We start from the raw sequence: 344,441 nt of genomic DNA, 5'->3' as shown, positions 1-344,441 counted from the left end.
AAAAAAAAAAAAATAATTAAAAGTCCATTATTTTCAATAATAACAGTAGTTTATAATGGCGATAGATACCTTGAAAAAACAATTAAAAGTGTACTAAACCAGAGCAATCAAAATTTTGAATACATAATTATTGATGGTGGTTCAAAAGACGATTCTCTTAATATAATAAAAAAATATGAAAAAAGAATTGATTACTGGTTAAGCGAAAAAGACAAGGGTATTTATGATGCTTTTAATAAAGGAATGAAAGTAGCTAAAGGCAAATTTATAGGATTCATAAATTCAGATGATATTTATAGAAAAAATGCGTTAAAAATAATTTCAAATTATTATTTAAATAATAAGTATTTTGACTTTATTTTTGGGAGCGTGAAAAAGCATTGGGGTGTATTACATGGATATAGACCACATAAAATAAAATACAGTTGGGGATTTTATAGTAGTCATTCTACTGGATTTTTCATAAAAAGAGATATTGCTGAAAAGGTAGGATTTTACAATACAAAATATAAGTATCATGCAGATTATGATTATTTTTACAGACTAATTGTAAAGAAAAAAAAACAAGGAGTTTCTACAAAAAAAAATGAATTAGTTGGAGTGTTTAGACGGGGTGGTTTTTCAAGTCAAATAAGTTTTTGGAAAAAATTAAATGAAGAAATAAAAATAAGATATGACAACCATCAAAATATATTTTTATTAGCATTAATTTTTTTTAATAAATTTTTTAGAAATCTGGATCAAATTTTTAAAAATAATTAATTTGAAGATTTAGTTTGATTTAATAAAATAATAAATTTATCATTAACTAATGAATATATTAATTACAGGAGTATGTGGTTTCGTAGGCTTTTCTCTTGCTGAAGAATTACTTAAGCTAAATAATAATATTATTGGAGTTGATAATATCAACAACTATTATTCAAAAGTACTTAAAAAAAAAAGATTGAGTATTTTAAAAAAAAAAAAAAATTTTCAATTCATTTTATGTGACATAAATAATCATAAAAAAATAACTAATAAAACAAAAAAAATTAATATTGATATTATCTTTAATTTTGCAGCACAAGCTGGAGTAAGATATGCTGCAAAAAACCCAAAGTCATATTATCATAGCAACGTTGATGGTTTTAAGAATTTAATAAAATTTGTTAAACACAAAAATCCAAAAAAATTTATTTTTGCTTCATCAAGTTCTGTCTATGGAGATGCAAAAAAATATCCTGTAAAAGAAAATAATAGATTAAAGCCTAAAAATTTGTATGCAAAAACAAAAAAATTTAATGAATATTATGCTGAAAAAAAATTTAAAAGCACCAATATTAAAGTTATTGGTTTAAGATTGTTTACTATCTACGGTGAATGGGGAAGACCTGATATGTTAATTTTGAAATTTTTAAAATTAGCAAACCAAAATAAACAATTCGAATTAAATTGTGAAGGAAACATGTATAGAGATTTTACTTATATCAAATCTGCAATTAAAATGATTAAACCTCTTATTAAGTTAAAAATAAAAAAAAGATATCAAATTTTCAATATATGTTCTTCTAAGCCAGTAAAGGTAAATGATATAGTTGAGAGTTTAAAAGAAATTACTAAATTTAAAAAAATCAAAAATATTTCTATGAATAAACATGAGGTGTATAAAACCTATGGTTCAAATCAAAAAATTTTGAGAAAAATTAATCTTAAAAATAGTTTTTTGCCAATAAATAAAGGAGTTAAGAAAACATTTAATTGGTTTTTAAAATATAAAAAAATTATTTAAATTGAATTAATGAAATCTATTTATTATTGGTCTCCATATTTAACTAATGTTGCAACAATTAAAGCAGTAATAAATTCAGCTACAAGTTTAAAAAAATTTTCAAAAAAATTTGATCCTGTGATTATAAACTCATGTGGAGAATTTAACAAATACAAGAAAGAATTAGATAATAAGGGAATTAAGGTTCTAAATTTATTATCTTTTAATGTTCATAAATTTTTACCATCAAAAGGTTTTTTTTTTAGCAGACTTTCTTTTATGTTGATTTTTTTAATTACTTTTTTTCCATTTATGAATTTTATTAAATCAAAAAAACCTGACTATTTAATTTTACATTTAATTACTTCATTACCAATAATTATCTCAAATTTAATAAAAAGTGAGACAAAATATATTTTGAGAATATCTGGTTTACCAAAATATAATTTATTAAGAAAATTTATTTGGAAAAGGTTAGGAAAAAAAATTTTTAAAATTACCTGTCCCACAAATGGTACATTAAATGATTTAAATTTGAATAATTTATTTGAAAAACAAAAGTTAGTTTTATTAAAAGATCCTGTTTTTAGTATTAACGAAACTAATAAAAAAAAAAATGAGATGCTAAATAGTATAGTTAATGTAACAGATTATAATATAATTTGTGTTGGAAGATTAACTAAACAAAAAAATTTTAAATTGATAATTAATTCTTTTGATCAATTTCTCAAATTTAAAGAAAATAGTAAATTAACTATAATTGGCGAGGGAGAAGATAGAATATCTTTACAGAATCTAATTAATAAAAAAAAATTATCACATAAGATTAGATTAGTTGGATTTAAAAAAAATATTTTTAAATATTTTAAAAATTCAGATTTATTTATCTTACCATCTCTTTGGGAAGATCCAGGATGGGTTTTAATAGAAGCAGCAATATCAGATATCTTAATACTCTCTAGTGATTGTAAAAATGGACCTGGGGAATTTATTCAAGATAATGATGGAGGTATTTTGTTTAAAAATAATTCATCTAAAGATTTAATAGATAAATTTAAAGATGTAAGTAATCTAAATAAAAATCAAATATTTATAAAAAAAGTTTTTGCTAAAAAAAAAGCAAGTGAATTTACATTATTTAATCATTATTCTAATTTTGAAAAAATTTTAAATTAGACCTTTAATATCAAAGACATTAAATAACTGATAAAAAAATCTAAATTGAAATATCTTCTTTTATTTATAAAAAAATTATACTTATGCTGTTCTAATCTTCTTTGCCAATATAATCTATTATTAAAGCCAGTATAGTCTTTATCAACAGAGTCACTTAACTCTACCTTGTTTGTAAAATATCTATTAATTTTAATTAATTTTTTTTTATTATTGCAGTAGATTGCGAGCAAAATATCTATTGCTAAGAATTTATATTTTTTGATTTTAATCTCACTAAAAAATTTTAAAAGTAATTCCTTTTTTATAGAGATAGCACTAGTACAAACATTTTTAGGCCAATCATTAATCAGTTTTTTATAAAAGTAATTATTTTTGTGATTTGAATATTTGCTTTTAATCTTTTTATTATCTTTAAAGATAGAATAATTATCTAATATCATTATTTCTTTATGTTCTAAAATTTTACTTATTATTTTAACTTTGTTTTTACCAAATATATCATCTCCATCTAACAAAAATATATTTTTTCCTTTTGAAATTTTTAATGATTGTTTTATTTTAAAAAGTTGATCTTGAACTTTATTCTTTAGTTTTTCTTTTATTTTAAAAAAAAAAACTTTTTTTGATTTGAAATTCCTTCTAATTTTATTTTCATTTTCAAGTTTTGAAAATGCTACAATTATTTCTAAATCTTTATCTGTTTGATTAAGACAAGATTGAATAGTTTTAATTATTGTTTTATCTTTTTTTTCAGCTGTAATTATTACAGTGTTTTTTGTCATGATTTATATAATTTTTTTATTTCTAAATAGTATTTATTTAGATTAAATTTATAATCAAACCTGTCTAAAGCTTTGTAAGATGAATTTGTAATTTTGTTTAAAACTTTTTTATTTTTTGATGAATATTGAACAATTTTTTCTGAAATTTGTTTGTAATTTTCTATTTCACACAAAAAACCATATCTACCATCTTTAAGTATTTCTCTTGGTCCAGTAGGACAGTCTGTTGAAATAATATTTTTTTTTAAGGTTGCTGCTTCTAGTAGTACGTTTGGTAAACCTTCAAATTTAGATGTTAGTAAAAAAAGATCAGCTTTTTTTAAATATGGAAATGGATTTTTTTTAAAATTTAGAATTTTTACAATTTTATTCATTTTATTAATATCTATAAATTTAATTAATTTATTGTAATTTACCCCTCTACCAATAATTAGGAGCCGTATATTAATTTTATCTTTTAATTCATTAACAGATTTTAATAATGTTAAATGATCTTTCTGGTCAGTGAATCTACCTATGTTAATTATTTTGAGATAATTTTTTGAATTATCAAAAAAAGGAAAAAAGATTTTTTTTTTTGAAAGTGTTAAAATTTCATTTTTGTTAAGCGGATTATAAATCATTACTGTATTTAGATTAAAACTCTTTTTAAATTCTTTTTTAAAATCATTACTATTAACTATGATGGTATCGGCTAATCCAAGTAATAATTTAAATAATTTTTTTTTTAAAAAATTTTTTGACCACCCTGATGGTGAAGAATTCGAACGCACAATAATTTTAGTATTAAGTAATTTACAAATTAAAATGCAATAAAGGTTTGCTTGAAAAGAAAGAACAACAATATTTTTATTTTTAATTATTTGTTTTAAAAGTAAATAAAGACAAAATATATATTTAATTTTTCTACCATATTTATTTAAATTAAAATAAGGCGCGATAAACTTAAGTGACTTGAATTTATTTTTAAACTCACGAGATGTTGTTATTAAGCTGACATTATTAAATTTTCTAGATAAAAAATTAGATATTAGAAAAAGATTTTTTTCAACACCCCCACCTTCTATGGAAGGCATAAAAATAATTATCTCTTTGTTCATAAAATTAAAGAAAGTTTATTTTGATTTTATTAAGTTTATTTAATACATAATGATTATATGTTAGTAAGTATAATTATTCCATATTATAAAAACCAGTTTTATATTAAAAAAACAGTTAGCTCTATTTTAAAGCAATCCTATCAAAAATTTGAAATTATTATCGTAAATGATGAGCCGGGAAAATTATCTAAAGATATATTATCTTCTTTAAAAAAAAAAGATAAACGAATTAAAATAATTCATAACTTAAAGAATATTGGAGCAGGAAGATCAAGAAATAAAGCAATTAAATATGCTAAAGGAACATATATTGCTTTTATAGATAGTGATGATCTGTGGAAAAAAAATAAGCTTAAAACTCAGATAAATATAATGAAGAAATTTGATTACAACATATCACACACAGCCTATTATATAATTGATCAAAATGATAACAAGCTAGCATTAAGAAAATCTAAAAATTTAAATTTAAAAAATTTAAAAAACTCATGTGATGTTGGTCTTTCTACCGTTGTAGTGAAAAAAAAAATATTAAAAAAAGACAGGTTATTTTCAAATTTTAAAACCAAAGAGGATTATTTTTTATGGCTAAAAATTGCTCATCATGGGGAAATTTTTTACTATATAAAACATCCTCTTTCTTATTGGAGAAAAACTCACAATTCTTTATCTAGTTCGATAGTTCAAAAGTTAATTGACTCATATAGATTATATTATCATTTTGAGAATAATTTTATAATTTCAATTTATAGAACAGTAATTCTAAGTTTTAATTTTTTAATAAAGAAAAAAAATGACTATAGACTTTTATAAATTTATTCTCTTATTTTTGATAAGTAGTCTAGTTTACTTTTTTAACATAAAATTTTTAAGATCTACCTATCAGAAAACTTATATACATCAAAAATATTCTTCAGATTTTTTGGGTAACCCAATGGGTGGCTATGTGATTTTTTTTTTTATAATACTATTTAAATTATATCTAGATTATTTAGAATTGTTCTTTCTATTTACAATATTTTTTTTAGGTATTCTGTCAGATATCAAGATATTTAACTCTCCGATCAAAAGGCTTTTTTTTCAAATATTTGTAATATTAACTAGTATTTCTTTTTCTGAAATTGGAATTGCTTCAACAAGAATTGATTTTATTGATTATTTATTAATGAATGAAATAATAAATGTTCTTTTTACTACTTTTTGTATCTTAATTGTAATTAATGGTTCAAATTTTATAGATGGTTTAAATGGATTAGTTACCGGCTATTACTTAATAATTATAACTTTACTTTTAAATTATGAATTGAATTTAGATTTATATTTTCAAAGTAATTTATTAGTAAATTTTGTTATTGTTTTGATTATTTTATTATTAGTAAACTTTTTAAACAAGGTTTTTTTAGGAGATAATGGTTCGTATCTAATTGGATTTTTATTTTCAATTTATCTAATTAAAGTTCATCAAGTAAATTCAAGTGTTTCTCCATATTTTATAATTTTATTGTTATGGTACCCATGTTTTGAAAATCTATTTTCTATTATAAGAAAAAAAATAACAAAAGTTTTGGCAACTAATCCTGATAATAGTCACTTGCATCAGTTATTTTTTCAATTTATTTTAAAAAAATGTAAAATAAAAAATAAATTAACTGCAAATAATTTAACCTCATTAATAATTAATACTTATCACTTTTTAATATTTTATGTTGGAATTCAAAGTATTAATCTAACAAATGTGCAATTGTATTTATTAGGAATTAATATAACTGTTTATATTTGTTTATATATATTTCTATATAGATTTAATAAAAATTTAAGTAAATAACTATTTAGTAAAAAATAATTCTATTAATTTTTTCAGAATTAAACTTCCATCTTTAAATGCGTTAACTTTTTTTTTACCAGCAATCCTTTTCCTTTCAAAAGACGGATAGACATCCATTGTAAATTTTTTTCTCTTTACTTTTATGGGTAGCTCTACACAAAATTGGAAATCGGTACTTAATATATTTAATATTTTAGCTTTAGATGTGTCTCCAACAACAAAAGTGTACAAAATATCAGATATTTCTAATTTAAAAAAAATTTTTCCTACAAAAGAAAAAAAATAGTTTCCAATAAGGGTTATAAATGTATCATCTTCACTTCCTGCTTTTTTTTCATATCTTGAAGCAAATATAAAATCTGTTTTGTTTGTATTAATTTTTTTCATAATTTCACTTATCTCATTAGGATTAAAGGATCCATCAGCATTAAAAATACAAAAATATTTTGTCTTACAATTATTTATACCTTCAATTAAAGCATTACCATAGCCAACCCCTTTTTGATAAATCACCTCTATGTTAAAATTTTTAATGGAATTAATTGTCACTAAATCAGTTTCTTTTAATATTACACATATTTTGTAATTAAATTTTTTTAATTCTGTTAAAACACTTGGTAAAGATTCAGATTCAAATTTTGCTGGAATTAATAGCGTTAAGTTTTCCATAATAAATATTTTTGATATTTTGGCTCAAATGTAAAAATTAATATTAATTTTAATATAAATACTATATTTAGTAATTATGTCATTAGATTTATTAATATATTTATTTTTTTATTTTATAATAATAAATTCTACCATCGGTTATGGATATCTAGTTGCTCATTTTACTAAAATTGATTTTAAATTTTTTGATAGCTCATTTTTAGGTTTGTTGGGAATTTTTGTTCTTTTACTTATCTCTTATGTCTCTCATATATTCGTTGCTCATGATTATGTTCATAATTCAATAATTTTAATAATAGGAATTTTATCTTTTATTTATTTTTTTTTTAAAGAAAAAAAAAGGGGTAGTTTAATAAAAATAAATTTATTTTTTTTGTTATTATTTATTTCATTTATTATCTTTAAATCTCATGATGATTTTTCATACTATCATTTTCCATATATTTATTACCTAACACAGACAGAGATTGTACTAGGTATAGGGAATTTTAACCATGGTTTTAGGACACCTTCATCTATTTTTTATTTAAACTCATTATTTTATCTTCCAATAATAAAATATTATTTTTTTCAAATAGGAGCAATTTTGATAATGGGATTTAGTTGTTATCATCTTATTTATTTAATAAAGGAAGGATTAAAACAAAGAAAATATGATAAATTTTTCTTCTTATCTTTATTATTTTTTGTTTTTACACTTGTCTTTTTTTATAGAATAGCTGAACATGGTACAGATAGATCTGCACAAATTCTCATATTTTTATTAATCATTAAATTATTGGTAATAATTAACTTTGATAATGGTATAAAGGAGAATATTGCTAAAATATTAATAATTCTGGGTTTAGTAATTTCTCTAAAATCATTTTATGTACTTTATTTAGCTTTTAGTTTTCCAGTTTTTTATTATTTTATTAAAGATAAAAAATTTATTAATATTCAATTAATATTTAAGAATTATTTTTTTTATTTCTTTTTATTTTTTTTTACCAATATATTATTTGTTAATTTTGCTAATAGTGGATGTTTAATTTATCCTGTTTCTATAACTTGTTTTGATCATTTTAGTTGGTCTATACCTCTTCAAGAAGTTTCAGCTATGAATGATTGGTATGAACAATGGTCAAAAGCTGGTGCAAATCCAAATTTTAGAGTCGAAAATCCTGAAGAATATATCCAGTATTTTAATTGGGTAAATAACTGGTTTGAAGAATATTTTTTTACAAAGGTTTCAGATTTTTTATTTGGAATATTTTTTTTAACATTAATTTTTTTAATACTGTTTAGATCGAAACAAAAAAAACCATTATTCATTTATAAAGGTGAGAAATTTATATATATTATAATATTAATTTTATTTTTTGAGTGGTTTTATAATCATCCTGCTTTAAGGTATGGTGGTTATCAATTATTATGTCTATTACTTTTTTTGCCTGTCTCAAATATTTTAAGTAGAAAAAATGATTTAAAAAATATTTTGTTTAAAACAAATATATTACTGTTAATAGCTTTAACGGTTTTTCTTGGCAGAAATATAGATAGATTAATAAATGAAAATATTAAATATGGATTTAATCCTTTTATCAATCCAGCCTATAGATTAACTGCTAATCATTTTTTAGTTCACAATAAGTTTAGAGAGATAATTGATAATAAATTTTTTTGTAACTCTAGTGAAAATCAATGTGTTAATAACGATGGCGTTGATGTAAAAGAAATATATGGATATAAAATTTTCTACAGAAAAATAAAATAATAGCCTTAAAAATTGATGATTAAATTTCTTACTTTAAAAATTTTAAATATTTTTGATTATTTTTATCAAAAAAAATTGATAAATTTTTTAAAAAAAAAAGGTTTAAATAACCTAAATATACTTTTAGATATCGGAGCTCACGAAGGAGAGTCGATTAAATTATTTACTAATAATTTTAATATTAATGAAATTTACTCATTTGAGCCAAGTCCTATTTCATTTAAAATTTTGATAAGAAATATTACTACAATTGAAGATAAATTTAAAAAAACAAAAATATTTCCAGAAAATATTGCTTTAGGTTCAAAGCATAAAAAAATATTTATGAAACATATTAGTGAGTCCTCTTCTTCAACTATTAGAGAACTAAATACTGACTCAAAATATTTCAAAAAAAAATTTTTTTTTCTTAAAAACTCTAATAGTCAAGATCTATTTAAAAAAATAGAAGTCCAACAAATTTTGTTATCTGATTATATTGAAAAAAATAATATTAAAAGTGTTGATTTCATAAAAATTGATACTGAAGGGTATGAATTAGAAGTTTTAAAAGGTGCTAAAAACATACTATTTAAGACAAAGTATATATTATTTGAACACCACTATGATGACATGATTGTTAAAAATTATTTTTTTTCTGACATACATAAGTTTTTAAAGGATAATAATTTTCAACAAATATATAAATCTAAAATGCCATTTAGAAAAACTTTTGAATATATTTATCAAAATAGGTCATTTAAATTATAACATTTTACAATCATCATCTTTACTACTAGAAACCGAGATATAATTAACTTAAAATAAAGATTATGAAAATTAAAAAAGCACTAATATTTGGAGTTACTGGGCAAGATGGATCATATTTAGCTGAGTTTTTAATTAGTAAGGGCTATATTGTTCATGGTGTAAAGAGAAGATCTTCATCTTTTAATACTGGCAGAATAGATCATATTTATCAAGATCCTCATGTTAAAAACAGAAAATTTATACTTCACTACGGTGATGTGACTGACTCTTTGTCAGTCTCAACTATAATTAAAAATATTGAACCTGATGAAATTTATAATCTAGCAGCACAATCTCATGTTGCTGTTTCATTTGAAGTTCCCGAATATACAGCAAACGCTGATGCGATAGGAGCTTTGAGAATTTTAGAAGCAATAAAATTCCATGGTTTAGAAAAAACTACAAAATTTTATCAAGCAGGAACATCAGAAATGTTTGGAAAAGTTCAGGAAGTTCCTCAGTCAGAAAAAACTCCATTTTATCCAAGAAGTCCATATGGTGTTGCAAAAGTATATGCTCACTGGATAACTATTAATTACAGAGAAGCATATAAAATTTTTGCCTGTAATGGAATATTGTTTAATCATGAAAGCCCTGTAAGAGGTGAAACATTTGTTACAAGAAAAATTGTTATTGCACTTTGTAAGATTAAATTAGGACTTCAAAAAACTTTATATTTAGGAAACCTGAATGCTAAGCGTGATTGGGGTCATGCCAAAGACTACGTGGAAGCAATGTGGAAGATGTTACAAAAAAAAACTCCTTCAGATTATGTTATTGCAACTGGCAATCAATACTCTGTGAAAAAATTTGTTGAATTATCACTTAATGAATTAAAAATAAAATATCAATGGAGAGGAAAGGGAATTAACACAAAATGCTATGATGAAAAAGGAAATTGTATAGTAGCATGCAAAAAAGAATATTTTAGACCTCTTGAGGTTGATACACTTTTAGGTGACTCCAGAAAAGCCAGAAAAGAACTAAATTGGCGACCTAAAACAAATATTAAAACATTAGTTAAAGAAATGATTAATTCAGAATTTCAAAGATTATAAAGTGATCAATAAGTACTCAAGAATTTATATAGCTGGTCACTATGGTTTAGTGGGAAGTGCTATTTTACGCAGACTTAAAAAAGAAGGTTATAAAGATGTTATTTTTAGAACAAGAAAACAACTTGATCTAAAAGATCAAAAAAAAGTATTTAATTTTCTAAAAAAACAGAAACCAGATTTTATTTTTATAGCAGCTGCGAAAGTAGGTGGGATATATTCGAACAATAAATATAAGGCGGAATTCATTTTTGATAATATTTCTATTCAATCTAATTTGATAAATGGAGCGTATCAAAATGGAATAAAAAATTTAATTTTTTTGGGTTCAAGTTGTGTTTATCCCAGAAATTGCAACCAACCAATTAAAGAAAGTTATTTACTATCAGGCGAACTTGAAAAAACTAATGATGCATATGCTGTAGCAAAAATAGCAGGTATAAAAATGTGTGAAAGTTATAATCTTCAATATAATACAAATTATAAGTGTTTAATGCCAACCAACACTTTTGGACCTAACGATAATTATGATTTATTAAATGGTCATTTTTTTCCATCATTAATTAAAAAGATACATCAAGTAAAAATAAATAATAAAAAAGAATTAATTTTATGGGGTAATGGAAAAGCAAAGAGGGAAGTAGTATATGTAGATGATATTGCTGATGCATGTATACATTTTATGAAAAAAAAAATAAAAGAGACAGTAGTAAATATTGGAACTGGCAAAGATTATACAATAAAAGAATATGCAATAAAAATTTTGAGTAAAATTATATCTGATAAAAAAATACGAATTAGATATGATACAAAAAAACCAAATGGAACACCACGAAAAGTTTTAGATATTAGTTTGGCTAAAAAGTATGGATGGTATCCAAAAACAAAACTTACTGATGCTATTTTAAAAACCTATGATCACTTTTTAAAAATAGAAAAATGAAAAAAAAAATTATAGTAATTACTGGTGGTGCAGGATTTGTAGGTTCTAATTTAATAAAATTTTTAGTTAAAAAAACAAATTTTAAAATAATAAGTATAGATAACTATTCATCAGGAACAAAAAAAAATCATATAATGAATTCAAAGGTAAAATATTTAAAATCAAACACAAAAAATATTTCTAAAACTTTAAATCCTTACAAAAATAAAATAAATTCAATTTTTCATTTTGGAGAATTTTCAAGAATATATCAAAGTTTTGTAAATATGGATTTATGTATGGATTCAAATACAATTGGTTCAAATGAAGTTTTTAATTTTTGCTTATCAAATAAGATTAAGTTAATTTATTCAGCTACATCTGCAAGCATAGGAAATAGTGGTCAAGACAAAAATCTATCACCTTATGCATTCACAAAATCAAAAAATCTTGAAATGTTAGAAAATTTAAAAAAATGGTTTAAATTTAAATATGAAGTAGTTTACTTTTATAATGTATATGGACCTAATCAAATTTGCTCAGGAAGCATGGCAACAGTTATAGGAATTTTTGTAAATCAATATTTAAAAGATAAACCATTAACAGTTGTAAAGCCGGGAAGCCAAACTCGTAGGTTCACCCACATAAATGATACGGTTAAAGCATGTTACTATGCATGGAAAAAAAATAAATCTAGACATTATAGCATCTCTAACAAAAAAAGTTATAGTGTCTTACAAGTTGCAAAAATGTTTAATCGTAAAATTAAATTTTTACCAACAAGATTAGGTGAAAGATATGCATCTGCTCTAACCAGCATGAATTTATCTAATAAAGTTTATAAGTTATTTGGTTCAATTCAGCTTAAAGATTATATAAAAGACTTTATTAATAATAGATAATTTTAAGTATTTCCTTGTTTACAATATAAATTTATTAGGTATAACACACACGCCGGTGATTATTGCGTAGGTGTTATACCCGATCCCATACCGAACTCGGAAGTCAAGCCCTACAGCGCCAATGGTACTTTGTCTTAAGGCACGGAAGAGTAGGACATTGCCGGCATTAAAAAATAATTATGAAAATAAAAAGCTCACTTAAATCAATTAAAAAAAGAGACTTAAATTCTAAATTAGTAAGAAGAAGAGGTCGTGTTTACGTAATCAATAAAACTAATCCAAAATTTAAAGCAAGACAGAAGTAATTTTTATGGATAATGAAAACCATAAAAGCACCTGGAACAATTTTACAAAGTTTGTGTTGTGGGGATCTGTCGCGGTTATTGGAGTTTTAGTTTTAATGGCAATATTCTTATTATAAGATCAATGTATGAAAATTGCTTCTATATCAGAAAATCAAAAAGTTGAAAAACGTATTGCAATCACCCCTGAGATTGTAAAAAAATATATATCACTGGGTATTGAAGTTTTTTTACCTGAAAATTATGGAAGTCATTTAGGATTTAAGGATGAAAAATATAAAGAATTTGGAGTATCTATTTCAAAAGATGAAAGTGAAATTATAAAAAACGCAGATGTTATTGTTCAATTGGGTTTATTAGATAATGATAAAATTTCTTTATTAAAAGAAAATCAAACATTTATAGGAGTATTAAATCCATATGATAATAAAGAAAAAATTAACGATTTAGTTGAAAAAAAGATTAATACTTTTTCACTTGAGTTACTTCCAAGAATTACAAGGGCACAGTCTATGGATATACTTTCATCCCAAGCAAACCTAGCTGGATACAAAGCTGTATTAGAGTCCTTTGCTAAATTTGAAAAAGCTATTCCGATGATGATGACTGCAGCAGGAACAATTCCAGCTGCAAAAGTTTTAGTTGTTGGAGCTGGAGTTGCAGGACTTCAAGCTATTGCAACTGCAAAACGAATGGGAGCAATTGTATTTGCTACTGATGTTAGAATGGCGTCAAAAGAACAGGTAGAAAGTCTAGGAGGAAAATTTTTAACTGTTGGAGGTGCAGAAAATTTAGAGACAGAAGGGGGTTATGCAAAGGAAGCATCAGATGAATTTAAAAAAAAACAAGAAGATTTGTTATCAGAGACGTTGAAGAAAATTGATATAGTAATTTGTACAGCCTTAATTCCTGGAAAAAAAGCACCAGTAATTATTAAAGAAGATATGATTAATAATATGACTTCTGGTTCAATTATTTATGATTTAGCTGCTATTCAAGGTGGAAATACAGCCTACACTAAAGTTAATGAGATTGTAGATAAAAATGGAGTTAAAATAATGGGAGAAAGTAATATTTTAAATCAACTTCCTACTTCTGCATCAAATTTATATGCCAAAAATGTATTTAATTTTATCTCAAATTTATATGATCAAGAAAATAAGAAAATAAATATTAATTTAGAAGATGAAATAATTGAAAAAACTTTAATAAAGTAAAATTATGGAAATAGATCCTTTTATATTCAGATTAAGCATTTTTATCCTTTCTATTTTTATTGGATATTATGTAGTTTGGAGTGTAACTCCTTCACTACACACACCTTTAATGTCCGTAACTAATGCAATTTCATCTGTGATTATTGTTGGAGCAATTATTGCAGGTCTAGCAGGTAATTCTGATAATATATTTAATACCTCAAGTATATTTGGGTTTTTGGCAATATCCTTAGCAGCAATTAATATTTTTGGGGGCTTTCTTGTAACCCAAAGAATGCTTGCAATGTACAAAAAAAAGAAAAAGGATAAATAATGTTATCAGCAAATTTATCAGCAATATTTTATTTAATTTCAGGGGTATTATTTATTTTAGCTTTAAGAGGACTTTCATCACCAGAAACTTCAAGACAAGGAAATTTTTTTGGAATTTTGGGAATGATTATTGCAATTACAGTTACTTTTTTATCAATTGGTAATTTTTCAACTGGATTCGTTGTTGTATTAATCTTTCTTTTAATTGGTGGATTAATAGGTGCATTTATTGCCTATAAAATTCCAATGACAGCGATGCCAGAACTGGTTGCTGGTTTTCATAGTCTGGTAGGACTTGCAGCTGTATTTGTTGCAATAGCCGCTTTTTTAAATCCAGATGCTTTCAATTTGGGATCTCCAGGTAAAATTAAACTTGGAAGCTTAATTGAGATGTCGATTGGTGCAGTAGTTGGTGCAATAACTTTTTCAGGATCAATTATTGCTTTTTTAAAACTTCAAGGAATCATGTCTGGATCACCTATAACCTTTAAAGGACAGCATCCACTAAATGCTTTAATTTTAATTTCAATAATTGTTCTGACTTATTTGCTTTGCTCTACACAATCTTCTAATTTATTTTGGATATTGTTAGCTGTATCATTTTTAATTGGATTTTTATTAATAATTCCAATTGGGGGTGCAGATATGCCAGTTGTGATTTCAATGCTAAATTCATATTCTGGTTGGGCTGCTGCAGGAATTGGTTTTACTCTGGAAAATACTGCATTAATAATCACAGGAGCATTAGTTGGATCATCTGGTGCAATTTTATCATATATAATGTGTAAAGGAATGAATAGATCATTCTTTAATGTTATTTTAGGTGGGTTTGGTGCAACTGAACAATCATCATCGTCACAAAGTAAAGAACAAAGACCAGTTAAAAGTGGAAATGCAGATGATGCTGCCTTTTTAATGAAAAATGCATCATCAGTCATCATTGTACCAGGTTATGGTATGGCGGTTGCTCAAGCACAACACGCTTTAAGAGAGATGGTAGATACATTAAAAAAAAATGATATTAAAGTTTCTTATGCAATCCATCCAGTTGCTGGAAGAATGCCTGGTCATATGAATGTGTTGTTAGCTGAAGCGAATGTGCCTTATGATGAAGTTTTTGAATTGGAAGAGATTAATAATGATTTTGCTAATGCAGATGTTGCATTTGTAATAGGCGCGAATGATGTGACAAATCCTGTTGCAAAGACGGATCCTCAAAGCCCAATTTATGGAATGCCAGTTCTCGATGTTGAAAAATGTAAATCAGTTTTATTTGTAAAAAGAAGTCTATCCCCTGGGTATGCTGGGATAGATAATGATCTATTTTATAAAGAAAATACTCTTATGTTGTTTGCAGATGCTAAAAAAATGACTGAAGATATTACTAAAAACTTATAGGAAATTAATTGAAAATTAAAATATTTTGTGACAATGCAGAATTAAATTTAATTAAAAAATTTAATAAAAAAAAGATTGTAAAAGGATTTACTACAAATCCAAGCTTAATGAGAAAAGCTGGAGCAAAAGATTATAAGTCTTATTCAAAAAAAATCCTAAAAATATGTAATAGTAAGCCAGTCTCACTCGAAGTCTTTGCCGATGAGTATGCTGGGATAAAAAATCAAGCAATCCAAATAAATACGTGGGGGAAAAATGTTTATGTAAAGGTGCCAATTACAAATTCAAAAGGTAAGTTTATGGGTAAAATTATTAGAGAATTAAACAACCAAAACATTAAAATGAATATAACAGCAGTATATAGTGCCAAACAAACTCAAAAAATTTTAAACTTAATCAATAAAAAAACAAAAGTAATAATTTCTATATTTGCTGGGAGAGCAGGTGACACAGGTAAAGACCCAGTTCCAGAATTTAAAAAAAGTATTTCTTTAGCTAAAAAATTTAAGAATGTAGAGATACTATGGGCAAGTGTTAGGGAACCTTATAACTATTTACAAGCAAAACAATTGGGTTGTCATATTATTACAGTGCCTCCAGTAACAATTGAAAAAATTGAAAATTTTGGAAAATCATTTGACCAACTTACAAAGGAAACTGTTAAAGCATTCCTAGTTGATAGTAAAAAATCTAATTTTAAAATATAAAAATTTTTTTTTAGATCACCTTATTTTTTTGAATGAAGGATACCATAACAGCATAATTGAGCCAAAAAATACCACCAGTAAACGTAGATAGAAAACTACCAGATGTAAGGATTGGCATTAAAGTTGTAGTAATAAATATTATACTTGATAGTTGGTATAAATTTTTTTCTTTTAAATAATTTTTAATGCCTAAATATAAAGAATAAAACATAAATAATAGAAAAGATACATACCCAAATAACCCTGTTTCTGATAAAAATTCATGGTGAATTTGATGTGGATGAGTTGATTGCCTCATGTTAGTCATTTTATATTCTTTATTTTCGTATTTTTTTTTGGATACTTCGTATCTAAAGTTTTTTATGCCAACACCAAAGTATAAATTATCTTTAAAAATTTTTACCGAAGCATTTCTATGAGCTCCATACTGTGTTTCTTTTAAAAAATTTGAGTAACCATTTAAAGTAAATAAAGGTTTTAATTGATCAACAAATCTGAGTTTATAACTTGGATTAAAATAAATAAAAGTAAATATAAGAGCCAATAATAGTGTTAAACAAGCAAACTTTGCTTTTAAGTTAATCTTAATTGATAATGATACGAACACAATTATTGATATAAATGATTTAATAAAATTAGTTCTTTCACCGATTAAAAAAGAAATTAATAAAGTTCCCAAAATTAAAAATATTAAAATATTATTCTTCGGTTTAAGTTCTAAAAAACAATAGCTTAAGAAAAAAAGAATAAATCCGTGATAAAAGGCACCCACAACCAATTCATCCCCAAAAAAGCTTGCTATTCTCCCTTGCATACCGTGGATATTAGATGAGTTACCAGTCATGTTATGCCCAAATATTAATTCAAAAACAATATCAAAAATAATAATAAGAAATATACAAAACCATGATAAAAAAATATACTTTATATAACTTGTTTTGTAACTCTGAATTAATCTATTGATTTCAAAAACAAAAAATATAACAAGTAATATTTTGACTACTCTAGGAAGCGAATTAATTGGATCTGTGCTAAAAATTACATTTATTATTAATGATGTTAAAAAAAAAATCATTAAATAAAATATTTGATTTTTAAAAATTATTTTATTTTCTTTCAAATTTAAAAAAAAATTTATTGAAAGTAAAAGGATAAAAATGTTAATTAAAAAATTTCCAACAATTAATGATACTGGAAATGTTGAAAGTAAAAAAATACCAAATTGATCCAATAATTTTTTTTTCATTAATACTCTTTTTTTAAGATCATTAATTAATTGGTTGCGGGGGACGGATTTGAACCGCCGACCTTCAGGTTATGAGCCTGACGAGCTACCAGACTGCTCCACCCCGCGATATACTTAAATTCTATTTTTAAGTTTGTTTAATTTCTTAACTCTTTTAATATTTTCCTGAAGAATTCTCTTCTTTTTTTCTGATGGTTTTTCGTATGTATTTTTGAGTTTAATTACTTTAAAAAAACCGTCTCTTTGAAGTTTTCTTTTAAGAACTCTTAAAGCTTGTTCAATATTATTATCTTTAACTTCTATTTTCATATATAATTCTAAAGATGACTGACTACCATCATAAGATTTTAATGTCTATTAAATTTATTCATTGTTTGAAACTTCTTTTGCTTTTTTTGCTTTCTCTTTTTCTCTTTTCTCTCTCTTAATTCTTCTTTCAGCTTTTTCCAATGCTTCAACCAAATCTTTTTGAGCAAACAAGTTAAGGGCAACAGGGTCTTTTGGATTAAGATTGTTATAATTCCAATAGCTTTTATTTCTGATCGAAGTGACAGAATTTGTTGTTATTCCAACTAGTTTTCCAATTTGAGAGTCCTTTAACAAGTTATGCTGCCTAATTAACCATAGTGCTGAGTCTGGTTTATCTTGTCTTTTAGATAAAGGTATATATTTTTTAATTTTTTTTTCATTATTTGATATTTCAATATCAGTGCTTTTAATTAACAATGGCCTATTTTCATCTTTAGATGAAAGTTCAATTTCTTCTCTAGAAAGTTGACCTGAGATTATGGGGTTATAGGCTTTAATGCCTTTAGCAACTTCTCCATCAGCAATACCTTGGATCTCAACTTCGTGTAAGTTACAAAAATTTGCAATTTGTTTGAAAGTGAGAGTTGTATTTTCAACTAGCCAAACAGCAGTAGCCATCGGCATCAGAGGTGCATTTGACATTTAATTTTTTTTATCTGATTTAAAGTTTTGAAATTTTTTATTAAATTTACTTATTCTACCTTTATCCATTAACTTCTGCTTACCACCTGTCCATGCAGAATGAGATTTTGGATCAATTTCTAATTTTAGTAAATCACCCTCGGAGCCCCAAGTCGATTTTGTTTCAAACTGTGTTCCATCAGTCATTTCGACTTTAATTGTATGATAGTTTGGATGAATGTCTTTTTTCATATCGAGACTTATAGCAAAAGAATTTTATAACACAATTAAAAGTTAACTAAATTTTCCAACATTTTGCTATTAATTGCAGCACTTGAAGCCTTAATATCAATCTTATTTACTTCAAATTTATGAATATCGTTTACTATTCCTCCTGCCTCTTTAATCATTATCTCTCCAGCCGCAACATCCCAAAGGTTAATATTGTTATGAAAAAAACCATCAAGCCTACCAGAAGCAACGTAAGCCAAATCTAATGCAGCACACCCGCTATATCTCATATTAAGATCACTAAATTTAACACCTTCATGGTTACTTGAAAATAGACATTCATCAATGGAGTTCTTTTTTGAAACTCTTAGTCTTTGATTATTTAAGAAAGCTCCTTTATCTTTTTCAGCAAAAAACATTTCATCTTTGATTGGGTCAAAAATTAAACCACTTACAATTTCATCCTTGGATTGAAGTGCAATACAAATTGCAAAGTGAGGTATTCCATGCAAAAAGTTTGTTGTTCCATCAATTGGGTCAATAATCCAAATATTTTCTTTATCAATATTTTTAATTATTCCAGTTTCTTCAGTTATAAAAGAGTAGTTTTTCTTAATTTTTGATAATTCTTCAATTAAAATTTTTTCTACATGTTTGTCTGTTTTTGTAACAAAATCAAAGGGTCCTTTTTTGGATACTTGTAATTTTTCAACCTCACCAAAATCTCTGATTACAGATTTAGAAGCTTTTTCTGCAGCTTTGATCATTATATTTAGATTTGCAGATATAGAAATCATTTAAGTTATATCTTTTTTATATATTCGAAACTTCTTGTATCAATAATTACTTCATCGCCTGACTCGATAAAAGGTGGAACTTGAATATTAAATCCATTATCTAGAGTGGCTGGTTTATATGATGATGAAACAGTTTGGCCTTTAAGCGCAACATCTGTTGTTTCGATTTTACATTTGACTTGGTTTGGAAGTTCAATTGAAATTGGGCTATCGTTATAAAAACTTACTGAGACGTCAAGATTTTCAGTCATTAATTTTCCTTTTTCTCCAACAATATCTTTTTTAATTTCAATCTGGTCATATGTTTTAGGATTCATAAAAATATAGTTATTTTCATCTTCATATAGATAGTTAAAATCTGTTTCCTCTAGAGATGCTTTTTCAACAGTTTCACTAGATCTAAATCTCTCATTTAATTTTGTGTTTTTTCCTACACTTTTCATTTCTACTTGAGCGAATGCTCCGCCTTTACCTGGTTTTACATGTTGAGTTTTTAGAACTTGCCATAGATCATTTTTGAATTCTAAAAGCATTCCTACTCTAATTTCTCCTGCATTAATTTTCATTTAAGTTTTTTTATACTTTCTATAGGTTTATATTTTTTATTATTCCAAACGTAGCCTGAAATAGCTAATAAATTTGCATTGTTCAATAACAGTTTTTTATAATTGTTAAAATTTATCCCTCCTATAGCAACTATTGGGGTTTTGGTTAAGTTTTTTACTTTATTTAAAATGTTTGTTGTAGCTTTAAACTTTACTTTTTTTGTTGAAGTAGAAAAAAAAGCACCAAAGGCAATGTAACTAGCTTTATCTTTGATAGCTACTTTTGCTAATTTCACAGAGTTGTGACAAGTAATTCCTATAATTTTATCCCCAACTATTTTTCTTGCTTCTTTTAAACTCATATCTTTTTGCCCTAAATGACAACCGTCAGCATTAAGTTTTTTTGAAAGCAAAGGATCATCATTAACTAAAAATTTTACACCATTTTTTCTGCATATTAGGTGAATTTTTTTTCCAATTATAATTTTTTGTGTAAGTGAATATTTTTTAAGTCTCAGTTGAAAAAGACCAACCTTACCAGTTTCAAATATTTTTTTTAAATCCTTATAGAATTGAGGATATATTTTGTTTGGGGAAATAAGATAAATAAATCTTTTTTTATTTATTCTCAAGTTTGCTTGACCATTTGCCTTGAGCAGCTAGAGTATTCATTCTTGCTCTATGATTAAAAATATTTTGAGTTCCTTCGATGTCTTTAATATTTTTTGACCAGAATTTTAAAGCACTTTGTTGAAGAGCTCTTCCGTATGAATAAGTCATTATAAAATTAGTATCATTATTTTTATTGATTAGATCTAAATTTTCTGTTGCTTCTAACTCTGACTGACCACCAGATAGAAAAGCAATTCCAGGAACTTCATGTGGAACAGATTTTTTAAGGCACACGATTGTTTTGGATGACACTTCTTTGTTAGAGATTTTATTTTTTGATTTGTTTCCTGCAAGGATCATATTTGGTTTTAAAATTATTCCTGTTAAATCAATCTTATGAGCAATTAATTCTTCAAAACATTTTTGAATTACTTCAGAAGTTTTAGTTAAACATTCATCTGCAGAATGTTCACCATCCATTAATACCTCTGGCTCTACGATTGGAACCATCCCACTTTCTTGTACTAGAGCTGAATATCTTGCTAGCGCGTGTGCATTTGAGTTAATTGAAAGTTTACTGGGATATTTTTCTGAAATATTATAAACACCTCTCCACTTGGTAAATCTAGCTCCAAGTTGATAATATCTTTTTAACCTTTCTCTCAGTCCATCTAAACCTTCAGTAATTTTTTCTTCTGATGAATTTGCCAAATCTTTTGCACCAGTGTCTACTTTAATTCCTGGAATAGCTCCTGTTTCTGAGATTATAGAAGGGATTGTTTTTCCATCATTTGATATTTGATTGATTGTTTCGTCATACAAAATAACACCACCAATACAGTCTCTCATACTGTCTGCTGTAAAAAGTGTTTCTCTAAAAAGAAGTCTATTTTCTGGTGATGATTGAATATTTACTTTATCCAATCTTTTAGTCATAGTTCCATTACTTTCGTCTGCAGCAAGTATGCCTTTACCGTTTGAAAGAATTTTTAAAGCAATTTTATTAAGTTCGGACATTTTAATTTAAAACTTTTATACCAGGAAGTTCCTTACCTTCAAGATATTCCAAGAATGCTCCACCAGCAGTTGAAACAAAATTAAAATCTTCTATCGAATTTAAACTATTTAATAATGAAACTGTATCTCCTCCCCCAACAACTGAGTAGATTTTATTAGATTTATTATTTTCAACTATCTTCTTGGCGATTTCAATACTACCGTTAGCAAAGCTTGGATTTTCAAAATATCCTGCGGGCCCATTCCATAAAATTGTATTACTTTCATCAATAATATTGCTAATAACCTTTATAGTTTTTGGACCAATATCTAAAATCATTTCATCTGATGAAACTTCACTCAATTCCTTTATTTGAGGATTTCCATTTAAATCTTTTCCAACAACAATATCTTCAGGGTATGTTATTTTACAATTCATTGTTTTTGAAAGTGAAAAAATTTCTTCAATAATTAACTCAGAGTTTTCTTCTTGTAATGATTTTCCAATATTGTTACCCATATATTTAATTATATTGTTAGCCATTCCACCTACAATTATAATGTTATCAAATTTAGGAATTAAATTTTTAATTATATTTATTTTAGTTGAGACTTTTGAGCCACCAATTATACAGGTTATAGGTTTTTTAATTTCAGAAGTAATTTTTTTTAAAGCATTAACTTCTAAATCAAGTTGTAATCCAGAGTAACAAGGCAAAAAATTTGTTATTTTATCAATTGACGCATGTGATCTGTGAGAACATGAGAACGCATCATTCACATAAATATCAGCTAAGTTAGCAAGCTGTTTTGCAAATTCTTGATTATTTTCTTCTTCCTCAGGATAAAATCTTATATTTTCTAACATGATTATTTTTCCATCATCATTATCAAATAAATCTTTATGAACAATTTCTTTTACATCTTTAGAGATTAATTTTATATTTTGACTTAATTTCATCTCTAAATCTTTACATATTGGTCTAAGTGAAAGATCGTTTATAACTTTTCCTTTAGGTCTTCCTACATGAGAAATAATTATAATTTTTGCATTTTGAGAAATTAGAAAATTTAAAGTAGGTAGAATTTTATCAATCCTCGTTGTGTCAGTTATTTTATCACCAAGTAAAGGAACATTTAAATCTAGTCTTAATAATATTTTTTTATTATTAAGATTATTTTCTTTTTTTATACTTTTCATTAAGAAATGTTATGGACGTATTCTGCTAAGTCACACATTCTATTTGAAAATCCCCATTCATTATCATACCAGGCTGAAATTTTTCCCATATTTTTACCTACTACGCTAGTAAGTGACGAGTCTATAATCGCTGAAGCAGAATTATGATTAAAGTCAATGGACACTAGTTTTTCAGATGTTATTTCTAATACTTTTTTCAACTGATTTTTTGAAACTTCTTTAAAGGCCTCATTGATTTTTTCTTTGTTTATCTCCTTTTTAGTACAAAAAACTAATTCAATAAGAGAAACATTTGGAGTTGGAACTCTCATAGCAACACCTTCTAATTTACCTTTTAATGATGGAATTATTTCCCCTATAGCTTTTGAGGCTCCTGTAGATGTTGGAACAATCGATTGGCTTGCAGATCTTGCTCTCCTTGGGTCTTTGTGAGAATTATCTAAAATTCTTTGATCACTTGTAAAAGCATGAATGGTGGTCATAAAACCTTTTTCGATTTCAAAATTTTTATGAAGTACATTTGCAACTGGTGCTAAACAATTTGTGGTACACGATGCTGAAGAAATTATTAAATCATTTTTTGTTAATTCTTTTTCATTTACACCAAAAACAATGGTTTTGTCTGCATTCTTACATGGGGCAGAAACTATAACTTTTTTTGCACCATTACTGATATGTGCTAATAATTTTTCTTTAGAATTAAATTTTCCAGTACATTCAAAAACGTAATCAACACCAAATTTTTTCCAATTAATATCCTCAATTTTTGACTCTTGAGAGAAAGTAATTTTATTTTTATTTATAATTAAATGATTTTCATCGTAATCAAGATCTGCATTAAATTTTCCATGTACAGAGTCGTGTTTAATTAACGTGCAACTTGCTTCAGAATTAGACCTATTATTTATATGTTTTATTTTGATATCTTTATTTTGACTTTCAATAATTGCTCTTATTACCATCCGACCAATTCTTCCCATACCATTAATTCCAACATTTATAGTCATATTATCCTTCTAACCATTTTTTTTAATTTGTTAGAAATATTTGTAGCTGTCAAACCAAAGTGTTTATAAATTTCTTTATAAGGTGCACTTTTTCCAAATGTATCAATTCCAAAAGATAAGCCATCGTTGCCTACATATTTTTTCCAACAATCTGTTGATGCTGCTTCTATGGAAATTTTTATTTTTGTTTCATTAATTATTTTTTGTTTGTATAAGCTTGATTGTACATCAAAAAGATCTTGGCAAGGCATCGATATTACTTTTGAATATATCTTATCTTTGGCCAATTTATGACAAATCTCGATTGCTAAATTAACTTCAGAACCACTTGCAAGCATTGTTAAATGAATTTTTTTATTTGTTCTCAAAACTTCATATGCACCAAGAGAACATTTATTTATGTTAGATATTTTTTTTCTTATTGGATCAAGATTTTGCCTAGTTAAAGACAAAACACTTGGTGTTTTTGAACTTTTCAACGCATGCTCCCAACATTCTATAGTTTCCATTCTATCTGCTGGTCTAAAAACATTAAGATTTGGAATAGATCTTAAGCCCGACAATTGTTCTATAGGTTGATGAGTTGGACCATCTTCTCCAAGACCAATGGAGTCGTGCGTCATGACATAAATAACTCTTTGCTCCATTAATGCTGACAACCTTATTGAAGGTTTACAATAATCTGAAAATATTAAAAATGTTCCACCATAAGGAATAAAGCTGCTATGTAGTGCAAGCCCGTTCATTATTCCACTCATTGCATGCTCTCTAACACCATAGTGAATGTAATTACCATTAAAATCACCAGGCTTAACTATTTTATGATGTTTGGTTTTAGTGTTATTCGATCCTGCTAAATCTGCAGAGCCTCCAATTAAATTATTACCAACACTAGTTAATGCACTCAAAGTAAGCTCTGAGGATTTTCTTGTGGCTAAACTTTTTAATTCTTTAATTATATTTTTTTTTTCAGTTTTTAAAATTTTTGTAAAATTATTTTTTAGTAAATTATTTATTATTACTTTTTTCTTTTCGTAAATCTTTCTCCAAGCAATCTCAAGCTTCTGACCCTTTTTACCAATTTTTTTCCACTCATTTAAAATTTTATTTGGAATCTCAAAGGGTTTATAGTTCCAATTTAGTGCATTTCTCACAAGTTTAATTTCATCTAAACCTAAAGGACTTCCATGCGATGATGATTTGCCTGATTTATTTGGAGATCCATAACCTATTTTAGTTTTGCAGGAAATAACAGTTGGTTTTTTTGCATTTTGAACTTTTTTTAAAGCCTTAAAAATTTCTTTTTCATTATGACCATCGATAAAAACATATTCCCAGCCATAACTTTCAAATCTTTTCTTAAAATTATCTGATACTGCTAAGTCAGTTGGCCCATCGATAGATATTGAATTGTTATCAAAGAGCATCACCAAATTTTTTAGTTTTAAATGTCCAGCCAAACTCATAGCTTCATGACTTATTCCCTCCATTAAGCAGCCATCCCCAGCAAGAACGTAGGTTTTATGATTTATAATTTCTTTACCGATTTTTTTTTTTAACATTTCTTCAGCAATTGCAAAACCAACTGCGTTTGCAATTCCCTGACCAAGTGGTCCTGTTGTAGTCTCAATGCCAGTTTTAGGATGATATTCTGGATGACCAGCACAAATTGAATTAAGTTGTCTAAACTTTTTTATACTATTGAGTGAAATACTTTTATATCCAGTTAAGTATAGAAGAGAGTAAAGTAACATAGATCCATGACCAGCTGATAAAACAAATCTGTCTCTATTAAGCCAATTTGGATTTTTAGGATTGAATCTTAAAAAACTTTTAAATAAAACTGTTGCAACATCTGCCATACCCATTGGCATACCAGGGTGACCAGAATTTGCCTTTTGCACAGCATCAATTGAAAGAAATCTGATGCAATTTGCCAAATCATTGTGTAGTTTGCTCAAAATTATCCTGACTAGACTAAGAAGAATCTATTTAATAATATAAATATATATATATGAATTCTATAATCGAAAAAGAAAAAAAATTAAACGAAGCTCTTTTAGAGTTAAAAAATTTAGATCTTAGCAGTCCTGATTTAAAAAATAATATTGATAATTTGAATTTTCAAAAAACTCAATTAGAAATTGAAAAAACTCAATTAGAGGACAGATATAAATCTCTTTTAGAGGAACACTCAAATTTAGCAAAAAAACTTCAAGAAATTAAAGATAAAGAAAAGTTAGAAGAAAAAAAACAAGCAGAGTTCTCTGATAAAATTGATGAATTAAATCAGGAAACAGATACTTTATTAGAAGAAATAGATAAATGGCAAATGTAAGTATTAAATTTAATAATAAAGAATTTTTGTTGTCATGTGAGGACGGTCAGGAAGAGCATCTTGAAGAATTACTAATTCATATCAATCAAAAGTTTAATGATTTAAAAAATAATCTAGGAAATTTAGGTGAAAATAAATTGCTCCTAATTACCGCTGTTAAAATTATGGATGAGTATTATGAAACCAAAAAAAAAGTGGATCAAAAGAAAAATGAATTAAAAGATCTTTCAAATAAATTTAGAGAATTAAAATCACTTATTTATGACTATAGAGATAAAAAACACGAAGAGATTAACGAATTGAATACTAATCATTTAAATTTTAAAAACGAAATTGAGGCTAATCAAAAAAAATATGAACAATTAATTGATGAGGCTGCAGATGAGATATCTAATTTTGTTGAGAAAACAAAATTAAAAAATATTTCCCAATAAATTTCTGTGAATAAATCTCAAATAAGAAAAAAAATTTTAAAAATTAGAAAAAATAATTTTAATAAAAATCTTAAAATTAATATAAATAACTTTATTTCTTTTTTAAAATTAAATACTGATAGTACTAATAATCTTGGTGGATATTATCCCTCAAATCATGAAATAGATGATTTAGAAATTTTAGATTTATTAGAAAAAAAAAATTTTGAAATATCATTACCAGTAATAAGAAAAAATAATCAGATGGACTTTTTTAAGTGGTCAAATAATGATCCATTAAAAATAAATAAGTTTGGCATACCTGAACCTATTTCTTCAAAAAAATTTTATCCAGATATTTTACTAGTTCCATTAGTAGGTTATGATAATGATTTAAATAGATTAGGTTATGGTGGAGGTTTTTATGATCGTTACATTGAAAAAATTGAAAAAATTAAAAAAGTTATTAAAATTGGTTTAGCATTTTCATATCAAAAAATTAAGAATATGCCATTTAGTAAATATGATAAAAAATTAGATTTTATAATTACAGAAAAAGAAATTTTAAAATGAGAATATTATTTTTAGGAGATGTTGTTGGAATTGCAGGTTGTTCAAAAATAATGAATAATCTTTTAAGTGAAATTAAATCAAAAAAAATAGATTTTGTAATTGTTAATGGTGAAAATGCAGCTGCTCAAGGTGTGGGCTTAACTAAAGAAATATGCAATGATTTCTTTAATTGTGGAGTTGACGTTATTACTACTGGTAACCATGTGTGGGATCAAAAAGAAATAATGGAATTCATAGACAAAGAGGAAAAATTATTACGTCCGAAAAATCTTTTTGAGCCAGCTCCAGGCAAGGGCTTTAATATTTATGAAACTAAAGACAATATAAAAATTGGAGTGTTAAACTTAATGGGCAATGTCTTTATGAAGAAATGTGATGATGTTTTTGAGGTTTCACATAAATTTATGGAACAGTATAAATTAAAACAAGACTATGATCTGCTAGTAGTCGATTTTCACGGTGAAATAACAAGTGAAAAAAACGCAATTGGACATTTTTTTGATGGTAACGCCTCTTTAGTTGTAGGAACACACACTCATATACCAACTAATGATGCAAGAATATTAAATGGTGGCACGGCATATCAAACAGATGCTGGAATGTGTGGAGATTATAATTCTGTTATTGGTATGAATACTGAAAACTCATTGAATAGATTTTTAAAAAAAAATTCAATTAAACATTTTCCAGCTATTGGAGATGCTACTTTGTGTGGTGTAATTGTTGATTGTAATGTAAAAACTGGATTAGCAAATAATATTGAAAGTTATATTTCTGGAGGTCAGTTAAAAAATACTTAGAAAAAATTATGTCAGGTCATTCAAAGTGGGCAAGTATTAAGCATTCAAAAGGAAAAGCAGATAAACAAAGATCTAAAATTTTCTCAAAATTATCTAAAGAGATAAGTGTAGCAGCAAAACTTGGTGATAAAGATCCAGCAATGAATCCAAGATTAAGGTCTGCAATTCAAGCTGCAAGATCTGCCAATATGCCAAAAGATAATATTGAAAGAGCTATTGACAAATCTTCAGCTGCATCAGGTATTAATTTCGAAAATCTTAGATATGAAGGATTTGGCCCAGATAAAATAGCAGTAATTGTTGAAACTTTAACAGACAATAAAAATAGAACTGCATCAAATATTAGAACTATATTTCAAAAAAGTGGTGGAAGTTTAGGTACACAGGGTTCGGCTTCACATAATTTTAATCAATTAGGTATTATTAAAATTGATAAAAAAGAAATTTCTGATGAAAACATCTTTGAACTTGCGATTGACTCAGGTGCTGATGAATGTATTTCTCATGACGAATTTCATGAAATTCAGTGTCCTATAAGTGATATTTATAATGTGAAGAAAAAGTTAGAAACGGTTGTTGCAAATTTTATTTCAACTGAAATAGAGTGGATTGCATTAAATAATGCCGATGTTGAAAAAGATAAGCAAGAAAGTGTAATAGAATTTTTAGAAACATTAGAAGATGACGATGATGTACAAAATATTTTTTCAAATGCAAATTTTAGTAATAATTAATGCTTATAATTGGAATTGACCCAGGTATTTCAGGTTCAATATGTTTCTTTCAAGATGGAAAAATAATTGATGTGGTAGAAATGCCAACTATGGCCGAAGGTAAAAAAAATAAAAAACAAGTCAATGGTTCTCAAATTTTTAATGAAATATCAGTTAGAATTAAAAAGTTGGATAAAAACGATATGAAAGTAAAAGTAGTTATTGAACAAGTATCAGCGATGCCGGGTCAGGGTGTAACAAGCATGTTTAACTTTGGTCAGTCATTTGGAATTTTAAAGGGGATATGTTCGGCAATGCAATTACCAATGTATTTTGTTAGACCTGCAAAATGGAAAAAATATTTTAATCTTATAAATTCCGAAAAAGATGCAAGTAGAACAAAAGCAATTGAGATTTTCCCATATTTCTCTGCTCATTTATCAAGAAAAAAAGATTCCAATAAAGCTGATGCTATTTTAATAGCAAGTTTTTATTACGAAACTTACAAAATTGAGGAATAGATTAAGAATATAAGACAAATTCATGACACATTTAAGTGTGAAGAGTTAAATATGGAAGCTGATATCGCATCACAAGCAGTTGGATTAGGGACCAATACTGATTTTTCTTTAACTAGCCTATTTTTAAGAGCAGATATAATTGTAAAGTCAGTAATGATTATTTTGATAGTTTGCTCAATTTATTCATGGGCAGTAATTATAGAAAAATTTAGGCTATTTAAAAAAATAAATAAATCATCAGAAGAGTTCGAGGAAAAGTTTTGGAATTCTAAGTCGGCAGAAACATTTTATAATAGTTTGCCGGCCAAAGTTGATGATCCCATGGCGGAAGTATTTCAAGATGCAATGGAAAGTTTATTAAAAAAAAAATCCAAAAATAATTTAACTGAAAGAATGAGCACTTTTTTAGAAGTTGGAATAGAAAAACAGATGTCTAAAATTGACAAAGGTTTTACTTTTTTAGCAACAGTTGGTTCCACAGCACCTTTTATTGGATTATTTGGTACAGTGTGGGGTATAATGAATTCATTTCAATCTATTGCGATTTCAAGAAATACAAGTTTAGCAATCGTAGCCCCAGGAATAGCCGAAGCTTTATTCGCTACGGCATTAGGGTTGTTAGCTGCAATTCCTGCTGTAGTTGCTTATAATAAATTTAATACAGATTCTCAAAAATATTCTCAAAAATTAGAAAATTTTTCAAAAAGATTTTTAACAATAATTTAATGGCATTTAAGTTAAACCGCTCATCAAAAGAACCTATGAGTGAGATCAATGTTACCCCGTTTGTTGATGTAATGTTAGTATTACTTATCATTTTTATGGTTACGGCACCTTTGTTAACTGTTGGAGTACAAGTAGATTTACCAGAGAGTTCAGCGGATTCTCTTCCGGAAGAGTCAGAACCACTCACTTTATCTATTAACTCAAAAGGTGAAATATTTATTCAAGAGTCAAAAGTTGAATTTGATAATATAATTGCAAAAGTTTTGGCAGTTTCAAAAAATAGAACTGACACAAGAATTTATGTTAGAGGTGATAAAACCATTAACTATGGAAGAGTGCTTGAAATAATGGGTCTCTTATCAGGCTCTGGTTTTACTAAAGTTGCACTAATTTCAGAACCATTAAAACAAAGGTAGTTTACGTGAATAGAAGTTTGATTATTTCTTCTGTTTTACATGGTGTTTTAATTTTAATTACAGCTATGAGTTTACCTTTTTTAGCAAAAAAACCACTTGATATTCCACCAATAGTATCGGTTGAACTGATACAGATCACAGAAAAGACAAAGATACCTTTTGCTCCAAAAGCAAAAAAAATAATTGAAAAAAAGAAGAAGAAAAAATTGAAAGAAAAAGAAAAAAAATTAGTATCTGAACAAGCACCCCCAAAAAAAGTTAAAAAAACGAAAACTAAAACGGTTGTTTCATTAGATGAAAAAAAAGAAAAAATTGACAATCAAACTCCAGAAGCAGTCCCATTACCTGATAAAACAGTTAAGAAAATTGAGACAAAAAAAGAAAATAAACAAAACCCAGATAAGTTAGATGAAGAGGTAAAACAAATTTCAGAATTTGAAAAAAAAGAATTTGTTGATTTGGATAATATTGCGAAATTGATTGATAAGGCAAAAGAAGATAACGTAGAAATGATTAAAAAAAATAATGATATTACTCAAGATCAAGATAAAAATATTGTAACTTCAGGACTAACTCTAAGTGAAGAAGACGCTTTAAAAGCTCAAATTTTTGGATGTTGGAGTATTCCTCTTGGGTTACCATATAATGAAGATTTATTGGTAAGAATTAAGCTAATGCTTGAGCCAGATGGTTCGGTGGCAAAAACTGAAATTTTAGATCATGCTAGAATGAACAAACCAGGTCAGGGGTTTTATAAAGTATTAGCCGAAAGTGCATTGAGGGCTGTAAAGTTATGTCAGCCTTTAAGAGTACCAACAACAGGCTATGAAAGATGGAAAGAATTACAATTAAATTTTGATGCAAGAGAGATGTTAGAAGGTTAATATAAAGATATGAAAAAAAATTTTTTAATTTTATTTTTAATATTGTTAATACCAATTAAAGCCTTTGCTTTGATTGAAGTTGATATTACAAGAGGAAATTTAAACCCACTTCCACTAGCAGTTTCACCATTATCAATTAATGATAAATCCAAAAAAAGTTTTGAAAAAATTCTTGAAAAAGAAAATATTGGATCTGAGATTTCTAGTATTGTTGAAAATAATTTAAGAACATCGGGCTTGTTTAATCCATTGAGCAAAGAAGCATTTTTACAAGCACCAGATATTGCAAATTTAAAACCTAGATTTGAAGATTGGAATTTAATTAAAGCTCAAGCACTTATTACTGGCAAAGTAACATATATTGATGAAAAATTAAGAGTTGAGTTTAGGTTGTGGGATGTTTTGGCAGCTAAAGAAATGATGGCGTTAGCATTTACAACAGTGCCAAGTAATTGGAGGAGGGTAGGTCACATTATATCAGATAAAGTTTATGAAAGATTAACAGGAGAAAAAGGATATTTTGATACAAGAATAATTTATGTTGCTGAGGAAGGCCCAAAAACACAAAGAAAAAAAAGATTAGCAATCATGGATCAAGATGGGGCAAATAATAAATTTCTCACACTTGGAAATGAGCTTGTATTAACTCCAAGATTTAATCCAACCAGTCAAATGGTTACATATTTGTCGTACTTTAAAAATTTACCAAGAGTATATCTGTTAGATATTGAAACAGGAACCCAAGAGGTTGTAGGTGATTTTCCTGGGATGACTTTTGCACCAAGATTTTCTCCTGATGGCAAAAAAATAATAATGAGTTTAGCTAAAGATGGAAAATCAGACATATACACGATGGATTTAGAAAATAGGTTAGTTGAAAAAATTACAAATCATCCTTCAATTGACACTTCGCCATCTTATTCTCCAAATGGAAAATTTATTGCTTTTAATTCTGATAGAAGTGGGTACCAGCAAATTTATATTATGAAAAGTGATGGTAGTGACGTTAAGAGAATCTCATTTGGAAATGGTATTTATGGAACACCTGTGTGGTCACCCAGAGGAGATTTAATAGCTTTCACAAAATTGCATAAAGGAAAATTTTATATAGGTGTAATGAGAACTGATGGTAAGGGAGAAAGATTGCTTACTGAAAATTACTACCAAGAAGCACCATCATGGTCTCCAAATGGTAGAGTTTTGATTTTTTATAGAGAAACAAAAACTAACGCAAAAGGTGAAGGATTTTCTGCCAAGCTATGGTCGATAGATTTAACGGGCTATAATGAACGTTTAGTTGAAACTCAGACTGATGCTTCTGACCCATCATGGTCATCTTTATTGAGTAATTAGTTTAAATTACTTGATTTTTTGACTTGAAACCTCTAATTAGTTGTGAAAAAGTATGAAATTGAAATTAGCAGCAAGGAGCAATTTAATGACATTAAGCAAAATTTATAAAAACACACTTTTAATATTGGCAGCCTGCCTAGTATTAACTGCATGTGCAACAAAAAAAGAAGTAGCAACTACTGATGCTATACAAGGTCAGATGCAAGGTGATGTTTACACGGGAACTGACACAGTTGAATATTTAGCCGATGGTGTTCCAGATAGAGTTTTCTTTGCAACAAATGAAACTATATTAACAACCGCTTCAAGAGAGACGTTAAGAGCACAAGCAGCTTGGTTAAGAAAAAACTCAAGCATTAACGTTGTTCTTGAGGGACACGCAGACGAAAGAGGTACTAGGGAGTATAACTTAGCACTTGGAGAAAGAAGAGCTAATTCTGCGAAAGATTATTTGATGACTTATGGAATTTCTTCAGACAGAATTTCAGTATTAAGTTATGGAAAAGAAAGACCTGTTGATGCTGGTTCTAACCCATTAGCTTGGTCAAAAAATAGAAGATCTGTAACTGTTAAAGCAAATTAAAGAATTAAATTTAAAGACCCTAAAGTGTAAAAATTTTAGGGTCTTTTTTTTGCCATTTTTATAACCATAAATCTAAATACTAATGAGATTTACATTAAAACTAATATTATTAATTTTATTTAATTTGAGTTTTTTTCAAAATTCCTTTTCAGATAATCATAATATTTATGAAACTTTAGAAATTATCAAAAATGATCTAAAAACTCTTGAAAGAGCAGTTTATTCAGGCTCTATTGAAGTTAATACATCAACAAGTGAACAGTCAAACATTGAGCTAGATAGTAACTCAGAAGATGTACTTACAAGACATCTATTAAAATTATCTGAAGTTGAAGATCAATTTAGGCAATTAACGAATAAATTTGAAGAGATAAATTTTAAACTTGATAAATTATCAAACAGGTTATCAAAAATTCAAGCAGATAATCAAATAAGATTTCAGGATATCGAGACTGCAATTAGTTCTGGCGATATTACAACAAAATTATCCTCAAAACCCAAAGCAGATTCAAAAAGTGAAATATTACCTGGAAGTTCCCAACCTCAAGATCTTGGCTCTATATCTTACAAAGATACTGAGACATCTGAAACATCACAACAAATTCAATCTGTAGATACTACCGCTACTGTTGTGACTGAAACTTTTCAAGCTGAGGAAAAAATATTACCTCAAGAGTTATCTCCAAAAAAACAATATGAATTTGCAACAAGTTTTTTAAAAGTGGGCGATTATAGTACGGCTGAAAGAGCTTTTAGAGAATTTGTGCTTTCTAATAGTGAACATGAATTAGCTGGTAGTGCTCAGTATTGGTATGCCGAAACATTTAGAATAAGACAACTCTACACTGATGCTGCGTCAGCTTATTTAGAGGGTTATCAAAAATATCCAAAAGGTAATAAGGCTCCTATAAATTTGTTAAAACTTGGTGTATCAATGGTTCAGATTGGAGAAAAAGACCAAGGGTGTAAAATGATAAATGGAGTAGAGTTGCAATATCCTAAGGCAAATCAATCAGTAATTCAAAAAGCAAAATATGAGTCTAAAAAGTTTGAATGTATCAAAGAAGACTCATAAGTTTTTATTAGATAAATTAAAAGATAAACGAACTCTTCAAATTTATAAAAAATTTGAAAGTAATCTTCCTATTAAAAAAAATTTCATTGTAGCTGTTTCTGGTGGTCCGGATAGTCTTGCATTATCTTTTTTGACAAAAATTTATTCAATTAAGAAATCTTTAGATGTAAAATATTTTATTGTCGATCATAGATTAAGAAAAAATTCAACATTAGAAGCCAAATATGTTAAAAAAAAATTAAAAAATTTTTTTATTAAATTAACTATTCTTACCTGGAAGGGAATAAAGCCGAAAAAAAATATTCAATCTATTGCCAGAGAAAAAAGATACAAGCTATTAGCAGATATAGCAAAAAAATATAAAATAAATAATATTTTACTTGGACATCATTTGGATGACTTATTTGAAAATTTTTTTATAAGAATTTTAAGAGGAAGTGGTCTCAAGGGATTAATTTCATTAGATAGAGAGACACATAAAAATCAGGTTAATTTGATTAGACCCTTAATCAAAATAGATAAAAAGGATTTAGTATATATAACTGATTACATTTTTGGATCTTATATTAATGATCCATCAAATGAAAATGATAATTTTAAAAGAGTAAAAATAAGAAATTTTTTAAAGCAATTAAGTTTAGAAGGTCTTGATAGAAAAAAGTTTTTTTTAACAATTAAAAATCTAAAATTTGCCAATGAAAATATTGAATTTTATATTAAAAAAAATTTTGAAGATAACGTAACAAGTTTGAATCAAAAAAATATGGTTATTTTAAAAGAAAATTTTTTTTCTCAATCTGATGAGGTTGTATTTAGATCATTTACTGAAGTATTAAAAATTGTAGGAAAAAAATATTATGCTGTTAGAGGAAAAAAAATTGATAAAGTTATTGACTTAATAAAAGCCAAATCCTCATTTAAAGTTACATTGGGAGGATGTTTAATTAAAAAGGTTAATAAGACCATCATATTGTCAAAAGAGTAATAAAACATAAATATTTAATGATATTTTGTCACTTGTTAATCTTGTAATAATTCTTATCTTAACATCATGAATCTAAAAAATATTGCTATGTGGGGAATTATAGTCTTCTTGACTATTGGCCTATATAACATGTTTAAGAATCCACAACCAAATGTAAGAGGTGGAAATCAAATTATATTTTCAGAATTTTTAACATCAGTTGAAAATGGAGAGGTTTTAAAAGTTGAAATTCAAGGGAACAATATCAAAGGAGTTTTTTCTAATGGCAACTCTTTTTCTACATACTCTCCTAATGACCCTAATTTAATTGAAAAACTATCAGATAAAGGAGTTAGTATTTCTGCAGCACCTTTAGATGAAAAAATGCCTTCACTGTTTGGAGTTCTTTTATCTTGGTTCCCTATGCTTCTATTAATTGCTGTTTGGATTTTCTTTATGAGACAAATGCAAGGTGGAAAAGGTGGTGCGATGGGATTTGGAAAATCTAAAGCCAAAATGATGAATGAACTTAAGGGCAAAGTTACATTTAATGATGTTGCTGGGGTAGAAGAAGCTAAAGAAGAGGTGGAAGAAATTGTAGAATTTTTAAAAGACCCAAAAAAATTTAGTAGACTTGGTGGAAAAATACCAAGAGGAGCATTGCTAGTAGGGCCTCCGGGAACAGGAAAAACTTTATTAGCACGAGCAATTGCCGGAGAAGCCGGAGTTCCATTTTTTACTATTTCAGGTTCAGATTTTGTAGAAATGTTTGTAGGTGTTGGTGCATCAAGAGTAAGAGACATGTTTGAGCAAGGTAAAAAAAATTCACCATGTATTATTTTTATAGATGAAATAGATGCTGTTGGTCGAAGCAGAGGTGCTGGTTTGGGTGGAGGAAATGATGAAAGAGAACAAACATTAAATCAATTATTAGTAGAAATGGATGGGTTTGAAACGAACGAGGGTGTTATTATAATTGCTGCAACTAACAGACCAGATGTTCTTGATCCTGCTCTATTAAGACCTGGTAGGTTTGATAGGCAGGTAGTTGTTTCAAATCCAGATATTATTGGAAGAGAAAAAATCTTAAAAGTTCATGTTAAAAAAATTAAGATGGCACCAGATGTAAATTTAAGAACTATTGCAAGAGGAACGCCTGGTTTTTCTGGAGCTGATTTAGCCAATCTGGTAAATGAGTCAGCTTTATTAGCTGCAAGAAAAAATAAGAGAATTGTAACCTTAATTGAGTTTGAGGAAGCTAAAGATAAGGTAATGATGGGATCTGAAAGACGATCGATGGTGATGACAGAGGATGAAAAAAAATTAACAGCATATCATGAGGGTGGACATGCTTTAGTTTCATTTAATATGCCAAGCTATGATCCAATTCACAAAGCAACTATAATTCCAAGAGGTAGAGCTTTAGGAATGGTTATGAATTTACCTGAAAGAGACAAACATGGATATTCAATAAAATACTTAAAAGCTAGAATGGCTGTGTGCTTTGGAGGTAGAGTTGCAGAGGAATTAATTTTTGGAAAAGATAATATTTCTACAGGAGCAGGAGGCGGTAGCGGATCAGATATTAATCAAGCAACACAACTTGCTAGAGCTATGGTTACAAAATATGGAATGAGTGAAGAAATGGGACCAATTGAATACGGTGAAAACCAAGAAGAAGTATTTTTAGGAAGATCAGTTACACAAACACAATCTGTTTCAGAAGAAGTGGCTCAAAAAATAGATAAAGAAATTAGAAAGTTAGTTGATGAGGGGTATAGCCAGGCTACAAAAATATTAACCGAAAAAATTGATGACCTACATAAAATTGCTAAAGCTCTTATTACTTATGAAACTTTAACAGGTGAAGAGATTGAAAATATAATTAATAAAAATTTATATCCAAAAGATAAAATAGTTGAAAAACCAGAAGAAAATGATGACCAAAACTCTGCGTTAGGTGCAATGGGTTTAAAACCAAAAATAGTTCATTAACAAAAAAAATGAGAAAATATTACACTAGGGCGTGTAATTTCTACTATGGTAATGATTCAAGATTGTTAATCAATAGCAATAGATCAATACCTCTTAATGGTAATAAAAATATTTCATTTGATCATATCGAAATAATATCAAGAACCTCAAAAAAAAAAATTTCAATAAATAAAATTAACAGTCTAACAAAATCATTAAAAGAATTAATTAAAATAGATTTAAAAAAAATAAGATCAAAAAAAAAAAATTTTTCAAATTTAAATTTTTTGAAAATTCCAAATATTATGGGAGTTTTAAATCTTACACCAGATAGTTTCTCTGATGGAGGAAAGTTTAACACAGGTAATAAGGGTCTAAAACATGCTTTAGAAATGTTTAACTCTGGGGCAAATATTATTGATATAGGTGGGGAGTCCACTCGTCCAGGATCAAAAGCGGTAGACAAAAAAACAGAATGGAAAAGAATTGAAAAAATAATTAAATTGCTGAGTAAAAAGATTCCAATTTCATTAGATACCAGAAAGTCTGAAATTATGAAAAAAGGAATTAAGTATGGTGTAAAAATTATTAACGATATCTCTGGATTAGAATATGACTCTGAAACTATTAATGTTCTTAAGAATCATAAAATTCCTTTTGTTATCCAACATTCACAAGGAACACCTGAGAATATGCAAAATAAACCAAAGTATAAGAATGAATTATTAGATATATATGATTTTTTTGAGCAGAAGATAAATTTTTTAAAAAAAATTGGTATTAAACATAACAATATCATCATTGATCCTGGTATAGGTTTTGGAAAAAATTTGAAACATAATATTAATCTAATAAGTAATATTTCTATTTTTCATTCATTGGGTTTTCCTATACTTGTGGGTAATTCAAAAAAAAGATTTATAAAAGAGATAGCAAAAAAAAATGATACCAAGGAAAGAATTGGAGGTACGATAGCATCTTCAATTTATCTAATGATGCAAGGTGTACAAATTTTACGAATTCATGATGTAAATGAATTGCTTCAGGGTATAAAAGTCTTTAAAGAAACAATAAAAGTTTAATGACAAAAAAATATTTTGGAACTGATGGAATAAGAGGTGCAATTAATAGTAAGCATATTAACGGAGATATGTTTTTTAAGTTTGGATTAGCATCAGGAACTTACTTTAAATCCCAAAAAAAAAGAAAACAAATAGCAATTATAGCTAAAGATACTAGATTATCTGGTTATACACTTGAACCTGCGCTTGTTTCAGGATTGGCCTCAGCTGGAATGCATGTTTATACATTTGGGCCTATGCCAACAAATGGTTTGGCCATGTTAACTAAAACAATAAAAGCCAATATGGGTATTATGATTACAGCTTCCCATAATCCTCATAATGATAACGGTTTAAAATTATTTGGTCCAGATGGAATGAAATTATCTGATAAAATTGAAAAAAAAATTGAAAGATTAATAGATAAAAAAATTTCAAAAAATCTTTCTAGTCCTGAAAAGCTAGGAAGAGTAAAAAGATTAGAGAATGGGACAAAAGAATATTTAAAAATATTAAAAAAAAATTTTCCAAAAGAATTTAATTTAAGAGGGCTAAGAATAGTAATCGATTGTGCAAATGGCGCAGGTTATAAAGCTGGACCAGATTTACTGAAGTCTTTAGGAGCCAAAGTGATTGCAATTGGTATAAATCCAAATGGAATAAATATAAATAAAAATTGTGGCTCGACTCATCCTAACAAGATTAAGTTTGCAGTAAAAAAATACAAAGCTCATCTTGGTATTTCTTTAGATGGAGATGCCGATAGAATTATTATGAGTGACGAAATGGGAAATATAATTGATGGAGATCAAATAATTGCAGCAATAGCCACAAGATGGAAAAATAAAAAAATGTTAAGAGGTGGAGTTATTGGAACCTTGATGTCTAATTATGGTTTGGAAAAATTTTTTAAATCAAATAAAATAAAATTTATTAGAGCATATGTTGGAGATAGATATGTAAAAGAACAAATGCAAAAAAATAATTTTAACCTTGGTGGTGAACAATCTGGACATATTATATTAGGTAAATTTGCAACAACAGGAGATGGGTTGTTAGTGGCATTAGAAGTACTATTTGCAATTAGAAAAGGAAAAAAAGCCAGTTCTTTCTTCAATAAGTTTAAAAAAACTCCTCAAATTTTAAAAAATGTCTTTGTTAAAGATAAATCAATAATTAAAAACTCAGATGTAAAAAAGTCTATCAAACAAGCTGAAAAATTAATGAATGGTCATGGAAGAATATTAGTGAGAGCATCAGGTACAGAGTCAAAAATAAGAGTTATGGGTGAAAGTGAAAACAAAAAACTTTTAGAGAAGTGTCTAAATATTATTTTAAATAAAATAAAGTGAAGCCTAATTCTAAAGTATTAATTATTGCAGGATCTGACTCATCAGGTGGGGCTGGAATACAGGCTGATATAAAAACTGTTACTGCACTTGGATCTTATGCAATGACCGCCATCACTGCTGTTACGGCTCAAAATACAACAGGTGTTAAATCAATTTTTCCAATTTCACCAAAAGAAATCTTAAATCAGATCTTTTTTACAGCTAAAGATATTAAGCCTGATGCAATTAAGATTGGTATGTTACATTCTACTAAAGTAATAGAGTCAGTTATTAATTCTCTTAAAAATATTAAAGTTAATAAAATAGTTCTTGATCCAGTAATGGTTGCAAAAGGTGGAACAAAATTAATAGATGATAAGGCAATTAATTTATTAAAAAAAAAATTGATAAAAAGAGTATCATTAATAACTCCAAATATCCCTGAAGCAGAAATATTAACTAATATGAATATAAGATATAAAGAGGATATGATTTTTGCAGCCCATAAATTAATTGAAATTGGAGCAAATAATGTATTAATTAAAGGAGGTCACCTATCTTCAAATACTGTCCAAGATATATTTGTTTCAAAATCTGATATTAAAATTTTTAATAGTAAGAGATACAATACTAAAAATACCCATGGGACAGGTTGTACTTTATCTAGTGCAATCACTACTTTTTTATCATGTGGAAAACCTATAAAGAAATCTTGTGAGCTTGGGATTAAATATGTAAGTTTTGGCATAAAAACTAATCCTAAATACGGTAAAGGTCATGGCCCAATTAATCATCTTCATCCAATTAATATAGAAAGAAAATTCAGGTAATGAAAAATATAGTTGTAGTTGGATCACAGTGGGGAGACGAAGGAAAAGGTAAAATTGTAGACTGGCTTTCAGAGCAAGCAGATGTAGTAATTAGATTTCAGGGAGGTCATAATGCAGGTCACACACTGGTAATTGATGGTGTGACTTATAAATTAAGATTACTGCCATCTGGAATTGTAAGAAAAAATAAAATTTCAATTATTGGAAATGGAGTCGTAGTTGATCCGTGGGCATTACTTGAAGAAATTGAGGAGATAAAATCAAAAGGTGTTGATGTAAATATCAATAATTTTATTATTTCTGAAGCTGCAAACTTAATTTTACCATTTCATAGAGAAATGGATGAAATCAGAGAAGATGCTGCAGGTAAAGGTAAAATTGGAACTACAAGAAGAGGAATTGGCCCAGCATATGAAGATAAAGTTGGAAGAAGGTCTATTAGAGTAATGGATCTTAGGTCTGAAAAAAATTTAGATCAAAGATTAGAGTCAGTCTTAGTTCACCATAATGCAATCAGAAAAGGACTTGGAAAAAAAATTTTTGAAAAAGAACAATTAAAATCAGACTTACTCAAAATTGCCCCTCAAATACTGAAGTTTTCTCAGCCAGTTTGGCTTAAGATCGATGAATTTAAAAAAGAAAAAAAGAAAATTTTATTTGAAGGGGCTCAAGGAATTTTACTTGATGTGGATCATGGTACTTACCCTTTTGTAACATCTTCTAACACGGTTGCATCTAGCGCTGCAACTGGAACAGGATGTGGTCCCAACTCAATTAATTATGTTTTAGGAATTACAAAAGCATATACAACAAGAGTTGGGGAGGGTCCTTTTCCAACTGAATTAACAGATGATGTAGGAGAATTATTAGGTATTCGAGGAAAAGAGTTTGGAACTGTCACAAGTAGAAAAAGAAGATGTGGCTGGTTTGATGGAGTATTGGTTAGACAAACAATAAAAATCTCAGGGATAGATGGTATTGCACTTACTAAACTTGATGTTCTTGATGAATTAGATGAAATTAAAATGTGTGTTGAATATGAGCTTAATGGAAAAAAAATTGATTATTTACCTGCTGCAGTAGAAGATCAATTAAAAATAAAACCAGTCTATAAAACCTATCCTGGATGGAAAACATCTACAAATGGAACTAAAGATATGGACTCTTTACCTGAAAACGCAAAAAAATATATTTATGCAGTAGAAAAGTTTATCGGTGCTAAAGTTTCTAGTGTATCAACTAGCCCCGAGAGAGATGATACTATTTTAGTTGAAAATCCTTTTGATATTTAATTTACTGGTAACAAATTTTTAGATTTTGCCATTAATAGCATTTGCTTTTGTAACTTCTCAAATGCTTTATTTTCAATTTGTCTTACTCTTTCTCTACTAATCTTATGTTTTTTGCTTAAATCTTCTAAAGTTGTTGGATTATCATTTAGTCTTCTGGAGTATAAAATTTCTTTTTCTCTTTCATTTAAGACTTTGATAGAATTTTTTAATAGATCTTTTCTTTGTTCCATTTCTTCTTGGTGTGCAAACTTTAAATCATGATCTAGTTCTTTATCAACTAACCAATCTTGCCATTCATCTCCATCTTCGCCAACTTGAGCATTTAATGAAAACTCTTTACCAGAAAGTCTTCTATTCATTGAAACAACTTCATCTTTACTTACATTTAATTTATTAGCTATTTCATTTACATGTTCATCTCTTAAATCACCCTCAGTTTGAGGGGAGATTTGATTTTTAATTTTTTTAAGATTAAAAAATAATTTTTTTTGAGCTGTTGTGGTTCCTATTTTGACTAAACTCCAAGATCTTAATATATATTCTTGTATAGATGCTTTAATCCACCACATAGCGTATGTAGCTAATCTGAAACCTTTTTCAGGTTCAAATTTTTTAACTGCTTGCATGAGACCAACATTACCCTCAGAAATCATTTCATTTACAGGAAGCCCATACCCTTTATAGCCCATTGCAATTTTAGCAACTAGTCTCAAATGACTTGTTACTAATTTTTCAGCTGCCTTGATATTTCCAGTAGTTTTCCAATTTTTTGCTAACATGTATTCCTCTTCTGCAGCTAACATTGGAAACTTTTTTATTTGTTCTAAATATGCAGAGAGACCACCCTCATTTGAAAGAGCTGGTACATTACTATTAAATGTTGCGTTCATGGCTGTATTTATTTAATTAACTATATTTAATTTTCAATGATTTAATTGCTAGTATTTCTGAGCATTTTTAATAAATTATTTAGTTCTTTTGGCAAATTTGAGGAAAAAATCATTTCCTCATTAGTTTTAGGATGAATAAATCCAAGAGTTTTTGCATGTAAAAATTGTCTATCTAATTTTGAAATAGAGCTTTCTATTCCCATATCAATATTTTTTAATTTTTTATATTTCTTTTTATATTTATCATCTCCAACAATACTATTTCCCAGATAAGTCATATGAACTCGAATTTGATGAGTTCTTCCAGTTTCTAATTTACACTCAACTAAACTTAGTGTTGGAGTTTTATCGTTTTCGAAAATTTCGATGGTCTTATAATTTGTAATTGCCTGCTTACCTTTGGATCGACTAACTTCCATTAATTGTCTATTCTTTGAGCTTCGAGTTATAAAAGTGTCAAGTCTACCAGATGAAGGTCTTAATTTGCCCCAAATTAAAAGTTGATAAACTCTTGTGATTGTATGATCACTAAATTGTTTTGATAAGTTTTCATGCGTTTCATTATTTTTTGCAATAACAAGTAAACCTGAAGTATTCTTATCAATTCTATGTACAATCCCCGGTCTAAGTTCATCCCCAATAGTTGATAGTGAGTTTTCATCGTAATGCATTAAAGCATTAACAATTGTCTTATCATAGTTTCCAGCTCCTGGATGCATAATAATTCCAGCGGGCTTGTTAATTACTAAGAGATCATTATCTTCATGAACTATATTTAATTTAAAGTTGTAGGGTTTTAGGGAAACTTCTTGAGGTTTTGGGATATTAAGACTTAATTTGTCACCAGCTAAAACTTTTTTTGAAGGACTTTTAATGATTTTATCATTTAGTTTAAGTTTTTCTTTAAGGATTAAATTTTTAATTCTAGTTCGGCTAATCTGCTCTTCTCTTTTGTTAATTAAAACATCAACTCTTAGATTATTTTCAATTTCTTCAACTATAAAATTAATGATTTTTTCCATAAAATGTAATATTAATACTATATGCGCTTGTAGCTCAACTGGATAGAGCGCCTGACTTCGGATCAGGAGGTTCTGGGTTCGACTCCTAGCAGGCGCGCCAATTTATTCACCGATATTAATTAAAGTTCCTTTCTCTCTAGCTTTATCAAAAGAATAATAAAATACCGATATTGCAGCAATTAGATATCCACCGTTCAAATAAAGAGCCTGAATGATATTTTCATAATTTACAGATTGATTAACCAAGATATTTCTTGTTTCCTCAAAGATATAAACTAACGGAAGAGCATAAGCTATAGATTGAAATATTTCTGGAAGAGTTTCAACAGGGTAATAGATGCATCCAAAAGGTGCTAGCAAAAACATAGTTGACCATGCAATATTTTCAAAAGATGGACCAAATCTTAAAAGTCCTGCAGAAACGAATAAACCTAAAGTAATACCAAAAACATATAAACTTAAAAAAAGGAATGCCAAAGGTAAACCTAAATCTAACAAAGAAATTCCAAATATAGGAGATGTTAATAATATTGCAGGAACCAATCCAATTAGAGCTCTAATCAAAGCAGTAAAAACAAGTGATACAATAATTTCGCTTATTTTCATTGGAGCAATAAACAAATTAGTAAAATTTCTACTCCAAATCTCCTCTAAAAATAGCATGTTAAACCCAATACTGGTTCTAAATAAAAAATCGTAAAGAATTGCACAAGAAAGTATCACACCTACAGCACCATCATAGTAAGTGCTATGATTTGCAAAAAAATTTGAAATAAAACCCCATAGTGTGATTTGAATAGTTGGCCAGTAAATTAAATCTAAAATTCTTGGAAATGATCTTGTAATTAAATAAAAGTGTCTTAAAAAAAGACCATATATTCTAGTTAAATTCATTTTTATTTCTCACAAGTTCTAAAAAAACTTCCTCTAAATTTTTTCTTCCATACTTTCTTATTAAATAATCATGGGTACCACTATCTACTATTACGCCGCCTTTCATCATTAAAACAGAGCTACATAGTCTCTTAACCTCATCCATATTATGTGAAGCAAGTAATACCGATATTTTATTTTCTTTTTTATAATTTTCTAAAAAAGTTCTAACAAAATCTCCAGTCTCAGGATCTAAAGACGCAGTAGGCTCATCAAGCAAAAGTACAGTGGGATTATTAATTAATGCTTTTGCTAAACTTACTCTATTTTTTTGTCCTGAAGAAAGTTCTCCTGTAACATTATCTAATAGTTTATTTAATCTTAATTTATTCGATAAGTAATCAATTTGATCATTTAAGTTATGCACATTATATAATTTTCCATAGACCATCAAATTTTGTCTGACGGTAAGTTTTTTTGGTAATTCTATGTATGGAGAAATAAAATTCATTTTATGAAGAAGAGAAATTTTGTTTTTTTCAATATCCATTCCATTTATTAATACCTTACCACTAGTTGGTTTTAACAAGCCTAACATCATTCCAATTGTAGTGGTTTTTCCACATCCATTTGGTCCTAACAAGCCAACAATTTCATTTTCGTTAATTTTAAAGCTAATATTATTTACAGCTTTTTTTGACTTATAACTTTTAGATAAATTAATTACTTCAATTGAATTTGACATTTAATATTTCGAGGCTCTGTTCAATCTATCATTTATTGTTTTGCCAATTCCTTTGTTTTTAATTTTTTCAACTGCAATCATTTTATAACCATCTTTTTTAATTTTTCTAAGTAATGAGTATAAATTTTTAGCAGATTTTTGAAGATCATTATTTTTACTTAAATAGTAATAATTTTTAAACTTATCTTTTCTTTTTTTTACTAACACAAAAGCTTCATCTTTTTTTGGTTTTTTAGCATTTATTCTTAATGGAATACCAGGAGAGTAATGTAATGGAAATTGACCAGGTGTAATTTTTTTCTTTGAATTAGTTTTTATTAAAACTTTTTTTTTTAATAATTTTTCTATTTTTGAAACATCTAATCCGCCAAATCTAAGTATTGTTGGTTTTCCTAAAAGATTGATAATTGTTGATTCTAAACCAATCTGACATTTTCCTCCATCTAAGATATATTTAATTTTTGATCCAAACTCTTCAATAACGTCAGTTGCTTTAACAGAGCTTAATCTAGTTGATATGTTTGCACTTGGAGCAGCTAATGGATAGTCTAAACTTTTAAGTAATTTTTTAAATAAAGGATGTTTGGGAAAACGAACAGCAAGGCTATTTTGTTTATTAGTGACAAATTTAGAAATTTTAGAAATTTTTTTTAATTTCAGAATAAATGTAATTGGTCCAGGGGAAAATTTATTATATAGCTTAATAAAATTATCATTAATAACACAATCATTTTTAAGCTTATCAATATCTGAGTAGTGAACAATTAAAGGGTTATTCGTAGGTCTTTTTTTTAATTTAAATATTCTCTTTACAGATACGTCTGAATAAGCATTTCCAGCTAATCCATATACAGTTTCGGTGGGAACGGCTACACAATGATTTTTATCTAAATATTGTTTAGCTTTTTTGATATTTGATTGAATAGATTTCATGTATTAATAATTATTATTATATGAAAGATAAAAATTTACTACCTGATAATAATGATAGTACTATCGAAGAGCTAACAGACCAAGCAAATCAAATAATAGAGTCTTTGGAAAATGAAAAAGATCTAAATAATTCTGTTGAAAGCTATCAACAATTGTTGAAGTTAAATATTATTATTGAAAAAAAATTTAATAAAAGTTTTAGATCTATAGGTGAAGAAACCAATAAAAAAGTTAAAGAAATTATTAAAAAAAAATGAAAAACAAGCTTAATAAGATTGCAAGTGATACAAACATTTTTCTAAAGAAGTTTCTTATCAAGCAAAATAAATCTAAATTACTTCCAGCCATGAAGTATGGCTTATTTCCTGGTGGAAAAAAAATTAGATCTAAAATTTTAATTGATATTGGTTCGTTATTAGTAATAGATTATAAAACATTAATTGCTATTGGTGCCGCTGTAGAATGTATTCATGCTTATTCCCTAATTCATGATGATTTACCATGTATGGATAATGATAAAATTAGAAGAGGAAAACCATCTGCACATATTAAGTTTGGAGAATCTACAGCAGTCCTTGCAGGAAACTCATTACTTACAATGGCATTTGAAATTTTATCAAGTCCTACTATGAAAATAAGTGAAAGAATTAAGATTAATTTAATAAAAAAATTATCTGAATGTTCAGGTCATTTAGGTATAGCAGGTGGTCAATATCTAGATCTCAGTTACGAAAAAAAAAAGATATCTAAAAATAAGATTATAGAAATGGAAATTAAAAAAACAGGGAAATTATTTAGTTTTTGTTGTGCCGCACCTGCAATTATTAATAAAAAAAATGTCAAAGAAATTAAATTTTTTGAAAATATTGGTTCTGATATTGGTTTATTATTTCAAATAGCTGATGATTTAATTGATTTTAAAGGTAGCTCTAAAATAGCTGGAAAAAAAACAGGAAAAGATCAAAAAAAAGGTAAAGCAACATTAATAAGTTTATTAGGTTATATGAATGCAATTCAATATTGTGATAGGATTATCTTAAAAATAAATAAAAATTTAAAAAAATACGGCACAAGTTCTAAATATATAAAAGAAACATTGAATTATATTTTGCATAGAGAGAAGTAGTGAAAAATTATAAATTTTTAGATAATATAAATTTTCCATCTGATTTAAGAAAGCTATCAGAAGATGATTTGCAAAAAGTTTCTGATGAAGTTAGAGAAGAAATGATCAGTGCAGTTTCTGAAACAGGAGGACATTTAGGTGCAGGTTTAGGAGTGGTAGAGCTAACAGTTGCTCTTCATTATGTTTTTGACACACCTAATGATAAATTGATTTGGGATGTGGGACATCAATCTTATCCACATAAAATTTTAACTGGAAGAAAAAATAAGATTAAATCTTTAAGACAAGGAAATGGTTTGTCAGGATTTACAAAAAGATCAGAGAGCGAATATGATCCTTTTGGTGCTGCTCATAGCTCAACATCTATATCTTCAGCACTAGGAATTGCTGAAGCAAATAAATTGGCAAATAAATCTTCTAATGTAATTGCTGTAATCGGTGACGGTGCAATCAGTGCAGGAATGGCTTATGAAGCAATGAATAATGCTGGAGCATCAAAAACAAAAATGATTGTTATTTTGAATGATAACGATATGTCAATTGCAAAACCAGTGGGCGCTATGAGAACTTATCTAGCAAAGTTATTTACGGGAAAAATTTATTTTAGTCTGAGAGAAACTATTAAATTGATAATGTCCTCGTTTTCAAAACGATTTAGTGCAAAAGCTGGTAAAGCTGAAGATTTTCTAAGATCTGCTGTTACAGGAGGCACGTTATTCAATTCATTAGGTTTTTATTATGCAGGTCCAATTGATGGTCATGACTTAGATAGCCTTGTTCCTATTCTTAAAAATGCAAGGGACTCTAAACATGAAGGACCAATTATGATCCATATTAAAACACAAAAAGGGAAAGGCTATTCTTATGCAGAAAAAGCAACTGATCATTACCATGGTGTTTCAAAATTCAATGTGAAAACAGGTGAGCAAGTTAAAAGTGGTAGCAATCTTCCAGCCTATACAAAAGTATTTGCAAATACTTTGGTTAAACATGCTCAAAAAGACAGTAAAATTGTTGGAATTACAGCTGCAATGCCAGGTGGTACAGGTATGGATATTTTTGGAAAAGAATTTCCTAAAAGAATGTTTGATGTTGGTATAGCAGAACAGCATGCTGTTACTTTTGCAGCTGGTCTAGCTACAGAAGGTTATAAACCTTACGCTGCAATTTATTCTACCTTTCTACAAAGAGCTTATGATCAAGTAGTACATGATGTGGCTATTCAAAGTTTACCAGTAAGGTTTGCAATAGATAGAGCAGGTCTAGTAGGTGCAGACGGGTCAACACATGCTGGCTCATTTGATATTACATACTTATCAACTTTGCCTAATTTTATTGTAATGGCAGCAAGCGATGAAGTTGAGTTGGTAAAAATGATTAACACATCTGTGGATATTAACGATAAACCAAGTGCAATCAGATATCCTAGAGGAACAGGAGTGGGTCTCGATCTACCTTCAATTGAGGAAAAGATTGAAATAGGTAAAGGAAGAGTAGTTCAAGAAGGAAATCAAGTTTGTATTTTAAGTTTGGGTACTAGGCTTGAAGAGTGCAAATCAGCAGCTGAGGGATTAAAGAATAAAGGTGTATCAGTAACAATTGTTGATGCTAGATTTGCTAAACCCTTAGACCAAGAACTTATTTTGCAATGTGCCAGACAACACGAAATAATGATCACTATTGAAGAAGGATCAATAGGTGGTTTTGGTTCTCATGTTAAAAATTTATTAGCTGAGAAAGGAATATTTGACAAAGGATTGAAGTTTAGAGCAATGACACTACCCGATACTTTTATCGAACAGGATAATCCTAATAAAATGTATGACGTAGCTGGCTTAAATGCTTCACAAATTTCAAAGAAAGTTTTAGATATTTTGTTTACAAAAGACTCAATCAAGGTAGTTAAAAATTAAAAATAGTTTTAGCTGCACTGAGCTTTGTGCATTAAATAGTGATCTAATAAAACACAATTCATCATAGCTTCACCAACAGGAACAGCTCTTATACCTACACAAGGGTCATGTCTTCCTTTAACAGATATAGTTGTATTTTTCCCAAATTTATTAATTGTTTTTCTCGTTGTTAAAATTGATGATGTAGGTTTAACAGCAAACGAGGCAATAATTTCTTGTCCACTTGATATACCACCCAAGATACCTCCAGCATTATTAGAGTTAAATTTTAACTTTTTACCTTTTTGAGAAATTTCGTCTGAGTTTTGTTCACCACTTAATTGAGCTGAGTTCATACCAGATCCAATGTTTACTCCTTTAACAGCATTAATACTCATTAAACCTGAAGCAATATCAGAGTCTAATTTTGAATATATTGGGGCACCTAATCCAGCAGGTACTCCTCTTGCTCTTAATTCAATTACAGCTCCACAAGAGGAGCCAGATTTTCTAACACTTAATAAATATTTTTCCCAAAGTTTAATCATTGATTTATCTGGACAAAAAAATGGATTTTTTGTGATTATTTTATCGTTCCATTGATTTGTATCACATCCCAATATTCCTAGTTGAGTTACGGCTCCGATAACTTTAAACTTTTTACCTAACTTATTCTGTAGAACTAATTTAGCTATTGCACCTGCTGCAACACGAGCTGCAGTTTCTCTTGCAGAAGATCTTCCTCCACCTCTATAATCTCTAATTCCATATTTTTTAAAATAAGTTAAATCAGCATGTCCTGGTCTAAATTTATCTTTTATATTCCCATAATCTTTAGATCTCATATCTTTGTTGTAAATTATGAGCGATATAGGAGTCCCCGTTGTTTTTCCCTCAAACACACCAGACAGAATTTGAACTTTATCGTCTTCTTTACGTTGAGTTGTAAATTTTGATTGTCCTGGTTTTCTTTTATCCAGTTCTATTTGAATATCTTGTTCTTTAATACTTATGTTAGGTGGGCATCCATCTACCATACAGCCTATTGCAGGTCCGTGAGACTCTCCCCAAGTTGAGAAACGAAATAGCTTTCCAAAAGTATTAAATGACATTATTTATATTGTATAGATTATTTTGTTTAAATTATGAATCAAAAAAACTTACTTGGTCTCAATAAATGTTTCTTAGATCTAGATGATCCTATTGAACTGTTCAAAGTGTGGATAGATGAAGCAAAAAAATCAGAACCCAATGATCCTAATGCTCTATCATTAGCAACATCTAGTGGAAACAACCTGCCATCAGTCAGAATGGTTTTATTAAAAGAGTTTAATCAAAATGGATTTGTATTTTATACTAATTTAAATAGTCAAAAAGGAAATGAGCTTAGAGAAAATCCAAATGCTGCAATGTGTTTTCATTGGAAAAGTCTTTTAAGACAAATAAGAATTAGTGGAACGATAACTCAAGTAGAGGACGATGTAGCTGATCAATATTACAATTCACGAGGCTATGATAGTAGAATTGGAGCTTGGGCGTCAAAACAAAGTAAAGTATTAAAAGATAGAGATGAACTTGAAATCTCAATTAAAGAGTTTAAAAAAAAATTTAATGATGAAAACAATGTGCCTAGACCCAACCATTGGTCTGGTTGGAATTTGTCACCAATCAGAATTGAATTTTGGTTAGATGGAGATAACAGAATTCATGAAAGATTAAATTACACAATTAATAAAAGTGGTAACTGGATAAAATCTTTATTAAGTCCTTAAAAATTTCTGGCTAAACTGAATGAAGTGAGGTTTTTAAGAATTGTTTTTTCTTTTGAGTCTTTAAATACTGTAAGAGAGTTTGAAGCCAAATTGATATAATGTTGAGCTTTTTGATAGCATTCATTTATGATCTCATATTTTTTTATTAAAACAATTATCTTATTAAAGTCATCTTTTTCTCTTGAATCTTTTTTAAAAAATTCTGTTAATAATTTTTTTTCTTCAATATTTATTTTTTGAAATAGTAAAATTATAGGCAAAGTAATCTTACCTTCAAAAAAATCTTGACCTATCTTTTTACCAAATAATTTTAAATCTGAATTATAGTCAAGGGTATCATCAGCAATTTGAAAAGTTAATCCAAGATTTCTTCCATAGAACTCTAGTGCATCTTTTTCTTTAGTTTCAACTTCTGATAAAATTGCACCTACTTTAGTTGCAGCTGCAAAAAGTTCAGCAGTTTTTGCCGATATTATTTTTAGGTAAGTCTCTTCCAGCATATCAACTTCACCTTTATGTTGCAGTTGTAAAACTTCTCCCTGAGCAATTTTTGAAGAAGTTGATGATAATAATTTTAAAACCTCCAAATTACCATCCTCTACCATCATTTCAAAACATCGACTTAATAAATAGTCTCCGATTAGAACAGATGAATGATTGTTCCAAATTTTATTTAATGTATCTTTGCCTCTTCTAACAGTTCCCTCATCAATTACATCATCATGCATTAGTGTAGCACTATGAATTAATTCAATACAAGCTGCTAAATTAATATCTCTTGAACCTTTTGAGTATCCACATAATTTTGCAGATCCAAGAGTTAACAGCGCTCTTAATCTCTTTCCGCCAGTTTGAATATGGTAGTCAGTCATTTTTTGAACTAACTCAACATCACTTACTAATTTAGATTTTATCTTTTCTTCAGTAAGAATTAGCTTATCCTCAACAAAATCCTTAAGTTGAAAGTATGAGTCGTTTATCTGATTTTTAAGCTGAACTACAGTTCCCATAATGATTTTAAATTAATATATTTGAATTATATATATTACTTATCAATTGACGCACCTAATTCTTCATTTATAAGTAATTTATATATTCAATAAATAATTCTATAAGGAATAACAATGTTCTCTTTTTTTAAAAAGAAAAAGACCGTAGCCCATATAAAACTGAATGGAGTGATCGGAAATGCTGGAAAATTTAAACAGGGTATTGACTTTGCTGGTCAAGAAGAACTTATTAAAAAGGCTTTTTCACTAAAAAAAGCCTCTTGTGTAGCTTTAACCATAAACTCACCAGGCGGATCTCCAGTTCAATCACACATGATTTATAATTTTATTAGACAAGAAGCTACAAATAATAAAAAAAAGGTAATTGTATTTGCTGAAGATGTTGCTGCATCTGGTGGATATTTAATTTCATGTGCTGGAGATGAAATTTATGCAAATTCAAGCTCAATAATTGGTTCTATAGGAGTTATATATTCTTCGTTTGGTTTTACAGAATTAATAAAAAAGATAGGGGTTGAAAGAAGGGTGCATACAGCTGGAAAAAACAAAAGTACTTTAGATCCTTTTTTAGAGGAAAAAAATGAGGACATAGAAAGATTAAAAAATATTCAGCTAGATTTACACAAAGATTTTATTGATGTGGTAGAAAAAAGTAGAGGATCTAAGTTAAAAAAATCTGAAATAGAACTTTTTTCTGGAGAGTTTTGGTCAGGTAGTAAAGCTAAAGATTTAGGATTGGTAGATGGAATAGGAGATGCCCATCAAGTTCTAAAAGAAAAATTTGGAAATGATGTTGTTATTAAAAAATTTGAAAAATCTAAAGGTTGGTTAAGTCAAAAACTTTCTTCTTCAAATAATAAAGTAGATCAATTAGCTAATATTTTAGACGAAAGGTCAATCTGGCAAAGATATGGTTTCTAAAATAAAAAAACCAAAACAAAAATTTCAATCATTTCAAGATACAATTCTAAATCTTCAAAAATTTTGGAGTAAAAAGGGATGTATTGTTCTTCAGCCATACGACATGGAGGTTGGTGCTGGAACTTTTCATCCTGCAACCACACTTAGATCACTAGGCCCAAAACATTGGAAAGCTGCTTATGTCCAACCATCAAGAAGACCAACGGATGGAAGATATGGTGATAATCCAAATAGATTACAACATTATTATCAATTTCAAGTTTTAATTAAACCTTCACCAGATAATATAAAAAAACTATATCTCAATAGTTTGTCAGTGATTGGTATTGATCACAATGAACATGATATTAGGTTTGTTGAAGATGATTGGGAAAGTCCAACACTTGGTGCGGCAGGTTTAGGTTGGGAAGTTTGGTGTGATGGTATGGAAATTACACAATTCACTTATTTTCAACAGATGGCAGGGTATGAATGTAAACCTGTTTCAGTAGAAATTACATATGGGTTAGAAAGAATATGCATGTTTACCCAACAACAAAAGAATGTTTATGATTTAATATGGAATAATGAAGAAGTAAAATATCATGACGTTTTTCATCAAGCAGAAAAAGAATTTTCTGCATATAACTTTGAACATGCAAATGTTGAAAGTTTATTAAAAATGTTTGATATGATTGAACAAGAGGCCAAATCTCTTGTAGAAAAAAAAATATCATTACCAGCTTATGACCAATGCTTAAAAGCAAGCCATGTATTTAACATTCTAGACGCTAGAGGAGCAATAAGTGTCGCTCAAAGAGCTGGATATATAGGAAGAATTAGAGATATCACTAAAGCTGCTGCTGGTATTTGGTTAGATAGTCAAAGCTAAATGTCAGAATTTTTTTTAGAATTATTTAGTGAGGAAATTCCATCATCTCTTCAAAAGAGTTTAAGAGAAAACCTGTTAAATAGTTTTATAAAATCATTTAATGAAAAATCTATTTCATTTAAAAAAAACTCATCATTTTCCACACCTAATAGATTAGTTATTTTATTTGAAGGTTTACAAAAAGTAATAACTTTAAAATCAGAAGAAATAAAAGGTCCGAATACACAAGCCTCAGAAGTAGCAATAGAAGGATTTATCAGGTCAAATAAAATTATAAAAAAAGATCTTTTTAAAAAAAAAATAGATAAGGGTGAATTTTATTTTTTTAAAATAAAATCAAAAAAACTTAATACTCAAGATTTATTGGAAGAGTTAGTTCCATCAATATTACAGAAAATTCAATGGAATAAATCTATGAGATGGAGTGATTTTAGTTTAAATTGGGGAAGACCATTGAAATCAATTTTAGCAATATTTGATAAAAAAAAATTAACTTTTAATTTTCATCATTTAACTTCTTCAAACTCAACCTTTATTGATAAAGAATTTGAGGAGAAAAAAAAAATATTTATTAATTTTAAAGATTATAATAATTTTTTTAAAAAATTAAATATAACGATTGATCATCATCAAAGAAAAAATTTTATAGAAAAAAGATTAAATGAAATTTCAAGTAAGAAAAATATAACAATTAAAAACAATCCCAAGTTACTTGATGAAGTCGTTGATTTAACAGACCAACCCAATGTTATTTTGTGTGAATTTGATAGAAAATTTTTAAATATTCCTAAAGAAATTCTAATAATTACCATGCAACACCATCAAAAATACTTCCCAACTTTTGATAAGAAAGGAAATATTACTAATGAATTTTTAGTCGTAACAAACAAGAAAGATATAAATGGACTAATAAAACTTGGAAATGAAAGAGTTGTAGAGGCTAGATTAAACGATGCAGAGTTTTTTTGGAAAAAAGATAAATCTCAAAATTTAGTTAAAAAAGTTTCAATGCTTAAATCTATGAATTATTTCAAAGGACTCGGTACGTATTTTGATAAAGTTCAAAGAATGAGAAAGCTAGGAGGAATGCTTTCTGATGAATTATTAATTAGTAAAGATAAAGTTGAATTATCGGCATCAATTTGTAAAGTTGATTTAGTTTCTGAACTTGTTGGAGAATTTCCCGAACTTCAAGGTATTATGGGAGGTTATTTTGCAGAAGCCCAGGGTTTTGAAAAAGATGTTTGTAAAGCTATTAGCGAACATTATTTACCAGTTGGACTAAATTCAAAAGTGCCTAAAAAGCCATACAGCATAGCCTTATCTTTAGCAGATAAAATAGATACGTTAGTAGGTTTCTTTGGAATAAATCAAAAACCAACAAGTTCAAAAGATCCATTTGCCTTAAGAAGATTGGCTTCAGGAGTAATCAAAACAATAGTTGAAAATAAAAAAGATTTTAAAATAAGAGATCTTATTAGTTATTCAGCTGGATTGTATTTAGATCAAGGTTTTGAATTTGAAAATAAATCACTACAAATAGAACTAGTAAATTTTTTAATGGATAGATTAAAATTTTATATGAAAGAGGAGAAAATTCGTAGTGATATTGTTCTCGCCTCTACAAGCTTCCTTAATTTAGATCAATCGGTAATTATTTTTGGTAAGGCTAAAAGTTTAAATAAGTTTATCGATAAACCAAATGGAATAGATATAGTTTCAAGCTTCAAAAGAGCCTCAAGTATGTTGGAAAGTGAGCTAAGAGATAAAAAATTCGAATTATCAAATACAACTGACCCTGGTATTTTCAAAACTGAGTTTGAAAAAAATTTATATAAAAAAATTAATGAATTAAGAAAATATTTTCAAAATATTAATAAAGACGAGGATTTTGATCTATCAATCAATAATTTAGCAGAGTCTAAAAAAGTAATTTTTGATTTTTTTGATAACGTGATTGTTAATGGGGATGATATCACAATTAAAAAAAACAGACTGGAACTAATCCAAATGTTATGTAAAACATTCGATTATTATGTTAATTTTTCTTCAATCGATTCCAATCAATGAACAAGCTAATTTTAAATTTTAAATCTAAAGATAGTAAAAAAATTAAAGAGCCTAAAAATTTTTTAGGCGGAAAAGGTGCAAATTTATCTGAAATGGGAAAAATGGGTCTTCCAGTTCCACCAGGATTTACAATCTCAACAAAAGTGTGTGAGCTTTTTTATAAAGATAAAAAAAAATTGAATAAAAATTTAGTAGCCCAAATAAAAAAAGAATTAAAAATCATTGAAAAAGATGTAGGTAAAAATTTTGGTGATTTAAAAAATCCATTACTTCTTTCAGTAAGGTCTGGAGCAAGAGTTTCAATGCCCGGCATGATGGACACAATTTTAAACTTAGGTTTAAACGATAAGACCGTTAATGCCCTGGCTTCAAAAACTTCTAATGGAAGATTTGCTAAAGATAGCTATAGAAGATTTATTCAAATGTATGGAAATGTAGTAATGGGAGTTGAAGGTTATCATTTTGAGGAATTAATTGAAAATTATAAGCTTACAAAAGGAGTTCTTTTAGATACAGATCTTGATGAAAATGATTGGGATGGTTTAATAGTTGATTTTAAAAGAACTGTTAAAGAAAAAGCCAAAAAAGATTTTCCCCAAGATGTTTATAAGCAACTATTGGGAGCAATTAATGCAGTATTTTTGTCATGGGAGAGTAACAGAGCAAAAATTTATAGAAAATTAAATCAAATCCCTGCTGAATGGGGCACAGCAGTAAATGTTCAATCAATGGTTTTTGGTAATATGGGTGAAGATTGTGCAACAGGAGTAGTATTTACTAGAAATCCCTCAGATGGATTAAATGAAATTTATGGTGAATATTTAATTAATGCCCAAGGTGAAGATGTAGTAGCTGGAACTAGAACACCACAATACATAACCAAAAAAGCAAGACTACAAGCAAAAGTAAAAGCTCCATCAATGGAAGAAGTTATGCCAAATGTTTATAGGCAACTTCACAAAATTTTAAAAAAATTAGAAATGCATTACAAAGATATGCAGGATGTAGAATTCACAGTAGAAAATAAAAAACTATGGATGCTTCAAACTAGATCTGGAAAAAGAACAGCTAAATCAGCAGTAAAGATTGCAGTTGATATGGTTAAAGAAAAATTAATTTCAAAAAAAGAAGCTGTTTTAAGGATTGATCCTAATTCTTTAGATACTTTGCTTCATCCAACTTTAGATGAAAAAAGTACAATAAATGTAATTGCCAACGGCTTACCAGCTTCTCCAGGCGCTGCAAGCGGAAAAGTTGTTTTTACTTCTGAGGAAGCTGAAAGATTGACAGGAATGATGCAAGATACAATTTTAGTTAGAGTAGAGACTTCACCAGAAGACATTCAAGGAATGCATGCTGCTAAAGGAATTTTGACTGCAAGAGGAGGAATGACAAGCCATGCAGCTGTTGTTGCAAGAGGAATGGGAAGACCATGTGTTTCTGGGTCTAGCGAAATTGATATTAATTATGAAAACAAATCATTCAAAACTTCATCTTTAGAAATTAAAGAAGGTGATGTCATAACGATTGATGGATCAACAGGCAGAATTATATCAGGAAGTGTTGCAACAGTTAAACCAGAGATGTCAGGTGACTTTTCAAAACTAATGTTATGGGCAGATAGTTTTAGAAAATTAAATATTAGAACTAATTCTGAAACACCCAAAGATACTAAAACAGCTAAAGATTTTGGAGCAGAAGGTATTGGTCTTTGTAGAACAGAGCATATGTTTTTTGATGAGGAAAGAATTTTATCAGTTCGTGAAATGATTTTATCGAAAACTAAAGAAGATAGAGCCAAAGCTCTAGACAAACTTTTACCACATCAAAAAAAAGATTTTGTAGAAATTTTTAAAATTATGAGTGGTCTACCAGTTACAGTTAGACTATTAGACCCTCCTCTTCATGAGTTTCTACCAAGAACAAGTAAAGAAATTAATGAAGTTGCAATTACGGTAGGACTTTCAACAAAAGAAATTGAGACCAGAATAGATGAGCTGCATGAACAAAATCCAATGTTGGGACACAGGGGTTGTAGACTTGGAATATCATTTCCGGAGATTTATGAAATGCAATGTAGAGCTATTTTTCAAGCTTTAACAGAACTTAAAAAGAAAAAAATAAAATCAGCTTTTCCAGAGATTATGATTCCTTTAGTTTCTACTGAGGTTGAAATTAAGATAATGAAAGATTTAGTGATAAATATTGCAAGTGAGGTTCAAAAACAGAGTAAAATTAAAATAGAATTTATGGTTGGAACAATGATCGAGCTACCGAGAGCTGCAATAAAAGCAAAAGAAATAGCTAAACATGCAGAATTTTTTAGCTTTGGAACTAATGATTTAACGCAAACAACATTTGGAATTAGCAGAGATGATAGTGGAAAATTTCTAAATGACTATCTTGATAATAAAATATTTTCAATTGACCCATTTGTGTCTATAGATGATGGAGTTGCAGAATTAGTTGAAATTGCTGTTGATAAAGGAAAAAATCAAAATAAAAAATTGAAACTTGGAATATGTGGTGAGCATGGGGGCGATCCAAAAAGTATTGAATTTTGTTCTAAAGTTGGCTTAAACTATGTTTCTTGTTCTCCTTATAGAGTTCCTATTGCAAGATTAGCTGCTGCTCAAGCAGAAATAAAAAAATAAATATATGTTTAGATAATTTATAGGGGCGTTCTGTTGCCAGGTGCCCCAAACCCCGTCTACTTAATTAACAAAGTTAATTAGGCAGCAAGTGCGTAACTTTCGTTAGCAATTATAAATTAGCCCGTTACGGTGGAACAATTCCGAACAAAAGAATAGCCTTTAGTCACCCGTCGAATCTAGTTCACCCCCATAAGTTGTATGGTGGAGGTGGTGGGTACTGCCCCCACGTCCGCAATGGTTATTACGAAATTCGTTTATCGTCATAGTTGGAAATCCAACATTATTAATATAAAAGCATTTAGAAGAGATTCAATAAAAATCATGAAATTAACTAGTGAACAAGCTCAAGAGATTAAAGAACAACAATCTCAACAGAATAAAACAAAAAGAGTTACTGCTCCTGAGCTTGAAGATATTCTTTACGAAGCAATGCCAGCATTAGATCATGGTTTTGTAAGAGTTGTTGATTATATGGGAGATGATACATCGATTGTTCAATCAGCTAGAGTTTCTTATGGTAAAGGAACTAAAAAAGTTTCAACAGATGCCGGCCTTATTAAATATTTAATGAGACATTGGCATAGCACTCCATTTGAAATGTGTGAAATTAAATACCATGTGAAACTTCCAATTTTTATTGCACGACAATGGATTAGACATAGAACAGCTAATGTAAATGAGTACTCAGCGAGATATTCAATTTTAGATAAAGAATTTTATTTACCATCTCAAAATAATTTAGCCGCTCAATCAACAAGCAACAGACAAGGAAGGGGAGATGTTTTAGAAGGAGAACAGGCCAAAGAGGTTTTGGAACTTTTAAAAAATGATGCTGAAAGAACTTATGATAATTACGAGACGATGTTGAATGAAAGATTTGATGGTTCAACTATTGATGAAAATAAAAAAGGGCTTGCCAGGGAACTTGCTAGAATGAATTTAACTTTAAATACTTATACACAGTGGTACTGGAAAACTGATTTATTAAATTTGATGAATTTTTTAAGATTAAGAGCTGACAGTCATGCTCAATATGAAATTAGAGTTTATGCTGACATCATGTTAGATACTTTAAAGAAATGGGTACCAATAACTTATGATGCGTTTATAGATTATAGGGTTGGTGGCACTGAAGTTTCAGCTAAAGGAAAAGTAATTATACAAAAACTTATTAAAGGTGAAAATGTGGATGTAGATAGTTCGGGACTTTCAAAAAGGGAATGGAATGAACTTATGATTGCTTTTGATCTAAAAGATAATTTAATTTAGTTATTATAATATTCAACAAGTATTTTTTTTAATCTTGGGTATAAAAATTCAGATATCTCTTTCGAACCTTTTTTATTTGTATGTACAGTATCAGCAAATGAATTATTCAATGGAGCAGTAATTAACTCATCTAGCTTAATTATATCATAGTCATTATTTTTTGAAAATTTTTTTAATTCTTTGTTTAAAAGATATAATATTTCTTGTCCATTAATATCATATGTTATTTGAGTAATAAAAATTGGCTTAATTTTAAATAAGTTAAGTTGATCTTTTAATTTTTCTAAATTATTTTTATAGTTATCAATAATTTTTTTTTCTTCAATAGTATCTAACTTGAAATTTATTTTTGCAAAATCATAAGAAACAAATTCGTTACTTTTAAGTTTTTTTATCAACTCTTGATCATCAGTAAAATATTTACCTCTATCCCTCTCAGAGAAAAAAAAACTGTCTTTAATGAATTTTATCTTTTCATAAAAGAAGCTTTTTTGAGTGATATTCCAGTAAATTTTCTCAAAAAAATTTAACTCATATTTGAAATCATGCCAACGATCTGGTTTGATACTTCTATCATTAAGTCCAAAATAATATATAATGATGTCTGGTTTGAAATTTGGTATGTTTTGAAACCAAGATCGAAACTCTTGAATATGTCCTTTTAAAGACTTTCCAGATAAGCTTGCATTATAAACTTTTAGATTTATATCATCTTTATTTAAATAATTGTTTATGTTTCCTACGATTGTATCATTGTAATTGAGATACATCTCGTCACCTCCGCTACCACCATTAAAAATAATCTTTATTTTTGAGGCATTATATTTTTCATAAATATTTTTGTCCTCTCTAAAACCATAAAAATCTCTAAGATAAATAGTTTTTTGATCATTATGACTAAAAACAATTTTTTGAATTCTTTTACCTCTTAATTGTGGACCAAAATTATAATCATTAAACCAGTAACCAAAAATAAGATCACTACAAATTATTAAAAAAAGAAAGACAATTAAATTTATTGAAAATAACTTTATAAGTTTAGGCATTTTATCAAATTGTTTTCGTCACTAAATATTTTAAAATTTTATTATCAAAATAATTTGTTTTGATTTATTAAATTAAATTGTATAGAAGTCGAGATCAATTTAATGCTTAATTATTAATAATGAAAGAATTTAAATTACCAACTAATCGTAGTTTTGGTTTTGTTTTTTTTGTAGTTTTTCTTCTGATTGCTTTGTGGCCAACTTTGCAAGGAGAAAATTTACGTCTATGGTCATTATTTATTTCTTTAATATTTTTGATTTTAGGCACCTTTAATTCAAAAATCCTGACTCCATTAAATCTAATATGGATGAAGCTTGGAATACTTTTAGGTAGAATAATTTCACCATTAGTTATGGGTATAATATTTTTTTTGATAGTTACACCTATTGGTTTGTTAATGAGAGCATTAAATAAAGATTTATTAAATTTAAAATTCAGTAAAACAAATTCATATTGGATTGAAAGAGATAAACAAAAAAGTAAAATGAAAAATCAATTTTAAAATGAGTTTTATTAAAGAATTTTGGGAATTTTTAAAAGTAAGAAAAAAATATTGGTTGTTTCCAATAATTATAGTTTTATTCATTTTTGGTGGTTTAATTGTTTTAACTCAAGGTTCAGCTATAGCCCCTTTTATTTATACATTATTTTAGATTAAATGATTTAAAATAAATTTAAATTAGATTTGTGAAAAAAATAATATTAAATTCCGTTTTAGTTTTAACTTCCATTTTAATAACTATAATTTTAGCTGAAGTTTTTCTAATTTTAAAAAATAGATCTATTATTAATTATGATATTGAAATGTGGAAGTATTCAAAACTTCTTAAAGAAAAAGTAGAAAATCCAAAAATTAGTCATATTCATAAAAAAAACACAACAGCTGAACTACAAAAGACAAAAATTAGAATTAATAATTTAGGCATGAGAGGTGATGATGTTAATTTGGAAAATCTAGATATATATAATGATAAAATTATGATACTGGGTAGCTCAATTGCTTTAGGATGGGGTGTTAAACAAGATCAAATTTTCACTGAGATTTTAAAAAAAAAAATTTACAAGGAAAAAAATCAAAAAGTAATTTTTTTTAATACTGGTACTGGTAACTATAACACTCAAAGATATATTAATAATTACTTCGAATATTATTCAGAAATACCTTTAGATAAAATTTTAATATTATTTTTTGTTAATGATACCGAGATACTATCTAATAATGATGGAAACTTTTTTACTCGTAATTTTCATTTAGGTGTTTTAATTTGGAAATATTTTCAGACATTTAATGATAATTTAGTAAAGAAAACGTTAAAAAAATATTATGAAGAAAAGTATAATAAAAACTATTTAGGTTTAAAAATTGCTCTTAAAAATTTACAAAAATTATCTAATAATTGTAGAGATAAAAAATTAGAATGTATAATTGTAATGGTACCAGATATTCATAACCTGGAGAATTATGAACTTAAGTTTATACATGTAAAAATGAAAAAAATATCTGAGGATTTAGGATTTAAGTATTTAGATTTATTGGATGAATTTATTGGAATAGAAAGTAAGTCTATATGGAATAAATATAACGATCCTCATCCTAATGCAAGAGGCCATGAAATAATTGCAAATGGAATCTTTAAAATTTTTTAATGCTATTTTCTTCAATAGAATTTTTCATTTTTTTTTTAGTTTTTTCAATAATTTCCATTAAGATTGATCGTAAATATTTCGGATTTTTAATTTTAATTGGAAGTTATATTTTCTATGCATACAACAATATATTTCATTCTTTTATTTTAATTTATCTTTCATTAGTTACATTAATTCAAAAAAAAAAAAATTATAATATCATTTTAATTTTATTATTAATTTTATTACCTTTAATATTTTATAAATATATAAATTTTTTTTTAAGTATATTGAATGATATATTTAATTTTAAGTTGGAATATTATTATTTAGGAAGCATCCCTTTAGGATTGTCTTTTATAACTTTTACAATTATAGCTTATTTAATTGATATTAGAAAAAATTTTGAGATTCCACATACTAACATTGATTGTTTAAATTATATTTTTTTTTTCCCTCAATTATTAGCAGGTCCAATTTTAAGGCCTAGTGAATTACTTATTCAACTTAAAACAAAATTTAAATTTGATACATCCAAAATAAGTTTGGGGATTGGTATTTTTTCTATTGGTATGATCAAAAAGGTCATTTTTGCAGATACAATTGGCGAGATTGTGGACCCAACTTTTGCTAGTATCGATGCTGCTTCTAGTTTTGACCTTTGGATTGCCTTTTTTCTATTTCCTCAGCAAATTTATTTTGATTTTAGCGGTTATACGCATATGGCAATTGGGTTAGCATATATTTTAAACATTGAACTTCCAGAAAATTTTAACTCACCTTACCTAACCACATCAATTACAAATTTCTGGAAATCTTGGCACATGACGCTATCTAGATGGATTAGAGACTATATTTTCATACCATTAGGAGGATCAAGAGTTAATTTTTCAAGAAACATTTTGAATATTCTTATAGCCATGACATTATCTGGATTATGGCATGGAGCAAATTACACTTTCATAGTTTGGGGCTTTCTTAATGGTTTTATAATCTGTTTAGAGAAATTTTTGAAAATCAGAGATGATACGGTCTATATAAAATATATTTTAATTTTTTTAAATTTATTTTTTATTTTTAACTTATGGGTAATTTTCAGAGCAGAAAGTTTATTTGATATATTTAATTTTTATATCAAGATGTATCAATTCAATCTAATTACAAATTATCTAAATTTTATATTATTAATTGTAGTTTCTTTAATTTTAATTTTTTTTCAAAAGTATGATAAAACTCAGTTTTTCATAAAATTTTTTTCAAAGAATGTAAAAATTAAACTTACAATATCTATTACTCTAGTTTTCTTATGCTTGTTCTTAACTGGTGGTCAATCTCAAAAATTTATTTATTTTGATTTCTAATTTTGTAAAATACTTTATTTTTTTCTTATTTATCTATAAATTATTATAAATTTTGAATTATGTATATTCTAGGAATTTCAGCATTTTATCATGACAGTGCCGCATCTATTCTTAAAGATGGCAAAATAATAGCTGCAGCTCAAGAGGAGAGATTTACAAGAAAAAAACATGACTCGAGTTATCCATTTTATGCAATTGAATTTGTTTTAAATTTTGCAAAAATTAAATTGAGTGAAGTTGACCAAATTATTTTTTTTGAAAAACCTTTTTTAAAATTTGAAAGATTATTAGAAACCTACGTTGCATTTGCTCCAAAAGGATTTACATCTTTTAGCAAAGCTATGCCCATCTGGATTAAAGAGAAACTCTTTCAGAAAAATTATCTATTTAATAAACTTAAAGACCATGATGAAAATTATAAATTAGATCAAAATATTTTGTTTTCAGACCACCATTTAAGTCATGCTTCAAGTGCTTTTTTCCCTTCTCCATTTGAGGAAGCTATTGTTTTAACTGCCGATGGTGTTGGTGAATGGGCCACAACTACAGTTGCAATCGGCAAGGGAAATAGTTTGGAAATTAAAAAAGAAATTCATTTTCCGCATTCATTAGGTCTTCTTTACTCTGCATTTACCTATTTTACAGGATTTAAAGTTAATAGTGGAGAATATAAGCTTATGGGGTTAGCCCCTTATGGTTCACCTATTTATGTGGAAAAAATTAAAAAATTAATTGATATAAAAGATGATGGAACTTTTAGATTAGACCAAAAATATTTTAGTTATTCCACTGGTTTAACTATGACCAATGATAATTTTCATAATTTATTTAGTGCTAAACCTCGTAATCCAGTAAATGAAAAAATAACGAATTTTCATATGAATATTGCTGCCTCAATTCAAAAAGTAACCGAGGAAATAATGATAAAATTAGCAAAAAGTATTCGTAATGATTATGGGATTAAAAATTTGTGTCTAGCAGGTGGTGTGGCTTTAAATTGTGTTGCTAATGGAAAGATCCTTAGAGAAAAAATCTTTGATAATATTTGGATCCAACCAGCTGCAGGTGATGCCGGTGGTTCATTAGGTGCTGCTCTGGCACTATGGTACAATGAATTAAATAATCCAAGAATTGTTAACTCTAACGATGATATGCAAGGCTCATATTTAGGTCCAGAGTTTAACAATAACCAAATTGAAAAATATTTAAATGAAATAGGTGCTAACTATAAATTTTATAACAATGAAGAATTAATATCGAAAACTGCTGATGATCTTTCCAAAGGCATGGCAATAGGTTGGTTTCAAGGAAGAATGGAATTTGGACCAAGAGCACTTGGTGCAAGATCAATACTTGCTGATCCTAGATCATCCTCAATGCAGAAAAATTTAAATTTGAAAGTTAAATATAGAGAAAGTTTTAGACCATTTGCTCCATCTGTTTTAAGAGATGATTTATCTGAATGGTTTAATATTAATAATGATAGTCCTTATATGCTTTTAGTCTCAAATATTAATTCTAGTAAATGTTTATCAATGACTGAGAAACAAAAAAATTTATTTGGTGTAGATAAATTAAATGTAAAAAGATCAGAAATTCCAGCAGTAACACATGTAGATTATTCTGCAAGAATCCAAACTATCAATAAAGATAGAAATGGTAAATATTTTGAATTAATTAAAAAATTTAAGGAAATTACAGGCTGTCCAGTAATAGTAAACACATCGTTTAATATTAGAGGTGAGCCAATAGTTAATACACCAAGAGATGCATTTAACTGTTTCATGGGAACGGAGTTAGACACACTAGTGATTGGAAATTATATTTTAAGGAAGATTGATCAAGACCAATCACTTAAAAAAGATTATAAAAAATCTTTTGAGTTAGATTAAGAAAATAATTTTTCCGAAATTAAAAATAAGCTTTTTTAATTTTTTTTGCTAATTGTAAATATATTTTTGAAATTTCATGTTCTGGATTTTTTTCAACTATAGGTTTTCCAGAATCACCAGATTTTCCTACTTCGGGATTTAATGGTATTTCTCCTAAGTATTCTTTTTTATATTCCTCAGCTGTTTTTTTAACTCCATTATCACCAAATAAATTATATTTTTTTCCATCATCACCTATAAAATGACTCATATTATTAACGAGTCCTAGAATATTTACCCCGAGTTTATCAAACATCTTTATTCCTCTTTTTACATCTAAAAGGGCTACTTCTTGAGGGGTAGATACTATTATTGCTCCATCCATTTTAATTTCTTGTGAAAAAGTTAGTTGAGTATCTCCAGTTCCTGGAGGCATATCAACAATAATAAAATCCAAATCTTTCCAATTTACTTTTTGGGTAAAAGTTTTAATTGCACTTGTCACCATAGGGCCTCGCCATATCATAGGTGTTTGTTGATCTGCTAAAAAACCTATTGACATACATTGAATGTCATACTTTGTAATAGGATCTAATTTTTGACCATCGCTTTTTGGTTTTTCATTAATATCAAACATTTTTGGAATTGATGGACCATAAATATCAGCATCTAGCAAACCAACTTTACAACCAATTTGCTTCAAAGCTAACGCAAGATTCGTTGCAAATGTAGATTTTCCAACTCCTCCCTTTGCACTTGAAATTGCAATAGTAAACTTAGTTCCTAGAATTGGATTTTTTGTGAATTTTCTAGGCTCTAGCTTTTTTTTCATTGCGTCACTAAGTTCTGGTTTTTTATCAGGCATATTTTCATCATTACTTGTTTTTTATAATAAAGACACTATATACTTTGGCATATGTCAGATGATTTCAAAGGTAGAGGTGGAAGTCCATGGGGCTCACCCCCAGGTGGAGGAGGAAATGGTTCCGGAAGAGGACCAACACCACCAGACATAGATGCGATAATTAGAGATATTCAAAACAAAATTAATAAATTTTTACCAGGTGGAAGTAAATCAGGTGGTAAACCAATTGGTTTAATTTTAGTTATTCTACTTTTTGTGTGGTTAGCAAGTGGACTTTATAGAGTACTACCTGATGAACAAGGTGTAGTTATAAGATTTGGTAAATTTATAAAAACAACTCAACCAGGTCTTAATTATCATATTCCTTTCCCAGTAGAGACAGTTGAAACTCCGAAGGTTACTAAAGTTAATAGAATGGATATTGGTTTTAGATCTGAGAGAGACAGTGGTTTTTCTTCAGGTGGTGGAGTTGCAGATGTTCCTCAAGAAAGTTTAATGTTAACAGGTGATGAAAATATTGTGAACATAGACTTTTCAGTATTCTGGGTAATTAAAGATGCGGGAAAATTTTTATTTGAAATTCAAGATCCAGAAGGAACTGTTAAAGCTGCAGCAGAGACAGCTATGAGAGAAGTAATTGCAAAAAGTGATATTCAACCAATTTTAACTGAAGGACGAGCAAAAATTGAAATTGAGACACAAGAAATTATTCAATCAATTTTAGATGAATATAATAGTGGTATTCAAATTACACAGGTACAAACTCAAAAAGCAGATCCACCAGATCAAGTAATTGATGCATTTAGAGATGTACAAGCTGCAAGAGCAGATATGGAAAGATCTAAAAACGAAGCCGAAGCTTATGCCAATGATGTTATCCCGAGAGCAAGAGGGGAAGCGCAAAAAATCTTACAAGCTGCAGAAGCTTATAAAAAACAAGTTGTTGCAAAAGCTGAGGGTGAAGCGAGTAGATTTGTGTCAATCTTTAATGAGTACGATAAAGCAAAAGAAGTTACTCAAGAGAGAATGTATTTAGAAACAATGGAGAAAGTTTTAGCAGATATTGAAAAAGTTATAATAGAGAAAAATGCAGGATCAGGAGTAGTACCTTATCTTCCATTACCAGAATTGAATAAAAAGAAAGCGACTAATTAAATGAAAGCACAAAAAATATTACTTCCCATAGTAGCTGTATTAGGAGCTTTAGTTTTCTTTTCAGTATTTATTGTTAAAGAGGTTAACCAAGCAATAGTTCTTCAATTTGGTGATCCTAAAAAAATAATAATTGAACCAGGTTTAAACTTTAAATTACCTTTTATCCAAAACGTTGTATTTTTAGACAGCAGGATTTTAAATCTAGATACTCCGCCAGCTGAAGTAATTGCTTCTGATCAAAAAAGATTAATCGTAGATGCATTTGCAAGATTTCAAATTGTAGATCCATTAAAATTTTATATTTCAGTTGGAAATGAAAGAGTTGCAAGATCAAGATTGGCAACAATTATAAACTCAAGAATTAGAAATGTTTTAGGGCAACAAGAATTACAAACTTTACTTTCTAAAGATAGATCTAAGCAAATGTCTTTAATCCAAGAAGGAGTGAATACAGAAGCTAAAAAGTTTGGAATTAAAATTGTTGATGTAAGAATTAAAAGAGCAGATCTACCTCAAGCAAACAGTGATGCAATTTATAGAAGAATGCAGACCGAAAGGGAAAGAGAAGCAAAAGAGTTTAGAGCAAAAGGTGCTGAAATGGCAGTAACTATTACCTCAACAGCTGACAAAGAAGTTTCAATAATTTTAGCAGATGCAAATAAAGACTCTGAAATTATGAAAGGGGAAGGAGACGGTGAAAGAAATAAAATTTTCGCTGAAGCCTTTGGTAGAGATCCTGAGTTTTTTGCATTTTATAGAGCAATGCAAGCTTATGAAACTGCTCTAATTGGTGGAGATACATCATTGATATTATCTCCTGATAGTGAATTTTTTAAGTTTTTTGGAAATATAAAACCTAAATCACAATAACCTATTTTTATGAAGGAATTGATCATAGCATTTGGTCTCTTTCTTTTTATAGAAGGAATTTTGTATGCCATATTTCCATCAAAAATGAAAAGTATGTTAAAGAAGTTAGAACTTGTAAATGATAGTCAATTGAGAACAGGTGGACTAATTTTTGCAATTTTAGGATTTGTAATTATTTATTATATTAAGAGCTAGTATGAAAAAAATAAAACTATTATTCTTATCAATATTTTTTTGTTTCAGTTTTTCTGTTTACTCAAATTCACAATCTGTACCAGAGTCTTTTGCTGATTTAGCTGAAAGATTGATGCCTTCTGTGGTAAATATTTCAACTACTCAAACTGTGGTTACAAATAATAACCCATTTCCCTTCACATTCCCACCAGGGTCTCCGTTTGAAGACATGTTTAGAGAGTTTGGAACTCCTCAAGAAAGAAAATCTTCAGCATTAGGATCAGGATTTATAATTGATGAAAAAGGTTTAGTAGTAACTAATAATCATGTTATTCAGGACGCAGAAGATATTCTAGTAATAGTAAATGGAGATCAAGAATTTAAAGCAAAGGTAATTGGAGCAGACCCTTTATCGGATATAGCAGTGCTTCAATTACAAACTGAAGACAAATTTATACCAGTTGCTTTTGGAGACTCGGATAAAGCAAGAATTGGAGATTGGGTTATTGCAATTGGAAATCCATTTGGACTTGGGGGAACAGTCACATCAGGAATTATTTCTGCAAGAAATCGATCAATTGGATTATCTAGATATGAAGATTATATTCAAACTGATGCATCTATAAATTCTGGAAACTCAGGTGGACCCTTATTTGATATGCATGGTAATGTAATAGGAATAAATACTGCAATTTTAGGTAGAAGTGGTTCAGTTGGAATTGGATTTTCCATACCCTCTAATAGTGCAAAACTAGTTATCGATCAGCTTATAGAATTTGGAGAAACTAAAAGAGGATGGCTTGGAGTAAGAATTCAAGATGTTACTCAAGAAATTGCTGATGTAGAAAAATTAGATGAGCCTAGAGGAGCGCTAGTTGCAAGTGTTGCGGAAAACAGTCCATCAGATAAAGGTGGAATAAAAGCAGGAGACATTATTTTAGAGTTTAATGGAGTTAAAATAAATCAAATGAAAGAATTGCCTGCAATTGTTGCTAAAACAAAAGTTGGAACAAGGGTTCAAGTTAAAATTTGGAGGAATAAAAAAGAAATAACCAAAAGTATTCTTTTAGGAAGATTAGAAACTTCAGACGATTTTAAAGTTAGTGAAAAGAAACCTGAAGTTACAAAAGATATAATAATAGAAGACTTAAAAATTACTGTTAGAAATTTAACAAAAGAAGATATTAAAACTAGAAAACTTCCCAATCAAATTTCAGGATTAGTTGTAACAAATATAGGAAATACTAGCCCATTACAAAATTCAATAGAGGTTAATAGTATTATAGTTGAGGCTCAAAAAACAAAAATTAAAAGTGCTGAAGATTTAGAAAAAATTATTAAAGAGGTTTTAAAATCAAATCAAAAAACAATTTTACTAGCAATATACAATAATCAAAATCAAAGAAGATATATAGGTGTTAAGCTAGACTAATCATGGATTTAAAATCCAAGATCATTTTAGTATCAGGACCAACAGCTTCAGGAAAATCAAATTTTTCAGTAAAACTTGCTAAAAAAATTAATGGTGAAATTATTAATGCTGATAGTATGCAGGTTTATAAAGAACTAAAAATTTTATCAGCTCGTCCTAACCCCAAAGATTATCAAAAAATAAAACATCATTTATATGGTTTTCACAATGTGAGAAATAATTTTTCGACAGGAGATTGGTTAAAATTTGCAATAAAAAAAATAAAAGAAGTGACAAAAAGAAAAAAAACTCCAATTTTTGTTGGTGGAACAGGATTATATTTCAAAGCTCTAACTGATGGATTGGTAAGAATTCCTAATATTCCAATTCGATTTAGAAATAAAATAAGAACTTTGCATAAAACACTAGGTCAAAAAAGATTTTATCAAAAACTTATAAGACTTGATCCAAATTCTAAAGAAAAAATAAATCCAACTGACGCTCAAAGATCAATAAGAGCTTTTGAAGTTAAACTATTTACCAAAAAATCACTTCATGAATGGTTTGAAAACACAAAATCGTATTTTGATAAGGATGATTTTTATAAAATCTATATTGATTATCCACGTGTAGAATTAATCCAAAGAATTAACAAAAGAACTGAACAAATGATTAAGATTGGAGCAATTAACGAAGTTAAAAGGTTTCTCAAATTAAAAGTTAAAAAAGACAAAAGCGTCAATAAAGCCATTGGCATCCATGAGATCAAAGAATATCTGGAAAAAAGAAAAGATATAAGCAATGTTATTGAAAAAATATCAATAAAGACTAGACAATATGCAAAAAGACAAAGCACTTGGGCTAGAGGAAACATGATGAGTTGGTTAAAACTGACACCACAGAACTTAAATAATTTTCTAAAAAAAATTAAATAATTCATTCTATAACTTGACCAATCAGTACAACTTCAGCTAGATTGCGAAATGCCAAAATTATATACTGGAGCGGAAATTGTATTTAAGTGCCTTGAAGATAAAAAGGTAAACCATATTTTTGGTTATCCTGGAGGAGCAGTTCTTCCAATTTATGATGAATTAAAAAATCATTCATCGATTAAACATATTTTAGTAAGACACGAGCAAGGAGCAGGTCATGCAGCAGAGGGTTATGCAAGATCTTCAGGTAAGCCGGGTGTTGTTTTAGTTACCTCAGGACCTGGTGCAACAAATGTTGTTACTGCATTAACAGATGCATACATGGACTCAGTACCATTAGTTTGTATTTCAGGACAAGTACCAACACATTTAATTGGAACCGATGCATTTCAGGAATGTGATACAACTGGAATTACTAGGCCGTGTACAAAACATAATTGGTTAGTAAAAAATGTTAATGATCTTCAAAGAATAATGTATGAGGCATTTGAAGTTGCAACCACAGGAAGACCCGGACCAGTACTAGTTGATATTCCAAAAGATGTTCAATTCGCAAAAACAAAATATGTTTCTTTAAAAAAAGATAAGAAAATAGAAGTAAAAAATAAAAATAGATTTAATCAAAAAGATATTGATCAACTAATTGAGTTAATGAATAAAGCATCAAAACCAATTTTTTATACTGGTGGTGGTGTTGTAAATTCTGGACCAAAAGCCAGTGAACTTCTAAGAGAATTAGTTGCATTAACTGGTTTTCCGATTACTTCAACCCTTCAAGGATTAGGCTCATATCCTGGTGATGATAATCAATTTTTAGGCATGCTTGGAATGCATGGAACTTTTGAAGCTAATAATGCAATGCATGATTGTGATTTACTCATTAATATAGGCGCAAGATTTGATGACCGTATTACTGGTAAAATTGATGAGTTCTCCCCCAAATCAAAAAAAGTGCATATTGATATTGATCCATCATCAATTAATAAAATTATAAAAGTAGATTTAGCAATTGTTGGAGACGTAACTGATGTTATTAGATCAACAACTAAAACTTTAAAGAAGAAAAATTTAAATTTAGAAAAATCAAATAAACAAAAAATTTCAAAATGGTGGCAACAAATTCAAAAATGGAAATCTAAACAATCTCTAAACTTTATTAATAGCAATAATATAATTAAACCACAGCATGCAGTTCAAAGACTTTATGAACTAACAAAAAATCAAGATACTTTTATTACAACGGAAGTTGGTCAACACCAAATGTGGGCCGCACAACACTATAAATTTAAAAAACCAAATAGATGGATGACTTCAGGAGGTTTGGGAACTATGGGATATGGTTTACCTGCTGCAATAGGTGTTCAGGTAGCAAATCCGAAGAAGTTGGTTATTGATGTAGCTGGAGAGGCTTCAATTTTAATGACTATGCAAGAAATCTCAACTGCAATTCAATATAACTTACCAATAAAAATTTTTATTTTAAATAATCAATATATGGGAATGGTTAGACAGTGGCAGGAGCTGCTACACGAAAAAAATTATTCTGAGAGTTATTCAGAAGCCTTACCTGATTTTGTAAAATTAGCTGAAGCATACGGATGTGTTGGTATTAGAGCAGAACATCCTGATGAATTAGATAAAAAAATTGAAGAAATGATCAATGTGGATAAACCAGTTATCTTTGATTGTCATGTTGATCAAGCAGAGAATTGTTTTCCAATGATCCCATCTGGGAAACCTCATAATCAAATGTTACTAGGTCCAAAAGACCAAGAAGATAATAAAATTACAGGTAAAGGAAAAGCGTTAGTTTAAATGCCAAAATCTAAATCAGCATACAGCACTCCAACTAAAGTTAGTAAAGTCGAAACTCATATAATTGTTGTTTGGGTAGATAACGAAGCAAGTGTTTTGTCTAGAGTAGTAGGACTTTTTTCTGGAAGAGGATACAATATCGAGTCTCTTGCAGTAGCAGAAGTTGATCAAAAAAATAATCTTTCAAGGATTACAATCGTAACTACAGGAACTCCAGAAGTAATTGAACAAATTGTTTTACAATTAAAAAAATTAGTTCCAGTTCATAAAGTCGGTAACTTTAAAAGAGAAGATAAAAATGTAATTTTTAAAGAAATGGCTTTATTTAAAGTAGTTGGAAATTTAGCTAAAATTAAAAAAGCTTTAAATGCTTGTAAAAATTTCAATCCGGTTATATTAGATCAGACTAACAAATCTGCAGTAATTCAAATTACGGCACTTAGAAGAGAAATAGATAAAATGACAAAAAATTTAAAATCGCACGGTCTTATAAGTGTCTCAAGAACGGGAGCGGTTGCAATGACTAGAGGCGCTAAAATATTTAACTAATTAATTAAGGAGAAAAAAAAATGAAAATGTTTTATGAAAAAGATGCAGACGTTGAGCTGATTAAAGGAAAAAAAATTGCAATTTTTGGTTATGGTAGCCAAGGACATGCTCATGCACTAAACTTAAAAGACAGTGGAGTTAAAGAAATAGTTGTTGCTTTAAGAGAAGGATCATCAAGTGCACCAAAAGCTGAGTCTAAAGGTTTGAAAGTCATGAATTTATCTGATGCTGCTGCTTGGGCAGACGTAGTAATGATTTTAACTCCAGATGAATTGCAAGCTGAAATTTATAAAAATCACATTGAACAAAGAGTTAAAGAAGGAACAAGTATTGCATTTGCTCATGGTTTAAATGTTCACTACGATTTAATTAAAGCAAGAAAAGATTTAGATGTGTTTATGGTGGCTCCAAAAGGACCTGGTCACTTAGTAAGAAGTGAATATGAAAAAGGTGGTGGAGTTCCATGTTTGTTTGCTGTTCATCAAGATGGTTCAGGTAAAGCAAGAGATCTTGCTTTGTCGTATGCGTCTGCAGTAGGTGGTGGAAGATCTGGAATAATTGAAACTACATTTAAGGATGAAGTTGAAACAGATTTATTTGGAGAACAAACTGTCTTATGTGGAGGTTTAGTTGAGTTGATTAAAAATGGTTATGAGACCTTAACTGAAGCTGGCTATGAACCAGAAATGGCATACTTTGAAACTGTGCATGAAGTTAAATTAATTGTTGATTTAATTTATGAAGGCGGAATTGCAAACATGAACTATTCTATTTCTAATACTGCTGAATATGGCGAATATGTTTCAGGACCTAGAATTGTAAATAAAGAAGAAACTAAAAAAAGAATGAAGGAAGTTTTGGCTGACATACAATCAGGAAAATTTACTAAAGAGTGGATGGATGAATGTAAAAATGGTCAAAAGAATTTTCTTGCTACTAGAGCAAAATTAGCTGAGCATTCAGTAGAAAAAGTGGGTGCAGAATTAAGAGCTATGATGCCATGGATCGGTAAGAAAAAATTAGTAGATAGTGATAAAAGTTAATATTTTACTATAAATTTTAACTATAAAAATTTTATTATTTCACCTATACTTTTTTAAATAAATTTAAAAAAGAGGGAAATAATGAAAATCAAGAATTTTATAAGAGTTCTGCTATCTGTAGTTCTAGTATTTGGATTTTCTTCTGCATGGGCCAAGACTATTAAATGGTCAATGCAAGGAGACAGTTTAACACTAGATCCACACGCACAAAACGAAGGTCCAACTACTCAAGTTTCAAGACAAATATATGAAGCTTTAGTTGAAAGAGCTGTAGATATGAAAATTCAGCCAGCTTTAGCTACTGAATGGAAAACAACAGATCCTAACACTTGGGTTTTTAAATTAAGAGAAGATGTAAAGTTTTCTGATGGATCAAAAATGACATCAGAAGATGTTGTTTTTAGTGTCTTAAGAGCTAAACAAAGAACATCTGATTTTAAAGAATACATTAGTACAATTTCAGGAGTTGAAGCTGTAAGTGATTATTCAATTAAAATTACAACCAGTAAGCCAAATCCAATTCTTTTAAACCAACTTTCAAATATTTTTATAATGTCAAAAGCATGGTCTGAAAAGAATTTTGCTATGTCTCCACAAAACTGGGATGCTGGACAAGAAACATTCTCAGCAACTAATGCTTTAGGAACTGGTCCTTTTAAGATTACTTTAAGAGAACCAAACACTAAAACTGTGTTTAAAAGAAATAAACATTGGTGGGGTGAGATGAAAGATAAAAAAGTAACTCAAATTGAATTACTTCCTATTAAAAATGCAGCAACAAGAGTTGCAGCTTTATTATCTGGAGAAATTGATGTTGTTACTGATGCACCTGTTCAAGATTTAGCTCGAATTAGTTCATCATCAGCTCATAAAGTTGAAAGTACTCCGCAAATGCGTACTATTTTCTTAGGAATGGATCAAGCTGTTGATAAATTAAGAACTGGTAATACTGGTGATAACCCATTTAAGAAAAAAGAGGTAAGACAGGCTCTTTATCAAGCAATTGATATAGAAGCGATCAAGAAAAAAGTTATGAGAGGTTTAAGTGAACCAGCAGGAATTATAACTTTTCCTGGTGTAAATGGTTACACAGCAGATCTTGATAAGAGATTACCTTACGACGTTAATGCAGCAAAAAAACTATTAGCGGACGCTGGATATCCAAATGGTTTTGATGTTGAGCTAAGATGCCCAAATGACAGATATGTAAATGATGAAGCAATTTGCACAGCTGTTGTTGGAATGTTTGGTAAAATTGGTGTTAATGTGAACTTGTTTGCGCAAACTAAAAGTAAACACTTCAAAGAGCTAAAAGATAATCAAGGTGATTTTTATATGCTTGGTTGGGGTGTTCCTACTCTAGATAGTCACTATGTATTTCATTATTTATATGAAAGTGGTGCTAGCTGGAACAAAGTTAACTTTAGTAACTCAGAAGTAGATGCTGCTATAAGAGTTATGGAAGGTGAAGTTGATTTAGATAAAAGGAACGCTGCAATAGCAAATGCTTGGAAAATTGTAAAAGATGATATTTCTTATCTTCCATTACATCATCAAGTAATTTCTTGGGCAGCAAAAAATAATGTTAACGTACCTATCAGACCAAATAACGAACCGTTATTCAAGGCTGCTAGCTTTAACTAAATAATATTTTACTAGCCCTTTATAATCATAAAGGGCTAGTATCAAAATAATATCTTCTTAAATTGATAAAATATTTCTTTAAACGTTTGTTTCAATCTGCTTTGGTGATGCTTGTTGTTGCTTTTGTTTCCTTCTCTTTATTCAATTTTGTTGGGGATCCTATTAACAATATGGTTGGTGAAGAAACTTCAGATGAAGAAAGAGCTGAATTAAGAGAAACATTAGGATTAATGGATCCAATTCATGTTCAATTCTCGAGGTTTGTAGTAAATGCGTCTAAAGGGGAATTTGGAATTTCCTATCAATTAAGAAGACCAGTTTCCGAGTTAATAACAGAGAGATTGCCAGCTACAATAGAACTTGTTGTAATTTCTGCATTAATTGCATTAATTTCTGGAACATTATTAGGTGTTTATACCGGAATACATAGGGATGGGTTTTTAAGTGATATGATTTTAGCAATCTCACTACTCGGAGTATCACTTCCTACTTTTGTTATTGGTATATTATTTATCTATTTATTTGCTGTAATTTTGGGAATTTTGCCCTCGTTTGGACGAGGTGAGGTAGTTGATCTTGGTTTTTGGACCACAGGATTTTTAACTATATCAGGATTAAAGGCAATTATACTTCCATCCGTAACACTAAGCCTTTTTCAAATGACGTATATTATTAGGCTTGTAAGAGCAGAGATGATGGAAATTTTACAAACAGATTACATAAAGTTTGCTCGTGCGCGTGGAATTAGTGAAAATAGTATAAAATATAAACATGCATTAAAAAATGGATTAATTCCCGTAATTACTATTGCTGGAATTAACATTGGAACTTTAATTGCATTTTCAATTATAACCGAAACAGTTTTTCAGTGGCCAGGTATGGGGTTTTTATTTATTCAAGCTGTTCAATTTGTTGATATTCCAATTATGTCAGCCTACTTAGTCTTTATTGCTTTTGTTTTTGTAATGATAAATTTTATTGTTGATATTCTCTATTATTTTATAGACCCAAGAATTAGGGTTAAAGGAGATGTTGTAAATGGATAACATTATCAGTACCTGGGATAGAATTAAAGATAGTGATATTTATCATAGCTTTATAAAATCTCCTACAGCAATAGTATCATCTATCATCTTATTCATAATTTTCTTTTGTTCATTTTTTGTAGAATTCGTCACTCCATACAATCCATTTGATCCTTCATCATTATCATTGATGGAAGCTTTTACCCCACCATCATGGACAGAAGATGGACTTGCAAAATTTATTTTAGGCACAGATGGACAAGGTAGAGACATGTTATCAACAATTCTTTATGGCTCTAGAATTTCATTAATAGTAGGCTTTTCAGCAATCATTTTTAGTTTGATACTTGGAGTAGGTTTGGGATTAACTGCAGGTTATTTTGGTGGCAAATATGAAATGATAGTGATGAGATTAACTGATGTTCAACTTACAGTGCCAAGTATTTTAATGGCTCTTTTAGTGGATGGAATTGCAAGAGGATTAATTTCAAGAGAAATGCATGATGAAATGGCTATTTATGTATTAATATTTGCAATAGGAATTTCTGAGTGGCCTCAATTTGCAAGAGTATCAAGGGCAGCCACATTAGTTGAAAAAAATAAAGACTATGTTTCAGCTTCAACAATAATTGGAGTTTCAAATTTAATTATAATGTTCAAGCATATTTTGCCAAATATCTTAAGACCAGTATTAGTCATAGGAACTATTGGTTTAGCTCTTGCAATCATAGCAGAGTCAACTTTAAGTTTTTTAGGCGTAGGTGTACCGCCTACAACTCCGTCTCTAGGAACATTGATTAGATTAGGTAATGATTTTTTATTTTCAGGTGAATGGTGGATTACTTTTTTTCCAGCAATATTTTTAGTAATTTTAGCTTTCTCTATAAATCTTTTAGGAGATTGGATGAGAGACACTTTAAACCCAAGGTTAAAAAAATGAGTTTTTTAAAAATAAAAAATTTAAGCGTTGATTATCCAATGAGAAAAGAAACTATATATGCTGCTAAAGGAGTAAATATTGAGGTAAATAAAGGAGAAATTTTAGGATTAGTTGGAGAGTCTGGATCTGGAAAAAGTACTGTTGGAAATGCAATTATTAATTTAATCGATACGCCTGGTAAAGTTTCAAGTGGGTCAGTAACGCTAGGTGATTTAAATATCCATGAAGATCTAAAAAATAGTTATAAATATAGAGGAAAAAAAATTGGACTTATATTTCAAGATCCACAAACCTCACTTAATCCAATACTTACTGTAGGCGAACAACTAATTGAAACTATTCAAACACACCTTGATTTAACAAATAATGAAGCAAAAAATAAATCAATAGATCTTTTAAAAGAAGTTGGAATTAAAGATGCTGAAAAAAGATTTCACAATTATCCTCATCAGTTTTCAGGAGGCATGAGACAGAGAGTAGTAATATCACTTGCGTTGTGCTGTGAACCAGAACTTTTAATAGCTGATGAGCCAACTACAGCTTTAGATGTTTCAATTCAATCTCAAATTCTTGATTTAATCAAGAGACTTACAAAAGAAAGAAATCTTGCTGTTATTTTAATTACTCATGATATGGGAGTGATTGCAGAGACAGCAGATAGAGTAGCTGTGATGAAAAGTGGAAATCTCATTGAAATTAATGAAACAAAACAAATATTAACAAAGCCCAATGAAACTTACACAAAAAGTTTAATTAGTTCAGTGCCTCCAACTAATAAGAAAATTTCTCGATTTGTAATTATTGATAAAGAAAACAAATATAATCAAAATAATAATTTAAAAATTTTAAATAGATGGAATAAAAAAGAAATTATTGAACAAGATTTAGTTAAGGTTAAAAACTTAAATAAAAGTTTTGATGATAATTTTTTTACTGAAAATTCAAAAAATTCTGTAATGGCGGTAAATGGTGTCTCATTTAAAATAAAAGAGGGAGAGTCTTTTGGGCTGGTAGGAGAAAGTGGAAGTGGAAAATCTACAATTGCAAAAATGATTGTAAATTTATTTAAACCATCCTCTGGAGATATATTCTTTGATAATGTTTGTATTACCAAAATTAAAAATAAGTCAGAAATGATGAAATTTCGTAAACAAATACAAATGATTTTCCAAGATCCATATTCTTCTTTAAATGGAAGATTAAAAGTTAAGGATATTATTTCAGAACCAATTAAACTTCACAATCCTTCAATATCAGCTAATGATTTAAATAATTATATTTATGATCTGATAGAGTCAGTTGAACTGTCACAAAAATCTGCAGATCGATATCCTCATGAATTTTCTGGTGGTCAAAGACAAAGAATTTCTATCGCAAGAGCGATAGCTACACAACCAAGACTTCTAGTTTGTGACGAGCCAACCTCAGCTTTAGATGTTAGTATTCAGGCACAAATTTTAAACTTATTAAAAGATCTTCAGGAGCAATTGAATTTAACAATTCTGTTTATCAGCCATGACCTGCCTGTTGTGAGACAGATGTGTGATAGGATTGGTGTATTAAAAGATGGTAAATTATGTGAGGTTGCAAATACCGAAGATATATTTTTGAAGCCTCAACATGATTACACAAAAAAACTTTTACATTTAATGCCTAAAATTGAGTCTATTTATAATTAATTTTGAAGACCCAAAAATAGATTGGTTTTAAACCTAATTTAACTAATTATTTTGCATTCTCACTTATAGATTGTATTATACTTTTTCAAAAATTTTAAGTTATGGCTGACAAAGATAGAGTCTTTATATTTGATACTACTATGCGTGATGGTGAGCAATCGCCAGGTGCATCTATGAGTTTGGAAGAAAAAATCCAAATCGCAAGAGTATTTGATGAATTGGGCATTGATATTATCGAAGCTGGTTTTCCAATTGCATCTCCTGGAGATTTTGAAGCAGTTTCAGAAGTCAGTAAAATTTTAAAAAATTCTATTCCAGCAGGTCTTTCTAGACATTCAGTGAAAGATATTGATAGAGCTTATGAAGCATTAAAATATGCCCCAAGATTTAGAATTCATACATTTATTTCGACAAGTCCTTTACACATGAAACATAAACTTAATATGTCTCCAGAGGATGTATACGAGTCGATTGGAAAACATGTAGCTTATGCAAGAAAATTTACGGATGATGTAGAATGGTCTTGTGAAGATGGAACAAGAACTGACATGGACTATATGTGTAAGACAGTTGAGCTTGCGATTAAAAGTGGAGCTACTACAATAAATATTCCTGATACTGTTGGATACACAATACCCTCAGAATTTACAAAGATAATAGAAACATTATTAAACAAAGTCCCAAATATTGATAAAGCAATTTTATCTACTCATTGTCACAATGATTTAGGATTAGCAGTCGCAAACTCTTTAGCTGGTGTACAAGCAGGGGCAAGACAAATTGAATGTACAATAAACGGGTTAGGAGAAAGAGCAGGTAATGCAGCATTAGAGGAAGTTGTAATGGCGATTAAGACACGACCAGACTTAATGCCTTATGATACTGGAATTAATACAACATTATTGAATAAAGCATCAAAAATTGTATCAAACGCAACTGGTTTTCCAGTTCAGTACAATAAGGCAATCGTCGGTAAAAACGCTTTTGCTCATGAAGCAGGAATTCACCAAGATGGGATGTTAAAAAATAGACAGACATATGAAATTATGACACCTGAAAGTGTTGGAGTTAAACAAACTTCTTTAGTTATGGGTAAACATTCTGGAAGACATGCTTTTAAAGATAAAATGAATAGTTTGGGTTACCCTGATCTTACAGATGATGTAGTAAGTAATGCATTTGCAAAATTTAAAGTTCTAGCAGATAAGAAAAAGCATGTTTATGATGAAGATATTATTGCATTGGTGGATGATAGTTTAATCACTGATAATAAAGTTAATGCAATTAATTTGAAATCGTTAAAGGTTTTTGCAGGTACAGGTGAGCCTCAAAGAGCAGAGATGACTTTAGATGTTTATGGAGATATGAAACAAGCTTCAGAAACAGGTGATGGGCCGGTTGATGCTATATTCAAATGTATTAAAACTCTTTATCCACACGATGTTAATTTACAACTTTATCAAGTTCACGCTGTAACAGAGGGAACAGATGCGCAAGCAACAGTGAGTGTTAAAATTGAAGAAAAAGGAAAAACAACAGTTGGGCAAGCAGCAGATACTGACACGTTAGTTGCATCAGCAAATGCTTACATAAATGCTTTAAATAAAATGATAATTAAACGAGATAAAACTGCTCCTATAGAGCAAGAAAATCAAAAGATGAGAGGTATATAAAATGGGAATTTTCGATAAATTTAAAAAAATCTGGAGCCAAGATATGGCAATCGACCTTGGAACAGCAAACACACTAGTTGTTTTAAAAGGACAAGGTGTAGTTTTAAACGAACCCTCTGTTGTTGCGATAGTAGATCAAGGTGGAAAAAAAAATGTTTTAGCAGTAGGTGATGAAGCTAAAACTATGCTTGGAAGAACACCAGGAAATATTAGTGCCATCAGACCTTTAAGAGATGGTGTGATTGCTGACTTTATTGTGACTGAAGAAATGATTAAACACTTTATAAAAAAAGTTCATAAAGGAAGCACATTTGCAAATCCTAGGATTTTAATTTGTGTACCAACAGGTTCAACACCTGTAGAGAGAAAAGCAATTCAAGATAGTGCACTAGCAGCAGGTGCAAGAAGAGTTCAATTAATTGAGGAACCTATAGCAGCAGCAATAGGAGCCGGCTTACCAATCTCTGAAGCGACTGGATCAATGATTGTTGATATTGGTGGTGGGACTAGTGAGATTGCTGTGATGTCTTTAGGTGGACTAGTTTATTCTAAATCATTAAGAGTTGCTGGGGATGCAATGGATACTGCAATTGTTAACTATATGCGGAAAGAGTACAATTTACTAATAGGAGACAGCACAGCTGAAAAAATTAAAAAAGAAATGGGTACAGCTATTGCAACAGGAAAAAATACATATCCAGTCAAAGGAAGAGATCTAAGATCAGGCACTCCAAAAGAAGTAAATATTACTGAAGAAGATACTTCAGAAGCATTAAATGACATTATGAGAGAAATGATTAATGCAATTAAACAAGCTTTAGAAAATACTCCACCAGAATTATCTGCTGATCTAGTTGATATGGGATTAACACTAACAGGTGGTGGAGCTTTATTAAAAAATATTGACAAAAGATTTTCGAAAGAAACAGGTTTGCCAGTTCATGTTGCAGAAGATCCATTATCTTGTGTAGCGGTTGGTACTGGAAAAGCTTTAGATCAAGAAGAGACATTTTCTACCATGTTATCTGAATATTAAGACTAATGGCTTCAAGCAGAGATGATTTTGTTATAGCAATACGATCTGCTTTTCTAAAAAAAAGCTACCAACAAAAATTTTCATTACTTACTTTAATTTTTTTATCTTTAGTAATTTTAATTTTAGGTAGTCTAAACTTTAAAACAATTCAATACATAAAGATTGGTATTAATGAAGTAGTATATCGATCTTCGTTTATTGTTTCTGCTCCAGAAAATTATATTAAAAATCTAAATGTAAGAATGAAAGAACATTTTGAGATTTATAATGAATTTAAAAAAAATGAAAATGAATTAAATGAACTAAGAAAAAAAAAATTAGTAAATGATTTTTTAATTTTAGAAAATAAAAAATTACGAGATTTAATTAATGAAAGTTCACAATCTGAGGATATTTACGCAAAAGTATTAATTGATAAAAATAGCCCTTATTTAAAGTCAATTATCTTAAACAAAGGGTCAAAAGATAATGTAAAAATTGGAATGGCAATAGCTGATGATAGTTATCTGGTAGGCAAAATAATAGAGGTAAACTATACCAATTCAAGGGCATTACTTTTGTCTGATCTTAATAGTAAAATTCCAGTATTATTAGAACCATTAGATATTCATGCAGTTTTATCCGGCTCGGGTAAAGATTTTGGTTTAATCGAATATACAAAGGATGAATATAATGAAGAAATTAATGGTAAAGAAATCATAGTCTATACATCTGGTTATGGTGATTTGTTTAAGTCAGGAATGCCTGTTGGTAAAATTACTGAAAACAAAGCAACTGGACAAAATATAGTCAACTTTTTTTCAGATTTTAAACAATTAAATTATATAAAAATAGTTTCCTACAAAACAGGAGTTACTAATTAATGTCTTCTTTAAATAAGAATAATTTTTTAAAATCTTTATTATTCTACTTTCCATCATTTTTTTTGTTTTTATCTGTATTAAATGAAATTGATCTAAACTATTTAGAGATAGAATATTTTTCATTTAATTTTGTTTATACTTTAATATTTTATTGGACTTTGAAAAGCCCACGATACTTAAATTATGGTGCAATTTTTATAGCAGGATTAATTAATGATGTTGTGATTGGGATTCCAATGGGAGTAAGTAGCTTTTGTTATTTACTAATATGTGTTGTTACAGCATATTTAAGAAATATTACTATTACTCCAAATTTCTTAAATGATTGGATATTCTTGTTAATTACAATCTTATTAGTTAACTCAATTCAGGTTATTAGTTTAGATTTAATTTTTTCAATCGAAGTAAGTTATATGAGATATTTTATTAACTCAGGGTTTACATTTATCTTTTACCCAGTTTTTATTTTTTTATTCAATATTTTAGAAAAAAAAATCAAGTTAAAGAAAAATGATTGATCGTAATTTTACAATAAGAAAATCAGATATCATGAATCGCCGAATGTTTATAATTGGTATAGCTAAATTAATAATATTTGGAGGATTAATTACTAGATTATTTTCTTTGCAAATAAATGATAATAAAAAATACTTAACACTTTCAGACAAAAATAGAATAAGAGAGTGGAAATTACCACCCATTAGAGGAAATATAGTTGATTATTTTGGAAATATTATAGCAGGAAATTTAAAAGTATATCAGCTTCATGTTATTCCAGAACAAGTTGAAAATTTTAATTATTTACTTTCAAGATTAAAAACTATTTTAAAACTAAGCAATAAAAGAGTTGAGCAAATAAAAAAAAAGAAGCAACAGTTAAAACCTTGGGAAAGCTTAATTATCTCTGAAAACTTAAGTTGGGATCAATTTTTAGTTATAAATAATTATTTATATGAATTAGTAGGTGTTAAACCTGTCATGACTATTTCAAGAGATTATCCTTTTGATGAAGTTTATACTCACGTACTTGGATATGTTAGCCAACCTAACGAAAATGATCTTTTGTCAAATAATGTCATTAAAGAAAAGTTTGTACCAGGAATTAAAGTTGGCAAATTAGGTTTAGAAAAAACTCTTGAAAACGACTTGATTGGTATAAATGATATTCAAAGATATGAAGTAAATGCATATGGAAAAAGAATTAATCAGCTTGATTATCAAAAAGGAGCACAGGGCTCAAAAATTCGAATAACACTTGATACGGATGTTCAAAAATTATCTGCAGAATTATTGAAAGATAAAGCTGGATCAATAAGTGTAATGGACATTTTTACTGGAGAAATTATTGCAATGTATTCTTCTCCATCGTACAATCCAAATTCCTTTCTTTTTGGTATTAGTCAAGATGAATGGCAATTAATTAGAAATAATCCGTTAAAACCATTAATAAATAAAACACTTTCAGGACTTTATTCTCCAGGATCAACAATAAAACCAATTGTCGCTTTGTCTGCTTTAGAAAATGGAATAATGGATACCAATTTTAAAGTTCAATGTAAGGGTAAAATGGAACTGCATGGCCAAACATTCCACTGCTGGAAAGAAAAAGGACATGGGTGGATGAGTCTGAATAATGCAATGAAACAATCTTGTGATACTTATTTTTATGAAATTGCAAGAAAACTTGGTGTTGATAAATTAAAAGTGACTGCTGAAAAATTTGGATTAGGGAAAAAAGTACTTGGTGAATATTTTGAAAATGAAAAAAATGGTCAATTTCCAGACACTCAATGGAAAATAAACAACCTTGGTAAAGGCTGGGTTCTTGGTGAAACTTTAATAACTGGAATTGGTCAAGGGTATACTCAAACAACTCCAATTCAACTCTGTTTAATGACAGCTCAAATAGCAAATGGAGGTTACAAAATTAAACCTAAAATTTTAACAGATGACAATCGATTAACTTCTGAACAAGTCACTAAAGCTATGGAAAGTAGTAAATTAAACAACTTTTACGAACCATTATTTTTAAATCAAAAAAATATCAAAATTATTCAAGAAGCAATGTTTAGTTCAACTAATGAATTAAGAGGAACTTCATATAAATCACGAATAGATGATCCAAAATATCAATTTGCTGGAAAAACTGGAACTGCTCAGGTTAAGCGTATAAGTAAAAGAGAGAGAGAACTTGATCTAAAAACTTTTCAAATACCTTATAAAGAAAGAGATCATGCTTTATATGTTGCTTTTGGTCCATATATTAATCCGAGATATGCCTTGAGTATTATTGTTGAGCACGGTGGATCAGGAAGTGCTGCTGCTGCACCGATGGCAAAGGAGTTATTTAAGCTTATAATAGATAAACATCAAATTAGGAAACAATCTCCTGATTATAAAGAATTTAATATTTAGATGTTTCAACACACAAGATTAAATTCAGATCTAAGTTTATTTCAAAAAATAAAAAATTTAGATTACATTTTGTTAATTAGTCTTTTTATTTTAGGAATAATAAGTTTTTTTGTAATGTATTCAACAGATGGGGGTGAATTTTTATCACATTCAAAAAATCATCTCTTAAAATTATCTACTTTTTTTATGATGATGTTAATGATTTCTTTTTTTAACATAAAACTTTGGCATTATTTTTCTTATTTTTTTTATTTTTTGATTATTTTATTATTAATTTGGGTATCTATATTTGGAATAAAAGTATCAGGATCACAAAGATGGATAGACCTTTATCTGATTGTTTTGCAACCCTCTGAGCTAATGAAAATTGGAATTATATTGTGTCTTGCAAAGTATTATCATCGAATAAGTATTGAAAAAGTTAATACTTTTTCTAGTATTTTAATTTCTTTAGTTATAATCATCCTACCAATTATTTTAGTTTTAGCACAGCCAGACCTTGGGACTTCAATATTGATTGCTTCAAGTGGACTAATTATATTATGGTTAGGAGGAGTTAAAATTAAATATTTTATTGTTTCTTTTATAACTTTTTTAATTTCTTTGCCTTTTATTATTACTGTATTAGAGCCGTATCAAAAATTAAGAATTTTAACATTTTTAGATCCAGATAGAGATCCTTTAGGTGCTGGCTATCAGATTATTCAATCAAAAATAGCTATAGGATCTGGTGGTTTTTCTGGAAAAGGATTTTTAAATGGAACACAGAGTTATTTAGATTTTCTTCCTGAAAAACATACAGATTTTATTTTTACTTTATTTTCTGAAGAATTTGGTTTTTTAGGATCAATTGGATTAATAATATTATATACGATTATTATACTGAGAGTTATAAGAATAGGAACTATTTGTAGAAGCAGTTTTGCAAGATTATTTTGTTTTGGTTTTGCCTTTGCTCTCTTTATTTATATTACCGTTAATTTATCTATGGTTCTAGGTTTATTACCAATAGTAGGTTCTCCATTGCCAATAATGTCTTACGGTGGATCATCTATGTTAGCAACAATGATTGGTTTTGGTATTGTAATGAGTGCCAAAGTTCATAGTAAGCAGATGATAGCTTAATAATTTTTATTAAAATTATGTATAATTTGTCGCTCTTAAATATTAAATTTTAGTCTGTATAAAACTCTTGTGAATAAAAATTTAAAAATTGGAGTAATTGGTGCTGGAATACAGGGTGTATCTAATGCTTTGTTTTTACAAAAAAAAGGATTTGATGTAACTATTTTTGACCGAGATATACCAGGAAGTCATGTTGCATCTTATGGTAACGCTGGCCATTTTTCTCCTTATGCTTCAGTTCCTCTTAATCGACCCGACGTTTTAGGAGATGTACCCTCAATGCTGATGAGCTCATCAGGACCTTTAGCTTTAAAGTGGAATTATGTACCAAAAATGATTCCGTGGTTTTTAAAATTTATTATGAATTCAACTTCAAAAAAAATGATGCACACTGCAAAAAATATGCATCAAATTTTAGACTTAGCTTTGCCTGCTTATGATGAATTATTCGATGAAATTGATTTAGAGGGTTTGGTTGAAAATAAGGGAATTCTTTATATTTGGAATGATAAAGATTTAAAAAGTAGAGAATTAGAGATTAAGATTAGAGACGAACTAGGTGTTAAGCAACAACTGGTTAATAAAGCAGAAATTCATGATCTTGAACCACATATAAAAAATTTTTATCATGCAGGGGTTTTTTATCCATATGCTAGACATGCAAGAAACCCAAAAAAAATTCTTTTAAAACTTTTTGATCTTTTCATAAAAAAAGGCGGAAAATTTAATAAATTAAATATTAAAGATATAAACTTTGATAATGAGAAACCTGTTTTTAAAACTGAGAATCAAAGTTTTAATTTTGATAAGGCAGTAATAGCCTGTGGGGCATTTTCTAAAAAATTGACAGATAATTTGGATGAGAAAATACCATTAGACACTGAAAGAGGTTATCATGTGCATTTTAAAAATTGTGATCATTTATTATCTAGACCAGTAATATTTTCAAATCGTGGGTTTGGAATAACTCCTATGGAACAAGGCCTAAGAGTAGTAGGCACTGTTGAGTTTGGTGGATTAAATAATCCATTATCTAAATCTAGAATTAAAAATTTGATTGATAATGCAAAATATATGCTTGGAGACTTGCCAGAACACGAAGATGAATGGTTAGGTTTTAGACCATCTTTGCCAGATTTTCTTCCAGTAATGGGACCATCTAAAAATTATAAAAATATTTTTTATTGTTTTGGTCATCACCACCTAGGTTGGACTTTAGGGCCTATTTCAGGAAAGATTGTTTCTGGAATGATTGCCAATGAAAATACCAATTTAGATTTGAAACCCTATAGTTCATTAAGATTTTCCTAAATTTTAAGAGTCTAAAACTACAATTGTTAAATCATCTTTTTGGATATATTTAGAGTTTAATATATTATCGACAATCTCTTGAAGTCTTTCACTATTAGGTTTTTCTTTAAATTTTGTTATATAATTTTGAAATCCAGTTGAGCCAAGTTCTTCACCCTGTGTATTTTTAATTTCAGTAATACCATCAGTAAAAACGTACATGGATGAATTATTAAAACTAATAGTATGCTCTTTATATTCTGTTTTAGGAACTATTCCTAAGGGAGGTCCAGCTTCATTAAAATTTGAAAATTCATTTTGTTGATTTAATATGATTGGGGGTTCATGGCCAGCACTAGATAATGTTAGTTCTTTTAAATTACGATCATAAATTCCAATCAACATTGTCACAAACATCCCTCTAGAAATTGTTTCACAAATTTCATTGTTTAGTTGAGTTAATAAATTAGCTGGTGAAAAATTAGTTTTACTAAGATAACTATATAAACTTGATGCCTTAGACATAAGCAAAGATGATTTAATTCCCTTACCAGATACATCTGCTACACTAAATCCATATTTACCATTACCCAAATCATTAAAATTATAAAAATCTCCTGATACAACTTTTGCAGGAATATTGATACCAGCCAATGGAAAAGGTTCTTTTTTATTTGAAGACAAAAGTGATTTTTGAATTTCTCCTACTATCTCTATTTCTTTTTGAATTTTATTTTGTTCTACCATTTCCTGGGCCATTTTTGCATTTCGAATAGCAAGAGCGGCAGGGGTTGATAATAATTCTAAAAGTTTTCGATCATCTTCAATAAATAGTTTCTCATTTGTTTTTTTATTTAAACAATGAATTACACCAATACAATCGTTAGCTGCAATTAATGGAGAACATAAAACTGAATAAGTCATAAAATTAGTTTTATTATCAAGATCAAAATAAAATTCAGCAATTTCTCTTACATCTTTTCTAACATTTCCAACACGAATACACTTTCTTTGATCAACTGCTTTTCCCATTACTCCATCTTTTAAATTAAGTTGATATTCGTCCAGATGATCTTGATTTAGAGATGCAATACATTCAAATTTATTTGTTTTATTATTTATTAAAAAAATATTAGCTGCTTCAGCATTTAATCTTGTAATAATTATTTTTAAAGCTGTGTTTAAGGTTTCATTTAAATCAAGAGAAATTGCAAACTCTTGATTCATTTTATTCACAATTTGTAGGTCAACATTATCTTGAGCTTCATTTCTCGTTTCTTCAAGAATAGGTTTTTTTGTTTTAAAAAAGAGCATTTTATTAGCTAGTATTTTAACCTTTTTTTGATAAATTTACCAAATATGGAAATCATATTATATTCACCAAATTTTTATGTACATCTTAATGATGCAGTGGTTGTGGTTCATTTGTTGATAAATGGTTTTATTGAATTAGCGGGCCAATTTAAAATATAATTAATATTATTTCTTAAGTGGATTTTATTTTCATCATTTTAATGGGGGGATTGTGGGGTAGTTTTGCTAATGTTTGTATTTATAGGATCCCATTAGACAAAGGAGTGGTTGCAGGTAGATCATACTGTCCTAAATGCAAAAAACAAATTTCTTGGTATGATAATATACCAGTTCTTTCTTATTTATTCATTAAAGGGAGATGTAGAAAATGCAAAAAAAATATATCTAAACAATATCCACTTGTTGAACTTTTAAGTATTTTATCCTTTGGATTAATTTACTTTATTCATGGAATATCTCTTACAACAGTCTTATTTTTAATTTTAGCTTTAGCATTTATAATAATTTTTTTTATAGATTTAAAACATTATATAATTCCAAATAGTTTAACCTTTCCTTTAATGGCATTAGGATTTGTAAAATCATTTGACCCAAATTTAAGTGAATTATTTCCAAATTACATTAACTCTCTAATAGGGGGTATTTTTGGCTATGGGATTATTTGGTTAATTATTTTTTTATATAAGATTTTAAGAAATAAAGAGGGAATGGGGCTTGGAGATGCAAAATTATTAGCTGTAATAGGATTTTGGTTTGGTTGGATTGCATTACCATTTGTAATATTTAGCTCTTCAATAGTGGCATTGCTGGTAGTTTTTCCAAGTTTATTAAATAAAAGTAAAAGATTTTCATCCGAGATTCCATTTGGTCCTTATATTATTATAGGGTGTATTTTGTATATAATCTTTATAGAACAATATAAAAATTTATTATTTGGATGATTGATAAAAAATATATTTATTTTAGTGTAATTTTTTTATTTTTAATAATAATTAAATTTACCAACCCTCCTATTGTTCAAAAAATTTCATTTATTAATTATGATTTTTATCAAAAAGTATTTAATAGAGGTGAAGTACAAGATGTTACTATTGTTGATATTGATGAAAAAAGTATAGCAAAGGTTGGACAATTTCCATGGCGTAGAGATATATATTCTATAATTTTAAAAAATTTAAACCAACACAATCCTAAAGCTATTGCATTTGATATTGTTTTTAGTGAAGAGGATAAACAAAACCCAAAAGATTTATTATTAAAATTACAAAAAGAAAGTAGTCAATTAATAGACATAGAGGTAGCTGATACAAATAAGATTTTTGTAGATAGTATTAAAAGTTCAAAAATTATCTTACCTATATTGGGGGAGCCAAATGATAATTTTGTTAAAAACGACTCTGAACCTAAAGTAAGAATTGTTACTAAGGGAGAAGATCCAAAAAACTTTATATATAAATTTAAAAATAAAATAATTTCTCTTGAAGAAATTAGTAATGCTGCAAGTGGTATTGGTTCAATTTCTTTAATACCTAATATTGATGGCATAATTAGAAATGTGCCTGTACTTTATAATATAGATAATAGAATATGGCCTTCATTAGCTCTTGAAACGGTTCGGGTTGCAACAGACCAAAAAAACTTATTGGTTAAAAGTAATAAAAATGGAATTGAGTTAATTAAGACTAGAAAAAATTCAATTCCAAGTGATCAAAATGCAGTAATTAATATTAAATTTAATAAATTTTCTAAAGAAAATTATGTTTCAGCTATTGATGTTATTAATAACGATTTCGATGAAAAAAGAATTAAAAACAAAATAATTCTTATTGGATCCTCTGCTCAAGCTTTATTTGATATTGTTAAAATTTCAAATGGAAAAACAGTTCCTGGAGTTGAGGTTCATGCTCATATTATTGATAACATTTTAAAGAATGAGAGTATTATTAAGAATATTTATACTCACTTAGCAGAAAATATTATTTTTTTAATACTTGTAATACTTTTGATCCTTATACCTATTAAGATTAAACCAAAATTTAGTATTATATTTTTTGTAGGATCAATTTTTTTAATTAATTTGTCTAGTATCATTATTTATCAATTTAATTTTTATATAGATTTTTTATTTTCAAGTATTGCAGGCACATTAGCTTTTATGACTTCACTTTACTTTAGATATTTAGAGGAAAATTCTATTGCTATTGAAAATGAAAAAAAACAATCAATTTTAAAAAAAGAAAGAGAGATAGCTGGAGAAGTTCAAAAGAAGCTGTTTCCAAATAATAAAAAAATTGAAAAATATATATTTGCACAAAACACACCTGCTAAAGATGTTTCAGGTGATTATTATGATTATTATCAAGTAAACGATAATGAAATTTATTTTATATTAGGGGATGTTACTGGCAAGGGTATTAAAGCAGGAATACTAATGGCAAATGCAGCTGCTGTATTTAGATCTCTAACAAAAATGAATTCATCTGTTGCTAAAACAGCACTTTATATAAACAATCAAGTAAAAGATTCGTCTTATCAAGCAATGTTTATAACAGCAATTCTGGGTAGAATTAATTTAGAAAAAAAAGAAATGGAATTTATCAATATGGGTCATGAACCAATGATGGTTCTTGATCCACAATTTAATTTTGAATATATAAAATCTACTTTACCTCCAATGGGTTTAATGCCAGTTAAAGATGAAAGTTTTTTTAAAACGACAGTGATGGATATCACTAATAAGACTATCTTAATTTACACCGATGGGGTAACGGAAGGCTATATTGACGAAGGTAAAGAGCTTGAAGTTGCTGGACTTGAAAATGAAATTAAAAAGTTAAACTCAACTTCTCCTGAAAAGATTATCAGTCATGCATCCAAAATATTAACTGAAAAAGGTTTTACTTTAAGGGATGATATTACTGCTCTTGGAATAAAAATTTAATATCTAATGACAAAATTATTATTTTTATGTTTAATATTTTCTTTATTAACTGCATTTATAATTATTTATTCATATTCTTTAAATTTTTTTCCAAGTAAATGGAAAAAAAAGATCAAACAGGATTCCTTAGTTGGCCTTGCAATTATCTTTTCATCAATGATAACAGGATTTTTATGGGCTTTTTATTTTTACTTTAAATTATTCTGGTTTTAGACTTAATAGTTTTCTCTCCAGCTATTTCTAAAGCTTTCAATATCAACAGCACCAGAATTAATAGAAACCAAGTCATCTCTTGAACCTTGAAAAGACCCAGCCACTGCTGTTCCAGCTATATTTGCAAATAATTTGTTACCAAATATAACAATTTTTGACAGCACACCTTCTCCAACTAACACACAATCTAAATCAGTATCACTACCAATTCTTTTATTTTGTGGACTACCACATTTTGCGTGATAGTTGCACATATAAGCTAATCCAGTTGTACAGCTATTGACAGATAGAGTTGGTTCAAATACTGGAAATACAACTCTACCACTATGAAGTGTTGGTTCAGCAGTTACTTTTCTAGCATTATCTAAATGAACTACCCAACCTAATTCAGCATCACCAGGGCACAGATCACCATCAACATCAGTAGTAGTATCACTACAATTAGTTAAATCATCAATATCTCCACCATCATTCACATTTCTATAAAATGGAAAATCTATATCTTTTATTCCTAAAAGAACATTGTCCACTATAATAGGTGGAACAGCAGTATCATCATCTTTTGTAGTTAATCTTTCATAATCACCAGTACCAACATACATCCATAAATTGTTTGATCCTTTATTAAATCCCGCATCCATTGAATGATACATATATCTTCCATTTTGTGGTGTAGCACCAACATTAAATAATGTGGTACTATCATACATTTCTATTGGTAGATTTTGATTATCAAAGCTCATATTTGTTAAATTAAATTTAGTAATTTTTCCCTCAAGATCATTTAAGTAAACTAATCCACCGGTGAAATTAGTTGTAACCTCTTCTGAAGTTACAACAACTGGATGAGCGGGCGTAGAATTATGAATAGAATTATCTAGGTCTTCAATTTGTATTTGTTTTTCAATTTTTGCAAACAATTCATCAACTGGATCTTCTTCAAGATTAATAACAAATAAATTTGATCCAATTTCAGGGTTGTTTGCACCAAATCCACCACCTAGTACAGCTGCATAAATATCGTCCTCAATATTATCATCTCCAGCACCGTCATTAGGTATTCTTAATATTCTAGGTGAAGACCATGTTTCACCAAGTCTACTATAGTCATATCCTGGTTCTGATTGCACTCCCAGTAAAGCACTTCCAGCAACAAAACTTATTCGTAAATCTGAAATACTCTTATTTGGATCATCATAAGTAAGAAATGTCATATCATCACCAAAGGTAAACACAATATCTCCAGCACCATCGTAATTTATATTAAAAGCATTGTACTGTACTCCATCCTTCATAACTTTAAAGTCATCTTTGGTCAATCCAGGAACTTTAGGGTTAGTTTGAAGGGTCCAAACATTTGACTCATAACAGTGTTCTGTTGGAGTAGCTTCACAAGTTTGACCACCTACGGGTGGACTAGCATTAGCATTTGATGTTACGGTAATAGATTCTTTTAATTGATTTATTGTATAAGAATGACCAATATATTCAAGCTGATCATGTTCACCAAGGTGATTTATAATATGAACAATCTTTGTGGTAGAGTCATTATAAACTGAAAATAAGTGAAGAGGGCCATCAGGATCTGTTACATCTAAAATAGAAAAACCCTTTCCTCCTCTGCCATAAGGTATCATTAAAATTGTATGCCAAGCCTTAGCAGTACCAAGGGGTGATTTAAAAAACATGTCATGAACAATTGGCGAGCCATCTACACCATAGATTGCATTGGTTCCCCCACCAGCACTTTTGTTTAATGCTTTATCAACCATTGTGGGTATAGTGCCTGCTAATAAAGGAGGAATAAAGCCCCATTCTTCTACACCAGTAACTGCATTAAATGCATGCAGCATACCATCATTACCACCCACATAAACTATCTCTTTTCTATCTTTATTATCTTCTTTAAAAATATCATAATCATTATTAGATCTCCAATAACCTTCTTGGGTTTCATTTGAGAAAGTTTGGTTAGCATTTGGCGGTCCCACTGCTAATAATTCTGAATGGTAAAAGTCTCCTAAATAAATTTTATTAAGTTCGTCGTCTAACCTTGGATCTGTTAAATTGCAATCTGCATTATAATCGAAATAATCTTCTCCTCTTAAAAAATTAATAACTCCTCTAAGGTCATCAGCATTTCCATCTGCAACACCTGCAGTACCTGCACATCTTTGAGTATCATCTGGTGAACCAGATACACTATGATAATCTTGAACTTCAAAATTAAAAATTCTAAAAATACTTGCTATGTCCTCAGCATTGGTATCTACAAAATTATTGTAGTCAGTTTTATAATCAGTATTCGGGATAACAGACCAAATTTTTCTATCAACTGGATTGGGTAATACTTCTTTTGCATCCCAATTACCGGGATCATTCTCAATTAAATTACCATTATCATCTATTGCGGTTCTAATTAATTGTCCACGCCATGATTGGTTTGGTTTATGTTTAAATGATGATTGAAAAAGTGAATTTGTATCTGCGTTTGGGGATATCGACGGAGCAGTAAAAGAAAAATTGGAAGCAACAATTTGCGAAATTTTTGATCTTAATTGAGTTTTTAGAGAACTGGGTGTATTAGCGAGTATTACATCCTCTGTCCCCCCAGCATCAGCAAACTGTTCAAATTCATCTAAGTCGCCGCCACTAATACCGCCACCATATGCAACTATGTGAGTTTTTATATCGTGAGTATTGTTTAAACTTGAAATTATACTTAGAGCATTAGTAATATTGTCTGTAAAAGCTCCATCACCAATAACAACTATGTGAGTATTTTGACAGTCAAGATCTGCATCAACAGGTGATAGTGCTCCTAAGTAATAATCATTAGCAAGATCGGCAAATGATTTAGATACAGTAGAGCCTCCATTTGCATTAATAGTAGGAGCGACCACATTAATTCTTCCAGCTCCTTGTCTATGAACTCTTACTTTTAAAGAATTTTTATCATGATCAGGTATTGGTGAACCAGTAGTAATATCTCCAGTCCATCCAGTAAAACTTGCACCAGACTCAGACCAAACTCCAAAACCAAAATCAACATGAGAAGTTAAAGAAGAGTCAGTTACTATGTCTTGGATTGCCTCTACTGCCCCAGTCATTCTAGTTATAGTTTGCCCACCACCTGACTCTTTTACAAACTGCATATCAAAGTCAATAACGTGCATTGAATGTTTACAGCATCCTCTGCTTACAAAATGAAGTTGATTATTGGCAGTATCAACATCAATCCCATATGGATAATCTACATTAGTTCTATTGGGGCTTGTTGTTGAAGCAACATTACCGCTATAACCAGCACTTGCTTTAACTGTTGATGCCATACCACTTAATGAGGCATTTAAAGTAAATTTATAAAATTCGTCATTATAATCAGGAATATATATTTCGGTGTCACTTCCAGGTTTAAAAATAAATCCATGATTAGTGCTTACTCCAGAAGTACTAATTGAATTGCTTCTTGATGTTTCTGGGCAATTATCACCTTGAATTTGATACCTTTTTAAATTGCCCGATCTATGAAAATATAAATTAGAACCTGAAGAATCTATTGCTAAAGCCTTTGCATTTTTACCATCATCCTCTAAATCTCCACTATAACTACAGCTAATAGATGAAGGTGTTACATTAGATAAGTCAAAAACTAATATCTCGTTACCAGTTGCATATAAAATATCATTTTTTATATCCATTGATATTGGATTATCAATTGCAACTGACCAATCACAAGTAGCAGGCGCACCTGTTAATGTGAGTCTAAAAAGTCTATCTTTAGAGTAATCAAGCACATATAAGAAATTACCATGAACTCTAAGTTCTTTAATATCTCCCATTTCACATGTTCCTGAATTATTAAATGTCCATGCATCATCAACCGACATATCGTCGTACTTCACTCTAACAATTGAAGATGACATACCAACATAAGAGTTTCTGGTTGCACTATCTACAGCTACAGCTTGAGGTTTAGTTATACCGCCAGTACTAACGGTTGAGTTCATGCTACCTGATTTATCTAGTAGTATTAAAACATTAGCCGGAATATCACCAGACCCTGTTCCAGGCGGCAAACCTTTAGCAAATACATTATTGTTAAATATAAAAAATAAAATGAGAATTTTGATTAAGAATAATAATTTCATATAATATTATCTTTTAATTTCACCTTTTTCTATTTTTGAAATAATAAGTTTCATTTTATCTCTAAACTTTTTGTTAGTAATTAAAAGCTCTTCTTCAATTAATTTAAATTGATTTTTTAATCTTGAATAAACAATTATTTTGCCATTTGTTTTCCATGAATTGAAATAATTATAAATTTTAGGGTTTTTACCTGTATCAAAATTGCCATAAGTTTGTTTGACATAATTCATCAATGTTAATTTATTTGAAGCAGAGTTATCTTTATCATTATTTACTGAAACCTTAATACTAGCAAGTTCGTTATCTATAAAAGTATAATTTATATTTAATTCTTCACTTGAAAATTCATTAGGACAAATATCTTTTGATGAAATAAAGTAATTTATTAATTCTTTATTAGTTTGTTCATTATTTTCTGAAGAATTAAAATCTACAAATTTTTTTATTTTAGAAATATTTTGACCAATCTTGATTTTAAAATCACAAGAAGCAAACGAAAAGTTTGAAAAATTTATTACGAAAAAAAAGGTTAATATTAATATTTTATAAATCTTACCATTTTTCATGATGAGGGTAATATAACAACACTTTCAAGGGTAACAACAGTTTGATTTTCAGCATTCTGATCTGGATTATAAATGCCGCAGCCATATATTCTAAAGGCTATTCCATTTCTATTAGAACCTGAGCCACCACTGCCTCTTTTTATACTAGTTCCAGTACCTTTAAATTTTGCAGGTCCCAATCTTGTAATGAAATATTCATAATGAAAATTATTTAAAAAATCCTGATCATTACCTGTTGGAATATTTGATGCCGTTAGAAAAGTACCAAAATTAAAACTTAAACCTTCAGACACTGCGGGTGATGCTGGGACTAAATCAATTACCTCTAGATCAGCTGGCAAATTACGAAAACTATTTATACAAATGTTACCATTTGTTGTAGAGCTCATTTCCCCAGTAAATACTGAGTTTAAGTTATTTGGTAAATTTCTTAATGTTAAGTTTCTCGAAGCCGTATTTGTTCCTGTATCCCATTCTAAAGGACCTCGATATTGATCAAATAAATATTCTTCACCTTCTAGTAAAGCCATTTCTGCCACATAAAAAGTCTGTTGCTCAACATCGACTAGATTATTACTTTTATGATCTTCAGAAGTAATTAAAATTAAAGATCCTCCCATTAAAGACATGGCTAACAATAAAACTAATGACAAAATTAATGCAAAACCTTTTTCTTTTATCTTTCTCATTCTAATCCAATATTTCTAGTGTTAACTGAGAGAACAACGGTCTCTCTTAAAAACAGATCACCAATTATTGTTTCATCATCACTATCAATATCAAAAACAGTACGATCTTCTCCGTCATTAGTAGTTGTATTTTTGTAAAAGTTTTTTCTTGACCTTGTTGTTAGTGCAATTTCTACAGCTCTAATATCATCAACTCTTAATCTGTTTGCATTTCCAGCATCATTTTGAGGAGGAGGATCAATAGCTTCACCATTTACATCTTTAACAATGAAAATTAAATCATCAACATAATCTGTAATGAGTTGTTCAGGATAAGAGTTATTAGTATTTGAAACCCATCCCCCATTTTCTAATTCTTCTTTTTGTTTATAGATCGCATTAGTATTTTCAACAACTCCATTTGGGTTCAACAGTTCTGAAGCTCTACAAAAGTAAGTAACTCTATATCTTGTATACTCTTCATCTCCATTACCATCAAGACTGGCATCTCCATAAACAATTCTAATATGGTCACAATCACTAACGATAGTAGCGTCAGGTCCACCTCTACCTGGTGTAACGTTAATAGGCTCATCGTCGTTCAGTATGTTATCTTCAAAAACTCTAAACCCAGCTTGCCTAATATCTCTCATCATCATACCCATAATATTTCTTCCAGTTTGAGATGCTTTTGCTTTATCTGTAACTTGTGAATAAGAATTATTGATAGCTGTATAAGAAGCATACATAGCTCCCATAATTATTATCGAAATAACGATACCTATTAAAATTTCAATCAATGTAACTCCTGAATGATTTTTTAACTTATTCATTAATGTATTCTAAAATATAAATTTTTAGATTTAGTACCAAAAGTAATTTGAAGTTGACCAAAATACATTTTATTTAAAATATCATTATTTTGATTTGAACACTCTGTATTATCTCTACAAATTGTATATGTGTTTAACCTTTGACTGTTTACAACTGCTGGATTACAGTTTAGACGTCTTTGCGAAAATCTATTATCCCAAATATTTACAATATTTACCTCTGCATTATTTTCTGAGGCAGCAATTCCAGGACCTGCTGCACAACCAACCCCTTCCCAAAAAGCATTTCCTGGTCCTAATCTATTATCAATTAAAGCATCATATAGTTTTTCAGAAGTGGCATTTTCTGAATTTTTATAAGCATTTAAATCTTCTAAAACCATATCAGCTAAATAATTTATTTTTGTTCTTTCACCTGAAACATCGATTGAACTTACCGAATATGTAACCATTTGAAAAATTGCAATAAAACCAACACTAATAATTGCAGTTGCAACCAATGCTTCTAAAAGAGTTGTTCCTCTTTGTTTAATTAACTTTATTGCATTATCCATTCATTACCTGAACTATACTTAAATTTGCTAACATTACCAAATCTTGACCAAACTACCATATAGGCTGGTCTTTGAGGGTTGATATCACAATCATCATCAGAAGAACAAAAAATTAAATAGTTAGCGGTCGTTACATTGTCACTAGTTACAAGATCATCATTATCATTAATATCAGTTGTAACACTATAATTAGAGGCATCTTTAGAAAAACAAATTGCATTTTCATTTTCAAGGTGAACAAATACGTCAAACGTAAGTGTGCTTACAGTTTCATCCCAATAAGTATTGTCAGCTGTATCACAGGTTAAAATTCCTCCACCATTTATCAAAGTGTTAATTGATCTTTTATTTTTCCCTTTAGCTTGAACTCTGACAGTATCATCATTTTGAGGTGTAATTAATATTTGGGTAAATGGATAAACACCTCTTTGAGTTTGAGTATTTAAAGTTGTAATTAAGCTAGCAGTATTTTCACTAGCGTTACGAACTTTTCTATCTACACTCCAAGTTATATAATTTGGAATACCCACAGCTGTTACTGCTCCAATTATAGCTATTACAACTATTAATTCTAATAAAGTAAAACCCTTAGTGTTCAGATTTTGCGTCACCTGGATTTATTTTTCCACTTTGTACTAATGCTTCTATAGATTTATCCATTGTAATCATTCCATCTTTTACAGAGGTTTGCATGACACTAGGTATTTGATGAATCTTTGCTTCACGGATTAGGTTTTGAACAGGTGCTGTACATTTCATAATTTCAAACGCAGCACATCTACCTTGTCCATCTTTTGTTTTTAATAATCTTTGAGTGACTACCATTTTTAATGATGTCGAAATTTGTGCACGAATTTGTTCTTGTTGGTCAGGTGGAAATACATCAATAATTCTATTGATTGTAGCAGGGGCACCACTTGTATGAAGTGTTCCAAATACCAAGTGACCTGTTTCAGCAGCCGTAAGTGCTAAACTAACTGTTTCAAGATCTCTTAACTCTCCAACCAAAATTACATCTGGATCTTCTCTCAATGCAGCTTTTAAAGCATTAGCAAATGATTGTGTTTGTTTACCAACTTCTCTGTGAGAAATAATACTTTTGTCATCTTTGTGAATAAATTCAACTGGGTCTTCAACAGTTAAGATATTGTGAGTTTTAGTTTTATTAATTTCATTTACAATTGCTGCAAGCGTTGTTGATTTACCTGAGCCAGTAGGTCCAGTAACTAAAACTAAACCTTTATGAAAATCTATAATATCATATAAAGAAGGTGGCAAATTAAAATCATCCATACTAGGAATTTTACTTTCAACTCTTCTTAACACTGCAGCAGGACCGTTAATTGTTTTATAAAAATTCGCTCTAAATCTTAGTCCACTTAGCATCACCGCAGAGTCTAATTCGTGAGTTTTTTCAAATCTCTCTAGTTCAACTTCATTACAATTCATAGACAATAAATCCTTTAGATCTTGAGCAGTTACAGGAACCTCATTGACTTTAATTATCTCTCCTGTTTGTCTATAAGCCATAGGCGAACCTGATCTTAGATGAAAATCTGAAATTTTATGATTATTTTTTGCTAGTTCTTCTAATTTTTCAAACATATACTAATTTTATATACTTTATAACTTACAACTCTAGTAATAAATATTAAACAATACTCGGAGCTCACAATGGGTTTATTTTTTAGTGCAGAAAGAGTAGATTCGTGTAAAAGTTGTCTTATATAATAATGAAAAATCCACTATCAAATTTATTTAAAAAAAAAACTTCTGAATCAAGAGCAGAGGCACCTGTTAAAAAATCTAAAATGGATTTTAAAGTTATTTTAGAAAAATTTTTTAAAAAACGACTTGGTAATAAAGCAAAAGGTGAAGATGTTGTTGGCGTAGAGCTAAGTGGAGGTGAAATAAGGTTGGCTCAAATTAGCCAAGGTGGTTCAGGAAAATGGAATTTAAACAATTTTTATGTTCATAAAATTGAAGGTATGCCTCAAGATGGAAATATAACTGAATTTCCAGAAGTTGTATCTGAGCAATTAAAAATAGCGATTGAAAAATCAAAAATTACAACAACTAATGCAGCTGTAGCTATTCCTGTAACCTCAGCAATTATAAGAGTTGTAACAAGCCCCCTCATGACGGATGAAGAATTAGCTACCGCAATTAAATCAGACTCACTTTGGGAAAACCTTGTTCAGTTGACAGATAATTTATCTGATTACTCAATATTTCATCAAGTAGTCAATAGAAATCAGACTGCAAATACTATGGATATTTTATTTGTTGCTTCAAAACTATCTGATGTAAATGCTTATACATCTATAATAGAAAAAGGTGGCTTAAATCCTGTTATAATTGATGTAAAATGTTTCTCATTAAAATCTGCAGTAGATCAAATAAATCAAATTTCATCTGGCTCTGAAGAAGAAAATTTAACAGTTCTATTAGAGTTTGGTTTAGATGAAAATTATGTGATGATACTTTACGATAACAATCCAATTATAACAGACATTTTTATTAGAGGTCAGGATAGAGAAATATTGATGAACTCAGATAACCTAGAAGATATAGATGGGTTAGTAAAAAGATATGTCAATCAAGTTAAACAAGCCATCCAAGATTTTGAAACTAAATATGAAAAAAGAGTTCGAAATATTAGAATAATTTCAAATTTAGATAAAATAGATAGTTATTTAGAAAGTTTTAGAAAAAATTTAGTTAACACTGGTTTTGTATTATTTGATCCAATAAAAGATTTAAATGTTCAATCTCAATTAAAAGAGAGAGTAGAGCAAACAAATAGATCTTATTTCACATCTGTAATTGGATTGGCATTTAGAAAACTAGATGTCTTTGGATATTATAAATTTGTTACTGCAGTAAAAAACATTAACTTACTTCCAAATCGAGACAATATTATTGCAGAGAAAAAAGCAAAATTTTTTTCAAATTTTGCATTTAAAGGAGCAGTCAGTATTATAGCAATAATCTACATTATATTATTTTCGATCTCATTTTGGCAAATTACAGATTTGAATAAAAAAATTGTTAATTATGAGAAAATTGTAAGTGCTCATAAAGCCACCGATAAGGAAAGAAAAAAGTATAAAAGTGAATTGGGAAAAATGACCAAGTCATTAGATCTTAGTAAGTCGATAAAATCAAACAAAGTTATAAGCTTTAGAATTTTATCTCAAGTTGCTTCATCTGTACCTAGAGGTGTAAAATTTACTTCAATTGATTATGACGGTAAAAAAAGATTGATTATTGAAGGTTCATCAGCCAATGATCAAAATATCTTGCAATTAATTAGAAATTTAAATGGTAAAAAACTGATTAAGCAAGCAACACTTGCAACCATGAGCTCATCTAGTTCTGGAAATACATCTGATGGTAAAAATTTAAAAGGATTTAAAATTATTAGTAAAATTAAATAAAAAAAATTATGGATTTAAATAATATAAATTTTGAAGATATCAAAGAAAAATTCTTAAAGCTTGATAGAAAAACATTAATTAAGTTTGGAATTGGCTTTGGCTCTTTGATTGTATTTTTGATAATCTATCTCGCAATATTAAAACCTATTGTAGATGAAAAGAAGAATATTTTAAAGGATCAAACAGTTAAACTAAAAGAAACAAAAAAATTTAAAAATGAAATTAAAAAATTAAAAAAGAAAATTAAAAAAGTCACACCTGATTATAAAAAAAATTCAAGTTTGTTTCACTCCAAAGCTGAAGTTGAAGATCTTTACGATAGCTTGAGTGTATTTGCGACAAATTATAATTTACAAATTACTAAGATTGAAAAAAAACCACCTATACCTATCGGTGGATCAAAAAAGAAAAAAAAGAAGAAAAAGAAGAAAAAAAAATCAGCAAAAGCCTCAAAAGTTTCTTATTTTGAAATACCAGTCTCATATGAAATTTCAGGAAATTTTTTAGATTTCATTAAGTTTAAAAGAGCTATTGCAAAATCAAAAAAAATGTTAAACTTTGATGAGGAGACAATCAAAGTTGACAAAACAAGTGGTAAAATAATTTCCACTGGTCAATTAACTATAGTAGGTTTACCAAATGAATTTGATTAAATTAATTACCATATTTATTTTTCTATTGTTTTCCAATTCTATATCTATTGCTGATAATCACAGTAAAAAAGAGGAATTAAATAAAGAGGTTAAAAAAATAACTGAGCAATTAGACTCGTTAGATGAAGAAATGCCTTTGAATGATCCTTTTGCAGGACAAAGTTCAAGCAACAATCGTAATGCAAATGCTCAAATCTCTGAAGAGGAAATGCAAGATGATATGAGTTTGTATAATTTCAAATTAGTAGGTTTGATAGCTGGAAAATCTAATAGTTATGTTTCTTTGGTAAAATCTGATGGAGAACCTTTTTCTTTAACAATAGGACAATATTTAGGAAAAATAAGATTAGTAGATTTAAGACTGTCTGAAGTTATTTTTAAAAAAGAGGATGGAAAATTTATAATAATTGATTTTAACAACCAAATTAGAGAGACAAATGAATATTAAAAAAATTAATCAATTTTTAGTTTTATTGGCAGTATCTCTGATTTTGAGTGGTTGTGTTGTTAAAGATGGCAAAATAGTCATGAAAAACAAAAAAGAACCCTTTAAACATAATACTCCTTTAATTAAAGTTGATATGAAAACAAAAGGAAAATCAGAAATTCAAAAAACAGTTGAGTTAGGACCAAAACCTGTTGAAGACAATTCTAAAAGAAAACAAAAAAGAAAAAAAATATCCTCTGAAATTCAAAAGAATTATTTATCTATTCCAGATGAATATCCATTACTGAAACAAAATGTTACTTTTAAATTGAAAAACATAGAATTTAAAGAGGCCATGGAGTTAATGGGTAAAATTGGAGAAATTAATATCTTAGTTGGAGAGGAAATTGCAGGAGCAATTTCAGCAGAATTAATTAATGTTCCCTGGGATAAAGCCTTTCAAGCATTGCTTGACATGAAAAATTTTGCTGCAGATATTGATGCTACTGGTAACTTAATAAGAGTACATTTACCAGACACATTGACTAAACAAGAAAGTTATAAATCTACTAGGGCAGATATAATTAAAAAGAAAGTAGAAGCTGAGAATAATAATGATCCAATTTATTCAGAAATTTTTAGACTATATTATATATCACCATCTGAAGCTAACAAAACAATCTCAGCACTATTTTCTGCTGATGGAAAGACATCCGCAATTCAAATAACTGAAGAAGATACTACTAGATCTATAATCGTAAGAGGAAAAGAAAAAGATCTTGATACAGTTAATGAAGTTTTAAAAGAGATTGACGTTAAAACACAACAAGTTCTTATAGAAGCATTTATAGTAGAGGCTAGCTCAGAATTTGAAAAGGCTTTAGGTACTCAATTAGGTGGATATTATTACAGACAAGGGGAAACAATTGGTGGTACTATGGGTACTAGCACTGGAAAAACAAATAATACAATTGCAGCTGCAACAGGTGGACTTGGCACAACTAATGATGCACTCACTAATTTTGGTAATGTTGCTGGAACTAGTGGTATCGGAATTATAAAAAGAACTGGATCAGCAGTAATATCAGCTAATATTCAAGCTCTTGAAAAACAAGGAATTGTAAGACAAGTATCTAACCCAAAAATATTTACTCTAAACAACATGCCTGCAAATGTTATTCAAGGATCTAAAATACCATTTGCGTCAACAGGAGAAAATGGTGGAACAGAGTTTGCAGATGCTACGATGCAATTAAAAGTTACTCCTAGTATTGTAGGTGATGGAAATGTTTTATTAGATATAGATTTAAAAAATGATAGTGCAGGTGTACCAGTTGCAGGAGGTATTCCAATTAACACTATGTCAATAATTACAAAATTATTAGTTGCAGATGGTGATGTAGTAGTTATTGGTGGTATCAAAAAACAAATTGAAAGTAACACCAAAGAACAAACACCTGGTGTGGGTGATGTTCCAGTGATTGGAAATCTATTTAAAGGAAAAGGAGAAAAAGATACTTTAAATGAATTGTTAATTTTTATAGCACCAAGAGTTTTATAATGTTGAAAATAAGTAGAGAGTCAGAAATAAATTTAATTAATATCTTGATAGATCAGGATATTATTTCAGGTAAGGATTTACCTAATATTAAAAAAGCATCAACCGATGGTGAGAAATCCCAAATTGATGCAGTGTTCGAATTAAACTTAACCAATGAAGATGTAATATTAGACCTTTTAGTTAAAGAACAATCTCTGTCTGTGATTGATTTAACAACTGTTGGAATTACAGATGAGATTAAATCCATACTTCCTTCCAACTATGTCAATATGAATTTTATTGCTCCATTTAAATTAGAAAATGACACTCTTCATATAGCTATTTCTGATAGTTCAAAATTAAGCTTAATGAGAAATCTTAAAACAATTACTAAAAAAAATATAGAATTGCATGCTGCAAAAGTATCTGAAATATCTTTATTTATTGAAAACTTACTTAAAGAGGGTGGTGAGACGACAATAAGTTCAATTAAAGAGGCAAATGCAAGTACAGAAAAAACTAAAACATTTGATTATGAAGTTGATGAGCAAGCTGAAGTTTTAGAAGATACTGAAGAAGATATTGAGGCAATTGAGAATGAATCAGAAGTTATTAAGTTTAGTACTGCTGTGGTGGCAGAGGCTATAAAATCTGGAGTATCAGATATTCATATAGAGCCTTATAGATTTAGCTCAAGAGTAAGGTACCGTTTAGATGGAATGCTCAAAGAACAAGAGCATTTTTCAAAATTTTTACACTCAAACTATGGTGCGGTAGTTACTAGATTTAAGATTATGGGTAAATTAGATATTGCTGAAAGAAGATTACCCCAAGATGGTGCCATTCCTTTTAAAATAGACGGAAAAGTAATTGATCTTCGTCTTTCAATTTTACCCACTGCCTCAAATGAAAGAATTGTAATGAGGGTTCTTAACAAAGATGCAGGAGATATAAGTTTGGAGCAATTAAACTTTGAGGAAAATGATTTAAAAAATTTAAGAAAAGCAATTCACTCTACACAAGGTCTGGTTTTGGTAACTGGTCCAACGGGTTCTGGTAAAACAACTACATTATATAGTATTTTAAAAGAGGTATCAAAACCTCACTTAAATATTTTAACAGCAGAAGACCCTGTTGAGTATGAATTAGATGGAGTAGGACAAGTTCAAATTAAAGATGATATTGGATTTGATTTTGGAAGAGCTTTAAGATCATTTTTAAGGCAAGACCCTGAAATAATTCTTGTTGGTGAGATGAGAGATAAAGAGACAGTTGATATTGGTTTAAAAGCTGCATTAACAGGCCACTTGGTATTTAGTACACTTCACACTAATGATGCGCCAAGCACAATTACTAGATTACAAAATATGGGAACACCAGATTATCTTATCAGTGCAGCTGTAACTGTAGTTTTGGCACAAAGATTAGCAAGAAAAAATTGCTCTGGTTGTAGAGAACCAGATCCAGATGTTACTAAAGATGTATTAAAAGAAATGAATTTTACAGAAGAACAAATTTCAACTGCAAAAGTTTCAAGAGGAAAAGGTTGTTCAAAATGTAAAGATAGTGGTTACAAAGGTAGAATGGGTATTTATGAAATCTTAAGTGTGACAAAACCTATCAAAGAGGCAATTCTAAAAAAAGCAACTACTCCAGAACTGAAAGCGATTGCTTTATCAGAAGGATTTAGAACAATGCAAGACATGGGGCGTACTTTAATTTTAAATGGAGATTTAAACTTTAGAGAATTTGATCGTGTTTTATCAATGGAATAGATCATGGATAATTATAAATACAAAGGAATTTCAGCAGGTGCTTATGTTGAAGGAGTGATTGAGGCACTTAGTCAAGAAGAAGCAAATTTTAAATTAAAAGAAAAAAAAATAATAATTACCAATATTTCTAAAGAAAAAGTTAAAAAAAAAGCTAAAGAAAAATCAAAAAAATCTAGCTTCTCTTTTGGTAAGAAAGCAGTAAAGCCTCAAGATGTTGTTATATTTTCTAAACAATTTGCAACCATGGTAAAAGCAGGTTTGCCGATTTTAAATGTATTATCAATGATCCGAGATCAAATTGATCACCCAACTGTTAAAGAAATTGTTGAAGATATTAGAAGAAGTCTTGAAGGTGGTGTTACTCTTTCAAAATGTTTTGAAAAATATCCAAAAATATTTGATAACGTATACATAAATTTAATTAAAGCAGGAGAGGCCAGTGGTAAATTAGATTTATTCTTATTAAAGTTAGTAGACTCTCTTGAAAAAAGGGAAAAAGTTAAGAAAAAAATTAAAGGTGCTCTAACCTATCCTACAGTTATGTTTACGGTTGCAATCACTGTGATGGTTTTTATGTTGATAAAAGTTGTTCCAGTATTTGCTGAGATGTATACAGGAATGGGTGTACCTCTTCCAACACCTACAGCTGTTATTATGAATGCAAGTAATTTTATGAGAGGAACTGGTGGTCTGACTTTAGGAATTGTAGCCATTACTACTTTTATAATATTTAAATACACAACGACAAAAATTAAAAGTATTAGATACAAATGGCACGGTATAGTTTTAAAGTTACCAGTTTTTGGAGAAATGATTTTAAAATCATTACTTGCAAGAATTGCTTTAATAATGGGAAACCTAAGTTCAGCAGGTGTTAATCTTTTAGAGAGTATAGAGATTGCAAAATCAGTAAGTAATAATGATGTAGTTACTCAAGCATTAGAAAATGTTAAAAAAGGTGTTTTTTCAGGCGACACATTAACTAAACTTTTTTTAAAAGAACCAATATTCCCACCAACTTTTGCCCAATTAATTTCTGTTGGAGAGCAAACGGGAAGTCTAGATGAAATGTTTACTTCTGTGTCATCATATTATGAGGAAGAATTTGATACTTCAGTTGATAACATGTCCAGTTTAATTGAGCCAATTATGATTGTGTTTATGGGAGGAATGATTGGAGGTTTAATGATAGCCATGTACGCTCCAATATTTAACGTTGGTGCAATAATGGGTTAAATAATTTTAATAATGTTTTGTTAAAACTAAATTATTATGCCACCCAGTTGCTTCTTTGAATACGACCTCATCCATTATTTGCTGAATAAAATAAGTTCCTAATCCACCAGGTTTAATATCATCTAAACTTCGATGTTTGATATTTTCTTTAATAACAGGTTTACCTTTATCAAAAAATCCAATCTCTAATTTTTTATCTTTAAAAGAAATTTTAATTTGCATTTTATCTTTTGTTTCATGATTATCTTTATAGGCATGTTTAACTATATTCTGCGCAGCCTCTGATATTGCTAAAATTAGCTCATCTTTAGTTTCTTTTAGTATTGGAGATTTACTTATTATATTTCTTGAAAAGTCTCGAACTTCTTTTAAACTTTTTGTGTTTACTGGAAAATCTTTGATTTCAGTAAAATCCATTAAATATTATTCAAGTATTAATATTTGTTCTAACTTTGCCATCATAATGACTTTTAATACTGACTTACTAATCTCTTTAAGCACAACTCTTGTACCTAATTCCATTGCCTTTTGATGACTTTCGATTAAAACCGAAATTCCAGATGAGTCCATATACTCAACATCTTTTAAATTAAGATGAACTTCTTTTTTTTCGTCAATAACTGGCATTATAATCTCTTTTGCCTTTTCTGTGACATCCATGTCAATTTCACCAGTTAAATAAATTGTCGAGATATCTCCATCCCGTGTAATTTTATAAGTCATAATAATTATCCATATTTAATATTTATTATCTAAAATCAAGAATTATTAAAAATAATGCTATTTTTATCAATAATAACCTAATTTTGTTTGTAATTTTTAGTGTAAAAACTATATTGAATATTATTGTATTTAATATTAAAATTTAATTGAACATATCTATTAACTATAGAAGGAAAAATATGAAAAAAAATTATAACAAAGGTTTTACTCTTATTGAGTTATTGGTTGTTGTAGCAATCATTGGAATTTTAGCTGCAGTTGGTGTTACTGCATACTCAGGTTATACGGCTAGTGCTAAAGCGCAAGCAGCAAAAACTAATCATGCAACAATTGCAAAATATATTGCAGCAGAGACTACAAAATGTGAGCTTGGTGAAACCAATGTAATGAATAACAACTTAGCTTGTGACGAAATAGATGATGCTGACGCGGTAGCTACAGCTACAGCGACTGCTCTTGCAGATTTTGCTAACCCATTTAGAACTCAGGCAGTTGCTATAGTAGCTGGTCCTGTAGTAGCTTGTGCAACAGGTACTACTGATGCTGCTTATAGTCTTGGTCGAACGTATCTTGACAATTCAACAGCAGGTGTAATGGAAATGACTACTTGTTGGCAGTTGGATCCAGAAGAAAGTATGGAAAATGAGTTCAGGGTTGACAACCAATAATAAAAAAAAATATTAAATTTTTTAATGACCACTAGAAGCTCTGGTTTTACCTTAATAGAGCTTGTAGTGGTTGTTGCGATAATTGGAATTTTAGCTGCAGTTGCTATAACTGCATATTCAAACTATATAAGTAATGCTAAAATAAAAAATGCCGAAAACACTTTGCTTCAGTTAAGTTTAGCACAAACTGAATTTTTTACTGATAATAGAATTTATAATGTTGATGCAGATGTTAATTGCCCAGCAACCTCTGACACATCAGCACAACTTTCAACTGATCTTGTAGATGATGATATCATTACAGAGACTAATGCAGATGGAGACTTTATACACGATTTTGATTATTGTGCTGATGCAAATGGTACAAATGGTTTTCTGATTACGGCAGATGCTACTACAGAATCAAATATAGTTTGTACTTTAATTATTAATGAAAATGGCGTTATAGATAGATCTGGCTGTCCTCAATAATGAATTTTGAAATTATTAAAAAAATTTTAACTGAAACTTTTCAGGAAAAATTAACACAAAAAAGTAAATCATACATATCCATTAGTCTAGGTTGGATAATTTTTATAGGCTATTTAACTTGGTGGAATGGTCTTAAAAGTATGTCATTAGATAAAAGTTTTAGATGGGATGAATGGTTTTGGTTTGGAATAATTCCAGCAACTGTTCCTTATTTATTCTATTTTATTTGGAAAAAGAAAGATACAGAGGATCATTAAAACTCTTGATAGAGCAATTCTATCTTTAACTTATTAATTTATATCTTTTTGTTTAATATAACGCAACTGTTTGATATTGAAAATTACTCTATTTTAATAAAGAATTATATTCAATGAAGAAACAACCTAATTTTTTAGCATACATTTTTTTGTTGTTAACCGTAACTTTTTGGGCAGGAAATTTTGTAGTTGGAAAATTTGCGAGCATATATGAAGTGCCACCTTTTTCATTAAATTTTTATCGATGGTTCTTTGCATGGCTAATTTTAGCACCATTTACGATACCTGAAATTATTAAAAAAAAAGATTATATAATAAGTAATTATAAACTTTTTATAGTTCTAGGAGTAACGAGTATTACAATATTTAATTCAATTGTTTATTATTCATTGAATTTCACACAGGTAATAAGTGGAGTTTTAATGATTTCAACTATCCCTGTAATGATTATGTTTTTTTCATCAATTTTAAAAATTGAAAAAACAAATATATTTCAAGTAATTGGAGTAATTCTCTCATTTTTAGGTGTTATTATTATTATTACAAAAGCTAATTTTGAAATTTTAAAAAATTTAAATTTTAATAAAGGAGACATTACGATGGTTATTGCGATGTTATCTTGGGCTTTATACTCTACATTATTAAAAAAACAAAAATATGAAATTTCACAACTAAGCTTATTGCAAGTTGTTATGTCTTTTGGTTTGATTTTTTTAATTCCTATTTATTTCATTGAATATCAATTAGGATTTAGAATAACTCTTGAAAAACCATTTATATTAATTTTATCTTATGTGGTTTTGCTTCCAGGTCTTGCTTCTTTTATATTGTGGATTAAGGGAATTTCTATTATTGGAGCAAATCGATCTGGTGTTTTTTTACACTTGATGCCTATAATGAGTGCAATAATGGCAATGATAATTTTTAATGAAAAATTTATGTTTTATCATATGTTGGGCGCTTGTTTTATTATAACAGGAATTTTACTATCGAACAAAAAGGTTTTAAATGCTTAAAGTTGCAATACTAGATGATTATCAAAATGTTTCACAAGAATTTGTGGATCTAAAAAAATTATCAGGAAAGTATGAATTTAAAATTTTTAGTGAGCCCTTTGAAGATGAGGCTGATGTAATTGAACAATTAGCAGATTTTGAAGCTCTTTTAATTATGCGTGAGCGAACTCCAATTACAAAAAATTTAATCGATAATTTAAATAATCTTAAATATATCATTACCAGTGGCTCAAGAAATAAATCAATTGATTTAGAAGCTGCGAAAAAAAGAAAAATTATTGTTTGTGGAACCGAGATTAATTTTAACCCAACTTGTGAATTGACATGGGCTTTAATATTAGGTTTATCCAAAAATTTAAAAACTGAAATTGATAACATGTATCAAGGATACTGGCAGACTACAGTTGGTTTTGAATTAAGAGGAAAAATTATTGGTTTAATTGGCCTTGGTAGAGTGGGTGCACAAGTTGCAAAAATTGCTAATGCTTTTGGAATGCAGGTTATGGCTTGGAGTGAGAATTTAGATTTAGATAAATGTAAAGAATTGAATGTACTTCCATGTAGCAAGGAAGACTTAATAAAAACGTCTGATTATATTTCAATTCATGTTCAAGGGGGTGAGCGTTACAAAGATTGCATAACGATTAAAGAATTTGACCAAATGAAAAAGACAGCTTTTTTAATTAATACATCACGTGGTCCTATAGTTAATGAAGATGATTTAATTATTGCTTTATCAACAAATATTATTATGGGAGCAGGAATTGATGTTTATAATAAAGAACCATTGCCAGAAGGAAATAAATTAAGATTTTTACCTAACGCATTACTTACCCCACACATTGGTTATGTCACTGCAGAAAATTATAGTATTTTTTATACCCAGATGATTGAAGATCTTGAGGCTTGTGTAAATGGTAAGCCTATTCGTGTTATTGAGAAATAATGGAGCTACCTGTAGTTAACCATAAAGATTACGTTGCTAAAATTGGTGATGATCACAAGTTTCCAATTAATAAATTTGGTAAACTAGCTAAATATTTAATTAACCAAAAAGTAGTAAAACAATTTCATAATCCAACAGCTTGTTCGTTTGAAACATTAAGTAGAGCTCATTCAGAAAATTATATTAATCATATAAGGAATAAAACTTTGGATACAAATGGAATTAAAAAGATTGGTTTTCCTCTTGTTGATAGCGTTGTTCAAAGATCTTTGGTTGCAACAGGAGGAACTGTATTAGCATCAAAACTTGCATTAAATTATGGAATTGCTTGCAATACTGCTGGAGGAAGTCATCATGCTAACTATGACGGAGGTGCTGGGTACTGTGTTTTTAATGATGTAGCAGTTGCTGCCCATTATTTATTGGATAGAGGATTTGCAAATAGAATTTTAATTATAGATTTAGATGTTCATCAAGGAAATGGAAATTCAGATATTTTTAAGGATAATAGGCATGTTTTTACTTTCAGTATGCATTCAAAAACTAATTATCCAGCAAAAAAATCATTAAGTGATTTAGATGTGGAGCTTGAAGATAATCTTGAAGATGACGCTTATATTAAGACGCTTAAATTTTATTTAAATGAACTAAATAATGAAAACTTTGATTTTGTCTTTTATATAGCAGGTGTTGATATTCACTTTAATGATCGATTAGGTAAATTAAAAATTTCAGATGAAGGTATAAGATTAAGAGATGAATTAGTAATTGAAAATTTTTCCTCAAAAAGAATACCTATCTGTGGAGTTTTAGGTGGAGGATATAATAAAGATTTTAATAAATTGGTAGAATTACATTCTTTATTACATAAATCATGTTTTAAATTTATTTAGAAAATATCTAAAAATTTATATTTATAAAAAAATATTATTTAATTGGTAACTTTTTAAAAAATATTTGAGTATTATTTACGTTAATAATCTTTAATTTTTGTTTATTTTCTAAAATAAATTTATTGATACTATTTGCAGGAAGATTGCTGTCTTTATTATTTATTATATCTCCATAAAAATAGTCATCACATATAATAATCCCGTTTTCGTTTAAGCAATTCCAAGAATTATTTATGTCTTCATAAACTTGAGGTGCCTCATGCCATCCATCGATATAAATTACATCGTATTTTTCCTTATTATTTAAAAAAAATTCATTAGATGTATTTTTATAAAATAAAAATCTATCTTTAAATTCAACTAAATTTGATTGAAAATTTTTAAAATTTTCTAATTGTTTATCTTTATGTGCATCGTCATTTGAGTCCCAAATATCAACACAAGTTACACTTTTTGTATTAAAATTTTTAAGCACAAACATCGCGCTATTTCCTTCCCAGGAGCCAATTTCTAAGTAAGAGAATTTTTTAAAGTTTTTATTAATAATTAAATCCCAATAATAGGCATTTAATGAGAAGTAATCCGTAGTAGTCTTTTTTGAAATTAAATAATTTTTATGACCTTCTTTTTTTTGTTTTTTTATTTTAGAAATAAAGGGGTGTTTTAATCTATCTAAAACATACAAAAATAAAATTTGTATAATAGCTTTTTTAGAAAACTGATATTTTAACCTATAATAAATATTTTTTGTAAACATCTTATTTTTTATTTTAAATTATATATTTATAATTTATAATTAGTTCTATGGTTAAAAAAGTAAACAATTCCTTATCAGCTGAGCAAAAGCTAGTTTTATTTGAAGAAGGTACTGAGCCACCAAATACAAGTGAACTCAATCATGAGAAAAGAGATGGAAGTTTTCACTGTGCTAATTGTGGAGAAAAATTATTTGACTCAAACACTAAATATGAAAGTGGTTCAGGTTGGCCTTCATTTTATCAATCCCTTCCAGATGTCTTTGAAACCAAAACAGATCATTTATTAGGTTATGCAAGAACAGAGTATCATTGTAAAAAATGTGGTGGTCATCATGGGCACATCTTTGAGGATGGACCCAATCCAACAGGCAAAAGATACTGTAATAATGGTGTTTGTTTAGTGTTTAAACCAAAGTAACAATATAAACCTAAATTGGGTTTTTATTTAGTTTACAATAATCTTAAATCTATTACACAAATTAAATACTCTTTTAAAAAAATTAACTAAAATGAAAAAAATACTTTTCTTACTTTTGATATTTAATATTTTTTATGTAGTTCCAAGCTATTCTGTTGAGAATTATGTAAATGGAAATGAAAATGTAATTTGTGCAACAAATGCTAGTGGAGCAATACTAGTTAAGGAAGAGGCAAGTCCCGACCTTAGTTCTTTTGCGCTAGCAAGTGACCCAGACAATTTTAATCTTTTAGATAAAGGAACAATTAATAATGTAGAAAATGTAGATATGGGGGCTTCTTGCGATATTACGCCTGATAATTATAAAATGACATTTTTTAAATTAGGGTTTTGTACAGAAAATCCCTATATAGAATTTGATGATATTGCAGGCAATACAAAAATGGCAAGTTTAACTTCATGTGTATCTCTATTTGATAAGGGTGATGGTAAAGAAGTTAATTTAAGGCCAGGTGAAGAAGTAGATTTATTAGAAGGTGACATTGTAGTTCCACTTGGTGTCTATCCATATCAATTTGCTATATTAGATAACAGAGTTCATATTAAACATACGCAAGAATTTATAAATACTGATGGTAGTGATGCTGAAATATTGGGCTATAATCCAGATCCAAATGATTTAAATGATACAGAGCATAAGGGAACTGTTTGTTATACCTCTACTAATGACTCTGGTAAAAAATTTGTTTCGGTCCAGTCAAATGAACTTTCAGAAAGTGGGGGTGCTACTACATTGAGAGGTTTTGATCTTCCAACAAGACTAACAGGAATACAACCATCGGCCTTATTTAGATGTAGAGACGCTGTGGGATCTGGCGTAGATGCACTTGATTGGTTTACAACTATACTAAATAGCTTCGGAGCTCCAATGTGTACCTATCAACCAGAAGGCTCTTGCACTAGAGATGAAAGTAAATTTCGAAATGCAGGTAAACAAGATGCTCCATTTCACACCAGCTTTCCAGATATCTCACAATCATATTATTTGCTTAAAGATGATAACACTATCGCAACTGATCCAGACGATGTCACAAGAATATTGTGGATTCAGCATGATCCAAACAATATTGTAAATATTACAGATATTACTACAGGTATAAAAATGAACTTTAAAACTAACAATGCAATGCAAATGCAAATTCATCAAGATGCAAATAACCCTACAGTATTAATGGCAAATCAGATACATGGTGGAACGATTATTGGAAATATTCAAACCAAGACAAAAAGAAGAAGAGGAGCTTGGAGATAATAAGGTTCACCACTATTTTAAGAGTTATCAATCCCTTTCAGATGTCTTTGAAACCAAAACAGATCACTTATTAGGTTATGCAAGAACAGAGTATCATTGCAAAAAATGTGGTGGTCATCATGGTCACATCTTTGAAGATGGTCCCAATCCTACTAGTAAAAGATACTGTAATAATGGTGTTTGTTTAGTGTTTAAACCAAATTAACAATATAAGCCCAAATTGGGTTTTTATTTAGTTTACATCAAAATTTTTTATATTATTCCTTTGATATAAAATTATGAAAAAATTATTTTATATAACCTTTTTTTTGAGCGTTCTTTTATCAAGTAACAATTTTGCTAATGCAAATGATTATAGCATCTGTGCAACAAACGCTGATGGAGCGATTTTAGTTAAAGAAGAAGATGGTGATAACACTTCTTTTGCACTCGCATCAAGTCCTACAGATTTTTCTCATGCAAATTCTAGTGACCCAGACAGGGGAGGTTACTGTGAAGTTACGCCTGATAATTATAAACTTAAGATGTTTAAAATGGGTTTATGTACCGAAGATCCTTATAGAATACCTGATAGTGGTTCCGGTAATACAATTGGTGCTGATTTAACTTCCTGTATAAGCATTTTTGATAATTCGACAGGTAGTGATGTAAATATACAGCCAGGTGTTGAGGTTGATTTATTAACTGGAGGCTTTACAATTCCAATCGGTGTCTACCCGTTTACATTTGCTTTAATTGACAATGTAATTCAGATTAAACATATTCAAGAATATGCAGCAGCAACAGGAGGGGATGCCAATTTCGTCATAAGAGGTTATGATCCAGATAACAATGATGGCTCAACAGGTACGGGTAAAGTTTGTTATACAGGATTAAATAGTGCAGATAAAAAATTTGTTTTTACTACCAACCAAGAACGTCAAAGTGCAGGATTTACAACATTAAGAGGTTATACTCTCCCAACAAATTTTACAGGAAAACAACCTTCAGCAGGATTTCACTGCGGAACAATGAGTGAAGCTATAGCTGAAAACGATTGGGCTATTAGCATAGTAGATAATTTTGGAGATAGGATGGCTATTGGACAGGACGGTGATGGTCTTCCAACCAGTAGAGTTGCTTCTAATTTTAGAAATGCAGCTCGACAAGACAGAGGGTTCCACCTTGATTTTCCAACAATTCGACAAGCGTACTATTTATACAACTCTTCTGACACTCCTGCAACGAGCTCTTCGGCAGTTGAAAAAATTTTATTCATACAAGATGATACTAATAACATTGTAAGTATTACAGAGAATACAATTGGATTTAAATTAAACTTTAAAACTAACAATTCGATTGAAATGGCTGTTTATGAGGAAGCGGGAGCTAATGATCAAGTTTTGCAAGCAACAGCTGTAAATGGAAATACAATTTTTGTTAATGTGCAAACTAAAACAAAAAGAAGAAGAGGAGCTTGGAGATAGATATATTAACCCAGTATTTTAAAGATAATTAATTAAAGTAACAATATAAACTCAAATTGGGTCTTTATTTAGTTTACAATCATCTTAAATCTACTACAAAAGAATGACATACATGAAAAAAATTTTACGTTACTTGATACCAGCAACTCTAAGTTTGTTGATCGCGACCAATGTAGGATCTCAAGATCTTAAATTAAAAGCAACTGATAAACTTTTATCTTTAAAAGATAAAAAAATTAATTCATTAAGTAACCAAATCACAAGTGGAATAAATTCTTATGTAAATAATCTAGGCGGAGTATCTGCTGGAGATAGCTTGGGGGGTCTAAAATACATTGATTTTGACCTAAAACTTCAAGAGTATTACAAGCCAACTTTTAGCATTATGAGCGTTTATGAACTGTTAGAGTTAAATAATGGTGGTACAATTTTTAATCAAACTAGCTTAAACACACACGATAGTGATGAAACGATCAATATTGGTTTAGGAGTTAGAAAACTTTTAAATGATAATAAAGTTATAATTGGTGCGAATACTTTTTATGATCATCAGTTTACTGAAAGTCATAAAAGAGTTGGTTTAGGAGTTGAAGCTATCACAAGCATATTTGATTTAAGAGGAAATTATTACAATGCAATGAGTGGAAGAAAAGTAAATAAAGAAGGAAGTTACACCGAAAGAGCATTGGATGGTTGGGATTTAAGAACTGATTATCATTTACCAATAAAATATGATGTAAACTTATATATGAGTGCTTATAAATTTAAAAATCCAGAAGATCTAAGTACTTTTGAAGATAAAGGTAATAGATATGGAGCTGATGCTAAAATAGGTAATTTTGCAATTGAAGCTGGTTGGGAAAATAATAATCAAAATACTGATAATTATTATGGGAACCTAAAATATTTAATAAACTTTGGAGGAGACAATAACAATGAAGCTCCAAAAAGTGCTACAAGTTTAACAGATGTTAGTGATAAACTTTATCAACCAATAAAACGTGAAAATAAAATTAGAGTTGTTAAAATTGCTGCTTCAGGTGTATCCGTAGGTGGTTTTTAATTTAATTAATTCAATCAATAAAAATATGCTTAGAGTTATATTTTTTATTACTATTTTATTTAGTAGTGTCTTAATTTTTCAAACAGAAAGCTTTGCTGCAGATGATTGTCATACTACAGCAGATGGTAAAGTAATTGTTGAAAATTCTACTGGCTCAGGCACACTTCCAGCAGATGATAAACCATTATCAATTGATGGGGGAACTTCTTTTGTAGCAGACTTTTGTATGGAGTCTCCTTTATTTTATAAAATGGAAGGTTATAAAATTTTTCTTTGTGAAAGTGATCCTTACAGATCGGGCGCATCACCAATATTATCAGTTTGCCCTGCAACAATAATTTCAAGAACAGACAATAATCCAAAGGATATAATTATTCCACTAGGGGAAGAAGTAGATTTGTTAGATGGAGAAGAACTTATACTGCCAGTAGGAACTTATTCACACGCAGTTTTAATTGGTGGAAATCATCTTGCAGTAAAACACAATGTAGAGTTTGTTCGAAACGATGACAACGCCGAAGGGTTTACAATGGACGGCTATAAACCAGGTACCGGTGGACCAAACACTGGTGTAAAATGTTGGACTGTTAAGGATAAAGCAACAACCTATAATAATATTTCTGCAAGTAACCATACTACCGCAAAAGGTGACACAAGAGCATTTACAAGTCCTACCCCTGGAGGAGAGACAACGCTAACTTTAACGTGTGGATCATCTGTGGTAACAACAGAAGGTGATGATCAAGAATATGGTTTTGCTTATGAAATAATTGACTCAATAAGTGATACTTGTGATGCTGAAAACAACTGCGACACTACCTTTGGTGCACACTCTGATTATTTTACTGACCCTAATACTAGTGATGGAACAGAAAGAGCATTTACTCTTATACAAGCTGATGAAACAATTGCTACATCAAGAGCTAATGCAGTAAAAATTGCTTATATCGCAAAGTTACCAACTCCAATAAATATAACAGAAGGAATTACAGGATTTAAAATTTTAATCAGTACTAATTCAACTGTATCTTTAGATGTACATCGAAGTGGAGCAGATCCACAAACCCTAGAAGCAAAAAAAATGGGTGTGGATCCTTTTGGAGTAAAATTTCAAACAAAAACTAAAAGAACAAGAGGGGCTTGGAGATAAGTAACCTTCTTTAAGTATTAATTATTATACAAAAAATAATTGTGTTATTAGATTAAAGTATTAATATTTATAACATTATGAAAAATTTAGCCTACTTTTTATCCATTGGTGGTTTTTAATTGATTAAAAAAATATCACTTTTTATAGTCGTCATTGCATTTAGTGTAATCTTTAACTTGTTGGCACAATCTTCCAGTGAAGCTGCTGCAGTAGGATGCACCAAGAATGCTGATGGAACGGCAATCGTGACAACACCTGGAGTAAAACCATTTACTTTAGCTGGAACATCTACGACAGTAGACCAATGCAGTCAAGAACCAGACCAATATAAGATTAAATTTTATAAGGCTGCTCTATGCTCAGATGATCCTTATAAAGGTAGTGCTGATCCTATTTTTGAAAGTTGTATTGATATTTTGTCATCTGAAAAAGAAGTTATTCTTGAGCCAGGTGTTGATACTAATCTATTAGATGGAGAAGATTTAGTACTTCCTATTGGTAGCTATACTTATTTTACAGTTATTGTTCATAATCATTTAAATCTTAAACATAAACAGCAGTATCTTCTATCGAATGGTAATGCTGCGAATATTTTTGGAAACACCACCGGAAATGGAGCATGGTGCTGGTCAAAAGCGGCAGTAACTACTTATGCAAATAGAATTGCAGACGGTTCGGCTGGTAATTATGCTGCAAGTTATAATACTGCTCATGGTGTAACATTGGTAGCGTCTGGAACTGGTACAACAAATGCACGTTTAGAATGTGGTTCGGATGAACCATCTGCATCAGATATAGGATGGGCAACAGAAATTATAGATGATCTTGCAGATAATCCAGAAGAGGATCCATTTTCGGCAGATACTGGCGGTTATTTTAGCGTAGAGAATGATACTGGAATTACAGGGCTTGAAATGGCTGGAGCCTTACTTAAGACGGACAACACTTCTATTGCAGCAAATGCAAACGAAGCTAGAAGAATTAATGGTACTTTTAAGTATTCATCTCCAATTATAATAAGTGAAAACACAACTAGCTTTAAATTATTTATAACTACATATTCATCCGTTTCAATTGATATGGCAATAGATACTAGTGATAACAATAAAATTTGGGCAGCTAAAATGGGTGCAGATCCATTTACAATTCAAGTTAAGACCAAAACAAAAAGAAGAAGAGGAGCTTGGCGATAACTCCAGAAGCTGTTAAGCTCATTAAAATATATGAGCCAAAATTTCAAAAAATTAATTGTTTTTTTATCATTATCAATTTTTTGTATTAAACCATCAATAGCTGAAATTACATTTCAAGAAATTTTAGAAAACCCAGCAGATTTAAAAATAAACTTAAAATACGCGACCGAGCAAGAGGCTCTAGGTAGATACAAAGCAACGCTTTCAACGTTAGAGAGATTAAGTATGCTTTATCCAGTAAACACAGATATTAAACTTTATTTAATTTCAATTTTATTAAAAATGGATTCTGTTGCAAAGCTACAGTTAATGATCGAAACTATGTTGCAAGATCCAAATACCAGTCAAGAAACAAGAGACTATATTGCAGAAATCTTAAAAACGATAAGACAACAATCAAACCCTAAACCAAAATGGTTTGCTTATTTAGATCTTAATTATTCTCAAACAGATAACTCTAATATTGATGGATATACTAAATCTAATAAATTAATCTCAAAAAATCAGATAGGTCCTTTTCCTAATAACTTACAAAGATATGATAAAACATATGTAAGAGGATCATCATTAACGATTGGAAAAAATATAGATGAAACCTCAGCAATTAGTTTTAATGCTGGTTTAAAAATTAATACACAAAATAAAGGTAAGACGTTTGTGAATGATCTAGCTTCTAGTTCTGTGAGTTATTCAAAAATATTTGGAAAAAATTATTTTATTCCCTATGCGTTTTACTCAAGAACTAACGAAAGATCTGAAGATGACCTTAATAGTAGAGGAATTGGTTTTAATAATACTTATAATATCAATCAAAATAATAGTATTAGTTACAGCTCAAGTTTTATCTCAACAAAATATGATGAAAAAGCGAGTACAAAAGCTGTTTCAGATGACAAAAATAATGATACTTCAACTGGTAGCCTTGGTTACAACTACACATTTTCAGATGTAAATTTAATTAGTACTAAAATCTCTTATACAAGAAAAGACGCAAAGATAGGTTACAATAGCTATGATGGTCCTGGTTTAAATATTGGATATACACGAGTGTTACCTTTTGGAATGTTAAAATTAGACAAAACTTACCAAAAAAATAGCTATAGAGGAAAAAATAAATTAATTCACTCAGTAATCAATCGACAGGACGAAATTGAAACGTCTCAAATTCAATTATCCGGCAGACTATCAAAATTGTTGCCATTTTTAAAAGAATTAGATCCAAATGGTGAGACTTTTTATAGTTTAAAGTATGTAGAAATCGATTCAGAATCGACCTTAATTAATAACTCTGCTATAAGAAAAAATACTAGTTTTAATATAATAAAAAGATTTTCGTTAAATGAATAGAATTAAAATTTTACTTACTTCGTTATTGTTATCTTTGTTCTCTTTTTCGTTAGTAATTGCTAATGAATTTATAGGTGTAGTGGCTGTTGGAGTTGGAAATATTTCTAATCAAAAAAATGAAAAGTTAATAACTGGTTCAAAAATTTATTTTGGAGATACAATTATTGTAAGCAAACAATCTAATGCTCAAATATTACTTTTAGATGAAACAGCTTTAACAATCGGTGAAAAATCAGAGCTAACCATCGATGATTTTGTTTATGATCCTCAAACAAAAGTTGGAAAAATTGTCTCAAACATAAAAGTTGGCACTGTAAGAGTTATTACAGGGGAGATAAGCAAACAAAATCCTGACAATTTAGAGGTAAACATTCCAACAGGCTCAGTTGGTGCAAGAGGAACAGAATTTATTGTAGTAACCGAGTCTGATAAAAAAAGTACTGTAGTCCTTTTAGGCCCAGGTAAAAGAAATACTCTAGGAATGATACCTGGGATCTTAAATGTTTCTGATGGATCTAACACTGTAAATATTTCAACTCCTGGATTTCAATCGGTGGTTTTTGAATGAAAAACTTAAGATATATATTTTTAGTAATAGTTTTTTTATTTTTTAAAACTTCTTTTGCTTTCTCAGATTTAACTGCAAGTGCACCAACTAATATTATTCAATCGATTGCATCTGCTACAAGTTTTTCATCAATTAACGAAAATACAGCTGACAGTGCTGATCAAGTTCAAAATGCTACAAGTGAAGCTATTAATACTGATGAAGTTTTAGAAACCGTTCAACAAGACGCAGAAACATTTGGACAACAGAATGATGGGGAAGCACTCGCTGTATTTTCAGGTGGTGAGACCCAGCTAGTAGTAATTGGTGGTGAAGAAAATGAACTCTTAGGTAAAAAAGACCTAGAGCCTAACTTGGATACTGTTGTTTATGACACAGGTATGATGACCTTAACAAAAGAGGGAGGCAACTATAATAATGATAACACCAATACAATTTTTGATGCAACACCAGGAGCTCAACAAGCACGAATAAAAGTTTATGTTGATTTTAAAAGAAATGTTTTTTTTGGAGAAATTGAGTCAACGGTTACTTTACATAACGGGTCCGGGATGACTACTCTTGCAAAAGGTGGGGCGGCAAATCTTGGTGATACAGAATTCCCTATTGATAAGGAGTTGACCAAAACACTTGTAACCAGCACAGGACAAATTGGTGTTGGTGCAAATGATCCATTTCCATGGTTTGATGAAAGTGGTAGTGGTACAAATGGCAAACATTCTATAACTAGTTTTATTAGAGAGGATGGTCAGCCTGCTGAATTCTGGGATAATTCTGAAAGGTTAGCTATGCAAAAAAATGTTAGCCATGGAACTGGTGGATCAGAAAATGTTCTTATTGAAGCAAGATTTACAACTCCTGGAGAAGGAACTTTAGGAACATCTACTGCATCTTTTGAGGCATCACATGCAGCTCATAATGCCTCAGCTGCTGATTTTATAGATGGAGTTGTTAGATATAGCGCTACAGCAAATACAGTTGCCACAAATTTTACTGGTGATTAATGAAAGTAAAAATATTAACCCAAATCAGGTTTAATTTTGATTTACATCAAAGATTTTTATATTAAATTGAAGATCAATTATAAATTTGGAATATGTTAAAAAAATTTGCCATAGCATTATTAGCTTCTTTATTTGCCTTTAATGCAAATGCGCAAGATTTAAAAAATAAAGCAACTAATAAAATAACTAGTGAATTAAATAAAAGTTTAACTAGTGGTTTAGGAAAAATTTTTCCAACCGCGGAAGTATCATTGAGCTCAGGTAAAACCCAAAAAGTTAAAGGTAATATTTTAGTTGTAATGCCTTTCTCAGATATCGATGATAAAAAAAACGTAACATTTACCCAAGGTAGTATTTATTTTTCTGATAATGACCAAGAAACATTGAATTTGGGTGTTGGTCAAAGAAGATTGCTTGATAATGAAAATTTGATGGTAGGAGCTAATATGTTTTTTGACGAAGAATTTACTTCAAGGCATCGAAGAGCTAGTTTTGGACTTGAGGCAATCACTAGTGTTGGTTCTTTAAGAGCCAATCAATACTATGGTTTGTCTGGCTGGAAAACAGTAAATGATATTCAAGAAAAAGCTTTAGATGGACATGATATGGAGGTTGGAGCGCCTTTGCCATATTTACCTTGGACTAAGGCCTACTACAGAACTTTTGAATGGGAGGGTGCGAGTGGTGTTGGTGATTTAAAAGGTGATGAAATGTCATTAGAAGCAAACTTACCTTTTGGTCTTAATGTCGAAGTTGGAAAAAGAAGTAATGATAATTCAACAAAAGATAGGGAGTTTGTAAGTTTGACCTGGAAATGTTGCTATAAATCAGATCAACAAACTTTTGGTATAAGTGACAAAGCTTACAGTTTAACCTCAGTTGCTGACCAAAGATTTCAAAAAGTTAGAAGACAAAATTTAATAGTAAAACAACAAGATTTGACTTTGTCAGTGATAGGATTTTAAATTATGAAATTTGATACAAATTTAAGATTATTATTTAGTGCATTTTTTTTAGTATTATTAGCATCTTCATTTTATCCAACAAACTCAAACGCTCTAGAGCCATCAGGAACTCAAGATACTCGTGAACCTGCATGTACTTTTGCTTCTCCAGGGGTACTAGCAACACCTGGAACACAAAATTGCGAGCTTCAGCCAGATGAACAAAAGTTAACTTTCTTAAGGATTGATTTGTGTACTGAAAAACCAACTGGACCAACAGTATCTACTACAGTTGACAGATCAAATTGTACAACATTTTTTAGAGATGATGATGGGGCAGAGGTATCAGTAAAACTGGGAGAAGGTACCCCAATTGGTAATTCTGGAAATTATTCAGCTGTTCCGCATGGAACTTATACATATGGTATAGCTACTTTTTCGAGTGTGTTTAAATTTACTTCTAGTGTAACATTCAATGGTGATATGACAGATGAAAGCAACACTGGATCAAATACTTGTGTTACTAGACAAGGTACCTTTTCTCCTCTTTATGGTTATACAGATGGTGCAAGTGCAGCTCAAGCTAATGTTAGCTGTGCTGAAGGCGCAGTAGCGTCAGAAATTTCTGTTGGGATAAATACAATGACAATGGATGGTAATGACGATTGCAATCATTTATTAAATTTTCCTGGCACTAATGGAACAGTTGCAGCATACTTATTAGAATCTGATGACACATTAGTGACGGGTGTTGGCGCAACAGACACAGATCAAATAAAAAATGGTTTGACTGGATGCAAATCTGGAAGTGATAATGGGGTTTCTAAAATTCAAGGTATAATGGAATTAGGACCAATGGTTATTGGACCGAGAACAGCAGGAATAGAAATCAAATACAATAATTCTCGAGGTATGAGATTAAACGATGGTGGTGGTACTAACCGGGTTTATTTCTGGGATATGGCTTTTTTTGATTTTACTATGACTGCTAAAACTGCAAGAGCAAGAGGTTCTTGGAGATAGTATCAAACTATTTTAAAAGTTCTTGTAGTTTATTTTCTTTTTCTAAAGCTCTAGTTTCATCGTAACCACCAATGTGTTGATCATCAAAGAAAATTTGTGGAATGGTTCTTTTACCATTTGCTTTTTTAATCATTTCGTCCATTGCACCATCAACTGTTGAAATATCAATTTCTTTATACTCAACATTGTTTCTAGTTAATAATCTTTTAGCAGCATCACAGTAGTTACAAAGAGGACCTGTATAAATAGTTACTGATTTCATATCTTACAAATAGTCATTCTTTTTAATTTTACTAGTTATTTCTTTTCTAGAGTATTCAAATTTTTTTCTGTGTTTGATGCTTTTTTGATTTACTCTTTTTCTCCATAATCTAAATGAAGTAGGTTTTACAGATCTTCGCATAATCTTAATTACTTCAGATTCAGTTTTGCCTGTTCTTTTTTCTATTTCTTCAAATGTGATCCGATCAGCCCAAGCGGCCCATATAACCCAATCTGGGTCTGTTACCTCTGGCTCGGGATTTTTAACTCTGGTGATAGGGGTGTGACCTTTTTTTTTCATAAATCCTTTATATTTTAAAAAAATGATTAATGCATTTTATTTAGTATATGCTAATATGTATTTTGATAGTCCATCTTAGCCATCTTTAGCTCCCGGTTTTTTTGGACTATCTAACCTAAAATGTTCCCCCTAAACTATTTCCTATTTTTACAGATAATTCTTTTTTTGTTTATTACGCCAGGCACTCCTAGAATTGTAATTATTTCATATTCAATGAATTATGGTGTTCAAAAATGTATTTGGACCGCTTTAGGAGATGTTACTGCAAATATTATTCAAGCAACATTAGTTATTTTTGTAATAGGATCTTTTTTTTCAGAAAATTCTACTCTGCTAAACATATTTAAATGGATTGGTGTAGCTTACATTTTGTATTTAGCTTATGATCTTTATAATTCTACTCCTAAAGACATAAATTCTAAGAATATTGTTTCAAAAAGTTTTTTTTCTTTTTTTAAAGACGGTTTTTTAGTTGCGGGCACAAGTCCAAAAGCTTGGATGTTTTTTCCGTTAATTTTTCCTCAATTTATTGATTTTAATTCAAATTATTTAGTTCAATTTATAATTTTAATTACAACTTATGTTGTTTTAGATTTTCTATCTTTAATTGCTTATGCATTACTTGCACAAAAATTAATTACTTGGATCAAGGCAAATCCAAAAACTATTAATACAATTTCTGCGAGTGTTCTAATTATTATTGCAGGAATAATTGTTATTACACAACAATATTAGGCTTAGTGAGTGGTCTTTATTGCCACTTGCAATAAGTTACGTTTCTTTATTTAATTGAAAAATAATTAATTATTAACAAGAGGAAATAAAATGAAATTAAGTAAAATAATCTTAAGTTTTGTTTCTGCATTAGCAATTTTATTATCTTCATCAGTTACATCTTTTGCAAAAGTTGTAGGTGATAAGATAGTTTTAGGTTCTGCTATTTCATTAACTGGTAAATATTCATCTAATGGTGTTCATACTCAAAACGGTTACAATATGGCTGTTGACAGAATTAACAGCATGGGTGGTGTTAAAGTTGGTGGAAAAACTTATAAGTTTGAAATTATCTATTATGATGATGAGTCAAACCCTAAAAGAGCAGCGCAACTTGCAGAAAGATTAATCAAACAAGATGGTGTTGAATATATGCTTGGCCCATACAGTTCAGGACTAACTAAAGCAATCGCACCTGTTACAGAAAAATACGGTGTACCAATGGTTGAAGCTAATGGAGCTTCAAGATCATTGTTTACAAAAGGTTACAAATATCTTTTTGCAGTACTTGCGCCTGCAAACTTATATCTTGATGTAGCTATAGATTTAGCTGTTGAAAAAAATGGTGGTAAACCAGTATCTGTTGCAATGGCATTTGAACAAGATGCTTTTTCACAAGATGTTAGATTAGGTGTTTTGGAAGCAATCGAAAGAACAGGATCTAAAAAAGTAATAGATGACAAGCTACCTAAAGAACTAAATGATATGGCTGCAACTTTAGCAAAAGTTAAAGCTGTTAAACCAGATGTTCTTGTAGTTTCAGGTCACACTAAAGGTGCTTTAACAGCTGTTAGACAAATTGCTGAAATGAAAGTTGATGTACCAATGCTTGCAATGACACACTGTGATGCTGCGAAATTATCAAAACAACATGGTAAAAATTCACAGTACGCATTATGTGCTTCACAATGGCATAAAACATTAACTTACAAGGATGATTTTTTTAAAGATGGTATGACTTATGATGCTGACTTTAAAAAATTATTTGATTATGCACCACCATATCAAGCAGCTGAGTCTTCAGCAGCTTTATTGGTTTTTAAAGATGCATTTGAAAGAGCAAATTCTTTTGACAAAGTAAAAGTTAGAGACGCTCTTGCTGATACTGATATGCAAACTTTTTATGGAAACATAAAATTTGCAGCTGGCGGTCAGAATGTTGATAAGCCAATGGTGTTATTCCAAGTTATGTGTGATGGGGATAAATGTGAAAACAAAGTTGTAGCTCCTACTAAATGGGCTTCAGCTGAGTTGATACACCCAATTCCTTCTTGGTCTAAAAGATAAATATCTAATATGCAAAATGCTCCCTAGCAATAGGGGGCATTTTTATATAAAAAGTTTTTAAATTTTATTTAGAAAGTTTCAAAAAACTTATGGATCTACTTATATTTCAAGTACCAATATTAATGGTGCAAGCATCATTAGATGGAATATTGCTTGGAATTTTGTTTGCACTTATAGCTTATGGAATGGCTCTTCAATGGGGAGTAATGAATATTATTAATATTGCTCAAGGGGACTTGGTAATTCTAGGTGGTTATATTGCTTATTTTATGTACCTTTCAGGAATTCATCCAGCTTTAGGTGTGATTGTTGCACCAGTGATAATGTATTTTGTAGGGGTAGGTCTTTATAAGTTAGTAATAAATAAAGTTGTAGATAGAGATTTATTCATCTCAATACTCGCTACATTTGGCATAAGTATCCTTTTCATGCAGTTAATGAACTTTGCATTTGGTGCAGATGTTGTTCTTGCTAATTCTGAATTTGGAACAACTATGTTATTTAATAATTCAGTTACACTTCCGAATTCTAAATTATTTTCAGCTATTATAAGTATTATTTTTGCAATAGGGCTTGTTGTTTATATGAAAAAATCAAAGTTAGGTCGAGCAATTAGAGCTACAGCTCAAAATGCAAGAGCAGCAAAAATTTTAGGAGTTGATACTGAAAAAGTCTATGCAGCTACTTTTGGAATTAATGCAGCACTTTGTGGTGTTGCAGGTGCATTGGTTGCTATTACATTCACAATTCATCCTTATATGGGATTGCCATATACAATTAGATCTTTCATGATTGTTATTATTGCAGGATTAGGAAATTTACCAGGCGTTGCAGTTTCAGGGATGGGTTTAGGAGTGTTTGAAGAATTTGCTGATTATATTTTGGGAACAGAGTTTAGAATTGGATCTGTATTCTTATTGTTAGTTTTAATTTTAGTTTATAGAAGATTTAAACTTTCTAAAAAAAGAGAGTATTTAAAGTGAAAAATAATAATATTATTTTATATGCTGCAATATTGATTTTTGGTGTTCTTGCACCATTTATGCTTCCAGCATTTAAGGTTCAGTTATCTATTCTTTGTATATTAATTATTTTATCCTTAACTTGGAATATTCAAGGTGGTGAAATGGGCTATAACTCTTTTGGAAACATTCTTTTTTATGGCCTAGGAATGTATATTTGTGCTTCTGTTCAAGTAGGTATGTTTTTTCCATTAGCAGAGTGGACAGAAAGTGGTGGGGAAAAAACTTTTGTACATTCGCCTAGTCAGTTTTTTCAAGGTATGGCTTTTGGACTTTTAGCTGCAGCAATTGTACCAACAATAGTTGCTGGTTTAATTGGATATGCGATTTTAGGATTAAGAGGACATTATTTCGCAATTTGTACATTAGGTTTAGGTGTAGCTGCTGGTGAAATTTCGGGTGGGATTGAAATTATTGGAGCAGGGCAAGGCTTCACAACTCCTCCATTTCCAGAGACAGGAAACTTAGAATCTAGAGGACAATTTTTTTATTTTTTAAGCTTTTTAGTTCTTGTGTTAACTTTTGTTGCAGTAAAATCAGTTTACTCAACTCGGTTTAAATTAGTTCTTAATGCAATAAGAGACAATGAAGACAAGGCTGAAGCAATGGGTATTCAGACAATGAAATATAAAATTATTGGATGGATGATCTCTGCATTTTTCTGTGGGTTAGCCGGGGGCATCATGGGTGGATTAGTTGGTTATATTGACTCTACTGATGTTGCTTTTGATGGTAGAGAAATGGGTGTGTTCATGGTTTTAATGGCAATACTCGGTGGTAAAGGAACACTATGGGGACCTGTTATTGGTGCAACTTTATTTCATTTATTTAAAGAAGGATTTTGGACTTATTTTTTAGGCTGGCAGTATGTTGCGTTAGGTGTACTGATTGTCGTAATTGTAATTTATTTCCCAGAGGGATTAATGGGATGGCTTAGAGAAAAATACCCAGAGAGATTTGGCGAGGTAGTAGATGAAGCCGATCGTAAAGCACAGGTGGAACTAAAATGAGTATCTTAGAAGTAAACAATGTTAGTAAATCCTTCGGAGGCGTAAAAGCTAACGTTGATATCTCGATGTCAGTTGAAAAAGGAAAAATTGTCGGTTTAATTGGACCAAATGGATCAGGTAAAACAACTTTATTTAACTCAATTGTTGGAACTTATCCCATAGATACTGGATCAATTAAATTTAATGATAAAGAAGTATCTGAATTACCAGTTCCTGTTATAGCAAAACTTGGATTACTTAGAACATTTCAGCAGACAAGAATTTATGGAAAATTAAATTGTATAGACAATATGCTAATTAGCCATAAAGGAAGTGATGAAAGTTTAATTAAAATATTTTCTAAAATTCCTCAAGATTTAACAGATAAAGCAGAAAATTTATTGAGTTTTGTTGGTCTTTATCAAAAAAGAAAATTGAGAGCAGGAGATTTGTCGTTTGGACAACAAAAATTATTAGAACTAGCAATGGCTTTAATGAATGAACCAGAAATGCTTTTATTAGACGAACCTACTGCTGGAATAAATCCAACTTTAATCAATGGAATTATAGATAGATTAATTAAAGTAAATCAAGACTTTGGTATTACACTCTTAGTTATCGAACACAATATGAAGGTAATCATGCAACTAGCTGAAGACATTTTCTGTCTAGCACATGGAAAAATGTTAGCCAATGGATCGCCAGATGAAATTAAAAATGATAAGCGTGTAATAGATGCTTATTTGGGAGCACAATAATGTCAAATCAGTATGAAGTATTAGGGAAAGCACCAACTCCAGATGACTTAAAAAAATTATCTCCAAACGAAATTCATTTAACTATTAAAGGTTTAAATGCTGGTTATGGTAAAATGGAAATTTTGCACAACTTTGATTTATTTGTAAACAAAGCACAATCATTATGTCTAATTGGTCCAAATGGAGCTGGTAAATCTACAATACTTCATTCTATATATGGATTTACAAATATTTTTTCAGGTCAAATAGAAATTGATGAAAAAGAAATTACTAATTTATCTCCAGCTGAGAAATTAAAGTCAGTAGGAATAGCTTATATTCTTCAAGATAATTCTGTATTTCCAGATATGACGGTTGAAGAAAATTTATTAATGGGTGGGTACATCAAGGATAAAACTGATGAGTCCTATGAAGAGGCGGAAAAAATTTTTGAAAAGTATGAAAGATTAAGAAACCGAAGAAATCAACCAGCAAAAGTATTATCTGGAGGTGAGAGAAGATTATTAGAAATATCGAGAGCTCTTGTAATGAAACCGTCAGTGTTGTTAGTTGATGAACCTTCAATTGGTTTAGAGCCAAGATACATTGATATGGTTTTTGAAATTTTAAAAGATCTTCAACAAAATGAAAAAAAAACAATCATTCTTGTAGAACAAAACGCTAAAAAAGGTTTAGAATTTGCTGATATAGGTTATGTTTTAGTTTCGGGCCAAACAGCTATTGCTGGAAAAGGTGAAGAATTATTAAGTAATCCTGATGTTGGTAGATTATTCCTTGGCGGTTAATGATTAATAAAAGGTTTTTCTTTAAAGGATTTAAATCAATTTTAGCTCCTGATAGCCCAGCCATAGCACTTGGTTGTTGTTTTGTAGCGATTGGAGCACTTCTTAAAAACTTAGGATTTAATATTCAAGAAAGCATTTTTTCTACAATGCTTACTTATGCTTTACCAGGTTCTCTTGTAATGGCTGAGTCATTATTAGTTGGAGCATCATTATTAAATATATTTCTAGCTGTTTGGTTCGTTAATGCTCGATTATATCCAATGACTGTTTCTTTGTTTCCATTAATGATGCACAAAAATCAACCAAGGTGGAAATATTATTTCTCATGTCATTTTATTGCAGTGTCCGCATGGCTGATAATGAAAAGTAATTATAAGAATATTGATAAAAAACACAGAATTGATTTTTGGATTGGAATTGGCACCGCAACATGGACTACTGCAGTAATTGGCACATTTATTGGATTTTATGCATCTAATTATTTAGATAAAAATATGATGATGGGTTTAGCAATTTTAAATCCAATTTATTTTTTATGTATGATGGTAGGGGCAATGAAAACCATCCAAATAGGAGCGTCAGTAATATTAGGCTTGTTGTTGGGACCAATATTTTATTTTTTATCTCCAGAATGGTCAATTTTACTTGGTGGACTTGTGGGCGGCACTATTGCCTATTTCATAGGAGAGCTAAATGTCAATTAGTGTAGTTCTTGCAATTTTAGTAACATCATTAGCAACTTTTTCCTCTAGATTTTTAGGAGTAGTTTCCTCAGAAGGAATAAAAGAAACGTCAAAATTATTTAGATGGTTTAATTGTTTAGCTTATTCAACTTTAGCAGCCTTGATTGCTAGAACAATTATTTTTCCAGTTGGAGTGTTATCTGATGCAAGCTACATAAGTAGAGCAACAGTAGTATTATTTTGCTTATTTATATTCTTTGTATCTAAAAGAAATTTTGTTTATCCAACAGTAATTTCTGCTATCATGATGGCATTACTGAGTGAGTACTTATAATGGAAAAAATTGCTGGTCTAACAATTTCAGAGCACGATAAATCAAAAAGAATAATCAATATTAATATTGAAGACGAAATTTTAGATAAATTGATATTTCCTTTTAATAAATTTGATATCACTGCTCTTGAATACAAACCATTTACACGTTTTACTTTAGCTAAAAGTCTAGATGATCTTACTTCTAATAAACTAAGCAAATTAATGACTAAAATAATAAAAGATCGAGAAACAGGCTGCTTTATTATTGGTCCTAAGAATATTAATTCTAAAATTGATCATACTTTTTTAGTTAAATTATCCACTGCTATTGCTCATTTGATTGGAATTCCTAATCATGACTCTATGGCAGGAAAATATTATGCAAGATTTACTGTTAAGCACGAGGATAAAAGTGACTCATATTTAAGAAAAGCTTATACAAATATGGATCTTCATACAGATGGGACATATGTCAAAGAAGTAACAGACTGGTTATTAATGACTAAAATTGATGAACAGAATGTAGAAGGTGGAGAGACTGCAATGTTACATCTTGATGATTGGGAGCACTGTGAAGATTTATATAATGATCCTGTTGGCAAACAGAATTTTATTTGGGGCTCACCAAAAAGTAAAAATATAAATTACAAGGTGGAGCATCCAGTATTTTCTTCTGACGCTGATGACAAACCTACTATTTCTTACATTGATCAATTTCCTGAGCCTAAAAATATGGAACAGGGTAATTTTTTACAAAGATTATCAGATGGTTTAGAGGAAAGCAAAAACAAAGCTATTACTAAATTACCTGTTGGATCTTCAATAATTGCTAACAATTACTTTTGGCTACATGGAAGAAAACCTTTTAAAGAAAATGAAGAATTAAGTAGAGAATTATTGAGGATTAGAGGCTCTTTTTTTATTAATTAATTCAATATAATCAATATAAAGTAACCAAAATTTATGAATTTAGGATTTATAGGTACGGGTAAAATAGCATCATCGGTAATCACTGGTATTTGCACATCTAAAATTTCATTTAACAAAATTATTATTTCACCAAGAAACAAAAGTATTGCTAAGAATTTAAAACAAAAATTTAAAAAAGTAATAATTACTAAAAATAATCAGCAAATAGTTGATAAGTGTGATTGGGTATTTTTATCAGTTACACCCACTGTAGGAGATAAAATAATTAAAGAGTTAAAATTTAAATCAACGCAAACTATAATTAGCTTTATTTCTACAATAACTTTATCTGAATTAAAAAAAGCTATAAAAGTTAAAGCACAAATTGTAAGAGCTATTCCTTTGCCACCAATTTCATTAAAAAAAGGACCGGTACCTATTTGTCCTCCTAATAAAAAAGTTAAAGCATTCTTTGATAAAGTTGGAACAACTATTGAAATAAAAAATGAAAAATCATCTATTAATTTTTGGTCAACATCTGGAATGATGGCACCTTTTTATCAATTGCTAAGTTCAATGACAGACTGGTTAGTTAAGAGAGGTGTTAAAAGAAATAATGCTCAAAAATATATAACTTCTTTATTTTTAGCTTTATCAGAAGATGCAGTTGTTAATTCAAAAAAAGATTTAAAATATTTGGTAAAAGAGTCTCAGACACCTAAGGGGTTAAATGAGCAAGGTGTTAAAGAACTAACAAAAGCTGGTTTTTATAAATCTTTGGAGAAAACTCTTAATAGTATACACAAAAGATTAAATAAATAAAATTTCATGGATCAACAACAGAATATTTTGCAAATTGAAAATCTATCTAAATATTTTGGAGGTTTGGCTGCAGTTTCTGATTGTTCATTAAAAATAAAACAAGGATCTATAACAGGAATTATTGGACCGAATGGTTCGGGCAAAACCACTTTATTTAATTTAATTGCTGGAAATTTAAAATCCTCACAAGGTAAAGTTTTGTTTAATAATGAAGATGTAACGGATGTTCCTTCATATGAATTATTTTCAAAAGGTATTTTAAGAACGTTTCAAATAGCACATGAGTTTACAAATTTATCAGTTTTAGAAAACCTAATGATGGTTCCAGCAAATCAATCAGGTGAAAAATTAATGACTGCTTTACTAAAGCCAAGCTTAGTTAGGACTGAGGAATTAGCTGTAAAACAAAAAGCTCAAGATGTAGTTGATTTCTTAAACCTTACTCACTTATCAAATGAATTAGCTGGAAATTTATCAGGTGGTCAAAAAAAATTATTAGAACTTGGAAGAACTATGATGGTTGATGCTAAATTAGTATTACTTGATGAAGTTGGAGCTGGAGTTAATAGAACACTACTTAAAGAACTTGGAACTGCAATTCTTAAACTTAATAAAGAACAAGGGTATACGTTTTGTATGATCGAACATGATATGGATTTTATTAGTAGATTGTGTGATCCTGTTATTGTCATGGCTGAAGGATCCGTCTTATTCGAAGGTACTGCTGAAGAAGTTAAAAAAGATGAGAAAGTTATAGAAAGCTATTTGGGTAGAGGATCAAAACTTAAGGATGAAAATTAATGGCATTTTTTGAAGGTATAAAAATGACTGGAGGATATGGCAATGGTCCAGATATTATTAATTCTTGTTCAGTTGATGTTAATAGGGGAGAAATAGTTTCAATTCTTGGTCCTAATGGAGCTGGAAAATCAACGGCTATGAAAGCTATGCTTGGTTTGTTAAATTTAAAGTCTGGTTCCGTAGTAATTGATGGAAAAGATATTTCTAAACTTTCTCCACAAGAAAGAGTTAAGGCTGGAATTTCATTTGTACCTCAAACAAAAAATGTTTTTGCTGGAATGACAGTTGAAGAAAATTTAGAAATGGGAGCCTATCTAAGAGACGATAATTTTCAAAATGTTATAGAAGAAATTTATGATCTATTTCCTATATTAAGAGAAAAAAGAAGTCAGTTAGTTGGCGAATTATCAGGTGGTCAAAGACAACAAGTTGCACTTGGAAGAGCATTAATGATTAAACCATCAGTATTAATGTTAGATGAGCCTACTGCTGGAGTTTCTCCAATAGTTATGGATGAATTATTTGATCATATTATTAAAGTAAAAAGAACAGATGTTGCAATTTTAATGGTTGAACAAAATGCCAAACAAGCACTAAATATTTCTGATCGAGGATATGTACTTGTAACTGGAGAAAATAAATATTCAGGAACTGGTCAGGAATTATTAAATGATCCAAGAGTAAGGAGCTCCTTTTTGGGAGGATAGCATGGATTTTATAAACGCAATTATTTTATTATTAAATTATATTTTTGTTCCAGCTCTAACCTATGGTTCACAATTAGCTCTTGGTGCAATTTTTGTTACTTTAATCTATGGAATTTTAAGGTTTGCAAATTTTGCAACTGGAGACATGATGGCATTTGGAACTATGGTAACTATTTTATTCACATGGTATTTTCAATCACTGGGTATTTCTTTAGGTGTTTTACCAACAGCTCTTCTTGCCATACCATTTGCTATAATTTTTATGATTGGCTACATGCTCTTCATAGATAAATTTGTGTTTAGATATTATAGGGTTAACAAAAGTCCACCTGTCCAACTTGCAATGGTTAGCATTGGTGTAATGTTTGTAACTCAAGCAGTAGTAAGGATAATAATTGGTCCATCTGACAGAAGATTTTTTGATGGAGAAAAATTTATTATTAAAGCAGGTGAGTTTAAAGAAATGACAGGACTTAATGAAGGATTAGCAATTAAATCTAGCCAAGTAATAACAATATTTGTAACTCTCATATTGGTCTCCATCTTATTTTGGTTCTTAAACAAAACTAAAACAGGAAAAAGTATGAGAGCGTACTCAGATAATGAGGATCTAGCTTTATTATCAGGAATTGACCCTAAAAGAGTGGTCATGATCACATGGATTATTGCAGGTATTTTGGCAACAATTGGTGGTGCTCTGTATGGTTTAGATAAAAGTTTTAAACCTTTTACATATTTTAACAACATGCTTCCAATTTTTGCTGCTGCAATAGTTGGAGGTATTGGTAACCCTTTTGGAGCATTTTTAGGAGGTTACGTTATAGCTTTTTCAGAGATATTCATAACGTATGCATACAAAAAATTTTTTATGTATATCTTGCCAGAAAGTATGGAACCAGAAACTCTTGTTCAATTACTATCAACTGATTATAAATTCGCTGTGTCGTTCTCCATACTGGTGATTGTTTTGTTGTATAGACCTAATGGCATATTTAAAGGGAAGGTGCTTTGAGAAAAAATCTAAATATAATTGTGGCTTACTCAATAATGATGGGTTTAATTGTATTGGTTGGGATATTTCAATCATGGAATGTCGCTCTTTCAATTTTTAATCTGTGCTTAATTTCTGCAGTAATGACAATGGGAGCGAATGTACAATGGGGTTATGCTGGCTTAATTAATTTTGGTCTTATGGGATATGCAGCCTTAGGTGGACTAGCTGCAGTTTTAATATCAGTTGATCCAGTTCAAGAAGCATGGCGAGCTGGAGGTTTTGATATCTTAATGTGCTTATGGTTAATCATAGTAATGATATTAGCAATTCGCTTTATCCTAAAAAATTTTGATAAATCAAATTTTAGAACTTATGGAATTGCAGCGATTATTATTGCAGGAATTATAATCATTAGAGTAACTGCCGAACCTGGAATTGAAGCAATTGAAGCTGTTAATCCTGCAAAGACAGGATTTCTTGGAGGCTTTGGGTTGCCAATTATGTTTTCATGGATTGTTGGAGCTTTCTTTGCAGGAGGACTTGCATTTGTGGTTGGAAAAGTTGCTCTTGGGTTACGAGCTGACTATTTAGCAATTGCTACATTGCTAATTTCTGAAATTGTCATTGCAATAATCAAACACGAAGATTGGTTATCAAGAGGCGTCAAAAATGTAATTGGATTGGATAGGCCCGTACCTTATGAAGTTAATCTTCAGACTACGGATTGGTTCATAAATTTGGTTGCAAAATTTAATTCAAGTAAATTAGAAATAATTTCTAATGTTACAGATAAACAGGCTGCACTCAATCAGTTAGTTATTGAAGGTTCATCAGTTTTTGTGAAACTTTGTTACTCAGGATTATTTTTAATTGTAGTTATAGCTTTATTAATAGTTACTCAAAAAGCACTTTATTCTCCTTGGGGAAGAATGATGAGAGCAATTAGAGACAATGAAGAAGCTGCAAACGCAATGGGAAAAAATGTTGTTAAACAACATTTGTTAATATTTATTTTAGGTTCAGCAATTGTCGGAATAGCTGGAGCAATGTTGGTGACTCAAGATGGTTTGTTTACACCAGGTAGTTATAGACCCATGAGATATACATTTCTTATTTGGGTAATGGTTATTGTTGGAGGTAGTGGTAACAATTTTGGAGCAATTTTAGGTGGATTTGCAGTATGGTTTTTATGGATTGAGGCTGCACCTATAGCATTATTTTTAATTAATCTTTTCACATCTGGTATGTCAGATACTCACGCACTTAAAATTCATTTAATTGAGAGTGTTCCTTATTTTAGATATTTGATGATGGGTCTTGGTTTGCTATTGATAATGAGATATCGCCCAAAAGGTATACTTCCAGAAAAAATAGAAATAAAGTAATTCTATTATGAAATATATTATACTAGGTGCTGCCATTGCTTGGGCCATGTATATGGCTGACAAATATATGTTTTAGTAATTAAAAATCTTTAATTATTATCGATTATAAAATTTTAAAAAAATAAATGACATTTTTAACTTATTTTGATTTTAGCTTATCTGAGTTTTTACTAATTTTATTTATAGTATTTATTGCATCTATAATTAGAGGATTTAATGGATTTGGATTTTCTGCAACATGTATTTCAGGATTTTCTTTTATACTACCTGCAATTCAAATAGTTCCAATTATATTAATACTAGAAGTTTTTATTAGTATTTTTATGGTTCCATATATATGGAATAAAATAGACTGGAAATTTGTTTACAAACTTTTAATAGGAATGGCTATTGGGTCACCAATTGGATTATTTTTATTAAAATACTTGTCTCCTGAAACTACACATTTGTATGTGTGTTTGATAATTATTTTTTTTTCAATTTTATTGATGAAGGGATATGAAAATAAAAAAATTAATAACAACCAATCAAAAATATTTACTGGTATAATTTCAGGAGCGTTAAATGGATTAACAACACTTGGAGGGATGCCTGTAGCATTATTTTTATTAGTAACTAGTATTCAGCCAGCTGTAATCAGAGGATCATTGGCTGCATTATTTTTTTTAACAGATATCTACGCTTTTATTTTAAGTTATTTTGGAGGAATTGTTGATATGACCACTGTTTATCGAACTCTCCCTCTAATAGTAGTTTTACCTGTAGGCGTTTTTATCGGTAATAAATTTTTTATTAAGAGTAAGGAAAAACTATATAGAAGAGTAGTTTTTTATTTCTTAATAATTATTTCAATTTTCGGTATTTTGAGAATTTTAGGAAGTATTTAATATAAAAAAAACCCCAGTAATTTTCATTACCAGGGTTTTTAATTTGATAATAATTATCTTTGTTTTTTAGTTTTGAATTTTCCGCCTTTTATTTCTTGCTCTAAGAAAGAACCTTCTGCTTCACCAACATTAGTAAAAGTTACTCCAGTTGCACCTTCGTAATTTATTTTTTTACCTTTAGCTAGTAAATCTAATCCTTTTTTAAGCTGACCTGGATAAATTTTAGTCCCAGGAGCGTTAGCTACACCCATTACATTTTTTGCAATTGATGCTCTGTCAGCAGAATTTCCTGCTTGCATTGCTAACACTATTAGCGCTGCTGCATCATAAGACTCACCAGTGTATGGACCAGAAGAGTCTATACCAGCAGCTTTTGCAACATCAGCAAATACTCCTGCACCTTTTCCAGTTGAACCTGGCATAGTACCAAAAGATTTTTTTAAACCTTTAGGGAATGCATCAACAAGTGATTGACCAATCATACCATCTGATAAAACAAACTTATCAAATGCACCTGAATCTAGAGCAGCTTGAATCATTCCTTTACCACCTTGGTCAAGATAACCAATTACAGCCATAGCGTCACCACCAGCAGAAGCTAGTGTTGCAACTTCAGATGAGTAGTCAGCTTTACCATCTTCATGTGCAGTTACAGCTGTAACTTTAATACCATGAGCTTCAGCAGCAGCTTTATAAACATCAGCCAAACCTTTTCCGTAGTCATTATTAGTGTAAGTTATAGCTACACTTTTAACTTTTCTATCTTTAGTTACGTCAGCTAAGATTTGTCCACCTCTAGCATCAGAAGGAGCTGTTCTAAAAAAGAATCCTTTGTCATCTAAAGTTGTTAATCCTGGCGAAGTAGCTGAAGGTGAAATCATTACTACACCATTTGGTACAGCAACGTTTGATGCGATTGCACCAGTTACACCTGAACAGTCAGCACCCATGATAGCTGCTACACCTTGTGAAATAACACCTTCAGCTGCAGCAGTTGCTGCTGCTGAATCAACACAAGTTGAGTCTGCTCTTATTACTTCAATTTTTTTTCCACCTAAAAGTGAACCTGAGTCTGATGCTTCTTTAAAAGCAAGTTCTGCAGATCCAGCCATAGCTGGTGTTAGAGATTCAATAGGACCAGTAAATCCTAAAATAATTCCCATTTTAATCGCATGTCCATCTGCCATTACATTTGTTCCAAAACTTGAAACAAGCATAAATGCAGCAATAAATAGTTTTTTCATTATCTTCCTCTTTAATTGTTAACAATTTATAAAAAGATAATTAAATGATTATTATCTTAACAATTCAATGAAAAATTACTTAGTTTTTTGAAGTAAATATATTGATGTTATTACAATTATTCCCCCAAATACTGTTATTAATGAGGGCACTTCACCAAATACAAAAAAAGTTAATATCAATCCAAAAATGGGAAATAGTGAATAAAAAGGCATTACCATTCCTACTGGATAAAATTTATAAAGATAGAACATCATCATGTGTCCTAAAATTGAAATAATCATTCCAGCATACATAACTGCAAGCCAGCCGCTTGTTTCTACTCTCTTTATTTGTCCAACAATGTTTCCTTCAAATATCTGAGAAAAAATAATTAAAACTAAAAAACCTACCAGCCCCATAAAGGCATTAGTAAATTTTACATCTAAATCTTTTATGTATCTTGAGAAAACTTGAGATAGTCCATAAAAAAAGGCCATTCCAAAAACTAAAAAGGTCCCAACAATTTCATCTAAAATATTTGGATCAAAGGCTATAAATAGTATCCCTAAAAATGATAAAAAAATAAAAACCCATTTTTTTAAACTAATACTCTCTTTTAAAAATAAAGAACTTATTAATATTGCAAATGGTATAGATAATTGTGCACCAATCGTTATAGGAGCTAATAAAGTCACTGCATTGATAGATAAGTATAAAAACATATTTACTCCAGCACCCATACAAAGAGAAAATCCTATCAAAGGTAATATATATTTTTTTTTAGGAATAATTATTTTACAAAATGGTAATAAACATAAAAAAACAAAGCCCATTCTTAATGCGCCAAAGAAAATAGGATTCATTGATGAATTTAATCCAAATTTACCAAGTGGATAAGCACTACCAAGAAAAAACATTACCAAAACAATTAATGCCGTATGTTTTGGAGACAAAATATTACCTAATTGAAAAAGGGTCTAGTGATGGTTCATCAGAAGTATAGAACCAAGTTGTTTTAACTCTTGTATAGTCTTTAATTGAATCGATTCCTGCTTCTTTACCATAACCACTATCCTTAATACCTCCAAAAGGAGCTGATGGAGAAATCAATCTATAAGTGTTTACAAAAGTTATTCCTGCTCTTATTGCTTTAGAAACCCTCATCCCTCGAGACAGATTACTGGTATAAACACCTGAAGATAATCCATATTGATTATCATTCATTTTATCGATTACTTCGTCTTCTGTTTTAAATTTCATAACTGATAAAACAGGCCCAAATAACTCATTTTCTGCAACAGGTAAATTATGATTATCACATTCAATAATTGTTGGAGGAAAATAATATCCTTTGTTAGAAAAAGAGTCTCTTTTTCCACCACATTTAATTTTTCCACCTTGGTCAATTGTATCTTTTATATTTTTTTCTATAGTTTCTAATTGTTTAAAACTACTTAACGGTCCCATTTCAGTTTCTGGATCCATGGGTGTTCCAATTTTAATTTTAGATGCTCGATTAGATAGTTTGTCTAGAAACTCATCGTAAATACCTTCTTGAATATAAAGTCTAGATCCTGCTATACAGCTTTGACCACTTGCACCAAATATTCCAGCAACAATACCATTAATTGCATTTTCTTGCTCAGCATCATTAAAAACTGCTACAGGACTTTTCCCACCTAGTTCTAGACTTACTTCAGATAAATTATCTGCAGAATTTCTAATGATATGTCTTGCAGTTTCCGGACCACCTGTGAAAGCAATTTTTTCAACTAGATCATGTGTTGTAAGTGTTTTTCCACATGGATCACCAAAGCCAGTGATTACATTTACCACTCCTTTAGGAAGGCCAGTTTTTTCTATAAGTTTTGCAAATTCAAACATGACTGCAGGAGCAAGTTCTGAAGATTTAATCACTACAGTATTACCCATTGCTAGAGCAGGAGCCAACTTTGTTGCAGTTAAAAACATTTGTGAATTCCAGGGAATGATTGCTGCAATTACACCAATTGGAATTCTAGTTGTTATTGCTTGAATGTTTGGTTTATCAATTGGAAGTACAGTTCCTTCTACTTTATCTGCAAGGCCTGCATAATAATCATAATAGTCGGCGATATAAATTGCTTGTTTTTTAGTTTCTCTAATAATTTTACCAGTATCAATAGTTTCTATCTCACCTAGCATTTCGGCATTGTCTCTTAATTGTTGCCCAATCATTCTTAAAAATTTTGCTCTTTCTTTAGGAAGTAATTTTGGCCAATCTCCCTCAAATGCTTTTTGCGCAGCATTAACCGCTTTGTTTACATCTTTAGCACTGGCTTCAGGAACAATTGCCCAAGGTTCATTGTTTTCTGGGTTTAAAGTTTCAAAAGTTTTCTTACTTTCCGAGTCAATCCACTCTCCATTAATGAACATCTTATATTGTTTTAGTTTAGTCATTTTTGTCTACGAAATTTTTAATTGCCAAATTTACATCATCTGCACATTCAATACCACAAAGATGTTTACCATCTTTGATTATCTTTAATTCACTATTTTTAATTATATTGTTTAATTGTTGTGACATTTCAATTGTAGAACCAATATCATTTTCTCCAGTCATTACTAAGGTTTTGCAATAGATCTTTTCAAAATCTTCATCATTTTTATGTGTAACAAATAGCTCATAAACCTTTAAAAAATTAGCCATATTATTTCCAGATAAAATTGATCTAATTTTTTCATATGTACCAGGGTTGTTTTCTAAATACTTATCAGTAAACCATCTTTTCAATGCTTGTCTTGAGAGTTTTAATTCTTTTTTAGCTTGATTAAATCTTTCATTAACTATTTTTTGTTGTTGCTCAGATCTTTTATATATTGAGCCTAAAAGAATTAATGATTGTAATCGGTCACTATATCTAGTTGCAAAATTTCTACCTATTAAAGATCCAATTGAAAAACCAACTAAATGAATTTTTTCAATTTTAAGTTCATCAATTAATTCCATAAGTTGTTCTGAAAAATCATCAAAACTTATATTTTGTTTTGTTAAAGGTGATTTTCCATGACCAAGAATATCGTATGAAAGATTAGAGTAATCTTTAAAAAAATCTAATTGAGGTTGCCAAATTTCATAAGTTAAGCCAACCCCATGAATAAAAACTACCGGGATTGATTGCTCTTTTTTATTAAAGACATAGAATGTACCTGACGCAGTATTTCCGGTTACCATCAAATACTACTTGGGTTCGATACCCATTTCTTTCATATCCTGATATCTGTCACCAGTTCTTGCGTGAGCTCTTCCGCTTGAAGCGCCACCAATGGCTATAACAATTTCATCATCGAATGGAGCATCATGTATCGTGAATTCATGAGTTAAATAATAAGGTCGCAATCCCGAATCTGTTTTGTGCATCATTGGTATAGAAATTTTTGATCCAGCTGGTCCTCTAGTATTTGTGAAACTTAAATAAGAAGTTCCGCCAACAGCATCTCTAAATTTATTACCAAATCTTAACGTATGTATAAAAGCCGAGGCATGCTCTATTTCTCCATTTAAACCAACTACACCAGCTTTACCGTACGCTAATATTTTTTCTGGAGATCCAATTTCTTTAATTAGTTCTGGGACCAATAATTCACCAAGCTTTGGTGCTAAATCTAGAATTGTAGGTCTTAAGTCTTCAACAAAACCTTGTCCATGCCATGGATTTTTAAAAACTGCAGCAACCGAGACTAATAAAACTGGTTCCTTAGCCTTTTTACCACCTTCAATAAAAGTTTTATCAACAAATTTTGTAAATTTTCTTAAATTAATATCCATAATTTTTTATTTAGTTACTTGAGCTAATACTAACCAAGCATTTACTCCTTTGCTTGCAATATAATTTGATTTAAAGAATTCAATTATTTTCCAAGAATTCTTATCTTCTAATTCTTTGATCTTTTTGTCAAATCCATATTCTTCATAAATTCCAATATTAATTGTAAAACAAATTAATGATCCAGTTTTACAAATTCTTACCATTTCATCTAATGCAGGGGGGTTCACATGGCCGAAAGTAAAAGTCCCAACACAGGTTATTCCATCATAAACATCATCATTTATATCAACTTTTTTATTAAGATCGATTTTGAATAAATTTTGATAAATATTCTCTGGTACTAAATCTAACATTTTTTGTGAAAAATCTGCTCCATCAAAATTATTAAAACCATTATTCTTGAGCTCAACACCTACTAGACCAGTCCCACAACCAGCATCTAAAATCTTTATATTTTTGTTAGGAATATGTTTTTTAAAAAGATCTACAGTTTCTTGAGGACCAGAATATTTCCAATCAACCATATCTTTGTCATATTTATTTTTAACAGTCCATTCATCATAATAATTTTCAACTTCTTTACCTGCTTTTAATTTGTAAATTGGAATTTTATTACCAATATCTTTTTGTGACATTTATTTTTGCCTATGTTTAAAACTATCTCTTCTAAAACTATATAATGCGCTAGGATCAACATCAACATCAACTACTGCAGGTTTATTACATTTAATTGCTGCTCTAATAGCTTCATTTATTTCAGATATTTTTTTAACCTTAAAACCTTTGGCACCATATAATTCTGCAACTTTATCAAATGAAGGGCTAGTAATATCCGCACCTAAATATCTTTTCCCAAAAAAATCTTTTTGGTAAGCTTTTTCTGCTCCCCAACTTTGATTATTCATTACAATAGTTGTTGTGTTTATTCCATATTCAACTGCAGTACTTAATTCAGATATAGTCATGCCAAAACCACCATCACCCATAAGGCTCACAACAGTTTTTTTGGGTTTTGCAATTTTTACTCCAAGACCACATGCAAAAGAAAAACCAACTAAACCAAAATCTAGTGGTGTAAATAAAGATGGTGGATTATAATATTCTAGAGCATCTGTTGCTTGTAGGCATAATGTTCCTGCATCTAAAGTAATAGCTGTATCTTTTGGTAAAACTTTTCGTAGTTGTTTGAATAAGCCTTTTGGTTGAATAGGAAAATTTTTACCTAAATCATTATTTTCTCTATTCATTAAAAAATCTTTTCTTTCTTTCAAATATAAATTAGTCCAATTTTTAATGTTTAGTTTTAATTTTTGTTTTTTTATTTCATTATATATTTGTTTAGTGGCTGTTGCTGCATCGGCATTAATTCCAACTACTATTGGAAAATATTTTCCAAGCATTTTTTTTTCAATTTCAATTTGAATAATTTTTGCTTTTTTATTTATATTATCATATGAGTAAAAAGTAGAGTTAAAGCCCAATCGAGTTCCAATTGCTAAAATGACATCTGCTTCTTTAACAAGTCTTGATGCAACAGGGTTTCCACGAGGCCCCATTTGCCCTGCATGAAGTTTGTGGTTAAAAGGAATAGCATCTCCATGGCCAGCTGCCGTAACAATTGGTACATTTAACAATTCAGCAAGTTTGATCACTTCTTTATATTTAGCGGTATATTTAATCCCGCCACCAGCAATTATTACAAATTGACTGGCTTGATTTATAATTTTCGTAGTTTTTTTTATTTTTTCATTGTCACCTTTGATACTGCTCCCACTTTCAAAAGAGGGTTTATTTGCATTGATTTTATAAGTATTTTTTGCTGCTAAAATATTTCTTGGGAGATTAACGCAAACTGGACCTCTTCTAGGTTTCATTGCAAGGCTAAAAGCATCACTCATAACATTAGGTATTATTTTTGAATTTTTAACAGTCCAGGTTTTTTTTGTAATTGGAGTGAATAAAGATTGTTGATCAAGCCCCTGAAATGCATCTTCCATTTTATCTTTTGTGGAATAAGACCCAGCAATTGCAATTACAGGTGAAAAAGCAGCTTTTGCCTGAGCAACACCAGTTACTAAATTTGTAGCACCAGGTCCATTTTGTCCAGCTATTATAACACCCGGTTTATTTGAAGCTCTCGCATACCCATCTGCCATATGGGTTCCAGTTCTCTCATCTCTTACTCCAATAAATTTGATTTTTTTTTCATGATAAAGAGCATCAAACATCTCCATTGTAGCAGAGCCAATAAGACCAAAAACATGCTCAACTTTTTCTTTCTTTAATGATTTAACGGCAGCTTCCCCACCAGTAATCTTCCTATGGGTTTTGATCACGAAACTTTTTTGACTTCAGTATCAACATCATCTTTAAAGTGTGGCATTACTTTTTCAGTAAAAAGTTTTATACTTTTCATACAATCTTCATGCTTAATACCTGGAAAATTTGACCAAACTTGTAAATTTTGCAAGTTTAACTCAGATTTTAATTCATGAATTTTATCAATTACATATTCAGGAGTTCCAAAAAGCATATTTCGTTTATGTAAAAAATCGTAGCTAAGTAAATCCAACTTTCCTTTAGTAACTGGTAATTCTTCACCCGGATCCATATGATTTCCTAATCCTCTCCAGTGACAAACCCATCTCATATAATTTACCATATGTTCGCCAGCTTTTTCTTTTGCTTCTTCCATTGTATCAGCAACAAACATATCTCTTACCAGTGAAATTCCTTCACCCATTGGTACATTTCTTTTTTCAGCTTCAGATTTTGAATTTTTGAAAGCTTCAAATTTAATTTTCAACGCTTTAACTGTCGGTATCCACATAATGATATTTAAACCTTGCTGAGCTGCCCATTCAATAGATCGAATCCCATCAACAACTTGATGAATAGGAGGACAAGGTTTTTGATAAGGTTTTGGAAGAACACTGATGTTTTCCATAACATTAGTTTCAAGGTTTACCAAATCTTTATTTGGTGGACTCATATCATGTTGCCATACATAATTAGGTGCTGGATATGTATAAAATTCACCTTTGTGATTAAAAAATTTTTCTTTCCAAGCTTTTTTTAAAATTGTTAAAGTTTCTTCAAATAGTCTGAAGTTTTTAGCCTGATCTTTCATGTCGGCTTCTTTGTTTAAATTTATAGCTTCTCTACCATAAATTCCTCTACCAATTCCGATTTCAACTCTGCCTTTTGATAATTGATCTAATAAAGCAATATCTTCTGCCATTCTTATTGGATTATGAAATGTGATTACATTACAAGCCTGACCAATTCTTATATCTTTAGTTCTAGCTGCTGCATCAACACCCATCATTAAAGGGTTAGTTAACGACTCCATGCCTTCATGATTAAAATGGTGTTCTGTATACCAAATAGAGTCCCACTTATTATGATCACAATACTCAGTGATCTCTCTAGTTTCGTCTAAAAGTTTATCGTATGGTTTGTGATTCCAATTAGTAGTATTACAAAAATATCCAAATTTCATTAAGCCTCCTTTAAATAATTATTTAAAAAAGACGACCTGATCCCGCTTTCGTATTGGAATTAACGACGAGTTATGTATCGCTTTAAATTTTAATATTATTAATCTTATCGCTGATATTCAATAAATTTCTTCAAAGAATTATTCAAAAAAGTTTGAAAAAATATGCCTTTTTTAACACTCTTAGATCCATCCAAAAAAGATGGATGCATTTTAAAATCATAGGAAGGCTCAAAGAAGAAAGGAATAGACATTCTTTTTGTCTTATTCCACAAAACTCTATGATTTGTAGCTTTAAACTTTCCTTTACTTAAGTATTCTAAAGCCAGACCAGTATTTACAATTAGTGCTTTTTTGTTAAATGGCACATCGTACCATTTTTTGTTATTTCTATTTTGAACTTGAAGACCACCTTTTTTATCTTGATAAAGGACTGTAAAAACTCCACTATCAACATGTGTTTCACATCCAAGAGCAACACCATCTTGTTTTGAAATTTCTACAGGTTTTTTTTGATTGGGATAATAATTAAATCTTAAAGTACTAAGAGTTTTTTTTCTTGAAAAAGCATTATTACTGATCTTTAAATCTTTTTTATAAAGCCTAATTATCCCTTTGAACAATATTTCACTTAAAGAAAAAATATCATCATAATAATTTGATAAACTCTTAACAGAATGTTTATTAAAAGATTTGGTCAAATCTAGATATTCAACATATTTAGACTTATATTTTTTTAAATTGTAAGGTTTAATTTGATGATCACCTAGATCCAAACCTTCTTTACCATTAACACTATCTGGAAAATAACCCCTATACATATTCTTATTTTTTTTGTTCCATTTTTTTGGTGCTAGTTTATTTTTATTTGTTTTAGATGAGTTAAAAAATTTATTACCTATTTTACAGACATTATTAATTTCTTTAATATTAATTCCATGTCCAGTAACTTGAAAAAAACCAACATTTATACAAGCCCTTTCAATTTCTTTAATAGTATTTTTTGCTAACAAAGAATTAAAATTTAATTTAAGTAATGATGAAATGTTAATAGTTGGAATATAACTCTTCATTATCTGTTTGGAGAGTCTGTAACAATCATTTGATCTTTTACTTTTTCTCTAAAATAAATATAAATTCCAGCTCCAATTATTATTAAAACACCAATAAAAGTTCTTGTTGTAGGAATATTATTAAACAGAATAAACCCGGTTAAAATTGACCAAATTATTAAAGAATATTCATAAAGTGAAACAACCGAAGGTGAAGCTATACTGTATGCATTTAAAATAAAATAAAATGCAAAAGCGCCAATAAATCCCATTGCCACAATATATGGCCAAGCATAGGATGGATTTGTAAACCATTCTCTAAAAATAAATTGAAAAGTAGGATCATTGAAATTGTTAATTTGTCCCTCACCCGTGTAAATATAAAATAAAATACTGATTAAAAGTGCACCAAAATATAAATGTATCATTTGTGTAAATACATTATCTTTATCTGAAGTAATTTTCGTAATTGTCATTGATATTGAGTAACAAAGTGCACACGCAACAGGAGCTAACTTCATATAATCAAAATTATTAAAATTAGGATTTAAAATTATGTATACCCCAAAAAAACCTATAAAAATTGCTGACCATCTTCTTATCCCTACTTTTTCTTTTAAAAAAATAGTTGCCAAAATTGAAACAAAGAAAGGACTTGAAAAAAACAATGCATTTGCCATTGCAAGAGACATATATGTTAGGGAAATATAAAAAAAACTGAACCCAAAAAAGAAACAAATAACTCTTATAATTGTTAAAAAAGGATAATAAGTTTTTAAACTTATTTCTTGTTTTGAAAATTTCAAATATCCAACTAGCAAAATTAATGCAACAAAGGTTCTACCAAAGTATAATTCGTACAAGGCTGCATCTTCATAAATAAATTTAATTAAAGCATCCTGAATTGAAAATAAAGCCATTCCCATCAAAATAAATAGGATACCTCTAGAGTTATTTTTTGATGTTGTCATGAATTTAAAATAAAATTCGATGCTCTTTCTGCAATCATTAATGTAGGTGCATTAAGATTTCCGCTTGTAATTTCAGGCATGACTGATGCATCAACAACTCTTAAATTTTCTAATCCATAAACTTTTAACTTTTCATCTACGACCGACATATTGTCTGTACCCATTTTTAAAGTGCATGATGGATGATAAGCTGTTTCAGCTTTGGATCTTATATATTCTTCAAATAATTCATCTGTTTGAATATTTTCTCCAGGTCCAGTTTCTTTTCCTGCAAAAGGTTTTAATGAATTTTGACCTAAAATATTTCTTGCTACATGAATACATTCAATTGTTTGTTTAAGATCATCCTCGTGTTCTAAATAATTAAATTGAATTTTTGGATAATCATAAGGGTTAGAACTATTTAAAGTAATATGCCCTCTGCTTTTTGGATGATTAGGACTAGCATGAAGTTGATAACCATGACGGTCAGGATCAACTAACCCATGATCTATTACAAAAGCAGGAAAAAAATGAAATTGTATATTTGGGTATTCTCTTTCAGGAGAAGATTTACAAAAACCACCCGCCTCTAAAAATGAAGTAGAGCAGGGACCAGTTCTAGATAAAAACCATTGAATACCTATTCTCATCATATTTAGCTTGTTTACATAAGAGTACAAAGTATCTGAAGTTTTACATTCTTGCTGAACATATGTTTCTAAATGATCTTGTAAATTTCTACCAACACCTTCTAAATTATGAACTACATCTATCCCTTTATCTTTAAGATGTTCACTTGGTCCAACTCCTGAAAGCATTAGTAGTTGTGGAGAATTTATTGCACCACCACTAAGGATAACCTCTTTATTTGCATAAATTTTTTCAATTTTATTTTTAATTTTTACTTCAATACCAATTGCTTTTTTTCCATCAAAAATAATTTTTTCCACAAAAGCATCAGTAAAAACTTTTAAATTTTTTCTTTTTTTAGCTGGATTTAGATAGTATTTTGATACACTTGCCCTTTCACCTTTGTGGATAGTTACATCATACATTCCAAAACCTTCTTGATCTTTACCATTCATATCATCATTAATTTTATATCCAGCTTCTCCTGCTGAATTGACAAATGCTTTAAATAATGGATTTTTATTTTTAGATTGATTTACTGGGAGAATTCCATTTCCACCACGATATTCGTTTTCACCTTCAGACCAAGTTTCTATTTTTTTAAAGAAAGGTAGGACTTTTTCATAAGACCAGTCTTTTAATCCAAATGAAGCCCATCTTTGATAGTCATTTGGATTACCTCTTACATAAACCATTCCATTGTGAGCAGAGCAACCTCCAATCATTTTTCCTCTTGGACAAAAAAGATTTCTATTATGTAGATGAGGTTCTGGTTCTGAATAATATTTGTAATTATATTTTGGATCATGCATTGTATAAAGAATTGCAAGTGGCATGTTAACTTTCCATATATCACTTGGTTTACCAGCTTCAAAAACTGCTACATCATTTTGACTATTTTCTGATAATCGATTGGCAAGCACACACCCAGCGGAACCAGCTCCAATAATTAGATAATCAAATTTCATATAAGTTTGGACGTTAGCAATTTTTTATAGGCATGAATAGATTTCATTTGAAGGTCAGTTCTTTTTGCTGCCTCATCAAACTTTCTTAGAAGTATTGAAGATTTAAAATATTCCTGAGACTCAAATTTATTACACTCATTGGGATTTAATGCTCCACCTTGTAGTTTTAAGCTTGTTTTGGAAGCTTCTGATAAAAGATCAAAATATTTTTTATCATTGGCTAAATATTGTTTTGCTAAAACATGATATTTTATGGGCTCTAATATCTCTTTTTTAAAAAAATTTTTTAAATACTCATAACCTATATTTTCATGCTGTCCGTCTACATTTAGTTTAACCAACTCATCTGGGTTTTCTAAAATAAAGTGACCATAATCGTGTAATAAACTTGAACAAATTAAATCATCACTACATTTTGCTTTCTCAGCTAGCATTGCTGTTTGTATCATATGTTCTGACATTGTAACTTTTTCGCCAATGTAAAGAGATTTATTATTTATGAAATTTGATATTATTTTATCTACAATTTGCATTTAGACTAATGAGGGTGGTCACCTTCAATTGCAATACGATCCATTATTCTTTCGTAACCCAAACCTCTTCCAGGAAAAAAATCTGCTATTGCGTAATGAATAACACTTCTATTATCCCAGATAGCAACAGTATCTTCAGTCCAGCTAAATCTACATGTCAAATCTAGTCTTGCTTGATGTTCAAATATTTCTTTTAATATTTGATCACTTTCTTCTTTATTCATACCAATAATTTGTTTTGTGTAAGTCCAATTAACATAAAGAATTTTTTTGCCTGTTTCTGGATGAGTTCTAACAATTGGGTGTTCGTTAGAATAAGAGTCGTAGTTTCTTTTTTCATTGCCTTCCATGTACTTGTAATTATCAATAAAAAACTCTGCTCCAAGTGAGCTATGAATAGCTTTTTTATTTTTAATTTTATCTTGAATTTTTGGATCCAATGTTTCCCAAGCTAATTCCATATTAGAAAAACAAGTATCTCCTCCTACTGGAGGAATTTTTAATGATCTCAATATTACAGCTTTAGTTGGCTTAGCATTATAACTCACATCGCTATGCCAATTCTCACCCCATTGATTTTTTTCTTCTTTACCCTTTATAATTCTTACAATTTCTGGATAATTTTCTAAGCCTTTAACATAAGCATGAGTTTCAAGAGGCCCAAATTTTTCTGCAAGAGCTACCTGTTGATCTTTTGTAATTGGTTGCTCTCTAAAAAAAATTACTTTATGTTCTAAAAGTAAATCGTTAACTTTTTTGAAATTTTCATTTGAAACATCAGTTAAATCAATACCTTTGATTTCTGCACCTAAAGCTCCTGACAATAATTTAATTTTCATTATTTTTTTAATTTTCCATTAATTAATAAATCATCATTTTTAAATATTGATTTATTTTCTTCAATAAAATTATCCATAAGTTTGACTTTATCATCTTCAAATTCTGTTACTTTTCTTTTGTCTAAATCGATATATAGCGACAAGGACTCAAGAGTTGCAGATAGTTTTCTAGAATTTTTTTCAATCATTTCCATTTTAAAATGTAGTCTTTTCTTATCATGGTCAAAAAAAGTAAGATTAATTTCCACTTCTTCACCTTGTTTAACTTCATTATTGTAAGTTGTACGAGTTTCCACAACCATAGTGCTACGCTTATTAGTTTTTGCTGAATTCTCTCCCATCTTAAATTTTTCTAGCATGTTTTCCCAAATTTGATCAAAAACCATTACATAATAGGCCATGTTCATGTGGTTGTTGTAGTCCGTCCACTCTTTTTTGATTATTTGATTTGCTATATGTACTGACATTTAGTTTTTATATTCTGGTTCTTCTTTATCTAAAATTAATCTTATTTGTTTAAGATGTAACTGTGCTAAATCAATAGGGTAATTTGCTGTTTCTTGAGCTGTTTTTTCAGCAACTTCATCACTCACTATATTTAATTCTTTATTAGTAGCCAAAGCAGTTAAATAAGTCTCTGCTGCTTTTTCAAAATAATATAAATAATTAAAGCCTTCTGCAATTGTTTCACCAGTTGTGATAATCCCATGATTGGCTAATAAAATGTGTTGCTTGTTTCCTAGTGCGTTAGCCATTTTGATAGACTCGTCTTCAAATCCTAATCCTCCAAACTCATTAAAAACAGAAACTCTATTATAAAATATCATTGTATTTTGATCTATTGGTTTCATGATAGGATCTTTTAAAGTTGATAAAGCTGTTGCATATTTTGAATGCACATGAAAAATGCATTTTGCATGAGGAACTTTTTGATGGATAGTTCCATGAATATTGATTGCGGTAGGATCAATTAAATCAGGTTCATTTTTTAAATCATTAATGTTTTCTTTAGTAACTAAAATTAAATCACTAGCTTTAATTTGGCTAAAATGAATACCAGCTTTATTCACATAAAAATCAGTTGTTGAACCCGGAACACAAGCACTGAAGTGATTTGCTACACCTTCGTGCATATTTAATCTTGCAGTCCATCTAAATGTTGCTGCTAAATCTTTCTGTAATTCTGTTATTTCCATTTTTAATAAATTAAACTATATTTAAATTATAAATTATGAGCAATAAGGTTTTTATATCATGTGCAGTAACTGGTTCGGGTGATACTGCAAGCAAACATCCAGATTTGCCAAAAACCCCAGAACAAATTGCAACAGCATCTATAGAAGCTGCAAAAGCAGGCGCTGCAATAGCACATATTCATGTAAGAGAAGAAGATGGCACTCCAAGCAGAAGATTAGAGCTATATAAAGAAGTTGTTGATAGAATTCGATCAAGCGACACTGATGTAATTTTAAATTTAACAACAGGTATGGGGGGAGATCTTGATATAGGTCAGGGTGATAACCCATTAGATTTTGGACCAATGACTGATATGGCAAATGTCATGGAAAGAATTGCAAACGCAGAGCAATTTCTTCCAGAGATTTGCACACTTGATGCAGGAACTTTAAATTTTGGTGACGGTTCCACTATTACTGTCAATACACCAAACGATCTAAGAAAAGCTGCAAAAAAATTAAAAGAAATTGGTGTTAAACCAGAAATAGAAGCTTTTGATTTGGGCAATATGTGGTTTGGAGCCCAGCTATATAAAGAAGGATTATTAAGTGATCCACCAATGTTTCAGATGTGTTTAGGAATACCTTGGGGAGCGCCTGCAACCACATTAGCAATGCAAGCGATGAAAGATATAATGCCAAAAGAGGGTGTATGGTCTGGCTTTGCAATTTCAAAAAATGAAATGCCCTTTGTTGCTCAAACAGTATTAATGGGAGGAAACCCAAGAGTTGGATTAGAGGATAATTTATATTTGTCAAAAGGTAAGCTCGCCACTAACGCTCAATTAGTTGAAAAAGCATTAAGAATTATTGATGAAATTGGATATGCACCAATGACACCTGCCGAAACTAGAGAAAAACTTAAACTTACAAAGCATAAATAAATCAGATAATCATTACACATATTAGTTTGTTTATTAGCAGTATTTTATTGTAAATCTTAGAATTCTAAAATAGGATTTTTAATGTGAATAACTTTTTGGTGAGCATATGCCTAAAGAAAAAAACTTAGTAAAAATTAAAAAACCAAAAAATCCAAATACTATATTTGGTCTACCAGCTAAATGTTATACTGATCAAAATTTTTGGAAAAAAGAATGTGAAACAGTCTTATCTGACGGATGGTTATTTGTTGGTCTAGCTCATGAACTTAAAAAAGTAGGAGATATAATCCCTCTTTTTATTGCTAGTAAACCTATACTGCTCTTGAGAAATACTAATAATGAAATCAAAGCCTTTCATAATGTATGTAGTCATAGATGTTTAAAACTTGTAGATGAAAAAAAGAATGTTGGAAAAATTATTCGTTGTCCTTATCATGCATGGAGTTATGACCTTGATGGCAAATTAAAAGCAGCCCCACATGTCGGAGGAACTGATCAACATAAGCCTAAGGGTTTTAATTTTTCTAATCACGGATTAAGACCAATTAAAATACATGTTTGGCACGATTGGATATTTATTAATTTTAATAGAAATGCTAAAAAATTTGAAGATTATGCAAAACCACTTATCAAAAAATTTGATGATATTGATTTAACAAAATTAAAATATGCAACAACTTTAGATTTTGGAAAAATAAATACTAATTGGAAATTTTTAATTGAAAATTTTATAGAACCTTATCATGTTCAATTTGTTCATAAAACTACTACTAATCAGCCTTTAAAAGATCATTATACTGTTGTTGATGGTATGTGCTATGGAAGTGGAGTTGATGTTGATGAAGAGGACGTTGATAATAGTGAGTCTTTATCAGTAACATCAAGATATTTATCTCTTTTTCCAAATTTTATAATTGGTACTTACTTTCCAAACCAGATTGGGGTCTATCTTAATATTCCTATAAGCCCAGGTGTAACTTCACAAAAAAGAATAATCTATACTACTGATGGTAAAGATATGAGCGAAAAAGAAATTAACATGGTTAAGAACATATGGTGGAGTGTTCATAAAGAAGATCATGAAATGTGTGAAAGACTTCAAGAAGGTAGATATTCTCCAGCATCATATGAAGGGGGTCTCTTGTCTCCTGTTTGGGAAAAAGGAGTTCAAGCATTTCAAAAACTTATAGTTGATGCTACACTTAAATCTTCAAAATCAATAAAAAGGAAAAAAAATGTCTAAAGAAACTAATCTTGAGGGATATCGTCTCGCTCATACAATGATAAGAGTAAAAGACCTAGAAGCATCTTTTAACTTTTATTGCAAAACTTTAGGAATGAAAGTTCTAAGAAAAACAGATTATCCAGAGGGAAAATTTACAAATGCATTTATAGGTTATGGCCTTGAGACAGAGTCTCCTTGTTTGGAACTAACTTGTAATTGGGATCAAAAAGAAGACTATGACAAGGGAAATGGTTGGGGACACGTTTGTATTGAAACACCTGATGTTTATAAAGCTTGTGAAGATCTTGAAAAATTAGGTATAAATATTACTCGAAAGCCAGGTCCTATGAAGCACGGCACTAGAGTGATAGCATTTTGTGAAGACCCAGATGGATATAAAGTTGAATTAAACGAACCAATAAAAATATAAAACGAAAGGAATTAATAATGTCAAACAAACCTCAATTATATAAGTTTAAAGATATAGAAAATAGACTACACACTTTAGAACCAGGTAAAAGTTATATTAAACCATTTGTCACAAGCAAAGTAAGTAACACAATGTGTGGAGGATTAAATTTTTTAAATAAAGTCTCTGTGCCATGGGATTTAACTTGTGATGAAATTATCTATTGTATGGAAGGAACATTCAGACTTACATGTGATGGGCAATCTTATATTTGTAACCCAGGTGATGTTCTCTATATACCAAAAGATAATCATATAGCTTACGAATGTGATGAAAAATGTGTAATATTTTATGCTGCCTACCCACATGACTGGAAGCAACAAGCAGGTATTACATTTGTTCCTGGAATTGATCCTGAGGATATGCCACAATAATAAAGACTTAAGGAGATTAATATGAGCAAAAATGAAAAAATTTATTATGAAAATTTTAAAGATGCAGTAGATCGTAATAGAAAAAAAATTCCTTCTGTTCATAAAAAATTAAAAAATGCTGGAGTAAAATATGTTTTATCCAGTTGGATTGATCTCCATGGTATTCCAAAATCAAAACCAGTTCCAATGTCTGATTTTGAACCTTTATGTTTAGGAAAAGGGCCACAATTTGCTGTGCACTCAATATCTTTTGTTCCAGAACTTACACCTGCAGATTCCGATCAAGTAATGTTGCCTGATTTAGACTCTGTTTACATTTGTCCTTGGGATACATCGACAGCAATTATTTTTGCAGATCTTTTTTGGGAAGACAAACCTTATAACGTTTGTCCAAGACAAGCTTTAAAACGAAATATGCAAAAAGCTCAAGATGCAGGGTACAAAGGTATGGCTGGTGTAGAACCTGAATTTATTGCTATGAAATATGATGAAGATGGTCAACCTATTAAAGCTATTGATACAGATCCTATAAAAGGAATAAGACCAAGACGCCAAGCTTTTGGTTATGACGTTGAACATTCATTAGATTCAATGCATTTTCTAAAAGAATTAATAGATATCCTTAATGGATTAGGATGGAAACTTCATGATGTGGTGGCTGAAGGGGCATATTCACAATTTGAATTAGATTTTCATTATACAAATCTTTTGGAGATGGCTGATAGATTGGTTTTTCTTCGTATTCTTTTAAAAGAAGTCGCAAAAAAGCATAATATGTTTATTACATTTATGCCTAAGCCTACTATAGGCGATTGGAGATCAGGAGCTCATATAAATTTTTCAATGATTGATAAAAATGGAAAAAATATCTTTGATGGTGGAAATAAATGGTCTAAAGAATCTTTATTTGCTGTTGGAGGACTGATGAAACATGCAGAAGCAATAACTTCAATTACATGTTCAACAGTTAATTCATACAATGGTTTAGTGCCAAGAGTAGGTGGATTTGAAGGAGGTACAGTTACTTGGGCGCCAACAAATATCACTTATGGACATAACAATAGATCTGCCCAATTTAGATTACCACAAAATAGATATTGTATTGAAAATAGAGCTGCAGATATGACAATGAATGTATATTTAGCTTTTTCAATGACACTTTCAGCAGCAGTAGAGGGTATTAAAAAGAAAATTCATCCAGGAAAACCCACAGATCAAGACCTATACAACATGACTGAAAGTGAATTTAAAAAACTTGGAATTAAAAGACTGCCAAGAAATTTACTTATGGCTTTAGAGGCTCTTAAAAATGATAAATTATCTGACGAGGTAATTGGAGCTGTAATGAAGAAATCTTTACTTGCTTATAAAAATGATGAGTGGGAAAGATACCATCAAGCAGTCACAGATTGGGAAGTAAAAGAATATCTAAGACTTTATTAATTCATGTCGAACTATGAGAAGTTTAAATTAGGAAACGTTAAACTTTTATCTGGTAAAATCTTAAAATCAGCTGAACTGGCATATAAAACTTACGGTAAATTAAATAAAAATGGCTCAAACGTTATCATTCTTCCAACTTTTTATACTGGAAGTCATATTAGAAATGAAGGGTTTATAGGAAAAAATAGAGCTATAAATCCAAATAAATATTTTATTGTATCTATCAATATGTTTGGAAATGGTTTTTCATCATCTCCAAATAACTCTACTCAAAATCAATCAGGTTCAAAATTTCCAACATTAACATTATGGGATAATATTTATTGCCAACACAAACTTGTTACAGAAAAACTAAATATAAAAAAGATAGCACTTGTTACAGGTTGGTCAATGGCTGGCTGTCAGGCTTATCAATGGGCAGCACAATATCCGAATATGGTTAAAGCTATTCTTCCCTTTTGTGCTTCATCTAAAACATCAATCCATAACCATGTATTTTTAGAAGGCGTTAAAGCCGCACTCACTGCTGACAAAAATTGGAACAAAGGTAATTATAAAAAACAACCTTCCAAAGGTTTAAAAGCTTTTGGACGTGTTTATGCAGGGTGGGCTTTTTCTCAAAATTTTTATAGAGAAAAATTATATAAAAAACTTGGTTATAAAAATTCAGAAGAATTATTAAAAGATTGGGCAAATGACCATGCTAATAATTGGGACGCAAATAATTTATTATCAAAACTTAAAACATGGCAACTTAACGATATAAGTAAAGGACCAATTTATAATGATAATTATACCAAAGCACTTAAATCAATTAGAGCAAAGACAATTTTGATGCCTTGTAATCAAGATCTTTACTTTAGAACTGAAGATAACAGATATGAAAAAAAATTTATTCCTCATTCATCGTTAAGACCAATTGACTCATCTTTTGGGCACTGTGCTGCAAATCCTGGAAACGATAAAAATTTTGAAAAAAAACTAGATAAAAATATTAAAGAATTATTAAATTGAAATGACAAAAATAAATAAAGTAGCGGTAATTGGAACAGGGGTAATTGGTGCAGGATGGATTATTCGTTGTTTAGCTCACAACAAAATTGTTCATGCTTATGATAAAGATATTAAATTAAAGAAAAGTTTAATTAATGAGATTAAAAGAACTTGGCCATACGTAAAAAAACTTTTTAATAAAAATACTCTCAATTTAAAAAATTTTAAATATTTTACCTCTTTTGATGAAGCATTAAAAGATGCAGACTTAATTCAAGAATGTGCAAGTGAAAATTATGCTTTAAAAACTAAGTTAATGAGTACTATTGGAAAATATGCTAAACCAAACGCAATTATCTCATCAAGTTCCTCAGGACTGCTACCAACAAAAATTTATGCTAAATGCAAAAACCCTGAAAGAGCAATGATTGGACACCCGTTTAATCCAGTTTATTTACTGCCTGCTGTTGAAATTGTTCCAGGAAAAAAAACATCAAAAAAGTTTTTAGAAAAAGCAAAAAAATTTTATAAATCAATATCAATGAACCCAATAATGGTAAAGCATGAGTTGCCTGGTTATTTATCAGATAGATTACAAGAAGCTTTATGGAGAGAAGGTTTACATATTATTAACGAAGGTCACGCAACCACAGAGGAATTAGATAAAGCAATTGAAGATGGACCAGGTTTAAGGTGGTCATTGATGGGAACCTTTCTAACTTTTCATTTAGCTGGAGGAAAAGCTGGCATGAGACATATGTTAGAACAATTTGGACCAGCTTTACAACTTCCATGGACAAAACTTAAGGCTCCAAAGTTATCAAAAAAATTAATTGATAGATTAGTTAAAGGAACTAAAAAACAATCTAAAGGAAAATCAGTTACCAAAATTTCAAATATTAGAGATTCATACTTAGTTGAATTACAAAAGTTAAGAAAGAAATACGAAAAAAAATTAAGATAAATTAATCGTTTCTTTCTGTATGACCATCAACAGAAATCACCTGACCTGATACTTTGCTAGAGTCATCTGAAATTAGAAAAGAACACATCTTTCCAATATCTTCTTCTAAGATCCATTGCTTCATTGAACTCATTGAAATAAAATCTTTCCCAATAGCTTTTGTTGAAACTTTAGTAAATTTAGCTTTATCTTTTATAACTCTTTTCATTCTATCACCCTTAATTGTTCCAGGACATACTGCATTAACTCTAATATTAAATTTACCAAGTTCCATAGCTAGAGTTTTAGTAACACCAATTATTGCCCATTTACTTGCTGCATAAGGTGAACGAAGTGGAAAACCAAGTATACCAGCAGTGGATGAAATATTAATAATTGAACCATTTTTAGATTTTTTTATTAAAGGGATGGCTTTTTTTGTAAAATAGAAGTGACTATTTACATCTACATGCAAAGTATTTTCCCAATCTTTAGATTTTAATTTTTCAAGTGAGCCTGTGGGCCCTGCAATACCGACATTATTAATTAAAGCATCAATTTTTTTTGTTTTCTTTTTTACTTTTTCAAAAAAATCTGAAACCTGATATTCATTTGATGCATCGCAAAGATATGAAAAAAGTCTTTTATTTTTAAGTGGATGCTTATTTAATTTATTGAGTGATTTACTATCTATATCACAAAGATAAACGGTTGCTCCTCTTGAAAGGCATATTTTCGTAGTTGCTAGACCAATTCCAGATGCTCCTGCAGATATGATGACTTTTTTGTTTTTTAATGAATGGTTAACCATTAATTATGATTTTGTTAACGAGGACTGTAATTCTTTATTAGTGATATAGCCTTTAGTGTTTCCACTTTTATCAACTACCTCACAATTGGCATTAGTACAAACTATTTGAGGCAAAAATTCCTCTATAAATTGATCTTCATTTACTTTAACTAGATTTGATTTATCAATACCATTTGTTTCATTAGCATTTGTCATAATAATTTTTGCTTTAATAACTTTTGCTCTATTAACATCTTTTACAAAAGCTTTTACATAATCATCAGCTGGATTCATAATAATATCAACTGGAGTTCCAACTTGAACTAATTTTCCAGCATTTAATATTCCTATGTGATCTCCAAGTCTAAGTGACTCGTCTAAGTCATGAGTAATAAATACAATTGTTTTTTTTAATTCTGACTGAAGATCAATTAATTGTTTCTGCATATCACTTCTAATAAGTGGATCTAATGCACTAAATGCTTCATCCATTAACATGATATCTGAATTAGTAGCTAACGCTCTAGCTAGGCCAACACGTTGCTGCATTCCTCCAGATAATTGATTTGGAAACTGGTTTTCAAAACCATTAAGTCCAACTGCTTCAATTTTTTCCATAGCAACTTTATCTCTTTCCTCTTCAGATTTTCCCTGCATTTCTAAACCATAACCAACATTTTGCATTACCGTTTTATGTGGAAATAAACCAAATCTTTGAAAGACCATGCTCATCTTGTGTCTTCTAAAATCTATTAATTGTTCAGGATTAAAACTCATAACATTTTCACCATCAATTAAAATTTCCCCAGCTGTTGGATCGATCAATCTATTTAAATGTCTTATAAGTGTTGATTTTCCGGAACCTGATAACCCCATACAAACAAAAGTTTCACCTTCTTCAATATTTAAAGAAACATTATCTAGCCCAACAGTATGACCTGTTTGTTCTAGAACTTCATCTTTTGTAGCTCCATCTTGAACCATAGGCATTATGGAATCTGGCTTGTTACCAAAAATTTTATAAATATTATTTATTTCTATTTTTGACATTATTTATTTTCTTTCTTAGTCGGAGCATTTCTCTCTTGAAGAGTTTCTCCGTAAGATTGAGTAATTCTATCCAAAACAATTGCTAATAGCACAATTGCAATTCCCGCCTCTGCAGCTCGACCCACATTTAATTGTTGAAGACCTAATAATACTTCATCTCCCAAACCTCTAGTTCCAATCATTGATGCGATAACAACCATTGATAAAGCCATCATTGTACATTGGTTAATTCCTTGCATTATATTTGGAAGAGCTAATGGGATTTGAACACCCCATAATTTTTGTTTTTTACTTGCACCGAAAGCATCTGCTGCTTCAGTAACTTCACTATCAACCAACCTAATTCCTAAATCAGTTAATCTAACTAAGGGAGGAACAGCGTAAATAAAAGTTGCAATAATTGCAGGTACCGCACCTAAACCAAATAACATAATTCCTGGTATCAAATATACAAAAGCAGGAATGGTCTGCATTAAATCAAGTATAGGAAGAATTTTTTCCCGAACTCTATTTGCTCTAGACATCCAAATTCCAATTGGCACACCTATTACAAGACATAAGAAAATACTAATCAACATTATGGATGTTGTTTCAATTGCTTTGTCCCAAAATCTTGGATGTAAAAAACCTATAAAAAATGTACAAAACCCCACCGCGACTGTGGTTTTAATTTTTTTTCCACTTGCAAAATATGCAAGTATTACCACACCTATAATTACTAAAGGCCAGGGGGCTTGAACTAAAAAATTTTTAAGGCCCATTAACATTGCAAGTAAAACATTGTTTATCGCTTCAAAAATAAAACCATAATTTTCATTTAGAGATTTAAAGGCTTTATTAATCCATGGCATTAAAGGTAGATCAAGCCACTTAGGCCAATCACTTAGCCAAGAGTAGTCATTAAACAATTCCCCAATATTCTCAGGTTTTCTTTTTGATGAACCGTAGCTTGTAATTAATAGCCATATGAAAATTACCAATAAGCCAATATTGAATAAATCTCTTTTATTTTTTAACATAAGGATAATTTTTCTTTAAAGAGAGCCCCGAAGGGCTCTCAAAATTATATTATATTATTGGATTATAAAGCAGCTGTAACTTTTGAAGCTACGTCTGCAGGTACCCAACTTTTCCACATTGCTTGAGTTTTTAAGAACTCTTTAGCTGTTAATTCCATATCACCATCAGACTCGTCTTCGTAGAAGGCTAACATAGTGTTAACTACCGCTGTAGGAATAGTATACTTTTCTAAGAAAGCTGTTTCATCTGGATGAGCTTTTGCCCAATCAGTTAAAACAGACTTTGTTAAAGCCATATCTCTATATTCACATGCACAAGATTTAGTGTATGCATCTGGACCATCAGCTTTGATTTTTTCAACAACTGCAGACATGTTATTCCAGCAATCTGAATCAAATTTAGGTTCTGTTAATCTAACAAGATCAACTTTACCCATTAAACCAGTAGGTGCCCAGTAATATGTAAAGATAGGTTTTTTCTTAGCAAAAGCACCAGCGATAGCAGCATCTAATGCGCCACCAGAACCTGGGTCAAAGTTTGTATAGAAAGCATCTAGACCATACTCTTTTTGTTTTACTAAGTTTACTGTGTAACAAGTCCAACCTGAAATACAGCTAGTCATTCTACCTTTAGAAGGATTTTCTGGATCTTTAAATAGCGCAGCTATTTTAGGATCTTTCATATCCATCACTGACTTTAAATTATATTTATCAGCTGTAGTTTTATCTACGTAGAAAGCTTGCTGAGAGTCTGGAGTGTTCACACCAATATTTTTGATAGTACCAGCTTTTTCATGAGGCTCGTAGTTTGCAATAATATTATCGTACCAAACTTCAGTGATTACATCTAACTGCTTATCATAGTGAGCAGCCATGATAGGAGTTGTGCTTCCTTTAGTTACTGAAACTTCACATCCATATCCTTTTTCAAGAATAAAAGAAGCAATAGCAGTATGAATATTTGCACTACTCCAGTCAAAATCCCCCAGTCTTGCTTTACAGTCACCTGCATTAGCAGTAGTTGCTAATAAAAATGATCCAAAGAAAGCTGCAGAAATTAATTTTTTAAAAAACTTCATTAAATTATCTCCTTAAGGTTAAGTTTTAATATTAATATCTAATAATGAATGAGGATAAAACACAAGAGCTGAATCCTATTTACAACTATAAATTGAATTGAATTTTTAATCATAATATATAATGATTAATTATGATCTCAATTTCAAAATTAGAGAAAAATTCCAATTATTTAAAAATTGTTTGGGATGATGGCGAAGTAAGCAAGTTTAACTATTTATGGTTAAGAGATAATTGTCCATCTGCACACGATAAAGATTCTCGTCATAGAATGTTCAATATTTTGAACATTTCAACAGATATTAATCCAAAAACTTACAATGTTAATAATAATGGAAGCTTAGAAATAGAGTGGAGCGAAGGGAGTCACAAAAGCTCATATGATCCTTCATGGCTAAGAGAAAATTGTTACACGATAAAAAATAAAACCAAATATATTTCACCATATAAACTTTGGGATAATTCATTACAAAATAATTTAAAATCAATCGAAGTAGATTATGACGAAATAATTAATTCAGAAGATGGATTAGTTAAATGGTTGGAGCTTTTACATTATACAGGAATATCAATTGTTAAAAATGCACCAGTAGAAAAAAACTCTGCTTTTAAGATCTTAAATAGAATTAGCCATACAAGAGAAACTTTTTTTAAAACTCCATTTGAAGTAATTAATATTCCAAAACCAAATAATTCAGCCTATACAGCTCATGCTTTGAGAAATCATATGGATCTTCCATGGTTTGAAAATCCTCCAGGTTATCAATTTTTACACTGTCTAATTAACTCTGCTAAGGGTGGAAATTCCTCAGCTGTAGATGCATTTGCTGTTGCAGATTATTTAAGAAAAAATGAAGAAAAGATATTTGATATTTTAGTAAACACACCTCTAAAATTCAGAGACAAAGACTACACCCAAGAAGCTGTTAGAAGTTTTTATGGATCAGCAATTTCACTCACAAAAGATGGTGACTATAATGATATCAGATATAGTATTGCAACTTTAGATGCACTAGATTGTCATCCAGACAAAATGGATTCAGTTTATAAAGCTCTTCATCGATTTGGTAATTTATTGCATGATGAAAAATATCAAATTAATTTTAGGCTAGAGCCAGGTGATATATTTTCCTTTAACAATAGAAGACTTTTGCATGGAAGAACAGAGTTTGATCCAAACTCAGGTCACAGACACTTACAAGGCTATTATATGGATCGAGATGAAATTATTGGACGATTAAGTTATCTAAAAAAATAATTTTATAAATTTTCAAATATTAAATTATTATCTTTCTTAAATTCACTAAATTCAGACTTTGTTCTTATTGTATAATAATATTTTTTAATATTTAAGTTCACTATTTTTTTATTATTAAGATAAAATTTATCTAATATTAAATAATTAATTTTTCTATTTTTTGATTTTTCTATTATTTTTTTTACATTTGTTGGCGGACAAAAAGAAAGACCGACTTTAGTATTTTTATTGATATTTAATAACTTATAAATATTTTCATGCTTAAAAGAAATAAACACGCATTTTGTGAATTTTGATGTTTCTTTTAAAAGCTTTTTTAAAAGAAGCTTTGAAAAAGATGGCTTAATTTCAATAAAAATAGGGTGTTTATTATTTGACGATTTAAGCAAATCTTTAAGTAGCGGTACAGGTTTACTAAGTTTGATGCTTATGTCTTTTATTTTTGAATAATTTAGATTTTTAACACTTAAATTTTTTTTGAAAATTCTCTTTAGTGTAAAATCATGAAAACAGATAAATTCATTATCTTTTGTTGCGTGAATATCTGTTTCAATTCCATAACCTTTTTTAAACGATTGTTTAAATGAGTTTAAAAGATTTTCTTTAAAGTGCTTGTTTACTATTCCTCTATGTATCAAATGCATTTTAATTATTTATTTTAGCAAATGCACAAATTTTATTTTTATCAAGATCTCGAAGGTAACAATAATAATCACCCGATCTAATACCTGGAGCTCCTTCATCTGCTCCACCTAATTTTATTCCAGTATTATAAAATTTATTTACTAAATCCTTGGAATTTACTAAAAAAGAAATCTGGGTACCATTTCCAAAAGTCGCTTTTTCTTTGTTGACAGGATTAGTAACATAGAACTCAACATCATCAGGTTTATCTTTTAATGCATAGCCAGCATATTTTTCATTTGTAACAACTCTTTGTAAGTCAATTGTATTAAGAAGTTTGTCATAAAAATTAATTGCCTTATCAAGATTGTTGGTGCCAACCATTACAAACCCAATCATAAGTTATTTCCAGCCTGTAACAGTTTTAACTTCTAGATATTCTTCAAAACCCCACACACCACCTTCACGTCCATTTCCTGATTGTCTATATCCTCCGAAAGGAGTTCCAGCATCTGCTGGATTTCCATTAATATAAACACAGCCAGATCTTAATTTTTGTGCAACTCGGTGAGCTTTAACTTTGTCTTGTGTTTGTAAGTAATTACCTAAACCATAAGAAGTATCGTTAACTATTTTTACAGCTTCTTCTTCTGAATCAAATGGAATGATTGATAAAACTGGACCAAAAATTTCTTCTTTTGCGATTCTCATTTCATTTGTAACATTGGTAAATATTGTAGGCTTAATAAAGTAACCTTTGTTTAATCCATTAGGTAGCTCAGACCCTCCTGCTGCCAATGTTGCTCCTTCAGAAATTCCACTTTCTATTAAACTTATGATTTTATCATATTGTGTTTTTGAAATTACAGGGCCAATGTGATCTCCCTTTTTTGAAGCTTGATCCACTTCAATTTTATTTGCTTCATCTACTGCATCATTAACTGCTCGTTCATAAATAGATTTTTCAACTAACATTCTAGTTGGAGCATCACAAGATTGACCTGAATTACTCATCACATTTCGAATACCATCTCTAACAGCATCTTTATAACTATCAGCAAAAACTATATTTCCACCTTTGCCACCAAGCTCAAGGCATACTCTTTTAATTGTATCAGCTGCATTTTTTGAAATTAATCTTCCAGCTCGTGTAGATCCTGTAAAAGAAACCATATCTATATCAGGGTGAATTGAAATTTGAGATCCAACACCAACTCCATCTCCATTTACTAAATTAAAGACACCTTTTGGAAAACCTACTTCATCAATCATTTCAGCAAATAACATACCAGAAATAGGTGCTATTTCTGAAGGTTTCAAAATCATGGTGCAACCTGTTGCAATCGCAGGCACTACCTTAAGTGCTATTTGATTAATAGGCCAATTCCATGGAGTAATTAATCCACAAACTCCAATTGGCTCATAATAGATGTGATTATTTGATTTATTATCAAAATGTTCATCAAATTTAAAATCTTTTAATCTTATAATAAAATCCTCTAAATGATCCCGACCAGAAGCTGTTTGAACGTCTGTTGCCCAATCCATAGGTGCACCCATCTCCAAAGAAATAGCCTCAGCCATTTCACTAAATCTTTTTTTGTAAACTGATAATAATTTATTTAGTAAACTTAACCTTTCTTCCTTGCCTGTTTCTTTCCAGGTCTCAAAAGCAGTTTTTGCTGATTTTACTGCTAAATCTGTATCTTCATTTGAGCCTAAAGAAATAACAGCAAAAGGATCTTCATTACATGGATTGATTACTTCTAAATCATTTTTTTTAATTGGATCAACCCATTGACCGTTTATATAAAATTTTCTTTTATCTAACATTTTCTATCTTAACACATTTATTAAATTTCATATCCTTTTTCCTCTGGTTCATTATCAATTAGCTCATCAGGAAAACCATTAGCTCTAAAGTTAATATTGTTTAAATCTTCCATTCTTTTTACAATCATTGATGACCATGCTCTTGATCCGTATTTTTTTTGACCATCTTTAAAAATCTCAACTATTTGTGGTGAAATTTCTAAAGGAGCATTTAATTTTTTTGCAAGATCGTCAAATAAACCTGTATCTTTTAAAACTAAATCCATAGTAAAATTTATATTGTAAGAACCATTTAATATAATTTGGCTTTCTGTTTCGTGAACAAAAGAGTTTCCAGATGAAATAGCAATTCCTTTATAAGCTTTAGCAAGATCTAAATTTGATTTTTTAGCAACTGTCCATGCTTCACCAAGAGCCACTAAATGAACAGATGCTAAGTAATTTGTAATCACTTTTAATACACTTGCAGAACCGAGCTCGCCTGTATGCAATACTTTTCTGCCCATAACTATTAAAGCGGGTAAAATTTTTTCAAATGCTTTTCTTTCTCCACCAACAAATATAGCTATATTGCCTGTTGCTGCTCTATGACAACCACCACTCACAGGCCCATCCATAGGTATAGCTTTCTTTGCAATAACTTTTTCTCCAAGTCTCTTAACTTCATTTTCATCTGTCGTACTCATTTCTAACCAAATTTTGTTTTCTGATAGTCCATTAATAATTCCATCTTCTGATTCCATTACTTTTGCAGATACTTCAGGAGAAGGAAGAGAAGTAATTATCAAATCCACTTGTTCCGCCAATTCTTTTGGAGTATTTGCAACCTTAGCGCCTAAATCCTTTAATGGTTCTGTTAACCTTTTATTTAAATCTCTTACTGTAAGATCAAAGTTATTTCTTAATAAACTACCAGCAAGTTTTCCTCCAACATTGCCTAAACCAATAAATCCTATCTTCATTTTGTTACCTCATCTTTTTTATTTTTTGTAAATACAATTAAAATCACACCAACTATTATTATTGTACCACCTATAAATAATTCTGTAGTTGGTTTTTCACCTAAAAGAAAAATAGCAGCTAGTAAACCTGTTGGGGGTATGCCCATAGTAACAATTGGAAGCACTTTATAAAGTGGGTTGTTTTTTAAAACATAATAGAAACAACCATAAGTAATTGGTTGCATGATATAACCAATATAAATAGCAATGATCCAATGATCAACTTTGGCATTTGTTAAATAATTAATTGTATTTCCGTCAACAATTGCAGATAGTATTACTAAAATTGGTCCAGAGAATAATGCTAACCAAGCAACTAAAGCTAAAGGGTTTATTTCTTTGCTTAAAGGTTTAACCATAACTTGTCCAAGAGCCCATATAGCAGACCCTAAAATTGTAAGACCAATTCCAATAAACTTTCCATCTAAGTTAGGTGATCCAGTTAAAATATAAACACCAACAAACGCGGTTGTAATCCCTATCAAAGCTCTAATAGTTGGTTTTTCTCTGAGCATAAAGTAGGCAAAAATAACTCCAAAAGGAACCTCTGTTTGAACAAGCAGAACAGCTGCAGAAGCATCTATTAAATCTAACCCTGTATACGTAATGCTATATTGCAAAGTATTAGCAATTAATGACACAAAAAATATCTTTTTTAAATATCCTTTTGGAATTGGAAACCACCAAATTAATAATGATGCAGCAAACATAAATCTTATACCCATTAAAAGAATAGGAGGGAAAGACTCAAAAGCTGGTTTAGCTATGACAAAACCAAAGCCTAAAAATATAGGCACTAAGGATGCAATAAAAGTATCTTTTAAATTCATGTCGCTATTTTTAATACTAATGATTATTAAAGAACTTATGATATATTCACTTTTTAAAATATGAATTCAACAAAAATAGATCCTAAATATATTACCAAATCTAATCCAAGAATTGGGCTTATTGCACTGGCTAGCGATTTTATGATTGAAAAAGATTTCATAAACGTAATTAAAGATAGAGAAGTAGATTTTTTTGTAAATCGTATTGAATGCTATAATCCGCTGACAAAAGAAAATTTGATCAAAATGTCAAATAAGGTTACCGAGGTAACAAAAGATATATTGCCAGATCAAGATATTGATTGTGTTGTCTATGGTTGTACATCTGGAACAATAGCTGCAGGCTATGAATCTATTGAGAAAAAAGTAAAAGCTGCAAAACCTATGGCAGAAGTAACAACCCCAAGCACTGCTGCAATCAAGGCGTTAAAGAAATTAAATATAAATAAAATAAGTCTGTTTACACCTTATAGTAAAAAACTTAACGATGAAGTTTTGAACTATTTTAAAGATGAAGGTTTTGAAATTACGTCAAATTCTTACTTTGATATAGAAGCTGATTACGATATTGGAAAAGTTGATCAGAATTATTTATATGATGTTCTATCTGAAACTGATTTAAATGGAGCAGAGGCACTCTTTGTTTCTTGTACTGCTTTACCAGTATTACCAATAATTGATAAATTAGAAAAAAAATTAAACACAACAGTTTTATCTAGCAATCAGACATTAATTTGGGATACTCTTGTAAAAATAAATAAAAATAATTCAATAGAAGGTTTTGGAAAATTGTTTAAAAATTAATTTTATGGATTTTACAAAAGAAGAATATCAGCGAAGGTTAAAAAAAGTTCAAAAAATGATGCAAGAAAAAGGCATCGAATTATTAATTTCACACGATACGAATAATTTAAATTATTTAACCGGATATGATGCTTGGTCTTTTTATTATGCTCAATGCGCTATAGTCCATGTGAATGCTGAAGAGCCCTTGTGCTTTGTAAGAGCTCAAGATTCAGGTGGTGCTTATATTAGAACATATTTAAAAGATGAAAATATTATTGTTTATGATGAAAACTACATCCATACTTGGCCAAAACACCCTTATGATTATTTGGTTCAAGTAATTAAAGAAAAAAAATGGGACAAGCTTTGCGTTGGTGTAGAAATGGATGCACATTATTATACTGCGTTCTGTCATGAAAAAATTAAGCAAGGTCTTCCAAATACTAAAATAATTGATAGTGATAGATTAGTTAATTGGGCAAGATTAGTTAAATCAGATGTAGAGATAAGTTATATGAAGTCGGCTGCATTAATTTCTCAAAAGGCGATGAAAACTGCTATTGATGTTATAAATCCTGGAGTTAGGCAGTGCGATGCAGTAGGAGAAATCCAAAAATCTCTATTTTATGGAACAGAAGAATTTGGAGGTGAGTATGCTAGTATTGCAACTTTACTTCCAACAGGAAAAGGAACTTCAGCTTCACATTTAACTGCAACACAAGATAAATTTGTAGAAGGTGAGGCAACTATTATTGAATTATCTGGAGTTTATAAAAGATATCATGCTCCAATGGCAAGAACAGTATTACTTGGAAAACCCGATCAATTAAAAATTGATACTATGAAGAAAACTATAGAAGCTCTAGAAACTGGAATAAGTGCTGTAAAACCAGGGAATACAGCTGATGATGTCGCTCAGGCTTTTTGGAAAATATTAGATAAATACGGTATCGATAAAAAATCAAGAACTGGTTACTCAATTGGAATTGGATATCCTCCAGATTGGGGAGAACATACTCTTAATATATATAAAGGAGACATGACTGTTTTAGAACCCAATGTTTGTTTTCATATGATTGCAGTGATGCAGTTTGGTGATTGGGGAGTTGAGGCATCCGAGGCCATAAGAGTTACAGAAACTGGCAGTGAATTGTTTTGTAATATGAGTAAGGAATTACATATTAAATAAATAGCTTGATTATCAATCTAACAAATGTTTTAAAGTCGTATGGGTAATGATCACTTTGTAAGATTCGAGAATGTAGACAAGAGTTATGATGGTAAGCAACTTGTTGTTAAAGGTTTAAACTTAGATATCGCTGAAGGTGAGTTTGTTACTATGCTTGGACCCTCTGGTTCTGGAAAAACTACATGCTTGATGATGTTAGCAGGATTTGAAACTCCAACTAACGGTCAAATTTATTTAGATAATAAAGTTATTTCGGATATTCCTCCTCACAAAAGAGGAATTGGTATGGTATTTCAAAATTACGCTTTATTTCCCCATATGACTGTTTATGAAAACTTAGCCTTCCCATTAAGAGTTAGAAAAATTCCAAAAGATGAAGCAGATAAAAAAGTTGATAAAGCATTATCAATGGTATCCCTTCAAGGTTTCGAAGCCAGAATGCCAATGCAGTTATCAGGTGGACAACAACAAAGGGTTGCAGTTGCAAGATCATTGGTGTTTGATCCTCAATTAGTTTTAATGGATGAACCTCTTGGCGCGTTAGATAAAAATTTAAGAGAAAGTATGCAATATGAGATTAAGCATATTCACGAAAGTATTGGTGTAACAGTTGTATATGTAACACATGATCAAACGGAAGCTTTAACGATGTCTAATAGGATTGCTGTTTTTAATGATGGTAAAGTTCAACAGCTTTCAAGTCCTGATGAATTGTATGAAAAACCAGTTAATTCATTTGTTGCAGAGTTCATTGGAGAAAATAATACCTTTGGAGGTGAAGTAACAGATGTGTCTGGGGATAAGTGCAAAGTAAAATTAAATTCTGGAACAGAGATTCTTGCAAACCCAATAGTTATTAAATCAAAAGGCGAAAAAACTACAGTATCTTTAAGACCTGAGAGAGCATTAATTGATCCAGAAACTAAAATGGATAATAATTACAAAGGAAAAATTGAAGAAGTAATCTACCATGGTGACCACACAAGGCTAAGGGTAGATTTATTGGGTAACAAAGATTTTATTCTTAAAGTTCCAAATAGCTCTAATAGAATAGACATTAAAGAGGGTAGAGAGATTAATATTGGTTGGAACAGTGTTGATTGTAGAGCTTTAGATCCAAAATAATTATTATCCACAATTCAAAAATTTCAATTGAATCAATGTTAAATTGACCTGTTGACTTAAGTAGTCAATTTTGTTGTACTTTTACTTTATAAAAAAACGTTAACGTAAATTAGGAGAATAAATGAAAAAATTAAGTAAATTATTACTTGCTCTTTCTTTTGTACTTTCTGTAACAACTTCAGCATTTGCAGTTACTGTAGTGTCTTGGGGTGGAGCTTACACAGAGTCACAAAAATTGGGTTATGGTGATCCTACAGCAGCAAAACTTGGGATACCTGTAAATTGGGTAGACTACACTGGTGGATTATCAGAAATTAAAGCTCAAAAAGAAGCTGGAAAAATAACTTGGGACATAATTGATGTGTACGCAAAAGACACAATCATTGGATGTGACGAAGGTATTTTCCATGAATTCGATTTTGATAAAGACTTCTTGCCTGCTCCAGATGGAACACCTGCAAGTCAAGACTTCTTTACAGGCATGCCTTCAAAATGTGCAGTTGGAAACATTCTGTACTCTTGGAACTTTGCTTATAACGATTCAACAATCGGTGACAAAAAGCCAAAAACAATTAAAGACTTTTTTAATACTAAAAAGTTTCCAGGAAAAAGAGCAATCTATAAAGGTGCAATGTCTAACTTAGAGATCGCATTAGTTGCTGATGGAGTAAAAGCTAGCGGTGGACAAGCTGGTGGTGATTTACTTTACAGAAAAATGGAAGGTGCTGGAATTGATAGAGCTTTAAATAAAATTAAAGCACTATGTACAGATCCAAATGGTGGATGTGTATTCTGGAATGCTGGAGCTCAACCACCAGAACTATTAGCTAACGGTGAGGTAGTAATGGCAACTGGTTGGAACGGTAGATTCTTTAATGCGCAAATGGAAGGAACTCCATTAGTTCAAGTTTGGGATGCACAAATTCTTGACTATGAATATTTTGCATTAGTTAAAGATGGTCCAGGTTATGCAGATGGAAGTGCTTTAAAAGTACTTGCTGAAATGACAAGTACTGAAATGTTAGCTGGAAGTGCCAAGTATATTGCTTACGCTCCTTGGAGAAAATCTTCAATTGCTATAATGGAAGCTGGAGAGCCTTGGTTTAAAGATGGTAAAACTAACATGGTACCACATATGCCAACAAATCCTGCTAACTTGAAAAGCCACATTCTTATGAATCCTGACTACTGGGCAGATAACCAGGACGAGATAAATGAGAAATGGGAAGCAATGAAAGCTGGACTATAATTTAGTTTTATAGAATAGTTTTTTATACTATATTAAAAGGGCAGTTATTTATAACTGCCCTTTTTTATTATGAGTACAGAAAAAATTTTATCATCTGACGGAATTCCTCTTGAGGAAAGTCTTAAAAAGGCTGAACGTAAAAATAAATTAAAAGCAGTTTTACTTGTTGCTCCATTATTTTTATTCATCCTGGTTATCTATATATTTCCAATCGGCGACATGTTGTTTAGAAGTGTTGATGATCGAATGATCACAAAAATGCTCCCTAAAACATTTAAAGCGATGGAGCAATGGGATGGAAAAGATTTACCAGAAGAGCTAGTTTACCAAGGTCTTTATGAAGACCTAACATATTTAAAGAAGAATAAAACTTATGGAAAAATTATAGCTAGATTAAATTATGAAAAATCTGGTTTTAGTAGTTTAATTAAAAAAACGGTCAGAAAAATAAACAAACTTGAAGAGGGGAATTATAAAGAGCAATTTATTAAAATTCACAAAAGATGGGGTCAAAGCGAATATTTAGTTGCTTTAAAAAATACGGCACCCAATTGGTCATATGCAAAATATCTCAAAGGTGTAGATTTAAAATTTGATCAAGATAGGAATATTATTCAGCAAGATGAGGACAGACAGATATATAAAACTCTATGGTTAAGAACGGTCAATGTTGCTTTTTGGGTAACTATTTTTTGCTTTGTTCTTGCTTACCCAATTTCACATTTACTAGCCACACTACCAATGAAATACAGTAATTTACTGATGATTTGCGTGCTACTTCCATTCTGGACATCATTATTAGTTAGAACTTCAAGCTGGATGGTATTGCTCCAACAGCAAGGTCCAATTAATGATTTAATTGTCTGGTTAGGTTTAGCTGCAGACGATAATAGACCAGAATTAATGTATAATGTGATTGGTACTTTTGTAGCAATGACACAAATATTATTGCCATTCATGGTATTACCTCTTTACAGTGTTATGAAAACTATTTCTCCAAGCTTAATGAGAGCTGGAAAATCGTTAGGTGGAACTCCACTTGTATCTTTTGTAAAAATTTACTTTCCATTGACAATCCCAGGAATTGGCGCTGGATGTTTGCTAGTATTTATTTTAGCTATAGGATATTATATTACACCCGCATTAGTTGGTGGAGCAAGTGGATCTTTAATTAGTAATAATATTGCTTATCATATGAAAAGTTCACTAGATTGGGCTTTTGCTTCAGCTCTTGGAACAATGTTATTAGTTGGAGTTTTAACAATTTATTGGATTTATAATAAACTAGTAGGAATAGATAATATTAAATTAGGATAATTATGGCGTTACCAAATCATACACAGTTAAATTATAGAATATGGCACTACACATATTTAACTTTTTGTGGTTTGGTATTTTTCTTTTTAATTGCTCCTTTGTTTGTAATATTGCCACTTTCATTTAATGCAGAGCAATACATCCATTTTTCAGCAAAGATGCTTGCGCTCGACCCAGAAGGTTTCTCTTTAAGATGGTATGAAGACATGATCTACGGTACAAAAAATCCTTGGGGGTTAGCAACTAAAAATAGTTTGATTATTGCTTTCTTTGCAACAATCGGATCCACAATTCTTGGAACAGTGGCTGCCCTAGGTTTAAGTAGTAGGCATATGCCATATAAAGCTGCTTTTATGGCGCTATTAATTTCACCAATGATTGTACCCTTAATTATATCTGGTACAGCAATTTTCTTTTTCATGGCAAAAGTTGGTTTAGCAGCTACACATACAGGAATAGTATTATCTCATATTATTTTAGGAACCCCATTTGTAGTAATTACTGTTACAGCAACATTATCAGGCTTTGACCATAGCGTAACACGTGCTGCTGCAAGTTTAGGTAGTAATCCAGTAAATACATTTATGAAAATAACATTACCATTAATTATGCCTGGTGTTATTTCTGGAGGTTTATTTGCATTTGTTACTTCATTTGATGAGGTTGTAGTTGTACTATTCCTAGCTGGATTAGAAAATACTACTATCCCAATTCAAATGTGGGTTGGACTTAGAGAACAGTTAAGCCCAACTATTATGGCTGTTGCCACATGTTTGATTGTTATGTCTACATTAATATTGGTAACTGCTGAACTTTTAAGAAGAAGATCTGAGAGACTAAGAGGAATTAACCGTTAAACTCTTAAAATTCAATTTTAGTTATATAAATTAATTATTTTTACCAACAAGAGTTTCGTAACTAGTAGATAAATCTTTAATTAAATCACAGACTTCAAAATTATTATCTAGAATATTTCCTACAGGCGTAATTTCTGCTGCAGTACCTGTTATAAAACAACCTTTAAAATTTGAGAGCTCTTTAGGAGAAATTTTTCTTTCATTTATTTTAATATTTTTTGATTTTGCTAAATCAATAACAGTTTTTCTAGTGATACCATCTAAAAATGAGTCTGGTATTGGTGTGTGTAATTCATTATTTTTATCTTTAAAAAAAATATTAGCACTTGTCGCTTCTGCTATATTACCTTCATGATCCAACATTAATGAGTCTGTATAACCATCTTTTTCAGCTTGGTGTTTAGAAAGAGTACAAATCATATATAAACCAGCTGCCTTACTTTCCCAAGGTGATGAATTTTGTGGTGGTCTTTGCCACTTCGAAATATTCAATTTTATACCTTTTAATTTTAATTCAGGATCAAAATATGTTGGCCATTCCCATATCGCTATTGCAACATTAATTTTAGTATTTTGAGCAGAAACACCCATCATTTCACTACCCCTCCAAACAAAAGGTCGTATATACCCATTTTGAATATCTTGGTCAGAGACAAGTTTTTTTGTAGCTTCAATAATTTCATTATATGAATAAGGAATTTTCATATCTAAAATTTTTGCAGAATTAAAAAGCCTATCAGTATGCTCCTCTAACTTAAAAATTTTTGTATTATAAACTCTTAGACCTTCAAAAACTAAACTAGCATAATGCATTCCATGGCTAATTATATGAACCCTAGCATCTTGCCACTCACATAATTCATTATTAAACCAAATTTTTCCAGATCTTTTATCAAAAGGTAATTGTTGCATATGAAAATTTATTCTACAGACTCAATAATTGTTGCAATGCCCATTCCTAGGCCAATACATTGGGTAGCTAATGCGTATTTTTTATTTTCTCTTCTTAATAATTGAGCTGCTTTTCCAGTAATTCTTGCTCCAGTTGCTCCAAGTGGATGACCCAATGCTAAAGCACCACCATCTATGTTAACTTTTTTTTGATCAATTTTTAAATCATTTATGCAAGCTAATGATTGAGATGCAAAAGCTTCATTTAATTCTATAATATCAATATCATTTATTTTTAATTTAGCCCTTTCCAATGCTTTTTGTGAAGCTCCAATTGGTCCTAATCCCATTGTATCAGCTTCACATCCTTGAACAGCAGTAGATTTAATTCTTGCTAAAATTTCTAAATTATTATCTTTAGCATATTCTTCTTCACAAATTAAAGTAGCAGCAGCACCATCTGTAAGAGGTGAGGATGTAGCAGCAGTTACTGTTCCATTTTGATCAAATGCTAATTTTAAACTATCTAATTTCTCTTGATTGCTATTAGGTCTTATATTACTGTCTTGAGAACAATTACCAATAGAGACAATTTCATTATTAAAATTACCCTTTAACTGTGCATCAAATGCTTTCTTATGACTTGATATTGCAAACTCTTGTTGCTCTGTTCTTGAAATAGAATATTGTTTTGCAACATTTTCAGCAGTAGTACCCATTGTGAAATAAACATTTGGATTTTCTTTTTCAGTATAAGGATGTGGCATAGGATCAAAACCAGTAGTTACTCTAGTCATGCTTTCAACACCTCCACAAATAAAAACTTTTCCAGATCCCATTGATATTTTTCCTGCCGCAATATGAATAGCTTCCATAGATGATCCACACCATCTATCAACTGTCATCCCAGAAGTTTTGATATCCATATTAGTTAAAAAAGTTACTAATTTACCAATATTGAAACACTGTTCTCCAGTTTGGAATGCACATCCAATTACAATGTCCTCTATATCGTTTTTATTAACTTTAGTTTTTGAAACAAGATTGTTTACAACTTCAGCAAGCAAATTAACTGGCTTTACATCAATTAATTCTCCTTTTCTTGCCATTGTAAAAGGTGATCTTGAATAACCTGCTATAACTGCTTTAAACATAAGAAATATATAGCTATTTAATCTGGAAATGGCAAAGATGTTATCGTCCCATTTCTTTTTTCTCCATCAAGAGTTTGAACAAATACACTTTCTCCAATATTCCAGTATTCTTTCAAAATCATAGATAAACCAATATTTTTTTTAATTCTAGGAGAAAAAATACCTGAAGTTATTTGTCCAATTTTTTTATTATCTTTTGAGAGTACTTTTAATGGCTGCCCAGTAGCTGGACATGGATCACCATCAAAAATAACTCCCATCATTTTTTGTTTAACACCTTCATTTTTAATTTTTGTTAAAGCTTGTTTTCCAATAAAGTCATGTGATACATCATCTTTACAATATTTTTCTAGATTGCATTCAAGGGGATTATTCTCTCCTGTAAAATCATTACCATAAGACATAAGCCCTCCTTCAATTCTATCAATTAAGTTAGGACAACCTGGTGAAATATTAAATTTTTTACCAGCTTCCCAAATTGTATCCCAAAGTTTTTCACCCATTTCAATTTTATCAAAATAATTATCATGTACTTTAAAATAAATTTCAAAACCATCTTGTTTGCTGTATCCCGATCTTGCAATAACTTGTTTAGTTCCTTCAAAATCAACTATTCGAAAATTGAAAAACTTAATTTTTTTTATTTCATCACCAAATATTGAAACTAGAAGCTCTTCTGATTTTGGTCCCTGAACTGCCAAAGGATAAATATCAGGTTCTTTAATGATTACATCTAAATTTAATCCCAAAGCATATCCTTTAGCCCATAATAAGACATCAGAATCAGCTATTGAGATCCAAAACATATCATCATCTAATTTAAGTAAAACAGGATCATTTATCATACCAGCATTTTCATTTAGCATTGGTATATAAAAACATTTTCCTATCTCCATATTTTTAATTGAACGAGGTGTTAATTTTTGAATCAATGTAGCAGCATCTGGACCACTTACCTGAACTTGTCTTTGACAAGATACATCCCAAATTTGAACTTCTTTACTCAAATGCCAGTAATCTTCTTCAACAGTATTTTTATACCCTTTTGGTAAAAGCATATGATTTACGACTGTAAAATCTGAGACACCATGTTCTTCAACTCGATTTGTATATGGAGTTCTTCTTATTCTTCGAGACATATTTAGTTTTATATTTTGTGACATAAGGAATTAATTATTTAATAATTATTGAGACCACCAAATTGAATAACCGTTTGGCGATATAATTATTGGTAAGTGATATTTTTTTTTTGGATCTTCCATTCTAAATTTTATTATTATTTCAGAAACAATTTTTTTTTTAGAAAAATAATCTGCTGTTTTACAAACCATTTCATAATCACATGCACAGTCATCATTCGAAAGTTCAAAATCTTTTAAAATTCTTCCTCCATCGTCTGTTTCAGTTTCAAAAAATATTTTCTTAATTCCTGAGGAATTAATTTGATTAATTATTACTTTGACTCCGCTAGCATGAGTTCCATCTACTGAGTTAAGTAAGTGTGATGATAAAGTTGCCATATATTTATTCTATTGAAGCTTTGTCTCTTTTGTCACTAACAGCAGCAACTATTGGGCTTATAACACCTTTTGCTTTTACATTGATGCATGCAGTTTTTCCACTTTCTATTGCTCTTTTCAATGCTGGTGCTAATTGTTCTCTTTTTGTAACTAGTTCTCCATGACCTCCAAAACCCTCAAAAATTTTGTGAAAAGGTATATCTCTGAAGTCAGTTGCAAAATGTTTTCCACTTTCAAATAATCTTTCTTGTTGTTGAGAAATGCAATCTAAACCACCATTATTATCAATTACTACTACAATAGGTTTATTTTCTTGAAAAGCAGCCTCTATAGATAATCCTCCAGATAAAAAAGCTCCATCTCCACTAATCAAGATAACATTTGAGTCAGGGTTTATATTTTTTGCAGAAAGTGCAAAGGGAACACCAACACCTAACATACTAAATGTACCAGGATGAAGAATTCCACCTATTTTTTTTCCTTTTGATCCAGCAATATTTATTGCAATTTCAGACCAGAAATGAGTGTTACCTCCATCAATGACTAGCCAATCTTTTTCACCAATTACATCTTGCACATCTAAAGCCAATTGAAGTGGATGCATTTTACCCCCATTAGCTTCAGCTTCTTTTGTCTCTTTACTTAAATCCGCTAAAGTCTTATCGACCCATTCTTGTTTTTTTGTTCTGTTAAGATCAAACCATCCATTACTCAAGTTCCATTTATTATTTGATTTGAGTTTATTTAATGTGTCAAAAAAAACTCCTGGATCACATAATAAATTAATATCAGCAGCTCTATTAAGTTCTATTTCCTCATGAGACCCATTAATACATACAAGTTTTGTTGATTTAGGAAAAAGTGGAGGGTTTCCAAAATTCATTTGATTATCCAATCTAGCTCCGACCATCAATACTAAATCAGATTCGTGCAATGCAAATTTTGAAGGAGGATATTGATGAATATCCGCTAAACCCATATAAGCATTAGCTTCTTCTCCAAGTAATTTTTGATGATAAGGAATATTAAAAATTGGAATCTTTAAATTATTTCCAGCTTCCTCTAATTTCTTTTCAGAACCAGACCACCAAACTCCATGACCACCAATTAAAACTGGTTTTTTTGAATTACATGCTAGTTCTAAGATTTCTGACATTTGCGCTGGATCAGGCCAAGCTTTTACAATTGGTTTTGTTTGATGTGAAAACGGTCTTTCTTCAAGTCCCGCTTCTTCAGAAAAAGATGAAAACATAATATCAACAGGCATACTTAAATGCACTGCACCAGGATATCCATTTGTTGCAATCTTATATGCCTTATCTACAAATTCTCTAATTCTTGTTCCATCAGTTATACTTGCACTATACTTTGTTAAAGGTGCAGCAATTGCAACATCATCAATTTCTTTAAATCCGCCAGATCCTTGTCTTTTTAAACTACTTGAACCAGTTATGAATATTACAGGCGATCTTTCACCCCAAGCCTCCATCATTGATGGCACTGCATTAGCAAACCCTTCGGGACCAACAAGACAAACCGCTGGTTTTCTTGTAATTCTTGTATGACCGTCAGCTATATGACCTGCTACCTGTTCATGAGGACAATTAATTACTTCCATTTGGCACTCCATAAACCCCTCTAAAGCAGGATTACAGAACCCTCCAGACAATGTAAAAACATGTTGAATACCCTTATCTTTTAAAGCTCTAGCGATAAGCGATCCGCCTCTAATTTTTTTTTCTGACATTTTTTTAGTATTTCATATTTTCAATAAATTTTTTAGCAATTATTTCTGATGTCACGTCATTTATATCTGTTAAACCAACTAAACCTAGTGCGGTACTTAATTCATCTTTAATTATATCTAAAATTCTTCTTAACCCTTTTTCACCATCAGCTCCAATACCATACATTAGCGGTCTTCCAAGCATTACATAATCTGCACCTAGTGCTAAAGCTCTTATAATATCGCTTCCACCTCTAACACCACTATCAAATAGTAGAGGAAATTCTTTGCCCAATGCATTTCTTATCAATGGTAATGCTTCAATTGCTGCTGTTGCACTATCTAATTGTCTTCCACCATGGTTGGATACTTGTATCGCATCAACTCCTTCATCCTTAATTTTTAAAGCATCCTCCGGTGACATAACTCCCTTAATTATCAATTTTCCTTTCCAAGCATCCCTTACTCTTTTGAGAGTTACCCAATCTGTAGCTCCTCTGCTTTCACTTCTTACAAATTTATTACCACTCTTTGATGTTTCATAGTTCATGGGTTTTGGAATACCACCTAGTAAAGTTGATAAAGACCAATGAGGATGAGTTGCAAAATCAAAAATTTGTTTAGGACCTATTTTAAAAGGGACAGTAAAACCATTTTTATTATCCTTAGCTCTCCTAAATTGAATTGGAACATCTACAGTTAGTATTGCCACTTTATAACCAGTTTGTTCTGCTCTTTGTAAAAGCTCCATCACAAAATCTTCTTGGAAATTATATAATTGAATCCAAGATCGACCTTCAGATAATTGATACATTTTTTCTAAAGATGTTGAGGAAGCCATAGATACACATGTAGGTACATTATTTACAATACTTTCTTTAGCTAACATTTTATCTGCACCTGCCCAGGTTAGGTTGCACATTCCCATTGGCGAAAAACCAAATGGTTGATCAAATTCAATATCTAAAAATTTTTTTTTTAAATTTCTATTTTCAACATTTCTTAAAACTTTTGGTTCAAGTCTAATTTGATCTAAGGCTGTATTGTTAATTTCACAAAGTTTTTCATCACCTGAAGCTCCATCCACAAAATCAAACATTAATTTTGGCATTCTTTTCTTTGCTAAATTTCTAGCATCATCTAAACTATGAATTTTTTGGCTTGCTGTTATGTTGGTCATATATTCTTTATATATTCTTCTAGATTAACTTTTTTATTTTTATCCAAAAAATAAGCTGTGTGATTTTTTCTTGAAGAATAAACTTCAGATGGTTTTCCGTCAACAAAAACTACTGCCACACCATCATCGATAGCAATACCTTGAGGCAACTTGTTATTTTTAATATCTGATTCAAACTGATTTATTCTTTCAATATTTGATGAATGGGGGGTACAGCTCCCTGAAATCAAATTAATTCCTCGCAAGGGTTTAAATCCTGGGCCAACAGAGTCTGATAATATCCAATCAAACCAACATACTGCACCAGCACTAATGCCAGATAAAATAGTCCCTTTTTCATAAGCATCTTTAAAAATATGTTCTAATTTATTTTTTTTCCAAATCTCCAACATAAAGACAGTATTACCACCTGCTATGTAAACTAAGTCTTTACTCATTAGCCACTCGGAAAATCCATTTATATTAGATGTTAGATTAAAATGTGATAATTCAAATTCAGTATTTTCAAATCTTTTATAAAATAAGCTTATTTTTTTTTCATCATCTTTACTAGCTGTTGCTAAAAAGCCTATTTTATTATTTGTACTTTTTAATTTATCTATCACAAATTGATCTAAACTTAGATCTAACTGATGTGTAAAACCACCACCGCCTATTGCAATTATTTTTTTTTCTATATTGTTCATTTAATTAAATTTAAAATTTAAAATAATATATAATAACAGTTACAAAAAGTTTTTAATGATGAAAACTATATCTAAAGAAATAGCTCCAAAAGGAGAACTACGTGTTGGTTTAAATATGAGTAATTTTTTGCTTGTTAATTCAATAGATAAAAATGGATTACCAGATGGTGTATCCCCAGATATTGGAAAAAAACTTGCTAAAGAACTAAAATTAAATTGTAAATTAGTTCAATTTGATAGGCCAGGGTTATTAGCTGATGCGGTTGATGATGATAAATGGGATATTGGCAATATAGCTTATGAGAAGGAAAGGAGTAAATCTATAGATTTTAGCAATCCATATGTGAATATTGATGCTAATTTTATTTTTAGAAATAAATACAACTTTAAGAGCAATGAAGAGATTAATTCCCCAGGTATTAAGATAGCAGTAGTTGAAAGAAGTGCATATGATTTATGGTTGTCAGATAATTTTAAAAATGCTGAATTAATTAAAGTAAAAACAATAGATAGCTCACATAAATTATTTAGAGAGGGTAATGTAGATGTTCTAGCTGGTTTAAAACCTAAGCTTCTGGAAGAACTTAAAATTAATGATGATTTTAAGATAATATCAAATCCATTTACTTATATAAAACAATCAATTGGTATTAAAAAAGGTAATCCTGAAATATTAGTGTTTTTAAATGATTTTATTTCCAAACTTATTAAAGAGGGTTATGTAGAAAGTTTATTAAAAAAACATAACGTTCAAAACAAATTAAGCATTCCTAAAATTTGTTAATTTTTAATTCCTGACCACGGCTCAGCTTTTGTGGGTATCTTTTTATCTATACCTCTAACTATTTCACCTTTTGGATCATACATGGGTAATCTGCAAAGTTCAGCTTTGTGAATTTTTTCGTCAGTGCACATAACATCAACTACTGTTTCAGGCCCTAAGTCTGATTTATCTAATAACACAATACCAACTCCACAAACTTGGAAAGGAGACCATGTGCTAGAAGTTACTTTTCCAATACATTGATTATTCAACTTAATAGACCTACCTTTTTTTGCTATTCCATCAACTACTCTAATACCCCAACTTCGACATTTTTTATCTGCATTTATCAAAGCTTTTTTACCTATAAAGTTATCTTTTTCTAAATCAACAAAACGACCAAGACCTACAGAAAAAGGATTTGTTTCATTTGAAAAGTCCTGACCTGCAGATAATAACCCTGCTTCAATTCTTCTGCCTCTAAATGAAGGCGTTGCAGTAATAATCATTCCCATTTTTTTTCCTTCTTCAAGAATAAGATCACCTAATTTTTCTATATCATTTTGAGGACGAAAATAAATTTCCCAACCAAGTTCATTTGTAAAACCAGTTCGACTAATTATTACCTTTTCACTAGCCATAGTAATCTCAACCCAGTCAAAATATTTCCATGTATTTGCTATTGGTTCATCAATTAAATGATTAAGAAGCTCCATTGATTTAGGTCCTTGAATTTGACTTACAAATACATTTGGTTCTTTAATTTCAACATCAAGTCCTTCAGAATTTGCTTTATACCATGAGAGCATGTCACCATCTGCTTGAGCAAACCAATAACAATTATCATCAATTCTTAAAAGTAAACCATCAGTAATTATTCCACCATCATGGTAACAGGCAAACTGATAGGAGCATCTTCCCTTTTTAACTTTTGAAATATCTCTTGGGAAAATTCTTTGTAATAATTTAAGAGCATCTGGTCCTGAAATTTCATACGGATGCTCCCCTGTATGTCGAAGAATAATTTCTTGTTTCGTTTTCCAGTATTGCTCATCTGGGGTAGCATTAGATAATTTTTCAGTTGTTAATCGACCAGCATAATGTGAATACTCTGGGTCATAAGGTAGCTCTTGATAAGTCAAAGGATGAATACTCATAGTCCTTGCTAGCTCAACAGGTCTATCGCCTTCCTCTCTTTGAGGCTTGATAGAAAACCTAATATTTCTTAAAGATTTATGCATAGAATTTTTTATTAAATTAAAACTAGATTTTAATCCAGTTATATCATTAATGTGAAAACCTAAAATAGGTACAACCTTTGATTGAATACTTTATTAGTATTGTTCTAAATTTTTTAAGATGTTAGCCTTTCAAAAAAACAAACAGAGGAAATTAATAATGAAAAACTTTTTTAAATTGATATCAATTTCTTTGGTATCTTTATTAGTATTGTTTTCATCTGCAAATGCATCGAGTGGAACTTTTAAAATTTCACATGATCTTGGATTTGGAAAAGATACAAACTTAGACGCAATAACTAAGGGTCGATTATTTCAAGTTGTAATAATGACTCAAAATCGTTTAGTCAGAAAAGATCTTAAAGGGAAAGTATCAGAAGAATTGGCTACAAAATGGTCAGCTAATGCAGATGCAACAGAATGGACTTTTAATCTTCGTAAAGGAGTAAAATTTCATGATGGATCAGATTTTGATGCTGAAGATGTAAAATATTCTTTAATGAGAGTTAAAGATCCAGAAATTGGATCACCTGCAAAGAAAACTTTAAGTGTTGTTACTGATATTGAGGTAATTGACCCACATACAGTAAAAATGAAATTAAGTACTTCTTTTGCAGACTTTCCTCTTAATTTAACTGATTACAGATTAAGAATGATACCTTCAGGATCTGGAGATACTATTGGACAAACTGGAATTGGAACAGGACCTTTTATAGTTGAAAAATTTGATGCAGAAGGAACTACGATTTTAAAAGCTAACCCAAATTATTGGGAAGGTGCACCTGGACTTGCTGAAGTTCAAGTAATAGCGATACCTGACGGAGAGGCTAGAGTTCAAGCTCTATTAACTGGTCAAATTGATATGAATAGATATGTGCAATTTAGCCAGAAAAAAATCTTTGATGGTAATTCTAAGTTCAAAACTGCAGTGATACCAACAGGTAACTGGAGAGGAATGGTTATGAATACTGAACGGGCTCCTTTTAATGATCCAAAAGTTAGAAAAGCTGTTCGTTTAGCTGTTGATAGACAAGAGTTAGTTGATACTGTTATGGGCGGAGAAGCAATTGTATCATGTGATACACCTGTATCACCAGCAGATCAATATCGACTTAAAATGAAATGTCCTCAGAACATCAAAAAAGCTAAGAAACTTTTAAAAGAAGCTGGATATCCTGATGGTATTGAAATGGTAATTCATGTATCTACTAAAGAACCAACATGGCCAACTATAGCTGAAGTAATTCAACAACAAGTTGCTAAAGCTGGAATCAAAGTTGACATTAAAATGACTCCATCAAAAAGTTACTGGAAAGAAACTTGGATGAAAAAAGATGTGGCTATGACACGTTGGAATGAAAGATCTGCAGATAGTGTACTTCATGAAGTTTATCACAGTAGTGCAAAATGGAATGAGTCTTACTATAAAAGTTCTGACTTTGATACAAATCTAGCAAGTGCTAGAGCTGAACTAAACTTTAATAAGAGAAGATCAGCTTATAGAAATGCACAAAAAACTTTATGGGAAGAATCTGGAACTATGATTCCATACCATGTTTCTAAATTAGTTGTTACTAATTCTAGAGTAAAAAACCTTGATGAAGTTGAGGTTTTTTCAGTTCAGTGGCATAAAGTTAAAGTAGATTAATATAAAATAATATTTTACAGGCCTTTAAATAGGCCTGTAAAATTTACTTCATTTATCAGTAATTAATTTTTAATTTAGGCTTATAAACTGAAATATGTTTTTTTTGATTTTTAAAAGATTTGTATTAGGTTTAATTACATTATTTATTGTATCTTTAATTACTTTCATTGGCGTTGAAATTCTTCCTGGAGATGCTTGTACTTCTTATCTAGAGAGAGAAGCTTTTGGCGAAGCTTTAGCTGCGTGTATAAAAAGACTAGGATTAGATGTTCCGGCTCATGAAAGATATATATTATGGGCTTATAATGTTGTTCAGGGAGATTTTGGTTATTCTTTAAGTGGTCAAATGCAAATTAATGAAGTCTTAGGACCAAGAATAAAAAATTCATTGGTTCTTGCTTCTGCAGCAATAATTATTGGTATTCCATTAGCTTTAATATTGGGAATAATCACAGCTCTTTGGAGAGATAGAATGCCAGATATTATAATTTCAACAGTTGCGATATTTTCAATGACTATTCCGGAATTTATAAGCGCTACTTTGCTGATCTTAATAGTAGCAATTTGGTTAGAATGGTTACCTGGTATAGTAATTGTACCAACAGACGTTACTTTTTTTGAATTACTTCCTAACATCATTTTACCAGTGATTGCAATTGCAATGATAATGACCGCTCATATGGCTCGAATGGTTCGCTCAAGTGTTATCCAAGTAATGGCAAGTGATTATATTCAAATGGCAATATTAAAAGGAGTGCCATATTGGAAAATGGTTTTCAAACATGTGCTGCCAAACGCATTATTGCCAGCAATTAATGTTGTTGCTTTAACTATTGCTTGGCTATTAGGTGGGGTAGTTGTAACTGAAGTAGTATTTAATTATCCAGGACTAGGTAGATTAGTAATAGAGTCGATATCTAATAGAGATTTACCAGTCGTTCAAGCTTTAGGTATTATTCTTGCATCTATTTATGTCAGTATAAATTTTATAGCTGATTTATTAACGTTAATGTTAAATCCAAGATTAAAGACATTGCAAACTAGAAAATAAAAATGGAAAACTCTAAAAATATATTTAATGAAAATCCTAAAAGTCCTTTAGCAAAAACTTTAGATGTAATATCTACAATGGCTTCAAAACCGTCTGGATTTATAGGGTTAGCAATTTTGGTTTTTCATATAACTTTAGCTATAACTAGTCCATGGTTTGCACCTTATGATTATAAGGCTATCAATCCTTCATTAATGTTAAATGCACCATCATCAGAATTTTGGTTTGGAACCGATAGTTTAGGTAGAGATGTTTTTACCAGAACAATTTTAGGTGGAAGAACTGCTTTAACCATAACTTTTTTTGGATCAATTATTGCTCTACTGTGGGGAGGTCTTCTAGGAATTTTTTGTGGCTTAGTAGGAGGAAGAATTGATGATATTGTAATGAGAATAGTAGATGCATTTTTATCAATACCTTGGATATTAGCTATGCTTTTAATAGTTTCACTTCTTGGAACAACTACTGAAGTACTAATACCTGCTCTAGGGTTTTTTTATGGAAAAGGAATTGTGCGTGTTGCAAGAGCCGCTACTCACGATGTAATAGCTAAAGACTTTATTGTTTCTGCAAAAGCTAGAGGCCATAGTAATCTTTCAATTATTTGGAATGAAATATTACCAAATGTAAGAGATGCTATTTTAGTTGAAGGAGCAATGAGATGGTCTTGGATGCTTCTTGGATTTAGCTCATTATCTTTTTTAGGATTTGGAGTAAGTCCTCCAACTCCCGACTGGGGATTAATGATATCTAATGCTAGAGGATTAATGTCTTTTGCATGGTGGGCAGTAATAGCACCTATTGTCGGGCTAAGCTCATTGATTATTGGAATAAATTTGACTGCTGATGCTTTTGCTAAGGCTTTAGGAATTGACAGATCAACAAAAGCTCCTTTTTAAAGTATGAAAACTAATATTCAAGAAATTAAAGACTTATCTATTGGTTTTAAAAGTCAAAAAGGCAAACAAATATCAATACTTAGAAATATAACTACTAATATTAGAAAAGGTGAAACTGTAGGTATAGTAGGAGAGTCTGGGTCAGGAAAAAGTACACTTGCGCTTGCGATGATGGGTTATATTAAACATGGCCTTTTTACTACTGGTGGTGAATGTTTATTTAAATCTCAAAATTTACTTAGTCTAAATAATAAGGAATTAGAGGACATAAGAGGCAGAAAAATTGCAATGATCCCACAAAATGCTGGGCAAGCTTTAACTCCAAATCTTAAAATTGGCTATCAAATTGAAGAAGCTCTTAAACTTCATACTGATTATAGCAAAACTGAGAGAGAGCAAAAAATTTCAGAATTATTAAATCAAGTTAGACTTCCTTCTCCAAAAATAATGGCACTTAGATATCCTCATGAACTTTCAGGAGGACAACAACAACGAGTTGCAGTTGCTATGGCTTTAGCTGGTAACCCAGAGCTATTGTTATTAGATGAGCCAACTACTGGATTAGATGTAACAACTCAGGCACATGTTTTAGAACTTTTAAAAGATATAGCAAAAGACACAGGAACATCCATGGTTTATGTAAGTCATGATCTTGGAGCAATAGCTCAAGTTTGTGATAGAGTAATTGTAATGTATGCAGGTGAAATTGTACTTGAAGGACCTGTAAGAAAAATTTTAAAAGAACCTATTCATCCATATACATATGGATTACTAAAATCAATTCCAAAACTTTCTTTAGCAGGTCTTCCTGACTCAATGCCAGGCAGTCAACCACAACCAGGTAATATTGGAAATGGCTGTAGTTTTTATGATAGATGTAATTTTTCAAATGATGAATGTAAAGTTAATGTTCCTAAATTAGAATATTTATCTGAAATGGATACAAGTGTAAGATGTTTTAATCATTCTGAATTAATTACTAAAACTAGTGAACAAAAAACAAAAAATCATTCACAAAAAGAAATAACTATAGATGAAATTTTAGATTTAAAGGACGTTTCTATATCTTATGCAAAACAAGGTATTATAGATCAATTCTTGAATAAAGTGACTGATGCTAATCCAACAGTAAAAGATATAAATATAAATATTAATAAAGGAGAGACCATTGCATTAGTAGGTGAGTCTGGAAGTGGAAAGTCTACAATTTTAAAATCTATTGCTGGGTTATTAAAAACTAAAGATGGGCATATAAAATTTGATAAAGAAAAATTGTTATCTGGCGATCTAAAAAAAAGAAATTCAGAGGATTTAAGATCTATTCAATTAATCTTTCAAAATCCAGACGAGTCATTAAATCCAAATCATACTGTTGAACAAATACTATCCCAGCCTTTAAAACTATATTTTGGTTTGACAGGTAGTAAGCTTAAATCAAGTATTAAAGAATTACTTGAAAAAGTAAGACTTGGTGCTTTTTACATGAGTAGATATCCAAGACAATTATCTGGAGGAGAGAAACAGAGGATAGCTGTTGCAAGAGCTTTTGCAGCAAGACCAGATATTATTTTATGTGATGAAGTAACTTCAGCTTTAGATGTATCAGTACAAGCTGCTGTATTAGATTTATTACATAAATTAAAAGAAGAGTTGGGCACAACTTATGTATTTGTTTCTCATGATCTTGCAGTTGTAAAAGCTATCAGTGATAGAGTAGCTGTTTTATATCAAGGAAGATTATGTGAAATTGGTCCATCAAAAAATGTTTATCAATTTCCTTCTCACCCTTACACAGAAGTTTTAATTGGTGCTGTTTTAGAACCTGACCCAGATATAAAACCCAAGCTAGTCGCAGAAGACATAGTAGAGGAAAAACCTCCTGAAATTGGTTGTTCATTTCAAGGAAGGTGTCCAAGAATTATTGGAGATAAATGCAGAAATGAAACTCCTCCATGGCAATTTGGAGATAATGGAAATGCAATTCGATGCCATATAGATATTGAAGAATTAAAAATTCAGCAAAGTTAATAATGAGACTATTTATTTATTTCAAGTTTGATTTAATTTTAATATAAGAAAAATCTAATTTTATGGATATCAAAAAAGTTGTAGTTATTGGTTCAGGGACAATGGGAAGTGGGATTGCAGCACATTTATGTAATGCAAATGTTCCTGTTACTTTATTAGATCTTACTACAGACATAAGTGAGAAAGCCAGGGAGAGAATTAAAAAATCAAGACCTCCTCTGTTAATTGATAAATCAAAAATTGACAATATTAATGTTGGAAATATCAATGATAACTTTAACGTTGTCAGTGAAGCAGATTGGGTTGTAGAAGCTGTTGTAGAAAGAATTGATATTAAACATAATATTTATGAAAAAATTTTTAGAGAAAGAAAAGCTGGATCTATAATATCATCTAATACATCTTCAATTCCAATTAGCATTCTTTCTGAAAAATTATCTACTGACGATAAAAAAGATTTTTGTATTACTCACTTTTTTAATCCTGTTAGATACATGGATTTGCTTGAAATTGTTAAAAGTGAAAATAATGATTTAGATAAAATTAATTCACTAAAGAAATTCTGTGAAATAAGCTTAGGTAAAGGTGCAATTGTCTGCAATGATACTCCCGGTTTCTTAGGAAACAGAATTGGAGTTTTTGCAATGCAAGTTGCGATGACAGAAGCTTTTAAAATGAAATTATCTATAGAAGAAGCGGATGCTATTTTTGGAAGACCAATGGGTATCCCTAAAACAGGAGTATTTGGATTATACGATTTAATTGGAATAGATTTAATGGCCGATGTTCTTAAAAGTTTTATAAAAGAACTGCATGAGACAGATAAATTTCAAGAAGTTGCTAAAGAAATACCTCTAGTAAAAAAATTAATAGAAACTGGGTATACGGGACGTAAAGGTAAGGGTGGTTTCTATAGAATGAATAAAGTCGATAATAAAAAAATTCTTGAGGCAATTAATTTAGAAACTGGAGAATATTATCCAACACAAAAGATAAACATTAAGTCTGAAAAAGTAGATCTTAAAGCTTTAATTAATAGAAATGATAGATATGGTGAATACGCATGGTCAGTAATTTCAAAAATTATTAATTATGCTTCTTCATTAGTACCGGGAATTACAAATGAATTTAATGATATAGATGAAGCAATGAGACTAGGTTTCAACTGGAGCAAAGGACCATTTGAAATGTTAGAGGAAATTGGTGTTGCTAATTTCTTTAGTAAGTTCAAAAACTTTGAAGGGAATAAATTTTTAGAGAATTTAGCTGAAACCAAAAATGAGAACTTTCATGGTGTAAGACAAAAATATACTGATATAGAAACTTTAGGAAAAGTTAAAAAAACAGCATCAAATATTGATGGTAATAGCTCAGCTTCTATTTATAGATTCAATGATTACAATATTGTTGAATTTACTACTAAAGCAAATGCTCTTGATTATGATTCAATGGATGCTTTAAAAAAAGCCACTGATAAACCTTTGATAATAATTAATGAGAGTATGCAGTTTTCTGCTGGAGTAAATTTAAGTTATACAATGGAATTTGCAAATAAAGGTGACTTTAAGTCTATAGAAAAATTTGTCGGATACTTTCAGGAAACATGCAAACATCTTAAGTATTCTGATCATCCTGTAGTATCTGCACCTTCGGGTTTAACTCTTGGTGGTGGCTTTGAGGTTATGGTGCAAAGTAATTTTGTAGCATCACATACAAACATTGTAGTTGGTTTAGTTGAAACTATTGTTGGATTAATTCCTGCAGGTGGTGGATGTAAGGAAATGCTGGCAAGATGGCTTGATACAGATGAAGCTAGAAATGATCCTCATTATGCACCTCTAAAAGTATTTGATATTATTGGATACGGAAAAACTGCAACTTCCCCAGTTGAAGCTGAGCCCATGAAATATTTAAAACCTGAAGATAAAAAAATAATGAATAGAAATAGTCTTCTAGAAGTATCAAAAGAAATTTTAAACAATAATAAAGATTTTAAAGTTCCTTTAGAGACAGAATTTAAACTTCCTGGAAAAGTGGTTAAAGAAGAGATGAATAAAATTTTAGAAAATCTATACAATGAAAAAGTTATACTTGATCATGGTTTATTAGTAGCTCAAGAGCTAGCCAATGTCTTAAGTGGAGGAGATACTACAATAGATAAGACTTTGTCTGAAGATGATTTATATAAATTAGAATTAGATGCCTTTATGAGATTGATTGAGACTCAGAAAACTCAAGATAGAATTAAACATACACTAGCAACTGGTAAGCCTTTAGTTAATTAATTTTTTTACTTAGCATTCTAACTGTATTTATAAAATCAGGCCTAAGTACATATTCAGATCTACGAGAATATCTAATTTTTTCTAATACCTTAATACCAAAAATTACTTTTCCTATAGGAGTGTATTCACCTTCAAATAATGGTTCATCATCAAGAATTATAAAAAATTGACTATCTTCAGTATCATATTTTAAAGATCTTGCTAAACCAACTGACCCTTTTTTAAAATTAAACTTAGCATCAACTTCTGATTTAATCAGTCCAAGACCAGATTTACCAGTTCCGATCCTTCCATAATCTAATCTATTTTTTTTTCCAAACTCAAGATCTCCAGCTTGTACAAGTTTATCTTTAATTACTCTATGGAAAGCAACATTGTCGTATAATTTTAAATTAATTAATTTTTTAAATCTTTCAACTCCTTTTGGAGAAATTTCAGGATAGAGTTCAATTATTACATTCCCACATTCAGCATTAAGGATGACAATATTATTTGGTTTTTCAAAAATAATTTTTTGTGGGTCAAAATTTTTTACAAATAAACATTTATTTTTTATTATAATAGTAAAAGTTATAGAAAAAATTCCTAGTAGTATTAAAAATATAAAAATTAATTTTTCATGAAATGAGGCTTTAACTTTTTTTATCATGCTTAAAATACAAAAGTACTATCAATTTCATTTAATTTATCTTTTATAAATTTAATCTTTTTATTAAGAATTTTGTCATCTGAAATTTTATAATTTCCAGTTATTAAATGTGAATATACTTCAGCCATATCTTCAGATGGAATTGTCATTGAATATTCAGTAAAAAAACCATTAGTATCTTTATAAGTATTCAAACCTAGTTTTTTTGAACAAGTAGAGCAATCTGCGTATTTAAAACTTGGCTTATTAAATTTTTTCCACTCATCTTCATCAAATAAATCTTTAAACCCTTCACTAATAATATGAAATAATTCGTGGTGAATTACTCTTTCGAAATATTTTTCGTTAAATTTTAAGTCTATAATTAATGTTTTCATTACATGATCTGGAATTCCTGCTGTGTTTATTCCTGAAATAGATAGGTTTTCACACATAACAATATACTTAAGATTAATTTTTTTTAAAAATTCTTTTGAATATTGACTTAAATTTTTAGATATAATTTGATATTTTTTATCGTAAGTTTTTTTGTCTGAGTTAATGCAAGAAATATTTTTCTGAACCCCTAGTCTAAATGGTTTTGTAGCATAAAAATATTTTAGTTTATTGGGTGTCTTTAATTCATATATTTCTAAATTTGGTATTTTAATAAGATTATAAATAGAATTTGAATTAACTGGTGTTATTAAAAAAAATGATATTAAAACTAGCTTAAAAATCTTCATAAACATAATTTAGATGATATTCGATTTAAAAAGAATGTGGTACATTTTGTTTATAAATGAAAAAAGAACGTAATAAAAATCCGATTCAACCTGTTAGTGGAACCAAGGTCCCAAGGTTTGCAGGTCCATCAACATTTGCAAGATTACCAGAGTTAAGAGATGTTGAAAGTTGTGATGTTGCAATTGTAGGAGTTCCATTTGATGCTGGCACGAGTTACAGACCAGGTGCAAGATTTGGCCCACAAAGTATTCGTCAAGCATCTAGACATCTGAGAACCAACTATCATCCTAGTTATGATGTAGAGCCTTTTAAAGTTCAACAAGTAGCAGATGCAGGTGATATTACTTGCAATCCATTTAGTATTGATGAAGCAATAAAGCAAATTGAAGCTGGAGCTACAGATTTACTAAATAAAGTAGGAGGTATTATTAGCTTGGGTGGTGATCACACAATTGCAGTACCATTACTTAGAGCAATAAATAAAAAAAACAAAGGACCAGTCTCATTAGTACATTTCGATGCACATTTAGATACTTGGGATACTTATTTTGGTGCTCCTTATACACATGGAACACCTTTTAGAAGAGCAAGAGAAGAAGGATTGTTTTTAGATGATGCTTCAATGCATGTTGGTATTAGAGGACCACTTTATAGTAGAGATGATATTAAAAATGATGAAAGTTTTGGTTTTAAGATAATTCATTGTGATGAATTTCAAACAGAAGGAACAGATAAAATTGCTCAAAGAATTAAAAAAAGAGTTGGTGATAATCCTTTGTATTTGTCAATAGATATAGATGTACTTGATCCTGCTTTTGCACCAGGAACTGGTACACCTGAAATTGCTGGTATGACTACTAGAGAAATGGTTAATGTTTTAAGAGGTCTTTCAGGATTAAATTTAGTTTCTGCAGATGTGGTTGAAGTTTCACCTGCATACGATCATGCTGAAGTAACCTCTTTAGCTGCTGCAACAATAGTTTACGAATTGACTAATTTATTTGCAAAAACATAAAGAAAGGATAGTTTCAAAACATGTTGGATAAAAAAAATTTTTATATAAATGGGCAGTGGATTAAACCAAATAGCTCTGAGGTAATTAAAGTAATTGATCCTGCAACAGAGGATAATTGTGCAGTTATCACGTTAGGAAATAAAGCTGATGTTGATATGGCAGTTAATGCAGCTAAAGACGCTTATCAGTCTTGGGCCTTTTCATCTAAAGAAGAAAGAATTGGATTGTTAGAAAAACTATATGAAAACTATAAGAAAAGATGGGCAGATATTGCTGAGGCTATAACTCTAGAAATGGGTGCACCTAAAGATTTTGCAACAAAATTACAAGCAGGTACCGGGGCAAGCCATATAAAATCTTTTATAAGATATTTAAAAAATTTTGAATTTGAAAAACCATTGGGTGAACATGCTCCTAACCAAAGACTAATTTATGAGCCAAAAGGTGTTTGTGCTTTAATTACGCCATGGAATTGGCCAATGAATCAAGTTTGTTTAAAAGTAATGCCTGCAATTGCATCAGGATGTACTATGGTTTTAAAACCATCTGAGTTAGCGCCTCTATCTTCAATGATACTTGCTGAAATTATTGATGAAGTAAAATTTCCAAAAGGAGTATTTAATTTAGTTAATGGTGATGGAGCAACAACAGGAGATGCTCTAACAAGTCATCCAGATATCAATATGATTTCTTTTACAGGGTCAACAAGAGCTGGAGCTCTAATTTCGCAAAATGCTGCTAAAGATTTTAAAAGAGTAAGTTTAGAATTAGGTGGCAAAGGAGCAAATATAATTTTTAAAGATGCTGATCCAGAGGCTATTGAAAGAGGTGCTCTTAGATGTTTTAGAAATTCAGGTCAATCCTGTAATGCTCCAACTAGAATGTTGGTAGAAAAATCAATGTATAATGAAGCTATCGAAAGATTAAAAAAATATACTGAGAGTTTTGAAGTTGGTGATCCTAAAAAAGAAGGTGAACATATTGGTCCAGTTATTTCAGAGGCTCAATATTCTAAAATACAAACTTTAATACAAAAAGGTATAGATGAAGGTGCAAAATTAGTTGCTGGAGGAACAGGTAAGCCAGAGGGATTAGATAAAGGTTATTTTGTAAAACCAACAGTATTTGCTGATGTTAATAATAATATGGAAGTAGCAAGAACAGAAATTTTTGGACCAGTTCTATCTGTTATCCCATTTGAAACAGAGGAAGATGCAATTAGAATTGCTAATGATACTGCCTACGGATTGACAAACTATATCCAAACGCAAGATACAGAAAAAGTTCAGAGAGTTGCTAGAAAATTAAGATCTGGAATGGTTGATGTAAATGGAGCAGGAATTGCTGTTGATGCACCTTTTGGTGGTTTTAAACATTCAGGAATAGGTCGTGAAGCAGGAGCTCATGGTCTAGAAGAATTTTTGGAAGTAAAAGCAGTAGGTGGCTGGAGTTAATTTAAAGTAGAATTTTCTTTAATTCCATCTAGAAGTTTTAAACATTTTTTTAATTCATCTAAAACTATAAACTCATCAATTTTATGAGCTTGTTCAATCGATCCAGGACCACAAACAACAGTACTAATTCCAATTTCTTGAAACAAACCTGCTTCTGTTCCAAAAGAAACTACTTGTCTAGAATTGTCACCTGTTAGGCTTGAGATAAATTCACAAGCATCCGATTTATCTTGTCTATCAAATCCAACTATTTCACCAATGATATTTTTTTCAATTGAAGCATTTGGAAAAACTTTTTTCATATCTCTTAGCAATACTTCATTTGCATAATTATCTATTTCTTGATTTAAAAATATTCCATCCTCTTTAACTACAGGTCTTGTTTCCCAATTAATATGACATTTATCAGCTATTACATTGTGAGCAATACCTCCAAATATACCACCAATTGATAGTGTGGAGTGAGGTGGGTCAAAAATAGAGTCTTTTGGTTCTCTTTCCTTAAGTTTTTCTCTCAATTCAATTAATTTATTTACATATTTTGATGCGTATTCAACAGCGCTCACACCTTTGTGGGGTGCAGAACTATGTCCTGCCAAACCTTTAAAATAAGTTGTATATTCGTAACACCCTTTGTGGGCATCAATAATTTTCATATTAGTTGGTTCTCCAACAATACAAATACCATCTTTAATATTTCGTCTTTTCAATTCTTCAATTAATATAGGTGCTCCTATGCATGCTGTTTCTTCATCGAATGTAAAAGAAAAATGAATATCTCTATCTAGATTGGATTTTGAGTAGATAGGTGCATAAGCTAAAGCACATGCAATAAATCCCTTCATATCACAAGACCCTCTTCCAAATAACTTATCTTCCTTAATTGTTGCAATAAATGGATCTGAGCTCCAACCTTTTGAAACTGGAACAACATCAGTATGACCTGATAAAATTATTGGTTTTTTATTACTTGAATTTTTAGTTTTAAGAGTTGCAAATAGATTTACTCTTTTTTTTTCATCATCGTAAGTTCTAAATGAAGTAGCACCTAATTTTTTTAAGATATCGTCACAGTAGTCAATTAAAGCAGTATTATCCTCTCCAGATATAGTTTTAAAACGAATTAAGTCTGTTAAAATTTTAACAGAATTATTAAATAAAAGATCTGAATTATTTTCTGTACTCATATTTTTCATCTACTATATATTAATTATATGAAAGAACAAATTACCTTTGATGATTTTGATAAAGTAGATATTCGAGTTGGAACAGTAATCTCAGTTAAAAAAAATGAAAAAGCTAGAAAACCATCGTTAGTGTTAGAAGTTGATTTTGGTGAGGAAATTGGAATCAAACAATCATCAGCTCAGATTACGCATTATTATACAGAGGAAAACTTGAAGGGCAAACAAGTGATTGGAGTATGCAACTTTGCTGAAAAAAATATTGCTGGTGTAGTTTCACAAGTTTTAATTTTAGGATCAATTGATAAAGAGGGAAAGGTAATATTAGTTCATCCTTCTCAAAAATCTGAAAATGGATTACCAATCGCTTAATAAATGCATCCAGAAATTTTATCTATAACATTATTTGGAATTGTAGCTGCATTCTCTCCAGGCCCAAATAATTTTGTTGCGTTTTATTCTGGTTTCAATTTTGGGATAAAAAGAACACTACCACATATACTTGGTGTTACCTTTGGTTTCCCTTTTCTTTTACTTTGTGTGGCTTTAGGATTTATTAATATATTTAAACTTTATCCATTAATTCAGGTTATATTAAAATATTTAGGAACAATATTTTTAATTTATTTAGCATATAAAATTTCATTTTCAGGATCTCAAGGTCAAGAAAACAATAATAAAAATCCAGTAAGGTTTATAGAGACATTTATTTTTCAATTTTTAAACCCTAAAGCTTTAGTTGCTTCAATAATTGTTGTCTCTACGTACATTAATCCAGGAGAAAATTTTGTAAATTACACGACTCAAATTATTATTTTAGCTTTACTTGTTTCTGTCACTAGCATCACCCTATGGACATTTTTAGGTAAATTTCTTAGGATATTCGCGACAAATCAGAAATTTATTAATTATTTTAATTATGCTATGTCACTGCTTCTTTTATTAAGCATAATAACTTTTTATTTATAACATGACACCAGGAACAAAAAATTCTTATAAATCTTTAGCCAATATTTCTGTTGGTGATAAAAATTATAAATTTTATTCTCTAAAAAATGCTGAACAAAATGGTCTTGATGGTATATCTAAACTACCAAAATCTTTAAAAGTTCTCTTAGAAAATCTACTAAGATATGAAGATGATTTGTCAGTAAATAAAAACCAAATTGAGTCGATCAAAGAGTGGCTAAAATCAAAAAAATCAAATACTGAAATAGCATATCGACCAGCTAGAGTTTTGCTACAAGATTATACTGGTATCCCAGCTGTAGCTGATTTGGCGGCAATGAGAGAAGCTGTAAAAGATAAAAATAAAGACCCGAACACTATTAATCCATTGTCAGCTGTTGATCTTGTAATCGATCACTCTGTACAAGTAGATCAATCTGCTAAATCAGATTCTTTTGAAAATAATGTTGATATAGAATTTGAAAGAAACGGAGAGCGATATTCTTTTTTAAAATGGGGGCAACAAGCATTCAATAATTTTAGAATAGTTCCGCCAGGAACTGGAATTTGTCATCAAGTAAATTTAGAGTATCTATCAAAAGTTGTTTGGTCAGAAGAATTTGAAGGAGATAAATATTTATTTCCAGACACTTTAGTTGGCACTGATAGCCATACTACCATGGTTAATGGTTTATCCGTATTAGGTTGGGGTGTTGGAGGAATAGAAGCTGAAGCAGGTATGTTGGGTCAACCAATTTCAATGTTAATCCCAGAAGTTGTAGGTTTTAAAGTGACAAATAAAATGCCAGAAGGAACAACAGCAACTGATTTAGTTTTAACAGTTGTTAAAATGTTAAGGGATAAAGGTGTAGTTGGAAAATTTGTTGAATTTTATGGTGAAGGTTTAAAAAACTTAACTCTTGCTGATAGAGCAACAATTGCAAATATGGCTCCAGAATATGGTGCTACATGTGGTTTTTTTCCAATTGATGACGAAACTTTAAAATATCTAAAATTCTCTGGAAGAGATCAGCATACAGTTAATGTAGTTGAACATTATGCAAAAGAACAAGGTTTATGGGCAAGTGAAGAAATAGAATTTACAGATACTATCTCTTTAGATATGTCTACGGTGGTTCCAACAATTTCTGGACCTAAAAGACCCCAAGATAAAGTTTTACTAACAGATGCACCAACTTCATTTAAAAAAGTTTTAGAAGATTCAACAAATAAGAAAGATCACTCAGTTTCAAAAGTTTCAAATACAGATTATGAAATTAAAGATGGTTCAATTTTAATCGCAGCAATAACTTCTTGCACCAACACCTCAAATCCAAATGTTTTAATTGGAGCTGGGTTACTTGCAAAAAAAGCTGTTGAATTAGGGTTAGAAGTAAAACCATGGGTTAAAACATCTTTAGCACCAGGTTCTCAAGTAGTAACTGATTACTTGGCAAAAGCTGGATTAAACACTTATCTTGATAAACTAGGTTTTAATCTTGTGGGCTATGGTTGTACTACATGTATTGGAAATTCAGGGCCTTTGCCTGAAAATATAGTAGATGCAATTCAAAAAGAAAATATTTATGCAGTTTCGGTTTTATCTGGAAATAGAAATTTTGAAGGAAGAATATCCCCTCATATTAAAGCAAATTATTTAGCATCTCCTCCATTAGTTGTAGCTTACGCACTAGCTGGACACATGGAGTTTGATTTATATAAAGACGCTCTTGGAAAAGACAAAGATGGAAATGATATTTACTTAAAAGACATTTGGCCATCTAATAAAGAAATAGAAGATACTCTAAAAAAATCTTTAAATGCTGAAATGTTTATTAAAAGATATTCAAATGTTTCAGAGGGACCCAGCCAATGGCAAAAAATTAAAACAGAAGAAAGCAGTATTTATAGTTGGGATGAAGGATCGACATATGTAAAAAAACCTCCTTTCTTTGATAACTTATCAGATGAACCAGAAGGATTTAAAGAAATTAAAGATGCAAGACCTCTATTAATTTTAGGAGACATGGTAACAACAGACCATATTTCACCAGCGGGTAATATCCAAAAAGAAAGTCCAACTGGAGAATATTTTATGGAACACCAAATACTTCCAAAAGATTATAATTCTTACGGATCAAGAAGAGGAAATCATGAAGTAATGATGAGAGGAACTTTTGCAAATATTAGAATTAGAAATGAGATGGCACCTGGAACTGAAGGTGGGTTTACTAAATTATATCCTGAAGAAAAAGTATTACCTGTTTATGATGCTGTTGTAGAATATAAGAAAAGAGGAACTGATTTAGTAGTCATTGGAGGAAAAGAATATGGAACTGGTTCTTCAAGAGATTGGGCAGCCAAAGGAACAAAATTATTAGGTGTTAAAGCAGTTATTGCTGAGAGTTTTGAGCGTATTCATAGATCAAATTTAATAGGCATGGGAATTCTGCCTCTACAATTTACAAATGATGTAAATAGAAAAAACCTTAATTTAATTGGTTCAGAATTAATTAGTGTTCTTGATGTAGAAAAAGGTATTAACCCATCTGATGAGGTCACTATTGAGATAAAATATGCCTCAGGGGATATCAAAAAAGTTAAAACTTTATGCAGAATTGATACTAAAAATGAATTAGAATACTATAAAAATGGAGGCATACTCCAATATGTTTTAAGGAACATGATTTAATTATGGAAGAAGATTTTTCAATCATAAATAGCAATACAAGAAATGAAAAAGTAAGAAATTTTTTTGTTAATAATAAAAATAAGATTATTTCAGTAATAGTAATTTTGATTATTATCTTGGTAGGTTCTTACAGTTTTGATAGTTATAAAACTAATAAGAAAAGAGAAATTTCAAATAAATTTAATTCAACTACATTAACTCATTCAGAAAACACTAAAGAAAAAACAGTACAAAATTTAGTGAAGATTATTAATGTGCAAGACCCAACGTATTCACCATTATCTCTCTATTTTATCATCGATAATGAATTAATTTTAAATAAGAATGAGATTAATAGTTATTTTGATATTTTGATTGAAAAAACAGCACTAGATAAAGAAATAAAAAATTTAGTTATATATAAAAAAGCATTATTTAACGCCGATCAATATCAAGAAAATGATCTATTAAATATTTTAAATCCACTCATTAATTCTAAGAGTGTTTGGAAATCACATGCTTTATATTTAATGGCTGAATTTTTTTATGCAAAAGATCAAAAACAAAAGTCAAAAGAATTTTTCAATCAAATAATAAGTTTAGAAAATCCTAATTCAGATATAATGCTTCAAGCAGAAAAACGATTGAATAGAGATTTGAGTGAATAGATTAATTGTTTTAATAATATCGATATTTTTTTTAACACAATGCTCAGTAAGTGAGAAGTTAAATCCATGGAAAGGTGGAGAAAAGAAAACAGAAAAAGTAAAAAAGATAAAAAAAATATTAACAAATGATAAAAAAATAATTAATGAGTTTAACAAAAATTTAAAATTAGATCTAAAAAATATTAAAACCAACAATAACATTGTAGATAACAGAAATAATTTTGGAATCCAAGATTATGAAGGGTTGATTAATAAAATTGGCAATTATAAATTTGCGAAGCTAGAGAATATTAATCAACTAAACTTTAAACCTATTTTTTTAAAAGATGGACTTGTATTTTTTGATAAAAAAGGAACAATTATTAGATATACTGATAATCAAAAAATACTTTGGAAAAAAAATTTTTATTCTAAAGCAGAAAAAAAATTAAAACCAAAGCTTAATTTTATTATTGATGGTAAAAATTTAGTAATAGCTGATAACATTGCAAAACTTTATTCATTAAATATTGATTCAGGAGAATTAAATTGGTCGCAAAATAGTTCTTACCCGTTTAACTCTGAAATTAAAAAGATTAATAATAAATTTTTTGTAGTAGATTATAAAAACACTTTAAAATGTTATAATTTGAGTGATGGAAAAGAATGTTGGGAGCTAAAAACAGAAGATTCTTTCACAATGGCAAATTCAAAATTTTCGTTAATCATAATTAAAAATGATGTAATATTTAGTAATTCAATAGGAGACATTACTGCTGTTGATATTAATTCTGGCTTAATAAAATGGCAACTTCCTACTCAAAGCAGTAATATTTTAAATGAAACCTATAATTTTAAAATCTCAAAACTAGTTTCTGATGAAAATTCCATATATTTTTCTAATAATAAGAATCAATTTTACTCTATTGATTATAAAACTGGTACTATAAATTGGATTAATGAAATTAATTCAAATCTAACACCTATAATAAATGATAATTTTATTTTTACAGTATCTGATGAAGGTTATTTATATGTGTTGGATAAAATAAAAGGAAATATAATTCGTATTAATTACTTATTTGAGAATTATAAATTAAAGATAAGAAAAAAAATTAAACCAATTGGATTTTCAATTGGAAACACTAATTTGTATCTTACAAATAATGATGGAAAAATGATTATTGTAGATTTAAACTCAGGTAAGGTAATTGATATTCAGAAAATATCAGGAAATTTGGTATCAAAACCATTTATTCATAATCAAAATTTATTTGTCATAAAAAACGGATCTATTGCTCAGTATAACTAAAAATGATCTTGAATTTTTTGGATAAGATCGGAAGAAAAAAAGTTGTTTTAGATAGAGGGCCTTCCCATCCTAGATATAATGAGGCTAAACCTTGGATGAATAGATACTATGTTTTATTTAGATATAGGCCTAAATGGTTTCCTTTTAATATTTTGATCCATGAAATGTTAGCCGATGATCATGGCGAAGGTGTACATAATCACTTATGTCCATATATAACAATAATTTTAAGAGGAGGATATTGGGAGACCACAAAACAAGGTAAATTTTGGAGAAAGCCCGGTTACATAGGGTTTCGATCAGCAAATGCTCATCATAGAGTAGATTTAAAAGAAGGTACAAACCCTATGACAATTTTTATACCAGGACCTTTTGGATTAAGAAAAGGTTCTAGATCTGAATATGGTATAGATTTTAAGACTAAAAAATGAATTTAAAAAAATTATTTCTAAATCATTGTAAAAAAAATAATTTAGAGATTAATCCTAATCAATTAGAGCTAGTAGATCAACTGAATGATTTTTATAATTTAAATTTTAACAAGTCATTTTTAAAAAAAATATTTTCTAATAAAAATACAAAGCCTGGTTTTTATCTACAAGGCGATGTGGGTGTTGGCAAAACTATGATTTTAAATTTCTTCTATGAAAATTTTTATCTACGTAAACAACGAATTCATTTTAATGAATTTATGATTAGTTTTCATGATTTTAAATTTAAAAACAAAGAGAATAAAAAAGAAAATATTATTGATAAATTTGTCAAAAAATTAAAAAAAAATTACGAATTAATTTATTTTGATGAGTTTCAAGTTACCAATATTGTTGATGCGATGATTTTAGGTAACCTATTCAAAAAAATATTTAATGAAAATATAAAAGTTTTATTTTCTTCAAATATAAAAATTAATGATCTTTACAAAGATGGATTACAAAGAGATCAGTTTTTACCATTCGTAAAGATTTTAAAAAATAAGTGTTTTCAGGAAAAACTTATTATTGAAGAAGACTATAGAAAATCTCAAAGTGATAAAAATAAAAGATTTTTTTATCCATTAAATTCAATTACTAATTTTAAAATTAATAAATTTTATCGACAAATAACAAAAGATATTCACAACAAAGAAAAAACTTTGTCTATTAAAGGAAGAAAATTTATTATTAAAAATTATTTTAATGGAACCTTAAGATTTGATTTTAATGATTTGTGTGCAAAAAATATTGGAGCTGAAGATTATATAAAAATTGCAGGTTCAAGTACGTTTATAGTTATCGAAAATATTCCTAATTTTAATAATGAAAATTCAAACCAACAACAAAGATTTACTACTTTAATTGATATTTTATATGAAAAAAAAATACCATTATTGGTATCGTCAAAATCTCAATTAGACTCTATCACTTCCTCAAATAGCTTAAGAGATGTATTTAAGAGAACAATTAGTCGATTGCATGAGTTAACTTCAATAAGTTATAATTTAAGATGAAGCAAGAATTTTACAGCCTTCAAGTTAACACCAATGGTCAGAAATTATATGAATTTACTGATCAAACAATTCAATGGATCAATGAAAACCATTTAATAAACGGTATGCTTAATTTAAGTATTCAGCACACCAGCGCCTCATTAATTGTTCAAGAAAATGCTGATCCAGATGTTCAAAAGGATTTAATTAATTATTTTGATAAATTAGTGCCAATGAATAATAAACTTTATGTTCATACCACGGAAGGTAAAGATGACATGCCCGCTCACATAAAATCTGCATTAACTAACAATCAAATTTCTTTAAGCATTAAAGATAGTAAGCTGCTACTTGGCACTTGGCAGGGTTTGTATTTGTTTGAGCACAGAATAAATCAACAAAATAGAGTTGTTATTCACCACTTTATTGGAGAGTAATTAAAATAGTTTATTTTTTTAAGGTTTTAAAAGCCTCCAAAGCAGAAGCTCTAGCTTTTTCATGGATAACTATTGGTTGAGGATAATCTTTTCCAATTATAGTTTTAATAGACTGTTGGTTTTTCAATTCCATCTCCCAAGGTTTATGGATAAATTTATTGGGGACTTTATTTAATTCCGGAACCCATTTTTTTACATAAAGACCTTCTTTATCAAACTTTTCACCCTGCAAAATTGGATTAAATATTCTAAAATAAGGTGCAGCATCTGCCCCACATCCAGCAACCCACTGCCATTGCGCAACATTATTAGCTTTATTAAAATCTAACAAGCAATTTCTGAAATGTTTTTCACCTTCAGTCCAATTTATTCTTAAATGCTTAACAAGAAAAGATCCAACTACCATTCGAACTCTATTATGCATCCAACCTGTTTCATATAATTCTCTCATACCTGCATCAACTATTGGATATCCTGTCATTCCATTTTTCCATGCCTTAAGATATTTATCATTTTTAACCCAGGGAAATTTATCAAAATCTTTTCTATAATTTCCTTTTAAAAATTCAGGAAAATAATTAATCAAACTATGAGAAAATTCTCTCCATCCAAGTTCATTAATATATTTTCTGTAACCAATCCCTTTAGATTTTATTTCACTACATTTTTTCCAAATACTCGATACATGAATTTGACCATGTTTTATATATGGTGAAAGTTTTGAGGTACCTTCAACAGAAGGAATATCTCTTGTGGTTCCATAATCTTTAATTTTATTTTCTATTAATTCATTAAGAATTTTTTTAGATTCGTTTTCAGATATTTTCCAATATTTATCAAATTTTTTATACCATTCTTTTTTAGGTAAAATATTTTTAGGTTCTATACAATTTTTAAAGAAAGTTTTTGCTTTGGTATTTTTTTTAACAATATAGCTTTTAGCAGGAGGTAAACTTAAATATTTTTGTTCAGCAGTTCTCCAAAATGGAGTAAATACTTTAAAAGGTGTTCCATCATTCTTAGTTACTTCTTGAAATTCATTTAAAATATTTCCTTTAAAGTATTTAAAATTGATCTCATTTTTTAAAAAAATATCTCTAATTTTTTTTCCTTTAGCAATTACATCTGGTTCGTAAACTTTATTCCAATATACTGTAAGATTATCTTTCTTTTTAATTTTAGAGAAAATATCCAACTCATCTCCTTTAACTATTTGGAGATTAATATTATATCTTGATAAGTCTGATTTAAAAACTTCTAATGATTTTGAAACCCACCATTTTTGAGCTTCAGTTTGATTATCAAAATTTTTATTATTATAGATGAATAATGCAATTACGCTTTCATGATTTTGAGTTGCAAAAGATAGTGCTGGATTATTTTCTAATCTAAAATCATCTCTTATCCAAAAAATCCCAGCATCAGACATATGATCAATTTTGGTTAATTAATTTTTGATACATTTCTTTATCAGTGTCGCCCTCACAACCAATAACTAATACATTTGAATTCTGATTGAATTTCAATTTTTGTTTAATATTTTCATCCTCACAACTCGTAATTAAACTAATTACTCCTGGTGCTGAATTTTCTCCAGCTATTATCGGCTCATCACTAAAGCTTGAATTTCCTAATAATTTCATAGTTTTTGCAATATCATCATCGGGTAGACTTATACAATGTTTAACTGAATTTTTTAAAATTTCCCATGGGACTAATGATACTTCTCCACATGACATTCCACCCATTAAACTCTCTCTCTTAATATCTATTTTTTCTATTTTTCCAGTTTTAATACTCTCTAAGACACAAGCCGCACTATCAGGCTCAACCACTAAAGTAACAGGTATATTATCTAAGTATCTTGCTATTCCTGCAACCATTGCTCCAGCCATTCCACCAACACCTGCTTGTAAAATAATATGAGAGATTTTTTCATTAGCAATTTGATCAATAATCTCTTTCATCATTACCGTGTAACCTGCCATAGTGTAAGTCGGAACCTGCAGATAGCCTTTCCAGGCAACGTCTTGAACTATCTGCCAATTATTTTCAGTAGATTGTTTAATACATTCAATTAATGATTTTTCATAATTACCTTTTACTTTAATTACATCTGCACCAAGATCTACCATAGCTTTGCCTCTAGCATCACTTACAAATTCACTGATAAAAATTTTGCATTTAAGACCTAATCTTCTAGCACCCCATGCTACGGATCTCCCATGATTACCAGCTGTTGCAGTTGCAACTACAATATCTTTATTCCCTTTTGTTACTTTTTCAACCGCATAAGCACCACCTAAAGCTTTAAATGATTTTAAATCAAACCTTTTACTTTCATCTTTGTAGTAAATATTATTTAAATTTAATTCTTTGGACAGTTTATTTAAAGAAACTAAGGGAGTAGGGGCATATCCCTCCCATTTTGAAATACTTGAATAAGCATCATCAATCTCTTTTTCAGATAGTGAACTTAGAATGTGTTTTTTATTAAATAAATAATCTTTATTATCTAAAAATTCTGAAAATTTCCATTGATGACCATTAGATAAAATTGTCATTCTAGCAGTCTAGAGTATTATCTTTTTCCCACTTAGTGACTGGTTTTTTCTTATTAAAAGTAGATTTGCTTTTAAAATCTTTTATTTCAGAATTTTTAAGTTTGATGTAGCTTTCAATAACATCTTTTCCAAAAGCATCAGCAAGTGGTTTACTTTTTTGAAGCATTGAAATTGCTTGGCCCACATCATTAGGTAGTTTTTTTAGCTTTGGATATTTTTTATAATCTTTGTACATATTACAATGTAAAGGTTTTCCAGGGTTTAATTTTTTATTAATCCCCTCAAGACCAGCAGCAATTATTCCTGCTTGAAGCAAGTATGGGTTTGCAGACCCATCCATTAACCTTAATTCAAATCTTCCTTGATCTGGAATTCTAATCATGTGCGTTCTGTTATTACCGGTATAAGAAATACTACTTGGTGACCAAGTGGCACCAGATTTTGTTGGTGGTGCATTAATTCTTCTGTAACTATTAATTGTTGGATTAAAAAAAGCTGATAGGGCTTGGGTGTTATTCATCACACCTCCTAAGAAATTATATGCTAACTTACTTAAACCAAGCGTATCTTTTTTATCTAAAAACTTATTATCTTTACCATTCCAAACCGATACGTGTGCATGACAACCATTACCTGTTAGATTATAAAAAGGTTTTGGCATAAAAGTTGCTCTTAAACCATGTTTTTCAGCTAAACTTTTAACCATATATTTAAAGAATACGTGTCTATCTGCTGTAACTAATGAGTCTGTATAATCCCAATTCATTTCAAACTGACCGTTAGCATCTTCATGATCATTTTGATAAGGCTTCCAACCCATAGTAATCATGCAATCACAAATTTCTTTGATTAAATCGTATCTTCTCATTAAGGCTGATTGATCATAACAAGGTTTTGATTGAATATCTCTTTGATCGGCAATTGATGAACCATCTTCTGAAATTAAAAAATACTCACATTCAACTCCAGACTTCATCTGTAATTTTTTTTGAGACATTTTTTTAATTTGTTCTTTAAGCATTACTCTTGGTGAAGCTTTTACAGGTTTGCCATCCATGTATAAATCTGATGCTAACCAACCAATTTCTTTATTCCATGGTAATTGAATTAAACTTTCAGGATCAGGGACTCCAAACATATCACTATCTGCAGGCGTCATGTCTAACCAAGTAGCAAACCCTGCAAACCCCGCTCCATTTCTTTGCATGTCAGTTATAGCTTGAGTAGGAACTAATTTAGATCTTAAAACTCCAAATAAATCTACAAAACTTATTAAAAAATATTTTATTTTTTTTTGTTTAGCAATTTGAGAAAGATTTTTTGGCATAATTAATCCTACTTGTTTAAAAAGTTTTAATCAATTATTTTTTTCCAGGAGTCCAATCTGTACCAGCTAAAGGAACACCTGCCATAGCTGCAGCTTCTACTGTCAAAGCACATAAATCTTCAGGCTCAAGATTATGCAGACTATTTTTTCCACATGCTCTTGCAAGAGTTTGAGCTTCGAGAGTCATTACTTTTAAATAATTAGTTAATTTTTTTCCTGCTTCAACAGGATTTAATCTTTTCATTAATTTGGGGTCTTGAGTTGAAATTCCAGCCGGGTCATTTCCTTCGTGCCAATCATCATAAGCTCCAGCGGTAGTTCCAAGATTATTATAATCTTTTTCCCATTTAGGATCATTATCACCAATCGCGATCATAGCTGCACTGCCAATAGATACCGCATCAGCACCTAAAGCTAAAGCTTTAGCTACATCAGCTCCGTTTCTAATACCTCCAGAAATAACTAGTTGTACTTCACGATGAGAATTTAAATCTTGTAAAGCATTTACAGCCGGTCTAATACAAGCAAGAGTTGGTTGACCAACATTCTCAATAAATACCTCTTGGGTAGCAGCTGTTCCACCTTGCATTCCATCTAGCACAACAACATCTGCTCCTGCTTTAACAGCCAAAGCTGTATCATAATAAGGTCTTGCCCCAGCTATTTTGATAAATATTGGAACTTTCCATTTAGTTATCTCTCTTAATTCTAAAATCTTAATTTTTAAATCATCTGGTCCTGTCCAATCGGGATGTCTACAAGCGGATCTTTGATCAACTCCTTTTGGTAGCGTTCTCATCTTAGCTACACGATCGTTAATTTTTTGACCTAGTAACATTCCACCACCACCAGGTTTTGCGCCTTGGCCAATAACGACTTCAATTGCGTCTGCTTTTCTTAAATCATCAGGATTCATGCCATATCTTGAGGGTAATAGCTGGTAAACCAAATATTTTGATTGACCTCTTTCCTCTGGTGTCATTCCTCCATCTCCAGTAGTTGTGGATGTTCCTGCAGCGCTAGCACCTCTTCCTAATGCTTCTTTAGCAGCACCTGATAAAGCTCCAAAACTCATACCAGCAATTGTAATTGGAATATCTAATTCCAATGGTTTTTTTGCGTATTTAGTCCCAAGTGTAACATTTGTTGTGCATTTCTCACGATATCCTTCCAAAGGATATCTGGACATTGATGCTCCCAAAAATAATAAGTCATCGAAATGTGGAAGTTTTCTTTTTGAACCACCACCTCTTATGTCATAAATTCCTGTCGCTGCAGCTCTTCTTATCTCAGAATTTGTGTATTCATCAAAGGTCCAGGATTGACGGGGGTGAGTTTTATTTTTTTTCATAATTAATAATTCGATAGGTTATCTATTTTAAAGTTATATAATTTTCTTGCCGATCCATATCTTTTAAAACTTTCAGCTTTATAATTTTTTATATTTGCTTCTTTTAAAAGTAAGTTAAGTTTTTTAATATGCTTTTTATCCATTTTTTTTTCAACACAATCTGCACCAAGTGATTTAACTTTCCCCTTTATATATATGTTTGTTTCATACAAGCTATCACCTAATGCCTCACCAGCATCACCGCATACCACCATGTTGCCTGATTGAGACATAAAACCAGACATATGTCCAACAGACCCTTTAACAACAATATCGATCCCTTTCATGGAAATACCACATCTTGAACTTGCATCTCCATCAATTACTAATAGCCCGCCATGAGCGGTAGCACCAGCTGATTGAGAAGCATTTCCTTTAACATGAACTTTACCAGACATCATATTTTCAGCCACTCCAGTGCCTACATTGCCATCAATAACAATGTTTGCTTTTTGATTCATGCCAGCACAGTAATATCCTACATGTCCTTTAATATTAACATTCATTTCTTCGGTTAATCCAGCACAAACTGCGTGATTACCCTCAGGGTTTGTAATTATGAAATTACGATCATTTTGTTTTCGATCTAAGTTTTGTAACTTTTCATTAACATTTCTTAATTTTAATTTTTTAAGATCAAGTTTCATTAATTTCCCCATGAGTAAACTATACCAGGCTCTGGTTCAAAAATTTTAGCACTATTTACATCTGGCAAATGAGCCATTGCTTGAAATTCTGAGGCGATCGCAACATAGTTTTTCGTTTCGGCTATTACAGCAGGCTTACAAGCTATTTCATCTCGAACAACTGCAAATCCTTTTTTAGTTCCAGTAATAAAAGTATAAAAACCATCTAAATCTTTTAAGCCTGAAGTGAGAGTGTCTTTCAATGATTTTTTATTTGATAAACTATTAGATACATAACCTGCTGCAACTTCTGTATCATTTTCGGAGTTAAAAATATTTCCTTTTTTTACAAGATCTCTTCTTAAATTATTATGGTTTGATAAAGAACCATTATGTACTAGGCATTCGTCTTTTCCAGTTGAGTAGGGGTGTGATCCATCAGTTGTAATTGCACTTTCTGTTGCCATTCTTGTATGACCTATTCCATGGGTGCCACTAAATGAGTCTAGTTTAAATTTTTTTACTACATCTTTTGGATTTCCAACTTGTTTAAATATCTCTATAGAATTTCCGTAACCTACTATAGAAACTTCAGGAAAATCCTCATTAATAATTTTAATTATAATATTAGGTTCAATTGAGGTTTTAAGAATTACATGGTCCGCATGTTGACTCAATTCTATTTTTTTAATTTTATTAGAAATATCTTTTTTAAATTTTTTAAAGTTTAGATCATTGATACACAGAGAATATTTTAAAATATCTTTTTTTTCATTTTTGTAAATTGCAAAACCCGCACTATCAGGACCTCTCGACTCCATATTGTTCAGCATGCCTGATAACATTTTACCTAAACTTTTTTCAAACTTTTTTGTTTTAAGATAAATGCCAACAATTCCACACATAAGTTTTTAGTTAAGTTAAATTAATGATAATAAAAAATCTTTATAGTAGATAAGATTAACTACTACAATGATGATAATAGCCGCTATAACTCCATACTTGGCTTTTGGAAAAGCCACCCCTCTCATTTTGGTAGGTCTTAATTCTTCATTTTTTTCTTTGTTATCCATATTTTATAATTTAAAAAAAAAGGGCGCCACAATTAAGTAGCGCCCAAATTTTTATTTTATATTACCAATCGGTAATGTTGCTTTTATGATCATTTGCACTATGTCTTTTCTTAGCTAATCTTGAAAGCTCTTCACTTTCAGATTTGTTAGTAATGACATGCCAACCGATCCAGATCACTATACCAAGAATAACCAGTAAAGTTTCAGTGGATCCAGCTCCCGGATAAACTGCACCAACAACTTCCTTCGCACTTAAATGATCTATCCAGTTTGTAACTGTAGCCATATTTTTCCTCCTTTACCTGGTTGCTGATGAAACTGCTTTTTCATCTTCTTTAGCAGACTCCATCATTTCATAGTCTAATCCAGCTATTTCTACTTCACGTGGGATTCTTAATTTACCCATTCCATGTAGCACTTTAGCTATGATATAGCCTGGTAACATTCCTAGAACACCGAACATTATAACTGCTCCTAAGAATTGCCCCAATGGATTGATTGATGCATAAGTTGAACCGTCCCACATAGCTCCTACACTGTATCCAGATGCAGGATAACCATTTAAAACAAATCCACAAATCACAAGGCCAACAAAACCAGCATAACCATGTACTGCTACTGCACCAACTGCATCATCAATTTTGAACTTTCGTTCAACCCAGTAATGTAGTTTGTAAGCAATCACAACACCGATCATACCAATGATCATTGCTTGAATTGGATGATATAAATCATTTCCAGCTGAAGCGCAGATGACACCTGCTAGTCCACTAGAGTAAGTCCAGAAAGGATCACCTTTGGCGACCACATATCCAGCCAATAATCCACCTGACAATGACATCAGGAAGTTAAAGGTTATACCACTCAGTGTAGTAGGGGTTACATATATGTTTGTAGCTGTCCAGTAAGTGACACCTTCCATTCCATACTCAGGTCCAAGATCAAATATCGGTATATTACATGCCGCATAGAATCCCCAGAAACCAGTATAGATTAAAAATAATCCAACCGTAACTAGCCAAGGATTTCTTGGTCCTATGTTTCTTGGCTCACCACTTGATGAGAATTTTCCAATTCTTGGTCCTAAAACCACTAGAACACCTAAAGCAAATCCACCCGCGATTGCGTGAATTACTCCTGACGCATAAGCATCATGGTACCCTAAAATTTTAAGCATCCATCCATCAAAGTGCCATCCCCAAGCAGCATCAATTGTCCAAAACACAGATCCAATTGCAATTGCTAAAATTCCAAATGCAAAAGTTGTAATTCTTTCAATGATCGCTCCTGAAACAATAGAAGCAGCTGTCCATGAAAATAGTAAAAATGCAGCCCAGAAAACACCACTTATGTGATCACCTAAATTGACCGCCATAAACTCTGAGTTTGCTAAATACCATTTAGCACTAAAAGTACTATCGTCAGTAATCAACGCTGTACTTTCAGTCATTATTGAAGGTGCAATTCCAGGTCCTGTCGGAAATGCCCAGTAAATCCACCAACCAAAGAAAAACCAGGTTACTGTTACCAATGGTATCAGCATTGTATTTTTCATAAGAGTATGTTGATGGTGTTTGTATCGAGAAGCTCCGACCTCATACATACAGAAACCGACGTGAATTAAAAACATCAGTACCACTGTTACCCAGTAGTAAAATTCTGTAAATATAGTTGTAAGAGCGCCTAACTGATCAGTCATTTTCTCTCTCCCATATTAGTTTTTGAAACCCTATAAAATTTTGTGATTCGTTACAAATAAAGAATACGTAAAAACCCAGTGTGAACACTGAGTTTTTAATTAAATATCAACTACTGATTGTGTAATTAGAATTTTAAGTAAGCTTTTTTCAAATCAACAAGAGGGTGCTTTGGAGACATTTGAAACTTCACTAAAAGTTCTCTCGCAATCATATCTCTGTCTTGTTGGTTGTTTGGAAGTTTAATTGAACTTGGAATAGTTACCCAACCATTTGCATTTCTGCAGAATACAGCAGGCCTACCTTCTTCATATCCCATATGAACATCTTCTAACCAATTCAAATCATCCCATCCCATAGCTTCTACATATTTTTTTAGAAAAGGAGTTATTTTCGTATAGTCTGGAAGAAGATTAACATCATATCTATAACCAATAGATTGACCGATCATTTTCTCTCTAGCTGTTTCTTTTTTTTTTCCTAATTGTTGATCTTTAACAGCTTTTGAGGTTTTTATTTTTTTAGTTTTTTTCTTAGCCATGTTTACCTCTATATTTTGTGATAGTTGTCAACACCAACTGTATAGTTAGTACCTGCTAATGGCACTTTTGCTAAAGCAGATGCTTCTGAAGTTAATGCAGCTAAATCTTCTGGCTCTAGAGAGTGGATATTAGTTTTACCACATGCTCTTGCTAAAAGTTGAGCTTCTAATGTCATTGCATGAAGATAGTTATATACTCTTAATGCAGCAGCATCAGGATTTAATCTCGCTCTAAGTTTTGGATCCTGAGTTGCAACACCTACTGGACAACGACCAGTATGACAGTGATAACACTCTCCAGCTTTTACACCCATTTCTTTTTCAAAGTTAGCCTCTGGAATGTCTTTGTTACAGTTTAAAGCCATCATTGATCCAGTACCAATTGCTATTGCATCAGCGCCTAAAGCTAAAGCTTTCGCCATATCAGCACCATCTCTTACACCACCAGCGTAGATCAAAGTAACTTTTCCAGTTTTACCCACATCATCGATAGCTCTTCTTGCTTCTCTTATTGCAGCAATTCCTGGGATACCAGTATTTGCAGCAGCAATGTGAGGTCCGGCTCCAGTTGAACCTTCCATTCCATCTAGATAAATAGAGTCAGGGTCACATTTCGCAGCCATACGAACATCATCATAAACTTTTGACGCACCTAGTTTTAACTGAATTGGAACTTTATTTTTAGTTAGTTGTCTTAATTCTTCAACTTTTAAAGCCAAATCATCTGGACCTAACCAGTCAGGGTGACGTGCAGGTGATCTTTGGTCAATACCTGATGGTAATGATCTCATTTCAGCTACTTGGTCAGTTACTTTTTGACCCATTAAGTGACCACCCATTCCAACTTTTTGACCTTGACCAATGAATACTTCAATTCCATCTGCAAGTTGAGCATGATGAGGGTTAAATCCATATCTTGATTGGATACATTGATAATACCATTTTTCAGAATATCTTCTTTCATCAGGTATCATCCCACCCTCTCCAGAACAAGTTGCGCTACCAGCCATAGTAGCTCCTCTTGCTAAAGCAGTTTTTGCTTCATATGAGAGTGCCCCAAAACTCATACCGGTAATATAAACAGGTATATCTAATTCAATTGGGTTTTCACATCTTGGACCAATGACAGTTTTAGTTTCACATTTTTCTCTGTATCCTTCGATTACAAATCTTGTAAGTGTTCCTGGTAAGAAAACTAAATCATCAAATGTTGGAATTGGTTTCATTAATGCCATTCCACGCATTCTGTATCTTCCTAACTGAGCTTTAATATGAATATCGTCTATTACTTCAGGAGTAAAAATAGCGTTATGACCTAATAAACTTTTATTTCTTTTTCCTTCTTCATAGGTGTGTACATCAGCTTTTCCACCAACGCTTCCGTTACTTTTTTTCTTTTTAGTTTTTTTCTTAGGCATTAAATTGCTCCTTTCTTCTCTGTAGGTTCTAAATTATCGTAATTCCATAATTTTTTACCAGCTACAATTTTTTTCATTTTGCTGACATCAAACTTTTCACCAATTTCAGCAACTTTTAATTTTCTTTTTAACCAATCTTGGTCGCTTTTTGTAAGTTCAGAGTCTACAGCATCACTACCATATGAACCAATGCTGCCACCTATGAAAATTGTCCCATCATACATAGAGTCACCTAAATTTATCCCTACATCACCAAGAATAATTATTCTTCCTCTTTGCATCATAAAACCTGTAAATGCACCAGCATCTCCACCAATAATGATAGTTCCACCTTTCATATCAATACCAGTTCTAGCACCAACACTACCTTTACAAATTAAATCTCCACCTCTGATAGCTGCACCAAAACAAGATCCTGCATTTTTTTCGATCACAACTTTTCCAGCCATTAAGTTTTCAGCACAAGACCAACCAACTCTACCGTTAATTCTTACAGTAGGACCATCACAAGAACCCATACCAAAATAACCTAAACTTCCTTCAAAAATTAAGTTCAATTTATTTAAAATACCGACACCCAAACTGTGTTTTCCTTGAGGGTTTTTGATAACAATTGTTCCATACCCTTGGCTCATTAAATTATCTATTTCTTTATTAGCTTCTGGAGCTGACATGTCTTTAACATCAAGATCTGTTCTTTTGTTAAAATCAACATCATAAGTTCCAAAATAATAAAAGTTTTCAGCCTCATCAGGGTTAAAAAACTTTTGTTGAGTTCTTCCTGTTAAAACTTCAGTGTGCATACCCATTGACTGGGCTTTTGATTTTTTTTCAACTGTTTTTATATTTGCCATACTTTTACCTCTCCATCAAATGGATCATATGTATCAATTTCTTGTGGAAGAACTGATCTGATCGCTATTTCTTCTGAACCCATTGCAACTAAATCATCTGACTCGTAAAGAACCAATGGTTTTGCAGCCATTGTATCTTTTGCCATTCCTAATGAATCTTTTGTTGCAACAAAATAAGTAAATACCCCATCAAGTCCTGTTAAAGAGTCTCTCATACCTTCTTCAAGACTTGCTCCCTCTCTCATTTTTTGAGCAATATAAACTGCAATTAATTCTGAGTCACATTCAGACATAAATCTCATGCCTTTATTTTCTAATTGTCTTCTATTATTCCAATAATTTGTAAGTTGTCCATTGTGTACCACTGATACGTCACTAAAAGGATATCCCCAAAAAGGGTGAGCTGATTTAATATCAACCCCAGACTCTGTTGCCATTCTAGCATGACCAATTGCATGAGTGCCAACAAGTTTATCTAAAGAGTATCGGTCACACACTGCTTTCGCATTCCCTAAATCTTTAATTACTTCCAATGATTTACCCATTGAAAGGATTTCAACACCTGGAATACTCTCAATTTTTTGAGAGAAATCTAATAGATCTTTTTTATCATAAGAAATTTCATATCTAAGAGAATAGGGTAAAGTTCTTTCTTCTTTTAAAACTTTTGCACCCATCTCAGCTAAATACTGATCTACAATTTTTTTTCTTTCATCATAAACAGAAACATCTTCCATAACAGACGAACTTCCTTCACCAACATTTTCTCCAACTTTGAAACGCATAATAAAATTTTTACCATCTGTATCACCGTACAAAGCATAACCTGTTGAGTCTTCACCTCTATGTTTTAATGCTTGAAGCATTCCTTGTAGTTCGCTTCCAACATTTGAAGATTTTCCTCTATGAATTAAACCTGCAATTCCACACATATATTTTACCCCTTCTATTTAATTTAAGACCTATGGTAGACAATCAAGATAAGTATCCAGATCCCATTGAGTTGTTGCTCCTAAAAATCTTTCCCATTCATCATTTTTGTACCAATGAAACACTTTATACATTTCATCTGGCATAGCTGATTTGATAACTTCATCCTCAGCTAAACGATCAAGTGCTTGACCAAGACTCAAAGGTAATTTTTTAACTTCTTTACCAGCTGCTTGAGCCTCATACATACTTCTGGACTCAGGTTTACCTGGGTCGATGTTATTTGTAAGTCCATCATCAAAACATTTTAGTAATCCAGATCCCATTAAATAGGGGTTATGCATTGAATCAACTGAACGGTATTCAAATCTTCCAGGTGCAGATACTCTCAATCCACAAGTTCTATTTTGATATCCCCAGTCTGCATATACTGGCGCCCAAAAACCAGTGTCCCATAATCTTCTGTAAGAATTAACTGTTGAAGATCCAATTGCAGTTAAAGCACCTAAATGTTTCATTACACCACCAATTGCTTTTAAGCCAACTTTACCAGGTAGCTGAACATCTTTGGTGTCTGGCATAAATGTGTTTGTTCCACCTTCTACGTAAGTAAATACTTCATCCATAGCAGGTAAAGATTTATGAGATAATTTATTAATCTTATCTTTTCCACCCTTCCATAAAGACATATTTGTATGACAACCACTTGCAGACACACCCATAAAAGGTTTGGTCATAAAACAAGCAATTAAGTTAAATTCTCTAGCTACTTGAGCACAAATTTGTCTGTAAGTAGAAAGCCTGTCTGCATTTCTTAAAACATCATCATACATCCAGTTTAATTCTAGTTGTCCAGGAGCATCTTCATGATCTCCTTGGATCATGTCAAATCCCATTGCTCTAGCATATTCAAAAACTTTCATGAAAACTGGTCTTAAAGACTCAAATTGATCTATGTGATAGCAATATGGTTTAGAAAAACCTTTACCAGTTGGAGAGCCATCCTCATTTTTAGTTAACCACATCATTTCTGGTTCAGTTCCAACTCTTAACTGATAGCCGTGTTTTTTCTTAAATTCTTGAGCGTGAATTCTTAAATTACCCCGACAATCAGATGTTAAGTGAGCGCCTGGGTTTTCTCTTTCTTCTCTATTTCTAAAACAAGTAACAAATACTCTTGCTACTTTTTTGTCCCAGGGAAGTTGGCAAAATGTTTCTGGATCGGGGATACCTACTAGCTCTTTTGCTTCAGGTCCGTAACCAATATAATTACCATGACGATCTGTAAATAAGTTTGCAGTAGCTCCATAAACTAATTGAAAACCTTTTTCACACGTTCTTTCCCAATGATCTGTTGGAATTCCTTTACCAACAACTCTACCTGTAACAGATATAAATTGAAAAAAAATATATTCGATACCAAGCTCATTAATTTTTGCCCTAACTTGTTTAACTAGTTTAGCTCTACCGGGTTGGTTAACGTGTTTTTCTAGGTCAGTCATTTTATTCCCCTTTAATGAAATTTTTTATAGCGAACGTTAACTGAAAAATATTATAGTGTCTAGGAGACTTGATTATAATAATTATATATAATTTTTATAAGTAGTGTTTATGAATTAGCTCCAGGGGAACGGACTGTTCGATGTAGGGTGAAGCTCACCTTTCTCGTAACGGTTGTATCTAAAAGGTTTCAATAAATCACTCTCTTGTCCTAGAATTTCTTTTGCAACAAGCTCCCCAACACCAATCATTTTATAACCGTGATTAGCATCTGCAATCATGTAAACATTTTCTAAAAATCTATCAAAGATTGGAAATGAGTCTGGAGTCATACATCCAAGACCTCCTGATGGACCTTTTCTGTACAAGTCAGATTTTCCCTCAAATCTTTTCTGGCAATGAGCTAAAGCAGAACACCACATATCATTAAAGGCTTCAGTAGTTTGGAACTCGGGAGAGTCTAAACCGTATGGATCAACATTAACTTTATCAAAATGTTTATCAACTATGTAAGGTGAAGTTCCACCTTGAACACCCAAACCTTCAATATCAGGTTTATAATAAATTCCCCAAATTTTATCTGTAATTAATTTTTTCGTTTTGTCTGAATATAATGGTGCAGTTGAGTCTACGTGAATTACTGGAGGTTGTTCTCCATTATTCATTTTTAAAAAGTCTGGCTCAACACCAATCACACCTTCTTGAAGCATCCAATAAGTCCACATATCAGTTTCGTGCATTTTACCATCTTTACCTTTGATGTTTGCAGTTTTAGGAAGTTCTAACATATTCCAAAAATCTCTAGCCCACGGACCTGCTCCAATAACTACCTGTTCACACTCTATAGTTCCTTTATTAGTTTCAACTCCAGTTACAGCTTTACTATTACTGCCTCTTTTAAATCCGTTTACCGTTACACCTTTCATTACTTGAACACCATTTGAAGTAGATTTATTTTCAAGAGCTTTAATCGAATCCTTGTTAAATGCATATCCACCTTTTTTTTCATGAAGAACAGATGTGATTCCTTGAGCCTGCCAATCATCAAACATACCCTTCATATAATTCATACAATCTTTTTCACCTTCAATAAATTCTGATTCGTATCCAATAGCTTTTTGTTGTTCATAAATTGTTGCAACATCTTCATGCATTACTTCTGGTGAGATTTGCAGGTATCCGACTGCATTATACTTAAAAGCTTTAGGATCACTTTCCCAAACAGAAACTGAATGAGCCATTAATTCTCTCATAGCTGGTTGAAAATAATTATTTCTAACAACACCACAAGCAATACCGCTTGCACCTGCTGCTATATCTTCTTTTTCAAGAACTATTATGTCACCTGGATTTTTGTAAGTTTCTGATAGCTTCCACGCTGTGCTTAAACCATGAATACCACCACCTATAATAACAACTTTTGCTTTATTTGGTAATTTTGTCATAATTGATATTATTAGTAACAAAATGAATAGACAGTGAAAGTATTATTTATAGTACTAAAAAATATATATATAAATCATACAATTAAAATGGATATAAAAAATAAGCTTTAAATAGTACCAAAATAAACATAGCATTTATAAATCATGAGCCATCAATATTATAAACCGGCTGAATCTAGATTGCAAAGAAGCGAACTTGCAGTTCCAGGCTCTTCACCAAAAATGTTTGAAAAAGCTTTGAGTTCTACAGCTGATTATATTTTTTTAGATTTAGAAGATGCAGTTTCTCCAAACGATAAAATATCAGCAAGATCAAATGTAATTAAAGCTCTCAATGAAATGAATTGGAGAAAAAACGGAAAAACAATTTCAGTTAGAATTAATAGTTTAGATACACATTATATGTATAGTGATTTGATAGAAATTGTTGAACAAGCAGGCGAAAATATTGATACAATTTTAGTCCCTAAAGCTGGAACTGCAAGCGATGTATATATGGTTGATTGTTTGTTGACACAAATAGAGACAAATAAAAATTTAAAAAATAAAATTGGAATAGAATGTTTAATTGAAACCGCTTTAGGAATGTCAAATATAAAAGAGATAGCAAAATCTAGTGAAAGATTAGAGGCTTTGCATTTTGGTGTGGCAGATTATGCTGCTAGTTTAAGAGCTAGAACGGTTGTTATTGGAGGATTGAATCCTGATTATCCTGGAGATCAGTGGCACCATGGATTATCAGAATTAGTAATGACTTGTAGAGCTTATGGGCTTAGAGCAATAGATGGACCATTTGGAGATTTTAATGATCCTGATGCTTATGTGGCTGCTGCAAAACGGGGAGCAGCAATTGGTATAGAAGGTAAGTGGGCAATTCATCCTTCACAAATCGAACTTGCTAATAATGTTTTTTCACCCCCAGAAACTGAAGTTACTAAAGCTAAAAGAATTTTAGAAGAGTTAGACAAAGCAGCTAAAGAAGGCAAAGGTGCAGCTCAACTTGATGGCAGAATGATTGATGCAGCATCAGCTAGAATGGCTGAGAATGTTGTGAATATTAATAAATTAATTAATAAAAATAAATAATGGATATACACGAATATCAGGCAAAAGAAATCTTATCCAGTTTTGGAGTAACAATACCAAGAGGAGGTATTGTTTATAGTCCGGAAACTGCTGAAAATAAAGCAAGAGAAATAGGTGGATCGAAATGGGTTGTTAAAGCACAGATTCATTCTGGAGCCAGAGGAAAAGCGGGTGGAGTAATTGTTTGTAATTCTCCTTTAGAAGTTGCTCAAGCAACTGATAAATTGTTAGGAAAAAAACTTGTAACAAATCAAACAGGACCTGAGGGCAAAATAGTAAATAGAATTTATATTGAGGAAGCAACAGATATTGAAAAAGAATTATATCTTGGGCTAGTTTTCGATAGAAGTTCTGAAAGTATAATGGTTGTAGCTTCAACAGAAGGAGGAATGAGTGTTGAAGAAATTGCAAAAGATAAACCAGAGTCAATTATTAGATCAAAAATTGAAGTTGCAGTTGGTATCCAGAACTTTCAAGCAAGAGAGCTTGCATTTGGATTAGGTATTGAACCAGAGTTAATCAGAAGAGCATCAGAAACAATTGTTGGATGTGCAAAAGCATTCAGCGAATTAGATGCCACGATGGTTGAGGTGAATCCATTAGTTATCTCAAAACAAAAACAAATCTTAGCTTTAGATTGTAAAATGAGTTTTGATAATAATGCAATGTTTAGAAGAGATAAAGTTTCAGAATTAAGGGACAAAACTCAAGAGGATGAGAAAGAAGTTTATGCATCTGATAGAGGTTTAAATTATGTGAGTTTAGATGGAAATATTGGAAATATCATAAATGGCGCTGGTCTTGCTATGGCATCTATGGATATGATTAAATTGGCAGGAGGAGAGCCAGCTAATTTTCTTGATGTTGGTGGAGGGGCAACCCCTGAAAAAATAGTTAAAGCTTTCAAGCTAATTACAATGGACAAGAAAGTTAAAGTAATTTTAGTAAATATTTTTGCAGGAATAAATAGGTGTGATTGGGTTGCAGAAGGAATAGTGCAGGCACTTGAAAAAATTGAAATCAATGTTCCATTGGTAATAAGGTTAGCTGGAACAAATGTAGAAAAAGGAAATAAAATTCTTCAAGATAGTAAATTAAAATACATTGAAGCAGATACATTAGAGGATGCAGCAAATAAAGCAGTTGCAGCATTAAAGTAATCAGATGGCAGTATTTATTGACAAAGAGACAAAAATTTTAATTCAAGGGTTTACTGGAAAAATGGGAACTTTCCATGCTGAAGAAATGATAAAGTATGGATCTAATCTTGTTGGAGGTGTTACACCTGGGAAAGGTGGCCAAAAACATTTGGATAAACCTGTATTTAATACAGTAAAAGATGCTGTTAAGCATACTGGGGCAACGGCATCAATCTTATTTGTTCCCCCTGCTTTTGCTGCAGACTCTGCAATGGAGGCTGCTGATGCAGGTATCAAAACATGTGTTGCTATTGTAGATGGAATTCCTTCACATGACATGATTAAGATTAAAAGATATATGCGTAGATATTCTAGAAAAGAAAAAATGACCTTAGTTGGACCTAACTGTGCAGGAATAATAAGTCCTGGTAAGTCAATGTTAGGAATTATGCCAGGCCACATTTATAAGGAGGGTCGAGTTGGAATTATTAGCAGATCTGGAACATTGGGGTATGAAGCAGCACAACAGTTAAAAAATTTAAATATTGGAGTTTCAACAAGTGTAGGTATTGGGGGCGATCCAATAAATGGTAGTTCATTTAGAGATATTATTGAAAAATTTGAAACTGACGAAGAAACGGATGCAATCTTAATGATTGGTGAAATAGGTGGTCCGCAAGAGGTTGCGGCAGGTGAATTTGCAAAAGAAAATATGAAAAAACCAATAATAGGTTACATAGCAGGTTTAACTGCACCTAAAGGCAGAGTAATGGGGCACGCTGGTGCAATAGTTTCAGCCTATGGAGAGAGTGCAGTTGAGAAAGTAGAACTTTTAAAAGAATGTGGTGTAACTATCTCTAAAAATCCATCAGTTATGGGTGAAACGGTTAAGCAAGTCTTAAATAGTAAATAAATTAATCTTACGATTACTTCTACAGTAAATATTTAAAGTTCTAAATTTTTTAATTTTTGTATGTATTCATCAAATTCTTTAACAAATGACTCAGTTGGCTTGATATTTTTTTTTCTTTGATCCGTCGAAGTTTTTTCTAAATAAAAAAAATTATTTTCACATGCCTCATTAATTATTAATGCTGATTTAGGTCTAGAAGTTTTAAATAATTTTGTCTTAAGCTCTTCAACTGATAACTTTTCACCCTGTCTATATGAATTCATAACCAACAACATCATGTGATAATGTGACGGAGATTTTCGAAAAAAATAATTACTGGAACTATGAGAGTGCCTCACTTGATCTTCCCAAAATTCCAATAAATCTTTTGTTCCTTTCATTTATGCTCTAACTCTTGATTTTGTTGGGTCATAAAAAGGAAAAGATACAACTTTTGCACCAATTCTTTTTTGATGCCCGTCTAATTTTCCAATCTCAACATCAGTTCCAATTTCGGAATATTTTACATCTATTCTGCATAAAGCAATATTTTTTCCAAGTTTAGGAGATATCATTCCACTAGTTATTATCCCAATTTGTGCACGACCAACATGAACACAGTCACCATGAACAGCAGGTTCGTGACCAATTAATTCTAAGCCTACTAATTTTTTTTGTGGATTTGCTTTTCTTTTAATTAGCTCCTCTTTACCAATAAAATCATCCTCTTTAGTTTTCAAAGGAACTGTAAAACCTATTCCAGCTTCAAAAGGATCTGTTTGATCATCAAATTCGTAACCATAAAAAATTAAACCAGCTTCAATACGAACCATATCTAAAGCCTCTAATCCTAAAGGTGTTATTTCAAATTCTTTTCCAGCTTCCCAAACTTTACTCCATATTTCATTGGCATCTTTTGGATGGCACCATATTTCATAGCCGAGCTCGCCTGTGTAACCAGTTCTTGAAATAACAATAGGGGTTCCTGTTTCATGTTCAATTCGCGCAATATTAAATCTAAACCATTCAAGTTCAGTTATTGATGGCTGGATAGGAGCTGTCCATACAAATTTTTCTAAAATTTTTCTACTATTAGGACCTTGAACAGCAATATTATGAATATGATCAGTTGCAGATTTTATCCATACTTTATAATTTTTCTTTCTAGCTTGTTCTTTTAACCACTCTCCACTGTACTCATCCCCACCAATCCATCTAAAATTATCTTGTCCAAATTTAAAGAGAGTACCGTCATCTAACATACATCCATTTTCATAACACATCGCTGTGTAGACAACTTGACCCACTGATAATTTTTTAACATTTCTAGTTAAAGTGTATTGCATTAAATTTTCAGCATCAGGACCTAGTATTTCAAACTTTCTAAGAGGAGAAAGGTCAGTTGCGATAGCACTTTCTCTACAAGCATTGTATTCTTTTATTGTTCCTGAATTAGTAAAATTATTTGCTAACCAAAAACCTTTATATTCTACAAAGTTTCTAGTTAGTTCAGATGTTTTTTTATGAAAACCTGTTTCTTGTGTTAGTTTTGGTTCTGAGTCTGTTTTCATTCTAAATGCAATAGCTTTTGAATACTTGTTATTTTTTGCATAAGTTCTAACAAATATATCAGTAGGGTTCCAGCCATTAGCAGCATCTACATCACATGGACAGGCTGATGATATACATGTTAAATCCTTTAAAGCTCTAAACAAAACATAGTCACCTGGTCTAGACCATGGTTCGTCAAATGTAGCTATATTGTTTGCATCAATCCCAGTATTAAAAAAAAGATTTATTGCTGACCAGCTTTTTCTGGCATTAATGTCATATTTTTCTAATCCATTATTAAAGTTATCAGTGCAATTGATATGGCCCATATAGCCAAGATCTTCATAGTATTTAGAAGTACACGCTAAATTAAATGTATCATGTCTTCCAACAGTGTCTCTCACAACCTCAACCATTGCTTCATGATTTCCATCATAAAATTTTGAAAACAAACCTGGACCAGGATAAGCACTCCCCATAAATGTTCTTGTTGCCTTATCGTCAATTATACTTTCAATACCATCATTTAATTTATGGGTGTCAAAAGCCAAGAAATCAGAGCATTGCCTTCCTCCTGTATCAATAATTTGAATATATTCACCAGCTTTTACCTCATATGTTTCTGCGGTTCTTCTTTTAACAAGCTGTTCAACTAATGGATCACTTAAAGGGTCAGGTAAAATAAACTGTTCATCTGTTTCTGAAAATTTTGCTCTATAAATAAAAATAGTTAAATCAGTTGGTGGATTTTGTTCATGAACATTTAATGGATCACCTGGAGCAGCGATTAAGATAAAACACTTATCTTTTGATGAAAGAGTTATTTTTTCACCCATCAAACAATCTTCCTCAAACATAATTGATGATTTAGCTTTATGAAGATCTAAATTTCTTTTTTTAAAAATCTTTTTAATTTTTTCATCTTTTGCAACTACTCTTTTAGAAAATTCTGCATTAGCATTTTCTTTTAAATTTAGAATTGATAAATCTGGTTTCCCTTGATTGTTAAAAACTATAATTTCACAAATTTGTTTACCCTCGTCGTTTATGATTTCAATTTTATCTTCTGGATAAACCTCTATTACAGATAAACCACCACCTTTAACAAAATATCTTTCAACTCCTGGTGGTAAAGTTCTTAAACCTGGATTTCTAATTTCGTTACTAGTTCCTAACATTTTACCAAAACTATATATATTTTATATAAGTTTATTCCAATCAAAACGAGTTGACTAGAAGTTTAATTCATAACATACTTTGAGCATTAATATTAATAGAGGGGAAAAAATGAAAAAAATAACATCATTAATATCTGCTCTGATTATTTCTGTAGTAAGTTTTACAGGAGTATCTAATGCAGCAGATAGCAAAAAACCCATCGTTATTCCAACTCATAACTGGTCAAGCCAAATTGTAATGGCTTATGTTATTGGTGGAATATTTGAAAGTATGGGAAACAACGTTAGTTATGTAAATGCTGACTCACAAGCAGTATACGAGTCAATTAGAATTGGTGACGTATCTATTTCTCATGAAGTATGGGAATCTGCTTTTGGTAAATCATTTACTACAGCTCTAGATAAAGGTGGTTTGCTTGATTGGGGTGATCATGAAGCAAGAACTCTAGAGGATATGGGTTATCCTAACTGGGTTACTGAAAAAGGGTTGTGCCCAGGTTTACCAGATTGGACTGCTTTAAAAAATCCAGCATGTGCGAAGAATTTTGTAACACCTGACTCAGGTGGAAAAGGAAGAATGCTTGAAGGTCCACAAACTTGGCATGGAGATTTAATACCACAAAGGGTTGATGCTCTAGGTTTAGGAGATCTTTGGATGGTTAAATTTGCTGGAAGTGCTGATGCGCTTTGGGCAGAATTATCAGCTGCTGAAAAAGAAGGAAGAGGAACAATTATCTTTAACTGGACACCAAACTTCACAGATGGTGCTGGTTTTACATTTATAGACTTTCCTCCATACACTGCTGGTTGTAGACCAGAAGATGGTGGTGACGGTAAATGTGGCTCGCCAGATGGTTATTTGAAAAAAGCTGTAAATGGTGATTTTCCAAAAACTCATCCTGCAGCGGCTAAAGCATTTAAGAAAATGTCTTTCTCTACAAGTCAAATTGGTGCAATGGCAGCTTTAGTTGACGTTGACAAAATGACTCATGAAGATGCAGCTAAAAAATGGTTAGCTGATAACAAGAAAGTGTGGGAAGAGTTTACACACGATCATTAAGGTCAAGTTGTAATAAATTAACAAATCTCTCCCAACAAAGTTGGGGGGGATTTTTTTTTAAAGTTTCATTTTTTTATGATTACAAAAAAAATTAATTTTACATTAAAATATTTTTTATTTTCGTTCCTTGGTTTATTTTTTATTAATTTATCATTAGCACAGGATATAAATATTCAAGAGAGTATTAATTTAAGTTTTAAATGTGATTTAGATAAAAAAATAATTAAAAATTCAGAATATAATTATCAAACTTTTTTAGCTAAAGACTTAAATGAAAAAGGTTTAGATAAATTTGAGATTGAAGCAATTAAACCTGAAAAACTTTTTATAAAAGGATTGTCATTGTTCCTTTCAAAATCAGATAGACTAAATGTTAAAATTGTAAATAAAGATGTAGTTTTATTTAAAGCAATCGATCAAAAACAAAATTATTCTGAGTCAGCTATCATAGATAGAAATTCTGGCGAATTAATTCATGAAATTACAAAAAATATTAAAAGTGAAAACTCTGAAAAAGATATTTCATTTTATTCATGCAGTAAAAAGGAGAAAAAAGTCTAATTTTTTTTAATAATTTTGTGTAAAGTGTTAAAATGAAAAAATATTTAATTAGCATAATTTTTGGTTTATTAATTACATCTTCAGCCTTAGCTCGAAGCACTGGATGTAAAGAAGGTAATTGTGAAAATGGTTATGGTAAATGGGTATATACAGATAAAACAACTTATGAAGGTGAGTGGGTTGGAACAAAAAAACATGGTCAAGGAACTGAAACCTGGCCAAATGGATATATCTATAAAGGTGAATTTAAAGATAGTATGTGGAGTGGTTTAGGAACTTTAAATTTTCCTGATGGTTCAACTTATGAAGGACAATGGGACAATGGTTTTATGAATGGAAAAGGAACTTTTACTTGGACTGATGGAAAACAAATAACAGGAATATGGATAAATGGAAAGTTACAAGAATAGATGTTAAAAGAAAATTATTTTCATAAAATAAAAGAGTTACCAGAAACCACCAAACAATTTGGTGGGTTAGTGGTAATGATAATAATTGTAATATTATCCTTTGCTGTCTTGAACAATATTTTTGGTGAAGGTGATGAGTTAGTTGCAAAAATGAAAATTGAAGAGGAAAGAATAGCCCAAGCAAGAAAACTAGATAAATTAATTTCAAGTCTTCCCTCAGGTATTTTAGTATCTTTTGATGGAACTGATCACTTTAGATTAACCGATGAAGTATACAAAAAGGTTTGTAATGCTACAAAACTTATTCCACAGCGTGCAATTATGGGAGCTAATTTTCTAAATTTTAGAGCTCATGAGCTATATATGATGAATGGTAATAAAATTAGTGAAACGTTTGTTAAATGGGATACAGAAAAAAACAAATGTTTTGCAGGATTTGTGGTAAGTGGAAAAAATGTTGGTGTAGATGAAACGATTACCGTAAGTGGCGAAGCTTTAAGTTTTTTAAGCACAGGTATTGATACAAGAGTTTATTTTATTAAAAATTTTTAAGGAGGAAAAACAAATTATATCGATTTTATTTTATTCTTATTTCGTATAACCTGTTTACAGTTTATGTCTGACTCAGTAATCAAATGTGAGGGTGTTTATAAAATTTTTGGTGAAAATGCCAAAAAAATGCTTGATGAAGCAAATGGTAATGTAGATGCAAAAACATTTCAAGAAAATGGATGCATTGTAGGCGTAAATAATGCTTCTTTTGAGGTTTCAAAAGGAGAAATGTTAGTTGTTATGGGTTTATCTGGATCAGGTAAATCAACTTTATTAAGATGTATTTCCAGATTAACAGATGCCACAGGTGGAAAGATTTTTATAGAAGGTCAGAACTTACTTCAGTTAAATAACAAAGAACTAATTGATCTAAGACGAAATAAAATGGGAATGGTTTTCCAAAGCTTTGCTCTATTACCTCACAAAACAGTTGTAGAGAACATTGCTTTTCCACTTCAAATTAAAGGGATTAAAATTGAAGAAAGCATTAGTAAAGCAATGGAAATGGTAAAATTGGTTGGTCTTGACGGAAGAGAAAACTATTTTCCAAGAGAACTTTCAGGAGGTCAACAACAAAGAGTAGGAATTGCTAGATCATTAGCTGTAGAACCAGACATATGGTTTTTAGATGAACCTTTTTCAGCACTAGATCCATTAATTAGAAAAGAAATGCAAGATGAGTTTTTAAGACTTCAAGAAAAATTACAAAAAACAATTATGTTTATTACTCATGATTTTGATGAAGCTCTAAAGCTAGCTGATCGAATTGCGATTATGAAAGATGGCATTATTGAGCAATTAGATACACCAGCTAATATTGTTTTAAATCCAGCAACAGAATATGTGAGGAAATTTACAGAAGAAGTTCCTAGAGAAAAAGTTTTACTAATCGAAGATGTTATGGATGCAACTACTAACGATAATTTAAGCGATTTGAAAGTTTCCAAAGATGAAATCATTGAAAATGTTGCGGAAAAAATTCTTACTCAAGAAAAAACAGTAACTGTAGTAGACGAAAATAATCAAATTATAGGCTCTATCAATCCATCAAAAATAATCAATACAGTTTTTGGGGGACGTAAAAATAACAGTTAGATTATGGAATTGATTAAAAAATACCCCAAATTATTTCAGTGGTTATTTTTATTAATTGTATTTTTTGCACTTTGCTTTGCAATTGATGTTCCTGAAACATACAAATTTATAAGGGGACAAGCAGAATTTATTAAAGACCCAAACCAAAGTTCCTACGTTTTATTTGGTAAAGAAGTAAGATATTATGCTTTTGATGTGTTTTGGAGATTACCACCACTTCTTGGGTGGCTCCCTATTTGGATAAATGACTCTTTATTTTTCTTAATGAATGAGTGGATGCCAATAGAGTTTTGGAACGAAGATACTCAAGAATTTAAAACACGTCCCTTAGTGTTGCAAATCACAAGAAATGTTACCTCTTTTATGACTTTTCTCATTGAATTAATAAGAGAAATTTTATTAGGTGGGCTTAATACTATTGTTGCATTTTCGAGTTGGGATTGGATCGATGCAAATCCGTGGGCAGAATTACCAGGATTACCATGGACAATCGTAGCAGCAGGCGCAACAATTTTGGCTTATAAACTTAGCGGTAAAGGACTTGCATTATTTGCTGCTTTAGTAATGATTTATATTTCCATTTTTGGTCAATGGAAACCTTCAATGCAAACACTCTCTTTTATATTAGTGGCAGCCCCATTATCATTTATTTTTGGGTTAGGTTTAGGCGTAGCAGCATTTAAAAGTAAAAGAGTTGAGAAAGCTTTGTATCCAATACTTTTAGTGATGCAGACAATGCCTCAATATGCAGTTTTAGTTCCAGCAATTGTTCTTTTTGGAGTGGGCGATCATGCGGCCGTAATCATAACCATGGTTGTTGCAGTTCCACCAATGATACTATTAACTTTATTAGGTCTTAGAGGAATATCTCCAGAGGTTATTGAGGCAGGTAAAATGAGCGGATGTAGTAATTGGCAATTGATGTCTAAAGTATTAATTCCAACAGCTAGAAGAGATATCTTGATTGGAGTTAACCAGGTTATCATGGTTTGTTTTTCAATGGCGGTTATTTCAGCTTTTATAGGTGCAAAAGGTTTAGGATTTAATTTATTGTTAGCATTAAATCAGTTAAATATTGGATTAGCGTTAGAGGCTGGATTATGTATTAGTTTAATTGCAATACTTTTAGATAAAATGTCTTTAGCTTGGGCTAATAAGCAAATTGATTATTTTGGTAACTTAACATTTTTTCAACGTCATAAAAATATATTATTTTTTAGTGCAGCAGTAGTATTAGGTATATTGTTTGCATACTTAGGATCTTTTTATTTTAAAGATGGGTATAATTATCTTTTCGAAGTTCCACACAACAAAGGTATATCAACAGCAGATTTTTGGAATAAAGGTGTTGATTGGATTTTTGATACTTTCTTTGTATATATAAAAGCATTTAACACGTGGTTAATTGTAGATGTGCTTCAGCCAATGCGTGCCTTATATTTAAGAATGCCTGCTGTAGCGACTTTAGTTTTAGTAGTAGGAGCAGGATATATAATAGGTGGTATTCGTTCTGCTTTAGTTGTTTGCGGATTAACATTATTTATAGCATTAAGCCCATGGTGGGATAGAGCTTTAGTTACAACTTACATGGCAACTTTTGGAGTTATTATATCTTGTATAATCGGATTTACAGTTGGTACTTTGTGTTTTCAGAATAAAAGTTCAGCAAGTTTCATGTTGGGAGTTTGTGATATTTTTCAAACTTTTCCATCATTTGTTTATCTAATACCTGTAATGATGCTTTTTGGAATAACAGATACATCTGTATTAATTGCAGTGATAGTTTACGCAACCATACCTGCAACAAGATATACTATTGAGGGTCTTAGAAGTGTTCCAGCAGCATTACATGATGCAGCGACAATGTCAGGTGTAACAAAATTTCAAAGATTATTTAAAATAGAATTTCCACTAGCTTTTCCACATATGATGCTTGGACTAAATCAAACCATAGTTTTTGCTCTATTTATGGTAATTATTGGTGCTTTTATTGGTACAGAAGATTTAGGACAATATATTTTAAAAGCCTTATCCGATAAAAAAGGTGCTGGCATAGGACTTACTTTAGGAATCTGCGTTGCATTTATAGGATTAATCTTTGATAATCTAATTAGAACTTGGGTAGATCAAAGAAAAAAACATCTTGGAATAATTTAAGATTAAAATCTAAAAAATTAATTTATTTGTTTAAAAAAGTTTTCAAAGAATCGTCCATTGCAGTTTCCCAAGCAGTGTGATGCATAGGAGCTACTGAGCCTGTAACAGGCGATGAGAAAGATTTATTTCTATAAGTCATAATATCTTCAACTTTGTGATGTTCCCATTCTTTGAAATGTTTTCTAATTAATTCAAAATCTATTTTAGGATAGTCAGATAAGCTGTGAAGTTCTTTAGTATATTCAGTCTGAAAATCAATCATTTGGTCTGGATTTTCTAATTTTTCTTCCATTGCTACCCACTTATTAATATCCTTTTCAACTTCAGAATTATTAGGAATCTTAATTTTGTTCATTATCACATCTCTTGCAAACCACGCTTGACAATCAAACATGTTAAATGTGTGAAATTGATCTTGCATGCCGAGGTATAAAAGTTTAGGATTTTTTTGCCATACTACACCTTTGTATAACATTGGCGGATATAATCTGTTTGTAGTTTCAAGTTTTAAATCTTCTGATAAAAATGGAAAATGATGAAGATAACCAGTGCATAAAATTATTGCATCCGCTTCTTGCTCATGGCCGTCTTTAAAAATTGCCTTACTACCTTCAAGTTTATCAAGGTGAAAAACTTCTTTCATTCCTTTTGGCCATTTAAATCCCATTGGATTGTGTCTATAACCTATTGTTACACTTTTAGCTCCATACTTATGGCATTGAAGAGCAACGTCTTCAGCAGAGTAACTACTGCCTAAAACTATAACATTTTTATTTCTAAATTCTTCTGCATCTCTGAAATCATGGGAGTGCATAATTCTTCCAGGAAAAGATTTCATTCCTTGATATTCAGGAATAAAAGGAACAGAGAAGTGACCAGTTGAAACAACCAAATAGTCAAATATATCTTTTGATTTTTTATTATTTTTCTTGTCACGGTAAGTTACTTCAAATTTTTCACCATCAAATAATGTATTTGTTACAGTATGATTAAATTTTACTTTATCTTTAAGATTACCTTTTTTGACCCTACCTAATATATAATTGTATAAAACTTCTCTTGGAGGAAAAGAAGGAATAGGTTTTCCAAAATGTTCATCAAAAGAATAGTCTGCAAATTCTAAACATTCTTTTGGTCCGTTTGACCAAAGATATCTATACATACTATTTGGGACAGGATCTCCATACTGATCAGAGCCAGTTCTCCAGCTATAATTCCAAAGGCCACCCCAGTCCTCTTGTTTATCAAAACAGACTATTTCAGGTATTTTTTCACCTTTCTTTTCAGCTTGTTCAAAAGACCTAAGCATTGATAAACCACAAGGTCCAGCGCCGATTATAGCAACTTTAGTCATAAATTATGAACTCCAATTTAATAATTTTATAATTCTACTTTACTAACAATTTTCTGAAAATTACAATGAAAAAAATCTAACCAAAGTGAGAATTTTTTGAAAAAATTAATATTATCTATAGACCAAGGAACAACATCATCTAGATCTATTTTATTTGATCTTAAGGGAAAAAAAATCTTTTCATCTCAGTATGAGTTTAGACAAATATTTCCAAATTTAGGATGGGTTGAACATAATCCTGAAGAAATTTGGAAAGTTACTTTAAGAACTATTAAAGAGGCGATAAAGAAAAGTAAAAGATTAAAAACTAAAATCATCTCAATTGGTATAACAAACCAAAGAGAGACAACTATTCTTTGGGATAAAAATACGGGTAAGCCAGTTTATAATGCAATTGTTTGGCAAGATAGAAGAACAAACAAAATTTGTTCAAATTTAAAAAAAAGAAAATTAGAAAATTTATTTAGACGCAAGACAGGATTATTTATTGATCCGTATTTTTCAGCAACAAAAGTGAAATGGATATTAGATAATATCTCAATATCAAAAAAACTTTTAAAAAATAAACAATTAATGTTTGGAACAATAGATACTTTTTTAATTTGGAGATTAACTAATAAAAAAAATCATCTAACTGATGCAACAAATGCTAGTAGAACCATGATGTATAATATTAATTCAAATAAATGGGATGATGAAATCCTAAAAAAATTGAATATTCCAAAATCTATTTTACCAAAAGTAAAAAATTCTGCAGATAATTTTGGAATAACGTCTAAAAAGATTATAGGTGAAGAGATACCAATTAATGCAGTGCTAGGAGATCAACAAGCAGCCGCAGTAGGACAAGCTTGTTTTGATAGAGGTTCAGTTAAAAGCACTTATGGGACAGGTGCGTTTGCTATAATCAATACAGGAAATAAAAAAATTTTATCAAAAAATAAATTATTAACTACAATTTGCTATAGATTAAATAATAAAAATACATATGCTTTAGAAGGTTCGATTTTTATTGCTGGTGCTGGTGTCCAATGGTTACGAGATAAAATTAAATTAATCAATAATGCTTATGAAACTGAAAAAATTGCAAAATCTAAATTAAATAATGATGGAGTGTATATTGTTCCAGCATTTACAGGTTTAGGAGCTCCATACTGGAGTGCAGAGTCCAAAGGTTTAATCACTGGATTAACTCGAAACACTGACTGGAAAAATTTAGTTAGAGCAATAATAGAGTCTGTTGCTTATCAAAGTTATGATTTATTTGATGCTATGAAAAAAGATGGATCTAGACCTAAAATTATTAAAGTTGACGGAGGTATGGTTGCTAACAAATGGTTTGCTCAGTTTTTATCAGATATATTGAATACAAAAGTATTACGACCAGTTATTCAAGAAACTACAGCATTAGGAGCAGCTTTCTTTGCTGGGTATCAAGCAGGTGAATTTAAATCCCTTAATGAAATAAAAAATAAATGGAAAAAAGATGCCATTTTTGTACCTAAAATTAACAAAAAATTAAGAAATAACTTATTGAAAGGGTGGCAACAAGCAATTAGAAAAACTTTAGCTTAATTTTAGCTTATGAAAAAAATAGTAATTATAGGAGCTGGTGCAATGGGATCTGCTTTTGCAGTACCATGTATTGAAAATAAAAATGATGTAACGATAGTAGGAACTCATCTAGAGGATAATTTGATAAAAGATATCATTTCAAATGATCATCTTCATCCTGGATTAAAAACAAAGCTCCCAAAAGAAATAAAATTTGTCCAATTCAAGGAATTACAGCCCCTTTTAGAAAAAGATTTAGATTTAATTGTTGCAGGAATTAGCTCAGTAGGAATTGAATGGTTTGTTAATCAGATTTCTAAAAATTATAAAAAAAAATTACCAATTGTTTTATTAACAAAAGGCTTATCTATAGTAGACAATGAACTTATAACTTTATCTGATAAAATTAAAAATCTATTAGAAAAAGATGGTCATTCACAAATTAATATCTCTGCAATTAAAGGCCCTTGTTTAGCTGCTGGCTTAGCAAATAAAATGAGAACTGGAACAGTTATCGCCAATCGAGATATAAAAGAGTGTCAGCTATTGAAAAAAATGATTTCAACAAATTACTATTCTACTGAAATATCAGAAGATATTACCGGAGTAGAGCTATCAGGGGCAATTAAAAATATATATTCAATGCTAATTGGTGCATCTGAAGGATTAAGCAATTCTCAATCCACAAAAGAAATTCAATCTAAATATTTTTTAAATACTGCGGCCTCATTAATTCATAGATCAATTTCAGAAATGGTTGAATTTGTTTCTCACTATGGAGGTAAACCAGAAACAGTATACGGTTTGGCAGGTCTTGGTGATTTATATGTAAGTGCCATTGGTGGAAGAAATAGTTTAATGGGAAAATATTTGGGTGAAGGATACTTATATAATGACGCTAAAGAAAAATTTATGAAAGATGTAACCGTAGAAGGTGCTCAACTTGCCTTGGAAATTGGACCAAGAATTCTTGAAGACTTAAATAGTAAAAATTTTCCACTAATGTTTAATATGTTAAATACTATTTGTGAAAATAAAAAATTAGAAATTAATTGGTAAATGAAATCAAATTGGAATTATCCAACAACTATGTGGGTTGGAAAAGACAGAATTAAAGATTTAAGTAATGCTTGCAAAACTTTAAATATTGATAGACCATTATTGGTAACCGATAATGGGCTTGCTAAATCACAAATTGTAATTGATGTTTTAATCAATTTAAAAGAACATGGTATTTTAGTGGAGCTATATTCTAATGTAGTGGGCAATCCAACTGGTACAAACGTGACTGAGGGTATTGATTATTATAATAAAAATAACTGTGATGGTGTAATAGCTTTTGGAGGTGGAAGTGGCCTTGATGTTGGTAAAGCAATCGCATTTATGTCAGGACAGACATTGCCCATATGGGATTTTGAGGACATAGGAGATAATTGGACTAAAGCAAATTCTGACAAAATAGTGCCAATTATAGCTGTACCAACAACTGCAGGAACTGGATCAGAAACAGGACGTGCTTCTGTAATATTAAATGAAGAAACAGGTGTTAAAAATATAATTTTTCATCCTAAACTCTTACCATCAATAGTTATTTTAGACCCAGTACTAACAATTGGTTTGCCCTCAAAAATTACAGCGGCAACTGGTATGGATGCTCTTGCCCATAATCTGGAAGCCTATTGTGCACCAGGATATCATCCGATGGCTGACGGAATTGCTTTAGAAGGTATGAGAATAATTAATGATTGGTTATTAGAAGCTGTCAATAATGGATCAAATATTGAAGCACGACAAAATATGTTAACAGCAGCCAGCATGGGATCAACAGCATTTCAAAAAGGTTTAGGCGCAATTCACTCATTAAGTCATCCAGTTAATGCTTTAAATAATGTTCATCACGGCTTATCTAATGCAATATTTATGCCTTATGTTTTAACTTTTAATAAAGATGTAATTGAAAAAAAAATAATTAAAATTTGTGAATATCTAGAACTTCAAGATCAATCTTTTAATGGTTTTATCAATTGGGTTTTAGATTTAAGAAAAAAACTTAATATGCCTCATAAATTATCAGAAGTGATAGACGAAAAAAATTTTGATCTTGATAGATTGTCAAAAATGGCTTTAGCAGATCCTTCTACAGGAGGAAATCCAAAAGAATTAAGTGAAAATGACATGAAGGTTATGTATCAACATAGTATGACTGGTGAGTTGTTTGAATGAGTAATTTAAATATTTTAATTGTTGAGGGTAATATTAGAGAAGATAGTGAGTTTTTTATTAAAGCAGCGGGAGCCTCTGCAGCAGATAATTTAAAAAATTTAATATTAAAGTTAGAGCCATCAACTAATACAGATATCATAAATCCAGGGCACGATGATGAGACTGCAAATGCTTTAGAAAATATGAGTAAATATAATGGCATCGTTTTTACTGGTGGTGCTATGAGAATAAATGATATGACGGATGTAATTAAGAAGCATATTAAATTTGCCTCTAATTGTTTTAATAAAAAAAAGAAAATTTTAGCAATTTGCTGGGGGCTACAAGTTTGTTCAACTGCAGCTGGTGGTAAAGTAAATCCTGGAAAAAATGGTGCCCATATTGGAATAGCATCGGATGTAATTATTAATAATGAAGGTGAGAAGCATTTTATTTATAAAAATAAAAAAAAAACTTTCACATCACCAGCCTTCAATTTTGATGAGGTAAGTGAATTACCAAAAAATGCTATTCTTTTATCAAGTGACAAAGTAAATAATGTAATGGGTATTAAGTTTGATGCGGGTAATTCTGAAATTATTGGTTTACAATATCATCCTGATTATGAATATTTTCAAATGCTTAATCTTATAGCTGGACGTAAAGAACGATTATTTAACAATAAAAACTTTTTTAATGAAGAACAGTATCAAAAACATATCTCATACATAAAGTCTGAAAGCGAATTATTGAGCTTTAATGATAGATCTTGTGAAGTTAGAAATTGGCTTAATTATATAAAAAACTAATTTAAAACAAGCCTTCAATTTCACCATCTTTGTTTAGCTTTATAGAGTCTGCTGCTGGAACTCTTGGTAGTCCTGGCATTGTCATAATAGCTCCACAAACTACAACAATAAATTCAGCTCCAGATGAAAGTCTGATTTCTCTAATTGGTAAAGCGTATCCTGAAGGAGCACCTTTAAGATTTGGGTCAGTTGAAAAACTATATTGTGTTTTAGCAACACATATAGGCAATTCTCCAAAACCTACTTCTTCAAAACCTTTTAACTGGTCTCTAATTTTTGTATCAGCGATTACTTCGTTAGCTCTATAAATTTCTTTAGCTATAGTCTCTATTTTTTTAAATAATGGAGTTTTACTTTCGTATAAAAAATGAAATTTAGCTTCATTTTTTTCACATAAGTCAGAAACGTGAGCCGCAAGTTCTTTTGTACCTTCTCCACCATTAGACCAATGAGTGCATAGACTTGCTTTGACACCCATTCCATCACAAAATTCTATCAAAGCTTTTACCTCGTTATCTGTATCCTTAATAAAATGATTAACCGCTACAGCAACCGGCAGACCAAACTTTTGAACATTTTCAATATGTCTTTCAAGGTTAACAAGTCCTTTTTTAAGAGCTTCAACATTTTCATTTTTAAGATCATCTTTTGCAACACCACCATGCATCTTCAGAGCTCTGATTGTTGCTACAATAACTACACAACTTGGTTTTAAATTTGATTTTCTACATTTTATATTAAGAAATTTTTCTGCTCCTAAGTCCGCACCAAAACCAGCTTCAGTTACAACATAGTCAGCAAGTTTTAATCCAGTTTTTGTTGCAATTACAGAATTACATCCATGTGCAATATTTGCAAAAGGACCACCATGAATAATTGCAGGATTGTTTTCTAAAGTTTGTGTTACATTAGGTCTGATGGCATCTTTTAACAATACGGTCATAGGACCCTCAGCTTTTAAATCTTTTGCAAAAACAGGTTTTTTATTTCTTGTGTAAGCAATCGTTATATTTCCAATTCTTTTTTCTAAATCTTCTAGATCATTTGATAAACAAAAGATTGCCATGATTTCAGAAGCAACAGTGATATCAAAACCATCTTCTCTTGGAAAACCATTCGCGACACCGCCCAAGTTTATATTTATAGACCTTAATGAACGATCATTCATATCCATTACTCTTTTCCAAACAATTCTTCTAACATCTATATCTAATTTGTTTCCCCAATAGATATGATTATCAATTAAAGCTGATAGAAGATTGTGGGCTGAAGTTATTGCATGAAAATCTCCAGTAAAATGTAAATTAATTTGTTCCATAGGAACTACTTGAGCGTACCCACCCCCTGCAGCTCCACCTTTCATTCCAAACGATGGACCAAGGCTTGGTTCTCTTAAACATACGATGGATTTTTTTCCAATTTTATTTAACCCATCATTTAATCCAACTGAAGTTGTAGTTTTACCTTCACCAGCTGGAGTAGGAGTGATTGCAGTAACTAAAATTAATTTACCATCAGGTTTATCTTTTAAAGTATCTAAATATTCCAAGTTAATTTTTGCGATGTGTCTTCCCATTGGGCTGAAAGCAGTACTTTCATCTGGAACATTTATCTTTGCTAAAACATCATTTATAGGTTGCATTTTAGCTTCTCTAGCTATTTGAATATCTGACTTCACATCACTCATTTAAAATCCTAAAGTTATTAATTTTTAATGAAGTCTTCATATCCCTTTTTGAGATCTTTGGAAACTTCTAAAAAATATATATAAAAAAAATAAGAACTATTTATATTCATTGAGATAAAAATATCTCATGCAAAAATATTCTATATTTAATCTAGTTAAAAATGCTTTTTCTGGGCATCAAAATTGGGATTTAGCTTGGAAAGATCCTACTCCAAAAAAAGAATATGATGTTGTGATTATTGGAGGAGGTGGTCATGGGTTAGCTACTGCTTATTATCTCGCAAAAGAACATAATATTACCAATGTAGCAATTATTGAAAAAGGTTGGATAGGTGGAGGAAATGTTGGACGTAATACTACAATTATAAGATCGAATTACATGCATGATGACAATGCACTCTTCAGCGAGTTTGGAATGGATTTATGGAGAAAGATGAGTCAGGATTTAAATTACAATGTAATGTTTTCTCCAAGAGGAATTATTAATCTTGCGCACTCTGATGCTCAAATGAATGTTTATGCGAGAAGAGGAAATTCAATGAGATTGAATGGAATTGATGCAGTTCTACTTAATAGAGAGCAAGTAAAAGAGATTATACCTATGGCAGATTTTTCTGAAAATGTAAGATTTCCTATTTTTGGTGGATTGATGCAACCAAGTGCTGGAACAGCTAGACATGATGCTGTTGCTTGGGGATATGCAAGACAAGCAGACTCAATGGGAGTTGATATAATTCAAAACTGTGAAGTTACAGGTTTTGATGTAAGTGGTGGAAAAATTAATGGAGTAAGAACGTCAAGAGGTGATATTAAAGTTAAAAAAATTGGTTTGTGTGTTGCAGGTAGCACGAACGTCTTAGCAGAAAAATTAAATATGACTTTACCGGTTGAAACACATCTTCTTCAAGCATGTGTTTCAGAACCAGTTAAACCAATTCTAGATCGAGTTGTTACTTTTGGTGCTGGCCATTTTTATATAAGTCAGTCTGACAAAGGTGAAATGGTAATGGGTGGAGATTTAGATGGATATAACAGTTATGCACAAAGAGGTAACTTACCAACTTTACAACACGTTTTAACAGAAGGTATTGCGATGATGCCTTTTCTTAGTAAATTAAAAATGCTTAGAACTTGGGGTGGAATAATGGATATGTCTATGGATGGATCTCCAATAATTGATAAAACACACATCGAAGGATTATATTTAAATTGCGGTTGGTGTTACGGAGGGTTTAAAGCAACACCAGCATCTGGTTGGACATTTGCTCACACAATAGCTCAAGATAGAGTCCATAAATTAAATTCTGGATACAGTTTAAATAGATTTAGCACAGGTCACTTGCTTGATGAAAAAGGACTTGGAACAAAAACTTGGATTTCATAAATGTTATATATCAAATGTCCTTACTGCGGAATGAGATCGCAAAATGAATTTTCTTATGGAGGTGATGCAACTGTTAAAAGACCAGAGCTTAACAAAGAAGTATCAGATCAAGATTGGGATAACTTTGTATATAATAGAAAAAGCCCAAGAGGAAAACATTGGGAATTATGGCAACATTTATCTGGTTGTAGACAATGGATAAAAGTTGAAAGAGACACATCTACTCATGAAATTTTTAATACTCTTAAAGCTAATGAGGAAATTTTATAATGTCACAAAGTTATAGATTAGATAATGTTGGCTTAATCAATAGAGATAAGAAGCTCTCATTTAAATTTAATGGTGTGACTTATAATGGGTACGAAGGTGACACTCTTGCTTCAGCATTAATAGCTAATGGAGTTCATTTAGTTGGAAGAAGTTTTAAATATCATAGACCAAGAGGTTTTTTTGGGGCAGGGGTCGATGAACCATACGCGATAGTTCAATTATTTAGAAACGGAGAAACTGAACCGAATATTAAAGCAACAGAACAAGAGCTTTTTGAGGGTTTAGAAGCGACGAGTGTAAATTGCTGGCCAAGTGTAAACTTTGATATTGGTGCTATAAATAATTTTTTAAAAATTTTTCTTCCTGCAGGATTTTATTACAAAACTTTTATGTGGCCAAAAAGCTTTTGGTATAAAGTTTACGAACCTTTTATTAGAAAAGCAGCGGGCCTTGGTGTAGCCTCAACTAAACACGATAAGGAAAGATACGAACACAAATATGAATACTGTGATTTATTGATTGCAGGATCAGGACCGTCAGGTTTGGCTAGTGCATATGCAGCTGCAAAAAATGGGGCAAGAGTTATTTTAGCTGAAGACAAAGCTAGGCATGGGGGAACTTTGTTAACTAGTGATGTTAACATAGGAAATCAATCAGGTAAGGAATGGGCTGATGGAATAATTTCAGAACTAAAAGAAATGCCAAATGTGATTGTTAAAAATAGATCACAGGTTTTTGGTTACTATGATCATAATATGTTAGTAATGTCTGAAAGAATTAGCGATCATCTTCCAAAAACAAAAAAGTTTCATCCAAAACAAAGACTTTGGTACATTAGAGCAAAAGAAGTGTTGATTTCTTCAGGATCAATAGAAAGACCAATCGTGTTTGGTAACAATGATACACCAGGTGTTATGCTTTCATCTGCAGCAAAAGAATATCTTAAAGTTTATGGAGTATTAGTTGGTAGAAATCCTTTAATATTTACAAATAATGATAGTGGATATGAAACTGCAATTGAGTTTAAAAAAAATGGGGTTGATCCAATTATTTTAGATACAAGAAAAAACCCACAATCAGAAATAGTAGATGAAGCAAAAAATTTAGGAATAAATATTAAGTTTTCTTATGTAGTAGTAGCTGCTCAAGGTTATAAAAAAGTAAAATCAGCTGATGTTGCTAAAATCTCAGATGATAAAGAACATCTTGGAACAGTAGAAAGTATTACATGTGATTGTATTTGTGTTTCTGGTTTTTGGACGCCTACCATCCATTTAGCTTCGCAATCAGGAAATAAAACAAAATTTAATGATGATATTGATGCATTTGTTCCAGGAACATCAAAGCAAAACGAAAAAACATTAGGTGCTGCAAATGGAATTTATACATTGGAAGAAACATTAAAGAGCTCTTTTAAAACCGGTCATGAGTTGTCGAAACAAATTACTAACAATAATAAGGAAATTTCATTTCCAAACGTAGTTGAGAAAAAATCTACAACACATGATAAGTTTTGGTGTGTACCATTACCAAAGGGAAAAAATTATAAAAGATTTTTAGATTTTCAAAATGATGTTGCGGTCTCAGACGTAGAGATTGCACTTAAAGAAGGTTATCGATCAATTGAACATGTTAAAAGATACACAACACTTGGAATGGCAACTGACCAAGGTAAAACAAGTAATTTAAATGGTTTACAATTAGTATCTAAAATTGAGAATAAAGTAGTCCCAAATGTTGGTCACACAACTTTTAGACCTCCATACACACCAGTTTCAATAGGAGCAATTGTTGGTAGAGAAGTAGGAAAACATTCAAAACCAACAAGAAAATCTCCAATACACTCTTGGCATGAAAAAAATAATGCAGTTTTTGTTGATGCAGGTGTGTGGTTAAGACCAAGATATTATAAACAAGGAGACGAAAATTTATTTGAAGGATCAAAAAGAGAAGCAAAAAATGTAAGAACAAATGTTGGAGTTTGTGATGTAACCACATTAGGTAAAATAGATATTAAAGGACCTGATGCAGCAGAATTACTTAACAGAGTTTATACAAATGCATGGTTAAAGTTACCAATTGGTAAAGCAAGATACGGTGTAATGTTAAGAGAAGACGGAATTGTGATGGATGACGGAACAACGACAAGAATTTCAGAAAATCATTATCACATGACAACTACTACAGCACAGGCTGCAAACGTTCTTTCTCACTTAGAATATTATTTACAATTAGTATGGCCAGAGTTAAATGTAAATGTAGTTTCAACTACAGAACAATGGGCAGGAGCCGCTATTGCTGGACCTAAGTCTAGAGACTTATTACAAAAACTATTTCCAAATTCTGATGTATCAAATGAAGGATTACCTTTTATGGGTTATATGGAAGGAGATTTATTTGGAGTTAGAGCTAGAATTTTTAGAATTTCATTCTCAGGTGAGCTCGCGTATGAAGTAAATGTTGAGTCTGATAATGGAAACTTTATGTGGGAAAAAATTATCGAAGTTGGTCAAGAATTTAAAATTCAACCATATGGAACAGAGGCTCTATCAACACTAAGAATTGAGATGGGGCACGTTGCAGGATCTGAGCTTGATGGACGAACAATACCATATGATAATTCTCTTGAAGGTTTATTAAGTAAAAAGAAAGATTTTATTGGAAAAAGATCATTAACAAGAGATGCATTTACCACAGAAGATAGACAAAAAGTAGTTGGTGTTGTTCCTTTGGATAAAAAAACAAGTATTCCAGAAGGTTCACATTTAGTGAAAGACTCTAATGCACCACTGCCAAATCCAAAATTAGGATATATTTCAGCTTCTTGTTGGAGTGTTGAACACGATAATCCTTTTTCTTTAGCGATATTAAAAGATGGAAAAAACATGATTGGAGAAAAGTTATTTGTGATGTCACCGCTTAAAAATAAAGTAATTCCAGTTGAAATAGTTTCTTCCCACTATGTTGACCCAAAAGGTGAAAGGGTAAGAGCATGAGTTTAATGTCAGCTTTAGCAAATATTCATACAACAGGTCAATTTGGCGATCATGAAGGCAAAAATGAAAATAATCTTTTAAAAATCTTTGAGATAAAAGATTTACTAATAGTTCAAATAGTTCAATATAAAAACTCTATAGTTTCAATTGAAAGTATTGATATTGATGGTTTAAAATTAAAAGACGAACCATTAAAAGTATCAAATAATAATGAAACAAGAATTTTATGGAATGGGCCAAAAAATTGGCTTTTAGTTTCAACAAAAAAAGATTTACTTAATAATATTTTGCAAATTTTAAAAGAAACAGATTTTGCTGTAACAGACATATCCCACTCAAGAGCTATAATTGAAATAGAAGGACATGATGTAAAAGAAGTTTTAAAAAAAGGGTGCCCTTTTAATTTTAATACTTTAGAAAAAAATAATTCAATAAATTCTATTTATAATGGAATAGCTTTTACGGTCGATATGCTAGATGACAATCCAGATAAAGTAAGATTGTTTGGTCTTAGAAGTTTTGGCGAGTCTTTGTATCATTCAATTACAGATGCATCATTAGAGTTTGGTTTTAAAGCTTTATAAATTTATTTAATTTTTTAATCTCTTGTTGCAATATAAACACCTATTGAAGTGATTAAAAATCCAATTAAATCAAAATTAGTCAAGCTTTCATTTAAAAATAACCAAGCCATAAAAGCAGACGTGGCTGGTATCAAAAAAAATATTGAAACAGTTTTACTAGCTGAGTTATTTTTAATCAGATACATCAATATTGTAAAAGCACCAAATGAAACTAATAATATTTGGTGACTCATCGCTAATATAAATGTTTGAGTAAATTCAATATAAGGATCAACAAATAAAATTAATATTAATAAGTGAAACGAACATCCACCAAGCGCTTGGTTCATATTGCTTACCGATAGAGGTAAATTATTACTTAATTTTTTTTGCCATAAAGTAGAAAATGTAATTGCTAGTAATGCTATAATTGTTGCTACTAATCCAGTAGTTGGTATTTTGGAACCTATATCAAAACCAAGAACAAGTACTGCACCAGCAAATCCCAATAAAACACCTACCCATTGTTTTGGAGAAACTTTTTCGTTTAAGATTGGGCCACTCAAGACGTTTGTAAGAACTGGTTGTAAAGTTACTATCAATGCAGCAATTCCTGTAGGCATACCTATTGAAATTGAATAAAAAACACCACCAAGATAAAATCCATGAAAAAGCACTCCACTTAAAAAAGATTCAAGAAAGTTTTTTTTGCTAACTAAAATTTTTTCTTTTGAGTAAAGAGCAAATAAAAAAAATCCAATAGCTACAAAAGCAAATCTGAAAGCAAGCGCAGAAAACGGATCACTGTTATCAATAATTGGTTTTGTAGTAATGAACGCTGATGACCATAATAAAATAAATATTAATGGAAAAATTTTTATCATTATTTGTTTATAATTTAAATTTGACTTTATTTCTTAAAAATACCTAAATTGAACTATTTCTAGCTTGAGTTGTATTATCATATATGTATTAATTTATTTAGCTTATGCATTTTTTAAAAATACTTTTTATTTTTTCTTCTCTAATTTTTTTAAATGGTTGTCTTCAAACTACTGCTTTATTGGGACCAGGAGTAACTATAGCAACAACAGGAAATGTTCTAGAAGCAGGATTTCAATATGGCGCAAATTCAGTTATTGAGAAAGAAACAGGAAAAAATACTTTTGAACATTTACAAAACGCTGTTGATAATCAGAATAAAAATAAAAAATTTCATGAAAAATTTACAAACCTGGTAGAAAAAAAATTCGAACTTACTAGAGAAAAGTTGAATTTTAATTAATCTAAAATATTAAGAGTTATTAAATTTTTTTGTTTAGTTTCTTTGCACCACATTTCATAGCTCTCACAAACTCTCCATAAATGATCGAAAGCTCTTTGAGATATTTCTAAAGGAAAATGACTTTTTGTGTAATATAGTTTAGGTATTTTCATCAAAAACTTGACCATAGAGTCTTTTTGAATCTCCAAAAGTCTTATTGTTTCATCATTTACTTTTTTACCAGTAATTTTATCTTTAAAATCATTATTTTTTAAATCTGAGAACCATTTGTCATGAAATTCTCCCGAACTAATTAAATCATATTCCTTTGTTGTCATGAAAACTTCAAATGCCTGGATATTAGTCATATCAGAGTTTTCTTTTTTAATGTTTACAACTTTAGAATAAATTAATTCTGCAACTCTTAGAACATAAGGTTTATCACTATCTACTGACATAAATTACCCTCTGTGTTTAGCCATTGTAGAATGTGCAAGAATTAAGTTTGGGTCTAAAAAAATTTTAGATGATCTGATATTATTAAATGATTTAAAGGCAAAAATTGCAATTGGAAGTTCAGTACAGCCCAATATTATTTTTCTACATTTTATTTTAGTCAATTCGTTTATTGCAGGTTGTATTGCCTTTGCTGCAGCCTTAACATTTCCCATCTTAACTAATTTTATTGCCTTATTTACAGATTTCTTTTGAAGGTTTTGAGATGGGTTAACTAAATTATAATCTTTATTAAAAATTTTGTCGTAAACACCAGTTTTAAGAGTTCCTTCAGTAGCTAATAATCCAATTTTTGAATTTTTCTTGCAATTTTTTTTTGTAAATTTAAAAACTTCTTTTGGCATATTTACAATAGGAATGTTAATTTTCTTTTGTAAATCATCGAGCCAATAATGAGCAGTATTGCATGGAATTACAATAAATTTACATTTATTTTTTTCTAATAATTTACAACCATGAAGTAAACTTTTTAAAACATCGTTATATTTTTTTTTACTTGTATTGTTTGAAGATTTATTTGATAAATTTTTAGTTTGTACTCCAATAGACTCTGGTCGCCCCGGAATATTAGATTTGTTATAAAGAATGAACAGAGGGTATTCTTGATCAATTTTTCCTCTATTTAAAATAGCAAGTTTATTGCAAAAATCTAAACCTGCTTGTGTTCCCATTCCACCCAAAATGCCGATCATATTTTTTTGAATAATAATTATTAGATTGATTTGTTTATACCTCTCATAAAAACAATAAGTAGGCAACCATTTTTAGTATGAGAGTTATGTTCTGTACCAGGTTCAAAAGTTACAAAATCACCTTTTTTAAATATTTTACCGTCTGCATCTTGAAGTTCGCCATCTATTACATAAAACTCTTCATAACCTTGATGTACATGAGGTAAACTTTTAGCACCAGGATCCATTTTTAGTATGTAAGTGCCAAATCCACCATTATTTTTGTCATAGCTTATTTTATGCCAACTCATTCCTTCCACAGGTTTGCCATAATTGTCGAATGGCATGAAATTTAGATCTTCTATATTTTTAATTAATCTTTTACTCATATTAATAATACTTATTGTACAATTAATTTGTGTATTTGAAAATTGTGTTTAAAGATTGATTTTAGTTTTTGGTATTGGCTAAAATAAATTATCTAAAACTCTTGTTTTAAAATTAATTATTTCAGCCAATAGAAAGTGTGAATATTATGCAGTTTTTAAGTTAACTGCTGAAGGACCTTTAGGACCATCTTCAACATCGAAAGTCAAAGCTTGACCCTCATCTAAACCGTTCATACCAGCATCTCTTACTGCTGAAACATGTACAAACACATCTTTTTCTTTGTCTTCTCTTTCAATAAAACCAAAACCTTTAGTTGGATTGAACCATTTTACTTTTCCTTGTAGACTCATATTTTTCTTCTTACTTTTCGTTGTATTAATTTATTACTTATAATTAAGTAATTCTGGCTTTGTTTAGAATTATTAGGGTTTTGTCAACTAAATTGATTGAATATTACTTATTTTTTATAGCATCATTGTGAAATAAACAGAGTTTATATCCTCTTTATAGTGAGCGAATGGACCACATAAGTCAAAACCACATTGTTGAAATAATTTTCTAGCAGGCTTAAAAAAATTACCTGATCCAGTTTCAATACTTAATTTTTTAATATTAAGTTTTTTTGCCTCATTAATTAAGTGGTTTATTACACTTATTCCGTTTCCCATTCTTCTAAAATTATCATGAATTCTTATTGATTTAAACTCTCCATGTTGTTTGTCTAAAAATTTTAAAGCACCACAGCCCATAAGCATATTATTTTGCCATAAACTCCAAAATTTTATTGATTTATCTTTTAATCCTGGAATGTCTAATACATGAGCACTTCCCTCTGGAGAGGCAGCTCTTAACTCAATAAAATGTTTTGTGAGCAGTTCGTGCACTTCAGGATTATTAAAATTACCTTCTACTGATTTTAACATTTATATTAAAGTTGTAATGTGACCCATTTTTCTTTTTTTCTTAATCTCTTTTTTGAGATAATCGAAAAAGAATTCATTTTCTTTAAATTTAGACAATTTTCTATACTCAGAAATTTGATCACCAATTAAATTAACCATTGTTGCATTAGATATTTTTTTTAATGGTACTTGTTCTAAACCACATACAGCTCTTACATGATTTTCAAATTGACTTACGTTGTAGGCATTAATTGTTAGATGGCCAGAATTATGAACTCTTGGAGCTATTTCATTAACATATAAATTATCATTTCTATCAATAAAGAATTCTACACACAGTGTTCCAACGTACTTAAGCTCTTCAGCAATTGACATAGCCCAATCCTTAGATTGATCAAAGATTTTTGAATCAATCTCTGCAGGTATTTTTGAAAATTTCAATATTTGATCTTCATGTTTATTTTCTATGGGCTCGTAAATTTCATATTTTTGATTATTAAATCTTGTAATGATAATCGAAATCTCTTTTTTTAATTTAACTAGTTTTTCTAATATATAACCTTTAGAAAAATCGATATTTAATGAATTAAATTCTTCAATCGAATTTATAGGATACTGTCCTTTACCATCATAACCAAGTGTAGTTGTTTTTAAAATACCAGGTAAAAGATCTTTAAGCGCTTCAATTTCAGACTCGGTTTCTACAGAAGCATACCTTGTCGTTCTAATATTCAATTTATTAACAAAATCTTTTTCTGCCAATCTATGTTGGATCAGTCTATTTACCGAGGGTTTGGGTAAAACAGGTTTTAATTTATTTATTTCACTTAATGTTTCAAATGGAATATTTTCAAATTCATAAGTGACAAAATCTACTAGATTTACAAATTTAGTAATCTTTTCCTTATCATTGTAATTACCTGAAATAAATTTATTGCAAAAATTTTGAGCTGGAGCATCTGTATCATCACAATAAATAACAGTTTTAATATTTAATTTTTTTGCTGAAATAGCAAGCATACTGCCAAGTTGGCCACCCCCAATAATACCAAGAGTTATATCTGACATTCTATCTAGGTTTTTTTTTAACAGATTTAGTTTGCAACAATCTAAAGTTATTTAACTTTTTTTTTATAGCAGGATTAGTGTTTGCAATAATTGAAGCTGCCAATAAAGCTGCATTAATTGCTCCATCTTCACCTATAGCAAGTGTGCCAACAGGAATACCTTTTGGCATTTGAGCAATAGACAGAAGGCTGTCTAGTCCTTTAAGTTTTTTGCTTTCTATCGGCACACCCAATACTGGCAAAGGTGTCAACGCAGCAATCATTCCTGGTAAGTGAGCAGATCCACCTGCACCAGCAACAATAACACCAATATTATTTTTTATAGATGTGGTCGCAAACTCATACATTTTTTTAGGAGTTCTGTGTGCTGATATAATTTTTGTTTCAAAAGAAACTCCAATTTTTTTAAGAGTTTTTTCAGTTAGTTGCATGGTTTTATAGTCAGATTGACTACCCATTACTATTGAAACTTTTAAAGGTTTATTTTTTTTCATGAAAAATACTAAAAGTCTTATTTCAAAATTAACTCAAAATTTCAATAAAATTAATAGTATTTAAAAATCATTTTGATTAAAGTTACTTATAATATGAATTTTAAAATTGATAATTTACAATACTGTAATTGGTCTAGAAAAATTTTTGAATATAATAGAGCTGCTGGACTTGATGCGGTTCATGTAACGATAGTTTATCATGAGGATTATCATGAACTTTTAGAAGAAATTAAAAAATGGGAAATACTTTTTTTTGAAAACTCTGATTTAATATTCCTTGGAAAAGACCATAAAGATATTGAAAAAGCAAATTCTGAAAAAAAAACAGCAATCTTTTTTGGCTTTCAAAACTGTTCTCCAATTGAGGATGACATTAATTTAGTTGAAAAAGTACATGACCTAGGGTGCAGATTTATGCAACTCACTTACAACAATCAATCATTGCTAGCAACAGGTTGCTATGAAAAAATTGATAGTGGAGTTACAAATTTTGGTCGTGAAGTAATAAAAGAAATGAATAGAGTAGGTGTAGTTGTTGACATGTCTCACTCAGCAGAAAAAAGTACGTTTGATGCCATTGAATTAAGTGAAAAACCAATAGCAATCACCCATGCAAATCCCACATTTTGGCATCCAGCAAAAAGAAATAAATCTAGTGAACTTTTAAAAACATTAAGTGAAAGTGGCGGCATGTTGGGTTTATCCTTATATCCTCATCATTTAAAAGATAACACTAATTGCACAATTGAGAGTTTTTGTGAGATGATCGCTAGAACAGCTGAGGTTATGGACCTAAAAAATATTGGCATTGGTTCAGATCTTTGTTTAGATCAACCCGACACTGTTGTTGAATGGATGAGAAATGGCTCTTGGTCTAAAAGTAAAAATTATGGAGAAGGATCTAAAAACAAACCTGGTTTTCCTAAACAACCAGAATGGTTCAAAGATGCTAGAGGGTTTGCAAATATCGAAACTGGCCTAAAAAAAGTAGGTTTTTCGGATAGTGAGACACAAGGAATACTAGGAAATAACTGGTATAATTTTTATAAATCAATCTAATTATGAAAATAGAGTTAAGAGATCCAAATGTAATAATGAAGTTATCAAGATTGGGGTCGTTTCATCAGTCAAAATTATCGTTTTTAAGAAGTTTTTTAAGTGAGTTTAAAGATTGGGATTATAAAAGAGATTTATTTAATCTTGATCAAAACGGGTATGGAGAGGCAGTTTATTCATTTAAAAAAAAAGATAGAGTTTATTCATTAGTTTGTTTTGCTAATCAAATTAAAGATGACGAGAGATCTGATAGAGTTATAGCTACTAAATGGGATGCAGCGTTTACATTACATGATGGTATTCCAAGTTCAGAGGATATTAAAAGATTAAAAGATGAGGTTCCAAAACAGGAGATTGGTAGACTTTCATTTAAAGAGTTAACTTTATCAAGAGCCAATAAATCTGTAAGAGTTTTCAATCATGTTGTAGAAAGTTTAAGTGAAGGTAATCAGCCTGATTTGAATTTGCTATTAAAAGTTGGTTATTTATATAGAACTACAGCAGTATATGGGTCTGGAAAATTTGGACTTGCTGACAGGTTTAGAATTAAAAACAGAGAGGAAATTAATGGTCCTTTTAGATTAGAAATGATGTTGGTGTATCTAGTTAGACAATTTACTTTTGATCAGGTCAATCATGTAGCTCATCATAAAAACCCTAAAAAAGCAGTCAAATTAGACAAACAAATTTGCAAAAATTTAGGCATTGGAAATTCGACTGGCCTTGGTATGGCTCCTTTTATCGTTAATCACCCAACATTATTAAATAATTGGATACTTAGTAGAGAAACAGCTTTAAAAAAAATTAGAGAAATAAAAGTTGTAAAGACAGAAGAAAGTGACCTTTTTAAAGATTGTTTAAAAAAATCTTTAAAAAATATTACAAGCTGGAATACAGATAGTGAGTATCAACAATCTAAGATAAAATCATTATTAAAGGATGTTGAACAATTTATAAGATTTATTGAAAATGATTTTGATTTTAAAATTGAGTATCCTTTTAATGAAATATATTTGTGGTTAGAAAAAAAATCATGTGACGAATGTATAGAATATATTGTTTCCATAATGATGGAACCTTACAATGATATAACAGAGCCTTTAGTTGCAAATATGAGCTCTGATGAAGACAAGTATTTCAATATTCCAACCAATCGAACAACCAATGAATTAAAAAACATTATTGAAACTAGGTATTCAAATATTTTAAAAATAAATTTTGATCAAAAGGAAAATTGTCAAAATTTTTGGTTTATATCTAAAAATAAAGAGGAGCCTAGATTAGCAGATAGGTTTGAAGAGCACGGATCTGAACTTGAACAACCACTTGCAATTGCAAGAGACATTAAAAAATTATACGAAAAACTATTGTCTTTAAAAGACAATTTAACTATTGCTGAATTTTTAACGTTCAATTCAGAACTAAGACATGTTGTAAGAAGAGCATTTATTATTGAAAAATTTCCTTATTCTGAAATTCAAGACAATACAATCAGCAAAAGTATTGTGCCAATAGATATGCTTAGACTTAAATTATCTTTTTTTGGTGCATTAAAGTTTGATCCAAGATCAGATAAATGGTTAAGAATTTGCATGTTCCAAGGCGCACCATTGCCAAGTGAATTAAAAAATTATGATGAGCAATGGGTATATAAAACAATAAATTAATAATGAGATCTTTGAGTGAAATTGAAACTGCAGTAAAAAGAGCAAGTAGAGCAGTTGGTTTTTCATGGGGTAACTCTGAAGAAGTTGGAAAATCAATCCGTCAGCTAGAGTTGTTTGGGTTACAAGGAATTAAAAATTTAAATCAATATTATAAAGATAGAACCACAAAAAAATTTGAAGATTTAAATTTAATTTATGAGTCAAATGAGGCTACATTAGAAGCTTATTGTCCAATTATACTTGGTATTAGTTTTTTAGACCAAATTAAATCAGTAGAAAATTTTAAAACAATTAAATTTAAAAAAATTGCATACCCAGTCCTTTTTTTATCATTCTTGAGTAGAGCTTCAGAAATTAGTGGAAAAAAAATACATGTTACATTTGATCAGAATGAAATTTTACTTAATTTAAATGTGAATATTTCTTCTAATTTATTGAACAAAGAAATTCCTAAATTTGTTAACGAAATTAATATTAAATTTATTAATAATAACGATAACTTTAGTGCATCAGATTGGAATAGTCTTTATAAATTAGCAGAAGATACTTTTGTCGAGGAAAGTGATAGTTTAAAACAAGGTGCAGCTGGTGCAGGACTTACGGATAATGACTGATAATTTAGAGGATAAATATGATGAAGAAATTATCAGAGAATTAAATAATATATGTGATGAGTGCAAGAAAGAGGACGAGAGTGTTTCACAAAATTTAATTTTAACTAGTTATAAATTATGTTCTTCTTGTAGAGTTTCTAAAACTATTTTTCCAATTTAGCTGATTTGATTAACAGGCAACATATTCATTCTACTCATTACAAAAGAAATAGATAAAAATGCGATTATCAAGAATGACAAAAATACAATTCCAAAAGATTTAATATTGGATTTCAAACCTAATACTTGTTTTGTAGAGATGATTAACCCTGCAAAAATCCAAAATTGTGTAAGAAATATTATTGGGATCATCATGTTTGGTGTTACTGCAAAAAATCTTAACAAACCTGGAGCATGAGCAAAGCCGACAGCAGTTAACACTTTTTTAAAAGGAACTTTTGTATTTTTGTCTGGAAAAAGTTTAACACCTATTACATAAATAAAGACTCCCCACACTAACCATGTCAATATCGATGTAAGTCCAGACATTGCTACTGCAGTTTTAATAACTGTATTTGCAGCTACAGCACCTGCAATTCCATCCAAGATCATTATAAGTCCAGCAAAATAAACTGAAGCTTCACCAAAGTTTTTATTATCTGTATATAGAGATTTATCAAGTTTAATTGACTTAAAAACTATATTTAAAAATTCACCAAACATTAATTCTTATCTTTTCTATTTTTTTGAGCTCTATATGAAACTAATAATGGAAATATTATTAAAGCAATCGCAATGATAATGCAAATTACGATTAAAAAACCTTTACTCATTGAAAAAATGGGGGAGCTTTAATAGGCTCCCCCAAAATAAATTTAGCCTTTAACAACCTCTCTTGTATTTGCGTTGAAAGACTCTTTGAAAGGAATATCCACTACTACCGCATCAACAGGTGTTCCTGGTGTGTCAGAGTATTTTTCTGGTAAATGAACTTTATATTTTGTTCCAACCTTACCTTTTGGAAATCCATTTGAGTTCAATGTTCCATCAAATGGCACATATCCCATTGCAATGTTTTGTTTTTTTTCTGGGTGATACCAAGGAGAAGTAATAAATCCTACTGGATCTCCACCACTCTCAGGTGACACTAGCCAAAAATCAGGAGCATACTCCTCGATTGGTTTTCCACCTAATTCAAGTCCAACCAATTGTAGCTTATAAGGTTTTTTACCATCTTTAAGTTCGGCACCCATTTTTTCTAATGCTGCTTTACCTACATAGTCACCTTTTTTAGCCCATTCACCTTTTCCAGATAATGAAACTTGATAACCTAGGTTACACTGAAATGGATTATGTTGAGCATCCATATCTTGACCCCATGAAAGAATTCCTGCTTGAATTCTTCTATGGTGAGCAGGAGCAATAACCATAAGGCTATGTTTTTTACCTGCTTCAAGAACTGCATTCCACATATCCTCAGCATATAAAGTAGAATCTCTTAGGTAAATTTCATACCCAGCTTCTCCTGAGAAACCAGATTGAGAAATTACACAACTTCTTCCACCTACTTTAACTTCTGCTAAACCGTAGAAAGGCATATTGTCAAAATCAACTTGATCACCACAAAGATCCTTCATTAAAGCTTTTGATTTTGGTCCTTGTATTTGTACTGGACTCACATCAATCTCTTCAATAGTACAGTCAAATCTTCCATCAGCGTTTACACCCTGAAGGTACATACCAATATCAGAGTCTGATAAAGAAAACCAAAACTCATCTTCAGAAATTCTTAGAAGAATTGGATCGTTTAAAACTCCACCATAAGCGTTACACAAGATTACATATCTTGCTCTCATAGGAGAAATTTTTGTAGCATCTCTAGTTATTACATAGTCAGTAAATTTTTCTGCATCCGGACCCTTAACTCTAATTTGTCTTTCAACAGCAACGTTCCACATAGTAACGTGATTTACAATTGCATCATACTCAACCATTGCTCCACCATCTTCTGGTTTTACATAGCCTCTTGGGTGATAAATACGATTGTATACAGTTGCTCTCCAACAACCTGCCTGCATTGATAAATGCCAATAAGGTGATTTTCTTACTCTTGTTGAGATAAGCATTTCAACTTTGGTTGGCCCACTTTGTCTTAAATTATATGGTACTGCACGATCTGATTGATCTACTGAAGTAACATGTTTTAGCTTAGTATAGTCAAATTCATTAGACATAACTATTCTCCTTCAACCACTTGTTAGTTTCCTTCAAGCCGCCGAATGTATAAATGTGGAAGTTATCAGTATGTGATTTAACTTTCCCAATTAAATCATTAGGGTCTTTAGGTTTCAATAAATCTAACGCCTTAGTAAAATTAGATTTAAGAAAGTTAATGGAATTTTTCGCTCCGACAATATTAGCAAATTTTATTAAGCTAGATATTTTCATTGGCCCAGTAATTCCAACATGCACTGGTACGCTTTGTTTAGAAATGAAATCAACAATAGGCTGACTATCTAATAACCATTGTGTTACTATGTAATCAGCATAAGGCTTCTTATCTACCATTGCTTTTTCTAAATTTTGTTCTGGTATATCAGGACTTCCTTCTGGATGGCCCGCAATACCAATTTTAATTCCGTCAAAAAAACCTGTTTCTAAAATTTGATAAGAGCTATCAAACTTACCAATTGGATCTCTACTTCCACCAATTACTAAAGCTTGCTTAACACCTTGATCTTTACATCTTGAGACATATTCTTTTAATTCTTCTTCATTGTTAATTGATCTAGCTGGAAAGTGTGGAACAGGATTAAAACCTTTTTTTACAAGATCACCTGACTTGTCAGCAGTATCTTTATAATCTCCACCAGGTAACATTGTAACGTAAACGTCCTTAACAGAAGGTAAAGTTTCAAGGTCGGTATGAGGACCAATTTCCAGTGAAAAATTCATTTTTTTCAGATCATTATCCTTTTTAAAAAAGCTGTCAAAGAAATTCAACACGGCTCAAAATTGAAATTTGTTGCCAAAAATTATGTCCATGGTAATTTTTTTTGTGGACCAAAATAAGAAAAACAAATCTCTCTCAGAGATCCTAGATATCAAGAAATTGATGAATGTAATTAAACCCATTGAAAGTGCAAATGGACTACCAAACGAGTGTTACACTAGCGAAAATTATTTAGAATATGAAAGAAATAAGATTTTTTCTGATAAATGGTCAGTTATAGGAGTTGGTAGCTCCATACCTAGAGCTGGAGATGCAAAACCATACAATCTGCTCGGGATTCCTTTAATGATTGTTAGAGACAAAGATCTTAAAATAAGAGTGTTTCATAATGTCTGCAGTCATAGAGGCTTCAAATTATTGGACAAACCATGTACTTTGAAAAATGTAATAAGATGCCCTTATCATTCATGGTCATATGACTTTAAAGGATATTTGGTGGCTACCCCTCATATAGGAGGCTTAGATAAGCATACATCAGATCAATTTAAAAAGAATCAGAGTAATTTGAAAGAGGTAAGATCTAAAGTATGGATGGATATAATTTTTGTTAATATTAATTCCAATGAAATTGAATTTGAAGATTATATCAAACCACTTGAACAAAGATGGTCTAAATTCATTGATCGGGATGATCAAAAATTACTAGTTCATTCAAAAGATTATGGTTCTTTTGATTTAGAGGTCGAAAGCAATTGGAAATTCGCTATAGAAAATTATTGTGAAAGTTATCATTTACCAACTATTCATCCTGAATTAAACAAAGTTTCAAATATTAGTGACCATTATCACATTCAAGGTTTACCAAATCGGTTTGCAGGACAAGGAAGTAAAAAATACGAACAACCTGTAATAGGAAATAGAAAATTTGAAACTTTTAAGAATTGGGAAAAAAAATCTTTAAAAAATTCTGAATATGTTGCTTTATTTCCTAATGTAATGATTGGTTTACACTTAGATCATTTTTATGTTTTTTGGCTGGAACCACTTGCAACTAATCAAACAAAAGAACATATGCAAATTTATTATGTTGGTGACGAAAGTGCTAACAGTGAAGAGCTTAAGGAATTAAGAAAAGAAAATTCAAGATTTTGGAAAGATGTTATGCGTGAAGATATAAATGCAGTTGAAGGAATGCAGGAAGGAAGAGGTTCACCTGCTTATAATGGAGGAAACTTTTCACCAGTTATGGATCAACCAACACATCAATTCCATAAATGGGTAGCAAATAGTTTATTATAAAAAAATGAAAATTATTTTAATAATGGGTCTGCCAGGTTCAGGAAAAACAACATTAGCTGGGGAATTAGCTCCATTACTTAATGCTAAAAGATTAAATGCAGATGAGGTTAGAAAAGAAGCAAATGATTGGGATTTTTCTTATGAAGGAAGAAAAAGACAGGCAAAAAGAATGGCAGATTTTGCATTAAAATTGAAAGAAGATGGAAATAATGTTGTAGCAGATTTTATCTGTCCAACACCTGAAGCAAGAGCTTTGTTTCCTGCAGATTTCATAATTTGGGTTGATACTATCAAAGAAGGAAGATTTGATGATACAAACAAGATGTTTGTCGATCCAGACAAGTTTGACTATCATGTCACTACACAAGATGCTAAAAACTGGTCACAAAAAATAATAAAGGAGATAAAATAATGGCCTACGAATGGGATAACAAAAAACCAACTGCACAAATGTTAGGAAGATGGCAACCATTTCATGACGGTCATTACACTTTATTTAAGGAGATTATTAAAAAAACAGGTCAAGTTTGTATTCAAATCAGAGATGTACAAGGGGTTGATGATAATCCTTTTGATTTTGAGACAGTTAAGAAAAATATTGAAGAAAGATTAAACCCAGAGTTTGAAGGTCAATTTAAAGTAATACTAGTGCCAAATATAACAAACATTTGTTATGGACGAGGTGTTGGATATAAAATTGAAGAAATTGAATTATCAAAAGAAATTCAAGAAATTTCTGCCACTAAAATTAGAGCCAAGATGAGAGAAGAAGGAAAATTAAAATAAATTTTAATGAACGATAGATTAAAAACTATTGTAGATTTAGAAAATTATCCCATTCACAATTTATCTTCTAATAAGATAAAAAAATTAATTAAAAAATGTAAAGACGATTTAGATCAATTTAGTTGCTCTACTATTCCAAATTTCATTTTACCAAAATCAATTGAAACTATGAATTTTGAATTAGAAAAACAAATTGATAAAGTTTTTATGTCTAAAAAAAGTATTAATCCATATCTTAACTCAAAAGATGATACCTCATTATCATCAAACCATCCTAAAAGAACTTTTATGAAGAGAGATAACGGATATTTAAACTCAGATTTATTCGATATAGAATCCGAAATGAAATTTTTGTATGAGCAAGAAGAGCTTTTAAAATTTGTATCAGCATGTTTGGGTATTTCACCAATATATAGATGGGCAGACCCATTAGCTTGTCATGCATATAACGTAATGAGACCAGAAGGTATTCTGCCTTGGCATTTTGACAGTTGTGAATTTACACTTAGTATAATGATACAAAAACCTGATGAGGGTGGAATTTTTGAATACTGTCCTTTTATTAGAGAGCCTGGAAATGAAAATTTTGATGAAGTTAAGAAAGTTTTAGATGGTGATAGAACGAAAGTTAGGCAGCTAAAATTAGAACCTGGTGATTTACAGATATTTAAAGGAAGGTTTACGATGCATAGAGTAACTAAGGTAAAAGGAAATAATTCAAGATATCTTTGTATTCCAGCTTATGTGTTAGATCCATGGAGAGTAAATACTCCAGAGCATTCAGAAGCTATCTATGGAAAAGTATTACCAATTCATATAGAAAGAAATCAAGCTAGATCAGATGGTCTTGCAGATTAATATGACAAGCAATATTAAAATAAAGAAAATAACTAATGAAATTTCATCAATTATAATTGATGAACAAAAAACATATAACTCATTATCTTTTAAAAATTTAACTGATTTACTTAATGCTTTTAAAAAACTTGATTTAGATAAAAAAATAAAAGTAATTATTTTAGAAGGTGCTGGTAAAGGGTTTAGTGCTGGACATAATTTGAAAGAGGTAAGGGGATTAAATAAAAAAGAAAAATATCAAAAATTATTTAATCTTTGTTCAAAAGTAATGCTTCAAATTGTTGAAGGAAGAAAACCAGTAATTGCAAAAGTTCATGGAGCTGCGTTTGCTGCTGGATGTCAATTAGTTGCAAGTTGTGATTTAGCTTACAGCACAAATGACACTTTTTTTGCTACTCCTGGAGTTAATATAGGATTATTTTGTAGCACTCCAATGGTTGCTGTTAGTAGAAAAATTAACAGAAAACCAATGATGAAAATGTTGCTAACTGGAGAACCCATTAAAGCAAAATATGCAAAAGAAATTGGATTAATTAATGATTATTTTTCAAAATCTAAGTTAGATAACGAAGTATTAAAAGTTGCAAGGGTTATTGCATCAAAATCAAATTTAACAATTAAAATTGGCAAACAAGCTTTTTACAAACAATTAGAAATGCCTTTAAAAAAAGCATATGCATATACTAGTAAAATGATGACAATAAATATGATGTCAATGGACGCAAAAGAGGGGATCTCAGCCTTTTTAGATAAAAGAAAACCTAAATGGAAAAATAAATAATGATAAATAAAAAAAATATTCTAATTATCATCTTCATCATTTTAGCAATGATCTTCGTTTTAAGTTTCAATGATCATAATTTTAAAAGAGCCGTTGATGCATGTCTTGCTGGTAGTCAGAAATTATCAGAGTCTAAAATTACAGATTTAGAAGAAGCTCGAAAATTTTGCGAAGATCAGATTAAAAGAAATAAATAGTTCATGTCAGATATAAAAGAAATCTTATCTAAATATAAAACTATTGCGATGATAGGAGTTAGTAAAGATCTCACTAAACCATCAACAATAGTTATGAAATATATGCAAAAATATGGATTTAAAGTTATCCCAGTTAATCCAAGAGCAAAAGGTGAAAAAATCTTAGGAGAAGAAGTTTACGAAAAAATAACTGATATTAAAGAACCTGTTGAGATAGTAGATGTTTTTAGGCCTTCAAAAGAAGCGTATGAAATAGCAAAAGATACAGTAAAAATTGGTGCAAAAGTTTTGTGGCTTCAACTAGGTATTAGAGATGAAGAGTCAAAAAAATTAATGGATAAAAACAATATTAATTATATTGAAAACAAATGTACCAAAATGGAGTTTCAAAAATTTTTTTTAAAAAAAAGACAGGCTTTCCCAGTATTGAGTAATTAAATAAATTATGAATAAATTATTAAAGTTTTTAGATAGTACTTTTTTAGATCTAGGACGTGAGTTTAAATGGACCTATTTACCTCCATTAATGGTTTATATGGCTGCAGGTATTTCCGGTTTAACCGGTATTGTTGGTACTTTTTTTGTTAAAGATTATTTAAATTTATCAGCTGCATTCCTTGCAGGATTAGGGTTTTGGGCTGGGATACCCTGGGCATTAAAAATGCCTTTAGGGCATTTAGTAGATCTAATTTGGAAGAAAAAAAATTATATGGTGTATTTTGGAGCTTCATTGATCGCTCTAAGTTTACTCATTATGTATGGACTAATTATTCATACAGAGGATATGTCCGAAGTATTTTCTGTTGAGACATGGTTTGTAATAAGTGTAATTTTAGCTCCAGTTGGCTATGTTGTTCAAGATGTTGTAGCTGATGCCATGACGGTCGAAGCTGTTCCTTTAATTGACGAAACAGGAAAAGATTACTCTAAAGATCAAATAAAAATAATGCACACAACAATGCAAACACTAGGAAGGTTTGCTATTATTGGTGGCACTGTCCTTGTTGCATTAGTTAACGTAGTTTTGTTTAGAAATGTAGAAAGTTTAGAGCAGGCTGATAAAATAATTTTATATGGAACTATCTATATTTACGCTCTTGTAATACCTTTAGTTTCTATCTTAGGAGTAATTTTAGCAAAATATTTAAGAAATAAAAAAATACAGGGCTTAAAATCTAAAGGTTTAGAATTTAAGGAAGAGAGAGGTTCTAAAAAAACAGAAATTAATTGGTGGATTTTAGGGGGAAGCTTAGTTTTTGTTATTTTCACGTTATCAGTTGGTTCTTTCAATGTACCATTTGCACAAGAAATTGTTTTTATAGGCTCTGTAATAATTATTTTGTTTTTAATGTTTAAACTAATTAAAGAATTACCTGAAGAATTGCGATTAACTATCGTGGGCACAGCGGTAATTATTTTTGTATTTAGGGCTATGCCAGGTCCTGGCCCAGGTTTAACATGGTTTGAAATTGATGTTTTGGGATTTAATGAGCAATTTTTTTCTATTCTATCGTTGCTTGCATCAATTTTAACATTGGCTGGTATTGTTTTGTTAAGGCCATTTATGGCAAATAATTCAATTGCTAAAATAATTCTTGTCTTAAGTATTGCGGGTGCAATTTTGTTTTTACCAAGTGTTGGAATGTATTATGGTTTTCATAATTGGACATCTTCATTAACAGGGGGAGTAGTCGATGCGAAGTTTATTGCATTAATTAACACGGCATTAGAGTCTCCGCTTGGCCAAGTATCAATGATACCACTGCTTGCTTGGATAGCAAAAAATGCTCCATCACATTTAAAAGCAACTTTTTTTGCAGTTTTTGCATCTTTTACAAATCTTGCCTTATCAGCAAGTGCATTAGGAACAAAGTACTTAAACGAAATATTTACTGTAACTAGAGAAGTTAAAGATAAAGTTTCTGGTGAAATACAAACAACAGCAGACTATTCTGAACTTGGAGTCTTGTTGATTATTGTAACACTTTTAACTTTAATTCTTCCGATTGTGTTTGTGTTCATAATCAATAATAGTAAATATAAAACTAAAGAGTAATAAATAATAAAAAGAGCAGTGCATTATATGTGTGGCATATATAACATTGTCTATAGAAGATATTTTGAAGTACCATTGATCATAGTGGAAAAAAAATTTTTAAAAGATGTTAAATAAACTACAAATAATATTTAAAATAATTATTCTTGTTTCTATTTTTATAACTTCATCTGTTGCCGAGATTTTAAAACCTAATAGTCAAATTAAGCCATCTGAAGTAGTTAAGATCCAGCTTACAGGGCTTCAAAAAAACGATCTAGAATTCAAAGATAGTGGTATAGAGCAAACCTGGAACTTCGCTCATCCAAATAACAAAAAAGTCACTGGTCCCTTACCTAACTTTAAAAGAATGTTAAAAGGGGACTCTTATCAAATGATGCTGAATCACCTAAGTCATACAATTACAGAGCTTGGAAGTAGTGACAAATGGGCTCAATTTGAAGTCATACTCTTAGACAAAAATAAAATCTATCATAAGTTCAATTGGCAAGTCGAAAAGTATACTCTTGATGGTGCTCTAAATGACTGTTGGCTGACCACAATGGTGTCAAATCCGATCCCACTTGGTAGCTCAATTTAATTATCCACAGATACAATTTTGTTTCGTTAATTCAAAAAATTTAGTAGGAATCGCGAATGAAAACAAAAACAAAAGTTGTAGTAGTAGGTGGTGGTGTAGTTGGGGTTAGTGCACTTTATCATTTAGCTAAAAAAGGTTTAACAGATGCTGTTCTTGTTGAAAGAAAAGAATTAACATCAGGATCTACTTGGCATGCTGCGGGATTACTACCTTTGTTTAATATGAGCTATTCAGTAGGACAACTTCATAAATATGCTGTCGATCTTTATAAAAAATTAGAAGAAGAGACGGGACAAAATGTTGGATTTAGTGTTGTTTCAAATATTCGATTAGCAAGTACAAAAGATAGAATGGATGAATATCACCAGTATGCTGGCGTTGCTCAAACAATTGGTGTGGATGTAAAATTTTTAACTCCAGATCAAGTAAAAGAAATTTGGCCTTTATGTAATACTTCAGATTTACTTGGAGCAATACAACATCCTGAAGATGGATATATTCAACCAGCCGATTTAACACAAGCTATGGCAACAGGTGCAAGAAATAGAGGTGCAGAAATTTATAGAAATACTGCGGTAGTTGGAATTAAACAAAACAAAGATGGGTGGATAGTTGAAACTGACAAAGGAGCAATTGAATGTGAACATGTAATTTCTTGTTCAGGAAATTTTGCAAGACAAACTGGAAAAATGGTTGGTTTAGATATTCCAGTTATACCAGTTGAACATCAGTATATAGTTACAGAAGCACATCCTGAGATTCAAAAAAGAAAAAAAGAAGGCTTACCTGAAATGGGAGTATTAAGAGATAGTGATAGCAGATGGTACATGAGAGAAGAAGCAGGTGGCTTGATATTAGGACCTTATGAAGATGGTGCACCAGCTTGTTATGTTGATGGCCCATCAAAAGATTCAGAGTATGAATTATTCCAAGAAGACTTGGATAGACTTGCTCCACATATAGAAGGTGCCATTCATCGTGTTCCAGCTTTTGGGGAGGTAGGTGTAAAGAAAGTTTATAACGGAGCTATTTGTTATACGCCTGATGGAAATCCTATTGTTGGTCCAGCATGGGGACTTAAAAATTTTTGGATTAATGAAGGACATAGTTTTGGAATTACTGCAGCAGGTGGTGCAGGATGGCAACTTGCTGAATGGATTGTAGATGGTGAGCCAACAATTGATATGCTTGGTGTTGAGCCAAGAAGATTTGGTGATTATGCAACAAAATCTTATTTAAAAGAAAAAAATGAAGAGGCTTATAATCATGTTTTTAAAGTTCATTATCCAGATGAAGAAAGAGGAGCTGCAAGAGAATTAAGAACATCACCTTGTTATGATAGAATGAAGAATTTGGGCGCAGTATTTGGACAAAAATTTGGTTGGGAGCGACCTAATTTCTTTGCAACAGATGGAATGGAACAAAAAGATGACTGGTCCTTTAGAAGATCTAAATGGTTTGAGGCTATAAAAAAAGAATGTCAAAATGTAAAAGAAAATGTCGGTCTCTTAGATATGACTGCATTTGCTAAATGTAGAATTAAAGGCCCAGGAGCTGAAGAATTTTTAGATTATTTAGTAGCAAATAAGCTTCCAAAAAAAATAGGAAGAATAGGATTGTGTCATGCATTAAATACTAAAGGAGGAGTTCATTCTGAATTTACGATAATGAGAGAAGCTTCAGATAGTTTTTATTTAGTCTCTGCAGGAGCTAATCAAAGATTAGACCATGATTGGATTCAAAAGTGGATGCCTACTGATGGAACTGTTCAGTTTGAAAATTTAACCAACAGCATGGGTGTACTAGTTGTATCAGGTCCAAAAGCTAGAGAGTTGATGACCAGAGTTTCAAAAGATGATTTCTCTGCTGAAAACTTTAAATGGTTAAGTGCAAAAAATGTTAATATAGGAAATGCACCTGTTAACGCTATGAGAGTAAACTTTGTAGGAGAACTTGGTTGGGAACTTCATCATCCAATTGAATATCAAAATCATATATTTGATAAATTAATGGAAGCTGGTACGGACTTAGGTCTTAAGCCCTATGGAATTAGAGCAATGAATAGTTTAAGAGTTGAAAAATCTTATAAATTAGTTGGAACTGAATTATCAATTGAATACTCACCGTACGAGTCTGGACTAGATAGATTTGTTCATCCAAATAAAGGTAATTTTATTGGTCTAGAGGCACTCAACAAGTGGAGAGAAAAAGGTTTTGAAAATAAACTTGTTACTATGGAAATACATAACGTGGAAGATGCTGATGTCTTAGGGAATAATCCAATTTATGAAAATGATAAAGTAGTAGGACGTGCGACAGGTGGGGATTTTGGATTTAGATTAGATAAATCAATTGCATTAGGTATGGTTAAACCAAATGTTGCGACAACAGGTCAAAAATTGAAAATTGATATTTTAGGAAAAATGTATGATGCTACAATATTAGATGAGAGTCCATACGATCCAGAAAATAATTTATTGAGAGCATAATGAAAATTTTAGTCGCTGTTAAAAGAGTAATTGATTATAACGTCCAAGTAAGAGTTAAAGAGGATGGGTCTGGTGTAGTTACTGAAAATGTTAAGATGTCTAGCAATCCACCTGATGATAATGCAATTGAAGAAGCTGTAAAAATTAAAGAAGCAGGTAAGGCAACTGAAATTGTAGCAATTACAGTTGGTGAAGAAAAATCTCAAGAAACTGTAAGAAAAGCTTTAGCAGTTGGTGCTGATAGAGGTATTTTAGTTAAAACAGAAGGAACAGTCGAACCACTTGCGGTAGCAAAAGTATTACAAAAAATTGTCGATAAAGAAAAACCAGATTTAGTTTTTATGGGTAAACAAGCAATTGATGATGATTGTAATCAAACAGGTCAAATGTTAAGTGCGTTATTAAATTGGCCTCAGGCAACCTTTGCATCAAAAATCGAGATAAAAGATAAAGTTTTAAATGTAACTAGAGAGATTGATGAAGGCTTAGAAACAATTGAGGTTAATGTACCAGCAATTGTCACGTGTGACTTAAGATTAAACGAACCAAGATATGCATCATTACCGAATATAATGAAGGCTAAAAAAAAACCTTTAGAAATTTTAAATGCCTCAGATCTAGGAATTGACACAACACCTAGAGTTCAGCAAATTAAAGTAGAAGAACCACCAAAAAGAAAAGCAGGAATTAAAGTAGCAAATGTAGCTGAATTAGTTAGTAAACTTAAAAATGAGGCAAAAGTAATTTAATGTCAGCTTTATTAATAGCAGAGCATAATAATAAAGAAGTAAAACCTTTTACGTTAAATGCAATTACCGCTGCATCACAAATTGATGCTGATGTACATGTGCTACTAATCGGTAATAATTGTGAAGATGTTGCTAAATCTTTATCTGAAATATCAGTAGTAAAAAAAGTTTTATATGCTGAAGCTGTTCATTATGAAAATTATTTAGCAGAAAATTTTGCTCCGTTAGTAGTAAAAGTTTCTGAAAATTATACTCATATAGTTTGTTCGGCAAATACATTTGGTAAAAATTTAATGCCAAGAATAGCTGCTCATTTAGACACATCACAAGTAAGCGATATTATAAAAGTTATCTCACCTGATACGTTTTTAAGACCGATTTATGCGGGAAATGCATTTGCGACAGTAAAAAGTAGTGACACCAAAAAATGTGTAACTATTAGACCCACATCTTTTGACCCTTGTGAGACATCTGGCGGATCTGCTCCAATTGAAAAAATTGAACCAACTGAAGAATTCACATCATCAAAATTTATTAAAAGGGAAGAGGTTAAATCAGATAGACCAGAACTTGGAACTGCCAGAGTAGTAGTTTCTGGTGGAAGAGGAATGCAAAATGGAGAAAATTTTAAATTGATAACTGATATTGCGGATAAATTAAATGCTGCTATTGGTGCTTCAAGGGCTGCAGTAGATGCAGGATACATAAGTAACGAACATCAAGTTGGTCAAACAGGTAAAGTTGTTGTTCCAGATTTATATATTGCAGTTGGAATATCAGGAGCAATTCAGCATTTAGCTGGAATGAAGGAAAGTAAAATTATAGTCGCAATAAATAAAGATGGTGAAGCACCAATATTTAGTGTCGCAGATTATGGTTTAGAAGCAGATTTATTTGAAGCACTTCCTCAATTCTTAGAAGAATTAAATAAATTAAATAGTATACAAAAATAATTCTTAAAGATAAAAATATCACATGGGTAGAGAGTCGATGGAGTATGACGTTGTTATAATTGGAGGAGGGCCCTCTGGATTATCTACAGCAATCAAACTTAAACAACTTGACCCAAATTTAAACGTTTGCTTGTTAGAAAAAGCATCAGAAATAGGTGCTCATATTCTTAGTGGAAATGTTTTTGAAACTAGAGCTTTAGATGAGCTATTACCAAATTGGAAAGAGCTAAACTCACCAATTAAAACTAAAGTTTCAAAAGAAAGATTTTTATTTTTAGGTAAAACTAAATCAATTAGTTGGCCAACATGGTTACTTCCCAAAGTCCAACAAAATCATAACAATTATATTATTAGTTTAGCAAATTTGTGTAGGTGGCTTGCAGAACAAGCTGAAGCTTTAGGTGTTGAAATTTTTCCAGGGTTTCCTGCGAGTGAAATTTTATATAATGAAGATGGCTCAGTTAAAGGTGTTGCAACTCAAGATATGGGTATTGATAAAGAGGGAAATCAAAAAGATAGTTATGAACCAGGTATAGAATTATTAGGTAAAGTTACTGTTTTTGCAGAAGGATGTAGAGGTCACCTAGGAAAACAATTAATTGAAAAATTTAATCTTTCAAAAGACAAAGATCCTCAACAGTATGGAATTGGTTTTAAAGAAATATGGGAAATAGATGATAAAAACCATGATGAAGGAATGGTGATGCATACTGCTGGATGGCCACTAGATAATAATACCTATGGTGGGAGCTTCATGTATCATGCAGAAAATAAACAAGTATTTTTAGGGTATGTAATAGGTTTAGATTATAAAAACCCTTATCTTTCTCCATATGATGAATTTCAAAGGTTTAAAACACATCCTTCAATCAAAAAAATAATAGAAGGTGGGAAGAGAATTTCTTATGGTGCGCGTGCATTAATTGAAGGTGGGATTCAAAGTTTGCCTCAAATGTTTATGCCGGGAGCATTACTAGTTGGTTGTGATGCTGGAACATTAAATATGCCAAAAATAAAGGGTTCTCATACTGCAATGAAAAGTGGAATGATTGCTGCGGAGACAATAATTGAAAACATTAAAGAGAATAAAAATTTATCAATTTATGAAGAAAAATTTAAAAAAAGTTGGGTTTATGAAGAACTTCATGCAGCTCGTAATGTAAAACCTAGTTTTAGTTGGGGTTTAATACTTGGAATAATATTTACAGGAATTGACCAAATTTTATTTAAAGGAAAATTACCTTTTACTCTAAAACACAAGCATGCTGATCATGAAACTTTAAAACCAGCAAACGAGATGTCTAAAATAGATTATCCAAAATATGATAATGTTATTACCTTTGATAAAACAAGCTCAGTTTATCTAACAGGCACAAATCATGCTGAAAATCAACCTGTTCACTTGAAACTTAAAGATCCTAATTTACCTATTAGTTATACTTTGGAAAAATATGACGAACCTGCTCAAAGATATTGTCCTGCTGGTGTTTATGAAGTTCAAAAAGAAAATGATGTAAACAAATTTGTGATTAATTCTCAAAATTGTATTCACTGCAAAACTTGTGATATTAAAGAGCCGTCTCAAAATATTACTTGGGTTACCCCAGAAGGTAGTGGTGGACCTAAATATGGAAATATGTAGTTTAAGACAAATCTATTGCAAACTTTTTTAATGTTTCAATAGGCACATGTTTTAAAGTGTTTTTATGAGTTCTCTTTAAAAAAATTGGACATCCTTTACCTGCTTCAACTGCTTTAGCATACCAGCTGGCACAAACACACCATCCATCTCCATCTTTTAATCCAGGAAACCCAAATTCAGGGTGAGGTGTGATTAAATCATTCCCTGCAACTTTTAACCATTCTAAAAATTCAGTTGTAACTTTTGCACAGACAGTATGAATGCCATGATCATTTTCATCTGTATTACAGCAACCATCACGATACCAACCTGTTAAAGGATTATTTGAGCACTCTTCTAGATCTTCGCCTAGAACATTTTTTTGTTTATCACTCATTTAAATTTTTGTTGGATTAGGCTGACCTTTATAAACTTCTTCTGGATCAAAAGATTTTTCTTTTTCTTCAAACTTCATCTTAATTTCTCGACCATTATCTATTGGTCCCATTGGAATTGATCTGTAAAAACAAGATCTGTAACCCACATGACAACTTGAACCGTCTCCAATATCAACAGTCATCCAAACCGAATCTTGATCATCATCAATTCTTAGTTCAGTTACTTTTTGTGTAAATCCACTTGTTTTACCTTTGTGCCAAATAGCTTTTCTAGATCTACTAAAATAATGAGCTTCTTTAGTCTCTATAGTTTTTTTTAGAGCTTCGACATTCATATATCCATGCATTAACACATCCTTTGTTTTAGAACACATTGTAATTACAGGTATTAGACCATCATTATCAAATTTAGGTGATAGAAGATTTCCCTCTTCTATTTCTAGGACATTTTCTCTCTTTTTGAACATATGGATTGATTATTTAGCATAAATCTCGATATATTAAATATTTTAAAATTAAGTAATTACTGTATAAAAAGGCGCTATGAAATTAGTTAAAGACACAGAAAGTAAAATATTAGATGCGAATACAGTTTCTGACAAAGAAGCAGAAGCAGCATTTAAAACAATTTTAACATGGTTAGGCGAAGATCCTAGTAGAGAAGGATTATTAGAAACTCCAAAGAGAGTAATGAAGGCATATAAAGAATATTTTTCAGGCTATAAAGTTGATCCGAGTAAAATTTTAGACAAAACTTTTGGTGATGTAGATGGTTATGATGATATGGTGATACAGAAAAATATTTCTATCCAAAGTCATTGTGAGCACCACATGGCTCCAATTATTGGTAAAGCTCATGTTGCATACATTCCAAACGAAAGAGTTGTTGGTTTAAGTAAGCTTGCTAGAGTTGTTGAAGTATTTTCAAAAAGATTACAAACTCAGGAAAGACTTACTATGCAGGTTGCTAAAACTTTAATGGAATCGTTAGATGCAAAAGGTGTAGCTGTAACGATTGACTCAACCCATCAATGTATGACTATGAGAGGTATTAAAAAAGAACAAGCGTCAACTGTTACAAATTACTACTTAGGTCAATTTAAAGAAGATCTAAGTTATCAAAATAGATATTTAAGATTTATCAGTATCACAAAAGATTAAAGTGTCAGATCAATTCAAAGCATTAATCATCAATCAAGAAGGTGATAATTTTACTAGAGAAGTAAAATCAATTGATAAAAGCTTTTTAAAACATGGTGATGTAACTATTAAAGTAGATTATTCAGATCTTAATTTTAAAGATGGAATGATTCTAAAGAATGGTGGAAGATTAGTTAAAGAATTTCCTCATATTCCAGGAATAGATTTTTCAGGTACTGTTTTAGAAAGTGAAAACTCAAAATTTACAGAAGGTGATGAAGTTATTTTAACAGGCTTTAGAGTAGGAGAGGTATTCTTTGGTGGATATTCGCAAATAGCAAAAGTTAATGCAGATTTTTTAGTAAAGAAACCTAAAGATTTAACAAGTAGACAAGTAATGATTTTGGGTACAGCTGGATTTACTTCTTTAATGAGTGCTTTTGCAATTCAAGCAAGAGAAAGTATTTTGTTAGGGGAAAAAGTTAATGATGTACTGGTCACTGGTGCTACAGGTGGTGTAGGTAGTGTAGCGGTAATGGCTTTAACAAAACTAGGTTACAATGTTACTGCTGTTACAGGAAAAGATTCTAAAGAAGATTATTTAAAATCACTAGGTGCTAAAAATGTTGTAAATAGGTCTGAATTTGACAAGGACCCAAGATTAATTGATAAAGGTTTATGGGATGGTGTAGTAGACACTGTGGGTGGAAAAATTTTAGCTAACTCAATAGTTCAAACAAAACCAAATGGAATTATTGCAGTATGCGGAAATGCAAATAATAATGAGCTAAATACAAGCGTGATACCATTTATGTTAAGAGGAATTAAACTTTGGGGAATGGACTCTGCAAATTGTAGTATTAAAAGAAGAGAGTTTATATGGTCAGAGGCATCAAAATTAATTGATTTTGATTTACTTGAAAAATCAATTGTAACAGTTAGCTTAGAGGAATTAATTGAAACATATCCAAAAATTTTAAAAGGTGAGATTTCTGGTAGAGTTATAGTTGATTTAAACAAATAATGGATTGGGATAAATTAAAGATATTTCATGCTGTAGCTGAAGCAGGAAGTTTTACCAACGCAACAGTAAACTTAAATCTAAGTCAGTCTGCAATCAGCCGACAAATTCAAGCATTAGAACAAGATTTAAAAGTTCAACTTTTTGAAAGACATGCAAGAGGATTAACTCTTACAGAAAATGGAGAGTATGTTTTTAAAACTGCACATGAAGTAATTAGTAAACTTAAAGAAGTTGAAACTTCTCTTGGAGATCAAAAAAATAAACCAACAGGAAAATTAACAATAACAACTGTTAGAAGTTTTGGAACTCACTGGCTAACACCTAGAATCCAAGAGTTTATGAGATTAAATCCAGAAATTGAAATTGAATTGGTTTTTGATGATAAAGAACTAGACTTAAGCACGCGTCAGGCTGATATTGGTATTTTTATGAGAAGACCAAAACAATTGAATTACATTCAAAAAAAATTAGTTGATATCAAATATTATGTTTATGGATCTAATAAATATTTAGAAAAATTTGGAATGCCAAAAACTATTGCTGATTTAAATAAACATAAGTTTATTTCTTTTGGAAAAGGTGCTCCTTCTCCAGTTTATAATCCTGATTGGGCTTTAAAACTTGGAATGCATGATGGCAAAAAAAGAAAAACAGTTATGAAAGTAAATAGTGTTATGGGATTACTTTTAGCAGTAGAATCTGGAGTAGGCTTAGCTGCTTTGCCAGAATATTTAGTTTCTAATTCAGCTAACTTAATTAAAGTTTTACCTAAGTCTGAAGGACCTATTACAGAAGCTCATTTTGTTTATCCTCAATCATTAAAAAATACCGCAAGAGTTCAAGCTTTTAGAAATTTCTTGTTTAGTAAAATAGGTGACTGGAAATAGTTGTTTCCAGATAAATTTTTAAAAATCAAATTTATTTAAAAAAAGCTTTACAACTGCGACAATATATGCGATTGATAATCATTCGCATTGAGAATAATTCTCATTCGCAAAATAACAAATAAAATCAAGGAAAAAAATGAAAAATATAGGAATAATTTCAATTATATTTGCCTTTTTTGCAAATATTGCTTTTGCAGCAGAGGTAAATGTATTTAGTGCAAGACACTATGATTCAGATACTCAATTGTATGAAAAATTTACTGCAAAAACTGGCATTAAAGTAAACATTGTATCTGGAAAAGATAAAGCCCTTCAGAAAAGAATTACTGAAGAGGGATCAGCTTCTAAAGCTGATATCTATATCACAGCTGACGCTGGAAGATTAGGTGCATTTGATGCAAAAGGTATGTTTCAAAATTCAATGACACCAGCAATTAAGGCTGCTGTTCCAAAAAACTTTAGATCTACTAACTGGACAGGAATAGCTAAGAGAGCAAGAATTATGTATTACTCTCCAGAAAGAGTTAATGCAAATGAACTTAATGGTATGACTTATGAAGGTCTTGCTGATCCAAAATGGAAAGGTAGAGTTGTTATAAGAAAATCTAATAATATTTATAATCAATCACTTGTTGCATCATTAGTTAAAAATGTTGGTAAAGCAGAAACCTGCTCTTGGGCAAAAGGTGTTGTTGCTAATATGGCTAGAGACTCAAAAGGAAATGATAGAGCTCAAATTTTAGCTGTAGCTGCAGGTGAAGCTGATTTAGCAGTAGCCAATACTTACTATTATGCTTTGATGTTATCTGGAAAAAAAGGTGCTGAACAGCAAGCTGCAGCAAAAAAAGTTTTACCTTTCTTTCCAAATCAAGGTGATAGAGGTACTCATATGAACATTAGTGGTGGTGGAATTTTAAAAACTGCACCTAATGCAGATAATGCAAAAAAATTACTTGAGTTTTTATTAACTAAAGAAGCACAGAGTCATATAGTTAATAATACATTTGAATACCCAATGATTGACGGTGTTGAGCCTCATGATTTGGTTAAACAAATGGGTCTTGGATATAATCAAGATTTAAAAACTAAAGTTGTTAATTACGGAAAAAATCAAGCAAAAGCATTAGAGTGTATGCTAGCAGCTAATTGGAAGTAATTAATAGTGAAAAAGAATTTATTTAACTTTAATTTAAGTAATTCTTCTAATGAGAGTGGTTCACTTGAGGGTCAGATAACATGTGAACCATGCTCATCAGAGTGTGAAAAAATGAATAGTAAAATAAATAATAGAAAATTATCAGATATAAATGATGAAGAGGTTTTAAATATCCTTACCCCGTTTAAATATTGATATATTTTTCTTTTTAATGATTGTGCTCAAATCTTTCTCCTAGGATCTTTACCCTTTCCTAATAATTAGTTTTGGGCACAAAAAAATAATGAATTTATTATGATCAAAGGATTTAAAATACCAAAAGTAATATTTAGAGTAAGAGAAGGAGATACTTCTGATGATGAAGCAATTTGTGCGATCGGTGGTAAGTGGATTGATAAATCTTCAGATGAGTTTTTTAAAGGAAAAAGAGTAATTCTGTTTAGTCTACCTGGTGCGTTTACTCCAACTTGTTCATCACAACAATTACCAGGGTTTGAAAAAAATGCTGCTAAATTTAAAGATCTAGGTATTGATGACATATATTGTTGTTCTGTAAATGACTCCTATGTGATGAATGCTTGGGCAAAAAAAATGAATATTTCCAATGTAAAAGTAATACCCGATGGATCAGGTCTTTTTACTAAATATATGGGTATGTTAATTTCTAAGGATCATGATGGTTTTGGTCAAAGAAGTTGGCGATATATGGCTATTGTTAACGATGGAATAGTTGAAAAATGGTGGCAAGAACCAGGTATTAATAATTCTGGATCTGATGATGATCCTTATATTGAGACTACACCAGAAAACTCAATTATTTATCTTTCTGAAACAAAGTAAATTTATACTAAATAAATAAATTTATATTATAAAACCAATTTATGTTTAAGAATTTAAATATTTGGTTCGTATCATCTTTAATTATTTCTATAGGTGTATTAATACCAATTATTACTGTTTCTTTAAGTTTTTTTGAAGATACTTCTAATTATTATCAAATTTTAAAAAATACTTTTTTATTAGAGTATATTATTAACTCTTTTATATTATTAGTTTGTGTTTTAGTTTTAACTTTTTTGATAGGCACTACCTGTGCTTATTTAGTTTCATTTTACACCTTTCCATTTAGCAATTTTTTTAAATGGGCATTAATTCTTTCATTTGCAGTTCCTCCTTATATTTATGCATACTCATTAACAGCTTTTTTTGAAAATTATGGAACAGCATTTACGATTTTAACAAATTTATTTGGTGAAGGGAATTATAATAAAAATATTCCAAAGTTTGATGATTTACTTGGTGCAATTCTTTCACTATCTTTTTCTTTGTTTGCCTATGTTTATATTCTTTCAAGAGCATCGTTTTTATATCAATCACAGAACTTAATTGATTTAGGTAAAACTCTTGGTTTTTCAAAATTTAAATCCCTATATTCATTAATTTTACCTTCAGCACGACCTGCCATAGTTGCTGGATTATCACTTGTAGCTATGGAAACTTTAGCTGAGTTTGGTGCTGTTGATTTTTTTTCTATAAATACATTATCAACAGGAATTTATAATTCATGGATAGCATTTGATGATTTAGCTTTTTCAAATCAATTATCTTTTTTTCTATTATTATTTATATTTGGATTATTTATACTTGAAAATTTATCTAGAAAAAAAGCTAAATACCATCTGAATACCAAAGGTGGATTTAAACAAAAAGAAAAAACAAAACTTTCCGGAAAAAGATCCTTTTTTGCATTCATGTTTTGTTTTATTATTTTTTTTCTAAGTTTTTTATTTCCATTAAGTCAAATGTTATATTGGACAATAAAATTTCCAGAAAACTTTTTTGATATAGATGCAATCACACTTACACTAAATACAATTTACTTAGTAACTTTATCCAGTTTTGTATTAATTATTTTTTCTCTTATCTCTAATTACGGTAATAGAGTTTCTAAAAATAAATTTTTAAATTTTTTATCAACCCTATCTATCTCAGGTTATGCTATACCTGGAGTTATTTTAGCAGTAGCTTTTATTACATTCGTTGCATGGTTTGATGAAAATGTTGTTAAAAGTTTAGGTTTTTTGTCTATTAAAAAAATTTTTATAGGTTCTGTCCTTGGACTAGTTTTAGTTTATTTTGTCAGGTTTTATTCTTTAGCGTTTAATGGAATTAAGTCAGGTTATGAAAAAATAAATATTTCAGTTGATGAAAGTTCTTATTTGTTAGGTTACTCAAAAAAAAAAACTTTTATGAATATTCACATACCTTTTTTAAGAAATTCACTTATGTTTGTTTCTATATTGATTTCGTTAGAAATTATAAGAGAGCTGCCAATTACTCTAATATTAAGACCCTTTAATTTTGAAACATTTGCTACAACAGCTTATCTTTCTGCATCTGAGGATTTATTGGAGGTAGCAGCAGTACCATCTTTATTTTTAATTTTAATTGCAACACTATTTATTATGTTTACATCTAAATATATTTTAAAAGAAAAATGAAAAATAATTATTTAGAAATTAAAAACGTTGATTTTAGAATAGGTGGAAAAACGAAAGTTAAAGATGCCTCTTTTTCAATTGAAAATGAAGGTGAAACCTTATGTATATTAGGTCCATCGGGTATTGGAAAAACAACAATTCTTAGAACAATAGCTGGTTTAGAAAAAATTGAAAAAGGCACAATTCATTTAAATAATAAATTATTATCCTCAAAAGAAAAAAATATCGAGCCAGAGGATCGTAACGTGTCTTTAGCCTTTCAAGATAATAGTTTATTTCCCCATTATACAGTTGAAAAAAATATTCTTATTGGCTCTGAAAGAAATAAAGAAAAGAAAAAAAATAAATTAAGTTTTAAAGAAATTATAAAACTACTTGATATATCAAAAATTTTAAAAAAATATCCCCATGAAATTAGTGCGGGAGAAGCACAAAGAGCATCACTTGCTAGATCATTATTAACTCAACCTAATTTACTTTTGTTAGATGAGCCTTTGTCAAATGTTGATCAAAGTTTTAAAGAGGAAATTCAAGTAAGATTAAAAAAAATATTAAATAAATTAAAAATTACAACAATAATTGTAACACATGACTCTTATGAAGCTTTCTATCTTGGTCATAAATGTGCAATTATATTAGATAGTCAAATAAAGCAATTTGATGATCCTTATAATGTTTACCATTTTCCAAATTCTGTAGAAGTTGTAAATTTTTTGAATAGAGGAATTTTAATTCCTGCAAAGGTTACCGGTGAAAACAGTTTAGAAAATAAAGATTTAGGTACGATTAAAGGGAATTTTACAAAACATTATCCAAAGGGATCCAATGTCCAACTTTTACTACAACCTGAGGATTTAGAGCATGATGATAAAAGTAATCTTAAACTTGAGGTAGTTGATAGAAAATTTAGAGGTACAAATTTTATTTATACTCTTAAGACTGGAAGTGATTTACTAATACCTGTATTTGTTCATTCTCACCATGTTCATCAACATGAAGTTGAAGAAAAATTTGGAATAAAGAGACCAATTAATATTGATCACATAGTTTGTTTTTAATAAATAAATAAATAAATGCTCTCAAAAAAACAATTATTTACCAGAGGGATGCTGGATATTTCTCCACATATGATATCAGTAATTCCATTCGGAATTATTTGTGGAGCAATTGGTGTTGATCTCGGTTTTAATCCTTATTTAGTCTATGCAATGTCCTTCATCATATTTGGAGGTGCTTCACAAATTGTATTTTTACAGGTACTTTCAGGTGGTGCCTCAAGTTTAGTTGCTGTTACATCTGTTGGAATTATTAATTCAAGACACTTATTATATGGTGCAGTTTTATCTGAATATCTTGAAAAGTTATCATTAATTAAAAAGTTATTAATTTCCTATTTCGTTGTAGATCAAGGATTTGCAGAATCTAATAAATTTTTTAAAAAAAATAAAAATGAGCAACACTTACATTACCATTTGATTGGTACAGGTTGTACAATGTGGGTTTGCTGGCAAATTGCAACCCTTTCAGGTATTATTTTAGGATCATTCGTTCCCGAAGAACTTGGTTTAAAATTTACAATACCACTTACTTTTATAGCAATTGTTGTTCAAGATTTAAAAAAAATTGATCATTTAATAGTTATGATTACTTGCGGTTTAAGTTCATTGTTATTTTTTGACGCTCCTTTTAAGTCTTATATATTAATTTCACCATTTATCGCTTTATTTGTAGCTTCATTATTATTGAGGTTAAAAAAATGACTTGGTTTACAATTATTATTGCAGGAATATTAACTTATTTTATGAGAATGACTATGATTGTATTAATTGATAGAGACATGCTTGGAGATAAAGTTAAAGCTGTATTAGAATATGTCCCTTCAGCAGTATTTCCAGCAATTATATTCCCAGCAATCTTCATTAATGATTATGGAGCATTTGTAGAAATGAATGATCCTAAAATATTTGGAGCTATAATAGCAGTTATTGTTGGGTATTTTTCAAAAAATATTATTGCAACTATTATATCTGGATTGATTTCTTATTGGTTTTTAATATTTGTAGTATTTAGTTAGCACCTAATTGAATGTTTTTACTAATATTATTGTCCATCATTTCTGGTTTAGATAAATTGAGATTAGACATAATTTCAACATACTCATCAACACTTTTTACTTGGAGTCTTGGATTGAATTTTTTTTCATTACCAATTGTACTTGAAAACTTACCATTATAATCGTGACCAGGATAAACCAATGTTTCCTCTGGTAATTTCAAAATATTATTGAATAAAGAGTTGTAAGCATCTTTAGAACTACCATTTTGAAAATCTGTTCTACCAGTTCCATTTATCAGAAGTGTATCCCCTGAAAAAAGATAATTATCTAACAAAAAACTATAACTATCTGAGGTATGTCCAGGTGTATATAATGATTTAATTTTTAAGCTATCAATATTAATTAATTCATTATCTTTTACTTTAATTTCAACCGCATCAGCAGGTGTATGTTCTCCCATGAGAGTTGTACAGTTTGTGGCTTGTTTTAACTTTGTTGCACCAGTAACATGATCTGCATGAATATGAGTATCAATGACTTTTACAAGTTTAAGATCAAGTTCTTTTAAAAGTTGAATATATTCGTCTACATTTTCTAAAACTGGATCAATTATTAAAGCTTCGCGACCTTTTGCCGAAGCAATTAAATAAGTATAAGTAGAGGTTTTTTTGTCAAATACTTGTTTAAAAATCATATAATATTAATATCAAATTATTATGAACACCTCTACATTTGATTGGTCTTGCAAACACACTTGGAAAGTAAGTGCAAAAAATACTTTATGGTGTGTTATAGGTTGTTCTATAGGTGACTTTGGAACTATCCTTTTTTTTCAATTATCCAAAATTCCCTTACCAATTCTTGGCATAATGACTTTAGCAATCATTAATGGCTTAATTACAAGTATAACTTTAGAGACAATTATTTTAATGAAACAAGATTTTAAATTTCAAAATGCTTTAAAAACAGCAATGGGCATGAGTTTTATTTCAATGGTTAGTATGGAAGTTGCGATGAATTTAACAGACTACCTATTGACAGGTGGAGCAATGATTACTTGGTGGGTAGTACCAATTATGTTAATAGTAGGTTTTTTAACACCTTGGCCTTATAATTATTGGCGTTTGAAAAAATTCGGAATTGTTTGTCATTAACAATCTAAAATAATTATTAAAGAATAAAGTGATCAATAAAAATTTAATTATTCTTACTATTTGCCAAGTTTTCTCTTTTACGGCACCTCCAATTACAGTTTTTATAAGTGGAATTGTAGGATTAAAAATTTCACCAATTGCATCTTTGGCAACACTTCCAACATCCTTATCAATAGTAGGTACTGCAGTATTCTCATTTTTTGCGGCTAAGATAATGAGTAAAATTGGAAGAAAAAAAGGATTTATGTTTTCATCAACATATTCGAGTTTAGCCTCGTTGCTTGGAGCTTATTCAATTTATACCGAAAATTTTATCTTATTTTGTATTTCATGTTTTGTAATTGGCACTGGGATTGCATTTACACATCAATATAGATTTGCTGCAGCAGAAACAGTTAAAAAAAATGATAGTTCAAGAGCAATTTCTATATTGTTACTTGCAACAATTATTTCTGCTTTAATTGGTCCTAATGTTGCAAACTTTACAAAAGATATAATTGTAGATCATCTTTATACTGGATCTTATATTTCTTTATCAGTACTAACTATTATACCAGTTTTTTTATTATTTTTTTATAGAACAGATGAGAATCCAAAACCCAAAGAAAAAATAAATGGTAATCAAAGATCATACTTTGAGTTAATACAAAACCCGATTATTCTACAAGCTATAGTTACTGCTGCATTTGCATACTCAATAATGTCATTCATAATGACAGCTACCCCAATCAGTATGTACAAAATGCATGGATTTACATTAGGTTCAACTAGTATAGTTATTCAATCACATATAATCGGTATGTTTTTACCATCATTGATTACAGGATCATTAATTAAAAAATATGGACACTCCAAAATTATATATTCTGGAGCTTTAATTTATTTAATTTGCATTTTATTAAGTTTTTATGATCAAATATTTATAAATTATTTAATATCACTAGTGTTGCTAGGTATTGGATGGAATTTTTTATTCATTGGAGGAACAAGTTTATTGGTACTTTGTTATAAAGAAAGTGAGAAATTTAAAGTACAAGGTTTTAATGATGTTTTAGTTTTTTCAATACAATCTATTGCTAGTCTTATAGCAGGTTATTCAATTTTAAAATTTAGCTGGAATGAAATTAATTTAGCATGCATTCCTTTAGTTTTATTGATTATATTAATTTCGATTAGAGCTGATTTGTATAAAAAAAATTTAACATCTAAATCTAAAAAGACTTATTCATAATTTTAAAACTTATATGAAGCCTTTAAAAAATTGGGATAATAATACTTGGTTATCATCACAAAAATACATTAATTCCTTCAATCAATTTATATTAAAACAAGTAAAGTTGAATAAAAATTCTAGAATTTTAGATATAGGCTGTGGAAGAGGAAAAATTTTAGGAAATTTATCGAGTAAATTAAGATTATCCAACAAACCTATTGGTCTAGATATAGAAAATCATAAAGATAAAAGTAAAAAAATGATTTTTAAAAAAATTGATGCACTGTCTTTTATTTCAAAAACTAAAATCACTTTTGATTTAATTTTAATAAAGCAAACAATTCATTTATTTAAAAAAAAACAAGTAATTAAGTTATTATCACTTTGTAAAAATAAACTTAATCCAAATGGAAAAATTATTATCTTAAGTTTAGATCCAAATAAAAATGAAATACCAACATTTTCATTAATGAAAAAAAAATTGACTTTTTCTTTGAATAAAGACGAGAAACTATTTGATTTAATCTTAAAAAATCAATCTAAAATAATTATTAAAAGATTTGTTTATGAGGTAAGAATTCTAAAAACAAAATATCTTCAAATGATTAGAAATAGATATATTTCTACTTTACTTAGTATTTCTAATAAACAAATACAAAATGGGATTATTGAAATTAAAAATGATTATGGAAAATTCTTTAAATTTAAAGACAGATTAATTTGTTTTATTATAAAGAAATAATTAAAGTATTTTTTTTAACAAATTATCGTTAAAAAATAATTTGTGAACAACTACAGCCATCAAATGAATCACAATTAGAGCTATTAACAAATAATTAGAGTAAACATGAATATCATAAAATAGTTCCCCTAATTCAAAATTATCTTGAATCTTAATTTTTTTAAAAATGATTATTAGTGTTTCACCATTTAATAATTTTTTAAAAATTCCTGATATTGTGATTGATAGAATTGTCACATACAGCATTATATGATTTAACTTTGCTAAAAATTTTTGACCTTTAAAAACACTTGGTTCTAACTTTGGTGTTGGGTTAAAAATTTTATAGAGCAACCTTAAAATCACTAAGTAAAATATAGATAAACCCACTGTTACATGAATATCTTCTACGGTTAGTCTTTCAGGTCCAAAATCTAAATCTACCAAATAAAATCCAAGTGGAATTTGTATAAAAAGCAATATTGCACTTATCCAATGCAACAATTTTGAAATTAAACCATATTCTGTTAAAGTATTCTTAACGTGCATAGTTTAATTAAACATATTGTAAAGAATATTGGTATTAGTTTGTTTTTACTAATTTCAATGCTTATTTCTACCCACGCAAACTCTGAACTGTCTGCTGAAGACATAATTAAAAATAGAAAAGCTTTGTTTAGTAAAAACTATAACACAGCCAAAAAAGTTCAATCTCTCTCATCGAGCGGTGATTTTGATGCTGCCAAAAAATTAATGCTACAAATGAGCGAAAATTATAAAGCTTTACTAGAAATGTTTCCTGACAACACTAAAGAGGGATTTAAAACAGAAGTTACTCCTTTAGTATGGGAAGAAAAGGATAAATTTAATTCTTTAATGCAAAAATCCTCAAATGATATGATTAAATTGACATCAATCATCGAAGAAACAGATAATATTAGAGGTACGTTAGGACAATTAATGTGGGCTAATTGCAAAGCATGTCATTCAAAATATCGAGTAGAACATTAAATTTTTAAAATTTTAAATTAATAAAAATAATGATCCCTTTGAAAATTAGAGAACATTTGGATAATTATATTCATCAAGAAGTTTACGTTCAAATAGCAGTAATAAAAGGTAAGGAAAAAGTATCTACCAAAGTAGCAATTGAAAGCTATTTTAACTCAAATCATTTTAGAGATTTGTCCAAAGGTAGACCTTATGATCATTTTATTAACGGGTTAAATGAAAAATGTCTGATTAAATTAATTAATTCACCCATGAGAGATAAAGAAACAGATGATGAAGTAATTAAAGAACTCCAAAAAAAACTAAAAGAATTAAGTAATAAAGAGTTAGAAAATACTTTTTGGGAAATTGAAACTGGAGAGTTTGTAAGTAATAATCAGATTAAAGAGTTAGAACAAGAAAGGGATCAAATGATTGAAAGCTTGAATATTAAGAATAAAGATAATGTTCACAAAGTTTTAATGGATTTTTGTAATAAATATGAGGAATTATGCATTGTTAAATATCCTGATGCGCCACTTCCTTTAGAAATATTAAAATCTACTGGTTCCTAATCATTGGATAAACTTTAGGACTTAGGTATTTTAAATTTGTAATCATTATTAAAGCCAAAGTAACTAATCCAATACTTAATCCAAGATTTAATAAAACTTTAAAATCAAAAGCCCAGACTAATTGAAAAATATTTTCCATAATAAATTTAGAAGCAGTTACAGCAAAAAATGTTGCTATCAATATTACAGAATTAAAGATTATTATAAATTCTATTAAGGAAGATAAAATAACTTCTTTTTTAGAAAACCCTAAAATTTTAAATACTAAATTTTGATATTCTTTCACTTTTCCTTGAACCATAATTGCACTTGAAATTACAATTAATCCTATGATGATTGTAACTGCTGAGATAAGGGTAACTGCAATAAACACTTTATTCAAAACATCTGTTACTTTATTCAAATAATCTGCAATCTTAATCATAGATAAACTTGGAAGAAATTCTAGCATTGAAGTTTCATCAAATTTTTCAATTTTTTCAAATTTAGCAGTAGCCAAATATTCATGAGGAATATTTTTTGCAAATTGAGGATTAAATAACATTGCAAAATTAATACTAAGATCACGATAATCAACAGCTCTAAAATTAACTATTTCACCATTAATTTCTCTACCATAAATATTAAGTGTGAACACATCACCTAATTCAATATTTAAATTTTTTGCAACTTCAGCATCTAAAGAAATTTGTAGTTGATTAGGCTTGGTAAGATCCCACCACTCACCTTCTGTCAATGGATTATCTTCTGGAACTTCATCTGACCATGATGATCTTCTGTCGCTACCAATAACCCAATAGCTATCATTATCAGGCTGAATATAAGTATTTGGATTTACTCCATTAATTTTAATAATTCCAGATGACACCATCGGTACCACCTCAATTTTTGCATTAGGATCCATATCCAATATATTTTTTTCAAATATTTCTTTTTCTCCTTTTTGAATACCTACAAAAAAATAATCAGGAGCGATATCAGGTATAGATTTTGCAATTTCTCTTTGAAAATTAGTTCCAACTAGTGCTAGCGTTAAAAGCAAAGTAACTCCCAAACCTAAAGACATAATTGTAATTGGAGTAATACTTTTTGTTTGTGTTATGTTTTTAATAGATACTTTTAAAGATATATTGGAAGTAGATTTAAATTTTTTTAAAAAATATATAATTATTTTTGAAAGTAAAAAAAATACAATTAAACAAATAAAAAATGCCACAAAATATCCAAGACTATAAATGGGTCTTTCAGATCCAAAGCTAAATAATAATACCAAAATAGATAATAATATCAGACTTAGAGCTATAGATTTTTTTGAATAATAAAATTCTAAATTTTGAAAAACATTCCTAAATAAATTAGAGGCTTTGACTTGATCGATTGAACTTATGGTTGGAATTGAAAAAATAATGAGAACTAATAATCCAACTAAAAATATCTTAATAAAATTTACTATTGAAAATACTGGAGAAACATTAAGCCCCAATCCATCTGATAAATATTGATCTACAATAGGAACTATTAAAAAACTTGAGGCATAAGCTAAAGTTGTGATCACTAAAAGTAAGATGAATAATTGAAGATAATAGAGTGTTTTAATGTTTCCTGAATAAAATCCAACTGCTTTTCTAACCGCAATAGACATGTTATTCTGATTAATAAAAGAGAGAAGAGTGTTTGCAATTCCAATTCCTGCAATCAGCATAGCACTAATAGAGACTAATGATAAAAACTGGGAAAAATTATTGATAATTCTTTTTAATCCACTTGCAGAATTTTCAGGATATCTAATCTGAACTTCTTGATCATCTTTAAATATATTTTCAATTCTTTTTTCTATTTTATTAGTATCATCGCTTTCATTAAATTTTACTTTGTACTCATAATTTAAAAAACTACCAATTCCATTTAATTTTAAAATTTCTAATGTTTGATCACCTGCAAGTGCCCAATCACCAAATGCAACAAATCCACTAACATCAGGTACAGATTTTACAATTCCTATAATTGTAAATATTTGATTTTGGACTTTAATTTTTTCATTAATTTTAAGGTTTAAATTTTTGGATAAACTTTCATTTATCAGCAAAGTATTAGGCTCGTTATGCATTCTATCGAATGCACCAGCTGGTTCATAATCAACTGAACCATACAAAGGATATTTCATATCAACAGTTTTTATTCTTGTAAAAAGAGATTTATTTTTTTTTCTATCTGTTGTCGAGACCATTGTACTAAATTCAATCATTTGAGAAATAGTTGCAAATTTTTTTACTTGATTGACCAGCTCAAGATTTCCTTCATTACGATTATAATCTATTTCAATATCTCCTCCTAATAGAGATCTAGCATTATCATTTAGTTCTTTTTTTAAACTATCTTCGATTGTGAAGATGGCACTTAAAATAAAAAGACTAATAAAGAGAGTTACGACAATACTAGATAATTTTTTATAATTTCTGCTTAAATCTTTTAAAGCATACCTAATAATTAAGTTTAGTTCAGATGGTTTATTTAATTTTTCCATCTTTAATTTTAATTTTTCGTTTTGCTTTATTAGCTAATTTTGGATCATGTGTTACCATAATTAGCGAGGACCCTTCTTCTTTTACATAATTAAACAATATGTCAGAAATCATTACAGAATTTTCAGTATCTAAATTTCCAGTAGGCTCATCTGCTAAGATTAACTCTGGTTTCATTGCAATGGCTCGAGCTATAGCAACTCTTTGTTGTTCTCCACCTGATAGTTGGCTTGGTAAATTATTAAATCGATGACTAAGTCCAAATCTATCTAATAACTGTTTTGCCTCTTTTTCAGGATTTTTGAATCTATTCAATTCAAGAGTTAAGGCTACATTTTCAACTGCCGTATAATTAGGGATTAAATAAAATGACTGAAAAATAATACCAATATTTTTTCTCCTTATTTCCGAAACTTTATCTTCACTTAATTTTGTTATTTCATGATTTTGAAAAAAAATTTTTCCAGAGGTAGCTTTTTCCAACCCTCCAATTAACATTATAAGACTAGTTTTTCCTGATCCACTTTCACCAACAATAGAAATAGTCTCTTTTTTCTTGGTAGTTAAGTTAACATCTTTTAAAACTCTGATATTATCTTTACCAGTTTGGTATTTAAGATTTACTTTATTTAATTTAAGAAGAATGCTCATGAATAAAAGTTTTATTATTAAAATAATTGTACTCTGTCTAGTCACCATAAAGGTAAGTGCAATAGAAAAAGTAATATTGTTTGGAGATAGTTTGATGGCTGGTTACGGATTACCTAATGAGCAACATTTATCAGTAGTTTTGCAAGAGAGCTTAGAGTTAGAAGGTCATATAATAGAAATTGTTAATGGCAGTGTTTCAGGAAGCACTTCTGCAGGAGGATTAAATATAGCCGATTGGACTTTATCAGAAACTAATATTGATTTAATGATTTTGTGTCTAGGTGCAAACGACATGCTCAGAGGTATTAACCCTAATGAGACAAAAAATAATTTAGAAGAAATAATTAAAATTGCAAAAAATAAGAATATTAAAGTGATTATAGCAGGAATGATTGCACCAACTTCTTATGGTTATGGTTACAAAAAATCTTTTGATAAAATCTTTTCTGATTTATCAAAAAAATATAAGTTACAATTAATTCCATTTCTACTTGAGGGTGTAGCTCAAAAACCTGAATTTAATTTAAGTGATGGCATGCATCCAAATGACCAAGGCACAATTATCATTGGTAACACTTTAAAAAAAGCGATCTTAAAAAATCTATAAAGACTTAATATTATTTTTTTGTTATCGTTTTTTATGAAAAAGATTCTTTCAATTATTATTTTATTTATTTCAACAATAACTGTGAGTGCGAATGATAGAGATATTGAGCTTGATAAATTATTCCTAGAATTAAAAAAGAATATTCCATCTTTATCATCAAGAATAGCTCAACAAATCTGGATGTTATGGAGCACCCATCCTACAGATCAAAAATTGACATCACTTTTAGATGAAGGCTCAAGATTAGTTCAAGACCAACAATTAAATAGAGCAATCGATGTTTTTACTGAAGCAATTGAATTAGACCCTAACTGGGCAGAAGCTTGGAATAAGAGAGCAACAGTACTTTATATGGTTGGAGAATTCCAAAAATCTCAGGATGATATTGATAAGGTGTTGGAATTAGAAGAAAGACATTTTGGAGCTTTAGCAGGGCAGGGAATGGTAAATATAAAGCTTAAGAATTATGATAAAGCAAAAAGAAGCTATCAAAAAGCACAAGAAATTTACCCCGCAATGAAATCATCAAAGGTAATGATTGAACAAATTGAAGAGTTAATTAAAAGACAATCAATTTAATTAATTAAAGAGTTTAAAATCAAATCACTAGATGAAAAAAACTACACCTCCATCTAAAGCAATGTTGGAACTTGCTAAATCTCTAAGTTTTAACACTCAAAACTATATTCCAAAAGGCGGGGTTTCTTTTTCTTTATTTAAAGTAGAAATTTTATCAGGATTAACAGTTGCCTTAGCATTGGTACCAGAAGCTATAGCTTTTGCGTTTGTTGCGGGAGTTGCTCCTTTGTCTGGTTTGTATGCTGCATTTATTGTTGGATTAATTACAGCTGTATTTGGTGGAAGACCTGGAATGATATCAGGTGCAACAGGAGCTCTTGCAGTTGTAATGATTTCATTAGTAACCGAACATGGAGCAGAATATTTATTTGCAACAGTTGTTTTAATGGGAGTTTTACAATTGTTTGCTGGTATTTTTAAACTTGGAAAATTTATAAGAATGGTTCCTGAACCCGTGATGCTAGGGTTTGTCAATGGACTTGCAATCGTAATTGGTATTTCACAACTTAGTCAATTTAAAACTATAAATGATCTTGGACAATCGGTTTGGATATCAGGAGATATACTGCTTTATTCAATCGTCTTTGTTTTACTTACTATGTTTGTTATATGGTTTTTACCTAAACTTACAAAAGCAGTTCCATCAACCTTAGTTGCAATACTTTTAACAACAGTATTAGTTCTTGCTCTTAAAATTAATATTCCAAGTGTTGGAGATTTAGCGAGTATTAAAGGAGGTTTACCTAATTTTTCAATTCCAAACGTTTCATTAAATTTTGAGACATTAAAAATTATTTTTCCTTATGCTTTTATCTTAGCCTCGATTGGATTAATAGAGAGCTTGTTAACTCTAAACCTAGTAGGTGAGATTACCAATAAAAGAGGTGGAGCTAGCCAAGAATGTTTGGCCCAAGGATTTGCAAATTCAGTAACTGGTTTTTTTGGAGGAATGGGTGGTTGTGCTATGATTGGTCAATCAATGATTAATGTTAGATCGGGTGGTAGAACTCGTTTAGCTGGTATTACTGCTGCAATATTTTTATTAATTTTTATTTTATATACTTCAAATTATATAGAGATGATCCCTATTGCAGCTCTAGTAGGGGTAATGTTTATGGTGGTGATTGGAACTTTTGCTTGGAATTCAATCAAGTTTTTAATGATGGTTCCAAAAAGTGATGCATTAGTTACTGTGCTTGTAACAGTTGTAACTGTCTTAGAAGATTTAGCTGTAGCTGTAATTGTAGGTGTAATTGTTTCTGCATTAGTTTATGCGTGGAAAACTGCTTCAAGAATTAGAGCTACGATAAGACCGTCAAAATCAGATAAAGGTGCTAAAGTTTATGAAATCGAAGGACCTCTATTTTTCAGTTCAGCAAAAAGTTTTTTAGAAATTTTTAATCCAAAACAAGATCCAAAGTTAGTAATTATTGATTTCGCAAAATCTAGAGTAATTGACCAATCAGCATTAAAAGCTATTGAAGATGTTGCTCATAAATATAATAGTTTTGGAAAAAAAATTAAACTAAGACATCTTACTAAAGATTGTCATAAGTTATTAAGTAAAACAGGCCAACTAGTGGTCGATAGTGATGATGATCCAGATTATAGTTTAGCAGTTGACTATGGTGTTAAGTTGAAAATTCTTGGAAAATAAATTTATTAATTATGACTACAAAATTTGACGTCATTATTATTGGCGCAGGTGCTGCTGGTATGATGAGTGCCATTGAGGCTGGAAAACGTGGTCGTAAAGTCTTACTAGTTGATCATTATAAAAAGATAGGTGAAAAGATTAGAATTTCTGGTGGAGGTAGATGTAATTTTACTAATATTCACACTAATCCTAATAAGTTTCTTTCACAAAACCCAAAGTTTGTAAGATCAGCCCTAAGTCAATATACCCAAAATGATTTTATCAATTTAATCAATAAGTATGAGATTAAATTTCATGAAAAAAAATTAGGACAGTTGTTTTGTGATCATAGTGCTCAACAAATTGTTGAGACGCTACTTAAAGAATGTGAATTAGCAAATGTAACTATTATAAAAAAATTTATTATAAAAAATGTTTCTAAAGAAAATGATCAATACCTTGTTTCAACTGAAACTGAAAAATATTCATCACAATCTTTAATTATCGCAACAGGTGGATTATCAGTACCAAAAATTGGTGCAACTTCATTTGGTTATGAAATTGCTAAAAAATTTGATCATAATATTATTGACACTTTACCTGCTTTAGTCCCATTAACATTTAATGAAAAGATCTTAGAAATATGCAAAGAATTAACTGGGCTATCAGTTGAAGCTATAGTTTCTTTTAACAAAGTTTTATTTCAAGAAGGAATGTTATTTACACACCGTGGTTTAAGTGGTCCTTCCATATTACAAATTTCATCCTATTGGAAACAGGGTGATAATATTAAAGTTAATCTTTCACCAAAATTAAATGTTTACGATTTATTAGAAGAAAAAAGAAAGTTAAATCCAAAATTTGATATCTTAAATATCGTAAGTGAAATTTTACCAAAAAGATTAGCTCAAATTATTTGTAGTGAAAACAAGGTAAATGGAAATATTTCTGAATTATCTAACAAAATATTAAAACAGCTAAGTGAGAATATAAATTCATGGTTAATCAATCCAACAGGTTCAGAAGGGTATAGAACTGCAGAGGTCACTTTAGGTGGGGTTGATACTAAAGAATTATCTTCAAAAACAATGATGTCCAATAAACATAAAAATTTATTTTTTATTGGTGAAGTTGTGGATGTAACTGGACATTTAGGTGGATATAATTTTCAATGGGCTTGGTCTTCAGGTTATGTTGCAGGCCAATATGCCTAAAACCATCGTATCGACTTAATCCAATCTATTTGCTAAAATAAAATATGTGTGGAAGATATGTGGTTAAAAATCCTGTCACAAAAACTAGTAAACTGGTAAAGTCAGCTATTCAAGTAGAGGATGGAGAAAATTATAATGCTCATCCGTATCAAAAACTTCCAGTTATTAAAAAATATAAAAATGGAAATACATTAGAAGCTCTCAAGTGGGGTTTAATTCCAGGTTGGGCTAAAGATAAAGATTTTAAAGCATTAATTAATGCAAGATTAGAAACTATTGATGAGAAGGTTTCATTTAAAAAACTAATTAAAAACAACAGATGTGTTGTTGTAGCGGACGGTTTTTATGAATGGAAAAGAGAAGAGAAAGAAAAAACTCCACATTATTTTACAAGAAAAGATACGAACGCAATATTTTTTGCAGGAATTTATGAAGAAGACCAATTTTGTTTAATTACAGAGGAAGCTAAAGATAACGTTAGTGAAATTCATCACAGACAACCAGTAATTATCAACCAAACAGATATTAACCGATATTTAAATTTAGAGTTACAAGGTTCAACTTTTTTAAAAGAATGTAAAAAACCTGATCTTATATTTCATGAAATATCAAAAGATGTAAATAAACCTACTAATAACATCACATCTTTAATTCAACCAATTTAGCTATATTTATAATGATTGACATAATAGATTTAATTTTAAACCAATATCTAAGATTATTTGTAGGAATAGTATTAATTGCATTAATTATTTTTTCATTATTTATTAAATTAAAAAATAAACTTAAAAAAAGATCTAACTTAAAAATTAATAATAACGATAAGTGAAAAATATTTATCATCCAGATATTTATCAATTTGATAAAATAGTTAATAGTTATTGGGAAGACACTTCAAGTGAAGATTTAAATTTAGAAAAACTTACTAAAGATATAAATTCAGAAATTGTTATAATTGGTGGAGGGTACACAGGTTTGCTTTGTGCAATTAATTTAATAGAAAATCATAACTTAGATGTTATTTTAGTTGAAGCTGGTAAAATAGGTTGGGGCGCTTCTTCTCGTAATGCTGGTTTTAATTGCTTACCTCCAAGTAAAATGCCTTTTAAAAAAATGCAATCTATTTATGGAAGAGAAGAAACAAAAAAGTTTTACAAAAATTCTGTTGAAGGTTCAAACCACACTAGAGATATCATTAAAGAATATAATATTGATTGCGATGTAACAGGAGATAGTAATTTTGTTGTTGCCCACCATAAAAATAAATTCAAGCAAATTAAAGAACAAGCTGATGTTTATAAATCTGAATTTGATATTGAAACTAAAATTTATTCAAAAGATGAGTTTAATGAAGTTGGTCATGGAGGAATGGAACAATTTGGAGCATTTTCTTATAAACCTGGTTTTGCGATTAATCCTCTTAAATTTGTTAATGGAATTGCAAAGTATGCTATATCTAAAAAATTAAAGATATTCGAGCACACTAAAGTAAACAAAATTAATAAAGAAAATGGGTCTTATATTTTAAAGACTAACGAAGGATCTATTCGATCTAAAAAAATTGTAGTTGCAACTAACGGTTTTTATCAAGAAGGGTTAATTCCGCAAATAGATGGAAGAGTATTACCTGTTATTTCAAATATAATTGTTACTAGAAAGCTTAATGATGATGAGCTTAATGCTCATAACTTTAAAACATTTTCACCCATTGCTAATACTAAAAACCTTTTATATTATTATCGAAAGTTACCTGATAATCGAATTTTGTTTGGTACTAGAGGCGATTTGAAAGGTAGTGATCAGTCAAATTTAGCTATGTCAAACAAGATGGAAAAGTTTTTAAAAGATATTTTTCCTCAATGGTCCAATGTTACTATTGATTATAATTGGCGCGGATTAATTGCCCTATCCCAAAAGCTCACTCCATCTATTGGTAAAATTGATAATGAGGAGATTTATTATGGATTTGGCTATAATGGAGTCGGAGTTAGCGCTGCTCCCTGGGCTGGAAAACAGTTATCCAAGCTAGTTTTTTCATCAAATAGTAAAGATTTAGATATTTCAAAAATCTATAAGGGATTACCTAAAAAGTTTATTTTTCCTCAATTAAGGATTTTTTATTTTAGATTAGCTGTGTGGTTTTATGCAATTAAAGATAAGTTAAACATTTGATATAATGTTTAATAATAATAAAAGTTATCTAAGAAAAAGTATTAACAGTTAATAGGAGAAGGAATGTTAAAAGTATATTTGGCAGGTGAAATTCACAGTGATTGGCGAGAAGAAATTATAAAATCATGTAAAAAAGAAAAACTTGATATTCATTTTTTGTCCCCAGTAACCAATCATGAGTCTTCTGATAATTGTGGTGTAGAGATTTTAGGACCAGAAGAGAAAAATTTTTGGAAAGACAGAAAAGGTGCAAATATTAATTCAATTAGAACTAAGAAATCTATTCAAGATAGTGACGTGATAATTGTAAAATTTGGTGAAAAATATAAGCAATGGAATGCAGCTTTTGATGCAGGGTATGCTGTTGCTTTGAATAAATCTATTATTGTTATTCATAGTGAAGATCATCAGCACGCTTTGAAAGAAGTAGATGCATCAGCTTCAGCAGTTGTAACAGATCAAAAACAAGCTGTTCGAATATTAAAATATGTTTTAGAAGGTTCATTAAAATAAAAAATTATGCTTACATATATTATTCCTTTCATTATCTTAATACTAGTAGTTGTGTTTATTCATGAATATGGTCACTATTATTTTGCAAGAAAATATGGGGTAGGAGTTACCGATTTTTCCATTGGTTTTGGTAAAGAAATATTTGGTTGGAATGATAAGTCAGGCACTAGATGGAAAATCTGTTGGATCCCTCTTGGCGGTTATGTAAAGTTTTTTGGAGATAGAAATGTTTTTTCACAAGCAGACCATGAAAAAATTTTAAAACAATATAATAAAGAGGATCAAGAAAAGTTATTTGTAATTAAACCGTTATATCAAAGAACACTTATTGTATTTGGTGGACCATTAGCTAACTTTTTATTAGCTATAGTTATTTTTTTCTCAATATATACTTTTATAGGAAAAGATTTCACTCCTGCTGTTATTAATGAAGTTCAAAAAGATAGTCCTGCAATGATTGGGGGGCTTAAAAATAATGATATCATTTTAGAAATTGACGGTAACAAAGTTGAAAGTATTATGGATGTTTCTAAGTTTATTACCACTTCAATAGGAGATGTTATTGATTTTAAAGTTGAACGTTTTGATCAAGAATACTTACTTAAGATTAAACCGAAAATTGTTTTAAGTGATGATAATTTAGGTAATAAAGTTAATAAAAGAATAGTTGGTATTAAACTTGGTGCTTATAACAATGAAATCAACCATGTTAAATTAGGACCAGCACAAGCATTAATCCATTCCGTTAAAGAAGTATATTTTGTAAGTGCTTCCTCACTCAAATATATTGGTACTATGTTAAGAGGCACAGGTGATAGTTCTCAATTAGGAGGGCCTATTAGGATAGCAAAAATAACGGGTCAAGTAGCAGAAATAGGTATTTTGCCATTTATTTCTATAATGGCTTATATTTCAATAAGTCTTGGTTTAATTAACTTGTTTCCAATTCCAATGTTGGATGGAGGACACCTAATGTTCTATGCATTTGAAAAAGTTTTAGGGCGCCCTTTATCACAAAAAGTTCAAGAGGGTTTTTTTCGAATCGGGATGTTTTTGTTGTTATCATTGATGTTTTTTACAACCTTTAATGACCTTAAAGACCTAGGTTTGTTCAATTAATTTCACAATTTAATTTGTGTAAAATACGAGTAAAATCAATACTTATTTAACTTTACACAAGATATTGTATCTAAAAAAATTTAAGACACTAAAAAAAAGCTTGATTTATCAACGTTTATGATAAGTATGATAATTAATCAACATAACCGGAGCTAAAATGAACAAAAAACAACTAATGGCACAGCTTTCAGGCTCTTTAAATTTGAGCAAAGCCGATGCTGAAAGAACATTTGATACGATTACCAACACTATTTTAGATGCACTAAAAGGCGATGATTCAGTAAAAATTGCTGGATTTGGAACTTACAAAGTAGCTAAGAGAAAAGCTAGAGTTGGAAGAAACCCGAGAACAGGTGAGCAAATTCAAATCGCTGCTTCTCAAAAAGTAAAATTCTTACCAGCAAAAGCTTTAAAAGAAGTATTCAATAAATAGTTTTTTTTAACAGCCCTAACGTTTTTAAAACACGTCTAGGGCTGTTACTATATGCAAAAACTGCATACCAATTTTTCCTAATCAGCGTTAGTTTTTAAAATTAATAAAATTATAAGTCTTTACTTTAACAGGAGGTCTTATGACTAAATTAATAAAGAGAATAACTGCGCCACTTCTTAGTTTGGTATTTTTACTGAACATGAGTAGTGCGGGTATGGCAGAGACAACAGTGTCTGCTGAAGTGGGGTTTATTTTTAATACTCTATTATTTTTAATTTGTGGTTTCCTTGTCATGTTCATGGCAGCAGGTTTTGCAATGCTAGAATCTGGTATGGTAACTTCAAAAAGTGTTTCAGTAATTTGTGCAAAGAACATTGGTCTTTATGCAATTGCTGGAATTATGTTTTGGCTAGTTGGCTATAACTTAGCTTATGGTATTCCAGAAGGTGGATATATTGGAACATTTACACCTTGGTCAGATGCAAGTGCAATTGATACTGGTTATGCGGATGGTTCTGATTGGTTTTTCCAAATGGTATTCTGTGCAACTACAGTTTCAATTTGCTCAGGTGCTATGGCTGAAAGAATCAAGTTATGGCCATTCTTCTTATTTGCAGCTATTTTAGCTGGAGTAATTTATCCAATCGTAATGGGTTGGCAGTGGGGTGGAGGCTGGTTAGCTGAAATCGGTTTCTCTGACTTTGCTGGTTCAACTTTAGTACACTCAACAGGTGGTGCAGCTGCTTTAGCTGGTATTATTTTGTTAGGTGCTAGAAATGGAAGATTTGACTCTGCAGGAAATCCAAAGGCGTTAAAACCTTTTGCAGCTTCTTCAATTCCATTAGTAACAATAGGTGTATTTATCCTATGGTTAGGTTGGTTTGGATTTAATGGTGGATCTCAATTAGCATTAGGAACTTTTGATGATGCAGTTGCGATATCTACTATCTTTATCAATACAAATCTTGCAGCTTGTGGTGGAGTTTTAGCAGCAGGTGTAATTACAAGATTAATGTATGGTAAAACAGATGTAATTCAAATGTTAAATGGAGCAATTGGTGGCTTAGTAGCTATCACTGCAGAACCTTTAGCACCATCACCATTTGCAGCAATCTTAATTGGTGCTGTGGGTGGATTGATCGTAGTGTTTGGAACTAAATTATTATTTAATTTCAAACTTGATGATGTAGTTGGTGCAATCCCAGCTCACTTATTTGCTGGTATTTGGGGCACACTTGCAGTTCCACTAACTAATGCTGATGCAAATTTTAGCGCTCAGTTAATTGGTGTACTTGCGGTTAACATTTTTGTGTTTGCTGTGTCTTACATTGTGTGGTCAGTGATGAAGGCGATCTTTGGTATCAGATTAAGTAAAGAAGCTGAAACTAAGGGTACAGACGTTACTGAAACAGGTGTAATTGCTTACGCAATACGAGACTAATTGCATGCAATAAAGAGGCTCTTCGATCTCCATATCGTTATCTCATTGGAGAGCCTCTTAAAAACAGAATAACTATCTTTATCTCTCTTATAGTTAGTTAGTAAAAGGCCCCTTTTTAGGGGCCTTTTTTTTACATACATGTTCTATCGTCATAACTCTTTTGATCAATCAGCAATTCTTTAAACAGGAAAGTTCAATAAAAGAACTTCCATAACAAGGAGAGATAATGATTAATTTATTTAAAAAAATAACACTTATTTTTGTAATCATTTTTAGTATTACAGGATTAGCTTCAGCAGAAACTACTATCTCAGCTGAAGGACAATATATATTTAACACGCTTGGTTTTTATTTAGGTGGAATATTAGTTTCATTTATGGCTGCAGGATTTTGTATGCTTGAGTGCGGTTTAGTTACCACTAAAAGTGTATCCACAATTGCTGCAAAAAATATTGGTAAATTTGCAATAGCATCAATAGTATTTTTCTTATGCGGGTATAATCTTGCTTATGGAATACCAGAAGGTGGATACATAGGTTCATTTAAAATTTGGAGTGATGCTTCGGAAATTGGAACAGGTTACTCAGATTATTCAGACTGGTTCTATCAAGCAATGTTTGTTTGTGCGACGGTATCGATTGTATCGGGAGCTGTTGCAGAAAGAATTAAAATTTGGCCATTTTTTATTTTCTCAGCAATTATGGCTGCATTTATTTATCCAATCTCAATGGGTTGGCAGTGGGGTGGAGGATGGTTAGCAACTGCTGGATTTTCTGATTTTGCAGGTTCTACATTAGTACATGCTTGTGGTGGTGCTGCTGCTTTAGCAGGTGTAATGGTTTTAGGTGCAAGAGCTGGAAGATTTGGAAAAAAAGGTGAAACTAAATCTTTAGTTCCTTTTGCTGCATCTAGTATTCCACTTGTAACTCTTGGAACTTTTTTATTATGGTTTGGTTGGTTTGGCTTTAATGGCTTTAGTCAATTAGCTGTTGGAACTTTTGATGATGTAACAGCGATTAGTAAAATTGCAGTTAATACTCATTTAGCAGGTGCTGCTGGAACAGTTACCGCAGCATTAGTCACTAGATTGATTGGTGGCAAAACTGATATCATCATGATGTTAAATGGTGCTTTAGCAGGACTTGTTGCAATAACTGCTGAACCTTTAAATCCTAGTCCAATTTTAGCAATGGTGATTGGTTCTTTCGGTTCAATTATTATGTACTTTGGAACAAAGTTTTTAGAGTCTAAACACTTAGATGATGTAGTAGGTGCAATTCCAGTTCATATGTTTGCTGGTATTTTTGGAACATTGGTAGTTCCAATATCAAATCCTGACACAACATTTGGAACTCAGTTAATGGGTGTTGTTGCAGTTTGTGTATTTAGTTTTGTTTTTTCATACATAGTATTTAGAGCACTTAAACAATTTATTGGTCTTAGAATCAGTGCCCAAGCAGAAAAACTTGGAACTGATGTAGCAGAAGTTGGTGTTAAAGCTTACGCGATCAGAGACTAAAAAAATTATCTCTCTATAATGTTAAACGTTAAAGGTCCCTTAGAAATAAGGGGCCTTTTTTATTTTTTGATAGGCTTTTAAGGGTTTCCAAAACTTCTTTTGCGTGATCTTTAACTTTAACGTTTTCCCAGACCTTTATAATTTTACCCTTTTTATCTATTAAAAACGTAGTCCGGAGAATGCCCATAAATTTTCGACCCATAAATTTTTTTTTAGCCCAGACTTTATACTTCTTAAGGACTGTTAATTCTTCATCTGCTAATAAATCAAATTTTATCTTATATTTTTTTCTAAATTTATCATGACTTTTTAAATTATCTTTAGAAATTCCATAAACTTCACACTCTAATTTTTTAAATTTTGATAGTGATTTATTAAAATCATTAGTCTCAATCGTGCACCCTGGCGTATCATCTTTTGGATAAAAATAGATAACAACATATTTTCCAAGTGAGTCTTTTAATGAATATTTTTCTTTTGATGTTGACGGCAGTATAAAATTAGGAGCTTTAGTATTAATTTTTAACATAATTTTCTAGCAATATAATATTTTTAAGGTAATTTTAAACACAATTATGACAGTTAAATCAATTCAAACACTAGTCTCAGAAGCAATGCAAGAAATAAAAACTATTAATGCAGATGAAGCTTTCAAGATGGTTGAAGAAAATAATTGTAATTTAATTGATATAAGAGAAGCTAGTGAATTAGAAAATACTGGAAGTGTGGAAAATTCAGTACATATTTCTAGAGGAATGATGGAAATTTTTTTAGACCCTAGTAGCGCTTTTTTTCAACAAGGTAAACTTGATCAAAATAAAGAAATGGTTTTATTTTGTGCTGGTGGTGTAAGATCTGCTTTAGCAGTTAAAGCGTTGCATAATATGGGATATGAAAAAGTATCACATATAGAGGGCGGCTTTGCCGCAATCAATCAGAGTAAATTTAAAATAATCTAATTAAAGTTTAATTCTTCAACAGCATATTCAAGTCGATCTTGTCCCCAAAAAATTTTATCATTTACAATAAATGTTGGTGCACCAAAAACTTCTTTTTTAAAGGCCTCGTTAGTTGCATTTTTTAATGCATCTTTAATTGACTGTTCTTTAATTCCATTTAAAAATTTTTCATTATCAATATTTAAAGTATTTAATAGCTTAAGGATCTCCTCATCATTTGATAAATCTAAATTATCTTTCCAATATGCCTCAAAAAAAGTATTTAGGTAATTATTTTTTTGATCATCAGATAAGTATAAATAACCCCTCATCAAATAAAGAGAGTTGATTGGAAATTTAGAATTCCATGTAAAAGATATGTTATTTTTTTTTGATACAAGCTCACAATCATTTTGCATATTTTTCATTTTATATTTATTAAAAGCTGGTGCACTTATCCCTGCTAGATTGTGAAGACCACCTAAAAAAATAGGCTTATAGTTAAAAGTAATTTTTTGATTGTCTTTAATTCTTTTAATTTTTTTATGAGCTATGTAAGAATAAGCACTAATTATATCAAAATAAAAATCTATATGATTAGTCATAAAAACTCATTCTTTTGGCATAGAAAATTCTTATGATCCAATAAAAGAATAAACCAACTGGTCCTATCAAATAGGTGATTATTAATGGGATCGCCACTAAAATTTTATTAATATAAAATTTTTGAGAGTCTTTGACTATCCATCCACCTATAAATAAATTAATTGAAATAAAGTGTGTCCAAAAAAGCATTAAATACAAATGATCTTCAAACAATCTAGAAAGCTCATTCAATCCTAGATATAATGTAAAATTGCCAATAAAATCGTAACCAAGTAAATAAGATTTATATAAAGCAAAAATATAAACACCACTTAAAATGAATATTGGAAATATTGAGGCTACAAAATATCTACATAGATGAGACTGTGGAAAAAAAATTAAAATAAACCAAAAAGGTAATACACCAATATTGACCCACATATAAAGTGTCTCAATAGAAAAATAAGTATAAATTTGTTCGATCATTTAAATATATTATATAAAATCTAACCATGATTCCTATAAGAAATAGAAAAAAAACACTCCAAGTAACTGTTGAAGAGATGAGAAACTTTGCATTTGCTTATGTTGAAAAATATGCACCTTCAAAACAGCAGTTAAAGACTTATTTACTAAAAAAATATATGAAACTTTCTTCCTCTGATGTAAAAAAAAAAGACGTCAATAAATTGATCGATATTGTTTTGTCTGATTTAGAAAAGAATAAATTTATCAATGACCAATTTTATTCAGAAAGTAAAGCAAAAAGTATGATTCAAAGAGGAAACTCTATAAATAAAATTAGAAACTATTTAATAGGAAAAGGAATTCACGATGAATTTATCAAAGATACAGTTGATAAAATTAAGGAAGATAACTCTGATCAAGATTTTTTTTCAGCAATAAAAATTTGTAAGAAAAAAAGAATAGGTCCAGCTAGAGCTGAGGATAACAGAACATTATTTTATAAGAAAGATATATCTTTATTAGCAAGAAATGGTTTCGATTTTGAGACCTCCAGAAAAGTAATGGATATAGAAAAAGATGAATACCTTAAAATAATTAATCTACTTTAGTCTTTTTATCTTTTTCTTCTTCAACTAAATTATTAACTTTTTGTCTTACATAGTTTTTAACAAATACAAAAACTAATAATCCAAAAATAGAAACCGAAACTATTATAATTAATATAATTCTTAATTGTTCATCCATTATAATATATTTTTATTTTTTAAAATTAAGCTAGGATTTTTTAAATCTTTTTTTCCATATAAAATTTCATTTCCATCAAAATCTGTAACAGTTCCACCTGAATGTATTAATATTGCATGACCCGCTGCTATATCCCATTCATAAGCTCTTGGTTCCGCAACATAGCCATCATATTCGCCAGCAGCTACCACACAAAATTTAAGCGAACTTTTCATTCTTATGTTTTCAATTACTCCAATATCTTGATAAATTTTTTGAATTTCAGGTTTAATTTTGTTTGAGTAAGAAATAAATTTAATTGGTCTAGTAACAGAATCCTTTTCATTTAGTTTTATGGTTTTTCCATCACTTAATTCATAAGCATCACCTTCACCATAAGAATAAAACATTCTTTTTTTTGCAGGCGCATAAATTAATCCTGCCGCAGGCACGTTATCAATAATTAAACCAGCATTTATTGTGAATTCTTCGAGATTATTTATATAATCATACGTACCATCTATAGGATCAACCAACCAAAAATTTTTTAGTTGAGTGTTATCTTTATTATCAGAAGTTTCTTCTGATATAATTGGTATATGAGGTGTTATTTCAGAGATTTTTTGTGTGATAAATTTATTAACTTCAAGATCTCCATTACTTACAGGGGTATTGTCAGATTTAATTTCTTTTTTTAATCCCTTTTCTCTGAGAGAAATTGATAAGTCTCCGGCTTTTAAAAAAGGATCAATTAATTTTTCTACTATTATTTTTATATCCATTTCAAATTTATTTAATTCGTTTTAATTCTACATTTTTAGCATGGATTACTTTTTTTCCAGCATTTTCAAAATTGACTGTTACTTTATCATTGATAATGGATTGAACCTGACCAATACCCCAGTCTTTATTGTTTGGATTAGTGACTTTGTCACCTGGTTCGTAATCTAAAATCATTTAATTTAACTTATATTGTAAATAAGTATAAATACCACCTTATGAATAAAGAATTAAATTCTATTGGAATTAATAAAAAGCCTGAGGATACTACTGTAGTGGTAGCCATGTCTGGGGGGGTAGACTCTTCAACTGTAGCCGGCATCATGAAAAATGAAGGCTATAAAGTTATTGGAATTACACTTAAGCTTTATGATGATGGAAAAGAAGTTGCAAAATCTAAACAATGCTGTTCTGGACAAGATATAATGGATGCAAAACGTGTCGCGCATAAATTAGGCATTGAACATAAAATTTTATATTACCAAGATAAGTTTAAGCAAGGTGTTATAGATAATTTTGTTGATAGCTATTTAAATGGGGAAACGCCAATACCGTGTGTTCAATGCAATCAAACTGTAAAGTTTAAAGATTTATTTGAAGTTTCAAAAGATCTAAATGCAGATGCATTAGTCACAGGTCATTATGTAAAAAACGTTACATTAAATAATTCCAACAACATGTACAGAGCAATTGATGAAAATAGAGATCAAAGTTATTTTTTATTTAATACAACTCGTGAACAATTAGACTATCTGAGGTTTCCATTAGGTGGAATGTTAAAAGAAAAAACAAGAGAGATTGCAAAAGAACTAGATTTGAATGTTGCTGACAAACCTGATAGCCAAGATATTTGTTTTGTACCTAATGGAGATTACGCCTCAGTTATTAGAAAATTTAGACCAGATTCTTTTCAAAAAGGAAATATTAAAAATTTAGAGGGAAAAGTTATTGGCGTTCATGACGGTATAATTAATTTTACAATTGGACAAAGAAAAGGAATTAAAGTCTCTGATGTAGAGCCTCTTTATGTTCTAAAAATAAATTCAGATAATAACGAAATTATAGTTGGTCCAAAAGAAAACCTTGGAAAAAAAAACATATCCCTTAAAGATCTTAATTTATTGACTGATAAAAAAGACTTAGATCAAAATATATTTGTAAAAGTGAGATCAACAGGAAATCTTCTTGAGGCAAAAGTTAATCTTAAAGAGGATAATACTGCACATGTAAATTTGCTTAATCCTGAAGATGGTATCTCACCAGGACAGGCATGTGTCTTTTATAGCAAGGACCAATTTGGCCATAAAGTGCTTGGTGGTGGGTGGATTAAAGAATAGAAGAAATTACTTTTTCTTATTTTTTCTTTTTGCTCTTCTTTTTTTAGAGCCCTGTTTTCTTCGGCCTCTATGTTTCTTTGGATAACTCATTAAGTCCTATTTATTAATTTTATTGACGTTTTTTACGGGATATAGCATTGTCTTCTAAACATATCAAATTTTATTATGAGCAATTCTTTTAAAACGTTTTTAAAACACACTGCAAAAGACTTTCATAATCAGTCAGTCAATCCACCAATTGTTCGAGCATCAACGATTATTTTCAAATCGATGCAAGATATTCGAAAAATGCAAAATAAAGCAAAAAAAAACCCTACTGGTGGACATTTTGATTATGGAAGACAGGGGACATCAACAACTCATATATTGCAACAAATTTTATCAAAATTAGAAGAAAGCTATTTTACTTTTTTAACTCCAACAGGATTTGGAGCTGTATTTCTTGCAATTTTTAGTGTCACAAGACCTGGTGATGAAATTATCGTAGCTGATCCAGTTTATAGTCCAACACGATTATTGTCACAAGATTTTTTAAAAGAATTTAGTATTAAAACGACTTTTTATGATCCACATGATCTTAAGACATTAGAAAAAGCTATTACAAAAAAAACTAAATTAATTTTTGTAGAAAATCCAGGAAGTAATACTTTCGACTTTCAAGACCTAGGTAAGATTATCTCTATAGCCAAAAAGCATAAAATTTTAACTGCTATAGATAATACATGGGGAACTCCATATTTTTTAAAACCAATTAAACTTGGTTTTGATATGTCAATTGTGTCGGCCACAAAATATTATTCTGGTCATTCTGATGTAATGGGAGGAAGTTTAGCTGTTAATAAAAAAGTTTTTGCAAAAGTAAAAGCTGCAGAAAGAGTAACTGGTTTAAGATTGGGACCTGATGACGCTTATTTGATAACAAGAGGGTTAAGAACTTTAGATGTTAGATTAGATCGACATAGAGAAAATGCAAAAAAAGTTGCAGAATTTTTATCTAAATTTAAAAATATTAAGTTGTTATATCCATATAAAAAAGACTCTTATAATTTTAGAATGTGGAAAAAATATTATTCTGGAGCATCAGGCTTAATGGGTTTAATGATAAAAGCTAAAAATGAAAAATCAGTTGTTAAATTTGTAAATAATTTAAAACTATTTGGCCATGGGTATAGTTGGGGTGGATTTGAAAGTTTAGCTTTACATCAGAATATAAGAGAACAAGGAAATAGAAGTTACCTAAAATTAGCAAAAAACGAACATCTTGTTAGATTACACATTGGCCTAGAAGATCCTAGCGACCTTATCGCTGATATTAAGCAATCACTAAAACATTTAAAGTAATCTCTAAATGTCTTCTGAAAAATTTATTAAAAATAAAACAGTTTTAATTACTTTAATTTCAGCTTGTTTAATTGTTATAATTTCACTTGGTATTAGACAAACTTTTGGAATGTTTTATTTCGATTTCTCAACTGATCTAGGAATAACTCTTTCTCAATTTGGTTTTGCCTTAGGTTTACAGATGTTTTTATGGGGAGCTTTTGCACCTTGGTTTGGAGTTATTACAGATAAATATGGCGGACACATTGCAGTATTTATTGGCTTTATTTTTTATCTACTTGGTATTTTGATGTTGGTTTCAGAATATAATACTGGGCTTTATTTTGTGACTGGCATTGGTGTCTTAATAGGTGTTGCCCTTGGCGGAACTGCAATCAGTATTCCCGTTTCTGTTGTTGCTAAACATTTCCCCCAATCAAACAGAACTGCTGCTATTGGCATTGTTACAGCCGCTGGTTCATTTGGGTATTTTGTATCTCCTGTGTTTACAAGATATGCACTTGTTGAAATTGGATGGGAAAGTACACTTTTATTCTATGCTGCATTTATTTGTGTAGGTTTAATATTAGCTTTTTATTTAACTACCCCAAAAGATGTTGCTGGTGGTATAATTGATGACAAGCAAACAGCAGGTGAAGCACTCAAAGAAGCTTTTAGGAGTAAAAGTTTTATATATTTAACTTTAGGTTTTTTTGTTTGTGGATGGCATATCGCTTTAGTTGCAACACATATTCCAATTTATATTAATGATAGAGGTTTACCAGAGTGGTGTACTGTAACAATTCTTTCAATGATTGGTTTATTTAATATTGCTGGAACATTAACATCAGGATATTTGGCACAAAAATTAAGTAAAAAATTAATTCTAAGCGCAATTTATCTAGCAAGAGGTTTGGTAATAGCTATATTTATTTTTCTTCCACCAAACCCAATTATAGCAGTGATGTTTGGTATTACTTTTGGTTTTTTATGGCTTTCAACTGTACCACCAACAATGGGATTAGTTGGTTTTATTTTTGGAACTAAATATATTGGATTATTATACGGAATAGTTTTTTTAAGCCATCAAGTAGGATCTTTTTTAGGAGCTTATTTGGGTGGTGTGTTTCATGATTTATACGGTTCCTATGATTATGCATGGTATATATCTATAGCATTATCAATTTTTGCAGGTTTAATACATTTACCAATAATAGAAAAACAAGTTCCGAGACTTCAAACAACTTAATAAATTGAATAAAAAAAATTATTTAAACAATATTAATAATTTAAAGAAGCCGTTTATAATTTATAAAACTAATAGAGGTTTTGATTTATTTACTAATTTTTCAAAAAAAATAATCTTAAATAATCAAAATATTAGACAGTTTTTAAAACAAAAGTATAACACTAAGAAAAAATATCAAAGTACAGATTTATTCATTGGATTTTTTGGTTACGAATTGTTGAATAATTTAATTGGGGTAAAAATACCTCGACAAAAAAGTATTAATTTTCCTAAAGGAATTTTTTACAAACCAGAAACAAAGATTAATTTAAAAGAAAATTTAATTTATAAACTTAAATCTACTAATAAAGTAGATAGTAAATTCAAAATAAATATCAACCAGAAGTCATATACAAAAATTTTTGATAAATTTAAAAAGAAAATAAGATTAGGTGAAACATATCAAATAAAGATATGCACAAAATATAAAAATAAATCACAAATCGATCCCTTAGATTTTTTCTGTAGACTTGCAAAAACAAACTTAGCTCCTGAGGCATTTATGATTAAGGATAAAAATTACTCAATTATTAGCTGTTCTCCTGAAAATTTAATTAATAAAAAAGGTTCTTTAATATCAACAAAACCAATAGCTGGAACTTTAAGAAAGACTAAAAAAATTAATAAAAGAAAAGCATTAAATTTTTTTAGAAACAATCTTAAGGAAACAAAAGAGCATAATATGATTGTTGATATGGAGAGAAATGATCTTTCAAGAATTTGTGTTCATGGAACTGTAAAGTTAAAAAAAGAAAAATCTGTTGAGGAATACAAGGATCTTTATCACTATGTAAGTTTAATATCTGGCAAACTCAGAAAAAAAGTAGAGAATATTGATATTATAAAGGCCATGATGCCAGGTGGTTCTGTAATCGGTTGTCCAAAAATAAGCACTCTTAATCTTTTAAATAATCAAGAAAAAGAAAATAGAAATATTTACACTGGGAGTTTTGGCTTTATAAAATTTAATGGCGATATGAGATTTAATATTATTATTAGATCAATATTAAATTATAAAAATATTTCTGAGATCTCAGTTGCATCTGGTGTGGTGATTGACAGTAATGCAAAACACGAATTTAATGAAAATTTTATCAAAGCAAAAGCATTAATAGATTTGTACAAATGATATATGTAATTGACCACAAAGACTCCTTCACACATAATGTTGTCCATCAATTGTCATTATTTGACGATGTGGAATGTGATGACTTTAGTAAAATTAATAAATCAAAATTAAATCAAGCATCTACTATTGTTTTTTCTCCAGGACCTGGTTCCCCTAAAGATTATCCCTTATCATCAAAAATCTATAAAAAATTTAAAGGAAAAAAAAGAATAATTGGAATTTGTCTAGGATTTCAACAAATATTATATAGTGAAGGTGCGAAAATTGTTCAGCAAAGCAAAATTTACCATGGCTTCCAATCAGAAGTATTAGTAAATAAATTAAGTAAATTATTTAATGCAGGAGATAAGTTTAAAGTAGGTCGATACCATTCTTTAAAATTAAAAGAGCCTTTTAATGCAGAAAATTTTGACATAACGATGAGATGTGTTATTTCAGGTTCCGCAATGTCATTTGAAAATAACATTGATAAAATTTATGGATTTCAATTTCACCCTGAGTCATTTTTAACTTTAAATGGTAAATTACTTATTAAAAAAATCCTATCAGCTTAAAGATTATAAAGAAATTGATTTTAAAGATCTTTGGGGTGGTCATGGTGTGTTCACAACAATGTGGATATTTGATAATCCATCCAAAATTCTTTTTTTTAGAGAACATATAAATAATTTGATAAAATCCTCTAAGGCATACTCAATTATTAAATCATCTTTAAAATCAAATATCTTAAATTTATTAAAAGATAATTTAAATTCAAAAACAAAATATAATCACTTATTAAGAATAGCTCTTAATAAAGACACTTTATCAATTTCACTAAGAAAACGTATTAAACCAAATTTAAATTTTGATTTAAAATTAGTTAAATTAAAAAGAAAAAAACCTGAGTTTAAAAATTTAAAATATAAAGAAATATTAAAACATTTATCAAAAATTGATAATTCAAGATCAGATATTGGATTGTGTTCAAATAATAAAATTTTTGAAACCGGAACTTCTAATTTACTTTTTATAAAAGATAATAAATTTTTTTCACCAGCTAATAAATTTTATAAGGGAATTACTTATAAATTTTTTAGATCAAAAATAAAAAAAATTATTAAAAAAGATATTTTAGTTAATTCTCTAAATGAATTTGATGAAATTCTTTTAATAGGATCTGGAAAAGGAGTTGCCTCTGTAAAAACTATTAATCAAATAAAGTGGAAAAGAAAAAGTTTAAAATTTTATAATATTCTTTCAAAACATTACAAAACTGCCGTAAGTAACTGCAAAAAATTTAGATAAATATTATGAGAGATCCTAATAACCCATGTTTATTTTGTAATTCAAAAGCTAGTGGTATAGCTCATGAGAATAATTTAGCATACGCAAGTTATGATACTTATCCTGTATCTAAGCAACATTGTTTAATAATACCTAAAAGACATGTGGTAGATTATTTCGAACTATCTAATGAAGAGCTTGTCGCATGCAATGATTTGATTAAAATTGTAAAACAAGAGGTTCTAGATAAAGATAAAAATGTAAAAGCATTTAACATCGGAACCAATGCTGGAAAAATAGCTGGTCAATCAATCATGCATTGTCACATTCATTTGATTCCAAGAAGAGAAGGGGATGTTGATAATCCTCAAGGTGGAGTTAGATCTGTAATACCTAAAAAACAGCATTATAAACGTAAAATATAAATTATAGGTTGTTATTAAAGACACATTGACCAATAGTTTGGGTTGAACTATAGAATTAAGTAGAATATTAAAACTTTTAATTAATTATAAAATTTAAAACAAGGGTAAAATGTTAGGAACAAATCCATTTTCTATTTTAGCAGAGACAGTATCTCCTTTTGCTATGCAAAGTTTTATAATTGCTATGATTGTACTGATTGCATTAGGAACAATAATTCAAATGATACATCATAAAAATCTGACATATTTTTTAAACAATGCAAAAAAAGCAAAACTCCAGGCAACTAGAGAAATTGGTACTGGTGAAAGAGTGTCTATATTGGCTAAGACAACACTTGTTGATATTGGAACTACTGCAGAGCTTGGGTTTGGAAAAAGAAGATTGTCTCACGTTCTTGGAATGTATGGAACAATCATATTCTGGATTTCATCAGCAATGTTAGTGTTTTGCTATACTGGTGCAGATAAATCATCATCAACAATTTGGTCAATGCTATGGCATGTAGGAGCAATTTTAACTTGTATAGGTGGATATTGGTTTTGGTTTTTTTTAAGAGTAGATGTCTCAGCTGAAGCTCATCCTTGGTATAGAATTATTAAAGCTGATTTATTTGTTTTAGCGTTATTAGCATGCTCAACTTTTGGGTTAGCTTGGTCTTATGCTCAGTTTAATGGTCAAGATGGACTATCGTTTTTATTCTTAACATTGTTTGTAACATCAAATTTAATATTATTTGGTGGTGTGTACTGGTCTAAATTTGCACATATGTTTTATAAGCCAGGAGCTGCAATACAGAAAAATTTAGCTGAAGCTGATGGATCACGAGATAATCTTCCTCCTCCTGCAGACGCACCTGAACAATTTGGTTTAGGCATAAAAAGAGAAGAACCAAAACATTATTAATATGATAATTAGAAAAGGAAAAAATTAAATTATGTCAACTTTTGTATATATGACTAGATGTGATGGCTGTGGTCATTGCGTAGATATTTGTCCATCAGATATAATGCACATTGATGAAAATATTAGACGTGCAAAAAATATTGAACCTAATTTTTGTTGGGAGTGCTATTCTTGTGTAAAAGCATGTCCAAATCATGCTATTGATGTAAGAGGTTATGCTGATTTTGCTCCGATGGGACACAGTGTTAGAGTAAGAAGAGAAGAGGAAAAAGGAACTATTTCTTGGAAAATTAAATTTAGAAACGGAACTACAAAAGATTTTGTATCTCCAATTACCACAAAACCTTGGGGTAAATTTATTCCTAAACTTGCAGATGGAGACAAACCTAATCAAGGTGAAATTAATTCTCAAAGATTGTACACTGAGCCTGAAGGACTTAATATTGATGGTGAACTACCAGTTGTTCCAAAAGACTCATTTAAAAAAGGAGTTTACTACTAATGGCTAAGCATAAAACACATTACGAGGATTGTGATGTACTAGTTGTTGGTGGTGGTATGGCTGGAACTGGTGCTACTTTTGAAGCTAGACACTGGGGAAGAGACATGAAAATTATTTGTGTTGAAAAAGCAAATATTGATAGAAGTGGAGCCGTTGCTCAAGGTCTTTACGCGATCAATTGTTATATGGGAATGCAGTGGGGTGAAAACCAACCTGAAGACCACGTAAGATACGCAAGAAATGATTTAATGGGAATGGTTAGAGAAGATTTGGGTTATGATATGGCTCGTCACGTAGACTCAACAGTTCATATGTTTGATGAATGGGGTCTTCCTATGATGAAAAATGAAGAAACTGGTAGATACCTTAGAGAGGGTAAATGGCAAATTATGATTCATGGAGAGAGTTATAAGCCTATCGTTGCAGAAGCTGCAAAAAAATCAGCTGATAAAATTTATAATAGAATTATGATCACTCATCTATTGATGGACGAGTCTCAAGAAAATAGAGTAGGTGGTGCTGTTGGATTTAATATGAGAACTGGTGATTTCCATGTATTTAGAGCAAAAGCTGTTATAGTTGCAGCTGGTGGTGCTTCACACATTTTCAAACCAAGAGCAGTTGGCGAAGGGATGGGAAGAACTTGGTATGCACCTTGGAGTAATGGTTCAGCTTATGCTTTACCAATTGCAGCTGGAGCTAAAATGACACAAATGGAAAATAGAATTGTGTTATGTAGATTTAAAGATGGATATGGACCCGTTGGAGCTTATTTCTTACACTTAAAAACTTACACTCAAAATGCTAATGGTGAAAACTATGAGAAAAAATGGTATGATCAAACCAAAGAGCTAGTTGGTGAATACATTGATCACCACCCAACTCCAACTTGTTTGAGAAATCATGCTTTTATTCAAGAAACGATGGCTGGTGGTGGACCAATTCATATGGTTACTACCGAAGCTTTCCAAGACCCTCATTTAGAAACTGTTGGTTGGGAAAATTTCTTAGGTATGACAGTTGGTCAAGCAGTTGTTTGGGCATCTCAAAATATTGATCCAAAATATACAAATCCAGAATTAACAACATCTGAACCATACGTGATGGGTTCTCATGCTACATGTTCAGGGGCTTGGGTAAGTGGTCCAGAAGATTTATCTCCACCTGAATATTTCTGGGGATATAACAGAATGCTTACAATTGATGGATTATTTGGAGCAGGTGACACCGTTGGTGGAAGTGCTCATAAATTTTCGTCAGGTTCATTTACTGAAGGTAGATTAGCTGCAAAAGCTGCTGTTAAATATATTGAAGATAAAAAAGCAGAAGGCTTAAAAGTAACTGATAAACAATGTGAAGATTTTAAAGAAAAAATCTTTAAGCCGCTTGAGACATATACTGTAGCCCAAAATGAAATAACTGGAGGAACTGTTTCTCCAAGTTATATTTCACCAATTCAAGGATTACAGCGTTTACAAAGAATTATGGATGAGTATGTGGGTGGAATAGCCACTAATTACATGACTAATGCTAATATGCTTAAAAGAGGGTTAGAACTTTTAGCTTGGTTAGAAGAAGATCTTGAAAAAGTAGGTGCTGAAGATTATCACCAGCTAATGAGAGCTTGGGAGCTTAAACATAGAGCTCTTACTTCTCAGTGTGTTACTGAACATACTATGTTTAGAGAAGAAACTAGATGGCCTGGATATTACTACCGAGGAGATCACATGAAATTAGATGATGATAATTGGCACTGTTTAACAGTTTCAAGACGAGATCCTAAAACAGGTAAATTTAGTATGGAGAAAGTTCCTGTCTACCATATCGTAGATGAGAATGAGAAGAAAAAAGCCTCTTAGTAAATTCTTATATTTAGTATATGGATATTTTATCAAAAAATGATGATGAGATATATGAACTAGCCAAGCCCATTTGGGATAATTTGGTTAGGTCATCTAATTTGAAAGATTATGGTGGATTTACCAAAGATTTTTCAACACAAATGCTATTTGGAGCTAATGAGGTAGAGCTTGGTAAGCAGTGGGCTAACAATAAGATAATTACTAATTTAAAAGAAACATTTGAACCATTTGGCTGCCTTAGAAGAGGTGTTCATGTAACTGTTTTAATCAAACAGACCAACAAAGAAATCTCAGGAGAATTTCTTGGTCGACTAGTTTTAGGTGAGGAAGAAGGAGTGGTGAAAGTCTTTGGTGCTACCATCTATTAAGAACAAATTATTTAACCAGGTTTAAAATAATTGTTTGACAAATATCTGTACGGGTGTATTGACGCAGTTAATGCATCTTTCAAACATAAAAATCATAAACAAAATTATTAGTCTAAAAGCTGTTTTAATAAAAACAGGTATATTTATGAGCCTTGCAGCTTATTGGGGTGTTATTTTAGTTGGAACTTTTATCACATTTAACTAAGTTGTTTTTAAACGACTGTTAATTTTTTATGGAAGTATTTTTACCTATAGCCCAAGTTTTTGTTAATCCAATCGAAATACTTTTGTTAAGTGCAATAGTTGGAATTCTTTCAGGCTTGTTTGGAGTGGGTGGTGGTTTCTTAATGACACCATTTTTAATTTTTTTAGGTGTTCCGCCTGCATATGCGGTTGCTAATGAAGCCAATAATATTTTAGCAACATCTGTTTCTGGATCTACGACTCATTATTTAAAAAATACGTTAGATTATAAAATGGGATTTATGATTGTTATTGGTGGATCAATAGGAACAACATTAGGTATTTTAACTTTCACATATTTTAAAGATTTAGGAAAAATAGATACGGTAATTTCATTAGCCTACATGTACATACTGGCAATAATAGGAACATTAATGCTTGTCGAAAGTCTTAGAGAAATAGACAGAGCTAAAAGAAATATTGTAATTAAAAAAAAATTACATGTTCATTATTGGATACATGGTCTTCCATTAAGAATGAGATTTCCAAAATCAAAATTATATGAAAGTATTTTTACTCCAATTATAATTGGTTTATTAGTTGGTTTTATAGCTGCTATTATGGGTATTGGTGGTGCTTTTATTTTAGTACCTGCAATGATTTATGTTATTAAGATGCCAACAAAACTAGTTCCAGGAACTTCTTTATTTGTGACTATTTTTGTAAGTATTATTGTTACTTTTTTACATTCATTTAACTATGGCTCAATAGATTTATTGTTAGTAGCGATGTTAGTAGTTGGATCTATCATTGGTGTTCAAATTGGACAGAAGTTAGGTGAAAGAATTGACAGCTCAGGACTTAGAGCGTTATTAGCAATCTTGCTATTAGTTGTTGGTATAGCAATTGCCTATGAAACTTTTTTTGCAGAACATTCTCTAACAGAAATATCAAATGTATCTAATTTAGATTTAAACTTTTTTTCAAAATTTATTAAAGAATTTTCAAATGATATGCCATTCTTTTATGGATTGTTTTCAATTATGTTTGCTATTCTTTTAGGTGTTGGTGCGGCATTTATTAGAAGATTTTTTTCAAACTTTAAGAAAAAAATGTTAATGAAATCTTAAGTTTAGTAAATAAATTTAATTAAAGTTTCAATATATATAAGACTTATAAAACCAACTGTAATAGCTGCAATCAAGCCTACTACAAAGGGTTTATAACCCATTGATTTTAATTCACTTAAGTTAATTGATATACCTACAGCAGCCATAGCCATTGTTAAAAATACTGTTGCTAAAGTTTTTAAATATCCAATTAAATTCATCCAAAGATCATAACTGTTGTTATTGGGTGTAAAAAACTGATCTCCAATATTTCTTACAATAATCATTCCTATGAAACCAATTACAAAATAAGGAAAAATACTTAAAATAGAGTAATTTTGGCCTTTTAATTCACCTCGATTATATAAAAATGCAAATAAAGGTATCAGAATTACTAAAAAAGTATTTCTTATTAGTTTGGTTACAGTTGCAACATTTAATGTTTCAGGACTATTAAATTGTTGATCATAAATTAACCCAGCTGCTGCAACTTGAGATGTCTCATGAATTGATGTTCCTAAAAATAAACCAATTTTTAAAGAATCATTGTCAAAATACCATTCAGCAAAATATGGATAAACAATCATTGCAATTACTCCAAATAATGTAATGTTTGCAATTGCGTACGCCACCTCTGATTTTTTTGCATTGATAACTGGTGCTGTTGCAACAATAGCGGTTGCTCCACAAACACTTGTACCTATAGCTATCAAGTATGACATCTTTGATGAGATAGACACTTTCTTAATCAATAATTTTACAAGTATTAATACACCCACTATACAACAAATGATTAGAGGAATTGCAATTGATCCAAATTTAATAAGTTCTTCAAAGCTCAATCTTATTCCTAAAAAAATAATTCCTAACTTTAAAATATATTGTTGTGTAAAATCCAAACCAACCATCATGCCTGGTCTTGGTGTGAATGCATTACCCATTAAAATACCTAGTAAAATTGCAATGAGAACAGTTGAGATTGGACTTTTAGGAGTACCAAAAATTTCTATAGCTAAAAGATTATTTATTCCTTGGGAGAACAAACAAAAAACTAAAGCTAAAATAATACCTGGTAAAATAGACTTTAGGTATTGGAAATTAATAGGCACAGAAGATCTTATGCACTTCTATAAAGCTTAGTCATCACAAATTCTTTGTGACCTAAAGCTTCAGCACAAGTTAATCTTCCGTTAGCAACTCTCAAAGTAGTTTTGATCAACTCATCTCCAGCTTGAGACATATTCATTTCACGAGTTAAGATTTTTGAAACATCGCAATCAATATGCTCACCCATACCTTTAACAGTTAATGGATTTGCAGTTAACTTAACAACTGGCTCAATTGGGTTACCAACAATGTTTCCTTGGCCTGTTGGGAATAAGTGGATATTAAATCCTGCAGCAGCTTGAAGTGTTACACACTCTGCTGCTGCTGAAGAAGTATCCATAAAGTATAAACCTTTCCCTTTAGTTGGCTCTTCTGCTGGTTCAAGTACATCTATAAATTTACAATTTCCAATTTTTTGAAAGTTTCCAAACGCTTTTTCTTCAATTGTAGTTAGCCCACCTGCAATATTTCCAGCTGTAGGTTGGCTTTCTGAAAGGTCATCTGTTGCTTCTTTTAAAATAAAATCATTATAAGAATTCCACGTTTTCATGAATTTATCTGAAGCCTCAGGAGTTGCGCCTCTAGTCGCACAAACTTGTTCAGCACCTGTTAGCTCTGATGTTTCTCCAAAACATAAATGAACACCCATTGGCTCTAATTTATCCATTAGATTACCAACTGTTGGATTAGCAGCTAATCCAGATGTTGTATCAGATTCTCCACATTTCACCGAAATCCAAAGATCACTCATTGGACACTCTTCTCTTTGCTTTTCAGATGCCCACATTACATATTCTTGAGCTTTTTTAGAGGCTTTCATTGTAGTTCCAATGTCACCAGTTCTCTCAATATGAAACCCTTCAACTGGTTTTCCAGTTTTAGCAATACCATCTACGATTTTTTTAGTCCATTTTGGTTCAATACCAATAACGATTACTGCAGCAACGTTAGGATTGCAGCCAGTTCCAATCATAGTTCTAAAATGAAGTTCTAAATCAGCTCCAAATTGAAGTCTTCCATATGAATGGGGTAGAGCGATTGTTCCTTTTATATTATTTGCGACTGCTTCAGCACATGCATTTGAAATATCATCAACTGGAAGAATAATTACGTGATTTCTTGTACCAGCTCTGCCATTTTCTCTTTTATAACCTAAAAAACTTTTTGGAATTTCCATATTATTACCACTTCTTTGTTTTAACGTTGTGAACATGAACGTGTTCACCTTTTTTAATTGACTTAACAACTTTACCTATATCATGACCATATTTAAGGATTGTGTCACCCTCATTTAGATCAGTCATCGCAATTTTATGCCCTAAAGGAATCTCATCCATAGATTGAATATTAGTTGAACTGTCATCTTCCATTATCCAGCAAGCACAGTCTTGTTTTGGAGTTATTTTTTCAATAACAACTACTCCAACGTTGTCTTTCTTGTCATGAATTATAATGTCTGTAGCCATATTTATTGTGTCGATTTGTTTGTTTGAAATTTTTAAATTCTTATATATTAATCGTATAGATTAACAAACGAATTTTAAAATTTTAATTTATACATTAGAGAGGTATGGTTTTATGACTAAGATGACAACAGAGGAAGCTTTTGTAAAAGTCTTGCAAATGCATGGTATTGAACACGCATTCGGAATTATTGGCTCAGCTTTTATGCCAATTTCAGATATTTTTCCAGATGCAGGAATAACTTTTTGGGATGTTGCTCATGAAACTAATGGTGGATTAATTGCAGATGGCTACACAAGAGCCACTGGCAAAATGTCAATGGTAATTGCACAAAACGGACCTGGAATTACAGGATTAGTTACACCTATTAAAACTGCATATTGGAATCATACTCCACTTTTATTAGTTACACCTCAGGCTGCAAATAAAACTATGGGACAAGGTGGTTTTCAAGAAGTTGAACAGATGAATTTATTTAAAGATATGGTTTGTTATCAAGAAGAAGTTAGAGACCCTTCAAGAATGGCAGAAGTATTAAATAGAGTAATTGAAAAAGCAATTAGAGGATCGGCTCCTGCACAAATAAATGTACCAAGGGATTATTGGACACAGGTTATTGATATTGATCTTCCGCCAATTGTTAGATTAGAAAGACAGGCAGGTGGTGTTGATGCAATTAAAAAAGCAGCTGACTTATTATCAAATGCAAAATTTCCGGTAATACTTTCAGGTGCTGGTGTTGTTATTGGTGGTGCTATAGAAGATTGTAAAAAACTTGCTGAAAAATTAGATGCGCCAGTTTGCTCGGGCTATCAACATAATGATAGTTTTCCAGGAAGTCATCCACTAGCAGCTGGCCCATTAGGATACAATGGTTCAAAAGCTGGCATGGAACTAATCCAAAAAGCTGATGTTGTTTTAGCACTTGGAACAAGATTGAATCCTTTTTCAACTTTACCAGGTTATGGAATGGATTATTGGCCAAAAGACGCAAGCATCATTCAAGTTGATATGAATTCAGATAGAATTGGTTTAACAAAAAAAGTTTCAGTTGGAATTTGTGGAGATGCAAAATTAGTTTCACAACAAATCTTGGCTCAACTTTCACCAACAGCTGGTGACACTGATAGACAAACAAGAAAAGATATTATTCATCAAACCAAATCTGCTTGGTTACAAAAATTATCAAGTCTTGATCATGAAGATGATGACAAAGGTACAGTTTGGAATGAAGAAGCTAGAAAAAGAGATGCTGATAGAATGTCTCCTAGACAAGCTTGGAGAGCTATTCAAGCAGGGATGCCTGATGATGTTATTATTTCAAGTGACATTGGTAACAACTGTGCAATTGGAAATGCTTATCCAACTTTTGAAAAAGGAAGAAAATATTTAGCACCAGGATTATTTGGTCCTTGCGGATATGGCTTCCCTTCAATTTTAGGTGCAAAAATTGGTTGCCCTGATACTCCGGTAATAGGTTTTGCTGGCGATGGAGCGTTTGGTATTAGTATGAATGAGATGAGTTCATGTGCTAGAGAAGAATGGCCCGCAATTGCAATGGTTATCTTTAGAAATTACCAGTGGGGCGCTGAGAAAAGAAATACAACTCTATGGTTCGATGACAATTTTGTTGGAACAGAATTAGATCCAGAATTAAGTTATGCTAAAGTTGCGGATGCATGTGGATTAAAAGGAGTTTCTGTTAGAACAATGGAAGAAACTACAGCAGCTATCAAACAATCTTGTGAAGATCAAAAGAAAGGAATTACAACGTTTATAGAAGTAATTCTAAACCAAGAACTTGGTGAACCATTTAGAAGAGATGCTATGAAGAAACCAGTTAAAGTTGCTGGGATCAACAAAGCTGATATGATTAAACAACCATCTTTAAACTCTTAAGAACTTTAAAATTTACACCAATTATCGTAAAGTCACTTAATGGAAGTGACTAATGATAATGGTTGTAGTTGGATTAAAGACTTAATACCCAGAACAAATATCAAAACTCTTAAATCGAATGATGATTGTGAGTGGTTGATTATTGGTGCTGGTTACACTGGTTTATCAGCTGCAAGAAAATTAGGTCAATTATATCCTAATCAAAAAATTATTTTAGCAGATTCACAACTAGCAGGTGAGGGCGCTAGTAGCAGAAATTCGGGTTATTTAGTTGATACTACTCTTAATGACGGTTTTACTTCCAATAAAGAGTTAGATAATTATAAAAAAAAAACTGACATTTACGATTTAGGCATAAGGTTTGTTAAAAAATTTATTAATGAATATCAAGTTGATTGTGATTGGAATGAATGTGGAAAATATTTTGCATCTTCAAAAAAAGAAGATGAAAAGATTTTAAGAAATTTTTCAAATACTCTTTCAAAATTAAATTTTGAACATGATTTGTTATCTAATAATGAATTATTCAAAAGATTAGGTACAAATTTTTATAACATAGCACTTCATACCAAAGGTGGAGTTTTGTTGCATCCAGGAAAATTAGTTAGAGCAATGATTGACGTATTACCAAAGAATGTTTGTTTATATGAAAATTCATCTTTACTTAATTGGGATAAAGACAAAGATATTATTAACTGTAATTTTAAAAATGGAAAAATTAAAGCAAAGAAAATTATTTTTGCTACAAATGGCTTTTTAAAATCTTTAGGCATTAAATCAAACTATAATTTTCCAATTACTTTAACCGCAAGTATGACAAGAACATTAACTAATGAAGAATTTAAGTCTATCGGAGAGCCAAAAGAGTGGGGTGTTTTACCTGTAAGACCAATGGGTGCAACTATCAGAATGACAAAAGATATGAGAATTTTGATACGAAATACAGCAGAGGTTCACAATCCTTTTAAAATGTCTAAGTTAAATTTAGAAAAAAGGTCAATCAGTCAAAGAATAGGAATTAAAAAAAGATTTCCACAATTACCAGATCACATTATTCAATCATCATGGTCAGGGGTAGTATCCAGAACAAGAAATAGTTCACAAATATTTGAAAAAATTGATAACAATATTTTTGCTGCAGGGTGTTATAATGGTTCAGGAATTGGTGTAGGTACTTTATTTGGAGAGCAAATTGCTATTAAAGCAAGTGAAGAAAATACAAAAGAAATAGAAACTATAGAGGCAAGAAATAAACCAACCAGGTTGCCTCCACGACCCTTTTTAAATGTAGGTGTCAAAACACGTTTAATTTATGAGCGTTTAAGAGCAAAATCAGATATTTAATTTTAAGAGTGTCTAGTTAGCTTTTATTTTTTGATTAATAACGAGAATTGCTCCAATTATTAGAATAGGAAGACCTATAATTAAATCTATTTGCCATTCTAATTTTTCAAAAATTGTTGATATTATTAATGCAAGAACTGGCATAACAACCCCAACATATCCAGCTCTTCCAGGACCAACTTTTTCAAGTAATTTAAGATAGGAAACAAAAGCAAATATTGAACCAAATATAGAAAGATAAAGTAATGAACTTATATAGCTTATGCTATTTTCAAATAATAATTCAGCACCGCGAACTTGAGTAACAAATAAGGTAATAAGAGAACCATATAGCATTGCATATGCAATAGTTTGAATTGATGGAAAATTTTTATTTAAGTTCCTTTGATGCACCATATTACCTGTTGACGCACAAAAAGTTCCAATTAAAGCTAAAAACAAACCAATATGAGTTCCTTTTGATAAGCTAAAATTAAATATCTCATCATTAAAAATAATTATAATTCCAATCATTCCAATTGTTGCGCCAATTAAAGTTTTTAAAGAAGGTTTTTTTTTAAAATAAAATGTCTCACCTAAAATATTCATTATAACAACAGTTGAAAAAACAATCGCAGGAAATGCGCTTATTAGATAAGTATTCGATAGATAAAAGAAAACATAATTAATTGAATAAAGACAAGTTCCAAAAAATAGAAACCAAAAATGATGATTAATGGAAAATTTTAGATTTTTATTTTTAATTATTAAATAGATAAAAATAATTATTGCTGCAATTAAGAATCTATAAAAAACTGATACTAATGGATCTACATATCCTAATTGAAATTTGATTAAATACCAGGTAGGTGACCAGCAAAAGAGAGTTATCAAAAATAAAATATAATTGTTCATCAACACCTATGATTTCTAATCTTTATTGAATAATATGATAGGAATAATTTATAGAACAACTAAATCTAATTTCTGCTTACCTAATCTTTCATTCCCGTTTTCTGTTACTAAATAGGTCTCACCTAAATTCATAGCTAAATTACTATCTGAATCCATAAGTATCATATGCATAAAGAAGACATTGCCTGGTACAATCTTATAAGGATTACCAGTGTATAGCATTGGCCAGTCCATCCAATTAGGTGAAAAAGTCGAACCTAATGAATAACCACAAGCATTCATTCTTGCTTTATTAAATCCCAAATTATCAAAAGTTGTTGCATGAGCATCAAAAACCTCTCCTGCAGTTTTTCCAGGGACTAAAGTTTTTACACAATTTGTTAATGCATCAATACAAGCTTCATGCATTTTAATATGTTTGGGATCAGCTTTTCCGATAGGGATAGTTCTAAACATTGCAGAGTGATAATGTTTAAAAGTACCAGCCCATTCTAAACTTAGTTGATCTGTATCTGATAAGTTTCTTTTTTCAGCTTGATATCTGCAGAGTAGAGCATTATCTCCCGAGCCAATGATATATTCGTTAGCAGGATAATCGCCACCACCTTCAAGAACTGCTCTTTGCATTTCAGCTAAAATTTTTGCTTCATTAGCACCAGCTTTTGTATATTTCCAAGCTTCATCAAGAGCTCTATCGGCAAGCTCTGCTGCTTTTTTAACATAAATTAATTCTTCATCTGATTTAATAACTCTTAATTTTGTTATTAATTCTGACTGATCTTCAACTTTACAATAGTTTTCAAAAGACTTATTCAATCTTATTGCGTTGCGACCTGTTAATCCATAAGCTTCATATTCGACACCAATATTTTTACCCTTTAATTCAAGCTCATTTAATATTAGTTTAAGATCTTCTGTTGGATTAATCCCATCTTTATCAACCCAAATTCTGATATCTTCAATATTAGAAGTATTTTGTGCTTGTCTTAAATCAGGCGCACGAGTTAAAAGAATTACGTTTCCTTTTTGATCAAGCACAAGAGTTTGAAAAAATACATATCCAAAAGTATCATATCCTGTAAGCCAATACATAGACTCTTGTCTAAACATTAAAAGAGCATCTAAATTTTGCTCTTTCATAGACTTTAAAACATCATGTTTTCTTTTAGAAAATTCTTTTTTACTAAAATGAAGAGCCATTAAGAAATAATTGTTTTTACAGATCCTAACTTTTCAATCTTTCCAGTATTAAGGCCTTTACCTAGAATTAGTACGGCACCTACAGTCGATCCTGTAAATACATAAAAATCTTTATTTAATTTAGTTTTATCTTTTTTAATTTTATTTAATACAAATCTTAGGGAGCTTAGTGGGTTAATGTAAACTGCATTAGTATTTCCAGTGATATTTTGTTTAGTTTTTTTGTTAGCAATATTTGCTTTCAAATTTTCTATATTAATTCTTTTATATTTTTTCTTTTGACCAATTAAAAATTTAGCAATTCTACCGAAATCACTGCTTAAATCTCCAAATGAGGTAATATATTTCTTTTTATAAACTGATGCATAAAAAAGTTCTTTTTCTTTTAATTTTTTCATAAGAGAAATTCCAGTTCCTCCTACTTTAAACCCAATAACAGGTTCTTTAATTTTATTTTCACATAATTTTCTAAACTTGTCAGCTTCTGCTAATTTTTTCGTAAATTTTTTTGGAATGGGAGGGATTGTTTTGTTTTTGAGAAAAGCATTAACAAGTTTATCTGAAACTTTTTCAACCAGTAATTTTTTCATTAATTTATTTTTTTCCAAACATGAATTTCTTTAAATTCTTTTATAACCTTAAAATTATTTTTAATTAATCTATCTTTTAAAACAGGAAGGTTAGGACTTATATGTTGAACTGTTTTTTCCCCTTTATGCTCTAAATCAAGACAGAGGAGTGTTTTATCATTTTTTGTGTTTGATATTAAAAAATCTATTAAAATCTCCGGTGCATCTAAATGTTCAAAAATATCTTTTGCAAATACAAAATTAAATTTTCTATTTTCTAGTATAGGAGTTTTCGATGATCTAAATAGTTTTATATCATGAACTATCTTAATTTTTTTACAATACCATTTAACAAATTCTGAATGTAACAAATTTGCATCAACATAAGTAAAATTTTCCAAAAAAGTTTTATTTTTTTTCCAAACATTATAGATAAGACCATGAGGTAGGCCGCCACCTATTTCTAAAATATCAAGAGGCTGGTTTAGATTATTAATTGCAAAGTTATAAACTTGTGCATATTTATCTGAGATTAATTTAATATTCATTGAATATGTTATGAATCTAAAAAAAATATAACTCTCCTGATATTTGTAATGAAACTCTAAATCTTCATTGAATCTAGGATTAAATAAAACATTAAGCTCATCATTTAAATTTCTATAGTCATCTGCTTCAGAAATTAATTTATCTATTTTTTCTTCAAAATCTTCTTTTTTGTAACTAGGATACTTTGATTGTAGAAATTCAAATATAAGATCTTTTAAATATGAATAATAACCAGTGGGAGTTATGTTGTTTAAAAAAAAATGTCTATATATTTTTTTTAAAGATAAATTTAAAATTTTTTCTTTATTTTTTTTTAAATAATTTATCATTTAGTAATTTTTTTAAATTAAGAGTAAACTAATTTTAATACTTATTTTAATACTGACATTGGATCAAGTCTTGTCTGAAACCAATTAATTCTAAAATCAAGATGAGGTCCAGTCGATCTCCCAGTTGAACCTACAGTTCCTATTATGTCTCCTTGATTTATCTTATCACCAACAGAAACTAAGACATTTTCAAGGTGTGAATAAATTGTAGATATACCGTGACCATGATCCATGATGATTGTACCACCAGTATAATATAAATCATCTTTTGCCATTGTCACAACACCAGTGCCAGAAGATTTTATCATTGTTCCTAATTTTGCAGCTATATCAATTCCATAATGAGGCCATCTGGGTTTGCCATTTAATATTCTTTGGCTACCATAGACACCACTTATTATCCCTTCTACAGGCATAATAAATTTTTCTTTAAAAAAAATAAGATCAGAGTTGATAGCTCTAGCTTCACCAATAGCATTATTTTCTTTTTTAATTCTTTTATATACCGACTCTGGTGGTGTAACTTTACTTTCTGCAAGTCCATCAATTCTTTGTATATTGTATTTTCTTTTTAAAACTTTTTTTGTAATTATTGATTTTTTTCCATTTAAAGTTTTGGTGAAAGTTAAATCAAACTTTCTATCTCTATCAATTCCAAAAACAAAAAAACCATCTTGAGATACTTTTACATCTTTTTTACCAATCAAAACTTTTGCATCAGGATTAGTTTTTCCTAATATGAAATGACCTTGTATAAATTTTCCCTGAAATTCAATTGCGTTTACTTGTGATGTTGTAAAAATAAATAATACTATGAAAAATCTATAAATTATTGAGCTGTCCATCCGCCATCTATTACTATTGATGTACCTGTGATCATTGAAGATGCTGAAGAGGCTAAAAAGCAAACAGTGGTTGCTATATCACTTTCTGTCGCTAATTTTCCCATAGGAATATTACCTAAAGCTAATTTCTTAAACTTTTTATTTTTAAAGAAGTTTAAGACCATTGGTGTTGCAACAAATGTTGGCGCAACAGTGTTAACTCTTATGTCATTTTTTGCCAATTCAACACCCATACCTTTTGTTAAGCCCTCGATACCAAATTTTGTCATATTATATACGTTTCTACCACTCATTCCAACATGACCTAACTGTGAAGACATATTAATTATTGAACCTGGTCTTTTCTTATTTTCTAACATTTTTTTAACAACAAGTTGAGCAACGTTAAAAGCAGCCTTTAAATTAAGATCGACCAAGTAGTTCATACTTTTCTGTTTAATTTTTTCAAAAGGTTCTGGAATATTTGTACCTGCATTATTTACCAAGACATCTATAATTTTAATCTTATCTATCTTTTTTTTCAAATCCTCATAGTCCATTACATCACAAGGAACTTTAATAATTTTTCCTTTAATTTTTTTGATTTGCTTTTCTAATTTATCAAGATCAGACGGAGTTCTGCTAAGTGCAATAACTGTAGCTCCAGCTTCTGCTAAAGCAATAGAGCAAGCTTTCCCTAATCCCTTGCCCGCACCTGTAACTAAAGCGTATTTATTTTTTAAATTAATTTTTTGTAAATACATTATAGAAATAATATTTTAATATCTGTGTAAATCAACTCTACTGCAACAACTAATATTGCTAGTAATCCTACCCACGCAATCCATTTATACTCTTTAATCCATTTAGATATTAAATTTGCAGCTGTTGCCATTAAAATTATTGATAAAACCAAGCCAAAAATTAGTAGAGTATAATGATCTCCAGCAGCACCAGCTACTCCTAGAACATTATCTAAGCTCATTGTAAAGTCAGCTAATAGAATTGTCCAAATAGCTTTTAAAAAATTTGAATTATCAACCTTAATGTCATCTTCTTCAGTTGATCCTTTGATAACATCTACGTAAAGTTTGTAGACTATGTAAAGTAACAATAATCCGCCAATTAGTCGAAGGCCTGTAATTTGTAAAAGATAGGCAGTTAATAAAGTTAATATTATTCTCAATATTACTGCTCCACCAATACCCCAAAAGATAATCTTCTTTCTTTGCTTAACTGGAAATTTTGATGCAACCATTCCAATAATAATTGCGTTATCACCCGCAAGAACAAGATCAATAAATATGATTTGACCTAAAATTGTTAATTGCTCTGGTGTAATTAATTCTGCAAACATTTAGTGCTCTAGTATCATATCTGCGCCTTTTTCTGCAATCATTATTGTTGGTGCATTAGTGTTACCAGAGGTTATGTTAGGCATTATCGATGCATCGATTACTCTAAGATTATTTATTCCTTTAACTCTTAATTTTTCATCAACTACAGCCATATTATCCTGTCCCATTTTACAAGTACCAACAGGATGAAAGATAGTTTGAGCATAATTTGATGCTTCCTTAACTAACTCCTCATCATCATTAATATTTATTCCAGGTCTATATTCTTCTGGTGCATATTTTTTAAAAGTTTCAGATTCTAAAATAATTTTTCTTGTTAATTTCAACCCTCTAGCTGCAACCATCCTATCGTGATCAGTAGAAAGATAGTTTTGTTTAATTTTTGCGTAAGTTCTTGAGTCTTGGTCTACTATGCTAACGTGACCTCTGCTTGAAGGCCTTACATTTGATACAGTTGGAGTAAATGCGTGAAAGTCATGGTTTTTAGTAGCAGCCAAGGTGTCCATGCTCATTGGTTGAACGTGCCACTGTAAATCAGGAAGTTCTAGAGTAGGGTCACTTTTTGCAAACATACAAAGTTGACTTGCACCCATTGTCATAGGCCCACTTCTTTTAAAAATGTATTCTAGCCCAATCATTAAATTTCCAAATAAACTGTTAATTTTTTTATTAAGTGATTTAATTCCATGAATTTTGTAAATTGGCCTAAACATCAGATGATCTTGCAAGTTTTCTCCAACCCCTTTTAGTTCATGCACCATATCAATACCTAAGTTTTTTAATTTATCTGAATTACCAATTCCAGATACTTGTAGTATTTGAGGAGAGCCTATTGCCCCAGAAGATAGAATAATTTCTTTATTTGCTTGAACTTTTTTTAATTCATTATCCTGCCAATACTCAACTTCTTTTGCAGTTTTATTTTCAAAAATAATTTTTCTAACATGAGCTTTTGTGATTATTTTTAAATTTTTTCTATGTTTAATTGGGTTTAAATACCCAACTGAAGTGCTGCATCTAAAACCATCTTTTTCTGTAACTTGAAAATATCCACAACCATGATTGTCTCCTGTATTAAAATCTTTTGTTTTTGGTATTCCAAATTCTTCAGCTGCGTTTTGAAACTCATTTAATAATGGTAATTGAATTCTTTGATCCGAAACGGATAATGGACCACCAACTCCATGAAATTCACTTTTACCTCTTTCTTGATTTTCAGCTTTTATAAAGTAAGGTAATACATCATCCCAACTCCAACCAGTATTTCCTAACTGTCTCCAAACATCATAATCTCTATTTTGTCCTCTTACATATAAAAGACCGTTTATTGATGAACTTCCACCTAATGTTTTTCCCCTAGGGTATCTAATAGAAATATTATTCATACTTTCGTCAGGCTCAGTTTTGTAGCACCAATCAACATCAGGGTTGTGCATAGTTTTAAAGTATCCAACTGGAATATGAATCCATGGATAATTATCTTTACCACCAGCCTCAACTAACAAAACTTTATGATTTGGGTTTTCAGATAATCTATTAGCTAACACACATCCAGCAGAACCTGCTCCAAGAATAATATAGTCAAAAGTTTCCATTAATTAATTATATAAATTAAATTTAATTAATAATCTAATAATAAGTAGAAATATATATTTAGTCATGTTATGAATTTAAATGCTTTCTGATAGTCAAATTGCAACATATAAAACTGAAGGTCTTACTAAAAGCTCAACATGTCTTTCAGAGGACAAGATCAAAGAATTAAACAAAGCTTTGGAAAAATATTTAGAAGAACATAAAGACGAAAATACAGAATTTGTATCTGGGTTATATGAAAGAGATAGAGATTTTCTAAAATTTGCAATGTGCCCAGAAATTGTAAGTGAAGTTAAACAATTAATAGGTGAAGATATTATACTTTGGGGATCTTCTTTGTTTTGTAAAAAAGAAAAAAATGGAAAAGAAACACCTTGGCATCAAGATGGGGAGTATTGGCCTATTAAACCACTTGAGTCAGTCACGGTTTGGTTATCAATTGATGAAGTGACAGAAGAAAATGGTCCATTACAATATATACCTGGTTCTCATTTAGATAAAAAACTCGCTGAGCACAACACACTAGATTCTACAAATGTTACCCTAAATCAAACACTAAAAAATATAGATGAAATTAAAGATCAGGCTAAATCCGTAATTCTAAAACCAGGAATGTTTTCAATGCATGATGTTTATTTGTTTCATGGATCTAGAGCAAATAATTCTGGAAAAAGAAGAGCAGGTCTTACTTATAGATATATGCCAGCAACATCATTTTATGATCATGCCGGGGCCAAAGTTATCGAAGATAAAATTGGTTATTCGCTTCAGAGACAATTACATCTAATTAGTGGAGTGGATAAATCCTCAAATAAGATTTACCAAATTCATACAAAATAAGTTAATTGACTTACTTTGATGCAATAATTATTAGAGAAGCTTTAATTAAGTAATTATGAAAAAATATTTCCTAATAATAAGTTTATTTATTTGCTTTAATTTAACGGCTGCTGAAATTGAAATCATTTCTGATAAACCTGGAGAAGGAAAAAAAATAATTCATCACTCATGGGTCCAAATTGAATACACAGGCTCATTTGAGAGCGGTCAGGTTTTTGATACTAATGTGGGTAAAAATAGACCATTAGTTGTCCAAATGGGAATGAAAGAAGTAATACCTGGTTTTGAACAAGGAATAATAGGAACAACAAAAGGAACTAAAAGAAAAATTAAGATACCTGCTGAATTAGCATATGGTGAAAAAGGTGGTGGAGATGTGATACCCCCTAACACTGATTTGATATTTGAATTCGAAATTATTGATGTACTAGACCCTCATTATAAAATGATTAATTCAGATGAACTAATAAAAAAAATTAACAACAATGCTGTTGCTTTAGACATCAGATTAGAAAACCAATGGGAAAATGGTGTTATTAAAGGAACGTTTCAAGAAACTGCTTTTAACAAAGATGGAAAATTTAACGTATACTTAATGGATAAAGTAAGAGCTCTTGCAGCTGAAGAATCTCAAAATATTGAAATTATCTTTATTAGTCATGACGGAGATACTGCAGCAATACTAGGTAACGCTTTTGCAGAAGATCTTGGTTTTAAAAATGTTTCAGTTCTCAAAGGTGGAATACTTCAATGGTTAAAAGAAGATAGAAAGTTAGTTTCACACAAAAAAAATAATTAATTTATACTTGTTTTTTTCTTTGAAGATTTTTTAATCTAATTTCATCATGAAATAAATCTATAACTCTTTCTTGTAAAAAAGAAGACTCTGACAGTGCTACATCATTAGTTATAACTTTAGTTATTTTCTTTTTATTAAAAGTTCCCCATTTGATTAATGATTTAACAATTGGAACAGTAGATTTACCAAAGTCAGTTAAAGAATACTCAGTATTAAGTTTTTCTACTTTTGAAATTTTTTTAATTAACAGTTTATCTCTTTCCATATCTTTTAATTGTTTAGATAGCATTTGAGAAGTTATTCCATTTAATGACCTTTTTAATTCTCCAAATCGCATATGCTTTGATAGCAGACTATCTAAAATCATTATTTTCCATTTACCACCAATTAATTTTAAGGCATTAGCTATCGGAGAATACTTCATTATGGTATTATTTATATACTAGTCTATAGAATTGACCAAATAGTTTTAATTCAGATTAATTGTTTGGATAAAACTGAGAAATAATATTATATCATAACAAATTAAATTTTTATTCAACCCTGAAAGAAAATATATAAATGAAATTAGAAAATAAAGTTGCCATAGTTACTGGTGGTGGAAAAGGTATTGGTGCAGAAATTTGTTTAGGATTAGCAAAAGAGGGTGCAAAGATTGTTATTGCTGAAATGGATATTGAAAGTGGAAGTAATATTCAAAAAAAAATTATAGAAAGTGAGGGAGATGCTATTGTAGTGGACACTAATGTTGCTGATGAATTTAGTACAAATAAAATGGCTGAAGAAGCTGTCAAAAAATTTAGTAAAATAGATATTTTAATTAACAACGCCGGTATAAGACATATTAATAATATATTAGATCATACAAAAAAACAGTGGGATGAAATGCTTTCTGTAAATCTAACTGGGCCATATCTTTGTTGTAAGGCTGTAATTCCTCACATGATTAAAAATGGCAAAGGTAAGATTGTTAATTTTGGCTCTATTGCAAGCTTTATGGGTAGGCCTGATAGAGTTGCATATGTTGCTGCTAAGACTGGTGTCTTAGGTTTAACCAGAGCTTTAGCAGTTGACTTAACGGGAAAAAATATAAATGTTAATACTATTTGCCCAGGTTTGATTTCAACTCCTTTTAATCAAAAATTTGCTGAAGACCCTGTGTATGGTGATGCATGGGGTAAAGAAACTATCGTTGGACGATGGGGAGTACCTTCTGATATATCTGGTGCTGCAGTATTTTTATCAAGCGATGACTCAGATTTTATTAATGGATCAGAGATAAAAATAGATGGTGGCTGGTTAGCTGCCAAAACTAGAAAAGGTGAGTTAGAAAATTAGATGAGTGACGATTTTAAAAAAAATATAGATTTAGCTTTAGGAAATGCAAAAAGATTATCAAATAAAATATTAATTGATGGAAAATTAATTTCTGCAAAATCTTCAAATAAAATTAAAGTAGTTAATCCAAGTACAGGAGAACAAATTGGTGAAGCTCCACAATGTGATAAAATCGATGTTGATGTTGCTGTAAATTCAGCAGAAACTACTTTTCATCAATGGAAAAAAATTCCTGCACGTGAACGTGGTAAAATGATGACTGCTGCAGCAAGAAAACTTGAAGAAAGAAAAGATGAGATAGAAACTTTACTAGCCCTAGATACTGGTAATGCTTTAAGAACTCAGGCAAAACCTGAAACAACTGCTTCAATTGAATTAACTCATATGTTTGCAGGTCTTGCAGGGGAAATAAAAGGTGAAAACTATCCACCAAATATTCCTAATACAATACACTATACAACTAAAGATCCTATTGGTGTTGTTTGTGCAATAATTCCCTGGAATGCTCCATTATTTTTAACTGTTGCAAAAATTGCACCCGCAATAGTTGCGGGCAATACTGTTGTTTTAAAAACTGCTGAACAAGCTCCATTTTGTGCATTATTAGTTTGTGAAATTCTTCAACAAGAACTACCTCCTGGAGTTTTAAATGTAATATCTGGTTATGGTGAAGAGTGTGGCGAACCTTTAATTACACATGAAAAAGTTAGAAAAGTAACATTTACAGGATCTTTTTCTGTTGGAAAAATTATAGCTTTGAAAGCTGCTCCAAAGTTATGTCCAGTTACATTAGAGTTAGGTGGAAAAAATCCAAATATTATTATGAGTGATGCAGACCTTGAGTTAGCAATCCCTGGGGTTATAGATGGAATGAGATATACAAGACAAGGTCAAGCGTGTACTGCAGGATCTAGAGTTTATATTCATGAAAAAATTTATGACAAAGTTTTAGAAGGAGCTGTTGATAAATTAAGTAAACTTAAAATGGGTAATGCTCTTGATGAAACATCAGATATTGGAGCAATTATTTCAGAAGAACAGCTTAACAGAACTTTATATTACATGGATATCGCAAAAAAAAATATTTCAACAGAAATTTTACATGGAGGAAATCAATCAAAAGGAGGAGAGTATAAAGATGGTTTTTATTATGAGCCAACATTACTTTCAGGATTACCTGTTAGCTCTCCAGTTTGCCAAGAGGAAGTTTTTGGTCCTGTAGCTTGTGCTATTCCTTTTAAAAGTTTTGATGAAGCGATGAAAAGTGCTAATGACACACCATTTGGACTATCTGCAGTTTTATGGACAAAAGACTTATCAAGAGCTTTACAATTTGTTGATGAAATAGAAGCAGGTTTTGTTCAAGTTAATCAATGTGTTGCTCCAAGAGCCAATGTTTCTTATGGTGGAATTAAAATGAGTGGATTAGGAAAAGAATATGCTTTTGATAGTATGATGAATCATTTTACCCAAAGTAAAACTGTTTTGATAAATAGAGGAAAATCAAATATAGATAATTAATTATGACAGATCAAATTGCATTCATAGGTGTTGGTAATATGGGAAATCCAATGGCAGACCAACTTGTAAAAGCTGGAAAAGAAGTTAAAGTTTATGATGTTTCACCTGAAGTAATTCAAAAAGCCAAAGAAGCAAAATTAAACGTTGTCGATACATTAGATGAAGTTTTAAAAGATGCTAATTTTGTTATTTCAATGTTGCCAGAAGGCAAACATGTAAAATCATTATACCTTGGTGAAAGAGGTATTATCAATAAAATTTCAAAAGAAGCTTTAATAATTGATTGTTCAACAATTGATATTGAGACATCTTTATTGCTCGGAAAAGAAGCTGAAGACAGAGGAATAAAAATGATTGATGCTCCAGTTACAGGTGGAGTTATGGGAGCAAGAGTAGGTAAATTAAATTTTTTAGTTGGAGGAGAAGATGAAGCGGTAAATCTTGCAAAACCTCTATTTGATATAATGGGTCAAAAAATATTACATGCTGGCCCTCAAGGGAGTGGAGTAGGTGTTAAAATTTGTAATAACATGTCTTTAGGTATTTCTATGATCGCAGCTTCTGAGTCTTTGATGTTGGCAAAAAGACTTAAAATGGACTTAAAAAAAGTTCATGAAATTATGAAGAATGCTTCAGGAAATAATTGGGCTCTATCAACTTACACTCCAATTCCAAATCTTACTAACGGTGTTCCTTCTAATAATAAATATAGACCTGGTTTTTCAGCAGCAATGATGACTAAAGATTTGAAACTTGCAAACGATGCAGCAAAATCTGTTGATGCCTCAACACCATTAGGTAAAGCAGCATTAGAAATATTTTCAAAATTTTGTGATGATGGTGATAGTGAAACAGATTATTCAGGTATTTCAAAAAAAATTGGCGGTGATGCTTGGGATTATCCTTTTGATCCTAAAGGTAAAGATTAAAACAATTCTTAACTAGTATTAAATACATACTAAATAAAGAAATTAGCTTTGAAGTTGCATAATTGACATTATTTAAAATAAAAAGTTTTACATTTCATAAAATATAAGGTTTATTCCAGTACTTATTAAGACTTAATAATTAACGAGAGGGAAATATAATGAAAAAAATCACTTCAATGATTTTAGCTTTAGTATTTGCAGTATCTCTAATTGGATCTGCTTCTGCTAAAACATTAAAAATCCAACTTACTTTTCCAAAAACTTCTTACGATGGACAAATTGTTAAGATGTGGACAGATAGAGTAACAAAATTAACTCGAGGTGAGTTAAAATTTGAACTTTTATCAAAAGGTGAAGTTGTTGGTTTAAAAGAAACTTTAGAAGCTGTTGACAAAGGTCTTGTTGATGGTGGTGCTGCTTGGACCCATTACTGGTCTAACTATCACCCAGCTGCAATGTTATTTGGTTCGCCAGTTGCAGGTGGTGGTATTGGTTTAAGTACTAAATCTTGGTTAGCATGGTATTTTGATAATGGTGGTAAAGCTCTTTACGACGAATTATGGAATGAAATGGGGATGAACGTTAAAGGTTTTGTAATGGCATCTTCTGGTCCTGAAGCTTTAGGTTGGTTCAAAGAGCCAATTAACAGCATGGCTGACTTTAGAAAATATAGATTCAGAACTCCTCCAGGAATTCCTGGCCAAACATACAAAGATATTGGTGTAGCTTCTGTTTCAATGGGTGGTGGAGATATTTTACCAGCTCTTGAAAAAGGAACTATCGATGCCGCTGAGTGGTGTTGTCCAAAGCCTGACTCTGTATTTGGTTTTCAAAAAGTATTGAAAAACTATTACTTACAAGGTTTACACCAAAACGTTGTAAATGGTGACATTTACATAAACGGTGATGTTTATAAATCTCTAACTGACCATCAAAAATATGCAATGGAAGTTGCATCTGAAGCGATGATCACTAGAAACATTACAAACAGAGCTGTTGAAAACGGTAAAGCACTTATAGATTTGACAGAAAATCATGGTGTTATACTTCATGATACTCCTGCTGATTATTTCACAGAGTATATGAATGCTGCACAAGCTACTATTAAGAAAAATGCTGCAGAAAATGCATTTTTCAAAAAAGTATATGACCACATGACTGCTCACGCAAAAATAGTAGTACCTTTTATTGCTCAAATGGAAACATCTGATGCATCAATTGGAACTGCTTTTGCTAGCCAACAGTAAGTTGTAAATTTAAAAGTGGGGACTTGTCCCCACTTTTTATTAATATCTTATTAAATCTTAAAATTAAAATCTTCTTATGGTCAAAAAAAAATTAGCACCTAAAGTAAAAGAAACTTTAGACATAACAGATGAGCTGATAGCTGAAAGAAGAACAAGTTTAAAAATGCCTAAGGACATGGTTCCTTGGATGGCTAAAACAATAGAATTTATAGACGCAAAAATGCTTTTAACAGGCAAGATTGTTTGCTGGATCTGTGTTCCTTTGATATTTTCAATGGTTTATGAAGTTATAGGAAGACATTTTTTTAATAGACCTACTTTATGGGTTTATGATGTAACTAGAATGTCGGCTGGAGCATTTTTTATGCTCGGGGCAGCTTATACTTTATCTAAAGGTATTCATATTAGAGCTGACTTTTTATATAGAAATTGGAAAGTTAAAAACCAAGCTAAGGTAGATTTATTCTTATATCTATTGTTTTTCTTTCCAGGCTTCCTTGTATTTTTTTGGGTTAGTTTTGATTACGCCTACACATCAATATGTGGAAGATCAGATTTAATGGAGTGCATAGGTGGTAAGACTAGAATTCAAAGAGCAATGGACACAACTTGGATGCCAATAATGTGGCCTCTAAAAAGTTGTATGCCTATTGGTGCATTTTTACTTTTAGTTCAAGGCTTTTCAGAAATTTTAAAAAGTTATTATGCATTCGTGAAAGGTAGATGGCCATAATGGATTTTTTTAGTCCCGAAATAATTGGAGCAATCATGATTGGTTGCATGTTGTTTTCAATCTTTATTGGCTTTCCTATTTCATTTACATTAATATTTTTAGGTCTTGTTTTTGGTTATTGGGGTTTTGGTAAGTTAGTTTTTTACCTAATGACACTTCAATTCAATATGATTATGACAGAAAGCACTCTTGTTGCTGTCCCGCTCTTTATATTTATGGGAATATTAATGGAGTCTGCTGGTCTAATGGAGAGATTATTTAATTCTGTTCAATTAATGCTTTCAAAGACAAGAGGTGCACTATTTTATGCTGTAATGTTTGTATCAACAATCTTTGCAGCAGCAACTGGTATTGTTGGAGCTTCAGTTACAATTCTAGGAATTATGGCTGGAAAAACAATGATTAGATCGGGTTATGATACAAGACTATCAGCAGGTTTAATTTGTGCTGGTGGTACTTTAGGAATACTTATTCCTCCAAGCATCATGTTAGTTGTAATGGGTCCTGTACTTGAAATTCCAGTTACAGATTTATTTGCGGCAGCAATAATTCCAGGAATAATGTTAGCATCCTTATACGCTGGCTACACAACTTTGAGATGTTACTTAAACCCTAAACTTGGACCTGTTTTACCTGCAAGTGAAAGACCAAAAAATATGGGAAAAGTATGGTATGAATTTTTTATGGGTTTGGTCCCGCCTGCTGCATTAGTATTTTTTGCACTTGGAAGTATTTTATTTGGTTTAGCAACACCAACAGAAGGAGCGGGTATGGGTGCATTTGGATCAATTTTATTAGCTCTTGCTTATAAAAAATTTACTTACAAGGGTTTAAAAGAAGCAATGATTAAAACTTTAGAGATTACTGCATTAATTATGTTCTTGGTTGCCGCATCAAATTTCTTTGGGGCAGTTTTTTCTAAATTGGGCACACCATCTTTGCTTACTGATTATTTATTAGGATTAGAAATAAATAAATATTGGATTTTAGCTATTATGATGGCAGTAATATTTTTATTAGGTTGGCCTTTAGAATGGGTCCCAATAGTTTTAATTGTGCTTCCAATTCTTTTACCTTTAGTTCAAGAGTTAGGTTTTAATTTAACTTGGTTTGCTATCTTAGTGGCTGTAAATCTCCAAACCGCCTGGCTATCGCCACCCGTTGCTTTATCTGCATATTTTTTAAAAGGTGTTGTTCCTCAGTGGGATCTAAAAGATATTTATCTTGGTATGATGCAGTTTATGGTTATTCAGGTTATAGGTTTAATTTTGATAATTATATTCCCTCAAATTGCATTATGGTTACCAAGCGTAATGTACCCATCTCCATAATTACTTTTTTTGATTTATATATGGAACAATTGTTCCTAATAATATTATGCCCAGTGATATAAAGATTTTTAAGGTAATTTCAGCATCAATCACTATCCAAGCTGATGTTGCACCTATAGGGCCTGTTAGTGGATACATTAAGCTAATTCTTCCAACCGGAACTCTTCTTAATGCATAATTATAAAATAAATAAGCAGCAAAAGTAATAAAAGATAAAATTAAAGCTGCCATTACCGATGGTGTAAATTCAAGATGATAAGTATAGTTAAAACTAGAGCTAGGCCAGATAATAAACAGAATTAAAAAAGATAAAACAAACCCTGTAAAATATTGAAAAGTATTAACTGATAATTGATTAACTTTTGTTTGCATAAAACGTCTTCCAATAACTTCATTAGTAGATGCACACAATATTCCTAAAAAAATTATCAGATCACCTAAATAGTTGCCAACTCCCGATTTTGATTGACTAGTAAGCAAAAGATAAGTTCCTATTAAAGTTATAAATGCTCCAATTATTACTTTTATTTCGATTTGTTCTTTTAAAAATATTCTAGCAACAAAAGGCTGCATAAGAGGCAAAGTGCTTATTATAGCAACTCCGTTAACTGGACTAGTTAATAGAAGTCCAACATGAAAAGATAAAGTAACTAAAAATGGGTTTAATAAGCCCATTAAAAAGGGTTTTAATCCAACTTGTTTTATTGAAATATCAACTCTCATTACAAGACAAAAAATTACCATTAATATAAAAGCGATAAAAAATCTTACTGCTAATAAATCTACAATATAGAATTCTTTAAGTGCTAAAGTTACAAATGGTGGCCCAGCACCAAATCCTAGTACAGCTAGCAGCATTGCAAAATAACCACTATTTTTTTTAAAAAAATTAATCATTTGAAATTTTTAATAAATTATTAAAAAAAAGATATTGTAACATAATTAATTAGTTTATTATTCAATAATGAATCAGCCAAAAGTTAAATATTCACTTTCTAATTGGGATCTAGTTTCAGTTAACCCAAACTATAAAACTTGGAATTGGAAAGATTTGTTTTGTTTTTGGGGCATAAATATTCAGAGTGTAATTGCATTTTCTTTAATTGCATCATTATACATAGTGTATGATTTAAATACACTTGTAGTATTTTTTGGAACTATTTTAGGATCTTTTCTCGTTTATTTATTTTCTAATTTAATAGGTAAACCCTCTCAAAAATTTGGTCTACCATTCACAGTATTGTTTCGTTCTTCATTAGGTTTTAGAGGAGCAAAATATTTTGGTTTATTAAGAGGCTTGCTAGGAATTTTTATGTTTGGTGTTCAAACATACTTTTTATCAAAAGCTTTTGGTTATTTGATTAGAATTTTAATTTTTTCTATTGATAGTTCTTTTTTAAATAAAGATATTTTTTTAGTTTTTTTACTTGGAATTGATATCATTGATTGGATTTCATTTACTATTGTTATCATATTTCAAACATTAATGTTTAGCGTTGGAATGAATTTCAATAAGAGATTGATTAATTATTCTGCTATTACAGTTTATTTAGGAATGATAATATTTTTTTTAGGAGTTTTATTAAGTGATGTAAAATTAACATCACAAGCATTTTCAGAATTATTAGATTATAAAAATTTTTTTGTAGTTGAAAATATTTTTGCTTTATTGACAGTAGCAGGAACAATTTTTGCATATTTTTCAATTATGATTACTAGTTTTGGAGATTTTTCTCGTTACGTTAAAAATAAAGATGAATTAACGAAAGGTAATTTAAGTTTAATTGCTAATTTGATTATCTTTTCTATTTTTTCAGTTTTTATAGTTGTTGGGTCAGATGTTTTTTTAAATTTAAGATTTTTAGATTTGAGCTCAATTTTAACCAGTCCAACCGATATAATTGGTAAATTTGACAACACAACTATTACAGTTATTGTCGTTTTTTTCATTATTATTGCATCTGCATCAACTAATTTGGTAGCTAATTTTATTCCTTCACAATATTCACTTATTAATTTTATACCGAGCTCTCTAAATTTAAAAAGTGCAAGCTATGTGATTTCAATTCTTGGTTTTCTTGTTGGTATTTTTTGGCTAACAGTATTAAGTCAAATTGGTATTTTATCATTTGTTGATACATTAAGTTCCTTTTTTGGTCCAATATTTGGAGTAATAATTGCAGATTATTATTTGATAAAATCAGAATTTATTAGCAATAAAGATATTTACTCAACAGAAAAAAGTAGCATTTATTATTTTTCTAACGGATGGCACATAAAAGGTTGTTACTCAATATTTATAGGTTTTATTTTTTCTGCTTCTACAATTTGGAATCCTAACTTGATATTTTTACAATCCTTTTCCTGGATAATAGGTGCATTTATCTCTTTAATGACTTATTATCTTTTGGCCAATAAATAATTTTTATGAATAAATTTGATTTTAATAACAGAACAGCTGTAATTACTGGTGGTGGTCAGGGTTTTGGTCTTGATATTGCAAAAAGATTTTTAAATTCAGGAGCAAAAGTTATTATATGGGATATAGATGAAGAACTACTTAAATCAGCAGTTAATGAAGTGAACCATTCAAATCTTAGTTATAATGTTATTGATGTATCAAATTTTTCACAAATAGAAAAAACTGTTTCAGACATAACATCACAAAATAAAATTGATATTTTGATAAATAATGCTGGAATTACAGGGCCTACAGCACCATTATGGGAATATGATGTGGAGATGTGGAATAAAATTGTACAAATTAATTTAGTTGGCACCTTTAATTGTTGTAGAGCAATAGTGCCTAACATGATTGAAAATTATTATGGCAGAATAGTAAATGTCGCTTCTGTTGCTGGTAAAGATGGAAATGCTAATGCAAGTGCTTACAGTTCAAGTAAAGCTGGAGCCATAGGTCTAACAAAGTCACTAGGTAAAGAATTAGCTGATAAGAACATAGCAGTGAATGCTGTAACACCAGCAGGCGCAAAAACTAGAATTTTAGACCAAATGAGTAAAGAACATGTTCAGAGAATGCTTTCAAAAGTTCCAAGAGGAAGATTTTTAGAAATACATGAATTTACATCTTTAATTTGCTGGCTATCATCAGAAGAAAATACATTTTCAACTGCTGCTGTTTTTGATATTAGTGGTGGAAGATCTACATACTAAATTCAATATGAAAAACTTAATAACATTATTAATTTTAATTTTATTCATTCCAAGTCCAAGTTTCGCTGATAAAATAAATATTTTTGAATTTACAGATGTAGAACTTTCAGAATTAGAAGTTAGAAAGGTAAGAGGGGCTGATAATAAAACGGAATATTCCGTTGGTTCTAATGATAATGGGAATTATCTTAAAGCTGTAGCTGATAATGCTGCATCAGGATTAGGTAAAAAAGTAAAAATTGATTTAAACAAAACACCAATAATTAATATAACCTGGAAGGTAGAAAAAGATTTAGCTGGCATAAAAGAAAATACTAAAAAAGGACATGATTTTGCTGCTCGTATTTTTGTTATAAAAAAAACAGGAGCAACACCTTTATCTAACAGAGCAATTAATTATGTATTTTCTAGCAACAATATAGTTGGATTTAATTCACCAAGCCCTTATACAAAAAAATCAATAGACAACGTTTTAGCCACAACTAAAGAAAATTTAAATAAATGGGTTACAGTAAAAGCTAATGTTAAAGAAGATTTTAAAAGATTCCATAATTTAGATGTAGATCAATTAGATGGATTGGCAATTATGTCTGATACTGATAATTCAAAGATGAAAACAGTAACTTATTATCAAAATATTTATTTTTCAGCAGATTAATTAAAATTTTAACCATTTCTTCAGCCCAATACTTAAAAATGATAAAAGAATTGCCACAATAACATCTGCAATTGGAGGAGCGCTTGGAAAACCAAAGTTCCATAAGATAACTCCTATTAACCAAATGATATATATTTTCATTTACTAATTATATCTTAGTTAGTTTTAAAGTATTATTTTTTTTGATACAATATCTTCATGCATGATAATTTTTTTCATAATGTAAAAGTTTATTTTGAAGACACTGATGCGGGAGGGGTTGTTTATTATGCTAATTATCTTAAGTATTTAGAAAGAGCAAGGACTGAAGCTTTATCAACTATAGGATTAAGCAATCTTCAAATAAGAGATAAATTTGGTGCACTGATTATAGTTAAATCATGCAATATAGAATATAAAAAATCTGCAAAGTTAGAAGACGAATTAAAGATTAGATCTTTTATAAAATCTGTTTCCAAAACTTCTTTTCATATGAACCAAATTATAACTAATGATGAAACCACCATTGTTGAAGCTCAAGTTCATTTAGTTTTTGTCAATGAAAATAGTAAACCAGTCAAAGTTCCAGATATAATTTTTGATAATTTTAAACCCTATTTTTGCGATAGCATCAAACTGTAGATAATTTTTTTGCTTTCCTGAATAAATTAACTATCATTTTTTGAGAAATTAATTTTGTATTTACATTTCGAGGACTTGGATGATAACAAGGTATTAAAGTTACATTATTTGGTAAAATATAAGATTTACCATGTTTGAAATAAAATTTTTTATTTAGATTGTAATTTTTTTTATAAAATTTTAGACAATTATCAAAAGCAACTTTTCCCAAGGTAATAATAATTTTTAATTTTTTTAAATTTGTAATTTCTTGATCAAAATATGTAGAACAATTATTCAGTTCTTTATTATGAGGTTTATCGCCTGGAGGAACACACTTTAAAATATTAGTGATATAAGTAGCGTTAAGTTTTAAACCATCATTTAAATTTTTAGAGGTTGATTGATTAGAAATTTTTGCTTTATGTAAACATTTAAATAAAAATTCTCCTGATTTATCACCTGTAAAAGCTCTACCAGTTCTGGTACCTCCATGAGCAGCTGGTGCTAGACCTAATATTAAAAGTTTAGCACTAGTGTCTCCAAATCCCGTTACTGGCTTACCCCAATATATTTCATTGATATTTTGTTTTCTTTTTTCAATACTAATCTTTTTTATAAATTTTACTAATCTTGGGCATTTTTTACATTTAATAATTGTTTTATTAAGATTTTTAAATTTAATACTCATTAATGAAATTTATAAAATTTTTATTAATAATATTTATAACTATTAATTCTCAAGTTAAAGCAGATTCAAATCAAAATTTAATTGATGAACTGAAAAAAGGTGGCAAATTAATTCTTATTAGACATGCTTATGCGCCTGGTGGAGGAGACCCTAATAATTTTGATATTAATAATTGTAATACTCAACGTAATTTGAGTGATGCTGGCAGAGAACAAGCAAATAAAATTGGCTCCTTTTTTAAAAGTAACAACATTTTAATTGATAAAGTATTTTCTAGTGAATGGTGTAGGTGTAAAGAAACAGCGTTAATTGCTTTTAATGATTTTCAAAATAAAAGTTTTTTAAACTCATTTTTTAGTTCTAAATTTGCCCAAAATAAAGACCCACAGATGAAAAGTTTAAAAGAATTTATTAATAACTGGGATGGTAAAAATAATATAATATTTGTTACTCATTATGTGGTTATTTCTGAAATTTTAAATTATGCATCATCATCTGGTGAGATAGTTATTACAGATAAAAGTCTTAAAGTTATTGATACAATTGAAATAGAATATTAAAATAAAAGTGTATGTCGTCAAAAAAAGCTATGAAACAAGCACAAAAACAATCTTATGCAAAACACAGAAGTAACATTACCAATAGTAGATTTCATTCAAAAAAGAAAATTTTACCTAAAATAAATAAAAAAAAAGATTAGGTCTATTTACTATCTTTTTTTTCTGTTAAAAATAAACCTATTAATAGTAAAGCTGTCCAACCAATCCCTATCAAAGCTTTAGGACTAGTTTGGGCGCTCCAAATATCTAAAACAAGAGCTCCAAAAATTAAACCAATTATATAAATTATAATTACAATTGTTGATCTATTCATTTTTTAAATTTTTTTTAAATAAAGATATACCATTATTAATCTTATGTTCATAAGATTCATTAAAACTATCTAATTGCCAGCCTGATAGTCTTTCTTTAATTTCTTTTATATTATTCTTTTTCCATTCATCAGTAGTCTCAACATTTTTCCAAATTTTTCTTTCTTCAATAGTTCTTGCACAACCATAACAATACCCAGTTGATGGGTCTGTTTTGCAAATACTTATACAGGGTGAAACAATCATTTTATTAAAATTAATACAGCAATTTGATGTTAAATACTGAATTTTTTAATAAATGTCATTGGACAAATAGTTTCAATAATATATAAAAACCACATAATTTGTGGGGCGATGGCGGAATTGGTAGACGCGTTGGTCTTAGGAACCAATATTTTCGGATGTGAAGGTTCGAGTCCTTTTCGCCCTACCATTAAAAATTATGAAAGTTACAGTAGAAAATATCAAGGGATTAAATAAAGATCTTAAAATTTTAATCGATAAAGAGACCATGAGCTCTTATATGGATGAAAAATATGAGGAGATCAAAGGAACTGTAAATCTTAAAGGGTTTCGACCAGGTAAAGTTCCAAAAGAAGTTTTAAAAAGACAATTTGGTAAAGCTGTATTCGGTGAAGTCTTAGATAAAGTTTTAAAAGAAACTTCAACTAAAGCCCTTGAAGAAAATAAAATCAAACCTGCGGGTCAACCTAAACTAGATTTAAAAACTTATGGTGAAGATAAAGAGTTGGAATATGTTTTGTCAGTAACAGAATTGCCAAAAGTAGATATTAAATCTATTGAAAGTATTAAATTTGATCAATATTCAGTAAAAATAGATAATAGTGAAACAGATAAAAGAATAAAAGAAATTGCAAAAAATCAGCCTAGTTTTAAAGAAGCAATCCCTGATGCAAAAGCTAAGGAGGGTGATTTAGTTATATTAGATTATCAAGCTACAGTAGATGGCAAAGAATTTAAGGGTAGTGAAGGTAAAAATACTCAACTAACGCTTGGAAAAGATTTATTTTTAAAAGGTTTTGATAAACAGCTTATTGGTATCAAAAAAGATGATGAAAAGATTGTGGATGCTATATTGCCAGAAAATTTTCCTGAAAAGGAATTGATAAATAAAGCTGCTAAATTTAAATGTAAAATTTTAAATTTAAAAAATCCTGAAGATGTAAAAATTGATGATAACTTTGCAAAAAATTTAGGAGCTAAAGATTTAAAGGATCTTAAGACCTTAATTTCAAAACAAATAAATGATGAATATAAAAATTCACTAGATCAATTATCTAAAACTCAAATATTAAAAGAATTAGAAAAAATCAATGTAAATGAGATTCCTGAAAATTTAATTGAAGAAGAGGTTAAAATTCTTTCACAAGGTATGGATGAGGTAGAGGCTAAAAAGAATAAAGCTAAATTTACTGAGACTGCAAAAACTAGAATCAAAACAGGATTAATATTGAATGAGTTTGGTGAACAAAATAAAATTCAAGTATCAGAACAAGAAATTCAAGCTGAAGTTCAAAAACAATTAAGAATGATGCCTGGACAAGAAAAAATGGTAATGGATTTTTATCAAAAAAACCCTTCAGCTGTTGCTAGCTTAAGAGGAACTGTTTATGAAGAAAAGATTTTAAATTTAATTAAAGAAAAAGCTAAGCCAAATAAAAAAGAAATTACTAAAGATGAAGCAGAAAAAATTCTTAAAGATGCTCATAAATATGATCAGGATCAAGACACTGAAGAAGATAAAAAGGTTAAAACCAAACCTACAAAAGAAAAAAAATCTCCCTCAAAAGCTTCAAAATCAAAGTCAATAGCAAAAAAAGTTAGCAAAAAGTAATCCCAAGTTGTATAAATTAAAACGAATCTACTTATGACAATAAAAATTCCTGAGCATATGAACACTTTGGTTCCAATGGTTGTTGAACAATCAAATAAAGGTGAAAGAGCTTATGATATTTATTCAAGATTACTCAAAGAAAGAATAATTTTTTTAACAGGTCAAATTAATGATAATATAGCATCACTTGTTACTGCTCAATTATTATTTTTAGAGGCTGAAGATCCTAAAAAAGAAATTTATTTATATATTAATAGTCCTGGTGGACTAGTTACAGCTGGTCTTGGAATTTATGACACAATGCAGTATGTCAAACCAGATATTTCAACTTTATGCATTGGTCAGGCAGCCTCAATGGGTTCATTTTTACTTGCTGCCGGAACAAAGGGAAAAAGATTCTCTCTTCCAAATTCTAGAGTTATGGTTCATCAGCCATCTGCAGGTTTTCAAGGACAAGTAACTGACATTGAAATTCATGCTAATGAAGTTTCCTCATTAAAAAATAGATTGAATGAAATTTATTCAAAACATACAGGCAAATCAGTTGATGAAGTTAAGTCCGCTCTTGAAAGAGATAATTTTATGACTGCTGAAGCTGCTAAAGAGTTTGGTTTAATAGACGAAGTAGTAGAAAAAAGATCTTAAACTACTATATATTGGATGTGATACAATCCTAACTTGATTAGTAGGAGTCTTCTATAATAAGGTATCTTAATTGATTCGTTAAAAAAAAATTATGACAACTAATAATAAAAATATTCTTTACTGTTCTTTTTGCGGAAAGAGCCAACATGAAGTTAGAAAATTAATTGCAGGTCCTACAGTATTTATTTGTGATGAATGTGTTGAATTATGTATGGATATTATCAAGGAGGAAAGTAAAGATACTTTTGTAAAACATCAAGATGGTCTTCCTTCTCCCAAAGAAATATGTTCAGTCCTAGATGATTATGTAATTGGCCAGCCACATGCAAAAAAAGTTTTATCTGTTGCAGTTCACAATCATTATAAAAGATTAAATTATGAGAGCAAAACAAGCAAAAATGTTGAGCTTGCAAAATCTAACATATTATTAGTAGGTCCTACAGGTTGTGGAAAAACATTG

At 30.1% G+C, this 344,441-nt stretch carries 360 protein-coding genes, 3 tRNA genes, 1 rRNA gene, 1 other RNA gene and 2 pseudogenes (1 of these 367 running past the window's edge); 235 read left to right on the top strand and 132 right to left on the bottom strand.

Features of this window, described 5'->3' with window-relative positions; all coding sequences use genetic code 11:
• From F754_RS07655 to F754_RS0105895, 3 genes are all read left to right on the top strand, one after another.
• A partial coding sequence (locus tag F754_RS07655) for a glycosyltransferase (protein WP_023648996.1) occupies nucleotides 1-762 on the top strand: 762 nt, incomplete at its 5' end.
• A gap of 49 nt (nucleotides 763-811) precedes the next feature.
• Nucleotides 812-1,771, top strand: coding sequence for a GDP-mannose 4,6-dehydratase (locus F754_RS0105900; RefSeq protein ID WP_027303475.1), 960 nt, complete (start codon nucleotides 812-814; stop codon nucleotides 1,769-1,771).
• A 9-nt stretch (nucleotides 1,772-1,780) separates the two neighbouring features.
• Nucleotides 1,781-2,926, top strand: coding sequence for a glycosyltransferase (locus tag F754_RS0105895; protein ID WP_027303474.1), 1,146 nt, complete (start codon nucleotides 1,781-1,783; stop codon nucleotides 2,924-2,926).
• On the opposite strand, the gene F754_RS0105890 is transcribed toward F754_RS0105895, so the two are convergent.
• Together F754_RS0105890 and F754_RS0105885 are read right to left on the bottom strand one after the other, a co-directional pair.
• Nucleotides 2,923-3,708, bottom strand: a complete 786-nt coding sequence (locus tag F754_RS0105890; RefSeq protein WP_023648995.1) for a glycosyltransferase family 2 protein — start codon at nucleotides 3,706-3,708, stop codon at nucleotides 2,923-2,925. The genes F754_RS0105895 and F754_RS0105890 overlap by 4 nt on opposite strands.
• Nucleotides 3,705-4,808 carry a glycosyltransferase gene (locus F754_RS0105885; protein ID WP_023648994.1) on the bottom strand — a complete coding sequence of 368 codons (1,104 nt, stop codon included), beginning with the start codon at nucleotides 4,806-4,808 and terminating at the stop codon, nucleotides 3,705-3,707. Before F754_RS0105885 ends, F754_RS0105890 begins: the two co-directional genes overlap by 4 nt.
• 57 nt (nucleotides 4,809-4,865) lie before the next feature.
• Between F754_RS0105885 and F754_RS07650 the strand changes: the two genes are divergently transcribed.
• Both F754_RS07650 and F754_RS0105875 read left to right on the top strand, forming a co-directional pair.
• Nucleotides 4,866-5,621: a glycosyltransferase gene (locus F754_RS07650; protein ID WP_023648993.1), complete on the top strand. Its 756-nt coding sequence runs from the start codon at nucleotides 4,866-4,868 to the stop codon at nucleotides 5,619-5,621.
• A 121-nt stretch (nucleotides 5,622-5,742) separates the two neighbouring features.
• On the top strand, nucleotides 5,743-6,633 hold the full coding sequence (locus F754_RS0105875) for a hypothetical protein (protein WP_196228285.1): 891 nt from the start codon (nucleotides 5,743-5,745) through the stop codon (nucleotides 6,631-6,633).
• Here F754_RS0105875 and F754_RS0105870 read toward each other — a convergent pair whose 3' ends face one another.
• Nucleotides 6,634-7,302: a glycosyltransferase gene (locus F754_RS0105870; protein WP_023648991.1), complete on the bottom strand. Its 669-nt coding sequence runs from the start codon at nucleotides 7,300-7,302 to the stop codon at nucleotides 6,634-6,636.
• 76 nt (nucleotides 7,303-7,378) lie between these two features.
• On the opposite strand from F754_RS0105870, the gene F754_RS0105865 reads away from it, so the two are divergent.
• From F754_RS0105865 to F754_RS0105815, 12 genes are all read left to right on the top strand, one after another.
• Complete coding sequence (locus F754_RS0105865; protein WP_023648990.1) at nucleotides 7,379-9,058, top strand: hypothetical protein; 1,680 nt, start codon at nucleotides 7,379-7,381, stop codon at nucleotides 9,056-9,058.
• A gap of 15 nt (nucleotides 9,059-9,073) precedes the next feature.
• The gene (locus F754_RS0105860; protein ID WP_023648989.1) at nucleotides 9,074-9,808 is read left to right on the top strand and encodes an FkbM family methyltransferase; all 735 of its coding nucleotides are present in this window, start codon (nucleotides 9,074-9,076) and stop codon (nucleotides 9,806-9,808) included.
• 62 nt (nucleotides 9,809-9,870) lie between these two features.
• Entirely contained in the window at nucleotides 9,871-10,905 is a 1,035-nt protein-coding gene (gmd, locus tag F754_RS0105855; RefSeq protein WP_027303473.1) for a GDP-mannose 4,6-dehydratase, read from the top strand.
• A 1-nt stretch (nucleotide 10,906) separates the two neighbouring features.
• Nucleotides 10,907-11,845, top strand: coding sequence for a GDP-L-fucose synthase (locus F754_RS0105850; protein WP_082254670.1), 939 nt, complete (start codon nucleotides 10,907-10,909; stop codon nucleotides 11,843-11,845).
• A complete protein-coding gene (locus F754_RS0105845; protein WP_023648986.1) occupies nucleotides 11,842-12,726 on the top strand; it encodes an NAD-dependent epimerase/dehydratase family protein in 885 nt (294 codons plus the stop codon). Before F754_RS0105850 ends, F754_RS0105845 begins: the two co-directional genes overlap by 4 nt.
• Before the next feature lie 51 nt (nucleotides 12,727-12,777).
• Nucleotides 12,778-12,892, top strand: a 5S ribosomal RNA gene (gene rrf / locus F754_RS0105840).
• 13 nt (nucleotides 12,893-12,905) lie between these two features.
• Nucleotides 12,906-13,031, top strand: a complete 126-nt coding sequence (rpmJ, locus tag F754_RS0105835) for a type B 50S ribosomal protein L36 (RefSeq protein WP_008545413.1) — start codon at nucleotides 12,906-12,908, stop codon at nucleotides 13,029-13,031.
• A gap of 5 nt (nucleotides 13,032-13,036) precedes the next feature.
• Entirely contained in the window at nucleotides 13,037-13,147 is a 111-nt protein-coding gene (locus F754_RS07730) for an aa3-type cytochrome c oxidase subunit IV (RefSeq protein WP_082254669.1), read from the top strand.
• A gap of 9 nt (nucleotides 13,148-13,156) precedes the next feature.
• The gene (locus F754_RS0105830) at nucleotides 13,157-14,245 is read left to right on the top strand and encodes an NAD(P) transhydrogenase subunit alpha (protein ID WP_023648985.1); all 1,089 of its coding nucleotides are present in this window, start codon (nucleotides 13,157-13,159) and stop codon (nucleotides 14,243-14,245) included.
• A 4-nt stretch (nucleotides 14,246-14,249) separates the two neighbouring features.
• Nucleotides 14,250-14,558, top strand: coding sequence for a proton-translocating transhydrogenase family protein (locus F754_RS0105825; protein ID WP_023648984.1), 309 nt, complete (start codon nucleotides 14,250-14,252; stop codon nucleotides 14,556-14,558).
• Complete coding sequence (locus F754_RS0105820) at nucleotides 14,558-15,955, top strand: NAD(P)(+) transhydrogenase (Re/Si-specific) subunit beta (RefSeq protein ID WP_023648983.1); 1,398 nt, start codon at nucleotides 14,558-14,560, stop codon at nucleotides 15,953-15,955. Before F754_RS0105825 ends, F754_RS0105820 begins: the two co-directional genes overlap by 1 nt.
• 8 nt (nucleotides 15,956-15,963) lie before the next feature.
• Nucleotides 15,964-16,662, top strand: a complete 699-nt coding sequence (locus F754_RS0105815; protein ID WP_023648982.1) for a transaldolase — start codon at nucleotides 15,964-15,966, stop codon at nucleotides 16,660-16,662.
• Nucleotides 16,663-16,672: 10 nt separating this feature from the next.
• Here F754_RS0105815 and F754_RS07725 read toward each other — a convergent pair whose 3' ends face one another.
• The 12 genes from F754_RS07725 to tkt all read right to left on the bottom strand — a co-directional run bounded on the left by F754_RS07725 (nucleotide 16,673) and on the right by tkt (nucleotide 26,188).
• Nucleotides 16,673-17,908: an oligosaccharide repeat unit polymerase gene (locus F754_RS07725; protein WP_023648981.1), complete on the bottom strand. Its 1,236-nt coding sequence runs from the start codon at nucleotides 17,906-17,908 to the stop codon at nucleotides 16,673-16,675.
• A gap of 31 nt (nucleotides 17,909-17,939) precedes the next feature.
• A tRNA-Met gene (locus F754_RS0105805) sits at nucleotides 17,940-18,016 on the bottom strand.
• Between the two features lie 6 nt (nucleotides 18,017-18,022).
• The gene (gene rpsU, locus F754_RS0105800; RefSeq protein WP_008544401.1) at nucleotides 18,023-18,217 is read right to left on the bottom strand and encodes a 30S ribosomal protein S21; all 195 of its coding nucleotides are present in this window, start codon (nucleotides 18,215-18,217) and stop codon (nucleotides 18,023-18,025) included.
• A 54-nt stretch (nucleotides 18,218-18,271) separates the two neighbouring features.
• On the bottom strand, nucleotides 18,272-18,859 hold the full coding sequence (locus F754_RS0105795; protein WP_023648980.1) for a DUF1013 domain-containing protein: 588 nt from the start codon (nucleotides 18,857-18,859) through the stop codon (nucleotides 18,272-18,274).
• Nucleotides 18,860-19,090 carry a 50S ribosomal protein L31 gene (gene rpmE, locus F754_RS0105790; RefSeq protein WP_023648979.1) on the bottom strand — a complete coding sequence of 77 codons (231 nt, stop codon included), beginning with the start codon at nucleotides 19,088-19,090 and terminating at the stop codon, nucleotides 18,860-18,862. It lies immediately after the preceding gene.
• A gap of 35 nt (nucleotides 19,091-19,125) precedes the next feature.
• Entirely contained in the window at nucleotides 19,126-19,866 is a 741-nt protein-coding gene (locus tag F754_RS0105785) for an inositol monophosphatase (protein ID WP_023648978.1), read from the bottom strand.
• Between the two features lie 5 nt (nucleotides 19,867-19,871).
• On the bottom strand, nucleotides 19,872-20,432 hold the full coding sequence (gene efp, locus F754_RS0105780; RefSeq protein ID WP_023648977.1) for an elongation factor P: 561 nt from the start codon (nucleotides 20,430-20,432) through the stop codon (nucleotides 19,872-19,874).
• The gene (locus tag F754_RS0105775; RefSeq protein WP_023648976.1) at nucleotides 20,429-21,043 is read right to left on the bottom strand and encodes a thiamine phosphate synthase; all 615 of its coding nucleotides are present in this window, start codon (nucleotides 21,041-21,043) and stop codon (nucleotides 20,429-20,431) included. Before F754_RS0105775 ends, efp begins: the two co-directional genes overlap by 4 nt.
• A complete protein-coding gene (locus F754_RS0105770; protein ID WP_023648975.1) occupies nucleotides 21,030-22,040 on the bottom strand; it encodes a fructose-bisphosphate aldolase class I in 1,011 nt (336 codons plus the stop codon). The genes F754_RS0105775 and F754_RS0105770 overlap by 14 nt, the downstream gene beginning before the upstream one ends.
• A gap of 1 nt (nucleotide 22,041) precedes the next feature.
• A complete protein-coding gene (locus F754_RS0105765) occupies nucleotides 22,042-23,220 on the bottom strand; it encodes a phosphoglycerate kinase (RefSeq protein ID WP_023648974.1) in 1,179 nt (392 codons plus the stop codon).
• Complete coding sequence (gap, locus tag F754_RS0105760; protein WP_023648973.1) at nucleotides 23,220-24,227, bottom strand: type I glyceraldehyde-3-phosphate dehydrogenase; 1,008 nt, start codon at nucleotides 24,225-24,227, stop codon at nucleotides 23,220-23,222. The genes F754_RS0105765 and gap overlap by 1 nt, the downstream gene beginning before the upstream one ends.
• A complete protein-coding gene (gene tkt, locus F754_RS0105755) occupies nucleotides 24,224-26,188 on the bottom strand; it encodes a transketolase (RefSeq protein WP_023648972.1) in 1,965 nt (654 codons plus the stop codon). The genes gap and tkt overlap by 4 nt, the downstream gene beginning before the upstream one ends.
• A 53-nt stretch (nucleotides 26,189-26,241) precedes the next feature.
• On the opposite strand from tkt, the gene F754_RS0105750 reads away from it, so the two are divergent.
• The 18 genes from F754_RS0105750 to F754_RS0105665 all read left to right on the top strand — a co-directional run bounded on the left by F754_RS0105750 (nucleotide 26,242) and on the right by F754_RS0105665 (nucleotide 42,074).
• Nucleotides 26,242-26,565: a hypothetical protein gene (locus F754_RS0105750; RefSeq protein WP_023648971.1), complete on the top strand. Its 324-nt coding sequence runs from the start codon at nucleotides 26,242-26,244 to the stop codon at nucleotides 26,563-26,565.
• Nucleotides 26,553-26,999, top strand: a complete 447-nt coding sequence (locus F754_RS0105745) for a cell division protein ZapA (RefSeq protein ID WP_023648970.1) — start codon at nucleotides 26,553-26,555, stop codon at nucleotides 26,997-26,999. The genes F754_RS0105750 and F754_RS0105745 overlap by 13 nt, the downstream gene beginning before the upstream one ends.
• 6 nt (nucleotides 27,000-27,005) lie before the next feature.
• Entirely contained in the window at nucleotides 27,006-27,551 is a 546-nt protein-coding gene (locus F754_RS0105740; RefSeq protein ID WP_023648969.1) for a 5-formyltetrahydrofolate cyclo-ligase, read from the top strand.
• The gene (locus F754_RS0105735) at nucleotides 27,548-28,351 is read left to right on the top strand and encodes a TIGR00282 family metallophosphoesterase (protein WP_023648968.1); all 804 of its coding nucleotides are present in this window, start codon (nucleotides 27,548-27,550) and stop codon (nucleotides 28,349-28,351) included. Before F754_RS0105740 ends, F754_RS0105735 begins: the two co-directional genes overlap by 4 nt.
• Nucleotides 28,352-28,359: 8 nt before the next feature.
• Complete coding sequence (locus F754_RS0105730; protein ID WP_023648967.1) at nucleotides 28,360-29,085, top strand: YebC/PmpR family DNA-binding transcriptional regulator; 726 nt, start codon at nucleotides 28,360-28,362, stop codon at nucleotides 29,083-29,085.
• Complete coding sequence (locus F754_RS0105725) at nucleotides 29,085-29,585, top strand: hypothetical protein (RefSeq protein WP_023648966.1); 501 nt, start codon at nucleotides 29,085-29,087, stop codon at nucleotides 29,583-29,585. Before F754_RS0105730 ends, F754_RS0105725 begins: the two co-directional genes overlap by 1 nt.
• A 51-nt stretch (nucleotides 29,586-29,636) precedes the next feature.
• Nucleotides 29,637-30,311 carry a protein TolQ gene (tolQ, locus tag F754_RS0105720; protein ID WP_023648965.1) on the top strand — a complete coding sequence of 225 codons (675 nt, stop codon included), beginning with the start codon at nucleotides 29,637-29,639 and terminating at the stop codon, nucleotides 30,309-30,311.
• Nucleotides 30,311-30,727, top strand: coding sequence for a protein TolR (tolR, locus tag F754_RS0105715; RefSeq protein ID WP_023648964.1), 417 nt, complete (start codon nucleotides 30,311-30,313; stop codon nucleotides 30,725-30,727). The genes tolQ and tolR overlap by 1 nt, the downstream gene beginning before the upstream one ends.
• Before the next feature lie 5 nt (nucleotides 30,728-30,732).
• Nucleotides 30,733-31,611, top strand: coding sequence for a cell envelope integrity/translocation protein TolA (locus F754_RS0105710; RefSeq protein WP_023648963.1), 879 nt, complete (start codon nucleotides 30,733-30,735; stop codon nucleotides 31,609-31,611).
• 9 nt (nucleotides 31,612-31,620) lie between these two features.
• Nucleotides 31,621-32,964 (top strand): Tol-Pal system beta propeller repeat protein TolB, encoded by a 1,344-nt coding sequence (gene tolB, locus F754_RS0105705; protein ID WP_023648962.1) that lies wholly within the window; start codon nucleotides 31,621-31,623, stop codon nucleotides 32,962-32,964.
• A gap of 85 nt (nucleotides 32,965-33,049) precedes the next feature.
• Nucleotides 33,050-33,547 carry a peptidoglycan-associated lipoprotein Pal gene (gene pal, locus F754_RS0105700; protein WP_023648961.1) on the top strand — a complete coding sequence of 166 codons (498 nt, stop codon included), beginning with the start codon at nucleotides 33,050-33,052 and terminating at the stop codon, nucleotides 33,545-33,547.
• A gap of 82 nt (nucleotides 33,548-33,629) precedes the next feature.
• Nucleotides 33,630-34,622 carry a tol-pal system protein YbgF gene (gene ybgF, locus F754_RS0105695; RefSeq protein ID WP_023648960.1) on the top strand — a complete coding sequence of 331 codons (993 nt, stop codon included), beginning with the start codon at nucleotides 33,630-33,632 and terminating at the stop codon, nucleotides 34,620-34,622.
• On the top strand, nucleotides 34,582-35,607 hold the full coding sequence (gene tilS / locus F754_RS0105690) for a tRNA lysidine(34) synthetase TilS (RefSeq protein ID WP_023648959.1): 1,026 nt from the start codon (nucleotides 34,582-34,584) through the stop codon (nucleotides 35,605-35,607). Before ybgF ends, tilS begins: the two co-directional genes overlap by 41 nt.
• Before the next feature lie 87 nt (nucleotides 35,608-35,694).
• Nucleotides 35,695-37,581 carry an ATP-dependent zinc metalloprotease FtsH gene (gene ftsH, locus F754_RS0105685; RefSeq protein ID WP_196228289.1) on the top strand — a complete coding sequence of 629 codons (1,887 nt, stop codon included), beginning with the start codon at nucleotides 35,695-35,697 and terminating at the stop codon, nucleotides 37,579-37,581.
• A gap of 8 nt (nucleotides 37,582-37,589) precedes the next feature.
• Nucleotides 37,590-38,642 carry a dihydropteroate synthase gene (folP, locus tag F754_RS0105680; RefSeq protein WP_023648957.1) on the top strand — a complete coding sequence of 351 codons (1,053 nt, stop codon included), beginning with the start codon at nucleotides 37,590-37,592 and terminating at the stop codon, nucleotides 38,640-38,642.
• Nucleotides 38,642-39,973, top strand: coding sequence for a phosphoglucosamine mutase (gene glmM / locus F754_RS0105675; protein WP_023648956.1), 1,332 nt, complete (start codon nucleotides 38,642-38,644; stop codon nucleotides 39,971-39,973). The genes folP and glmM overlap by 1 nt, the downstream gene beginning before the upstream one ends.
• Nucleotides 39,970-40,782, top strand: coding sequence for a bifunctional hydroxymethylpyrimidine kinase/phosphomethylpyrimidine kinase (gene thiD, locus F754_RS0105670; RefSeq protein WP_023648955.1), 813 nt, complete (start codon nucleotides 39,970-39,972; stop codon nucleotides 40,780-40,782). The genes glmM and thiD overlap by 4 nt, the downstream gene beginning before the upstream one ends.
• Complete coding sequence (locus tag F754_RS0105665; RefSeq protein WP_023648954.1) at nucleotides 40,782-42,074, top strand: adenylosuccinate synthase; 1,293 nt, start codon at nucleotides 40,782-40,784, stop codon at nucleotides 42,072-42,074. Before thiD ends, F754_RS0105665 begins: the two co-directional genes overlap by 1 nt.
• Here F754_RS0105665 and rpoH read toward each other — a convergent pair.
• Entirely contained in the window at nucleotides 42,071-42,964 is an 894-nt protein-coding gene (gene rpoH, locus F754_RS0105660; protein ID WP_023648953.1) for an RNA polymerase sigma factor RpoH, read from the bottom strand. The two genes, F754_RS0105665 and rpoH, sit on opposite strands and share 4 nt — an antisense overlap.
• A gap of 41 nt (nucleotides 42,965-43,005) precedes the next feature.
• Nucleotides 43,006-43,986, bottom strand: coding sequence for an RluA family pseudouridine synthase (locus F754_RS0105655; RefSeq protein WP_023648952.1), 981 nt, complete (start codon nucleotides 43,984-43,986; stop codon nucleotides 43,006-43,008).
• A gap of 23 nt (nucleotides 43,987-44,009) precedes the next feature.
• Between F754_RS0105655 and F754_RS0105650 the strand changes: the two genes are divergently transcribed.
• A tRNA-Arg gene (locus F754_RS0105650) sits at nucleotides 44,010-44,086 on the top strand.
• 2 nt (nucleotides 44,087-44,088) lie between these two features.
• On the opposite strand, the gene F754_RS0105645 is transcribed toward F754_RS0105650, so the two are convergent.
• The 3 genes from F754_RS0105645 to F754_RS0105635 are packed head-to-tail and all read right to left on the bottom strand — an operon-like array spanning nucleotide 44,089 to nucleotide 46,537.
• Nucleotides 44,089-44,880 carry an ABC transporter permease gene (locus F754_RS0105645; RefSeq protein ID WP_023648951.1) on the bottom strand — a complete coding sequence of 264 codons (792 nt, stop codon included), beginning with the start codon at nucleotides 44,878-44,880 and terminating at the stop codon, nucleotides 44,089-44,091.
• Nucleotides 44,867-45,604: an ABC transporter ATP-binding protein gene (locus F754_RS0105640; RefSeq protein WP_023648950.1), complete on the bottom strand. Its 738-nt coding sequence runs from the start codon at nucleotides 45,602-45,604 to the stop codon at nucleotides 44,867-44,869. The genes F754_RS0105645 and F754_RS0105640 overlap by 14 nt, the downstream gene beginning before the upstream one ends.
• Nucleotides 45,605-46,537, bottom strand: coding sequence for a threonylcarbamoyl-AMP synthase (locus F754_RS0105635; protein WP_023648949.1), 933 nt, complete (start codon nucleotides 46,535-46,537; stop codon nucleotides 45,605-45,607). It abuts the gene before it with no gap.
• 20 nt (nucleotides 46,538-46,557) lie between these two features.
• Here F754_RS0105635 and F754_RS0105630 point away from each other — a divergent pair, with 20 nt between their 5' ends.
• From F754_RS0105630 to F754_RS0105620, 3 genes are read left to right on the top strand one after another with little or no spacing between them, the layout of a single operon-like run.
• Entirely contained in the window at nucleotides 46,558-46,794 is a 237-nt protein-coding gene (locus tag F754_RS0105630) for a hypothetical protein (protein ID WP_023648948.1), read from the top strand.
• On the top strand, nucleotides 46,791-47,663 hold the full coding sequence (locus tag F754_RS0105625) for a polyprenyl synthetase family protein (protein WP_023648947.1): 873 nt from the start codon (nucleotides 46,791-46,793) through the stop codon (nucleotides 47,661-47,663). The genes F754_RS0105630 and F754_RS0105625 overlap by 4 nt, the downstream gene beginning before the upstream one ends.
• On the top strand, nucleotides 47,663-49,576 hold the full coding sequence (locus F754_RS0105620) for a 1-deoxy-D-xylulose-5-phosphate synthase (protein ID WP_023648946.1): 1,914 nt from the start codon (nucleotides 47,663-47,665) through the stop codon (nucleotides 49,574-49,576). Before F754_RS0105625 ends, F754_RS0105620 begins: the two co-directional genes overlap by 1 nt.
• Before the next feature lie 8 nt (nucleotides 49,577-49,584).
• Here the strand turns inward: F754_RS0105620 and aroC are convergent, their stop codons facing one another.
• Nucleotides 49,585-50,667 (bottom strand): chorismate synthase, encoded by a 1,083-nt coding sequence (aroC, locus tag F754_RS0105615; RefSeq protein WP_023648945.1) that lies wholly within the window; start codon nucleotides 50,665-50,667, stop codon nucleotides 49,585-49,587.
• A gap of 33 nt (nucleotides 50,668-50,700) precedes the next feature.
• On the opposite strand from aroC, the gene pdxH reads away from it, so the two are divergent.
• On the top strand, nucleotides 50,701-51,327 hold the full coding sequence (gene pdxH / locus F754_RS0105610) for a pyridoxamine 5'-phosphate oxidase (protein ID WP_023648944.1): 627 nt from the start codon (nucleotides 50,701-50,703) through the stop codon (nucleotides 51,325-51,327).
• Here the strand turns inward: pdxH and F754_RS0105605 are convergent.
• Nucleotides 51,324-52,337, bottom strand: a complete 1,014-nt coding sequence (locus tag F754_RS0105605; protein ID WP_023648943.1) for a polyprenyl synthetase family protein — start codon at nucleotides 52,335-52,337, stop codon at nucleotides 51,324-51,326. The two genes, pdxH and F754_RS0105605, sit on opposite strands and share 4 nt — an antisense overlap.
• Nucleotides 52,338-52,451: 114 nt before the next feature.
• On the opposite strand from F754_RS0105605, the gene F754_RS0105600 reads away from it, so the two are divergent.
• From F754_RS0105600 to F754_RS0105585, 4 genes are read left to right on the top strand one after another with little or no spacing between them, the layout of a single operon-like run.
• Entirely contained in the window at nucleotides 52,452-53,258 is an 807-nt protein-coding gene (locus tag F754_RS0105600; RefSeq protein ID WP_023648942.1) for a S49 family peptidase, read from the top strand.
• Entirely contained in the window at nucleotides 53,248-54,129 is an 882-nt protein-coding gene (locus F754_RS0105595) for a glycine--tRNA ligase subunit alpha (protein WP_023648941.1), read from the top strand. Before F754_RS0105600 ends, F754_RS0105595 begins: the two co-directional genes overlap by 11 nt.
• On the top strand, nucleotides 54,130-56,199 hold the full coding sequence (locus tag F754_RS0105590) for a glycine--tRNA ligase subunit beta (RefSeq protein ID WP_023648940.1): 2,070 nt from the start codon (nucleotides 54,130-54,132) through the stop codon (nucleotides 56,197-56,199).
• Nucleotides 56,196-58,853, top strand: coding sequence for a pyruvate, phosphate dikinase (locus F754_RS0105585; RefSeq protein ID WP_023648939.1), 2,658 nt, complete (start codon nucleotides 56,196-56,198; stop codon nucleotides 58,851-58,853). The genes F754_RS0105590 and F754_RS0105585 overlap by 4 nt, the downstream gene beginning before the upstream one ends.
• A gap of 18 nt (nucleotides 58,854-58,871) precedes the next feature.
• On the opposite strand, the gene ssrA is transcribed toward F754_RS0105585, so the two are convergent.
• Nucleotides 58,872-59,170, bottom strand: a transfer-messenger RNA (tmRNA) gene (ssrA, locus tag F754_RS07720).
• Nucleotides 59,171-59,174: 4 nt separating this feature from the next.
• On the opposite strand from ssrA, the gene F754_RS0105580 reads away from it, so the two are divergent.
• Nucleotides 59,175-60,122, top strand: a complete 948-nt coding sequence (locus tag F754_RS0105580; protein WP_023648938.1) for an FAD-dependent thymidylate synthase — start codon at nucleotides 59,175-59,177, stop codon at nucleotides 60,120-60,122.
• On the opposite strand, the gene F754_RS0105575 is transcribed toward F754_RS0105580, so the two are convergent.
• Nucleotides 60,119-61,168: a hypothetical protein gene (locus F754_RS0105575; protein ID WP_023648937.1), complete on the bottom strand. Its 1,050-nt coding sequence runs from the start codon at nucleotides 61,166-61,168 to the stop codon at nucleotides 60,119-60,121. The genes F754_RS0105580 and F754_RS0105575 overlap by 4 nt on opposite strands.
• A gap of 119 nt (nucleotides 61,169-61,287) precedes the next feature.
• Here F754_RS0105575 and F754_RS0105570 point away from each other — a divergent pair, with 119 nt between their 5' ends.
• The 5 genes from F754_RS0105570 to F754_RS0105550 all read left to right on the top strand — a co-directional run bounded on the left by F754_RS0105570 (nucleotide 61,288) and on the right by F754_RS0105550 (nucleotide 66,048).
• The gene (locus tag F754_RS0105570) at nucleotides 61,288-61,671 is read left to right on the top strand and encodes an SxtJ family membrane protein (protein ID WP_023648936.1); all 384 of its coding nucleotides are present in this window, start codon (nucleotides 61,288-61,290) and stop codon (nucleotides 61,669-61,671) included.
• A gap of 1 nt (nucleotide 61,672) precedes the next feature.
• Nucleotides 61,673-61,822 carry a DUF5989 family protein gene (locus F754_RS07805; protein WP_023648935.1) on the top strand — a complete coding sequence of 50 codons (150 nt, stop codon included), beginning with the start codon at nucleotides 61,673-61,675 and terminating at the stop codon, nucleotides 61,820-61,822.
• A 34-nt stretch (nucleotides 61,823-61,856) separates the two neighbouring features.
• Nucleotides 61,857-62,816 (top strand): SGNH/GDSL hydrolase family protein, encoded by a 960-nt coding sequence (locus tag F754_RS07645; protein WP_023648934.1) that lies wholly within the window; start codon nucleotides 61,857-61,859, stop codon nucleotides 62,814-62,816.
• Between the two features lie 269 nt (nucleotides 62,817-63,085).
• Complete coding sequence (locus F754_RS07640) at nucleotides 63,086-64,156, top strand: MBOAT family protein (protein ID WP_196228284.1); 1,071 nt, start codon at nucleotides 63,086-63,088, stop codon at nucleotides 64,154-64,156.
• A gap of 59 nt (nucleotides 64,157-64,215) precedes the next feature.
• Complete coding sequence (locus F754_RS0105550; protein ID WP_023648932.1) at nucleotides 64,216-66,048, top strand: carbamoyltransferase; 1,833 nt, start codon at nucleotides 64,216-64,218, stop codon at nucleotides 66,046-66,048.
• A gap of 19 nt (nucleotides 66,049-66,067) precedes the next feature.
• Here F754_RS0105550 and F754_RS07635 read toward each other — a convergent pair whose 3' ends face one another.
• Nucleotides 66,068-66,892: an Mrp/NBP35 family ATP-binding protein gene (locus tag F754_RS07635; protein WP_023648931.1), complete on the bottom strand. Its 825-nt coding sequence runs from the start codon at nucleotides 66,890-66,892 to the stop codon at nucleotides 66,068-66,070.
• Nucleotides 66,893-66,943: 51 nt separating this feature from the next.
• Here F754_RS07635 and hflK point away from each other — a divergent pair, with 51 nt between their 5' ends.
• The 19 genes from hflK to F754_RS0105450 all read left to right on the top strand — a co-directional run bounded on the left by hflK (nucleotide 66,944) and on the right by F754_RS0105450 (nucleotide 88,555).
• Nucleotides 66,944-68,047, top strand: coding sequence for an FtsH protease activity modulator HflK (gene hflK, locus F754_RS0105540; RefSeq protein ID WP_023648930.1), 1,104 nt, complete (start codon nucleotides 66,944-66,946; stop codon nucleotides 68,045-68,047).
• Nucleotides 68,048-68,917, top strand: coding sequence for a protease modulator HflC (gene hflC / locus F754_RS0105535; protein WP_023648929.1), 870 nt, complete (start codon nucleotides 68,048-68,050; stop codon nucleotides 68,915-68,917). It begins immediately after the preceding gene.
• Between the two features lie 9 nt (nucleotides 68,918-68,926).
• Nucleotides 68,927-69,112 carry a DUF2065 domain-containing protein gene (locus F754_RS0105530; RefSeq protein ID WP_023648928.1) on the top strand — a complete coding sequence of 62 codons (186 nt, stop codon included), beginning with the start codon at nucleotides 68,927-68,929 and terminating at the stop codon, nucleotides 69,110-69,112.
• Between the two features lies 1 nt (nucleotide 69,113).
• A complete protein-coding gene (locus tag F754_RS0105525; RefSeq protein WP_023648927.1) occupies nucleotides 69,114-70,523 on the top strand; it encodes a Do family serine endopeptidase in 1,410 nt (469 codons plus the stop codon).
• 2 nt (nucleotides 70,524-70,525) lie between these two features.
• Nucleotides 70,526-71,437 (top strand): tRNA (adenosine(37)-N6)-dimethylallyltransferase MiaA, encoded by a 912-nt coding sequence (gene miaA / locus F754_RS0105520; protein ID WP_023648926.1) that lies wholly within the window; start codon nucleotides 70,526-70,528, stop codon nucleotides 71,435-71,437.
• 48 nt (nucleotides 71,438-71,485) lie between these two features.
• Nucleotides 71,486-73,252, top strand: coding sequence for an acetolactate synthase 3 large subunit (locus F754_RS0105515; protein ID WP_023648925.1), 1,767 nt, complete (start codon nucleotides 71,486-71,488; stop codon nucleotides 73,250-73,252).
• A complete protein-coding gene (gene ilvN, locus F754_RS0105510; RefSeq protein WP_023648924.1) occupies nucleotides 73,253-73,801 on the top strand; it encodes an acetolactate synthase small subunit in 549 nt (182 codons plus the stop codon).
• A gap of 20 nt (nucleotides 73,802-73,821) precedes the next feature.
• The gene (gene ilvC / locus F754_RS0105505; protein ID WP_023648923.1) at nucleotides 73,822-74,844 is read left to right on the top strand and encodes a ketol-acid reductoisomerase; all 1,023 of its coding nucleotides are present in this window, start codon (nucleotides 73,822-73,824) and stop codon (nucleotides 74,842-74,844) included.
• 81 nt (nucleotides 74,845-74,925) lie between these two features.
• Complete coding sequence (locus F754_RS0105500) at nucleotides 74,926-76,488, top strand: ABC transporter substrate-binding protein (protein WP_023648922.1); 1,563 nt, start codon at nucleotides 74,926-74,928, stop codon at nucleotides 76,486-76,488.
• Nucleotides 76,489-76,595: 107 nt separating this feature from the next.
• Nucleotides 76,596-77,534, top strand: a complete 939-nt coding sequence (locus tag F754_RS0105495) for an ABC transporter permease (RefSeq protein ID WP_027303471.1) — start codon at nucleotides 76,596-76,598, stop codon at nucleotides 77,532-77,534.
• Nucleotides 77,527-78,453, top strand: coding sequence for an ABC transporter permease (locus F754_RS0105490; RefSeq protein ID WP_023648920.1), 927 nt, complete (start codon nucleotides 77,527-77,529; stop codon nucleotides 78,451-78,453). The genes F754_RS0105495 and F754_RS0105490 overlap by 8 nt, the downstream gene beginning before the upstream one ends.
• The gene (locus F754_RS0105485; protein WP_023648919.1) at nucleotides 78,450-80,132 is read left to right on the top strand and encodes an ABC transporter ATP-binding protein; all 1,683 of its coding nucleotides are present in this window, start codon (nucleotides 78,450-78,452) and stop codon (nucleotides 80,130-80,132) included. The genes F754_RS0105490 and F754_RS0105485 overlap by 4 nt, the downstream gene beginning before the upstream one ends.
• Nucleotides 80,133-80,233: 101 nt before the next feature.
• Complete coding sequence (locus F754_RS0105480; protein ID WP_023648918.1) at nucleotides 80,234-81,805, top strand: 2-isopropylmalate synthase; 1,572 nt, start codon at nucleotides 80,234-80,236, stop codon at nucleotides 81,803-81,805.
• Nucleotides 81,806-81,812: 7 nt separating this feature from the next.
• Nucleotides 81,813-82,841, top strand: coding sequence for a rod shape-determining protein (locus tag F754_RS0105475; protein WP_027303470.1), 1,029 nt, complete (start codon nucleotides 81,813-81,815; stop codon nucleotides 82,839-82,841).
• Between the two features lie 5 nt (nucleotides 82,842-82,846).
• Complete coding sequence (gene mreC / locus F754_RS0105470) at nucleotides 82,847-83,704, top strand: rod shape-determining protein MreC (RefSeq protein WP_023648916.1); 858 nt, start codon at nucleotides 82,847-82,849, stop codon at nucleotides 83,702-83,704.
• Nucleotides 83,704-84,222: a rod shape-determining protein MreD gene (mreD, locus tag F754_RS07630; protein ID WP_023648915.1), complete on the top strand. Its 519-nt coding sequence runs from the start codon at nucleotides 83,704-83,706 to the stop codon at nucleotides 84,220-84,222. The genes mreC and mreD overlap by 1 nt, the downstream gene beginning before the upstream one ends.
• Nucleotides 84,215-86,119: a penicillin-binding protein 2 gene (gene mrdA / locus F754_RS0105460; RefSeq protein ID WP_023648914.1), complete on the top strand. Its 1,905-nt coding sequence runs from the start codon at nucleotides 84,215-84,217 to the stop codon at nucleotides 86,117-86,119. The genes mreD and mrdA overlap by 8 nt, the downstream gene beginning before the upstream one ends.
• Nucleotides 86,120-87,244, top strand: coding sequence for a rod shape-determining protein RodA (gene rodA, locus F754_RS0105455; RefSeq protein ID WP_023648913.1), 1,125 nt, complete (start codon nucleotides 86,120-86,122; stop codon nucleotides 87,242-87,244). It abuts the gene before it with no gap.
• A 69-nt stretch (nucleotides 87,245-87,313) separates the two neighbouring features.
• The gene (locus tag F754_RS0105450; protein ID WP_023648912.1) at nucleotides 87,314-88,555 is read left to right on the top strand and encodes an FAD-binding oxidoreductase; all 1,242 of its coding nucleotides are present in this window, start codon (nucleotides 87,314-87,316) and stop codon (nucleotides 88,553-88,555) included.
• A 3-nt stretch (nucleotides 88,556-88,558) separates the two neighbouring features.
• Here the strand turns inward: F754_RS0105450 and F754_RS0105445 are convergent, their stop codons facing one another.
• A complete protein-coding gene (locus F754_RS0105445) occupies nucleotides 88,559-89,848 on the bottom strand; it encodes a SpoIIE family protein phosphatase (RefSeq protein WP_023648911.1) in 1,290 nt (429 codons plus the stop codon).
• Nucleotides 89,849-90,048: 200 nt separating this feature from the next.
• Between F754_RS0105445 and F754_RS0105440 the strand changes: the two genes are divergently transcribed.
• Nucleotides 90,049-90,789, top strand: coding sequence for an A24 family peptidase (locus F754_RS0105440; RefSeq protein ID WP_155242599.1), 741 nt, complete (start codon nucleotides 90,049-90,051; stop codon nucleotides 90,787-90,789).
• Nucleotides 90,786-92,789 carry a CHASE2 domain-containing protein gene (locus tag F754_RS0105435; protein WP_023648909.1) on the top strand — a complete coding sequence of 668 codons (2,004 nt, stop codon included), beginning with the start codon at nucleotides 90,786-90,788 and terminating at the stop codon, nucleotides 92,787-92,789. The genes F754_RS0105440 and F754_RS0105435 overlap by 4 nt, the downstream gene beginning before the upstream one ends.
• 215 nt (nucleotides 92,790-93,004) lie before the next feature.
• On the opposite strand, the gene F754_RS0105425 is transcribed toward F754_RS0105435, so the two are convergent.
• Genes F754_RS0105425 through F754_RS0105395 form a run of 7 tightly spaced genes read right to left on the bottom strand, consistent with a single transcriptional unit; the run spans nucleotide 93,005 to nucleotide 101,380 of the window.
• Complete coding sequence (locus F754_RS0105425) at nucleotides 93,005-97,153, bottom strand: hypothetical protein (protein ID WP_023648907.1); 4,149 nt, start codon at nucleotides 97,151-97,153, stop codon at nucleotides 93,005-93,007.
• A gap of 6 nt (nucleotides 97,154-97,159) precedes the next feature.
• The gene (locus F754_RS0105420) at nucleotides 97,160-97,720 is read right to left on the bottom strand and encodes a hypothetical protein (protein ID WP_023648906.1); all 561 of its coding nucleotides are present in this window, start codon (nucleotides 97,718-97,720) and stop codon (nucleotides 97,160-97,162) included.
• Nucleotides 97,717-98,409, bottom strand: coding sequence for a hypothetical protein (locus F754_RS0105415; protein WP_023648905.1), 693 nt, complete (start codon nucleotides 98,407-98,409; stop codon nucleotides 97,717-97,719). The genes F754_RS0105420 and F754_RS0105415 overlap by 4 nt, the downstream gene beginning before the upstream one ends.
• Nucleotides 98,406-99,221: a prepilin-type N-terminal cleavage/methylation domain-containing protein gene (locus F754_RS0105410; RefSeq protein WP_023648904.1), complete on the bottom strand. Its 816-nt coding sequence runs from the start codon at nucleotides 99,219-99,221 to the stop codon at nucleotides 98,406-98,408. Before F754_RS0105410 ends, F754_RS0105415 begins: the two co-directional genes overlap by 4 nt.
• On the bottom strand, nucleotides 99,221-99,775 hold the full coding sequence (locus F754_RS07695; RefSeq protein ID WP_023648903.1) for a hypothetical protein: 555 nt from the start codon (nucleotides 99,773-99,775) through the stop codon (nucleotides 99,221-99,223). The genes F754_RS0105410 and F754_RS07695 overlap by 1 nt, the downstream gene beginning before the upstream one ends.
• Nucleotides 99,760-100,386 (bottom strand): prepilin-type N-terminal cleavage/methylation domain-containing protein, encoded by a 627-nt coding sequence (locus F754_RS0105400; RefSeq protein ID WP_023648902.1) that lies wholly within the window; start codon nucleotides 100,384-100,386, stop codon nucleotides 99,760-99,762. Before F754_RS0105400 ends, F754_RS07695 begins: the two co-directional genes overlap by 16 nt.
• On the bottom strand, nucleotides 100,364-101,380 hold the full coding sequence (locus F754_RS0105395) for a type IV pilus twitching motility protein PilT (protein WP_023648901.1): 1,017 nt from the start codon (nucleotides 101,378-101,380) through the stop codon (nucleotides 100,364-100,366). Before F754_RS0105395 ends, F754_RS0105400 begins: the two co-directional genes overlap by 23 nt.
• Nucleotides 101,381-101,508: 128 nt before the next feature.
• Between F754_RS0105395 and pilM the strand changes: the two genes are divergently transcribed.
• From pilM to F754_RS0105365, 6 genes are read left to right on the top strand one after another with little or no spacing between them, the layout of a single operon-like run.
• Nucleotides 101,509-103,215, top strand: coding sequence for a pilus assembly protein PilM (gene pilM, locus F754_RS07620; RefSeq protein ID WP_051332835.1), 1,707 nt, complete (start codon nucleotides 101,509-101,511; stop codon nucleotides 103,213-103,215).
• Nucleotides 103,216-103,223: 8 nt separating this feature from the next.
• The gene (locus F754_RS0105385; protein WP_023648900.1) at nucleotides 103,224-103,868 is read left to right on the top strand and encodes a type 4 fimbrial biogenesis protein PilO; all 645 of its coding nucleotides are present in this window, start codon (nucleotides 103,224-103,226) and stop codon (nucleotides 103,866-103,868) included.
• Entirely contained in the window at nucleotides 103,855-104,316 is a 462-nt protein-coding gene (locus F754_RS0105380; protein ID WP_023648899.1) for a hypothetical protein, read from the top strand. The genes F754_RS0105385 and F754_RS0105380 overlap by 14 nt, the downstream gene beginning before the upstream one ends.
• Nucleotides 104,306-105,856 (top strand): type II secretion system protein GspD, encoded by a 1,551-nt coding sequence (locus F754_RS0105375; protein WP_023648898.1) that lies wholly within the window; start codon nucleotides 104,306-104,308, stop codon nucleotides 105,854-105,856. The genes F754_RS0105380 and F754_RS0105375 overlap by 11 nt, the downstream gene beginning before the upstream one ends.
• Entirely contained in the window at nucleotides 105,856-107,610 is a 1,755-nt protein-coding gene (locus F754_RS0105370; RefSeq protein WP_023648897.1) for a GspE/PulE family protein, read from the top strand. Before F754_RS0105375 ends, F754_RS0105370 begins: the two co-directional genes overlap by 1 nt.
• Before the next feature lie 3 nt (nucleotides 107,611-107,613).
• Entirely contained in the window at nucleotides 107,614-108,846 is a 1,233-nt protein-coding gene (locus F754_RS0105365; RefSeq protein WP_023648896.1) for a type II secretion system F family protein, read from the top strand.
• 6 nt (nucleotides 108,847-108,852) lie between these two features.
• On the opposite strand, the gene F754_RS0105360 is transcribed toward F754_RS0105365, so the two are convergent.
• Both F754_RS0105360 and F754_RS0105355 read right to left on the bottom strand, forming a co-directional pair.
• Entirely contained in the window at nucleotides 108,853-109,263 is a 411-nt protein-coding gene (locus F754_RS0105360; RefSeq protein WP_023648895.1) for an ATP-binding protein, read from the bottom strand.
• A gap of 6 nt (nucleotides 109,264-109,269) precedes the next feature.
• On the bottom strand, nucleotides 109,270-109,569 hold the full coding sequence (locus F754_RS0105355) for an STAS domain-containing protein (protein WP_023648894.1): 300 nt from the start codon (nucleotides 109,567-109,569) through the stop codon (nucleotides 109,270-109,272).
• Between the two features lie 179 nt (nucleotides 109,570-109,748).
• Between F754_RS0105355 and F754_RS07690 the strand changes: the two genes are divergently transcribed.
• The 6 genes from F754_RS07690 to F754_RS0105325 all read left to right on the top strand — a co-directional run bounded on the left by F754_RS07690 (nucleotide 109,749) and on the right by F754_RS0105325 (nucleotide 113,820).
• Entirely contained in the window at nucleotides 109,749-110,237 is a 489-nt protein-coding gene (locus F754_RS07690; RefSeq protein WP_023648893.1) for a type II secretion system GspH family protein, read from the top strand.
• Nucleotides 110,238-110,261: 24 nt separating this feature from the next.
• A complete protein-coding gene (locus tag F754_RS0105345; RefSeq protein WP_023648892.1) occupies nucleotides 110,262-110,708 on the top strand; it encodes a prepilin-type N-terminal cleavage/methylation domain-containing protein in 447 nt (148 codons plus the stop codon).
• Nucleotides 110,708-110,965: a hypothetical protein gene (locus F754_RS0105340; RefSeq protein ID WP_023648891.1), complete on the top strand. Its 258-nt coding sequence runs from the start codon at nucleotides 110,708-110,710 to the stop codon at nucleotides 110,963-110,965. The genes F754_RS0105345 and F754_RS0105340 overlap by 1 nt, the downstream gene beginning before the upstream one ends.
• Before the next feature lie 113 nt (nucleotides 110,966-111,078).
• Nucleotides 111,079-111,981, top strand: a complete 903-nt coding sequence (locus F754_RS0105335; protein WP_023648890.1) for a DMT family transporter — start codon at nucleotides 111,079-111,081, stop codon at nucleotides 111,979-111,981.
• Nucleotides 111,974-112,927, top strand: coding sequence for a D-2-hydroxyacid dehydrogenase family protein (locus tag F754_RS0105330; RefSeq protein WP_023648889.1), 954 nt, complete (start codon nucleotides 111,974-111,976; stop codon nucleotides 112,925-112,927). The genes F754_RS0105335 and F754_RS0105330 overlap by 8 nt, the downstream gene beginning before the upstream one ends.
• Nucleotides 112,927-113,820, top strand: coding sequence for a histone deacetylase (locus tag F754_RS0105325; protein WP_023648888.1), 894 nt, complete (start codon nucleotides 112,927-112,929; stop codon nucleotides 113,818-113,820). The genes F754_RS0105330 and F754_RS0105325 overlap by 1 nt, the downstream gene beginning before the upstream one ends.
• A gap of 34 nt (nucleotides 113,821-113,854) precedes the next feature.
• On the opposite strand, the gene F754_RS0105320 is transcribed toward F754_RS0105325, so the two are convergent.
• Nucleotides 113,855-114,577, bottom strand: a complete 723-nt coding sequence (locus F754_RS0105320) for a class I SAM-dependent methyltransferase (protein WP_023648887.1) — start codon at nucleotides 114,575-114,577, stop codon at nucleotides 113,855-113,857.
• Between the two features lie 47 nt (nucleotides 114,578-114,624).
• On the opposite strand from F754_RS0105320, the gene msrB reads away from it, so the two are divergent.
• The 12 genes and pseudogenes from msrB to F754_RS0105260 all read left to right on the top strand — a co-directional run bounded on the left by msrB (nucleotide 114,625) and on the right by F754_RS0105260 (nucleotide 126,066).
• Nucleotides 114,625-114,996, top strand: a complete 372-nt coding sequence (gene msrB / locus F754_RS0105315) for a peptide-methionine (R)-S-oxide reductase MsrB (RefSeq protein WP_023648886.1) — start codon at nucleotides 114,625-114,627, stop codon at nucleotides 114,994-114,996.
• 91 nt (nucleotides 114,997-115,087) lie between these two features.
• Nucleotides 115,088-116,308 carry a hypothetical protein gene (locus F754_RS0105310; RefSeq protein ID WP_023648885.1) on the top strand — a complete coding sequence of 407 codons (1,221 nt, stop codon included), beginning with the start codon at nucleotides 115,088-115,090 and terminating at the stop codon, nucleotides 116,306-116,308.
• Nucleotides 116,309-116,333: 25 nt separating this feature from the next.
• A pseudogene (locus F754_RS07610) lies at nucleotides 116,334-116,513 on the top strand (peptide-methionine (R)-S-oxide reductase); the annotation flags it as partial.
• 73 nt (nucleotides 116,514-116,586) lie between these two features.
• Entirely contained in the window at nucleotides 116,587-117,774 is a 1,188-nt protein-coding gene (locus F754_RS0105300) for a hypothetical protein (RefSeq protein ID WP_023648883.1), read from the top strand.
• 112 nt (nucleotides 117,775-117,886) lie between these two features.
• Nucleotides 117,887-118,837 (top strand): inverse autotransporter beta-barrel domain-containing protein, encoded by a 951-nt coding sequence (locus F754_RS07685; protein WP_027303469.1) that lies wholly within the window; start codon nucleotides 117,887-117,889, stop codon nucleotides 118,835-118,837.
• Nucleotides 118,838-118,862: 25 nt separating this feature from the next.
• Nucleotides 118,863-119,987 (top strand): hypothetical protein, encoded by a 1,125-nt coding sequence (locus F754_RS0105290; RefSeq protein WP_155242594.1) that lies wholly within the window; start codon nucleotides 118,863-118,865, stop codon nucleotides 119,985-119,987.
• Between the two features lie 119 nt (nucleotides 119,988-120,106).
• A complete protein-coding gene (locus tag F754_RS0105285; RefSeq protein WP_155242593.1) occupies nucleotides 120,107-121,180 on the top strand; it encodes a hypothetical protein in 1,074 nt (357 codons plus the stop codon).
• 30 nt (nucleotides 121,181-121,210) lie between these two features.
• On the top strand, nucleotides 121,211-122,527 hold the full coding sequence (locus tag F754_RS0105280) for a hypothetical protein (protein ID WP_023648879.1): 1,317 nt from the start codon (nucleotides 121,211-121,213) through the stop codon (nucleotides 122,525-122,527).
• On the top strand, nucleotides 122,520-123,095 hold the full coding sequence (locus tag F754_RS0105275) for a FecR domain-containing protein (protein WP_023648878.1): 576 nt from the start codon (nucleotides 122,520-122,522) through the stop codon (nucleotides 123,093-123,095). Before F754_RS0105280 ends, F754_RS0105275 begins: the two co-directional genes overlap by 8 nt.
• Nucleotides 123,092-124,099 (top strand): hypothetical protein, encoded by a 1,008-nt coding sequence (locus F754_RS0105270; protein ID WP_023648877.1) that lies wholly within the window; start codon nucleotides 123,092-123,094, stop codon nucleotides 124,097-124,099. Before F754_RS0105275 ends, F754_RS0105270 begins: the two co-directional genes overlap by 4 nt.
• A gap of 92 nt (nucleotides 124,100-124,191) precedes the next feature.
• Nucleotides 124,192-125,064, top strand: coding sequence for an inverse autotransporter beta-barrel domain-containing protein (locus F754_RS0105265; RefSeq protein ID WP_023648876.1), 873 nt, complete (start codon nucleotides 124,192-124,194; stop codon nucleotides 125,062-125,064).
• A 3-nt stretch (nucleotides 125,065-125,067) separates the two neighbouring features.
• Nucleotides 125,068-126,066 (top strand): hypothetical protein, encoded by a 999-nt coding sequence (locus tag F754_RS0105260; RefSeq protein ID WP_023648875.1) that lies wholly within the window; start codon nucleotides 125,068-125,070, stop codon nucleotides 126,064-126,066.
• Nucleotides 126,067-126,073: 7 nt separating this feature from the next.
• On the opposite strand, the gene grxC is transcribed toward F754_RS0105260, so the two are convergent.
• Both grxC and F754_RS0105250 read right to left on the bottom strand, forming a co-directional pair.
• The gene (gene grxC, locus F754_RS0105255; RefSeq protein ID WP_023648874.1) at nucleotides 126,074-126,328 is read right to left on the bottom strand and encodes a glutaredoxin 3; all 255 of its coding nucleotides are present in this window, start codon (nucleotides 126,326-126,328) and stop codon (nucleotides 126,074-126,076) included.
• A gap of 3 nt (nucleotides 126,329-126,331) precedes the next feature.
• Complete coding sequence (locus F754_RS0105250; RefSeq protein ID WP_023648873.1) at nucleotides 126,332-126,628, bottom strand: TIGR03643 family protein; 297 nt, start codon at nucleotides 126,626-126,628, stop codon at nucleotides 126,332-126,334.
• A gap of 120 nt (nucleotides 126,629-126,748) precedes the next feature.
• Here F754_RS0105250 and F754_RS0105245 point away from each other — a divergent pair, with 120 nt between their 5' ends.
• The 15 genes from F754_RS0105245 to F754_RS0105175 all read left to right on the top strand — a co-directional run bounded on the left by F754_RS0105245 (nucleotide 126,749) and on the right by F754_RS0105175 (nucleotide 139,746).
• Nucleotides 126,749-127,363: a LysE family translocator gene (locus tag F754_RS0105245; protein ID WP_023648872.1), complete on the top strand. Its 615-nt coding sequence runs from the start codon at nucleotides 126,749-126,751 to the stop codon at nucleotides 127,361-127,363.
• A gap of 90 nt (nucleotides 127,364-127,453) precedes the next feature.
• Nucleotides 127,454-128,689, top strand: coding sequence for an amino acid ABC transporter substrate-binding protein (locus tag F754_RS0105240; protein ID WP_023648871.1), 1,236 nt, complete (start codon nucleotides 127,454-127,456; stop codon nucleotides 128,687-128,689).
• Between the two features lie 89 nt (nucleotides 128,690-128,778).
• On the top strand, nucleotides 128,779-129,672 hold the full coding sequence (locus F754_RS0105235; protein ID WP_023648870.1) for a branched-chain amino acid ABC transporter permease: 894 nt from the start codon (nucleotides 128,779-128,781) through the stop codon (nucleotides 129,670-129,672).
• A gap of 59 nt (nucleotides 129,673-129,731) precedes the next feature.
• Nucleotides 129,732-130,721, top strand: coding sequence for a branched-chain amino acid ABC transporter permease (locus F754_RS0105230; protein ID WP_051332841.1), 990 nt, complete (start codon nucleotides 129,732-129,734; stop codon nucleotides 130,719-130,721).
• A complete protein-coding gene (locus F754_RS0105225; protein WP_023648868.1) occupies nucleotides 130,718-131,458 on the top strand; it encodes an ABC transporter ATP-binding protein in 741 nt (246 codons plus the stop codon). Before F754_RS0105230 ends, F754_RS0105225 begins: the two co-directional genes overlap by 4 nt.
• The gene (locus F754_RS0105220) at nucleotides 131,458-132,243 is read left to right on the top strand and encodes an ABC transporter ATP-binding protein (RefSeq protein ID WP_023648867.1); all 786 of its coding nucleotides are present in this window, start codon (nucleotides 131,458-131,460) and stop codon (nucleotides 132,241-132,243) included. Before F754_RS0105225 ends, F754_RS0105220 begins: the two co-directional genes overlap by 1 nt.
• The gene (locus F754_RS0105215) at nucleotides 132,243-132,947 is read left to right on the top strand and encodes an AzlC family ABC transporter permease (protein WP_023648866.1); all 705 of its coding nucleotides are present in this window, start codon (nucleotides 132,243-132,245) and stop codon (nucleotides 132,945-132,947) included. The genes F754_RS0105220 and F754_RS0105215 overlap by 1 nt, the downstream gene beginning before the upstream one ends.
• Nucleotides 132,937-133,260, top strand: a complete 324-nt coding sequence (locus F754_RS0105210) for an AzlD domain-containing protein (RefSeq protein WP_023648865.1) — start codon at nucleotides 132,937-132,939, stop codon at nucleotides 133,258-133,260. The genes F754_RS0105215 and F754_RS0105210 overlap by 11 nt, the downstream gene beginning before the upstream one ends.
• Nucleotides 133,260-134,171 carry a carbon starvation induced protein CsiD gene (gene csiD / locus F754_RS0105205; RefSeq protein ID WP_023648864.1) on the top strand — a complete coding sequence of 304 codons (912 nt, stop codon included), beginning with the start codon at nucleotides 133,260-133,262 and terminating at the stop codon, nucleotides 134,169-134,171. Before F754_RS0105210 ends, csiD begins: the two co-directional genes overlap by 1 nt.
• Nucleotides 134,172-134,204: 33 nt before the next feature.
• Nucleotides 134,205-134,972 (top strand): NAD(P)-binding domain-containing protein, encoded by a 768-nt coding sequence (locus tag F754_RS0105200; protein ID WP_023648863.1) that lies wholly within the window; start codon nucleotides 134,205-134,207, stop codon nucleotides 134,970-134,972.
• 6 nt (nucleotides 134,973-134,978) lie between these two features.
• The gene (locus F754_RS0105195) at nucleotides 134,979-135,773 is read left to right on the top strand and encodes an ABC transporter ATP-binding protein (RefSeq protein WP_027303468.1); all 795 of its coding nucleotides are present in this window, start codon (nucleotides 134,979-134,981) and stop codon (nucleotides 135,771-135,773) included.
• Complete coding sequence (locus F754_RS0105190; RefSeq protein ID WP_023648861.1) at nucleotides 135,773-136,480, top strand: ABC transporter ATP-binding protein; 708 nt, start codon at nucleotides 135,773-135,775, stop codon at nucleotides 136,478-136,480. Before F754_RS0105195 ends, F754_RS0105190 begins: the two co-directional genes overlap by 1 nt.
• A 1-nt stretch (nucleotide 136,481) precedes the next feature.
• Nucleotides 136,482-137,492: a branched-chain amino acid ABC transporter permease gene (locus tag F754_RS0105185; RefSeq protein WP_023648860.1), complete on the top strand. Its 1,011-nt coding sequence runs from the start codon at nucleotides 136,482-136,484 to the stop codon at nucleotides 137,490-137,492.
• Nucleotides 137,493-137,527: 35 nt separating this feature from the next.
• Nucleotides 137,528-138,859 (top strand): branched-chain amino acid ABC transporter permease, encoded by a 1,332-nt coding sequence (locus F754_RS0105180; protein ID WP_023648859.1) that lies wholly within the window; start codon nucleotides 137,528-137,530, stop codon nucleotides 138,857-138,859.
• A gap of 125 nt (nucleotides 138,860-138,984) precedes the next feature.
• Nucleotides 138,985-139,746 carry a sulfite exporter TauE/SafE family protein gene (locus F754_RS0105175; RefSeq protein ID WP_027303467.1) on the top strand — a complete coding sequence of 254 codons (762 nt, stop codon included), beginning with the start codon at nucleotides 138,985-138,987 and terminating at the stop codon, nucleotides 139,744-139,746.
• 53 nt (nucleotides 139,747-139,799) lie between these two features.
• Here F754_RS0105175 and F754_RS0105170 read toward each other — a convergent pair whose 3' ends face one another.
• The 15 genes from F754_RS0105170 to F754_RS0105100 all read right to left on the bottom strand — a co-directional run bounded on the left by F754_RS0105170 (nucleotide 139,800) and on the right by F754_RS0105100 (nucleotide 154,449).
• Nucleotides 139,800-140,990, bottom strand: coding sequence for an ABC transporter substrate-binding protein (locus tag F754_RS0105170; protein ID WP_023648857.1), 1,191 nt, complete (start codon nucleotides 140,988-140,990; stop codon nucleotides 139,800-139,802).
• Between the two features lie 75 nt (nucleotides 140,991-141,065).
• The gene (locus tag F754_RS0105165; RefSeq protein ID WP_023648856.1) at nucleotides 141,066-141,923 is read right to left on the bottom strand and encodes a DMT family transporter; all 858 of its coding nucleotides are present in this window, start codon (nucleotides 141,921-141,923) and stop codon (nucleotides 141,066-141,068) included.
• Between the two features lie 4 nt (nucleotides 141,924-141,927).
• Nucleotides 141,928-143,409 (bottom strand): aldehyde dehydrogenase, encoded by a 1,482-nt coding sequence (locus F754_RS0105160; protein ID WP_023648855.1) that lies wholly within the window; start codon nucleotides 143,407-143,409, stop codon nucleotides 141,928-141,930.
• Complete coding sequence (locus tag F754_RS0105155) at nucleotides 143,402-144,184, bottom strand: alpha/beta hydrolase (RefSeq protein ID WP_023648854.1); 783 nt, start codon at nucleotides 144,182-144,184, stop codon at nucleotides 143,402-143,404. Before F754_RS0105155 ends, F754_RS0105160 begins: the two co-directional genes overlap by 8 nt.
• Nucleotides 144,185-144,190: 6 nt before the next feature.
• Nucleotides 144,191-144,778: an amino acid synthesis family protein gene (locus F754_RS0105150; protein WP_023648853.1), complete on the bottom strand. Its 588-nt coding sequence runs from the start codon at nucleotides 144,776-144,778 to the stop codon at nucleotides 144,191-144,193.
• Between the two features lie 6 nt (nucleotides 144,779-144,784).
• Nucleotides 144,785-145,414: a class I SAM-dependent methyltransferase gene (locus F754_RS0105145; RefSeq protein WP_023648852.1), complete on the bottom strand. Its 630-nt coding sequence runs from the start codon at nucleotides 145,412-145,414 to the stop codon at nucleotides 144,785-144,787.
• On the bottom strand, nucleotides 145,415-147,094 hold the full coding sequence (locus F754_RS0105140) for a thiamine pyrophosphate-binding protein (RefSeq protein ID WP_023648851.1): 1,680 nt from the start codon (nucleotides 147,092-147,094) through the stop codon (nucleotides 145,415-145,417).
• 17 nt (nucleotides 147,095-147,111) lie between these two features.
• Nucleotides 147,112-148,281 (bottom strand): LLM class flavin-dependent oxidoreductase, encoded by a 1,170-nt coding sequence (locus F754_RS0105135; RefSeq protein WP_023648850.1) that lies wholly within the window; start codon nucleotides 148,279-148,281, stop codon nucleotides 147,112-147,114.
• A 104-nt stretch (nucleotides 148,282-148,385) separates the two neighbouring features.
• Nucleotides 148,386-149,354, bottom strand: coding sequence for an isopenicillin N synthase family oxygenase (locus tag F754_RS0105130; RefSeq protein ID WP_023648849.1), 969 nt, complete (start codon nucleotides 149,352-149,354; stop codon nucleotides 148,386-148,388).
• Nucleotides 149,351-150,301 carry a DMT family transporter gene (locus F754_RS0105125; RefSeq protein WP_023648848.1) on the bottom strand — a complete coding sequence of 317 codons (951 nt, stop codon included), beginning with the start codon at nucleotides 150,299-150,301 and terminating at the stop codon, nucleotides 149,351-149,353. The genes F754_RS0105130 and F754_RS0105125 overlap by 4 nt, the downstream gene beginning before the upstream one ends.
• Nucleotides 150,298-151,881 (bottom strand): choline dehydrogenase, encoded by a 1,584-nt coding sequence (locus F754_RS0105120; protein ID WP_023648847.1) that lies wholly within the window; start codon nucleotides 151,879-151,881, stop codon nucleotides 150,298-150,300. The genes F754_RS0105125 and F754_RS0105120 overlap by 4 nt, the downstream gene beginning before the upstream one ends.
• Complete coding sequence (locus F754_RS07600; RefSeq protein ID WP_023648846.1) at nucleotides 151,878-152,414, bottom strand: HD domain-containing protein; 537 nt, start codon at nucleotides 152,412-152,414, stop codon at nucleotides 151,878-151,880. The genes F754_RS0105120 and F754_RS07600 overlap by 4 nt, the downstream gene beginning before the upstream one ends.
• Before the next feature lie 5 nt (nucleotides 152,415-152,419).
• Nucleotides 152,420-153,253 (bottom strand): TauD/TfdA family dioxygenase, encoded by an 834-nt coding sequence (locus tag F754_RS0105110; RefSeq protein WP_023648845.1) that lies wholly within the window; start codon nucleotides 153,251-153,253, stop codon nucleotides 152,420-152,422.
• Entirely contained in the window at nucleotides 153,253-153,720 is a 468-nt protein-coding gene (locus tag F754_RS0105105) for a thioesterase family protein (RefSeq protein WP_023648844.1), read from the bottom strand. Before F754_RS0105105 ends, F754_RS0105110 begins: the two co-directional genes overlap by 1 nt.
• Nucleotides 153,721-154,449, bottom strand: a complete 729-nt coding sequence (locus tag F754_RS0105100; RefSeq protein WP_023648843.1) for a class II aldolase/adducin family protein — start codon at nucleotides 154,447-154,449, stop codon at nucleotides 153,721-153,723.
• 35 nt (nucleotides 154,450-154,484) lie between these two features.
• On the opposite strand from F754_RS0105100, the gene F754_RS0105095 reads away from it, so the two are divergent.
• From F754_RS0105095 to F754_RS0105065, 7 genes are all read left to right on the top strand, one after another.
• Nucleotides 154,485-155,372: a 3-keto-5-aminohexanoate cleavage protein gene (locus F754_RS0105095; RefSeq protein WP_023648842.1), complete on the top strand. Its 888-nt coding sequence runs from the start codon at nucleotides 154,485-154,487 to the stop codon at nucleotides 155,370-155,372.
• A 106-nt stretch (nucleotides 155,373-155,478) separates the two neighbouring features.
• A complete protein-coding gene (locus F754_RS0105090; protein ID WP_023648841.1) occupies nucleotides 155,479-156,615 on the top strand; it encodes an aromatic ring-hydroxylating dioxygenase subunit alpha in 1,137 nt (378 codons plus the stop codon).
• Nucleotides 156,608-157,027, top strand: a complete 420-nt coding sequence (gene gloA, locus F754_RS0105085; protein ID WP_023648840.1) for a lactoylglutathione lyase — start codon at nucleotides 156,608-156,610, stop codon at nucleotides 157,025-157,027. Before F754_RS0105090 ends, gloA begins: the two co-directional genes overlap by 8 nt.
• A 17-nt stretch (nucleotides 157,028-157,044) precedes the next feature.
• Complete coding sequence (locus F754_RS0105080; RefSeq protein ID WP_023648839.1) at nucleotides 157,045-157,440, top strand: cupin domain-containing protein; 396 nt, start codon at nucleotides 157,045-157,047, stop codon at nucleotides 157,438-157,440.
• 21 nt (nucleotides 157,441-157,461) lie between these two features.
• On the top strand, nucleotides 157,462-158,883 hold the full coding sequence (locus F754_RS0105075) for a glutamine synthetase family protein (protein WP_023648838.1): 1,422 nt from the start codon (nucleotides 157,462-157,464) through the stop codon (nucleotides 158,881-158,883).
• Nucleotides 158,884-158,886: 3 nt separating this feature from the next.
• Nucleotides 158,887-159,897 carry an alpha/beta fold hydrolase gene (locus F754_RS0105070; RefSeq protein WP_023648837.1) on the top strand — a complete coding sequence of 337 codons (1,011 nt, stop codon included), beginning with the start codon at nucleotides 158,887-158,889 and terminating at the stop codon, nucleotides 159,895-159,897.
• A gap of 1 nt (nucleotide 159,898) precedes the next feature.
• Nucleotides 159,899-160,840 (top strand): 3-hydroxybutyryl-CoA dehydrogenase, encoded by a 942-nt coding sequence (locus tag F754_RS0105065; RefSeq protein WP_023648836.1) that lies wholly within the window; start codon nucleotides 159,899-159,901, stop codon nucleotides 160,838-160,840.
• A 1-nt stretch (nucleotide 160,841) separates the two neighbouring features.
• Here the strand turns inward: F754_RS0105065 and F754_RS0105060 are convergent, their stop codons facing one another.
• From F754_RS0105060 to F754_RS0105045, 4 genes are all read right to left on the bottom strand, one after another.
• Nucleotides 160,842-161,630: an SDR family oxidoreductase gene (locus F754_RS0105060; protein WP_027303466.1), complete on the bottom strand. Its 789-nt coding sequence runs from the start codon at nucleotides 161,628-161,630 to the stop codon at nucleotides 160,842-160,844.
• Between the two features lie 3 nt (nucleotides 161,631-161,633).
• Entirely contained in the window at nucleotides 161,634-162,659 is a 1,026-nt protein-coding gene (locus tag F754_RS0105055; RefSeq protein WP_023648834.1) for a glycine betaine/L-proline ABC transporter ATP-binding protein, read from the bottom strand.
• The gene (locus F754_RS07595; RefSeq protein ID WP_023648833.1) at nucleotides 162,659-163,678 is read right to left on the bottom strand and encodes a proline/glycine betaine ABC transporter permease; all 1,020 of its coding nucleotides are present in this window, start codon (nucleotides 163,676-163,678) and stop codon (nucleotides 162,659-162,661) included. Before F754_RS07595 ends, F754_RS0105055 begins: the two co-directional genes overlap by 1 nt.
• A 62-nt stretch (nucleotides 163,679-163,740) precedes the next feature.
• Nucleotides 163,741-164,757, bottom strand: a complete 1,017-nt coding sequence (locus tag F754_RS0105045; protein ID WP_023648832.1) for an ABC transporter substrate-binding protein — start codon at nucleotides 164,755-164,757, stop codon at nucleotides 163,741-163,743.
• Nucleotides 164,758-164,888: 131 nt separating this feature from the next.
• Here F754_RS0105045 and F754_RS0105040 point away from each other — a divergent pair, with 131 nt between their 5' ends.
• Nucleotides 164,889-166,013: a TauD/TfdA family dioxygenase gene (locus F754_RS0105040; RefSeq protein ID WP_023648831.1), complete on the top strand. Its 1,125-nt coding sequence runs from the start codon at nucleotides 164,889-164,891 to the stop codon at nucleotides 166,011-166,013.
• A 2-nt stretch (nucleotides 166,014-166,015) separates the two neighbouring features.
• On the opposite strand, the gene F754_RS0105035 is transcribed toward F754_RS0105040, so the two are convergent.
• The 5 genes from F754_RS0105035 to F754_RS0105015 are packed head-to-tail and all read right to left on the bottom strand — an operon-like array spanning nucleotide 166,016 to nucleotide 170,301.
• Entirely contained in the window at nucleotides 166,016-166,657 is a 642-nt protein-coding gene (locus tag F754_RS0105035; RefSeq protein WP_023648830.1) for a hypothetical protein, read from the bottom strand.
• A gap of 1 nt (nucleotide 166,658) precedes the next feature.
• Entirely contained in the window at nucleotides 166,659-167,036 is a 378-nt protein-coding gene (locus tag F754_RS0105030) for a VOC family protein (protein WP_023648829.1), read from the bottom strand.
• A gap of 3 nt (nucleotides 167,037-167,039) precedes the next feature.
• Nucleotides 167,040-168,470 carry an aldehyde dehydrogenase family protein gene (locus F754_RS0105025; RefSeq protein ID WP_023648828.1) on the bottom strand — a complete coding sequence of 477 codons (1,431 nt, stop codon included), beginning with the start codon at nucleotides 168,468-168,470 and terminating at the stop codon, nucleotides 167,040-167,042.
• Nucleotides 168,471-168,490: 20 nt separating this feature from the next.
• Nucleotides 168,491-169,432: an NAD(P)-dependent oxidoreductase gene (locus F754_RS0105020; RefSeq protein WP_023648827.1), complete on the bottom strand. Its 942-nt coding sequence runs from the start codon at nucleotides 169,430-169,432 to the stop codon at nucleotides 168,491-168,493.
• Nucleotides 169,429-170,301 (bottom strand): EamA family transporter, encoded by an 873-nt coding sequence (locus F754_RS0105015; protein WP_023648826.1) that lies wholly within the window; start codon nucleotides 170,299-170,301, stop codon nucleotides 169,429-169,431. Before F754_RS0105015 ends, F754_RS0105020 begins: the two co-directional genes overlap by 4 nt.
• Before the next feature lie 60 nt (nucleotides 170,302-170,361).
• Here F754_RS0105015 and F754_RS0105010 point away from each other — a divergent pair, with 60 nt between their 5' ends.
• The 6 genes from F754_RS0105010 to F754_RS0104985 all read left to right on the top strand — a co-directional run bounded on the left by F754_RS0105010 (nucleotide 170,362) and on the right by F754_RS0104985 (nucleotide 176,824).
• Nucleotides 170,362-171,105, top strand: a complete 744-nt coding sequence (locus tag F754_RS0105010; RefSeq protein ID WP_023648825.1) for an aspartate/glutamate racemase family protein — start codon at nucleotides 170,362-170,364, stop codon at nucleotides 171,103-171,105.
• 4 nt (nucleotides 171,106-171,109) lie between these two features.
• A complete protein-coding gene (locus F754_RS0105005) occupies nucleotides 171,110-172,276 on the top strand; it encodes a M24 family metallopeptidase (protein ID WP_023648824.1) in 1,167 nt (388 codons plus the stop codon).
• Nucleotides 172,277-172,315: 39 nt separating this feature from the next.
• Nucleotides 172,316-173,401: an ABC transporter ATP-binding protein gene (locus tag F754_RS0105000; protein WP_023648823.1), complete on the top strand. Its 1,086-nt coding sequence runs from the start codon at nucleotides 172,316-172,318 to the stop codon at nucleotides 173,399-173,401.
• Nucleotides 173,402-173,522: 121 nt separating this feature from the next.
• Entirely contained in the window at nucleotides 173,523-174,650 is a 1,128-nt protein-coding gene (locus F754_RS0104995; RefSeq protein ID WP_023648822.1) for an extracellular solute-binding protein, read from the top strand.
• Between the two features lie 69 nt (nucleotides 174,651-174,719).
• On the top strand, nucleotides 174,720-175,967 hold the full coding sequence (locus F754_RS0104990; protein WP_023648821.1) for an ABC transporter permease: 1,248 nt from the start codon (nucleotides 174,720-174,722) through the stop codon (nucleotides 175,965-175,967).
• A 2-nt stretch (nucleotides 175,968-175,969) separates the two neighbouring features.
• The gene (locus F754_RS0104985) at nucleotides 175,970-176,824 is read left to right on the top strand and encodes an ABC transporter permease (protein ID WP_023648820.1); all 855 of its coding nucleotides are present in this window, start codon (nucleotides 175,970-175,972) and stop codon (nucleotides 176,822-176,824) included.
• Nucleotides 176,825-176,854: 30 nt separating this feature from the next.
• Here the strand turns inward: F754_RS0104985 and F754_RS0104980 are convergent, their stop codons facing one another.
• The 7 genes from F754_RS0104980 to F754_RS07590 are packed head-to-tail and all read right to left on the bottom strand — an operon-like array spanning nucleotide 176,855 to nucleotide 183,981.
• On the bottom strand, nucleotides 176,855-177,736 hold the full coding sequence (locus F754_RS0104980) for a branched-chain amino acid aminotransferase (protein ID WP_023648819.1): 882 nt from the start codon (nucleotides 177,734-177,736) through the stop codon (nucleotides 176,855-176,857).
• A gap of 8 nt (nucleotides 177,737-177,744) precedes the next feature.
• The gene (locus F754_RS0104975; protein ID WP_023648818.1) at nucleotides 177,745-178,869 is read right to left on the bottom strand and encodes a thiolase family protein; all 1,125 of its coding nucleotides are present in this window, start codon (nucleotides 178,867-178,869) and stop codon (nucleotides 177,745-177,747) included.
• A 17-nt stretch (nucleotides 178,870-178,886) separates the two neighbouring features.
• Nucleotides 178,887-180,032 carry a dimethylsulfoniopropionate demethylase gene (locus F754_RS0104970; protein ID WP_023648817.1) on the bottom strand — a complete coding sequence of 382 codons (1,146 nt, stop codon included), beginning with the start codon at nucleotides 180,030-180,032 and terminating at the stop codon, nucleotides 178,887-178,889.
• A gap of 21 nt (nucleotides 180,033-180,053) precedes the next feature.
• On the bottom strand, nucleotides 180,054-180,389 hold the full coding sequence (locus F754_RS0104965; RefSeq protein ID WP_023648816.1) for a hydroxyisourate hydrolase: 336 nt from the start codon (nucleotides 180,387-180,389) through the stop codon (nucleotides 180,054-180,056).
• A gap of 4 nt (nucleotides 180,390-180,393) precedes the next feature.
• Nucleotides 180,394-182,136 (bottom strand): thiamine pyrophosphate-binding protein, encoded by a 1,743-nt coding sequence (locus F754_RS0104960; RefSeq protein WP_023648815.1) that lies wholly within the window; start codon nucleotides 182,134-182,136, stop codon nucleotides 180,394-180,396.
• Nucleotides 182,137-182,140: 4 nt separating this feature from the next.
• Nucleotides 182,141-183,295, bottom strand: a complete 1,155-nt coding sequence (locus tag F754_RS0104955) for an alpha-hydroxy-acid oxidizing protein (RefSeq protein WP_027303464.1) — start codon at nucleotides 183,293-183,295, stop codon at nucleotides 182,141-182,143.
• The gene (locus F754_RS07590) at nucleotides 183,292-183,981 is read right to left on the bottom strand and encodes a peptidase E (protein WP_023648813.1); all 690 of its coding nucleotides are present in this window, start codon (nucleotides 183,979-183,981) and stop codon (nucleotides 183,292-183,294) included. The genes F754_RS0104955 and F754_RS07590 overlap by 4 nt, the downstream gene beginning before the upstream one ends.
• Before the next feature lie 55 nt (nucleotides 183,982-184,036).
• Between F754_RS07590 and F754_RS0104945 the strand changes: the two genes are divergently transcribed.
• Entirely contained in the window at nucleotides 184,037-184,765 is a 729-nt protein-coding gene (locus tag F754_RS0104945) for an ABC transporter substrate-binding protein (protein WP_023648812.1), read from the top strand.
• Here F754_RS0104945 and F754_RS0104940 read toward each other — a convergent pair.
• Nucleotides 184,762-186,051, bottom strand: coding sequence for an aminomethyltransferase family protein (locus tag F754_RS0104940; RefSeq protein ID WP_155242591.1), 1,290 nt, complete (start codon nucleotides 186,049-186,051; stop codon nucleotides 184,762-184,764). The two genes, F754_RS0104945 and F754_RS0104940, sit on opposite strands and share 4 nt — an antisense overlap.
• Nucleotides 186,052-186,142: 91 nt before the next feature.
• Here F754_RS0104940 and F754_RS0104935 point away from each other — a divergent pair, with 91 nt between their 5' ends.
• From F754_RS0104935 to F754_RS0104915, 5 genes are all read left to right on the top strand, one after another.
• On the top strand, nucleotides 186,143-187,630 hold the full coding sequence (locus tag F754_RS0104935; RefSeq protein ID WP_023648810.1) for an ABC transporter substrate-binding protein: 1,488 nt from the start codon (nucleotides 186,143-186,145) through the stop codon (nucleotides 187,628-187,630).
• 94 nt (nucleotides 187,631-187,724) lie between these two features.
• Nucleotides 187,725-188,681, top strand: coding sequence for an ABC transporter permease (locus F754_RS0104930; RefSeq protein WP_023648809.1), 957 nt, complete (start codon nucleotides 187,725-187,727; stop codon nucleotides 188,679-188,681).
• A gap of 2 nt (nucleotides 188,682-188,683) precedes the next feature.
• Nucleotides 188,684-189,580, top strand: coding sequence for an ABC transporter permease (locus tag F754_RS0104925; RefSeq protein WP_023648808.1), 897 nt, complete (start codon nucleotides 188,684-188,686; stop codon nucleotides 189,578-189,580).
• A 3-nt stretch (nucleotides 189,581-189,583) separates the two neighbouring features.
• Nucleotides 189,584-191,608, top strand: a complete 2,025-nt coding sequence (locus F754_RS0104920) for an ABC transporter ATP-binding protein (protein WP_023648807.1) — start codon at nucleotides 189,584-189,586, stop codon at nucleotides 191,606-191,608.
• 62 nt (nucleotides 191,609-191,670) lie between these two features.
• Entirely contained in the window at nucleotides 191,671-193,893 is a 2,223-nt protein-coding gene (locus F754_RS0104915) for a 3-hydroxyacyl-CoA dehydrogenase/enoyl-CoA hydratase family protein (RefSeq protein ID WP_023648806.1), read from the top strand.
• On the opposite strand, the gene F754_RS0104910 is transcribed toward F754_RS0104915, so the two are convergent.
• Together F754_RS0104910 and F754_RS0104905 are read right to left on the bottom strand one after the other, a co-directional pair.
• Nucleotides 193,886-194,542: a peptidylprolyl isomerase gene (locus tag F754_RS0104910; RefSeq protein WP_023648805.1), complete on the bottom strand. Its 657-nt coding sequence runs from the start codon at nucleotides 194,540-194,542 to the stop codon at nucleotides 193,886-193,888. The genes F754_RS0104915 and F754_RS0104910 overlap by 8 nt on opposite strands.
• Nucleotides 194,543-194,544: 2 nt before the next feature.
• Nucleotides 194,545-195,267 carry a putative zinc-binding metallopeptidase gene (locus tag F754_RS0104905; RefSeq protein ID WP_023648804.1) on the bottom strand — a complete coding sequence of 241 codons (723 nt, stop codon included), beginning with the start codon at nucleotides 195,265-195,267 and terminating at the stop codon, nucleotides 194,545-194,547.
• Nucleotides 195,268-195,323: 56 nt separating this feature from the next.
• On the opposite strand from F754_RS0104905, the gene speB reads away from it, so the two are divergent.
• Together speB and F754_RS0104895 are read left to right on the top strand one after the other, a co-directional pair.
• Entirely contained in the window at nucleotides 195,324-196,283 is a 960-nt protein-coding gene (gene speB, locus F754_RS0104900; protein ID WP_023648803.1) for an agmatinase, read from the top strand.
• A gap of 20 nt (nucleotides 196,284-196,303) precedes the next feature.
• Entirely contained in the window at nucleotides 196,304-197,737 is a 1,434-nt protein-coding gene (locus F754_RS0104895) for an aldehyde dehydrogenase family protein (RefSeq protein WP_023648802.1), read from the top strand.
• Here the strand turns inward: F754_RS0104895 and argE are convergent.
• Nucleotides 197,734-198,924, bottom strand: a complete 1,191-nt coding sequence (argE, locus tag F754_RS0104890) for an acetylornithine deacetylase (protein WP_023648801.1) — start codon at nucleotides 198,922-198,924, stop codon at nucleotides 197,734-197,736. The genes F754_RS0104895 and argE overlap by 4 nt on opposite strands.
• A gap of 27 nt (nucleotides 198,925-198,951) precedes the next feature.
• Between argE and F754_RS0104885 the strand changes: the two genes are divergently transcribed.
• Genes F754_RS0104885 through F754_RS0104850 form a run of 8 tightly spaced genes read left to right on the top strand, consistent with a single transcriptional unit; the run spans nucleotide 198,952 to nucleotide 206,401 of the window.
• The gene (locus F754_RS0104885; RefSeq protein ID WP_023648800.1) at nucleotides 198,952-199,293 is read left to right on the top strand and encodes a tRNA-binding protein; all 342 of its coding nucleotides are present in this window, start codon (nucleotides 198,952-198,954) and stop codon (nucleotides 199,291-199,293) included.
• Between the two features lie 3 nt (nucleotides 199,294-199,296).
• Nucleotides 199,297-199,890 carry a LysE family translocator gene (locus tag F754_RS0104880; RefSeq protein WP_023648799.1) on the top strand — a complete coding sequence of 198 codons (594 nt, stop codon included), beginning with the start codon at nucleotides 199,297-199,299 and terminating at the stop codon, nucleotides 199,888-199,890.
• A gap of 1 nt (nucleotide 199,891) precedes the next feature.
• Complete coding sequence (gene acnA / locus F754_RS0104875) at nucleotides 199,892-202,561, top strand: aconitate hydratase AcnA (protein ID WP_023648798.1); 2,670 nt, start codon at nucleotides 199,892-199,894, stop codon at nucleotides 202,559-202,561.
• A 2-nt stretch (nucleotides 202,562-202,563) separates the two neighbouring features.
• On the top strand, nucleotides 202,564-203,208 hold the full coding sequence (locus F754_RS0104870; protein WP_023648797.1) for a hypothetical protein: 645 nt from the start codon (nucleotides 202,564-202,566) through the stop codon (nucleotides 203,206-203,208).
• Nucleotides 203,201-204,499, top strand: a complete 1,299-nt coding sequence (locus F754_RS0104865; RefSeq protein WP_023648796.1) for a PQQ-like beta-propeller repeat protein — start codon at nucleotides 203,201-203,203, stop codon at nucleotides 204,497-204,499. Before F754_RS0104870 ends, F754_RS0104865 begins: the two co-directional genes overlap by 8 nt.
• A 2-nt stretch (nucleotides 204,500-204,501) precedes the next feature.
• Nucleotides 204,502-204,930 carry a hypothetical protein gene (locus F754_RS0104860; RefSeq protein ID WP_023648795.1) on the top strand — a complete coding sequence of 143 codons (429 nt, stop codon included), beginning with the start codon at nucleotides 204,502-204,504 and terminating at the stop codon, nucleotides 204,928-204,930.
• Nucleotides 204,927-205,985, top strand: coding sequence for a cell division protein ZapE (zapE, locus tag F754_RS0104855; RefSeq protein ID WP_023648794.1), 1,059 nt, complete (start codon nucleotides 204,927-204,929; stop codon nucleotides 205,983-205,985). Before F754_RS0104860 ends, zapE begins: the two co-directional genes overlap by 4 nt.
• Entirely contained in the window at nucleotides 205,982-206,401 is a 420-nt protein-coding gene (locus F754_RS0104850) for a secondary thiamine-phosphate synthase enzyme YjbQ (protein ID WP_023648793.1), read from the top strand. Before zapE ends, F754_RS0104850 begins: the two co-directional genes overlap by 4 nt.
• A 10-nt stretch (nucleotides 206,402-206,411) precedes the next feature.
• Here the strand turns inward: F754_RS0104850 and F754_RS0104845 are convergent, their stop codons facing one another.
• The 15 genes from F754_RS0104845 to F754_RS0104775 form a co-directional block, all read right to left on the bottom strand.
• Entirely contained in the window at nucleotides 206,412-207,830 is a 1,419-nt protein-coding gene (locus tag F754_RS0104845) for a DNA photolyase family protein (protein WP_023648792.1), read from the bottom strand.
• Nucleotides 207,831-207,834: 4 nt separating this feature from the next.
• Nucleotides 207,835-208,965, bottom strand: coding sequence for a diaminopropionate ammonia-lyase (locus F754_RS0104840; RefSeq protein WP_023648791.1), 1,131 nt, complete (start codon nucleotides 208,963-208,965; stop codon nucleotides 207,835-207,837).
• 1 nt (nucleotide 208,966) lies between these two features.
• Nucleotides 208,967-210,292 (bottom strand): type III glutamate--ammonia ligase, encoded by a 1,326-nt coding sequence (gene glnT, locus F754_RS0104835; protein WP_023648790.1) that lies wholly within the window; start codon nucleotides 210,290-210,292, stop codon nucleotides 208,967-208,969.
• A 34-nt stretch (nucleotides 210,293-210,326) separates the two neighbouring features.
• Nucleotides 210,327-211,643 carry an FMN-binding glutamate synthase family protein gene (locus F754_RS0104830; RefSeq protein WP_023648789.1) on the bottom strand — a complete coding sequence of 439 codons (1,317 nt, stop codon included), beginning with the start codon at nucleotides 211,641-211,643 and terminating at the stop codon, nucleotides 210,327-210,329.
• A gap of 2 nt (nucleotides 211,644-211,645) precedes the next feature.
• Complete coding sequence (locus F754_RS0104825) at nucleotides 211,646-212,329, bottom strand: protein glxC (RefSeq protein WP_023648788.1); 684 nt, start codon at nucleotides 212,327-212,329, stop codon at nucleotides 211,646-211,648.
• Nucleotides 212,329-213,213, bottom strand: a complete 885-nt coding sequence (locus tag F754_RS0104820) for a glutamine amidotransferase family protein (RefSeq protein ID WP_023648787.1) — start codon at nucleotides 213,211-213,213, stop codon at nucleotides 212,329-212,331. The genes F754_RS0104825 and F754_RS0104820 overlap by 1 nt, the downstream gene beginning before the upstream one ends.
• A gap of 15 nt (nucleotides 213,214-213,228) precedes the next feature.
• Nucleotides 213,229-213,381 carry a hypothetical protein gene (locus F754_RS07800; RefSeq protein WP_023648786.1) on the bottom strand — a complete coding sequence of 51 codons (153 nt, stop codon included), beginning with the start codon at nucleotides 213,379-213,381 and terminating at the stop codon, nucleotides 213,229-213,231.
• 61 nt (nucleotides 213,382-213,442) lie between these two features.
• On the bottom strand, nucleotides 213,443-213,667 hold the full coding sequence (locus F754_RS0104810; protein ID WP_023648785.1) for a hypothetical protein: 225 nt from the start codon (nucleotides 213,665-213,667) through the stop codon (nucleotides 213,443-213,445).
• A 12-nt stretch (nucleotides 213,668-213,679) separates the two neighbouring features.
• Nucleotides 213,680-215,080, bottom strand: a complete 1,401-nt coding sequence (locus tag F754_RS0104805; RefSeq protein WP_023648784.1) for an ammonium transporter — start codon at nucleotides 215,078-215,080, stop codon at nucleotides 213,680-213,682.
• A 125-nt stretch (nucleotides 215,081-215,205) separates the two neighbouring features.
• Complete coding sequence (locus F754_RS0104800; RefSeq protein WP_023648783.1) at nucleotides 215,206-215,619, bottom strand: hypothetical protein; 414 nt, start codon at nucleotides 215,617-215,619, stop codon at nucleotides 215,206-215,208.
• 8 nt (nucleotides 215,620-215,627) lie between these two features.
• Nucleotides 215,628-217,037 (bottom strand): FMN-binding glutamate synthase family protein, encoded by a 1,410-nt coding sequence (locus F754_RS0104795; protein WP_023648782.1) that lies wholly within the window; start codon nucleotides 217,035-217,037, stop codon nucleotides 215,628-215,630.
• Nucleotides 217,037-217,891 (bottom strand): GXGXG motif-containing protein, encoded by an 855-nt coding sequence (locus F754_RS0104790; RefSeq protein WP_023648781.1) that lies wholly within the window; start codon nucleotides 217,889-217,891, stop codon nucleotides 217,037-217,039. The genes F754_RS0104795 and F754_RS0104790 overlap by 1 nt, the downstream gene beginning before the upstream one ends.
• The gene (locus F754_RS0104785; protein ID WP_023648780.1) at nucleotides 217,879-218,823 is read right to left on the bottom strand and encodes a glutamine amidotransferase; all 945 of its coding nucleotides are present in this window, start codon (nucleotides 218,821-218,823) and stop codon (nucleotides 217,879-217,881) included. Before F754_RS0104785 ends, F754_RS0104790 begins: the two co-directional genes overlap by 13 nt.
• Before the next feature lie 30 nt (nucleotides 218,824-218,853).
• Nucleotides 218,854-220,323, bottom strand: a complete 1,470-nt coding sequence (locus F754_RS0104780) for a glutamine synthetase family protein (protein ID WP_023648779.1) — start codon at nucleotides 220,321-220,323, stop codon at nucleotides 218,854-218,856.
• A gap of 114 nt (nucleotides 220,324-220,437) precedes the next feature.
• Entirely contained in the window at nucleotides 220,438-221,766 is a 1,329-nt protein-coding gene (locus F754_RS0104775) for an FAD-binding oxidoreductase (RefSeq protein WP_023648778.1), read from the bottom strand.
• 144 nt (nucleotides 221,767-221,910) lie between these two features.
• Here F754_RS0104775 and F754_RS0104770 point away from each other — a divergent pair, with 144 nt between their 5' ends.
• The 3 genes from F754_RS0104770 to sucD are packed head-to-tail and all read left to right on the top strand — an operon-like array spanning nucleotide 221,911 to nucleotide 224,904.
• Nucleotides 221,911-222,852: a CoA ester lyase gene (locus tag F754_RS0104770; RefSeq protein WP_023648777.1), complete on the top strand. Its 942-nt coding sequence runs from the start codon at nucleotides 221,911-221,913 to the stop codon at nucleotides 222,850-222,852.
• Nucleotides 222,852-224,012, top strand: coding sequence for a malate--CoA ligase subunit beta (locus F754_RS0104765; RefSeq protein WP_023648776.1), 1,161 nt, complete (start codon nucleotides 222,852-222,854; stop codon nucleotides 224,010-224,012). The genes F754_RS0104770 and F754_RS0104765 overlap by 1 nt, the downstream gene beginning before the upstream one ends.
• A 4-nt stretch (nucleotides 224,013-224,016) precedes the next feature.
• Nucleotides 224,017-224,904: a succinate--CoA ligase subunit alpha gene (sucD, locus tag F754_RS0104760; RefSeq protein WP_023648775.1), complete on the top strand. Its 888-nt coding sequence runs from the start codon at nucleotides 224,017-224,019 to the stop codon at nucleotides 224,902-224,904.
• 32 nt (nucleotides 224,905-224,936) lie between these two features.
• Here sucD and F754_RS0104755 read toward each other — a convergent pair whose 3' ends face one another.
• Together F754_RS0104755 and gcvT are read right to left on the bottom strand one after the other, a co-directional pair.
• Nucleotides 224,937-225,284, bottom strand: a complete 348-nt coding sequence (locus tag F754_RS0104755; protein WP_023648774.1) for a hypothetical protein — start codon at nucleotides 225,282-225,284, stop codon at nucleotides 224,937-224,939.
• Nucleotides 225,285-227,612 (bottom strand): glycine cleavage system aminomethyltransferase GcvT, encoded by a 2,328-nt coding sequence (gcvT, locus tag F754_RS0104750; protein ID WP_023648773.1) that lies wholly within the window; start codon nucleotides 227,610-227,612, stop codon nucleotides 225,285-225,287.
• A 109-nt stretch (nucleotides 227,613-227,721) separates the two neighbouring features.
• Between gcvT and F754_RS0104745 the strand changes: the two genes are divergently transcribed.
• The 6 genes from F754_RS0104745 to F754_RS0104720 all read left to right on the top strand — a co-directional run bounded on the left by F754_RS0104745 (nucleotide 227,722) and on the right by F754_RS0104720 (nucleotide 233,447).
• A complete protein-coding gene (locus F754_RS0104745; RefSeq protein WP_023648772.1) occupies nucleotides 227,722-228,672 on the top strand; it encodes an ABC transporter substrate-binding protein in 951 nt (316 codons plus the stop codon).
• A 75-nt stretch (nucleotides 228,673-228,747) separates the two neighbouring features.
• On the top strand, nucleotides 228,748-229,233 hold the full coding sequence (locus F754_RS0104740; protein ID WP_023648771.1) for a hypothetical protein: 486 nt from the start codon (nucleotides 228,748-228,750) through the stop codon (nucleotides 229,231-229,233).
• Nucleotides 229,234-229,265: 32 nt separating this feature from the next.
• A complete protein-coding gene (locus tag F754_RS0104735) occupies nucleotides 229,266-229,643 on the top strand; it encodes a hypothetical protein (protein ID WP_023648770.1) in 378 nt (125 codons plus the stop codon).
• Entirely contained in the window at nucleotides 229,644-230,195 is a 552-nt protein-coding gene (locus tag F754_RS0104730; protein ID WP_023648769.1) for a hypothetical protein, read from the top strand.
• A gap of 63 nt (nucleotides 230,196-230,258) precedes the next feature.
• On the top strand, nucleotides 230,259-231,290 hold the full coding sequence (locus tag F754_RS0104725) for a betaine/proline/choline family ABC transporter ATP-binding protein (RefSeq protein WP_023648768.1): 1,032 nt from the start codon (nucleotides 230,259-230,261) through the stop codon (nucleotides 231,288-231,290).
• Nucleotides 231,291-231,293: 3 nt separating this feature from the next.
• Nucleotides 231,294-233,447, top strand: coding sequence for an ABC transporter permease subunit (locus tag F754_RS0104720; RefSeq protein ID WP_023648767.1), 2,154 nt, complete (start codon nucleotides 231,294-231,296; stop codon nucleotides 233,445-233,447).
• A 22-nt stretch (nucleotides 233,448-233,469) separates the two neighbouring features.
• Here the strand turns inward: F754_RS0104720 and F754_RS0104715 are convergent, their stop codons facing one another.
• Nucleotides 233,470-234,801: an NAD(P)/FAD-dependent oxidoreductase gene (locus F754_RS0104715; RefSeq protein WP_023648766.1), complete on the bottom strand. Its 1,332-nt coding sequence runs from the start codon at nucleotides 234,799-234,801 to the stop codon at nucleotides 233,470-233,472.
• A gap of 96 nt (nucleotides 234,802-234,897) precedes the next feature.
• Here F754_RS0104715 and glpK point away from each other — a divergent pair, with 96 nt between their 5' ends.
• The 4 genes from glpK to F754_RS0104695 are packed head-to-tail and all read left to right on the top strand — an operon-like array spanning nucleotide 234,898 to nucleotide 239,366.
• Nucleotides 234,898-236,376 (top strand): glycerol kinase GlpK, encoded by a 1,479-nt coding sequence (glpK, locus tag F754_RS0104710; protein WP_023648765.1) that lies wholly within the window; start codon nucleotides 234,898-234,900, stop codon nucleotides 236,374-236,376.
• Between the two features lie 9 nt (nucleotides 236,377-236,385).
• Nucleotides 236,386-237,414 (top strand): glycerol-3-phosphate dehydrogenase, encoded by a 1,029-nt coding sequence (locus F754_RS0104705; protein ID WP_023648764.1) that lies wholly within the window; start codon nucleotides 236,386-236,388, stop codon nucleotides 237,412-237,414.
• A complete protein-coding gene (locus F754_RS0104700; RefSeq protein WP_027303462.1) occupies nucleotides 237,415-238,578 on the top strand; it encodes an iron-containing alcohol dehydrogenase in 1,164 nt (387 codons plus the stop codon).
• A complete protein-coding gene (locus tag F754_RS0104695; RefSeq protein WP_023648762.1) occupies nucleotides 238,575-239,366 on the top strand; it encodes a type 1 glutamine amidotransferase in 792 nt (263 codons plus the stop codon). The genes F754_RS0104700 and F754_RS0104695 overlap by 4 nt, the downstream gene beginning before the upstream one ends.
• Nucleotide 239,367: 1 nt before the next feature.
• Here F754_RS0104695 and F754_RS0104690 read toward each other — a convergent pair whose 3' ends face one another.
• Entirely contained in the window at nucleotides 239,368-241,053 is a 1,686-nt protein-coding gene (locus F754_RS0104690) for a formate--tetrahydrofolate ligase (RefSeq protein ID WP_023648761.1), read from the bottom strand.
• A 127-nt stretch (nucleotides 241,054-241,180) separates the two neighbouring features.
• On the opposite strand from F754_RS0104690, the gene F754_RS0104685 reads away from it, so the two are divergent.
• Genes F754_RS0104685 through F754_RS0104670 form a run of 4 tightly spaced genes read left to right on the top strand, consistent with a single transcriptional unit; the run spans nucleotide 241,181 to nucleotide 246,287 of the window.
• Entirely contained in the window at nucleotides 241,181-242,437 is a 1,257-nt protein-coding gene (locus tag F754_RS0104685; RefSeq protein ID WP_023648760.1) for a sarcosine oxidase subunit beta family protein, read from the top strand.
• Nucleotides 242,438-242,707, top strand: coding sequence for a sarcosine oxidase subunit delta (locus F754_RS0104680; protein WP_023648759.1), 270 nt, complete (start codon nucleotides 242,438-242,440; stop codon nucleotides 242,705-242,707).
• Nucleotides 242,707-245,703, top strand: coding sequence for a sarcosine oxidase subunit alpha family protein (locus F754_RS0104675; protein WP_023648758.1), 2,997 nt, complete (start codon nucleotides 242,707-242,709; stop codon nucleotides 245,701-245,703). The genes F754_RS0104680 and F754_RS0104675 overlap by 1 nt, the downstream gene beginning before the upstream one ends.
• Nucleotides 245,700-246,287 carry a sarcosine oxidase gene (locus F754_RS0104670; RefSeq protein ID WP_023648757.1) on the top strand — a complete coding sequence of 196 codons (588 nt, stop codon included), beginning with the start codon at nucleotides 245,700-245,702 and terminating at the stop codon, nucleotides 246,285-246,287. The genes F754_RS0104675 and F754_RS0104670 overlap by 4 nt, the downstream gene beginning before the upstream one ends.
• Before the next feature lie 14 nt (nucleotides 246,288-246,301).
• Here F754_RS0104670 and F754_RS0104665 read toward each other — a convergent pair whose 3' ends face one another.
• Nucleotides 246,302-247,150, bottom strand: a complete 849-nt coding sequence (locus F754_RS0104665) for a DMT family transporter (RefSeq protein WP_023648756.1) — start codon at nucleotides 247,148-247,150, stop codon at nucleotides 246,302-246,304.
• 104 nt (nucleotides 247,151-247,254) lie between these two features.
• Between F754_RS0104665 and F754_RS0104660 the strand changes: the two genes are divergently transcribed.
• Nucleotides 247,255-247,551, top strand: a complete 297-nt coding sequence (locus F754_RS0104660; protein WP_023648755.1) for a hypothetical protein — start codon at nucleotides 247,255-247,257, stop codon at nucleotides 247,549-247,551.
• On the opposite strand, the gene F754_RS0104655 is transcribed toward F754_RS0104660, so the two are convergent.
• The 7 genes from F754_RS0104655 to purE form a co-directional block, all read right to left on the bottom strand.
• Entirely contained in the window at nucleotides 247,548-247,988 is a 441-nt protein-coding gene (locus F754_RS0104655; RefSeq protein WP_023648754.1) for a hypothetical protein, read from the bottom strand. The genes F754_RS0104660 and F754_RS0104655 overlap by 4 nt on opposite strands.
• A 3-nt stretch (nucleotides 247,989-247,991) precedes the next feature.
• Nucleotides 247,992-248,738, bottom strand: coding sequence for an amino acid racemase (locus F754_RS0104650; protein ID WP_023648753.1), 747 nt, complete (start codon nucleotides 248,736-248,738; stop codon nucleotides 247,992-247,994).
• A 20-nt stretch (nucleotides 248,739-248,758) separates the two neighbouring features.
• Entirely contained in the window at nucleotides 248,759-249,106 is a 348-nt protein-coding gene (locus F754_RS0104645; protein ID WP_023648752.1) for a cupin domain-containing protein, read from the bottom strand.
• A gap of 144 nt (nucleotides 249,107-249,250) precedes the next feature.
• Complete coding sequence (locus F754_RS0104640) at nucleotides 249,251-249,457, bottom strand: cold-shock protein (RefSeq protein WP_008545539.1); 207 nt, start codon at nucleotides 249,455-249,457, stop codon at nucleotides 249,251-249,253.
• A gap of 114 nt (nucleotides 249,458-249,571) precedes the next feature.
• Nucleotides 249,572-250,030 carry a GNAT family N-acetyltransferase gene (locus F754_RS0104635; RefSeq protein WP_023648751.1) on the bottom strand — a complete coding sequence of 153 codons (459 nt, stop codon included), beginning with the start codon at nucleotides 250,028-250,030 and terminating at the stop codon, nucleotides 249,572-249,574.
• Nucleotides 250,031-251,077, bottom strand: a complete 1,047-nt coding sequence (locus F754_RS0104630; RefSeq protein WP_023648750.1) for a 5-(carboxyamino)imidazole ribonucleotide synthase — start codon at nucleotides 251,075-251,077, stop codon at nucleotides 250,031-250,033.
• A gap of 1 nt (nucleotide 251,078) precedes the next feature.
• Nucleotides 251,079-251,570: a 5-(carboxyamino)imidazole ribonucleotide mutase gene (gene purE / locus F754_RS0104625; RefSeq protein WP_023648749.1), complete on the bottom strand. Its 492-nt coding sequence runs from the start codon at nucleotides 251,568-251,570 to the stop codon at nucleotides 251,079-251,081.
• Nucleotides 251,571-251,663: 93 nt separating this feature from the next.
• On the opposite strand from purE, the gene F754_RS0104620 reads away from it, so the two are divergent.
• The 4 genes from F754_RS0104620 to F754_RS07795 are packed head-to-tail and all read left to right on the top strand — an operon-like array spanning nucleotide 251,664 to nucleotide 255,067.
• Nucleotides 251,664-252,629, top strand: coding sequence for a membrane dipeptidase (locus F754_RS0104620; protein WP_023648748.1), 966 nt, complete (start codon nucleotides 251,664-251,666; stop codon nucleotides 252,627-252,629).
• A gap of 2 nt (nucleotides 252,630-252,631) precedes the next feature.
• Nucleotides 252,632-254,293 carry a hypothetical protein gene (locus tag F754_RS0104615; protein ID WP_023648747.1) on the top strand — a complete coding sequence of 554 codons (1,662 nt, stop codon included), beginning with the start codon at nucleotides 252,632-252,634 and terminating at the stop codon, nucleotides 254,291-254,293.
• Nucleotides 254,294-254,295: 2 nt separating this feature from the next.
• Nucleotides 254,296-254,907, top strand: coding sequence for a DUF3726 domain-containing protein (locus tag F754_RS0104610; protein ID WP_023648746.1), 612 nt, complete (start codon nucleotides 254,296-254,298; stop codon nucleotides 254,905-254,907).
• Nucleotides 254,900-255,067 (top strand): hypothetical protein, encoded by a 168-nt coding sequence (locus F754_RS07795; RefSeq protein WP_023648745.1) that lies wholly within the window; start codon nucleotides 254,900-254,902, stop codon nucleotides 255,065-255,067. The genes F754_RS0104610 and F754_RS07795 overlap by 8 nt, the downstream gene beginning before the upstream one ends.
• On the opposite strand, the gene F754_RS0104600 is transcribed toward F754_RS07795, so the two are convergent.
• The 3 genes from F754_RS0104600 to F754_RS0104585 form a co-directional block, all read right to left on the bottom strand.
• Nucleotides 255,064-255,609, bottom strand: coding sequence for a hypothetical protein (locus F754_RS0104600; RefSeq protein WP_023648744.1), 546 nt, complete (start codon nucleotides 255,607-255,609; stop codon nucleotides 255,064-255,066). The two genes, F754_RS07795 and F754_RS0104600, sit on opposite strands and share 4 nt — an antisense overlap.
• 152 nt (nucleotides 255,610-255,761) lie before the next feature.
• Nucleotides 255,762-257,120, bottom strand: a complete 1,359-nt coding sequence (locus F754_RS0104590) for a glycine cleavage system protein T (protein ID WP_023648742.1) — start codon at nucleotides 257,118-257,120, stop codon at nucleotides 255,762-255,764.
• Nucleotides 257,113-257,841 (bottom strand): methylenetetrahydrofolate reductase, encoded by a 729-nt coding sequence (locus tag F754_RS0104585; protein WP_023648741.1) that lies wholly within the window; start codon nucleotides 257,839-257,841, stop codon nucleotides 257,113-257,115. The genes F754_RS0104590 and F754_RS0104585 overlap by 8 nt, the downstream gene beginning before the upstream one ends.
• Before the next feature lie 103 nt (nucleotides 257,842-257,944).
• Between F754_RS0104585 and F754_RS0104580 the strand changes: the two genes are divergently transcribed.
• The 13 genes from F754_RS0104580 to F754_RS0104520 all read left to right on the top strand — a co-directional run bounded on the left by F754_RS0104580 (nucleotide 257,945) and on the right by F754_RS0104520 (nucleotide 270,229).
• The gene (locus tag F754_RS0104580) at nucleotides 257,945-259,138 is read left to right on the top strand and encodes a Rieske 2Fe-2S domain-containing protein (RefSeq protein ID WP_023648740.1); all 1,194 of its coding nucleotides are present in this window, start codon (nucleotides 257,945-257,947) and stop codon (nucleotides 259,136-259,138) included.
• A gap of 4 nt (nucleotides 259,139-259,142) precedes the next feature.
• On the top strand, nucleotides 259,143-259,550 hold the full coding sequence (locus F754_RS0104575) for an adenylyl-sulfate kinase (RefSeq protein WP_023648739.1): 408 nt from the start codon (nucleotides 259,143-259,145) through the stop codon (nucleotides 259,548-259,550).
• Nucleotides 259,550-259,924: a cytidyltransferase gene (locus F754_RS0104570; RefSeq protein WP_023648738.1), complete on the top strand. Its 375-nt coding sequence runs from the start codon at nucleotides 259,550-259,552 to the stop codon at nucleotides 259,922-259,924. The genes F754_RS0104575 and F754_RS0104570 overlap by 1 nt, the downstream gene beginning before the upstream one ends.
• Nucleotides 259,925-259,930: 6 nt before the next feature.
• Nucleotides 259,931-260,782 (top strand): hypothetical protein, encoded by an 852-nt coding sequence (locus F754_RS0104565; protein WP_023648737.1) that lies wholly within the window; start codon nucleotides 259,931-259,933, stop codon nucleotides 260,780-260,782.
• On the top strand, nucleotides 260,778-261,563 hold the full coding sequence (locus F754_RS0104560; protein WP_155242598.1) for an enoyl-CoA hydratase: 786 nt from the start codon (nucleotides 260,778-260,780) through the stop codon (nucleotides 261,561-261,563). The genes F754_RS0104565 and F754_RS0104560 overlap by 5 nt, the downstream gene beginning before the upstream one ends.
• Complete coding sequence (locus tag F754_RS0104555) at nucleotides 261,563-261,760, top strand: hypothetical protein (RefSeq protein WP_023648735.1); 198 nt, start codon at nucleotides 261,563-261,565, stop codon at nucleotides 261,758-261,760. The genes F754_RS0104560 and F754_RS0104555 overlap by 1 nt, the downstream gene beginning before the upstream one ends.
• A gap of 3 nt (nucleotides 261,761-261,763) precedes the next feature.
• Nucleotides 261,764-262,198: a CoA-binding protein gene (locus tag F754_RS0104550; protein ID WP_023648734.1), complete on the top strand. Its 435-nt coding sequence runs from the start codon at nucleotides 261,764-261,766 to the stop codon at nucleotides 262,196-262,198.
• A gap of 7 nt (nucleotides 262,199-262,205) precedes the next feature.
• Nucleotides 262,206-263,816 (top strand): membrane protein, encoded by a 1,611-nt coding sequence (locus tag F754_RS0104545; protein WP_023648733.1) that lies wholly within the window; start codon nucleotides 262,206-262,208, stop codon nucleotides 263,814-263,816.
• Nucleotides 263,817-263,922: 106 nt separating this feature from the next.
• Nucleotides 263,923-264,396 carry a hypothetical protein gene (locus F754_RS0104540; protein WP_023648732.1) on the top strand — a complete coding sequence of 158 codons (474 nt, stop codon included), beginning with the start codon at nucleotides 263,923-263,925 and terminating at the stop codon, nucleotides 264,394-264,396.
• 56 nt (nucleotides 264,397-264,452) lie between these two features.
• Nucleotides 264,453-266,885: an FAD-dependent oxidoreductase gene (locus F754_RS0104535; RefSeq protein ID WP_023648731.1), complete on the top strand. Its 2,433-nt coding sequence runs from the start codon at nucleotides 264,453-264,455 to the stop codon at nucleotides 266,883-266,885.
• Complete coding sequence (locus F754_RS0104530; RefSeq protein ID WP_023648730.1) at nucleotides 266,885-267,634, top strand: electron transfer flavoprotein subunit beta/FixA family protein; 750 nt, start codon at nucleotides 266,885-266,887, stop codon at nucleotides 267,632-267,634. The genes F754_RS0104535 and F754_RS0104530 overlap by 1 nt, the downstream gene beginning before the upstream one ends.
• A complete protein-coding gene (locus tag F754_RS0104525; protein ID WP_023648729.1) occupies nucleotides 267,634-268,587 on the top strand; it encodes an FAD-binding protein in 954 nt (317 codons plus the stop codon). Before F754_RS0104530 ends, F754_RS0104525 begins: the two co-directional genes overlap by 1 nt.
• A 22-nt stretch (nucleotides 268,588-268,609) precedes the next feature.
• On the top strand, nucleotides 268,610-270,229 hold the full coding sequence (locus F754_RS0104520) for an electron transfer flavoprotein-ubiquinone oxidoreductase (protein ID WP_023648728.1): 1,620 nt from the start codon (nucleotides 268,610-268,612) through the stop codon (nucleotides 270,227-270,229).
• A 1-nt stretch (nucleotide 270,230) separates the two neighbouring features.
• On the opposite strand, the gene F754_RS0104515 is transcribed toward F754_RS0104520, so the two are convergent.
• Nucleotides 270,231-270,605 (bottom strand): DUF2237 domain-containing protein, encoded by a 375-nt coding sequence (locus tag F754_RS0104515; protein ID WP_023648727.1) that lies wholly within the window; start codon nucleotides 270,603-270,605, stop codon nucleotides 270,231-270,233.
• Complete coding sequence (gene hisI, locus F754_RS0104510) at nucleotides 270,606-271,073, bottom strand: phosphoribosyl-AMP cyclohydrolase (protein WP_023648726.1); 468 nt, start codon at nucleotides 271,071-271,073, stop codon at nucleotides 270,606-270,608. It abuts the gene before it with no gap.
• 76 nt (nucleotides 271,074-271,149) lie between these two features.
• Here hisI and folE point away from each other — a divergent pair, with 76 nt between their 5' ends.
• The 10 genes from folE to F754_RS0104460 all read left to right on the top strand — a co-directional run bounded on the left by folE (nucleotide 271,150) and on the right by F754_RS0104460 (nucleotide 279,388).
• Nucleotides 271,150-271,767, top strand: a complete 618-nt coding sequence (folE, locus tag F754_RS0104505) for a GTP cyclohydrolase I FolE (RefSeq protein WP_023648725.1) — start codon at nucleotides 271,150-271,152, stop codon at nucleotides 271,765-271,767.
• 1 nt (nucleotide 271,768) lies between these two features.
• Nucleotides 271,769-272,770 (top strand): oxidoreductase, encoded by a 1,002-nt coding sequence (locus tag F754_RS0104500; protein WP_023648724.1) that lies wholly within the window; start codon nucleotides 271,769-271,771, stop codon nucleotides 272,768-272,770.
• Nucleotides 272,770-273,657 (top strand): LysR family transcriptional regulator, encoded by an 888-nt coding sequence (locus tag F754_RS0104495; RefSeq protein ID WP_023648723.1) that lies wholly within the window; start codon nucleotides 272,770-272,772, stop codon nucleotides 273,655-273,657. Before F754_RS0104500 ends, F754_RS0104495 begins: the two co-directional genes overlap by 1 nt.
• 136 nt (nucleotides 273,658-273,793) lie before the next feature.
• Complete coding sequence (locus F754_RS0104490; protein ID WP_023648722.1) at nucleotides 273,794-274,813, top strand: Fe(3+) ABC transporter substrate-binding protein; 1,020 nt, start codon at nucleotides 273,794-273,796, stop codon at nucleotides 274,811-274,813.
• 6 nt (nucleotides 274,814-274,819) lie between these two features.
• Nucleotides 274,820-275,008, top strand: coding sequence for a hypothetical protein (locus tag F754_RS0104485; protein WP_023648721.1), 189 nt, complete (start codon nucleotides 274,820-274,822; stop codon nucleotides 275,006-275,008).
• Nucleotides 275,009-275,110: 102 nt separating this feature from the next.
• Nucleotides 275,111-275,653, top strand: coding sequence for a peroxiredoxin (locus tag F754_RS0104480; protein ID WP_027303460.1), 543 nt, complete (start codon nucleotides 275,111-275,113; stop codon nucleotides 275,651-275,653).
• 41 nt (nucleotides 275,654-275,694) lie between these two features.
• Nucleotides 275,695-277,314, top strand: a complete 1,620-nt coding sequence (locus tag F754_RS0104475) for an iron ABC transporter permease (protein ID WP_023648719.1) — start codon at nucleotides 275,695-275,697, stop codon at nucleotides 277,312-277,314.
• A complete protein-coding gene (locus F754_RS0104470) occupies nucleotides 277,311-278,372 on the top strand; it encodes an ABC transporter ATP-binding protein (RefSeq protein ID WP_023648718.1) in 1,062 nt (353 codons plus the stop codon). The genes F754_RS0104475 and F754_RS0104470 overlap by 4 nt, the downstream gene beginning before the upstream one ends.
• 15 nt (nucleotides 278,373-278,387) lie before the next feature.
• Nucleotides 278,388-279,074, top strand: coding sequence for an AzlC family ABC transporter permease (locus tag F754_RS0104465; RefSeq protein WP_023648717.1), 687 nt, complete (start codon nucleotides 278,388-278,390; stop codon nucleotides 279,072-279,074).
• On the top strand, nucleotides 279,071-279,388 hold the full coding sequence (locus F754_RS0104460) for an AzlD domain-containing protein (RefSeq protein WP_023648716.1): 318 nt from the start codon (nucleotides 279,071-279,073) through the stop codon (nucleotides 279,386-279,388). Before F754_RS0104465 ends, F754_RS0104460 begins: the two co-directional genes overlap by 4 nt.
• On the opposite strand, the gene F754_RS0104455 is transcribed toward F754_RS0104460, so the two are convergent.
• Nucleotides 279,381-280,064: an MBL fold metallo-hydrolase gene (locus F754_RS0104455; RefSeq protein ID WP_023648715.1), complete on the bottom strand. Its 684-nt coding sequence runs from the start codon at nucleotides 280,062-280,064 to the stop codon at nucleotides 279,381-279,383. The two genes, F754_RS0104460 and F754_RS0104455, sit on opposite strands and share 8 nt — an antisense overlap.
• A gap of 22 nt (nucleotides 280,065-280,086) precedes the next feature.
• Between F754_RS0104455 and F754_RS0104450 the strand changes: the two genes are divergently transcribed.
• Genes F754_RS0104450 through F754_RS0104440 form a run of 3 tightly spaced genes read left to right on the top strand, consistent with a single transcriptional unit; the run spans nucleotide 280,087 to nucleotide 282,479 of the window.
• Nucleotides 280,087-280,524: a DUF4396 domain-containing protein gene (locus F754_RS0104450; RefSeq protein ID WP_023648714.1), complete on the top strand. Its 438-nt coding sequence runs from the start codon at nucleotides 280,087-280,089 to the stop codon at nucleotides 280,522-280,524.
• 31 nt (nucleotides 280,525-280,555) lie between these two features.
• Nucleotides 280,556-281,755, top strand: a complete 1,200-nt coding sequence (locus F754_RS0104445) for an MFS transporter (protein WP_023648713.1) — start codon at nucleotides 280,556-280,558, stop codon at nucleotides 281,753-281,755.
• Between the two features lie 13 nt (nucleotides 281,756-281,768).
• Nucleotides 281,769-282,479 (top strand): class I SAM-dependent methyltransferase, encoded by a 711-nt coding sequence (locus F754_RS0104440; RefSeq protein WP_023648712.1) that lies wholly within the window; start codon nucleotides 281,769-281,771, stop codon nucleotides 282,477-282,479.
• Here F754_RS0104440 and F754_RS0104435 read toward each other — a convergent pair.
• Nucleotides 282,480-283,022, bottom strand: a pseudogene (locus F754_RS0104435) (cytochrome b).
• Nucleotides 283,023-283,064: 42 nt separating this feature from the next.
• On the opposite strand from F754_RS0104435, the gene F754_RS0104430 reads away from it, so the two are divergent.
• Both F754_RS0104430 and F754_RS0104425 read left to right on the top strand, forming a co-directional pair.
• Nucleotides 283,065-283,469: a cytochrome c gene (locus F754_RS0104430; RefSeq protein WP_051332840.1), complete on the top strand. Its 405-nt coding sequence runs from the start codon at nucleotides 283,065-283,067 to the stop codon at nucleotides 283,467-283,469.
• A gap of 29 nt (nucleotides 283,470-283,498) precedes the next feature.
• Entirely contained in the window at nucleotides 283,499-284,023 is a 525-nt protein-coding gene (locus tag F754_RS0104425) for a hypothetical protein (protein ID WP_023648709.1), read from the top strand.
• On the opposite strand, the gene F754_RS0104420 is transcribed toward F754_RS0104425, so the two are convergent.
• Together F754_RS0104420 and F754_RS0104415 are read right to left on the bottom strand one after the other, a co-directional pair.
• Nucleotides 284,010-286,547: an ABC transporter permease gene (locus F754_RS0104420; RefSeq protein ID WP_023648708.1), complete on the bottom strand. Its 2,538-nt coding sequence runs from the start codon at nucleotides 286,545-286,547 to the stop codon at nucleotides 284,010-284,012. The genes F754_RS0104425 and F754_RS0104420 overlap by 14 nt on opposite strands.
• On the bottom strand, nucleotides 286,531-287,196 hold the full coding sequence (locus F754_RS0104415) for an ABC transporter ATP-binding protein (RefSeq protein ID WP_023648707.1): 666 nt from the start codon (nucleotides 287,194-287,196) through the stop codon (nucleotides 286,531-286,533). The genes F754_RS0104420 and F754_RS0104415 overlap by 17 nt, the downstream gene beginning before the upstream one ends.
• Between F754_RS0104415 and F754_RS0104410 the strand changes: the two genes are divergently transcribed.
• From F754_RS0104410 to F754_RS0104355, 12 genes are all read left to right on the top strand, one after another.
• Nucleotides 287,195-287,803 carry an arylesterase gene (locus tag F754_RS0104410; protein WP_027303457.1) on the top strand — a complete coding sequence of 203 codons (609 nt, stop codon included), beginning with the start codon at nucleotides 287,195-287,197 and terminating at the stop codon, nucleotides 287,801-287,803. The genes F754_RS0104415 and F754_RS0104410 overlap by 2 nt on opposite strands.
• Before the next feature lie 33 nt (nucleotides 287,804-287,836).
• Entirely contained in the window at nucleotides 287,837-288,382 is a 546-nt protein-coding gene (locus F754_RS0104405; protein WP_023648705.1) for a tetratricopeptide repeat protein, read from the top strand.
• Between the two features lie 61 nt (nucleotides 288,383-288,443).
• On the top strand, nucleotides 288,444-290,039 hold the full coding sequence (locus tag F754_RS0104400) for a SulP family inorganic anion transporter (protein ID WP_023648704.1): 1,596 nt from the start codon (nucleotides 288,444-288,446) through the stop codon (nucleotides 290,037-290,039).
• An 11-nt stretch (nucleotides 290,040-290,050) separates the two neighbouring features.
• A complete protein-coding gene (locus F754_RS0104395; RefSeq protein WP_023648703.1) occupies nucleotides 290,051-291,232 on the top strand; it encodes an NAD(P)/FAD-dependent oxidoreductase in 1,182 nt (393 codons plus the stop codon).
• Nucleotides 291,233-291,276: 44 nt separating this feature from the next.
• Nucleotides 291,277-291,897, top strand: a complete 621-nt coding sequence (locus F754_RS0104390; protein ID WP_023648702.1) for an SOS response-associated peptidase — start codon at nucleotides 291,277-291,279, stop codon at nucleotides 291,895-291,897.
• A gap of 11 nt (nucleotides 291,898-291,908) precedes the next feature.
• Entirely contained in the window at nucleotides 291,909-292,061 is a 153-nt protein-coding gene (locus F754_RS07790) for a hypothetical protein (protein ID WP_196228283.1), read from the top strand.
• The gene (locus tag F754_RS0104380) at nucleotides 292,058-293,404 is read left to right on the top strand and encodes an FAD-dependent oxidoreductase (RefSeq protein ID WP_023648700.1); all 1,347 of its coding nucleotides are present in this window, start codon (nucleotides 292,058-292,060) and stop codon (nucleotides 293,402-293,404) included. The genes F754_RS07790 and F754_RS0104380 overlap by 4 nt, the downstream gene beginning before the upstream one ends.
• A gap of 63 nt (nucleotides 293,405-293,467) precedes the next feature.
• Nucleotides 293,468-293,917, top strand: a complete 450-nt coding sequence (locus F754_RS0104375; protein WP_023648699.1) for a YtoQ family protein — start codon at nucleotides 293,468-293,470, stop codon at nucleotides 293,915-293,917.
• Nucleotides 293,918-293,923: 6 nt separating this feature from the next.
• Nucleotides 293,924-295,036 carry an RIP metalloprotease RseP gene (rseP, locus tag F754_RS0104370; protein ID WP_023648698.1) on the top strand — a complete coding sequence of 371 codons (1,113 nt, stop codon included), beginning with the start codon at nucleotides 293,924-293,926 and terminating at the stop codon, nucleotides 295,034-295,036.
• Between the two features lie 157 nt (nucleotides 295,037-295,193).
• On the top strand, nucleotides 295,194-295,469 hold the full coding sequence (locus F754_RS0104365; RefSeq protein ID WP_023648697.1) for an HU family DNA-binding protein: 276 nt from the start codon (nucleotides 295,194-295,196) through the stop codon (nucleotides 295,467-295,469).
• A 139-nt stretch (nucleotides 295,470-295,608) separates the two neighbouring features.
• Entirely contained in the window at nucleotides 295,609-296,910 is a 1,302-nt protein-coding gene (locus F754_RS0104360) for an ammonium transporter (RefSeq protein WP_023648696.1), read from the top strand.
• Between the two features lie 226 nt (nucleotides 296,911-297,136).
• A complete protein-coding gene (locus tag F754_RS0104355; protein WP_023648695.1) occupies nucleotides 297,137-298,429 on the top strand; it encodes an ammonium transporter in 1,293 nt (430 codons plus the stop codon).
• A gap of 28 nt (nucleotides 298,430-298,457) precedes the next feature.
• Here F754_RS0104355 and bcp read toward each other — a convergent pair whose 3' ends face one another.
• Nucleotides 298,458-298,958, bottom strand: a complete 501-nt coding sequence (gene bcp / locus F754_RS0104350) for a thioredoxin-dependent thiol peroxidase (protein ID WP_023648694.1) — start codon at nucleotides 298,956-298,958, stop codon at nucleotides 298,458-298,460.
• A 46-nt stretch (nucleotides 298,959-299,004) separates the two neighbouring features.
• On the opposite strand from bcp, the gene F754_RS0104345 reads away from it, so the two are divergent.
• Nucleotides 299,005-299,388 carry a rhodanese gene (locus F754_RS0104345; protein WP_023648693.1) on the top strand — a complete coding sequence of 128 codons (384 nt, stop codon included), beginning with the start codon at nucleotides 299,005-299,007 and terminating at the stop codon, nucleotides 299,386-299,388.
• Here F754_RS0104345 and F754_RS0104340 read toward each other — a convergent pair.
• Together F754_RS0104340 and F754_RS0104335 are read right to left on the bottom strand one after the other, a co-directional pair.
• Entirely contained in the window at nucleotides 299,385-299,972 is a 588-nt protein-coding gene (locus F754_RS0104340) for a 2-hydroxychromene-2-carboxylate isomerase (RefSeq protein ID WP_023648692.1), read from the bottom strand. The genes F754_RS0104345 and F754_RS0104340 overlap by 4 nt on opposite strands.
• Nucleotides 299,965-300,438 carry a DUF4281 domain-containing protein gene (locus F754_RS0104335; protein ID WP_023648691.1) on the bottom strand — a complete coding sequence of 158 codons (474 nt, stop codon included), beginning with the start codon at nucleotides 300,436-300,438 and terminating at the stop codon, nucleotides 299,965-299,967. Before F754_RS0104335 ends, F754_RS0104340 begins: the two co-directional genes overlap by 8 nt.
• 26 nt (nucleotides 300,439-300,464) lie before the next feature.
• Between F754_RS0104335 and F754_RS0104330 the strand changes: the two genes are divergently transcribed.
• Nucleotides 300,465-301,028, top strand: coding sequence for a RecX family transcriptional regulator (locus tag F754_RS0104330; protein WP_023648690.1), 564 nt, complete (start codon nucleotides 300,465-300,467; stop codon nucleotides 301,026-301,028).
• On the opposite strand, the gene F754_RS07785 is transcribed toward F754_RS0104330, so the two are convergent.
• From F754_RS07785 to F754_RS07715, 3 genes are read right to left on the bottom strand one after another with little or no spacing between them, the layout of a single operon-like run.
• Nucleotides 301,015-301,164, bottom strand: coding sequence for a hypothetical protein (locus tag F754_RS07785; RefSeq protein WP_023648689.1), 150 nt, complete (start codon nucleotides 301,162-301,164; stop codon nucleotides 301,015-301,017). The genes F754_RS0104330 and F754_RS07785 overlap by 14 nt on opposite strands.
• On the bottom strand, nucleotides 301,164-301,925 hold the full coding sequence (locus F754_RS0104320) for a 3'(2'),5'-bisphosphate nucleotidase CysQ (protein ID WP_023648688.1): 762 nt from the start codon (nucleotides 301,923-301,925) through the stop codon (nucleotides 301,164-301,166). Before F754_RS0104320 ends, F754_RS07785 begins: the two co-directional genes overlap by 1 nt.
• A gap of 7 nt (nucleotides 301,926-301,932) precedes the next feature.
• Entirely contained in the window at nucleotides 301,933-302,100 is a 168-nt protein-coding gene (locus F754_RS07715) for a DUF3553 domain-containing protein (protein WP_023648687.1), read from the bottom strand.
• A 41-nt stretch (nucleotides 302,101-302,141) separates the two neighbouring features.
• On the opposite strand from F754_RS07715, the gene mnmA reads away from it, so the two are divergent.
• The 12 genes from mnmA to F754_RS0104245 all read left to right on the top strand — a co-directional run bounded on the left by mnmA (nucleotide 302,142) and on the right by F754_RS0104245 (nucleotide 313,637).
• Nucleotides 302,142-303,260 carry a tRNA 2-thiouridine(34) synthase MnmA gene (gene mnmA, locus F754_RS0104310; protein WP_023648686.1) on the top strand — a complete coding sequence of 373 codons (1,119 nt, stop codon included), beginning with the start codon at nucleotides 302,142-302,144 and terminating at the stop codon, nucleotides 303,258-303,260.
• Between the two features lie 165 nt (nucleotides 303,261-303,425).
• Entirely contained in the window at nucleotides 303,426-304,601 is a 1,176-nt protein-coding gene (locus tag F754_RS0104300; protein ID WP_023648684.1) for a PLP-dependent aspartate aminotransferase family protein, read from the top strand.
• A gap of 7 nt (nucleotides 304,602-304,608) precedes the next feature.
• Nucleotides 304,609-305,829, top strand: coding sequence for an MFS transporter (locus F754_RS0104295; protein ID WP_023648683.1), 1,221 nt, complete (start codon nucleotides 304,609-304,611; stop codon nucleotides 305,827-305,829).
• Between the two features lie 4 nt (nucleotides 305,830-305,833).
• On the top strand, nucleotides 305,834-306,997 hold the full coding sequence (locus tag F754_RS0104290; RefSeq protein ID WP_023648682.1) for a chorismate-binding protein: 1,164 nt from the start codon (nucleotides 305,834-305,836) through the stop codon (nucleotides 306,995-306,997).
• A complete protein-coding gene (locus F754_RS0104285; RefSeq protein ID WP_023648681.1) occupies nucleotides 306,994-307,551 on the top strand; it encodes an aminodeoxychorismate/anthranilate synthase component II in 558 nt (185 codons plus the stop codon). The genes F754_RS0104290 and F754_RS0104285 overlap by 4 nt, the downstream gene beginning before the upstream one ends.
• Nucleotides 307,514-308,284: an aminotransferase class IV gene (locus tag F754_RS0104280; protein WP_023648680.1), complete on the top strand. Its 771-nt coding sequence runs from the start codon at nucleotides 307,514-307,516 to the stop codon at nucleotides 308,282-308,284. Before F754_RS0104285 ends, F754_RS0104280 begins: the two co-directional genes overlap by 38 nt.
• A gap of 5 nt (nucleotides 308,285-308,289) precedes the next feature.
• Nucleotides 308,290-308,688 carry an HIT family protein gene (locus F754_RS0104275; protein ID WP_023648679.1) on the top strand — a complete coding sequence of 133 codons (399 nt, stop codon included), beginning with the start codon at nucleotides 308,290-308,292 and terminating at the stop codon, nucleotides 308,686-308,688.
• A gap of 109 nt (nucleotides 308,689-308,797) precedes the next feature.
• Nucleotides 308,798-309,592, top strand: coding sequence for a hypothetical protein (locus F754_RS0104270; protein WP_023648678.1), 795 nt, complete (start codon nucleotides 308,798-308,800; stop codon nucleotides 309,590-309,592).
• A 31-nt stretch (nucleotides 309,593-309,623) separates the two neighbouring features.
• Nucleotides 309,624-310,094, top strand: a complete 471-nt coding sequence (aprB, locus tag F754_RS0104265) for an adenylyl-sulfate reductase subunit beta (protein WP_023648677.1) — start codon at nucleotides 309,624-309,626, stop codon at nucleotides 310,092-310,094.
• Entirely contained in the window at nucleotides 310,094-311,953 is a 1,860-nt protein-coding gene (locus F754_RS0104260; protein ID WP_023648676.1) for an adenylyl-sulfate reductase subunit alpha, read from the top strand. Before aprB ends, F754_RS0104260 begins: the two co-directional genes overlap by 1 nt.
• A gap of 20 nt (nucleotides 311,954-311,973) precedes the next feature.
• Nucleotides 311,974-312,324, top strand: coding sequence for a hypothetical protein (locus F754_RS0104255; RefSeq protein WP_023648675.1), 351 nt, complete (start codon nucleotides 311,974-311,976; stop codon nucleotides 312,322-312,324).
• Between the two features lie 233 nt (nucleotides 312,325-312,557).
• Entirely contained in the window at nucleotides 312,558-313,637 is a 1,080-nt protein-coding gene (locus F754_RS0104245; protein WP_023648673.1) for a sulfite exporter TauE/SafE family protein, read from the top strand.
• 2 nt (nucleotides 313,638-313,639) lie between these two features.
• On the opposite strand, the gene F754_RS0104240 is transcribed toward F754_RS0104245, so the two are convergent.
• From F754_RS0104240 to F754_RS0104230, 3 genes are read right to left on the bottom strand one after another with little or no spacing between them, the layout of a single operon-like run.
• Nucleotides 313,640-314,725 (bottom strand): putative sulfate exporter family transporter, encoded by a 1,086-nt coding sequence (locus F754_RS0104240; RefSeq protein ID WP_023648672.1) that lies wholly within the window; start codon nucleotides 314,723-314,725, stop codon nucleotides 313,640-313,642.
• Nucleotides 314,726-314,733: 8 nt separating this feature from the next.
• Nucleotides 314,734-315,900: a UxaA family hydrolase gene (locus F754_RS0104235; protein ID WP_023648671.1), complete on the bottom strand. Its 1,167-nt coding sequence runs from the start codon at nucleotides 315,898-315,900 to the stop codon at nucleotides 314,734-314,736.
• Nucleotides 315,901-315,904: 4 nt separating this feature from the next.
• The gene (locus tag F754_RS0104230; RefSeq protein ID WP_023648670.1) at nucleotides 315,905-316,189 is read right to left on the bottom strand and encodes a UxaA family hydrolase; all 285 of its coding nucleotides are present in this window, start codon (nucleotides 316,187-316,189) and stop codon (nucleotides 315,905-315,907) included.
• A gap of 112 nt (nucleotides 316,190-316,301) precedes the next feature.
• Between F754_RS0104230 and xsc the strand changes: the two genes are divergently transcribed.
• Complete coding sequence (gene xsc, locus F754_RS0104225) at nucleotides 316,302-318,086, top strand: sulfoacetaldehyde acetyltransferase (RefSeq protein ID WP_023648669.1); 1,785 nt, start codon at nucleotides 316,302-316,304, stop codon at nucleotides 318,084-318,086.
• Nucleotides 318,087-318,125: 39 nt separating this feature from the next.
• On the top strand, nucleotides 318,126-319,430 hold the full coding sequence (locus F754_RS0104220; RefSeq protein ID WP_023648668.1) for an FAD-binding oxidoreductase: 1,305 nt from the start codon (nucleotides 318,126-318,128) through the stop codon (nucleotides 319,428-319,430).
• A 12-nt stretch (nucleotides 319,431-319,442) separates the two neighbouring features.
• On the opposite strand, the gene F754_RS0104215 is transcribed toward F754_RS0104220, so the two are convergent.
• From F754_RS0104215 to F754_RS0104180, 8 genes are read right to left on the bottom strand one after another with little or no spacing between them, the layout of a single operon-like run.
• Nucleotides 319,443-320,324, bottom strand: a complete 882-nt coding sequence (locus F754_RS0104215; protein WP_023648667.1) for a DMT family transporter — start codon at nucleotides 320,322-320,324, stop codon at nucleotides 319,443-319,445.
• A 48-nt stretch (nucleotides 320,325-320,372) separates the two neighbouring features.
• Entirely contained in the window at nucleotides 320,373-321,524 is a 1,152-nt protein-coding gene (locus F754_RS0104210; protein WP_023648666.1) for a Xaa-Pro peptidase family protein, read from the bottom strand.
• On the bottom strand, nucleotides 321,524-322,114 hold the full coding sequence (locus F754_RS0104205; protein WP_023648665.1) for a hypothetical protein: 591 nt from the start codon (nucleotides 322,112-322,114) through the stop codon (nucleotides 321,524-321,526). The genes F754_RS0104210 and F754_RS0104205 overlap by 1 nt, the downstream gene beginning before the upstream one ends.
• On the bottom strand, nucleotides 322,114-322,971 hold the full coding sequence (locus tag F754_RS0104200; RefSeq protein WP_023648664.1) for a hypothetical protein: 858 nt from the start codon (nucleotides 322,969-322,971) through the stop codon (nucleotides 322,114-322,116). The genes F754_RS0104205 and F754_RS0104200 overlap by 1 nt, the downstream gene beginning before the upstream one ends.
• A 41-nt stretch (nucleotides 322,972-323,012) precedes the next feature.
• Nucleotides 323,013-323,816, bottom strand: a complete 804-nt coding sequence (locus F754_RS0104195; RefSeq protein ID WP_023648663.1) for a M23 family metallopeptidase — start codon at nucleotides 323,814-323,816, stop codon at nucleotides 323,013-323,015.
• Nucleotides 323,801-324,559 (bottom strand): SDR family oxidoreductase, encoded by a 759-nt coding sequence (locus tag F754_RS0104190; protein ID WP_023648662.1) that lies wholly within the window; start codon nucleotides 324,557-324,559, stop codon nucleotides 323,801-323,803. Before F754_RS0104190 ends, F754_RS0104195 begins: the two co-directional genes overlap by 16 nt.
• Nucleotides 324,559-325,152 carry a TerC family protein gene (locus tag F754_RS0104185; RefSeq protein ID WP_023648661.1) on the bottom strand — a complete coding sequence of 198 codons (594 nt, stop codon included), beginning with the start codon at nucleotides 325,150-325,152 and terminating at the stop codon, nucleotides 324,559-324,561. Before F754_RS0104185 ends, F754_RS0104190 begins: the two co-directional genes overlap by 1 nt.
• Nucleotides 325,153-326,748 carry a GMC family oxidoreductase N-terminal domain-containing protein gene (locus F754_RS0104180; protein WP_023648660.1) on the bottom strand — a complete coding sequence of 532 codons (1,596 nt, stop codon included), beginning with the start codon at nucleotides 326,746-326,748 and terminating at the stop codon, nucleotides 325,153-325,155.
• A 79-nt stretch (nucleotides 326,749-326,827) separates the two neighbouring features.
• On the opposite strand from F754_RS0104180, the gene F754_RS07585 reads away from it, so the two are divergent.
• Both F754_RS07585 and F754_RS0104170 read left to right on the top strand, forming a co-directional pair.
• Nucleotides 326,828-327,589, top strand: coding sequence for a phytanoyl-CoA dioxygenase family protein (locus tag F754_RS07585; protein ID WP_051332834.1), 762 nt, complete (start codon nucleotides 326,828-326,830; stop codon nucleotides 327,587-327,589).
• Nucleotides 327,590-327,644: 55 nt separating this feature from the next.
• The gene (locus F754_RS0104170; protein WP_023648658.1) at nucleotides 327,645-328,388 is read left to right on the top strand and encodes an FKBP-type peptidyl-prolyl cis-trans isomerase; all 744 of its coding nucleotides are present in this window, start codon (nucleotides 327,645-327,647) and stop codon (nucleotides 328,386-328,388) included.
• Between the two features lies 1 nt (nucleotide 328,389).
• On the opposite strand, the gene F754_RS0104165 is transcribed toward F754_RS0104170, so the two are convergent.
• Nucleotides 328,390-328,812: a helix-turn-helix transcriptional regulator gene (locus F754_RS0104165; RefSeq protein WP_023648657.1), complete on the bottom strand. Its 423-nt coding sequence runs from the start codon at nucleotides 328,810-328,812 to the stop codon at nucleotides 328,390-328,392.
• Between the two features lie 137 nt (nucleotides 328,813-328,949).
• Here F754_RS0104165 and F754_RS0104160 point away from each other — a divergent pair, with 137 nt between their 5' ends.
• The 6 genes from F754_RS0104160 (at nucleotide 328,950) to F754_RS0104135 (ending at nucleotide 335,487) form a co-directional block, all read left to right on the top strand.
• Nucleotides 328,950-329,726, top strand: a complete 777-nt coding sequence (locus tag F754_RS0104160) for a glucose 1-dehydrogenase (RefSeq protein ID WP_023648656.1) — start codon at nucleotides 328,950-328,952, stop codon at nucleotides 329,724-329,726.
• Nucleotides 329,727-331,247, top strand: a complete 1,521-nt coding sequence (locus F754_RS0104155) for an aldehyde dehydrogenase family protein (RefSeq protein ID WP_023648655.1) — start codon at nucleotides 329,727-329,729, stop codon at nucleotides 331,245-331,247.
• A gap of 2 nt (nucleotides 331,248-331,249) precedes the next feature.
• On the top strand, nucleotides 331,250-332,176 hold the full coding sequence (mmsB, locus tag F754_RS0104150; protein WP_023648654.1) for a 3-hydroxyisobutyrate dehydrogenase: 927 nt from the start codon (nucleotides 331,250-331,252) through the stop codon (nucleotides 332,174-332,176).
• 158 nt (nucleotides 332,177-332,334) lie between these two features.
• Nucleotides 332,335-333,423: a TRAP transporter substrate-binding protein gene (locus F754_RS0104145; protein ID WP_023648653.1), complete on the top strand. Its 1,089-nt coding sequence runs from the start codon at nucleotides 332,335-332,337 to the stop codon at nucleotides 333,421-333,423.
• 76 nt (nucleotides 333,424-333,499) lie between these two features.
• Nucleotides 333,500-334,156: a TRAP transporter small permease subunit gene (locus F754_RS0104140; RefSeq protein ID WP_023648652.1), complete on the top strand. Its 657-nt coding sequence runs from the start codon at nucleotides 333,500-333,502 to the stop codon at nucleotides 334,154-334,156.
• Nucleotides 334,156-335,487 (top strand): TRAP transporter large permease subunit, encoded by a 1,332-nt coding sequence (locus tag F754_RS0104135; protein ID WP_023648651.1) that lies wholly within the window; start codon nucleotides 334,156-334,158, stop codon nucleotides 335,485-335,487. Before F754_RS0104140 ends, F754_RS0104135 begins: the two co-directional genes overlap by 1 nt.
• Here F754_RS0104135 and F754_RS0104130 read toward each other — a convergent pair whose 3' ends face one another.
• Nucleotides 335,488-336,345: a DMT family transporter gene (locus F754_RS0104130; protein WP_023648650.1), complete on the bottom strand. Its 858-nt coding sequence runs from the start codon at nucleotides 336,343-336,345 to the stop codon at nucleotides 335,488-335,490. It abuts the gene before it with no gap.
• 106 nt (nucleotides 336,346-336,451) lie between these two features.
• Between F754_RS0104130 and F754_RS0104125 the strand changes: the two genes are divergently transcribed.
• The 3 genes from F754_RS0104125 to F754_RS0104115 are packed head-to-tail and all read left to right on the top strand — an operon-like array spanning nucleotide 336,452 to nucleotide 339,319.
• Complete coding sequence (locus F754_RS0104125; RefSeq protein WP_023648649.1) at nucleotides 336,452-337,909, top strand: cytosine permease; 1,458 nt, start codon at nucleotides 336,452-336,454, stop codon at nucleotides 337,907-337,909.
• A gap of 5 nt (nucleotides 337,910-337,914) precedes the next feature.
• A complete protein-coding gene (locus tag F754_RS0104120) occupies nucleotides 337,915-338,661 on the top strand; it encodes an SDR family oxidoreductase (RefSeq protein WP_023648648.1) in 747 nt (248 codons plus the stop codon).
• 7 nt (nucleotides 338,662-338,668) lie between these two features.
• The gene (locus tag F754_RS0104115) at nucleotides 338,669-339,319 is read left to right on the top strand and encodes a DUF3047 domain-containing protein (protein ID WP_023648647.1); all 651 of its coding nucleotides are present in this window, start codon (nucleotides 338,669-338,671) and stop codon (nucleotides 339,317-339,319) included.
• On the opposite strand, the gene F754_RS07780 is transcribed toward F754_RS0104115, so the two are convergent.
• Entirely contained in the window at nucleotides 339,320-339,460 is a 141-nt protein-coding gene (locus F754_RS07780; RefSeq protein WP_023648646.1) for a hypothetical protein, read from the bottom strand.
• 57 nt (nucleotides 339,461-339,517) lie between these two features.
• On the opposite strand from F754_RS07780, the gene F754_RS0104105 reads away from it, so the two are divergent.
• Complete coding sequence (locus tag F754_RS0104105; RefSeq protein WP_023648645.1) at nucleotides 339,518-339,940, top strand: acyl-CoA thioesterase; 423 nt, start codon at nucleotides 339,518-339,520, stop codon at nucleotides 339,938-339,940.
• Here F754_RS0104105 and F754_RS0104100 read toward each other — a convergent pair.
• Nucleotides 339,930-340,610, bottom strand: a complete 681-nt coding sequence (locus tag F754_RS0104100; RefSeq protein ID WP_023648644.1) for a uracil-DNA glycosylase — start codon at nucleotides 340,608-340,610, stop codon at nucleotides 339,930-339,932. The two genes, F754_RS0104105 and F754_RS0104100, sit on opposite strands and share 11 nt — an antisense overlap.
• A 2-nt stretch (nucleotides 340,611-340,612) precedes the next feature.
• Here F754_RS0104100 and F754_RS0104095 point away from each other — a divergent pair, with 2 nt between their 5' ends.
• Nucleotides 340,613-341,170: a histidine phosphatase family protein gene (locus F754_RS0104095; protein ID WP_023648643.1), complete on the top strand. Its 558-nt coding sequence runs from the start codon at nucleotides 340,613-340,615 to the stop codon at nucleotides 341,168-341,170.
• A gap of 142 nt (nucleotides 341,171-341,312) precedes the next feature.
• Here F754_RS0104095 and F754_RS07775 read toward each other — a convergent pair whose 3' ends face one another.
• Together F754_RS07775 and F754_RS0104080 are read right to left on the bottom strand one after the other, a co-directional pair.
• A complete protein-coding gene (locus F754_RS07775) occupies nucleotides 341,313-341,483 on the bottom strand; it encodes a hypothetical protein (protein ID WP_023648641.1) in 171 nt (56 codons plus the stop codon).
• Nucleotides 341,476-341,727 (bottom strand): DUF1289 domain-containing protein, encoded by a 252-nt coding sequence (locus tag F754_RS0104080; RefSeq protein ID WP_023648640.1) that lies wholly within the window; start codon nucleotides 341,725-341,727, stop codon nucleotides 341,476-341,478. Before F754_RS0104080 ends, F754_RS07775 begins: the two co-directional genes overlap by 8 nt.
• Nucleotides 341,728-341,829: 102 nt before the next feature.
• Here F754_RS0104080 and F754_RS0104075 point away from each other — a divergent pair.
• The 4 genes from F754_RS0104075 to clpX form a co-directional block, all read left to right on the top strand.
• Nucleotides 341,830-341,914 (top strand) — tRNA-Leu (locus tag F754_RS0104075).
• A 9-nt stretch (nucleotides 341,915-341,923) separates the two neighbouring features.
• Nucleotides 341,924-343,336, top strand: coding sequence for a trigger factor (locus tag F754_RS0104070; RefSeq protein WP_023648639.1), 1,413 nt, complete (start codon nucleotides 341,924-341,926; stop codon nucleotides 343,334-343,336).
• A 33-nt stretch (nucleotides 343,337-343,369) separates the two neighbouring features.
• Nucleotides 343,370-343,981, top strand: a complete 612-nt coding sequence (clpP, locus tag F754_RS0104065) for an ATP-dependent Clp endopeptidase proteolytic subunit ClpP (RefSeq protein WP_023648638.1) — start codon at nucleotides 343,370-343,372, stop codon at nucleotides 343,979-343,981.
• 91 nt (nucleotides 343,982-344,072) lie between these two features.
• A protein-coding gene (gene clpX, locus F754_RS0104060; RefSeq protein ID WP_023648637.1) for an ATP-dependent Clp protease ATP-binding subunit ClpX crosses the window boundary here: on the top strand, nucleotides 344,073-344,441 show its start. Its footprint extends 900 nt past the window's final position; only the first 369 of its 1,269 coding nucleotides appear in the window; its start codon is at nucleotides 344,073-344,075; its stop codon lies off the right edge, out of view.

The sequence above is a fragment of the Candidatus Pelagibacter ubique HTCC8051 genome (assembly GCF_000472605.1).
Classification (GTDB): domain Bacteria; phylum Pseudomonadota; class Alphaproteobacteria; order Pelagibacterales; family Pelagibacteraceae; genus Pelagibacter; species Pelagibacter communis_B.
This window is presented reverse-complemented; position numbering and strand designations above follow the sequence as displayed.

Coding starts and splice junctions, on each gene's coding strand:
- F754_RS0105900 (WP_027303475.1), top strand. CDS start 812: ATGAATATATTAATTACAGGAGTATGTGGTTTCGTAGGCTTTTCTCTT.
- F754_RS0105895 (WP_027303474.1), top strand. CDS start 1,781: ATGAAATCTATTTATTATTGGTCTCCATATTTAACTAATGTTGCAACA.
- F754_RS0105890 (WP_023648995.1), bottom strand. CDS start 3,708: ATGACAAAAAACACTGTAATAATTACAGCTGAAAAAAAAGATAAAACA.
- F754_RS0105885 (WP_023648994.1), bottom strand. CDS start 4,808: ATGAACAAAGAGATAATTATTTTTATGCCTTCCATAGAAGGTGGGGGT.
- F754_RS07650 (WP_023648993.1), top strand. CDS start 4,866: ATGTTAGTAAGTATAATTATTCCATATTATAAAAACCAGTTTTATATT.
- F754_RS0105875 (WP_196228285.1), top strand. CDS start 5,743: ATGGGTGGCTATGTGATTTTTTTTTTTATAATACTATTTAAATTATAT.
- F754_RS0105870 (WP_023648991.1), bottom strand. CDS start 7,302: ATGGAAAACTTAACGCTATTAATTCCAGCAAAATTTGAATCTGAATCT.
- F754_RS0105865 (WP_023648990.1), top strand. CDS start 7,379: ATGTCATTAGATTTATTAATATATTTATTTTTTTATTTTATAATAATA.
- F754_RS0105860 (WP_023648989.1), top strand. CDS start 9,074: ATGATTAAATTTCTTACTTTAAAAATTTTAAATATTTTTGATTATTTT.
- gmd (WP_027303473.1), top strand. CDS start 9,871: ATGAAAATTAAAAAAGCACTAATATTTGGAGTTACTGGGCAAGATGGA.
- F754_RS0105845 (WP_023648986.1), top strand. CDS start 11,842: ATGAAAAAAAAAATTATAGTAATTACTGGTGGTGCAGGATTTGTAGGT.
- rpmJ (WP_008545413.1), top strand. CDS start 12,906: ATGAAAATAAAAAGCTCACTTAAATCAATTAAAAAAAGAGACTTAAAT.
- F754_RS07730 (WP_082254669.1), top strand. CDS start 13,037: ATGGATAATGAAAACCATAAAAGCACCTGGAACAATTTTACAAAGTTT.
- F754_RS0105830 (WP_023648985.1), top strand. CDS start 13,157: ATGAAAATTGCTTCTATATCAGAAAATCAAAAAGTTGAAAAACGTATT.
- F754_RS0105825 (WP_023648984.1), top strand. CDS start 14,250: ATGGAAATAGATCCTTTTATATTCAGATTAAGCATTTTTATCCTTTCT.
- F754_RS0105820 (WP_023648983.1), top strand. CDS start 14,558: ATGTTATCAGCAAATTTATCAGCAATATTTTATTTAATTTCAGGGGTA.
- F754_RS07725 (WP_023648981.1), bottom strand. CDS start 17,908: ATGAAAAAAAAATTATTGGATCAATTTGGTATTTTTTTACTTTCAACA.
- rpsU (WP_008544401.1), bottom strand. CDS start 18,217: ATGAAAATAGAAGTTAAAGATAATAATATTGAACAAGCTTTAAGAGTT.
- F754_RS0105795 (WP_023648980.1), bottom strand. CDS start 18,859: ATGTCAAATGCACCTCTGATGCCGATGGCTACTGCTGTTTGGCTAGTT.
- rpmE (WP_023648979.1), bottom strand. CDS start 19,090: ATGAAAAAAGACATTCATCCAAACTATCATACAATTAAAGTCGAAATG.
- F754_RS0105785 (WP_023648978.1), bottom strand. CDS start 19,866: ATGATTTCTATATCTGCAAATCTAAATATAATGATCAAAGCTGCAGAA.
- efp (WP_023648977.1), bottom strand. CDS start 20,432: ATGAAAATTAATGCAGGAGAAATTAGAGTAGGAATGCTTTTAGAATTC.
- F754_RS0105770 (WP_023648975.1), bottom strand. CDS start 22,040: ATGTCCGAACTTAATAAAATTGCTTTAAAAATTCTTTCAAACGGTAAA.
- F754_RS0105765 (WP_023648974.1), bottom strand. CDS start 23,220: ATGAAAAGTATAAAAAAAGAAAATAATCTTAATAATAAAAAAATATTA.
- gap (WP_023648973.1), bottom strand. CDS start 24,227: ATGACTATAAATGTTGGAATTAATGGTATGGGAAGAATTGGTCGGATG.
- F754_RS0105750 (WP_023648971.1), top strand. CDS start 26,242: ATGAATTCTATAATCGAAAAAGAAAAAAAATTAAACGAAGCTCTTTTA.
- F754_RS0105745 (WP_023648970.1), top strand. CDS start 26,553: ATGGCAAATGTAAGTATTAAATTTAATAATAAAGAATTTTTGTTGTCA.
- F754_RS0105735 (WP_023648968.1), top strand. CDS start 27,548: ATGAGAATATTATTTTTAGGAGATGTTGTTGGAATTGCAGGTTGTTCA.
- F754_RS0105730 (WP_023648967.1), top strand. CDS start 28,360: ATGTCAGGTCATTCAAAGTGGGCAAGTATTAAGCATTCAAAAGGAAAA.
- F754_RS0105725 (WP_023648966.1), top strand. CDS start 29,085: ATGCTTATAATTGGAATTGACCCAGGTATTTCAGGTTCAATATGTTTC.
- tolQ (WP_023648965.1), top strand. CDS start 29,637: ATGGAAGCTGATATCGCATCACAAGCAGTTGGATTAGGGACCAATACT.
- tolR (WP_023648964.1), top strand. CDS start 30,311: ATGGCATTTAAGTTAAACCGCTCATCAAAAGAACCTATGAGTGAGATC.
- tolB (WP_023648962.1), top strand. CDS start 31,621: ATGAAAAAAAATTTTTTAATTTTATTTTTAATATTGTTAATACCAATT.
- pal (WP_023648961.1), top strand. CDS start 33,050: ATGACATTAAGCAAAATTTATAAAAACACACTTTTAATATTGGCAGCC.
- ybgF (WP_023648960.1), top strand. CDS start 33,630: ATGAGATTTACATTAAAACTAATATTATTAATTTTATTTAATTTGAGT.
- tilS (WP_023648959.1), top strand. CDS start 34,582: ATGAGTCTAAAAAGTTTGAATGTATCAAAGAAGACTCATAAGTTTTTA.
- ftsH (WP_196228289.1), top strand. CDS start 35,695: ATGTGGGGAATTATAGTCTTCTTGACTATTGGCCTATATAACATGTTT.
- folP (WP_023648957.1), top strand. CDS start 37,590: ATGAGAAAATATTACACTAGGGCGTGTAATTTCTACTATGGTAATGAT.
- glmM (WP_023648956.1), top strand. CDS start 38,642: ATGACAAAAAAATATTTTGGAACTGATGGAATAAGAGGTGCAATTAAT.
- F754_RS0105665 (WP_023648954.1), top strand. CDS start 40,782: ATGAAAAATATAGTTGTAGTTGGATCACAGTGGGGAGACGAAGGAAAA.
- rpoH (WP_023648953.1), bottom strand. CDS start 42,964: ATGAACGCAACATTTAATAGTAATGTACCAGCTCTTTCAAATGAGGGT.
- F754_RS0105655 (WP_023648952.1), bottom strand. CDS start 43,986: ATGGAAAAAATCATTAATTTTATAGTTGAAGAAATTGAAAATAATCTA.
- F754_RS0105645 (WP_023648951.1), bottom strand. CDS start 44,880: ATGAATTTAACTAGAATATATGGTCTTTTTTTAAGACACTTTTATTTA.
- F754_RS0105640 (WP_023648950.1), bottom strand. CDS start 45,604: ATGTCAAATTCAATTGAAGTAATTAATTTATCTAAAAGTTATAAGTCA.
- F754_RS0105635 (WP_023648949.1), bottom strand. CDS start 46,537: ATGAAATCTATTCAATCAAATATCAAAAAAGCTAAACAATATTTAGAT.
- F754_RS0105630 (WP_023648948.1), top strand. CDS start 46,558: ATGAAAGATAAAAATTTACTACCTGATAATAATGATAGTACTATCGAA.
- F754_RS0105625 (WP_023648947.1), top strand. CDS start 46,791: ATGAAAAACAAGCTTAATAAGATTGCAAGTGATACAAACATTTTTCTA.
- aroC (WP_023648945.1), bottom strand. CDS start 50,667: ATGTCATTTAATACTTTTGGAAAGCTATTTCGTTTCTCAACTTGGGGA.
- pdxH (WP_023648944.1), top strand. CDS start 50,701: ATGAATCAAAAAAACTTACTTGGTCTCAATAAATGTTTCTTAGATCTA.
- F754_RS0105605 (WP_023648943.1), bottom strand. CDS start 52,337: ATGGGAACTGTAGTTCAGCTTAAAAATCAGATAAACGACTCATACTTT.
- F754_RS0105600 (WP_023648942.1), top strand. CDS start 52,452: ATGTTCTCTTTTTTTAAAAAGAAAAAGACCGTAGCCCATATAAAACTG.
- F754_RS0105595 (WP_023648941.1), top strand. CDS start 53,248: ATGGTTTCTAAAATAAAAAAACCAAAACAAAAATTTCAATCATTTCAA.
- F754_RS0105590 (WP_023648940.1), top strand. CDS start 54,130: ATGTCAGAATTTTTTTTAGAATTATTTAGTGAGGAAATTCCATCATCT.
- F754_RS0105585 (WP_023648939.1), top strand. CDS start 56,196: ATGAACAAGCTAATTTTAAATTTTAAATCTAAAGATAGTAAAAAAATT.
- F754_RS0105580 (WP_023648938.1), top strand. CDS start 59,175: ATGAAATTAACTAGTGAACAAGCTCAAGAGATTAAAGAACAACAATCT.
- F754_RS0105575 (WP_023648937.1), bottom strand. CDS start 61,168: ATGCCTAAACTTATAAAGTTATTTTCAATAAATTTAATTGTCTTTCTT.
- F754_RS0105570 (WP_023648936.1), top strand. CDS start 61,288: ATGAAAGAATTTAAATTACCAACTAATCGTAGTTTTGGTTTTGTTTTT.
- F754_RS07805 (WP_023648935.1), top strand. CDS start 61,673: ATGAGTTTTATTAAAGAATTTTGGGAATTTTTAAAAGTAAGAAAAAAA.
- F754_RS0105550 (WP_023648932.1), top strand. CDS start 64,216: ATGTATATTCTAGGAATTTCAGCATTTTATCATGACAGTGCCGCATCT.
- F754_RS07635 (WP_023648931.1), bottom strand. CDS start 66,892: ATGCCTGATAAAAAACCAGAACTTAGTGACGCAATGAAAAAAAAGCTA.
- hflK (WP_023648930.1), top strand. CDS start 66,944: ATGTCAGATGATTTCAAAGGTAGAGGTGGAAGTCCATGGGGCTCACCC.
- hflC (WP_023648929.1), top strand. CDS start 68,048: ATGAAAGCACAAAAAATATTACTTCCCATAGTAGCTGTATTAGGAGCT.
- F754_RS0105530 (WP_023648928.1), top strand. CDS start 68,927: ATGAAGGAATTGATCATAGCATTTGGTCTCTTTCTTTTTATAGAAGGA.
- F754_RS0105525 (WP_023648927.1), top strand. CDS start 69,114: ATGAAAAAAATAAAACTATTATTCTTATCAATATTTTTTTGTTTCAGT.
- miaA (WP_023648926.1), top strand. CDS start 70,526: ATGGATTTAAAATCCAAGATCATTTTAGTATCAGGACCAACAGCTTCA.
- F754_RS0105515 (WP_023648925.1), top strand. CDS start 71,486: ATGCCAAAATTATATACTGGAGCGGAAATTGTATTTAAGTGCCTTGAA.
- ilvN (WP_023648924.1), top strand. CDS start 73,253: ATGCCAAAATCTAAATCAGCATACAGCACTCCAACTAAAGTTAGTAAA.
- ilvC (WP_023648923.1), top strand. CDS start 73,822: ATGAAAATGTTTTATGAAAAAGATGCAGACGTTGAGCTGATTAAAGGA.
- F754_RS0105500 (WP_023648922.1), top strand. CDS start 74,926: ATGAAAATCAAGAATTTTATAAGAGTTCTGCTATCTGTAGTTCTAGTA.
- F754_RS0105495 (WP_027303471.1), top strand. CDS start 76,596: ATGCTTGTTGTTGCTTTTGTTTCCTTCTCTTTATTCAATTTTGTTGGG.
- F754_RS0105490 (WP_023648920.1), top strand. CDS start 77,527: ATGGATAACATTATCAGTACCTGGGATAGAATTAAAGATAGTGATATT.
- F754_RS0105485 (WP_023648919.1), top strand. CDS start 78,450: ATGAGTTTTTTAAAAATAAAAAATTTAAGCGTTGATTATCCAATGAGA.
- F754_RS0105480 (WP_023648918.1), top strand. CDS start 80,234: ATGGCTGACAAAGATAGAGTCTTTATATTTGATACTACTATGCGTGAT.
- mreC (WP_023648916.1), top strand. CDS start 82,847: ATGGCTTCAAGCAGAGATGATTTTGTTATAGCAATACGATCTGCTTTT.
- mreD (WP_023648915.1), top strand. CDS start 83,704: ATGTCTTCTTTAAATAAGAATAATTTTTTAAAATCTTTATTATTCTAC.
- mrdA (WP_023648914.1), top strand. CDS start 84,215: ATGATTGATCGTAATTTTACAATAAGAAAATCAGATATCATGAATCGC.
- rodA (WP_023648913.1), top strand. CDS start 86,120: ATGTTTCAACACACAAGATTAAATTCAGATCTAAGTTTATTTCAAAAA.
- F754_RS0105445 (WP_023648911.1), bottom strand. CDS start 89,848: ATGCTCTTTTTTAAAACAAAAAAACCTATTCTTGAAGAAACGAGAAAT.
- F754_RS0105440 (WP_155242599.1), top strand. CDS start 90,049: ATGGGGGGATTGTGGGGTAGTTTTGCTAATGTTTGTATTTATAGGATC.
- F754_RS0105435 (WP_023648909.1), top strand. CDS start 90,786: ATGATTGATAAAAAATATATTTATTTTAGTGTAATTTTTTTATTTTTA.
- F754_RS0105425 (WP_023648907.1), bottom strand. CDS start 97,153: ATGAAATTATTATTCTTAATCAAAATTCTCATTTTATTTTTTATATTT.
- F754_RS0105420 (WP_023648906.1), bottom strand. CDS start 97,720: ATGAAAAATGGTAAGATTTATAAAATATTAATATTAACCTTTTTTTTC.
- F754_RS0105415 (WP_023648905.1), bottom strand. CDS start 98,409: ATGAGAAAGATAAAAGAAAAAGGTTTTGCATTAATTTTGTCATTAGTT.
- F754_RS0105410 (WP_023648904.1), bottom strand. CDS start 99,221: ATGAATAAGTTAAAAAATCATTCAGGAGTTACATTGATTGAAATTTTA.
- F754_RS07695 (WP_023648903.1), bottom strand. CDS start 99,775: ATGGATAATGCAATAAAGTTAATTAAACAAAGAGGAACAACTCTTTTA.
- F754_RS0105395 (WP_023648901.1), bottom strand. CDS start 101,380: ATGTTTGAAAAATTAGAAGAACTAGCAAAAAATAATCATAAAATTTCA.
- pilM (WP_051332835.1), top strand. CDS start 101,509: ATGAAAAATCCACTATCAAATTTATTTAAAAAAAAAACTTCTGAATCA.
- F754_RS0105385 (WP_023648900.1), top strand. CDS start 103,224: ATGGATTTAAATAATATAAATTTTGAAGATATCAAAGAAAAATTCTTA.
- F754_RS0105380 (WP_023648899.1), top strand. CDS start 103,855: ATGAATTTGATTAAATTAATTACCATATTTATTTTTCTATTGTTTTCC.
- F754_RS0105375 (WP_023648898.1), top strand. CDS start 104,306: ATGAATATTAAAAAAATTAATCAATTTTTAGTTTTATTGGCAGTATCT.
- F754_RS0105370 (WP_023648897.1), top strand. CDS start 105,856: ATGTTGAAAATAAGTAGAGAGTCAGAAATAAATTTAATTAATATCTTG.
- F754_RS0105365 (WP_023648896.1), top strand. CDS start 107,614: ATGGATAATTATAAATACAAAGGAATTTCAGCAGGTGCTTATGTTGAA.
- F754_RS0105360 (WP_023648895.1), bottom strand. CDS start 109,263: ATGGATTTTACTGAAATCAAAGATTTTCCAGTAAACACAAAAAGTTTA.
- F754_RS0105355 (WP_023648894.1), bottom strand. CDS start 109,569: ATGACTTATAAAATTACACGGGATGGAGATATCTCGACAATTTATTTA.
- F754_RS07690 (WP_023648893.1), top strand. CDS start 109,749: ATGAAAAAAAATTATAACAAAGGTTTTACTCTTATTGAGTTATTGGTT.
- F754_RS0105345 (WP_023648892.1), top strand. CDS start 110,262: ATGACCACTAGAAGCTCTGGTTTTACCTTAATAGAGCTTGTAGTGGTT.
- F754_RS0105340 (WP_023648891.1), top strand. CDS start 110,708: ATGAATTTTGAAATTATTAAAAAAATTTTAACTGAAACTTTTCAGGAA.
- F754_RS0105335 (WP_023648890.1), top strand. CDS start 111,079: ATGAAGAAACAACCTAATTTTTTAGCATACATTTTTTTGTTGTTAACC.
- F754_RS0105330 (WP_023648889.1), top strand. CDS start 111,974: ATGCTTAAAGTTGCAATACTAGATGATTATCAAAATGTTTCACAAGAA.
- F754_RS0105325 (WP_023648888.1), top strand. CDS start 112,927: ATGGAGCTACCTGTAGTTAACCATAAAGATTACGTTGCTAAAATTGGT.
- F754_RS0105320 (WP_023648887.1), bottom strand. CDS start 114,577: ATGTTTACAAAAAATATTTATTATAGGTTAAAATATCAGTTTTCTAAA.
- msrB (WP_023648886.1), top strand. CDS start 114,625: ATGGTTAAAAAAGTAAACAATTCCTTATCAGCTGAGCAAAAGCTAGTT.
- F754_RS0105310 (WP_023648885.1), top strand. CDS start 115,088: ATGAAAAAAATACTTTTCTTACTTTTGATATTTAATATTTTTTATGTA.
- F754_RS0105300 (WP_023648883.1), top strand. CDS start 116,587: ATGAAAAAATTATTTTATATAACCTTTTTTTTGAGCGTTCTTTTATCA.
- F754_RS07685 (WP_027303469.1), top strand. CDS start 117,887: ATGAAAAAAATTTTACGTTACTTGATACCAGCAACTCTAAGTTTGTTG.
- F754_RS0105290 (WP_155242594.1), top strand. CDS start 118,863: ATGCTTAGAGTTATATTTTTTATTACTATTTTATTTAGTAGTGTCTTA.
- F754_RS0105280 (WP_023648879.1), top strand. CDS start 121,211: ATGAGCCAAAATTTCAAAAAATTAATTGTTTTTTTATCATTATCAATT.
- F754_RS0105275 (WP_023648878.1), top strand. CDS start 122,520: ATGAATAGAATTAAAATTTTACTTACTTCGTTATTGTTATCTTTGTTC.
- F754_RS0105270 (WP_023648877.1), top strand. CDS start 123,092: ATGAAAAACTTAAGATATATATTTTTAGTAATAGTTTTTTTATTTTTT.
- F754_RS0105265 (WP_023648876.1), top strand. CDS start 124,192: ATGTTAAAAAAATTTGCCATAGCATTATTAGCTTCTTTATTTGCCTTT.
- F754_RS0105260 (WP_023648875.1), top strand. CDS start 125,068: ATGAAATTTGATACAAATTTAAGATTATTATTTAGTGCATTTTTTTTA.
- grxC (WP_023648874.1), bottom strand. CDS start 126,328: ATGAAATCAGTAACTATTTATACAGGTCCTCTTTGTAACTACTGTGAT.
- F754_RS0105250 (WP_023648873.1), bottom strand. CDS start 126,628: ATGAAAAAAAAAGGTCACACCCCTATCACCAGAGTTAAAAATCCCGAG.
- F754_RS0105245 (WP_023648872.1), top strand. CDS start 126,749: ATGTTCCCCCTAAACTATTTCCTATTTTTACAGATAATTCTTTTTTTG.
- F754_RS0105240 (WP_023648871.1), top strand. CDS start 127,454: ATGAAATTAAGTAAAATAATCTTAAGTTTTGTTTCTGCATTAGCAATT.
- F754_RS0105235 (WP_023648870.1), top strand. CDS start 128,779: ATGGATCTACTTATATTTCAAGTACCAATATTAATGGTGCAAGCATCA.
- F754_RS0105230 (WP_051332841.1), top strand. CDS start 129,732: ATGCTTCCAGCATTTAAGGTTCAGTTATCTATTCTTTGTATATTAATT.
- F754_RS0105225 (WP_023648868.1), top strand. CDS start 130,718: ATGAGTATCTTAGAAGTAAACAATGTTAGTAAATCCTTCGGAGGCGTA.
- F754_RS0105220 (WP_023648867.1), top strand. CDS start 131,458: ATGTCAAATCAGTATGAAGTATTAGGGAAAGCACCAACTCCAGATGAC.
- F754_RS0105215 (WP_023648866.1), top strand. CDS start 132,243: ATGATTAATAAAAGGTTTTTCTTTAAAGGATTTAAATCAATTTTAGCT.
- F754_RS0105210 (WP_023648865.1), top strand. CDS start 132,937: ATGTCAATTAGTGTAGTTCTTGCAATTTTAGTAACATCATTAGCAACT.
- csiD (WP_023648864.1), top strand. CDS start 133,260: ATGGAAAAAATTGCTGGTCTAACAATTTCAGAGCACGATAAATCAAAA.
- F754_RS0105200 (WP_023648863.1), top strand. CDS start 134,205: ATGAATTTAGGATTTATAGGTACGGGTAAAATAGCATCATCGGTAATC.
- F754_RS0105195 (WP_027303468.1), top strand. CDS start 134,979: ATGGATCAACAACAGAATATTTTGCAAATTGAAAATCTATCTAAATAT.
- F754_RS0105190 (WP_023648861.1), top strand. CDS start 135,773: ATGGCATTTTTTGAAGGTATAAAAATGACTGGAGGATATGGCAATGGT.
- F754_RS0105185 (WP_023648860.1), top strand. CDS start 136,482: ATGGATTTTATAAACGCAATTATTTTATTATTAAATTATATTTTTGTT.
- F754_RS0105180 (WP_023648859.1), top strand. CDS start 137,528: ATGATGGGTTTAATTGTATTGGTTGGGATATTTCAATCATGGAATGTC.
- F754_RS0105175 (WP_027303467.1), top strand. CDS start 138,985: ATGACATTTTTAACTTATTTTGATTTTAGCTTATCTGAGTTTTTACTA.
- F754_RS0105170 (WP_023648857.1), bottom strand. CDS start 140,990: ATGAAAAAACTATTTATTGCTGCATTTATGCTTGTTTCAAGTTTTGGA.
- F754_RS0105160 (WP_023648855.1), bottom strand. CDS start 143,409: ATGACTAAACTAAAACAATATAAGATGTTCATTAATGGAGAGTGGATT.
- F754_RS0105155 (WP_023648854.1), bottom strand. CDS start 144,184: ATGGTAACCGGAAATACTGCGTCAGGTACATTCTATGTCTTTAATAAA.
- F754_RS0105150 (WP_023648853.1), bottom strand. CDS start 144,778: ATGGATATTAATTTAAGAAAATTTACAAAATTTGTTGATAAAACTTTT.
- F754_RS0105145 (WP_023648852.1), bottom strand. CDS start 145,414: ATGTCACAAAAAGATATTGGTAATAAAATTCCAATTTACAAATTAAAA.
- F754_RS0105135 (WP_023648850.1), bottom strand. CDS start 148,281: ATGAAATTTGGATATTTTTGTAATACTACTAATTGGAATCACAAACCA.
- F754_RS0105125 (WP_023648848.1), bottom strand. CDS start 150,301: ATGACAACATCAAAAAATAACTCTAGAGGTATCCTATTTATTTTGATG.
- F754_RS0105120 (WP_023648847.1), bottom strand. CDS start 151,881: ATGAAATTTGATTATCTAATTATTGGAGCTGGTTCCGCTGGGTGTGTG.
- F754_RS07600 (WP_023648846.1), bottom strand. CDS start 152,414: ATGCAAATTGTAGATAAAATAATATCAAATTTCATAAATAATAAATCT.
- F754_RS0105110 (WP_023648845.1), bottom strand. CDS start 153,253: ATGAAAATTAAATTATTGTCAGGAGCTTTAGGTGCAGAAATCAAAGGT.
- F754_RS0105105 (WP_023648844.1), bottom strand. CDS start 153,720: ATGTCAGTACATATAGCAAATCAAATAATCAAAAAAGAGTGGACGGAC.
- F754_RS0105100 (WP_023648843.1), bottom strand. CDS start 154,449: ATGGAAATAACAGAATTACAGAAAGATTTAGCAGCAACATTTAGATGG.
- F754_RS0105095 (WP_023648842.1), top strand. CDS start 154,485: ATGAGCAATAAGGTTTTTATATCATGTGCAGTAACTGGTTCGGGTGAT.
- F754_RS0105090 (WP_023648841.1), top strand. CDS start 155,479: ATGCCTAAAGAAAAAAACTTAGTAAAAATTAAAAAACCAAAAAATCCA.
- gloA (WP_023648840.1), top strand. CDS start 156,608: ATGTCTAAAGAAACTAATCTTGAGGGATATCGTCTCGCTCATACAATG.
- F754_RS0105080 (WP_023648839.1), top strand. CDS start 157,045: ATGTCAAACAAACCTCAATTATATAAGTTTAAAGATATAGAAAATAGA.
- F754_RS0105075 (WP_023648838.1), top strand. CDS start 157,462: ATGAGCAAAAATGAAAAAATTTATTATGAAAATTTTAAAGATGCAGTA.
- F754_RS0105070 (WP_023648837.1), top strand. CDS start 158,887: ATGTCGAACTATGAGAAGTTTAAATTAGGAAACGTTAAACTTTTATCT.
- F754_RS0105065 (WP_023648836.1), top strand. CDS start 159,899: ATGACAAAAATAAATAAAGTAGCGGTAATTGGAACAGGGGTAATTGGT.
- F754_RS0105060 (WP_027303466.1), bottom strand. CDS start 161,630: ATGGTTAACCATTCATTAAAAAACAAAAAAGTCATCATATCTGCAGGA.
- F754_RS0105055 (WP_023648834.1), bottom strand. CDS start 162,659: ATGTCAAAAATAGAAATAAATAATATTTATAAAATTTTTGGTAACAAG.
- F754_RS07595 (WP_023648833.1), bottom strand. CDS start 163,678: ATGTTAAAAAATAAAAGAGATTTATTCAATATTGGCTTATTGGTAATT.
- F754_RS0105045 (WP_023648832.1), bottom strand. CDS start 164,757: ATGAAGTTTTTTAAAAAATTAATTTCTGCAGCTTTCTTTGGATCATTT.
- F754_RS0105040 (WP_023648831.1), top strand. CDS start 164,889: ATGATCTCAATTTCAAAATTAGAGAAAAATTCCAATTATTTAAAAATT.
- F754_RS0105035 (WP_023648830.1), bottom strand. CDS start 166,657: ATGCATTTGATACATAGAGGAATAGTAAACAAGCACTTTAAAGAAAAT.
- F754_RS0105030 (WP_023648829.1), bottom strand. CDS start 167,036: ATGATTGGGTTTGTAATGGTTGGCACCAACAATCTTGATAAGGCAATT.
- F754_RS0105025 (WP_023648828.1), bottom strand. CDS start 168,470: ATGTTAGATAAAAGAAAATTTTATATAAACGGTCAATGGGTTGATCCA.
- F754_RS0105020 (WP_023648827.1), bottom strand. CDS start 169,432: ATGAAGATAGGATTTATTGGTTTAGGCAATGTTGGAGGAAAACTTGCT.
- F754_RS0105015 (WP_023648826.1), bottom strand. CDS start 170,301: ATGAATTTAAAAGATACTTTTATTGCATCCTTAGTGCCTATATTTTTA.
- F754_RS0105010 (WP_023648825.1), top strand. CDS start 170,362: ATGAATTCAACAAAAATAGATCCTAAATATATTACCAAATCTAATCCA.
- F754_RS0105005 (WP_023648824.1), top strand. CDS start 171,110: ATGGATTTTACAAAAGAAGAATATCAGCGAAGGTTAAAAAAAGTTCAA.
- F754_RS0105000 (WP_023648823.1), top strand. CDS start 172,316: ATGGGTAATGATCACTTTGTAAGATTCGAGAATGTAGACAAGAGTTAT.
- F754_RS0104995 (WP_023648822.1), top strand. CDS start 173,523: ATGAAAAAATTAAGTAAATTATTACTTGCTCTTTCTTTTGTACTTTCT.
- F754_RS0104990 (WP_023648821.1), top strand. CDS start 174,720: ATGAGTACAGAAAAAATTTTATCATCTGACGGAATTCCTCTTGAGGAA.
- F754_RS0104985 (WP_023648820.1), top strand. CDS start 175,970: ATGGCGTTACCAAATCATACACAGTTAAATTATAGAATATGGCACTAC.
- F754_RS0104980 (WP_023648819.1), bottom strand. CDS start 177,736: ATGCAACAATTACCTTTTGATAAAAGATCTGGAAAAATTTGGTTTAAT.
- F754_RS0104975 (WP_023648818.1), bottom strand. CDS start 178,869: ATGTTTAAAGCAGTTATAGCAGGTTATTCAAGATCACCTTTTACAATG.
- F754_RS0104970 (WP_023648817.1), bottom strand. CDS start 180,032: ATGTCACAAAATATAAAACTAAATATGTCTCGAAGAATAAGAAGAACT.
- F754_RS0104965 (WP_023648816.1), bottom strand. CDS start 180,389: ATGGCAACTTTATCATCACACTTACTTAACTCAGTAGATGGAACTCAT.
- F754_RS0104960 (WP_023648815.1), bottom strand. CDS start 182,136: ATGTCAGAAAAAAAAATTAGAGGCGGATCGCTTATCGCTAGAGCTTTA.
- F754_RS0104955 (WP_027303464.1), bottom strand. CDS start 183,295: ATGACCAACATAACAGCAAGCCAAAAAATTCATAGTTTAGATGATGCT.
- F754_RS07590 (WP_023648813.1), bottom strand. CDS start 183,981: ATGAACAATATAGAAAAAAAAATAATTGCAATAGGCGGTGGTGGTTTT.
- F754_RS0104945 (WP_023648812.1), top strand. CDS start 184,037: ATGATGAAAACTATATCTAAAGAAATAGCTCCAAAAGGAGAACTACGT.
- F754_RS0104935 (WP_023648810.1), top strand. CDS start 186,143: ATGAAAAACTTTTTTAAATTGATATCAATTTCTTTGGTATCTTTATTA.
- F754_RS0104930 (WP_023648809.1), top strand. CDS start 187,725: ATGTTTTTTTTGATTTTTAAAAGATTTGTATTAGGTTTAATTACATTA.
- F754_RS0104925 (WP_023648808.1), top strand. CDS start 188,684: ATGGAAAACTCTAAAAATATATTTAATGAAAATCCTAAAAGTCCTTTA.
- F754_RS0104920 (WP_023648807.1), top strand. CDS start 189,584: ATGAAAACTAATATTCAAGAAATTAAAGACTTATCTATTGGTTTTAAA.
- F754_RS0104915 (WP_023648806.1), top strand. CDS start 191,671: ATGGATATCAAAAAAGTTGTAGTTATTGGTTCAGGGACAATGGGAAGT.
- F754_RS0104910 (WP_023648805.1), bottom strand. CDS start 194,542: ATGATAAAAAAAGTTAAAGCCTCATTTCATGAAAAATTAATTTTTATA.
- F754_RS0104905 (WP_023648804.1), bottom strand. CDS start 195,267: ATGAAGATTTTTAAGCTAGTTTTAATATCATTTTTTTTAATAACACCA.
- speB (WP_023648803.1), top strand. CDS start 195,324: ATGAAAAAAGAACGTAATAAAAATCCGATTCAACCTGTTAGTGGAACC.
- F754_RS0104895 (WP_023648802.1), top strand. CDS start 196,304: ATGTTGGATAAAAAAAATTTTTATATAAATGGGCAGTGGATTAAACCA.
- argE (WP_023648801.1), bottom strand. CDS start 198,924: ATGAGTACAGAAAATAATTCAGATCTTTTATTTAATAATTCTGTTAAA.
- F754_RS0104885 (WP_023648800.1), top strand. CDS start 198,952: ATGAAAGAACAAATTACCTTTGATGATTTTGATAAAGTAGATATTCGA.
- F754_RS0104880 (WP_023648799.1), top strand. CDS start 199,297: ATGCATCCAGAAATTTTATCTATAACATTATTTGGAATTGTAGCTGCA.
- acnA (WP_023648798.1), top strand. CDS start 199,892: ATGACACCAGGAACAAAAAATTCTTATAAATCTTTAGCCAATATTTCT.
- F754_RS0104870 (WP_023648797.1), top strand. CDS start 202,564: ATGGAAGAAGATTTTTCAATCATAAATAGCAATACAAGAAATGAAAAA.
- F754_RS0104860 (WP_023648795.1), top strand. CDS start 204,502: ATGATCTTGAATTTTTTGGATAAGATCGGAAGAAAAAAAGTTGTTTTA.
- zapE (WP_023648794.1), top strand. CDS start 204,927: ATGAATTTAAAAAAATTATTTCTAAATCATTGTAAAAAAAATAATTTA.
- F754_RS0104850 (WP_023648793.1), top strand. CDS start 205,982: ATGAAGCAAGAATTTTACAGCCTTCAAGTTAACACCAATGGTCAGAAA.
- F754_RS0104845 (WP_023648792.1), bottom strand. CDS start 207,830: ATGTCTGATGCTGGGATTTTTTGGATAAGAGATGATTTTAGATTAGAA.
- F754_RS0104840 (WP_023648791.1), bottom strand. CDS start 208,965: ATGACAATTTTATCTAATGGTCATCAATGGAAATTTTCAGAATTTTTA.
- glnT (WP_023648790.1), bottom strand. CDS start 210,292: ATGCCAAAAAATCTTTCTCAAATTGCTAAACAAAAAAAAATAAAATAT.
- F754_RS0104830 (WP_023648789.1), bottom strand. CDS start 211,643: ATGAAAAAAAATAAAACTCACCCCCGTCAATCCTGGACCTTTGATGAA.
- F754_RS0104825 (WP_023648788.1), bottom strand. CDS start 212,329: ATGAAACTTGATCTTAAAAAATTAAAATTAAGAAATGTTAATGAAAAG.
- F754_RS0104820 (WP_023648787.1), bottom strand. CDS start 213,213: ATGTGTGGAATTGTTGGCATTTATCTTAAAACAAAAAAGTTTGAAAAA.
- F754_RS07800 (WP_023648786.1), bottom strand. CDS start 213,381: ATGGATAACAAAGAAAAAAATGAAGAATTAAGACCTACCAAAATGAGA.
- F754_RS0104810 (WP_023648785.1), bottom strand. CDS start 213,667: ATGGCTACAGTTACAAACTGGATAGATCATTTAAGTGCGAAGGAAGTT.
- F754_RS0104805 (WP_023648784.1), bottom strand. CDS start 215,080: ATGACTGATCAGTTAGGCGCTCTTACAACTATATTTACAGAATTTTAC.
- F754_RS0104800 (WP_023648783.1), bottom strand. CDS start 215,619: ATGGCTAAGAAAAAAACTAAAAAAATAAAAACCTCAAAAGCTGTTAAA.
- F754_RS0104795 (WP_023648782.1), bottom strand. CDS start 217,037: ATGCCTAAGAAAAAAACTAAAAAGAAAAAAAGTAACGGAAGCGTTGGT.
- F754_RS0104790 (WP_023648781.1), bottom strand. CDS start 217,891: ATGGCAAATATAAAAACAGTTGAAAAAAAATCAAAAGCCCAGTCAATG.
- F754_RS0104785 (WP_023648780.1), bottom strand. CDS start 218,823: ATGTGTGGAATTGCAGGTTTAATTCATAGAGGAAAATCTTCAAATGTT.
- F754_RS0104780 (WP_023648779.1), bottom strand. CDS start 220,323: ATGACTGACCTAGAAAAACACGTTAACCAACCCGGTAGAGCTAAACTA.
- F754_RS0104775 (WP_023648778.1), bottom strand. CDS start 221,766: ATGACAAAATTACCAAATAAAGCAAAAGTTGTTATTATAGGTGGTGGT.
- F754_RS0104770 (WP_023648777.1), top strand. CDS start 221,911: ATGAGCCATCAATATTATAAACCGGCTGAATCTAGATTGCAAAGAAGC.
- F754_RS0104765 (WP_023648776.1), top strand. CDS start 222,852: ATGGATATACACGAATATCAGGCAAAAGAAATCTTATCCAGTTTTGGA.
- sucD (WP_023648775.1), top strand. CDS start 224,017: ATGGCAGTATTTATTGACAAAGAGACAAAAATTTTAATTCAAGGGTTT.
- F754_RS0104755 (WP_023648774.1), bottom strand. CDS start 225,284: ATGAAAGGAACAAAAGATTTATTGGAATTTTGGGAAGATCAAGTGAGG.
- gcvT (WP_023648773.1), bottom strand. CDS start 227,612: ATGTTAGGAACTAGTAACGAAATTAGAAATCCAGGTTTAAGAACTTTA.
- F754_RS0104745 (WP_023648772.1), top strand. CDS start 227,722: ATGAAAAAAATAACATCATTAATATCTGCTCTGATTATTTCTGTAGTA.
- F754_RS0104740 (WP_023648771.1), top strand. CDS start 228,748: ATGATTACAAAAAAAATTAATTTTACATTAAAATATTTTTTATTTTCG.
- F754_RS0104735 (WP_023648770.1), top strand. CDS start 229,266: ATGAAAAAATATTTAATTAGCATAATTTTTGGTTTATTAATTACATCT.
- F754_RS0104730 (WP_023648769.1), top strand. CDS start 229,644: ATGTTAAAAGAAAATTATTTTCATAAAATAAAAGAGTTACCAGAAACC.
- F754_RS0104725 (WP_023648768.1), top strand. CDS start 230,259: ATGTCTGACTCAGTAATCAAATGTGAGGGTGTTTATAAAATTTTTGGT.
- F754_RS0104720 (WP_023648767.1), top strand. CDS start 231,294: ATGGAATTGATTAAAAAATACCCCAAATTATTTCAGTGGTTATTTTTA.
- F754_RS0104715 (WP_023648766.1), bottom strand. CDS start 234,801: ATGACTAAAGTTGCTATAATCGGCGCTGGACCTTGTGGTTTATCAATG.
- F754_RS0104705 (WP_023648764.1), top strand. CDS start 236,386: ATGAAAAAAATAGTAATTATAGGAGCTGGTGCAATGGGATCTGCTTTT.
- F754_RS0104700 (WP_027303462.1), top strand. CDS start 237,415: ATGAAATCAAATTGGAATTATCCAACAACTATGTGGGTTGGAAAAGAC.
- F754_RS0104695 (WP_023648762.1), top strand. CDS start 238,575: ATGAGTAATTTAAATATTTTAATTGTTGAGGGTAATATTAGAGAAGAT.
- F754_RS0104690 (WP_023648761.1), bottom strand. CDS start 241,053: ATGAGTGATGTGAAGTCAGATATTCAAATAGCTAGAGAAGCTAAAATG.
- F754_RS0104685 (WP_023648760.1), top strand. CDS start 241,181: ATGCAAAAATATTCTATATTTAATCTAGTTAAAAATGCTTTTTCTGGG.
- F754_RS0104680 (WP_023648759.1), top strand. CDS start 242,438: ATGTTATATATCAAATGTCCTTACTGCGGAATGAGATCGCAAAATGAA.
- F754_RS0104675 (WP_023648758.1), top strand. CDS start 242,707: ATGTCACAAAGTTATAGATTAGATAATGTTGGCTTAATCAATAGAGAT.
- F754_RS0104670 (WP_023648757.1), top strand. CDS start 245,700: ATGAGTTTAATGTCAGCTTTAGCAAATATTCATACAACAGGTCAATTT.
- F754_RS0104665 (WP_023648756.1), bottom strand. CDS start 247,150: ATGATAAAAATTTTTCCATTAATATTTATTTTATTATGGTCATCAGCG.
- F754_RS0104660 (WP_023648755.1), top strand. CDS start 247,255: ATGCATTTTTTAAAAATACTTTTTATTTTTTCTTCTCTAATTTTTTTA.
- F754_RS0104655 (WP_023648754.1), bottom strand. CDS start 247,988: ATGTCAGTAGATAGTGATAAACCTTATGTTCTAAGAGTTGCAGAATTA.
- F754_RS0104650 (WP_023648753.1), bottom strand. CDS start 248,738: ATGATCGGCATTTTGGGTGGAATGGGAACACAAGCAGGTTTAGATTTT.
- F754_RS0104645 (WP_023648752.1), bottom strand. CDS start 249,106: ATGAGTAAAAGATTAATTAAAAATATAGAAGATCTAAATTTCATGCCA.
- F754_RS0104640 (WP_008545539.1), bottom strand. CDS start 249,457: ATGAGTCTACAAGGAAAAGTAAAATGGTTCAATCCAACTAAAGGTTTT.
- F754_RS0104635 (WP_023648751.1), bottom strand. CDS start 250,030: ATGTTAAAATCAGTAGAAGGTAATTTTAATAATCCTGAAGTGCACGAA.
- F754_RS0104630 (WP_023648750.1), bottom strand. CDS start 251,077: ATGTCAGATATAACTCTTGGTATTATTGGGGGTGGCCAACTTGGCAGT.
- purE (WP_023648749.1), bottom strand. CDS start 251,570: ATGAAAAAAAATAAACCTTTAAAAGTTTCAATAGTAATGGGTAGTCAA.
- F754_RS0104620 (WP_023648748.1), top strand. CDS start 251,664: ATGAATTTTAAAATTGATAATTTACAATACTGTAATTGGTCTAGAAAA.
- F754_RS0104615 (WP_023648747.1), top strand. CDS start 252,632: ATGAAAATAGAGTTAAGAGATCCAAATGTAATAATGAAGTTATCAAGA.
- F754_RS0104610 (WP_023648746.1), top strand. CDS start 254,296: ATGAGATCTTTGAGTGAAATTGAAACTGCAGTAAAAAGAGCAAGTAGA.
- F754_RS07795 (WP_023648745.1), top strand. CDS start 254,900: ATGACTGATAATTTAGAGGATAAATATGATGAAGAAATTATCAGAGAA.
- F754_RS0104600 (WP_023648744.1), bottom strand. CDS start 255,609: ATGTTTGGTGAATTTTTAAATATAGTTTTTAAGTCAATTAAACTTGAT.
- F754_RS0104590 (WP_023648742.1), bottom strand. CDS start 257,120: ATGTCTAATGAATTTGACTATACTAAGCTAAAACATGTTACTTCAGTA.
- F754_RS0104585 (WP_023648741.1), bottom strand. CDS start 257,841: ATGAATTTTTCACTGGAAATTGGTCCTCATACCGACCTTGAAACTTTA.
- F754_RS0104575 (WP_023648739.1), top strand. CDS start 259,143: ATGAAAATTATTTTAATAATGGGTCTGCCAGGTTCAGGAAAAACAACA.
- F754_RS0104570 (WP_023648738.1), top strand. CDS start 259,550: ATGGCCTACGAATGGGATAACAAAAAACCAACTGCACAAATGTTAGGA.
- F754_RS0104565 (WP_023648737.1), top strand. CDS start 259,931: ATGAACGATAGATTAAAAACTATTGTAGATTTAGAAAATTATCCCATT.
- F754_RS0104555 (WP_023648735.1), top strand. CDS start 261,563: ATGATAAATAAAAAAAATATTCTAATTATCATCTTCATCATTTTAGCA.
- F754_RS0104550 (WP_023648734.1), top strand. CDS start 261,764: ATGTCAGATATAAAAGAAATCTTATCTAAATATAAAACTATTGCGATG.
- F754_RS0104545 (WP_023648733.1), top strand. CDS start 262,206: ATGAATAAATTATTAAAGTTTTTAGATAGTACTTTTTTAGATCTAGGA.
- F754_RS0104540 (WP_023648732.1), top strand. CDS start 263,923: ATGTTAAATAAACTACAAATAATATTTAAAATAATTATTCTTGTTTCT.
- F754_RS0104535 (WP_023648731.1), top strand. CDS start 264,453: ATGAAAACAAAAACAAAAGTTGTAGTAGTAGGTGGTGGTGTAGTTGGG.
- F754_RS0104530 (WP_023648730.1), top strand. CDS start 266,885: ATGAAAATTTTAGTCGCTGTTAAAAGAGTAATTGATTATAACGTCCAA.
- F754_RS0104525 (WP_023648729.1), top strand. CDS start 267,634: ATGTCAGCTTTATTAATAGCAGAGCATAATAATAAAGAAGTAAAACCT.
- F754_RS0104520 (WP_023648728.1), top strand. CDS start 268,610: ATGGGTAGAGAGTCGATGGAGTATGACGTTGTTATAATTGGAGGAGGG.
- F754_RS0104515 (WP_023648727.1), bottom strand. CDS start 270,605: ATGAGTGATAAACAAAAAAATGTTCTAGGCGAAGATCTAGAAGAGTGC.
- hisI (WP_023648726.1), bottom strand. CDS start 271,073: ATGTTCAAAAAGAGAGAAAATGTCCTAGAAATAGAAGAGGGAAATCTT.
- folE (WP_023648725.1), top strand. CDS start 271,150: ATGAAATTAGTTAAAGACACAGAAAGTAAAATATTAGATGCGAATACA.
- F754_RS0104495 (WP_023648723.1), top strand. CDS start 272,770: ATGGATTGGGATAAATTAAAGATATTTCATGCTGTAGCTGAAGCAGGA.
- F754_RS0104490 (WP_023648722.1), top strand. CDS start 273,794: ATGAAAAATATAGGAATAATTTCAATTATATTTGCCTTTTTTGCAAAT.
- F754_RS0104475 (WP_023648719.1), top strand. CDS start 275,695: ATGTTTAAGAATTTAAATATTTGGTTCGTATCATCTTTAATTATTTCT.
- F754_RS0104470 (WP_023648718.1), top strand. CDS start 277,311: ATGAAAAATAATTATTTAGAAATTAAAAACGTTGATTTTAGAATAGGT.
- F754_RS0104465 (WP_023648717.1), top strand. CDS start 278,388: ATGCTCTCAAAAAAACAATTATTTACCAGAGGGATGCTGGATATTTCT.
- F754_RS0104460 (WP_023648716.1), top strand. CDS start 279,071: ATGACTTGGTTTACAATTATTATTGCAGGAATATTAACTTATTTTATG.
- F754_RS0104455 (WP_023648715.1), bottom strand. CDS start 280,064: ATGATTTTTAAACAAGTATTTGACAAAAAAACCTCTACTTATACTTAT.
- F754_RS0104450 (WP_023648714.1), top strand. CDS start 280,087: ATGAACACCTCTACATTTGATTGGTCTTGCAAACACACTTGGAAAGTA.
- F754_RS0104440 (WP_023648712.1), top strand. CDS start 281,769: ATGAAGCCTTTAAAAAATTGGGATAATAATACTTGGTTATCATCACAA.
- F754_RS0104430 (WP_051332840.1), top strand. CDS start 283,065: ATGCTTATTTCTACCCACGCAAACTCTGAACTGTCTGCTGAAGACATA.
- F754_RS0104425 (WP_023648709.1), top strand. CDS start 283,499: ATGATCCCTTTGAAAATTAGAGAACATTTGGATAATTATATTCATCAA.
- F754_RS0104420 (WP_023648708.1), bottom strand. CDS start 286,547: ATGGAAAAATTAAATAAACCATCTGAACTAAACTTAATTATTAGGTAT.
- F754_RS0104410 (WP_027303457.1), top strand. CDS start 287,195: ATGAATAAAAGTTTTATTATTAAAATAATTGTACTCTGTCTAGTCACC.
- F754_RS0104415 (WP_023648707.1), bottom strand. CDS start 287,196: ATGAGCATTCTTCTTAAATTAAATAAAGTAAATCTTAAATACCAAACT.
- F754_RS0104405 (WP_023648705.1), top strand. CDS start 287,837: ATGAAAAAGATTCTTTCAATTATTATTTTATTTATTTCAACAATAACT.
- F754_RS0104400 (WP_023648704.1), top strand. CDS start 288,444: ATGTTGGAACTTGCTAAATCTCTAAGTTTTAACACTCAAAACTATATT.
- F754_RS0104395 (WP_023648703.1), top strand. CDS start 290,051: ATGACTACAAAATTTGACGTCATTATTATTGGCGCAGGTGCTGCTGGT.
- F754_RS0104390 (WP_023648702.1), top strand. CDS start 291,277: ATGTGTGGAAGATATGTGGTTAAAAATCCTGTCACAAAAACTAGTAAA.
- F754_RS07790 (WP_196228283.1), top strand. CDS start 291,909: ATGATTGACATAATAGATTTAATTTTAAACCAATATCTAAGATTATTT.
- F754_RS0104375 (WP_023648699.1), top strand. CDS start 293,468: ATGTTAAAAGTATATTTGGCAGGTGAAATTCACAGTGATTGGCGAGAA.
- rseP (WP_023648698.1), top strand. CDS start 293,924: ATGCTTACATATATTATTCCTTTCATTATCTTAATACTAGTAGTTGTG.
- F754_RS0104365 (WP_023648697.1), top strand. CDS start 295,194: ATGAACAAAAAACAACTAATGGCACAGCTTTCAGGCTCTTTAAATTTG.
- F754_RS0104360 (WP_023648696.1), top strand. CDS start 295,609: ATGACTAAATTAATAAAGAGAATAACTGCGCCACTTCTTAGTTTGGTA.
- F754_RS0104355 (WP_023648695.1), top strand. CDS start 297,137: ATGATTAATTTATTTAAAAAAATAACACTTATTTTTGTAATCATTTTT.
- bcp (WP_023648694.1), bottom strand. CDS start 298,958: ATGTTAAAAATTAATACTAAAGCTCCTAATTTTATACTGCCGTCAACA.
- F754_RS0104345 (WP_023648693.1), top strand. CDS start 299,005: ATGACAGTTAAATCAATTCAAACACTAGTCTCAGAAGCAATGCAAGAA.
- F754_RS0104340 (WP_023648692.1), bottom strand. CDS start 299,972: ATGACTAATCATATAGATTTTTATTTTGATATAATTAGTGCTTATTCT.
- F754_RS0104335 (WP_023648691.1), bottom strand. CDS start 300,438: ATGATCGAACAAATTTATACTTATTTTTCTATTGAGACACTTTATATG.
- F754_RS0104330 (WP_023648690.1), top strand. CDS start 300,465: ATGATTCCTATAAGAAATAGAAAAAAAACACTCCAAGTAACTGTTGAA.
- F754_RS07785 (WP_023648689.1), bottom strand. CDS start 301,164: ATGGATGAACAATTAAGAATTATATTAATTATAATAGTTTCGGTTTCT.
- F754_RS0104320 (WP_023648688.1), bottom strand. CDS start 301,925: ATGGATATAAAAATAATAGTAGAAAAATTAATTGATCCTTTTTTAAAA.
- F754_RS07715 (WP_023648687.1), bottom strand. CDS start 302,100: ATGATTTTAGATTACGAACCAGGTGACAAAGTCACTAATCCAAACAAT.
- mnmA (WP_023648686.1), top strand. CDS start 302,142: ATGAATAAAGAATTAAATTCTATTGGAATTAATAAAAAGCCTGAGGAT.
- F754_RS0104300 (WP_023648684.1), top strand. CDS start 303,426: ATGAGCAATTCTTTTAAAACGTTTTTAAAACACACTGCAAAAGACTTT.
- F754_RS0104295 (WP_023648683.1), top strand. CDS start 304,609: ATGTCTTCTGAAAAATTTATTAAAAATAAAACAGTTTTAATTACTTTA.
- F754_RS0104285 (WP_023648681.1), top strand. CDS start 306,994: ATGATATATGTAATTGACCACAAAGACTCCTTCACACATAATGTTGTC.
- F754_RS0104280 (WP_023648680.1), top strand. CDS start 307,514: ATGGTAAATTACTTATTAAAAAAATCCTATCAGCTTAAAGATTATAAA.
- F754_RS0104275 (WP_023648679.1), top strand. CDS start 308,290: ATGAGAGATCCTAATAACCCATGTTTATTTTGTAATTCAAAAGCTAGT.
- F754_RS0104270 (WP_023648678.1), top strand. CDS start 308,798: ATGTTAGGAACAAATCCATTTTCTATTTTAGCAGAGACAGTATCTCCT.
- aprB (WP_023648677.1), top strand. CDS start 309,624: ATGTCAACTTTTGTATATATGACTAGATGTGATGGCTGTGGTCATTGC.
- F754_RS0104260 (WP_023648676.1), top strand. CDS start 310,094: ATGGCTAAGCATAAAACACATTACGAGGATTGTGATGTACTAGTTGTT.
- F754_RS0104255 (WP_023648675.1), top strand. CDS start 311,974: ATGGATATTTTATCAAAAAATGATGATGAGATATATGAACTAGCCAAG.
- F754_RS0104245 (WP_023648673.1), top strand. CDS start 312,558: ATGGAAGTATTTTTACCTATAGCCCAAGTTTTTGTTAATCCAATCGAA.
- F754_RS0104235 (WP_023648671.1), bottom strand. CDS start 315,900: ATGGAAATTCCAAAAAGTTTTTTAGGTTATAAAAGAGAAAATGGCAGA.
- F754_RS0104230 (WP_023648670.1), bottom strand. CDS start 316,189: ATGGCTACAGACATTATAATTCATGACAAGAAAGACAACGTTGGAGTA.
- xsc (WP_023648669.1), top strand. CDS start 316,302: ATGACTAAGATGACAACAGAGGAAGCTTTTGTAAAAGTCTTGCAAATG.
- F754_RS0104220 (WP_023648668.1), top strand. CDS start 318,126: ATGGAAGTGACTAATGATAATGGTTGTAGTTGGATTAAAGACTTAATA.
- F754_RS0104215 (WP_023648667.1), bottom strand. CDS start 320,324: ATGAACAATTATATTTTATTTTTGATAACTCTCTTTTGCTGGTCACCT.
- F754_RS0104210 (WP_023648666.1), bottom strand. CDS start 321,524: ATGGCTCTTCATTTTAGTAAAAAAGAATTTTCTAAAAGAAAACATGAT.
- F754_RS0104205 (WP_023648665.1), bottom strand. CDS start 322,114: ATGAAAAAATTACTGGTTGAAAAAGTTTCAGATAAACTTGTTAATGCT.
- F754_RS0104200 (WP_023648664.1), bottom strand. CDS start 322,971: ATGATAAATTATTTAAAAAAAAATAAAGAAAAAATTTTAAATTTATCT.
- F754_RS0104195 (WP_023648663.1), bottom strand. CDS start 323,816: ATGGACAGCTCAATAATTTATAGATTTTTCATAGTATTATTTATTTTT.
- F754_RS0104190 (WP_023648662.1), bottom strand. CDS start 324,559: ATGTATTTACAAAAAATTAATTTAAAAAATAAATACGCTTTAGTTACA.
- F754_RS0104185 (WP_023648661.1), bottom strand. CDS start 325,152: ATGTTTGCAGAATTAATTACACCAGAGCAATTAACAATTTTAGGTCAA.
- F754_RS0104180 (WP_023648660.1), bottom strand. CDS start 326,748: ATGGAAACTTTTGACTATATTATTCTTGGAGCAGGTTCTGCTGGATGT.
- F754_RS07585 (WP_051332834.1), top strand. CDS start 326,828: ATGCTTTCTGATAGTCAAATTGCAACATATAAAACTGAAGGTCTTACT.
- F754_RS0104170 (WP_023648658.1), top strand. CDS start 327,645: ATGAAAAAATATTTCCTAATAATAAGTTTATTTATTTGCTTTAATTTA.
- F754_RS0104165 (WP_023648657.1), bottom strand. CDS start 328,812: ATGAAGTATTCTCCGATAGCTAATGCCTTAAAATTAATTGGTGGTAAA.
- F754_RS0104160 (WP_023648656.1), top strand. CDS start 328,950: ATGAAATTAGAAAATAAAGTTGCCATAGTTACTGGTGGTGGAAAAGGT.
- F754_RS0104155 (WP_023648655.1), top strand. CDS start 329,727: ATGAGTGACGATTTTAAAAAAAATATAGATTTAGCTTTAGGAAATGCA.
- mmsB (WP_023648654.1), top strand. CDS start 331,250: ATGACAGATCAAATTGCATTCATAGGTGTTGGTAATATGGGAAATCCA.
- F754_RS0104145 (WP_023648653.1), top strand. CDS start 332,335: ATGAAAAAAATCACTTCAATGATTTTAGCTTTAGTATTTGCAGTATCT.
- F754_RS0104140 (WP_023648652.1), top strand. CDS start 333,500: ATGGTCAAAAAAAAATTAGCACCTAAAGTAAAAGAAACTTTAGACATA.
- F754_RS0104135 (WP_023648651.1), top strand. CDS start 334,156: ATGGATTTTTTTAGTCCCGAAATAATTGGAGCAATCATGATTGGTTGC.
- F754_RS0104130 (WP_023648650.1), bottom strand. CDS start 336,345: ATGCTGCTAGCTGTACTAGGATTTGGTGCTGGGCCACCATTTGTAACT.
- F754_RS0104125 (WP_023648649.1), top strand. CDS start 336,452: ATGAATCAGCCAAAAGTTAAATATTCACTTTCTAATTGGGATCTAGTT.
- F754_RS0104120 (WP_023648648.1), top strand. CDS start 337,915: ATGAATAAATTTGATTTTAATAACAGAACAGCTGTAATTACTGGTGGT.
- F754_RS0104115 (WP_023648647.1), top strand. CDS start 338,669: ATGAAAAACTTAATAACATTATTAATTTTAATTTTATTCATTCCAAGT.
- F754_RS07780 (WP_023648646.1), bottom strand. CDS start 339,460: ATGAAAATATATATCATTTGGTTAATAGGAGTTATCTTATGGAACTTT.
- F754_RS0104105 (WP_023648645.1), top strand. CDS start 339,518: ATGCATGATAATTTTTTTCATAATGTAAAAGTTTATTTTGAAGACACT.
- F754_RS0104100 (WP_023648644.1), bottom strand. CDS start 340,610: ATGAGTATTAAATTTAAAAATCTTAATAAAACAATTATTAAATGTAAA.
- F754_RS0104095 (WP_023648643.1), top strand. CDS start 340,613: ATGAAATTTATAAAATTTTTATTAATAATATTTATAACTATTAATTCT.
- F754_RS07775 (WP_023648641.1), bottom strand. CDS start 341,483: ATGAATAGATCAACAATTGTAATTATAATTTATATAATTGGTTTAATT.
- F754_RS0104080 (WP_023648640.1), bottom strand. CDS start 341,727: ATGATTGTTTCACCCTGTATAAGTATTTGCAAAACAGACCCATCAACT.
- F754_RS0104070 (WP_023648639.1), top strand. CDS start 341,924: ATGAAAGTTACAGTAGAAAATATCAAGGGATTAAATAAAGATCTTAAA.
- clpP (WP_023648638.1), top strand. CDS start 343,370: ATGACAATAAAAATTCCTGAGCATATGAACACTTTGGTTCCAATGGTT.